Annotated in this window: 413 protein-coding genes, 1 other RNA gene and 18 pseudogenes (2 of these 432 running past the window's edge); 196 read left to right on the forward strand and 236 right to left on the reverse strand. The window is 60.3% G+C overall.

Annotated features, from left to right (window positions below; genetic code table 11):
• The 5 genes from AYR47_RS04875 to AYR47_RS04895 all read right to left on the reverse strand — a co-directional run.
• On the reverse strand, nt 1-17 hold the 5' portion of the coding sequence (locus tag AYR47_RS04875) for a malonate decarboxylase subunit delta (RefSeq protein WP_015886328.1). Its footprint begins 283 nt before the window's first position; 17 of the gene's 300 nt are visible here — the first part of the coding sequence; its start codon is at nt 15-17; the stop codon falls past the left edge of the window.
• A complete protein-coding gene (locus tag AYR47_RS04880; RefSeq protein WP_061434484.1) occupies nt 17-850 on the reverse strand; it encodes a triphosphoribosyl-dephospho-CoA synthase in 834 nt (277 codons plus the stop codon). Before AYR47_RS04880 ends, AYR47_RS04875 begins: the two co-directional genes overlap by 1 nt.
• Nucleotides 851-2521 carry a malonate decarboxylase subunit alpha gene (mdcA, locus tag AYR47_RS04885; RefSeq protein WP_061434486.1) on the reverse strand — a complete coding sequence of 557 codons (1671 nt, stop codon included), beginning with the start codon at nt 2519-2521 and terminating at the stop codon, nt 851-853.
• A 298-nt stretch (nt 2522-2819) separates the two neighbouring features.
• Nucleotides 2820-3059, reverse strand: a complete 240-nt coding sequence (locus tag AYR47_RS04890; protein ID WP_033897075.1) for a DUF6124 family protein — start codon at nt 3057-3059, stop codon at nt 2820-2822.
• A 331-nt stretch (nt 3060-3390) separates the two neighbouring features.
• Nucleotides 3391-3795, reverse strand: coding sequence for a hypothetical protein (locus tag AYR47_RS04895; protein ID WP_033897074.1), 405 nt, complete (start codon nt 3793-3795; stop codon nt 3391-3393).
• Between the two features lie 211 nt (nt 3796-4006).
• On the opposite strand from AYR47_RS04895, the gene AYR47_RS04900 reads away from it, so the two are divergent.
• The gene (locus AYR47_RS04900; RefSeq protein ID WP_033897073.1) at nt 4007-4294 is read left to right on the forward strand and encodes a HigA family addiction module antitoxin; all 288 of its coding nucleotides are present in this window, start codon (nt 4007-4009) and stop codon (nt 4292-4294) included.
• A 150-nt stretch (nt 4295-4444) separates the two neighbouring features.
• Here the strand turns inward: AYR47_RS04900 and AYR47_RS04905 are convergent.
• The 6 genes and pseudogenes from AYR47_RS04905 to pilG form a co-directional block, all read right to left on the reverse strand.
• Nucleotides 4445-4901: pseudogene (locus AYR47_RS04905) on the reverse strand (chemotaxis protein CheW).
• Nucleotides 4894-10698, reverse strand: coding sequence for an Hpt domain-containing protein (locus AYR47_RS04910; protein WP_061434488.1), 5805 nt, complete (start codon nt 10696-10698; stop codon nt 4894-4896). The pseudogene AYR47_RS04905 and the gene AYR47_RS04910 overlap by 8 nt, the downstream one beginning before the upstream one ends.
• Before the next feature lie 18 nt (nt 10699-10716).
• On the reverse strand, nt 10717-12786 hold the full coding sequence (locus tag AYR47_RS04915) for a methyl-accepting chemotaxis protein (protein ID WP_038850853.1): 2070 nt from the start codon (nt 12784-12786) through the stop codon (nt 10717-10719).
• Nucleotides 12783-13307 carry a chemotaxis protein CheW gene (locus tag AYR47_RS04920; RefSeq protein WP_033897068.1) on the reverse strand — a complete coding sequence of 175 codons (525 nt, stop codon included), beginning with the start codon at nt 13305-13307 and terminating at the stop codon, nt 12783-12785. The genes AYR47_RS04915 and AYR47_RS04920 overlap by 4 nt, the downstream gene beginning before the upstream one ends.
• A gap of 12 nt (nt 13308-13319) precedes the next feature.
• On the reverse strand, nt 13320-13685 hold the full coding sequence (gene pilH / locus AYR47_RS04925) for a twitching motility response regulator PilH (RefSeq protein ID WP_016976047.1): 366 nt from the start codon (nt 13683-13685) through the stop codon (nt 13320-13322).
• Nucleotides 13686-13731: 46 nt separating this feature from the next.
• A complete protein-coding gene (pilG, locus tag AYR47_RS04930) occupies nt 13732-14139 on the reverse strand; it encodes a twitching motility response regulator PilG (protein ID WP_010564379.1) in 408 nt (135 codons plus the stop codon).
• A gap of 239 nt (nt 14140-14378) precedes the next feature.
• Between pilG and gshB the strand changes: the two genes are divergently transcribed.
• The 7 genes from gshB to AYR47_RS04965 all read left to right on the forward strand — a co-directional run bounded on the left by gshB (nt 14379) and on the right by AYR47_RS04965 (nt 20266).
• Nucleotides 14379-15332, forward strand: a complete 954-nt coding sequence (gene gshB / locus AYR47_RS04935) for a glutathione synthase (protein ID WP_028618297.1) — start codon at nt 14379-14381, stop codon at nt 15330-15332.
• A gap of 77 nt (nt 15333-15409) precedes the next feature.
• The gene (locus tag AYR47_RS04940; protein WP_061434490.1) at nt 15410-16315 is read left to right on the forward strand and encodes an energy transducer TonB; all 906 of its coding nucleotides are present in this window, start codon (nt 15410-15412) and stop codon (nt 16313-16315) included.
• Between the two features lie 67 nt (nt 16316-16382).
• Nucleotides 16383-16952, forward strand: coding sequence for a YqgE/AlgH family protein (locus AYR47_RS04945; protein ID WP_033897066.1), 570 nt, complete (start codon nt 16383-16385; stop codon nt 16950-16952).
• Complete coding sequence (gene ruvX / locus AYR47_RS04950; RefSeq protein ID WP_003195067.1) at nt 16952-17389, forward strand: Holliday junction resolvase RuvX; 438 nt, start codon at nt 16952-16954, stop codon at nt 17387-17389. The genes AYR47_RS04945 and ruvX overlap by 1 nt, the downstream gene beginning before the upstream one ends.
• A gap of 73 nt (nt 17390-17462) precedes the next feature.
• Nucleotides 17463-17969, forward strand: a complete 507-nt coding sequence (gene pyrR, locus AYR47_RS04955; protein WP_033897063.1) for a bifunctional pyr operon transcriptional regulator/uracil phosphoribosyltransferase PyrR — start codon at nt 17463-17465, stop codon at nt 17967-17969.
• Between the two features lie 24 nt (nt 17970-17993).
• Nucleotides 17994-18998, forward strand: coding sequence for an aspartate carbamoyltransferase catalytic subunit (locus tag AYR47_RS04960; protein ID WP_016976042.1), 1005 nt, complete (start codon nt 17994-17996; stop codon nt 18996-18998).
• The gene (locus AYR47_RS04965) at nt 18995-20266 is read left to right on the forward strand and encodes a dihydroorotase (protein ID WP_033897062.1); all 1272 of its coding nucleotides are present in this window, start codon (nt 18995-18997) and stop codon (nt 20264-20266) included. The genes AYR47_RS04960 and AYR47_RS04965 overlap by 4 nt, the downstream gene beginning before the upstream one ends.
• A gap of 45 nt (nt 20267-20311) precedes the next feature.
• On the opposite strand, the gene AYR47_RS04970 is transcribed toward AYR47_RS04965, so the two are convergent.
• Nucleotides 20312-20740, reverse strand: a complete 429-nt coding sequence (locus AYR47_RS04970; RefSeq protein WP_033897061.1) for an NINE protein — start codon at nt 20738-20740, stop codon at nt 20312-20314.
• Between the two features lie 250 nt (nt 20741-20990).
• Here AYR47_RS04970 and AYR47_RS04975 point away from each other — a divergent pair, with 250 nt between their 5' ends.
• Entirely contained in the window at nt 20991-21629 is a 639-nt protein-coding gene (locus AYR47_RS04975) for a C40 family peptidase (RefSeq protein WP_061434492.1), read from the forward strand.
• A 140-nt stretch (nt 21630-21769) separates the two neighbouring features.
• Here AYR47_RS04975 and AYR47_RS04980 read toward each other — a convergent pair whose 3' ends face one another.
• Nucleotides 21770-22804: a type IV pilus twitching motility protein PilT gene (locus tag AYR47_RS04980; RefSeq protein WP_061434493.1), complete on the reverse strand. Its 1035-nt coding sequence runs from the start codon at nt 22802-22804 to the stop codon at nt 21770-21772.
• Nucleotides 22805-22861: 57 nt separating this feature from the next.
• Here AYR47_RS04980 and AYR47_RS04985 point away from each other — a divergent pair, with 57 nt between their 5' ends.
• The 9 genes from AYR47_RS04985 (at nt 22862) to AYR47_RS05025 (ending at nt 29454) form a co-directional block, all read left to right on the forward strand.
• Nucleotides 22862-23548 carry a YggS family pyridoxal phosphate-dependent enzyme gene (locus AYR47_RS04985; RefSeq protein ID WP_033897058.1) on the forward strand — a complete coding sequence of 229 codons (687 nt, stop codon included), beginning with the start codon at nt 22862-22864 and terminating at the stop codon, nt 23546-23548.
• A gap of 33 nt (nt 23549-23581) precedes the next feature.
• On the forward strand, nt 23582-24400 hold the full coding sequence (proC, locus tag AYR47_RS04990; RefSeq protein ID WP_033897056.1) for a pyrroline-5-carboxylate reductase: 819 nt from the start codon (nt 23582-23584) through the stop codon (nt 24398-24400).
• 9 nt (nt 24401-24409) lie between these two features.
• Nucleotides 24410-25000 (forward strand): YggT family protein, encoded by a 591-nt coding sequence (locus AYR47_RS04995; protein WP_033897055.1) that lies wholly within the window; start codon nt 24410-24412, stop codon nt 24998-25000.
• A gap of 95 nt (nt 25001-25095) precedes the next feature.
• On the forward strand, nt 25096-26235 hold the full coding sequence (metX, locus tag AYR47_RS05000; RefSeq protein WP_061434494.1) for a homoserine O-succinyltransferase MetX: 1140 nt from the start codon (nt 25096-25098) through the stop codon (nt 26233-26235).
• Nucleotides 26236-26242: 7 nt separating this feature from the next.
• A complete protein-coding gene (gene metW / locus AYR47_RS05005) occupies nt 26243-26863 on the forward strand; it encodes a methionine biosynthesis protein MetW (RefSeq protein ID WP_010207236.1) in 621 nt (206 codons plus the stop codon).
• A 21-nt stretch (nt 26864-26884) separates the two neighbouring features.
• Nucleotides 26885-27319 carry a DUF4426 domain-containing protein gene (locus tag AYR47_RS05010; RefSeq protein WP_016976033.1) on the forward strand — a complete coding sequence of 145 codons (435 nt, stop codon included), beginning with the start codon at nt 26885-26887 and terminating at the stop codon, nt 27317-27319.
• Complete coding sequence (gene rdgB / locus AYR47_RS05015; RefSeq protein ID WP_033897053.1) at nt 27316-27912, forward strand: RdgB/HAM1 family non-canonical purine NTP pyrophosphatase; 597 nt, start codon at nt 27316-27318, stop codon at nt 27910-27912. Before AYR47_RS05010 ends, rdgB begins: the two co-directional genes overlap by 4 nt.
• Nucleotides 27909-29111, forward strand: a complete 1203-nt coding sequence (hemW, locus tag AYR47_RS05020; RefSeq protein ID WP_033897052.1) for a radical SAM family heme chaperone HemW — start codon at nt 27909-27911, stop codon at nt 29109-29111. Before rdgB ends, hemW begins: the two co-directional genes overlap by 4 nt.
• Nucleotides 29112-29130: 19 nt before the next feature.
• A complete protein-coding gene (locus AYR47_RS05025) occupies nt 29131-29454 on the forward strand; it encodes a DUF3392 domain-containing protein (protein WP_016972961.1) in 324 nt (107 codons plus the stop codon).
• Between the two features lie 144 nt (nt 29455-29598).
• Here AYR47_RS05025 and trmB read toward each other — a convergent pair whose 3' ends face one another.
• The 4 genes from trmB to AYR47_RS05045 all read right to left on the reverse strand — a co-directional run bounded on the left by trmB (nt 29599) and on the right by AYR47_RS05045 (nt 31833).
• Nucleotides 29599-30324, reverse strand: coding sequence for a tRNA (guanosine(46)-N7)-methyltransferase TrmB (gene trmB / locus AYR47_RS05030; protein ID WP_033897051.1), 726 nt, complete (start codon nt 30322-30324; stop codon nt 29599-29601).
• A 9-nt stretch (nt 30325-30333) separates the two neighbouring features.
• Nucleotides 30334-31128, reverse strand: a complete 795-nt coding sequence (locus AYR47_RS05035; protein ID WP_016976029.1) for a thiazole synthase — start codon at nt 31126-31128, stop codon at nt 30334-30336.
• Nucleotides 31129-31180: 52 nt separating this feature from the next.
• Complete coding sequence (gene thiS, locus AYR47_RS05040) at nt 31181-31381, reverse strand: sulfur carrier protein ThiS (protein ID WP_015886354.1); 201 nt, start codon at nt 31379-31381, stop codon at nt 31181-31183.
• A gap of 71 nt (nt 31382-31452) precedes the next feature.
• Nucleotides 31453-31833 (reverse strand): DUF423 domain-containing protein, encoded by a 381-nt coding sequence (locus tag AYR47_RS05045; RefSeq protein ID WP_033897049.1) that lies wholly within the window; start codon nt 31831-31833, stop codon nt 31453-31455.
• 74 nt (nt 31834-31907) lie between these two features.
• Between AYR47_RS05045 and mtgA the strand changes: the two genes are divergently transcribed.
• A complete protein-coding gene (gene mtgA / locus AYR47_RS05050; RefSeq protein WP_016976027.1) occupies nt 31908-32630 on the forward strand; it encodes a monofunctional biosynthetic peptidoglycan transglycosylase in 723 nt (240 codons plus the stop codon).
• A 68-nt stretch (nt 32631-32698) separates the two neighbouring features.
• Here the strand turns inward: mtgA and rpoH are convergent, their stop codons facing one another.
• The 4 genes from rpoH to ftsY form a co-directional block, all read right to left on the reverse strand.
• On the reverse strand, nt 32699-33553 hold the full coding sequence (rpoH, locus tag AYR47_RS05055) for an RNA polymerase sigma factor RpoH (RefSeq protein WP_016972967.1): 855 nt from the start codon (nt 33551-33553) through the stop codon (nt 32699-32701).
• Between the two features lie 129 nt (nt 33554-33682).
• Nucleotides 33683-34708 carry a permease-like cell division protein FtsX gene (gene ftsX, locus AYR47_RS05060; RefSeq protein ID WP_033897048.1) on the reverse strand — a complete coding sequence of 342 codons (1026 nt, stop codon included), beginning with the start codon at nt 34706-34708 and terminating at the stop codon, nt 33683-33685.
• Nucleotides 34705-35376 carry a cell division ATP-binding protein FtsE gene (gene ftsE / locus AYR47_RS05065; RefSeq protein WP_003234627.1) on the reverse strand — a complete coding sequence of 224 codons (672 nt, stop codon included), beginning with the start codon at nt 35374-35376 and terminating at the stop codon, nt 34705-34707. Before ftsE ends, ftsX begins: the two co-directional genes overlap by 4 nt.
• On the reverse strand, nt 35373-36749 hold the full coding sequence (gene ftsY, locus AYR47_RS05070; protein ID WP_061434495.1) for a signal recognition particle-docking protein FtsY: 1377 nt from the start codon (nt 36747-36749) through the stop codon (nt 35373-35375). Before ftsY ends, ftsE begins: the two co-directional genes overlap by 4 nt.
• A 231-nt stretch (nt 36750-36980) precedes the next feature.
• Here ftsY and AYR47_RS05075 point away from each other — a divergent pair, with 231 nt between their 5' ends.
• The 4 genes from AYR47_RS05075 to AYR47_RS05090 all read left to right on the forward strand — a co-directional run bounded on the left by AYR47_RS05075 (nt 36981) and on the right by AYR47_RS05090 (nt 41627).
• Entirely contained in the window at nt 36981-38336 is a 1356-nt protein-coding gene (locus AYR47_RS05075) for a M16 family metallopeptidase (protein ID WP_061434496.1), read from the forward strand.
• Nucleotides 38329-39819 carry a M16 family metallopeptidase gene (locus tag AYR47_RS05080; protein ID WP_061434497.1) on the forward strand — a complete coding sequence of 497 codons (1491 nt, stop codon included), beginning with the start codon at nt 38329-38331 and terminating at the stop codon, nt 39817-39819. Before AYR47_RS05075 ends, AYR47_RS05080 begins: the two co-directional genes overlap by 8 nt.
• Entirely contained in the window at nt 39819-40427 is a 609-nt protein-coding gene (rsmD, locus tag AYR47_RS05085; protein ID WP_033897044.1) for a 16S rRNA (guanine(966)-N(2))-methyltransferase RsmD, read from the forward strand. Before AYR47_RS05080 ends, rsmD begins: the two co-directional genes overlap by 1 nt.
• Before the next feature lie 207 nt (nt 40428-40634).
• Entirely contained in the window at nt 40635-41627 is a 993-nt protein-coding gene (locus AYR47_RS05090; protein WP_061434498.1) for a hydrolase, read from the forward strand.
• Here AYR47_RS05090 and AYR47_RS05095 read toward each other — a convergent pair.
• Both AYR47_RS05095 and AYR47_RS05100 read right to left on the reverse strand, forming a co-directional pair.
• Nucleotides 41614-42468, reverse strand: a complete 855-nt coding sequence (locus AYR47_RS05095) for a sulfurtransferase (protein ID WP_061434499.1) — start codon at nt 42466-42468, stop codon at nt 41614-41616. The genes AYR47_RS05090 and AYR47_RS05095 overlap by 14 nt on opposite strands.
• Nucleotides 42469-42502: 34 nt before the next feature.
• Complete coding sequence (locus tag AYR47_RS05100; protein ID WP_010207263.1) at nt 42503-43174, reverse strand: TetR/AcrR family transcriptional regulator; 672 nt, start codon at nt 43172-43174, stop codon at nt 42503-42505.
• A gap of 144 nt (nt 43175-43318) precedes the next feature.
• On the opposite strand from AYR47_RS05100, the gene AYR47_RS05105 reads away from it, so the two are divergent.
• From AYR47_RS05105 to AYR47_RS05125, 5 genes are all read left to right on the forward strand, one after another.
• Nucleotides 43319-44746 carry a coniferyl aldehyde dehydrogenase gene (locus AYR47_RS05105; RefSeq protein WP_061434500.1) on the forward strand — a complete coding sequence of 476 codons (1428 nt, stop codon included), beginning with the start codon at nt 43319-43321 and terminating at the stop codon, nt 44744-44746.
• Between the two features lie 28 nt (nt 44747-44774).
• Complete coding sequence (locus AYR47_RS05110) at nt 44775-45320, forward strand: hypothetical protein (RefSeq protein WP_033897039.1); 546 nt, start codon at nt 44775-44777, stop codon at nt 45318-45320.
• 38 nt (nt 45321-45358) lie between these two features.
• A complete protein-coding gene (locus AYR47_RS05115) occupies nt 45359-46954 on the forward strand; it encodes a GMC family oxidoreductase (protein WP_061434501.1) in 1596 nt (531 codons plus the stop codon).
• 114 nt (nt 46955-47068) lie between these two features.
• Complete coding sequence (gene coaD, locus AYR47_RS05120; protein WP_003176711.1) at nt 47069-47548, forward strand: pantetheine-phosphate adenylyltransferase; 480 nt, start codon at nt 47069-47071, stop codon at nt 47546-47548.
• Between the two features lie 102 nt (nt 47549-47650).
• Nucleotides 47651-47902: a YfhL family 4Fe-4S dicluster ferredoxin gene (locus AYR47_RS05125; RefSeq protein WP_061434503.1), complete on the forward strand. Its 252-nt coding sequence runs from the start codon at nt 47651-47653 to the stop codon at nt 47900-47902.
• Here AYR47_RS05125 and mutM read toward each other — a convergent pair.
• Both mutM and AYR47_RS05135 read right to left on the reverse strand, forming a co-directional pair.
• Complete coding sequence (gene mutM, locus AYR47_RS05130; protein ID WP_016976014.1) at nt 47899-48711, reverse strand: bifunctional DNA-formamidopyrimidine glycosylase/DNA-(apurinic or apyrimidinic site) lyase; 813 nt, start codon at nt 48709-48711, stop codon at nt 47899-47901. The two genes, AYR47_RS05125 and mutM, sit on opposite strands and share 4 nt — an antisense overlap.
• A gap of 21 nt (nt 48712-48732) precedes the next feature.
• A complete protein-coding gene (locus AYR47_RS05135) occupies nt 48733-49545 on the reverse strand; it encodes an HDOD domain-containing protein (RefSeq protein WP_177002757.1) in 813 nt (270 codons plus the stop codon).
• 187 nt (nt 49546-49732) lie between these two features.
• Between AYR47_RS05135 and AYR47_RS05140 the strand changes: the two genes are divergently transcribed.
• The 4 genes from AYR47_RS05140 to AYR47_RS05155 all read left to right on the forward strand — a co-directional run bounded on the left by AYR47_RS05140 (nt 49733) and on the right by AYR47_RS05155 (nt 55846).
• The gene (locus tag AYR47_RS05140) at nt 49733-50929 is read left to right on the forward strand and encodes a class I SAM-dependent rRNA methyltransferase (RefSeq protein ID WP_033897037.1); all 1197 of its coding nucleotides are present in this window, start codon (nt 49733-49735) and stop codon (nt 50927-50929) included.
• A gap of 125 nt (nt 50930-51054) precedes the next feature.
• Nucleotides 51055-52245 carry an MFS transporter gene (locus AYR47_RS05145; RefSeq protein WP_033897036.1) on the forward strand — a complete coding sequence of 397 codons (1191 nt, stop codon included), beginning with the start codon at nt 51055-51057 and terminating at the stop codon, nt 52243-52245.
• Nucleotides 52246-52473: 228 nt separating this feature from the next.
• On the forward strand, nt 52474-54315 hold the full coding sequence (ilvD, locus tag AYR47_RS05150; RefSeq protein WP_016976011.1) for a dihydroxy-acid dehydratase: 1842 nt from the start codon (nt 52474-52476) through the stop codon (nt 54313-54315).
• 121 nt (nt 54316-54436) lie between these two features.
• Nucleotides 54437-55846, forward strand: coding sequence for a surface-adhesin E family protein (locus tag AYR47_RS05155; protein ID WP_033897035.1), 1410 nt, complete (start codon nt 54437-54439; stop codon nt 55844-55846).
• Between the two features lie 21 nt (nt 55847-55867).
• On the opposite strand, the gene AYR47_RS05160 is transcribed toward AYR47_RS05155, so the two are convergent.
• From AYR47_RS05160 to AYR47_RS05175, 4 genes and pseudogenes are all read right to left on the reverse strand, one after another.
• Nucleotides 55868-58327 (reverse strand): TonB-dependent siderophore receptor, encoded by a 2460-nt coding sequence (locus AYR47_RS05160; protein ID WP_061434505.1) that lies wholly within the window; start codon nt 58325-58327, stop codon nt 55868-55870.
• Between the two features lie 132 nt (nt 58328-58459).
• The gene (locus AYR47_RS05165) at nt 58460-59407 is read right to left on the reverse strand and encodes a FecR family protein (RefSeq protein ID WP_061434506.1); all 948 of its coding nucleotides are present in this window, start codon (nt 59405-59407) and stop codon (nt 58460-58462) included.
• A complete protein-coding gene (locus AYR47_RS05170; RefSeq protein ID WP_033897031.1) occupies nt 59404-59937 on the reverse strand; it encodes an RNA polymerase sigma factor in 534 nt (177 codons plus the stop codon). Before AYR47_RS05170 ends, AYR47_RS05165 begins: the two co-directional genes overlap by 4 nt.
• 219 nt (nt 59938-60156) lie before the next feature.
• Nucleotides 60157-61216: pseudogene (locus AYR47_RS05175) on the reverse strand (haloacid dehalogenase-like hydrolase).
• A 240-nt stretch (nt 61217-61456) separates the two neighbouring features.
• Here AYR47_RS05175 and AYR47_RS05180 point away from each other — a divergent pair.
• Nucleotides 61457-62848 carry an L-cystine transporter gene (locus tag AYR47_RS05180; protein ID WP_028618333.1) on the forward strand — a complete coding sequence of 464 codons (1392 nt, stop codon included), beginning with the start codon at nt 61457-61459 and terminating at the stop codon, nt 62846-62848.
• Between the two features lie 31 nt (nt 62849-62879).
• On the opposite strand, the pseudogene AYR47_RS05185 reads toward AYR47_RS05180, so the two are convergent.
• From AYR47_RS05185 to AYR47_RS05195, 3 genes and pseudogenes are all read right to left on the reverse strand, one after another.
• Nucleotides 62880-63169: pseudogene (locus AYR47_RS05185) on the reverse strand (type II toxin-antitoxin system RelE family toxin).
• Nucleotides 63159-63398: a type II toxin-antitoxin system RelB/DinJ family antitoxin gene (locus tag AYR47_RS05190; protein ID WP_033897026.1), complete on the reverse strand. Its 240-nt coding sequence runs from the start codon at nt 63396-63398 to the stop codon at nt 63159-63161. Before AYR47_RS05190 ends, AYR47_RS05185 begins: the two are co-directional and overlap by 11 nt.
• Before the next feature lie 83 nt (nt 63399-63481).
• The gene (locus AYR47_RS05195) at nt 63482-63994 is read right to left on the reverse strand and encodes a dihydrofolate reductase (protein ID WP_061434508.1); all 513 of its coding nucleotides are present in this window, start codon (nt 63992-63994) and stop codon (nt 63482-63484) included.
• 69 nt (nt 63995-64063) lie between these two features.
• Between AYR47_RS05195 and AYR47_RS05200 the strand changes: the two genes are divergently transcribed.
• Nucleotides 64064-65434, forward strand: coding sequence for a DUF2868 domain-containing protein (locus AYR47_RS05200; protein WP_061434510.1), 1371 nt, complete (start codon nt 64064-64066; stop codon nt 65432-65434).
• On the forward strand, nt 65427-66809 hold the full coding sequence (locus tag AYR47_RS05205) for a DUF3482 domain-containing protein (protein ID WP_061434512.1): 1383 nt from the start codon (nt 65427-65429) through the stop codon (nt 66807-66809). The genes AYR47_RS05200 and AYR47_RS05205 overlap by 8 nt, the downstream gene beginning before the upstream one ends.
• Here the strand turns inward: AYR47_RS05205 and AYR47_RS05210 are convergent.
• The 8 genes from AYR47_RS05210 to AYR47_RS05245 all read right to left on the reverse strand — a co-directional run bounded on the left by AYR47_RS05210 (nt 66796) and on the right by AYR47_RS05245 (nt 76381).
• Nucleotides 66796-67350 carry a hypothetical protein gene (locus AYR47_RS05210; RefSeq protein ID WP_061434513.1) on the reverse strand — a complete coding sequence of 185 codons (555 nt, stop codon included), beginning with the start codon at nt 67348-67350 and terminating at the stop codon, nt 66796-66798. The two genes, AYR47_RS05205 and AYR47_RS05210, sit on opposite strands and share 14 nt — an antisense overlap.
• 60 nt (nt 67351-67410) lie before the next feature.
• A complete protein-coding gene (locus AYR47_RS05215) occupies nt 67411-68004 on the reverse strand; it encodes a phosphonate degradation HD-domain oxygenase (RefSeq protein ID WP_033897021.1) in 594 nt (197 codons plus the stop codon).
• Nucleotides 68004-69137, reverse strand: a complete 1134-nt coding sequence (locus AYR47_RS05220; protein ID WP_033897020.1) for a TIGR03364 family FAD-dependent oxidoreductase — start codon at nt 69135-69137, stop codon at nt 68004-68006. Before AYR47_RS05220 ends, AYR47_RS05215 begins: the two co-directional genes overlap by 1 nt.
• Nucleotide 69138: 1 nt before the next feature.
• Entirely contained in the window at nt 69139-70158 is a 1020-nt protein-coding gene (locus tag AYR47_RS05225; protein ID WP_033897019.1) for a putative 2-aminoethylphosphonate ABC transporter substrate-binding protein, read from the reverse strand.
• A 22-nt stretch (nt 70159-70180) separates the two neighbouring features.
• Nucleotides 70181-71887, reverse strand: a complete 1707-nt coding sequence (locus AYR47_RS05230; protein ID WP_061434514.1) for a putative 2-aminoethylphosphonate ABC transporter permease subunit — start codon at nt 71885-71887, stop codon at nt 70181-70183.
• 1 nt (nt 71888) lies between these two features.
• Entirely contained in the window at nt 71889-72953 is a 1065-nt protein-coding gene (locus AYR47_RS05235) for a putative 2-aminoethylphosphonate ABC transporter ATP-binding protein (protein WP_061434515.1), read from the reverse strand.
• A 290-nt stretch (nt 72954-73243) separates the two neighbouring features.
• Entirely contained in the window at nt 73244-74107 is an 864-nt protein-coding gene (locus tag AYR47_RS05240) for a LysR family transcriptional regulator (RefSeq protein ID WP_016979030.1), read from the reverse strand.
• 15 nt (nt 74108-74122) lie between these two features.
• Nucleotides 74123-76381: a heavy metal translocating P-type ATPase gene (locus tag AYR47_RS05245; protein ID WP_061434516.1), complete on the reverse strand. Its 2259-nt coding sequence runs from the start codon at nt 76379-76381 to the stop codon at nt 74123-74125.
• Nucleotides 76382-76466: 85 nt separating this feature from the next.
• Here AYR47_RS05245 and cadR point away from each other — a divergent pair, with 85 nt between their 5' ends.
• Nucleotides 76467-76907, forward strand: coding sequence for a Cd(II)/Pb(II)-responsive transcriptional regulator (gene cadR / locus AYR47_RS05250; protein ID WP_016979028.1), 441 nt, complete (start codon nt 76467-76469; stop codon nt 76905-76907).
• Here cadR and AYR47_RS05255 read toward each other — a convergent pair whose 3' ends face one another.
• The 3 genes from AYR47_RS05255 to AYR47_RS05265 form a co-directional block, all read right to left on the reverse strand.
• Nucleotides 76908-77741: a thymidylate synthase gene (locus tag AYR47_RS05255; protein WP_025999960.1), complete on the reverse strand. Its 834-nt coding sequence runs from the start codon at nt 77739-77741 to the stop codon at nt 76908-76910.
• Between the two features lie 54 nt (nt 77742-77795).
• Nucleotides 77796-78608 carry a prolipoprotein diacylglyceryl transferase gene (gene lgt / locus AYR47_RS05260; protein ID WP_061434519.1) on the reverse strand — a complete coding sequence of 271 codons (813 nt, stop codon included), beginning with the start codon at nt 78606-78608 and terminating at the stop codon, nt 77796-77798.
• 78 nt (nt 78609-78686) lie between these two features.
• Nucleotides 78687-79469, reverse strand: coding sequence for a sulfite exporter TauE/SafE family protein (locus tag AYR47_RS05265; RefSeq protein ID WP_061434520.1), 783 nt, complete (start codon nt 79467-79469; stop codon nt 78687-78689).
• 120 nt (nt 79470-79589) lie between these two features.
• Here AYR47_RS05265 and AYR47_RS05270 point away from each other — a divergent pair, with 120 nt between their 5' ends.
• On the forward strand, nt 79590-80336 hold the full coding sequence (locus AYR47_RS05270; protein WP_061434523.1) for an NRDE family protein: 747 nt from the start codon (nt 79590-79592) through the stop codon (nt 80334-80336).
• A 60-nt stretch (nt 80337-80396) separates the two neighbouring features.
• On the opposite strand, the gene ptsP is transcribed toward AYR47_RS05270, so the two are convergent.
• Together ptsP and AYR47_RS05280 are read right to left on the reverse strand one after the other, a co-directional pair.
• Nucleotides 80397-82676 carry a phosphoenolpyruvate--protein phosphotransferase gene (gene ptsP / locus AYR47_RS05275; RefSeq protein WP_010207299.1) on the reverse strand — a complete coding sequence of 760 codons (2280 nt, stop codon included), beginning with the start codon at nt 82674-82676 and terminating at the stop codon, nt 80397-80399.
• 22 nt (nt 82677-82698) lie between these two features.
• Nucleotides 82699-83178 carry an RNA pyrophosphohydrolase gene (locus tag AYR47_RS05280; protein ID WP_003176750.1) on the reverse strand — a complete coding sequence of 160 codons (480 nt, stop codon included), beginning with the start codon at nt 83176-83178 and terminating at the stop codon, nt 82699-82701.
• A 143-nt stretch (nt 83179-83321) separates the two neighbouring features.
• Between AYR47_RS05280 and AYR47_RS05285 the strand changes: the two genes are divergently transcribed.
• Nucleotides 83322-83978, forward strand: a complete 657-nt coding sequence (locus tag AYR47_RS05285; protein WP_061434526.1) for an HAD family hydrolase — start codon at nt 83322-83324, stop codon at nt 83976-83978.
• 20 nt (nt 83979-83998) lie between these two features.
• Here the strand turns inward: AYR47_RS05285 and AYR47_RS05290 are convergent, their stop codons facing one another.
• Genes AYR47_RS05290 through ilvA form a run of 3 tightly spaced genes read right to left on the reverse strand, consistent with a single transcriptional unit; the run spans nt 83999 to nt 86436 of the window.
• Nucleotides 83999-84466: a DUF2269 family protein gene (locus AYR47_RS05290; protein WP_033897582.1), complete on the reverse strand. Its 468-nt coding sequence runs from the start codon at nt 84464-84466 to the stop codon at nt 83999-84001.
• Nucleotides 84467-84880, reverse strand: coding sequence for a DUF2269 family protein (locus AYR47_RS05295; RefSeq protein ID WP_016979021.1), 414 nt, complete (start codon nt 84878-84880; stop codon nt 84467-84469).
• 41 nt (nt 84881-84921) lie between these two features.
• Nucleotides 84922-86436, reverse strand: coding sequence for a threonine ammonia-lyase, biosynthetic (gene ilvA / locus AYR47_RS05300; RefSeq protein ID WP_033897581.1), 1515 nt, complete (start codon nt 86434-86436; stop codon nt 84922-84924).
• 138 nt (nt 86437-86574) lie between these two features.
• Between ilvA and rpiA the strand changes: the two genes are divergently transcribed.
• Nucleotides 86575-87249: a ribose-5-phosphate isomerase RpiA gene (gene rpiA / locus AYR47_RS05305; RefSeq protein ID WP_033897580.1), complete on the forward strand. Its 675-nt coding sequence runs from the start codon at nt 86575-86577 to the stop codon at nt 87247-87249.
• Here rpiA and AYR47_RS05310 read toward each other — a convergent pair.
• From AYR47_RS05310 to AYR47_RS05325, 4 genes are all read right to left on the reverse strand, one after another.
• The gene (locus AYR47_RS05310; protein WP_033897579.1) at nt 87236-88144 is read right to left on the reverse strand and encodes an SdiA-regulated domain-containing protein; all 909 of its coding nucleotides are present in this window, start codon (nt 88142-88144) and stop codon (nt 87236-87238) included. The two genes, rpiA and AYR47_RS05310, sit on opposite strands and share 14 nt — an antisense overlap.
• Nucleotides 88145-88264: 120 nt before the next feature.
• Nucleotides 88265-89191, reverse strand: a complete 927-nt coding sequence (locus tag AYR47_RS05315; protein ID WP_033897578.1) for an SdiA-regulated domain-containing protein — start codon at nt 89189-89191, stop codon at nt 88265-88267.
• A 138-nt stretch (nt 89192-89329) separates the two neighbouring features.
• Nucleotides 89330-89995, reverse strand: a complete 666-nt coding sequence (locus AYR47_RS05320; RefSeq protein ID WP_061434528.1) for a fumarylacetoacetate hydrolase family protein — start codon at nt 89993-89995, stop codon at nt 89330-89332.
• Nucleotides 89996-90016: 21 nt separating this feature from the next.
• Nucleotides 90017-91411, reverse strand: a complete 1395-nt coding sequence (locus AYR47_RS05325) for an FAD-binding oxidoreductase (RefSeq protein ID WP_016979015.1) — start codon at nt 91409-91411, stop codon at nt 90017-90019.
• A 204-nt stretch (nt 91412-91615) separates the two neighbouring features.
• Between AYR47_RS05325 and serA the strand changes: the two genes are divergently transcribed.
• A complete protein-coding gene (serA, locus tag AYR47_RS05330; protein WP_003195214.1) occupies nt 91616-92845 on the forward strand; it encodes a phosphoglycerate dehydrogenase in 1230 nt (409 codons plus the stop codon).
• Nucleotides 92846-92908: 63 nt separating this feature from the next.
• On the opposite strand, the gene AYR47_RS05335 is transcribed toward serA, so the two are convergent.
• Nucleotides 92909-93349 (reverse strand): DUF4399 domain-containing protein, encoded by a 441-nt coding sequence (locus AYR47_RS05335; RefSeq protein ID WP_033897576.1) that lies wholly within the window; start codon nt 93347-93349, stop codon nt 92909-92911.
• 134 nt (nt 93350-93483) lie between these two features.
• Between AYR47_RS05335 and AYR47_RS05340 the strand changes: the two genes are divergently transcribed.
• Nucleotides 93484-94008, forward strand: a complete 525-nt coding sequence (locus AYR47_RS05340; protein WP_033897575.1) for a transporter substrate-binding domain-containing protein — start codon at nt 93484-93486, stop codon at nt 94006-94008.
• Here the strand turns inward: AYR47_RS05340 and AYR47_RS05345 are convergent.
• Both AYR47_RS05345 and AYR47_RS05350 read right to left on the reverse strand, forming a co-directional pair.
• On the reverse strand, nt 94002-94490 hold the full coding sequence (locus tag AYR47_RS05345; RefSeq protein ID WP_061434530.1) for a DUF523 domain-containing protein: 489 nt from the start codon (nt 94488-94490) through the stop codon (nt 94002-94004). The two genes, AYR47_RS05340 and AYR47_RS05345, sit on opposite strands and share 7 nt — an antisense overlap.
• Nucleotides 94491-94492: 2 nt before the next feature.
• Nucleotides 94493-95125, reverse strand: coding sequence for a 2OG-Fe(II) oxygenase (locus AYR47_RS05350; protein WP_033897573.1), 633 nt, complete (start codon nt 95123-95125; stop codon nt 94493-94495).
• Between the two features lie 131 nt (nt 95126-95256).
• On the opposite strand from AYR47_RS05350, the gene AYR47_RS05355 reads away from it, so the two are divergent.
• Entirely contained in the window at nt 95257-96009 is a 753-nt protein-coding gene (locus AYR47_RS05355; RefSeq protein WP_033897572.1) for a DUF2059 domain-containing protein, read from the forward strand.
• 6 nt (nt 96010-96015) lie between these two features.
• On the opposite strand, the gene AYR47_RS05360 is transcribed toward AYR47_RS05355, so the two are convergent.
• Nucleotides 96016-96936 carry an alpha/beta hydrolase gene (locus AYR47_RS05360; protein WP_061434531.1) on the reverse strand — a complete coding sequence of 307 codons (921 nt, stop codon included), beginning with the start codon at nt 96934-96936 and terminating at the stop codon, nt 96016-96018.
• A gap of 99 nt (nt 96937-97035) precedes the next feature.
• Between AYR47_RS05360 and AYR47_RS05365 the strand changes: the two genes are divergently transcribed.
• Both AYR47_RS05365 and AYR47_RS05370 read left to right on the forward strand, forming a co-directional pair.
• Entirely contained in the window at nt 97036-97611 is a 576-nt protein-coding gene (locus tag AYR47_RS05365) for a DUF6436 domain-containing protein (protein WP_033897570.1), read from the forward strand.
• A gap of 31 nt (nt 97612-97642) precedes the next feature.
• Nucleotides 97643-99997 (forward strand): penicillin acylase family protein, encoded by a 2355-nt coding sequence (locus tag AYR47_RS05370; RefSeq protein ID WP_061434533.1) that lies wholly within the window; start codon nt 97643-97645, stop codon nt 99995-99997.
• Here AYR47_RS05370 and AYR47_RS05375 read toward each other — a convergent pair.
• A complete protein-coding gene (locus tag AYR47_RS05375; RefSeq protein WP_061434535.1) occupies nt 99983-100891 on the reverse strand; it encodes an AraC family transcriptional regulator in 909 nt (302 codons plus the stop codon). The genes AYR47_RS05370 and AYR47_RS05375 overlap by 15 nt on opposite strands.
• Before the next feature lie 103 nt (nt 100892-100994).
• On the opposite strand from AYR47_RS05375, the gene AYR47_RS05380 reads away from it, so the two are divergent.
• Nucleotides 100995-101348: a carboxymuconolactone decarboxylase family protein gene (locus AYR47_RS05380; RefSeq protein WP_016973032.1), complete on the forward strand. Its 354-nt coding sequence runs from the start codon at nt 100995-100997 to the stop codon at nt 101346-101348.
• Here AYR47_RS05380 and AYR47_RS05385 read toward each other — a convergent pair.
• Nucleotides 101326-102291, reverse strand: a complete 966-nt coding sequence (locus AYR47_RS05385; RefSeq protein ID WP_033897567.1) for a GlxA family transcriptional regulator — start codon at nt 102289-102291, stop codon at nt 101326-101328. The two genes, AYR47_RS05380 and AYR47_RS05385, sit on opposite strands and share 23 nt — an antisense overlap.
• 197 nt (nt 102292-102488) lie before the next feature.
• On the opposite strand from AYR47_RS05385, the gene AYR47_RS05390 reads away from it, so the two are divergent.
• Nucleotides 102489-103130: an HD domain-containing protein gene (locus AYR47_RS05390; RefSeq protein ID WP_061434537.1), complete on the forward strand. Its 642-nt coding sequence runs from the start codon at nt 102489-102491 to the stop codon at nt 103128-103130.
• Between the two features lie 81 nt (nt 103131-103211).
• Here the strand turns inward: AYR47_RS05390 and AYR47_RS05395 are convergent, their stop codons facing one another.
• From AYR47_RS05395 to AYR47_RS05430, 8 genes are all read right to left on the reverse strand, one after another.
• Nucleotides 103212-104096: an ABC transporter permease subunit gene (locus tag AYR47_RS05395; protein ID WP_033897565.1), complete on the reverse strand. Its 885-nt coding sequence runs from the start codon at nt 104094-104096 to the stop codon at nt 103212-103214.
• Nucleotides 104093-105013, reverse strand: coding sequence for an ABC transporter permease subunit (locus AYR47_RS05400; RefSeq protein ID WP_016979002.1), 921 nt, complete (start codon nt 105011-105013; stop codon nt 104093-104095). Before AYR47_RS05400 ends, AYR47_RS05395 begins: the two co-directional genes overlap by 4 nt.
• A complete protein-coding gene (locus tag AYR47_RS05405) occupies nt 105010-106152 on the reverse strand; it encodes an ABC transporter ATP-binding protein (protein WP_033897564.1) in 1143 nt (380 codons plus the stop codon). Before AYR47_RS05405 ends, AYR47_RS05400 begins: the two co-directional genes overlap by 4 nt.
• A gap of 71 nt (nt 106153-106223) precedes the next feature.
• The gene (locus AYR47_RS05410) at nt 106224-107318 is read right to left on the reverse strand and encodes a polyamine ABC transporter substrate-binding protein (protein ID WP_010207338.1); all 1095 of its coding nucleotides are present in this window, start codon (nt 107316-107318) and stop codon (nt 106224-106226) included.
• A 154-nt stretch (nt 107319-107472) separates the two neighbouring features.
• Complete coding sequence (locus AYR47_RS05415) at nt 107473-108567, reverse strand: polyamine ABC transporter substrate-binding protein (RefSeq protein WP_033897598.1); 1095 nt, start codon at nt 108565-108567, stop codon at nt 107473-107475.
• Between the two features lie 197 nt (nt 108568-108764).
• Nucleotides 108765-110129 (reverse strand): aspartate aminotransferase family protein, encoded by a 1365-nt coding sequence (locus AYR47_RS05420; protein WP_061434539.1) that lies wholly within the window; start codon nt 110127-110129, stop codon nt 108765-108767.
• 58 nt (nt 110130-110187) lie between these two features.
• On the reverse strand, nt 110188-111546 hold the full coding sequence (locus AYR47_RS05425) for a glutamine synthetase family protein (protein ID WP_028618371.1): 1359 nt from the start codon (nt 111544-111546) through the stop codon (nt 110188-110190).
• A 79-nt stretch (nt 111547-111625) separates the two neighbouring features.
• Nucleotides 111626-111865: a hypothetical protein gene (locus AYR47_RS05430; RefSeq protein ID WP_033897563.1), complete on the reverse strand. Its 240-nt coding sequence runs from the start codon at nt 111863-111865 to the stop codon at nt 111626-111628.
• A gap of 278 nt (nt 111866-112143) precedes the next feature.
• Here AYR47_RS05430 and AYR47_RS05435 point away from each other — a divergent pair, with 278 nt between their 5' ends.
• Nucleotides 112144-113520: a glutamine synthetase family protein gene (locus AYR47_RS05435; RefSeq protein ID WP_003213894.1), complete on the forward strand. Its 1377-nt coding sequence runs from the start codon at nt 112144-112146 to the stop codon at nt 113518-113520.
• Nucleotides 113521-113618: 98 nt separating this feature from the next.
• Nucleotides 113619-114257: a TetR/AcrR family transcriptional regulator gene (locus AYR47_RS05440; protein ID WP_033897562.1), complete on the forward strand. Its 639-nt coding sequence runs from the start codon at nt 113619-113621 to the stop codon at nt 114255-114257.
• 36 nt (nt 114258-114293) lie between these two features.
• On the opposite strand, the gene AYR47_RS05445 is transcribed toward AYR47_RS05440, so the two are convergent.
• The 8 genes from AYR47_RS05445 to AYR47_RS05480 form a co-directional block, all read right to left on the reverse strand.
• Nucleotides 114294-114509, reverse strand: coding sequence for a TOBE domain-containing protein (locus AYR47_RS05445; RefSeq protein ID WP_003213899.1), 216 nt, complete (start codon nt 114507-114509; stop codon nt 114294-114296).
• A 28-nt stretch (nt 114510-114537) separates the two neighbouring features.
• Nucleotides 114538-115344: an aliphatic sulfonates ABC transporter ATP-binding protein gene (gene ssuB / locus AYR47_RS05450; RefSeq protein WP_016978995.1), complete on the reverse strand. Its 807-nt coding sequence runs from the start codon at nt 115342-115344 to the stop codon at nt 114538-114540.
• Nucleotides 115341-116129, reverse strand: a complete 789-nt coding sequence (gene ssuC, locus AYR47_RS05455; RefSeq protein ID WP_016978992.1) for an aliphatic sulfonate ABC transporter permease SsuC — start codon at nt 116127-116129, stop codon at nt 115341-115343. The genes ssuB and ssuC overlap by 4 nt, the downstream gene beginning before the upstream one ends.
• A gap of 8 nt (nt 116130-116137) precedes the next feature.
• Complete coding sequence (gene ssuD / locus AYR47_RS05460) at nt 116138-117286, reverse strand: FMNH2-dependent alkanesulfonate monooxygenase (RefSeq protein ID WP_033897561.1); 1149 nt, start codon at nt 117284-117286, stop codon at nt 116138-116140.
• Between the two features lie 25 nt (nt 117287-117311).
• Nucleotides 117312-118280, reverse strand: coding sequence for a sulfonate ABC transporter substrate-binding protein (locus AYR47_RS05465; protein ID WP_016978990.1), 969 nt, complete (start codon nt 118278-118280; stop codon nt 117312-117314).
• 95 nt (nt 118281-118375) lie between these two features.
• Nucleotides 118376-118969 carry an NADPH-dependent FMN reductase gene (gene ssuE / locus AYR47_RS05470; RefSeq protein WP_015886424.1) on the reverse strand — a complete coding sequence of 198 codons (594 nt, stop codon included), beginning with the start codon at nt 118967-118969 and terminating at the stop codon, nt 118376-118378.
• Between the two features lie 196 nt (nt 118970-119165).
• The gene (locus AYR47_RS05475; RefSeq protein WP_061434541.1) at nt 119166-119804 is read right to left on the reverse strand and encodes a peroxiredoxin; all 639 of its coding nucleotides are present in this window, start codon (nt 119802-119804) and stop codon (nt 119166-119168) included.
• Between the two features lie 272 nt (nt 119805-120076).
• Nucleotides 120077-121450, reverse strand: a complete 1374-nt coding sequence (locus AYR47_RS05480; RefSeq protein WP_033897559.1) for an OprD family porin — start codon at nt 121448-121450, stop codon at nt 120077-120079.
• A gap of 370 nt (nt 121451-121820) precedes the next feature.
• On the opposite strand from AYR47_RS05480, the gene tauA reads away from it, so the two are divergent.
• Entirely contained in the window at nt 121821-122807 is a 987-nt protein-coding gene (gene tauA / locus AYR47_RS05485) for a taurine ABC transporter substrate-binding protein (RefSeq protein WP_033897558.1), read from the forward strand.
• Between the two features lie 39 nt (nt 122808-122846).
• On the opposite strand, the gene argA is transcribed toward tauA, so the two are convergent.
• Both argA and argE read right to left on the reverse strand, forming a co-directional pair.
• On the reverse strand, nt 122847-124148 hold the full coding sequence (gene argA / locus AYR47_RS05490; protein ID WP_016978985.1) for an amino-acid N-acetyltransferase: 1302 nt from the start codon (nt 124146-124148) through the stop codon (nt 122847-122849).
• A 136-nt stretch (nt 124149-124284) separates the two neighbouring features.
• The gene (argE, locus tag AYR47_RS05495; RefSeq protein ID WP_033897557.1) at nt 124285-125433 is read right to left on the reverse strand and encodes an acetylornithine deacetylase; all 1149 of its coding nucleotides are present in this window, start codon (nt 125431-125433) and stop codon (nt 124285-124287) included.
• Nucleotides 125434-125591: 158 nt separating this feature from the next.
• Between argE and AYR47_RS05500 the strand changes: the two genes are divergently transcribed.
• Nucleotides 125592-126959, forward strand: coding sequence for a CYTH domain-containing protein (locus AYR47_RS05500; RefSeq protein ID WP_061434543.1), 1368 nt, complete (start codon nt 125592-125594; stop codon nt 126957-126959).
• Between the two features lie 19 nt (nt 126960-126978).
• Here the strand turns inward: AYR47_RS05500 and AYR47_RS05505 are convergent, their stop codons facing one another.
• A complete protein-coding gene (locus AYR47_RS05505; RefSeq protein WP_033897555.1) occupies nt 126979-127449 on the reverse strand; it encodes an Lrp/AsnC family transcriptional regulator in 471 nt (156 codons plus the stop codon).
• A 127-nt stretch (nt 127450-127576) separates the two neighbouring features.
• Here AYR47_RS05505 and AYR47_RS05510 point away from each other — a divergent pair, with 127 nt between their 5' ends.
• The 6 genes from AYR47_RS05510 to AYR47_RS05535 all read left to right on the forward strand — a co-directional run bounded on the left by AYR47_RS05510 (nt 127577) and on the right by AYR47_RS05535 (nt 132832).
• Nucleotides 127577-127915 (forward strand): hypothetical protein, encoded by a 339-nt coding sequence (locus AYR47_RS05510; protein WP_061434544.1) that lies wholly within the window; start codon nt 127577-127579, stop codon nt 127913-127915.
• A gap of 84 nt (nt 127916-127999) precedes the next feature.
• Nucleotides 128000-129679 carry a GspE/PulE family protein gene (locus tag AYR47_RS05515; protein ID WP_033897553.1) on the forward strand — a complete coding sequence of 560 codons (1680 nt, stop codon included), beginning with the start codon at nt 128000-128002 and terminating at the stop codon, nt 129677-129679.
• A 77-nt stretch (nt 129680-129756) separates the two neighbouring features.
• Nucleotides 129757-130677, forward strand: a complete 921-nt coding sequence (locus tag AYR47_RS05520; protein ID WP_010207363.1) for an SPFH domain-containing protein — start codon at nt 129757-129759, stop codon at nt 130675-130677.
• Between the two features lie 10 nt (nt 130678-130687).
• On the forward strand, nt 130688-131134 hold the full coding sequence (locus AYR47_RS05525; protein ID WP_033897552.1) for an NfeD family protein: 447 nt from the start codon (nt 130688-130690) through the stop codon (nt 131132-131134).
• 69 nt (nt 131135-131203) lie between these two features.
• Complete coding sequence (locus AYR47_RS05530) at nt 131204-131518, forward strand: DUF2388 domain-containing protein (RefSeq protein ID WP_003176799.1); 315 nt, start codon at nt 131204-131206, stop codon at nt 131516-131518.
• Nucleotides 131519-131692: 174 nt separating this feature from the next.
• Complete coding sequence (locus AYR47_RS05535) at nt 131693-132832, forward strand: DegT/DnrJ/EryC1/StrS family aminotransferase (protein ID WP_061434545.1); 1140 nt, start codon at nt 131693-131695, stop codon at nt 132830-132832.
• A 42-nt stretch (nt 132833-132874) separates the two neighbouring features.
• Here AYR47_RS05535 and gcvH read toward each other — a convergent pair whose 3' ends face one another.
• The 9 genes from gcvH to AYR47_RS05580 form a co-directional block, all read right to left on the reverse strand.
• Nucleotides 132875-133258 (reverse strand): glycine cleavage system protein GcvH, encoded by a 384-nt coding sequence (gcvH, locus tag AYR47_RS05540; RefSeq protein WP_033897550.1) that lies wholly within the window; start codon nt 133256-133258, stop codon nt 132875-132877.
• 53 nt (nt 133259-133311) lie between these two features.
• Nucleotides 133312-134394: a glycine cleavage system aminomethyltransferase GcvT gene (gene gcvT / locus AYR47_RS05545; RefSeq protein ID WP_033897549.1), complete on the reverse strand. Its 1083-nt coding sequence runs from the start codon at nt 134392-134394 to the stop codon at nt 133312-133314.
• 156 nt (nt 134395-134550) lie between these two features.
• The gene (locus AYR47_RS05550; protein ID WP_061434546.1) at nt 134551-136167 is read right to left on the reverse strand and encodes an ABC transporter permease; all 1617 of its coding nucleotides are present in this window, start codon (nt 136165-136167) and stop codon (nt 134551-134553) included.
• 161 nt (nt 136168-136328) lie between these two features.
• On the reverse strand, nt 136329-137333 hold the full coding sequence (locus tag AYR47_RS05555) for an extracellular solute-binding protein (RefSeq protein ID WP_028618388.1): 1005 nt from the start codon (nt 137331-137333) through the stop codon (nt 136329-136331).
• Nucleotides 137334-137428: 95 nt separating this feature from the next.
• Nucleotides 137429-138646, reverse strand: coding sequence for a 2-octaprenyl-3-methyl-6-methoxy-1,4-benzoquinol hydroxylase (locus AYR47_RS05560; protein WP_167351277.1), 1218 nt, complete (start codon nt 138644-138646; stop codon nt 137429-137431).
• A gap of 9 nt (nt 138647-138655) precedes the next feature.
• On the reverse strand, nt 138656-139141 hold the full coding sequence (locus AYR47_RS05565; protein ID WP_016978971.1) for a DUF4442 domain-containing protein: 486 nt from the start codon (nt 139139-139141) through the stop codon (nt 138656-138658).
• On the reverse strand, nt 139134-140321 hold the full coding sequence (gene ubiH / locus AYR47_RS05570; protein ID WP_061434547.1) for a 2-octaprenyl-6-methoxyphenyl hydroxylase: 1188 nt from the start codon (nt 140319-140321) through the stop codon (nt 139134-139136). Before ubiH ends, AYR47_RS05565 begins: the two co-directional genes overlap by 8 nt.
• Nucleotides 140318-141640: a Xaa-Pro aminopeptidase gene (pepP, locus tag AYR47_RS05575; protein ID WP_061434549.1), complete on the reverse strand. Its 1323-nt coding sequence runs from the start codon at nt 141638-141640 to the stop codon at nt 140318-140320. Before pepP ends, ubiH begins: the two co-directional genes overlap by 4 nt.
• 20 nt (nt 141641-141660) lie before the next feature.
• The gene (locus tag AYR47_RS05580; protein ID WP_021492630.1) at nt 141661-142218 is read right to left on the reverse strand and encodes a YecA/YgfB family protein; all 558 of its coding nucleotides are present in this window, start codon (nt 142216-142218) and stop codon (nt 141661-141663) included.
• Nucleotides 142219-142356: 138 nt separating this feature from the next.
• On the opposite strand from AYR47_RS05580, the gene AYR47_RS05585 reads away from it, so the two are divergent.
• From AYR47_RS05585 to AYR47_RS05600, 4 genes are all read left to right on the forward strand, one after another.
• Complete coding sequence (locus AYR47_RS05585) at nt 142357-142566, forward strand: TIGR02449 family protein (RefSeq protein ID WP_007982902.1); 210 nt, start codon at nt 142357-142359, stop codon at nt 142564-142566.
• The gene (locus AYR47_RS05590) at nt 142563-142880 is read left to right on the forward strand and encodes a cell division protein ZapA (RefSeq protein ID WP_003176812.1); all 318 of its coding nucleotides are present in this window, start codon (nt 142563-142565) and stop codon (nt 142878-142880) included. Before AYR47_RS05585 ends, AYR47_RS05590 begins: the two co-directional genes overlap by 4 nt.
• Before the next feature lie 30 nt (nt 142881-142910).
• Nucleotides 142911-143089: non-coding RNA, 6S RNA (gene ssrS, locus AYR47_RS05595), on the forward strand.
• Between the two features lie 57 nt (nt 143090-143146).
• The gene (locus AYR47_RS05600) at nt 143147-143776 is read left to right on the forward strand and encodes a 5-formyltetrahydrofolate cyclo-ligase (RefSeq protein WP_033897543.1); all 630 of its coding nucleotides are present in this window, start codon (nt 143147-143149) and stop codon (nt 143774-143776) included.
• Nucleotides 143777-143784: 8 nt separating this feature from the next.
• On the opposite strand, the gene AYR47_RS32670 is transcribed toward AYR47_RS05600, so the two are convergent.
• Nucleotides 143785-143934, reverse strand: coding sequence for a hypothetical protein (locus AYR47_RS32670; protein ID WP_010207387.1), 150 nt, complete (start codon nt 143932-143934; stop codon nt 143785-143787).
• A 195-nt stretch (nt 143935-144129) separates the two neighbouring features.
• Here AYR47_RS32670 and AYR47_RS05605 point away from each other — a divergent pair, with 195 nt between their 5' ends.
• The 5 genes and pseudogenes from AYR47_RS05605 to AYR47_RS05625 all read left to right on the forward strand — a co-directional run bounded on the left by AYR47_RS05605 (nt 144130) and on the right by AYR47_RS05625 (nt 150038).
• Nucleotides 144130-144579: an EVE domain-containing protein gene (locus AYR47_RS05605; protein ID WP_033897542.1), complete on the forward strand. Its 450-nt coding sequence runs from the start codon at nt 144130-144132 to the stop codon at nt 144577-144579.
• A 69-nt stretch (nt 144580-144648) separates the two neighbouring features.
• Nucleotides 144649-145615 (forward strand): annotated as a pseudogene (locus AYR47_RS05610) (HlyD family secretion protein).
• Complete coding sequence (rbbA, locus tag AYR47_RS05615; RefSeq protein WP_061434551.1) at nt 145612-148329, forward strand: ribosome-associated ATPase/putative transporter RbbA; 2718 nt, start codon at nt 145612-145614, stop codon at nt 148327-148329. The pseudogene AYR47_RS05610 and the gene rbbA overlap by 4 nt, the downstream one beginning before the upstream one ends.
• A complete protein-coding gene (locus AYR47_RS05620; RefSeq protein ID WP_033897539.1) occupies nt 148329-149447 on the forward strand; it encodes an ABC transporter permease in 1119 nt (372 codons plus the stop codon). The genes rbbA and AYR47_RS05620 overlap by 1 nt, the downstream gene beginning before the upstream one ends.
• A gap of 156 nt (nt 149448-149603) precedes the next feature.
• Nucleotides 149604-150038 carry a hypothetical protein gene (locus AYR47_RS05625; protein ID WP_033897538.1) on the forward strand — a complete coding sequence of 145 codons (435 nt, stop codon included), beginning with the start codon at nt 149604-149606 and terminating at the stop codon, nt 150036-150038.
• Nucleotides 150039-150114: 76 nt separating this feature from the next.
• Here AYR47_RS05625 and AYR47_RS05630 read toward each other — a convergent pair whose 3' ends face one another.
• Nucleotides 150115-150522 (reverse strand): flagellar basal body-associated protein FliL, encoded by a 408-nt coding sequence (locus AYR47_RS05630; RefSeq protein ID WP_016978962.1) that lies wholly within the window; start codon nt 150520-150522, stop codon nt 150115-150117.
• 150 nt (nt 150523-150672) lie between these two features.
• Here AYR47_RS05630 and AYR47_RS05635 point away from each other — a divergent pair, with 150 nt between their 5' ends.
• Entirely contained in the window at nt 150673-151650 is a 978-nt protein-coding gene (locus AYR47_RS05635; RefSeq protein WP_033897537.1) for an NADPH:quinone oxidoreductase family protein, read from the forward strand.
• A gap of 191 nt (nt 151651-151841) precedes the next feature.
• Nucleotides 151842-153179: a glycerol-3-phosphate transporter gene (gene glpT / locus AYR47_RS05640; RefSeq protein WP_033897536.1), complete on the forward strand. Its 1338-nt coding sequence runs from the start codon at nt 151842-151844 to the stop codon at nt 153177-153179.
• Here the strand turns inward: glpT and AYR47_RS05645 are convergent.
• Nucleotides 153176-153829: a gamma-glutamylcyclotransferase gene (locus AYR47_RS05645; protein WP_061434553.1), complete on the reverse strand. Its 654-nt coding sequence runs from the start codon at nt 153827-153829 to the stop codon at nt 153176-153178. The genes glpT and AYR47_RS05645 overlap by 4 nt on opposite strands.
• 27 nt (nt 153830-153856) lie before the next feature.
• Nucleotides 153857-156244, reverse strand: a complete 2388-nt coding sequence (locus AYR47_RS05650) for a TonB-dependent receptor plug domain-containing protein (protein ID WP_033897534.1) — start codon at nt 156242-156244, stop codon at nt 153857-153859.
• 327 nt (nt 156245-156571) lie between these two features.
• Between AYR47_RS05650 and AYR47_RS05655 the strand changes: the two genes are divergently transcribed.
• Complete coding sequence (locus tag AYR47_RS05655) at nt 156572-157054, forward strand: hypothetical protein (protein ID WP_033897533.1); 483 nt, start codon at nt 156572-156574, stop codon at nt 157052-157054.
• Here the strand turns inward: AYR47_RS05655 and AYR47_RS05660 are convergent.
• From AYR47_RS05660 to AYR47_RS05680, 5 genes are all read right to left on the reverse strand, one after another.
• On the reverse strand, nt 157051-158019 hold the full coding sequence (locus AYR47_RS05660) for a CDP-6-deoxy-delta-3,4-glucoseen reductase (RefSeq protein WP_033897532.1): 969 nt from the start codon (nt 158017-158019) through the stop codon (nt 157051-157053). The two genes, AYR47_RS05655 and AYR47_RS05660, sit on opposite strands and share 4 nt — an antisense overlap.
• A complete protein-coding gene (gene ubiD / locus AYR47_RS05665) occupies nt 158019-159485 on the reverse strand; it encodes a 4-hydroxy-3-polyprenylbenzoate decarboxylase (protein WP_003176824.1) in 1467 nt (488 codons plus the stop codon). Before ubiD ends, AYR47_RS05660 begins: the two co-directional genes overlap by 1 nt.
• 157 nt (nt 159486-159642) lie before the next feature.
• Nucleotides 159643-160902: a transcription termination factor Rho gene (gene rho, locus AYR47_RS05670; RefSeq protein WP_016973082.1), complete on the reverse strand. Its 1260-nt coding sequence runs from the start codon at nt 160900-160902 to the stop codon at nt 159643-159645.
• Nucleotides 160903-161137: 235 nt separating this feature from the next.
• Nucleotides 161138-161467 carry a thioredoxin TrxA gene (gene trxA, locus AYR47_RS05675; RefSeq protein ID WP_015886460.1) on the reverse strand — a complete coding sequence of 110 codons (330 nt, stop codon included), beginning with the start codon at nt 161465-161467 and terminating at the stop codon, nt 161138-161140.
• 121 nt (nt 161468-161588) lie between these two features.
• Nucleotides 161589-162284, reverse strand: a complete 696-nt coding sequence (locus tag AYR47_RS05680; RefSeq protein WP_061434555.1) for a FadR/GntR family transcriptional regulator — start codon at nt 162282-162284, stop codon at nt 161589-161591.
• Nucleotides 162285-162539: 255 nt separating this feature from the next.
• Between AYR47_RS05680 and AYR47_RS05685 the strand changes: the two genes are divergently transcribed.
• Genes AYR47_RS05685 through AYR47_RS05700 form a run of 4 tightly spaced genes read left to right on the forward strand, consistent with a single transcriptional unit; the run spans nt 162540 to nt 165382 of the window.
• Complete coding sequence (locus AYR47_RS05685) at nt 162540-163325, forward strand: transporter substrate-binding domain-containing protein (RefSeq protein WP_033897528.1); 786 nt, start codon at nt 162540-162542, stop codon at nt 163323-163325.
• Between the two features lie 17 nt (nt 163326-163342).
• Nucleotides 163343-164011 carry an amino acid ABC transporter permease gene (locus tag AYR47_RS05690; protein ID WP_005792409.1) on the forward strand — a complete coding sequence of 223 codons (669 nt, stop codon included), beginning with the start codon at nt 163343-163345 and terminating at the stop codon, nt 164009-164011.
• The gene (locus tag AYR47_RS05695) at nt 164008-164658 is read left to right on the forward strand and encodes an amino acid ABC transporter permease (RefSeq protein ID WP_033897527.1); all 651 of its coding nucleotides are present in this window, start codon (nt 164008-164010) and stop codon (nt 164656-164658) included. Before AYR47_RS05690 ends, AYR47_RS05695 begins: the two co-directional genes overlap by 4 nt.
• Nucleotides 164645-165382 (forward strand): amino acid ABC transporter ATP-binding protein, encoded by a 738-nt coding sequence (locus AYR47_RS05700; RefSeq protein WP_033897526.1) that lies wholly within the window; start codon nt 164645-164647, stop codon nt 165380-165382. The genes AYR47_RS05695 and AYR47_RS05700 overlap by 14 nt, the downstream gene beginning before the upstream one ends.
• On the opposite strand, the gene AYR47_RS05705 is transcribed toward AYR47_RS05700, so the two are convergent.
• The 4 genes from AYR47_RS05705 to AYR47_RS05720 form a co-directional block, all read right to left on the reverse strand.
• Nucleotides 165363-165893 (reverse strand): hypothetical protein, encoded by a 531-nt coding sequence (locus tag AYR47_RS05705; protein ID WP_061434557.1) that lies wholly within the window; start codon nt 165891-165893, stop codon nt 165363-165365. The two genes, AYR47_RS05700 and AYR47_RS05705, sit on opposite strands and share 20 nt — an antisense overlap.
• Nucleotides 165883-168399, reverse strand: coding sequence for a fimbria/pilus outer membrane usher protein (locus tag AYR47_RS05710; protein ID WP_237142534.1), 2517 nt, complete (start codon nt 168397-168399; stop codon nt 165883-165885). Before AYR47_RS05710 ends, AYR47_RS05705 begins: the two co-directional genes overlap by 11 nt.
• 7 nt (nt 168400-168406) lie before the next feature.
• On the reverse strand, nt 168407-169099 hold the full coding sequence (locus tag AYR47_RS05715) for a fimbria/pilus chaperone family protein (RefSeq protein ID WP_156487845.1): 693 nt from the start codon (nt 169097-169099) through the stop codon (nt 168407-168409).
• A 138-nt stretch (nt 169100-169237) separates the two neighbouring features.
• Nucleotides 169238-169888, reverse strand: a complete 651-nt coding sequence (locus AYR47_RS05720; protein WP_033897524.1) for a DUF1120 domain-containing protein — start codon at nt 169886-169888, stop codon at nt 169238-169240.
• A gap of 444 nt (nt 169889-170332) precedes the next feature.
• On the opposite strand from AYR47_RS05720, the gene ppx reads away from it, so the two are divergent.
• Entirely contained in the window at nt 170333-171835 is a 1503-nt protein-coding gene (gene ppx, locus AYR47_RS05725; RefSeq protein ID WP_033897523.1) for an exopolyphosphatase, read from the forward strand.
• Nucleotides 171836-172020: 185 nt separating this feature from the next.
• Here ppx and ppk1 read toward each other — a convergent pair whose 3' ends face one another.
• On the reverse strand, nt 172021-174243 hold the full coding sequence (gene ppk1, locus AYR47_RS05730) for a polyphosphate kinase 1 (RefSeq protein ID WP_028618415.1): 2223 nt from the start codon (nt 174241-174243) through the stop codon (nt 172021-172023).
• Between the two features lie 18 nt (nt 174244-174261).
• Nucleotides 174262-175275 carry a porphobilinogen synthase gene (hemB, locus tag AYR47_RS05735; RefSeq protein WP_061434559.1) on the reverse strand — a complete coding sequence of 338 codons (1014 nt, stop codon included), beginning with the start codon at nt 175273-175275 and terminating at the stop codon, nt 174262-174264.
• A gap of 208 nt (nt 175276-175483) precedes the next feature.
• Here hemB and AYR47_RS05740 point away from each other — a divergent pair, with 208 nt between their 5' ends.
• Nucleotides 175484-176119 carry a DedA family protein gene (locus tag AYR47_RS05740; RefSeq protein ID WP_033897595.1) on the forward strand — a complete coding sequence of 212 codons (636 nt, stop codon included), beginning with the start codon at nt 175484-175486 and terminating at the stop codon, nt 176117-176119.
• On the opposite strand, the gene AYR47_RS05745 is transcribed toward AYR47_RS05740, so the two are convergent.
• A complete protein-coding gene (locus AYR47_RS05745; RefSeq protein WP_061434560.1) occupies nt 176100-177335 on the reverse strand; it encodes a sterol desaturase family protein in 1236 nt (411 codons plus the stop codon). The genes AYR47_RS05740 and AYR47_RS05745 overlap by 20 nt on opposite strands.
• A 116-nt stretch (nt 177336-177451) precedes the next feature.
• Here AYR47_RS05745 and elbB point away from each other — a divergent pair, with 116 nt between their 5' ends.
• Nucleotides 177452-178117 (forward strand): isoprenoid biosynthesis glyoxalase ElbB, encoded by a 666-nt coding sequence (elbB, locus tag AYR47_RS05750; protein WP_033897520.1) that lies wholly within the window; start codon nt 177452-177454, stop codon nt 178115-178117.
• 121 nt (nt 178118-178238) lie between these two features.
• On the opposite strand, the gene AYR47_RS05755 is transcribed toward elbB, so the two are convergent.
• Complete coding sequence (locus AYR47_RS05755; RefSeq protein ID WP_061434562.1) at nt 178239-178694, reverse strand: YaiI/YqxD family protein; 456 nt, start codon at nt 178692-178694, stop codon at nt 178239-178241.
• A gap of 1 nt (nt 178695) precedes the next feature.
• Nucleotides 178696-180591: an FTR1 family protein gene (locus AYR47_RS05760; RefSeq protein WP_033897518.1), complete on the reverse strand. Its 1896-nt coding sequence runs from the start codon at nt 180589-180591 to the stop codon at nt 178696-178698.
• Between the two features lie 257 nt (nt 180592-180848).
• On the opposite strand from AYR47_RS05760, the gene AYR47_RS05765 reads away from it, so the two are divergent.
• Genes AYR47_RS05765 through AYR47_RS05780 form a run of 4 tightly spaced genes read left to right on the forward strand, consistent with a single transcriptional unit; the run spans nt 180849 to nt 183992 of the window.
• Nucleotides 180849-182243, forward strand: coding sequence for a COG3014 family protein (locus AYR47_RS05765; protein ID WP_061434564.1), 1395 nt, complete (start codon nt 180849-180851; stop codon nt 182241-182243).
• Between the two features lie 10 nt (nt 182244-182253).
• Nucleotides 182254-182625, forward strand: a complete 372-nt coding sequence (locus AYR47_RS05770) for a YcfL family protein (RefSeq protein WP_061434565.1) — start codon at nt 182254-182256, stop codon at nt 182623-182625.
• A gap of 35 nt (nt 182626-182660) precedes the next feature.
• Nucleotides 182661-183248 carry a penicillin-binding protein activator LpoB gene (lpoB, locus tag AYR47_RS05775; RefSeq protein ID WP_061434566.1) on the forward strand — a complete coding sequence of 196 codons (588 nt, stop codon included), beginning with the start codon at nt 182661-182663 and terminating at the stop codon, nt 183246-183248.
• Between the two features lie 3 nt (nt 183249-183251).
• Complete coding sequence (locus tag AYR47_RS05780) at nt 183252-183992, forward strand: hypothetical protein (protein ID WP_033897515.1); 741 nt, start codon at nt 183252-183254, stop codon at nt 183990-183992.
• 36 nt (nt 183993-184028) lie between these two features.
• On the opposite strand, the gene AYR47_RS05785 is transcribed toward AYR47_RS05780, so the two are convergent.
• The 3 genes from AYR47_RS05785 to AYR47_RS05795 form a co-directional block, all read right to left on the reverse strand.
• Complete coding sequence (locus AYR47_RS05785; protein ID WP_016975855.1) at nt 184029-184661, reverse strand: LysE family transporter; 633 nt, start codon at nt 184659-184661, stop codon at nt 184029-184031.
• Between the two features lie 88 nt (nt 184662-184749).
• Nucleotides 184750-185322, reverse strand: a complete 573-nt coding sequence (locus AYR47_RS05790; RefSeq protein WP_010207425.1) for a mechanosensitive ion channel family protein — start codon at nt 185320-185322, stop codon at nt 184750-184752.
• Entirely contained in the window at nt 185322-187232 is a 1911-nt protein-coding gene (locus AYR47_RS05795; RefSeq protein WP_028618428.1) for an ATP-binding cassette domain-containing protein, read from the reverse strand. The genes AYR47_RS05790 and AYR47_RS05795 overlap by 1 nt, the downstream gene beginning before the upstream one ends.
• Nucleotides 187233-187282: 50 nt before the next feature.
• On the opposite strand from AYR47_RS05795, the gene AYR47_RS05800 reads away from it, so the two are divergent.
• The gene (locus AYR47_RS05800; RefSeq protein ID WP_033897514.1) at nt 187283-187750 is read left to right on the forward strand and encodes a TIGR02444 family protein; all 468 of its coding nucleotides are present in this window, start codon (nt 187283-187285) and stop codon (nt 187748-187750) included.
• Here AYR47_RS05800 and AYR47_RS31800 read toward each other — a convergent pair.
• Complete coding sequence (locus AYR47_RS31800; protein WP_082781467.1) at nt 187747-188946, reverse strand: AlgP family protein; 1200 nt, start codon at nt 188944-188946, stop codon at nt 187747-187749. The genes AYR47_RS05800 and AYR47_RS31800 overlap by 4 nt on opposite strands.
• Nucleotides 188947-189138: 192 nt before the next feature.
• Here AYR47_RS31800 and AYR47_RS05815 point away from each other — a divergent pair, with 192 nt between their 5' ends.
• Nucleotides 189139-189816, forward strand: coding sequence for an FKBP-type peptidyl-prolyl cis-trans isomerase (locus AYR47_RS05815; protein WP_033897512.1), 678 nt, complete (start codon nt 189139-189141; stop codon nt 189814-189816).
• 55 nt (nt 189817-189871) lie between these two features.
• On the opposite strand, the gene AYR47_RS05820 is transcribed toward AYR47_RS05815, so the two are convergent.
• From AYR47_RS05820 to AYR47_RS05850, 7 genes are all read right to left on the reverse strand, one after another.
• The gene (locus AYR47_RS05820) at nt 189872-190330 is read right to left on the reverse strand and encodes an Rsd/AlgQ family anti-sigma factor (protein ID WP_016975860.1); all 459 of its coding nucleotides are present in this window, start codon (nt 190328-190330) and stop codon (nt 189872-189874) included.
• Between the two features lie 209 nt (nt 190331-190539).
• Nucleotides 190540-191061, reverse strand: coding sequence for a disulfide bond formation protein B (locus AYR47_RS05825; RefSeq protein WP_061434569.1), 522 nt, complete (start codon nt 191059-191061; stop codon nt 190540-190542).
• Between the two features lie 236 nt (nt 191062-191297).
• On the reverse strand, nt 191298-192539 hold the full coding sequence (locus AYR47_RS05830) for a heme biosynthesis protein HemY (RefSeq protein ID WP_033897510.1): 1242 nt from the start codon (nt 192537-192539) through the stop codon (nt 191298-191300).
• A 5-nt stretch (nt 192540-192544) separates the two neighbouring features.
• On the reverse strand, nt 192545-193657 hold the full coding sequence (locus AYR47_RS32895; RefSeq protein ID WP_061434570.1) for a uroporphyrinogen-III C-methyltransferase: 1113 nt from the start codon (nt 193655-193657) through the stop codon (nt 192545-192547).
• An 18-nt stretch (nt 193658-193675) separates the two neighbouring features.
• Nucleotides 193676-194434, reverse strand: a complete 759-nt coding sequence (locus AYR47_RS32900; RefSeq protein WP_033897508.1) for a uroporphyrinogen-III synthase — start codon at nt 194432-194434, stop codon at nt 193676-193678.
• Nucleotides 194431-195372, reverse strand: coding sequence for a hydroxymethylbilane synthase (gene hemC, locus AYR47_RS05845; protein WP_033897507.1), 942 nt, complete (start codon nt 195370-195372; stop codon nt 194431-194433). Before hemC ends, AYR47_RS32900 begins: the two co-directional genes overlap by 4 nt.
• A gap of 138 nt (nt 195373-195510) precedes the next feature.
• Complete coding sequence (locus AYR47_RS05850) at nt 195511-196257, reverse strand: LytR/AlgR family response regulator transcription factor (protein WP_033897506.1); 747 nt, start codon at nt 196255-196257, stop codon at nt 195511-195513.
• 505 nt (nt 196258-196762) lie between these two features.
• Between AYR47_RS05850 and argH the strand changes: the two genes are divergently transcribed.
• Complete coding sequence (gene argH / locus AYR47_RS05855; RefSeq protein WP_033897505.1) at nt 196763-198157, forward strand: argininosuccinate lyase; 1395 nt, start codon at nt 196763-196765, stop codon at nt 198155-198157.
• A 159-nt stretch (nt 198158-198316) separates the two neighbouring features.
• On the opposite strand, the gene AYR47_RS05860 is transcribed toward argH, so the two are convergent.
• A complete protein-coding gene (locus tag AYR47_RS05860) occupies nt 198317-198976 on the reverse strand; it encodes a glutathione S-transferase family protein (RefSeq protein ID WP_061434571.1) in 660 nt (219 codons plus the stop codon).
• Nucleotides 198977-199103: 127 nt separating this feature from the next.
• Here AYR47_RS05860 and AYR47_RS05865 point away from each other — a divergent pair, with 127 nt between their 5' ends.
• The 3 genes from AYR47_RS05865 (at nt 199104) to AYR47_RS05875 (ending at nt 202748) form a co-directional block, all read left to right on the forward strand.
• Complete coding sequence (locus tag AYR47_RS05865) at nt 199104-199388, forward strand: hypothetical protein (protein ID WP_010207441.1); 285 nt, start codon at nt 199104-199106, stop codon at nt 199386-199388.
• A 96-nt stretch (nt 199389-199484) separates the two neighbouring features.
• Nucleotides 199485-199739 carry a TIGR02647 family protein gene (locus AYR47_RS05870; RefSeq protein WP_010207442.1) on the forward strand — a complete coding sequence of 85 codons (255 nt, stop codon included), beginning with the start codon at nt 199485-199487 and terminating at the stop codon, nt 199737-199739.
• A 168-nt stretch (nt 199740-199907) separates the two neighbouring features.
• Entirely contained in the window at nt 199908-202748 is a 2841-nt protein-coding gene (locus tag AYR47_RS05875) for a class I adenylate cyclase (RefSeq protein ID WP_033897503.1), read from the forward strand.
• On the opposite strand, the gene rnk is transcribed toward AYR47_RS05875, so the two are convergent.
• The 3 genes from rnk to cyaY form a co-directional block, all read right to left on the reverse strand.
• On the reverse strand, nt 202745-203158 hold the full coding sequence (gene rnk, locus AYR47_RS05880) for a nucleoside diphosphate kinase regulator (RefSeq protein ID WP_033897502.1): 414 nt from the start codon (nt 203156-203158) through the stop codon (nt 202745-202747). The genes AYR47_RS05875 and rnk overlap by 4 nt on opposite strands.
• Nucleotides 203159-203289: 131 nt before the next feature.
• A complete protein-coding gene (locus tag AYR47_RS05885) occupies nt 203290-203508 on the reverse strand; it encodes a DUF1289 domain-containing protein (protein WP_016975872.1) in 219 nt (72 codons plus the stop codon).
• Nucleotides 203509-203510: 2 nt separating this feature from the next.
• Entirely contained in the window at nt 203511-203843 is a 333-nt protein-coding gene (gene cyaY, locus AYR47_RS05890; RefSeq protein WP_033897501.1) for an iron donor protein CyaY, read from the reverse strand.
• A gap of 238 nt (nt 203844-204081) precedes the next feature.
• Between cyaY and lptM the strand changes: the two genes are divergently transcribed.
• From lptM to AYR47_RS05915, 6 genes are read left to right on the forward strand one after another with little or no spacing between them, the layout of a single operon-like run.
• A complete protein-coding gene (gene lptM, locus AYR47_RS31815) occupies nt 204082-204252 on the forward strand; it encodes an LPS translocon maturation chaperone LptM (protein ID WP_010207449.1) in 171 nt (56 codons plus the stop codon).
• 9 nt (nt 204253-204261) lie between these two features.
• Nucleotides 204262-205509, forward strand: a complete 1248-nt coding sequence (gene lysA / locus AYR47_RS05895) for a diaminopimelate decarboxylase (RefSeq protein WP_033897500.1) — start codon at nt 204262-204264, stop codon at nt 205507-205509.
• A gap of 3 nt (nt 205510-205512) precedes the next feature.
• Nucleotides 205513-206343, forward strand: coding sequence for a diaminopimelate epimerase (gene dapF, locus AYR47_RS05900; RefSeq protein ID WP_061434573.1), 831 nt, complete (start codon nt 205513-205515; stop codon nt 206341-206343).
• Nucleotides 206344-206356: 13 nt separating this feature from the next.
• Nucleotides 206357-207073: a DUF484 family protein gene (locus tag AYR47_RS05905; RefSeq protein ID WP_061434575.1), complete on the forward strand. Its 717-nt coding sequence runs from the start codon at nt 206357-206359 to the stop codon at nt 207071-207073.
• 2 nt (nt 207074-207075) lie between these two features.
• Nucleotides 207076-207975 carry a tyrosine recombinase XerC gene (gene xerC, locus AYR47_RS05910; RefSeq protein ID WP_061434577.1) on the forward strand — a complete coding sequence of 300 codons (900 nt, stop codon included), beginning with the start codon at nt 207076-207078 and terminating at the stop codon, nt 207973-207975.
• A complete protein-coding gene (locus AYR47_RS05915) occupies nt 207972-208667 on the forward strand; it encodes an HAD family hydrolase (RefSeq protein WP_061434579.1) in 696 nt (231 codons plus the stop codon). The genes xerC and AYR47_RS05915 overlap by 4 nt, the downstream gene beginning before the upstream one ends.
• A 57-nt stretch (nt 208668-208724) precedes the next feature.
• Here AYR47_RS05915 and sutA read toward each other — a convergent pair whose 3' ends face one another.
• The 4 genes and pseudogenes from sutA to glnK all read right to left on the reverse strand — a co-directional run bounded on the left by sutA (nt 208725) and on the right by glnK (nt 211150).
• Complete coding sequence (gene sutA, locus AYR47_RS05920) at nt 208725-209051, reverse strand: transcriptional regulator SutA (RefSeq protein WP_016975879.1); 327 nt, start codon at nt 209049-209051, stop codon at nt 208725-208727.
• A gap of 102 nt (nt 209052-209153) precedes the next feature.
• Nucleotides 209154-209228: pseudogene (locus AYR47_RS32490) on the reverse strand (secondary thiamine-phosphate synthase enzyme YjbQ); the annotation flags it as partial.
• 211 nt (nt 209229-209439) lie between these two features.
• Nucleotides 209440-210777 carry an ammonium transporter gene (locus tag AYR47_RS05925; protein ID WP_033897495.1) on the reverse strand — a complete coding sequence of 446 codons (1338 nt, stop codon included), beginning with the start codon at nt 210775-210777 and terminating at the stop codon, nt 209440-209442.
• Between the two features lie 34 nt (nt 210778-210811).
• Complete coding sequence (gene glnK, locus AYR47_RS05930) at nt 210812-211150, reverse strand: P-II family nitrogen regulator (protein ID WP_002555808.1); 339 nt, start codon at nt 211148-211150, stop codon at nt 210812-210814.
• 422 nt (nt 211151-211572) lie between these two features.
• Between glnK and AYR47_RS05935 the strand changes: the two genes are divergently transcribed.
• Both AYR47_RS05935 and AYR47_RS05940 read left to right on the forward strand, forming a co-directional pair.
• Nucleotides 211573-211833, forward strand: coding sequence for an accessory factor UbiK family protein (locus AYR47_RS05935; protein ID WP_033897494.1), 261 nt, complete (start codon nt 211573-211575; stop codon nt 211831-211833).
• 116 nt (nt 211834-211949) lie between these two features.
• The gene (locus AYR47_RS05940; protein ID WP_061434581.1) at nt 211950-213446 is read left to right on the forward strand and encodes a YifB family Mg chelatase-like AAA ATPase; all 1497 of its coding nucleotides are present in this window, start codon (nt 211950-211952) and stop codon (nt 213444-213446) included.
• A gap of 3 nt (nt 213447-213449) precedes the next feature.
• On the opposite strand, the gene AYR47_RS33310 is transcribed toward AYR47_RS05940, so the two are convergent.
• The 4 genes and pseudogenes from AYR47_RS33310 to AYR47_RS05950 all read right to left on the reverse strand — a co-directional run bounded on the left by AYR47_RS33310 (nt 213450) and on the right by AYR47_RS05950 (nt 216525).
• Nucleotides 213450-213587: a hypothetical protein gene (locus tag AYR47_RS33310; protein ID WP_420492052.1), complete on the reverse strand. Its 138-nt coding sequence runs from the start codon at nt 213585-213587 to the stop codon at nt 213450-213452.
• A complete protein-coding gene (locus AYR47_RS33315) occupies nt 213544-214311 on the reverse strand; it encodes a methyl-accepting chemotaxis protein (RefSeq protein ID WP_420492057.1) in 768 nt (255 codons plus the stop codon). The genes AYR47_RS33310 and AYR47_RS33315 overlap by 44 nt, the downstream gene beginning before the upstream one ends.
• Nucleotides 214312-214353: 42 nt before the next feature.
• Nucleotides 214354-215427: pseudogene (locus AYR47_RS33320) on the reverse strand (Cache 3/Cache 2 fusion domain-containing protein); the annotation flags it as partial.
• A gap of 177 nt (nt 215428-215604) precedes the next feature.
• On the reverse strand, nt 215605-216525 hold the full coding sequence (locus AYR47_RS05950; protein ID WP_061434582.1) for a LysR substrate-binding domain-containing protein: 921 nt from the start codon (nt 216523-216525) through the stop codon (nt 215605-215607).
• Between the two features lie 149 nt (nt 216526-216674).
• On the opposite strand from AYR47_RS05950, the gene AYR47_RS05955 reads away from it, so the two are divergent.
• On the forward strand, nt 216675-218087 hold the full coding sequence (locus AYR47_RS05955) for a NorM family multidrug efflux MATE transporter (protein WP_033901961.1): 1413 nt from the start codon (nt 216675-216677) through the stop codon (nt 218085-218087).
• On the opposite strand, the gene AYR47_RS05960 is transcribed toward AYR47_RS05955, so the two are convergent.
• Entirely contained in the window at nt 218084-219757 is a 1674-nt protein-coding gene (locus AYR47_RS05960) for a putative bifunctional diguanylate cyclase/phosphodiesterase (RefSeq protein WP_033901960.1), read from the reverse strand. The two genes, AYR47_RS05955 and AYR47_RS05960, sit on opposite strands and share 4 nt — an antisense overlap.
• A 255-nt stretch (nt 219758-220012) precedes the next feature.
• Here AYR47_RS05960 and rep point away from each other — a divergent pair, with 255 nt between their 5' ends.
• On the forward strand, nt 220013-222022 hold the full coding sequence (gene rep / locus AYR47_RS05965) for a DNA helicase Rep (RefSeq protein ID WP_016975907.1): 2010 nt from the start codon (nt 220013-220015) through the stop codon (nt 222020-222022).
• 58 nt (nt 222023-222080) lie between these two features.
• Nucleotides 222081-222653, forward strand: coding sequence for a xanthine phosphoribosyltransferase (locus AYR47_RS05970; protein ID WP_025856334.1), 573 nt, complete (start codon nt 222081-222083; stop codon nt 222651-222653).
• A gap of 83 nt (nt 222654-222736) precedes the next feature.
• On the opposite strand, the gene AYR47_RS05975 is transcribed toward AYR47_RS05970, so the two are convergent.
• From AYR47_RS05975 to dadA, 6 genes are all read right to left on the reverse strand, one after another.
• Nucleotides 222737-224659, reverse strand: coding sequence for an acetyl-CoA hydrolase/transferase C-terminal domain-containing protein (locus AYR47_RS05975; RefSeq protein ID WP_061434584.1), 1923 nt, complete (start codon nt 224657-224659; stop codon nt 222737-222739).
• A gap of 133 nt (nt 224660-224792) precedes the next feature.
• Nucleotides 224793-225206 (reverse strand): c-type cytochrome, encoded by a 414-nt coding sequence (locus AYR47_RS05980; protein ID WP_061434586.1) that lies wholly within the window; start codon nt 225204-225206, stop codon nt 224793-224795.
• Nucleotides 225207-225387: 181 nt separating this feature from the next.
• Nucleotides 225388-225936 carry a cupin domain-containing protein gene (locus AYR47_RS05985; RefSeq protein ID WP_003176893.1) on the reverse strand — a complete coding sequence of 183 codons (549 nt, stop codon included), beginning with the start codon at nt 225934-225936 and terminating at the stop codon, nt 225388-225390.
• Nucleotides 225937-226052: 116 nt separating this feature from the next.
• Nucleotides 226053-227126, reverse strand: a complete 1074-nt coding sequence (gene alr, locus AYR47_RS05990; RefSeq protein WP_033901957.1) for an alanine racemase — start codon at nt 227124-227126, stop codon at nt 226053-226055.
• 78 nt (nt 227127-227204) lie between these two features.
• Nucleotides 227205-227558: a RidA family protein gene (locus AYR47_RS05995; RefSeq protein WP_028618462.1), complete on the reverse strand. Its 354-nt coding sequence runs from the start codon at nt 227556-227558 to the stop codon at nt 227205-227207.
• Nucleotides 227530-228831: a D-amino acid dehydrogenase gene (gene dadA / locus AYR47_RS06000; protein ID WP_016975912.1), complete on the reverse strand. Its 1302-nt coding sequence runs from the start codon at nt 228829-228831 to the stop codon at nt 227530-227532. The genes AYR47_RS05995 and dadA overlap by 29 nt, the downstream gene beginning before the upstream one ends.
• A 156-nt stretch (nt 228832-228987) precedes the next feature.
• Here dadA and AYR47_RS06005 point away from each other — a divergent pair, with 156 nt between their 5' ends.
• On the forward strand, nt 228988-229476 hold the full coding sequence (locus AYR47_RS06005; protein ID WP_003176896.1) for an Lrp/AsnC ligand binding domain-containing protein: 489 nt from the start codon (nt 228988-228990) through the stop codon (nt 229474-229476).
• 7 nt (nt 229477-229483) lie between these two features.
• Here AYR47_RS06005 and AYR47_RS06010 read toward each other — a convergent pair whose 3' ends face one another.
• A complete protein-coding gene (locus AYR47_RS06010; protein WP_061434587.1) occupies nt 229484-229837 on the reverse strand; it encodes a YkgJ family cysteine cluster protein in 354 nt (117 codons plus the stop codon).
• A 115-nt stretch (nt 229838-229952) separates the two neighbouring features.
• Between AYR47_RS06010 and AYR47_RS06015 the strand changes: the two genes are divergently transcribed.
• Nucleotides 229953-231245, forward strand: a complete 1293-nt coding sequence (locus AYR47_RS06015; protein WP_061434589.1) for an NAD(P)/FAD-dependent oxidoreductase — start codon at nt 229953-229955, stop codon at nt 231243-231245.
• A 1-nt stretch (nt 231246) separates the two neighbouring features.
• On the opposite strand, the gene AYR47_RS06020 is transcribed toward AYR47_RS06015, so the two are convergent.
• Nucleotides 231247-231471: a DUF1127 domain-containing protein gene (locus AYR47_RS06020; RefSeq protein WP_016975915.1), complete on the reverse strand. Its 225-nt coding sequence runs from the start codon at nt 231469-231471 to the stop codon at nt 231247-231249.
• 167 nt (nt 231472-231638) lie between these two features.
• Between AYR47_RS06020 and AYR47_RS06025 the strand changes: the two genes are divergently transcribed.
• Together AYR47_RS06025 and AYR47_RS06030 are read left to right on the forward strand one after the other, a co-directional pair.
• A complete protein-coding gene (locus tag AYR47_RS06025; RefSeq protein WP_061434591.1) occupies nt 231639-233063 on the forward strand; it encodes an aminotransferase-like domain-containing protein in 1425 nt (474 codons plus the stop codon).
• A 62-nt stretch (nt 233064-233125) separates the two neighbouring features.
• On the forward strand, nt 233126-234694 hold the full coding sequence (locus AYR47_RS06030) for a phospholipase D family protein (protein WP_033901954.1): 1569 nt from the start codon (nt 233126-233128) through the stop codon (nt 234692-234694).
• On the opposite strand, the pseudogene AYR47_RS06035 reads toward AYR47_RS06030, so the two are convergent.
• Nucleotides 234691-235834 (reverse strand): annotated as a pseudogene (locus AYR47_RS06035) (MFS transporter). The gene AYR47_RS06030 and the pseudogene AYR47_RS06035 overlap by 4 nt on opposite strands.
• A 160-nt stretch (nt 235835-235994) precedes the next feature.
• Entirely contained in the window at nt 235995-237488 is a 1494-nt protein-coding gene (locus AYR47_RS06040; RefSeq protein WP_061434593.1) for an aldehyde dehydrogenase, read from the reverse strand.
• A gap of 229 nt (nt 237489-237717) precedes the next feature.
• Here AYR47_RS06040 and AYR47_RS06045 point away from each other — a divergent pair, with 229 nt between their 5' ends.
• Nucleotides 237718-238080 carry a cupin domain-containing protein gene (locus tag AYR47_RS06045; RefSeq protein WP_016975921.1) on the forward strand — a complete coding sequence of 121 codons (363 nt, stop codon included), beginning with the start codon at nt 237718-237720 and terminating at the stop codon, nt 238078-238080.
• Nucleotides 238081-238151: 71 nt separating this feature from the next.
• Here AYR47_RS06045 and rpmG read toward each other — a convergent pair whose 3' ends face one another.
• Together rpmG and rpmB are read right to left on the reverse strand one after the other, a co-directional pair.
• Nucleotides 238152-238307 (reverse strand): 50S ribosomal protein L33, encoded by a 156-nt coding sequence (gene rpmG / locus AYR47_RS06050; RefSeq protein ID WP_003176906.1) that lies wholly within the window; start codon nt 238305-238307, stop codon nt 238152-238154.
• A gap of 11 nt (nt 238308-238318) precedes the next feature.
• Nucleotides 238319-238552: a 50S ribosomal protein L28 gene (rpmB, locus tag AYR47_RS06055; protein WP_010207494.1), complete on the reverse strand. Its 234-nt coding sequence runs from the start codon at nt 238550-238552 to the stop codon at nt 238319-238321.
• Nucleotides 238553-239010: 458 nt separating this feature from the next.
• On the opposite strand from rpmB, the gene AYR47_RS06060 reads away from it, so the two are divergent.
• On the forward strand, nt 239011-240603 hold the full coding sequence (locus tag AYR47_RS06060) for an ABC transporter substrate-binding protein (protein ID WP_061434595.1): 1593 nt from the start codon (nt 239011-239013) through the stop codon (nt 240601-240603).
• A 71-nt stretch (nt 240604-240674) separates the two neighbouring features.
• Here AYR47_RS06060 and radC read toward each other — a convergent pair whose 3' ends face one another.
• Entirely contained in the window at nt 240675-241349 is a 675-nt protein-coding gene (radC, locus tag AYR47_RS06065) for a RadC family protein (protein WP_061434597.1), read from the reverse strand.
• A gap of 157 nt (nt 241350-241506) precedes the next feature.
• On the opposite strand from radC, the gene coaBC reads away from it, so the two are divergent.
• From coaBC to AYR47_RS06095, 6 genes and pseudogenes are all read left to right on the forward strand, one after another.
• Nucleotides 241507-242715 (forward strand): bifunctional phosphopantothenoylcysteine decarboxylase/phosphopantothenate--cysteine ligase CoaBC, encoded by a 1209-nt coding sequence (gene coaBC / locus AYR47_RS06070; RefSeq protein WP_061434599.1) that lies wholly within the window; start codon nt 241507-241509, stop codon nt 242713-242715.
• Between the two features lie 5 nt (nt 242716-242720).
• Nucleotides 242721-243176: a dUTP diphosphatase gene (dut, locus tag AYR47_RS06075; protein WP_010207501.1), complete on the forward strand. Its 456-nt coding sequence runs from the start codon at nt 242721-242723 to the stop codon at nt 243174-243176.
• 246 nt (nt 243177-243422) lie between these two features.
• Nucleotides 243423-244839, forward strand: a pseudogene (locus AYR47_RS06080) (phosphomannomutase/phosphoglucomutase); the annotation flags it as partial.
• A 19-nt stretch (nt 244840-244858) separates the two neighbouring features.
• Nucleotides 244859-245764, forward strand: coding sequence for an acetylglutamate kinase (gene argB / locus AYR47_RS06085; RefSeq protein WP_033901948.1), 906 nt, complete (start codon nt 244859-244861; stop codon nt 245762-245764).
• Nucleotides 245765-245842: 78 nt separating this feature from the next.
• Nucleotides 245843-247018 carry a type IV toxin-antitoxin system AbiEi family antitoxin gene (locus AYR47_RS06090; protein WP_237142535.1) on the forward strand — a complete coding sequence of 392 codons (1176 nt, stop codon included), beginning with the start codon at nt 245843-245845 and terminating at the stop codon, nt 247016-247018.
• Nucleotides 247006-247875, forward strand: a complete 870-nt coding sequence (locus tag AYR47_RS06095) for a hypothetical protein (protein WP_061434601.1) — start codon at nt 247006-247008, stop codon at nt 247873-247875. The genes AYR47_RS06090 and AYR47_RS06095 overlap by 13 nt, the downstream gene beginning before the upstream one ends.
• 95 nt (nt 247876-247970) lie before the next feature.
• Here the strand turns inward: AYR47_RS06095 and pyrE are convergent, their stop codons facing one another.
• Nucleotides 247971-248615, reverse strand: coding sequence for an orotate phosphoribosyltransferase (gene pyrE / locus AYR47_RS06100; RefSeq protein WP_010168197.1), 645 nt, complete (start codon nt 248613-248615; stop codon nt 247971-247973).
• 82 nt (nt 248616-248697) lie between these two features.
• Between pyrE and AYR47_RS06105 the strand changes: the two genes are divergently transcribed.
• Entirely contained in the window at nt 248698-249477 is a 780-nt protein-coding gene (locus AYR47_RS06105) for an exodeoxyribonuclease III (RefSeq protein WP_003195493.1), read from the forward strand.
• Between the two features lie 58 nt (nt 249478-249535).
• On the opposite strand, the gene AYR47_RS06110 is transcribed toward AYR47_RS06105, so the two are convergent.
• Both AYR47_RS06110 and rph read right to left on the reverse strand, forming a co-directional pair.
• Complete coding sequence (locus AYR47_RS06110) at nt 249536-249904, reverse strand: DUF4870 domain-containing protein (RefSeq protein WP_033901131.1); 369 nt, start codon at nt 249902-249904, stop codon at nt 249536-249538.
• Between the two features lie 22 nt (nt 249905-249926).
• Nucleotides 249927-250649, reverse strand: a complete 723-nt coding sequence (gene rph, locus AYR47_RS06115) for a ribonuclease PH (RefSeq protein ID WP_003213280.1) — start codon at nt 250647-250649, stop codon at nt 249927-249929.
• Between the two features lie 185 nt (nt 250650-250834).
• Between rph and AYR47_RS06120 the strand changes: the two genes are divergently transcribed.
• From AYR47_RS06120 to AYR47_RS06145, 6 genes and pseudogenes are all read left to right on the forward strand, one after another.
• Nucleotides 250835-251698: a YicC/YloC family endoribonuclease gene (locus AYR47_RS06120; protein WP_016975929.1), complete on the forward strand. Its 864-nt coding sequence runs from the start codon at nt 250835-250837 to the stop codon at nt 251696-251698.
• A gap of 10 nt (nt 251699-251708) precedes the next feature.
• Entirely contained in the window at nt 251709-252329 is a 621-nt protein-coding gene (gmk, locus tag AYR47_RS06125; RefSeq protein ID WP_033901130.1) for a guanylate kinase, read from the forward strand.
• Nucleotides 252330-252496: 167 nt separating this feature from the next.
• Nucleotides 252497-252760, forward strand: coding sequence for a DNA-directed RNA polymerase subunit omega (gene rpoZ, locus AYR47_RS06130; protein ID WP_003176920.1), 264 nt, complete (start codon nt 252497-252499; stop codon nt 252758-252760).
• Nucleotides 252761-252820: 60 nt separating this feature from the next.
• Nucleotides 252821-254926: a bifunctional GTP diphosphokinase/guanosine-3',5'-bis pyrophosphate 3'-pyrophosphohydrolase gene (spoT, locus tag AYR47_RS06135; protein ID WP_016975931.1), complete on the forward strand. Its 2106-nt coding sequence runs from the start codon at nt 252821-252823 to the stop codon at nt 254924-254926.
• Nucleotides 254927-254950: 24 nt separating this feature from the next.
• The gene (locus AYR47_RS06140) at nt 254951-255331 is read left to right on the forward strand and encodes a RidA family protein (RefSeq protein ID WP_003176922.1); all 381 of its coding nucleotides are present in this window, start codon (nt 254951-254953) and stop codon (nt 255329-255331) included.
• A 56-nt stretch (nt 255332-255387) separates the two neighbouring features.
• A pseudogene (locus AYR47_RS06145) lies at nt 255388-256132 on the forward strand (hypothetical protein).
• A gap of 31 nt (nt 256133-256163) precedes the next feature.
• Here AYR47_RS06145 and AYR47_RS06150 read toward each other — a convergent pair.
• Nucleotides 256164-257021 (reverse strand): SDR family oxidoreductase, encoded by an 858-nt coding sequence (locus AYR47_RS06150; protein ID WP_061434603.1) that lies wholly within the window; start codon nt 257019-257021, stop codon nt 256164-256166.
• A 188-nt stretch (nt 257022-257209) separates the two neighbouring features.
• On the opposite strand from AYR47_RS06150, the gene exbB reads away from it, so the two are divergent.
• The 6 genes and pseudogenes from exbB to AYR47_RS06180 all read left to right on the forward strand — a co-directional run bounded on the left by exbB (nt 257210) and on the right by AYR47_RS06180 (nt 263984).
• Nucleotides 257210-258178 (forward strand): tonB-system energizer ExbB, encoded by a 969-nt coding sequence (gene exbB, locus AYR47_RS06155; protein ID WP_033901123.1) that lies wholly within the window; start codon nt 257210-257212, stop codon nt 258176-258178.
• Nucleotides 258179-258184: 6 nt separating this feature from the next.
• Nucleotides 258185-258610, forward strand: a complete 426-nt coding sequence (gene exbD, locus AYR47_RS06160; protein ID WP_003195519.1) for a TonB system transport protein ExbD — start codon at nt 258185-258187, stop codon at nt 258608-258610.
• A complete protein-coding gene (locus tag AYR47_RS06165) occupies nt 258607-259356 on the forward strand; it encodes a TonB family protein (RefSeq protein ID WP_016975935.1) in 750 nt (249 codons plus the stop codon). Before exbD ends, AYR47_RS06165 begins: the two co-directional genes overlap by 4 nt.
• Nucleotides 259357-259500: 144 nt before the next feature.
• Nucleotides 259501-260421, forward strand: coding sequence for a hydrogen peroxide-inducible genes activator (locus tag AYR47_RS06170; protein ID WP_016975936.1), 921 nt, complete (start codon nt 259501-259503; stop codon nt 260419-260421).
• An 8-nt stretch (nt 260422-260429) separates the two neighbouring features.
• Nucleotides 260430-262505: an ATP-dependent DNA helicase RecG gene (recG, locus tag AYR47_RS06175; protein WP_038843570.1), complete on the forward strand. Its 2076-nt coding sequence runs from the start codon at nt 260430-260432 to the stop codon at nt 262503-262505.
• Between the two features lie 77 nt (nt 262506-262582).
• Nucleotides 262583-263984: pseudogene (locus AYR47_RS06180) on the forward strand (aminoacyl-tRNA deacylase and HDOD domain-containing protein).
• Nucleotides 263985-264116: 132 nt separating this feature from the next.
• On the opposite strand, the gene AYR47_RS06185 reads toward AYR47_RS06180, so the two are convergent.
• From AYR47_RS06185 to tagH, 13 genes are all read right to left on the reverse strand, one after another.
• Entirely contained in the window at nt 264117-264491 is a 375-nt protein-coding gene (locus AYR47_RS06185; RefSeq protein ID WP_010207528.1) for a hypothetical protein, read from the reverse strand.
• A gap of 124 nt (nt 264492-264615) precedes the next feature.
• Nucleotides 264616-265545 carry a type VI secretion system-associated lipoprotein TagQ gene (gene tagQ, locus AYR47_RS06190; protein WP_033901114.1) on the reverse strand — a complete coding sequence of 310 codons (930 nt, stop codon included), beginning with the start codon at nt 265543-265545 and terminating at the stop codon, nt 264616-264618.
• Nucleotides 265546-265629: 84 nt separating this feature from the next.
• A complete protein-coding gene (locus AYR47_RS06195) occupies nt 265630-267354 on the reverse strand; it encodes a formylglycine-generating enzyme family protein (protein WP_061434605.1) in 1725 nt (574 codons plus the stop codon).
• A complete protein-coding gene (locus tag AYR47_RS06200) occupies nt 267347-268531 on the reverse strand; it encodes an ABC transporter permease (RefSeq protein ID WP_061434607.1) in 1185 nt (394 codons plus the stop codon). Before AYR47_RS06200 ends, AYR47_RS06195 begins: the two co-directional genes overlap by 8 nt.
• Complete coding sequence (locus AYR47_RS06205) at nt 268531-269235, reverse strand: ABC transporter ATP-binding protein (RefSeq protein ID WP_061434609.1); 705 nt, start codon at nt 269233-269235, stop codon at nt 268531-268533. Before AYR47_RS06205 ends, AYR47_RS06200 begins: the two co-directional genes overlap by 1 nt.
• Complete coding sequence (locus AYR47_RS06210) at nt 269235-272195, reverse strand: serine/threonine-protein kinase (protein ID WP_061434611.1); 2961 nt, start codon at nt 272193-272195, stop codon at nt 269235-269237. The genes AYR47_RS06205 and AYR47_RS06210 overlap by 1 nt, the downstream gene beginning before the upstream one ends.
• Complete coding sequence (locus AYR47_RS06215) at nt 272192-272911, reverse strand: PP2C family protein-serine/threonine phosphatase (protein WP_028618488.1); 720 nt, start codon at nt 272909-272911, stop codon at nt 272192-272194. Before AYR47_RS06215 ends, AYR47_RS06210 begins: the two co-directional genes overlap by 4 nt.
• Complete coding sequence (tagF, locus tag AYR47_RS06220) at nt 272912-273565, reverse strand: type VI secretion system-associated protein TagF (protein WP_061434613.1); 654 nt, start codon at nt 273563-273565, stop codon at nt 272912-272914.
• Nucleotides 273562-277062, reverse strand: coding sequence for a type VI secretion system membrane subunit TssM (gene tssM, locus AYR47_RS06225; protein WP_061434615.1), 3501 nt, complete (start codon nt 277060-277062; stop codon nt 273562-273564). Before tssM ends, tagF begins: the two co-directional genes overlap by 4 nt.
• Nucleotides 277059-278348 carry a DotU family type VI secretion system protein gene (locus AYR47_RS06230; RefSeq protein WP_061434616.1) on the reverse strand — a complete coding sequence of 430 codons (1290 nt, stop codon included), beginning with the start codon at nt 278346-278348 and terminating at the stop codon, nt 277059-277061. The genes tssM and AYR47_RS06230 overlap by 4 nt, the downstream gene beginning before the upstream one ends.
• A 6-nt stretch (nt 278349-278354) precedes the next feature.
• On the reverse strand, nt 278355-279689 hold the full coding sequence (gene tssK, locus AYR47_RS06235; protein WP_061434618.1) for a type VI secretion system baseplate subunit TssK: 1335 nt from the start codon (nt 279687-279689) through the stop codon (nt 278355-278357).
• Nucleotides 279690-279707: 18 nt separating this feature from the next.
• The gene (gene tssJ, locus AYR47_RS06240) at nt 279708-280217 is read right to left on the reverse strand and encodes a type VI secretion system lipoprotein TssJ (RefSeq protein ID WP_061434620.1); all 510 of its coding nucleotides are present in this window, start codon (nt 280215-280217) and stop codon (nt 279708-279710) included.
• Between the two features lie 57 nt (nt 280218-280274).
• Complete coding sequence (gene tagH, locus AYR47_RS06245; RefSeq protein WP_061434622.1) at nt 280275-281570, reverse strand: type VI secretion system-associated FHA domain protein TagH; 1296 nt, start codon at nt 281568-281570, stop codon at nt 280275-280277.
• A 394-nt stretch (nt 281571-281964) separates the two neighbouring features.
• On the opposite strand from tagH, the gene tssA reads away from it, so the two are divergent.
• The 15 genes and pseudogenes from tssA (at nt 281965) to AYR47_RS06315 (ending at nt 300618) form a co-directional block, all read left to right on the forward strand.
• Nucleotides 281965-282984: a type VI secretion system protein TssA gene (gene tssA, locus AYR47_RS06250; RefSeq protein ID WP_061434624.1), complete on the forward strand. Its 1020-nt coding sequence runs from the start codon at nt 281965-281967 to the stop codon at nt 282982-282984.
• A 54-nt stretch (nt 282985-283038) separates the two neighbouring features.
• Entirely contained in the window at nt 283039-283545 is a 507-nt protein-coding gene (gene tssB / locus AYR47_RS06255) for a type VI secretion system contractile sheath small subunit (protein ID WP_010207547.1), read from the forward strand.
• A gap of 2 nt (nt 283546-283547) precedes the next feature.
• A pseudogene (gene tssC / locus AYR47_RS06260) lies at nt 283548-285045 on the forward strand (type VI secretion system contractile sheath large subunit).
• A gap of 77 nt (nt 285046-285122) precedes the next feature.
• Nucleotides 285123-285611, forward strand: a complete 489-nt coding sequence (locus AYR47_RS06265) for an Hcp family type VI secretion system effector (protein ID WP_005792512.1) — start codon at nt 285123-285125, stop codon at nt 285609-285611.
• Nucleotides 285612-285689: 78 nt separating this feature from the next.
• A complete protein-coding gene (gene tssE, locus AYR47_RS06270; RefSeq protein ID WP_005792513.1) occupies nt 285690-286205 on the forward strand; it encodes a type VI secretion system baseplate subunit TssE in 516 nt (171 codons plus the stop codon).
• Nucleotides 286202-288061, forward strand: coding sequence for a type VI secretion system baseplate subunit TssF (gene tssF, locus AYR47_RS06275; RefSeq protein WP_061434626.1), 1860 nt, complete (start codon nt 286202-286204; stop codon nt 288059-288061). The genes tssE and tssF overlap by 4 nt, the downstream gene beginning before the upstream one ends.
• Nucleotides 288025-289068 carry a type VI secretion system baseplate subunit TssG gene (gene tssG / locus AYR47_RS06280; RefSeq protein ID WP_061434628.1) on the forward strand — a complete coding sequence of 348 codons (1044 nt, stop codon included), beginning with the start codon at nt 288025-288027 and terminating at the stop codon, nt 289066-289068. The genes tssF and tssG overlap by 37 nt, the downstream gene beginning before the upstream one ends.
• On the forward strand, nt 289061-291724 hold the full coding sequence (tssH, locus tag AYR47_RS06285) for a type VI secretion system ATPase TssH (protein ID WP_061434630.1): 2664 nt from the start codon (nt 289061-289063) through the stop codon (nt 291722-291724). The genes tssG and tssH overlap by 8 nt, the downstream gene beginning before the upstream one ends.
• Nucleotides 291725-291727: 3 nt before the next feature.
• Nucleotides 291728-293668 carry a type VI secretion system Vgr family protein gene (locus AYR47_RS06290; protein WP_061434631.1) on the forward strand — a complete coding sequence of 647 codons (1941 nt, stop codon included), beginning with the start codon at nt 291728-291730 and terminating at the stop codon, nt 293666-293668.
• 15 nt (nt 293669-293683) lie between these two features.
• Nucleotides 293684-294118 carry a DcrB-related protein gene (locus AYR47_RS06295; RefSeq protein WP_061434633.1) on the forward strand — a complete coding sequence of 145 codons (435 nt, stop codon included), beginning with the start codon at nt 293684-293686 and terminating at the stop codon, nt 294116-294118.
• A 12-nt stretch (nt 294119-294130) separates the two neighbouring features.
• On the forward strand, nt 294131-298543 hold the full coding sequence (locus tag AYR47_RS06300; protein ID WP_082781469.1) for an RHS repeat-associated core domain-containing protein: 4413 nt from the start codon (nt 294131-294133) through the stop codon (nt 298541-298543).
• Nucleotides 298544-298554: 11 nt separating this feature from the next.
• Nucleotides 298555-299166, forward strand: a complete 612-nt coding sequence (locus tag AYR47_RS06305; protein ID WP_061434635.1) for a hypothetical protein — start codon at nt 298555-298557, stop codon at nt 299164-299166.
• Nucleotides 299167-299309: 143 nt separating this feature from the next.
• On the forward strand, nt 299310-299459 hold the full coding sequence (locus AYR47_RS33325) for a hypothetical protein (RefSeq protein WP_420492058.1): 150 nt from the start codon (nt 299310-299312) through the stop codon (nt 299457-299459).
• Nucleotide 299460: 1 nt separating this feature from the next.
• Nucleotides 299461-300030 carry an imm11 family protein gene (locus tag AYR47_RS06310; protein ID WP_061434637.1) on the forward strand — a complete coding sequence of 190 codons (570 nt, stop codon included), beginning with the start codon at nt 299461-299463 and terminating at the stop codon, nt 300028-300030.
• 231 nt (nt 300031-300261) lie between these two features.
• A complete protein-coding gene (locus AYR47_RS06315; protein ID WP_061434639.1) occupies nt 300262-300618 on the forward strand; it encodes a DUF7716 domain-containing protein in 357 nt (118 codons plus the stop codon).
• A gap of 87 nt (nt 300619-300705) precedes the next feature.
• Here the strand turns inward: AYR47_RS06315 and AYR47_RS06320 are convergent, their stop codons facing one another.
• From AYR47_RS06320 to AYR47_RS06330, 3 genes are all read right to left on the reverse strand, one after another.
• Nucleotides 300706-300981, reverse strand: coding sequence for an HU family DNA-binding protein (locus AYR47_RS06320; protein ID WP_003176958.1), 276 nt, complete (start codon nt 300979-300981; stop codon nt 300706-300708).
• Between the two features lie 191 nt (nt 300982-301172).
• On the reverse strand, nt 301173-302321 hold the full coding sequence (locus AYR47_RS06325) for an NAD(P)/FAD-dependent oxidoreductase (RefSeq protein WP_033897277.1): 1149 nt from the start codon (nt 302319-302321) through the stop codon (nt 301173-301175).
• A gap of 37 nt (nt 302322-302358) precedes the next feature.
• On the reverse strand, nt 302359-302526 hold the full coding sequence (locus AYR47_RS06330; protein WP_015886569.1) for a rubredoxin: 168 nt from the start codon (nt 302524-302526) through the stop codon (nt 302359-302361).
• Nucleotides 302527-302720: 194 nt separating this feature from the next.
• Here AYR47_RS06330 and AYR47_RS06335 point away from each other — a divergent pair, with 194 nt between their 5' ends.
• A complete protein-coding gene (locus AYR47_RS06335; protein ID WP_033897276.1) occupies nt 302721-303284 on the forward strand; it encodes a chorismate--pyruvate lyase family protein in 564 nt (187 codons plus the stop codon).
• Entirely contained in the window at nt 303284-304174 is an 891-nt protein-coding gene (gene ubiA, locus AYR47_RS06340; RefSeq protein WP_033897275.1) for a 4-hydroxybenzoate octaprenyltransferase, read from the forward strand. Before AYR47_RS06335 ends, ubiA begins: the two co-directional genes overlap by 1 nt.
• Before the next feature lie 32 nt (nt 304175-304206).
• Here the strand turns inward: ubiA and AYR47_RS06345 are convergent, their stop codons facing one another.
• On the reverse strand, nt 304207-304587 hold the full coding sequence (locus AYR47_RS06345; RefSeq protein WP_038845531.1) for a COG4315 family predicted lipoprotein: 381 nt from the start codon (nt 304585-304587) through the stop codon (nt 304207-304209).
• Between the two features lie 155 nt (nt 304588-304742).
• Here AYR47_RS06345 and phoB point away from each other — a divergent pair, with 155 nt between their 5' ends.
• The 3 genes and pseudogenes from phoB to AYR47_RS06360 all read left to right on the forward strand — a co-directional run bounded on the left by phoB (nt 304743) and on the right by AYR47_RS06360 (nt 308256).
• Nucleotides 304743-305432 carry a phosphate regulon transcriptional regulator PhoB gene (phoB, locus tag AYR47_RS06350; protein ID WP_003176964.1) on the forward strand — a complete coding sequence of 230 codons (690 nt, stop codon included), beginning with the start codon at nt 304743-304745 and terminating at the stop codon, nt 305430-305432.
• A gap of 71 nt (nt 305433-305503) precedes the next feature.
• The gene (gene phoR, locus AYR47_RS06355; RefSeq protein ID WP_237142560.1) at nt 305504-306790 is read left to right on the forward strand and encodes a phosphate regulon sensor histidine kinase PhoR; all 1287 of its coding nucleotides are present in this window, start codon (nt 305504-305506) and stop codon (nt 306788-306790) included.
• 124 nt (nt 306791-306914) lie between these two features.
• Nucleotides 306915-308256 (forward strand): annotated as a pseudogene (locus AYR47_RS06360) (hemolysin family protein).
• A 3-nt stretch (nt 308257-308259) separates the two neighbouring features.
• Here the strand turns inward: AYR47_RS06360 and AYR47_RS06365 are convergent.
• The 8 genes from AYR47_RS06365 to AYR47_RS06400 form a co-directional block, all read right to left on the reverse strand.
• A complete protein-coding gene (locus AYR47_RS06365) occupies nt 308260-308931 on the reverse strand; it encodes a peptidoglycan DD-metalloendopeptidase family protein (protein ID WP_061434641.1) in 672 nt (223 codons plus the stop codon).
• A gap of 87 nt (nt 308932-309018) precedes the next feature.
• Nucleotides 309019-309927, reverse strand: coding sequence for a response regulator (locus AYR47_RS06370; protein ID WP_016978633.1), 909 nt, complete (start codon nt 309925-309927; stop codon nt 309019-309021).
• Between the two features lie 169 nt (nt 309928-310096).
• Nucleotides 310097-310858 carry a phosphate signaling complex protein PhoU gene (phoU, locus tag AYR47_RS06375; RefSeq protein ID WP_016978634.1) on the reverse strand — a complete coding sequence of 254 codons (762 nt, stop codon included), beginning with the start codon at nt 310856-310858 and terminating at the stop codon, nt 310097-310099.
• A gap of 114 nt (nt 310859-310972) precedes the next feature.
• Entirely contained in the window at nt 310973-311806 is an 834-nt protein-coding gene (gene pstB / locus AYR47_RS06380) for a phosphate ABC transporter ATP-binding protein PstB (protein ID WP_025856391.1), read from the reverse strand.
• 93 nt (nt 311807-311899) lie between these two features.
• A complete protein-coding gene (gene pstA / locus AYR47_RS06385) occupies nt 311900-313570 on the reverse strand; it encodes a phosphate ABC transporter permease PstA (protein WP_033897271.1) in 1671 nt (556 codons plus the stop codon).
• A gap of 15 nt (nt 313571-313585) precedes the next feature.
• Complete coding sequence (locus tag AYR47_RS06390) at nt 313586-315619, reverse strand: ABC transporter permease subunit (protein ID WP_208603936.1); 2034 nt, start codon at nt 315617-315619, stop codon at nt 313586-313588.
• A 384-nt stretch (nt 315620-316003) separates the two neighbouring features.
• Complete coding sequence (locus AYR47_RS06395) at nt 316004-316990, reverse strand: phosphate ABC transporter substrate-binding protein PstS (RefSeq protein WP_016978637.1); 987 nt, start codon at nt 316988-316990, stop codon at nt 316004-316006.
• Nucleotides 316991-317168: 178 nt separating this feature from the next.
• Nucleotides 317169-318458 carry an MFS transporter gene (locus tag AYR47_RS06400; RefSeq protein WP_010207587.1) on the reverse strand — a complete coding sequence of 430 codons (1290 nt, stop codon included), beginning with the start codon at nt 318456-318458 and terminating at the stop codon, nt 317169-317171.
• 432 nt (nt 318459-318890) lie between these two features.
• Between AYR47_RS06400 and AYR47_RS06405 the strand changes: the two genes are divergently transcribed.
• The 3 genes from AYR47_RS06405 (at nt 318891) to AYR47_RS06415 (ending at nt 326022) form a co-directional block, all read left to right on the forward strand.
• Nucleotides 318891-319295 (forward strand): acyl-CoA thioesterase, encoded by a 405-nt coding sequence (locus AYR47_RS06405; RefSeq protein ID WP_003176975.1) that lies wholly within the window; start codon nt 318891-318893, stop codon nt 319293-319295.
• Between the two features lie 58 nt (nt 319296-319353).
• Nucleotides 319354-320253, forward strand: a complete 900-nt coding sequence (locus AYR47_RS06410) for a D-hexose-6-phosphate mutarotase (RefSeq protein WP_061434645.1) — start codon at nt 319354-319356, stop codon at nt 320251-320253.
• 144 nt (nt 320254-320397) lie between these two features.
• Nucleotides 320398-326022, forward strand: coding sequence for a hypothetical protein (locus AYR47_RS06415; RefSeq protein ID WP_156487780.1), 5625 nt, complete (start codon nt 320398-320400; stop codon nt 326020-326022).
• Here AYR47_RS06415 and AYR47_RS06420 read toward each other — a convergent pair.
• The 5 genes from AYR47_RS06420 to AYR47_RS06440 all read right to left on the reverse strand — a co-directional run bounded on the left by AYR47_RS06420 (nt 326019) and on the right by AYR47_RS06440 (nt 329695).
• Complete coding sequence (locus tag AYR47_RS06420; protein WP_061434649.1) at nt 326019-326555, reverse strand: DUF3299 domain-containing protein; 537 nt, start codon at nt 326553-326555, stop codon at nt 326019-326021. The genes AYR47_RS06415 and AYR47_RS06420 overlap by 4 nt on opposite strands.
• Nucleotides 326556-326632: 77 nt before the next feature.
• Complete coding sequence (locus tag AYR47_RS06425) at nt 326633-326878, reverse strand: GlsB/YeaQ/YmgE family stress response membrane protein (RefSeq protein WP_016978642.1); 246 nt, start codon at nt 326876-326878, stop codon at nt 326633-326635.
• Nucleotides 326879-326982: 104 nt separating this feature from the next.
• Nucleotides 326983-328068 (reverse strand): 5-(carboxyamino)imidazole ribonucleotide synthase, encoded by a 1086-nt coding sequence (locus tag AYR47_RS06430; protein WP_028618517.1) that lies wholly within the window; start codon nt 328066-328068, stop codon nt 326983-326985.
• An 11-nt stretch (nt 328069-328079) separates the two neighbouring features.
• Nucleotides 328080-328571, reverse strand: coding sequence for a 5-(carboxyamino)imidazole ribonucleotide mutase (gene purE / locus AYR47_RS06435; RefSeq protein WP_003176980.1), 492 nt, complete (start codon nt 328569-328571; stop codon nt 328080-328082).
• 203 nt (nt 328572-328774) lie between these two features.
• The gene (locus tag AYR47_RS06440) at nt 328775-329695 is read right to left on the reverse strand and encodes a LysR substrate-binding domain-containing protein (RefSeq protein ID WP_033897266.1); all 921 of its coding nucleotides are present in this window, start codon (nt 329693-329695) and stop codon (nt 328775-328777) included.
• Between the two features lie 182 nt (nt 329696-329877).
• Here AYR47_RS06440 and aspA point away from each other — a divergent pair, with 182 nt between their 5' ends.
• The 7 genes from aspA (at nt 329878) to AYR47_RS06475 (ending at nt 342218) form a co-directional block, all read left to right on the forward strand.
• Complete coding sequence (aspA, locus tag AYR47_RS06445) at nt 329878-331302, forward strand: aspartate ammonia-lyase (RefSeq protein ID WP_028618519.1); 1425 nt, start codon at nt 329878-329880, stop codon at nt 331300-331302.
• Between the two features lie 380 nt (nt 331303-331682).
• Complete coding sequence (locus AYR47_RS06450; RefSeq protein WP_033897265.1) at nt 331683-333128, forward strand: alanine/glycine:cation symporter family protein; 1446 nt, start codon at nt 331683-331685, stop codon at nt 333126-333128.
• Between the two features lie 77 nt (nt 333129-333205).
• Nucleotides 333206-334183 carry an asparaginase gene (locus tag AYR47_RS06455; protein ID WP_061434651.1) on the forward strand — a complete coding sequence of 326 codons (978 nt, stop codon included), beginning with the start codon at nt 333206-333208 and terminating at the stop codon, nt 334181-334183.
• A gap of 110 nt (nt 334184-334293) precedes the next feature.
• Nucleotides 334294-338913 (forward strand): dermonecrotic toxin domain-containing protein, encoded by a 4620-nt coding sequence (locus tag AYR47_RS06460; RefSeq protein WP_061434653.1) that lies wholly within the window; start codon nt 334294-334296, stop codon nt 338911-338913.
• Nucleotides 338914-338975: 62 nt separating this feature from the next.
• A complete protein-coding gene (locus AYR47_RS06465) occupies nt 338976-339968 on the forward strand; it encodes an AraC family transcriptional regulator (RefSeq protein ID WP_033897262.1) in 993 nt (330 codons plus the stop codon).
• Between the two features lie 121 nt (nt 339969-340089).
• Nucleotides 340090-341130, forward strand: a complete 1041-nt coding sequence (locus AYR47_RS06470; RefSeq protein WP_061434655.1) for a histone deacetylase family protein — start codon at nt 340090-340092, stop codon at nt 341128-341130.
• Nucleotides 341127-342218 carry a polyamine ABC transporter substrate-binding protein gene (locus AYR47_RS06475; RefSeq protein WP_061434656.1) on the forward strand — a complete coding sequence of 364 codons (1092 nt, stop codon included), beginning with the start codon at nt 341127-341129 and terminating at the stop codon, nt 342216-342218. Before AYR47_RS06470 ends, AYR47_RS06475 begins: the two co-directional genes overlap by 4 nt.
• On the opposite strand, the gene AYR47_RS06480 is transcribed toward AYR47_RS06475, so the two are convergent.
• Nucleotides 342202-344511 carry a hypothetical protein gene (locus AYR47_RS06480; protein WP_061434658.1) on the reverse strand — a complete coding sequence of 770 codons (2310 nt, stop codon included), beginning with the start codon at nt 344509-344511 and terminating at the stop codon, nt 342202-342204. The two genes, AYR47_RS06475 and AYR47_RS06480, sit on opposite strands and share 17 nt — an antisense overlap.
• Before the next feature lie 87 nt (nt 344512-344598).
• Nucleotides 344599-346143, reverse strand: a complete 1545-nt coding sequence (gene pdxR / locus AYR47_RS06485; RefSeq protein WP_033897258.1) for a MocR-like pyridoxine biosynthesis transcription factor PdxR — start codon at nt 346141-346143, stop codon at nt 344599-344601.
• Between the two features lie 87 nt (nt 346144-346230).
• Here pdxR and AYR47_RS06490 point away from each other — a divergent pair, with 87 nt between their 5' ends.
• From AYR47_RS06490 to AYR47_RS06510, 5 genes are all read left to right on the forward strand, one after another.
• A complete protein-coding gene (locus AYR47_RS06490) occupies nt 346231-346869 on the forward strand; it encodes an FMN-binding negative transcriptional regulator (protein WP_033897257.1) in 639 nt (212 codons plus the stop codon).
• Nucleotides 346866-347312, forward strand: coding sequence for a GNAT family N-acetyltransferase (locus tag AYR47_RS06495; RefSeq protein ID WP_061434660.1), 447 nt, complete (start codon nt 346866-346868; stop codon nt 347310-347312). Before AYR47_RS06490 ends, AYR47_RS06495 begins: the two co-directional genes overlap by 4 nt.
• 10 nt (nt 347313-347322) lie before the next feature.
• The gene (locus tag AYR47_RS06500) at nt 347323-348003 is read left to right on the forward strand and encodes a GNAT family N-acetyltransferase (protein ID WP_061434662.1); all 681 of its coding nucleotides are present in this window, start codon (nt 347323-347325) and stop codon (nt 348001-348003) included.
• An 80-nt stretch (nt 348004-348083) separates the two neighbouring features.
• Nucleotides 348084-352574: a dermonecrotic toxin domain-containing protein gene (locus tag AYR47_RS06505; protein ID WP_061434664.1), complete on the forward strand. Its 4491-nt coding sequence runs from the start codon at nt 348084-348086 to the stop codon at nt 352572-352574.
• Nucleotides 352575-352806: 232 nt separating this feature from the next.
• A complete protein-coding gene (locus AYR47_RS06510; RefSeq protein WP_061434666.1) occupies nt 352807-354090 on the forward strand; it encodes an autotransporter outer membrane beta-barrel domain-containing protein in 1284 nt (427 codons plus the stop codon).
• A 71-nt stretch (nt 354091-354161) separates the two neighbouring features.
• Here the strand turns inward: AYR47_RS06510 and oadA are convergent, their stop codons facing one another.
• Together oadA and AYR47_RS06520 are read right to left on the reverse strand one after the other, a co-directional pair.
• On the reverse strand, nt 354162-355970 hold the full coding sequence (gene oadA / locus AYR47_RS06515) for a sodium-extruding oxaloacetate decarboxylase subunit alpha (RefSeq protein ID WP_016978661.1): 1809 nt from the start codon (nt 355968-355970) through the stop codon (nt 354162-354164).
• An 11-nt stretch (nt 355971-355981) separates the two neighbouring features.
• On the reverse strand, nt 355982-357397 hold the full coding sequence (locus AYR47_RS06520; protein ID WP_016978663.1) for an acetyl-CoA carboxylase biotin carboxylase subunit: 1416 nt from the start codon (nt 357395-357397) through the stop codon (nt 355982-355984).
• A 196-nt stretch (nt 357398-357593) separates the two neighbouring features.
• On the opposite strand from AYR47_RS06520, the gene AYR47_RS06525 reads away from it, so the two are divergent.
• On the forward strand, nt 357594-358568 hold the full coding sequence (locus AYR47_RS06525; RefSeq protein WP_033897252.1) for a LysR family transcriptional regulator: 975 nt from the start codon (nt 357594-357596) through the stop codon (nt 358566-358568).
• Here the strand turns inward: AYR47_RS06525 and AYR47_RS32905 are convergent.
• The 3 genes from AYR47_RS32905 to AYR47_RS06540 all read right to left on the reverse strand — a co-directional run bounded on the left by AYR47_RS32905 (nt 358498) and on the right by AYR47_RS06540 (nt 362690).
• On the reverse strand, nt 358498-358695 hold the full coding sequence (locus AYR47_RS32905) for a PA3496 family putative envelope integrity protein (protein ID WP_073860054.1): 198 nt from the start codon (nt 358693-358695) through the stop codon (nt 358498-358500). The genes AYR47_RS06525 and AYR47_RS32905 overlap by 71 nt on opposite strands.
• 93 nt (nt 358696-358788) lie before the next feature.
• Nucleotides 358789-359655, reverse strand: coding sequence for a transcriptional regulator HexR (gene hexR, locus AYR47_RS06535; RefSeq protein ID WP_003177007.1), 867 nt, complete (start codon nt 359653-359655; stop codon nt 358789-358791).
• A gap of 161 nt (nt 359656-359816) precedes the next feature.
• Complete coding sequence (locus AYR47_RS06540; RefSeq protein WP_061434670.1) at nt 359817-362690, reverse strand: EAL domain-containing protein; 2874 nt, start codon at nt 362688-362690, stop codon at nt 359817-359819.
• 247 nt (nt 362691-362937) lie between these two features.
• Between AYR47_RS06540 and uvrD the strand changes: the two genes are divergently transcribed.
• The 3 genes from uvrD to AYR47_RS06555 all read left to right on the forward strand — a co-directional run bounded on the left by uvrD (nt 362938) and on the right by AYR47_RS06555 (nt 366726).
• A complete protein-coding gene (gene uvrD, locus AYR47_RS06545) occupies nt 362938-365121 on the forward strand; it encodes a DNA helicase II (RefSeq protein WP_033897250.1) in 2184 nt (727 codons plus the stop codon).
• Nucleotides 365122-365310: 189 nt separating this feature from the next.
• Entirely contained in the window at nt 365311-366183 is an 873-nt protein-coding gene (locus AYR47_RS06550; protein WP_061434672.1) for a Tim44 domain-containing protein, read from the forward strand.
• 135 nt (nt 366184-366318) lie between these two features.
• Entirely contained in the window at nt 366319-366726 is a 408-nt protein-coding gene (locus AYR47_RS06555; RefSeq protein ID WP_017739032.1) for an SMI1/KNR4 family protein, read from the forward strand.
• Between the two features lie 16 nt (nt 366727-366742).
• Here AYR47_RS06555 and AYR47_RS06560 read toward each other — a convergent pair whose 3' ends face one another.
• On the reverse strand, nt 366743-368506 hold the full coding sequence (locus AYR47_RS06560) for a cation:proton antiporter (protein WP_033897248.1): 1764 nt from the start codon (nt 368504-368506) through the stop codon (nt 366743-366745).
• Between the two features lie 291 nt (nt 368507-368797).
• On the opposite strand from AYR47_RS06560, the gene AYR47_RS06565 reads away from it, so the two are divergent.
• Nucleotides 368798-369283 (forward strand): acyl-CoA thioesterase, encoded by a 486-nt coding sequence (locus AYR47_RS06565; protein WP_033897247.1) that lies wholly within the window; start codon nt 368798-368800, stop codon nt 369281-369283.
• A 3-nt stretch (nt 369284-369286) separates the two neighbouring features.
• Here AYR47_RS06565 and AYR47_RS06570 read toward each other — a convergent pair whose 3' ends face one another.
• Both AYR47_RS06570 and pdxY read right to left on the reverse strand, forming a co-directional pair.
• Nucleotides 369287-370315 (reverse strand): hypothetical protein, encoded by a 1029-nt coding sequence (locus tag AYR47_RS06570; RefSeq protein ID WP_033897246.1) that lies wholly within the window; start codon nt 370313-370315, stop codon nt 369287-369289.
• 81 nt (nt 370316-370396) lie between these two features.
• Nucleotides 370397-371269, reverse strand: a complete 873-nt coding sequence (pdxY, locus tag AYR47_RS06575; RefSeq protein ID WP_033897245.1) for a pyridoxal kinase PdxY — start codon at nt 371267-371269, stop codon at nt 370397-370399.
• Nucleotides 371270-371386: 117 nt separating this feature from the next.
• Here pdxY and AYR47_RS06580 point away from each other — a divergent pair, with 117 nt between their 5' ends.
• Nucleotides 371387-371779, forward strand: a complete 393-nt coding sequence (locus AYR47_RS06580) for a DUF3301 domain-containing protein (protein WP_016978674.1) — start codon at nt 371387-371389, stop codon at nt 371777-371779.
• On the opposite strand, the gene AYR47_RS06585 is transcribed toward AYR47_RS06580, so the two are convergent.
• The 4 genes from AYR47_RS06585 to dksA are packed head-to-tail and all read right to left on the reverse strand — an operon-like array spanning nt 371773 to nt 375064.
• The gene (locus AYR47_RS06585; RefSeq protein ID WP_033897244.1) at nt 371773-372735 is read right to left on the reverse strand and encodes a CobW family GTP-binding protein; all 963 of its coding nucleotides are present in this window, start codon (nt 372733-372735) and stop codon (nt 371773-371775) included. The genes AYR47_RS06580 and AYR47_RS06585 overlap by 7 nt on opposite strands.
• 44 nt (nt 372736-372779) lie before the next feature.
• Nucleotides 372780-373424: a DUF1826 domain-containing protein gene (locus tag AYR47_RS06590; protein WP_061434674.1), complete on the reverse strand. Its 645-nt coding sequence runs from the start codon at nt 373422-373424 to the stop codon at nt 372780-372782.
• Complete coding sequence (gene zigA, locus AYR47_RS06595; RefSeq protein ID WP_033897242.1) at nt 373424-374632, reverse strand: zinc metallochaperone GTPase ZigA; 1209 nt, start codon at nt 374630-374632, stop codon at nt 373424-373426. Before zigA ends, AYR47_RS06590 begins: the two co-directional genes overlap by 1 nt.
• 27 nt (nt 374633-374659) lie before the next feature.
• The gene (gene dksA / locus AYR47_RS06600; RefSeq protein WP_033897241.1) at nt 374660-375064 is read right to left on the reverse strand and encodes an RNA polymerase-binding protein DksA; all 405 of its coding nucleotides are present in this window, start codon (nt 375062-375064) and stop codon (nt 374660-374662) included.
• Between the two features lie 126 nt (nt 375065-375190).
• On the opposite strand from dksA, the gene AYR47_RS06605 reads away from it, so the two are divergent.
• Complete coding sequence (locus tag AYR47_RS06605; RefSeq protein WP_016978679.1) at nt 375191-375559, forward strand: hypothetical protein; 369 nt, start codon at nt 375191-375193, stop codon at nt 375557-375559.
• Here the strand turns inward: AYR47_RS06605 and AYR47_RS06610 are convergent.
• Nucleotides 375556-376758: an N-acetylmuramoyl-L-alanine amidase gene (locus AYR47_RS06610; RefSeq protein WP_033897240.1), complete on the reverse strand. Its 1203-nt coding sequence runs from the start codon at nt 376756-376758 to the stop codon at nt 375556-375558. The two genes, AYR47_RS06605 and AYR47_RS06610, sit on opposite strands and share 4 nt — an antisense overlap.
• Nucleotides 376759-376886: 128 nt before the next feature.
• Between AYR47_RS06610 and folE2 the strand changes: the two genes are divergently transcribed.
• Genes folE2 through AYR47_RS06650 form a run of 8 tightly spaced genes read left to right on the forward strand, consistent with a single transcriptional unit; the run spans nt 376887 to nt 383336 of the window.
• The gene (gene folE2, locus AYR47_RS06615; protein ID WP_061434676.1) at nt 376887-377777 is read left to right on the forward strand and encodes a GTP cyclohydrolase FolE2; all 891 of its coding nucleotides are present in this window, start codon (nt 376887-376889) and stop codon (nt 377775-377777) included.
• A complete protein-coding gene (locus AYR47_RS06620) occupies nt 377774-378442 on the forward strand; it encodes a metal ABC transporter ATP-binding protein (RefSeq protein ID WP_061434678.1) in 669 nt (222 codons plus the stop codon). Before folE2 ends, AYR47_RS06620 begins: the two co-directional genes overlap by 4 nt.
• Nucleotides 378442-379308 (forward strand): metal ABC transporter permease, encoded by an 867-nt coding sequence (locus AYR47_RS06625; RefSeq protein WP_016978683.1) that lies wholly within the window; start codon nt 378442-378444, stop codon nt 379306-379308. The genes AYR47_RS06620 and AYR47_RS06625 overlap by 1 nt, the downstream gene beginning before the upstream one ends.
• Nucleotides 379309-379319: 11 nt before the next feature.
• Nucleotides 379320-380198 carry a metal ABC transporter substrate-binding protein gene (locus AYR47_RS06630; protein WP_061434680.1) on the forward strand — a complete coding sequence of 293 codons (879 nt, stop codon included), beginning with the start codon at nt 379320-379322 and terminating at the stop codon, nt 380196-380198.
• Entirely contained in the window at nt 380195-380608 is a 414-nt protein-coding gene (hisI, locus tag AYR47_RS06635; RefSeq protein ID WP_033897236.1) for a phosphoribosyl-AMP cyclohydrolase, read from the forward strand. Before AYR47_RS06630 ends, hisI begins: the two co-directional genes overlap by 4 nt.
• Nucleotides 380605-381165, forward strand: a complete 561-nt coding sequence (locus AYR47_RS06640; protein ID WP_028618554.1) for a gamma carbonic anhydrase family protein — start codon at nt 380605-380607, stop codon at nt 381163-381165. Before hisI ends, AYR47_RS06640 begins: the two co-directional genes overlap by 4 nt.
• Before the next feature lie 3 nt (nt 381166-381168).
• Nucleotides 381169-382506, forward strand: a complete 1338-nt coding sequence (locus AYR47_RS06645; protein WP_061434682.1) for a dihydroorotase — start codon at nt 381169-381171, stop codon at nt 382504-382506.
• 11 nt (nt 382507-382517) lie between these two features.
• A complete protein-coding gene (locus AYR47_RS06650; RefSeq protein ID WP_061434684.1) occupies nt 382518-383336 on the forward strand; it encodes a His/Gly/Thr/Pro-type tRNA ligase C-terminal domain-containing protein in 819 nt (272 codons plus the stop codon).
• On the opposite strand, the gene AYR47_RS06655 is transcribed toward AYR47_RS06650, so the two are convergent.
• Nucleotides 383320-383841 (reverse strand): DUF3617 domain-containing protein, encoded by a 522-nt coding sequence (locus AYR47_RS06655; protein ID WP_016978689.1) that lies wholly within the window; start codon nt 383839-383841, stop codon nt 383320-383322. The genes AYR47_RS06650 and AYR47_RS06655 overlap by 17 nt on opposite strands.
• Before the next feature lie 130 nt (nt 383842-383971).
• Here AYR47_RS06655 and cls point away from each other — a divergent pair.
• Nucleotides 383972-385412 (forward strand): annotated as a pseudogene (gene cls, locus AYR47_RS06660) (cardiolipin synthase).
• 5 nt (nt 385413-385417) lie between these two features.
• Here the strand turns inward: cls and cfaB are convergent.
• The 8 genes from cfaB to hflK (AYR47_RS06700) all read right to left on the reverse strand — a co-directional run bounded on the left by cfaB (nt 385418) and on the right by hflK (AYR47_RS06700) (nt 394571).
• A complete protein-coding gene (gene cfaB / locus AYR47_RS06665; RefSeq protein WP_033897232.1) occupies nt 385418-386602 on the reverse strand; it encodes a C17 cyclopropane fatty acid synthase CfaB in 1185 nt (394 codons plus the stop codon).
• A gap of 87 nt (nt 386603-386689) precedes the next feature.
• Nucleotides 386690-387478 (reverse strand): HvfC/BufC N-terminal domain-containing protein, encoded by a 789-nt coding sequence (locus AYR47_RS06670; RefSeq protein ID WP_033897231.1) that lies wholly within the window; start codon nt 387476-387478, stop codon nt 386690-386692.
• Nucleotides 387469-388314, reverse strand: a complete 846-nt coding sequence (gene bufB, locus AYR47_RS06675) for an MNIO family bufferin maturase (protein WP_038845437.1) — start codon at nt 388312-388314, stop codon at nt 387469-387471. The genes AYR47_RS06670 and bufB overlap by 10 nt, the downstream gene beginning before the upstream one ends.
• Before the next feature lie 65 nt (nt 388315-388379).
• A complete protein-coding gene (bufA2, locus tag AYR47_RS06680; protein ID WP_016978693.1) occupies nt 388380-388634 on the reverse strand; it encodes a BufA2 family periplasmic bufferin-type metallophore in 255 nt (84 codons plus the stop codon).
• Nucleotides 388635-388750: 116 nt separating this feature from the next.
• Nucleotides 388751-390637, reverse strand: coding sequence for a cation-translocating P-type ATPase (locus tag AYR47_RS06685; protein ID WP_061434685.1), 1887 nt, complete (start codon nt 390635-390637; stop codon nt 388751-388753).
• Nucleotides 390634-391668 (reverse strand): protease modulator HflK, encoded by a 1035-nt coding sequence (gene hflK, locus AYR47_RS06690; RefSeq protein WP_033897228.1) that lies wholly within the window; start codon nt 391666-391668, stop codon nt 390634-390636. The genes AYR47_RS06685 and hflK (AYR47_RS06690) overlap by 4 nt, the downstream gene beginning before the upstream one ends.
• Nucleotides 391665-392654: a protease modulator HflC gene (hflC, locus tag AYR47_RS06695; protein WP_033897227.1), complete on the reverse strand. Its 990-nt coding sequence runs from the start codon at nt 392652-392654 to the stop codon at nt 391665-391667. Before hflC ends, hflK (AYR47_RS06690) begins: the two co-directional genes overlap by 4 nt.
• A 12-nt stretch (nt 392655-392666) precedes the next feature.
• Nucleotides 392667-394571 (reverse strand): protease modulator HflK, encoded by a 1905-nt coding sequence (hflK, locus tag AYR47_RS06700; protein ID WP_061434687.1) that lies wholly within the window; start codon nt 394569-394571, stop codon nt 392667-392669.
• Between the two features lie 186 nt (nt 394572-394757).
• Here hflK (AYR47_RS06700) and AYR47_RS06705 point away from each other — a divergent pair, with 186 nt between their 5' ends.
• The 8 genes and pseudogenes from AYR47_RS06705 to AYR47_RS06740 all read left to right on the forward strand — a co-directional run bounded on the left by AYR47_RS06705 (nt 394758) and on the right by AYR47_RS06740 (nt 401646).
• Nucleotides 394758-395381: a CDP-alcohol phosphatidyltransferase family protein gene (locus tag AYR47_RS06705; RefSeq protein ID WP_061434689.1), complete on the forward strand. Its 624-nt coding sequence runs from the start codon at nt 394758-394760 to the stop codon at nt 395379-395381.
• A gap of 11 nt (nt 395382-395392) precedes the next feature.
• Nucleotides 395393-397142 (forward strand): annotated as a pseudogene (locus AYR47_RS06710) (bifunctional alpha/beta hydrolase/class I SAM-dependent methyltransferase).
• Nucleotides 397143-397144: 2 nt separating this feature from the next.
• Nucleotides 397145-398443, forward strand: coding sequence for a phosphatase PAP2/dual specificity phosphatase family protein (locus tag AYR47_RS06715; protein WP_061434691.1), 1299 nt, complete (start codon nt 397145-397147; stop codon nt 398441-398443).
• On the forward strand, nt 398433-398876 hold the full coding sequence (locus tag AYR47_RS06720) for a hypothetical protein (RefSeq protein WP_016978701.1): 444 nt from the start codon (nt 398433-398435) through the stop codon (nt 398874-398876). The genes AYR47_RS06715 and AYR47_RS06720 overlap by 11 nt, the downstream gene beginning before the upstream one ends.
• Before the next feature lie 9 nt (nt 398877-398885).
• The gene (locus AYR47_RS06725; protein ID WP_061434693.1) at nt 398886-399506 is read left to right on the forward strand and encodes a lysophospholipid acyltransferase family protein; all 621 of its coding nucleotides are present in this window, start codon (nt 398886-398888) and stop codon (nt 399504-399506) included.
• 1 nt (nt 399507) lies between these two features.
• A complete protein-coding gene (locus AYR47_RS06730) occupies nt 399508-400440 on the forward strand; it encodes a phosphatidate cytidylyltransferase (protein WP_010207670.1) in 933 nt (310 codons plus the stop codon).
• Nucleotides 400441-400603: 163 nt separating this feature from the next.
• Nucleotides 400604-401068, forward strand: coding sequence for a helix-turn-helix domain-containing protein (locus AYR47_RS06735; RefSeq protein ID WP_033897219.1), 465 nt, complete (start codon nt 400604-400606; stop codon nt 401066-401068).
• Nucleotides 401059-401646: a mobile mystery protein B gene (locus AYR47_RS06740; RefSeq protein ID WP_033897218.1), complete on the forward strand. Its 588-nt coding sequence runs from the start codon at nt 401059-401061 to the stop codon at nt 401644-401646. Before AYR47_RS06735 ends, AYR47_RS06740 begins: the two co-directional genes overlap by 10 nt.
• A gap of 84 nt (nt 401647-401730) precedes the next feature.
• Here AYR47_RS06740 and AYR47_RS06745 read toward each other — a convergent pair whose 3' ends face one another.
• Nucleotides 401731-402204 carry an Lrp/AsnC family transcriptional regulator gene (locus AYR47_RS06745; RefSeq protein ID WP_061449406.1) on the reverse strand — a complete coding sequence of 158 codons (474 nt, stop codon included), beginning with the start codon at nt 402202-402204 and terminating at the stop codon, nt 401731-401733.
• Between the two features lie 136 nt (nt 402205-402340).
• On the opposite strand from AYR47_RS06745, the gene AYR47_RS06750 reads away from it, so the two are divergent.
• From AYR47_RS06750 to pbpC, 3 genes and pseudogenes are all read left to right on the forward strand, one after another.
• Nucleotides 402341-402970, forward strand: coding sequence for a LysE family translocator (locus AYR47_RS06750; RefSeq protein WP_033897217.1), 630 nt, complete (start codon nt 402341-402343; stop codon nt 402968-402970).
• Nucleotides 402971-403047: 77 nt separating this feature from the next.
• Nucleotides 403048-408847: pseudogene (locus AYR47_RS06755) on the forward strand (MG2 domain-containing protein).
• Nucleotides 408828-411128: a penicillin-binding protein 1C gene (pbpC, locus tag AYR47_RS06760; RefSeq protein WP_061434694.1), complete on the forward strand. Its 2301-nt coding sequence runs from the start codon at nt 408828-408830 to the stop codon at nt 411126-411128. The pseudogene AYR47_RS06755 and the gene pbpC overlap by 20 nt, the downstream one beginning before the upstream one ends.
• Here the strand turns inward: pbpC and AYR47_RS06765 are convergent, their stop codons facing one another.
• The 5 genes from AYR47_RS06765 to AYR47_RS06780 form a co-directional block, all read right to left on the reverse strand.
• On the reverse strand, nt 411129-412295 hold the full coding sequence (locus tag AYR47_RS06765; RefSeq protein WP_061434696.1) for a hypothetical protein: 1167 nt from the start codon (nt 412293-412295) through the stop codon (nt 411129-411131).
• The gene (locus AYR47_RS06770) at nt 412292-412873 is read right to left on the reverse strand and encodes a LemA family protein (protein WP_033897213.1); all 582 of its coding nucleotides are present in this window, start codon (nt 412871-412873) and stop codon (nt 412292-412294) included. The genes AYR47_RS06765 and AYR47_RS06770 overlap by 4 nt, the downstream gene beginning before the upstream one ends.
• A gap of 100 nt (nt 412874-412973) precedes the next feature.
• Entirely contained in the window at nt 412974-413339 is a 366-nt protein-coding gene (locus AYR47_RS06775) for a hypothetical protein (RefSeq protein ID WP_033897212.1), read from the reverse strand.
• 267 nt (nt 413340-413606) lie between these two features.
• Entirely contained in the window at nt 413607-413999 is a 393-nt protein-coding gene (locus tag AYR47_RS32495; RefSeq protein WP_074321239.1) for a DUF6957 family protein, read from the reverse strand.
• Nucleotides 414000-414362: 363 nt separating this feature from the next.
• Nucleotides 414363-415001 (reverse strand): antitoxin Xre/MbcA/ParS toxin-binding domain-containing protein, encoded by a 639-nt coding sequence (locus tag AYR47_RS06780; RefSeq protein ID WP_306533188.1) that lies wholly within the window; start codon nt 414999-415001, stop codon nt 414363-414365.
• Between the two features lie 226 nt (nt 415002-415227).
• Between AYR47_RS06780 and AYR47_RS06785 the strand changes: the two genes are divergently transcribed.
• On the forward strand, nt 415228-415776 hold the full coding sequence (locus tag AYR47_RS06785; RefSeq protein WP_061434699.1) for a 3'-5' exonuclease: 549 nt from the start codon (nt 415228-415230) through the stop codon (nt 415774-415776).
• 28 nt (nt 415777-415804) lie between these two features.
• Here AYR47_RS06785 and AYR47_RS06790 read toward each other — a convergent pair whose 3' ends face one another.
• The 12 genes from AYR47_RS06790 to AYR47_RS06835 all read right to left on the reverse strand — a co-directional run bounded on the left by AYR47_RS06790 (nt 415805) and on the right by AYR47_RS06835 (nt 430898).
• Entirely contained in the window at nt 415805-416287 is a 483-nt protein-coding gene (locus AYR47_RS06790; protein WP_019334922.1) for a Mov34/MPN/PAD-1 family protein, read from the reverse strand.
• Complete coding sequence (locus AYR47_RS06795) at nt 416284-418068, reverse strand: HesA/MoeB/ThiF family protein (protein ID WP_019334921.1); 1785 nt, start codon at nt 418066-418068, stop codon at nt 416284-416286. The genes AYR47_RS06790 and AYR47_RS06795 overlap by 4 nt, the downstream gene beginning before the upstream one ends.
• On the reverse strand, nt 418052-419302 hold the full coding sequence (locus tag AYR47_RS06800; protein WP_019334920.1) for a nucleotidyltransferase domain-containing protein: 1251 nt from the start codon (nt 419300-419302) through the stop codon (nt 418052-418054). The genes AYR47_RS06795 and AYR47_RS06800 overlap by 17 nt, the downstream gene beginning before the upstream one ends.
• Nucleotides 419302-420468, reverse strand: coding sequence for an SAVED domain-containing protein (locus tag AYR47_RS06805; RefSeq protein WP_025992777.1), 1167 nt, complete (start codon nt 420466-420468; stop codon nt 419302-419304). The genes AYR47_RS06800 and AYR47_RS06805 overlap by 1 nt, the downstream gene beginning before the upstream one ends.
• A gap of 291 nt (nt 420469-420759) precedes the next feature.
• Complete coding sequence (locus AYR47_RS06810) at nt 420760-423903, reverse strand: efflux RND transporter permease subunit (protein WP_032856641.1); 3144 nt, start codon at nt 423901-423903, stop codon at nt 420760-420762.
• Nucleotides 423900-425384, reverse strand: coding sequence for an efflux RND transporter periplasmic adaptor subunit (locus tag AYR47_RS06815; RefSeq protein ID WP_019334917.1), 1485 nt, complete (start codon nt 425382-425384; stop codon nt 423900-423902). The genes AYR47_RS06810 and AYR47_RS06815 overlap by 4 nt, the downstream gene beginning before the upstream one ends.
• Nucleotides 425381-426637: a TolC family protein gene (locus AYR47_RS06820; protein ID WP_019334916.1), complete on the reverse strand. Its 1257-nt coding sequence runs from the start codon at nt 426635-426637 to the stop codon at nt 425381-425383. Before AYR47_RS06820 ends, AYR47_RS06815 begins: the two co-directional genes overlap by 4 nt.
• A gap of 99 nt (nt 426638-426736) precedes the next feature.
• Entirely contained in the window at nt 426737-427078 is a 342-nt protein-coding gene (locus AYR47_RS32915; RefSeq protein ID WP_074321238.1) for a hypothetical protein, read from the reverse strand.
• Between the two features lie 74 nt (nt 427079-427152).
• Nucleotides 427153-428091 (reverse strand): copper homeostasis membrane protein CopD, encoded by a 939-nt coding sequence (copD, locus tag AYR47_RS06825; protein ID WP_019334915.1) that lies wholly within the window; start codon nt 428089-428091, stop codon nt 427153-427155.
• Nucleotides 428092-428094: 3 nt separating this feature from the next.
• On the reverse strand, nt 428095-428478 hold the full coding sequence (copC, locus tag AYR47_RS31840; protein ID WP_017341635.1) for a copper homeostasis periplasmic binding protein CopC: 384 nt from the start codon (nt 428476-428478) through the stop codon (nt 428095-428097).
• Between the two features lie 339 nt (nt 428479-428817).
• The gene (locus tag AYR47_RS06830) at nt 428818-430206 is read right to left on the reverse strand and encodes a heavy metal sensor histidine kinase (RefSeq protein ID WP_032708745.1); all 1389 of its coding nucleotides are present in this window, start codon (nt 430204-430206) and stop codon (nt 428818-428820) included.
• A complete protein-coding gene (locus AYR47_RS06835) occupies nt 430203-430898 on the reverse strand; it encodes a heavy metal response regulator transcription factor (protein WP_017341638.1) in 696 nt (231 codons plus the stop codon). The genes AYR47_RS06830 and AYR47_RS06835 overlap by 4 nt, the downstream gene beginning before the upstream one ends.
• A gap of 206 nt (nt 430899-431104) precedes the next feature.
• On the opposite strand from AYR47_RS06835, the gene AYR47_RS06840 reads away from it, so the two are divergent.
• The 5 genes from AYR47_RS06840 to AYR47_RS31845 all read left to right on the forward strand — a co-directional run bounded on the left by AYR47_RS06840 (nt 431105) and on the right by AYR47_RS31845 (nt 435171).
• On the forward strand, nt 431105-431458 hold the full coding sequence (locus AYR47_RS06840) for a co-regulatory protein PtrA N-terminal domain-containing protein (RefSeq protein WP_019334912.1): 354 nt from the start codon (nt 431105-431107) through the stop codon (nt 431456-431458).
• Nucleotides 431459-431621: 163 nt separating this feature from the next.
• Nucleotides 431622-432158, forward strand: coding sequence for a cupredoxin domain-containing protein (locus tag AYR47_RS06845; protein ID WP_019334911.1), 537 nt, complete (start codon nt 431622-431624; stop codon nt 432156-432158).
• A gap of 95 nt (nt 432159-432253) precedes the next feature.
• Nucleotides 432254-432499: a DUF2933 domain-containing protein gene (locus AYR47_RS06850; protein WP_019334910.1), complete on the forward strand. Its 246-nt coding sequence runs from the start codon at nt 432254-432256 to the stop codon at nt 432497-432499.
• Nucleotides 432500-432501: 2 nt separating this feature from the next.
• Nucleotides 432502-434859 (forward strand): heavy metal translocating P-type ATPase, encoded by a 2358-nt coding sequence (locus tag AYR47_RS06855; RefSeq protein WP_080034400.1) that lies wholly within the window; start codon nt 432502-432504, stop codon nt 434857-434859.
• Nucleotides 434860-434970: 111 nt separating this feature from the next.
• Nucleotides 434971-435171, forward strand: coding sequence for a heavy-metal-associated domain-containing protein (locus AYR47_RS31845; protein WP_074321237.1), 201 nt, complete (start codon nt 434971-434973; stop codon nt 435169-435171).
• A gap of 30 nt (nt 435172-435201) precedes the next feature.
• Here AYR47_RS31845 and flgB read toward each other — a convergent pair whose 3' ends face one another.
• On the reverse strand, nt 435202-435615 hold the full coding sequence (gene flgB, locus AYR47_RS31850; RefSeq protein ID WP_082781443.1) for a flagellar basal body rod protein FlgB: 414 nt from the start codon (nt 435613-435615) through the stop codon (nt 435202-435204).
• A 385-nt stretch (nt 435616-436000) separates the two neighbouring features.
• Here flgB and AYR47_RS06860 point away from each other — a divergent pair, with 385 nt between their 5' ends.
• From AYR47_RS06860 to AYR47_RS31855, 5 genes and pseudogenes are all read left to right on the forward strand, one after another.
• Entirely contained in the window at nt 436001-436207 is a 207-nt protein-coding gene (locus AYR47_RS06860) for a co-regulatory protein PtrA N-terminal domain-containing protein (protein WP_061433800.1), read from the forward strand.
• A 178-nt stretch (nt 436208-436385) separates the two neighbouring features.
• Entirely contained in the window at nt 436386-438257 is a 1872-nt protein-coding gene (locus tag AYR47_RS06865; RefSeq protein WP_061433802.1) for a copper resistance system multicopper oxidase, read from the forward strand.
• Between the two features lie 12 nt (nt 438258-438269).
• Nucleotides 438270-438515, forward strand: a complete 246-nt coding sequence (locus AYR47_RS32500; protein WP_139302248.1) for a hypothetical protein — start codon at nt 438270-438272, stop codon at nt 438513-438515.
• The gene (locus tag AYR47_RS06870; protein WP_038444668.1) at nt 438487-439551 is read left to right on the forward strand and encodes a copper resistance protein B; all 1065 of its coding nucleotides are present in this window, start codon (nt 438487-438489) and stop codon (nt 439549-439551) included. Before AYR47_RS32500 ends, AYR47_RS06870 begins: the two co-directional genes overlap by 29 nt.
• A 162-nt stretch (nt 439552-439713) precedes the next feature.
• A pseudogene (locus AYR47_RS31855) lies at nt 439714-440182 on the forward strand (DUF411 domain-containing protein).
• 319 nt (nt 440183-440501) lie between these two features.
• Here AYR47_RS31855 and AYR47_RS31860 read toward each other — a convergent pair.
• The 13 genes from AYR47_RS31860 to AYR47_RS06935 all read right to left on the reverse strand — a co-directional run bounded on the left by AYR47_RS31860 (nt 440502) and on the right by AYR47_RS06935 (nt 450878).
• Nucleotides 440502-440684: a DUF1289 domain-containing protein gene (locus AYR47_RS31860; protein WP_017341650.1), complete on the reverse strand. Its 183-nt coding sequence runs from the start codon at nt 440682-440684 to the stop codon at nt 440502-440504.
• A 43-nt stretch (nt 440685-440727) separates the two neighbouring features.
• On the reverse strand, nt 440728-441681 hold the full coding sequence (dmeF, locus tag AYR47_RS06880) for a CDF family Co(II)/Ni(II) efflux transporter DmeF (protein WP_061433807.1): 954 nt from the start codon (nt 441679-441681) through the stop codon (nt 440728-440730).
• A gap of 11 nt (nt 441682-441692) precedes the next feature.
• Nucleotides 441693-441968 carry a metal/formaldehyde-sensitive transcriptional repressor gene (locus AYR47_RS06885; protein WP_061433809.1) on the reverse strand — a complete coding sequence of 92 codons (276 nt, stop codon included), beginning with the start codon at nt 441966-441968 and terminating at the stop codon, nt 441693-441695.
• 227 nt (nt 441969-442195) lie between these two features.
• Nucleotides 442196-443521 carry an OprD family porin gene (locus AYR47_RS06890; protein ID WP_058825474.1) on the reverse strand — a complete coding sequence of 442 codons (1326 nt, stop codon included), beginning with the start codon at nt 443519-443521 and terminating at the stop codon, nt 442196-442198.
• 218 nt (nt 443522-443739) lie between these two features.
• On the reverse strand, nt 443740-444072 hold the full coding sequence (locus AYR47_RS06895) for a DUF2790 domain-containing protein (RefSeq protein ID WP_019334883.1): 333 nt from the start codon (nt 444070-444072) through the stop codon (nt 443740-443742).
• A gap of 318 nt (nt 444073-444390) precedes the next feature.
• On the reverse strand, nt 444391-445653 hold the full coding sequence (locus AYR47_RS06900) for a hypothetical protein (RefSeq protein ID WP_061433810.1): 1263 nt from the start codon (nt 445651-445653) through the stop codon (nt 444391-444393).
• A 2-nt stretch (nt 445654-445655) separates the two neighbouring features.
• Nucleotides 445656-446789 carry a nucleoid-associated protein gene (locus tag AYR47_RS06905; protein ID WP_038444681.1) on the reverse strand — a complete coding sequence of 378 codons (1134 nt, stop codon included), beginning with the start codon at nt 446787-446789 and terminating at the stop codon, nt 445656-445658.
• Between the two features lie 303 nt (nt 446790-447092).
• Nucleotides 447093-447521 carry an arsenate reductase (glutaredoxin) gene (gene arsC / locus AYR47_RS06910; protein WP_019334880.1) on the reverse strand — a complete coding sequence of 143 codons (429 nt, stop codon included), beginning with the start codon at nt 447519-447521 and terminating at the stop codon, nt 447093-447095.
• Nucleotides 447522-447546: 25 nt separating this feature from the next.
• Entirely contained in the window at nt 447547-448260 is a 714-nt protein-coding gene (gene arsH, locus AYR47_RS06915; protein WP_058825476.1) for an arsenical resistance protein ArsH, read from the reverse strand.
• Between the two features lie 46 nt (nt 448261-448306).
• On the reverse strand, nt 448307-448777 hold the full coding sequence (locus tag AYR47_RS06920) for an arsenate reductase ArsC (protein ID WP_038444687.1): 471 nt from the start codon (nt 448775-448777) through the stop codon (nt 448307-448309).
• A 16-nt stretch (nt 448778-448793) separates the two neighbouring features.
• Nucleotides 448794-450077, reverse strand: coding sequence for an arsenic transporter (locus AYR47_RS06925; protein WP_038444690.1), 1284 nt, complete (start codon nt 450075-450077; stop codon nt 448794-448796).
• 25 nt (nt 450078-450102) lie between these two features.
• Nucleotides 450103-450459 carry a metalloregulator ArsR/SmtB family transcription factor gene (locus AYR47_RS06930; protein WP_032901556.1) on the reverse strand — a complete coding sequence of 119 codons (357 nt, stop codon included), beginning with the start codon at nt 450457-450459 and terminating at the stop codon, nt 450103-450105.
• A complete protein-coding gene (locus tag AYR47_RS06935; protein WP_019334875.1) occupies nt 450456-450878 on the reverse strand; it encodes an arsenate reductase ArsC in 423 nt (140 codons plus the stop codon). Before AYR47_RS06935 ends, AYR47_RS06930 begins: the two co-directional genes overlap by 4 nt.
• Nucleotides 450879-451258: 380 nt before the next feature.
• Between AYR47_RS06935 and AYR47_RS06940 the strand changes: the two genes are divergently transcribed.
• Entirely contained in the window at nt 451259-451756 is a 498-nt protein-coding gene (locus AYR47_RS06940; protein WP_025992770.1) for a MarR family winged helix-turn-helix transcriptional regulator, read from the forward strand.
• 53 nt (nt 451757-451809) lie between these two features.
• Nucleotides 451810-452367 carry an arsinothricin resistance N-acetyltransferase ArsN1 family A gene (locus tag AYR47_RS31865; RefSeq protein ID WP_019334872.1) on the forward strand — a complete coding sequence of 186 codons (558 nt, stop codon included), beginning with the start codon at nt 451810-451812 and terminating at the stop codon, nt 452365-452367.
• Nucleotides 452368-452753: 386 nt separating this feature from the next.
• Here the strand turns inward: AYR47_RS31865 and AYR47_RS31870 are convergent, their stop codons facing one another.
• From AYR47_RS31870 to AYR47_RS06965, 5 genes and pseudogenes are all read right to left on the reverse strand, one after another.
• On the reverse strand, nt 452754-454427 hold the full coding sequence (locus AYR47_RS31870; RefSeq protein WP_074321233.1) for a TniQ family protein: 1674 nt from the start codon (nt 454425-454427) through the stop codon (nt 452754-452756).
• A gap of 318 nt (nt 454428-454745) precedes the next feature.
• Nucleotides 454746-455897, reverse strand: a complete 1152-nt coding sequence (locus AYR47_RS06955; RefSeq protein WP_227496890.1) for a TnsD family Tn7-like transposition protein — start codon at nt 455895-455897, stop codon at nt 454746-454748.
• 102 nt (nt 455898-455999) lie between these two features.
• Nucleotides 456000-456425 (reverse strand): annotated as a pseudogene (locus AYR47_RS32920) (TniQ family protein); the annotation flags it as partial.
• A 15-nt stretch (nt 456426-456440) separates the two neighbouring features.
• The gene (locus AYR47_RS06960; protein ID WP_019334869.1) at nt 456441-457910 is read right to left on the reverse strand and encodes an ATP-binding protein; all 1470 of its coding nucleotides are present in this window, start codon (nt 457908-457910) and stop codon (nt 456441-456443) included.
• Nucleotides 457907-459205: pseudogene (locus tag AYR47_RS06965) on the reverse strand (Mu transposase C-terminal domain-containing protein) (it continues 871 nt past the right edge of the window). The gene AYR47_RS06960 and the pseudogene AYR47_RS06965 overlap by 4 nt, the downstream one beginning before the upstream one ends.

Below are 459205 nucleotides of genomic sequence, written 5' to 3' on the forward strand. Positions count from 1 at the left end.
AAGGATAAGGTTTCCATCACAACGCTCCGTCGAGGCGGTCGATAAACAGGCAGGCGGCCAACAGGTCGGCGGCGCCGCCGGGGGAGGCATTCAGGGCCAGCAGTTGAAGGTCTAACCCATGCAATTGGCGACGCCCGGCCAGCGTTGCGCTGCCACCTGCATCGAGTACCGCTTGAGCACCCTGCTGCATCGCTAGCAGGCCTTCGGGACCGGCACGGTAAAGCACGCAGGTATCGGCCAGCTCGGTCATGATCGCCAGCAAAGCATCCAGGCGGGCGTTCTGTTCGCCTGCATTGTGCTGGCGGCTTTTGTGCAGTTGCGGCAGGCCGCGCTGCACCACGGACGGGAACCCCAGTTGCGCTTCTTCACGGGCGCCGCGTGCGCCGTAGCGCTGGGCAACCTGGGCGCCGTGACTCATGGGTTGCGGCGCGTAGCGGTCGTTGAGCAGGGCTAATCTGGCGGCGTTCAGGGTGATAGAGCGCGGTTCCAGCGCTGCCGCTGCGGTGAGCAAACCGAGGGCCCAGATGGCGCCGCGATGGGTGTTCACGCCGTGGGTGGTGACGAGCATCGCTTGCTCACCTTCGCGGCCAATACGCCCAAGGGCTTCGCGCAGCGGCAAGCCGACTTCACCGAACTCAATCGCGGCTTCGGCCATTTCCTTGAACATCGGCCACAGCGACAACGCCGAGGCGTGCATCAGCCCCAGGTGCAAATCGCTATGGGCGCCGTTGCCGCGACGGTCTACCAAGGCCGGTTTGGGCGACAGGTCGGCTTCATCGATCAGTGCATCGACGGCCATATCCGCCAGGCGTTCGGCGAGGGTCAGTTCATGCAGTTTGAGTGCGCGCATTTACCAGCTCCTGAACTTGGCGGGCGGGTTGTACAGGCCACCGGACCAGTCCACCAGGTCGGCTACGCTTTTGGCGGCCAACAGTTCGCGCGTGGCGTCGGTACGGCGAATCCCTAAGTCTTCGGGCAAGGCGATCAAACCTTCGCGGCGCATACGTGCGGTGTCCTTGGGGTTGTGGCGCATACCGATGGCGGTGACGCCCGCGACGGCGGCGATCATCGCTTGGCGTTCTTCCAGGGAGCGCGCCTTGTACAGATAGGCGATGCCCTCTTCAGTGAGCAAGTGGGTGACGTCGTCGCCGTAGATCATGATCGGCGCCAAGGGCATGCCGCTTTTGCGTGCGACTTCCACCGCGTCGAGGGTGTCGACAAAGGTGGGTTTACCACCTTCCTGGAAGGTCTCGACCATTTGCACCACGAGTTTTTTGCCGCGCTCCAACAGCGCTTCCGGAGCATCGTCGTGGCGCATATCCAGCCAGGCGGGCGTGCCATGGCGACGACCACGCGGGTCGTGGCCCATGTTCGGTGCGCCGCCAAACCCGGCGAGGCGTCCACGGGTCACGGTGGAGGAATGGCCGTCGCCGTCGACTTGCAGAGTGGCGCCGATAAACAGGTCCACCGCGTATTGGCCAGCGAGTTGGCAGAACATCCGGTTGGAGCGCATCGAGCCGTCGCGACCGGTGAAGAACACATCCGGCCGTGCGGCGATGTAGTTTTCCATGCCCAGTTCAGTGCCGAAGCAGTGCACGCTTTCGACCCAGCCGCTTTCGATGGCGGGGATCAGCGTGGGATGCGGGTTGAGGGTCCAGTTGCGGCAGATCTTGCCCTTGAGGCCAAGGGATTCGCCATAGGTCGGCAGGATCAACTCGATGGCTGCGGTGTTGAAGCCGATGCCATGGTTAAGCGACTGCACATTGTGTTTTTCGTAGATGCCACGGATCGCCATCATTGCCATCAGCACATGCACTGGCTTGATGTGGCGCGGGTCGCGGGTGAACAGCGGTTCGATGTAGAACGGCTTGTCGGCCACCACCACAAAATCCACCCAGCTCGCAGGGATGTCGACGCGGGGTAAGTCCGTAACATCGTCCACCAACTGGTTGACCTGCACGATCACGATGCCATCGCTGAACGCGGCGGGTTCGATCAGCGCCGGGGTGTCTTCGGTGCTGGCGCCGGTGTAGATATTGCCGGCGCGGTCGGCCATGAAGCCGGCGGAAAGCACCACGTTGGGGATCAGGTCCACCACCAGCCGCGCGTAGAGTTCGATATAGGTGTGGATCGCGCCGATTTCCAGCAGGCCGTCTTCCAGCAACTGGCTGATGCGCAGGGATTGGGTGCCCGCGAAGGAGAAGTCCAGCTTGCGCGCGATGCCTTTTTCAAACAGGTCCAGGTGCTCGGAACGGCCGACACTGGGCATGATCATGTGTAAATCGTGGAGCTTGGCGGGGTCGGTTTTAGCGAGGGAGCGCGAGAGGAAATCGGCCTGTTTCTGGTTGTTGCCTTCCAGTACCACACGGTCGCCGGGGAGGATCAGCGCTTCGAGCGCCTCGACGATCTTGTCGCTGGGCAGTACCGCACCGTCTGCAAACTGTTTGACCAGCCCGAGCCGCCGCTGCTTCTCGTCGCGCCGCCGCGTCCAGCGCGAGTCGGGGGTGATTGTTGTTGTCATGGTCGCTCCACGGGTTTGCTGTCGTGGGCTGTACCTTAGGAGTGATTGAGGGGGCCATCAATCAAGCTCGGCGGCGGATTATTACGGCTGGAGTAACGAAGTCCGTGCGAATGCTGATCGTGAGCCTGATGCACATTAAAATGTGGGAGCTGGCTTGCCTGCGATAGCGGTGTGTCATCTGGCGATAAGTCGACTGGTACTCCGCCATCGCAGGCAAGCCAGCTCCCACATGGGTTCGGTGGCGTTCGTTAAGGAGCGGTCCCAAGCAAGGAACGATCAGTCCCTGTTTGGGACCGTTTCAAGAGGCTGGCGATGGGCTGACTTGCTCCAACGCTCTATCAACCAACAACTGACCCAACTCTACCATTTGCTGAATCCCGAGCATGATCGCGCGCTGGGAGGTGTCCAGGTCGAAGGCGAGATTGCAGGTCAGTGCGTTGAGCGAAGACAGGGTTTCGCTGGCGTTGACCAGCAGGGTTTCGGTGTTTTCGTGCGGGTTTACGGTGAAGAGCGGCGGATTGGGGGTAGGTTTGACCATGATTTACAGCTCCGATATGTGATGGAGACTGCCCTCTTCCGCTTGCACGCGAATAAAGGTGGCAGCTGTGCGCAGGTGTGCAAGACCGGGCATATCGGACCCCGGCAGACCCCGAAGGGTCTCCCACGCACAGCCGCCATAACAAATACAGCAGGCATAAAAAACGCCCGTTGGATGGCTATGGGCGTTGGTGCGCCGATATGTAACCGGACTTGCACGTCCGTGTCACCGTTTTTTGCGATGACAGGACAAAGACTAGGCGCGCTGACGGCACGCGACAAGTTCATGCAAGGCCCAAAATCTTGCAGGAAAAATCCGAGGGCCTGCCGGCTTACAACTTCATGTCTACGCTCACAGCCCCCACCCCTTCTAGCGGGTAGCTGCGGTATTCATAAACCTCCCCACGAACAGTGACGTGGATGAGCCCAGCCACCCGGCTCACTTGGACTGCAGGCTCTTTGGTTTTCATAAAGGGATGTGCCGAAACCAGCGCTGTCAGTATCTCCCGATCACTGCCTAATTCCTTATGAACGTAGTACCTGTAGGAGAACCCCACTGTCGCACCGCCCTGGCCGTCGCGTGCTCCATAAATCGAGCTGCCGTTGCCCAAGGAATGCTTCAACACGACTTCATCCAGATCCGGCATTCCTGGGGATAGGAACCAACTGGCACCGATATAAATCAGGCAAACCACGAGTAGGCCATTACGCAGTTGAGACTTTAACGGAACGGTCATTTTCGGCTCCTTTTTGGTAGTGAGAAGCGCGGAACCTAGCCACCCCGCTTAGGCCTGAAAACCCACCAAATCCAAATGCAGAAGTCGCCTACAGCAATTACATCCAATCCTGACAAAGCTTTCAGGTTGTTGCTCGGAACCCGTTTCTCTAGCATTTTTTTTCCGAACCCCGCCACGGGCGAACGTCATGAATCCAAACACTAAGCCTGATATGACCCTGCACACCCCCCCTCACCCAGGTGAAATCCTGCTTGAAGATGTAATCCCTGCCCTGGACATCACCATCACCGAAATGGCCCGGCGCCTGGGATTCGCCCGTGAGACGTTTTCGAGGATTTTGCATGGGCGTGCGCCTGTCAGTCCTGACTTGGCGGTCCGGCTTGAGCGGGCAGGTGTGAGCACTGGGCAGTTATGGCTGTCGATGCAAAGCGCCTATGACTTGTGGCAGGCCGAGCATCGGGAGCAGCCGGTGATTGAGCGGTTTGCGCGGATTGAATAACGAGCACGATCTAGCGGGCACAGAAGATCAAATGTGGGAGCCGGCTTGCCTGCGATGGCGGTGGGTCAGCTAGCTTATGTGTGAGTGACACTCCGCTATCGCAGGCAAGCCCGCTCCCACAGTAGGTCCCGCTGAATTGGAGAATAGTGCTCAGGCCAGGCCGGATTCGACCAGCAGGGCTTCCAACCCCATCAAATCCGGCACCTTCGCCACATGCTCCCCCACCTGCACCGCCGCCAGCTCCAGCGGGCACAGCGGCACGTCGACATAACTCAACTCACTGTCGAGCTTGTACGACCGGGGAATCCCCTGGATCACCAACGCAATAAACTTCAACGTCGGCCGCCCACCCAACGCGTTCAGCACCACGATCCGCGAGCGTTCGCCGGTCACGCTGGCTTCGCCGCACACCGCTTCAAAGCTGATCAGCGGGATCTGCCGGTCGCGCCAGGTCACTTGCCGCAAATACCACGGCGGTGCATCACTGGCCGGTTCGCCGCGCTGGAAGTCGATCAGTTCGGCGATGGCGACGTTGGGCAGCACCAGGTGGCGGTCGGCCAGGGGTAGCAGCAGGCCCGGTGAGTTGGCTGGCGCGGTGGTCAAGCATGGGACTTGCTCCAGTAGGCGATGCTTTCGAGCAGCACCGATTCCTGGTACGGCTTGCCGAGGTAGTCATTCACGCCGATGGCCATGGCGCGATCGCGGTGTTTCTGGCCGGTGCGCGAGGTGATCATGATGATCGGCAGGCGCATCAGTCGAGGGTCGTTGCGCACTTGGGTGGCGACTTCGAAGCCATCCATGCGCGGCATTTCGATGTCGAGCAGCATCAGGTCCGGGGTGTGTTCTTCCAGCACGGCGAGGGCGTCGATGCCGTCTTTGGCGGTGAGCACGTTCATGCCGTTGCGTTCCAGCAGGCGGCTGGTGACTTTGCGCACGGTGACCGAGTCGTCCACCACCAGCACCAGCAACGGACGCTTTTTCAGCGGGTCGTTGAGGATCAGCGGCGCATCCACCGACTGGGCCGGCAAGGCCGGTTGGCGCGAACGGATATGCGCCAGCAAGTCGATGATTAACACCACGCGGCCGTCGCCCAGAATCGTCGCGCCCGACAGGCCCTGCACGCCGGCAAACTGCGGCCCCAGGCCCTTGACCACGATCTCTCGCGTGCCGGCCATGGCGTCCACATGGATCGCCACGCGCCGCTCATTGCATTGCACCAGCAGTACCGGCACCGGTTGATATTGGCCCAACAGTTTCGGGCGGCTGACGGTGTGCAACAGGTCGCCCAGGTAGAACAGCTCGTAACGCTGGCCGGCGTATTCATAACGCGGCGGATCCTGCTGGTAATGCCCGGCCAACTCATGGGGCAACACACGCACCAGGCCTTCGATGGTGTTGAGCGGGATCGCATATTGATCGTCCGCACATTGCACCATCAGCGCACGGTTGACGGACACGGTGAACGGCAAGCGAATACGAAAGTGCACGCCCATACCCGGCGTCGAGTCGATGAACATCGAGCCGCCCAACTGACGCACTTCTTCATGCACCACATCCATGCCCACACCACGCCCGGAAATCTGCGTGATCTTTTCCGCCGTGGAGAAGCCCGGTTGCAGGATGAACTGCAACACGTCGCGGTCGCTGATCTCTTGATTCGGATCGAGCAAACCGCGCTTGATTGCCTTGCGCCGCACCGCCTCCAGCGGCACACCCGCGCCGTCGTCGCGCATGTCGAAGACGATGTCGCCACCTTCGTGGGTCAAGTCCAGGGTGATGCGGCCTTTCTCCGGCTTACCGGCCAACAGCCGCGCATCGCGGGACTCCAGCCCATGGTCGACGGCGTTGCGCAGCATGTGTTCCAGCGGCGCGGCCATGCGTTCCAGCACGTTGCGGTCCATCTCGCCTTCGGCGTTGCCGACGATGAACTCCACGTCCTTGCCCAACTCGCCCGCCACCTGGCGCACGATGCGCTTGAGGCGCGGCAGCATGCGTTCGAACGGCACCATGCGCGTGCGCATCAGGCCTTCCTGCAACTCGGTGTTGATACGCGCCTGTTGCTGTAACAGGTCGTGGGCGTCTTCATTGCGGCGCTCAAGGGTGTCCTTGAGGTCGAGCAAGTCAGAGGCAGATTCGGACAACGCGCGCGACAGTTGCTGCAACTGCGAATGGCGGTCCATTTCCAGCGGGTCGAAGTCTTCATAGCCCAGGCGCTCGGCCTCGGCTTGCTGGCGGCTGAGGATGCGGCCCTGGGTCTCGGTGTCGAGGCGACGCAGTTGGTCGCGCATGCGTTCGATGGTGGTTTCCACTTCGGTCAGGGCGATGCGTGCGTCGTTGACTTGCTGTTCGATACGGCCACGGAAGATCGAGGTTTCACCGGCCAGGTTGACCAGGTCGTCGAGCAGCTCGGCAGAGATCTTCACCATGTCGGCCATCGGATCGACGACGGCCTCCACCTTGCCCGCCGGCAACGCCAATGGCGTCACCGGCTCATCGCTCGGGTGCACCAGGCTTTTGATGCGCTCGATGAGCTTGTCCACCGAGCCGACCTGCAAGCCGTCCGCCACCGCGTCGATCATCTGCGCCAGGCGGTCGTGGCAGCCTTGCAGCAATGCGAACAACGCCGGGGATGGCGCGAGCAAACCGGCGGACAGGCCTTCGTAGAGAAATTCCAGTTCATGGGCCAGGTCGCCGATGGGCGCGATCTCGACCATGCGCGCGCCACCCTTGAGGGTGTGCAGGTCGCGCAGCAGGGTCTCCACTTCCTGGCGATTGCCGGGCTCGGCCTGCCAGCGCGACAGTGCAGCACTGGAGCTGTCGAGGATGTCGGCGGCCTCTTCGAGGAAGATATCCAACAGCTCAGGGTCGGCACCAGACGCAGGCGGCGCGGCGGCCGGTGCCGCTGGCGCGCTGCCTTGGCGCAGTGCACGCACCCTGGCGATCAGCTCGGCGCTGTCGCTCAAAGGTTGGTGATGGTGCAGTTCTTCAAGCTGCAAGGCCAGGCGTTCATGGCTCGCCATCAGCACCTGGGACAATTCGGCAGAGTAGCTGTAGCGGCGGTCCACCAGCCCTTCGTACAGGCATTCCAACTCGTGGGCCAGGTCGCCAATCGGCTCGATTTCCGCCATGCGCGCGCCGCCCTTGAGGGTGTGCAGATCGCGTTGCAACGATGACAACGGCGCGGCGTTGTCAGGCTCCAGCAACCAGCGCTTGAGCGATTGCCCGGCGCTGTCGAGGATGTCCACGGCTTCTTCGAGGAAAATCTCGACGATCTCGTCGTCCATCGTCGTTTGCTGATCCAACTGCTGTGTGGCGGCGCCCAGTTCGGCAATGCTCAGCGCGCGGCTGCCATCGCTTTTGATCAGGCCGGTGGCGGACGGGTCGAGGGCTTCGTCCAATAACTCGCGCAAGGCTTGGACACGGGCCGGCGCCGGGCTGATTTCCTGGCCGGCGGCCAGTTGGTCGAGCATGCTGATCAGCGCTTCATGGGCCTGTTCGGCCTCATGGAAAAACCGCTCGCTGACCGCCAGGCTGCTTTCCTCAACGGCGCCGTACAGGTCGAGCAAGGCTTCGCAGAGTGCGTCGATGGCATGCAGGTCTGCGACGTGCGCGCCCTCCCCCAGCGTGGTCAATTCGTCCAGCAGCGCGGTGAGTTCCTGGCGTTCGCCGGGGTGTTGCTGCCAGCGACGTAGCAGGCTTTCGGCGTCGAGCAGAATGTCCATGCCCTGGGCCAGGAAGTTGGCGATCAACTGTGGATCGCGCTTGAAGCGCACGTCGAGCAGTGCTTCAAGCTGCTGATCCAGCAGGCTTTGGGTGCGGTTGATCAGGTCCTCTGCGCCGTTGATCGGCGCCAGGGGATCGTTGTCCAGATCGCGCAGTCCCCGCTGGAACAGGCCTTCGGCTTCCAGCAGCAACTCCACTTCGTCCAGGTCCAGCGGCAGGCGGTGGGCCTTGTATTCGCGGGTCAGGTGGTCGAGCGGGCGTGCCAGCTCGGCAATCGGCAACACGCCAGCCATGTAGGCGCTGCCCTTGAGGGTGTGCAGGGCGCGTTGCAGCTCATCGCTGACTTGCAGCGGCACATGCTCGGCGGCCTGTTGCAGGAAGTGGTTGAGGCTGTCCAGATGGCTTTGGGCTTCGTTGCGGAAAATCTCCAGCAGCATCGGGTCATGAGGCTCGGCGGTCAGCGCGGGTGTACCGCTGGCCAAGGCGTGGGCACGGGCGGCCAGGGCGTCGACTTCATCGCGTTGACGCTGGTCGTCGATGGCAAAGTCAGCGATCAACTCCGGCAGCAAGGCCACCGCTTCGTCCAGCACCTGCTGCACGTCGGGGCCAAGGTTCACGCTGCGCTCCAGCACACGGTTCAGCAGGTTTTCCACCGCCCAGGCCAGCTCGGCCAAGACCAGGGCGCGCACCATGCGGCCGCTGCCTTTGAGGGTGTGGAAGGCGCGGCGCATTTCGGCCTGGGCGGTTTTGTCCGCGCTGTTGGGCAGGTAACGGTGCAGCACCTCGAGGACTTCGTCGGTCTCCTCAAGGAAGACTTCGCGCAGTTCATCGTCGATGGGTTCTTCATCGGCCGGCGGCGGCAACAGGCTGCCGGGGCGTTGCAGGGCCGGCGGGTTCAGCCGCGACGTGGGGCTGGCGAGTGCGTCGAACTGGGATTGGCTCGGCGTAACCTCGGCCGAGAGCGCGCCATCCGGTGCAACCAGGGCCTGGCGCCAGGGTTTTTCGGCGGGCAGGTAACCCAATGCGGCCAAGCCTTGGGTGGCCAGTTCCAGCACACGCTCACCCGCCGCATCCGGATCCTGGAGCATGCGCTCCAGGTAATACTCCAGGCTGCTGATCACGTCGGCGAAATGCGCCAGTTGACTCTCGGAGGGCGGTGCATCGTTGCCCATCAGCTGCTCGTCGACGTAATCGGTGCAGCCACGCATCAGGCTGGCCGCGCGGGGCAACGGGATCATCGCCAGGGCGCCGCGCACCTGGCTGAGCAGCTCCGGCAGGGACTCCAGGCGCTGGCGGTCCCAATCAGCTTCGATGCAGTCGATCACCAGTTCCTTGGCTTGCTTGAGGCACTGGCAGGATTCACGGATCACCAACTGGTGGATCTGGGTCAGGTCGGTGGTGGGAAGGCGGCTTTCTTCGCGGCTTTCCGGCTCGACGGTGCCGACCATGCCCGCCAACGTGGCTTCGACGTAGAGCAAGGCGCCGGCGACATCCATCAGCACGGCGTCGTTGGGTGCTCGATGGCCCTGGGCCAGGCTCAGCACCACGGCGAGTTGGTCGATGATGACTTTACGTGGCTGGCCGAAGCCCAGCACCGCCAGGGTGTCGGCGATTTGCCGCAGCGGCGCGAGCAGCGCATCAAGGTCGCTGGTGTGCTGGCGGTCGCTGCGTACGAACAAGTCGAGGCGTTCTTTGACCCGCACCAACTCTTCACACAAGGCGCCCAGCACCGAGCCCATGGCGTTGCGATCGGGCCCGGCCAGGCGTGCGCGCTCGGCGTCGACCACCGCGCTGTCAGGCAAGGCTTCATCCAGGCCGTAGCGCTCCTTCAGGCTTTGCATGCGCGGCGTTGGCCGGGTGACCTTGGCGACATAGAACAATAGGCTCTTGAGCAGCTCATCCGGCGCCGGCTGGTTGATGCCGCCAATGCCTTGGGCCAGCAGGCGCTTGAGTTGTTTGTCACTGGCCTTGAGCAGGCTGCGCAGCGCCGGACTGTTGGCGATCACGCCAGTGAGCATGCCTTCGACCAGTGCCGAGGTGACTTGCCACAACGGCAACAGCGGCGCGCCTTGGCACAGTGCCTCGAGGCGTGCGAACACCCGCGCCATGTCTTCCAGGTTGCTGGGGCCATGGTCTTCACGCAGCAGCCCCGCCAGCGCCTGCTGTAAAAGCTGGTGCCACTGGCGCAGTTGCTCTTTCAGGTCGGGTACCGCGCGTTGGGCCAGGGCCTCATCCGGCAGTGGCGCGATGGTCAGCAGTTGCGGGCTGAACAGGCTGGTTTCCGACAACAGGCTTTCGCCGTGCGCGCTGCGCAGGTCATTGAGCAGTGGCAACACCACCAGTGGCAGGTCGCGGCGGGCGCTGTGCACGCGGTCCAGGTACAACGGCAATTGAGTCAGGGCCTGTTGCAGCAGGCGGATGCTTTCGTCGCGCTGACCGACACTCCCGGCTTGCAGGGCCAGGGCCAATTCTTCGATTTCCTCAGCCAGCAGCGCCGCGCCGTAGAACTCGACCATCTGCAACGCGCCATGCACTTGGTGGACACACGCCAGGCACTCGCTGATCGCTTCGGCGTCTGTAGTCTCGACATAAGCGTCGAGCGCCGAGCGAGCCTGTTTCAGGGTTTCGGCAATGTCGCCCTTGACCCATTCGAGGGCCACGTAGTCGTGCCGATCAACCATAACTGCTCCGCGTTGAAATCATGAATGGCTGTGGGGCTGTTCATCCACCGGACGCGCCGGCGGCAAGGTGAAGCCCGACACCGACCGCCGCAACTGGCTGGCCATTTTCGCCAGGTTGCCGATGCTTTCGGCGGTGGCCGTGGAGCCCGACGAGGTCTGGGTGGTGATCTGTTGGATCACGTTCATGGTCAGGGAGATCTGCCCGGCCGATGAGGTCTGTTGCTGCGCCGCGTTGGAGATGCTCTGGATCAGCGCCGCCAGGGTCTTGGATACACCTTCGATCTCTTCCAGCGCCACCCCGGCGTCCTGGGCCAGCCGCGCGCCGCGCACCACTTCGGTGGTGGTCTGTTCCATGGAAATGACCGCTTCGTTGGTGTCGGCCTGGATCGCCCGCACCAACGTTTCAATCTGCCGGGTCGCCGCCGATGAGCGCTCGGCCAGGCGCTGCACTTCGTCAGCCACCACCGCAAAACCGCGCCCCGCATCGCCGGCCATGCTTGCCTGAATTGCCGCGTTGAGGGCGAGGATATTGGTCTGGTCGGCAATGTCGTCGATCAGGCTGACGATGTCGCCAATTTCCTGGGACGACTCGCCCAGGCGCTTGATGCGCTTGGCGGTGTCCTGGATCTGCTCGCGGATGTTGTCCATGCCGTGGATGGTGTTGTGCACCACCTCGTTGCCCTTGTTGGCGATTTCCACCGAGCGCTCTGCCACCGCCGAGGACTCGGCAGCGTTGGCCGAGACCTGGTCGATGGACTGGGCCATCTGGTTGATCGCGGTGGACGCCTCGGCGATCTGCTGGGCTTGATGCTCCGAGGCCTGGGCCAAGTGCATGGCGGTGGCCTGGGTGTCCTGCACGGCACCGGCGACTTGCCCGGCGGTAAGGTTGATGGTGGCGACCAGGTCGCGCAACTGGTCGACGGAATAGTTGATGGAGTCAGCGATGGTGCCGGTGAAGTCTTCAGTCACCGAGGCAGTCACCGTGAGGTCACCGTCGGCCAGATCTTCGATTTCATCCAGCAGGCGCATGATCGCGTTCTGGTTGCGCTCGTTCTTCTCGGCGGTTTCGTGCAGCTGGCGGTTGGTCTCGCGCACCATCACCAGGCCGATCAGGATGATCGAGGTCAGGGCGAGCAGGCCCAGGACATAGCCGCCGATGGTGTCGAAACTGCGCCCGCTGGCGAGGTTTTCGAACCCGGTGGCCAGGTGCGAGGCTTCATCGAGCAGGGTTTGCGAGAGGTTGAAGATATTGCTCGCCGAGGCTCGCACCTGGAACAGCTGCGGCGAGGTCTCGAGGATCTCATCCACGGAGCCGGAAACGAACTCGAACAGCTCGGCGATTTCCGCCAACCGCGCGCGGGCGTCGCGGTCCTCGACCTGGGTGATACGCAAACCGGGGTTGCCCTGGAGCATGCCGTTAAGCACTTGGCCGAAACGGTTGGCGTCACGACCAAAGGCGTCGGCGGCCTGCACGGCGGTTTCGTCGCCGGCCAGCACGGTGTTCACCGCGCCAAGGATACGTTCGGCCAGCAGTGATTGGCGTTGGGCCAACGCCACCTGGCTGGCCGGAGCGCCGCGTTGCAGGAGGATATCGACGACCTTTTCCGATTCCATCTGCAGTTGCGGCACGGTTTCGGCCAGGGTCGCGGCCACCTGATGCAACGACAGCACGGTCTGCTCGCTGGCGAGGATTGCGTCGGTGTTTTTCAGCAGTGCTTCCCAGTCGGTCTGCACCGCGCGCATTTCGGCACGCACTGCGCTGGGCGCGGCGGGCAGGCCGGTTTGCGGGTCACCTTTTTTCAGGAAGCCCCAGCGCTGGGCGAAGTCGTTACGCGCATCGCCCAGCAGCTTGAACGCCGCAGCCTTACCTGCAGCGGCTTCGGTGGCGTTCTTGGCGATACGCTGGGACAGCACGCGCAACTCACCGGCATGGCCGATGTACTGTTTGTCGTAGGTGGATTGGGTGTTGAGGTACGCAAAGTTGGCGAACAGCAACATGATGAACACGATCAGTGCGATGAACAGCACGATGATCTGCGAGCGGCTGCGCGAGCCGGCCTGGGGTTTGAGTGCGGTAGCGGTGGTCATGCGGCAACATCCATGAAGCCAGGGGCTTGGGCCAGAGCGAAGGGGCTGAACACCTGCCACGACGGGTCGCCGTCGAACCGGCCTTGAATAAACGCTGCGTCGGGCGCGGTGTTCGCCCGCCAGGCGTCTTGTGCGAAATGCTGCATCCCCACCACCTCGTCGACCAGCAGCCCGACAAACACGTCGTTGAACTCCACCACCAGCACCCGCCGTTGCTTGCGCGCCTTGGACAGCTCAAGGCCGAGGAACCCACCCAAATCCATCACCGGCAACAGACGCCCACGCAGGTTGGCCACGCCCTTGACCCAGGCCTTGACCCCGGGCATCAAAGTGCAACGCGGTTCGTGCAGGACTTCGGCGACTTCGCCCATGGGCGCCACATACCAGTGCTGGCCCAAGCGAAAGCCGATTCCGCTCCAGCGTTGCAGGCGGGTTTCCTGGGACGGCAGGTCAGCGGCCAGCAGGCGGCAGCGGCGGTCGATGTCCAGCAGCAGCTCGAAGGCGGTTTGCGACTCGGTCATGATGGCGAACCGTCAGCCGGCCAGCACCTTGTTCAGGGTGGCGATCAGGGTTTCTTCATCCACCGGCTTGGTCAGGTAATCCTTGGCGCCCTGGCGCGCGCCCCAGATCTTGTCGGTTTCCTGGTCCTTGGTGGTGATGATGATGATCGGGATGCCGTTGGTTTCCGGCTCCTTGGACAGCTGGCGGGTGGCCTGGAAGCCGTTGAGGCCCGGCATCACGATGTCCATCAGCACGGCGTCGGGCAATTCCTGGCGGGCCAGGGCCACGCCGTCCGCGCCGTTTTCGGCCTTGAGGACCTGGTGACCATGCTTTTCCAGCATGCCGGTCAGTTTGTACATTTCGGTCGGCGAATCGTCGACGATCAGAACACGTGCCATGGTTTTCCCCACTACATAGGTGGACGCCGGCCCTTGTGAGGCGGCGTCAGTGTGCTTGTTCTACTGCGGCGAACCCCGGCACGTAGGCCTTGATCGCGCCCAGCAGTTCTTCCTTGCTGAAAGGCTTGGTCAAAAACTGATCGACCCCCACGATGCGCCCCTTGGCCTTGTCGAACAGGCCGTCCTTGGACGACAACATGATCACCGGGATCGACTTGAACGCCGGGTTGTTCTTCACCAGCGCGCAGGTCTGATATCCATCCAGGCGCGGCATCATGATGTCGACAAAAATAATATGCGGGTGATGATCAACAATCCGGGCCAGGGCATCGAAACCGTCGATGGCCGTGATGACATCGCACCCCACGTTCTTCAACAAGGTCTCAGCGGTGCGGCGGATCGTCTTCGAATCATCGATCACCATCACTCTCAAGGCGTTGGAATGCTGTTCCATATCTGCTCTGCCATCGCCACAGCGAATCGGTTTTCGGTGTGTACTGCCTGATGTTGCACAGGATGAGCGCCGCGGGCCTTGGAATTCAAGGGCTGCTGCGCCGTGGCAGTCTTTTTAGCACAGTCTCCGGGCGCAATCTATCGAGCAACCGGCCAGGTGGTTTTTCCTTGACCCACAACAGCCGCAGCGCCACTCTGACGCCACTTTTATGCGCCCTTATTTGCTAGAGGAAATCCCCCATGAGCGTTCGCGTCGGCATTGTCATGGACCCTATCGCCAGCATTTCCTATAAAAAGGACAGCTCGCTGGCCATGCTCTTGGCCGCCCAGGCCCGCGGCTGGACCCTGTTCTATATGGAGCAGCGCGATCTTTACCAGGGCGACGGCGAGGCCCGTGCACGCATGCGCCCGCTGCAGGTGTTTGCCAACCCGGAAAAGTGGTTCGAACTGCAAGATGAAATCGACAGCCCGCTGAGCGATCTGGACGTGATCCTGATGCGCAAGGACCCGCCGTTCGACATGGAGTTCGTCTACTCCACTTACCTGCTGGAGCAGGCCGAGCGCGCCGGCGTGCTGATCGTCAACAAGCCGCAAAGCCTGCGCGACTGCAATGAAAAGCTGTTCGCCACCCTGTTCCCACAGTGCACGCCGCCGACCGTGGTCAGCCGCCGCGCCGATGTGCTGCGTGAATTCGCCGCCAAGCACGGTGATGTGATCCTCAAGCCGCTGGACGGCATGGGCGGCACCTCGATCTTCCGTCACCGCGCAGGCGACCCGAACCTGTCGGTGATCCTGGAAACCCTGACTGCCCTGGGCACCCAGCAGATCATGGGCCAGGCCTACCTGCCGGCCATCAAGGACGGTGACAAGCGCATCCTGATGATCGACGGCGAACCAGTGGATTACTGCCTGGCGCGCATCCCGGCGGCGGGCGAGACCCGTGGCAACCTGGCGGCCGGTGGTCGGGGTGAAGCACGCCCGCTGTCGGACAAGGACCGTTGGATTGCAGCCCAGGTCGGCCCGACGCTGCGTGAAAAGGGCTTGCTGTTTGTCGGCCTGGACGTGATCGGCGAGAACCTGACTGAAATCAACGTCACCAGCCCGACCTGCATCCGCGAGATCGATAATGCATTTGGCACCAACATCGGCGAAATGTTGATGGCCGCCATTGAGCGCAAGCTGCAGGCCAAGTGATATAGAACAGCCGGACACGCACCAACATTGCGCTATCATGCCCCACCTGTGAAACGCGCGATGTTGGTTTTTTTGTCATGACACTCCCGTCCGAGCTGCCCCCCGAACTCTCCCACAGCGGCGTGCGCCCGGCTGATCGGCTCGGATTTACCCTGTTCCTGGCCGCATTGATTCACCTGGCGCTGATCCTCGGCGTGGGTTTCACCATGGTCGAGCCCAAGCAGATCAGCAAAACCCTGGAAATCACCCTCGCCACGTTCAAAAGCGAGAAAAAGCCGGAAAAAGCCGACTTTCTCGCCCAGGACAACCAACAAGGCAGCGGCACCCTCGACAAGAAAGCCGTACCCAAGACCACCGAAGTGGCGCCGTTCCAGGACAACAAGGTGAATAAAGTCACCCCGCCGCCGGTGCCCAAGCCGGAGGTCAAGCAGGCCGCGCCCAAGGCGACGGTGACCACCGTCGCACCTAAGCCGCAAAAAGCCCCGACCCAGCGCGAAAAGACCAAGAGCGAACCCACGCCCGAGCCCGTAAAGCCGGCGCCGACTTTCGACAGCTCGACCCTGTCCGACGAAATCTCCAGCCTCGAAGCCGAACTGGCCAACGAACAGCAGCTGTACGCCAAGCGCCCGCGCATCTACCGGCTCAACGCCGCCTCGACCATGCGCGACAAAGGTGCCTGGTACAAAGACGAGTGGCGCAAGAAGGTCGAGCGCATCGGCAACCTCAACTACCCGGAAGAAGCCCGGCGCCAGCAGATTTACGGCAATTTGCGTCTATTGGTTTCCATCAACCGCGACGGCACGTTATATGAAGTGCAGGTACTGGAGTCGTCCGGCCAGCCGTTGCTGGACCAGGCCGCCCAGCGCATCGTGCGCCTGGCCGCGCCTTTCGCGCCGTTCAGCGGTGATTTGAACGACGTCGATCGCCTGGAAATCATCCGCACCTGGAAGTTCGCCAAGGGCGATCGGTTGTCGAGCAATTGATGACAATTGCCCCCTGTGGCACATCACCAGCTTGTCAGTTCGCCCCTCCACCGCCACACTATCGAACATGAAAAACGTCAGCCCGACCTACCTCAAGCATCAATTCCTGATCGCCATGCCCCATATGGCCGACCCGAACTTTGCGCAGACCTTGACTTACATCGTCGAGCACACGGCCAATGGTGCGATGGGGCTGGTGGTCAACCGCCCGCAGGAGCTGAACCTGGCGGATATCCTTGAACAGCTGCGCCCGGAAGTCGACCCGCCTGCCCGTTGCCAGGGCGTGCCGATCTACATCGGCGGGCCGGTACAGACCGATCGCGGGTTTGTGCTGCACCCGACGGGGCCGAAGTTCCAGGCCACCGTCGATCTGGACGGTGTGTCACTGTCCACCTCCCAGGACGTGTTGTTCGCCATCGCGGACGGCGTGGGCCCTGAGCAGAGTGTGATCACCCTCGGTTACGCAGGCTGGGAAGCCGGCCAATTGGAGGCTGAACTCGCCAGCAACGCTTGGCTGACGTGCCCCTTCGATGCCGACATCCTGTTCAACACGCCCAGCGAACTGCGCCTGGAAGCGGCTGCCGCCAAGCTGCGGGTTAACCTCAGCCTGTTGACCAGCCAGGCGGGGCACGCCTGATGGCTTTGCGACTGATCCTGGGTTTTGACTACGGCACCAAACAGATCGGCGTCGCCGTCGGCCAGGTCATCACCGGCCAGGCCCGCGAGCTGTGCACCTTGAAAGCCCAGAACGGCGTGCCGGACTGGAACCAGGTCGAAGCCCTCATTAAAGAGTGGAAACCCGATGCGGTCGTGGTCGGCCTGCCGTTGAACATGGACGGCACCCCCAGCGACATGTGCCTGCGCGCCGAAAAATTCGCCCGCCGCCTCAATGGCCGCTACAACCTGCCCTTTTATACCCACGATGAACGCCTCACCACCTTTGAAGCCAAGGGTGAGCGCCGTGACCGTGGCGGGCAGAAGGGCAGCTACCGCGACAACCCCGTGGACGCCATCGCCGCCGCCCTGTTGTTGCAGGGATGGTTGGATGAAAACACTGCTTTATTTGAATCCTGACTGACGCGGCTTGCCGCGTCTTTTTACGTTTGAGCCCGGACCTTGCCTGCGCCAAGGTCCTGAAGGAGCCTGCATGAGCCTGCCGAACCCCGCCGAACTGATCAGCCAGATGGCCACAAGCCTCACGGCCCATCTGCAACACCGCAACATCAGCGAGCCGCGCTTCATCGGCATTCGCACCGGTGGTGTGTGGGTGGCCCAGGCATTGCTGGAAGCACTGGGCAGCGACTCGCCCCTCGGCACCCTCGACGTGTCCTTCTATCGTGACGACTTCAGCCAGAACGGCCTGCACCCGCAAGTGCGCCCGTCGGCCCTGCCGTTCGAGATCGAAGGCCAGCACCTGGTGCTGATCGACGACGTGCTGATGAGTGGCCGCACCATCCGTGCCGCCATGAACGAACTGTTCGACTACGGCCGCCCGGCCAGCGTGACCTTGGTGTGCCTGCTCGACCTGGATGCCGGCGAACTGCCGATCAGCCCGGATGTGGTCGGCGCCACTCTGTCGCTTTCAGCCCACCAGCGGGTAAAATTGTCCGGTCCCACGCCGCTCGAACTCGAACTGCAAGACCTCGCCCTTTAAACCGCCTTGTAAAGAGTCCCCGCGATGACGCCTCTCGATGCCAAGCGCCCGCTGCAGCTCAATGCTCAGGGCCAGTTGCAACACTTCTTGTCCCTCGACGGTTTGCCCCGCGAACTGCTCACCGAAATCCTCGACACCGCCGACTCGTTCCTCGAAGTCGGTGGCCGCGCGGTGAAGAAGGTCCCGCTGCTGCGCGGCAAGACCATCTGCAATGTGTTCTTCGAGAACTCCACGCGCACCCGTACCACCTTTGAACTGGCGGCCCAGCGGCTGTCGGCCGACGTTATCACGCTGAACGTGTCCACCTCGTCGGCAAGCAAGGGAGAGACCCTGCTCGACACCCTGCGCAACCTGGAAGCCATGGCCGCCGACATGTTCGTGGTGCGCCACGGCGACTCCGGCGCCGCGCACTTCATCGCCGAGCACGTGTGCCCGCAGGTGGCGATCATCAACGGCGGCGACGGCCGCCACGCCCACCCGACCCAGGGCATGCTCGACATGCTCACCATCCGTCGGCACAAGGGCAGCTTTGAAAACCTCTCGGTGGCCATTGTCGGCGACATCCTGCACTCGCGGGTTGCACGCTCCAACATGCTGGCCCTGAAAGCCCTGGGTTGCCCGGATATCCGTGTGATCGCCCCGAAAACCCTGCTGCCGATCGGCATCGAGCAGTACGGCGTGAAGGTCTACACCGACATGGCCGCAGGCCTCAAGGACGTGGATGTAGTGATCATGTTGCGCCTGCAACGCGAGCGCATGGCCGGTGGCCTGCTGCCGAGCGAAGGCGAGTTCTACCGCCTGTTCGGCCTGACCACTGCGCGCCTGGCCGGCGCCAAGCCGGATGCCATCGTCATGCACCCGGGCCCGATCAACCGTGGGGTAGAGATTGAGTCGGCGGTGGCCGACGGCCCTCAGTCGGTGATCCTCAACCAGGTCACCTACGGCATCGCCGTCCGCATGGCCGTGCTGTCCATGGCCATGAGCGGGCAAACCGCGCAACGTCAATTCGAGCAGGAGAACGCCCAGTGAAGCTCAGCATTCTTGGCGCTCGCGTTATCGATCCGGCCAGTGGCCTGGATCAAGTCACCGATTTGCATCTGGAAGCCGGCAAGCTTATCGCCATCGGCGCTGCTCCGGCGGGTTTCAGCGCGACTGAAACCCTCGACGCCAAAGGCTTGGTGGCCGCGCCGGGCCTGGTCGACCTGAACGTCGCCCTGCGCGAGCCAGGCTACAGCCGCAAAGGCAACATCATCAGCGAAACCCGCGCCGCCGCTGCCGGTGGCGTGACCAGCCTGTGCTGCCCGCCGCACACCAAGCCGATCCTCGACACGTCGGCCGTGACCGAGCTGATCCTCGACCGCGCCCGCGAAGCCGGCAATTGCAAGGTGTTCCCGATCGGCGCCTTGAGCAAAGGCCTGGAGGGCGAACAACTCGCCGAACTGATCGCCCTGCGCGACGCCGGTTGCGTGGCCTTCGGCAATGGCCTGGAAAGCTTTCGCAGCACCCGCACGCTGTTACGCGCCCTGGAATACGCGGCCACCTTCGACCTGACGGTGATCTTCCATTCCCAGGACCGCGACCTGGCCGAAGGCGGCTTGGCCCATGAAGGCGCCGTGGCCAGCTTCCTCGGCCTGCCGGGCATTCCGGAAACCGCCGAGACGGTGGCCCTGGCCCGTGACCTGCTGCTGGTGGAACAAAGCGGCGTGCGCGCGCACTTCAGCCAGTTGACCAGCGCTCGCGGCGTCGCCCTGATCGCCCAGGCCCAGGCCCGTGGTTTGCCGGTAACGGCGGATGTGGCGCTGTATCAGCTGATTCTGACGGATGAAGCGCTGATCGACTTCTCCAGCCTGTACCACGTGCAGCCGCCGCTACGCACCCTGGCCGACCGCGAAGGTTTGCGCGCGGCAGTCAAGTCCGGCGTGGTCTCGGCAATTTCCAGCCATCACCAGCCCCATGAGCGGGATGCCAAGCTGGCGCCGTTTGGCGCGACAGAGCCGGGCATCAGCAGTGTCGAACTGTTGCTGCCGTTGGCGATGACGTTGGTGGAAGATGGATTGCTGGACTTGCCGACACTGCTGGCACGCCTGAGCGCCGGCCCGGCCGAGGCATTGCGCCTGCCGGCGGGTAAGTTGGCGGTGGGATCGGCGGCAGATCTGGTGCTGTTTGATCCGGCCAGCTCCACGGTTGCCGGGGAGCAGTGGTTGTCGAAAGGCGAAAACTGCCCGTTTATTGGGCATAGCCTGCCGGCGACGGTGCGTTACACCCTGGTTGACGGACGCATCAGCTACCAGGCTTGACGCTACCAACCGGTAGGAGCGAGCAAGCTCGCTCCTACCGGTTATTTACCGCCCGGAATTGCGTTCGGCATTGCGGATCGAAATCTGCGTATTCAACGTCCAGAAGTCATACAGCACCCCCACCAGGAACAAGCCGCCGGTCAGCAGGTAGATCAAGCCGGTGATCCATTTGCCCTGGTACATGCGGTGCACGCCGAATACCCCCAGAAACGCCAACAGGATCCAGGCCACGTTGTATTCGATGGGCCCGGCGGTAAAACGCAGGTCCGCTTCACGGTCCATGGCCGGAATCAGGAAAAAGTCGATCAACCAGCCAATACCCAACAGACCGAGGGTGAAAAACCAGATCGTGCCGGTGACGGGTTTGCCGTAATAGAAGCGATGCGCCCCGGTAAAACCGAAAATCCACAGCAGGTAACCGATCACCTTACTGTGGGTGTCTTGCTGCGGGCCAATCTGCTGATAGGTGTTCATCGCGTACCTCTTTTGCCTCGATAGATAAATTTTTTCATTTTCTTTGTGACTTTTTTACAGGCGCCCGACGTACGGCAAATGGTATCTTCCCTGCCCTGAAAGCCTTATGCCACCTGACTTGTGTAGGACAATTGCGGCGAATCGTCGCGTTTTTCCTGATTTTGACGTCAAGGTTCAGTCGACAAACGGCCTGAGAACGGCACAAAAAGCTGTTATAAAGTTGCGCGCAAACCCATAAGAGCCACGCCTAATGCGACCATTTTTCAAGACATGGCTAACCATTTGCCTATTAATGCCACTGGCCGCCCACGCCACCAATCGTGAGCAACGACTTCCTAACGTTAACGGTTTCACCCCTAAAGTCCACAGCACCCCAAGCACCGCCAAATCGGTAAAGCTGACCGTCAACCGCCCGACTCAACTGAGCAAGGCCCACAACGGCAAAGCAGTCCCAGGCCTGGTCGGCGTCAACTCCAAGCAAAGCAGCACCGTCCTCAGCCGCGCCGTGAACGTGCTCGGTACTCCTTATCGTTGGGGCGGCAGCAGCCCAAGTAAAGGGTTCGACTGCAGTGGCTTGGTGAAATATGCGTTTAATGATGTTGCAGCGGTGGACTTGCCGCGCACGTCCAACGCCATGGCCGCTGGCCACGGGCAGAAGGTTGATCGCAAGGACCTGAAACCCGGCGACCTGCTGTTCTTCAAACTGAAGAGCCGCCAGGTGAACCATGTTGCCATCTACCTGGGCAACGACCGCTTCATCCACGCACCGCGTCGTGGCAAGTCGGTGAGTATCGACACCCTGAAGAAGCCGTTCTGGGACAAGAATTACGTGATTGCCAAGCGGGTGCTGCCGAAAGAGCAGAACAACTTGCGGGTCGTTCAGCGCTGATTTCAGACTGAAATGCAGTACCCCATGTGGGAGCGGGCTTGCTCGCGAAAGCGGTGGATCAGTCGATTAATTTGTTGACTGACACTCCGCATTCGCGAGCAAGCCCGCTCCCACATTTGATTTACATTGTTCTTAATGCCTCATATGTCTGCTGGCACCCTCGCCTTCTCCCTCGCATCCTCCCGGCTGATCACCCCCGCCCCAACCAGCGCCTTCAAACTCATATCCAGCGTCTTCATCCCCAACGCCCCACCCGTCTGTATCGCTGAAACCATCTGCGCCACCTTGTCCTCCCGGATCAAATTCCGAATGGCCGGCGTGCCCAGCATGATTTCATGAGCCGCCACGCGTCCGCCGCCGACTTTCTTCACCAGTACCTGAGACACCACCGCCTGCAACGACTCCGACAGCATCGAGCGGACCATGGCCTTTTCCCCGGCCGGGAACACGTCCACCAGCCGGTCGACAGTCTTTGCCGCCGAACTGGTGTGCAGGGTGCCAAACACCAGGTGCCCGGTCTCAGCCGCCGTCAGCGCGAGGCGGATGGTTTCCAGGTCGCGCAGTTCGCCCACCAGGATCACGTCCGGGTCTTCGCGCAGTGCCGAGCGCAAGGCAATGGAAAAACCATGGGTGTCGCGATGCACCTGACGCTGGTTGATCAACGCCATTTTCGGCGTGTGGATAAATTCGATGGGGTCTTCAAGGGTGAGGATGTGCTGACGCCGATGCTGATTGAGAAAATCGATCATCGCCGCCAGAGTCGTAGACTTGCCCGAGCCGGTGGGGCCGGTGACCAGCACCAGACCATGTGGCAATTGGGCGATACGCTGGAACACTTCGCCAAGACCGAGGCTTTCCAGGCTTTGGACCTCAGAAGGGATAGTGCGAAACACCGCACTCATGCCGCGATCCTGCCGGAATACATTGGCCCGGAACCGCGCCACGCCGGGCAGTTCGAAGGCAAAGTCTGTTTCAAGAGATGTTTCGAAATCCTTTTGTTGGTGCTGAGTGAGCAAAGGGCTCAATAAGTCCGCTACTTGCGTAGGTGAAAGCACCGGCCCCTCCAGCGGCCAGACCTCGCCATCCAGCCGCAGCATCGGCGCCAGGCCGGCAGACACATGCAGGTCGGAGGCACCACGGCGCACGCTGGCCGTGAGTAATTCAGTGATATCCATAGGGCTTTCCATTTCCAGTAGAATGCCGCGGACTCCATATCCACGGGCGCATCTTGAATGTCGACGATAGCAGACAACATCGGCCAGGTTAGCCAGCGCATCCGCGCCGCAGCCGACGCCGTGCAACGTGACGCAAGCAGCATCCACCTGCTGGCCGTGAGCAAGACCAAACCCGCGCAAGCCGTGCGCGAAGCCTATGCCGCCGGCATGCGCGACTTTGGCGAGAACTACTTGCAGGAAGCCCTGGGCAAACAGGCCGAATTAACCGACCTGCCCTTGAGTTGGCACTTCATCGGCCCCATTCAATCGAACAAGACGCGCGCTATCGCCGAGAACTTCGCTTGGGTGCATTCCGTGGACCGCCTCAAAATCGCTCAACGCTTGTCCGAACAACGCCCGGCCGACCTGCCACCGCTGAATATCTGCATCCAGGTCAATGTCAGTGGCGAAGCTAGCAAGTCCGGCTGTACACCCGCCGACCTGCCGGCCCTGGCCCATGCGATCAACGCCCTGCCGCGCCTGAAACTGCGTGGCCTGATGGCGATTCCGGAGCCGACTGAAGATCGGACCGCGCAAGACGCAGCGTTCGCCGCGGTACGCGACCTGCAAAACAGCCTGAACCTGCCGCTGGACACACTTTCCATGGGCATGAGCCACGACCTAGAGTCGGCCATTGCCCAAGGCGCCACCTGGGTGCGGATCGGTACCGCCCTGTTTGGTGCCCGCGACTACGGCCAGCCATGAAATGGCTGACTTCCCTCTGAGTAAGGACCTGTCATGAGCAACACGCGTATTGCCTTTATCGGCGCCGGTAACATGGCGGCCAGCCTGATCGGTGGCCTGCGGGCCAAGGGCCTGGACGCCACGCAGATCCGCGCCAGCGACCCAGGCGCCGACACCCGTGCCCGCGTCAGCGCCGAGCACGGCATTGAAACCTTTGCCGACAACGCCGAGGCCATCCAGGGCGTCGATGTCATCGTGCTGGCCGTTAAGCCGCAGGCCATGAAAGCCGTGTGCGAAAGCCTGCGTCCGAGCCTGCAGCCGCAGCAACTGGTGGTGTCCATCGCTGCCGGCATCACCTGCGCCAGCATGAACACCTGGCTCGGTGCCCAGCCGATCGTGCGCTGCATGCCCAATACGCCAGCACTGGTCAGCCAAGGTGTGAGCGGGCTGTATGCCACCGCGCAAGTGAGCGCCGAACAACGTGACCAGGCGCAGGAGCTGCTGTCCGCCGTGGGCCTCGCCCTGTGGCTGGAGCAGGAGCAGCAACTGGACGCGGTCACCGCCGTATCCGGCAGCGGCCCGGCGTATTTCTTCCTGCTGATCGAGGCCATGACTGCCGCTGGCGTGAAACTGGGCCTGTCCAAGGACGTGGCCGAGCAACTGGCCGAGCAGACTGCCCTGGGTGCCGCGCATATGGCGGTGGCCAGCGATGTGGACGCCGCCGAGTTGCGCCGTCGCGTGACCTCGCCAGGCGGCACCACACAGGCGGCCATCGAGTCGTTCCAGGCCGGGGGCTTTGAAGCCCTGGTGGAAAAAGCATTGGGTGCCGCTGCGCACCGCTCGGCGGAACTCGCCGAACAACTGGGCAAATAAGGAGCCAACATGATTGGTTTGAACACCGCAGCCGTCTATGTGCTGCAAACCCTCGGCAGTCTGTACCTGCTGATCGTCCTGATGCGCTTCGTGCTGCAGCTGGTGCGTGCGAACTTCTACAACCCGCTCTGCCAGTTCATCGTCAAGGCCACCCAGCCGCTGCTCAAGCCGTTGCGTCGGATCATCCCGAGCCTGTTCGGCCTGGACATGTCGTCGCTGGTGCTGGCAATCCTGGTACAGCTGGCCTTGATGGCGCTGACCCTGCTGCTGACCTATGGCACCACCGGCAACTTCGTGCAACTGCTGGTCTGGGCCATCATCGGCGTGACCGCGCTGTTCCTGAAAATCTTCTTCTTCGCCCTGATCATCAGCGTGATCCTGTCCTGGGTCGCCCCCGGCAGCCACAACCCTGGCGCCGAACTGGTGAACCAGATCTGCGAGCCGGCCCTGGCGCCGTTCCGCCGCCTGCTGCCGAACCTGGGCGGCCTTGATATTTCGCCGATCCTGGCGTTCATGGTGCTCAAGTTGCTCGACATGCTGGTGATCAACAACCTGGCAGCCATGACCGGCATGCCAGAGATTCTGCGCCTGCTGATCTGATGTTCCCTGGCGAGGGAGGCCCCTCCCTCGCCATTGCTTGCCGCTAGGTGCAGCGGTCTTTAGACTTACGCCTCATTTAAACGAGAGCAGGGTCGATGCCAGCTGCCTTTCCCCCCGATTCTGTTGGACTGGTCGTGCCCCAAATGGCGCACTTCAGCGAACCGCTGGCCCTGGCCTGCGGGCGTTCGCTGCCTGCCTATGACCTGATCTATGAAACCTACGGCCAGCTGAACGCCACGGCGAGCAACGCCGTGCTGATCTGCCACGCCTTGTCCGGCCATCATCACGCCGCCGGTTTCCACTCGGTCGACGAGCGCAAGCCCGGCTGGTGGGACAGTTGCATCGGCCCCGGCAAGCCCATCGACACCAACAAGTTCTTCGTGGTCAGCCTGAACAACCTCGGCGGCTGCAACGGTTCCACCGGCCCGAGCAGTATCAACCCGGAAACCGGCAAGCCGTTCGGCGCCGATTTCCCGGTACTGACCGTGGAAGACTGGGTGCACAGCCAGGCCCGCCTCGCCGACTTGCTCGGCATCCACCAATGGGCCGCCGTGATCGGTGGCAGCCTGGGTGGCATGCAGGCGCTGCAATGGACCATCACTTACCCGGACCGCGTTCGCCATTGCCTGGCCATCGCCTCGGCGCCCAAGTTGTCGGCGCAGAACATCGCCTTCAACGAAGTGGCGCGCCAGGCCATCCTGACTGACCCGGAGTTCCACGGCGGTTCGTTCCAGGAAGCCGGGGTGATCCCCAAGCGCGGCCTGATGCTGGCACGGATGGTGGGGCATATCACCTACCTGTCCGATGACTCCATGGGCGAGAAATTCGGCCGTGGCCTCAAGAGTGAGAAGCTCAACTACGACTTCCACAGCGTCGAGTTCCAGGTGGAAAGCTACCTGCGTTATCAGGGTGAGGAGTTCTCCGGGCGTTTCGACGCCAACACCTACCTGCTGATGACCAAGGCGCTGGACTATTTCGACCCGGCGGCCAACCATGACGACGACCTGGCGAAAACCTTCGAAGGCGCCACGGCCAAGTTCTGCGTGATGTCGTTCACCACCGACTGGCGCTTCTCGCCGGCCCGCTCCCGTGAGCTGGTGGATGCGCTGATGGCCGCGCGCAAAGACGTCTGCTACCTGGAAATCGATGCGCCGCAAGGGCACGACGCCTTCCTGATTCCGATCCCGCGTTACTTGCAGGCGTTCGGCAATTACATGAACCGGATTACTGTGTGAGAACGCCATGAGAGCCGACCTGGAAATCATCCAAGAATGGATCCCCGCCGGCAGCCGTGTGCTCGACCTGGGCTGCGGCGATGGCGAACTGCTGAGCTGGCTGCGCGACAACAAGCAAGTCACCGGCTATGGCCTGGAAAACGACCCGGATAACATCGCCCAGTGCGTGGCCAAGGGCATCAACGTGATCGAGCAGGACCTGGACAAGGGCCTGGGCAACTTTGCCAGCAACAGCTTCGACATCGTGGTGATGACCCAGGCCCTGCAAGCCGTGCACTACCCGGACCGCATCCTCGACGAAATGCTGCGCGTCGGCCGCCAGTGCATCATCACCTTCCCGAATTTCGGCCACTGGCGCTGCCGCTGGTACCTGGCCACCAAGGGCCGCATGCCGGTGTCGGACTTCCTGCCCTACACCTGGTACAACACGCCGAACATCCACTTCTGCACCTTCGAAGACTTCGAAGCCCTGTGTGGCGAGCGTGAAGCCAAGGTGATCAACCGCCTTGCCGTCGATCAACAGCACCGCCACGGCTGGGCGAGTAAACTATGGCCCAACCTGTTGGGCGAAATTGGTATTTACCGGGTCAGCAGTCCTGGCCTGACCGACCACAAGATTGCCGTCTAATCATCTTCAAGAGGGACGCTCATGAGTCGTTTGGCTATTTTTCTATTGACCGCCTGCCTGGGCGCCAGCGCCGTGGCCGCAGACGCGATAGACGCTAACCGCAAGAAAGACTTCGGTGACATTACCGTGCACTACAACACCTTCACCTCCAGCTTCCTGCAACCGGAAACGGCCCAGGCTGTCGGCGTGGTGCGCAGCAAGGAGAAGGGCCTGATCAACGTGACCGTGATCAAGGGCGTGACCCCGGTGGCCGCGCAAGTCACCGGCACCATCAAGGACTTGGGCGGCAAGAGCGAGATCCTGACCTTCAAGCAGATCAACGAGAAAGGCGGCGTCAACTATCTCGCGCCCTACTCCGTGACCCAGCGGGAATACAAGACGTTTACCATCAACGTTGAAACCGGTGGCAAAGCCCATAGCTTCCAATTCAACCAAGAACTGTTCCCGGCCGAATGATGAAACTCACCCAACTCGTACTGGCCAGCCATAACGCCGGCAAACTCAAAGAACTGCAGGCGATGCTCGGCGACTCCGTGCACCTGCGCTCCATTGGCGAGTTCAGCCAGGTGGAGCCGGAAGAGACCGGTTTGTCGTTCGTCGAGAACGCCATCCTCAAGGCACGCAACGCCGCACGCATCTCCGGCCTGCCGGCGCTGGCGGACGACTCGGGCCTGGCGGTGGACTTCCTCGGCGGTGCCCCTGGCATCTATTCGGCACGTTATGCCGACGGCAAGGGCGACGCGGCCAACAACGCCAAGCTGCTGGACGCGCTCAAGGACGTGCCGGATGAAGAGCGCGGCGCGCAGTTCGTCTGCGTGCTGGCCCTGGTACGCCACGCCGATGACCCGCTGCCGATCCTGTGCGAAGGCCTGTGGCACGGCCGCATCCTGCATGCCGCCAGTGGCGAACACGGTTTTGGCTATGACCCGCTGTTCTGGGTGCCCGAACGCAATGTTTCCAGTGCCGAATTGAGCCCGATCGACAAGAACCAGATCAGCCACCGCGCTCGCGCAATGGATTTGCTGCGCCAACGCCTGAGCCTGAAATGACCCAGAACACCTCTGCGCAGCCGCTGATCCACGGCGGTGCGCAAACACCTCGGGCGGCCTTGCCGGTACTGCCGCCCCTGGCGCTGTATATCCACATCCCGTGGTGCGTGCGCAAATGCCCCTATTGCGACTTCAACTCCCACACCGCCAGCAAGGTGCTGCCGGAAGAGGAGTATGTGGACGCCTTGCTGGCAGATCTCGACCAGGATCTGCACGCTGTGTACGGTCGCGAGCTGAGTTCGATCTTCTTTGGCGGCGGTACGCCAAGCCTGTTCAGCGCCACCGCATTGGGCCGCCTGCTCAAGGGCGTGGAAGCGCGCATCCCGTTTGCCAGTGATATCGAGATCACCCTGGAAGCCAACCCCGGCACCTTCGAGCAAGAGAAGTTCGTCGCCTATCGCAAGCTGGGGATCAACCGCCTGTCCATCGGCATCCAGAGTTTCCAGCAGGAAAAACTTGAGGCATTGGGGCGTATCCACAACGGCGATGAAGCCGTGCGCGCGGCGGGCATGGCGCGCCAGGCCGGGTTTGATAACTTCAACCTGGACCTGATGCACGGTTTGCCCGATCAGTCCCTGGACGACGCCCTGAGCGACTTGCGCCAGGCCATCGCGTTGAAGCCCACGCACTTGTCCTGGTACCAGCTGACCCTGGAACCCAACACCGTATTCTGGAACCAGCCGCCCACGCTGCCGGAAGACGACACGTTGTGGGATATCCAGGAAGCCGGCCAGGCGCTGCTTGCCGAACACGGTTACGCGCAATACGAAGTGTCGGCCTATGCCCAACCGGGTCGCCCGGCGCGGCATAACCTGAACTACTGGAGCTTCGGCGACTTCATCGGCATCGGCGCCGGTGCCCACGGCAAGCTCAGCCACCCCGACGGGCGCATCGTGCGCACCTGGAAGACCCGAGCACCAAAGGACTACCTCAACCCGGCCAAAAGCTTTCAGGCCGGCGCGAAGGAACTGACCAATGAAGAACTGCCATTCGAGTTCCTGATGAACGCGTTGCGCCTCACCGAGGGCGTCGAGGCCAGGCTCTACGCCGAGCGTACCGGCCTCGACCTGGCGAGCCTCGATGAAGGCCGCCGCGAGGCCGAACAAAGTGGCTTAATGCAGGTCGAACCGTCACGCCTGGCGGCGACCGACCGTGGGCAACTCTTTCTCAATGACCTGTTGCAGACGTTTTTGAGCTGATCGCTCTTAAGGAAATCGAATGGATTTGGTACTCGACCTGCTCGCCACCGTGTCCCGCTGGAGCCGTAGCAACCTGTCGGAAATCTCACTGGCTCTCGTCGGCTGCCTGCTGGTGCTGTTCGGCGCAGATATCAAAGGCTGGGTGGAAGCGCGCTTGGGCAGCATCGCGGGCGCGTTGCGCGTACCGCTGATGGCGCTGGTGTGCATGATCGGCAGCGGCGCCGCCTTGATCTACGCCACGCCGTGGATTGTGCGGGGGTTGAGCCAGTTCAATAACTACAGCCTGGCGCCGGTGTTGGTGGTGGTGCTGGTGTTGATTGGCGTCGTTGCAGACCGGCGCTGATCCCAAAGCCAACACAGATACAAATGTGGGAGCGGGCTTGCTCGCGAATGCGGTGCATCAGTCAACATTTCCGGTGACTGACACTCCGCTTTCGCGAGCAAGCCCGCTCCCACATTTTTGACCGCGTTCCAAGCCAATAGCTTGTCAGTCAACCTTCTCAAACTTCAAATCCCACACCCCATGCCCCAGCCGCTCGCCGCGACGCTCGAACTTAGTGATCGGACGCTCAGCCGGGCGTGGCACGCATTTGCCATCTTCGGCGATGTTGCGGTAGCCGGGGGCGACGTTCATCACTTCCAGCATGTATTCCGCATACGGTTCCCAGTCGGTGGCCATGTGCAGGATGCCGCCCACTTTCAGCTTGCTACGTACCAGCTCCGCGAAGGAGGCCTGGACGATGCGGCGTTTGTGGTGACGGGCTTTGTGCCATGGGTCCGGGAAGAACAGCATCAGGCGGTCGAGGCTGTTGTCGGCGATGCAGCGGTTGAGCACTTCGATCGCGTCGCAGTCATACACGCGCAGGTTGGTCAGCCCTTGGGTCAGCACGCCATTGAGCAGCGCGCCCACACCTGGGCGGTGCACTTCCACCCCGATAAAGTCCTGGTCCGGCGCAGCGGCGGCCATTTCCAGCAGGGAATGGCCCATGCCGAAGCCGATTTCCAGGGAACGCGGGGCCGAACGGCCGAACACCTGGTCGTAATCCACCGGCGCATCGGCCAGGGGCAATACGAACAGCGGCGTACCTTGCTCCAGGCCCTTTTGCTGGCCTTCGGTCATGCGACCGGCGCGCATCACAAAACTCTTGATGCGGCGGTGCTTGGACTCGTCGCCTTCTTCCAGGGTATTCGGCGTTTCGTTTGATTCAGTCATCAATGGCTCTTACTTGATCAGACCATCCAGCGGCGAGGAGGCGCTGGCGTAGAGTTTTTTCGGCATACGACCGGCGAGGTAGGCCAGGCGGCCCGCGACGATGGCGTGGTTCATGGCTTGCGCCATCATGATCGGCTGCTGGGCATGGGCGATGGCCGAGTTCATCAGCACCGCGTCGCAGCCCAGCTCCATGGCGATGGTCGCGTCGGAGGCCGTGCCCACGCCCGCATCCACCAGCACCGGGATCTTGGCTTCTTCCAGGATGATCTGCAGGTTGTACGGGTTGCAGATACCCAGGCCGGAACCGATCAGGCCGGCCAGTGGCATGACGGCGATGCAGCCGATTTCTGCCAGTTGGCGCGCGATGATCGGGTCATCGCTGGTGTAGACCATCACGTCGAAACCTTCCTTGACCAGGGTTTCGGCGGCCTTGAGGGTTTCGATCACGTTGGGGAACAGGGTTTTCTGGTCGGCCAGCACTTCCAGCTTCACCAGGTTATGGCCGTCGAGCAGCTCACGCGCCAGGCGGCAGGTGCGCACGGCTTCGATGGCGTCGTAGCAACCGGCAGTGTTCGGCAGGAAGGTGTAGCGATCCGGCGACAGCACTTCGAGCAGGTTCGGCTCGCCTTCGATCTGGCCGAGGTTGGTGCGGCGCACGGCGAAGGTGACGATCTCGGCGCCCGAGGCTTCGATGGCCAGGCGGGTTTCTTCCATGTCGCGGTACTTGCCGGTGCCGACCAGCAGACGGGACTGGAAGGTACGACCGGCCAGGACGAAGGGCTTGTCGCTACGAACGATGCTCATGGGAAATCCTCGAAATGGGGTGAGGTTCTGCAGAATTCAGGAAGCTGCGCGACTAGCCGCCGCCGATGGCGTGGACCACTTCGACCTGGTCACCTTCGGTGAGCGCAGTTTCGGCGTGCAGGCTACGCGGGACGATATCCAGGTTGAGTTCCACTGCGACACGACGCCCGGTCAGGTCCAGACGGGTCAGCAGGGCCGCAACGGTTTCACCGTCGGGCAGTTCAAAGGATTCGCCGTTCAACTGAATGCGCATGCCACGGGCCGCCATCGTTTTAAGGGGCCCGCATTCTAGCGCGATTGGGACCTGAAGGTCAGCTCCAAGCGTCAAGCGGTCAGCTGCAAGCGCCAGGCTGCGAGGCCCAGGAAGAACCACCCAAGCAGAAATGCCAGCCCGCCAAACGGCGTGATAATCCCGAGTTTACTGATCCCGGTCAGGGTCAGCACATACAGGCTGCCGGAGAACAACAGGATACCGACAGTAAACGAGATGCCCGCCCAGCTGACCAACCGGCCAGGAATATGCGCCGCCAGCAACGCCACACCGAACAATGCCAGGGTATGCACCAGTTGGTAGGTCACGCCGGTATGGAAGATCGCCAGGTACTCAGCGCTCAAGCGGTTTTTCAGGCCATGGGCGGCGAACGCGCCGAGCGCGACACCGGTGAAGCCGAAAAAGGCAGCCAACATCAGAAAGCCACGCAACATGAGGAACTCCAGTCAGACTCAAAGGGCCGGGTCTGTATAATGGCCCGCTCAACGGGTTCGGCCAAGCCATCTCTATGCTGCGTCTCCTCTTCAAACGCTTTCTCAACGTCGTGAAATGGTTTGCCATCGGCAGTGTGCTGCTGGTGTTGCTGTTTCGTGTCGTCCCGCCGCCGTTCACCGCGCTGATGGTGGAACGCAAGGTTGAATCCTGGTTCGACGGCGAACCCATTGACCTGCAGCGCAGCTGGGTGCCGTGGGATGAGATCTCCGACGACCTCAAAGTGGCGGTGATGGCCGGCGAAGACCAGCGCTTTCCGCAGCATTGGGGTTTTGACTTCGGTGCGATCCAGGCGGCGATCCTGCACAACGAACGCGGCGGCTCGATTCGCGGCGCCAGTACCTTGAGCCAGCAGGTGTCGAAGAACCTGTTCCTGTGGGCCGGCCGCAGTTATTTGCGCAAAGGCCTGGAAGCCTGGTTCACCGGCTTGATCGAGGTGTTGTGGCCCAAACAGCGGATTCTTGAGGTGTATCTCAACAGTGTTGAGTGGGATGAGGGGGTGTTTGGCGCGGAAGCGGCGGCTCGGCATCACTTCGGCGTGAGTGCCAAGGGGTTATCGCGCCAGCAGGCCAGCTATCTGGCGGCAGTGTTGCCTAACCCTCGGGTGTGGAGTGCCAGTCATCCGACGGCGTATGTGGCGCGGCGCGCGGCGTGGATTCGGCAGCAGATGAGTCAGTTGGGTGGGGATGGCTATTTGGTCGAACTGAACAACTCGCGCAAAGCACCATGGTCTGACTGACCCTAAGTCCCAAACAAAAAATGCCCCGATCTTTCGATCGGGGCATTTTTTTGTCTTTTCGCTGCGTTTTAGGCGGCGATCGACAACTTCAGCTTGTTCATCGCGCTTTTCTCAAGCTGACGAATCCGCTCGGCCGACACGTTATACTTCTGCGCCAGGTCGTGCAGCGTGGCTTTGTCTTCTGCCAGCCAGCGCTGGTAGAGGATGTCACGGCTGCGGTCGTCCAGCACTTCCAGCGCTTCGTGCAGGTTGTGGTTGGAGTTGTCGCTCCAGTCCGCATCTTCCAGTTGACGCGCCGGGTCGTACCGGTGGTCTTCCAGGTAGTTGGCCGGCGATTGGAAGGCGCTGTCATCGTCTGCTTCAGCGGCCGGGTCGAAGGCCATGTCATGGCCGGTCAGGCGGCTTTCCATCTCGCGCACTTCACGGGGCTCCACGCCGAGGCTTTCAGCCACGCGGTGGACTTCCTCGTTGTTCAGCCACGCCAGGCGTTTTTTCTGGCTACGCAGGTTGAAGAACAACTTGCGCTGGGCCTTGGTGGTCGCCACTTTCACGATGCGCCAGTTGCGCAGGATGAACTCGTGGATTTCCGCCTTGATCCAGTGCACAGCAAACGACACCAGACGCACACCCATTTCCGGGTTGAAGCGTTTCACAGCCTTCATCAGGCCAACGTTGCCTTCCTGGATCAGGTCAGCCTGGGCCAGGCCGTAGCCGCTATAGCTACGGGCGATATGTACAACAAAACGCAGGTGGGCGAGCACCATCTGCCGAGCCGCCCCCAAATCCTGCTCATAGTAGAGACTCTCGGCCAGTTCACGCTCCTGCTCGGGCGTCAGCAACGGAATGCTGTTGACCGTGTGCACATAGGCTTCCAGGTTCGCACCCGGGACCAAGGCATAAGCAGGTTGCAAAGAAGTGGTCATACGAAAAAACCTCCGACTCACATAACTCGTGCAGTGAAGCACTGCGAAAATTGACCGGGAACCGTAGGACAAGTTCCCTAAACCGCCAATACGGTCAATACAAACGAAACCACATTAATCTGACATTAACTACTTCGGTGCCAACTCGCGTAAATGACGAGCGACCGCAATCCAAGCACCGATATACCCCAACAATACCGCGCCAAGCAAGAGACTCAGACCATCGGCTACCGGCACACCGGCCAGCGCAAAATCACTGCCGTAGAGTCCGGCCAGCCCGACCACCGCGTCGTTCAGCCAGTCCAGGCCAAAAGCCAGCACGCCCCAGGACAAAATCCCGGCACCAAAGCCATAAAGCGCGCCCATGTACAGAAAAGGACGACGCACATAGCTGTCCGTGCCGCCGACCAGTTTAATCACTTCTATCTCGGTGCGACGGTTTTCAATATGAAGACGAATGGTATTACCTATCACCAAAAGTAATGCAGACACCAACAGCACCGTCAGACCGAACACAAAGCGGTCGCCCAGCTTGAGGATCGCCGCCAGGCGCTCTACCCAGACTAGATCAAGTTGCGCCTGTTGCACCTTGGGCATCTCTGCGAGTTTTTGCCGCAGGGCTTCCAGCGCCGGCTTGTCCACTTCATTCGGCGTCACCAGCACCACGCCCGGCAGCGGGTTCTGCGGCAGCTCTTTAAGCGCCTCGCCCAGGCCGGATTGTTGCTGGAACTCTTCAAGGGCCTGGTCGCGGCTGATGTACTCGGCATCCGCCACACCTGGGATGTTCTTGATGTCGTCGCGCAACGCTTCGCCGTCTTTGGCGCTGGCGTCGATGTTCAGGTACAGCGAGATCTGCGCCGCGCGCTGCCAGGAACCGCCGAGGCGCTCCACATTATTGAGCAGCAGCGACAAACCCATCGGCAGGCTGAGGGCCACTGCCATCACCAGGCAGGTGAAAAAGCTGCCGATCGGCTGCTTGCCCAGGCGGCGCAGGCTGTCGACCAGGCTGGCGCGATGGCTTTCGACCCAGGCGCGCAGCAGGGTGCTGAAGTCCGGGCCGTCATCGTCGTGATCGTGTTTTTTCTTCGGCGGCTGCGGATCGGCCGGTTTCGGCGCCACGCGCTCGGAGACTTTAGGGCTGCGGGTCGCACTCATACGCCAGCCTCCCCGTCACCGATCAAGCGGCCGCGTTGCAAAGTGAGCATGCGATGGCGCATACGCGCGATCAGCGCCAGGTCGTGACTGGCGATCAGCACGCTGGTGCCCAGGCGGTTGATGTCTTCGAACACGCCCATGATCTCGGCCGCCAGGCGCGGGTCGAGGTTACCGGTAGGTTCGTCCGCCAGCAGCAGGGCCGGGCGATGGACGATGGCGCGGGCGATGCCGACGCGCTGTTGCTGGCCGGTGGACAGGTCGCCGGGATAGAGGTCGGTCTTGTCCGACAGCGCCACACGCTCCAGGGCCGAATCCACGCGCTTGACGATCTCGGCCTTGGACAGTCCGAGGATCTGCAACGGCAACGCCACGTTATTGAACACAGTGCGGTCGAACAGCAACTGGTGGTTCTGGAACACTACGCCGATCTGGCGGCGCAGGAACGGAATCTGCGCATTGCTAATGGTGGCCAGGTCCTGGCCCGCCAGCAACAACTTGCCGGTAGTCGGGCGTTCCATGGCCAGCAGCAGGCGCAACAGGGTACTTTTGCCGGCACCGGAGTGCCCGGTTACAAACAGAAACTCGCCGCGACGCACTCGAAAGCTCAGCTCATGCAAGCCCACATGCCCGTTGGCATAGCGTTTACCGACCTGTTCGAATCGAATCATGAACGCTCCCGCTCGGCAAACAGTGCCTGTACAAAGGGTTCGGCTTCAAAGGTGCGCAGGTCGTCGATGCCTTCACCGACGCCGATATAACGAATCGGCAACCCGAACTGTTTGGCCAGGGCGAAGATCACGCCGCCCTTGGCCGTGCCGTCGAGCTTAGTCAATGCCAGGCCGGTCAGTTGCACCGTCTGGTTGAATTGTTTGGCCTGGCTGATGGCGTTCTGGCCCGTGCCCGCGTCAAGCACCAACAGAACCTCGTGCGGCGCGTCTGCATCGAGCTTGCCGATCACGCGACGGACTTTCTTCAGCTCTTCCATCAGGTTGTCTTTGGTGTGCAGGCGACCGGCGGTATCAGCGATCAACACGTCGATGTTGCGGGCCTTGGCGGCTTGCACGGCGTCGAAGATCACCGAAGCGGAATCCGCGCCAGTGTGCTGGGCGATCACCGGGATCTTGTTGCGCTCGCCCCACACCTGCAACTGCTCAACCGCTGCGGCGCGGAAGGTGTCACCGGCGGCCAGCATGACTTTCTTGCCTTCGGATTGCAGCTTCTTGGCCAGCTTGCCAATAGTGGTGGTCTTGCCAGCGCCGTTGACGCCCACTACTAGGATCACGAACGGTTTGTTCGGGGTGATCACCAGCGGTGCCTCAACAGGCTTGAGCATGGCGGCCAGTTCGGCCTGCAGGGATTTGTACAGCGCATCGGCGTCCGTCAGCTGCTTGCGCGCGACCTTCTGGGTGAGGCTCTGGATGATCACGGCGGTGGCTTCGACGCCCACGTCGGCGGTGAGCAGACGGGTTTCGATGTCTTCCAACAGTTCGTCATCAATGACCTTTTTGCCGAGGAACAGGCTGGCCATGCCTTCGCCGATGCTGGCGCTGGTCTTGCTCAGGCCTTGCTTGAGGCGGGCAAAGAAGCCGGTTTTGCTGGCTTCGACGGCAGCTGCCACGGGTTCTGGCTCGATCACCGCGGGCGCAGCGACCTCGACCACAGCCGGAATCGGCGGAGTCACGTGCTCAGCCTGCACATCTTCGACCAGGGCCACGGGCTCTTCGGCCACCGGCAGTTCCGGCCACGGCTTGTGCTCTGGCTCTGGCTCTGGCTCTGGCTCTGGCTCTGGCTCCGGCTCCGGCTCCGGCTCCGGCTCAGCTTCGACCACCGGCTGCAACACCGGCTCGGCCATCGGCAACACCACCGGTTCCGGAGCTTGCGCGACCGGTTCGGCTTCTACTATAGGCTCAGGGATGGGTTCAGGTTGAACCGGCGGCTGTTCGTCGACGGTTTCCTGCGGCTTTTTGCGCAGCCATCCGAACAGGCCTTTTTTCTCGCCAGCCGCAGCTGGGGTCTTCTTGTCGTCGTTGGAACCAAACATGGAGACGGCTATCTCAAGGTAGCGACGCGCCAGTAGGCGCGTCGGTAAATAAAATTCGATGCGTAACAGACTGTTTTTTAGCCAGCTCGTTCATGCGCAACATTTTGAAGGCCAAAATAGGGCCTCAACAAGACAGCCGCAGTGGCCGTCACTCAGTCGGATCAGTATCCTAGCACCTCCTCGCCCGCCGACGCTAAGACCAAGCGGGCAGCCCAACAGGTTTAAAAACGAATGAATGCTCTAGCCCGCCGCGCCGCAGGCCTGCTGTTCAGCACAGTTTGTCTGCCTCTTTCAGCCTTGGCTGCCGACCCACAACCCACCCATGAATTCACCCTAGATAACGGCCTGAAGGTGGTCGTACGCGAAGATCATCGCGCGCCTGTGGTGGTTTCCCAGGTCTGGTACAAGGTCGGTTCGAGCTACGAAACCCCGGGCCAGACCGGTTTGTCCCACGCCCTGGAACACATGATGTTCAAGGGCAGCGCCAAAGTCGGCCCCGGCGAAGCCTCGCTGATCCTGCGCGACCTGGGCGCCGAAGAGAACGCCTTCACCAGCGACGATTACACCGCCTACTACCAAGTACTGGCCCGTGATCGCCTGGGCGTCGCCTTCGAGCTGGAAGCCGACCGCATGGCCAGCCTGCGCCTGCCGGCCGACGAGTTCAGCCGCGAAATCGAGGTCATCAAAGAGGAGCGCCGCCTGCGCACCGACGATAACCCGATGTCCAAGGCCTACGAGCGCTTCAAGGCCATGGCCTTCCCGGCCAGCGGCTACCACACGCCGACCATCGGCTGGATGGCCGACCTGGACCGCATGAAGGTCGAAGAGCTGCGCCACTGGTACCAATCCTGGTACGTGCCGAACAATGCCACCTTGGTTGTGGTCGGTGACGTTACCCCGGACGAGGTGAAAAGCCTGGCCCAGCGCTACTTTGGCCCGATTCCCAAGCGTGACGTGCCACCGGCCAAGATCCCGATGGAACTGGCCGAGCCCGGCGAGCGCCTGCTGACCATGAAAGTGCAGACCCAACTGCCGAGCGTGATCCTGGGCTTCAACGTGCCAGGCCTGGCCACCGCAGAAGACAAACGGTCGGTGCAGGCGCTGCGCCTGATCTCGGCGTTGCTGGACGGCGGCTACAGTGCACGGATCTCCGAACAGTTGGAGCGCGGTGAAGAGCTGGTGTCCGCCGCCTCCACCAACTACGACGCCTACACCCGTGGCGACACCCTGTTCATGCTGACCGCCACCCCCAACCAGCAGAAGAAAAAGACCGTCGCCCAAGCCGAAGCCGGCCTGTGGCGCCTGCTGGAAGAGCTGAAGGCCAAGCCGCCGACCGCCGAAGAACTGGAACGTATCCGTGCCCAGGTGATTGCCGGCCTGGTCTACCAGCGTGATTCCATCACCAGCCAGGCCACGGCCATTGGCTCCCTGGAGACCGTTGGCCTGTCCTGGAAACTGATGGACACCGAGCTTGCCGACCTGCAAAGCGTGACCCCGGACGATATCCAGAAAGCCGCGCGCACCTATTTCACCCGCGAACGTCTCAGCGTCGCCCATGTCTTGCCTCTGGAGACCGCTCATGAGTGATCGCAAAAGCAGCCGCCTGATTTTCCCCGGCCTGATCGTTGTCACCCTGATCGCCGCCAGTGCCGTGTATTTCCTGCGCCCGAGCGACTCCGTCGCCAGCCCGGCGCTGGAAAAAGCCCAGTCGAGCAACAAACTGCAATCCCTGGCAGAGCTGGACGACAAGGCACCGACCAACCGCAAGCTCGACGTACAAACCTGGACCACCGCCGAAGGCGCCAAGGTGCTGTTCGTCGAAGCCCATGAACTGCCGATGTTCGACGTGCGCATCCTGTTCGCCGCCGGTAGCAGCCAGGACGGCAACGTGCCGGGCCTGGCGCTGATGACCAACGCCATGCTCAACGAAGGCGTGCCGGGCAAGGATGTCAGCCAGATCGCCCGTGATTTCGAGGGCCTGGGCGCGGACTTTGGCAATGGCGCGTACCGCGACATGGCGCTGGTGTCCCTGCGTAGCCTCAGCGACAGCGATAAACGTGACGCCGCCCTGAGCCTGTTTGACCAGGTGATCGGCAAGCCAACCTTCCCCGCCGACTCCCTGGCGCGGATCAAGAACCAGATCCTCGCCGGCTTCGAGTACCAGAAGCAGAACCCCGGCAAGCTGGCGAGCCTTGAGTTGTTCAAGCGCCTGTACGGCGATCACCCTTACGCACACCCGAGCGAAGGCACGCCAGAGAGCGTTCCGAAGATTACCCTGGCGCAGTTGCAGGCATTCCATGCCAAGGCCTATGCGGCCGGCAACGCGGTGATCGCGGTGGTGGGTGACCTGACCCGCGCCGAGGCCGAAGCCATGACCGGCAAGATTTCCGCCTCGCTGCCTAAAGGCCCGGCCTTGCCGAAAATCGCCCAGCCGACCGAACCCAAGCCAGGCTTGAACCGCATCGAGTTCCCGTCCAAGCAGACGCACCTGTTGTTCGCCCAACTGGGCATCGACCGCGCCGACCCGGACTATGCGGCTTTGTCCCTGGGTAACCAGATCCTTGGCGGCGGTGGTTTCGGCACCCGCCTGATGAGCGAAGTGCGTGAAAAACGCGGCCTCACCTATGGCGTGTACTCCGGTTTCTCGCCCATGCAGGTGCGCGGCCCGTTCATGATCCAGCTGCAGACCCGCGCCGAAATGAGCGGCGGCACCCTGCGCCTGGTGGAAGACGTGGTGAAGGACTACCTCGACAACGGCCCGACGCAAAAAGAACTGGATGACGCCAAGCGTGAGCTGGCTGGCAGCTTCCCACTGTCCACCGCGAGCAACGCCGATATCGTCGGGCAGCTGGGTGCGATGGGTTTCTACAACCTGCCGCTGACCTATCTGGAAGATTTCATGAAACAATCCCAGGCCCTGACCGTAGAGCAGGTCAAGGCTGCCATGAACAAACACTTGAGCGCCGACAAGATGGTCATCGTGACCGCCGGCCCGACGATTGCGCAAAAGCCACTACCGCCCCCCACTGACAAACCCGCCGAGCAGCCGCTCGGGGTTCCGGAGCATTAATGGCCAGTTCATCTCGCCCGAAAAAACCTGTCCACAACGTGCATAACGGTGTGGGCCAGCTGCGCATCATTGGCGGCGAATGGCGCAGCCGCAAGCTGAGCTTCCCCGACGTGGTAGGCCTGCGCCCGACGCCGGACCGCGTGCGTGAAACCCTGTTCAACTGGCTCGCGCCGTACATCGCGGGCGCCAAGGTGCTGGACCCGTTTGCTGGCAGTGGCGCGTTGTTCCTGGAGTCGCTGTCCCGTGGCGCCGCCCAGGCTCAGGCGCTGGATGCGAGCAATATTGCAGTCTCCAGCCTCAAGGAACACCTGGGCACCCTGCGCTGCACCAATGGCCAGGTGCAAACCGCCGACGCGCTGCGGTACTTGGAAACCCAGCCAGCCAGCCCGTTCGACGTGGTATTCCTCGACCCGCCGTTCAACCAGAACCTGCTGCCGACCGTGTGCACGCTGCTGGAAGAACGTCAGTGGCTGGCGCCGGACGCATGGATCTACACTGAAAGCGAGACCGCGCCTTCGACCCTGGGCCTGCCGGCAAGCTGGCGCCTGCATCGGGAGCAGAAGTCCGGACGGGTGTATTACGCACTGTGGCATCGCAGCGTCGCTTGACCTCCGTTTATGGCAGCAGGGCTTGTGTTGTGGTGATCGGGCTTTTTGTGGTGAGCAGGCTTGTTGTGGTGAGCGGGCTTGCCCCGCGTTGGGCTGCGAAGCGGCCCCAAAACCAGCAACGATGTTCTAACTGAACATTCGCGGCGTTATTGATGGGGCCGCTACGCAGCCCAACGCGGGGCAAGCCCGCTCGCCACAGAGATTTGCATGAACCTTTGCGCTAATACCTTCACCCCCGCCTTCGGCCTCGGCAACCCCCACCTGCAAACACTGTGGGGGCCGCTGTGGCGTCCCACCACCCACATCGACCGCCAACGCGAACGCCTGTGGCTGGACGACGGCGACTTCCTCGACCTCGACTGGCACGGCCCCCACGACGCGCAAGCGCCGTTGGTGCTGGTGCTGCACGGCCTGACTGGCTCATCCAACTCGCCTTACGTGGCCGGCCTGCAAAAAGCCCTGGCTGCGCAAGGCTGGGCCAGCGCCGCGTTGAACTGGCGTGGCTGCTCGGGCGAACCGAATCTGTTGGCGCGCAGCTATCACTCCGGTGCCAGCGAAGACCTCGCGGCAGCGATTGCGCACCTGCGCACCAAGCGGCCGTTGGCGCCGCTGTATGCCGTGGGTTATTCACTGGGCGGCAATGTGCTGCTCAAGCATCTGGGCGAAACCGGCGCGGCATCGGGGTTGCAAGGTGCGGCGGCGGTGTCGGTGCCGTTTCGCCTGGACCAATGTGCGGACCGCATCGGCCTGGGCTTTTCGCGGGTGTATCAGAAGCACTTCATGCGTGAAATGCTGGCGTATATCCGCGTCAAGCAGCGTCGCTTTCTGCAGGACGGCCAGGCAGATGGGCTCAAAACCCTGGAAGCCTTGGGCTCACTGGAAAAGATGCGTACGTTCTGGGATTTCGACGGTCGGGTCACCGCACCGCTCCACGGGTTTCTGAGTGCCGAGGACTATTACCGCCGTGCGTCGAGCCGCTATTACCTGAGCGATATCCGCACGCCCACCTTGATCATCCAGGCCGCCGATGACCCGTTTGTGTTCGCCCATAGCCTGCCCGAGGCGAGTGAATTATCGGCGTGCACGGAGTTTGAGCTGCTGGCCAAGGGGGGGCATGTCGGCTTTGTCGATGGCACCCTCAAGCGCCCCGGTTATTACCTGGAGCGCCGTATTCCCGCCTGGTTGCTCAGTCGCCGGTAGCGATTGCCCGCGCTGGATCAGTAATCCACTCGCTCCATGACCCCGCATACAACTTGCCCAACGGATAACCCGCCAGGCTCAGGGCGAACAGGTTGTGGCACGCCGTCACGCCGGAACCGCAATACGCCACCAGTTCATCCGGCGAGCGACCTTGCAGTTGCGCGGCGAAGCGCTGCTTGAGCTGTTCAGCCGGCAGGAAGCGGCCGTCCGCGCCCAGGTTTTCGTTGAAGGCCGCACATTGCGCGCCTGGGATGTGCCCGGCGATCGGGTCAATCGGCTCCACTTCGCCACGAAAGCGTGGTTGAGCGCGGGCATCGATCAGCGTCAATCCCGGCTGGCCCAGACGTTTTTGCAGGTGTTCGGCGTCCAGCAACAAGCGGTTGTCCGGCATACCAGCGAACGTCCCAGGCTCAACCAGCGGCGCGTCCAGGCTCAGCGGGAAACCTGCGGCGTGCCAGACCTTGAGGCCGCCATCCAGGATAAACACGCCATCGCGCTTGCCCAGCCAGGCCAGCAGCCACCAGGCGCGAGCGGCATAAGCGCCGGGGCCGTCGTCGTACAGCACGATTTCGGTATCTGCGCTGATGCCCCACGCCCGCAATTGTTGAACCAAGGTGTCCGCCGCTGGCAATGGGTGACGACCGGTGACGCCCTTGGTCACCGGGCCACTGAGGTGTCGCTCCAAGTCGGCGTATTGCGCGCCTTCGATATGCCCTTCGGCATAGCTGCAACGCCCGTAGTCCGGGTCTTCCAAGGCAAAACGGCAATCCAGGATCACCACCCCGCCGGCCTTCTGGCGCTCGGCCAGTTGCTGGGGGCTGATCAGTTGGGCAAGCGGCATGACGGACTCCTAGTGAACAGATTCGGGAAAGGTCCTACTTCACTTCTTCCAATGCCTGATTCAACGGCACGTAAAACTCTTTGAACAATGCATCCACGGCGTCTTTGGCTTGAGGGGTGACAAACCCGGCCTCCAGCACCAGCACCTGATACACCCCACGCTTGATCGCCTCGGCGCTCAAATGGGCAGAGTTTTCATTGGTGGTGCACAAGAAACGCACCCAGGAGGTGAGGATGATCCAGGCGTTGAGGGTCAGGGCTTCGGTTTGCACCGGGTCCATATTGAGGATGCCGGCGTCGACGAACCCTTGGTAAATAGCCCCGCCCTGGGTCAGGCAGCGCTGGGAAAAGCGCCGATAGCCGGTCGCCAGTTCCGGATCGCTTTCCAACAAGTGTTCGAGGTCGCGGTGCAGGAAACGGTAGCGCCACATGCCAGCCAGCACGGCCTGCAGGTAGAAACGTTTGTCTTCGACAGTAACGGCACGGCCTTGGGGCGGGCGCAGGAAACTGTCCACCAGCGCTTCATATTCGCGAAACAGCACGGCGATGATCGCCTGCTTGTTGGGGAAGTGGTAGTACAGGTTGCCCGGCGAAATTTCCATATGGGCGGCGATGTGGTTGGTGCTCACACTGCGTTCGCCCTGCTGGTTAAAAAGCTCCAGGCTAGTTTGCACAATGCGCTCGCTGGTCTTTACTCGTGGTGCCATAGGGGATCAGCTTCTGTACACGTGATGGAGCATCTTACGGCCTAATCTTGCGAGGATAAATCCGCATCTGCGTAATGATATTTGACAATTTAGAGCAATGACTCTAAAAATCCAGGCAGACCTATAACAATCGGGAACGCCGCCATGTCTGCCAACGTTGCCTATCTGCAAGATTCCCAGGTGCTGGACCAGCTCCAAGAGCTGTTCGACACCCAGCGCCGTGCCTACGCCGCCAACCCGATGCCGCCGGCCGCACAACGCCAGCAATGGCTCAAGGCCCTGCGCGACCTGCTCAGCGACGAGCGCCAGGCGCTGATCAACGCTATCAGCCAGGACTTCAGCCACCGCAGTGCGGACGAAACCCTGTTCGCCGAGCTGATGCCCAGCCTGCACGGCATTCACTACACCAGCAAACACCTCAAGGGTTGGATGAAACCTTCCCGTCGCGCCGTAGGCATTGCCTTCCAGCCCGCGTCAGCCAAAGTCATCTATCAACCCCTGGGTGTGGTGGGCGTGATCGTGCCCTGGAACTACCCGTTGTACCTGGCCATCGGACCGCTGGTCGGCGCATTGGCGGCGGGTAACCGGGTGATGCTCAAGCTCAGCGAGTCGACACCCGCTACCGGCGAGTTGCTCAAGGCGCTGCTGGCGAAGATCTTCCCGGAAGACCTGGTGTGCGTGGTGTTGGGTGAAGCCGAAGTCGGCATGGCGTTCTCCAAGCTGCCCTTCGACCACCTGCTGTTTACCGGCGCCACCAGCATTGGCAAGCATGTGATGCGTGCAGCCGCCGAACACCTCACGCCGGTCACCCTGGAATTAGGTGGCAAGTCGCCCGCCATTGTGTCCGCCGATGTACCGCTCAAGGACGCCGCCGAACGCATCGCCTTCGGCAAAGCGCTGAACGCGGGGCAAACCTGCGTGGCCCCAGACTACGTGTTGGTGCCGGAAGATCGCGTCGAGGGTTTCGTCGAGGCCTACACCCAGGCCGTTCGCGGGTTCTATCCGACCCTGGTCGACAACCCGGACTACACGGCGATCATCAACGAACGACAACTGGCCCGGCTCAATGCCTACGTCAAGGACGCCACCGACAAAGGCGCCACCTTGATTCCGCTGTACGACCAAGGCCAGGCGCGGCGCATGGCCCACAGCCTGTTGTTGAATGTCAGCGATGACATGACCGTGATGCAGGACGAAATCTTCGGCCCGGTGCTGCCGATCGTGCCCTATCGCGGCATCGACCAGGCCTTCGCCTACATCAACCAACGCCCTCGCCCACTGGCCCTGTATTACTTCGGCTACAACAAGGGCGAGCAGGACCGTGTGCTCCACGAAACCCATTCCGGCGGCGTCTGCCTGAACGACACCTTGCTGCATGTGGCCCAGGACGATATGCCGTTCGGCGGCATCGGCCCGTCGGGCATGGGCCATTACCACGGCCACGAAGGCTTCCTCACCTTCAGCAAAGCCAAAGGCGTGCTGGTGAAACAGCGCCTGAACGCGGCGAAGTTGATCTATCCGCCTTACGGCAAATCGATCCAGAAGTTGATCCAGAAGCTGTTCGTCCGCTGAAACCGCCACCCACGGGATAACAATAACAATGAACCCTAGCCTGACTGAAACACCCGCGCTGTCGCGGCGCGGCGTCCTGAAAATCGGCCTGTGTGCCAGCGCCTTCCTGGCTACCGCTGGGCTGGGCGCCAGCCTCAGTGGTTGTTCCAGCAGCACGCCGGCCAGCGGTTTCGTGATGTTGCGCAGCAGTGATCTGCCGTTCCTGCGCGCCGTGATCCCGGTGTTGCTGGAAGGAGTGGCCAGTGCCCAGGCCGTTGCCAGCGGCATTGAAGACACTCTCAAGAAACTCGACTTCAGCCTGCAACGCCTGTCGCCGGAGATGTTCAAGCTCACCCAGCAACTGTTCGACGTGTTGGGCATGGCCATCACCCGTGGCCCGCTGACCGGGATCTGGGGCAGCTGGGAAAACGCCAGCAGCGAGCAGATCCGCAACTTCTTGCACCGCTGGGAAAACAGCTACCTCAACCTGCTGCGCATGGGCCAGGGCTCGCTGCTTAAGCTGGTGATCATGGCCTGGTACTTCCAGCCGGCGTCCTGGGCCCATTGCGGTTACCCCGGCCCGCCGAAAATTTGAATCGCCTCCCCCCACAATAAAAACTAGAGACGACCCTGATGCCCGTACCCGATCCCTTCCGCGACGGCATGGCCCGTGGCTGGAAAACCCACAATGGCGCCGCCCTCGACAACGACCTGATTCTGGAAGCTGACGTGGCGATCATCGGCAGCGGCGCCGGTGGCGGCACCACCGCCGAAGTCCTCAGCGCCGCCGGCTTCAAGGTGCTGCTGATCGAAGAAGGCCCGCTCAAGACCAGCAGCGATTTCAAACTGCTTGAGGACGAGGCCTACACCAGCCTGTATCAGGAGGGCATCGGCCGCATGAGCAAGGATGGCGCGATCACCATCCTTCAGGGCCGTGCAGTGGGCGGCACGACGCTGATCAACTGGACGTCGAGCTTCCGTACCCCGGACGCCACCCTGAGCCACTGGGCCAGCGAATATGCGGTGAAGGGACATAGCAGCGCCGAAATGGCACCGTGGTTTGAAAAAATGGAGCAGCGCCTGGGCATCGCGCCCTGGGCCCTGCCACCTAATCCCAACAACGATGTGATCCGCAAAGGCTGCGAGAAGCTCGGCTACAGCTGGCACGTGATCCCGCGCAATGTGCGCGGCTGCTTCAACCTGGGGTATTGCGGCATGGGCTGCCCGGTGAATGCCAAGCAGTCGATGTTGGTAACCACGATTCCGTCCACCCTGGAAAAGGGCGGCGAACTGCTCTACCTGGCCCGCGCCGAACGCCTGATCTACAGCGGCGACACGATCAGCAGCCTGGAATGCGTGGCCATGGATAACCTGTGCGTGACGCCGACTGGCCGCAAAATCACCGTGAAAGCCAAGCACTATGTGCTCTCCGGCGGCGGCATCAACAGCCCGGCGTTGTTGATGCGCTCGGATGCGCCCGACCCGCACAAGCGCCTCGGCAAACGCACCTTCCTGCACCTGGTGAATTTCTCCGCTGGGTTGTTCGACGAGGTGATCAACCCGTTCTACGGCGCGCCGCAGTCAATCTATTCCGACCATTTCCAGTGGCAGGATGGCACCACTGGCAAAATGTCTTACAAGCTGGAGGCACCGCCCTTACATCCTGCACTGGCCAGTACGTTGCTTGGTGGCTATGGCACCCAGAACGCCCTGGACATGAGCCAATTGCCCAATACCCACGCGATGCTGGCGCTGCTGCGCGATGGTTTCCACCCCGACAGCCCCGGCGGCAGCGTGGAACTGCGCGGCGACGGCACGCCGGTGCTCGACTACCAGGTCTCGGATTACGCCTGGGACGGCTTGCGCCGTGCGTTCCACAGCATGGCCGAGATCCAGTTCGCCGCGGGCGCCAAGTCGGTCAAGCCGCTGCATCACGATGCGCGCTACGTAAAAACCGTGGGCGAAGCCCGCACGCTGATTGAAGGCCTCAACCTGGAACTGCACCGCACCTGCCTGGGCAGTGCCCATGTGATGGGCGGTTGTGCCATGGGTGAAGACCCGAAAAACGCAGTGGCCGACAGCCTTGGTCGCCACCACCAACTGCGCAACCTGTCGATCCACGATGGGTCTTTATTCCCCACCAGCATTGGGGCCAATCCACAATTATCGGTGTACGGTTTGACCGCCCAACTGGCGACAGCATTGGCCGAACGTCTGAAAACAGCGTGAAAAAACACGGTATTCGTACTGTCTATAGTGCTTTCTTCTGCACAAGTTGACTTGGCCGACCGGGATGGCTGCGATACCATCCGGTTCCCCAACGGACTCCGCCAGGACGACGCGATGAACCGAGTGTTGTACCCAGGAACCTTCGACCCGATTACCAAAGGCCATGGCGATCTGGTCGAACGTGCCTCACGCTTGTTCGACCATGTGATCATCGCGGTCGCAGCCAGCCCCAAGAAAAACCCGCTGTTTCCCTTGGAACAGCGCGTGGAACTGGCGCGTGAGGTCACCAAGCACCTGCCCAACGTGGAAGTGGTAGGCTTTTCGACGCTGCTGGCGCATTTCGCCAAAGAGCAGAACGCCAATGTGTTCCTGCGCGGCCTGCGTGCGGTGTCGGACTTCGAATACGAATTCCAGCTGGCCAACATGAACCGTCAGTTGGCGCCGGACGTGGAAAGCCTGTTCCTCACGCCGTCGGAACGTTATTCGTTCATTTCCTCGACGTTGGTCCGTGAAATCGCCGCTTTGGGCGGGGATATCACCAAGTTCGTGCACCCGGCTGTAGCAGATGCGCTAACGCTGCGCTTCAAGAAGTAACACCGTTCAATCGGCGCCTGCTCGCACTGCGGGCGCCAATGCGGCACAATTGCGCGCATTAGTTTTCAGATGCCTTGGCTGACGGCCCTGGCAGGAGTTTCCATGTCCCTGATCATCACCGACGATTGCATCAACTGCGACGTCTGCGAACCCGAGTGCCCGAACGCCGCGATTTCCCAGGGCGAAGAGATCTACGTGATCGACCCCAACCTGTGCACCCAGTGTGTCGGCCACTACGACGAGCCTCAGTGCCAGCAAGTGTGCCCGGTGGATTGCATCCCGCTGGATGAAGCCCATCCGGAGACGCAAGAGCAGTTGATGGCCAAGTACCAGTTGATTACCGGTAAAGCCTAAGACTGGCACTTGGGGCAAAACACGCTCGCACGCTGCCCCAGCACCACATTGCGCAATTCGCTCCCGCAGACCTTGCACGCCTCACCGCCCCGGCCGTAGACGAACAGTTCCTGCTGGAAATACCCCGGCTGCCCGTCGCCGCCGATAAAGTCGCGCAGCGTGGTGCCGCCGCGCTCGATGGCAGCCGCCAGCACGCGCTTGATCTCGATTGCCAGCTTCAAGTAACGCGCCCGCGAAATGCCGCCCGCCTCACGACGCGGGTCGATCCCCGCCGCAAACAGCGCTTCGGTCGCGTAGATATTGCCCACGCCCACCACCACCGCGTTGTCCATGATGAACGGCTTCACCGCCATCGAACGGCCACGGGACAATTGGAACAACCGCTCGCCATCAAACAGATCCGTCAACGGCTCCGGCCCCAGGCGGATCAGCAGCTCGTGGTTGTGCGGGTCCTGGCTCCAGAGCATCGCGCCGAAACGCCGAGGGTCGGTGTAACGCAGCGCCAGCCCCGACTCCAACTCGATGTCCACATGCTCATGCTTGGCCGCCGGCATGCCGACTTCCACCAGGCGCAGGTTGCCTGACATGCCCAAGTGGCTGATCAAAGTGCCCACTTCGGCATTGATCAGCAGGTACTTGGCCCGCCGCTCCACCAGCACGATGCGCTGCCCGGACAGGCGCACATCGAGGTCTTCCGGGATCGGCCAGCGCAGGCGCCGTTCACGCACGACTACGCGGCTGACCCGCTGGCCTTCCAGGTGTGGCGCGATGCCGCGTCGGGTGGTTTCGACTTCGGGTAACTCGGGCATGTGTACCTCTTGAAGAAAGGGTCAGTGGGCGCCCAGCTCGCGGATCGACAACTTCATGCTTTCGAAGTCGTAGTCCGACAGGCCCACGTAGTCCAGCACCAGATGGCCGATGGCATTCCACTCATGGTCCACCGCCTGGTTGCCCAGCACGCGATAGGACGAGCAGATGTGCTCGGCCATCTTCAGGATCGCCAGCAGGTTTTTCAGCTGTGAATTGCGCGACGACTCATCGCTGAACACCGCCAAGGCGTTGTGGTGGTTGGCGATGGCGTCGGTCACGTGCTCCGGCAAGCGCCAGGACTTGGCGGTGTAGTAACCGACCACGGCGTGGTTGGTGTTGAACGCGTTGTTCTCGGTGTCGACCACGCGGCAGTCGGGGCCGGCATTGGCATACGCTTGCTCCAGTACCGACATGTAGTTGGGGAAACGCTTGAGCATCAGCGGCACGCCGCAATCGTGGAACAGGCCCAGGGCATAAGCCTCGTCCACCGCCTGGGCGCCGGTGCGCTTGGCCAGGGTCAGGCAGGTCATCGCCACATCCTGGGCGGTATCCCAGAAGCGGTTGAGGGTGACGATGGTGTCGTCGCTCATTTCGCCCTTGATCGACAGCGCGTTGATCAGGTTGATGATCGAACGGCTGCCCAGCAGGTTCACCGCGCGCTGGATCGAGGCGATCTTGTTGCTCAGGCCGAAATACGACGAGTTGACGATCTTCAGCAACGCGCCGGATAAGCCTGGGTCCTGGGCGATCAGCCGGGCGATCACTTCCAGGTCCGGATCGGGCATGTACTGCTCCATCTGCAAATCCACCATGATTTGCGGTTGGGGCGGCACGCTGATGCCTTGCAGGGCCTGTTGAATCTGTTCGGCGGAAAGCTCTTGGGACATAAGTACACACTCTGGGCTAGGCGAGGATTCTAACCCTTATCCGCCGTATGCCGACACCTTCCCGCACATCCGGCTACCCGGCCATTTCCTACACAACAGGGTATACTCCCGCTCTTTTTTCCGGAGCGACGTCATGTCCCTGCCAAGCCTGCGTCTCAAAGCCAACGCCGATCGTCGTTTGCGCAACGGCCACCTGTGGGTCTACAGCAACGAAATCGACGTGGCCGCCACCCCACTCCACGGCTTCCAGGCAGGCGACCAGGCTATCCTGGAAGCGGCCGGCGGCAAGACCCTGGGCATCGTGGCCATGAGCCCGAACAACCTGATCTGCGCCCGCCTGCTGTCGCGCGACATCAAGCTGCCGTTGGACAAGTCGCTGCTGGTGCACCGCCTGAACGTCGCCCTGTCCCTGCGTGATCGCCTGTTCGACAAGCCGTTCTACCGCCTGGTCTACGGCGATTCCGACCTGTTGCCAGGCCTGGTGGTCGACCGTTTCGGCGACATCCTCGTGGTGCAGATCGCCTCGGCGACCATGGAAGCCCATAAAGAAGACGTGATCGCCGCGCTGACCCAAGTGCTCAAGCCGAGCGGCATTCTGTTCAAGAACGACTCCGCCGCGCGCGACGCAGAAGGGCTCAACCGCTACGTCGAAACCGTGTTCGGCCTGGTGCCGGAGTGGGTTGCGCTGGAAGAAAACGGTGTGAAATTCGAAGCCCCGGTGATCCAGGGCCAGAAGACCGGCTGGTTCTACGACCACCGCATGAACCGCGCACGCCTGGCCCCGTATGCCAAAGGCAAGCGCGTACTCGACCTGTACAGCTACATCGGCGGCTGGGGCGTGCAAGCTGCGGCCTTCGGCGCCAGTGAAGTGTTCTGCGTCGACGCCTCCGCCTTCGCCCTCGACGGCGTGGAGCGCAACGCCGCGCTGAACGGCTTTGCCGAGAAGATGACCTGCATCGAAGGCGACGTGTTCGAAGCCTTGAAAGAACTGAAAGCCAGCGAAGAGCGCTTCGACGTGATCGTTGCCGACCCACCGGCCTTCATCAAGCGCAAAAAAGACATGAAGAACGGCGAAGGCGCCTACCGCCGCCTGAACGAGCAAGCCATGCGCCTGCTCAGCAAGGACGGCATCCTGGTCAGCGCATCGTGCTCCATGCACTTGCCGGAAGACAGCCTGCAAAACATCCTGCTGACCAGCGCCCGTCACCTCGACCGCAATATCCAGATGCTGGAGCGCGGTGGCCAGGGTCCCGATCATCCGGTTCACCCCGCGATCGACGAGACGCGTTACATCAAGAGCATTACGTGCCGGTTGCTGCCGAATAGCTGATGCCGTTGGCCTGTAGGCGCTTTAGGGCTCCTACAGGCTTTTATGAAAGTTCGTACCGCTCCAGTCTTTGACTTTCCCTTACATAAACTTGATCCTCGACCGCCTCACGGAATCGAGGCCCGCCCATGTCGACGGCAATCACGCACGCTGAAAAACCCTTCATTGTTTTCTGGCTGATGACCATGACCCTGCTGGGCGTCTTCCCGCTTGACGTCGTGCTGCCTTCCTTTCCCGCCCTGGCGGAACACTTCTCCACCTCGACCACCCAGATCGCCCGCTCAGTCAGCCTGTTCGCCATTGGCTTTTCCTGCTCCATGCTGTTGATCGGCCCGCTGTCCGACCGGATCGGCCGCAAGAAGCTGCTATTGACCAGCATGGCCGTTGCTATCATTGGCGCGGCCGGGTGCCTGGCGGCCAGCAACACACCGCAATTTCTGTTCTTCCGTGTTATCCAGGCCATGGGCTGCGGCGGTTTCATATTGTCCCAAGCACTGGTGCAAGACCTGTTCTTCGGCAGAGAACAGGAGCGGTTGCGGATCGCAATGGTCACGGCCGGAGGCATCTTCATATCGATTTCCCCGCTGCTGGGCGCGTGGCTGCAACTGCACTGGGGATGGCAAGCCAGCTTCTATGTGTTTATCGCGCTGTGTGCCGCAACCTTGATCATGGCGCATCGGCTGCTCCACGGCGGCTTGCCTCAAGCAGCACCGAGCCACCAGAGCCTGCTCAAGGCCTACGCCAAGGTCTTCGCCAACCGCCACTTCGCCAGCTATGCCACGATCTCGGCCATTACGTTCGCCTGCCATTTCTCGTTCATCGTGGTGTCACCGCTGATTTTCATGGACCAGTTGCAGTTGTCGCCCCATGAGTACTCCCTGACCTTGCTCCTCTACGGCGCCGCTTACGTAATGGGCGGAATATGTGCAGGTTTCCTGCACAAACGGCTACCGGCTGCGGCCCAGATGGCCATCGGGCTGGTGCTGATCGCAATCTCTGGCGGGGTCATGTTGTTCCTGGCCTATCAGTTCGGCTTATCAATACCGACCGTGCTGGTGCCCATGCTGCTCTGCACGGCGGGCACCACCATCACCCGGCCCATCTCTAACTCTAAGGCCATGAGCTTGTTTCCAGACAATGCAGGTACGGCGGCATCAGCCGTTGCAGCGGTGCTGTTCATTGCCGGTGGCCTTATCAGTGCCTTCATCAGCACCTTTACCCACCACCTGAGCACTGCGCTGGGTCTGTGCTTTCTGATCCTGAGCATCGTCGCCCTGGTCTTGAACGCATGGGCGCGGCGCCACCCGCACGTCCCGTAGCCGCTATCTTCACGGTTTCGGCCATTCCCTCCAGCCGCCAGCGGTGTAGAATCGGCCTTATTCATCGCCAGTCATCCCCCGGCGGGTTTATGAGCTCGAGGCCCAAGCAAGCGGCGATCCCGCGACGCGAGTGGCAACTTCCGGACACACGGCCATTTTTCGGGTGTTCCTGACGTCAATTAGAAGCTCACTCCCCTTTGATACCGATTAGCCGCCCGGAGTGCTCCAATGCCTGATTACCGCTCGAAAACATCCACCCACGGCCGCAACATGGCCGGCGCGCGCGCACTGTGGCGTGCCACGGGGATGAAAGATGACGACTTCAAGAAGCCGATCATCGCGATTGCCAACTCGTTCACCCAATTCGTACCGGGCCACGTCCACCTCAAGGACCTGGGCCAACTGGTCGCCCGCGAGATCGAACGCGCCGGCGGTGTCGCCAAAGAATTCAACACCATCGCCGTGGATGACGGCATCGCCATGGGCCATGACGGCATGCTGTATTCCCTGCCGAGCCGCGAGATCATCGCCGACTCCGTGGAATACATGGTCAACGCCCACTGCGCCGACGCCATCGTCTGCATCTCCAACTGCGACAAGATCACGCCTGGCATGCTGATGGCGTCCCTGCGCCTGAACATCCCGGTGATCTTCGTCTCCGGCGGCCCGATGGAAGCTGGCAAGACCAAGCTCGCCTCCCACGGCCTGGACCTGGTCGACGCCATGGTCATCGCCGCCGATTCCAGCGCTTCTGACGAGAAGGTCGCGGAATACGAGCGCAGCGCCTGCCCGACCTGCGGTTCGTGCTCCGGCATGTTTACCGCCAACTCGATGAACTGCCTGGTGGAAGCCCTGGGCCTGGCCTTGCCGGGCAACGGTTCCACCCTCGCCACCCACAGCGACCGTGAACAACTGTTCCTGCAGGCCGGCCGTACCATCGTCGAGCTGTGCAAGCGCTACTACCACGACAACGATGAGTCGGTGTTGCCGCGCAACATCGCCAACTTCAAGGCGTTCGAAAACGCCATGACCCTGGACATCGCCATGGGCGGTTCCACCAACACCATCCTGCACTTGCTGGCCGCGGCCCAGGAAGCCGAGATCGATTTCGACCTGCGCGACATCGACCGTCTGTCCCGCCACGTGCCGCAACTGTGCAAAGTCGCGCCGAACATCCAGAAGTACCACATGGAAGACGTGCACCGCGCCGGCGGGATCTTCTCGATCCTCGGCTCGCTGGCCCGTGGCGGCCTGCTGCATACCGACCTGCCGACCGTGCACAGCAAGTCCATTGCCGAAGGCATCGCCAAGTGGGACATCACCCAGACGGACGACGAAGCCGTGCACACCTTCTTCAAGGCTGGCCCGGCCGGTATCCCGACGCAAACCGCGTTCAGCCAGTCGACCCGTTGGGACACCCTGGACGACGACCGTGAAAACGGCTGCATCCGCAGTGTCGAGCACGCCTACTCCCAAGAAGGCGGCCTGGCCGTGCTGTACGGCAACATCGCCCTCGACGGCTGCGTGGTGAAAACCGCCGGTGTGGATGAGTCCATCCACGTCTTCGAAGGCCGCGCCAAGATCTACGAGAGCCAGGACAGCTCGGTTCGCGGCATCCTCGCCGACGAAGTGAAGGAAGGCGACATCGTGATCATCCGCTACGAAGGCCCGAAAGGCGGCCCGGGTATGCAGGAGATGCTGTACCCGACGTCCTACCTGAAATCCAAAGGCCTGGGCAAAGCCTGCGCCCTGCTGACCGACGGCCGTTTCTCCGGCGGCACCTCGGGCCTGTCCATCGGCCACGCTTCGCCAGAAGCCGCTGCCGGCGGCGCGATTGGCCTGGTGCAGGACGGCGACAAGGTGCTGATCGACATTCCGAACCGTTCGATCAACCTGTTGATCAGCGATGAAGAACTGGCGGCACGCCGGGTCGAGCAGGACAAGAAAGGCTGGAAGCCAGTGGAGAAGCGTCCGCGCAAAGTGACGACCGCGTTGAAGGCTTATGCCCTGCTGGCCACCAGTGCCGACAAGGGTGCTGTGCGCAACAAGGCGATGCTTGACGGTCTGTAAGCTGCGCTCATAAAAATGCCCCGCCAAGTGCGGGGCATTTTTTTGCCTGGCGTTCTGACGCTGTAGTTTTTCATACGCCAGCCGATAACAGGCGCAACTATTTCTCAAGGAACTTACCCGCATGGATGCCCGCTCTACCGCTCTACACCCGGCTGCATGGGCGCTTTCCCTATTGGCGTTGGCCGGTTGCAGCTCGCTGCAAAAGCCTCAGGTGGACCCAGGCCTGGCACTCTTCAACGAAGCCATGACACTGCCGGCGCTCGACTACACCATCCTGCGCAACGGCGACAGAGTCGCGTACTCCGTCGATTTGCAGCAAAACCCGATCTCTGTGCAGTTCGACGCCTATTGCACACAAGGCCCTGGAAGGATGTTCTACCCCACGCGCTCGGGCCTGCGGGCATTTACTCCCTCACCGGCAACAGGCGTCGACCTGCCGACGGTACAGGCCCACCAACTGCAGCAAAGCGCTCAATTGCAGAGCGTATGCAAGGCACGCCCCGTCCCCGACTGGCGGGTGCTGCAAGCCTCTGTCGATCAGAGTTGGCTGCTGATCGACCGTAACAGCGTGCAGCGCCAAGGCAGTCAGATATCCGTCTGGGCCGCCCAGGATTACCTGCACTATCAGGTCGCCAAGAATGCATCGTTGTTCACTCAACGGCAGGAGCGGCTGAGGCTGGATTGCACACAACGCACCATTACGTTGATGAGCCAGTTCAACCTTGATGAAACGCGCCAGATGATCAACGGCGAAATCCGTCGACAATTCAAGCCGCAAGCCTTGGATCAAGCTTCCGGCGAACATGCCCAGCTCTTCAAGGCTCTATGCCAGGCGCCGGTGGAGCTGGCCCATTTACCCGCTTTCAAGGCGCGCCAGCCATTGCCACCCGTTGCCAGCGCAACCAATGCCAACCCGGCCGTGCTGGCGGCCATCCGAGCGCTCGGCCTGCCTGCGCCAACCCGCACCCTGAGCGAGCTGGCGTATGACTATGACGCCGTGCTCTTCAACAACACCCGAGTGGGCGACCAGACCAAACAGGCATTTATCAGTGTCGACAACGCATCCGGCCAGACGCTGGTACAAACGCGCGACTCGGCACTCGGTTTTAACCAGGAGCTGACCTTCCAAGGCCTGTTTGATCTGGACAGCCAAGGTCTCGACCGCAAAACCGGCAGTGACAAGGTGAAGACCCGTCTCTTGGTTGGCCTGAGCTTTCAAGGCGATTGGCGTAACTTGCCCCTCGCCAGTGAGGTGAGCTACACCCAGACATGGTCAAAATCCATCAACCCCGATGGCAGTCCTTCGCCAGAGACCAGTGAACCAAGAACCGTGACCTGCAAGGTCGCTCGGGAAATCCCGGCTGCCAACCTGACCCCGGACCTGAAGGGGCAAGCCAAGGTACTCGACTGCGTTCAGATGAAAGGTTGGACTTATCAGGCAGCCTACCTGAGCGACTATGGGCTGTTCATCAAATTGCGTGAGAACGCGTTGGTTGCGCAATGGAACTGGCATCTGAAATCAATCAAGTGAGCCCTGTATAGGAGCCGGGTTCTAGAACTGCGGCTTGTACGTCACACTGAACATCATGTTTCGCGGGTCGCCGAAGTAGTTGTTGCCCACCAACTGGCTGTAGGACGGGATGTAGTAACGCTTGTCCAAGAGGTTGTTGAAGTTCACCGCCAGGGTGACTTCATCACTGGCGTCGTAGGCGACTCGGGAATTGAAAATCGCAAAGCCGGCCTGGCCAAAGTTACGGTCAAAGCTGGTGGTCGCCGTTTGTGCATTAACCCCTGCACCCAGGCTGACGCGGCTTAAGTCCCCCGGCAGTTTGTAATCGCCCCAAATCCGCAGCATGTGCTTGGGCACCGCCGTACTGAAGACCTTGCCTTTGAGTTCGGTGTCTTTCAAAAACACCGTTGTGTTGTAGGTATAACTGCTGCTGACCTGCAAACCTGGCGCCAATTGGCCGCTGACCTCCGCCTCAAGCCCTTGGCTGCGCACCTTGCCCGAGGCGGTGGAGCAGTACCAGCCACTGCAGGCGTTTGGGCCATCAATATCGGTGCTGAAGTCGGTAACGGCACGGTTTTCGTGGATATAGCGGAACATCGCAAGGGATGTATTGAGGCGTCCATCCATCAACTCACCCTTGATACCCACCTCGTAGTTGCGTCCCTCGATGGGCGGCAATCCCGTCTTTTGCTGGGTCAGTTGGGTCTGCGGGATAAACACCTCGGCGTAGCTGCCATACACCGACCATTGGTCGTCCAGCGCATACACCAAGCCCGCAAAGGGAGTGACCTTGCCATTGCTCTTGACCGAGTTTTTCTCACCGCCCTCTTCGTACTGACGGGCGTAGTAGTTGTCCTGATCGAAGGCAAAGTCATACCAACTGGTGCGGGCGCCGAGGATCAAGGTCAGGGGCTCCGTCAGGTTGACCCGCCAGGTGCCGTAAAGTCCTTTTTGAGTGATGTCGTAGGTACTCAAGGCCAGGTTGGCGCGGTCGGCAATGCTGTTATAAGTCGGCTGAGGGCGGTGATGGTCGATGGCACCGATGTCCGCTCCTGGCGTGAATGCACGGGCATAACCATCATCAGTGTTGTACTTGGAATAGTTGGCGCCCACTACCAGGCTCTGCTTGAACGACAGGGCTTCAAAGTCGCCGCTGACGTAGGCATCGATACCACGGTTCTTGCCGTAGAAGTCCGTGGAATAGTCGGCGTACCTGCCGCTTTGGGTACTTCCCACCGGCACCGCACCGACAATGAATTGGTATGTCGCCTCGTTGGATTCATTCATTGCCAGCGCCGAGGCCTTGAACTTCCACTGATCGTTAAAGCGATGCTCAAGGTCCAGATACACCGCCGTCTGATCATTGAACGAACGGTTCCAGCTCGCACCGGTATAGGTCGAACGCGATACATCCAGCGCGCTCCCATCGGTGTGACGCGGCAAGGCAATCAAGTACGGCCGCCCATGGCTCTTCTTGTTGCTGAATCCGACGCCCAGGGTCGTGTCATCGTCCAAGTCAAAGTCCAGCGCGCCGTAGACGGTCTGTTCCCAGTTCCACACGTAGTCGGTGAAGGAGTGGCCTTTCTCATAGTTGACCACTGCCCGACCACGGATCGTCCCGGCCTCGTTCAATGGGCCGCCGACATCCGCCTGGGAGGCATAACGGTCCCAACTGCCAGCCTTGGCACTCAAGGTCACCGTAGGCACGGCCTGTGGGCGTTTGCGCACCAGGTTCACGGCACCACCTGGGCTGTTGGCGCCTTGCAACAGGCCGGCGGCGCCGCGCAGGACTTCCATGCGGTCGTAGATCACCATGTTCTCGGTGATGTAGCTGCCCAGCGCATACACGTTGCGGGGGACTGGCACACCGTCGTATTGCAGCGATTCAATCTCAAAGCCGCGCGCAAACATAAACATCCCAGGGCCCGGCGACTTGACCGACGCCATGCCCGGCACAGCTTCAATCGCTTGAGTCAGGGTGGAGATGTTCTGGTCATCCATGGCTTTGCGGGTCAGCACACTGACGGACTGCGGGATGTCCTTGAGCTTTTGCGTACCCTTGCCGATGGTCACCGCACCAGTGGTGTAGGAACCGCTGCCTTCGGTGGTCGTCCCCAGGTGCTCAGCGCTGATGGTGGTGGCACCGACTTCAAGGGCGCCGCCTGTGTCTACACGTTTTTCCAGGGTAACGGTGTCGGCATTGATAAACGCTGCACTCAACCCCGTGCCGCCCAGCAGTTGGCCCAAGGCTTCACGTTGCCCCAGGCTGCCCTTCACGCCCGGTGACACCACCCCCTGGGTCAACTCCCCCGATACCAACACCTGCACCCGTGTCACCGCCGAAAACGCCGCCAGCGCACCGTCCAGGCTTTGCCCCGGAATATCAAAACGATAGGTCTGGGCCTGGGTGGTCTCGGCGGCCTGCAAATACAGCGGCGCAGTGCCGCAGGCCAAGGAAATGGCCAGTGCCAGCAAGGGCCGTGCGGCGTATCGGTGTGCCATGGATGGTGCTCCCCGGTGCAAAAAAGTCTGTGATCGGCGCCGCACTACTTGAGAGTGCTTACTATTTGCGCCTCAGTGATCAAGGACGATGGGTTGCGGGGAAACCCTGAAACTATTTTGAAAAAGTTGTCGTCAGGACGCTTTGCCTTCGCGCAACACCAGCAAATACGGGGTGTAGTGCTCGGCTTGCAGGTTGAGGGTGTATTCCAGCGCCTTGATCACGGCGTCGGGTTTGTCGATCTCGAACACGCCGGACACCACGCGATTGCGCAGCGCATCGCCCAGCACCAGGGTCTTGCCGGGCCAGTAGCGATTCAACTCGCTGACCACTTCAGACAGTGGCTGCTGGCGAAACACCAGTTGCCGTTGGCGCCAGGCGAAACCGCTGGCCGCGTCGAAGCCGTGGACCTCGGCAAGGCGATGATCCTGATATTCCACCGCCCGGCCCGGCTCCAGATAGACCGGATCACCACTGCCCGCACTGACCTGCACTTTGCCCTGCGCCACCTGCACCCGCGTCTGCGCATCGCGCCGCGCCACACTGAATTGGGTGCCGATCACCTTCACCCAGCCATCGCCGGACTGCACCACGAAAGGTCGTGCCGGGTCCTTGGTCACGCTGAAAAACCCTTCACCACGCAGCAGACGAATCTGACGTTCACCGCCGCTCATGCGCACTTGAATCGCGCTGTCAGTGTTGAGTTGCAACTGGGAGCCATCGGCCAGTTCGACGGTGCGCGACTCGCCGGTGCGGGTGGCGTAGTCCGCGCGCAGGCGGTCGAGCCAGGGGGTGTTCTGTACGGTCAGCCCCACCGCCAGCAGCACGGCGGCCGCACAGGCCCAGCGTCGCACCGGCTTGCGCCAGGCCGCCTGTTCGGCACGGCGGATCACCCGTGCTGGCTCACGCAAACCGCCGAGCATGGCCTGCACTTCTTGCCAGGCGTCATCCTGAGGCTGGCCCTGCCCGAGCCAGGCGGCAAAGGCGTCCATTTCGGCTGCCGTGACATCTTCGGCCTGTAGGCGGAAATACCAGCCGGAGGCTTCTTCGAACAGCTCGTCGGCAGGGTGTGTAGCAGTCATGACCGACGTCCTTGTGTGTCGCTGGTGAGCCGCGTCTTGATGTAGGCGCGGCATTCAATCAAGGCGCGACGCAATTGGTATTCCACACTGCGCGGGGTGATCGACAGGCGTTCGCCAATCTCGCGGTAGGAAAGTTCGTCGACATGATAGAGCAGGAAGATCTGCCGAGTCGCCTCGGGCAACGCCAGGATAGCATCCTGCATCAGTTGCTCCTGCTGATAGGCGGCCAACTGCTCATCGGCACCTGGGTTGGTGCACGGCAGTTCTTCACTGGGTTCACCGGCATCCAGGCGCTCGCGGCGGATGGCCTGGCGTTGGTGATCACGCACCAGGTTGCTGGCGATGGTAAAGAGGAACGCGGGGAGGTTGTCGATCTTCTCGCCGGAGTCCAGGCGGGCCAGGCGCAGGAACGATTCCTGAGTCAGGTCGGCGGCCACCTGAGCGCTGCCGGTGCGGCGGGTGACGAAGGCTTCGAGGGCTTTCTTCTGCTCCGCGAACAGGCGCGCGATCTGCGAATTCCAGGAGGACACAGCACTACCTTGAGAAGAACGGAGGGTTCAGGAAGTGCGCACGCTAGCAGAGGATGAGATTGGTTCGCAATTGATATCTATTTTTTACTGTGGGTTATGCGGTGTTTTTGAGGCCGTCTTCGCGAGCAAGCCCGCTCCCACAGTGACCGAGTTCTAACATAAGAATGCGGTCAAAAAAATGTGGGAGCGGGCTTGCTCGCGAATACAGGCGACTCGGTGTTACTGAATCTCGTCAGGCTTAACGATCACCCAGTTCTTGTCCGCCGTCACCGGCAACCCTTCCTTAGCCTGCGCCGCCGCATGCTTGGCGATCATGCCGTTCAGTTGGGTCATGTATTTGTCCTTACGGTTGATCCACAAATGCACGCCGCCCTTGGCCACGTCCACATCGTGAAACAGCATGTAGCCATCGCTGGTCGGCGTGTCGCCGCCCACCAGCACCGGTTTTTTCCATTCGTCGATATAGGTGAGAATCGCCGCGTGCTTACCGGCCATCCAGGTCGCCGGGGTCCACAGGTAAGGGGTGAGTTCCAGGGCCGAGGTTGGCCTTCTCGTCATAGTTGCCAGCGCTGATCTGTTTGCGCGCAGTAGTCAGTTCGCCGGTCTTGCGGTCCTTGAGCAGGGTGGTCACGCCGATGACGTTCTCGGGTTTGACGTTGTAGCCGTACTTCGGATCGGCGGCGACCATGCGCACCAGTTCTTCCGAGGCAGCGGTCATCACATACACCTCAATGCCGTTTTCCATCAGCTTGTTGTACAGCTCGGCCTGGCCGGTGAAGACTTTCGGCGGTTGCACCTCGGACCTCTTCACCACATCGCCTTCGAAATAGCTGACGGGCACGGGCTTGCCGGAAGCCATCAACTCATCGACCTGCACTTTGAGTTCCTTGAGGGTGAACCCCGAAAACACCTGGGCGACCCACGGGTAGCAGACCATATCGTCCACTTCGCAGAGGCGATAGTAGTAACTGAACAGACTTTCCTTATGGTCGGCGGTGTCTTTGAACGGCATTAGCTTGAGCGAAGGATCAAGGCTGTCGCGGGTGATCAGGCCTTTGTTTTCCATGTAGGGCAGCAGGGATTCTTCGAGGTCGTAGCGGTAACTGGTGTTGTCCATGTCGAACACCGCGAAGTTACCCTTGTTGGCGTTGGCGGCGATCATTTCGTTCAGTTGCTTGGCGGCCGGGGCCGGCCAGTGTTTCAACTCGGTGGCGGCCATGGTTTGGCCGGCAAGGCCAAGGCACAGCGCGGCGGCAAACAATCTCGAAGCGAGCTTCATAAACGTTTCTCCCTGAGTGAAAGACACCGACGCTAACAAATCCCTGTGACAGTTATCGCCCGAGCGCGACCGCTTGCGTCGTGATCGCGCCAACGGCATGTGCCTGAGCGTCAAACGCTTATTCCAAAAACGACAGTCGCCATTCCATATCGGTATTAAATCAATATATTTCAAGCTGTTAGGCTTTCCGGTTCGCAATCGCAGGCTCACGCGATTGGCTGCCTTCTCAACGGAGCTTCAATGAATCTGCCCCTGATTCTCAACTTACTGGTGTTCGTGGCCCTGTTGCTGGGCCTGGCACAAACCCGTCGTACTAACTGGAGCCTCGCCAAGAAGGTGTTGTTCGCCCTCGTGCTCGGTGTGGTGTTCGGCACCGTTCTGCACACGATCTACGGCGACGGCAACCCGGTGCTCAAGGCCTCCATCGGCTGGTTCGACCTGGTCGGCAACGGCTATGTGCAACTGTTGCAAATGATCGTGATCCCGCTGGTATTTGCCTCGATCCTCAGCGCCGTGGCACGCCTGCACAATGCCTCGTCCCTGGGCAAGATCAGCTTCCTGACCATCGGCACGCTGCTCTTCACCACGGCGATTGCGGCGCTGATCGGTATCGGCCTGACCAACCTGTTCGGCCTCACCGCCGAGGGCCTGGTGGCCGGCACCCAGGAAATGGCGCGCCTGCAAGTGATCCAGAGTGATTACGCGGGCAAGGTCGCCGACCTGAATATCCCGCAACTGCTGCTGTCGTTTGTGCCGGCCAACCCGTTTGCCGACCTGGCACGGGCCAAGCCGACCTCGATCATCAGCGTGGTGATTTTCGCTGCCTTCCTGGGGGTTGCCGCGCTGCAACTGCTCAAGGATGACGTGGAAAAAGGCCAGAAAGTCCTTAACGCCATCGACACCCTGCAAGCCTGGGTGATGCGCCTGGTGCGCCTGGTGATGAAGCTCACGCCCTACGGCGTACTGGCGCTGATGACCAAGGTGGTCGCCGGTTCCAACCTGCAAGACATCATCAAGCTCGGCAGTTTTGTGGTGGTGTCGTACCTGGCGCTCGGCCTGATGTTCGTGGTGCACGGCCTGCTGCTGTCCCTGGCCGGGATCAACCCGCTGCGTTTCTTCCGCAAAGTGTGGCCGGTGCTGACCTTCGCCTTCACCAGCCGCTCCAGCGCGGCGGCGATCCCGCTGAGCATTGAAGCGCAGACCCGTCGCCTGGGCATCCCGCAATCCATCGCCGGTTTCGCTGCCTCGTTTGGCGCGACGATTGGCCAGAACGGCTGCGCAGGGCTTTACCCGGCGATGTTGGCGGTGATGGTAGCGCCGACCGTGGGCATCAACCCGCTGGACCCGCTGTGGATCGCGACCCTGGTGGCAATAGTGACCTTGAGTTCGGCAGGCGTTGCCGGCGTGGGCGGCGGTGCAACGTTCGCCGCGCTGATCGTACTGCCGGCCATGGGATTGCCGGTGTCACTGGTGGCGTTGCTGATTTCCGTGGAGCCACTGATCGACATGGGTCGCACGGCGCTGAACGTGAATGGTTCGATGACGGCGGGGGCGATTACCAGCCAGGTCATGGGGCAGACGGATAAAGCGCTGTTGAATGCCGATGAGCATGCGGAATTAGCGCAGGCTTAATGAAATCGGCTAGCAGGGATCTTGCTCCCTGCTAGCTCAACCGGTCGGCAGCCTTCCGATAGACCTCTTCACGTTCACGCTTGTCGACAGCAACGACAAATACCGTGATCTCCTGATCAATCACTTGATACACCAACCGGTAGCCACTGCTGCGAAGCTTGATCTTGTAGCAATCGGGTATAAGCCGTACAGACGGCTGGCTTCGATACGTGGGTTGATCAAGACTGCGGCCAACTTCTTTTTAAACTGTTGGCGAACGGTATCGCCAAGTTTGTGCCATTCCTTTAAAGCGCGCGCATCGAAGTCGAGTTCATAGGTCATCCAATGAGACCTTCACTCGTTGAGGCGCAGCCAACCGCTCCCGAACAGTTGCCAACAAAGCCTCGTCATCTTCAGTCATGAGCACAGGTTTGAAGGGTAACTGACCGCGCTCTGCCACGTACTGCAAAGCTTGGCGCATTAACTCCGATGGGGTGACGCCGAGTTTTTCCAGCTCGTGATAAGCACGAGCCTTAAGATCGTCGTCGATACGTACGTTAATAGAGGCCATGGGACAGCCATCACTGTAAAGACATTAGTCATTACAGTGATGTATAACAGTTGCTTGTGCAAGTCAGGCTTATCCGGTTCCGATCAGGCCTTTTCCCAAACCTCAAAGCTGTACGCCGGTTTTTCACCCTCAGGCGCATTCTCGACATTCGACACCAGCTTCCACTGGCCAGCATCAAACTCCGGAAACCAAGCATCCCCCTCCGGACTCAACGCCACTCGCGTCAAATACAGGCGATCCGCCTGCTCCAGCCCCTGCGCATACAATTGCGCACCGCCGATCAGCATCAGCTCGTCCGCGCCCTGCTCCAGTGCCCACGCCTCGGCGCGTTCCACCGCTGCCTCCAGCGACGGAAAAACTTCCGCACCTTCAAGCGCCAGATCGGTCTGACGGCTAACCACCAGGTTCAAGCGCCCTGGCAGCGGTCGACCGAGGGAGTCCCAGGTCTTGCGCCCCATGATGATCGGCTTGCCAAGCGTGGTGGCCTTGAAATATTTGAAATCCCCCGGCAAATGCCAGGGCATGCTGTTGTCGACGCCGATCACACGGTTTTCACCGAGGGCTGCGATCAGGCTTAAAGGGAGAGTTTTTTTCATGCCGACGAGAATACCAGAGCCCCGAGCCAGGGGTTATGCTCCAGGCTCACAAACACAACAGGACAGCGCGTGACTCCTCTGCACACTCTCTGGCTGACAGAAACCGTGCGCCTGCGCGAAGAACACGCAGGCCCGCTGGAAGATCTGGAGGCCAATCGCCTGGCCCGCACGGCCGGCGGCGATCTGCCGACGCGCATCCAGCAACGCGCCTTGCACCTGGCCGAGCGCGACGGGCTCACGAATGCCCTCACCCGCTGGCTGCAAGGTGCACGTCTGGCGTTGGTGCTGCTAGCGATAGTCGCCGTGATCAGCGGCGCTGGACTGGCGTTTGCTGCATTGGGCAACGGCCCGACGCCAGTCAACGTGTTCTGGGCGCTCGGCAGCTTGCTCGGGTTGAATCTCATCCTGTTGATCAGTTGGGCCCTGGGCCTGCTGTTTGCCGGTGAACACAGCGCCAGCCTCGGGCGACTGTGGTTATGGCTCAGCGAAAAACTCGCCCGAGATGCCAAGGCCGCACAACTGGCACCTGCACTGTTATTGCTGCTGCAACGGCAAAAACTCAATCGCTGGGCCGTGGGCGTGCTGGTCAACAGCCTGTGGTTGCTGGCATTGCTCAGCGCCTTGGTAATTATTCTTACGCTACTCGCCACCCGTCGTTATGGATTCGTGTGGGAAACCACTATTCTCGGTGCCGACACCTTTGTCGCCGTCACCCAGGCCCTCGGCACCCTGCCCGCGTTGCTGGGTTTCAACGTGCCGACCGTCGAGATGATCCGCGCCAGCGGCGACTCCGCCCTGAATATCGAAAGTGCCCGCCAAGCCTGGGCCGCCTGGCTGGTCGGCGTGCTGCTGGTCTATGGCCTGCTGCCCCGCCTGATCCTCGCCCTGCTTTGCCTGTGGCGCTGGAAACGCGGGCGCGCCGCCCTGCGCCTGGACCTCAACCTGCCCGGCTATAGCCAATTGCGCGAACGCCTGATGCCGAGCAGCGAGCGCCTTGGGGTCAACGATGCCGCGCCCGAGCAACTGCACCCCATCAGTGGCGGCGTCAGTGAATTGGAAAGCGACGGCGCCCTGCTGGTCGCCATTGAACTGGACGACCAACATCCCTGGCCGCCCAAGCTGCCCCCCAGCGTGAAGAACGCCGGCATCCTCGACAGCCGCGAGTCACGCCACAAACTGCTGGAACAACTCACGCGCTTCCCGCCCGCCCGCCTGGCCATCGCCTGCGACCCACGCCGCTCGCCGGATCGTGGCAGCCTCGCGCTGATCGCCGAACTCGCGCGCAGCGCCACCGCCACCCGCGTCTGGCTGCTGCAAGCGCCGTCCGGCCAGGCACTGGACGCCGAACGCCTGGGCGACTGGCACGCCGCGTTGCAGCAACTTGAGCTGCCATTCGCCGATTGCGCGCCGTTGAACTGGCTGGAGACGGGTCATGACTAAGCCGCTGAAACTCGCCGTGGTCGGCCACACCAATGTCGGCAAGACCTCGTTGCTGCGCACGCTGACCCGAGACGTAGGCTTCGGCGAAGTCTCCCATCGCCCCAGCACCACACGGCATGTCGAAGGCGCGCGCTTGTCGGTGGACGGCGAAGCCTTGCTGGAGTTGTACGACACACCCGGCCTGGAAGACGCCATCGCCCTGCTCGATTACCTGGAGCGCCTGGATCGCCCCGGCGAACGCCTCGACGGCCCGGCCCGCCTGGCGCGCTTCCTCGATGGCAGTGAAGCCCGCCAGCGTTTCGAACAGGAAGCCAAGGTGCTGCGCCAACTGCTGGCCTCGGACGCCGGCCTGTATGTGATCGACGCCCGCGAACCGGTGCTGGCCAAGTACCGCGACGAACTCCAAGTGCTGGCCAGTTGCGGCAAGCCGTTGCTGCCGGTGCTCAATTTCGTCAGCAGCAGCGACCATCGCGAGCCGGACTGGCGCGAAGCCCTGGCTCGCCTGGGCCTGCATGCGCTGGTGCGATTCGACAGTGTGGCGCCCCCGGAAGACGGTGAACGTCGGCTGTATGAAAGCCTCGCCCTGCTATTGGAAAGCGCGCGGCCACAGTTGGAACGCTTGATTCTTGATCAGGAGGCTCTGCGTCAGGCCCGCCAGCAAAGTGCTGCGCGACTGATCGCCGAATTGCTGATCGACTGCGCCGCCTGTCGCCGCAGTGTGGTCACCGAAGATGAACAACAAGCCATCGGCGACCTGCGCAAAGCCGTGCGCCAACGTGAACAGAAATGCGTGGAAGCCCTGCTCAAGCTGTTCGGCTTCCGACCGCAGGACGCCGCCGCCAGCGACTTGCCCCTGCTCGACGGGCGCTGGGGCGATGACCTGTTCAACCCGGAAACCCTCAAGCAACTGGGCGTGCGTGTCGGTGGCGGGATCGCCGCAGGGGCGGCGGCCGGTGCGGGCGTGGATTTGTTGGTCGGTGGATTAACGCTGGGCGCCGCCGCCCTGGCCGGTGCAATTGCCGGTGGCGCACTGCAAACCGCGCGCAGCTATGGCAGCCGGTTGCTGGGCAAAATCAAAGGCCAACGCGAGCTGACCGTCGACGACAGTGTGTTGCGCCTGCTCGCCCTGCGTCAGCGCCAGTTACTCAAGGCCCTGAACCTGCGCGGCCATGCGGCGATGCACAGCATCAAGGTCGACACGCCCCAGGACAAAAACTGGCGCGAAGGCAAGTTGCCGGACGCGCTGCATAAGGCGCGCGCCCATCCGCAATGGTCGTCCCTCAATCCTCACCCCAAGCTGAGCCAGGCTGAGCGCCAGGAACAGGTCGAGGCATTGGCGGCCAAACTCGACGACGCCGACTTCAAGGCTTCTTGAGCGGCGGCGTGTGCCAAGCGAATGCCAGGAAAGCGTTGCACAACACTTTGATTGCCGCCTTGTCCTGGTGGTCGGCAATACCGTTCTGGTCAAGATCGCTGTTGGTAAACGACTCCAGCACCCCATCACTGTCACCGTCATAGCCCGCAGCGGTATACACCAGGATACGTTTGCCCCGGGGCGAACAGCACCGATGAAAACTCAACTTGATCGTATTGGGTATGCCGCTCTTCGCCCAATGGCTGACTTGCATCGTCAGGTAACGCCGCCAGGTGTCCCCGGCATTGAACCAGCCTTGCTTCAGGAAGGTATCGGCAAATGCCTTGAGCAGTGCCTTATCCTCCGCCGATTTGCAGCCATCAAAATTGATATCGCCGGGTAACAGAATGTCGGCGACTCCGTCGGCGGTGATATCAATCGCCACCGCCTCATGGACCAGTTCGTCAGGTTCGTTCGCCGTCTGTTCAAAAAACTGCAGGATGACCATGTCAGCTTTGCCATTGCCGCTACGGTCCTGAGCGGTGGCTTTCAAGTAACGCATCACATACTCCCTTTCATGGCTGAAGAGCCCAGAAGAGTAATGATCGATTCGCCGACGCCTCTAGCCACCGCTTCCGGGTTGAGCGTACGAATTCACGTCAGGTCTCATCAGCAGGCGCAGTGCCCTGGCCTTGAGGGGTGCCAGATCCAGCACCGGCACGTGCAAGTCCTTAGCCTGCTCATCCCAATGGCGCATGCGCAAACTCACCGTATACAACGGGTCCTGTTCAAACGCCTGGGCCTCCTCGGCGCTCATCACACCGCCCTGATAGGCCAGGGTGCGCCGGCTGGCTTCGCTCAAGCGCGCGTAATAGTCCGGCTGGCTGAAGGTCAGATAGCGCTTGGCCTGCACGTGATACTCCACCAACTTGGCCATGCGCTCACTGAACCCTGCACGACGCAGATAATCCGCGCCCAGCCGTTCATGGCTGACCACGCCATAACCGCCCATGTTTTCCCCGCCTTGGCCGCAGATGTGCCCGATGTCGTGGAAAAACGCCGCCAACACCACCTCATCATCAAAGCCTTCGGCCATGGCCAGTTGCGCAGCTTGGGACATGTGCTCGATCTGCGACACCGGCTCGCCGATGTAATCCGCAGTGCCGTGCTGTTCATACAAGCCGAAGACGTCGGCGATGGTCTGTTCCGGGTTCATCACGCCGCTCCCCACAAGGTACGGATATTGCGCTCGGCCATCGCCGGCCCCACGCTCATGCCCACGCCGGTGTGCATCAACGCCGCGCTCACTCCCGGCGCCGCGCGCAGGAATGAAAACGGTCCCGGCCCCCGCGAGCCGTACACTCCCTGCCAACGCTCCACCACCTGGATTTTGCAGCTCAAGGTCTGTTCAGCCAGTTCGATCATCCAGTCATCCACCTGCTCGGCGTTGAAGGGCGATGCGTCACTGCCGTAGTCATGGGAGTCACCGATGATCAGTTCGCCGTGGGGCGTGGGGCTGATCAGCAGGTGAATGCCGTGTTCGTGCAGGTGCGGTGCATCGCGCAAGATCTGCGCCTGCACCGGCGCCGCCTCGGGCAGGTCGGCGAAAGCGCCGTAATGCACGCAGCTCAAGCCGGTGAGCAACGCGTGTTGCAGGTTCAGGTTGGCCGCTGGCCGCGCGCGCAGCATTTGCAGGCGGCAGATGCTCGGGTTGAGTTCGGCCATCGCGTCGGCCAACAAGGTTTGATAGTCGTGACCGGCGCACACGATGATCTGCTCACCGCGAAAGCTTCCCGCCGTGCTGTGCAACTGGCCCGGTTCGACGTCGCGCACCAAGGTGGAGAAGTAAAACTCCACATTCAGCTCTTGCGCCAGGTAGTTGATCAGCGCCGGGATCGCTTCACGGGAATACAGTTGCTGGTCGTCCTTGCCGTGCAGCGCAGCGCGGTGATGGCGGAACTGGCCGCCATACAAGTCCTTCATCGCCGCGCCTTGCAGCAATTCGACGTTGTAGCCGTGCTCTTTTGCCCGCCCCTCACAGAAGGCTTCCAGCAAGTGCTCTTCCGCTTCGGTGCGAGCGAACAGGTACGCGCCGTTACGCTTGAGTTGCAGCCCCGCGGCCTGCGCCCAATGGCCCCAGATTTCACGGCTTTCCCGCGCGAGGTCGAGCATCGGCCCCGGCGGTTGGCCGGTGACCAGGGCCTGGCCGAAGTTGCGTACCGAGGCGCCCAGTGGCGTGGCGCTGCGCTCGAACACCTTGACCTTGAGGCCGCGCTTGGCGGCGGCGAAGGCGTGGGACAGGCCGAGGATGCCGGCGCCGATGATCAGTAGGTCGCTTTGATAGTTCATCCTAAGGTGCCACCTTCTCCGACTTGCCGTCATAGCGCTTGCGCCATTCGGTCAGGATGCTGTCGCGGTTTTTCGAGGCCCAGGCGAAGTCGTTCTTGATCAGGCGCTGTTCATAGTCGGCCGGCAATTCGGTCTGCGGCTTGGCAATGCCAGGCTGGGCGAGGACGGCGAAGTTGTCCTTGTACAGGTCCATGGCAGCCGGGCTGGCGGAGAAATCCGCGAGCTTTTTCGCGGCGTCGGCGTTGTGGGTGCCTTTCATGACGGCAGTGGCTTCGATGTCCCAGCCCAGGCCTTCTTTCGGCAGGATGATGTCCAGCGGCGCGCCCTGGCGTTTCAACTGCACGGCCGGGTATTCGAAGGAAATGCCGATCGGGAACTCACCCGAAGCCGCCAGCTTGCACGGCTTGGAGCCGGAGTGAACGTACTGGCCGATGTTCTGGTGCAGGTCGTCCATGTACTGCCAGCCCTGCTTCTCGCCGTAGGTCTGCAGCCAGGCGCTGACGTCCAGGAACCCAGTGCCGGACGAGGCCGGGTTGGGCATAACGATCTTGCCCTTGTACTCAGGCTTGGTCAGGTCCTGCCAGCTCACCGGTTTGGTCAGGCCCTGCTTTTCGGCTTCGACGGTGTTGAAGCAGATGGTCGCGGCCCATACGTCCATGCCGACCCAGGCCGGCGGGTTGGCGGCGTCGCGGTAGTTCTTGCCGATCTTGTCCAGGTCCTTCGGTGCGTAGTTGTCCAGCATGCCCTGCTGGTCGAGGATCGCCAGGCTGGAAGCCGCCAGGCCCCAGACGGCGTCGGCTTGCGGGCGGTCTTTCTCGGCCAGCAGCTTGGCCGTGATGATGCCGGTGGAGTCGCGCACCCATTTGATTTCGATATCGGGGTTGGCCTGTTCAAAGGCCTTTTTGTAGGTCTTCAACTGCTCGGCTTCGAGGGCCGTGTACACGGTCAACTCGGTCTTGGCGAAGGCATTCAGGCTGAATGCAGTCAGTACGGCAGCGACCAGCGCCAGGGGCTTGAACATGGAGCACCTCCTTCAGGGATATTTATTGGCCGGGTGCGCTCTGGCGCCAGGCTTGGGAGCGGCGCAACGCGCCACGTGAGGCCCACGCCAGCAGCAGCGAGACGCCGGCCGAAGTGAACAGAATCAAGGTCGACATGGCCGCCGCGCCGCCCACGTTGCCGGCGTCGTCCATGTTCAACACGGCGACGGCGGCGAGGATGGTGTCGGGGCTGTAGAGGAAGATCGCGGCGGACACGGTGGTCATCGCCGACACAAACAGATAGCGCACGATGTCCAGCAATGCCGGCAGGCAAATCGGCACCGTGACTTTCAGGTAATGGCGGTACAGCGGCGCCTTGAGGGACAAGGCGGCGGCTTCGAACTCGGCGTCCAGTTGGCGCAGCGCCGTGGTGGCGGTCATCTGCGCGGTGGTCAGATAGTGAGCGATGGTGCACACCACCAGCAACGTCATGGTCCCGTAGAACACATGCAGCGGGTTGCCATTGAGGTTGAAAAAGAACACGTAACCCAGGCCCAGCACCAAACCCGGTACGGCCATCGGCACGAAGCTGAGCATGCGCAGGGCCAGGTTCAGACCCTTTTGGCCCTTGGTTTTTTCCATCAGGTAGGCGCCGGTGAAAATCAACACGCTGCCGATCAATGCGGTGCACAGCGCCATGGTCAGGCTGTTGCGATAGGCCAGCCAGCCGCCGCCGGCCGTGTCTTCGAACTGGTAATGGCTGAGCGACAACGACAGGTTGTACGGCCAGAACTTCACCAGCGACGAATACACCGCCATGCCGAACACCAGCAGCAACACGGCACAGATCAGCAGCACGATGGCCAGGTAGCAGCCGTCCCTCATGCGCGATGGCGCCGGTTGGAACACTTGGGCACGGCCGCTCATGGAATCGCCATGACGGCGGCGCAGCCAGGCATCCACCCCAAAGCTGAACAGCGCTGGCAGCAGCAACACCATGCCGATCAACGCGCCGCGGCCGAACTGTTGCTGGCCGACCACTGCCTTGTAGGCTTCCAGCGCCAGCACCTGATAATCGCCTCCGACCACCACGGGCACGCCGAAGTCGGTGATGGTCAGGGTGAATACCAGGCAGAACGCAGCGAACACCGCCTGACGCGTGGCCGGCCAGGTAATGCTGCGAAACGCCCGCGCCGGGCTGGCGCCCATGCTGGAGGCCGCATCGAACAGGCGCGCATCCGCCAGGGACAACGCCGACAGCAGAATCATCAAGGCATGTGGGAAGGTGTAGATCACCTCACCCAGCACAATGCCCCAGAAGCCGTAGATATTGTCCGAGAGCAACCCGCGCAGCATGCCCTGGTTGCCGAACAAGTAGACCAGCGCAATGCCCGGCAACATCGACGGCGCCATCAACGGCAGCAGTGACATGCCGCGCCAGATCGCCTTGCCGGGGATCAACGTGCGTTGCAGGGCGTAGGCAAACAGGTAGGCCAGCGGTACGACGATAGCCGCCACGCTGAGGGAAACTTTCAGGCTATTGCCCAGCAACCAGTGGAAGTTGGCGCTGGTGATCAGTTCCTGTGCAGCCACCAGGCCACCGCCCTGCCCGGCTTCACTGCTGAAACCGCGCCAGAAGATCGCCAGCAACGGCATCAATACCGCGAGGCCCAGCAACAACAGCCACAGCAGTTTGCCGCCGACGACGAAAATTTTGTCGCCGGTTTCGGCGCGGGACACCGGTCGTGGCAGCGTCATGACAGCGGCCATCTCAGGCAAACACCTGCAGGCTGCGCGGCGGCAAGGCCACCCAGATGTCCTGGGCGCCCAGGCGCGGCATGGCTTCCGGGGCCAACTCGGCCAACAGCGCATGGCCGGGCAGTTGCTCCAACTCGAAACTCATACGGCAGCGATTGCCGAGGAAGGTGATCTCGCGGACTTTGGCCGGGAACAGGTTTTCTTCATGCACCGGCGGGTTGACGCTGATCGCCTCCGGGCGGCAGAACAAGCGGCCGGACTGGGCCACGCCGGCATCGTCGGCCAGGCGCATGTTCATCCCACCGACCTGGGCGTGACTGGCACTGTTGCGGCTGAACGGCAGCCAGTTGCCCTGGCCGACGAACTCCGCCACAAACGGCGTGGCCGGGCGGTCGTAGATTTCCTGGGGCGTGGCGTATTGCTCGACCTTGCCGTTGTTCATCACGGCGATGCGGTCGGCCATCAGCATGGCTTCGTCCTGGTTGTGGGTGACCATCAACGTGGTGATGCCCAGGCGGCGTTGCAGTTGGCGCAGCTCGGTGCACAGATGCTCACGGACGCGGGCGTCGAGGGCCGACATCGGTTCATCCAGCAACAACAACGAAGGTGCAGGCGCCAAAGCACGGGCCAGGGCGACACGTTGCTGCTGGCCACCGGAGAGTTGGCCGGGGTATTTCTTTTCACTGCCGACCAGGCCGACCAATTCCAGCATCTGCCCGACGCGCTTGCGCACTTCATCGCGACCACTGCCGGTGAGGCCGTAGCCGATATTCGCTTCGACAGTCAGATTGGGGAACAACGCGTAGGACTGAAACAGAATGCCGTAGTCCCGCGCCTGGGGCGGCAGCAGGGAAACATCACGGCTGCCCAGGTACAGTTCGCCGCTGTCCTGGCGCTCCAGGCCAGCGATGCAGCGCAGCAAAGTGGTCTTGCCGCAACCGGACGGGCCCAGCAGGCACACCAGCTCGCCGGCAGCGACGTCCAGGGAGACGTTATCCAGCGCAGTAAAAGCGCCGAAGCGTTTCTGGATACCGCGCACTTTCATCGGCGCGCCGGGTTGGGTCAGGGCTGTGTTCATGCAAGGCACCTCATCGAACTGATGAAGCCCATGCTAGGCAGGCAATGCGTCCCTCATGTGGCAGAAAGGCAAAACGCGGTGATAGTGGTATTGGTGGATTTGGGTAGGACGCGGACACCCTTGTGGTGAGCGGTTTCTGTGTGGCGAGCGGGCTTGCCCCGCGTTGGGCTGCGGAGCAGCCCTAATAAGGCCACCGCATTTCTCCTGGTAGAACTGAGGGCCTGGTTTTAGGGCCGCTTCGCAGCCCAGCGCGGGGCAAGCCCGCTCACCACAGAGATAGTGCTCGACCGTTAGAGCGGCGACATTTCCTGCGCCAACCCCAGAAATGCCGCCGGCAATCGTGCGCCTTTGCGCTCCTTGAGGCAGTACAAATACTCCGGAATCTGCGGCGCATTCTCGAAAGTCAGCACGCGCAATTGTGGATCGTGTGGCACTTCCTGACGCGCAATGATGCTGATGCCGATGTTGCGCAGCACCGCCTCACGGATCGACTCGCGGCTGCCGATTTCCAGCAACGGGCCGTAGCTCACGTTGGCGCTTTGCAAGAGTTCTTCGGTGAGGCGTCGCGTGGTTGAGCCCGCTTCACGCATCAGCAAGGTGTGCCCGGCCAAAGCGCTCAGCGGCACGTGATCCAGCTTGGCCAGGGGATGGTTGCGATGCACCGCCAGCACCAGCGGGTCGGTGCCCAGCACACGACGAATCAGGCGCGGGTCTTCCAGCAGTTGCGAGGAGGCGGCGACGTCGACGCGGTAATCATCCAGCGCTTCAAGCACCTGCTGGGAGTTGCCGATTTCCACCGACACCTCCACTTGCGGCAGGCGTTCGCGAAAGGCTTTGACCAGGTCGAGGATGTAGTAAGGCGCCGTGGCGGCAATCCTCAATGCCCCCTGGACCTGGCCATTGTTGCGTAGGAAAAATTCGATGTCCGCTTCTTGCTGCAACAGCGCCTTGACCATCGGCAGCAGGCGCGCGCCCTCGTCGCTGACGGTGAGGCGGCGACCGCCGCGGTAGAACAACTCGACGCCGTATTGGCTTTCGAGGTTACGGATCTGGGTGGTGACCGTGGGTTGGCTCAGGCCGAGTTTTTTCGCCGCCTGGGTGATGCTACCCAGGCGGGCGACCATGAAAAAAGCCTTCAGCTCGGCACTCAGCACACCACCCTCTCATCTCTATTTGCGCAACAGGCGCAGGCCATTGAACACCACCAGCAAGCTCACGCCCATGTCGGCGAACACCGCCATCCACATTGTGGCCAAGCCCAGGAAGGTGACCGCCAGGAAAATCGCCTTGATCACCAACGCCAGGGCGATGTTCTGCTTGAGGATACTCGACGTTTGCCGCGACAGACGAATGAATGCCGGAATCTTGCGCAAATCATCGTCCATCAGCGCCACGTCGGCGGTCTCGATGGCAGTGTCGGTGCCCGCTGCGGCCATGGCAAAACCGATCTCGGCACGGGCCAACGCCGGGGCGTCATTGATGCCGTCACCGACCATACCCACGCGATGGCCTTGGCCATAGAGGGTTTCGATGGCTTGCAGTTTGTCGGTCGGCAACAGGTCACCCTGAGCCTGGTCGATGCCAACCTGGGCGGCAATCGCCTGGGCGGTGTGAGTGTTGTCGCCGGTGAGCATCAGGGTCTTGATGCCCAGCTCGTGCAGTTGCTGTATGGCTTCGCGGCTGCTGTCCTTGACCGTGTCGGCCACGGCGAACAGCGCCAGCGGGCCGGACTTGTCGAGCAACAGCACCACGGACTTGCCCTGTTTTTCGAGGGCGAAGAGTTTTTCTTCAAGCTCCGGCGAGCACAGGCCCAGGTCTTCCACCAGGCGGTGATTGCCCAGGTGGTAGGTTTCGCCGTTGATGTCGCCACGCACGCCCCGACCGGCCAGGGCCTCGAAGTTATCCACAACATGGGTGGGCAGGTTTTTATCCACAGCCGCGTTGGCGATCGCCAGCGACACCGGGTGATCGGAACGCCCGGCCAGACTGGCGGCCAAAGCCGGCGCGCTGTCTGCGACGTTGGGGAACAGCGCCAGGTAGTCGGTTTGCACCGGCTTGCCGTGAGTGATCGTGCCGGTCTTGTCGAGGGCCAAATAGTCGAGCTTGTAACCACCCTCCAGGTACACGCCGCCCTTGATCAGGATGCCTTTGCGCGCCGCCGCTGCGAGGCCGCTGACGATGGTGACCGGGGTGGAAATCACCAGCGCACATGGGCACGCCACCACCAACAGCACCAGGGCGCGGTAGATCCAGTCAAACCAGGCGCCCGCCATGAACAGCGGCGGAATCAGCGCCACGCCGAGGGCAAACAGAAACACCGCCGGGGTGTAGATTTTCGAGAAACTGTCGACAAAGCGCTGGGTCGGCGCGCGGGCGCCTTGGGCCTGTTCCACCGCGTGAATGATGCGCGCCAGGGTGGAGTTGTTGGCCGCGGCGGTGACTTTGTATTCCAGGGAGCCGGCCTGGTTGATGGTGCCGGCGAAAACTTTATCGCCCACGGTTTTCTCAATCGGCAAGCTTTCACCGGTGATCGGTGCCTGGTCGATGGTGGATTGGCCGGCGGTGACTTCACCGTCCAGGCCGATGCGCTCCCCGGGCTTTACCCGCACGATTGCACCCAACTCAATGCTTTTGACCTCCTGTTCAGCCCATGAACCATCGGCCTGCTGTACCGTGGCCTGCTCCGGCGTCATCTGCATCAAGCCGCTGATGGCATTGCGCGCACGGTCCAGGGACTTGGCTTCGATCAACTCGGCCACGGTGAACAGGAACATCACCATGGCGGCTTCCGGCCATTGCCCGATCAGGATCGCACCGGTCACGGCAATGCTCATCAAGGCATTGATGTTCAGGTTGAGGTTTTTCAGGGCAATCCAGCCCTTTTTGTACGTGGTAAGGCCACCGCTGAGGATCGACACCAGCGCCACCAACGCGATCACCCAGGTGGGCGCGACGCCGCTGAAGTGCAGCACTTCGGCCCCCAATGCTCCCACGCCGGACAACGCCAGTGGCCACCAGTGTTTCTTGGCCGGCGGCTCAGCGGCCGGGGTACCTTCTTCGATGGGATCCGCCTGCATCCCCAAGGATTTGATGGCGTCGATGATCGGCGCAGTGCTTGGCAAGTCATGGGTGACGCCGAGGATGCGGTTGATCAGGTTGAACTCAAGTTGCTGCACGCCGGCCAGCTTGCCCAGTTTGTTCTGGATCAGCGTCTGCTCGGTGGGGCAGTCCATGGCTTCGATGCGAAAGGTGCTCAACCGCGAGCCGGCGGTGGGCGCCTCGCTCAGTTGCACCAACGCCGGGGCCGGCGTTCCGGAACAGCAGGAGCCGCCGTGGCCGTGGTCATGCACAGGCGTGAGTTTTTTCGGGCCATGATCGTGGTCGTGATCATGCTCGTGTTTATGCGGGGTGTGGATGGAATCGCTCATTCTGTCGCGTCCGTAAAGGTGCCTGTTGCCAAGTAAAGACCCTGTAGCCACTATAGGGTCAAGCACCCATTTGGAGATTGCGGCGATGAAGATCGGCGAACTGGCCAAACTGACCGACTGCCCGGTGGAAACCATCCGTTACTACGAGAAGGAAGGCCTGCTGCCGCCCCCGGCGCGCACCGACGCCAACTACCGCGTGTACACCCAGGCGCACACCGAGCGACTGGTGTTTATCCGCAACTGTCGCAGCCTGGACATGACCCTGGAAGAAATCCGCAGCCTGCTGGGCTTGCGCGACAGCCCCCAGGACCAGTGCGAAAACGTGAATGCGTTGATTGATGAGCATATCCACCATGTGAAAGCACGGATCGATGGGCTGTTGGCGTTGCAGGAGCAATTGCTGGACCTGCGCCAACGTTGTGGTGGCGGGCCGGAGTGTGGGATTTTGCAGCGGCTGGAAGTCAGCGGGAGTGTGGCAGCCAGCGAGGCTGAGCCCTCACATGTAGGGCGCAGCCATGGGCATTGATCAGATCGCCACGTCGGCCTTGATGCTTGGGTCGGCGTCGTAACCGACGATTTCGAAGTCTTCGAACTTGTAGTCGTAGATCGACGCAGGTTTGCGCTTGATCACCAGCTCCGGCAGCTTCTTCGGCGTGCGCGCCAGCTGGGTGCGGATCTGTTCCATATGGTTGCTGTAAGCGTGTGTGTCGCCGGTGGTGACGATGATCTCGTGAGGGATCAGGTCGCACTGCTGGGCCAGCATATGGGTGAGCAAGGCCAGCGCGGCGGTGTTGTACGGCAGGCCGAGGAACACGTCGGAGCTGCGGATATACAACTGCATCGACAGGTGACCGTCGTGCACAAACGCCTGGTACAGCAGGTGGCACGGCGGCAGGGCTTGCTTGCCGTTGCGTGCGTTTTCCTGCGGGCTCTGGGTCTCGTCGGGCAGGTACTCGACGTTCCAGCCGTGGAACAGGATGCGCCGGCTGTTGGGGTTGGTCTTCAGCGTGTGGACCATGTAGTCGATCTGGTTGATCGTGCCGCCGTCCTTGGTCGGCCAGGCGGTCCACTGTTCGCCGTACACCGGGCCCAGGTCACCGTCTTCGGTGGCCCATTCGTCCCAGATTTTTACGCCGTTTTCGTTGAGCCATTTGATGTTGGTGTTGCCGCTCAACATCCAGATCAGCTCGTTGGCGATGCTTTTGAAGTGAAGCTTCTTGGTGGTCAGCAGCGGAAAGCCGTCGGCCAAGTTATGCCGATACTGACGGGCAAACACGGCCTTGGTGCCGGTGCCGGTGCGATCGCCCTTGGTCAATCCATTGGTCACGACGTCGTTCAGTAGCTCGAGATATTGCTTCATTTTTTTACCCGTATCGTTGAAGCCGAGGCTGCGCAACCGCCTCGGCATTCGAATTTAAAGCGCGGTGTTCTTCAAAGGTTGCGGGCGATTGTACGCCCACCACAGCAAGCCCAGGCCACCGAGGATCATCGGCAGGCTGAGGATCTGACCCATGGTCACCCAACCGAACGCCAGGTAGCCCAGCTGTGCATCCGGCACGCGCACGAACTCGACGACGAAGCGGAAGATCCCGTAGAACAGCGCGAACATGCCGGAAACCGCCATGGTCGGGCGCGGTTTGCGCGAGAAGATGTACAGGATAAGGAACAGCGCCACACCTTCCAACGCGAACTGGTAAAGCTGCGACGGGTGGCGCGGCAGTTGCGCCGGGTCGCTGAACGGCGGGAACACCATGGCCCACGGCACGTCGGTCGGCTTGCCCCACAACTCGGCGTTAATAAAGTTGCCGATACGCCCGGCGCCCAGGCCAATGGGCACCATTGGCGCAACGAAGTCCATCAACTGGAAGAACGACTTGCCGTTGCGGCGACCGAACCACCAGGCGGCGATCATCACGCCGATAAAGCCGCCGTGGAACGCCATGCCGCCCTTCCACACCTCGAAGATCAGCGTCGGGTTGGCGATGTACGCGGAGAGGTCGTAGAACAGCACATAACCCAGGCGTCCGCCGACAATCACCCCCATCGACAGCCAGAAAATCAGGTCGGAGAGCTTCTCCTTGGTCCAGGTCGGGTCGAACCGGTTCAGGCGGCGGGAAGCCAGGAACCAGGCACCGCCGATGCCGATCAGGTACATCAACCCGTACCAGTGGATTTTCAGCGGACCGATGGCCAGGGCCACCGGGTCGATCTGCGGGTAAGGCAGCATTGCGACTCCTCGTTAATCATTCGTTATAGCGCCCGGGACCATGCCGGGCCGCGATTAAGCCTGCATTATTCAAATTCTTTAAAGCAAAAAGTTTATGCCGACACAGAACAGCAGTCCGGCGAATAGCCGTTTCAGCAAACGCGGCGACAGCTTATGCGCCAAGCGCGCACCAAAGCGGGCAAACACCATGCTGGTCAGGGCAATGCCCAGCAGCGCCGGCAAATACACGAACCCTAGACTATGAGCGGGCAACAGCGGGTCATGCCAGCCCAGAATCATGAAACTTAATGCACTGGCCAGCGCAATCGGCAGGCCGCAGGCCGATGAAGTGGCCACCGCCTGTTGCATCGGCACGCTGCGCCAGGTCAAAAACGGCACGGTCAGCGAGCCGCCGCCAATCCCGAAAATCGCCGAGGCCCAGCCGATAAACGTACCGGCGACGGTCAGGCCAACCTTGCCCGGCACCGTTCGGCTGGCCTTGGGCTTGACGTCCAGTGCCAATTGCACGGCCACCAGCAAGGCGAATACGCCGATGATCTTTTGCAGGTGCGGGCCGGAAATCGCCTCGGCGGTCAGTGCGCCAAAGCCTGCGCCGATCAGGATGCCCACGGTCATCCACGCAAAGATCGGCCAACGCACCGCGCCCCGCCGGTGATGCTCGCGCACGGCATTCACCGAGGTAAAGATGATGGTCGCAAGCGAAGTGCCCACGGCCAGGTGGGTCAGCACCTGCGGATCGAAGCCCTGCAAGGTGAAGCTGAACACCAGCACCGGCACGATGATGATCCCGCCGCCCACGCCAAACAGCCCGGCGAGTACACCCGCACAGGCGCCGAGCAGCAAATACAGCAGAAATTCCATGGGAGCCCCCGAACCAAGTCCGGCATGTTAACGGATGGAAGGCATGCGACCCAACTGGATACGATGGAACGCCTCGGCTTGAGTGGGTAGAGTGGCTAAAAACACAAAAGGGATCGCCTGATGTGCCTGATTGTTTTCGCCTGGCGGCCGGGCCACGACCAGCCGCTGATCGTCGCGGCCAACCGCGATGAGTTCTACGCCCGCCCCAGCCTGCCGCTGGCCCAATGGCTGGATGCGCCCGAGGTCTACGCCGGCCGCGATCAGGAGGCAGGCGGCACCTGGTTGGGAGTGAATGCCGATGGCCGCTTTGCCGCCCTGACCAATATCCGTGACCCGCATCAACCACCGGCGCGCAAATCCCGTGGCGAGTTGGTGGCGCGTTTTCTCAACGGTTCGCTGCCGATTGAACAGTATTTGGCCGACGTTAACGGCCGTTCGATTGAATATGCCGGGTTTAACCTGCTGGTGGGCACGCGCGATGAGCTGTGGCATTACAACGCCAACCACACTGAGCCGACGCGATTGGAGGCTGGGGTGTATGGGTTGTCCAACGCCGGGCTGGATACGCCGTGGCCCAAGCTGCTCAAGGCCAAGGCGGCGTTGAGTGCGGTGCTGGATGATCCGCAGCCGGAGGCGTTGCTGGAGATATTGAGCGACCCGCAGACGGCGCCGTTTGCAGACCTGCCGGACACCGGCGTGGGGTTAGCGACGGAGAGTTTGTTATCGAGCGTGTTTATTGCCAGTCCAAGTTATGGGACGAGGGCGAGCACGGCATTGATTGTGAATGCCGACGGGACACGGCGGATGGTGGAGCGCAGTTTTGGGCCGCATGGTGGGCGCTTGGGTGAGGTCGAGCTCAATATCTAGTACGCCACAAAACCAATGTGGGAGCGGGCTTGCTCGCTCCCACATTTTGATCTTTGTCGGCTACAAGGTTTTCGCCGACGCCGGGTTGATCATCCGCGTCAGCCCCAGATTCTTCAGCGCCAACTGCAACGAGCTGTGGATAACTTGCGGGTTGTCGATGGTCATCAACTCCGCCAGCAGGTCCTTGGCCATGCTCAACTCCACCTGGCGCAACATCCACTTCACTTTCGGCAAGTTGGTGGCGTTCATCGACAGGCTGTCAAAACCCATCGCCATCAACAGCACTGCCGCCGCCGGGTCGCCGGCCATCTCACCGCAGATGCTCACCGGCTTGCCTTCGGCATGGGCGTCGCGCACTACGTGTTGCAGGGCTTGCAGCACCGCCGGGTGCAGGTAGTCGTAGAGGTCGGCCACCCGTGGGTTGTTACGGTCCACGGCCAGCAGGTATTGGGTCAGGTCGTTGGAACCCACCGAGAGGAAGTCCACCTGCCGCGCCAGTTCCTTGGCTTGGTACACCGCTGCAGGGATTTCGATCATCACGCCAATCGGCGGCATCGGTACGTCGGCGCCTTCGTCGCGTACTTCGCCCCAGGCGCGGTGAATCAGGTGCAGCGCCTCTTCCAGCTCATGGGTGCCGGAAATCATCGGCAGCAAGATGCGCAGGTTGTTCAGGCCTTCGCTGGCCTTGAGCATGGCGCGGGTTTGTACGAGGAAAATTTCAGGGTGGTCGAGGGTGACACGGATACCGCGCCAGCCGAGGAACGGGTTGTCCTCTTTGATCGGGAAATACGACAGTGACTTGTCGCCGCCGATGTCGAGGCTGCGCATGGTCACCGGCAACGGGTGGAAGGCCTGCAGTTGCTCGCGATAAATCGCCAGCTGCTCCTTCTCGCTCGGAAAACGCTGGTTGATCATGAACGGCACTTCGGTGCGGTACAGCCCCACCCCTTCGGCGCCGCGCTGTTGCGCCCGGGCCACGTCGGCCAGCAGGCCGGTGTTGACCAGCAATGGCACACGGTGACCATCGGTGGTCACGCATGGCAACTCACGCAAGGAATCGAGGCCCAGCGCCAGTTGTTTCTCTTCTTCAACCACTTCGGCGTATTGCTTGCGCAACACTTCGCTGGGGTTGGTGAACACTTCACCGCGATGGCCATCGACGATCATGCCGATGCCGTCGACCTTGGCGTACGGCAGGTCGACCAGGCCCATCACAGTAGGGATGCCCATGGCACGCGCCAGAATCGCGACGTGGGAGTTGCCCGAACCCAGTACCGAGACCAGGCCCACCAATTTGCCCTCTGGCACTTCGCCGAGCATGGTGGCGGTCAGCTCTTCACTGACCAGGATGGTGTTGTCGGGGTAAACCAGGTTGGTGGTGCGGTCTTCCTGCAGCTTGGCCAGCAGGCGGCGACCGAGGTCGCGCACATCCGAGGCCCGCTCACGCAGGTAGTCGTCGTCCATCATTTCAAAACGGTTGACGTGATCGGTGACCACCTGGCGCAGCGCACCCTGGGCCCACTGGCCGGTCTTGATCACGGTCTTGACTTCGTTACCCAGCGACGCGTCATCGAGCATCATCTGGTACACGTCGAACAGTGCGCGCTCTTCGGGGCGCAACTGAGTGGCCAGCTTGTTCGACAGGTTGCGCATGTCGGCGCGCACGCCTTCGAGGGCGGTCTTGAACAGTTTGATTTCAGCGTCGATGTCGCTGACGGTCTTGTCCGGCACCACATCCAGGTCTGCCGGCGGCAACATGACCACCGCCGTACCGACAGCCGCGCCCGGCGAACCTGGCACGCCGACGAACTTGGCTTCCTGGATGCCCTTGCCTTCACGCCCCAGGCCGCGAATCGAGCCGGTGGCTTCGGCGTGGGCGATTACGCCTGCGAGTTGCGCGCTCATGGTCACGAGGAAGGCTTCTTCACCTTCGTCGAACTGGCGGCGTTCTTTTTGCTGAATGACCAACACGCCGACGACACGGCGGTGGTGAATGATCGGTGCACCGAGGAACGAGGCGTAACGCTCTTCGCCGGTTTCGGCAAAGTAGCGATAACGCGGGTGATCGGCCGCGTTTTCAAGGTTCAGGGGTTCTTCACGCGTCCCCACCAGGCCCACCAGACCTTCATTGGGCGCCATGCTGACCTTGCCGATCGAGCGCTTGTTCAAGCCCTCGGTGGCCATCAGCACAAAACGGTTGGTCTCGGGGTCCAGCAGGTAAACCGAGCAGACCTGGCTGCCCATGGCTTCCTTGACGCGCAACACAATAATCCCCAACGCCGCCTTGAGATCCTTGGCGGAGTTAACTTCCTGGACGATCTTGCGCAGCGTATTGAGCATGGCTCGGGGTCGAACTCCGTCGTCAGTCGCGCGCTAAAAGGCGCGGGGCAAGCTCTTTGAGAGCGCGACGATAAACCTCGCGCTTGAATGTCACCACCTGGCCCAACGGATACCAATAGCTGACCCAGCGCCAACCATCGAACTCCGGTTTACCGGTCAAATCCATCCGCACCCGCTGCTCGTTGGAGATCAGGCGCAGGAGAAACCATTTCTGCTTCTGGCCGATGCACAGCGGTTGGCTGTGGGTACGCACCAGGCGTTGCGGCAAACGATAGCGCAACCAGCCACGGGTACAGGCCAGAATCTGTACATCTTCGCGCTCAAGGCCGACTTCTTCATTCAACTCACGGTACAAGGCGTCTTCAGGGGTTTCGTCGGGGTTGATTCCGCCTTGAGGAAACTGCCAGGCATCTTGGTTGATTCGGCGAGCCCATAGCACCTGTCCGGCATCATTCGTAAGAATAATCCCGACATTAGGACGGAAACCATCGGGGTCGATCACGGCAACAACCTCGCAAACGCATGTCGCCGCATTGTTCCACAAAGGTTGATGAAGCGGCAACGAGGCTTCTTACCTTATGTGCACTCTTGTGAAAAGACCGTATTCTGGACGCCTTTTTACAGACATTTCAGCGAGTAACTGCAATGCGCCTGGCTTTATTCGACTTGGACAACACCCTCCTCGGCGGTGACAGCGATCACGCCTGGGGCGATTACCTCTGTGAACGCGGGATTCTCGACCCGATCGCCTACAAGGCCCGCAACGACGAGTTCTACCAGGATTACCTGGCCGGCAAGCTCGACAACGCCGCCTACCTGAACTTCAGCCTGGAAATCCTCGGCCGTACCGAGATGGCTCAGTTAGACGAGTGGCACAACGACTTCATGCGCGACTGCATCGAACCGCTGATGCTGCCAAAAGCCGTGGAACTGCTGGCCAAGCACCGCGCCGCCGGTGACAAGCTGGTGATCATCACCGCCACCAACCGTTTCGTCACCGCGCCAATTGCCGCACGCCTGGGCGTGGAAACCTTGATCGCCACCGAGTGCGAGATGGAAAACGGCCGCTACACCGGGCGCAGCACCGATATTCCGTGCTTTCGCGAGGGCAAGGTGACGCGCTTGAGCCGTTGGCTGGAAGAGACCGGGTACAGCCTGGAAGACAGCTACTTCTACAGTGACTCGATGAATGACCTGCCGCTGCTGGAGCAGGTGACTCATCCGGTGGCGGTGGATCCGGATCCGAATCTACGGGCTGAAGCCGAGAGGCGTGGCTGGCCGGTGATCACATTGCGAAGCTGATGATCAGTGGTGGTCAAGCCCTACATCGGCTTGGCCACCATCAGATAAAAAATCACCACAAACGCCAAAAACGCCGGCCACCCCAGGCCAAACCACCAGCGCATATAGGTCGCGGCCTTGATCGGCATCGCCGTGCCGTCCCGCAGCGCCTGCTCTGCCATCCTGCGCACACGAATCTGCAACCACACCACCGGCAGCCAGCAGATCCCCGCCAACACATACAAGCCGAACGTCCACTGCAACCAACTCTGCTGCAACGACCACCCTGCCAGGTGCATCAAGCCAATCCCGCTCAACGGCTGCAACACCGCCGTGGTCGCGGTAAACGCCCAGTCGGCGAACACCAGGTGCTTGAAGGTCGCGGCGATCACTTCCACATTGCCCGTGCGCCAGGCGCGCAGCGCATAGTAAGCCGAACCCGCGCCCAACCCGAACAGGACGGTCGACGACAGGATATGCAGGGTTTTCAGCAGCAGGTAAGCGCTCATCTAGACGGGCTTGGCACCCATCAACCCGGCAATTGCGACGAACCCCACCAGGCTGACCACCGCCAGCACCAGCGTGAAGTTCAGGCTACCGCCCTCGCCCTTGCGCAGCCGATTGAGGCGCGCCACCAGCCAGAACCAGGCCAGCGCCGCCACGGTGTAGAGGAGGCTGGAGCCCAGGATCCAGGTCTGCCCCAGCGGCCAGCCGATCAGGTGCACCAGCCACCAGCCGGTAAACGGCATGCTCACCACACACACGCCCATCAACAACCAGACGAACGCCCACGGGCGCTGCACGGTCACCGCCGGGCCCGCGCTGCGTTTGCGCCAAGCCAGTATCGCCAGGCCCAGGCCGCTAAGCAGCAGCAATACCGTGGCCGCGATGTGGATAACTTTCAGGGTGATCAGGGTTTCCATGTCTCGTCTTCCTTAAAGGCCGCCCCCATCAGCGTAGTCGCTCAACCGAGGAACAGTTTGTAGGCCGGGTTATCGCTTTCATCCCAATACGGGTAGCCAATGGCTTCCAGGGCCGCCGGTACCAGGTGACGCTCGTCCGCCGGCACTTGCAGGCCGGCGACCACACGGCCATCGGCTGCGCCGTGGTTGCGATAGTGGAACATCGAGATGTTCCAGCGCCCGCCCAATTTGTTAAGAAAGTTGAACAAGGCCCCCGGACGCTCCGGGAATTCGAAGCGAAACACCACTTCATTGCTGACGTGGGCCGCATGGCCACCGACCATATGGCGGATGTGCAGCTTGGCCAGTTCGTTCTCGGTCAGGTCCAGCACCGGGAAACCCTGGCTGGTGAGACTGGCGATCAGCGCGCTGCGCGGGTCGTTTTCCGGGTGGGTCTGCACGCCGACAAAGATGTGCGCCTCGCTGCCGGAGTGGAAGCGGTAGTTGAATTCGGTGATCTGGCGCTTGCCCACGGCCTCGCAGAACGCTTTGAAGCTGCCAGGTTTCTCGGGGATGGTCACGGCGATGATGGCTTCGCGGCCCTCACCCAACTCGGCGCGCTCGGCCACATGGCGCAGGCGGTCGAAGTTGACGTTGGCGCCAGAGTCGATGGCCACCAGGGTCTGTCCGGTGACGCCACGGGTCTCGACGTACTTCTTGATACCCGCCACACCCAATGCCCCTGCCGGCTCGGTGATGGAACGGGTGTCGTCGTAGATGTCCTTGATCGCCGCACAGATTTCATCGGTGCTCACGGTGATCACTTCGTCGACATAGTCTTTGCAGATATCAAACGTGTGCTGGCCGATCTGCGCCACCGCCACGCCATCGGCAAAGATACCGACAGTCGGCAACACCACGCGCTCGCCTGCCGCCAGGGCGGCTTGCAGGCAATTGGAGTCGTCCGGCTCGACGCCGATGATCTTGATGTCCGGGCGCAGGTACTTCACGTACGCCGCAATCCCGGCAATCAGCCCGCCGCCGCCCACCGGAACGAAAATCGCGTCCAGCGGCCCCGGATGCTGGCGCAGGATCTCCATCGCCACGGTGCCCTGCCCGGCAATGGTGTGCGGATCATCGTAGGGGTGAATGTAGACGTAGCCTTTTTCGTCGACCAGTTTCAGCGAGTAGGCCAGGGCTTCCGGGAAGGAATCACCATGCAGCACCACTTTGCCGCCACGGGAGCGCACACCTTCGACCTTGATCTCGGGAGTGGTCTTGGGCATCACGATGGTGGCCTTGACACCCAGCACCTTGGCCGCCAGGGCCAGGCCCTGGGCATGGTTGCCCGCAGACGCCGTGACCACGCCGCGTGCGCGCTCCTCAGCCGTCAGCTGGGTCAGCTTGTTGTACGCGCCGCGAATCTTGAACGAGAACACCGGCTGCAAGTCTTCACGCTTGAGCCAGACCTGGTTGCCCAGCCGCTCGGAGAGCTGGCGGGCGGTCTGTAACGGGGTTTCTACGGCAACGTCGTAAACGCGCGAGGTGAGGATCTTTTTGACGTACTGTTCAAGCATTGGCGGGCATCTACTTTCACGGTTTGGCAGGGCCAAGGAGTCTAACCCGGCTTTTGGCCGGGCGACCACACGAATCCAGAGGTTTTGTTGGGTTATACTCGCGCCCCTCGTTAACTCCCCGCCCGTTCCGGAGCCCGCATGACCCAGGATCAACTCAAACAGGCAGTGGCCCAGGCCGCTGTCGATTTAATCCTTCCTAAACTCGACGACAAGAGCATCGTCGGTGTCGGCACCGGCTCCACTGCCAACTGCTTCATCGACGCACTGGCCCAGCACAAAGGCGCGTTCGACGGCGCCGTGGCCAGCTCCGAAGCCACCGCCGCGCGCCTGAAAGGCCATGGCATCCCGGTGTACGAGCTCAACACCGTGAGCGACCTGGAGTTCTACGTCGACGGCGCCGATGAAAGCGACGAACACCTGAACCTGATCAAAGGCGGCGGCGCAGCCCTGACCCGCGAGAAAATCGTCGCGGCCGTGGCCAAGACCTTTATCTGCATCGCCGACGCCAGCAAGCTGGTGCCGGTACTCGGCGCGTTCCCGCTGCCGGTGGAAGTGATCCCGATGGCCCGCAGCCACGTGGCCCGCGAGCTGGTGAAACTGGGCGGCGACCCGGTGTACCGCGAAGGTGTGTTGACCGACAACGGCAACATCATCCTCGACGTGTTCAACATGCAGATCACTAATCCGGTGGAGCTGGAAACTCAGATCAACGCGATCGTCGGCGTGGTCACCAACGGCCTGTTCGCCGCGCGCCCAGCGGATGTGCTGTTGCTGGGCACCGCCGAAGGCGTGAAAACCCTCAAGGCTTCTTGAACACGTAAAACAGGTTCGGCTCGCTGGTGAGGTAGAGGTTACCGTCATCGTCCATCGCGATCCCTTCCGCCTGAGGCACCCGCTTTTTCAGGCCATGGCGCCCGTTCAGCAGTGACAGACTGCTCAGCGGGCGACCGTCGATATCCAGTTCCAGCACCAGGAACGACTCATCCGACAGCGCCAGCAGATGGCCGCTGCGCTCGTCGTATTGCAGGCTCGACAGGTCACGCACAAACAACCCGGCATCACGCTTGGGGTTGTTGACCACGTGTACCGAGTAGGTTTTTTCCGGTTTGAAGTGGGGAAAGCCATGGATCTCGTAGATCAGCATCGGGTCGCGCTCCTTGGCCACGAACAGGCGCTTGCCCACCGAGTCATAGGCCAGGCCCTCAAAGCCCTTGTTGCCGCCAACATGCAGGCCCAAGGTCATCTGCTCCGCATCCGCGGCGTCGAGGAATTGGGTGTCGTCGTCCACATGCACCTTGATCAAGCGCTGCTGACGCTCATCGCTGATGACGTAGATGTTCTCGCTGATGTACTCCACAGCCTCGGCGTCGCCAAACCCGACCAAAGGAATGCGCCGCAGGATCTTGCCCTCCAGAGACAGCTCGATCAGTTCGGCGTTTTGATTGGTGACGGTAAACAGGCTTTTACGGATGGGGTCGTAGGTGAGGGCCGACACATCGTCATTGAGCCCCTCGATGACCCGGGCTTCCACGGCGACCTGATAATCCGCCAGACCGATGGAGCGTTCGTCCGCCGGCTGACGCCACACTTGCCAGTTGAACCAGGCGCGCTCGAACAGCCGAAAGTGCTGCGCAACGACCCCGGCGCCGATCAGGACGATCAGCGCAAGCATAAAGAGCATAGGTTTGGGGCGGGCTAGTCGTCGCATCAGGGGGGCTCAAATTCAAAAGTGGCGAATGAATATCACGCCTGTCTGAATTTAAACTTAAACGCGCCCCGGTGTCTGGCGAATGCCGCTGATAGAGAAATATCCGACGTAAATTGTCCGCTATTTCTGTTTTTCGAAACGATAGAACAGGTTGGGTTCACTGACGATGTACAGCGTGCCGTTCTCGTCCATGGTCACGCCTTCCGCCCGAGGAATGGTGTGCTTGAGGCCATTGAAACCGCCGAGCAGGGTCATGAAGCTGACTTGCTCGCCCTTCTCGTCCAGCTCTAGCAGCAGGTGGGAGTCGGCCGACAGCACCAGCAAATGCCCGGTACGCGGGTCGACGGCCAGGGCCGAGAGGTTACGCATGTCCAATTCCTTGCTGGCCAGTTTTTGCTTATCGCCAGACAGGGTCGGACCGCCGTCGCTTTTCCAGGTGAACAGCGCCGGCGGGCGCTCCTCGCCCAGCACCAGTTGCTGGTTGCGCTTGTCCCAGGTGATGGCTTCAAAGGCTTTGTTCTGGTCCTTGGACGGGCCCAGGTCATAACTCGGGAAATCGGCCTTGTTCAACGCCACGGTGGTGGCATCGACCTTGACGATGGTCAGTGTGTGCTGGCGCTCATCGACCACGGCGATCAAGCCGTTTTCCATCACCGTCACACCTTCCGGGTTATCCCAGCCGTTGAGCGGCATCTTGCGCAGCACGTCGCCTTGCAGGCTCAACTCAGCGAGGAAGGGGTTCTTGCCCATCACGGAAAACAGGGTTTTAGTCTGAGGGTTGTAGGAGACGTCGGACGCTTCGTCCTTCTCCATACCCGGTAAAGGCTTACCGTCGATCACAGCCTGGTAGTCCGGCAGCCAGACGCTTTCCTGGCGTTCGGCCGGTGTTTCAAAACGCTCCAGCACCCACAGCACACCGCGATCATCCCAGTGCATGGCCCAGGCAACGCCGTAGGAGATCACTCCCACCAGCAACAGCCAGGAATACCAGCGTAAGGCAAAGCGAGAACGCGGCTTGGGTGTAGCGGAGGGCAAGGACACGGCCATTGGGCGCTTTTTCCGGAAAGTCAGCGTTAGGTGATAGCACAGGAATGACAGGCCCGCGCGCAAGAGGCTGGGGATTATCCGGATGGCGTGTGAAAAAAATGCAAAAGCCGGGTCACCGGCCTTTGCAGGGGCAGGGCTTTAGCGAACGCTGCTTTCGAAGCGGTTCACACCCGACAGCTCCAACACCAGCTCATCGCCCACATTCAGCGGGCCCACGCCAGCCGGGGTGCCGGTGAGGATCACATCGCCCGCTTGCAGCGAGAAGCAGCCGGCCATGTGCTGGATCATCGGGATGATCGGGTTGAGCATCTGCGCGCTGTTGCCATCCTGGCGCACTTCGCCATTAATGCTCAGGCGGATGCCGATGTCGGTCACGTCCGGGAAGGTGCTGCCCACCACGAACGGCGCGATCACCGCCGCACCGTCGAAAGACTTGGCGATTTCCCACGGCAGGCCCTTGGCTTTCAGCTCGGCCTGTTTGTCGCGCAGGGTCAGGTCCAGGGCCGGGGCGAAGCCGGAAATGGCGTCGAGCACTTCTTCACGGCTGGGCTTGGTCGACAAGGGTTTGCCGATCAATACCGCGATTTCCGCCTCGTAGTGCACCGAACCGCGCTCGGTCGGGATGCTGAAACCGCCTTCCAGCGGCACCACGCAACTGCCCGGCTTGATGAACAGCAGCGGCTCGGTCGGCACCGGGTTGTCCAGTTCCTTGGCGTGTTCGGCGTAGTTACGCCCGATACACACCACTTTACCGACCGGAAAGTGGATGTTGGTGCCGTCGACATACTTGTGCTGGTAGCTCATGGAACGACTCCTTCAGGGCGATTAAACAGCGAAGATCTTGCCAGGGTTCATGATCCCGTTCGGGTCGAACACGGCTTTAACGGCCTTCATGTATTCGATTTCAACCGGCGAGCGGCTGTAAGTCAGATAGTCACGCTTGGTCATGCCCACGCCGTGTTCGGCGGAGATCGAACCGTTGTACTTCTCGACGGTTTCAAACACCCACTTGTTCACGGTGGCGCACTTGGCGAAGAACTCGTCCTTGCTCAGGTTTTCCGGCTTGAGGATGTTCAGGTGCAGGTTGCCGTCGCCGATGTGACCGAACCAGACGATTTCGAAGTCGGGGTAGTGTTCGCCGACGATCGCGTCGATTTCCTTCAAGAACGCCGGCACTTTGGAGACAGTCACCGAGATATCGTTCTTGTACGGGGTCCAGTGGGAAATGGTCTCGGAGATGTACTCGCGCAGTTTCCACAGGTTGTGCAGTTGGGTTTCGCTCTGGCTCATCACGCCGTCCAGCACCCAGCCCTGCTCCACGCAATGCTCGAAGGTTTCCAGCGCATGGTTGGCGACTTCTTCGGTGGTGGCTTCGAATTCCAGCAGCGCGTAGAACGGGCACTCGGTTTCGAACGGCGCCGGCACGTCGCCACGGCCCATGACCTTGGCCAAGGCCTTGTCGGAGAAAAATTCGAAGGCAGTCAGGTCCAGCTTGCTCTGGAACGCGTGCAAGACCGGCATGATCGAATCGAAGTCGGTCGTACCGAGTACCATGGCGGTGAGGTTTTTCGGCGCACGGTCCAGACGCATGGTGGCTTCGACCACAAAGCCGAGGGTGCCTTCAGCGCCGATGAACAGCTGGCGCATGTCGTAGCCGGTGGCGTTCTTGATCAGGTCGCGGTTCAGTTCCAGTACGTCACCCTTGCCGGTGACGACCTTCATGCCGGCCACCCAGTTGCGAGTCATGCCGTAGCGAATCACCTTGATCCCGCCGGCATTGGTGCCGATATTGCCGCCAATCTGGCTGGAACCGGACGATGCGAAGTCCACCGGGTAGTACAGGCCCTTTTCTTCAGCGACGTTCTGCAATTGCTTGGTGACCACGCCCGGCTGGCACACAGCGGTGCGGTCGGTGAGGTTCACGTCGAGGATCTGGTTCATATAGTCGAACGACACGACCACTTCGCCATTCGCCGCCACGGCAGCGGCGGACAAGCCGGTACGCCCGCCCGATGGCACCAGCGCCACCTTGTGGGTATTGGCCCAACGCACAATGGCCTGGACCTGCTCAGTGGTCTTGGGGAAGACAATGGCGGTCGGCGCGGGTGCGAAGTGCTTGGTCCAATCCTTGCCGTAAGCCTCCAGGGAGTCTGCATCGGTCAGCACTTTGCCGGGCTCAACCAGGGTCTTTAGCTCATCAATCAGGGCAGGATGGGTCATCGACAGAACTCTCGAACAATTCATGGTCATCCTGAGAACGCTTCACGTCGCAGGAATGAGTGTTTGCGGGGCGCGTATGCTAGCATACCGCCCCCGCAGGACAGAGCCCAAGGGCGTTTCTGCGGTGACGGCTTTCCTGCCGTCCGGGTCAGCTTGTGCTGCTCGATTCCCTGCCATTTTTCTCCGGGATACAGGTTTACGCAGATGAGCAAGACTTCTCTCGATAAGAGCAAGATCAAGTTCCTTCTTCTGGAAGGCGTCCACCCATCGGCTGTCGACGTTCTGAAAGCCGCCGGGTACACCAGCATTGAGTACATCACCAGTTCTCTGCCGGAAGCCCAACTCAAGGAAAAGATCGCCGACGCGCACTTCATCGGCATTCGCTCCCGCACTCAGCTGACCGAAGAGATCTTCGATCACGCCAAGAAACTCGTGGCGGTCGGCTGTTTCTGCATCGGCACCAACCAGGTCGACCTCAACGCAGCGCGCGAGCGCGGCATCGCGGTGTTCAACGCACCGTACTCCAACACCCGTTCCGTCGCGGAGCTGGTGCTGGCCGAGGCCATCCTGTTGTTGCGCGGCATTCCTGAGAAGAACGCGTCCTGCCACCGTGGCGGCTGGATCAAGAGCGCAGCCAACTCCTTCGAAATCCGCGGCAAGAAGCTGGGTATCGTTGGCTACGGTTCGATCGGTACGCAACTGTCGGTCCTGGCTGAAGGCCTCGGCATGCAGGTGTTCTTCTACGACACCCTGACCAAGCTGCCACTGGGCAACGCCACGCAAGTGGCCAGCCTGACCGAGCTGTTGGGCATGTCCGACATCGTGACCCTGCACGTCCCGGAAACCGCTGAGACCCAGTGGATGATCGGCGAGAAGGAAATCCGCGCCATCAAGAAAGGCGGCATCCTGATCAACGCAGCCCGTGGCACCGTGGTCGAGTTGGACGCCCTGGCCGACGCGATCAAGGACAAGCACCTGATCGGCGCCGCCATCGACGTGTTCCCGGTGGAGCCGCGCTCCAACGACGACATCTTCGAAAGCCCGCTGCGTGGCCTGGACAACGTGATCCTGACCCCGCACATCGGCGGTTCCACTGCCGAAGCCCAAGCCAACATCGGCCTGGAAGTGTCGGAGAAGCTGGTCAAGTACAGCGACAACGGTACGTCGGTGTCGTCGGTGAACTTCCCGGAAGTGGCCCTGCCGGCTCACCCTGGCAAGCACCGTCTGCTGCACATCCACCAGAACATCCCTGGCGTGATGATGGAGATCAACAAGGTCTTCGCGGAAAACGGCATCAACATCTCCGGTCAGTTCCTGCAGACCAACGAGAAGGTTGGCTACGTGGTGATCGACGTCGACGCCGAGTACTCGGACCTGGCGCAAGAGAAGCTGCAGCACATCAACGGCACGATTCGTAGCCGCGTGTTGTTCTAAGGTTTCGCCGCAGCATGAAAAAGGGAGCCCCTCGGGGCTCCCTTTTTTGCATCTGAACAAATCTTACTTAACGTTAACCGTGATCACTTTCGAGGCTACAGTGGGCTCGAACTGGCGGTGCACGTTATCGCCAGCCACCAGCTGCAAGGTGTGCTTGCCAGGTGCGAGGGTCAGCTCGGTCTCGGTTTGCGCCTTGCCGAAGTGAATCGACGTGGCCGTGGCTGGAATGGCTTCGTCGGCCTTGAGCGACGTCACGTCCTGGTCGACCAGCAGGTGATGATGACCGGCGCCCGGTACTTGCTTGTCGATCGGTTCCAGGTCCAGGCCCTTGACGCCGAATTTGACGGTGAAGGTTTTGTCGACGGTTGCGCCGTCTTTGGGCGAGACGATAAACACCTCGGCGCCTTTGGGAGCAGGCGTACGAGGGACATCAGCAGCATTCGCCAACATCGAGGCACCCAGCAACAGGCTGGCAAGGGTTGCACGGGACAAAAGGGCTTTCATTCGCTTCTCCAGTTTTTCTGTGAAATCTGTAGGGTTATGACAACTTCGCGACAAATTGCTGTCCAAGGCACTCAACACCATAGCAAAGCGATGCTGAACGGCGCCTCGCACATTAAAAATCTCTAGGAGTGACCATGCGCTTTTCGCCTGGCCTGTTACTTTTGCTGTCCCTTCTGAGCCCATTGGCGCATGCCGAACTGCTCGATGATGTATTTGACCGGGGCGAACTGCGCATTGCAGTCGTGGCCGAAAACCCGCCATTCAGCTTCAAGGAAGGTGACAAACTCACCGGCTTGGAAGTGGAACTCGGCGAGCAACTGGCCAAGGAGATGGACGTGCGCCCGTCGTTCATCATCACCGATGCGGCTGACCTGCTGCCGGGAGTGGAGAGCGGCAAGTACGACGTGGCGATGAACTATATTGCTGTGACTCCCGAATTGCAGGATCGGTTCGATTTCAGTGAGCCTTACGGCGAATCCCGGGGGCGCATGACAGGCCCGTCGACCCTCTACGCGATGCCGTTCCAGAAGGGCAACCCGGCATTCAAGTCAAGCCTGAACAACGCACTGCAACGATTCAAATCCGACGATCGATTCAGGAAATTGTTGCAGAAGTGGCTTGTCGATTACTCCAATCGTCCGGCCGCCCAAACTCAATAATCGCCAGTGTTCAATGCCTGGGCTGCCTGCACCAATTCCAGTTCACTGAACACCAGCACGCCGTGGCGTTTGAGCAGCGCAGCTGTCACGCCTTCGCCGCTGACCTTTACACCGGTGAAGGTGCCGTCGTAGGTCAGCAGGTTGCCGCACGACGGGCTATTGGCCTTGAGCACGGCGATGCGGATGTGGTGGCGCTGCACCAGCTCCAAGGCCTGGCGCGCACCGTCGAGGAAGGCCTCACTGAAATCTTCGCCCTCAGCCGTCAGCACCTGGGCACGCCCCTCCCAGACATCCACGCCTTGCCCGCCGGGAATCTCGGCGGGTGGACGTGGCGTCGGCAAACCACCCGACACCTCCGGGCAGATGGCAACCACACGCCCCTCGGCCTGCCACACCGCCAGTTGGTCAAACGGCCCGCTGGCGCCACCGTCATAGCGCACCTTGTGCCCCAGCAGGCAGCGGCTGATCAGTATTTTTTCCATGTTCAGAACGGCTCGTTGCCCCGCCGACGAAACCAGCCGGTGAGGGACAGGCGTTCGCGCGTGGCGGGCATGACTTCGTGGGGCACTTCGCCCGACAGGAACACCACCAGGCAACCGCCGGTGGGCACCACATCGTATTCGACGTCGTCCTTGAGGTACATGCGCAATTGGCCGCCGTGTTCGGGCAGCCAGGCGTCGTTCAAGTAGATCACCGCCGAGACCATGCGCCGGTCATCGTCGCGGAAACGGTCCAGGTGCTTGAGGTAGAACGCTCCCGGTGGGTACATCGCGAAATGGCTTTCGAAATCTTCCAGGCCGAGGAACAGGCCACGGTTCATCGCCAAACGCAGGCTGTCCATCAGCGCCATGTAGGTGTCGCAGACCGCCGCGTCACCGTCTTCCAGCCACTGGATATGGTCACCGCGAATGCCTTCGCGAATTTCCTGGGCCGGGCCGCGCCCCACCGCCGCCGGGGCCAGTTCACCCTCGGCCGCACGTTTACGGCACTCAGCCGCCAGTTCCAGGGTCAGAGCCTGGGGCAGGAAGCCGTCCTGCCGGGACCAGCCCTTTTCGGCCAGGTCGTCGACAATACGTTGCAGCAAGGGGTGATCGAGGGGTATTTGCATGGCGCGCATAGTATCCATACGCCTGTGAATCCGACAGAGCCGCCGAGCGTCTGACTGCACTTTAGTCAGGTGACTGATAGGACTTCTCGACAAATCCTACGCCCGACACGGACAATAGTGGCCGACTGACAGGAGTCCATATGCGTCGTTTGTTTTTTTCCTTGCTGATGTTCTGCGTTTTGCCCGCCTGGGCAGACGGCCATGACCAGTTGTACAAGGTCGCCGGCTGGGCCGAACAACGTGCGCATTTCAATGATGCCCTCAGTGCCGCCCAGCAGCGTTACCGCAACAGCTTGCCACCGGCGGTGTACCAGGCGCTGGTGGACAACAGCAATAAACGCTTCGCCGCCCAGGCTGTGGACCAGCGTGCCGAAGCGCAATTGCGCAAGAATCTGGCGGATCCCAAACCTGCCCTGGCGTTTTTCCAATCGCCCCTGGGCCGAAAGATTGTCGCCGCCGAGTTGCTCGCCACGCGCCGTGATCAACTGGCGAAAAACGCCCAGGGCCTGCCGAAAATCCAAGCCGACGCGACTCGCAGCCTGATCATCGGCCACCTGGCCCAGGCCCTGCCCGCCCGAGAAGCCGGTGCGGAAGTCAGCCTGGCGATTGCCGGAGTCGCGGCCGATAGCTTGAGCCAGATGATTCCCGGCCTGCTGGGCGGTGGGCAAGCACAAGGCATGTTGAACGGCCAGCGTGAGCGGTTGATGCAGCAGATCGACAAGGATCTGAACAACACGCTGCTGTACGTCTATCGGGATTTGTCCGACCCGGAGCTGGAAGAATTCGCGACGTTTGCCGAGTCACCGGAGGGTAAGGCGTATTACCAGGCGGCTCTCGCTGCCATTCGCGCCGGACTGGCAGTCGGCCAGAGCACCTCAAGCCTGGCGCCCTGATCGCCATCACACACGGTCGGTGAGGTACTTGAAATACACCTCGCGAATCTCCGGAATCTCATTGGCCAGGTGATGCCTGCCACGCGGCAGCATCAACACCTCGGGCTGGTCGAACTTGCCGCGTAACACCTGCAGGTTGTGCTGCCAGTCCACCGTCATGTCTTCCTCGCCTTGAACGATCACCGGCCGCCGGGTGCTGCGCGGTGCGGCTTCGATGCGTTTGATCCAGCGCGCCAAAGCGCCGACCCAGGCAGTCGGCAGTTGGCGCGGTTGCAGCGGATCGGCTTCCAGGAACGGCTTGAATGCCGGGTCGTGGGTGTTCTCGCTGAATCGCCGCGCAATGCCTTTGACGAACGGACGCAGCAGGTAATAGCTGACCTGCGACCACCCCCAGGCACGTGGCCGCACCAGCGGTGACAGCAGAAAAGTCTTGCCCTGGGCCGGGCTGTCGGCGCCATGGTTGAGTAGGTGATCCACCACCACCGCACCACCGGTACTTTGCCCGAACAGGTGCCAGGGTTGCGGCAGTTGCAGTGCTTGCGCCTGGGCAAACAGCGCCTTTACCACCTGCTGATACACCGCAAAATCATCGATGCTGGCACGCGCGCCGCTGGACAGGCCATGCCCCGGCAGATCGCAGGCGATCACCACGAAACCCTGCTCCAGCGCCCACTTCACCACATGACGGTACAGCCCCATGTGGTCGTAGAAACCATGGAACATGAACATCGTCGCCACCGGCGATTGCGGCCACCACACCTGGGCCACCACCTCAAACCCCTCCACCTCGAAACGCCCCAGGCGGCTCACGGCCTGGTCCAGCCCGTAAAAACGCTGGTAGACCCGCGCCTCGGCTGAAAGCGGTTGCGCATCCACCAGGGGCCGCAAGCTTTCGCGCAGATGATCAGGGTCAAAGGTAACGGGCATAAAGGCTTCCAGACTTGCGGCAAAGATGAATATCGAGCTGCGATATTCATCTGTCAGGACAAGCATGGCAAGCTACGCGACCTTCGAGGATACATCTGAATGCGACAGCCCTACCGCACCGCCTTGTTCGCGAGCCTGATCCTGGTGATCTGCGCTGGCGTGCTGTGGGCGGCGTATGACTGGTTCCAGGGCCGCTACCTGCGCGCCTTCAGCGAGCACACGGCGGTGTTTTCCGGCGACCCGTTGAAGCTGCCTGCCGACCTCGCCGGGCCCGGCCCGATCCGCCTGGTGCACTTCTGGGACCCGGCCTGCCCGTGCAACGTCGGCAACCAGCAGCACCTGGGCGAGTTGATCGAGCAGTACGCGCCCCAAGGCGTCGAGTTCTACGCGCTGCAACAGCCCGGCAGCCACGGCCAACTGCCCGACAACCTGCGCAGCATGAAAACCCTCACCGCCCTGCCCGGCGCCGAGCAGGTGCCGGCCAGCCCGGCCGTGGGTATCTGGGATCGCAGCGGCAAGCTCGCGTACTTCGGGCCCTACAGCGAAGGCCTCACGTGCAATTCCAGCAACAGTTTTATTGAGCCGATCTTGAAGGCCCTTGAAACAGGACGCGAGGTAAATGCCACGCACACCCTGGCGGTGGGCTGCTATTGTTCGTGGCCAAAAGGCTCGTAGCTCGCCACCCCACTCTTGGTAAGGAATGTTCATGAAGCGCGTCTTGCGGGTTCTCGCGGTTCTTGTCGTACTGGTCGCCCTCGGCGCCGGTTGGTACGTTTACAGCAAGCAGCCCACCCGCCAGGGCACGGTCACACTGGCCAACCTGCAAGGCTCGGTCACCGTGCGTTACGACGACCGTGGCGTGCCACACATCCAAGCCGAGAACGAAACCGACTTGTATCGCGCCCTGGGCTACGTGCACGCCCAGGACCGCCTGTTTCAGATGGAGATCATGCGGCGCCTGGCCCGAGGCGAACTGGCCGAGGTGCTGGGGCCCAAGGTGCTGGAGACCGACAAGCTGTTCCGCAGCCTGCGCATTCGCGACCGTGCGGCCACCTATGTGGCGCAACTCGACCACGAGTCGGCGCACTGGAAGGCGCTGCAAGCCTACCTGGACGGAATCAACCAGTATCAGGACAGCCACGCCAGCCCGATGGAGTTCGACGTGCTGGGCATCCCCAAGCGGCCGTTTACCGCCGAGGACACCATCAGCGTCGCCGGGTACATGGCCTACAGCTTTGCCGCCGCGTTTCGTACCGAGCCTGTGCTGACGTACATCCGCGACCAACTGGGCAGCGACTACCTGAAAGTCTTTGACCTGGACTGGCAACCCAAAGGCGCCCTCAACCTCGCCGCCAGCGATTGGCAGACCCTCGGCGCCCTCGCCTCCCTGAGCGAACAGGCCCTGGCCGACAACGGCCTGCCGCAGTTCGAAGGCAGCAACGCCTGGGCCATCAGCGGCAACCGCACCAAGAGCGGCAAGCCTTTGCTCGCCGGTGACCCGCACATCCGTTTCTCGGTGCCGTCGGTATGGTACGAGGCGCAGTTGTCGGCGCCGGGTTTCGAGCTGTATGGCTATCACAATGCACTGGTGCCGGTGGCGTTCCTGGGGCACAACCTGGATTTCGGCTGGAGCCTGACCATGTTCCAGAACGATGACCTCGACCTCATCGCCGAGAAGGTCAACCCGGACAACCCCAACCAGGTCTGGTACCACGACCAGTGGGTCGACATGAGCAGCACCGAGCAACAGATCGCGGTGAAGGGCCAGGCGCCGGTGACGTTGACCCTGCGCCAATCGCCCCACGGCCCGATCATCAATGACGTGCTGGGCGAAAACGCCGGCAAGACGCCGATTGCCATGTGGTGGGCATTCCTCGATACCCAGAACCCGATCCTTGAGGGCTTCTACCAGCTCAACCGCGCCGACACGCTGGTGAAGGCCCGTGCGGCGGCGGCCAAGGTGTCGGCGCCGGGACTAAACATTGTATGGGCGAATGCCAAGGGCGATATCGGCTGGTGGGCGGCCGCGCAGTTGCCGATCCGGCCGGCCGGGGTCAACGCCGGGTTTATCCTTGACGGCAGCACCGCCCAGGCCGACAAGCTGGGCTTCTATCCCTTCAGCGCCAACCCCCAGGAAGAAAACCCGGCGCGCGGCTACGTGGTGTCAGCCAATGCCCAGCCGGTCTCGCCGACCGGCATGGAGATTCCCGGTTACTACAACCTGGCCGATCGCGGCCAACAGTTGAACGCGCAGTTGAGCGACAAGAGCGTGAAGTGGGATGTGAACAACAGCCAGGCCTTACAGCTCGGCACCACCACCGCCTTCGGCCCGCGCCTGCTGGCGCCGCTGTTGCCGGTGCTGCGTGAGGTGGTCAAGGATCCGGCGCAGTTGAAACTGGTGGAGCAGCTTGCAAGCTGGAAGGGTGACTACCCGCTGGACTCCACCAGCGCCACGCTGTTCAACCAGTTCCTGTTCAACCTGGCCGACGCCGCTTTCCACCCGAAACTCGGCGACGGCATGTTCAAGACCCTGCTCGGCACCCGCGTGATCGACGCCGCCCTGCCACGCCTGGCCGCCGCGCCGGATTCGCCGTGGTGGGACGGCAAGCGCGCCGACACCGTCAAGCTCGCCTGGGACAACAGCCTTGCGCACCTCAAGTCCACCTTCGGCGATGACCCAAGCCAATGGCAATGGGGCAAAGCCCATACCCTGACCCACGGCCACCCGCTGGGCTCGCAGAAACCGTTGGACCTGGTCGTCAATGTCGGCCCGTTCCCGGCGCCGGGCACCCACGAAGTGCCGAACAACCAGTCAGCCAACATCGGCCCGGCACCCTGGCCCGTTACCTATGGGCCTTCGACCCGCCGTCTGATCGATTTCGCCGACGCGGCCCACGCGTTGACCATCAACCCGGTCGGCCAAAGCGGGGTGCCGTTTGACCGGCACTACGGCGACCAGGCGGAAACCTACATCGAAGGCGGCTACGAACAGGCGCACTTCACCGACGAGGAAGTCACCGCCAACACCCGTGGCACCCTCAAGCTGCTACCCGCCCGATGACCGCAGGCGCCCCGGCGCCTCGCCATAGGTTTCCTTGAATTTCTTGCTGAATGCCGCCTGGGACTGGTAACCCACCTGGGCGGCGATATCCAGCAGGCTCAGGTGCGACTGGCGCAACAGGTTGAAGGCCAGTTCCATGCGCAACTGGGTCAGCAGCACCCACGGCGACACGCCCGCGACTTTCACGAACGCACGCATGAAGGTGGCGCGTGACATCGTCGCAGCCGACGCCAGGCTGTCGATGGTCCACTCATGCCCCGGATCGGCCAGCATCGCCTGCCAGGCCTTGCTCAGGCGCTTGTCGGCAAGCAGCGCGAAGGTGCCGGCCACGGGCGCCTGGCGCGCCAGCCAGGTGCGCAGGATCAGGGTGAACAGCGCCGACGACAACGCATCGATGAAGGAGCGCGCGCCCAGTTGCTGGCTGTCCGCTTCACTGCGCAGCAGCGCAATCAACGCCGCCAGTTGGCCGTCGCCTTGCCACTCGCGGCTGGACACCACCAGGTACTCCGGCAACGCGCCGAGCAGCAATGACTGGCGGTTGTAGTGGAAGCTGCCGCAAAGCATGTCGAGCTCCGGCCGGTCGCCGCCCAGGCGATGCACCGGGAGCAGGCCACCCTCGATCACCGTGGGCTGCATCGGCCGGATGCGCGCGCCCTGGCTGCGTAATAAATGGGTAGCGCCGCCGGGCATCAGCAGAATATCGCCCTCCTCCAGCGTCACCTGCTGCCCGCCCGACAACTCGGCGCGGCAGTTGCCATTGAGCACGATGTGGTAAGGCGCCACGCCGAGGCTCTCCGGCGCGTGGTCCAGGGCCCAGTCCCCCTGGAATTGACAGCGTAGATCCAGACTGCCGCGCAGGTTGGCCAGCGCGATGAGTGTGTCGATCGAATTCATTTGCGAGCATCGGTCAAAAAGATGAGCGGATTGAACAATAATGCTACCTCCGAACGGAAGAGACTGGCTTCACACCCACCACACCTGTTCAGGAGTTACCGCAATGTTCAATAACTGGTCCGACTTGCTGCCTACCGTGAAGAAAGCCTTTGGCGCGCTGGGCAAGAGCAACCCGAAGATGGTCAAAGCCTACATGGCGCTGGGCGAAGCCGCCGAAGAAAACAACGTGCTCGACGCCAAGACCCGTGAACTGATCTCTATCGCCGTGGCCATCACCACCCGCTGCGATGGCTGCATCGGCGTGCATGCCGACGCGGCGATCAAGGCCGGCGCCACCCGTGAAGAAGTCGCGGCAACCCTGGCCACCGCCATCTCGCTGAATGCGGGCGCGGCGTACATCTACTCGCTGCGCGCGCTGGAAGCCTACGACACCCTCAAACCGGCGCCGCAAAGTTAAGCCGGAACTGTTGTGGCGTCACGCCCAGCCGGCGGTTGAACACACTGCGCATGTGCTGGGCGTCGCGAAAGCCGCATTGATAGGCGACCGTCTTGAGCGGTGCGGGGCTGCTTTCAAGCATGACCCGCGCCGCGTCTACGCGCGCCCGCTCGACAAACTCCGCTGGTGTGATCCGCGCCTCGCGGGCAAACACCCGAGAGAAATTACGCGCGCTCATATTCGCCGCCTTGGCCAGGTCAGCAATGGTCAAATCCCCCGTCAGGTTCGCCAACACGTACAACTGCACCAGCGCCACCGCCGAGGTGGTTTCGGCATGGGGTGTAAGGAACGGGCTGAACTGCGACTGCCCGCCCGAGCGCTGGGTAAACACCACCAGGCGCTTGGCCACACTCAACGCGACTTCCGGGCCGTGATCCTGGGCCAGCAAATACAGCGATAGATCGATGCCCGCCGTGACCCCCGCCGAGGTGTAGAGATTGCCGTCCTGCACATAGAGGCGGTCGGCGTCGACCTGGGCCGTGGGGCACAAGCGCGCCAGGTCCGCTGCGTCATTCCAGTGAGTGGTCACGGTTTTGCCGTCCAACAGCCCCGCGCGCGCCAGCATGAAGGCGCCATTACAGATCGAGCCGAAACGTTGCGCACGGTCAGTGGCGCCGCGCAGCCAGTCGTCGAACTCGACGCCGAAGTCTTCGAAGGGCAACTGCGGGCCGCCGGCGACCAGCAGCAGGTCGTAGGGCTCAAGCGCTTCGCTGTAATGCCGGTGGGCCTGCAACGCGAGGCCGTTGGAGGCGGCCATGCTGCCGTGGCCGAAGCCGATCACTTCCAGTTGGTAATGGTCTTGCGACGGTAGAAAGCGATTGGCTTCGCAGAACACGTCCATGGGGCCGGTCACGTCCAGTGATTGGACGCCGGGGAAGATCAGGATGGCGACGGTTTTGCCCATGGTCGGAAATAACCTTGTGATGAATCGACGGTAGACGACCGCCTCACCCTAGCGAATCACCCACCAACATGCCACTTGGCACGATGTAGCGGCACATTGGCCGGGATCGCATCCTCGCCGCCATAGCCCCTTCGCGGGCACGCGACCAGACTGGACTCATCGGCGCCGCCCCCGGCGCTTTGTTGAGGAGAACGACCATGAGCACCACCATCGCCGGCATCCAGATCCCGGACAGCGCCCTGGCCAAGGCCACCACCGAATACATCCGCGACGTCGAATCCGACCTGCTCTACCACCACTCCCGCCGGGTCTTCCTGTTCGGCGCATTGAGCGGCGAACGCAAGCAGCTCGCCTACAACCCGGAGCTGCTCTACGTCGGCGCGATGTTCCATGACCTGGGCCTGGTGGAAGGCCATCGCAGTGACAACGAGCGCTTCGAAGTCGACGGCGCCAACGCGGCGGCGGCCTTTCTCAAGCCTTACGGGCTGAGCGATGACGATATTGAACAGGTGTGGCTGTCCATCGCCCTGCACACCACACCGGGCGTGCCGCAGCATCTGCGTCCGACCGTGGCGCTGGTGACGGCCGGTGTGGAAATGGACGTGCTGGGCATGGACTACGCCGCGTTTTCTACCGTGCAGCGCGAAGCCGTGGTGCATGCGCATCCACGCGGCGAAGGGTTCAAGGAGTGCATCATCTGCGCGTTTGCCGACGGCTTGCGCCATCGTCCGCAGACCACGTTTGGCAACGTGAAGACGGATGTGCTGGTGGATCAGGAGCCGGGGTTCAACCCGATGAATTTTGTGGAGGTGATTCGTAAATCCCCTTGGGTGGCATAACCCCCCAAGGTGAATCGAACACTGTGGCGAGGGGCAAGCCCCCTCGCCACAAAAGCCCGCACCGCTCGACGGCGACGGGTGTTAGACCGGTGCAGCCGCCCGGCGCTTGTCCGGCTGTTGCCAGCCATCCGCCGCCGCTTCTTCGATGGCTTGCTGGATCGCCTTCTTGCGCATTTCTTCGGCACGACGGCTGAAGAACCACACCAGGAAGGTCACCAGCGACACCGCCAACAGGATCAGGCTGGCCACGGCGTTGATCTCGGGTTTAACCCCAAGGCGCACTGCCGAGAACACTTCCATCGGCAAGGTGGTGGAACCCGGCCCCGACACGAAGCTGGCCAATACCAGGTCATCCAGCGACAGCGCGAACGACATCATGCCGCCCGCCGCCAACGATGGCGCGATCATCGGGATGGTGATCAGGAAGAACACCTTCCACGGCCGCGCACCCAAATCCATTGCCGCCTCTTCGATCGACAGGTCCAGCTCACGCAAGCGCGCCGACACCACCACCGCCACGTACGCCGCACAGAATGTCGTGTGGGCGATCCAGATGGTGACGATGCCACGCTCCTGGGGCCAGCCGATCATCTGCGCCATGGCCACAAACAGCAGCAACAGCGACAGACCGGTGATCACTTCCGGCATCACCAACGGCGCAGTCACCAGGCCGCCGAACAGCGTGCGACCCTTGAACTGGCTGATGCGCGTCAGCACGAAGGCCGCGAGCGTACCCAGCGCCACCGCGGCCACCGCCGTGTAGCAGGCGATTTCCAGGGAGCGTGCCACCGAGCCCATCAACTGGGTGTTGTCCAGCAGGCCCACGTACCACTTGATCGACCAACCGCCCCATACCGTCACCAGTTTGGATTCGTTGAACGAGTAGATCACCAGGATCAGCATCGGCAGGTAGATGAACAACAACCCCGCCACCAGCATAAAGCTGGAGAATCTGAAGCGCTTCATATCTTGCCCTCCATCTCTTTGGCTTGGCTGCGGTTGAACAGGATGATCGGCACGATCAGGATCGCCAGCATCACCACCGCCAGGGCAGACGCCACCGGCCAGTCACGGTTGTTGAAGAATTCTTGCCACAATACTTTACCGATCATCAGGGTTTCCGGGCCGCCCAGCAGTTCCGGGATCACGAACTCGCCCACCACAGGGATGAACACCAGCATGCAGCCGGCGATGATGCCGTTCTTGGACAGCGGCACGGTGATCTTCCAGAAGCTGTTGAAGGTGCTCGAACCCAGGTCGGATGCGGCCTCCAGCAGGCTCTGGTCGTGTTTCACCAGGTTGGCGTACAGCGGCAGGATCATGAACGGCAGGTACGAATAGACCACGCCGATATACACCGCAATATTGGTGTTGAGGATCTGCAGCGGTTCGTTGATCAACCCGATGGACATCAGGAAGCCGTTGAGCAAGCCGTTGTTGCTGAGAATGCCCATCCACGCATACACGCGGATCAGGATCGCGGTCCAGGTCGGCATCATGATCAGCAGCACCAGCACGGTCTGCATCTCTTTGCGCGCGCTGGCGATGGCGTAGGCCATCGGATAGCCGATCAGCAGGCACAGCAGCGTGCTGAAGAACGCCATTTTCAGCGAGCCCAGGTACGCGGCGATGTACAACTCGTCGTCGCCGAGCATCGCGTAGTTGCCCAGGTTGAGCACCAACTGCAGTTTCTGCTCAACGAAGGTGTAGATCTCGGTGTACGGCGGGATCGCAACGTCGGCTTCGGCAAAACTGATCTTCAGGACGATGAAGAACGGCAGCATGAAGAACAGGAACAGCCACAGGAAGGGAATGCCAATGACCGCATGACGACCACTGGGCGTTATTCGTTGCAGGCGGCGCTTGAGCTTCTTCATGTTCATGAGCGAAGTACCACGCCGCTGTCGTCTTCCCACCACACGTAGACCTGGTCACCCCAGGTTGGCCGCTGGCCACGGCGCTCGGCGTTGGCGACGAAGGACTGCACCAGCTTGCCGCTCGGCAGCTCCACGTAGAACACCGAGTGGCCGCCCAGGTAGGCGATGTCGTGCACCTTGCCGCTGGACCAGTTGTGTTCGCAGGTCGGCATTTCGGTGGTGACCAGCAGTTTTTCCGGGCGGATCGCGTAGGTCACCGACTTGTCTTCCACCGACGTGGCGATGCCGTAGCCCACGTAGATGTCACGGTCCAGGTCAGCGCACTTGAGCACCGCGTGGCCTTCGGCGTCGTCCACCACTTGAGTGTCAAAGATGTTGACGTTGCCGATGAACTCGCACACCAGGCGGCTGGTAGGCGTTTCGTAGATGTCGATCGGGCTGCCGATCTGGGCGATCCAGCCCAGGTGCATGATCGCGATGCGCTCGGCCATGGTCATGGCCTCTTCCTGGTCGTGGGTCACCATCACGCAGGTCACGCCGACGCGCTCGATGATTTCCACCAGTTCCAGCTGCATCTGCGAACGCAGTTTCTTGTCGAGGGCGCCCATGGGCTCATCGAGCAGCAGCAGTTTCGGGCGCTTGGCCAGGGAACGCGCCAGGGCCACACGCTGACGCTGGCCACCGGACAACTGGTGCGGTTTGCGTTTGGCGTACTGGCTCATCTGCACCAGCTTGAGCATCTCGGCCACGCGGGCGTCGACTTCAGCCTTGGGGATCTTGTCCTGTTGCAAGCCGAAGGCGATATTCTGCGCCACGGTCATGTGCGGGAACAAGGCGTAGGACTGGAACATCATGTTGATCGGCCGCTCGTAGGGCGGCATGTCAGTGATGTCTTCGCCGTCGAGGTAGATGCGGCCCTCGGTCGGGCGCTCGAAACCTGCGAGCATGCGCAGCAAGGTGGACTTGCCCGAACCCGAACCGCCGAGCAAGGCGAAGATCTCGCCTTTCTTGATTTCCAGGGACACATCGTCCACGGCAATCGTCTCGTCGAACTTCTTCGTGACCCGGTCGATTTTGACCAGCACCTTCTTCGGTGTCTGGTCCCCTTCGAGGGCTTTCTTATAGGCGCCGGAGGCAACTGCCATTTACGAAACTCCCAACAAAATTGCTGTTCGCCCGATGCAGGCGAACCCAGGATAGTTTGAGCTTTAAAGCTTTATTTGCCCGTCTTGACCTTGGTCCAGCTACGGGTCATCAAACGTTGCACTTTCGGGGGTAGCTCGAAGTTGACAAAGGTCCTGTCGAGTACCGCCTGCGGTGGGTAAACCGCTTCGTCCGTGCGTATCGATTGCTCCATCAGTTTGTCCGCCCCTGGGTTAGGGTTGGCATAACCGACGTAATCACTGACCTGGGCGATCACCTCAGGTTGCAGCAAATAGTTGATGAAGGCATGGGCCTCTTTGACGTTGGTGGCATCCTTGGGGATGGCCAGCACGTCGAACCACAGGTTGCCGCCTTCTTTGGGAATCGTGTAGGCGATGTTCACGCCTTTGCCAGCCTCGGCCGCACGGGCCTTGGCCTGGAACACATCGCCGGAGAAACCCGCCGCCACGCAGATGTTGCCGTTGGCCAGGTCCGAGATGTATTTGGAAGAATGGAAGTAGGTCACGTACGGCCGCACTTTCAACAGCTTCTCTTCGGCCTTCTTGTAGTCATCCGGGTTCGTGCTGTTGGGGTTCAGGCCCATGTAGTTGAGCACCGCTGGCAGCATTTCGTCCGCCGAGTCCATGAACGACACGCCGCAGGTCGCCAGCTTCTTCATGTTCTCCGGCTCGAACAGCACCGCCCAGGAGTCGATATGGTCGACGCCCAGCACTTCCTTCACTTTATCGACGTTGTAGCCGATGCCATTGGTGCCCCACAGGTACGGCACGGCGTACTGGTTGCCAGGGTCATTCTTTTCCAGGCGCTTGAGCAGCGCCGGGTCGAGGTTGGCGTAATTCGTCAGCAATGACTTGTCGAGCTTCTGGAACGCCCCGGCCTTGATCTGCTTGCCCAGGAAGTGGTTGGACGGCACCACCACGTCGTAGCCGGTACGCCCGGCCAGCAGCTTGCCTTCCAGGGTTTCGTTGGAATCAAACACGTCATACACGGGCTTGATGCCGCTGGCCTTTTCAAAGTTGGCCAGGGTGTCGGTGCCGATGTAATCCGACCAGTTATAAATATGCACCGTCGGTGCGGCCTGCACGCTCAACGTCAGCGTGATACCTGCACCCACCAGCATGGCTTTGCGAAATAAAGAAATTGGCAAGTGGAGGTCCTCTTAAATAGTTGGGCCTTAAAGTTGTTGCCCGGCAACAAAACCGGCGCGCAACTTACCCTCGATAAACCGATCCGGCAAAACTTTCTGTCATTTAATTGTTTCGATAACCACCGCGCCAGGCGCGGTGGTTAACAAAGACCGGTTATTTCCCGGACTTGATCTTGGTCCAGCTGCGTGTCATTTCACGCTGGGTGGCAGCCGGCAGGTCAGCAATGGCATAGAGCTTGGCCTGTACGTCCGCTGGCGGGTAGATGCCCGGGTCGCTGGTGATTTCTTTGTCGACCAGTGCGGTGGCCTTCTCGTTACCGTTCGGGAAGTGCACGCTGTTGGTGATCGCCGCCATGACTTCCGGTTTGAGCAGGTAGTTCATGAACTTGTAGGCGGCGTCGACGTTCTCGGCATCTTTAGGGATGGCGACCATGTCGAAGAAGCTGCCAGCGCCTTCTTTCGGAATGTCGTAGGCCACCTTGACCTTGCCACCGGCTTCAGCCGCGCGGGACTTGGCCTGTTCGATGTCACCCGAGTACCCCACGGCCACGCAGATGTTGCCGTTGGCCAGGTCGGAGATGTACTTGGACGAGTGGAAGTAGCCGATCGAAGGACGGATTTTCAGGAACAGGTCTTCAGCCTGCTTCAGGTCGGCCTTCTTCTGGGTGTCGGTCGGCAGGCCCAGGTAATGCAGCGCTACCGGCAGCATTTCGGTTGGCGAATCGAGGAAGCTCACGCCGCAGCTTTTCAGCTTGGCGATGTTCTCTGGCTTGAGCAGCACGTCCCACGAATCGATCTTGTCCACGCCCAGCGCGGCCTTGACCTTCTCCGGGTTGTAACCGATACCGATCGAGCCCCACATGTACGGGAAGGCGTGCTTGTTGTCCGGGTCGCTGACCGACACGGCTTTGAGCAGGGATTTGTTCAGGTTGTCGTAGTTGGACAGCTTGGACTTGTCCAGCTCCTGGTAGACACCGGCCTTGATCTGCTTGGCGAGGAAGTTGTTCGACGGTACGACGATGTCGTAACCGGACTTGCCTGCCAGCAACTTGGCTTCCAGGGTCTCGTTGCTGTCAAAAACGTCGTACACCACTTTGATGCCGGACTCTTTTTCAAAGTTGGCGATGGTGTCCGGTGCAATGTAGTCGGACCAGTTGTAGACGTGCAGCACTTTATCGTCAGCCTGGGCCGCGCCCGCCATTGCGCCCATCAGGGACAAGGCGAGGAGGGTCTTGCCAGCGTTCTTCAAACCTAATGCCTTCATTTGGTGATGCTCCAATTTTTTCTTTTTTGGGCCACAAGCTTCATATGTTTCGAGGCCCAGCCAAAGGGCAACAAAACAGGGCGACAGTCTGGCAAGTTCGAGGGCCGGCTTTCAACCAATGCCCCCATTTTTATAACCACTCAGACGCAGCGCCCGAAGCCGCTGCGTTCTGAGCCTAGCACTTAGCCCTGCAATGCCGCCAAAGTCAGGTCCAGGCACTGGCGAGCCTTGGTCACCAGCTCGTCGATTTCTGCCTTGCTGATCACCAGCGGTGGCGAAATGATCATGGTGTCGCCCACGGCGCGCATGATCAGGCCATTTTCGAAGCAGAACGTACGGCAGATCATGCCGACGCCCTTGCCTTCGTAACGCTTGCGGGTGGCTTTGTCCTGCACCAGTTCAATGGCACCGAGCATACCCACACCGCGCACTTCGCCCACCAGCGGATGATCCGCCAATTCCCTCAGACGTTTCTGCAAATACGGTGCCGTTTCGTCGTGGACACGGTTAACGATTTTTTCATCGCGCATGATGCGGATGTTTTCCAGCGCCACCGCGGCGGCAACCGGGTGACCGGAATAGGTGAAACCGTGGTTGAAATCACCGCCTTCATTAAGCACGTCCACCACTTCATCGCGCACGATCAGGCCGCCCATGGGGATGTAGCCCGAGGTCAGGCCCTTGGCGATGGTCATCATGTCGGGCTTGAGGTCGTAGAAATCGCTACCGAACCACTCACCGGTACGGCCGAAACCGCAGATCACTTCGTCCGCGACAAACAGGATGTCGTACTTGGCGAGGATTTCCTTGATGCGCGGCCAGTAAGTCGCGGGCGGCACGATCACGCCACCGGCGCCCTGGATCGGCTCGGCAATAAAGGCACCGACGTTGTCCACGCCCAGTTCCAGAATCTTCTCTTCCAGCTGGTTGGCGGCCCACACGCCGAATTCTTCCGGGCTCATGTCGCCGCCTTCGCCAAACCAGTACGGCTGGGCGATGTGGCTGATGCCTGGGATCGGCAAGTCGCCTTGCTCATGCATATAGGTCATGCCGCCCAGGCTGGCGCCGGCCACGGTGCTGCCGTGGTAGCCATTCTTGCGGCTGATGATGGTTTTCTTGTTCGGCTGGCCTTTGATCGCCCAGTAGTGGCGGACCATGCGCAACATGGTGTCGTTGCCTTCGGAGCCGGAACCGGTGAAGAACACGTGGTTCATGCCGGCCGGCGCGATGTCGGAAATGGCCTTGGCCAGTTCCAGCACCGGCGGGTGAGCGGTCTGGAAGAACAGGTTGTAGTACGGCAGTTCTTTCATTTGCTTGGCGGCGGCGTCAGCCAGTTCATCGCGACCGTAACCGATCGCCACGCACCACAGGCCGGCCATGCCGTCGAGGATCTTGTTGCCTTCGCTGTCCCACAGGTAGACGCCGTGGGCTTTGGTAATGATGCGCGGGCCTTTCTCTTTCAATTGCTTGAAGTCGCTGAACGGCGCCAGGTGGTGCTCACTGCTCAAGGCTTGCCATTCACGGGTTTGCGGGTTGTTGCTGGACATACCAATCTCCTAGACTTTTCAGTGAAGGGCGCGCCGTTTAAAGGGCGCGCCCGGCGCATCAGACGGCGAAGAGCAGGAATTCCCGCTCCCACGAACTGATCACGCGCTTGAAGTTTTCATGCTCGGCCCGCTTGACCGCGACGTAGCCTGTGATGAATTTCTGACCCAGGTATTTCTCGATGGTCTTGCTGTTTTCCATGCGTTCCAGGGCGTCTTCGATGGTCAACGGCAGGCGCAGGTTGCGTCGCTCATAACCACGACCCACCACTGGCGCGCTCGGGTTATGGCCTTCGACCATGCCGATGTAGCCGCACAACAAGCTGGCGGCAATCGCCAGGTATGGGTTGGCGTCGGCGCCCGGCAGGCGGTTTTCCACACGGCGGTTCTGCGGGCCGGCATCCGGTACACGCAGGCCGACGGTGCGGTTTTCTTCGCCCCATTCCACGTTGACCGGCGCCGAGGTGTCGGGCAGGAAGCGGCGGAACGAGTTCACGTTGGGGGCAAACAGCGGGAGCAATTCAGGGATGAATTTCTGCAGGCCACCAATGTGGTTGAGGAACAGCTGGCTCATGGTCCCGTCTTCATTGGAAAAGACGTTCTTGCCGGTGGCGATGTCGATGATGCTCTGGTGCAGGTGCATCGCGCTGCCAGGCTCGCCGGTCATGGGCTTGGCCATGAAGGTGGCGGCCACGTTGTGCTTGAGCGCGGCCTCACGCATGGTGCGCTTGAACACCAGGATCTGGTCGGCCAGGGACAGTGCATCGCCGTGACGGAAGTTGATTTCCATCTGCGCGGTGCCGTCTTCGTGGATCAGGGTGTCGAGGTCCAGCTCCTGCAGTTCGCACCAGTCGTAGACGTCTTCGAACAATGGGTCGAATTCGTTGGCGGCTTCTATAGAGAAGGACTGGCGACCGGTTTCCGGGCGACCGGAACGGCCAATCGGCGGTTGCAGCGGGAAGTCCGGGTCTTCGCAGCGTTTAGTCAGGTAGAACTCCATCTCCGGCGCCACGATGGGCTGCCAGCCGCGGTCGGCATAGAGCTTGAGGACTTTCTTGAGCACGTTGCGCGGCGACAGCTCGATCGGGTTGCCTTGCTTGTCGTAGGTGTCGTGGATCACCTGGGCGGTAGGCTCGATGGCCCAGGGCACCAGGTACACCGCGTTCTGGTCGGGGCGGCAGATCATGTCGATGTCGGCCGGGTCGAGCAATTCGTAGTAGATGTCGTCTTCGACATAGTCGCCGGTCACGGTCTGCAACAGAACGCTCTCGGGCAGGCGCATGCCTTTCTCGGCGATGAACTTGTTGGTCGGCGAGATCTTGCCCCGGGTGATGCCGGTGAGGTCGCCAATCATGCATTCGACTTCTGTGATCTTGTGGTCTTTCAACCAATCGGTGAGCTGGTCGAGGTTGTTACTCATAAATGCCTCTGGGCTGGGTTTCCTGGCGTCCGTTAAAGGCCAGGCGTTGGTTGACGCAGCATCCGCGTCGTTTTTTCGTTCAGGGTAGGAGCTTACCTGCCATTTGCTGCAGCGTTGCATTCCTCACGCCAAAGTTGTGCGCAATCTTGAGCAGCATGCGAGGCGCAGGCCGTTCGGTGGCAAATGAGGAGGCAAAAAAGAGGTCGGCCCGGGCGTCAAGAATATTGGCCGGTGCGCGGGCATTCACGCGGGAGGAAAGTACGGATGACACAGCCTGGCTGAAGCAGGCCAAGACGCCGTTGGGCGGCAGGTGAAACATGAAGCACCCCGGTATTATTGCTGTTATGGGTTTGAATCGAGCTTAGCCTTGTTCATTTTTTTACACAACACCCCCGTAAAAAATACAACACGGGCCGCTCAAGCCTGCTAGTCCCAAGTCCCTCAAACCCGAAAAACCGCCCCAAAAAGCCCCAAAAAAGCCATCGCAGCGCTTTTTTAGGGCAAAAAAGGCCTCGCTTGACTTCGGCATGCCGTTCGGGTTGACTGAAACCAGAAAAGATCAATGATTGATATTTTTAACAACAAAGGTGTTGCATCATGTCGGTACCCCCGCGTGCCGTTCAGCTTAACGAAGCGAACGCGTTCCTTAAGGATCATCCTGAGGTTCTGTACGTAGACCTTCTAATTGCGGATATGAATGGTGTGGTGCGCGGCAAGCGCATCGAACGCACCAGCCTCCACAAGGTTTACGAGAAGGGCATTAACCTGCCTGCCTCTTTATTTGCCCTGGATATCAACGGCTCTACGGTGGAAAGCACCGGTCTGGGCCTGGACATCGGTGATGCTGACCGAATCTGTTATCCGATCCCCGACACCCTGTGCAATGAGCCGTGGCAAAAGCGCCCTACCGCGCAACTGCTGATGACCATGCACGAACTTGAAGGTGAACCTTTCTTCGCCGATCCGCGCGAAGTGCTCCGCCAAGTTGTAAGCAAATTTGACGACCTCGGTCTGACCATCTGCGCAGCCTTCGAGCTTGAGTTCTACCTGATCGACCAGGAGAACGTGAACGGCCGCCCACAACCGCCCCGCTCGCCGATCTCCGGCAAACGCCCGCACTCGACACAGGTCTACCTGATCGACGACCTCGACGAATACGTCGACTGCCTCCAGGACATCCTGGAAGGTGCCAAAGAGCAAGGCATCCCGGCCGACGCCATCGTCAAGGAAAGTGCCCCGGCGCAGTTCGAAGTGAACCTGCACCACGTCGCCGACCCGATCAAGGCCTGCGACTACGCGGTACTGCTCAAGCGCCTGATCAAGAACATCGCCTACGACCATGAGATGGACACCACCTTCATGGCCAAGCCTTACCCAGGCCAGGCAGGCAACGGTTTGCACGTACACATCTCCATTCTGGACAAGGACGGCAAGAACATCTTTGCCAGCGAGGATCCCGAGCAGAACGCCGCATTGCGTCACGCGATCGGCGGTGTGCTCGAGACCCTGCCCGCCCAAATGGCGTTCCTGTGCCCCAACGTCAACTCCTACCGTCGTTTCGGCGCACAGTTCTACGTGCCGAACTCGCCGTGCTGGGGCCTGGATAACCGCACCGTGGCGATCCGCGTACCGACCGGCTCGTCCGATGCCGTACGTATCGAACACCGCGTGGCCGGCGCCGACGCCAACCCTTACCTGCTGATGGCTTCGGTCCTGGCAGGCGTGCACCACGGCCTGACCAACAAGATCGAGCCTGGCGCCCCCGTGGAAGGCAACAGCTACGAGCAGAACGAACAGAGCCTGCCGAACAACCTGCGCGATGCCCTGCGCGAGTTGGACGACAGCGAGGTGATGGCCAAGTACATCGATCCTAAATACATCGATATCTTCGTCGCCTGTAAGGAAAGTGAGCTGGAAGAGTTCGAACACTCCATCTCCGACCTTGAGTACAACTGGTACCTGCATACCGTCTAAACGGCGGCTGCAATAAAAGAATGCCGCAGGCTGAATGGCCTGCGGCATTTTTTATGGTGTTCTCTAATACAATGCCCGCTGCCTTGTAGGAGACTTCCATGACCACCCGCCCCGCCGCCCCTCGCAAACCCCGCGCCCGCAGCCAGGCCCGGATCGACGCGATCCTCGACGCCGCCCGCACTTTGCTGGCCGCCGAAGGCGTGGCGAGTTTGTCGATCTATAGCGTGGCCGAGCGGGCGCAGATCCCGCCGTCGTCGGTGTATCACTTTTTCGCCAGTGTGCCGGCGTTGTTGGAAGCCTTGACCGCTGACGTTCACGGCGCATTTCGGGCCGCTATCCAGGCGCCCATCGACCATGACTCACTCAAGCATTGGCGCGACCTGTCCTGCATCGTCGAGCAGCGCATGCTCACGGTCTACGATCAAGATGCCGCTGCTCGCCAGTTGATCCTGGCCCAGCATGGGCTGACGGAAGTGACCCAGGCGGATCGTCAGCACGATCTGGAATTGGGCGATTTGATGCTCACGGTGTTCAACCGTCACTTTGAAGTGCCGACGCTACCGAATGATGTGGACGTGTTTGCGTTGGCCCTGGAGTTGAGCGACCGCGTGTATGCACGCTCGGTGCATCAGCATGGGTTGATCACGCCGCGTATGGCGGAGGAAGGGATGCGGGTGTTTGATGCGTATGTGGGGCTGTACCTGCCGCCCTACCTGTCCAAACGCACACAACTGTAGGTGCCGGTTTGCCGGCCCCTACAGGAGGTAGCATGATCACAACTTGGCGATCGACACCTCAGTCGATTTCACAAACGCAATCACCTCACTGCCAATCACCAGTTCCAGCTCTTTGACCGAGCGGGTAGTGATCACGGATGTCACGATACCGGACGCAGTCTGCACGTCGATTTCCGACAGCACGTCGCCTTCGACGATTTCCTTGATGGTGCCTTTGAACTGGTTACGCACGTTGATCGCTTTAATAGTCATGTCGTTCTCTCTTCGTAGGACAAGTGAGTTATTGAGCCCAGCGCAATTGCGTAGGCAGCGGTGAAACAGGTTCAGGTTCCGGCGGTGAGCCCGGCAGGGACAACACACGGTTGAGCACTTCAGCTTCCAGTGCGGCCAGGCGATGTGAGCCGCGGGCGCGTGGGCGTGGCAGGTCGACGATCAGGTCCAAACCGATTTCGCCGTCTTCGATCAGGATCACCCGGTCGGCAATCGCCACGGCTTCGCTGACGTCGTGGGTGACCAGCAACACTGTGAAGCCGTGCTTTTGCCAGAGGTTTTCGATCAGTTGCTGCATCTCGATACGGGTCAAGGCATCCAGCGCACCCAACGGCTCATCCAGCAGCAGCAAGCGCGGCTGGTGGATCAGCGCACGGGCCAAGGCCACGCGTTGCTTCTGCCCGCCGGACAGCGCCGCTGGCCATTCATTGGCGCGCTCGGCCAGGCCGACCGCTTCCAGGGCTTCCAACGCTTTGGGGCGCCAGTTGCCTTTAAGGCCCAGGCCGACGTTGTCGATGATCTTTTTCCAGGGCAGCAGGCGCGCCTCCTGGAACATCAACCGCGTGTCTTCAATCGCTTCGCTCAACGGCGCGGAACCGGCCAGCAGTTCGCCGCCGCTGGCCTTATCCAGGCCGGCCAGCAGGCGCAGCAAAGTACTTTTGCCGCAACCACTGCGCCCGACCACTGCTACGAATTGCCCGGCCGGAATATGCAGGTCGATGTCCTTGAGCACTTCGCGCGCACCAAAGGCCTTGCGCAGCTTGCGAACCGCGAGGGGAATGCCCTTGAGCAGGCGCGGGGGTTGTTGAGCTGTCATGCCGCACCTCCTTTATTCACTTGATACGCCGGATGCCAGCGCAGCCACACACGCTCCAGACCGCGCGCCGCCAGATCGGCCAGCTTGCCGAGGATCGCGTACATGACAATGGCCAGTACCACCACGTCGGTTTGCAGGAATTCGCGGGCGTTCATCGCCAGGTAACCGATACCGGAACTGGCGGAGATGGTTTCCGCCACGATCAGCGTCAGCCACATGAAACCCAGGGCAAAGCGCACGCCCACCAAAATCGATGGCAGCGCGCCCGGCAGGATCACCTGCCGGAACAGGCTGAACCCGGACAAGCCGTAGCTGCGCGACATTTCCACCAGCGCCGGGTCGACGTTGCGGATGCCGTGGTAGGTGTTGAGGTAAATCGGGAACAGCGTGCCGAGGGCGACCAGGAAAATCTTCGCCGTCTCATCAATGCCAAACCACAGGATCACCAGCGGAATCAGCGCCAAATGCGGCACGTTGCGGATCATCTGCACCGAACTGTCCAGCAGGCGTTCGCCCCACTTCGACAGGCCGGTGATAAAGCCCAGGGCCAGGCCGATACTGCCACCAATCACGAAACCCAGGCCCGCGCGCCAGCCACTGATGGCCAGGTGAGTCCAGATTTCGCCGCTGGCAACCAAGTGGACACCGGCGGCGATCACGGCACTGGGTGCCGGCAGAATGCGGGTCGACAACCAACCCGCCGACACCGACAGCTGCCACACCGCGAGTAACAAAATCGGCAGCACCCAAGGCGCCACGCGATGACTCAATTTTTCATAGTTCATGGGCTGCCTCAGCTCGCCGACGCAGCTTTGGGAAGGATGTCGTTGGCGACCATTTCGCCGAACGGGCTGACGTAACCGGCGCTTTTCGGCAGCTCGGGACGTTCGATATCCAGGTGTGGGAACAGCAGCTCCGCGACGCGATACGACTCTTCCAGGTGTGGATAACCGGAGAAAATAAAGGTGTCGATGCCCAGGGCGGCGTATTCCTTCACGCGTGCCGCCACGGTTGGGCCATCACCCACCAGCGCGGTGCCTGCACCGCCACGCACCAGGCCGACGCCGGCCCACAGGTTGGGGCTGACTTCCAGGTTGTCGCGGCTGCCGCCGTGCAACGCGGCCATGCGTTGCTGGCCTACCGAGTCAAAGCGCGACAACGAGGCCTGGGCGCGGGCGATGGTGTCGTCGTCCACATGGGAGATCAATTTGTCGGCGGCTTTCCATGCCTCTTCGTTGGTTTCACGAACGATCACATGCAAGCGAATGCCGAAGCGCAGGGTACGGCCGAGGTTCTCGGCCTTGGCCCGCACCTGTGCGATCTTTTCCGCAACGGCGGCAGGCGGCTCACCCCAGGTCAGCACCATTTCCACTTGCTCGGCCGCCAGGTCCTGGGCCGCCTCGGAAGAACCACCGAAGTACAGCGGCGGACGCGGTTGCTGGATCGGCGGATACAGCAGCTTGGCGCCTTTGACGCTGATGTGCTCACCGTCGTAATCCACGGTTTCGCCTTCCAGCACACGGCGCCAGATGCGCGTGAATTCCACCGAGGCCTGATAGCGCTCTTCGTGGCTAAGGAACAAGCCGTCGCCGGCCAATTCTTCCGGGTCACCCCCAGTGACCAGATTGAACAAGGCACGCCCGCCGGACAGTCGGTCCAGGGTCGCGGCCTGACGCGCGGCCACCGTCGGGGAAATGATCCCGGGGCGCAGGGCAACCAGGAATTTCAGACGCTGGGTCACCGGGATCAGCGAGGCCGCCACCAACCACGAGTCTTCGCAGGAGCGGCCGGTAGGGATCAGCACCCCGCCGAAACCCAGACGGTCAGCGGCCTGGGCCACTTGCTGCAGGTAACCGTGGTCGACGGCGCGAGCGCCTTCGGCGGTGCCAAGGTAATGGCCGTCGCCGTGGGTAGGCAGGAACCAGAAAATATTGAGGCTCATGGAGTTGTCTCCTGAAGAAATCGGATTACGGCGCTTTGGCCACGGCGGCGGGGGGTGTCCAGATCACGTCCTTGATGTTCAAGGGCTTGGGGATCAATTTGAGCTGGTAGAAGCTGTCGGCAATTTTCTGCTGGGCGGCCACCACTTCTGGGGTCAGGAACAGCGCGCCGTAGCCTTGGCGTTTCACCGAAGTCAGGGTGATGTCGGCTGGCAAACCGAGCAGAGGTGCGACTTGTTCAGTCACTTCCTGCGGGTTGGCCTTGGACCATTCGCCCACGGCGCGCACTTCTTCGATCAGCGCCTTGACCACTTCAGGGTGTTTTTCAGCGTAAGGCTTGGTCGCCAGGTAAAACTGGTGGTTGTCCGCGATACCGGTGCCGTCACGCAGGGTGCGCGCTTGCAGTTGTTTCTCGGCGGCGGCCTGGTACGGGTCCCAGATGACCCACGCGTCCACGCTGCCGCGCTCGAAGGCCGCACGCGCGTCGGCGGGCGGCAGGAACACGGTCTGCACATCGGTGTATTTCAGGCCGGCGTCTTCCAGGGCACGCACTAGCAGGTAATGCACGTTGGAGCCTTTGTTCAGGACGATTTTCTTGCCCTTGAGTTCGGCCACGGATTTGATCGGTGAGTCTTTCGGCACCAGGATCGCTTCGCTGGTCGGTGCAGGTGGCTCGTAGGCGACGTAGAGCAAGTCGGCACCGGCGGCCTGGGCGAAGACGGGCGGGGTTTCGCCGGTGACGCCGAAGTCGATGGAGCCGACGTTCAGGCCTTCGAGCAATTGCGGGCCGCCAGGGAACTCGGTCCACTGCACGTTCACACCTTGGGCAGCCAGGCGTTTTTCCAAGGTGCCCTTGGCCTTGAGCAGCACCAGCGTGCCGTACTTCTGATAACCGATCCGCAGGGTCTCGGCGGCTTGGGCTTGAACAATGGCGCCGAAGGACACAGCCGCAGCAAACAGTGCGACCAGACCACGACGCAAGATGACAGTGCGCATGGCGCTCTCTCCAAATAATGCGTTCAGGGGGTTGGCTGCACCTGCTTGGCCGTTGGCGGCTGAGTAAGGTGAGTTTTTTTACATTTCGGTGTGGCTTAAATGCTCCAGCGAGCACTCAACAAACGTTCATTCAACACATGGGGGTCCAGCGGTTTCGGGCGACGGGCCATGGCGCCGTAGAGCGTTTCCAGGGCTTCGTGCAAACGGTGTTCAAGTACCGGCACCAGTTGCGCCTGGGCGCTGCCTTCGCCGTAGGCGATCTGGCTGTCTTCGGCAAAGATGCCGTGGAGCAATTCCTGGGCCTTCAGCGCCGACAGCACCGGCTTCAAGGCATAGTCCACCGCCAGCATGTGGGCGATGCTGCCACCGGTAGCCATCGGCAACACGATCTTGTGGGCCAGGGCGCGCTCGGGCAGCAGGTCCAGCACGGTTTTCAGCGCACCGGAAAACGAAGCCTTGTACACCGGCGTGGCGATCACCAGGCCGTCAGCGTTAGCCACTTGCTGCAACAGGTCGATGACCTTGGGGCTGTCGAAGCGCGCATGCAGCAGGTCTTCAGCCGGGAAGTCCCGTATCTGGTAACTCACCACTTCTACGCCTTTGTCTTGCAACCACTGACGGGTTTTATCCAGCAACACCCCGGAGCGGGAACGCTGGCTGGGACTGCCTCCAAGTGTTACGACCAACATGCAGGAATTCCTTGAGCAGGTGTCGGCGGTTCGCTGTGTGGCGATGGCGCCAAGATAGAACAGACCTTATCAGCAGATTCATATATCTTTAAATCTTATTTTTTCATGTGTTTATTCTTTAAATGCATATACGAGATATGAAATCTCAGGCGAAAAAAAAGGCCGTCGAAACGGCCTCAAAACCCCTGCTATGTGATCAGCGATTCGGTTGTGGCGTGAGGCGCAGGTACGGCTTCACCGCGCGATACCCCTTCGGAAAGCGTTTCTTGATCTCTTCCTCATCCCTGAGCGACGGCACGATCACCACTTCATCACCGTCCTGCCAGTTGGCGGGCGTGGCGACCTTGTGGTTGTCGGTCAGCTGCAACGAGTCGATGACCCGCAGGATTTCGTGGAAGTTGCGCCCGGTGCTGGCCGGGTAGGTGATGGTCAGGCGGATCTTCTTGTTCGGGTCGATCACGAACAAGGAGCGCACCGTGAGCGTGTCACTGGCGTTGGGATGGATCAGGTCGTACAGGTCGGACACTTTACGATCGGCATCGGCCAGGATCGGGAAGTTGACGAGGGTGTTCTGGGTTTCGTTGATGTCTTCGATCCACTTGTGGTGCGAATCCACCGGGTCGACCGAGAGGGCGATGGCCTTGACGCCACGCTTGGCGAATTCGTCCTTGAGCTTGGCGGTGAAGCCCAGCTCGGTGGTGCACACCGGGGTGAAATCCGCCGGGTGGGAAAACAGCACACCCCAGCTATCGCCCAGCCATTCGTGGAAACGAATCTTGCCGGCGCTGGAATCCTGTTCGAAGTCGGGGGCGATATCGCCCAGTCTTAGGCTCATGGTGTGGCTCCTGGTGAGTGCTTATGGAGCCCACTGTGCATGGAATAGGGATAATTTAAAAAGAATAAATATCGATTTATCTAGACGATAATAGAATATTAAAAATCTGTTCATTGGACGTATCCGAAGGCGAGGAGCACCATCGTTTCCAAGGTTCGAGAAGGCCTTGAGACGCTGTACAAAGAGGGGTTCAGGAAGGGCTTGCGGGGGTTTAGCCCGACTTGGAAGTAAAACACCTTGCCCGGTGTTGCACCGGGCAAGGTTTTACGCAGTTACTTGAACGCGTAGGTGTAGCTTACGATGACGCGGTTTTCGTCCTGATCGCGCGCGGCGGCAACATCGTTGCGCCACATAGCGTTTTTCCAGGCCACGCCAACGTTTTTGAACAGGCCTTCTGGTACGACGTAGGCAACAGTGATGTCACGCTCCCACTCGGACTGGCCGGTGAACTCAGCGCGGGTGCTGTTGACGGTGTCAATGTCAGTACCTTTGAGGTACACAACACCAGCGGTCAGGCCAGGCACGCCAACCTTGGCGAAGTCGTAGGAGTAGCGAGCTTGCCAGGTACGTTCGCCAGCACGGGCGAACTTGGCGATCTGCATGTCAGTGGTCAGGTAAGCGGACGAACCGTCGCCTTGGTTCAACCAAGGGAAGTCGCTGCTACCGTTGCTGACTTGGTAACCACCACCGAAGGTGTGACCGGCAACGGTGTACAGGAACAGACCGCTGTACAGGTTGTTATCAACCTTGCCGCGACCGGAGTTCACACCGCTGTAGTTGCCCGACGAGAAGTAGGCGGATTCGTGACCGTTCTTACCGTCGTCGGAGCTGTTGAAGTAACGCAGGTCAGACTTCAGCACGCCCGGGCCGATTGCCCAGTTGTGAGTCAGGCCCAGGAAGTGTTGCTTGTAGAAATCTTCCAGGTTGCCGTAGTAGTACTGTGCAGTCAGGTCCTTGGTGATCTTGTAGTCACCACCGGCATAGTAGAACTTGTTGCTGTCACGCCAGTTGGCGCCACGGGAGTTGGCACCCGAGATCGACAGGTTGTCGACGTTGCTGGAGTTACGACCTTTGGCTTTTTCGATCTGACCCGCAACCAGCGTCAGGTCTTTGTTGAGATCGTTGGTAGTGATCTGGCCGCCTTGGAAGGTCTGCGGCAGCAGACGACCGTCGTTGGTCACGATAACCGGCAGTTTAGGCTGCAGGGTACCCAGCTTCAGCTCGGTCTGGGAGATCTTGGCTTTGGCAGTCAGGCCCAGGCTCGAGTAGTTATCAACGGCTTCGCCATTGGACTTGCTCGGGAACACAGTGCCGCCGTAGGAGGACGCAGTGGCGCCGTTGGTGCCGCCGCCGGAATCCAGGCGAACGCCCAGCAGACCGATTGCGTCAAGGCCGAAACCTACGGTGCCTTGGGTGTAACCGGAGATGAAGCGCAGGTCGAAGCCTTGGCCCCACTCTTCCTGCTTGCTCTGAACACCGGCGCGCTTGTTAGCAGCAGTGCCAGCAGCCGAGTCACGGTTGTCCGTGTTGATGTAAAAGTTACGCAGACCCAGTGTTACTTTGCTGTCATCGATGAAACCGGCAGCGCCTGCTTGCTGAGCGATTGCGCCCAGGGCTACAGCCAGTGCCAAGGTGGACTTCTTCATGTACCGCTCCTCTCATTTCTAATTTTTGTATTTCTTTGGTCTCGGGTCTGACGCCCTCGATCCACAGATGCGCGATTAGCGCCAGATAGTGACTACCAAGTCAATCGTAACCTTGTGTGTCTACTACCTTCGTCTAATCGCAGTTGATTTGGTCCCTGCAGGGTAATGAGTTTTTCATACACCCAAAAAGAATTGTTTCATTCTTTTTCATACGATTTGGGAATAAGGCTTTTGATGATGCGGACCCGTCAGGGTAGACGAACCGCTCCATAAGCTAATTCCTAAAGGGTATTTGTTAGCGCTTTTTTAGATCGATTAGTGTGGCCGTACTGTTGCATACGTCACCCACGATCAAAAAGGCGACGCCATCATGGCCAAACGCACATCCTCCCGTCAATTTGTTACAGTTTTTGTGTCACTAATACTTTCTTTTGGTGTCAAAGCCGCCGATTTAACCATCGGCTACCAAACCGGCATTGACCCCAGCAAAGTCCCACAGGCCGACGGCCTCTATGAGAAGGCCATCGGGGAAAAAATCGCCTGGCGCCGGTTCAACAGTGGGCCGGAAGTCGTCACCGCCATTGCCTCCGGCGATGTACAGATCGGCAACCTCGGTTCCAGCCCCCTTGCGGCGGCGGCTTCACGGAATCTACCCATCGTCGCGTTCATCGTATCGGCCCAGATCAATACTTCTGAAGCATTGGTGGTGCGTAACGGCAGCCACATTGACGCACCCCAGGATTTGATCGGCAAAACCATCGCCACGCCATTCGTCTCAACCTCTCATTACAGCCTGCTCGGCGCGCTGAAGCACTGGGGACTGGACACCAAGCAGGTCAAGGTGGTGAACCTGCAGCCAGCCGAAATTGCCGCCGCGTGGAAACGCGGCGATATCGACGGTGCCTTCGTGTGGTCGCCAGCTTTGGGAGAAATCCGCAAGACCGGCAAGACCCTGACAGACGCGGCCCAGGTGGGTCAGTGGGGTGCGCCAACGTTTGAGGTGTGGGTAGCGCGTAAAGATTTCGCGGAAAAACATCCTGACGTAGTGGCCAAGTTTGCCAAGGTCACCCTGGATTCGTTTGCCGGGTATGCGGCCCATAAAGACGGTTGGACGGTGGATTCCGAGCCGGTGCAAAAAATCGCGAAACTGACAGGCTCGAATGCTGCCGACATTCCGGAGCTGTTGGCCGGCACCACCTTCCCCGATGCCCAGGCACAGCAAACTGACGCGCTGCTTAAAGGCGGTACGGCAAAGGCGATTGGGGAGACGGCGAAGTTCTTGAAGGAACAGGGGAAGGTTGAAGCGGTGTTGCCTGACTATTCGGCCTTTGTGACCGATAAATTCATCAAACCCTGACATCTGTAGGCGCCAGGATGGCGCCTACAGAATGGAGTGTTACAGGGCCTTCTCAAAAATCTTCGAATTACGCTGATAGTTGTACAGCGACGCCCGCGCCGACGGCAGACGATCCACGCTGCTCGGCACAAACCCCCGCTCACGGAACCAGTGGGCGGTGCGGGTGGTGAGCACAAACAAGGTCTTCAACCCCTGCGCACGGGCACGGGCCTGGATGCGCTCCAACAGCACATCGCCACGTGCGCCATGACGGTATTCCGGGTTCACCGCCAGGCACGCCAGCTCACCGGCGTCCGAATCCGCGATCTGGTACAGCGCCGCACAAGCGATGATCATGCCTTCGCGCTCCACCACGCTGAACTGCTCGATCTCACGCTCCAGCACTTCCCGCGAACGGCGCACCAGGATGCCCTGCTCTTCCAACGGGCTGATCAGGTCGAGCAACCCACCCACGTCTTCAATCGCGGCTTCGCGCACCTGCTCGAATTGTTCCTGGGCCACCAGCGTACCGCCGCCGTCGCGGGTGAACAGTTCGGTGAGCAGGGCACCGTCTTCGGCGTAGCTGACAATATGACTGCGCCCTACCCCACCCCGGCACGCTTCGGCGGCCGCATCGAGCAGTTCAGCCTGATAGTTGCTGCTGCCCAGGCGTTGCAAGTGAGCCGGCACTTGTTGTGGGCGCAGCTCGCGGACCAGGCGACCGTTCTCATCGATCAGGCCCATGTCTGCGCCAAACAGCAACAGCTTGTCGGCACCCAGGTCGATGGCCGCGCGGGTAGCGACGTCTTCGCAGGCCAGGTTGAAGATTTCACCGGTCGGCGAGTAGCCCAACGGCGACAGCAGCACGATAGAGCGTTCGTCCAACAGACGGTTGATGCCCTTGCGATCGACGCGGCGCACTTCGCCGGTGTGATGGTAGTCCACGCCGTCCAATACGCCGATGGGGCGTGCGGTCACGAAATTACCGCTGGTTACCCGCAGGCGCGAGCCCTGCATCGGCGACGAGGCCATGTCCATCGACAGGCGCGCTTCAATGGCGATGCGCAGGTGGCCGACCGCGTCGATCACACACTCCAGCGTCGCCGCATCAGTGATGCGCATGCCTTCGTGATAAGTCGGGATCAGGCCACGTGCTTCAAGGCGCACTTCAATCTGTGGCCGCGAACCGTGGACCAGCACCAAGCGCACTCCCAGGCTGTGCAGCAGCACCAAGTCGTGGACGATATTGCCGAAGTTGGGATGCTCTACACCGTCGCCAGGCAGCATGACCACAAAGGTGCAGTCGCGGTGGGCGTTGATGTAAGGGGACGCGTGACGAAGCCAATTAACATAGTCGGGCATAAAACCTGGGCCTGTAATAAAAAGCAGCCGAAAAAGGATGAATCGTGAAAGCGCACAGCGGGCTGATGGTTATCGTCGGAACAGGCTTGGCGACACGCTCACTCTCCTTTCTATGTACGAACAGGTTGGGGTTAATTTATGCAGGTTTCAGGCAGTAATGTTCGATCAGTTCCCGCAATAGACGCACTGTAGGCGTCAAGCGTGACATTTCGAGGTACTCGCCCGGTTGGTGGGCGCAGGCGATATCGCCAGGGCCGAGCACCAGGGTTTCACACCCAAGGCGCTGAAGATAAGGCGCTTCGGTGCCGAACGCTACTGCTTCGGCACGATGGCCGGTCAATCGTTCCGCCACCCGCACCAGTTCGGCATCTTCGGGCTGCTCGAAAGGTGGCACCTCGGGGAACAGCGGCGCGTAATCGATCTTGACCTGATGGCGCTCGGCCAAGGGCACGAGCTTCTGCCGGATAGCGTCGCGCAGTACTTGCGGGTCCATGCCCGGCAGCGGCCGCAGGTCGAACTCCAGGGAACACTGGCCGCAGATGCGGTTGGGGTTGTCGCCACCGTGGATGCAGCCGAAGTTCAGGGTCGGCTGCGGCACACTGAATTGCGGGTTGCGGTACTCGCGCTGCCAGGCCAGCCGCAGGCCGCGCAGTTCGCCAATGGCGTCGTGCATGGCCTCAAGGGCGCTGTGGCCCAGGCTGGGATCCGACGAATGGCCGCTTTGGCCGAGGATGTCGATGCGCTCCATCATTACGCCTTTGTGCAGGCGGATCGGCTTGAGCCCGGTCGGCTCGCCAATCACCGCTGCGCGGCCCAGCGGGCGCCCCGCCTCGGCCAATGCGCGGGCGCCGGACATGGAGCTTTCTTCATCGCAGGTGGCGAGGATCAACAGCGGCTGCTTGAACGGCTGGTCCAGCAACGGCAGCACCGCCTCGATGGCCAGGGCGAAAAAGCCCTTCATGTCGCAACTGCCCAGTCCTACCCAACGACCGTCGACTTCCGTCAGCTTGAGCGGATCGGTCTTCCACAGCGCGGCGTCATAGGGAACGGTATCGCTATGGCCTGCCAGCACCAGCCCGCCGGGGCCACTGCCGTAACTGGCCAGGAGGTTGAACTTGCCGGGGCTGACTTGTTGGATGTCGATGGCAAAACCCAGGTCGCCCAGCCAACTGGCGAGCAAGTCGATCACCGGGCGGTTGGTCTGGTCGAGAGAGGCTTGGGTGCAACTGACCGACGGCGCGGCAATCAGCGCGGCGAACTGCTCTTTCATGGACGGTAATGGCATGCGCGGCCTCTCGACTTCCCGGATGAGCCCCACTATAGAGCCATCTGCACGACACAATAAACCGTTGCGGCACGTTGCCGGGCTCAGTCCTGTACACTGCACGACCTTGGCAGCCACTCTTTTCCCCGGCTGCGCTCCCGATCCTGGATGTACCGGCCATGCAAAAAGAAACTGAAATCAAGCTTCGCGTCAGCCGCGAGACCCTCGCCGCGCTGCGTGAGCACCCGCTGCTGAAAAAACGCAACAAAAGTGGCTGGGAACGCCGTGAGTTGATGAACCAGTATTTCGACACCCCCGAGCGCGACCTGGCCCAGGCCAAAGTCGCCCTGCGCCTGCGCAAGGACGGTGACGACATCATCCAGACCCTCAAGACCCGTGGCCAAAGCGTCGCCGGCTTGTCGGAACGCAACGAGTACAACTGGGAACTGCCTAAAGCCAAGCTCGACGTGAAGAAACTCGACGGCGAATGCTGGCCCGAGCAACTGGCCGAGCTGGACAAAAAGACCCTCAAGCCGATCTTCACCACCGACTTCGTGCGTGAACGCGCCGAAATCGCCTGGGGCCGTGGCAAGGCCAAGGTGGTCATCGAAGCCGCCCTGGACCTGGGCCACGTGGTGGTCGGCAAGCAAAAAGAAGAAATCTGCGAGCTGGAACTGGAACTGCGCGAAGGCGAACCGGCTGCACTGCTGGAGTTGGCCGCCGAACTGGCCGCCACCCTGGCCCTGATGCCGTGCGATATCAGCAAGGCCGAGCGCGGCTACCGCCTGTACGACGCCAGCAGCTATTCCCTGAGCCTGCCGGCGCCGCAGATCCACGCTGAAATGCCGCTGGACGACGCCTTCGCCGCCATCATGTGGCACCTGCTGGGCAGCAGCCAGCGCCTGGCTGAGCAATACCGTTTCAATGGCCACTGGCGCCTGTTGCAAGACTGGGTCGACAACCTTGGCGAACTGCGCGCCCTGATCGGCAGCCTCGGCCAAGCCGCGCCACGCCAATCCACCAGCGAACTGCGCAGCGCACTGGATGCCCTGTTGGAAGACTGGCGCCCACTGGTACAAGCCGGTGACGACGACGAAGACATTCGCAAAGCCGCACCGGAACAATTCGCCGAAGAACTGGAAGACGTGCGCTGGGGCCTGTTCTCACTGAACGCTTCACGCTGGCTGCTGGCCCGGACCTGGACCGCCGACCGCAACGTACGTGGCAACCGCCAAGGCGCTGCGCAAATCACCAACTGGCTGCCACGCCTGCTGGCCGACGACGCCGTCGCCCTGCAACTGCCGCGTTACCAGCAACAGCCGGAAGACCTGGCCGAGCAGCTGCCGCGCATCGAACGCATCCAAGCCTGGTTGCACCATGCACGTCAGGTGGTCGACATCCCGGAGCTGGACCGTCTGTACGGCGAGCTGAACAAGTTGGCACAACTGGCCAACCAGCCGATCACCGATGAGTCGCTGGATGCACGGATGCATCAAGCGATTGCGGTGTATCAGAACCGTGCGTGGAAGACGCTGCTGCGTCTGTAAAATCGCTGTCTCCAGCCTGTCAGCGCAATACTGGCAGGCTGGTGGTGGACTTGATCTCCGACAACGCCACAATCGAATTGACCTCCTGAATCCCCGGCACCATCGACAACTTCTCGAAGAAAAACCGCTCATACGCCTCGATGTCCGAGGTGACGATGCGCAGCAGAAAATCCACCGCCCCCATCAACACATAACACTCCAGCACTTCCGGAAACCCGCGAATCGCGTCGGTGAACTCGGTGAAGTTGGAGCGGCCGTGGGCGTTGAGTTTGACCTCGGCGAAAATCTGCGTGTTGAGGCCGATCTTCTTGCGGTCCAGCAACGTCACCTGACCGCGAATCACCCCCTCTTCCTTAAGCCGTTGAATACGCCGCCAGCACGGTGACTGGGATAAGCCGACCTGCTCGGCGATCTGCGCACTCGACAGCGAGGCGTCCTCTTGCAGCAGGGCCAGGATACGGCGGTCGTAGACGTCCAACTCGCTGTGCATATAAATACCTTCTATAACGCTTATCTTGAATTGATTAATTCAATTAACCTTCAAACAGGCCCATCTTAGATAAGAAATCTCCCTTGTCGAATGTAAAAATTTCCCCAGTCGAATCTGGAGCTTTCCCATGCACGCCGTCGAAACCACTCACACTGTTACCCGCGTCGATGCGTGGGCCGTCAGCAACGCCCATTGCCAGGCGCATTACCGGATAGTCACTGAGGCGGAGCCGGACGTGCTGTGCAGGGTCCTTAACTATTTCGCGCTGCAATTCCTCACGCCGCGACAGGTCACGGTGAATCGGAAAGATGACGTGCTGAACATCGACATCGTGATGGATGGCCTGAGCTGGCACCGCGCCCAAGTGGTCGGTGAAAAGATTCGAAACCTGATCAGCGTGTGCACGCTGGATATGTGGTCGGCTGACTCCATGGGGCCTCAAGCGGTGGTGGCGGTCGCCCAGTAAAAGCCTGCAATACACGCTGGGAGGCAGATACTCATCGGCTGGCTAGCCTGGGATTTACACCCACTGCCCCCCAGGAAAACCTTCATGCCGGTTGATCAACGATTGGAACTGCATCAGCTGTTGCCGGCTTTGGTCGAAGGGCGGCTGATCACGCCTGAACTCGCCCAACGCTTGTCGGCATTGCCGGCCAGCAACACTCAGCACCCCTTGGAGAGCATCGCAGCCCAAGGCCCGTGCCTGGAAACCCTGACCGAATGGCTCGCCCAACAGGCCGGGCAACCCTATCTGCGCATCGACCCGTTAAAGATCGACGTGGCGACGGTGGTGCCGCTGATGTCCCACGCATTCGCCCAGCGTCACGCCATCCTCGCGGTGGCGGTGGATGCGCAAACCGTCACGGTCGCCAGCGCCCAGCCCCATGTCAGCAGCTGGGAAGCCGGGCTCTCGCAGGTGCTCAAGCGTTCGATCACGCGCGTGGTCGCCAATCCCCAGGATATTACGCGCTGCATCGGTGAGTTCTACCGGCTGGCGAAGTCCGTCAGCGGCGCCGATCAGAAGGTCGCGGCGCCTGGCAATGTCGACCTGCTCAACCTGGGCGCCAGCGACCAGGAGCCGGATGCCAACGACGCGCACATCGTCAATATCGTCGATTGGCTACTGCAATACGCGTTCGCCCAGCGCGCCAGCGATATCCATATCGAGCCCTGCCGTGAACAGGGGCGTGTGCGCTTTCGCATCGACGGGCTGCTGCACGACGTCTATCAGTTCCCGGCCCAGGTAACGATGGCGGTGGTCAGCCGCCTGAAAAGCCTGGGTCGCATGAACGTGGCAGAAAAACGCAGGCCCCAGGACGGCCGGGTCAAGACCAAAAGCCCGGCGGGCGCGGAAGTTGAACTGCGCCTTTCCACCTTGCCCACGGCGTTTGGCGAGAAGCTGGTGATGCGGATTTTCGACCCGCAGGTGCTGCTCAAGGGCTTTGACCAGCTGGGTTTATCGGCGGATGACCAGCAACGCTGGCAATCCATGACGCGCCAGACCCACGGCATCATCCTGGTGACCGGCCCGACCGGTTCAGGCAAGACCAGCACGCTCTACACCACGCTCAGGCAACTGGCGACCCGGGAGGTCAACCTGTGCACCGTGGAGGATCCCGTCGAGATGGTCGAACCGGCGTTCAACCAGATGCAGGTGCAGCACAACATCGACCTGACCTTCGCCAGCGGCATCCGCGCCCTGCTGCGCCAGGATCCGGACATCATCATGATTGGCGAGATCCGCGACCAGGAGACCGCCGAGATGGCGATCCAGGCCGCACTGACCGGGCATCTGGTGCTGTCGACCTTGCATACCAACGACGCGCCCAGCGCCATCAGCCGCTTGCAGGAACTGGGCATTGCTCACTATTTGATCAAGGCCACACTGTTGGGGGTGATGGCACAGCGGTTGGTGCGGGTTTTGTGTCCTCACTGCAAGCGGACGCTGGGTGGGGTCAATGAGGCGGTCGGATGCGTGGAATGTCGACACAGCGGTTATCGGGGCCGAGCCGGTGTGTACGAAATCATGGTGCTCAACGAAGCGCTCAAGACGCTGATCACGCCCGGCGCCGATGTGCAGGCGCTGCGCCAGGCGGCGATTGCCCAAGGCATGTGCAGCCTGCGCATGGCCGGCCTGCAAAAGGTCGAGGCGGGGCAGACCACGATGGCGGAAGTATTACGAGTAACGCCTGGGGATTCGGTAACAAATCCTTTGTTTGATCAGCAGTGAAACCGTTCTTATCGGTGACAACACCGTTACAATCGGCCCAACGTCGTTTCACTGACACATTCAGATAGGGAATCGCTATGCAGATCGGAACCGTACTGCTTCTTTTCGTGGGCTTGGCCATCGCCATCCTGTTCATGGGCTTCAAGGTCGTCCCCCAGGGTTACCAGTGGACAGTCGAGCGTTTCGGCCGCTACACCAACACCCTCAAGCCTGGCCTGAACATCATCATCCCGGTCATGGACCGCATCGGTCGCAAGATCAACGTGATGGAAAGCGTGCTGGATATCCCGCCCCAGGAAGTCATCACCGCCGACAACGCCACCGTGCAGATCGACGCCGTGTGCTTCTTCCAGGTGGTCAACACCGCCCAGGCCGCGTACGAGGTAAACAACCTCGAACACGCCATCCGCAACCTGCTGCAAACCAACATCCGTACCGTGCTCGGTTCCATGGAGCTGGATGCCATGCTCAGCCAGCGTGACGGCATCAACGAGAAACTGCTGAAAACCGTGGACGAAGCCACCGCGCCATGGGGCATCAAGATCACCCGTATCGAGATCAAGGACATCAGCCCACCTGCCGACCTGATGGCCGCCATGTCGGGCCAGATGAAAGCCGAACGGATCAAGCGTGCGCAAATCCTTGAAGCTGAAGGCTTGCGCGCCTCCGCGATCCTGACCGCCGAAGGCAAGAAGCAGGCGCAGATCCTTGAGGCAGAAGGTAGCCGACAGGCTGCATTCCTTGAGTCCGAAGCCCGTGAGCGTCAGGCCGAAGCAGAAGCCCGCGCGACCCAGGTGGTGTCGGAAGCGATTGCGTCGGGCAACGTGCAGGCGGTCAATTACTTCGTCGCGCAGAAATACATCGATGCGCTGGGCAAGCTGGCATCGGCCAACAACAGCAAGGTCATCCTGATGCCGCTGGAAGCCAGCCAGGTGATCGGTGCGGTTGGTGGTATCGGCGAGATCGTCAAGGCAACGTTCGACAACAAGAAAGGCTGAGGCCAGCGCCATGTGGGATTTCCTGCAGCATCTGTCGTTTTGGGATTGGCTGGCGCTGGGTACGGTGTTGTTGATCCTTGAGGTATTCGGCGCCGGTGGTTACCTGCTGTGGATGGGCATCGCGGCGGCGGCCGTGGGGGTGATCAAGTTTTTGGTGCCACCCTTGGGGCTAGAGTGGCAACTGCTACTGTTTGCCGTGCTGTCGATCGTCACAGCCGTGTATTGGTGGAAGCGCCAGCGCAGCAGTGCCAAGGTCAGCGACCAGCCGGGGCTGAACGAGCGCGGCTCGGAGCTGATCGGCCGCACCTTCGTGGTGCATCAGGCGATTGTGGACGGCCGGGGCAAGGTAAAGGTGGGTGACGGCGTGTGGATGGTCACTGGCCCGGACAGCCCCGTAGGCGCTCAAGTCCGGGTAGTTGGCCAGGAAGGTGTGGTGTTAAGGGTTGAAACTGTTTAGTCAGTGATGGAACTCGGTTGGACTAACTACAATCATAAAGTACAGATAACCCACCCGGAGTCACCCATCATGCGTCTTAAATATGCTGTCGCAACCCTTGCTGTGCTTTCCCTCCCTGTCGGTTCAGCCATGGCCGACAGTTTCTGGCGCAACGTCATCTCGTCTGGCGCCACTACCGGCTCGACGTACCTGACGTTCAAAGACCACAAGCTGGTGGTCGCCGCACAAGACGACGCAGGCAGCTTTGTTGCCAGCGATGGCGGCATCCGTGGCCCGTACCTGGAAGCGGCGATGCAGAAAGTCCGCGCCGATAACCCTGGCCTGCAAGCCACGGATATGGAGCTGGCAAACGCCATCCTCGCGAAAAACGCCGTTACCGAGTGATCCCATCACTTTGAAAAGTGCCGCTTTTAAGCGGCATTTTTTTGTCCACGTTTTTACCGTCAGCATGACAATTCATTCACGCGCGACAGGCTATATTCAGTCAAGCCGTGCAACCATGCCGGTGCTGATACCTCGCTTACTCATCGCCAATCTGAAACGGATGCCTTCGTCGTCATGAGCCAACAGCCCTTCCTGCCGTTCTCCAAACCCACCATCGATGAAGCCACCATCTCGGCGGTCGGCGATGTACTGCGCTCAGGCTGGATCACCAGCGGGCCGAAAGTGCAGGCATTCGAAGCTCAGTTGTCGGAATACTTTGGCGGCCGGCCGGTGCGCACCTTCAACTCGGGCACCTGCACCATGGAGATTGCCTTGCGCATTGCCGGCATCGGGCCGGGTGATGAAGTCATCACCACACCGATCTCCTGGGTGGCCACGGCCAACGTGATCCTGGAAGTCGGCGCCACGCCGGTGTTTGCCGATATCGACCCGGTCACCCGCAACATCGACCTGGCCCAGGTGGAGGCGGCGATTACCCCGCGCACCAAGGCGATCATCCCGGTTTACCTGGCCGGTCTGCCCCTGGACATGCCGATGCTGTACGCACTGGCAAACAAGTACAACCTGCGTATCGTCGAGGACGCTGCCCAGGCATTGGGTTCAAGCTGGGATGGCGAGCGCATCGGCGCCACCGGTGATTTCGTGTCGTTCAGTTTCCAGGCCAACAAGAACATCACCTCTTCAGAGGGCGGTTGCCTGGTGTTGAACAACGCCGAAGAAGCGCGTCTGGCCGAGAAGTATCGCCTGCAAGGCGTCACCCGTACCGGCTTCGATGGCTTGGATGTAGATGTGCTGGGCGGCAAGTTCAATATGACCGACATCGCCGCCGCCATTGGCCTGGGGCAGTTTGCCCATATCGAGAAGATCACCGCGCATCGCCAGAACCTGGCGCGGCACTACTTCAAGTGCTTTGGGAGTGATTTTGAAGCGTTGTACGGCGCACAACTGCCACCGGCCGACTTCGAAAACAGCAACTGGCACCTGTTCCAACTGGTGCTGCCAGAGCGTCAGGACGGCCTGCCAGCCCGCGCCACCTTCATGGAGCAGATGCAGGCCCACGGCGTCGGCATTGGCTATCACTACCCGCCGATCCACCTGCTGAGTCTTTATCGGGCACAGGGCTTCAAGGAAGGCATGTTCCCGGTGGCAGAAAAGGTCGGTCGTTTGATCGTGTCGTTGCCGATGTTCACGGCGATGACGGAGGCGGATGTGGAGCGGTCGGTAGCGGCAGTGAAAGCGGTTCTACAGCGCTGAAAGCACATTGCGGGAGCCGGATAACCGGCTCCCGCAACAGAATCACTCGCCGATGGCGGCTTTGTAGCCAGCAGCATCCAGCAGTTTTTCCAGATCAGCCGGATTGCTCGGCTTGAGCTTGAAGATCCACGCGCCGTACGGGTCGGAGTTCAGCAGCTCAGGGCTACCGCTCAGCTCTTCATTGACGGCAATCACTTCGCCTGCAACCGGAGCGTAGATGTCCGAGGCGGCCTTCACCGACTCAACCACACCCGCTTGGCCGGCAGCGTCAAACTGCGCGCCCACTTCGGCCAACTCGACAAACACCACATCACCCAACGCTTCCTGAGCATGGTCGGAAATACCGACGGTCACGGTGCCGTCAGCTTCCAGGCGTGCCCATTCGTGGCTTTCGGCAAAACGCAGGTCGGCAGGGATATCGCTCATAATCTGTGTCCTCAAGAAGTAATGTCAGCGGCCATTGGCCTGCCGGAAATAGGTTAGATCAAGGTTTTGCCATGGCGCACGAAGGTCGGTTTGACCACTCGAACCGGGTACCACTTGCCGCGGATTTCCACTTCGGCCCGATCAGCCGTTGCCGTCGGTACTCGCGCCAGGGCAATGGATTTGCTCAGCGTAGGAGAGAAACTACCACTGGTGATCTCCCCTTCGCCAATATTGGCGATACGAACCACCTGGTGAGCACGTAAAACTCCACGTTCTTCCAGTACCAGCCCGACCAGTTTGAACTGCACACCCGCGGCTTTTTCCGCTTCCAGCGCGGCGCGGCCGATGAAGTTGCGCTCGGCCGGCTCCCAGGCAATGCTCCAGGCCATGTTCGACGCCAACGGCGAAACGTCCTGATGGATGTCCTGACCGTAGAGGTTCATGCCCGCCTCCAGGCGCAGGGTATCCCGGGCGCCAAGGCCGATGGGGGAAATACCGGCACCTACCAGGTCGTTGAAAAAGCCCGGCGCCTGATCGGCCGGCAGGACAATCTCCAGACCATCTTCGCCGGTATAACCCGTGCGGGCGATAAACCAATCGCCGTCGGCCTGGCCTTCGAAGGGTTTGAGCTGGTGAATCAGCGCGCCGCGCGACTGGGTCACCAGCTCGGCAATCTTCTGCCGGGCGTGGGGGCCTTGGATAGCGAGCATGGCCAGCTCAGGGCGTTCATGCAGCTGCACCTGGTAATTGCCCAGTTGCGCGTGCATCCAGGCCATGTCCTGGTCACGGGTGGCGGCATTCACCACCAGCCGATAAGCGGACTCGGTGCGGTAGACGATCATGTCGTCCACCACGCCGCCCTTTTCGTTGAGCATGGCGCTGTACAACGCACGGCCGCAGCCGTGCAGGCGTTCGACATCATTGGCCAGCAGGTACTGGAGCCATTCCTTGGCCTGGGGGCCGGTGACATCGATCACGGTCATATGGGATACATCGAACACCCCGCAGTCGCGTCGCACCTGGTGGTGTTCTTCAACCTGCGAGCCGTAGTGCAGAGGCATATCCCAACCGCCAAAATCGACCATTTTCGCGCCGAGGGCGAGATGCAGGTCATACAGAGGCGTACGCTGTCCCATGGGTTTCTCCTTCCGGGCGTGGCGAAGGTGCGCGGAGCTACTGTTCGCGCTGAACACCTTGAATTACAAGGCCTGCAGCCACGCCCAGCGACCCGCTCCGAAAGACGAAGCGCACCGAATGCCGCGCATTGTAGCCGCAAGCCGTAGGACTGGCACCTAACCGATTTGCCGGGCGGAGCGTCGAATCAGCCCGATCACCGGCAACAGGCCGACCAGCACCAGTGTCAACGCGGGCAAAGAGGCCCTTGCCCATTCGCCTTCACTGGTCATTTCAAAGATGCGCACGGCCAGCGTGTCCCAGCCGAACGGGCGCATCAGCAGGGTCGCGGGCATTTCCTTGAGCACATCGACAAACACCAGCAGTGCCGCACTCAAGGTCCCCGGCAGCAACAACGGCAGATACACTTTGCAAAACAGTCGCGGGCCACTGACGCCAAGACTGCGTGCTGCTTCCGGCAGGGAGGGCCGGATGCGCGCCAGGCTGTTTTCCAACGGCCCATAGGCCACCGCCAGGAAACGCACCAGATACGCCAGCACCAACGCCGACAGGCTGCCCAACAGCAATGGCTTGCCCGCGCCGCCGAGCCAGCCGGACAGCGGCACCACCAGTTCACGGTCCAAATAGCTGAACGCCAACATGATCGACACCGCCAACACCGAACCCGGCAAGGCATAACCGACATTGGCCAGGCTGATGCCGGAGCGGATCGCCCGCGTCGGCGCCAGCCGGTTGGCGAAGGCCAGCACCAGCGCCACGCTGACTGTGATCAGGGCAGCGATCCCGCCCAGATAAAGCGTGTGAACAATCAGGCCGGAGTAGCGTTCATCCAGATCGAAGCGACCGCGCTGCCAGAACCAGGCAACCAGTTGCAGCATCGGGATCACAAAGGCACAGGCGAACACCAGCCCACACCAACTACTCGCCGCTGCCGCCTTGAACCCGCGTAGGTGATACAGCGCCTTGCCCCGTGGCCGCTCGTTGCTCGGTCGGCTGGCGCCCCGTGCTCGCCGCTCGCCATACAGCACCAGCATCACCACCAACAGCAACAAGCTGGCCAACTGGGCGGCGCTGGACAGGCTGAAAAAGCCGTACCAGGTCTTGTAGATGGCGGTGGTGAAGGTATCGAAGTTGAACACCGAGACCGCACCAAAATCCGCCAGGGTCTCCATCAATGCCAATGCCACCCCGGCGCCAATCGCCGGCCGCGCCATGGGCAGGGCCACATGCCAGAACGCGCGCCACGGCGATTGCCCCAACACCCGCGCCGCTTCCATCAGGCCTTTGCCCTGGGCCAGGAATGCGCTGCGCGCCAGCAGATAAACGTAGGGATAGAACACCAGCACCAACACGATGATCACACCGCTGGTGGAACGCACCCGAGGCAGCCTCAAGCCACTGCCAAACCATTCGCGCAGCAGGGTTTGCACCGGGCCGGAGAAATCCAGCAAGCCGACAAATACAAAAGCCAGAACGTAGGCCGGAATGGCGAACGGCAGCATCAACGCCCAATCGAGCCAGCGCCGGCCGGGGAACTCGCAGAGGCTGGTCAGCCAGGCCAGGCTCACGCCCAGCAGGGTCACGCCGACGCCGACACCCAACACCAGGGTCAGGGTGTTGCCCAGCAGGCGCGGCATCTGGGTTTCCCAGAGGTGGGACCAGATTTGTGCATCGATGCTTTGCCAGGACAGCAACAGCACGCTCAGCGGCAGCAGCACCAGGGCAGCGACGGTGAAGACCGGCAGGTACCAGCGGCGTTGGGCGGGGTAGGCCAATGAGAAACTCTCAGAATAATAAAGATTTTCAAGGCGCCGCTAACCAATGTGGGAGCGGGCTTGCTCGCGAATGCAGTGTATCAGCCACACATGTATCGACTGACACGACGCTTTCGCGAGCAAGCCCGCTCCCACATTTCGATCTGCGGCGTTTTAAAAATTTAGTTCCAGCCAGCCCGATCCATCAACCGAATCGCCTCAGCCTGGCGCTTGCCCGCCACTTCCACCGGCAAGGTGTCCGCCACGAACTTGCCCCAGCTCGCGACTTCCGCCGACGGCGGTACGGCCGGGTTGGCCGGGAATTCCTGGTTCACGTCGGCAAAGATCTTCTGCGCCTCAGGCGTGGTCATCCACTCCACCAGTGCCTTGGCGGCTTCCGGGTGCGGAGCGTGTTGGGTCAGGCCGATGCCCGACAGGTTCACGTGCACGCCACGGTCGCCCTGGTTCGGCCAGAACAGTTTTACCGCCAGGTCCGGCTTCTGTTTGTGCAGGCGGCCATAGTAGTAGGTGTTGACGATGCCCACGTCGCACTGCCCGGCATTGATGGCCTCCAGCACGGCGATGTCGTCGGAGAACACGTCGGTGGACAGGTTGTTCACCCAGCCCTTGACGATTTCTTCGGTCTTGGCGGCGCCGTGGGTTTCGATCAGGGTGGCGGTCAGCGACTGGTTGTAGACCTTTTTCGCCGTGCGCAGGCACAGGCGGCCTTCCCACTGTTTGTCGGCCAGGGCTTCGTAGGTGGTGAGGTCGCCCGGTTTTACCCGGTCGGTGGAATAGGCGATGGTCCGCGCGCGCAGGCTCAAGCCGGTCCAGGTGTGTTTGGACGAGCGGTATTGCAGAGGGATGTTCTTGTCGATCACCGGGGAAGTGAACGGTTGCAGGATGCCCATTTGCTCAGCCTGCCAGAGGTTGCCGGCATCTACGGTGAGCAGCAGGTCGGCGGTGGCGTTTTCGCCCTCGGCCTTGATGCGCTGCATCAGCGGGGCTTCCTTGTCGGTGATGAATTTCACCTGCACGCCGGTTTTCTTTGTGTAGGCGTCGAACACTGGCTTGATCAGTTCGTCGATGCGCGAGGAGTAGACCACCACTTCGTCGGCGGCCTGCACGGTGGTGCTGCCGATCAGGGTGAGTGCCAGGGCAGTCAGGAGGCGCTTGGGTGCCAACATGGGTGCGGTCTCTCATTTGCAAAAAGAGGGCAAATGATAAGGACTCACATTTGGTAGCGCTTGGTGGAGGCGTTACCAGATGTTGCACGACTGTTTCAGGGCTGGGCCAGCTCCGGCAGATCCCCGCTCAGACCCAGCGCCTGGCGCACAAAGACGGCCTTGGCCTCGGGCATCTGGTCGACCATTTTCAAACCGGCGTTGCGCAACCAGCGCAGCGGCAGTTGATCGGCCTGGAACAGTCGCTCAAAACCCTCCATCGCCGCCATCAACGCCAGGTTGTGCGGCATGCGTCGACGCTCGTAGCGGCTCAGCACCTTTACATCCGCCAGGCGCTCGCCGCGCTCGGTTGCCGACAACAAGACTTCAGCCAGTGTCGCCGCATCCAGGAACCCCAGGTTCACGCCCTGCCCCGCCAAGGGGTGGATCACGTGCGCCGCGTCGCCAATCAACGCGAGGCCTTCGGCCACATAGCGCTTGGCGTGACGCTGGCGCAGTGGCACGCAGACGCGCGGATCGGCGCTAAGCACCGTGCCGAGCCGCCCTTCGAAGGCGCGCTCCAGCTCACGGCAGAAGCTTTCATCATCCAGCGCCATCAAACGCTCGGACTCGGCGGGCGTGGTCGACCAGACTATCGAACACCAATCTTCCTGCCCGTCCCGCACCAGCGGCAAGAACGCCAATGGGCCGGTGTCGGTAAAGCGTTGCCACGCGGTGCGCTGGTGCGGCTGGCTGCTGCGTACGCTGGTGACGATGGCGTTATGCAGGTAATCCCATTCGCGGGTCGCGGTGCCGGTCAGGCGGCGCACGGCGGAATTGGCGCCATCGGCAGCCACCACCAACGGCGCACGCAACGTGCGGCCGTCGGCCAGGGTCAGCAGCCAGTCATCGCCGGAGCGGCGCATCTGTTCCAGGCGTGCATTGGCCAGCAGGCCCAGGTCGCAGTCGTGCAGGCGGTCGAGCAGTGCATCCTGCACCACGCGGTTCTCGACGATATGCCCGAGCACTTCGGCATGCACACTGGCGGCGGAAAAATGGATCTGCCCGGTGCCGCTGCCGTCCCACACTTGCATCTCGCCATAAGGGCTGGCACGGCGCGAGACGATGCCGTCCCACACGCCCAGGCGTTCAAGGATGCGCTGGCTGGCGGCCGACAAGGCGCTCACGCGCGGCTCGAATGCGGCCTCGCGGTCGAACGGCTTGACGCTCAGCGGGCTGCCGTCGAGCAGCAGCACCTGCAGGCCACTGCCCTGCAACGCCAGCGCCAGGGCGCTTCCGACCATTCCGGCCCCGACAATCAGCACATCTGCGCGCATGTCCATGCTTTAAGCCTGTCTCGCTGGCGGCTTGCGCCGCACGTAAAGGGTTTTGTCAACTCGCGCCACCAGGGTGCCGGAGCCGTCATGAATCTGGACCTTGAGGTGGGGCAGGTACTTCTCGCCCCCTTCGGTCTGCCGTCGAATCTCATCGAGCAAGGCATCATCGATGGAAAACTCGGCATACACCGGGCCTTTGCCCGGCGAAATGAAATCGATACTCGCCGCCTTGTCCCACACGATGTAGTCGCGGCCCAGGTTCTCCATCAACAGCAGCATGTAGAACGGGTCGACCATCGAATACAGGCTGCCGCCAAACTGCGTACCGACGTAATTGCGGTTGTACCAGCCCAGGCCCATGCGCACTTTGACATGCCGGAAGTCCGCGCTCAGTTCTTGCACCCGTACGCCCGCGCCGAGGTACGGCGGATACAGGCTCAGGAACCAGCGCAATAACCGCGCCTTGCCCAGGCGCTCAATCAACCAGTTACGCATCGGGACGGGTACCCAGGCCCATGGCCTGACGGGCGAACCAGCGCTTGGCCGGCGGCAGCAAGTCCAGGCCCAGCAGGCCCATGTTGCGGCCCAGGGCGACCAGCGGTTGGGCGCTGCCGAACAGGCGCGTGACCTGGTCGGAGAAGCCCACGGTGAGTTTCTGGTCCAGGCGCTGACGCTCGCGATAGCCTTGCAAGGTCGCCAGGTCACCTGGCACTTGCGGTCCGGCCAGCAAGGCCTCGGCCAGCGCATTCGCATCACGCAGGGACAGGTTGAAGCCCTGCCCCGCAATCGGGTGCAGGCTGTGGGCCGCGTTGCCGAGGATCGCCAGGTGCGAGCGCACTTGCTCCTCGGCTTCCACCAATGTCAGCGGGTACAGATGACGGGCGCCGACTTGCTTCAGCGTGCCCAGGCGGTAGCCGAACACGCCCTGCAACTCGCTCAAAAAGCTGCGCTCGTCGAGATTGGCCAGGCGCTGCGCGTCCATGCCGATGCGCGTCCACACCAGTGCGCAGCGGTTGTCCGGCAGCGGCAGCAAGGCCATCGGGCCCTCGTCGGTGAAGCGCTCGAAGGCCTCACCGTTATGGGATTCGCTGGGGGTGATGTTGGCGATCAATGCGCTCTGGTTGTACGGGCGGGTTTTCACGCCGATGCCCAGTTGCTCACGCAGGCCGGAGCGGCCACCGTCAGCCAGCACGGCGAGGTCGCATTCCAGCACAGTTTCATCGTTGAGGGTCAGGCGGTAGCCATCGGGCAGCGGTTCCATGCGTGTGACTTCGGCCGGGCAACGCCAGCTGACCACCTCTTTGTCCAGGCCTTGCCACAGGCATTGGCCCAGCCAGGCGTTCTCCACCACGTAGCCGAGGGCCGGCACGCCCTCTTCCATGGCGGACAGGCGCGCGGTGGAGAAACGCCCACGGTCAGACACGTGGATCTGCTTGATCGGCTCGGCGCGGCGCGAAATCTCTTGCCACAAACCCAGGCGCTGATAGATCTGCCGCGCACCAAAGGACAACGCAGAAGAGCGCGCATCGTAGCTCGGCTGGTAGCTGTCGCCCGGCGCAAAAGGTTCGATCAGCACGATCTTCCAGCCGCGCGCCCTGGCCCCAGCCTGCAACGCCAGCGCCAGGCTGGCGCCGACCAGGCCGCCGCCAATGATTGCCAGGTTGACCCGGCTCATCGGGCAGCCGCCATCAGCGCTTCAATTTCAGCGATGGTCTTGGGCACGCCACCGGTCAGGATTTCACAGCCTTGCTTGGTCACTACCACGTCGTCCTCGATGCGTACGCCAATGCCACGCCATTTCTTTGCCACATTCGGGTTGTCCGGCGAAATATAGATGCCCGGTTCTACGGTCAGCGCCATGCCGACTTCCAGCACCCGCCATTCACCGCCCACTTTGTACTCGCCCACATCATGCACATCCATGCCCAGCCAGTGGCCAGCGCGGTGCATGTAGAAGGCTTTATAGGCTTCGCTGGCGATCAACTCGTCGACGTCACCCTGCAGCAACCCCAGCTTCACCAAGCCAGCAGTAATCACCTGCACGGTTGCCTCATGCGCCTGGTTCCAATGCTTGTCCGGGGCGATTTCGGCAAACGCGGCTTCCTGGGAAGCCAGCACAATTTCGTAGATCGCCTTCTGTTCCGGCGAAAACCTGCCATTGACCGGCCAGGTGCGGGTGATGTCGCTGGCGTAGCAGTCGATCTCGCAGCCGGCGTCGATCAGCACCAGATCGCCGTCCTTGAGCAGCGCGTCATTCTGCTGGTAATGCAGGATGCAGCTGTTGCGCCCGGCGGCGACGATGGAGCCGTAGGCTGGCATTTTCGCGCCGCCTTTGCGGAATTCATAATCCAGCTCGGCTTCCAGGCTGAACTCATGGAGACCGGCACGGCTGGCCTGCATCGCCTTCACGTGGGCGGCGCAGGAGATTCGCGCGGCCTCGCGCATCACCTTCACTTCCGCAGCCGATTTATACAGGCGCATGTCGTGGAGCAGATGATCCAGCGCAACGAATTCGTTCGGTGGCTGGGCGCCCAGGTGGGCCTTGGAGCGGATCACGTTGATCCATTCCATCAGGTGCCGGTCGAACTCGGCATTGCTGCCCATGGCCGAGTACACCCGGTCGCGACCTTCGATAAGGCCGGGCAGGATGTCGTCGATATCGGTGATAGGAAACGCGTCGTCGGCGCCAAAATCACGGATCGCGCCTTCGGTGCCCGCGCGCAGGCCGTCCCACAGTTCGCGTTCGGCGTTGCGCTCGCGGCAGAACAGCACGTACTCGCCGTGCTGGCGACCGGGCATCAGCACAATCACCGCTTCCGGCTCGGGGAAACCGCTCAGGTACTGGAAGTCACTGTCCTGGCGGTACACGTGTTCGACATCGCGATTGCGGATCGCCACGGCGGCAGCCGGCAGGATCGCGATGCTGTTGGGTTCCATCTGCGCCATGAGCGCCTTGCGGCGTCGGGTGTATTCCGCTCGGGGGATATGGATCATGGGCAGATGGGCTTCCCTTCTTAGTGCAGCGACGGCTTGGGTGCAGCGGGTTCAGCGGACTTCTTGGTCTCGGTGAACAGCAGCAGCGGCGCGACGCGCAGGTATTCCATGACTTCCATGTAGTCGCCTTCGCCGTCTTCGGACTCTTCCAGGGCGTCTTGCACCTGGGAGATCGCCGCCAGGTCCTGCAATACTTCCTTGGCGTCGGTGCTCAGTTCCAGGCCGCCGGCGTTGACGCCGAAACCGTGGAGGAAGCCCTGGCACCATTGGCCCAGGGCGGCGGCGCGTTCCGCGAGCGGCGCATCGTCGGTCGGTAGCAGCAGGACCACGGTGACGTCATCACCGGTCAGCTCGCCCTTGACCATCTCTTGCAGGCCGATCAGCGCGTTGCGCACGTTGTCGGTCGGTTCGGTCTCAAGCAGCTCGGCCACGTCAGCCAGCCAGTTGTCGGCATCAAAGCCAACGCCGGTGCAGCTGCGGCCCAGCAATACGCCGTGCAGTTCAGCAGGCGAGCAAGGGTGGCCGCTGGTGCTCAGCAGTTTGGAAAAAGCGTCGTACGGGGAGTTCTGAATAGGCATGGTGAGCTAGGCGCCAGACGGCGCAATGTCTAGAATGGAGCGCTGTATCCTAGCACCGGCAGACGTACCAAGACTATCAAGGGCGTCAGATCGTTTATCCTGCAGTTGCCATTCATCAGACAAATCCAGTGGAACCCAATGGAAGACACCGACCTGCAAGCGCTGATGGCCAGACTCGAATTGCTAATTACCCGGGTCGAGCAACTAAAGAGTCAAAACGGACTCCTATTAGCTCAGGAAAAGACCTGGCGCGAGGAACGCGCTCACCTCATTGAAAAAAACGAAATCGCCCGGCGTAAGGTCGAATCGATGATTTCGCGCCTGAAGGCCCTGGAGCAAGACTCATGAGTTCAAGCAATAGCGTCACCGTGCAGATCCTGGATAAAGAATATTCGATCATCTGCCCCCAGGAAGAGCGCAACAACCTGGTGAGCGCCGCCCGCTACCTGGATGGCAAGATGCGTGAAATCCGCAGCAGCGGCAAAGTGATCGGCGCCGACCGTATCGCCGTGATGGCCGCGCTGAACATTACCCACGATCTGCTGCATAAGCAGGAACGCCCTGACGTGCAGGCCAGCGGCTCGACGCGTGAGCAGGTGCGCGACCTGCTGGAGCGTGTCGATCTGGTGCTTTCCAGCGATTCAGACGCACCCAAGGGCTGATTGCCGCGACTGTTTAAGGTATACTCGCCCCACTCCCTGGCGTGTTTGCCAGTCGGCGATGTCCCTGAGCCGATTCGCACTACCCTGGAAGTTGCACGTTGGGCTGGTGTGCATGTCCGCTAGACGGAAAGCCTTAAAGCCTACTGCATCTTCCACCTTGAACTTTCGGGTTCAAGGGCTAAGTCGACAGCGGCTCTGTCGGGGAGCCTGAATTCCCAAACTCAATGCCAGTCCTCGGACTGGCATTGTTTTATGAGCCGGAAACCATGACCGAACCTGCGCCGCTTTCCCGTCCGCAACTTCGACGCATGTTGCGCAAAGCCCGCCGCGCCCTCACGCCGAGCGAGCAACGCAAGGCCGCCCAGGGCCTGTATCGGCAACTGGCACAGCACCCGCTGTTTCGCCGGGCCAAACATATCTCTTTGTATCTACCGACGGACGGTGAAATCGATCCGCGCCTGCTGCTGCGCGCCGCCCAGCGCCGGGGCAAGGCCACTTACCTGCCGGTGCTCAGCGCCTGGCCACGGACCAAGATGGTGTTCCAGCGCGTCAGGCCTGGGGAAAAGCTGCTGCCCAATCGCTTTCGCATCCTGGAGCCACGGGTGAATATCAGCCGCCAGCGCAAAGTCTGGGCCTTGGACCTGGTGCTGCTGCCGTTGGTGGGGTTCGATGATGCCGGTGGACGCCTGGGCATGGGCGGCGGGTTCTACGATCGCAGCCTGGCCTACCTGGCGCGCCGCCAAAGCTGGCGCAAGCCGACGCTGTTGGGTCTGGCCCATGAATGTCAGAAGGTCGATCGATTGATACAGGCAAGCTGGGATGTGCCGTTGGCGGGCACCGTCACCGATAAGCATTGGTATAGTGCGAAGACGCCACTGGAATCAGCGGCGCCTTGAAAGAAGAGTCAGCGTTTGAACGGTTGCGGCTGCTGCTGAGCCAGTTCAACGGGCGCATCGGTCTTGTTCGACCATAAGCTTTGGGCATACCCGGTGGTCACGACGCCCAGACCAAACAAAATCACCAAAATCCATAGTAAATCCGGTTTACGTTGCATCGATTGCCCCCCTGCAGGCACCTCGTACACGATGACAACAACGTTCCAAAGTAGTCCGTTGCAGCTGCGTCAAGCTTTAAAAGCCGGCATTCTGCGGTAACGTGAACCAACACGCAAACCTTGGCGCCAACCGACTGTCGGTTTGTCATCAAATTGCCTGACAACTTGCCCACTGCTTTTTTCAGGAGCCCAAAAATGGCCTATTGGCTGATGAAATCCGAGCCCGACGAACTCTCTATCAAAGGCCTGGAAAAGCTCGGCGAAGCGCGCTGGGACGGGGTTCGCAACTACCAGGCGCGCAACTTCCTGCGTGCCATGGCGGTGGGTGACCAATTTTTCTTCTACCACTCCAGTTGCCCGGAGCCGGGCATTGCCGGCATCGGCAAAATCGTCGAGGCGGCCTACCCGGACCCCACCGCGCTGGAGCCCGAAAGCCACTACTTCGACGCCAAGGCCACTCCGGAAAAAAATCCGTGGAGCGCGATCAATGTCGCTCACGTCCAGACCTTCCCCAACGTGCTTGGCCTGGGCTACCTCAAACAACAATCCGCCCTTGCCGAACTGCCCCTGGTGCAAAAAGGCAGCCGCCTTTCAGTGATGGCCGTCACGCCCGAGCAATGGGCCGCCGTGATCAATTTGCTTTAACTGACCGGTATCAAAGCCCCGCCGGGGCAAACCGCTCAAACTAGGACGCTAATGCCGCAGGAAGCAGCCATGTCGACGAACCACCACGCCTCACGCCTTTTCGCCATCGCCCTCATTGCCTTGTTGCTGGGCGCCGGCGGCTTCGGTTACTGGCGCTCCACCCAGGACCGCCTGCCCGAAGGCCTGAGCATGGGCAATGGCCGTCTGGAATCCACCGAAGTGCAGATCGCCGCCAAGATCCCCGGCCGCCTGGCCGAAGTACGCGTGGACGAAGGCGACAAGGTCCTCAAAGGCCAACTGCTCGCACGCATGGACACCCGCACGCTGGAAGCCCAGCGCGCCCAGGCCGAAGCCGAAGTGCTGCGCGCCAAGGAAAACTTCGCGGCCGCCGAGGCCAACGTGCAATTGCGCCAGAGCGAGCAACTGCTGGCCAACCAGGAACTCAAGCGCACCCAGGAACTGTACAAGCGCGGCTTCGCCAGCAGCCAGCTGATTGACCAACAGCAGGCACGGCAGAACACCGGCAACGCCGCCGTGATTGCCGCGCAAGCCCAAGTCAATTCGGTGAAGGCGGCGATTGGCGCCGCCGAAGCCCAGGTCGCCCAGCTCACCAGTGAGATCGATGACAGCAGCCTGCGCGCGCCCCTCGACGGGATTATCCAACTGCGCCTGGCCGAGCCGGGCGAAGTGCTCGGCGCGGGCGGGCGCGTCCTGTTGCTGATCGACCCCAACGATCAATACATGAACCTCTACCTGCCAGCCTCCGTCACCGGGCCGGCTAACCGTCGGCAGCGATGCGCGCATTCTGCTCGACGCCCTGCCCGACCAACCGCTGCCGGCGAAGATCAGCTTTGTCGCCGCCAAATCCCAGTTCACCCCCAAGGAAGTGGAAACCCGCGACGAACGCCAGAAACTGGTGTTCCGCGTCAAACTGCGCCTGACTCAACCCAGCGCCGTGCCCCAGGCCAAACCCGGCATGCCCGGCGCCGGCTACGTGCGCACGGCTGATATCGACTGGCCGGCCAACCTGCAATGACCGCCCTGGCGCTGCAAGCCACGGCGATCAACCATCGCTATGGCAAGCAACAGGCCCTGGTCGACATCACGTTCAGCCTGCCAGCCGGTACGCGTTGCGGGTTGATCGGGCCGGATGGTGCGGGCAAGTCGAGCCTGCTGGGCTTGATCGCCGGGGTCAAAAAGCTCCAGGACGGTCAACTGCAAGTGCTGGGCGGTGCGATTGAAGACCGCCGCCACCGCAACAGCCTGTACCCGCGCATCGCCTTTATGCCTCAAGGGCTGGGCGGCAACTTGTATCCCGAGTTGTCCATCAGCGAGAACATCCGTTTCTTTGCCACGTTGTTTGGCCTGTCGAAAGCCGACTGCGACCAGCGCATGCACAACCTGCTGCTGGCCACCGACCTTGCGCGCTTCGCTGAACGCCCGGCGGGCAAGCTCTCCGGTGGGATGAAGCAGAAACTCGGCCTGTGTTGCGCGCTGATCCACGACCCGGACCTGTTGATCCTCGACGAGCCCACCACCGGCGTCGACCCACTGTCACGCCGGCGCTTCTGGGAGCTGGTCGAAAGCGTCCGCCAAGAACGCCCGCAACTGACGCTGCTGGTGGCCACGGCCTACATGGAAGAAGCCGAGCAATTCGAACATTGCCTGATGCTCGATCGCGGCAAGCTGATTGCAGACGGACTAAGCCGTGAATTGGCGGGCGCGACCGCCAGCGGCAAACTGGACGACGCCTTCACCCACTTCCAGGGCGACAGCGCCCACGCCAACCAGCCGCTGGTGATTCCGCCCAGGGAAAGCAACAACACCGATATCGCCATCGAAGCCCACGACCTGACCCTGCGTTTCGGGGATTTCACCGCCGTGAACAAGGTCAGCTTCGCCATTGGCCGCGGCGAGATCTTCGGCTTCCTCGGCTCCAACGGCTGCGGCAAGACCACCACCATGAAGGTGCTCACCGGGCTGATGCCGGCCACCGAGGGCAGCGCGACGCTGCTGGGCAATCCGGTAAACGCCAAGGACCTCGCGACCCGCAAGCGCGTGGGTTTCATGTCGCAAAGCTTCTCGCTGTATGGCGAACTCAGCGTGCGCCAGAATCTGGTGCTGCATGCGCAATTGTTCGACCTGCCCAAGGCTGACAGCGGCCCGCGCATTGATGAGCTGATCCAGCGTTTCGATCTCGGCGACGTGGCCGAACAGCCCTCCGGCGAACTGCCCCTCGGCCTGCGCCAACGTTTGTCACTGGCCGTGGCAGTGCTGCATCGCCCGGAAGTGCTGATCCTTGATGAACCGACTTCGGGCGTCGACCCGGCGGCGCGGGATGATTTCTGGCGATTGCTGATCGAGCTGTCCCGCGAACAAGGTGTGACGATTTTCCTGTCCACGCACTTTATGAACGAGGCCCAGCGCTGCGACCGCATTTCCCTGATGCACGCGGGCAAGGTGCTCGCCTGCGATACGCCGCAAGCGCTGCAACGGCAGTTCCAGGGCGACACTTTGGAAGCGGCGTTCGTCACCTGCCTGGAACAGGCCCAAGGCGAACCTGAGCCCACGGCGCCCGCCGCAACCGTCAGCGAAACCAGCGCGCCGCCGGTGAGCAAACGCGGTTTCAGCCTGGCCCGCCTGTTGGCGGTGGCCAGCCGCGAAGGCAAAGAACTGCTGCGCGACAAGGTACGCATGGCCTTCGCGTTGCTGGGCGCGATGTTCATGATGGTGATCTTCGGCTACGGCATTTCCCTGGATGTGGAGAAACTCGCCTTCGCCGTCTACGACCAGGACCAGACGCCGCAAAGCCGCGCCTACCTGGAGGCGTTCCGCAGCTCACGCTACTTCGCCGAGCAGCCGCCGATTCAGGACTCAACTGAATTGCACCGGCGCCTGCAACGTTCGGAAATCAAACTGGCCCTGGAGATCCCACCGGGCTTTGGCCGCGATCTCTACGCCGGCCGCCAGCCCAGCGTGGCCGCCTGGCTCGATGGCGGCATGCCGTTTCGCGCGGAAACCAGCCGCAACTATGTCGAGGCCGTGCACCAGGAAAACCTTCAGCAACTGGCCGAACTGAGCAGCCTGCCGCGCAACAATCCAGCAGCCGCCAAGCTGGAAACGCGCTTTCGCTATAACCAGGACGTAGTCAGCGTGAATGCCATCGGCCCCGGTGTGATGGCGCTGATCCTGGCGTTTATCCCGGCGATGCTCACCGCCCTCGGCATCGTGCGCGAGAAGGAACTGGGCTCAATCACCAACTTCTACGCCACGCCCCTGACTCGCCTGGAGTTTCTGCTCGGCAAACAGGCGCCGTACCTGGCCGTGAGCCTGGTCAACCTGGCGGTATTGGTGGCGATGAACCGCTGGCTGTTCGGCGTGCCGTTCAAGGGCAGCGGCCTGACGCTGGCGTTCGGCGGCCTGCTCTATGTGCTGGCGACCACCAGCATGGGCCTGCTGATTTCTGCGTTCACTCGCACCCAGATCGCGGCGATCCTCGGCACCATGATCATCACCAGCCTGCCGACCATTCAATTCTCCGGGCTGATCGTGCCGCGCTCGTCCCTGGAAGGCGCGGCGGCGTTGATGGGCATGCTATTTCCGGCGGGGCACTTCCTTGATGTCGCCGTGGGCACCTTCACCAAGGCCCTGGACCTGCGCCAGTTATGGCCGCAATGCCTGGCGCTGTTCGGGTTCTTTGTCGGGTTTACCGGGCTGAGCCTGGTCATGCTCAAAAAGCAGGAGGCCTGATGCATAAGTTCGCGCATATCCTGCGCCTGGGGATCAAGGAACTGACCAGCCTGCGCCATGACAGCGTTTTGCTGCTGTTTCTGTTCTACGCCTTCACCGTCGCCATCTATATGCCCGCCGCCGGCTCGGTGATCGGTGTGCACAACGCCAGCGTGGCGTTTGTCGATGAAGACCACAGTTCGCTGTCGCGACAACTGGCCGAGGCGCTGCAGCCGCCCGAGTTTCAGGCACCAACGCCGTTGGCCTATGACCAGTTGGACAAGGTCATGGACAGCGGCGAATACACATTCGTGATCAATGTGCCGGCGAACTTCCAGGCTGACCTGCTGGCCGGCCGCCAACCCGGCGTGCAGGTGAACGTGGACGCCACGGCGATGAGCCAGGCATTCATGGGCGCCGGTTACATCGGGCGGATTTTCCAGCGCGAACTGCTGGCCTACGGCGGCCAGACCGATGCCGCCAGCCAGGCGCCGGCGCTGCTGACGACGCGGGCGCTGTTCAATACCAACCTGGAAGGCGGCTGGTTTTTGGCGGTGATCCAGATCGTCAACAACATCACCATCCTGGCCATTGTGCTCACCGGCACCGCGCTGCTGCGCGAGCGCGAACACGGCACCCTTGACCATTTGCTGGTGCTGCCGCTGACGGCGCTGGAGATCATGCTGGCGAAAATATGGAGCAACATGCTGGTGGTGGTGTTGTGTACCTGGGTGTCGCTGGAGGTGGTGGTCAAGGGGTTGCTTGGCGTGCCGTTGGCCGGGTCGCTGAGTTTGTTCCTGTTTGTGACGGCGCTGTATCTGTTTGCCAGTACGGCGCTGGGGATCTTTCTGGCCACGCTGGCCCGCTCGACACCGCAGTTCGGCTTGCTGGCGATTCCGGTGATTATCCCGATGCTGTTGTTGTCCGGCGGCAGTACGCCGTTGGACAGCATGCCCGAGTGGTTGCAGTGGGTGATGCAGGGCTCGCCGTCGACGCATTTTGTGAGTTTGAGTGCGGCGATTCTGTTTCGGGATGCAGGAGTAAACGTAGTCTGGCCGGAATTGTTGGGATTGGCGGGAATTGGGTTGCTGTTTTTTGCAGTGGCACTAATGCGTTTCAGAAAAACCCTCACGTCTTAACAGTCGAAACTAAAGACACATTGGCTATATAAAAACACTCAACATTCGAAATAAATATAAACAACTGTCATTTATGACAGTTGGAATCCCCTACTACGAATGATTAATTAGCCAGGAAAACCCGCCTAATTCCATTGATATAGGGGAACACCACAAATGGCGACTTCATCAGATAAAAAGAGCAAGGTCGAAGCCCCCCCTTCAAAAACTCAAGTAGTACATGTGAACGTGGACTCGCTATCCGGCACCCATGAGGTCGATCTCTCCAAGGACGGCTTCAGGGGGTGGTTGAGACTCCATTACAAATTTGTTGGCAACGAATTTACTCTATCCACCACTCAATACAAAATTGACAAGGGCGACAACCATGGAGGAAACAAAGCAAATTACAATGTAACGCTGCTACTGGGCGGCACACTTTCTATCGATAATGCCATGCAAAACAATACATGGCACACATGGGCCAGCTCCGTATCCAAGCTTAGTCATGGCACTGAAGTCGTAAACGTCGAAATCATATTTGACAAGGATGCCCAAAGAGATCCCCGAGTGAATAAAGGCTATTTATTCAGTCGCTCGACCACAGAATAGTTTTTTCAACACGTCCTCTTACTGACTACACACTGTCGTAGGCCGCGCGGAGTAAAGGGCACACCGCGCGGCGCTCTTATTGGATGATTAGGTTGTTGAACAACAAATCTTCCACCACCGGCTTGCCGGTCTCGTCATTCATCACTTGCTGGGTTTGCTTCAGGGCCTCCTGACGCAGTTTTTCCTTGCCTTCAACGGTACTCATGGCCTCGTTGGTCTGCTGGGTGAACAACGCCACCAGTTGGTTGCGGATCAGCGCGTCGTTGGCTTTGACGGCAGCAGCCGCTTCGGGGCCGGTCACGCGCAGGGCGATGTCGGCCTTGAACACCTTGAGTTTCGCCGTGCCATCCAGCCCGTAGTTGCCCACGAACGGCGGGCTCAGACTGATATAGCTGACCTTCGGCGCCTCGCCTTCTTTGGCTTCTTCGGCCTGGGCTGCCATGGGCAACGTCAGGGCCAGCATCAACAGGATCCACGCTTTCACAGTTCATTCCTCACATTCGGTTGCCGGGTAGCATAACGCTAGCAAGGCAGAGCACAAGCTTATAGCGGCTTATCAGGCCGGGGCATGCTCGTTGACCCACGGGCGTACCCTCCTACACTTATCGGCCACGACGCCAAAAGGAATAGTCCGATGAAAGCTGTGCTGTGCAAAGCCTTCGGCCCCGCCGAAACCCTGGTGCTGGAAGAGATCGCCAGCCCGGCGATCAAGAAGAACGAAATCCTGCTGGACGTGCATGCCGCCGGGGTCAACTTCCCGGACACGCTGATCATCGAGGGCAAGTACCAGTTCAAGCCACCTTTCCCGTTTTCGCCGGGTGGCGAGGCAGCGGGCGTGATCAGTGAAGTCGGGGAAAAGGTCAGCCACCTCAAAGTCGGTGACCGGGTGATGGCGCTGACCGGCTGGGGCAGCTTTGCCGAGCAGGTCGCGGTGCCCGCCTACAACGTGCTGCCGATTCCGCCGAGCATGGACTTCAACACCGCCGCCGCCTTCAGCATGACCTACGGCACGTCCATGCACGCGCTGAAACAACGCGCCCACCTGCAACCCGGCGAAACCCTGCTGGTGCTCGGCGCCTCCGGTGGCGTGGGCCTGGCCGCGGTGGAAATCGGCAAGGCCATGGGCGCGCGGGTAATCGCTGCCGCCAGTAGTGCCGACAAACTCGCAGTGGCCAAGGCCGCCGGCGCCGATGAGCTGATCAACTACAGCGAAGCCAGCCTGAAAGACGAGATCAAGCGTCTCACCGACGGCAACGGCGCCGACGTGATTTACGACCCGGTGGGTGGCGATCTGTTTGACCAAGCCATCCGCGCCATCGCCTGGAACGGCCGCCTGCTGGTCGTGGGTTTTGCCAGCGGGCGCATTCCGGAGCTGCCGGTGAACCTGGCGCTACTCAAGGGTGCGGCGGTGGTCGGGGTGTTCTGGGGTTCGTTTGCCCAGCGCCAGCCGCAGGACAATGCGGCGAACTTCCAGCAGTTGTTCAGTTGGTATGGTGAAGGCAAGCTCAAGCCGCTGGTGTCGCAGGTGTACCCGCTGGAGCAGGCCGCCCAGGCGATCAATGACCTGGGGCAGCGCAAGGCTGTTGGTAAAGTGGTCGTCCAAACCCGCTGAGCCGTCGTTGGGGCTGCTCGCCAGCCCCACACTGATAAAACGACCACCACTTATCTATTCGCGACATGTTCGTAAGAGAACATGCAATTGCTCTCATTTCCTGTGTTTGCAGATAAGAGGCGATGCTATTTTCGGTAACGAAACTGTAACATTCGCATCCGCAGTCAAAACAAGAAATTTGGAGCTCTTGAATGTTTGCTTTCTTTCGTCCTGCCGCCCACCAGGCGCCCCTGCCTGAAGAAAAAATAGACAGTACCTACCGACGCCTGCGCTGGCAGATCTTCGCCGGTATTTTCTTCGGTTACGCCGGTTACTACCTGCTGCGCAAAAACTTCTCCCTGGCCATGCCCTACTTGATCGACGAGGGTTATACCCGTGGCGAACTGGGCCTGGCGATGTCGGCCATCGCGATTGCCTACGGCCTGTCCAAGTTCCTTATGGGCCTGGTGTCCGACCGCTCCAACCCGCGCTACTTCCTGCCCTTCGGCCTGCTGGTTTCCGCCGGGGTGATGTTCATTTTCGGTTTCGCACCTTGGGCGACGTCCAGCGTGACCATGATGTTCATTTTGCTGTTCATCAACGGCTGGGCCCAAGGCATGGGCTGGCCGCCGAGTGGACGCACCATGGTGCACTGGTGGTCGCAGAAAGAACGCGGCGGCGTGGTGTCCGTGTGGAACGTGGCGCATAACGTCGGCGGCGGCCTGATCGGCCCGCTGTTCCTGCTGGGTATGGCCTGGTTCAACGACTGGCATGCAGCCTTCTACGTACCGGCCACCGTGGCCCTGGCCGTGGCGGCATTTGCCTTCATCACCATGCGCGACACCCCGCAATCGGTCGGCCTGCCGCCGATCGAGAAGTACAAGAACGACTACCCGGAAGGCTACGACGCCAGCCACGAAGACGAATTCAGCGCCAAGGAAATCTTCGTCAAGTACGTGCTGCGCAACAAAATGCTGTGGTATATCGCCTTCGCCAACGTGTTCGTCTACCTGCTGCGCTACGGCGTGCTGGACTGGGCGCCGACCTACTTGAAAGAAGCCAAGCACTTCACCGTGGATAAATCCTCGTGGGCGTACTTCTTCTATGAGTGGGCCGGTATTCCGGGCACGCTGCTGTGCGGCTGGATGTCGGACAAGATCTTCCGTGGCAACCGTGGCCTGACCGGCATTGTGTTCATGGCATTGGTGACCGTGGCGACCCTGGTGTACTGGCTCAACCCGCCGGGTAACCCGATGATCGACATGATCGCGCTGTTCTCCATCGGCTTCCTGATCTACGGCCCGGTGATGCTGATCGGCCTGCAGGCGCTGGAACTGGCACCGAAGAAAGCCGCCGGCACCGCTGCGGGTTTCACCGGTCTGTTCGGTTACCTGGGTGGTTCGGTGGCGGCGAGTGCGGCCATGGGCTACACCGTGGACCATTTCGGCTGGGACGGTGGTTTCGTACTGCTGATTGGCGCATGTATCTTGGCCATCGCCTTCCTGATCCCAACGCTGTGGCACACCAACAGCGTCAGCTCGGCGCGTTAAGCGCCTGAGCAACCCTTTGCACAACGCTTGAGCCGCGCCTCCAGGTTCTTATCTGGCATGGCGTGGCTACGCAGGGCGTTGACGGTCTGCTCGACATAATCGCGAGTGGTGCCGTAACGCCCGCAAGCGCTCTGCAACACGTGGTTCAGCACGATGTCGGGCAGGTTACCGGCGTAGCTGGGCAAGTGCCGCTCCAAGACAAATCCCAACGCCTGCACCGTGCTGCCATCTTCGAGGCGGCAACTGAGCCAATGCGGCCGGTAGGAGGGATAAGGCATTTCACGCTGCCACAAGGCATAGAGCGAGGCCTCCAGTTGATCTTCCGGCAAGCGGTAGGCAAACCCGCTGCAGGAACCGCCGCGATCCAGCCCAAAGACCAACCCTGGAATTTCCGGTGTGCCCCGGTGCTCGTGGGACCACAGGTACAGGCCCCGGTGATAACCGTGGACCCGTGCCCGCATCCGCTCGGTGGACGAGCACTCAGGGCGCCAGATCAGCGAACCATACGCAAACAGCCAGACCGGCCCACCCTTATGCCGGGCCATGGTGGCCTGCATCGAGCTCATCAATTGTTCGTGAGTGAGTTGCGGCCCAAGATCGAGCCGCGGAGGGTAAGCCAATTGCAGAAGATCGGTTTCAATGGCGGTCATGGCGAATAGCGGGACGCCTCCTGTGTGTTACCAGTTGTAAGCAACTTTACCGTAATAAAACGCGCCGCTGTAACCGTACGGCGAAAAAGTGCTGTAGGCGAGGTTGCCGCCACTGCTGGCGAAGGCATTGACCTTTTCCGGGTATTTATCGGTGACGTTGTCGCCGCCGAGGGTGAAGGTCCAGTTCTTCAGCTTGTAGTCCGCCGACAAATCCAGCACCCAGGCCGCCTTGAAGGTCTGGTCGTTGGCCTTGTCGGCCTGGTAGCTGGTGAATTCACCATAGCGCACCAGGTTGCTGTGCAGCGCCCAATTGCCGAAGGTGAAGTCGTTACCCAGGCTCAGCTTGTGTTCCGGGGTGGTATCGCCCAGCAAACCGCTTTTCTCACGACGATCCACCCGCACCAGGTTGGCGCCCAGGCTGTCGAGGATGGCCGGGTTGGGCTTCACATCCGTGACCTTGGTGTGGTTGTAGTTGTAGCCCACGGTGCTGTTCCAACGGATGCCGTTATCGAACTGGTAGCGGTAGTTGGCTACCAGATCGACGCCGTCGGTGCTGGTGTCGGTGGCGTTGGTGAAGTAGCGGGCGGTGGTGTAGTTGATGTTGCCCACGCCATTGGCGCGCAGATAAGCCTGGGTGGCCGGGTCCAGGTTGAGGTTCGACGACAGGCTGATACGGTCACGAATATCGATGCGGTATACGTCCACCGTCACGGTCAGGTCATCGGCGGGCTCCAGTACCAGGCCAAGGCTGTAGTTACGCGACTTCTCGGCCTTCAGGTCCTCCGCGCCCAGCAGGCGCGCGACCTGGCTGGAGGCCGGGAAAGTACCGGCCTCGCGAATGTCGCTGCCGATCAACTGCGATGAGGTGAACGCAAAGTTCTGCTGAGCCAGGGACGGCGCGCGGAAACCGTTGGAAATGCTGCCGCGCAGGGCCACCTGCGGGGTGAAGTCGTAGCGGGCCGACAGCGAGCCGCTGACGTTGGAACCGAAGTCACTGTAATCCTCATGCCGTACGGCAGCCGAGGCGCTGAGTTTTTCGGTGAAGTTGGTTTCCAGGTCCAGGTACTGCGCCCAGTTGTGGCGCGAACTGCTGCCGGCGTCGGCATCACGGAAACCGCCGAGGCCCGAACTGCCGGTCTGGTAGTAGGACGCTGGCTCACCTGCTTCAATCTCATAACCCTGGCGCAGGTATTCGCCACCAAAGGCCACGGAAACCGGATACGGCAGGAAGCCCACGTCGAATTCACGGGACAGGTCCAGGCTGACTTGCTTCTGGTCGTTGCTCAGGGTGCCATTGTCGAACTTGCGCGGCGTGGCCAAGCCCAGGGATGTGTTGATGGTTTCGGTGCTCAACTCGTACTGGTTCTTGCCGTAGTTGGCCGACAGGTCGTAATGCCAGTCATAGGCCAACAGCCCGCGCAGGCCCACCACCAACGACGTGTCTTCCAGGTTGCCCTTGATCAACGGCAGGTAGCCATTGGGATTGAGCGCCGGAATATTGTTGGACGCATTGCTCGCCCGGTAGAACGCCGCCGTCTCGCCGCGCCGCTTGCTGTAGCCGCCGAAGGTGTAGAACTCGGCCGCATCATTGAAGGAATATTCCGAGTTGAACTGGAATTTGCCTTCATTGGTGGCCGGCTCGCCCTGGCGAAACACCTGCTGGCCGTAGGTCGTGGAGCCTACGCTGGCTGAGCGGAAATCCTTGCCGGCGCGGTTGGTGTAATCGTTGTCGGCGCCTTCGGCCGAGAGGTTGATAAAGCCGTTATCACCCAATGCCACGCCGGTGTTGCCACTCAGATTGCGCTGGATGCCGTCGCCCTTCTTGTACTCGCCGAACTTGGAGGAGATCGAGCCGCCATGGTCGGCGTGCTTGAGGATCACGTTGATCACCCCGGCAATCGCGTCCGAGCCGTAGCGCGCGGAGGCGCCGTCGCGCAGCACTTCGATATGGTCGACCGCCGACAGCGGAATCGCATTCAAATCCGCCGGCGCCGAGCCGCGGCCCACCGCCCCACCCAAGTTGACGAAAGCACTGGTGTGGCGGCGCTTGCCATTGACCAGCACCAACACCTGATCCGGCGACAGCCCGCGCAACTGCGCAGGGCGCACCAGTTCGGCGCCGTCCACCAGGCTTGGGCGCGGGAAGTTGATCGATGGTATCAGCCGCGCCAACACCGCCCCCAGCTCATCGGAACCGGTGCTGCGCAGGGTGTCGCCGGAAATCACATCGATCGGCGACAGCGACGCACTGGCCGTGCGCTCTTGGGCGCGGGTGCCGGTGACGATCACGGTGTCGAGCTTGGGCACATCGGTGGCGGACGTTTCGGCCGCGAAGACTGGATTGAAACCCACGGCGGTCAGCAAATTGGCCGACAAAATCGCCGAGTACAGCGCGTGTTGCTTGTAGCTCCCCATACCGCTCCCCTTGAATCAAAAACCAGAACGTCGTGCTCTGAGTTCATACGATCGATCCGGCTGGCGGGCGGTGGCGGTCAGTTGTTGGTGGTTGTGATTGAGTCGGTAGTCCGTTGCGATATAGCTTAAGGATATTTATGTAACAAATTAAATACCTTTAAAGCATAAGCGAATGCATAAGCAAAATGGCCCATTCGTCAGGATCGCAGGGGCCAATCCCGCTACTTTCAGCCCCGGTTCAGCCTGAAAACGTGCCAAGCCGTCAAAATAGGACACAGATCACGACCCACCTAGCCGCCCATCAAACCGACTACCGAGGTCGCACCCATGAAAAAATTCCGACTGCCTGGCCTGCTGCTCCTGGCCCAGGCCACCACCGCGTTGGCGGGCGAAGCGCCGGCCACTGAAGACGACAAGGGCTTCTGGTACGCGCAGACCAGCGTCTACACCCGGCACTTCGCACCCGATCCCGAGCACAACAACAACCAGGACCTGATCGGCCTGGAGCGCAATGAAGCCTCAGGTTTTGTGTATGGTGGGGCGACGTTTCGCAACTCGTTTCGGCAGCGTTCGTACTACGCGTATGCGGGCAAGCGCTACGACATGGCCGACTATCCGGTGTATTTGAAGCTGACAGGCGGGGCGATCCAGGGTTATCGCGGCAAGTACCGCGACAAGATCCCGTTGAACCGTTTCGGCGTGGCGCCGGTGATCATTCCGTCGGTGGGCGCGCATTACGGACCGGTGGCGGCGGAAGTGGTGCTGCTGGGGTTCAATGCGGCGATGGTCACCACTGGCGTACGCTTTTAGGGGCGTGGCGCGTAGGCAAACACATCGGCACGCATTTGGTGTGCATCCATTCCGGCCTCGACCAGCGCATCCAGCGTGCCGTAGATCATGGCCGGTGAACCGCTGGCGTAGACGTGCACAGCCTTGAGATCGGTGATGTCTTCGCACACCGCTTCATGCAACAGCCCGCAGCGCCCTTCCCAGCCGCACAGGTCACTGACGACTTTGTGCAGGAACAGGTTGGGCAGTTGCAGCCACTGGTCCCAATGCTCAATCTCGTAGAAATCTTCCGGACGGCGCACGCCCCAGTACAGGTGCACCGGGTGTTTGAAGCCGGAAGCACGGCAGTGTTCAATCAGGCTGTGCATCTGCGCCATGCCGGTACCGGCAGCGATCAACACCAGCGGCCCATCCGGCAGCTCGGCCAGGTGGGTATCACCAAAAGGCAGCTCGACGCGCGCCATCTGGTTGCGTTGCAGCTGCTCAAGCAAGGTGCGCGCGCTGTCCTCGCGGGCCAGCACATGCAGCTCCAGCTCGCGCCCGGCGTGGGGCGCGGAGGCCAGGGAAAACGCCGACTTCTCGCCGTTCTCACGCTCGATCATCAGGTATTGCCCGGCGTGGTAACGCACCGCCTTGCCGGCCGGCGCACGCAGGCGCACGCGCCACACATCGCCACCCACCTCGACGCATTCACTCAATTGGCACGACAACTTGCGCAACGGCAACTCTCCCGGCGCCAGCACGCCATCCCACAACACAATGCAATCTTCCAGCGGCTCGGCGATACAGGTGTAGAACTCGCCGTGATCACGCACTTCACCGGCCTGCTGAACCCGGCCTTCCACCAACAGCGCGGCGCACACATGGCACACGCCGTTGCGACAGGCCTGGGGGCATTCGTAGCCCAGGCGGCGCGCGCCTTCGAGGATTCGCTCGCCGGGGACCAGCTCCAGCACGGCGCCGGAAGGTTGCAGGGTTACACGCATCAATCTATTCCCAATTCTTTCCAGATCGCATCGACACGGGCGGTGACGGCTTCATCCTTGACGATCACCCGGCCCCACTCGCGGGTGGTTTCACCCGGCCACTTGTGAGTGGCGTCCAGGCCCATCTTTGAACCCAGGCCTGAAACCGGCGAGGCGAAGTCGAGGTAGTCGATCGGCGTGTTGTCGATCATCACCGTGTCGCGCTTGGGGTCCATGCGCGTGGTGATGGCCCAGATCACGTCGTTCCAGTCGCGGGCATTGATGTCGTCGTCGGTAACAATAACGAACTTGGTGTACATGAACTGTCGCAAAAACGACCACACACCGAGCATTACCCGCTTGGCATGGCCTGGGTACGACTTCTTCATGGTCACGATGGCCATGCGGTACGAGCAGCCTTCAGGCGGCAGGTAGAAGTCAGTGATCTCCGGGAATTGCTTCTGCAGGATCGGCACAAACACTTCGTTGAGCGCCACGCCCAGAATGGCCGGCTCATCCGGCGGACGGCCGGTGTAGGTGCTGTGATAAATCGGCTTGATGCGATGGGTGATGCGCTCGACGGTGAACACCGGGAAGCTATCGACTTCGTTGTAGTAGCCGGTGTGGTCGCCGTAAGGACCTTCATCGGCCATTTCACCCGGATGAATCACGCCTTCGAGGATGATTTCAGCCGTGGCCGGCACTTGCAGGTCGTTGCCACGGCACTTCACCAGTTCGGTGCGATTACCGCGCAGCAGGCCGGCGAAGGCGTATTCGGACAGGCTGTCGGGCACCGGGGTCACGGCGCCGAGGATGGTGGCCGGGTCGGCACCCAGGGCCACGGAAACCGGGAACGGCTTGCCGGGGTGTTTTTCGCACCACTCGCGGAAGTCCAACGCGCCGCCACGGTGGCTCAGCCAACGCATGATCACCTTGTTACGGCCGATCACTTGCTGGCGGTAGATACCGAGATTCTGGCGGTCTTTGTTCGGGCCCTTGGTGACGGTCAGGCCCCAGGTGATCAGAGGGCCGACATCGCCTGGCCAGCAGGTTTGCACCGGCAGCATGGCCAGGTCGACATCGTCGCCTTCGATGACCACTTCCTGGCACACCGCGTCCTTGACCACTTTGGGGGCCATGGCAATGATCTTGCGGAAGATCGGCAGCTTCGACCAGGCATCCTTCAGCCCCTTGGGCGGCTCGGGTTCCTTGAGGAAGGCCAGCAACTTGCCGATCTCGCGCAATTCGCTGACCGACTCGGCGCCCATGCCAAAGGCCACGCGCTCGGGCGTACCGAACAGGTTGCCAAGCACCGGGATATCAAAGCCGGTCGGGTTCTCGAACAGCAGCGCCGGGCCCTTGTTGCGCAGGGTACGGTCGCAAATCTCAGTCATTTCCAGCACCGGGGAAATCGGCATCTGGATACGTTTCAACTCTCCGCGCTGCTCAAGTTGCTGCACGAAATCCCGAAGATCCTTGAATTTCATTAACCATGCCACCCGTAAAATAGGCGTACATCCTACCTGCTATGGCGGCCGCTGGCAGCTTATCGCGGTGCATTTGGGTACAGAGAATGCTTAAAAAACCGGCACAAAAAAAATGGCGCCCCTGAGGGCGCCATTCTTTCGGACCTGAAGCGTCGTATTACTTACGTTTCATCGACAAGAAGAACTCGTCGTTGGTCTTGGTGGTTTTCAGCTTGTCGACCAGGAACTCGATGGCAGCGACTTCGTCCATCGGGTGCAGCAGCTTGCGCAGGATCCACATGCGCTGCAGTTCGTCGTCGGCGGTCAGCAACTCTTCACGGCGGGTGCCGGAACGGTTGATGTTGATCGCCGGGAACACGCGTTTTTCCGCGATGCGACGGTCCAGGGGCAGTTCCATGTTGCCAGTACCCTTGAACTCTTCGTAGATCACTTCGTCCATCTTCGAACCGGTTTCAACCAGTGCGGTGGCGATAATGGTCAGCGAGCCGCCTTCTTCGATGTTCCGCGCAGCACCGAAGAAACGCTTCGGTTTCTCCAGGGCGTGGGCATCGACACCACCGGTCAATACCTTGCCGGAGCTCGGGATCACGGTGTTGTAGGCACGGGCCAAACGGGTGATGGAGTCGAGCAGGATCACCACGTCCTTCTTGTGTTCGACCAGGCGCTTGGCCTTCTCGATCACCATTTCGGCAACCTGCACGTGGCGGGTTGGCGGCTCATCGAACGTGGAGGCAACCACTTCGCCGCGCACGGTGCGCTGCATTTCGGTCACTTCTTCCGGACGCTCATCGATCAACAGCACGATCAGGTGAACTTCAGGATTGTTACGCGCGATGTTCGCTGCAATGTTCTGCAGCATGATGGTCTTACCGGCTTTCGGCGGTGCGACGATCAGGCCACGCTGGCCTTTGCCGATCGGGGCGCACAGGTCGATCACACGACCGGTCAAGTCTTCGGTGGAACCGTTACCGGCTTCCATCTTCATGCGCACGGTCGGGAACAGCGGCGTCAGGTTCTCGAAGAGAATCTTGTTTTTCGCGTTCTCGGGACGATCGAAGTTGATCGTGTCGACCTTGAGCAGGGCGAAATAACGCTCGCCTTCCTTCGGAGGGCGGATCTTGCCAACGATGGTGTCACCGGTGCGCAAGTTGAAGCGACGGATCTGGCTCGGCGAGACGTAGATATCGTCTGGGCCGGCAAGATAGGAGGCGTCAGCAGAGCGGAGGAAGCCGAAGCCGTCCTGGAGAATCTCCAGCACGCCATCACCGGAGATTTCCTCGCCGCTTTTCGCGTGCTTTTTCAGCAGGGAGAAAATCACGTCCTGCTTGCGCGAACGGGCCATATTTTCTATGCCCATTTCTTCGGCCAGCTGGAGCAGGTCGGTAATCGGCTTTTGCTTGAGTTCAGTCAGATTCATATAGGAATGACGTAATCATTTATGGAGGGGGGAAATTAAGCTTTTGGCTTAATGAGGCCGCGCCGCGGAGAAGGCGACAGGATCGCGTACTAATCGAAAAGGAGTGCGTCGGCGACGGCATGCAGGGGGCAGTGGAGAAACCAGTGCGGGGCCGAATGTACCACCTGAGTTTCGGAGCGTCTAGCCCTGTTTCACGAAAAAGCCCCGCTAATTTGCGGGGCTTTTTTGACGACGCTTAGATGTTCGCGTCGAGGAAAGCTTGCAGCTGAGACTTCGACAGCGCGCCTACTTTGGTCGCTTCGACGTTGCCGTTCTTGAACAGCATCAGGGTCGGGATACCACGCACGCCGTGCTTGGCCGGGGTTTCCTGGTTGTCGTCGATGTTCAGCTTGGCAATGGTCAGCTTGCCTTCGTAGGTGGTCGCAATGTCGTCCAGGACTGGAGCGATCATTTTGCAAGGGCCACACCATTCAGCCCAGTAGTCAACCAGCACCGGGCCAGCAGCCTTGAGTACTTCGGCCTCAAAGGTCGCGTCGGTGACGTGCTTGATAAGATCGTTGCTCATGGATGTCTCCGGATTGTAAGCAAAAAAAACGTGGCCCATCATAGCCGCCCTTCCCCCGTTCAGGAAGCCGCCTCTGATTGAGTCTTGCTATGGTGGTGCATGAGTTTGGGTATAGCCCAACTCACGGCCTGACGGGAGTCACGAAGGCAATGCCGGTGCGCAACGCCGCGTTGCGCACGTGCTCCTGCATGGTTTTCTGCGCCGCTGCACTGGCCCGCCGGGCCAGGGCACGCAGGATCCGGCGGTGCTCCTGCCAGGTTTCCATCGCCCGCTCCGGCCGGATGAACGGTAGCTTCTGGCTCTCCAGGAACACCTCGGCACTGGCACTCAGGATGCTCACCATCGCCTGATTACCGCTGGCCAGCAGGATGCGCTGGTGGAATTCGAAGTCCAGCCGTGCGGCCGCCTCGAAGTCGCCGGTCTTGAGTACCTTGCGCATGGCCTCGACGTTGTCTTGCAGGCTGTCCAGCTCATCGAGGGTCAGCGTCACCGCCGCCAACCCCGCCGCAAACCCTTCCAGCGCATAGCGCAACTGGAAGATATCCAGTGGCGTGGCCTGGGCCGCGAAGGGCCAGGCAAACCCCGGCGACTCCTCGGCGGCCTGCACGAACACACCCTTTCCAGGCTGCACACTGACCACACCCAACGCGCTGAGGGACGACAACGCCTCGCGCAACGACGCCCTGCTCACCCCCAACTGCACCGCCAGATCCCGTTGCGACGGCAAGGCATCGCCCGGCCCGAAGCCTTGCTCCTTGATCAGTTTGCGGATGGCCTGCAGGGCCGCTTCCGGTACGGCTTGGGCGATGGAATTCATAGAAAACTCAAGGTTCCAGACAACTGAGCGGCTAGTTGTAAAGCTATTCGCGGCCGACGGCAAGCCACGCCCCAAAGGGGCTCGCGAGGTTTTGCCGGCGCTCGAAAAGGGTGCGAAAACCGTTGCAACTGTTCAGACCAGTAAGACCACCGCAACTCAACAAATCCCTGGCTTGCAGGCGTTCTTCAGGGTGATGGCATGGGCTGTGCACTGAGCAAATCCAGAAAATTCCTTCGCCCTTCTCGGAGAGTTGCCATGACCAAGCGCTACAGCGCCCTGCTTACTGCCCTGTTTGCCAGCCTGATGCTGGGCCAGGCACCCGCCCAGGCCAACGGTCTGGACGACATCGTCGCCCGTGGCACCCTCAAGGTCGCCGTGCCTCAGGACTTTCCGCCGTTCGGTTCGGTCGGCCCCGACATGAAGCCTCGTGGCCTGGACATCGACACCGCCAAGCTGCTGGCCGACCAGCTCAAGGTCAAGCTGGAACTCACCCCAGTCAACAGCACCAACCGCATTCCCTTCCTTACCACCGGCAAGGTCGACTTGGTGATCTCCAGCCTGGGCAAGAACGCCGAGCGGGAAAAGGTCATCGACTTCTCCAAGGCCTATGCACCGTTCTACCTGGCCGTGTTCGGCCCGCCTGAAGCAGCCATCAGCAGCACCGACGACCTCAAGGGCAAGACCATCAGCGTGACCCGTGGCGCCATTGAAGACATCGAGCTGACCGCCGTGGCGCCCAAGGAAGCCACGATCAAGCGTTTCGAAGACAACAACTCGACCATCGCCGCCTACTTGGCGGGCCAGGTCGACCTGATCGCGAGCGGCAACGTGGTGATGGTGGCGATCAGCGAACGCAACCCCAAACGCGTGCCGGCGCTGAAAGTGAAGCTCAAGGACTCGCCGGTGTACGTGGGCGTGAACAAGAACGAGCCGGCGCTGCTGGAGAAGGTCAACCAGATCCTGGTCGCGGCCAAGGCCAATGGCAGCCTGGAGAAAAACGCACTGCAATGGCTGAAAGAGCCACTGCCCGCCGATCTCTGAAGCGACGGAGCTGACTCATGGCGTATCAATTTGACTTCGTGCCGGTGCTGGCCAATACCGACCTGCTGTTGCGCGGCGCGCTGTTCACCCTTGAGCTGACGGCCATCGGCGCCCTCCTCGGCGTGGCCCTGGGCACCGTCGGCGCCGTGGTGCGGGCGTGGAAGATCCAGCCGTTTGCGTGGATCTTCGGTGTGTATGTCGAGTTGATCCGCAACACGCCGTTCCTGGTGCAGCTGTTCTTCATCTTCTTCGGCCTGCCGTCTTTGGGGCTGAAGATCACCGAATGGCAAGCGGCGGTGCTGGCGATGGTGATCAACCTGGGCGCCTACTCCACGGAAATCATCCGCGCCGGCATTCAAGCCATCCCGCGCGGACAACTGGAAGCCGCCGCCGCGCTGGCGATGACACGCTTCGAAGCCTTCCGCCACGTAGTGCTGCTGCCGGCGCTGGGCAAGGTGTGGCCGGCATTGAGCAGCCAGATCATCATCGTGATGCTCGGTTCGGCGGTGTGTTCGCAGATCGCCACCGAAGAGTTGAGTTTTGCCGCCAACTTTATCCAGTCGCGCAACTTCCGTGCGTTCGAAACCTATGCCCTGACCACGTTGGTGTACTTGTGCATGGCGCTGATGATTCGCCAGTTGCTCAACTGGATCGGCCGCCGCTTCGTGATGAGGAACAGCCGATGAGTGATTTTTCATTCTGGGACATCGTGCGCAACCTGCTCACGGGTCTGCAATGGACGCTGTTGCTGTCGCTGGTGGCGTTCATCGGTGGAGGCGTGATCGGTTTGCTGGTGATGACGATGCGCATCAGCCGCAAGGCCTTCCCGCGCAACCTGGCGCGCACCTATATCGAACTGTTCCAAGGCACGCCGCTGTTAATGCAGCTGTTCCTGGTGTTTTTCGGCATTGCCCTGCTCGGTGTGGATATCTCGCCCTGGCTGGCGGCGGCGATTGCCCTGACCTTGTTCACCAGCGCCTACCTCGCCGAAATCTGGCGCGGCTGTGTCGATTCCATCGCCCACGGCCAATGGGAAGCTTCGGCCAGCCTTGCACTTAACCCGCTTGAGCAACTGCGCTACGTGATCCTACCCCAAGCGCTGCGGATTGCCGTCGCGCCCACCGTGGGGTTTTCGGTGCAGGTGGTCAAAGGCACCGCCGTGACCTCGATCATCGGCTTCACCGAACTGACCAAGACCGGCGGCATGCTCGCCAACGCCACCTTCGAGCCCTTCATGGTCTACGGCTTGGTGGCCCTTGGTTACTTTTTGCTCTGCTACCCCTTGTCCCTCAGTGCGCGCTACCTGGAAAGGAGACTGCATGCCTCTGCTTAGAATTTCCGCCCTGCATAAGTATTACGGCGATCACCATGTACTCAAGGGCATCGACCTGAGCGTTGAAGAAGGCCAGGTGGTGGCGATCATCGGCCGCAGCGGTTCGGGCAAATCCACCTTGCTGCGCACCCTCAATGGCCTGGAGTCGATCAACGACGGCGTGATCGAAGTCGATGGCGAATACCTTGATGCCGCCCGTGCCGACCTGCGCAGCCTGCGGCAGAAAGTCGGCATGGTGTTCCAGCAGTTCAACCTGTTCCCGCACCTGACGGTGGGCGAGAACGTCATGCTTGCGCCGCAGGTTGTGCAAAAAGTGCCGAAGGCCAAGGCGGCTCAATTGGCCAGGCAAATGCTGGAGCGCGTCGGGCTGGGTGAAAAGTTCGATGCCTTCCCCGATCGCCTGTCTGGCGGCCAGCAACAACGCGTGGCGATTGCACGCGCCTTGGCTATGTCGCCCAAGGTGCTGTTGTGCGATGAAATCACCTCGGCCCTCGACCCGGAACTGGTCAATGAAGTGCTCAGCGTGGTGCGCCAACTGGCCAAGGACGGCATGACCCTGATCATGGTGACCCACGAAATGCGCTTCGCCCGTGAAGTCGGCGACAAGCTGGTGTTCATGCACCAGGGCAAGGTGCACGAGGTGGGCGATCCCAAGGTGTTGTTTGCCAACCCGCAGACCGCCGAGCTGGCCAACTTTATCGGCTCTACGGAACAGCCGGGCTGACCATTTCGAATTGGCCACGCCCCTCCAGCAGCACCTCCCGACGTACCGAGAGGGCATCGGCCGGCAATTGAACCGCTATTTCCACCTGGGCCGTCAGCCGACGGCCCATCACCGGCGCACCGCCTGCGCTCGTCGATAACACACGCCCCGGTAACAGCTGCCCACTGGAGGCTTCATCGGGCTGCCACGATACCGGCCTGCCGTCGACCTGGGCCTGCCTCAGGTTCAAGGTAAAACGTCCTTGCCGACCAAACTGGAAGCCTTGGGCATCGGCGGCTACACCGCTGAAGCGCAGCGCCATCGCCGAAGGGTCCGTGCAAAGCACACTCAAATGCAGCGTGCGTGGCGTGTCCAGCGTCATTGTCGCCCTGCCGGACGATGCTTGCGAAGGGCGAATCACCCCATAGTCGACCCGGGGCTCGCTCAGGGTCATCCGGCAGTTTTCGGCCTGGGCCTGGCTCGTCACGAGGGCCGCCCACAACAGCCACAGGCTCTTACGCTTAGCGAACATGGCACACCACCGGTGCGCTGTCGTAGAGTTTGTCATCGTCGGGCTCTTGCTCCGGGTTGACTTGCAGCACGCAGGATTTGGAGTCCGGCAGTGAAACCTTCAGGGTTTGCGGCCCATCGATATTGCTCAGGAAAATCATGCCCTCACCCACTACGCTGGTTACAAAGCTGTTGCCTTCGCCGAACACCGCGGCACCTTGCGGCAGTGGTCGGCCCTCTTCGTCCTGGGCTTCAAGCAACAGACGACGGACTTTCACCACATCAAAATTGAGAATATTGACCGACCCCCGACCGGCAGCGAGCACCTTGGTGCCGTTTTTCAAGTCGACGCGCTTGGGCAACGACTGGGTCTGCACCTGCAGATGGTTGTTGCCGTAAGCCTGCAGCCCGGGGATCACCGCTTGGCCGCTGAAGTCGGTCCATACCGGCCCTTGGGGCGTCGAGACCTTGGCCGCTCCGATATCACCCACCGAGACGATGCCAAAAGTGTCCTGCACCGCATACGGCGAGAAGGTCACGCCGTGCTCATGGGCCACGATGCCACCTTGCAGTTGCCCGGAATAGTTGGTGTTCGACGGATCACGGTCGATGCCCAAGCTCACGCGGGTATACAGCGGCAAGACGTCCACACGACCGCGCACGCTTTGCTCTCGCTCTTTCACATCCCGATCAACCCCGACTTCGTAATTCACATAGTCGTTGACCCGCTCGCTGAGGGCGGTGCCGGCATCCAGCCGGTCACCTCGACGACTGACGTAAGAACTCACACTCCGATCAGCCCCCAAGGGCACCGTGACCTGCAGCCTGACAGACGTGCCTTCGTCCAGCCGCTCATCGCGGCGGCCGCCTCGAACCGGCTCCAAGCGCCGAGGCTCGGTCGCCCCTACCTGAGCGTCGGCGATCAGTGCGACACCCACGCCGTTGAACGTGTTGTTCCACGAGGCAAAAAGGTGATCGCTGGATTGCCCGTCAAATTGCGAGCTACGGGTGAAACCGAGGGAGAAACCACCCAGGGACGGGGCCGCCCAGTTCAAACCTGCCGTGTACTGGCGCTTGAAACGCGCATCGAGGTTGTACCCCCGTGACGCCTGGCCCGCATCCAGTACCTCCCGGTAGCCGCGGCTCTGTGCCGAGGCACTCAGGTTGATATCCAGGTTGGCAAATAACGGCGTCCCCAAGGACAGCGTGCTACGCGCGCCGGACACCTCATCTTGAGCATCACGGGACAGGTTATGGCGCACGCCCACGTTCACCTGATGGAAAAACACACTGCTCAGGGAGCCGCCTGCCGACTGGTACTCGTCGGTACTCAGCAAACCGAAACCCAGCGACGAGCGCTGGCCCAGCCCCCACGTGCCGCTACCCATGGCGACCACCGGGGAATCCTGGTTGTCGATGGCCGTTTCACGCACCTTGCCAAGGGAAAAATAGTACCCTGGCGCCACCGGAACCCCACCACGGAAGGACGCAGCGGGCACCACGAAACTGCGCTTTGCCCCACGCACGTCAATCACGCTCACGTCGAGGTCGCTGGTGCTGTTCAGCAAGGGCAAACCGGTCAGTCTGAACGGGCCTTCCGGCACCAGCGTAGAGTGGATCAATGCGCCCGACTGACGGACTTCGACGCGTGACTGGCTTTGAGCCAGTCCTTCAACCACGACATTGCTGTCGCCCCCACCGGTGCGCTGCTGGCCATCCGGGAAGAACTGCAAGCCCGTCAGTTGTACACCGCCAAAGATAGGGTTGTTGCTGGAAATCTGCCCCATCTGGAAGGTCGACTGCAACGACGCGATATCACGCTGGGCATAGGCGTTCACCTGTTCGGTGCGCGACCTGCCATTGTCGGAAACATAAAACTGGCGGCTGCGTACAATCCAATTACCCAGGTTGAATCCTGCCTCGGTATAAGCCGATACGAAGCGACTTGATCCACTGCGCGACTGGGTATCGAAACCCAATATGTCGTAGTTGAAGATGGCCGCCGCGCCACCCTGGGAAAAGTCCCCGGCCTCCCACTCCGGCGCACGCAGAGACTGGGTCGGCACAACCAACGTGACCTCATCGCTGCTGGGGCGCAGCCGCACCATGGTCGCCGGATACTCCCCAACGAAATCATGGCAAGCCTGGTCAGGGGTGATGCCCTCGCGCAACACCCTGGACGGCGTGACCAGACCGGCCTTGTCCAGCAGCGCCGGAGTGAAGCACAACTGGCCCTGGTAATCGAAACGGGCGTCAACCAACCCCAGCGGCGTACCATTGACTCGCAGTCCGACCACATGGACACCTTCGCGAAAGCGCGCTGCGCTGCGAAAGTATTCAGACACCTGCGGATCAATCCCAAGGGAATTCAACGCGACCAGATCAAAACCTTGCCCCAGCCCAACCGCTGCGCTGGTGCCTGGCAGACTCCACAGCGTCGCAAGCCCCAATAGAACTCTGGAGCGAACCAGGGAAATAGTGCTCGGCACGCTATTGGCCGATCGACGGGTATGCCTGATCTTTTTCATAGGCCCGTCAATCCGCATCAACCGTAACGGGCGCGCGGTAACTGTCCACCGTAAACCCGTAGACCGTGGCCGGCTTGATCTCCACGGCCACCACTCCCGCCACCGGGCTTGCCGACGAGAGCGTCAGCACTTCACCTGGCAGGATGTAGGTTCGCGGCAACGTTGCCACGCTTGCCTGTGGGTGCAGCTGAACTTCCATCCCCATGCGCACGACGTAAGCGCTGTTGTTGTGGACCTTCAACTGATCCCCTTCACGCTTCCATGTCAGTAGCTGCCAGGGCGCATCATGTTTGGGCAAGCCTTTGGGGTGCAGGATCAATGGCAGGCTTTGGCGCAGAGTGATACCAATGGTCGCACCGCCGGGTGCACGTGCTTCGGGAATACCTTCAAAGGACACTCGTTTCAGACGCTGGGTCTTGAGCGGTTGCTTTGCGGTACTGATAAAGCGGACAAGTTGGGTGTCGCCCGCTTCAACCCGCGTAATCGGGGGCGTTACGATCAGCAAGGGTTCCGGATCTTCGGGTAGGTTTAATATGACCGAATGAAGCAACGCAGGACCAGGGTCCGTATTTTTGACGTTAAGCGTCGCCTCACCCTCTTCTTCATTCAAAATGACAACGGTTGTCTCGGGCTGCATTCCGTCCGCTACTGCCATACCGCACAAAAAAAGGCACAAGCTTATATAGCGCAGCAACGACATCATGATTATTGATAGAGCATTCACCGATTTTCCCCACAGCCATAAAGTCGAACACCAACAAACGCACACGTTAAAACAGCCGACACTTAACAAAGGCAGGCGAGCACCGTTGCCTCATGTCGGCTATTAATGACGTACTTAGATGTAATCCACTGACAGACTGGTGCGACCATCCAGCGTCACATCACGGGTCAGGTCCAAGTCCTGGGTGCGGTTGATAACGGCTTTTACTTCAAGCGTGCCTGTAAGACTGGTGATGGATGCAGGTACCGCAGTGGTACCGCTTCGCCACGAATACTGGACAGGCGATTGGGCGACTACACCGTCACTATTCTGCCAGGACGCCCCCTGACTGCTACGCATGATAGGGCTCAGGGCGCCGCTGGACGATTGCAGGTTTTTGAGCGTAACGGAGTACCCACCGGTACGCTTGCCGTTGGCGAGGCCCAGGCCGTAGTTCTGCGCCTCGCTGAACCCGGCACCGAGGATGCCTGTCACCTTGCTGGCGGGTTGCAGGTCGGTCAGTGCCACTCGAAACTGCGCCGGCGCTTGGCCGCAATTGATGTTCAAACCCACCGTTTTCGCTACAAGTGGAGTGAACTGTGTCGGCGACAAGCTTGCGGCGGGAATTGTCTGGTAATCGACGACGCCGCTGCCGGCGAGGCTGAGGTTGCAAGCCACCGGCTTAATAGTCCCTCGTACAACCAGTTCAGCAACATTCGTTGCATGAGCCCCAATACTTGCGGCCAAGCAAAGAGCACCCATGGTCACACCAAGCATTTTCTTCATATTCAACCTGTCATCTGTAATGAGTAGGTGAATTTACGATGATCGAAAGTTTCGACCATAAATAAATAACACCACGGCGAAATTGCCGAATGACAGTCTGTGGCTTTGACACCTCGTTAATGAATCAGAGAACACGCCAATAAATGTGGGAGGCGTAAAAATAAAAAGTGGGCCAAACCTAAGTACCGAGTAGGTTTAAACTAAAATCCGATAAGCCAATAACTTCCACCGCGTAGGCAAAGTCGTAAATACTACAACTACAATCAGTCGTTAATAACTCCTACAAAGATAATCTCAACTTCTCTTTAAACTTAGAAAACCGCCCTACAGTTCCCACAAGAATCCCTCACAGACACCCGCAGAAAAATTACCGAAGCAGTACGCGTTGGCACCAAAGGTCGATCGTGGCACGATGGCTGGGTTATCGACCGAGACCCCCTTACCATGCCGCAATCCCAAGCCAAGAATCTGTCCCTGATCGCCGCCATCGACCTGGGCTCCAACAGCTTTCACATGGTCGTGGCCAAGGCCCAGAACGGCGAAATCCGCATCCTTGAGCGGCTCGGCGAGAAAGTGCAACTGGCTGCCGGCATCGACGACGAGCGCCAGCTCAATGAAGAATCCATGCAGCGCGGGCTCGATTGCCTCAAGCGATTTGCCCAGTTGATCAACGGCATGCCCCTGGGCGCCGTGCGAATCGTCGGCACCAACGCGTTGCGCGAAGCGCGCAACCGTGGCGAATTCATCCGCCGCGCCGAGGAGATTCTTGGGCATCCCGTCGAAGTCATCTCCGGTCGTGAAGAGGCCCGTCTTATCTATCTAGGCGTGTCCCACACCCTGGCCGACACCCCCGGCAAACGCCTGGTCGCCGACATCGGCGGCGGAAGTACCGAATTCATCATTGGGCAAAGATTCGAGCCTTTGTTGCGCGAAAGCCTGCAGATGGGCTGCGTCAGCTACACCCAACGCTACTTCAAGGACGGCAAGATCACCCCGGCGCGCTACGCCCAGGCCTATACGGCGGCGCGGCTGGAGATCATGAGCATCGAGCACGCCCTGCACCGCCTGACGTGGGATGAAGCCATCGGCTCGTCCGGCACCATTCGCGCCATCGGTCTGGCCCTGAAAGCCGGCGGCCATGGCACCGGCGAAGTGAATGCCGAAGGCTTGGCGTGGCTCAAGCGCAAGCTGTTCAAGCTGGGGGACGCCGAGAAAATCGACTTCGATGGCATCAAGCCCGATCGCCGCACCATTTTCCCGGCCGGCCTGGCGATTCTCGAGGCGATCTTCGACGCCCTTGAGCTGCAACGCATGGACCACTGTGACGGCGCCCTGCGCGAAGGCGTGCTTTATGACCTGCTGGGTCGCCACCATCACGAAGACGTGCGTGAGCGCACGCTCACCTCGTTGATGGAGCGTTATCACGTCGACCTGGAACAAGCCGCCCGCGTCGAGCGCAAAGCCCTGCACGCCTTCGACCAGGTGGCCGAGGACTGGGACCTGGAGGACGGCGTCTGGCGCGAGCTGCTGGGCTGGGCCGCCAAGGTGCATGAAGTAGGCCTGGACATCGCCCACTATCATTACCACAAGCACGGCGCCTACCTGATCGAGCACTCGGACCTGGCCGGTTTCTCCCGCGAAGACCAGCAAATGCTCGCGCTGTTGGTACGCGGCCATCGCCGTAACATCCCCAAGGATAAATTCGCTGAATTCGGTGATGAAGGCATCAAGCTGATCCGCCTGTGCGTGCTGCTGCGCTTTGCGATCCTGTTCCACCACATTCGTGGCACCCAGGAAATGCCCCAGGTGACCCTGCGCGCCAATGGCGACAGCCTGGATGTGGTGTTCCCGAAAGGCTGGCTGGATGAAAACCAGTTGACCCAGGCGGACTTTGCCCAGGAAGCGGAGTGGCTGACGCGGGTGGGGTTTAGCCTGAACCTGCGCTAACGCGATCTAACGAGCGGCGGGCTTGCTGTGGTGAGCGGGCTTGCCCCGCGCTGGGCTGCGAAGCAGCCCTAAAGCCAAACGCCGCATTCTGCCTGACAGAATGCGGTGTTTTTATTGGGGCGGCTTCGCCACCCAACGCGGGGCAAGCCCGCTCGCCACACAAGCCTGCTCATACAAACCGCTACTCAATTCACCGTTAGAATCGGGCTACCCAGCTTCTCCAACAACGTCGCCTGCGCACTGCGCGGGTTCTGGTTGCCAGTCGGTGTGTTGCGCACGTAGCGGCCGTCCGACTGCAGGCTCCAGCTGTGGGTGTTGTCGGTGAGGTAGCTTTCCAGCTCCTTCTTGACCCGCATGATCAGCTTCTTGCCTTCCACCGGGAAGCACGTCTCGACACGCTTATCGAGGTTGCGCTCCATCCAGTCGGCACTGGAGAGGAACATCTGCTCTTCGCCGCCGTTGAGGAAGTAGAACACCCGCGTGTGTTCCAGGAAGCGACCGATGATCGAGCGCACATGGATGTTGTGCGAAACGCCGACAATGCCCGGACGCAGGCAGCACATGCCGCGCACCACCAGGTCGATGCGTACGCCTGACTGGCTGGCCTTGTACAGCGCGCGGATGATCTTCGGATCGGTCAGCGAGTTGAACTTGGCAATGATGTGCGCCGGCTTGCCGTCGAGGGCGAACTGGGTCTCGCGGGCAATCATGTCGAGCATGCCCTTCTTGAGCGTAAACGGCGCGTGCAGCAGTTTCTTCATGCGCAAGGTCTTGCCCATGCCGATCAACTGGCTGAACAACTTGCCGACGTCTTCGCACAGGGCGTCGTCGGAGGTCAGCAGGCTGTAGTCGGTGTAGAGCTTGGCGTTGCCGGCGTGGTAGTTGCCGGTGCCCAAGTGGGCGTAACGCACGATTTCACCGGCTTCACGGCGCAGGATCAGCATCATCTTGGCGTGGGTCTTGAAGCCGACCACGCCGTAGATCACCACTGCACCGGCCGCTTGCAGGCGGCTGGCCAGTTGCAGGTTGGATTCTTCGTCGAACCGCGCACGCAGCTCGATCACTGCCGTGACCTCCTTGCCGTTACGCGCAGCGTCGACCAAGGCATCGACGATTTCCGAGTTGGCGCCGGAACGGTACAGGGTCTGGCGTACCGCCAATACGTGCGGGTCCTTGGCGGCCTGGCGCAGCAGGTCGACCACCGGGGTGAAGGACTCAAACGGGTGCAACAGCAGGATGTCCTGCTTGCTCACCACGCTGAAAATATTCTCGCTGTTTTGCAGCAGTTTCGGGATCTGCGGCGTGAACGGCGTGTATTGCAGCTCCGGATGGCTGTCCAGGCCGGTGATGCTGAACAGGCGCGTCAGGTTGACCGGGCCGTTGACCTGGTACAACTCGGATTCGGCCAGGTTGAACTGCTTGAGCAGGTAGTCCGACAGGTGTTTCGGGCAGGTATCGGCCACTTCCAGGCGCACTGCATCGCCGTAGCGTCGCGAGAACAACTCACCACGCAGGGCGCGGGCCAAGTCTTCGACGTCTTCGGAGTCCAGCGCCAGGTCGGCGTTACGGGTCAGGCGGAACTGGTAGCAACCCTTTACCTTCATGCCCTGGAACAGGTCATCGGCGTGGGCGTGGATCATCGACGAAAGGAATACATAGTTATCGCCAGCGCCCCCCACCTCTTCCGGTACCTTGATGATGCGTGGCAACAGACGCGGGGCCGGGATGATGGCCAGGCCGGAATCGCGACCGAAGGCGTCGATACCTTCCAGCTCGACGATGAAGTTGAGGCTCTTGTTCACCAGTAACGGGAACGGGTGCGTCGGGTCGAGGCCGATCGGGGTGATGATCGGCGAGATCTCGTCACGGAAGTAACGGCGCACCCACGTCTTGATCTTGGTGGTCCAGTGACGGCGACGGATAAAGCGGACCTGGTGTTTCTCCAGTTCCGGTAACAGGATGTCGTTGAGGATCGCGTATTGGCGGTCAACATGGCCGTGCACCAGCTCGCTGATGCGCGCCAGGGCCTGGTGCGGCTGCAGGCCGTCGGCGCCAGCTTGTTCACGAGCGAAGGTGATTTGTTTCTTGAGGCCGGCGACGCGGATCTCGAAGAACTCGTCCAGGTTGCTGGAGAAGATGAGCAGGAACTTCAGCCGCTCCAGCAGCGGGTAGGACTCATCCAGCGCCTGTTCCAGCACGCGGATGTTGAATTGCAGTTGTGACAGCTCGCGGTGGATGTACAGGCTGCTGTCATCCAGGTTCGTCACCGCCGCCACCGGGGCAGGCACGGGCGGCTCGGCTACCACGGCAGGCGCGGCGGGTTCATGCTCCGGCGGGGTCTCGGTGACTTGTTCAACCACCGGGTGAGCGTCTTTTACGGCAACTTCTGAGAGTCCTTCGGTATTCATTGAATGTTCCTGTGAGGGCTATTGTTGCTCTCTAAGCAATTGGGCGGCGCGGGCGGCGAAGTAGGTCAGAATGCCATCAGCCCCGGCGCGTTTAAAGGCTGTCAGGGATTCTAGGATCACCCCTTCACTCAGCCATCCATTCTGTATTGCAGCCATGTGCATCGCGTACTCGCCGCTGACCTGATAGACAAACGTCGGCACTTTGAATTCTTCTTTGACCCGGTAAAGGATGTCCAGGTACGGCATCCCCGGCTTGACCATCACCATGTCAGCGCCTTCGGCCAGGTCGGCCGCCACTTCGTGCAGGGCTTCATGGCTGTTGGCCGGGTCCATCTGGTACGAAGCCTTGTTGGCCTTGCCCAGGTTCAACGCCGAGCCCACCGCATCGCGGAACGGGCCGTAGTAGGCGCTGGCGTACTTGGCCGAATAGGCCATGATCCGCACATTGACGTGACCGGCCAGCTCCAGGGCTTCGCGAATCGCCTGGATGCGCCCGTCCATCATGTCCGACGGTGCAACCACCTGGGCGCCAGCGGCGGCGTGGGACAAGGCTTGCTTGACCAGCGCATCGACGGTGATGTCGTTTTGAACATAGCCGTCTTCGTCCAGAATGCCATCCTGACCATGGGTGGTGAACGGGTCCAGCGCCACGTCGGTGATCACCCCAAGCTCCGGGAAGCGCTCGCGCAGGGCACGGGTGGCGCGCTGGGCGATCCCATCCGGGTTCCAGGCTTCGGCAGCATCCAGGGACTTGAGTTCAGACGGTGTGACCGGGAACAGTGCCAACGCTGGAATACCCAGCTCAACCCAACCTGCAGCTTCTTCAAGCAGCAGATCAATGGTCAAACGCTCCACACCGGGCATCGAAGCCACCGCTTCCCGACGATTTTCCCCGTCCAGCACAAACACCGGCAGGATCAGGTCGTTGGTCGTCAGTACGTTTTCACGCACTAGGCGGCGAGAAAAATCATCACGGCGATTGCGACGCAGACGGGTAGCAGGGAACAGACGATTGGCAGGGGTAAAGCTCACGACAGACTCCTGAGCCCGGGTTCACGGGCGAGCGTTGCAGTTATAAGCGGCCATTATGACGAAGGTATGACAGTTGTGCTTAAGCATGCGACCTGTAGTCGCATTCGTCATCCACGTAGGAATTGTTCACTTCGTGACACATCTCGATACTTTCATGAATCTTCGTGAAGGCGTAGGCTGCGCGTTCATTTCGCCAGCACCCCAGACCATGCTTCAACAATTTCTGCATGACTTCGGCTACTTTGCGCTCTTCCTGGGCACCTTCTTTGAAGGCGAGACCATCCTGGTCCTCGCAGGCTTCCTGGCGTTCCGTGGCTACATGGATATCAACCTGGTGGTGGTCGTTGCCTTTTTCGGCAGCTACGCCGGCGACCAGCTTTGGTATTACATGGGCCGCAAGCACGGCCGCAAGCTGTTGGCACGCAAGCCGCGCTGGCAACTGATGGGTGACAAGGCCCTGGAGCATATCCGCAAGCACCCGGATATCTGGGTGTTGAGCTTCCGCTTCGTCTACGGCTTGCGCACGGTCATGCCGGTGGCGATCGGCCTGTCCGGCTACCCACCTCTGCGCTACCTGATCCTCAACGGCATTGGTGCCGCGATCTGGGCGTTGGCGCTGGGCGCGGCGGCCTATCACTTCGGCGCGGTGCTGGAAGGTATGCTGGGCAGCATCAAGAAATACGAGCTGTGGGTGTTGGGCGCGTTGCTGCTACTGGGCTTCGGCCTGTGGCTGCGCCGCCGCATCAAGAATGCACGCATCGCCCGCGAGGCCTGCGCCGAGGCCAAGGCCCGGCTCGCCGCCGAGCCGGTCCCGGTCGAAACGCCTAAGACACCAGTCGAGTAAAACGGCTCCTGCAGCAGTAGAGGCCGATCACGCTGAGCAGGCTGTAGCTCAGCAGGCCCAGCCAGCCCAGGTTGCTGGCGGGCCATAGCCCAACCAGCGGCGCCAGCCACACCAGCGGCACATTCAGCACCAGCCGCGAAAGCTCGGCCTTCAACGCCCACGGGCGATTCTCCAGGGCCACCCCCAAGGTAAACAACCCCAGCGCCATGGCACTCCACCCTAGGATCAGCGCCGCCGTGGGCAAGCCTTCGCCGAAATTCATCAAATAGCTGCCAAAACCAACATACGCCGCAAATTGCAGGGCGATGTAGACCTGCTGGCGAACATCCAGCGGCACTTCAAATTTACGGAACTGGGTCAGGTCATGCTTGGCCAACGGGTACTTGGCCTTCACGTCCGCCGGGCGCCAGCCAGTGCGCATGAACCAGATGCGCAGCTTGTCCCACCAGCACTCGGTACGCCGCGCATCACTCCACAACTGCGCATAAAACTGCAGGTTGGCCCACAACGGATTCCAACTGGCCAAGGGCGTAGTCACACCGAAAATCACCGGTTCGTTGTCATCTTCCTCTTGGAAGGTGCCGAACAGCCGGTCCCAAATAATGAACACCCCGCCGTAGTTGCGATCCATGTAGAGAGCGTTCTGCGCATGGTGAGCCCGATGATTGGACGGCGTGACGAAAAACCATTCATACCAGCCAAGCTTCGGCACATGCCGGGTGTGCACCCAGAATTGATAGAGCAGGTTGAGCGACGCCACGCTGATAAACACCACCAATGGCACGCCAAGGACCGCCAGGGGCAGGTAGAAGATCCAGCTCAGCAGGAAGCCGGTGCTGGTCTGGCGCAGGGCGGTGCTGAGGTTGTAGTCCTCGCTCTGGTGATGCACCGAGTGCGCGGCCCACAGGATATTGCGTTCATGGCCCATACGGTGCAGCCAGTAGTAGCAGAAGTCGTAGAACACAAAGGCGAATGCCCAGGTCCAGACGCTTTGGGCCGGCAGATCAATCAATGCAAGATGTTTGAGGGCGAACGCGTAGGTCAAAATCCCTACACCCTTGGTCAACAGCCCTGTGGTGGTGGACAGCACACCGGTGCTGAGGCTGTTGATGACATCCGCCACCCGGTAGTTGCGCTCGCCGCGCCAGCGGTCGGCGAGCAGCTCCACCACGATCAAGGCAATGAAAAACGGTACCGCGTAAGGCACGAAGTCCATGGTCTGGTCCGGTCTATTTTTGTTACATCAAGATTAGGTGCAGCGACGCGAGATCCCATTGGCAACAGATGACAAATTAGTAGACATTTAATGCCAAGACCCCAGGAGAAATGCCCATGAGCAAAAAGATTGCAGTGATCCTTTCCGGCTGCGGCGTGTACGACGGCGCAGAGATCCACGAAAGCGTGATCACCTTGCTGCGCCTGGACCAGCGCGGCGCTCAGGTCCAATGTTTTGCCCCCAACATCGCGCAGTTGCATGTAATCAACCACCTCACCGGCGAAGAAATGCCCGAGTCGCGCAATGTGCTGGTGGAGTCGGCCCGAATTGCCCGCGGTGAGGTCAAAGACATCCGCGAAGCCAATGCCGAAGACTTCGATGCGCTGATCGTGCCCGGCGGGTTTGGCGCGGCGAAGAACCTGTCGAACTTTGCCGTGGAAGGCGCCGGCTGCAGCGTCAACCCACAGGTGCTGGAACTGGCCGAGGCCTTTGCCGAAGCGGGCAAACCGGTGGGGCTGATCTGTATTTCACCGGCCCTGGCGGCGAAAATCTACGGCCCGGGCGTGACCTGCACCATTGGCAACTGTGCCGACACGGCTGCAGCGCTGGACAAGATGGGCGCCACCCACCAGGAGTGCACGGTGGAAGATATCGTCGAGGACAAGGCGCGAAAGTTGGTGAGCACACCGGCCTATATGCTCGGCAAGAACATCAGCGAGGTCGCTTCGGGGATCAACAAGCTGGTGGACCGGGTGTTGGAGTTGACCCACGAAAACGACTGAACACCTGTGGTGGCAAGGGAGCTTCTGTGGCGAGGGAGCTTGCTCCCGCTGGAGTGCGAAGCGCTCCCAAGATTTTGGGGCCGCTACGCAGCCCAACGGGAGCAAGCTCCCTCGCCACAGGTCAGGGTTGGCGCATCAAGCGAGTGAGAATGCGATCCAGGGCATTCGCAAACGCCTGCTTTTCCTTCTCGCCATGGGGCGGTGGCCCACCGCCCATCTGGCCTTGCTCCCGCAAATCAGTGAAGAGGTTACGCACCGCCAGGCGTTCGCTCATGTTCGCCGGGCTGAACTCCTTGCCCCGTGGATCGAGGGCGGTGACGCCCTTTTTCACCAGACGGTCGGCCAACGGCACATCGCTGCAGATCACCAACTCGCCCGGCACCGCGTGCTCCACCAGGTAGTCGTCCGCCGCATCCGGGCCGCTGGGCACCACGATCAGCTTCACACACGCGAAGCTCGGCTTGATCTGGCTCTGCCCGGCCACCAGCACCACCTCGAACTGACGCTTGAGGGCGAATTTCACCACCTGGTCCTTGGCTGCCCGAGGGCAGGCGTCGGCATCGATCCACACGCGCATGTCAGGCTGCCACTCGGCGCTTCTCGGCCAGGCGGCTGCGGCCATACAGCACCACAATCGCCAGGATCGCCACGGCCTGTGCACTCAGTGAGTACGCATCGGCGTGGATGCCCAGCCAGTCGAAGTCAAAGAACGCCACCGGCCGCGTGCCGAAGATACCGGCTTCCTGCAACGCCTTCACGCCATGCCCGGCGAACACCACCGACAACGCACACAGCAACGCCGCGTTGATCCCGAAAAACAACGCCAGCGGCAGCTTCGCCGAACCGCGCAGGATCACCCACGCCAGGCCCACCAACAGCACCAGAGCCGTGGCGCCACCCGCCAGCACCGCGTTGTGCCCGGCCGGGCCGGCTTGCAGCCACAGGGTTTCGTAGAACAGGATCACTTCAAACAGCTCGCGGTACACCGAGAAGAACGCCAGCATCGCAAAGCCGAACCGACCGCCGCCGCCCACCAGGCTGCTCTTGATGTAGTCCTGCCAAGCGGCGGCGTGGCGCCGGTCGTGCATCCACACGCCGAGCCACAGCACCATCACACTGGCGAACAGCGCCGTGCAGCCTTCCAGCAGTTCGCGCTGCGCACCACTTACGTCAATCACATACGCGGCCAACGCCCAGGTCGCCAGACCCGCCAGCAACGCCAGGCCCCAACCCACGTTGACGCTGCGCACTGCCGACTGCTGGCCTGTGTTACGCAGGAACGCGAGGATCGCAGCAAGCACCAAGATGGCTTCCAGGCCTTCACGCAGCAGGATCAGCAAGCCGGAGATGTAACTCAGCGACCAGCTCAGGCCATCACTGCCCAGCAAGCCAGCGGATTCGGTGAGCTTGCCTTTGGCCAGATCCAGGCGTTGCTGCACTTGCTCGACCGGCAAACCGTCCTGCAACGACTGCCGATAGGCCATCAGCGCCTTCTCGGTGTCTTTGCGCACGTTGGCGTCGACGTTATCCAGCGAGCTTTCCACCAGCTCAAAGCCTTCCAGGTACGCGGCTACCGACAGGTCGTAGGCCTGCTCGTGGTCGCCGTTACGGAATGCGGCCAGGCTCTTGTCCAGGGTGGTGGAGGTGTAGTCGAGCAGCTGCGCCGGGCCACGCTTGACCTGCGGCGGTTGCGCACGCTGGGCACGGAATGTCGTGGCGGCAGCTTCACCGTTGGCGGCCAGGACTTCGTTCGGCGTCTGGCGGGCCAGGTCGGCGAGGTTGAACGGTTGCTCGCTTTTCGCGGCGGCCGGGTCTGCGGTGAAACCGGCGATATAGGTGGCCAGGTCCCAGCGCTGACGGTCGTCCAGTTGGTCGGCGAAGGACGGCATGTCGGTGCCTTCGACGCCAAGGCCGAGGGTGTTGTAGATCGCATAGAGGCTCAAGCGGTCCAGGCGCACAGGGTCGCGCAGATTGGCCGGTGGCGGCGTCATGCCGACGCTGGCCGGGCCATCACCGGCGCCCGCCGTGCCGTGGCACACCGAGCAATGCTGGGCGTAGAGCGGTGCGCCGCGGGTTGGATCAGGGGTGATTGCCGGAGCCTGGCTGACTTCATAGGCCACGGCCAGTTGGGCACCTAATTGCCGGGCTTGCCGAGCAACCGTTGCGCCGTCCTGATGGGCGGTTACCGCCGCTAACAGTTCATCGACACCTTTGACCAACGCCGCGCGATCCGGGCGCTGAGGCAACTCTGCCACCAACCCTTGCAACACGCCGAGAAACTCCACCTGTTCGCGGTATTCGGATTCATCGATAACCTTGCCCGCCTCCACCGTCGGTGGATAGTCAGCGCCAATGTAGTCGAGCAAATGCAGGGCTTGCGGGGCGCCCTCGGCAGTTGCGGCCAACAGGTTGACGCTGCACGACATCAACGCCGGCAACAGTAGCCAGGCGAGAAAACGGAAGGGGGCAGTCATGAACGAATCTCAAATGGAAATACGAAGTAACACATTGTTAAGCCTTAAAGGGTTTGACTCAAGGCGTAAGTGATTTTGTGTTCTTAGAGGCGGGGAATTTTAGGAACGGGTGGTGGCGTTTTTTGTGGGCAAATAGCCATTGTTTTGCCAGTAATGGTGCTTATAATGCCGCGCCCTGTTAGTGCGAAAGGGAATTTCGTTCCTTGTTTTTATGAGGAATGACCACATCGGTTGACACTTTCAGGGAAGAAGTTTGCATGGCATTTCGCGCTTTACCTTTTCTTGCGCTCTCGGCGGTGACGTTGTTGTCGGGCTGTTCGATGTTTCGCAGCTATGACACCGAGTTGCAGGCGACCAATCAGCAGTTGGCCAGCGGGAATGTCGACGCGGCGTTGACGCTGTTGGAGAAGAACAACAGCGGTGAAGACAAGGACTTGCTCTATTTCTTCGAGAAGGGTGAGTTGCTGCGGGCCAAGGGTGATTTGACGGGGAGCCAGACCGCCTGGCGCAGTGCTGATCTGCAAGTCTACAAATGGGAAGAGGCGGTCAAGTTCGACAGCGCCAAGTACCTGGCCCAGTTCGGCAGTTTCCTCGCCAACGACAAGGTGCGGCGCTACGAAGGCTATGACTACGAAAAAGTCATGCTGACCACGCAGATGGCGCTGAACCTGCTGGCCTTGAACGACTTCGACGGCGCACGCACCGAGATCAAGAAGACCCACGAACGCGAAGCGGTGATCGCGGAACTGCGGGATAAGGAATACCTCAAGCGCGAGGACGAAGCCGAGCGTGAAGGCGTGACCACCCAGATGAAAGACCTGCGCGGCTACCCGGTGGCAGCCCTCGACGCGCCGGAAGTGGTCGGTCTGAAGAACAGTTACCAGAGTGCGTTCAGCCATTACCTGGCCGGCTTCGTCTACGAAGCCCTGGGCGAGAAGGACCTGGCCGCGCCTGGCTATCGCAAGGCGGCCGAGTTGCGCCCCAATACCCCCTTGCTGGAACAGGCCCTGCTGGATCTGGACAAATCCAAGGTCGGTGTCGATGAAACCGACGTGCTGATCGTGGTGCAAAGTGGCCTGGCGCCGGCCCGCGACTCGATTCGCCTGCCGATTCCGATCCCGATCAACGGTAACCTGGTGATCACCCCGCTGTCGTTCCCGGTGATCAAGGCCGATACGTCCACCGCGACCTTCGCCCAGATCGGTGTCGACGGCCAGCAACAGAACCTCACCGCACTCAACAGCACCACGGCCATGTCCCGCCGCGCCCTGCGCGATGACATGCCAGGGATCATCCTGCGCACCACGGTGCGTGCGGTCACCCGTGGTGTGGCGCAAAACAACCTGAACAAGACCAACCCTATGGCGGGCCTGGTGCTGGGTATCGCCTCGGCAGTCACTGAAGGTGCAGACACCCGGACCTGGCGCACCCTGCCGGACATGACCCAGGTGACGCGCCTGCGCCTCAAGCACGGCGAGCACCAGGTCAGCCTGCCCAACGCTCTGGGCGGCACGCTGGTGACGGTCAAGGCTGACCAGCGTTATCAGGTGATCACCCTGCGCGTGGTTGGCAACCAGGTATTCGCCGGTGGCCTGGCCGCCCATGTGGTGCCGAGCACCGCCACTCAGGCCATCGCCCTCAAACAACCTTAAGGAGCACGCTATGCGTCATTTCATCCTCGGCGCCCTGGCGCTGGTCCTGCTGGCCGGCTGCGCCACCCCGCCACCACCGGAGCCTGGCAGCGCCGCCAGCAAAATCGTGGTGATGGGCAAGTTCAAGGGCATCGCCGTCGGTGCCATCCGCGTTGCGCGTGAAAACGGCTTCCTGACTGCCAAGGTGCAGTTGAGCAACATCACCAGCAGTAACCAGATGATGTATTACCGCTTCGCCTGGCTGGGAGCCGACGGCTTCCCGGTGGGCGACGAAGAAACCTGGAAAGTGCTGAGCCTGTACGCCAACCAGGCGACCTTCCTGCCGGCCATCGCCAACTTGCCTCAAGCGGCGGACTTCCGCCTTGAAGTGAAGACGCCTTGAGCCGTTCCCCTTCTACGTTTCAGAGAGAATTCCCCATGCTTGCACGCTTCTCGATCCTCGCCGTGGTTGCCCTGCTGGCCAGCGGTTGCTCCAACACCTCGCCTGTACTGGGCAGCAAGAACATCAACTACGGCGACACCAAGGCCGTGGAAACGATCACCAACGAGTTCGGCTCCACCGACCTGCAGATGATCGCCGAAAGCATGACCCGCTCCCTCGCCCAGTCCGGCATCCTGCAGGGCCGCCCGGTGGTGCAGGTGTATGACGTAAAGAACAAAACCAGCGAGTACATCGATACCCGCGAGATCACCACGTCGATCAAGACCCAGCTGATGAAGACCGGCACCGCCCGCTTCGCCAGCGACAACACCGACATGCAAAGCCAGGTCGACCAGCTCAAGCTGCAGAACCAGAGCGGCCTGTACAAGAAGTCCACCGTCAGCAAGACCGGCAACATGGTCGCCGCCAAGTACCGCCTGGAAGGCTCCATCAGTTCCATCGTCAAGCGCAGCTCGGACTACAAGGACGTGTTCTACAAATTCAGCCTGCAACTGGTCGACGTCGAGAGCGGCCTGGCCGAATGGATGGACGAAAAAGAAATCCGCAAGACCACGGAGCGCTAAGCAATGCGTGCATGGATCGGCATGATCGGCCTGCTGTGCGCCTTTGGCGCCTCGGCCGCCCCGAAGATCGCGGTGACCGACCTGGCCTACGAGGCGCGGGTCGAGGAATATATCCACCAGGTGTCGGCCAGCAACAACTTCCAGGCAAGCGCCTACCACGCCAGCGGTGCGTCGAACTACAGCGAGTACGAAAGCCGTACCAGCTACATCGAACAGACCGAGCTGCGTAAATTCAGCGGCGACATCAAGGGCGAGATTCTCAAGTCGCGTCAGTTCCAGCTGGTACAGGGCACGCCCTACACCGCAGATGCCAAGGGTGACGTCTACGACGTGATCAAGCGCATCAAGGCCGGTCACTTCAAGGGCGCGGACTATGTGCTGTTCGGCACCCTGTCGGACATCGACTTCACCCAGGACATCAACGCCCTGGACCACACCAACAGCTACTCGGCCGTACTGGGCCTGACGTTGGTGGCGGATTTCAGCCTGATCAACACGCGCACCTACGAGATCACCTCGGCGTTCACCGCCATGGGTGAAGGCCAGGACACCAAGCTGGTGAACAGCCGCGATGTGCGCGTGAGCCTGAACCGGCCGCGCGTGGTGAAGGACGTGTCGAAAGCACTGGGTGAGGATGTGGCGCGGCAGTTGGCGGAGCAATTGGGGGGCGGGTATCAAGACCCGGGCAAGCCGGCGCTGCGCAACAACCTGCCAAGGGATGAAGCACCCAAAATCCTGCGTTGAACCCTGTAGGAGCCGGCTTTCCGGCTCCTACAACGGTTACGCGGTCGCGCGATGAAGGCTGGCGAGAAAGCCAGCCGCCCCAACAAACAACCCGGCAAACGTACGGTTCATACGCTTCTGTTGTTTAGGCGTACGCAACAGGCGCAATACCTTCGACGCCAACCCCGTATACCCCGCCATCACCACCATATCGACGCAGATCATCGTCGCACCCAGGATCAGGTACTGGGTCAGCAGCGGCGCCTGCGGGTTCACGAACTGCGGCAGCACCGCCAGCATGAACACCAAGGCCTTGGGGTTGCTGGCATTCACCAGGAAACCACGGAACATCATCGCCATCGGCTTGCCGATCGGGCGCACGGCCGCGTCATCGGTCATGTCCATGGGCAACGCGCGCCATTGCTTGATGGCCAGATACACCAGGTACGCGACGCCAAACCATTTGATTGCATAGAACGCGGTGGAGGATGTCGCCAGGATGGCACCCAGGCCGCATGCCACGACGGCAATCTGCATCGCCAGGCCCAGTTGCAGGCCAATCGCGTTCCAGTAACCGCGCAGGAAACCATATTGCAGGCCGCTGGACATCGAGGCGATGGCGCCAGCGCCAGGGGAAAGGGAGATGATCCAACTGGCCAGGAAAAAGGCCAGCCACGTATCGAGTGCCATTACACACCTCAAGAGGGAGTTTGCTGTTGTGCCTTAAGCTAACTCCGCCGACCAAAGGCTGGCTATAGATTTTTACAAGATGTGAATACTAGCGGTCGCCCGGAAACACATGGGTACCTGGCCAACGCCGCACCGAACGCTGGAAAAACAGGCTGTTGGGCACTTGCACCATCGCGCTGTCAGTCCCCGCTTCTGCCACTTCGATCAACGTGGTGTAGAGCAGATTGATCGCCACGACCCGGCCCTTCACCCCTGGTTTGTCGACGGTATCCACCAATTCGACGATATCGCCCAGGCGAAACGGCCCGACGGTGAAGATCAGGATGGCGCACAGCAGGTTGGACAACACCGACCACATGGCGAAGAACGCCACGGCTGCGACCGCGACAAACCCGGACAACGCCGTCCACAGCACTGTGGCGGACACACCCAGGCGGCCCAGCACGAAGATCAGCGCACTGCCCATGATCAGCCAGCGCAAGCCACCGCGCAGCGGCATCAGCAGCTGCGGCGGGAATGGGTAGCGCTCACCCAGCCGGGTCAGGCCTTTGGCGACGAAGCGCTGGGCAAGGTAACCCGCCAGCAGGATGAGCAGGATTTGCACGCCAACCCAGACGGGCTCGACCCACTGTGTCGGTATCGGCAGCTGCAACGCTTCCATCAGGACAGCGCCTCCAGCTCCGCTTGCAGGGTTTCGAGCAATTCGAGAGCTTCCATCCAGGTCTCCTCCAATTGCCCTTCACGCACCTTGAGCTTGGCCTGTTCGGCCAGCAGGTCGCGCAACTCATCCTTGCGGGCGGCCTCGTAGACGGCGCTGTCGCCCAGGCTGGCTTCGATCTTGGCCAGGCGCTCATGCACCTTGCCCAACTCGGCTTCCAGCTTGTCAGCCTCACGCTTGTGCGGCGCGAGTTGCTGACGCAACGCGGCGGCGGCTTGGCGCTGGGCCTTTTTGTCGGTCTTGTCCGGGTTGACCGGGGTGTTGCTGACCGGCGCGTTGCGCAGGCGGTAGTCCGTCAGCCAGCGCGCGTAGTCGTCCAGGTCGCCGTCGAATTCCTCGACTTTGCCGTCCGCCACCAGCAGGAAGTTATCCGTGGTGCTCTTGAGCAAATGGCGATCGTGAGACACCACCAGTACCGCGCCGCTGAACTCCTGCAGGGCCATGGTCAGCGCCAGGCGCATTTCCAGGTCCAGGTGGTTGGTCGGTTCGTCGAGCAGCAGCAGGTTCGGACGGTCCCAGGCGATCAATGCCAGGGCCAGACGGGCTTTTTCGCCGCCGGAGAAGTTCAGCACCGGCTCGTCGATGCGCGCACCACGGAAGTCGAAACCACCGAGGAAATCGCGCAGGGTTTGTTCGCGCTCGGTCGGCGCCAGGCGCTGCAGGTGCAGCAACGGGCTGGCCTTGGAATCGAGAGAGTCCAGCTGATGCTGGGCGAAGTAGCCCACCACCGTGTTCTCGCCACGGGTCAGGCGGCCGGCCAATGGCGACAGCTCACCCGACAGGTTCTTGATCAGCGTCGACTTACCCGCACCGTTAGGGCCGAGTAAACCAATGCGCGCACCCGGCGTGAGTTGCAGCTTCACTTTTTCCAGGATGGTTTTGTCGCCATAACCCAGGCGTGCATCGGAGAGATCCAGCAACGGGCTGGAGATCTTCACCGACTCGCGAAACACGAAGTCGAACGGCGAATCGACGTGGGCCGCCGACAGCTCCTCCATGCGCTCCAGTGCCTTGATCCGGCTTTGGGCCTGGCGGGCCTTGGTGGCCTGGGCCTTGAAGCGGGCAATGTAGCTTTCCATGTGCGCACGTTGCGCCTGTTGCTTCTCGAACGCCTGTTGCTGCTGGGCCAGGCGTTCGGCACGAGCACGTTCGAACGCGGTGTAGCCGCCACGGTACAGCGTGATTTTCTTCTGTTCGACGTGGGCGATGTTGTCGACCACGGCGTCGAGGAAATCCCGGTCGTGGGAAATCAGCAGCAAGGTGCCCTGGTAACTCTTGAGGAAGTCTTCCAGCCACAGGATCGCATCGAGGTCCAAGTGGTTGGTCGGTTCGTCGAGCAGCAACAGGTCCGACGGGCACATCAGGGCCTGGGCCAGGTTCAGGCGCATGCGCCAGCCGCCGGAGAAGTCCGCGACCGGACGGTCCATCTGCTCGTTGGTAAAGCCAAGGCCGGCGAGCATCTTGCGGGCGCGGGCATCGGCGGTGTAGCCGTCGGCGCTGTCGAGCTCCGAGTGCAGGCGGGCCTGGGCGGCGCCGTCCTGGGCTTTCTCGGCCTCGGCCAGGTCGTGTTGCACCTGGCGCAGGCGCAGGTCGCCATCGAGCACGTAGTCGATCGCGATGCGGTCCAGGGTGTCGATCTCCTGGCGCATATGGGCGATGCGCCAGTCGGCCGGCAGCAAGCAGTCCCCGGAATCCGGGGTCAGCTCACCCAGCAACAGGGCGAACAACGTGGATTTGCCGGCGCCGTTGGCACCGATCAGGCCGGCTTTGTGACCGGCGTGCAGGGTCAGCTCGGCGTCTTCGAGAAGACGTTGCGGGCCACGCTGTAATGTTAGGCTTTGAAGTCGGATCATAATGGCGGCGGAGTCTACCAGCTTCGTTCGCCGCTGGCTTGGGTGTGAATATGTGCGCTGACCTGTGGAGCTTTGCCCTCTCGACTTACGCCCGCCCGGGCGTGGAGGCCGCTTGCCTGCGTTTGCAGGCACAAGGGGCAGACGTGTGCCTGTTGTTGTGTGGCGCGTGGTTGGAGCAGCGTGCGGTGACAGTGACCGCCGAGCGTATACAGGCGCTGAGACAGGTCGCCAGGCCTTGGCAGACAGGCGTGATCGAACCGTTAAGACACCTACGCACTCAATGGCGCGCCATGGCACAGCAAGATAGGGATTTGGCGGGATTACGCGAACGGGTCAAGGCCCTGGAGCTGGACGCCGAACAGCAGTTGCTGGCACGTCTGGAAGCGTTGGCGCAACTGTGGCAGATGGGTGATGCGATGGGTCAGCAACGATGGCTGGAAGGACTGGCGGCTGAGGATGCCGCCAACCTTGACCACGACGCGCTGCAACAGCTGCGCGTCGTGGCCACCAACACTTAGGAAGCGCTGGTTGGGGTGGTGCTTGTCGCTACCGGGGCAGTCGTGCTGCTGGCCGGTGCAGTTGGAGCGGTGGACGCTACCGGGGCAGCCGGTGTTGCTGGCTTGGCCGGTGCTGGTTTTGCGGCAGCTGGCTTGGCAACGGCGGGCTTCGCTGCGGCTGGTTTGGCAGCTGGTTTTGCAGCAGCAGGTTTTGCAGCTGGCTTGGCGGCCGGTTTTGCAGCAGCAGGTTTTGCAGCTGGCTTGGCGGCCGGTTTCGCAGCAGCAGGTTTAGCAGCTGGCTTGGCGGCCGGTTTCGCAGCAGCAGGTTTAGCAGCTGGCTTGGCGGCCGGTTTCGCAGCAGCAGGTTTAGCCACTGGCTTAGCGGCTGGTTTTGCAGCAGCGGTTTTAGCCACTGGCTTAGCGACTGGTTTTGCAGCAGCGGTTTTAGCAGCTGGCTTGGCGGCTGGTTTTGCAGCAGCGGTTTTAGCAACTGGCTTGGCGGCTGGTTTTGCAGCAGCGGTTTTAGCAGTTGGCTTGGCGGCTGGTTTTGCAGCAGCGGTTTTAGCAGTTGGCTTGGCGGCTGGTTTTGCAGCAGCGGTTTTAGCGGCTGGCTTGGCGGCTGGTTTCGCAGCAGCGGTTTTAGCAGCTGGCTTGGCGGCTGGTTTTGCAGCAGCGGTTTTAGCAGCTGGCTTGGCGGCTGGTTTCGCAGCAGCAGTTTTGGCAGCAGGTTTTGCCGCAGCTTTAGCAGGTGCCTTTGCAGCAACAGCTTTGCTCGCTGGCTTTTTCGCCGCGCTCGCTGCAACCGCTTTTGCAGGGGTACGAGCACCCAGCACTTTAGCCACAGCTTCTTTCACACGACCAACGCCCTGGGCCAGCTTCAGGCTTTCCTGGGCATCTTTTTTCAGTTGGGAAATATAGGCGCGGGTTTCAGCTTGGCGATCCTTGAGGGCGTCCAGCAGGTCCTCAAGTTCTTTGACAGCGTCTTTGGCTTTGGCTTGTGCCTTGGCCTTGCCGGCAGTGGCGGCGTCTTGCAGTTTGGTGCGGGATTTGTGCAGCTTCTCTTGCGCTTTACCGCGTTGTTTTTCCAGCTTGGCGAGCAGTTTTTCTGCATCGGCCAGAGCTTGGGAACAAGCGCTTTCCAGATGTTCGAGCAAGCTGCCCGAAAGTTGTTGGAGTAAATGCAACGGGGTATTAACAGGCTTCTGTTTGGCCGACATGGTTTACCTCCTGGCTGACGTGGGTGCGGCTCATACTAGCCCTCTGCTCTTACCGCCGCTAGGGCATGTTGACAGTATCGTTTGCCTTGCGTTGCACCGTGTGAAAATTCTTATCGATATAACGAAAATACGCGGCACTTTTTACCCTTTCACACTGGCATAATCCGTCGCACTTTCGGCGGGAGAATGCCCATGTCGCGTTACCTTTTTCTTGTGCTGGGCTTGGCAATTTCGGTGGCCAATGCGAGCGATCAATCGTCGGCGAAAACCGTTGACCAGAATCAGCATGACCTCGCCTACAGCCTGGGCGCCAGCCTCGGCGAACGCCTGCGCCAGGAGGTTCCCGACCTGCAAATCCAGGCGCTGATCGATGGTCTCAAGCAGGCCTACCAAGGCAAACCCCTGGCGCTGGATAATGCCCGTATCGAAGCGATCCTTGCCCAACACGAAGCGCAAAACGACGCCGACGCGCAGGCGCCTCAAAGCGAAAAAGCACTCGCGGCCGAACAACAATTCCTGAGCAAAGAAAAAGCAGCAAAAGGCGTACGCGAATTGGCGGATGGGATCCTGCTGACTGAACTCACTCCCGGCACCGGTGAAAAACCCAAAGCCAGCGACCAGGTCCAAGTGAAATACGTGGGGCGGTTACCCGATGGGACAGTGTTCGACCAGAGCACACAACCACAATGGTTTCGTCTGAACAGTGTGATCAGCGGCTGGAGCAGCGCCTTGCAACAGATGCCGGTGGGAGCAAAATGGCGCCTGGTGATTCCATCGGCCCAGGCCTATGGCGCCGATGGCGCCGGCGAATTGATTGCGCCTTACACGCCACTGGTGTTCGAGATCGAATTGCTCGGCACGCGCCCTTGAGACAATAAAAAACGGTGCGTCATGCGCACCGTTTTTTGTATATCGCTATCGAGGGTCAAGCCTGGGTAGCAGACTCTTCCTTGTGAGCGTTGTGCAGCACTTCGATCAAGCAGTCTTCCAGCTCGAATCGTTCGTGCAGCAACGCGCCCAATTCTTTGAATTTATCTGCCACGCAGTTACCCGCATCACACAGGTCGGTGAACTCAAGCAGCTTTTCGGTGATGACATCGATGCGCGGGTAAAGGGTCTCAGCCAAATCCAGGCCACGCTGATCGTCGAAGGCTTCCGCCTCCTTGGTCAGTTGTTCGTAGACGCCGAAATGACCGGCTGACACGTAGTCCACCAACACACCGCAGAAATCCTGCAACGGTTCGCGGTTCTGCGCCAGTGCCTCGGGCTTGGCGCCGAGCGCATCAAAGGCCCGAACCAGTTCGTGACGTGCCTTCAGCCAGCTGTCGATCAGCTTGTGCACCCCACCCCAGCGTTCCTGAGCATTCTGACAACTTTCCAGCATGATGATCTCTCTTCCCTATAGGGGCGCTGCCGCCTGGTGCCCGCGCAACACTTCAAGGATAAAGCAGCAACCGGACAAGGCCGCATCTGACAAACGGTTTCAATAACACGTGCGGGCCAGATTATGCCCGCATGACTATGGCTTCAAGGTACGCAGGAGAGAAAGTTCATACAAGTGTTTAATCCCGTCCTACAAACTGCGACCGGCATTCAGCGCCTCGCCGGACGCAAACGCTGGCTCAACAACAGCCGTGAAAACTGCATGGCGCCGAGGATCAACATCCCGACGAAGAACAGCAGGCTCCACTCCGGCAGGCTCAAGTCGAACAGTGTCCAGTTGATCTCCACACAATCGACAGTGCCTTTGACAGTCAATTGCAGGGCCTGCCAAAACGACAGGTTTTCGATCATGTAGTGCAGGCTTGGCCAGCAGTCAGCCACCTGCTCCGGTGCGGCGTTTTGTAGCAATACCTGGCGCGCGGCGGTCATGGCGCCAAGCAACGCGAAGCCCATGCTTGCCAGCCCATACAGACAGCTCACGGAGCGCTTGGGGTTATGGATCGCGGCAACCAGATTGATCAATGTGAATGCAGCCAGGAACCCCCTTTGCACCTGACACAGGAAGCAAGGGCGCAAGGAGACACCGAATTCAAGGTAAAAGGACGCGCCCAATGTCAGCGCACCGGCCAGGAACGCAAGGAAAAACAAGGAGCGTGAAGGGGCCAAAGGCATGCTTTATCCGCATCGCGAAAGATAGGTCGCTACGGTAGAGGAAAGGCCTGACCCCTTTCAATACATGCCAGAGCAGACGATTCCGCGAGAGGGTAAGGACTTCCCGCCAGAAGATGGAAGACGTTGGGCTGTTGAGCGTCAGACATTGCCCACAAACGCTCTACAGCCAGTTTTTCCCATGGAATGAGGGGGTGGCGGCCAGTTATCTCCGGGCCGCTCCTCACCCATTTCCTACATCAAACTCGGACCGGCACAGGCAGCGGTGACGCCAGCAAACGGTTGTCCAGCAACCCAAGGCCCTCTTGGAACAGCTGGTTGCTGCGTTCAGTGTCACCCAGTTGCGCCAACAAACGCGCCAACTCGGCACAGGCCTCGGGATTACGCTGCACCTGCAGGCTGCTTTCCAGATAATCCCGCGCTTTGCCCCACAGGCTGTTTTGCAGGCACAGGCGGCCCAGCGTCAGCAACAGGCTGGCATCACCTGGATGATCCTTGAGCCAACCTTCGGCAAACTTCAACTGCTTGGCTGGATCGCTGCCACGCAACAAGCCGTAGAGTCGAATCAGATGGCTGTCGTAACCGCGCTTGATCGCGCCACGCAGCGCTTCCTCGGCCTTGGCATCGGCGCCCAACTGGCGCAGTTGCTCGGCATAAGCCAGGACCAGTTGCGGCTCCTGGCGTTGGGCGGAAGTGAGTTGCTGCCAGGCTCGCTCAAGGGACTGCAAGCCGGCCTCGCCCTGCTCTTCACGCTGGGCCGCGAGACTCAGGTTCTCGCCCCAGGCGCGACGCTCAAGCTCGGCCAGTTCACTGGCGGGCAGCACTTTATCCTTGCGCAGTTCCGGCAGCAGGCGGATCACCGACGACCAGTCGCCCCGCTGCTGATGCAGGCGCTGTAATTGACGCAAGACCTGGGCGTTGTGGGGGTGACGTTCGTGCATGGCCTGCAAGGTGGTCAGTGCGCCGTCGGTATCGCCGCGGTCCAGTTGCAGTTGCGCATGACTCAGGGCGACCGCCAGCTCGGCCTGGGGCTGGCGCTCCAGGGCGCGCTCCAGCAAACCATCGGACTCTTCGTAACGCCCCTGCTCATTCGCCGCACGGGCTGCACCGAGGTAATACAGCAGTGGCTGACGCTCGGCTTCGGCAGCACGATGCAAGTGGCGTTCGGCACTGGCCCAGCGACCTTCGGCGAGGTCCATCTGGCCCTGCTCGATGGCAATCTGCACACGACGGCTGCGGTTACGCCGCGACCACGGGTTGACCAGGCCACCGGAGGTGGTGATAAGGCTCAGCAGCACACGAATCAGGCAGATCGCCAGGCCGATTGCAAACACCGCCACCAGAGTCGCCCACACGCTCGACTCGTAATTCAGTACATGAGGGTAGGTGATCAGCACGTAGCCGGTGTGCTCCGAAATGCCAACACCTACGGCCAGCGCGATCGCAATTGCCAGCATCAGGATTACATAGAATCGCTTCATCGGTTCTACTCCTGCTTCGCCGGCGTCGCAGCCGCCTTGGCTTCGTCAGCAGACAGATGACGGCGCTCAAGATAAGCCTGCACGGCGGCCAGGCTCGCGGCCAGGTCCGGCGTCACCACTGATACCGCTTGGGGTTCAAGCTCAGTGATACGTGCCAGCATCGCCTTGCTCTGCGGGTTGTCCTGGTTGAAATTATCCTGCAGCACACCGCGGGCCTCCCCCAAGGCGCGGCTGTAGACAGCCGACTCGCCATTGAGCGCCGCCCATTGCGCCTGTTCCAGCGCCAGGCTCAGGGCCAGGCGCACTTGGTTCAAACCTTGGCCTGCCAGCAGAGGACGGACGTTGTCATCCGGGTTGAAGTCGATGCGGAAGTAACGGGAAATCTGCTCCCACCATTGGCTCCAGCGGCTTTCCGTATCAGTGGTAGGGCGTGACTCGGGAGCAGGTTCGGCCAGTTGATATTCAGGAGCGATCGCCGCCAGTTGCACGACCTGATCACGCAAGGCCGCCAATTGAAGGTACAGCCCGGTGCGGTCCGGTTGCTCGGTACTGCGCAGCGAAACAAGGCTCTTGGCCAATTGCTCGCGGGCAGCATAGGCGCCCGGATCGCTCTGCTCACGAAGAATCTCGTCGGCACCCTGGACCAAAGCCTGGGCACTGTTGATATCTTGCAGGGCAGAAAGGCGCAGGCTTGCCAGGCGAATCAAGTGCTCGGCCTCGGCCAGGCGCCAGTCTTGGCGGCTGGCTCCCAGCACGGTTTCCAGGCGCTGGCTCAGGCGCTGCTGATCACCCTGGAGCTGGGCCACCAGACGACGACGCTCCTCCAACTCATCCGCACCCGGCAACTGCGCCAGCCGCGCGGCCAGTTGTTGCTGGCTTTGCTTGAGGGACTGGGATTGATCATCGAGGGTCTGCACCTGGCCCAACTGCTGCTGGCTGCTGGCTTGCAACGCGCGGACCTGCCAGATCCCCCAACCGCCGGCGGCAACACCCGCAGCGCCGAGCAGCAGGGCGACAATTGCCAGGCCATTGCCACGGCGCGGCGCGCTGACCGGTGACTCAACCGGCGCATCAAGTGCGGGTTGGGTTTCATCTTTAGGCAAGGCTGTTTCGCTCACGTATCCGTCCTTTGCGTTTCAGAGAGTGGGAACGGGATAGCTCCGTATCGCCACTAACAAAGCCGCGGCACTCGCACCGCGACAATCCACAACTTTTTCTGCGCCAGCGGCCCGCGCCATCTCCAGGACTCGCGGGCTTGGCACGAACAACGGCAGCTGTGCCACCTGGGGCCAATCGGCTCCGGCCAGGGCTTGCAGGTGTAAAAAACCCTGCCCACTGCTGACCACCAGGCCGTTCAAGCGTTCCAACTGGATGCGTTGCATCAGTGCACCGGCCTCATAGGCCGGCAAGAAACGGCGATACAACTCCAGATAGTCGACACTAGCACCTTGTTCACGCAAACGCTCCGCCAGCAGCTCGCGACCGCCCTCACCGCGCAGGATCAACACCTGGGCATCCGGGCGGGCGATAGCCTCGCGCAACGCGGGCAATTGAAGCAAAGCCTCGCTGTCGTCGCCAGTAGGCGGATACTTAACATTCAGGCCGTGTTCGGCCAGTACCTGCGCGGTGGCCGCGCCGACACTGAACCACATCAGCTGCGGCCATGCGCGATCAAGTTGCGCCACGGCAAGGCGTGCCGCAGGCTTGCTGACGACGATCACCGCACAGTAACGCCCCAGGTCATGGAAGACAGCTTGCTGTTCAGGTGTTACGGGGAGCGGCTCAATGTCCAGCAACGGCAGGCTGCTGCTGAAAATGCCCGCGCCGGACAACGCGGCCGCCAGGGCCATCGACTCCTCGGCAGGCCGCGTCAGCAGCACGCGCCATTCGGTCACTGCGGACCGGCCTCGCCGTAGACTTTTTGCAGGATGGCACCGGCGCCCTTGTCCAGCAGCTCTTCGGCCACTTGGATACCCAGGGCTGTGGCGTCACGCTGTGGGCCACGCACCTCGGCGGTCAGCAGGGTGCCGCCGTCCGGATCACCCACCAGGCCACGCAGCCACAGGTTTTCGCCTTCAAGCACGGCGTAGCAGGCGATCGGCACCTGGCAGCCACCGTTGAGGTGTTTGTTCAGGGCTCGTTCGGCCGTGACACGGACTTCAGTGTCGTGGTGATCAAGAGGCTTGAGCAGGGCGTGGATTTCACTGTCGGCGGTGCGGCACTCAATGCCAACCGCGCCCTGCCCGCCGGCTGGCAGGCTGTCCTCGACGCTGATGGCCGAGGTGATGCGGTCTTCGAAGCCCAGGCGAATCAGGCCGGCCGCGGCAAGGATGATCGCGTCATATTCACCGGCATCCAGCTTGGCCAGTCGGGTGTTGACGTTGCCGCGCAGAAAGCGGATCTGCAAGTCCGGACGACGGGTCAGCAGTTGCGCCTGGCGACGCAGGCTGGACGTGCCGACAATGCTGCCCAAAGGCAATTCGTCCAGGGACGCGTAGGTGTTGGAAACAAATGCATCACGCGGGTCTTCGCGCTCGCAGATGCAAAACAGGCCCAGGCCTTCGGGGAAGTCCATGGGCACGTCTTTCATCGAATGCACGGCGATGTCGGCTTCGTTTTCCAGCAACGCGGTTTCCAGTTCCTTGACGAACAGTCCCTTGCCGCCGATCTTCGACAGTGGCGAGTCGAGCAGCTTGTCGCCGCGACTGACCATGGGCACCAGGGACACGGTCAGGCCAGGATGGGCCTGTTCCAGGCGTGATTTGACGTATTCGGCCTGCCACAAGGCCAGGGCGCTTTTACGGGTGGCGATGCGGATTTCGCGAGAGGACATGGATCAATCCGTACTGAATAGATACGGCAGATAATAACAGCTCAGGCAAATACGCTTTGATTTGAATCAGCAAGTGCGGGGCCTCCCTGGCCGCGTCGCACCGGGATATGAGTTGCAGGCCTCGCCACAGCCCTCGGGCTAAAGCTGCTGCATCATCTTGCGCACACCGGCTACATGCCGTCGGCTGACGATCAGTGCGTCGCCATTCAGGCCTTTCAGGAACAGCTGAAAGTGCCCCAGCGGCGTGCGTTGCAGGCGTTCGATGCGCTCGCGGGCCACCAGCGCATTGCGGTGGATACGCACGAAGCGGTCGCCGAACTCATCCTCAAGCGCCTTGAGTGGCTCATCGAGCAACACTTCGCCGCCCTGGTGGCGCAGGGTCACGTACTTGTGATCGGCGATAAAATAGACCACCTCGCCCAAGGGGATCAACTCGATACCTTTGCGGGTGCGGGCGCTGATATGGCTGCGCGGCCCATTACCACTCTGGGCTGCTGGCTGGGTCAAGGCGGCGAGTTGGACGCGGGTTGGGCGCTCGGCCTTTTTCAGGGCCTTGAGCAATGCTTCGCCAGCCACCGGTTTGGTGAGGAAGCTGACTCCACTGGCTTCCAGCGTCTCCGCGGAAAACTCATCGCCTGCTGCGCAAAACACCACCGCGGGTGGCGACTCTCGCTCGCTCAGTCGGGCGGCAACTTGCAGGCCATCAAGGCCCGGCATACGGATATCGAGCAACACCACATCCGGCTTGAGGCTGTCGATCAGCGTCAACGCCTCTTCGCCCGTGGTGGCGCTCGGTTCGAGTACTGCGTAACCCTCGAGATCACTGACCAAACGGTTCAGTCGCTCGCGGGCTTGGGGTTCGTCATCAACGATCAGGACATTCATATTGCGCTGGATTCCTGCGTGAGTCTCGCACAAGGATAGCGTAGACAGGTGCGGTGACTTGCGTCACAGCGATCCACGCTAAGACTAGCGCGAGCGGCAAAAAGTGCCCTGAGAGTGGCACCCATATTTACCCGGACCTGTTCAATAGCGCCCAAAACCTGCTGCCTTCGGGCATCGTCGTAGGGTTTGCTGATACACAATCCGAATACCCCCCTTTTTAAATGGATAGTCTGGGCTCTGACCGCATCACCCGACTTTGGTGCATTCACACACTATCAGTCCAACTGTAGACGCTCACTGAGACGACATTGCTCAATCGTCAAATATCGTTTCAATAAACCTCTGTACCCAGTCTCGTCCTGGACGCGTTCGGCGGCAAGGCACTTAGCCATCCTTTGCACAAATAAAAATGCCGACGACCCGCAGCACCGCGTCCACGGGCAACCCTGTTATTATCGCCGGCACACTTCCATGCCTCTTTATTAAGCAGATCACGAGCGAATCCATGAGCACCGACAAGACCAACCAGTCCTGGGGCGGCCGCTTCAGTGAACCCGTCGACGCCTTCGTCGCCCGCTTCACCGCCTCCGTCACCTTCGACCAGCGCCTGTACCGCCACGACATCATGGGCTCCATCGCCCACGCGACGATGCTGGCCAAGGTCGGCGTGCTGACCGACGCCGAGCGCGACAGCATCATCGACGGCCTGACCACCATCCGTGGCGAGATCGAAGCCGGCACGTTCGACTGGCGTGTCGACCTGGAAGACGTGCACATGAACATCGAGGCCCGCCTCACTGACCGCATCGGTGTGACCGGCAAGAAGCTGCACACCGGCCGTAGCCGTAACGACCAGGTGGCCACTGATATCCGCCTGTGGCTGCGTGACGAAATCGACCTGATCCTGTCCGAGATCACCCGCCTGCAAAAAGGCCTGCTTGAGCAAGCCGAGCGCGAGTCGGACACCATCATGCCGGGCTTCACTCACCTGCAGACCGCACAGCCTGTGACCTTCGGCCACCACCTGCTGGCCTGGTTCGAAATGCTCAGCCGCGACTACGAGCGTCTGGTGGACTGCCGCAAGCGCGCCAACCGCATGCCTCTGGGCAGCGCTGCGCTGGCCGGCACCACCTACCCGATCGATCGCGAATACACCGCGCAATTGCTGGGCTTCGACGCCGTGGGCGGCAACTCCCTGGATGGCGTGTCGGACCGTGACTTCGCCATCGAATTCTGCGCCGCCGCGAGCATCGCGATGATGCACCTGTCGCGCTTCTCCGAGGAGCTGGTGCTGTGGACCAGCGCGCAATTCCAGTTCATCGACCTGCCGGACCGTTTCTGCACCGGCAGCTCGATCATGCCGCAAAAGAAAAACCCCGACGTGCCCGAGTTGGTGCGTGGCAAGAGCGGCCGCGTGTTCGGCGCCTTGATGGGCCTGCTGACCCTGATGAAAGGCCAGCCTCTGGCCTACAACAAGGACAACCAGGAAGACAAAGAGCCGTTGTTCGACGCCGCCGACACCCTGCGCGACTCCTTGCGCGCGTTTGCCGACATGATCCCGGCGATCAAACCCAAGCACGCAATCATGCGTGAAGCGGCGCTGCGTGGGTTCTCTACCGCAACCGACCTGGCGGACTATCTGGTGCGCCGTGGCCTGCCGTTCCGTGACTGCCATGAAATCGTCGGCCACGCCGTGAAGTACGGCGTGGACACCGGCAAGGACCTGGCGGAAATGAGCCTGGAAGAACTGCGTCAGTTCAGCGACCAGATCGAGCAGGACGTGTTTGCCGTGCTGACCCTGGAAGGCTCGGTGAATGCCCGTAACCACGTGGGCGGGACTGCGCCGGTGCAGGTCAAGGCAGCCGTCGTACGTGGCCAGGCTTTACTGTCTAGCCGCTGATCCTTGTGGCGAGCGGGCTTGCCCCGCGTTGGGCTGCGAAGCAGCCCCAAAAACTGACACCGCGCAATGCCTGACAAAGCGCGGTGTTCTTACTTGGGGCCGCTACGCGGCCCAACGCGGGGCAAGCCCGCTCGCCACAAATGCGCGCAACTTCAAACTCTATTTTTTTGCTGCAATCATCGCCATAAACGCCGGCATCGCCGCCTCCCTGTCCGCTGCCACCTTCTGCGCATTGGGCATTGCATGCAGCCTGTCCAACAACGCCTTGGCCTTCGGCATCTCAGCCAGCCAATCCAGCCCAAACAGCTTCTCGCCCACCCCGCAGGCGAGGTTCACGCTGTACATGAAATACAAATCGGCAATCGTGAAGCTCTCCCCCGCCACATAAGGCGCAAACTTGCCGTGCCTGCCCAACGAACCAAAACCCAACAGCAATTCGGCCTTGGACTTCTCCTTGATCGCCTCCGGCACCGGCATGCCAAAAAACGCTTCGGCAAAACACGCGCGGGCAGGCAACTCGATGTACAGCTCGATTTCCCGGCACAGCGCCAGCACCTGCGCACGCTGGAACGGCTCGGCCGGCAGCAGCGCGGGCCCTTCCTGGGTGTGTTCGATGTATTCAAGGATCACGCTGGTTTCGTTGATAAAGCCCTGTTTCACGCCCAGCACCGGCACCTTGCCTCGCGGGCTCACCGCCAGGGCCTCCGGGGTTTGGCCCGCGTAAAACGGTACCTCTTCGAAAGGCAGCCCTTTCTCCAGCAGCGCCAGCTTGACCATGTTGTAGTAGTTGCTGACCGAAAATCCGTAGAGCTTGAGCATTGCGGGTGCCTCCAGGCCGGGAATGGGGTTGGCTGCAAAGAGTTATAGATCCCGGCGCCCAGCCTGACCAGCAGCATCACCGGCCTGAATGGAGTTAGACTGGCGCCCTTTCCTTGAGGAGCCTGCCATGAGCGAGCCGACCGATATCGACAACGACGAAGAAGAATTCGCCGAAACCACCCTGATCGAAGCAATCGAGAACCAGATCGAGAGCGAAAACCCGCCAGCGGCCAAGGCCACGTTCAACAAGCTGACCCTGGTGGGCTACGAGCGTGAAGAGATCCTGCAACTGATGGCCCACGTGCTGGCTGTCGAGATCGACGCGCTGCTGGAAGAGGACCGCGCCTTCAATACCGAATGGTATGAAACTGCACTGCGCGCCCTGCCGGAATTGCCGCCTGAAAAGCAATAAATCCAACACGCGGCAACACACTGGACAGTTCGGCAAAGTGCGTTCACCTTATGGCCTGCTAGCCTCTAATAAATTCTTAGAAAGTCTGGAGTCCTTATGTCGTATACCCCTGAGTTGGTTGCCGAACTGGAAATCCTTGTACTCTTCCCCTTGGACAGCACCAAAGAAGGTCTGAAAGTCCACCAGACCGCTGCGCCTACTGCTATCGCCGCCGCCAAACGCCTTCACGCGAAAGGACTTATCGACCAGCCGGACGGGGGCTACCTGACCAGCCTTGGCCGGGACGCCGCAGAGCAGGCCCAGACCCTGCTGACTATCTTGACCACTGCCACCACCAAAGAAGCCGCCTGATACCGGATACCGCCCGTGGAGTCCGCCCTTTGCGGATTCCGAGGGCGTTGCTGTGCACGTGCAAAAATTCTGACGTCAAAAACCATTTCCCTCTAAACCTCCTACGCTACTGGCTGTAAACTCCTACACGGCCGCCCACGTCGGGCCCTGCGAGCCACCGAGTTCGACATGACCCGCACCCATGAAATCCGCCCCGACCTGGACGAAGGCATCGACCGCAAGGTGCTGGCCCAGTTGCGCGCGCGGTTCATGGCCCTCAATGAAGGCCGTATGGCCCGTGCCATCGAGGGGCTGACGCCGCGCCAGCAAAGCGTGCTGAACCTGTTGCCGCTGTTTTTTCACGTCAACCATCCGTTGCTGCCGGGCTATGTGTCGGGCAGTACGCCAGCAGGCCTGTCGAATTTCGAACCGGACGCCCAAGCCCTCACCGAAGCCCAGCGCCTGACCCGTTCGTTCTCCTACAAGCCACGCCACGGCAACCCGCCGCGACCAATCCACGGCCTGTTCCTGATGGGCAGCCTGGGCACCCTGGCCCAGGCCGACCAGAGCGATATGGATGTGTGGGTGTGTCACGCCCCAGACCTGAGTGAGACCGAGCTGGCCGAGCTGCGCAAAAAGTGCCAGTTGCTGGAAGCCTGGGCCCTGAGCATGGGCGCCGAGGCGCACTTCTTTCTGATCGAGCCGACACGCTTTGTGCTGGGAGAGCGCGACACGCAACTGAGCTCCGACGACTGCGGCACCACCCAGCATTACCTGTTGCTGGATGAGTTTTACCGCACCGCCATCTGGCTGGCCGGGCGCACGCCGATCTGGTGGCTGGTGCCGGTGTATGAAGAAACCCGTTATGCCGAGTTCACCCACACACTGATTTCCAAGCGGTTTATCCGCGCCGACGAAACCCTCGACCTGGGTCACCTGGCGCGCATTCCCCCCGGCGAATTTATTGGCGCCGGGCTGTGGCAACTGTTCAAGGGCATTGAGTCGCCCTACAAATCCGTGCTCAAGCTGTTGCTGACCGAGGTCTACGCCAGCGAACACCCGAACGTGCATTGCTTGAGCCTGCGCTTCAAGCGCGCGGTGTTCGCCAACCAGATGGACCTGGATGAGCTGGACCCGTACATCGTGGTGTACCGCCGCATCGAGGAATACCTCAAGGCCCGCAACGAGCCCGAGCGTCTGGAACTGGTAAGGCGCGCGCTGTACCTGAAGGTCAACCGCAAGCTCAGCGCCGGCCAGCGTACCACCAGCTGGCAGCGCCTACTGCTGGAGCGCCTGGCCCATGAATGGGGCTGGGACCAGCGCCAATTGGCGTTGCTCGACAGCCGCAGCCAGTGGAAAGTGCGTCAGGTCGCCTCCGAGCGCCGGGCCTTGGTGAGCGAGCTCAACTACAGTTACCGCTTCCTGACCCAATTCGCCCGCACCGAACAGACCGTCAGCCTGATCAACAAACGCGACCTCAATGTGCTGGGTCGGCGCCTATACGCCGCCTTTGAACGCAAGGCCGGCAAGGTCGAGTTCATCAACCCAGGCATTGCCCCGGACCTGGCTGAAGACACCCTGACCCTGGTGCAATCGCCCAACCGCAAGGAGCCGGGCCAGCACCACTGGGGCCTGTATAACGGCAACCTTACAGCGCTGGAATGGGAACACTTCGCGCCGATCAAACGCAGCCGCGACCTGCTGGAGATGCTGACCTGGTGCCATCGCAACGGCGTGATCGATAGCAGCACGCGCCTGGCGCTGCACCCCGGCACCAGCGACATGACCGAATTCGAGCTGTTCAACCTGCTGGGCAGCCTGCAACAAACCATCGCCCTGCCCCTGTCCAGCGTGGATGAAGAGCGCCTGCTGCGCTCGGCCGTGCCGGAAGAAGTGTTGTTGCTGATCAATGTGGGCGTCGACCCGCTCAAGCATCACCGCGACCTGAATATCCTGATGACCACCGAGCGCACCGACTCTCTGAGCTATGCCGGTGTACGCGACAACCTGGTGCTGACCCTGGACCAAGTCACGCTCAATAGCTGGAACGAGGTGATGGTCAGCCGCTACGACGGCCCGCACGCGCTGCTCGACTGCCTGCGCGACTACCTCAACCAGTTGCCGTCGGACCATCTGCCACGCCTGCGGGTGCGCTGTTTCTGTCACAACCGTGCGCAATTCATTGCCCAACGCGTGGAAGAAATCTTCGACACCGCGCAGAACCTGCTGCTCGGCCAGGGCAATCACCGCTATTTGCTCCAGGTGCAGCAGCACTATCACGTCATGGAGTTGATGCCGGGCCAGGCCAACCATGTATCGCTGGCGACCCAGGATGCGCTGATCGCCTACCTCAGCGAAGAATTGGCCAGCTACAGCCCGTTGCACCTGGATGCCATGGCCCTGGAAGACCACGACCTGGCGTTGCTGCTGCCGATGGGCATGGCCGATTGCGTGCAGGTGTTCTACCGGGTCAACGAAGGCTTCGCCGAACTGTATGTATTGGATGAGTTCAACGCGCTCTGGCAGCAGCGCCTGCCGTTTCACGATGAACAGAGTCTGTTGGCGCCGTTGCAGCGTTTCTTGCAATCGATCATTTATCGCCGGGACGCGCTATCGCCGTTGGACCAGCAGGAGCCGCTGGGCGCGGTGCAGGTCTTGTATTACCAGCTATTGCCGTCAGGCAGCGGCCGCGCGCGCGGCATCGAACCTCGACCCGCACCGCTGAACCCGGCGAACAAACCGTTTTACGACGTGCAGGCGATTATCGGCAAGGCCGCACCGGGCCAGGTGGGCATTACCTTGTACTGCAATCAGCGGGAGTTTTCCGAACTGGAGTTTGGCGACCAACTGTTCGCAGTGGTCGCCCAGGAAATCGTCGGGCAACGCCGGGAGACCGAGCGTTACCGCTGCTACATCACCGATCTGGATCTGTCCGGCCTGCTCGGCGATGTGCAAAGCCCGAGCAACCTGTACCTGCGCTACAAGGCCGAGCTGGAACTGTCGCTCAATGTGGCATTGAGCGAAATTTAAAGGGGGAAGGCGCCGCCGTCTTTAGGCTGGCCTTCAACACTGAGCAGCTCCAGCTTGAGGGTCTTGCCGCCCGGTGCGGGCCAGTCGATGTGCTGGCCAACCTGCAAACCGAGCAAGGCGCTGCCCACGGGAGCCAGGATCGAGATCTTGCCTTCGTCCGCATTGGCGTCTTTCGGGTAGACCAGCGTCAGGTGGTAGTCCTTGCCGCTGCTTTGCTCACGGCAATGCACGCTGGAATTCATGGTCACGACACCCGCAGGCACTTCATCGTGGCCAACCACGTCTTCGGCGCGGTCGAGTTCGGCTTGCAGCGCTTCGACGCCGGGAGATTCGTCGCCCAAGCGGTCGATCAGTTGCTCCAGACGCTGCACGTCAAGACGGGTGAGGATGATGGACGGTGCGGTGGTCATGATTCAGGCAGACTCCTTTTTTCTGCACAAAAAAGCAAAACCCCGCCAGGAAAAGGCGGGGTTCTCACGGGCCTCGATGAGTTGAGGCGTATCCGGACACTACCACAGCGTCACAAATAAACAAGACGACCTCAGGCGCGCGCCCTGCGCTGCTCGGCCTCGGCGCAGATCACGCGGCGCCGCGCATCGTCGGCAGAGCGCCATTCACGGATGTCTTCCACGTGGCGGAAGCAGCCGAGGCAGACTTTTTGCTCGTCCAGGCGACACAAACTGATACAAGGTGACGGCACCGCCGGGCTGACATTACTGAACAGCGGCTTCGGCGGGCGGACAGGTGCAGGCTGGGTCACCATCAGATCTCGTCGAAATCCAGGTCGGCGCCGGTGTACTCGCTGACCAGGCGCGCGAGCATTTCACTCAGCAGCTCTTCACTCTTGTCGCACTGCCATTTGCCGCTTTCTTCGTCGTAGTCGAAGTGAACGCCGCCGGAACGCGCCGCCAGCCACAGCTGACGCAACGGCTCCTGGCGGCTGAAGATCAGTTGCTGGCCACTGTCGAACTTGACGGTCAGCACGCCGGCCGAGTTTTCCAGGTCCACGTCCAGGCCGCTGTCGTCGAAAATATCTTCCAGCGCCTGCTGGGTCGAATCCACCAGGTCGTGAAAACGGGCTTCGGTCAAACTCATTGTGGCAACCTCAAAAGTGTCTGGTTTTGCTCAAGCGCCGCACGATACGGGCGAGCCCCGCCGATTGCAAAGGATACCGATTTCAACACGATTGACGGTGTGAAAAATCCTCAAGCAGCGTAGTCCGCTTCCCGACTGTGTCGGCAAACCCCCGCCGGACGGGTATTCCAGCGCATAGGCAAGCTGGCGGGTGGTCGGTATACTCGGGCGCAATTAATGCATATTCAAGGATTTCGCCATGAAGCGCCTGATCTCTTCCCTTGCTGCGCTCGTCGCGGTCGCTTGCCTCGTTAGTGCCTGTGGTCAAAAAGGCCCGCTGTACCTGCCCGATGACAGCAAAGACCCGAATGAACAGGCGCAATCGTCGCAAAAGCCTTCCAAAGCGCATAAGCACGACACCTACGAATAAGGGAATCCCATGGACGCTTTTAACTACCGGGACGGCGAGCTGTTCGCGGAAGGCGTGGCGTTGTCCGCGATTGCCCAGCGCTTTGGCACCCCGACCTATGTGTATTCCCGTGCGCATATCGAAGCCCAGTACCGCTCCTTCACCGACGCCCTCGACGGCGTGCCGCACCTGGTGTGCTACGCGGTCAAGGCCAACTCCAACCTCGGCGTACTGAATGTCCTGGCGCGATTGGGCGCTGGTTTCGACATCGTCTCCCGTGGCGAGCTGGAACGCGTACTGGCCGCTGGCGGCAAGGCTGACAAGATCGTGTTCTCCGGCGTCGGCAAGACCCGCGAAGACATGCGTCGCGCCCTGGAAGTCGGCGTGCATTGCTTCAACATCGAATCCACCGACGAGCTGGAACGCCTGCAGGTCGTGGCCGCCGAGATGGGCGTTCGCGCGCCGATCTCCCTGCGCGTCAACCCGGACGTCGATGCCGGTACACACCCGTACATTTCCACCGGTCTCAAAGAGAACAAGTTCGGCATCGCCATTGCCGACGCCGAGGACGTGTACATCCGCGCCGCGCAACTGCCGAACCTGGAAGTGCTGGGTGTCGACTGCCATATCGGCTCGCAACTGACCACGCTGCCGCCGTTCCTGGATGCGCTCGACCGCCTGCTGGCGTTGATCGACCGCCTGGGTGAATGCGGCATCTACCTGCACCACATCGACCTCGGTGGTGGCGTGGGCGTGCGTTATCGCGACGAAGAGCCGCCGCTGATCGCCGATTACATCCAGGCGGTGCGCGAGCGCATCGAAGGCCGCGACCTGACGCTGATGTTCGAGCCTGGCCGCTATATCGTCGCCAATGCCGGCGTGCTGCTGACCCAGGTCGAGTACCTCAAGCACACCGAACACAAGGATTTCGCCATCGTCGATGCGGCGATGAACGACCTGATCCGCCCGGCGCTGTACCAGGCCTGGATGAATGTCACCGCCGTGACGCCTCGCGACAGCGAAGCGCGTGCCTATGACATCGTCGGCCCGATCTGCGAGACCGGCGACTTCCTGGCCAAGGATCGTCAGCTGGCCCTGGAAGAAGGCGATCTGCTGGCCGTGCATTCGGCCGGTGCCTACGGGTTTGTCATGAGTTCCAACTACAACACCCGCGGCCGTACCGCCGAGGTGCTGGTGGACGGTGATCAAGCGTTTGAAGTGCGTCGCCGCGAGACGGTAGCCGAGTTGTATGCTGGCGAAAGCCTGCTGCCGGAGTAAGCCATGCTGCTGCGTTTTACCAAGATGCACGGGCTGGGCAATGATTTCATGGTCCTCGACCTGGTCAGCCAGCACGCGCATATCCTGCCCAAGCACGCCAAACAGTGGGGCGACCGTCACACCGGCATTGGTTTCGACCAGTTGCTGATCGTCGAGGCGCCAAGCAACCCGGAGGTGGATTTCCGTTACCGGATCTTCAACTCCGACGGTTCCGAAGTGGAACAGTGCGGCAACGGTGCACGCTGCTTCGCCCGCTTTGTGCTGGACAAGCGCCTGACCGCCAAGCGCCAGATCCGCGTCGAGACCAAGAGCGGCGTGATCGAGCTGGATATCCGCAGTGACGGCCAGATCAGCGTCAACATGGGCGCGCCACGCCTGGTGCCGGCGGACATTCCGTTCCAGGCCACCGAGCAGGCCGTCAGCTATGCGCTGGACGTTGACGGCAAGACCGTCGACATCGCTGCCGTGTCCACGGGCAACCCCCATGCGGTACTGCGGGTCAACGACATCAACAACGCCCCCGTGCATGAATTGGGGCCGAAGATCGAACACCACCCGCGCTTTCCGGCGCGGGTCAACGTGGGCTTCCTGCAGGTGATCGACCGTACCCGCGCGCAACTGCGTGTGTGGGAACGCGGCGCCGGCGAAACCCAGGCCTGCGGCACCGGTGCTTGCGCCGCTGCCGTGGCCGCGATCAGCCAGGGGTGGATGGATTCACCGCTACTGATCGACCTGCCCGGCGGACGTTTGTCCATCGAGTGGGCAGGCCCTGGCCACCCGGTGATGATGACCGGGCCGGCCTCGCGCGTATACGAAGGACAGGTCCGTCTATGAGTGAGCCAAGCCAATGACCGATAAGCCTCAAGTACCCGCACACGCAACCCCGAGCGACAGCCTGGAGGCCGCTGCTGTCGCGGCGTACCTTGAGGCTAATCCGGAGTTCTTCGTCGAGCACGAAGAACTGCTGCCGGCACTGCGCATTCCCCATCAGCGCGGTGATACCGTGTCGCTGGTGGAGCGGCAGATGAAGATCCTGCGCGAGCGCAACATCGAAATGCGCCACAAGCTCTCGCACCTGATGGACGTCGCCCGCGACAACGACCGCTTGTTCGAGAAAACCCGCCGCCTGATCCTGACCCTGATGGACGCCACCAGCCTGGAAGAAACGGTGATTGCAGTGGAAGACAGCCTGCGCCAGGACTTCCAAGTGCCATTCGTGAGCCTGATCCTGTTCAGCGACAACCCGATGCCGGTGGGTCGCTGGGTCAGCGGCAGCGACGCACACACCGCCATCGGCGGCCTGTTGTCCGAAGGCAAGACCATCAGCGGCACCTTGCGCGAACATGAGCTGGACTTCCTGTTTGGTGCCGAACAGCGCAAGCAGATCGGCTCGACGGCGGTGGTCGCGCTCAGTCATCAAGGCCTGCACGGTGTACTGGCCATCGCCAGCCGCGATCCCCAGCACTACAAGAGCTCAGTGGGCACGCTGTTCCTGACCTACATCGCCGAAGTACTGGGTCGCGTCCTGCCGCGCTTCACCACCGCCCTGCGCGCGGTGCGCTAGCCATGGAACGGCAACTGGACGCTTACTGCGCTCACCTGCGCAACGAGCGCCAGGTGTCGCCCCATACCCTGGAAGCCTACCGGCGGGACTTGAACAAGGTCCTGGCCTACTGCGCGAAACAACAGATCAACAGTTGGAAGGCCCTGGATATTCAGAGCCTGCGCAGCCTGATCGCGCGCCTGCACCAGGCGGGTCAATCCTCGCGCAGCCTGTCGCGCCTGCTCTCGGCCGTACGCGGGCTCTATCACTATTTGAACCGCGAAGGCCTGTGCGATCACGACCCAGCCAACGGCCTGTCGCCGCCCAAGGGCGAGCGGCGCCTGCCCAAGACCCTGGACACCGACCGCGCCCTGCAATTGCTGGATGGCGCCGTCGAGGATGATTTCCTGGCCCATCGCGACCAGGCCATTCTTGAGCTGTTCTATTCATCAGGCCTGCGCCTGTCGGAGCTGACTGGCTTGAACCTCGACCAGCTGGACCTGGCGGACGGCCTGGTTCAGGTACTCGGTAAAGGCAGTAAGACCCGCGTGTTACCAGTGGGCCGCAAAGCCCGCGAAGCCTTGCAACTGTGGCTGCCGCTGCGCCTTTTGACCAACCCGGCGGATGATGCGGTGTTTGTCAGCCAGCAAGGCCGGCGCCTGGGGCCGCGTGCGATTCAAGTGCGGGTCAAGGCGGCCGGCGAGCGCGAGCTGGGGCAGAACCTGCACCCACACATGCTGCGACACTCTTTTGCCAGCCACCTGCTGGAATCGTCCCAGGACCTGCGCGCGGTTCAAGAGCTGCTCGGCCACTCCGACATCAAGACCACGCAGATCTACACCCATCTGGATTTCCAACACCTGGCAACGGTGTACGACAGCGCCCATCCACGGGCCAAACGCATCAAGGGCGGCGACTCATGAGTATCAAGCTGATCACCTTCGACCTGGACGACACACTCTGGGACAACGTACCCGTCATCATCAGCGCCGAAGCGTCGATGCGCGAATGGCTGGCACTTAACGCCGCCAAAGTCGGCGATTTGCCGTTGGAGCACTTCGCCAGTCTTCGCCAGCAGGTGCTGGAGCGCCATCCGGAGCTGAAACACCGGATCAGCATTTTGCGCCACCGGGTGTTGATGCATGCGTTTGAAGAAGCCGGTTATCCACAGCCTGAAGCCACGGAAATGGCGGATGTCTGCTACGAGACGTTCATTCATGCGCGGCACCAACTCACCCCCTTCCCCGAAGCGGAGCCCATGCTTCGGGCGCTTCGCCAACACTTCCTGCTGGGCGTGATTACCAACGGCAATGCCGACGTGCAGCGCGTGGGCCTGGCGGACTACTTCCACTTTGCCCTGCGCGCTGAAGACATCGGCATCGCCAAGCCGGATGCGCGTTTGTTTCAAGAAGCGTTGCAGCGCGGTGGCGTGGACGCCAGTGCGGCGGTGCACATTGGCGATCATCCGGGGGATGACATTGCCGGAGCACAGCAGGCGGGGCTTCGGGCGGTGTGGTTCAACCCGACGGGTAAGGTGTGGGAAGCCGACAAGCGCCCGGATGCGGAGATTCGCAGCCTGGCCGAATTAGCGCCCTTGCTGGCTGGCTGGAAATAACACCCATGAAAAAGCCCGCAGCGACGGCGGGCTTTTTCTTACAAGCGGGTGCTGACCTCAGATAGGTCGGCTGCCGTACTTGTTATCCGGCTTCTTCGGTGGGTCTGCCACCACGTTGGCCTCGACTTCCTGCACTTTGCCGCCTTTAGCGAGGAACTCTTCCATCGCACGGGCCAGGGCATCACGCTCTTTGTTCTTGGCTTCAACGCTCGGCAATTCATCTACCGACACAGCAGCCTTGGCTTTGCCTTTGGCAGCCGGGGCAGGCGCATCATCGCCACCGTCGTCGTCAGCAACGTCTTCCGCCGCCGCTTCAAGACCTTCTTCGGTGTCGTCTTCGTCACCTACTTCGAGTTCGTCGTTTTCCAGATCATCGTCGCTCATGTTCTACCTCATGACTTGCGAAAAGCAGATTAGTTATAGCCCAGCTTCATCCTCTGTCGAGGCTGCCGAGGAAAAATCAACATCCACTGGATAACCAGTGGCTTATGCCCCGCCGCCGTGCAAGGTGGCGAGGACTTTACGAACACCACCATGATCACGATGCTCGTCCAGATAAATACAGTTATGCGCCCATCGGCGCGCATTCTAGCGCGCTCTGGGAAAAAACAAAGTGCCGAATACGCCTACATGCCTGTAAGACATTGGCACGCTGAAAAGTGCCGTGTGCATCCCATCACAAACAAGGCGTAAAAACCGCTACAGCGTATTACGACTGACAAACACCAGACAAAAAAATGCCCGGCAAGCCGGGCATCTTTTTTTCGCGTACTTACAAGTTGTAGCCGCGTTCGTTGTGTTGCGCCAGGTCGAGGCCGACGGCCTCTTCCTCTTCGGTCACCCGCAGGCCCATGACCATGTCCAACACCTTAAGGATGATGTAGGTCACGATCGCCGTGTAGATCACCGTGAAGCCAACGCCTTTGCACTGGATCCAGACTTGCGCAGCGATGTCAGTCACCGTACCGAAGCCACCCAGAGCAGGCGCTGCAAATACACCCGTGAGGATCGCCCCCACGATACCGCCGATACCGTGCACGCCGAAAGCGTCCAGGGAGTCGTCGTAGCCCAGCTTGCGCTTGAGGCTGGTGGCGCAGAAGAAGCAGATCACACCGGCAACCAGGCCGATTACCAGAGCGCCCATCGGGCCCACGGTGCCTGCGGCTGGGGTGACTGCAACCAGGCCCGCGACCACGCCCGAGGCAATGCCCAGTGCGCTTGGCTTACCGTGGGTGATCCACTCGGCGAACATCCAGCCCAGCGCCGCAGCAGCGGTCGCGATCTGTGTAACCAGCATCGCCATGCCTGCGGTGCCGTTGGCCGCGGCGGCGGAACCGGCGTTGAAGCCGAACCAGCCGATCCACAGCATCGCCGCGCCGATCAGGGTGTAACCCAGGTTGTGCGGGGCCATCGGGGTGGTCGGGAAGCCTTTACGCTTGCCGAGCACGATGCACGCAACCAGGCCAGCCACACCGGCGTTGATGTGCACCACGGTGCCGCCAGCGAAGTCCAGTACGCCCCAGTCCCACAGCAGGCCGCCGTTACCACTCCAGACCATGTGCGCGATCGGCGCGTAGACCAGGGTGAACCAGATCGCCATGAAGATCAGCATCGCAGAGAACTTCATACGCTCAGCGAAGGCACCGACGATCAGCGCCGGGGTGATGATGGCGAACGTCATCTGGAAGGTGATGAACACGGCTTCCGGGAACAATGCCGCAGGGCCGGTGATGCTGGCCGGGGTCACGCCCGCCAGGAACGCCTTGCCCATGCCGCCGAAGAAGGAGTTGAAGTTGACCACACCCTGTTCCATACCGGTGGTATCGAACGCGATGCTGTAGCCGTAGACGACCCAGAGGATGCTGATCAGGCCAGTGATCGCGAAACACTGCATCATCACCGACAGAATATTCTTGGAGCGGACCATGCCGCCGTAGAACAGCGCCAGGCCAGGGATGGTCATGAACAGCACCAAAGCGGTGGCGGTCAGCATCCAGGCGGTGTCGCCGGAATTGAGGACTGGAGCAGCCACTTCGTCTGCCGCCATGGCCAGGCTTGGCATTACGATGGACAACAGGGCTCCGAGCCCTGCGAATTTACGCAGAGTCATATTGTTTTCTCCTGGGGCGTTGGGGTTTGGCGGCTTAGATTGCGTCGGTATCGGTTTCGCCGGTACGGATGCGAATAGCCTGTTCCAGATTGACCACGAAGATCTTGCCGTCACCGATCTTGCCGGTGTTGGCGGCCTTGGTTATCGCCTCGATAACCCGGTCAAGATCCTTGTCGTCAATGGCGACATCAATCTTCACCTTCGGCAGGAAATCGACCACGTATTCCGCGCCGCGATACAGCTCGGTGTGACCCTTCTGCCGACCGAAGCCTTTGACCTCAGTAACGGTAATGCCCTGCACGCCGATCTCGGACAACGACTCGCGTACATCGTCCAACTTGAACGGCTTGATGATGGCAGTGACTAGCTTCATGAAAACTCTCTCCCGAATTGGTGGACTTGCCCCAGGAAAACAAACCCGTCTCAAGTCTAAGCGCAGTGCCTGGCTTTGTAACGCGTCGTCGCCTCGGCATTTGCCTTTGCGACGCCAGCGAACCACTGGTGACGAAACCTGTACCCCTGATCCGTCGGCGCACTGCATTCGTCACAGCGACTGCATCAGTGCATGGGTCATGATCGTCTAAGCAGAAACCTTGCCAGCTCCGTAAAAATCACTGAAATCAGTCCTTTGCCCACTTATGCCCACCTACGGGGCTTTTTGATGGCGGCAATGCGCACAAAAACAGTGCGTCGCCGCCCGACCCCCTGCGCGAAAAGCGTGCGCTTACCTCCGTGAAAAAGACTATAGACGCTGCGTGATACACTGCCGGCCAACAGTTTTCCGGAATATTTCCCATGCTCGCGCCCAAAGACCTCCTCGACGCCCTGAGCGGCCACGCTTCTCGCCTGTTCAGCGGCGACACCCCATTGCCCCGCAATGAAATCGAAAGCCAATTCAAGGCATTGCTGCAAAGCGGTTTCAGCAAGCTCGACCTGGTGAGCCGGGAAGAGTTTGATAGCCAGATGGTGGTGCTGGCCCGCACGCGTGCGCGGCTTGAGAGCCTGGAAGCGAAAGTCGCCGAACTGGAAGCCAAGCTCATGCCGCCTGCTGAATAAACGCGGTCAATGTGGGAGCTGGATACGTTCTGTAAAACCTCCCACCTTCGATAGCGTCACCCCTCGTCTACCCTTGAGAAAACCGCAGGAAGCGGTCCCTTTTTCAAGGAACGAGCATGTCCCTCGCCATCGTCCACAGCCGCGCCCAAATTGGCGTCGAAGCCCCTGCCGTCACCGTCGAAGTGCATATGGCCAATGGTCTGCCGTCCCTGACGCTGGTGGGTTTGCCTGAAACGGCGGTCAAGGAAAGCAAGGACCGGGTGCGCAGCGCCATCCTCAATTCCGCCCTGCAATACCCTGCCCGCCGCATCACCCTGAACCTGGCGCCCGCCGACCTGCCCAAGGACGGCGGGCGTTTTGACCTGGCGATTGCCCTGGGAATCCTGGCGGCCAGCGTGCAGGTGCCGGCGTTGATGCTCGACGACGTGGAATGCCTCGGGGAACTGGCACTGTCCGGCGAAGTGCGCGCAGTGAAAGGCGTATTGCCAGCAGCATTGGCGGCGCGCAAGGCCGGGCGCACTGTGATAGTGCCACGGGCGAATGCGGAAGAAGCCTGCCTGGCATCGGGATTGAAAGTGATCGCCGTGGACCACCTGCTTCAGGTGGTGGCGCACCTGAACGGGCATCAGCCAATCGAGCCCTACAAGTCCGACGGTTTGCTGTACCTGAACAAGCCTTACCCGGACTTGAGCGAAGTACAGGGCCAGCTCGCCGCCAAGCGCGCATTGCTGATCGCGGCGGCGGGGGCGCATAACCTGCTGTTCAGCGGCCCGCCCGGCACCGGCAAGACATTGCTCGCCAGTCGCCTGCCAGGTTTGCTGCCACCGCTGAGTGAGCAGGAGGCCTTGGAGGTGGCGGCGATTCAGTCGGTGGTCAGCCTGGCGCCGCTGAGTCATTGGCCGCATCGGCCGTTTCGCCAGCCGCATCATTCGGCATCAGGTCCTGCATTGGTGGGTGGCGGCTCGAAACCACAGCCCGGCGAAATCACTCTCGCCCATCACGGCGTCTTGTTCCTGGATGAATTGCCGGAGTTCGACCGCAAGGTACTGGAGGTGCTGCGCGAACCACTGGAGTCAGGACACATCGTGATTTCCCGCGCCCGTGACAGGGTGAGCTTCCCAGCACGTTTTCAACTGGTGGCCGCCATGAACCCCTGCCCGTGTGGTTATTTGGGCGAACCCAGCGGGCGCTGTCGCTGTACACCGGAGCAGATCCAGCGCTATCGCAACAAGCTGTCCGGACCGTTGATGGACCGGATCGACCTGCACCTGACCGTCGCGCGGGAAACCACGGCATTGAACCCAGCCCAACAGGCTGGCGATAACACCGCGACGGCCTCGGCCGAGGTAGCCGAGGCTCGCGAGCGCCAGTTACGGCGTCAGGGTTGTGCGAATGCCTTTCTGGACCTGCCTGGGCTGCGCAAGCACTGCACGCTAGCGAAGGTCGATGAGGGCTGGCTGGAAACCGCTTGCGAGCGGCTGACCCTGTCCCTGCGCGCCGCCCATCGCCTGCTCAAGGTGGCGCGCACCTTGGCGGACCTAGAACAGGTGAATGACATCACCCGTGAGCATCTGAAGGAGGCCCTGCAATATCGCCCGGCCTCCATCACCTGAGCCTCAGCGGAAGCGATCCACCTCATGCCGCAAGCCCGCCGCCAGCGTCTCCAATTCCTTGGCGGTAATCGCCAGGTTCGACACCACTTCGCGCTGCTCACTGTTGGCCAACGCAATGCTTTGCAGATTGCTGCTGAGCAAGGTCGCGGTGCTGCTCTGCTCCTGGGTGGCAGTGGTAATCGCCGCGAACTGCTGGCCGGCCCGAACGGCTTTGCTCGTCGATACGCGCCAGGGCCGACGCCACGTCGGCGTTGCGCGACAGGCCTTCCTGCATCAACACGTTGCCGCGCTCCATGGTGCTGATGGCGTTGCCGGTTTCCTGCTGGATGCTCTGGATCATCCCGGAGATCTCGTCGGTGGCCTCTCGGGTGCGCGACGCCAGGTTGCGCACCTCATCGGCGACCACGGCAAAGCCACGGCCTTGCTCACCCGCGCGCGCAGCTTCGATGGCAGCGTTGAGCGCCAGCAGGTTGGTCTGTTCGGCAATCGAGGTGATCACGCCGACGATCCCGCCGATTTCCTGGGAGCGCTGGCCAAGGGTGTTGATCACCGTGGCCGTGCTGTTCAGGGCGGTGGCGATGTGTTCCAGGGACGACGACGCCTCTTGCATCGAGTTACGCCCGATACGGGTTTGCTGGGCGTTTTCCTGGGCCAGGCGTTCGGTGCTGCCCATATTGTCGGCGATGTTCAGCGAGGTGGCGCTGAACTCTTCCACGGCGCCGGCCATGCTGGTGATCTCGCCGGACTGCTGCTCCATGCCTTCATAGGCACCACCGGACAACCCGGACAACGCCTGGGCGCGGCTGTTGACCTCTTCGGCCGCCTTGCGGATATGCGAAACCATGGTCGACAGCGCTTCACCCATCTGGTTGAAACTGCGCGCCAACTGGCCGATTTCGTCATGGCTGGACACATTCAGGCGTGCGCTCAAGTCGCCCGCGCCCAAGGCCTCGGCCTGGCGCACCAGGTCGCCCAACGGCGCCAACTTGCTACGCAGCAGCCACACGGTTGCACCGACTGCCAGCAGCATGGCCAAGACGCTGCCGATTACCAGGCGGATGCCGACGTCCCAGGTCACCGAGCGAATCTCAGCCTTGGGCATGCTGGCAACCACCGCCCACGGCCCGCCTTCGAAGGGCACCGAGACGCTGTAGAAATCTTCGCTCTTGTCCGCCCAGAAGCGGCCCGCGCCTGGCGTCTTGGCCAGGTCCAGCATCACTGGGATCGCCTGGTCCAGCGCCTGCACGCCCGCCGGCGGCACCAGCCAACGCTTCTGCTCATCGAGCAAGGCCAGGGAGCCGGTCTGGCCGATGCGGAAGCGCTTGAGGTTCTCGAACTGGGCGTTCTGGGCGTCGGTGTAGTCAAAACCGATGAACAGCACGGCGATGACCTGGCCGCTGCTGTCACGCACCGGGCTGTACTGGGTCATGTAGGAGCGGTCGAACAACACCGCACGGCCAATGTAGGTCTGGCCGCTGAGCACGCGCTGATAGGCTGGGCCCTGGCGATCCAGCACCGTACCGATGGCACGGTTGCCATCCTGTTTGGTCAACGAGGTGCTGATGCGAATGAAGTCTTCGCCGCTGCGCACAAACACCGTGGCCACGCCGCCGGACATCTGCTTGAACTCATCCACTTCATCGAAGTTGTTGTTCAGCACTTCACTGCCCAGGGACAGGCTTGGGGTCTGTACCCCGGCCACGGTCACCGGCTGGTCGGCATGCACACTCAAGCCCGCGCCGAAGCGCTTTTCAAACAGCCCGCTCAAACGCTGGGTACTTTCGCGCAAGGTGCTGTGGAAGGTATTGAGTTGGTCGGCGAGCAAGCGCGCCTCACTGGCCAGGTGTTCCTCACGGGTGGCGAGGTTGGCGGAGTCGAGGGAACGCAAGGCAAACACCGTACTGCCGCTGATGACGACAGCCAGAATCAAGGCTAACGCGAGGCCTAACTGGGAGGCAATCCGAGCACGAGGTTGAGACATGACAGCTCCTGGCCGAGGCCAGGATCATCCTGATCTCATAGCGCTGCTCGGCAAATTATCTAGTGGGTAGCGTTGGTGCACGATGGTTCCAACACACCTACTTCGGCGGGCCGAGGCAATACTTGAGCGAATCACAGGGGTATCACGCAAACGATTGCACTAACGGTCTGTCGCCGCTCAATCAAGGCGTTCGACCTGGGGCAATTCCATGGCCTTGACCTCTGCCTGCAGAAACTCCGCCAGGCGCCGCAACCGCTCGCCACCGGGGCGGGTTTTCGGCCACACCAAATAGTAATTTTCACGACTGGCCACGGCCGTTGGCCAGGGTAGGCTCAGCCGCCCCTGGGCCACGTCTTCGGCCACCATCAGCAAGTCGCCCATGGACACGCCGTAACCTCGCGCGGCGGCGATCATGCCCAGTTCGAGCGTGTCGAACACCTGGCCGCCCTTGAGCGACACCTGGGATGACAAGCCCATGCGCTCCAGCCAATTGCGCCAATCACGACGGTCGGGCGTGGGGTGCAGCAATTCGGCGGTGGCCAGCCGCTCGGCATCCCAGGGCCCATCTTCCAGCAGATTTGGCGCGCCGACCGGGATCAGCAATTCCGGGAACAGATAACTGGCCTCCCAATCCGCCGGAAAATGCCCGTAGCTCAGCAGCACCGCGCAGTCGAACGGCTCCTGGTTGAAGTCCACCTCGTCCACGCTCATCCAGGCGCTGGTCAGTTGCACCTCATTGCCCGGCTGTAATGCGCGGAAGCGGCTGAGTCGCGCCAACAACCAACGCATAGTCAGGGTCGACGGCGCCTTCATGCGCAGGATGTCGTCCTCGGCATTCAAGGTATGGCAGGCCCGCTCCAGCGCGGCGAAACCTTCACGTACGCCGGGCAACAACAGGCGCGCCGCTTCGGTGAGCTGCAAGGTGCGGCCACTGCGCTGGAACAGCCGGCAGGCGAAGTGTTCTTCAAGCGTGCGGATATGTCGGCTCACCGCACTTTGCGTAATCGACAACTCCTCCGCCGCGCGGGTGAAGGAGTTGTGCCGCGATGCCGCCTCAAACGCGCGAAGGGCATAAAGGGGAGGAAGGCGACGTGACATCTGGAGAACTCCTACAAGCGATGCCGTAACGTACCAGATTCATTCAGCATGAGTTTTAGTCATGTGAACGATCGCATTTATCCCTTTGTGCAATCGGCCGAGAGCGCCGAGAATCAACCCCTCCCCAACCCTCCGATTTTTCGAGTGTGATGATCATGCAGCATCCGGCACGTACCGAACTCTGGGCCATTCTGCGGCTGTCAGGGCCGTTGATTGCCTCACAGTTGGCGCACATGCTGATGGTGCTGACCGACACCTTGATGATGGCGCGCCTGAGCCCCGAAGCCCTGGCTGGCGGCGGCCTGGGCGCGGCAAGCTATTCGTTCGTGTCGATTTTCTGCATTGGCGTGATTGCCGCTGTAGGCACGCTTGTCGCCATCCGTCACGGCGCCGGGGATATCGAAGGCGCCACGCGCCTGACCCAGGCCGGGCTGTGGCTGGCCTGGCTGATGGCCTTGGCGGCCGGCTTGCTGCTGTGGAACCTCAAGCCACTGTTGCTGATGTTCGGCCAGACTGAAACCAACGTGCAGTCGGCCGGGCAATTCCTGACGATCCTGCCGTTCGCCCTGCCCGGATACTTGAGCTTCATGGCCTTGCGCGGCTTTACCAGCGCCATCGGCAAAGCCACTCCGGTGATGGTCATCAGCGTCGGCGGCACAGTACTGAATTACCTGCTCAACCACGCACTGATCGAAGGCATGTTCGGCCTGCCCAAGCTCGGCCTGATGGGCATCGGCCTGGTCACCGCCATCGTCGCCAACGGCATGGCGCTGACGCTGATGTGGTACATCCGCAGCAACCGCACCTATGCGGCCTACCCGCTGAGCGCCGGCCTGCTGCGCCTGAACACCCAGTACCTGCGCGAGTTGTGGCGCCTGGGCCTGCCGATTGGCGGCACCTACGCGGTGGAGGTCGGGTTGTTTGCCTTTGCCGCGCTGTGCATGGGCACCATGGGCAGCACGCAGTTGGCGGCGCACCAGATAGCGCTGCAGATTGTGTCGGTGGCGTTCATGGTGCCGGCGGGGATGTCCTACGCAGTGACCATGCGCATCGGCCAGCATTACGGCGCCGGGCAGTTGCTGCAGGCACGCCTGGCCGGACGTGTCGGCATAGGATTTGGCGCAGCGGTGATGTTGGGATTTGCCGCCATGCTGTGGCTTTACTCCGACCCATTGATCGGACTGCTCATCGATCACAACGATCCCGCGTTCCACGACGTGATCGTCCTGGCCGTCAGCCTGCTCGCTGTGGCCGCCTGGTTCGAGTTGTTCGACGGCGTGCAAACCATCGCCATGGGCTGCATTCGCGGGCTCAAGGACGCCAAGACCACCTTCCTGATCGGCGCAGGCTGCTATTGGTTGATTGGCGCACCGTCGGCGTGGTTGATGGCCTTCACCCTGGGCTGGGGACCGACCGGCGTGTGGTGGGGCTTGGCACTGGGCCTGGCGTGCGCCGCAGTCAGCCTGACCTGGGCGTTTGAAGCGAAGATGAAGCGAATGATCCGTCAGGAGGGCGCCGAGCCCGAAACCCGTGGTGGGTTCCAGGCTGCTCAACCAGATTAAAGCCCCTCGCCCACGCGGGCTTGCTGGCCATTGCCGAAGGTCAGGTACTCCACCAACTCCGGCAACGGCAGCGGCTTGCTGATCAGGTATCCCTGGGCCTGGTCGCAGCCAAACAGCCTCAACAACGCAAGCTGCTCCGGCGTTTCCACGCCCTCAGCGACCACTTCCAGATTGAGGTTGTGCGCCAGGTTGATCATGGCGTGCACCAGCTTACGATTCTCTTCGCGCTCTTCCATGCCGCCGACAAAACTCTTGTCGATCTTCAACAAGGCAATCGGCAGGCTGTTGAGGTGCACGAACGACGAAAAGCCGGTGCCAAAGTCATCCAGGGAAAACCGCACACCCAGGCGGCCAAGGGCGTCCATGGTCTGCTTGACCAGGTCGCTGCGGCGCATCACGGCGGTTTCGGTGAGTTCGAACTCCAGCCACTGCGCCTCAACACCCCGCTCGGCAATCAGCCGACTGAGGGTGGAGAGCAACTGGCTGTCCTGGAACTGACGGAACGACAGGTTGACCGCCATGTGCAGCGGCGGCAGGCCGCGTTCGCGCAGGTCCTGCATGTCGCGCAGGGCACGGGAAATTACCCAGTAGCCCAACGGCACGATCAGGCCGCTTTGCTCGGCCAGGGGCACGAACTCACTGGGCGGCAACAGGCCGCGCTCGCCATGCCGCCAGCGCACCAGGGCTTCAAGGCCGACGATGTGCCCGTCGTCCAGGTCCAGGCGCGGCTGGTAATGCAGCTCCAGTTCGTCACGCCGAAGGGCGCGGCGCAGCTCGCTTTCCAGGTCGGCCAGGCTGCGTGCGTTACGGTTGATGCGTTCGTTGAAAATATGAAAGGTGCAGCCTTGGGTGCTCTTCGCCTGTTGCATGGCGATATGCGCGTGCCACATCAGCGGGTCGGCGCCAGCACGGGCGCGGGCATGGGCCACGCCCAGGCTGCAGCCGATCAGCAGGCTCTCGCCATCCACCCAGTAGGGTTCTGCCATGACTTCGGTGATGCGCTCGGCCATCCACTCGGCACGCTGCGGCGCACGGCGGGTGTCGATCAACAAGGCGAATTCGTCACTGCCCAGGCGCGCCAACTGGTCCCCGACCTCAAGCTGGCTTTTGAGCCGCGAGACCACTTGCAGGATCAACCGGTCGCCGGCCTGGTGGCCGAGGGCGTCGTTGGCGTGGCGAAAATTGTCGAGGTCCAGATGACCGAGGGCCAGGCCACGGCCTTCGTTCTCGGCCAGTCGCGCGGCGAGTAAGGTCTGGAAGCCCTGGCGGTTGGCAATGCCCGTGAGCGGGTCCTGTTCGGCGAGGCGTTGCAGGGTGTTTTCCAGCACACCGCGCTCGCGGACATGGCGCAGGCAGCGGCGCACTGTATCGGCATCCAATACATCACGCACCAGCCAATCGCTGACGCCAAGTGGCGAAACCAGAGGTTCCTGCTCCAACAACAACACGCACGGCAGGCTGCAACGGCCAGGACCGGGTTGCAGGCTGGGCGTGGTCAACAGCACGGCGCTGTGGTCGTCATCGAACAGACGGCTCACGGACTCCCAATTTGGTGCGCTGATCAGCACAGCCCCATCGCCCATCGGCGCCAGGCACTCGCGCAACAACGCTGCCCACGCGGGCTCATCGGCCAGCAGCAGCAAACGCAAGGGTTCGACAGGCGTAGACAAGCTAGCTCCCTAGACTCTGCAAAATTTCGTGGCGGCGGGCATTATGACGTGCGGCCGGATAATCACCAATGATAGGGGTTATCAAACACGCGAACTGTAAACATTAGTCGCAAACAACCCCGACATCCTGCGGCAAAGTATCAAAACCGGCAAATTTAGATCGAGTGGTACGTCACACTGTCGTTCTGACAGAGCAGAATCCTGCGAGCCTGTTAAAATGCCCGCCCTTTTGAACAACGACTCCTGAAATTCTGTATGTCCCGACTCAATCCCCGGCAGCAAGAAGCCGTGAACTACGTCGGCGGCCCTCTATTGGTGCTCGCCGGTGCAGGCTCCGGCAAGACCAGCGTGATCACCCGCAAGATCGCGCACCTGATCCAGCAGTGCGGCATCCGCGCCCAGTACATCGTCGCCATGACGTTTACCAACAAGGCGGCGCGGGAAATGAAAGAGCGCGTCGGCACCCTGCTCAAGGGTGGCGAAGGCCGTGGTCTCACCGTGTGTACCTTCCACAACCTGGGGCTGAACATCATCCGCAAGGAGCATGTGCGGCTGGGCTACAAGCCGGGCTTCTCGATCTTTGACGAGACCGACGTGAAGTCGCTGATGACCGACATCATGCAAAAAGAGTACGCAGGCGACGACGGCGTGGACGAGATCAAGAACATGATCGGCGCCTGGAAAAACGACCTGATCCTGCCCGCCCAGGCCCTGGAAAACGCACGCAATCCCAAGGAACAGACCGCCGCCATCGTCTACACCCACTACCAACGCACGCTCAAGGCGTTCAACGCGGTGGACTTCGACGACTTGATTCTGCTGCCAGTAAAGCTGTTCGAGGAACACGCCGACATCCTCGAAAAATGGCAGAACAAGGTGCGCTACCTGCTGGTGGACGAATACCAGGACACCAACGCCAGCCAATACCTGCTGGTGAAAATGCTGATCGGCAAGCGCAATCAGTTCACCGTGGTCGGCGACGATGACCAGTCGATCTACGCTTGGCGCGGTGCCCGTCCGGAAAACCTGATGCTGCTCAAGGACGATTACCCGTCCCTGAAAGTGGTGATGCTGGAGCAGAACTACCGCTCCACCAGCCGCATCCTGCGTTGCGCCAACGTGTTGATCTCGAACAACCCCCACGAGTTTGAAAAACAGCTGTGGAGCGAGATGGGCCACGGCGACGAGATCCGCGTGATCCGCTGCCGCAACGAAGACGCCGAAGCCGAACGCGTGGCCGTCGAAATCCTCAGCCTGCACCTGCGGACCGACCGGCCCTACAGCGATTTCGCGATCCTATATCGCGGCAACTACCAGGCCAAGCTGATCGAGCTGAAATTGCAGCACCACCAGGTGCCGTATCGCCTGTCGGGTGGCAACAGCTTTTTCGGACGCCAGGAAGTGAAAGACCTGATGGCCTACTTCCGCCTGATCGTGAACCCGGACGACGACAACGCCTTCCTGCGCGTGATCAACGTGCCGCGCCGCGAAATCGGTTCCACCACCCTGGAAAAGCTCGGTAACTACGCCACCGAACGCAAGATCTCGATGTACGCCGCCACCGATGAAATCGGCCTGGGCGAACACCTGGACTCGCGCTTCACCGATCGCCTGTCACGCTTCAAGCGTTTCATGGACAAGGTGCGCGAGCAATGCGCTGGCGAAGACCCGATCAGCGCCCTGCGCAGCATGGTCATGGACATCGACTACGAGAACTGGCTGCGCACCAACAGTTCCAGCGACAAGGCGGCGGATTACCGCATGAGCAACGTCTGGTTCCTGATTGAAGCGCTGAAGAACACCCTGGAAAAAGACGAAGACGGCGAAATGACCGTCGAAGACGCCATCGGCAAGCTGGTGCTGCGCGACATGCTCGAGCGCCAGCAGGAAGAAGAAGACGGCGCCGAAGGCGTGCAGATGATGACCTTGCATGCGTCCAAGGGCCTGGAATTCCCCTACGTGTTCATCATGGGCATGGAAGAGGAAATCCTCCCGCACCGCTCCAGCATCGAAGCCGACACCATCGAAGAAGAACGCCGCTTGGCCTACGTGGGCATTACCCGCGCGCGTCAGACACTGGCCTTCACCTTTGCCGCCAAGCGCAAGCAATACGGCGAAATCATCGATTGTGCCCCCAGCCGGTTCCTGGATGAACTGCCGCCGGACGACCTGGCCTGGGAAGGCAATGACGACACCCCGACCGAGGTGAAGGCCGTTCGCGGCAACACCGCCTTGGCGGATATACGCGCGATGTTAAAGCGCTAGAATCGACTACTTTTTAATCTACTTTCGGCGCACACCGCGCCATTAGAGGAAGCTTTCCGTGGAAGCACTGCACAAGAAAATTCGCGAAGAAGGCATCGTGCTTTCCGATCAGGTACTCAAGGTCGACGCCTTTCTGAACCACCAGATCGACCCGGCACTGATGAAACTGATCGGCGACGAATTCGCCGCACTGTTCAAGGATTCGGGTATCACCAAGATCGTCACCATCGAAGCCTCCGGCATCGCTCCGGCGATCATGACCGGCCTGAACCTGGGCGTACCGGTGATCTTCGCGCGCAAGCAGCAATCCCTGACCCTGACGGAAAACCTGCTGTCGGCGACGGTGTATTCCTTCACCAAGAAGGTCGAAAGCACCGTGGCGATCTCCCCGCGCCACCTGACCAGCAGCGACCGCGTGCTGGTGATCGATGACTTCCTGGCCAACGGCAAGGCGTCCCAGGCGCTGATCTCGATTATCAAGCAGGCCGGCGCGACCGTTGCCGGCTTGGGGATCGTGATCGAGAAGTCGTTCCAGGGCGGCCGTGCGGAGCTGGATGCGCAGGGTTATCGCGTTGAATCGCTGGCGCGGGTCAAGTCGTTGGAAGGCGGCGTCGTGACCTTCATCGAATAATCACGCCCGACAGGATTTTTGTAGTGAGCGAGCTTGCCTCGCGCGGGGCAAGCCCGCTCACCACAAAAAACCGGCGCTGCTGGCTAATGTGCAGTCGCCTGCAGGCCCGCCAGCAACAGCCGCTGATACAAATCCTCCTTTAGCCCTTCCGGCTTATCCAACCGCATCCGCTCCAGATGCTTGGGAAACGCCTCCGGCTCCGGCGCATCCAATGCCGCCTTGCCCAGCTCCAGAATTTCCGTCAGCTTGAATTTGCTCTTGAGCCAGTTCAACGCACGCAACAAATCCCGCTCTTCATCTGTAAAGTCGCTGCCCAGCGGGTACTCCGGGAACAGCCGATGATGACGTGCCTGAATACCTTTGAGCCGCTCCGGCGTGTTGTCGGCAAAACGCGGATCCAAGCGGAAATCCTTCGGCAACTTGCCGGCCTTCTGCGCCTGTTCAATCAAATCGTCCTGGAAGCGTGAGTCGGTAACGTTGAGCAACGCCTCAATCACCTTGGCATCCGTCTGACCGCGCAAATCGGCAATCCCGTACTCAGTGATGACGATGTCCCGCAGGTGCCGGGGAATTGTGCAGTGGCCGTAATCCCAGACGATATTGGAACTGACCTCCCCCGCCGACTCACGCCAGCTGCGCAAAATCAGGATCGAACGCGCACCTTCCAGCGCATGCCCTTGGACAACGAAGTTGTACTGCCCGCCCACGCCGCTGAGCACGCGGCCATCCTCCAACTGATCGGCCACGCCCGCGCCGAGCAACGTCACCATGATCGCGCTATTGATAAACCGCGCATCCAGGCGTTGCAGGCGCTTGAGTTCTTCCTGGCCGTACAGCTCATTGATGTAGCTGATGCGGGTCATGTTGAATTCAAGCCGTTTGGCGTGGGTCATTTCCTGCAGGCGCTGGTAGAAGCTGCGCGGGCCGAGGAAAAAACCGCCGTGGATCGAGATGCCATCCGGCTGTGCGGCGTCATCCAGCAAGCCAGCGTTGGCCTGCTCCTGCGTCGCCACGTCGGGGTAGACCTTGCGGCGGATAATCCCCGCGTCCGCCAGCACCAGCAGTCCGTTGACGAACATTTCGCTGCACCCATAGAGGCCACGGGCGAACGGATCGACGCCGCCTTCATGGCTGATCAACGGCGCCCACTGGTAGACGTCCAGGTCCGTCAGCAACAGCCGGTAGGCCTCGTTATCCGCCTGGCGCGCCAACAGCGCGGCCGTCAGCGCATCGCCCATGGAGCCGATGCCGATCTGCAAGGTGCCGCCGTCGCGTACCAAGGTGCTGGCATGCAGGCCGATAAAGTGGTCCTGGAAACCCACCGGCATATTCGGTGTGGAGAACAGCGTGGTGCTGTCTTTTTCATCGATCAGGTAATCGAAGGCGTCCATGCCCAGCTCGGAATCCCCAGGCATATAGGGCAAATCGCTGTGAACCTGACCGACGATCAGCACGGTTTCACCAGCATCACGACGCTTGACGATCATCGGCAACAGGTCGAGGGTGATATCCGGGTTGCAGCTCAGGCTCAGGCGATCAGGGTGTTCGCTGCTGCTAGCAACCAGTTGCGCGACCAGGTTCAGGCCGGCAGCATTGATGTCGCGGGCCGCGTGGCTGTAGTTGCTGCTCACGTAGTCCTGCTGCGCCGACTCGCTGTGCAGCAAGCTGCCGGGCTGCATGAAGAACTGCTGCACGTGGATATTTTTCGGAAGGCCGTCTTTGTGCAGGTCGGCCAGGAAATCCAGCTCGGGATAATCGCCAAACACCCGCTCGATAAAGGGTTCCAGAAAGCGCTTTTGCAACCCATCACCGAAGGGCGGTCGCCCCAGGGCCAGCGCGGTGTAGATCGTCAGTGAGCGCTCGGGCAATTTGGCGACACGCCGGTACAGCGCGTTGACGAACAGATTCGGCTTGCCCAGGCCAAGCGGCATGCCCATGTGGATATGCGCCGGCAAGCGCGCCAATACGTCGTCAACTGCTTGCTCGATTGAACACAACTGCACCATCCGACCCTCCTGAACATTCCATGATTAGGGGTTGGACCGAGCTTGCCGGGTCTTTGCTGCAAATAACAGGGCTGAAACACAAATCGCGGGTACAAAAAAGCCGCTCGTAAGCGGCTTTTTGGCGAAGATCGGTTTATTTCAAGCCGGACATCTTCTCGATCGCACCTTTGAGGTCATCATCCGAGCAGTCGGAACAGGTGCCTTTGGGTGGCATGGCATTGATGCCGGTGATCGCCTTGGCCAGGATGCCATCCAGGCCGCCTTGATGATCGGCGCGTTCTTTCCAGGCGGGGGTGTCGCCAATTTTCGGCGCGCCCAACAGGCCGGTGCCGTGGCAAGCGTTGCAGTGCTTGGCGATGATCTCATCCGGCGTCTTCGCAGCGCCGCCGCCTGCGGCCACCGCCACTTCCATCCCCTTGCATTCCTGGCCCTGGACGCACACCTGGCCGACCGGCTCCAGGCGTTTGGCAATGTCATCATTGGTCGCAGCTTGAGCGCTGACAGCCCATAGGGCCAGTACGGTTGCTGGTGCAGCCAGCATTTTCATAATTAGGTTCACGCGTTCACCCTCAATGGTGGCTATTCACGCCTGCGGCCACGGTTTCGCAGGCGGCGAAAGTATAACGGTTAGCCCGCCTGGCCGAAACAACCCTATTAAATAAAGGGAGATTCGGCTTCACGGATACAGCTACGGGAGTCTCTGCAACGCTGGCAGGACGCCTCTTTTCTTAAAAGTTCGCGGGTGTGGCTGCGCTGATTAGTCGCGCCGGCACGTCGAACGGATTACGAAAACGATGAGGCTTGGTGCTTTCAAAGTAGTAGCTATCGCCGGCTTCAAGCACAAAAGTTTCAAGACCGACCACCAACTCCAGGCGACCTTCCACCAGAATCCCGGTTTCTTCGCCTTCGTGGGTGAGCATTTCTTCGCCCGTGTCGGCACCCGGTGGGTAGATTTCGTTGAGAAATGCAATCGCCCGGCTGGGGTGCGCCCGGCCTACCAGTTTCATGGTGACGGCGCCGTCAGAGATGTCGATCAGCTCATTGGCTTTATAGACGATCTGCGTCGGTATTTCCTGGAGGATCTCCTCGGAAAAGAACTCGACCATGGACATGGGGATGCCGCCCAGCACCTTGCGCAAGGAGCTGATCGAGGGGCTGACGCTGTTTTTTTCGATCATCGAAATGGTGCTGTTGGTGACACCCGCACGCTTGGCGAGCTCGCGCTGGGAAAGACCCTTCAGTTTACGGATGGATTGCAGTCGTTCGCCGACGTCCAATGCAGGAGCCTCCTAGGATTCAGGCTTTGTTGTAATTGAGCGTTATCATGGCGACAGCGTTCAGTATTTACAACACTTGGGCCTAAATCCCAGGCGGTTGCGTTCGTACCGGGCGATCAAGCGCCGGAATAGAGCCTTGGCACGCGGCGCAGGTTGCAGAACAGTTGGTAGGGAATGGTCTCGGCAGCGACCGCGACATCACTGGCAAGGATGTTTTTACCCCACAGTTCCACGGTGGAACCGAGCCCGGCCTGCGGTACGTCCGTCAGGTCGATGCACAGCATGTCCATCGACACACGACCCAGCAATTGGCTGCGCTGCCCCGCCACCAGCACCTGCGTGCCGGTCGGCGCGTGACGCGGGTAGCCATCGGCATAACCTATGGCAACAACGCCGATGCGCATTGGCTTGGGCGTAATGAACTTGGCGCCGTACCCCACCGGTTCACCGGCTGGCAGTTCACGCACGCAGATAACCTTGGACTCCAAGGTCATCACCGGCTGCAAACGCGCGGCCACGGCCTGGTCTTCGCCAAATGGCGTGGCGCCGTACAGCATGATGCCGGGGCGCACCCAGTCGCTGGACACATTCGGCCAGCCCATCACCGACGGCGAATTGCGCAAGCTGACCTCGGCCGACAAGCCCTGGCGCGCTGCTTCAAACACCGCCACCTGTTCATCGCTGCGCACGCAGTCAAGTTCATCGGCGCGGGCGAAGTGGCTCATCAAAACGATCTTGGCGACTTTGCCACTGGCCAGCAGGCGTTGGTAAGCCTCGTGATAGTCCTTGGGATGCAGGCCAACGCGGTGCATGCCGGAATCCAGCTTGAGCCAGATGGTCAGCGGTTTGCTCAGCTTGGCCTGCTCAATCGCATCCAACTGCCACAGCGAATGCACCACGCACCAGAAGTCATGCTCGATGATCAGCGGCAGCTCGTCGGCCTCGAAAAAACCTTCCAGCAGCACCACTGGCGCACGAATCCCGGCGGCACGCAGCTCCAGGGCTTCCTCGATACACGCCACGGCAAACCCATCGGCCTCGGCTTCCAGCGCCTGGGCCACGCGCACGGCGCCATGCCCGTAGGCATCGGCCTTGATCACGGCAAGGGCCTTGGCCCCCGTGACTTCACGGGCCAATCGGTAGTTGTGGCGCAGGGCTTGGAGATCGATCAGGGCACGGGCAGGACGCATGGCGGCAGGCTTCTAGGCGGCAGAGTGAAGAAAAACCGGCACCGACCGACAACGCCGGCACCGGGAGAGGGATCGTTACTAAGGCAGGGCCGCCACGACGGACAGCTCCACCAGGATTTCCGGTTCGCACAGTTTGGCTTCCACCGTGGCACGGGCTGGCGCGACACCTTTGGGCAGCCACTTGTCCCACACCGCGTTCATGCCGGCGAAGTCTGCGTCGATGTCCTTCAGGTAGATCGTCACCGACAGCAGCTTGCTCTTGTCAGTGCCCGCCAGGTCGAGCAAGCGCTCGATATTGGCCAGGGTTTCACGGGTCTGCTGTTCAATCCCGGCGTTCATGTCGTCGCCGACTTGCCCGGCCAGATACACGGTACCGCTGTGGACAACGATCTGGCTCATGCGCTCATTGGTGAGCTGGCGCTGGATTGACATGTTGTGCGGACTCCTGGTGGTTGCCATAACGGGAAATATCGAGGCCTTCGGCGCTGATCTGCGGGGTTTTCTTCGCCATCAGGTCGGCCAGCAAACGACCGGAGCCACAAGCCATGGTCCAACCGAGGGTGCCGTGGCCGGTATTCAGGAACAGGTTCTTGAACGGGGTGGCACCGACAATCGGCGTGCCGTCGGGGGTGGTCGGGCGCAGGCCGGTCCAGAAACTGGCTTCGGTCAAATCGCCGCCCTGAGGATAAAGGTCGTTGACGATCATCTCCAGGGTTTCGCGCCGACGCGGATTCAGCGACAGGTCAAAACCGGCTATTTCAGCCATGCCACCGACGCGGATGCGGTTGTCGAAACGGGTGATCGCGACCTTGTAGGTCTCGTCGAGGATGGTCGAAGTCGGCGCCATCGCCGGGTTGGTGATCGGCACGGTCAGCGAGTAGCCCTTGAGCGGGTACACCGGCGCCTTGATCCCCAGCGGCTTGAGCAATTTCGGCGAGTAACTGCCGAGCGCCAGTACGTAGCGGTCGGCGGTTTCCAGCTTGCCGTCGATCCACACGCCGTTGATGCGGTCACCGGCGTAGTCGAGGCGCTGGATGTCTTGTTCGAAGCGGAACTCCACACCGAGTTGCTTGCACATGTCGACCAGGCGGGTGGTGAACATCTGGCAGTCGCCGGTCTGGTCGTTCGGCAGCCGCAAGGCGCCCGCGAGGATATCGGTGACGCTGGCCAGGGCCGGCTCAACGCGGGCAATGCCGGCGCGGTCGAGCACTTCGAACGGCACGCCGGACTCTTTCAACACAGCGATGTCCTTGGCCGCGCCATCCAGCTGCGCCTGGGTGCGGAACAGTTGTGTCGTCCCCAGGCTACGTCCTTCGTAGGCAATGCCGGTTTCAGCGCGCAGTTCGTCGAGGCAGTCGCGGCTGTACTCGGACAGGCGCACCATGCGCTCCTTGTTCACCGCATAACGGTTGGCGGTGCAGTTGCGCAGCATCTGCGCCATCCACAGGTATTGGTCGATATCGGCGGTGGCCTTGATGGCCAGTGGTGCGTGGCGTTGCAGCAGCCACTTGATGGCCTTGAGTGGCACGCCCGGCGCGGCCCATGGCGACGCATAACCTGGGGACACTTGGCCGGCGTTGGCGAAACTGGTTTCCATGGCAGCGGCGGGCTGACGATCGACGACCACCACTTCAAAGCCGGCCCGCGCCAAATAGTAGGCACTGGTCACACCAATGACGCCGCTACCCAAGACCAGAACGCGCATTTTTATATCCTCATCGCGGGCATGGCCGCTGACGTGTGTTATTCGAGCAATGATGAGCGCAGTTTAAAAAACAATTGCCAGTGCATTTCACTATATAACTGCCTATATTTGGCGACAATTCTCGGCAAAAACCCTTTTCACAGAGGCGTATCCCCTATGCGTACCAACACCCAGACCAAGCGGGAGCTGGACAAGATCGACCGCAACATCCTGCGCATCCTGCAAACCGATGGGCGTATTTCGTTCACGGAGCTGGGGGAAAAAGTCGGGCTGTCGACCACGCCCTGTACCGAGCGTGTGCGTCGGCTGGAGCGCGAAGGGATCATCATGGGCTACAACGCGCGGCTCAACCCACAGCATTTGAAAGGCAGTTTGCTGGTATTTGTCGAGATCAGCCTCGATTACAAATCCGGCGACACCTTTGAGGAGTTTCGCCGCGCCGTGCTGAAACTGCCCCATGTGCTGGAGTGCCATTTGGTCTCAGGCGACTTCGATTACCTGGTAAAGGCACGGATTTCCGAGATGGCGTCGTACCGCAAACTGCTGGGCGATATCCTGCTCAAACTGCCCCACGTGCGGGAGTCCAAGAGCTATATCGTGATGGAAGAGGTGAAAGAGAGCCTGAACCTACCGATTCCGGACTGAATAGCGGCTAAACCAAGACCTGCCGGGTGCTCGCCATGTACTCATGGATCTGTTTCTCCACCCGCGGATGAAGCAGCTCCACCGGGCGCCGCCCATTCGGGCACGGCAAAGTCTTGGTGGTACCGAACAGCCGGCAGATCAGTGGTCGCTCGTCGTACACCGTGCAACCGTTGGGGCCCAGGTGCACACAGTTCAGTTCATCCATGGCCGCATCCTGCTCCGCGGCGGTCTTGCGCGGCAGGCGCGACATTTCCTCGGGCGAGGTGGTCACCGGCCCACAGCAGTCGTGGCAACCGGGGACGCACTCGAACGAAGGAATCTGCCGACGCAGCGCGCTGATTTTCTGACTGTTGCAACTCATCGAAACACATACCGAACGGCGAATAGGCGTGGATTCTGCCGCAAAACGCCCTGCGCAGACAGCGTCATCCGACCGCTGTATCCTGCGTCAAATTTTCCAAACAGGGAGGCAACCCATGACTGCCAGCGCCCGGCACACCACTTCCTATTACGCCGCCAGCAGCGTGCCGCAACCTGATTACCCGGTGCTGACGGGCGAAGTGACGGCCGATGTCTGCGTAGTGGGCGGCGGTTTTTCCGGGCTGAACACGGCGTTGGAGCTGGCGGAACGGGGTTTGCGCGTGGTGTTGCTGGAAGCACGCAAGATCGCCTGGGGCGCCAGTGGACGCAACGGCGGCCAGTTGATCCGTGGCGTCGGCCATGGCCTGGACCAGTTCGCCAATGTGATCGGCAGCGATGGCGTGCGCCAGATGAAGCTGATGGGCCTGGAAGCCGTGGAGATCGTGCGTGAGCGCGTCGAACGCTTCCAGATCCCCTGCGACCTGACCTGGGGTTACTGCGACCTCGCCAACAAGCCTCGCGACCTGCAAGGCCTGGCCGACGACGCGGAAGAGCTGCGCGGCCTGGGCTATCGTCACGAAGTGCGCTTGCTGCAGGCCGACGAGATGAGCAGCGTGATCGGTTCGGATCGCTACGTGGGCGGCATGATCGACATGGGCTCCGGCCACCTGCACCCGCTGAACCTGGCCCTCGGCGAAGCCGCTGCCGCGCAGCAGCTGGGCGTGAAGCTGTTCGAGCAGTCTGAAGTCACCCGCATCGACTACGGCCCCGAAGTCAACGTGCACACCGCCCAGGGCAACGTGCGCGCAAAGACCTTGGTGTTGGCCTGCAATGCCTACCTCAATGGCCTCAATCCACACCTGAGCGGCAAAGTATTGCCCGCCGGCAGCTACATCATCGCCACCGAACCGTTGAGCGAAGCCCAGGCCACCCAACTGCTGCCGCAAAACATGGCGGTGTGCGACCAGCGTGTCACCGTGGATTACTTCCGGCTGTCCGCCGACCGTCGCCTGCTGTTCGGCGGCGCCTGTCACTACTCCGGGCGCGATCCGAAGGACATCGGCGCCTACATGCGCCCGAAAATGCTCCAGGTCTTCCCGCAATTGGCCGACGTGAATATCGATTTTCAATGGGGCGGCATGATCGGCATCGGTGCCAATCGCTTGCCGCAGATTGGCCGCCTGGCCGATCAACCCAACGTGTATTACGCCCAGGCCTACGCCGGCCATGGCCTCAACGCCACCCATCTGGCGGGCAAGTTGCTGGCCGAAGCCATCAGTGGCGAGCAACAGGGGCGCTTCGACCTGTTCGCCCAGGTGCCACACATCACCTTCCCCGGCGGCAAGCACTTGCGCTCGCCGCTGTTGGCCCTGGGGATGCTCTGGCATCGCCTCAAAGAGCTGGTGTGATTCAGTCGCGCCAGAAGGGTTTCAGACCTTCCTGGCGCGCCTGTTCGGCGGTCAACCCGACATCGCGCAATTGTTCACGGGTCAGATGCAGCAACGCCTTACGCGTGTGACGACGGTGCCAGAACAGACCCCAGCGGCTGATATCGCGCGGCGCCGTCGCCCGCTCTTGCCCTGCCTGCAGTTCCTGACCGTGTAGCGCCAGCCGCACATCGCTCATGCCGTTCATTTTGCCGCCCCTCATTTGCCTTGTTGCCTTGAGTGACAAGCATGGGCGCCGGGCAAAAACCATTACAGATTCAACCCGTTTTTATTAAATCCATACAGATACTGCCTATGGGCGGCTGAATCCTGTATTTTCTGGCTATCTGTAATGGTTTCTCGGGAGCGAATGCCATGACCCTGTACATGAACCTCGCCGAATTACTGGGCACCCGCATCGAACAGGGCTTCTATCGCCCTGGAGACAGGCTGCCTTCTGTACGGGCTTTGAGCGTAGAACACGGGGTCAGCCTGAGTACCGTGCAACAAGCCTATCGCTTGCTGGAAGACAACGGCCTGGCAATGCCCAAGCCGAAATCCGGTTACTTCGTACCCGTCGGCCGCGATTTGCCGGCCCTGCCCGAAGTCGGGCGTCCGGCGCAACGGCCCGTAGAGATATCCCAGTGGGACCAGGTACTGGAGTTGATTCGCGCAGTACCGCGCAAAGATGTCATACAGATGGGGCGCGGCATGCCGGATGTATTGTCGCCAACCATGAAGCCGCTGCTGCGCAGCCTTGCCCGCGTTAGCCGACGCCAGGATCTGCCGGGGCTGTATTACGACAATATTCTCGGCTGTATGGAATTGCGCGAACAGATCGCGCGACTGTCACTGGATTCCGGCTGCCAACTGACGGCCGAGGACATCGTGATCACCACCGGTTGCCATGAGGCGCTGTCCGCGAGCATCCATGCGATCTGCGAGCCTGGCGACATCGTCGCGGTGGACTCGCCGAGCTTCCACGGCGCCATGCAGACCCTCAAGGGCCTGGGCATGAAGGCCCTGGAAATCCCCACCGACCCGATCACCGGCATCAGCCTGGAAGCCCTGGAATTGGCGCTGGAACAGTGGCCGATCAAGGTTATCCAGCTGACCCCCAACTGCAACAACCCACTGGGTTACATCATGCCCGAGGCGCGCAAAAAGGCGCTGCTGACCCTGGCCCAGCGTTTTGACGTGGCGATCATCGAGGACGATGTGTATGGCGAACTGGCCTACAGCTACCCACGCCCGCGCACCATCAAGTCCTTCGATGAGGATGGCCGTGTCTTGTTGTGCAGCTCATTCTCGAAAACCCTGGCGCCGGGTTTGCGCATCGGTTGGGTCGCGCCCGGTCGCTACCTGGAACGGGTGCTGCACATGAAGTACATCAGCACCGGCTGCACCGCGACACAACCGCAGATCGCCATTGCCGAATTCCTCAAAGGTGGCCACTTCGAACCGCATTTGCGGCGGATGCGCACCCAATACCAGCGCAATCGCGACTTGATGCTCGACTGGGTCAGCCGCTACTTCCCGGCAGGCACTCGCGCCAGCCGCCCTCAAGGCAGCTTCATGCTGTGGGTCGAACTGCCGGAGGGCTTCGATACGCTGAAACTCAACCGCATCCTGATTGAACAAGGCGTACAGGTGGCCGTCGGCAGCATCTTTTCGGCATCGGGCAAATACCGGAACTGCCTGCGCATGAACTACGGGGCCAAGCCCACGCCGCAGATTGAAGAAGCCGTGCGCAAGGTGGGTGCTGCCGCCATCAAGCTGCTGGCCGAGGCCGCCGACTGACCTTTCGTGGGAATTTGCCGTCATATGTCGACAACCGCCCTGATCTGGAAGCAACTCCCTTGATGATTCAACGGCTATTACCGTTTTTCCTGTTGGGAGCCCTGGCCCTGGGCGGCTGCGCGACGGTGAGCACGCCGCGCATCCCCAGCGACGCCCTGCCCGCCGCGCAATCGTCGTTCGGCCGCTCGATCCAGGCCCAGGCCGCGCCGTATCAAGGCCGCTCCGGCTTTCGCCTGCTGCCCAACAGCAGCGAGGCGTTCATGGCCCGCGCCGAGCTGATACGCAACGCCCAGACCAGCCTCGACCTGCAGTACTACATCGTGCACGACGGCATCAGCACGCGCATGCTGGTGGACGAACTGCTCAAGGCCGCCGACCGTGGCGTACGCGTGCGCATCCTGCTGGACGACACCACCAGCGACGGCCTCGACCAGATCATCGCCACCCTCGCCGCCCACCCCAAGATCGAGATCCGCCTGTTCAACCCCTTGCACCTGGGGCGCAGCACGGGGGTTACGCGGGCCATGGGCCGGCTGTTCAACCTGTCGCTGCAACATCGGCGCATGCACAACAAGCTGTGGCTGGCGGACAACAGCGTGGCCATCGTCGGTGGGCGCAACCTGGGGGATGAGTATTTCGACGCCGAGCCTAACCTGAACTTCACTGATATCGACATGCTCAGCGTGGGCCCGGTGGCCGAGCAGCTGGGCCACAGTTTCGACCAGTATTGGAACAGCGCCCTGAGCAAGCCGATTGATGACTTTGTCTCCAATACGCCCTCCAAAGGCGACCTGGCCGCCGCCCGCGTGCGCCTGGAAGCGTCCCTGGCCGAATCACGCCAGCAGAACCACGCGCTGTACAACCGCTTGCGCACCTATCAGACCCAACCGCGCATGGACACCTGGCGTCGCGAGCTGATCTGGGCCTGGAACCAGGCGCTGTGGGATGCGCCGAGCAAGGTGCTGGCCAAGGCCGACCCGGATCCTCGACTGTTGCTCACCACCCAACTGGCGCCGGAGTTGGAGGGCGTCAATCACGAGTTGATGATGATTTCGGCGTACTTCGTGCCAGGGCAACCGGGGCTGGTGTACTTGACCGGGCGCGCCGATGCAGGTGTGTCGGTGAGCCTGCTGACCAATTCCCTGGAAGCCACCGACGTACCTGCCGTGCACGGCGGTTATGCACCGTATCGCAAGGCCCTGCTGGAGCACGGCGTGAAGTTGTATGAGCTACGCCGCCAACCGGGCGATCCCAGCGGCGGCAGCGGCCCACATTTGTTTCGTCGCGGCACCTTCCGCGGTTCGGATTCAAGCCTGCACAGCAAGGCGATGATCTTTGATCGGGAGAAGTCGTTTATCGGCTCATTCAACTTCGACCCACGCTCGGTGCTATGGAACACCGAAGTCGGGGTGCTGGTCGATAGCCCAGAGCTGGCCGAACATGTGCGCAACCTGGCACTGCAAGGCATGGCGCCGCCCTTGAGCTATGAGGCGAAACTGCAGGATGGCCAAGTGGTGTGGGTGACCGAAGATAACGGCCAACTGCACACCCTGACCCGCGAACCGGGCAGTTGGTGGCGACGCTTCAATGCCTGGTTTGCTACCAGTGTCGGCTTGGAGCGCATGCTCTAGGCCGGCTGCGCCGCGCCAAATGCACCTTGGCGCAGCAACAACACCACCAACCCCAACGCACCCGCCGCCATCAGCAACGGCAATGCATGCCCGCTGATCCACTGACTGCCGGCGCCGGCCACCAGCGGACCGATCAGGCAACCGATCCCCCACAACTGCGCCACGTGGGCATTGGCGCGCACCAGCGCATCATCGCGGTAACGCTCGCCGATCAGGATCAACGACAGGGTGAACAAGCCCCCGGCACTGGCGCCGAACAACACCCAGATCGGCCAGATCAACACCGTGTGCATCAGCGGTGGAATCGCCAGGCTCGACACCAGCAACAACACCGCACAGCTCAGGAACAGCGTGCGTCGCGGCAGGTAGTCGGCCAGCGCGCCGATGGGCAACTGCAGTAGCGCATCGCCGACCACCACCGTGCTGACCATGGCCAGGGCGATCTCGGCGGTGAAGCCTTGTTGCAGGCAATACACCGGCAACAACGTCAGAATCATCGCCTCGAAGGCGGCGAATAAAGCCACCGCCCAGGCAATCGCCGGCAGGCTCAGGCAGAAGCGCCACAGGTCGGCGAAGGTCACGCTGAAGGACTCGGCGGTCGGCGCGCCGGATCGCCCCAGCAACAGGAATGGCGCCACCACTAACAGGCCTACGCCGACCCAGAAACCGTAATCATGGTCGGTGCCGATCAAGCCCAACAGCAACGGACCTGACAGTTGGCTCAAGGCATAACTGCAGCCATACAGCGCCACCAGCCGGCCCGCGCCACTGCTCCACCACCAATTGGTTGATCCAGCTTTCGCCGAGGATAAACACGATGGTCAGGATCACCCCGATCATCAGGCGCAGCACCAGCCAAACCGGGTAACTGGGCAGGATCGCCAGCAAGCCGATGGACACCGCGCCCGCCCACAGGCACAGGCGCATGAGGTTGGCGGTGCCCAGCCATGAGGCCATGCGACTGGAGACCTTCGCGCCGAGCAGTACGCCAAAGGCCGGCATCGCCGCCATCACACCGATGGCGAAACTGCCGTAACCCCAGCTTTCGAGGCGCAGGGACACCAGCGGCATGCTGACGCCCAAGGCCAAACCGACGCTGAGTACCGAGGCCAGGACGGCGAAATAAGTCGCCCAACGCATTTCCACGCTCCTGTGGATAATTTTCAGGGAGTGCAAAACGAACTGTAGGAGCGAGCTTGCTCGCGAAAAACGTTAACGATGACGCGCCTATCCTGGATAAACGCGGCGCCTTCTAGTTCTTCGCGAGCAAGCTCGCTCCTACAGGGATCAGCGGTGTGGCTTAGAGCTTGATCCAGGTCGCCTTCAGCTCGGTGTACTTGTCGAACGCATGCAGCGACTTGTCGCGACCGTTGCCCGACTGCTTGAAGCCACCGAACGGCGCGGTCATGTCGCCGCCGTCGTACTGGTTGACCCACACGCTACCGGCGCGCAGGGCTTTGGCCGTGAGGTGCGCCTTGGAGATATCGGCTGTCCACACGGCTGCGGCCAAGCCGTAGATGGTGTCGTTGGCAATGGCGACCGCTTCTTCGGCGCTGTCGAAGGTGATCACCGACAGGACCGGGCCAAAGATCTCTTCCTTGGCGATCTTCATGGCGTTGGTCACGCCGTCGAAAATCGTCGGCTCCACATAAGTGCCGCCGGTTTCTTCCAGCGTGCGCTTGCCACCGGCGACCAACTTGGCGCCATCGGCATGGCCAGCTTCGATGTAGGACAGCACGGTATTCATCTGCTGGGTGTCCACCAGTGCGCCGACGTTGGTGGCCGGATCCAGTGGATTGCCAGGCTTCCAGCCCTTGAGGGCTTCGATCACCAGCGGCAGGAATGTGTCCTTGATGGAACGCTCGACCAGCAGGCGCGAACCGGCGGTGCAGACTTCGCCCTGGTTGAAGGCGATGGCACCTGCGGCGGATTCGGCGGCGGCTTGCAGGTCGGGCGCATCGGCAAACACGATGTTCGGGCTCTTGCCGCCCGCTTCCAGCCACACGCGCTTCATGTTCGATTCGCCGGAGCGGATCAACAGCTGCTTGGCGATTTTGGTCGAACCGGTGAACACCAGGGTGTCGACGTCCATATGCAGCGCCAGCGCGTTGCCGACGGTGTGACCGTAGCCGGGCAGCACGTTGAACACGCCTTTTGGAATACCGGCTTCAACGGCCAGGGCCGCAACGCGGATGGCGGTCAGCGGGGATTTTTCGGACGGTTTGAGGATCACCGAGTTACCGGTGGACAGCGCCGGGCCGAGCTTCCAGCAAGCCATCATCAGAGGGAAGTTCCACGGCACGATCGCGCCAACCACACCAACCGGCTCACGGGTCACCAGGCCCAGCTGGTCGTGCGGGGTGGCGGCGACTTCGTCGTAGATCTTGTCGATGGCCTCGCCGCTCCAGCTCAGGGCATTGGCTGCGCCGGGTACGTCGATGTTCAGGGAGTCGCTGATCGGCTTGCCCATGTCCAGGGTTTCGAGCAGTGCCAGCTCTTCGGCATTGGCCTTGAGCAAGGCTGCGAAACGCAGCATGGCGGACTTACGCTTGGCGGGTGCCAGGCGCGACCACACACCGGAATTGAAGGTGGCGCGGGCGTTTTCGACGGCGCGCTGGGCGTCGGCGGCGTCACAGCTGGCAACGGTAGCCAGCAGGCGGCCGTCGACCGGGCTGATGCATTCGAAGGTGTCACCGGAAACGGCGGCGGTGTATTCGCCATTGATGTAGGCGCGGCCTTCGATCTTCAGATCCTTGGCGCGTTGTTCCCAGTCGGCACGGGTCAGGGTGGTCATGCGAGTGTCCTCCTCTTATTGAATACAAGGGCCAGGGGATGTCCCACGGCAGCCTCAAAGAATTCTTGCCCGCCAGCCAATGGTTCGGCGCAAGGCAGCTGCCACCCTAAACCAGCGGCCGGGGATGTTTCAATATATTTGACATAACGCCGGTAAACGCCCTTGCGATGTTCATTTTAATAAACATAGACTTTGGGCTCTCCAACCGCAGGCCAGACGGGACACGCACATGAGCATCCAGGACATCGTCGACTTCAGCCAAGCCAAGACCGCCGCCGAGCGCTACCGCCCCGCCGCCGAAAAAATCCTCAAGGGTGATCCCGAGCAGACGATCTACAACCACTACAACAGCCCCTGCGGCCAGATGAGCGCGGGCGTGTGGGAAGGTGAAGTCGGGCAGTGGAAGGTCAACTACACCGAGCATGAGTACTGCGAAATTGTGCAGGGTGTTTCAGTACTGCGTGATGCCGATGGCAACGCCAAGACCTTGCGCGCCGGTGACCGTTTCGTGATCCCCGCCGGGTTCAGCGGCACCTGGGAAGTGCTGGAACCCTGCCGCAAGATCTACGTAGTGTTTGAACAGAAAGCCTGACCGGCAAATCGCAGGCAAAAAAAAGCCCGGATCGTGAGATACGGGCTTTTTTTCACAAGGAGGAAAATCAATTACTTGATTTTGCCTTCTTTGTAGATCACGTGCTTGCGAACGCGCGGGTCGAACATTTTCTTTTCGAGCTTGTCCGGGGTAGTACGCTTGTTCTTGTCGGTAGTGTAGAAGTGACCAGTACCGGCGCTAGAGATCATTCGAATCAATTCACGCATGATATAGCTCCTTAGATTGTGCCAGCGCGGCGCAATTCAGCCAGCACGACAGTGATGCCACGCTTGTCGATGATGCGCATGCCTTTAGCAGATACGCGCAGACGGACGAAACGTTTCTCTTCTTCAACCCAGAAGCGGTGATGCTGCAGGTTCGGCAGGAAACGACGACGGGTTTTGTTATTTGCGTGGGAAATGTTATTCCCAGTCACCGGACCCTTACCGGTAACTTGACAGACTCTCGACATGCCTCAGCCCTCTAAAACCACATGCCCAACCCGGCATGGGTTGGCCGCTTAATCTCTCAGTCATTTGGCGCCAGGCGCCGCGTTTCTTTAGGGTCTTACCGGCTACACCTACAAGCGAAGGAACCGGGCCCCTAGAAAAGAGCGCTGCTTTATACCAGAAAGACCCAGGTGCAACAACAGCCAGAGTGTTTTTACTGGCGTAAATCTCGGCGACAGACGCCTGAACCGTTGCCAGGAGGGGCCGCTGTCACAGCCGACCGCTCGTCGCACAGAATGATTTACAGCGCCCGCGCGCACGATGAAGTGCTCGGCAAAACGCGCTGAGGTGCCATCAAAACAGCATTTGGCGCAAAAGCACAGGCAAAAATGGGCTAGTCATTTACCAATCAGACCACTACGGTAGGACTTTTCCAGACTGCACTCGCAGATGGGCCTTCGATCTGCAAAGGAAACCGAACATGCGCCTCGCTGCCCTACCGCTATTGCTCGCCCCTCTTTTTATCGCGCCGCTGGCCTCTGCCGCCAGCAACCTGAGCGTCTGCACCGAGGCCAGCCCCGAAGGTTTCGATGTGGTGCAATACAACTCGCTGACCACCACCAACGCCTCGGCCGATGTGCTGATGAACCGCCTGGTGGACTACGACGCGGCCAGCGGCAAACTGGTGCCCAGCCTGGCGGACAGCTGGGAAGTCTCGCCGGATGGCCTGACCTATACCTTCAAGCTGCACCCGGATGTGAAATTCCACCGTACCGAATACTTCACCCCCAGCCGTACCCTGACCGCCGAAGACGTGCGCTTCAGCTTCGAGCGCATGCTCGACCCGGCCAACCCCTGGCACAAGATCGCCCAGAGTGGCTTCCCCCATGCGCAATCGTTGCAACTGCCGACGCTGGTCAAGAAAATCGACGCTCTTGACCCGCTGACCGCGCGCTTCACCCTGGACCACGCCGACTCTACCTTCCTCGCGGCCCTGAACATGGGTTTTGCCTCGATCTACCCGGCGGAATACGCCGACAAACTGCTCAAGGCCGGCACGCCGGAGAAGCTCAACAGCCAGCCGATCGGTACCGGGCCGTTCATCTTCAGTCGTTTTCAGAAAGATGCAGTGGTGCGCTACAAGGCCAACCCGGACTACTTCGCCGGCAAACCGGCTGTGGATAACTTGATCTTCGCCATCACCCCGGACGCCAACGTGCGCCTGCAAAAACTGCATCGCGACGAGTGCCAGATTGCCCTGTCTCCCAAGCCGTTGGATGTGGGTGAAGCCGAAAAGGACCCAGCGCTCAAGGTGGAGAAAACCGCCGCCTTCATGACCGCCTTCGTGGCCATCAACAGCCAGCACCCGCCTCTGGACAAGCCCGAAGTGCGCCAGGCAATCAACCTGGCGTTCGACAAGGGCAGCTACCTCAAGGCCGTATTTGAAGGCACCGCCGAAGCCGCCAACGGCCCCTACCCGCCTAACACCTGGAGCTACGCCAAGGACCTGCCGGGTTATCCACAGGACCTCGCCAAGGCCAAGGCACTGCTGGATCGCGCCGGGCTCAAGGACGGTTTCAAGACCACGATCTGGACCCGCCCCACCGGCAGCCTGCTGAACCCCAACCCGAACCTCGGCGCACAGCTGTTACAGGCTGACCTGGCCAAGGTCGGCATCCAGGCCGAGATCCGCGTGATCGAATGGGGCGAGCTGATCCGCCGCGCCAAGGCCGGCGAACACGACCTGCTGTTCATGGGCTGGGCCGGCGACAACGGCGACCCGGATAACTTCCTGACCCCGCAGTTCTCCTGCGCGGCGGTGAAGCCCGGCACCAACTTCGCCCGCTACTGCGACCCCGCGCTGGACAAGCTGATCAGCGCTGGCAAGACCACCAGCGAGCAAGGCGTACGCAGCAAGCTCTACCAGCAGGCCCAGGCGCAGATCCAGCAACAGGCACTGTGGTTGCCGCTCGCGCACCCGACCGCGTTTGCCCTGGCCCGCAAGAATGTCGAGGGCTACCAGGTGAGCCCGTTCGGGCGCCAGGATTTTTCGAACGTTAGCGTCAAGCCCTAAGCTGCAAGCTGCAAGCCCTAAGCTGCAAGCCCACTTGAGGCTTGCAGCTTCAACCTTGCAGCTGCTCCCCCCTACATCCACCCATACTCCGCCATCGACAGTGGATCGCCATCCCCCACGATGATGTGATCCAACACCCGCACATCCACCACCTCCAAGGCTTTTTGCAGCAGCTTGGTCAATTTTCGATCAGCCGCACTCGGCTCAAGGCTGCCGGAAGGATGGTTGTGACACAGGATCAACGCCGCTGCGTTGTACGCCAGGGCACGCTTGACCACTTGCCGGGGATAGACCACCGCCGTATCGATGGTGCCCTGGGACAACGCCTCGAAACCCAGCACCCGGTGTTTTGAGTCGAGAAACAGGCAGCCGAAGGTCTCATGCGGCTCATGGCGCAACAGTGCCTTGAGGTAATCCCGCACGGCCACCGGGCTTTCCAGCACCGAATCCTGGCGCAGGCGCTCGGCCATGTGGCGCCGGGCCATTTCCAGCACCGCCTGCAACTGGGCGAACTTTGCCGGCCCCAGCCCCAATTGCTGGCTGAACAGCGCCTGACTGGCCTCCAGCAACGGGCGCAAGCCGCCAAATTGCGCCAACAGATGGCGCGCCAGGTCCACCGCGCTACGACCGGAAACCCCGGTACGCAGGAAGATCGCCAGCAACTCGGCATCCGACAGACTCGCTGCGCCCCATTCCAAAAGCTTTTCCCGGGGCCGCTCTGCCACCGGCCAATCGCGAATACTCATCCCACCTCCCTCTCCATATGCACCATGGCATGTGCGTCGCTGTTGCCTGACGGACGCTGTGTTATCGTAGGCCCTCTTTTTTGCGTGTGATTTCCCCTGGGGAGGGGGCATCGCAGGCGTCACTGAACTGGCATCACTGAACTGGAAAGGCAAACCAATGCAGCGTCTGTATCGGAAACGCATCGTTCTCGGCGTTGGCGGCGGCATTGCCGCCTACAAGAGCGCAGAACTGGTTCGCAGGCTCCTGGACCAAGGCGCCGAAGTGCGCGTGGTCATGACCCGCGGTGGCAGTGAGTTCATCACCCCGCTGACCATGCAAGCGCTGTCCGGCCACCCGGTTCACCTGGACCTGCTGGACCCGGCAGCCGAAGCCGCTATGGGCCATATCGAGTTGGCCAAATGGGCCGACCTGGTACTGATCGCCCCGGCCACCGCCGACCTGATCGCCCGCCTGGCCCAAGGCATCGCCGATGACCTGCTGACCACCCTGGTACTGGCCACCGACGCCACCGTCGCCATCGCCCCGGCCATGAACCAGGCCATGTGGCGCGACCCGGCCACCCAGGCCAACACCCAGCTCCTGCAAAGCCGTGGCCTCAAGGTGTTCGGCCCGGCGTCCGGCAGCCAAGCCTGCGGTGACGTCGGCATGGGCCGCATGCTTGAAGCCACCGACCTCGCACTCTGTGCGGCGGACTGCTTCCAACACCTGGCCCTGACCGGCAAGCACGTGCTGATCACCGCCGGCCCGACCCAGGAAAATATCGACCCGGTGCGCTACATCACCAACCATAGCTCAGGAAAAATGGGCTTTGCTTTGGCTGAAGCGGCGGTCGAGGCAGGCGCGCGCGTCACCCTGATCACCGGCCCGGTGCATTTGCCGACCCCGGATCGGGTCACGCGAATCGACGTAGTCAGCGCCCGCGACATGCTGGCAGCCTGTGAGGCGGCCATTCCGTGCGACCTGTTCATCGCCTCGGCAGCGGTTGCGGACTACCGCCCGGAAGTGGTCGCCCCGCAAAAGCTTAAGAAGGACCCTACAAGCGGCGACGGCCTGCTCCTGCAAATGGTGCGCAATCCAGACATCCTGGCCACCATTGCCACCCGTGCGGACCGTCCGTTCAGTGTCGGCTTCGCCGCCGAGACCGAGCATTTGCTGGACTACGCCGCACGCAAATTGAAAGACAAAAACCTCGACCTGATCGTTGCCAATGATGTCGCCAACCCGAGCATCGGCTTCAACAGCGAGGAAAATGCCTGCAGCGTGATCGACCGCGACCTGCACGCCACCCTTTTCGCCCAGACCAGCAAGGGCAAGATTGCCCGCCAACTGATCTCTTTTATCGCCCAACGGCTGAACCAGGTTTAATTTCCATGCACGCTTTGCAAGCCAAGATCCTCGACCCACGCATCGGTAACGAATTCCCACTGCCGGCCTACGCCACGCCAGGCTCCGCCGGCCTGGACCTGCGCGCCATGCTCAAGGAAGACACCGTCCTTGAACCGGGCCAGACCCTCCTGATTCCGACCGGCCTGTCGATCTACGTGGGCGACCCTGGCCTGGCGGCGCTGATCCTGCCGCGCTCCGGCCTGGGCCACAAACACGGCATCGTGCTGGGCAACCTGGTCGGCCTGATCGACTCGGACTACCAGGGCGAACTGATGGTGTCGTGCTGGAACCGTGGCCAGACCGCCTTCAACATCGCCGTCGGCGAGCGTATTGCCCAACTGGTCCTGGTGCCAGTGGTGCAGGCGCACTTCGAACTGGTAGAGGAATTCGATGAAACCCAACGCGGCGCAGGCGGTTTTGGGCATTCCGGCAGTCACTGACTAAGCTGAACCTGGCCGGGCGCCGTTGCCCGGCCAGACGCCACCGCTGGGCTTTTCAGGACGAAGAATGCGCGGATTTTATCAGCGAGATTTCTCCATAGAAATCAAAGCATTACGCAGACATCAAGACGGAGCCAGCGCTCCGATGGCATTTTTGCACCACGAACTCTCTGCCGAAAACACCGTCATACCCTTCAGTTTGAGCCTGCCGGTCAGCCACATTAAGGCCAGCCTTGCCCCTTTCAGATGGAGTTTCCCCCCGCGATGAGTACCGCAGCCCGCGTAGCCCCGACATTCCCCGACAGCATCTTTCGCGCCTATGACATCCGTGGCGTGGTGCCCAAGACCCTGACGGCCGAAACCGCCTACTGGATTGGCCGTGCCATCGGCTCCCAGAGCCTGGCCCCAGGACGAGCCGAACGTTTCGGTCGGCCGTGACGGTCGCCTGTCCGGCCCGGAGTTGGTGGAGCAACTGATCCAGGGCCTGGCCGACAGCGGTTGCCATGTCAGCGATGTGGGCCTGGTGCCGACGCCCGCGCTGTATTACGCCGCCAACGTCCTGGCCGGCAAGTCCGGGGTGATGCTGACCGGCAGCCATAACCCGTCGGATTACAACGGCTTCAAGATCGTCATCGCTGGCGACACCCTGGCCAATGAACAGATCCAGGCCTTGCACGACCGCCTGAAAAACAACGATCTGACCAGCGGCAAGGGCACCATCACCCAAGTCGACATCCTGCAACGCTACTCTGATGAAATCACCCGTGACGTCAAACTCGCGCGCCGCCTCAAAGTGGTGGTGGATTGCGGCAACGGCGCGGCTGGCGTGATCGCCCCGCAGCTGCTCGAAGCCCTGAACTGCGAAGTGATCCCGTTGTTCTGTGAAGTCGACGGCCACTTCCCCAACCACCACCCGGACCCAGGCAAGCCGGAAAACCTGGTGGACCTGATCGCCAAGGTCAAGGAAACCGGGGCTGACGTCGGCTTGGCCTTTGACGGTGACGGCGACCGCGTCGGCGTGGTGACTGAGACCGGCGAGATCGTGTTCCCCGACCGCCTGCTGATGCTGTTTGCCCGCGACGTGGTGGCGCGCAACGCCAACGCCGAGATCATCTTCGACGTGAAGTGCACCCGCCGCCTCACGCCACTGATCAAGGAATATGGCGGTCGCCCGCTAATGTGGAAGACCGGTCACTCGTTGATCAAAAAGAAAATGAAGGAAACCGGCGCGCTGTTGGCCGGCGAAATGAGCGGCCACGTGTTCTTCAAGGAGCGCTGGTTCGGCTTTGACGACGGTATTTACAGCGCCGCGCGGTTGCTGGAGATCCTCAGCAAGGAAAAATCCACGGCTGAAGAGCTGTTCCAGACCTTCCCGAACGATATTTCTACGCCAGAGATCAATATCCATGTGACCGAGGAGAGCAAATTCAGCATCATTGACGCACTGCACGATGCGCAATGGGGCGAAGGCGCCAACCTGACCACCATTGATGGTGTGCGAGTCGATTACGCCAAAGGCTGGGGCCTGGTTCGCGCGTCCAACACCACTCCGGTGCTGGTCCTGCGTTTCGAGGCGGATACCGAGGCTGAGTTGCAGCGCATCAAGGACGTGTTCCACGCCCAGTTGAAACGTGTTGCCCCTGATCTCCAATTACCGTTCTGATTTTTTACCGGAGCCCTGAATGACCCTCGAACGCGAAGCCGCTGCCAACACTGCCAAGGTCCTGTCCGAAGCGTTGCCTTACATCCGACGCTATGTCGGCAAGACGCTGGTGATCAAGTACGGCGGCAATGCCATGGAAAGCGACGAGCTGAAAACCGGCTTTGCCCGCGACATCGTGTTGATGAAAGCCGTGGGGATCAACCCGGTGGTGGTGCACGGCGGCGGCCCGCAAATCGGCGACCTGCTCAAGCGCTTGTCGATCGAGAGTCACTTCATCGATGGCATGCGCGTCACTGACGCGCAGACCATGGACGTGGTGGAAATGGTGCTCGGTGGCCAGGTCAACAAGGACATCGTCAACCTGATCAACCGCCACGGCGGCAGCGCCATCGGCCTGACCGGCAAGGACGCGGAGCTGATCCGCGCGAAAAAACTGACGGTGACCCGTCAGACACCGGAAATGACCCAACCGGAAATCATCGACATCGGCCAAGTGGGCGAAGTGGTTGGCGTAAACACCGACCTGCTGAACCTGCTGGTCAAAGGCGACTTCATTCCGGTGATCGCGCCGATCGGCGTGGGCGCCAATGGCGAGTCCTACAACATCAACGCCGACCTGGTGGCCGGCAAGGTGGCCGAAGCATTGAAAGCTGAAAAGCTGATGCTGCTGACCAACATCGCCGGCCTGATGGACAAAGAAGGCAAGGTATTGACCGGCTTGTCCACGCAACAAGTGGACGAGTTGATCGCCGACGGCACCATCTACGGCGGCATGCTGCCGAAGATCCGTTGCGCGCTGGAAGCGGTGCAAGGCGGCGTGGGCAGCTCGTTGATCATTGATGGCCGGGTACCGAATGCGGTATTGCTGGAGATCTTCACGGATACCGGCATGGGCACGCTGATCAGTAACCGCAAGCGTCCTTAACGGCTACAAACAAAAAGGCCCCGCTCAATCTGATTGAGCGGGGCCTTTTTATTTGTGGCAGGCGTTATCGAAATCTGATTGATTTCACTACTAATCGATTTTCAACATTCGCTGAAATTATTAATTTCAGTGAAAATTCTCGACAGATTTCACTGCTTTGGTTATTTTCAGCACTTGTTGAAAATGGTGAAATCAATGAAAGAGTTCGAAATCCGCTCAAGGGATGCCCTGCGAAATCTCCTGAGCAAAGTGCCGATCCTCAAGATTGAAAACCTGAAACTGCCTTCACCTTCAGAGGGGTGGACGCCCGACTGCATTGTCGAGATAACCGTCTCGGGAAGGTCGCATGCTCTGGTCTGCGAGGTAATAGCAAGCGGCCAACCCAGATTTATAAGTGCGGCGATACTTCGGCTTCGCGACTATTTGAACAAACAGCGGACACAGGCAACGCCCGTTGTGGTCGCGCCTTATCTGTCGCCCATTGCCAGACAGGCATGCCGGGAAAGAGAGGTGGGGTATCTGGATCTGGAGGGCAATGCGTGGATCTCGTTCGGTGGCGTATCCATTGACCATCAAGTCGCTGACAAGCCGTCCTCAGAACGCAGAGAGCTGAAGTCTTTCTTCAAACCAAAGTCAGCACAGATCATACGCACGATGCTTCGAGATCCGGGCCGAGCCTGGCGCGTGGTCGAACTGTCCGAAGCTGCCGGAGCGAGCCTGGGGCAAGTCAGTAATGTCCGAACAGCACTCCTGAATAGAGAATGGGCCCGGACGACAAACGATGGCGTAAACCTATCCGACCCTCAATCTCTCCTAGACGCTTGGGCCGAGACATACGAGCCTCCAGCAGGAGACCGTAAATTCTTCTATACCGCCTTGCACGGTAGAGCATTGGAAAATGCGGCGCGTAACGCCATTGGAGAAATAAGCGGCGGGCACGCGCTTTTTTCGTCTTTTTCTGCCGCCCAATGGCTCGCCCCCTATGCCCGTATCAATACGAATTACTTTTTTGCCGACCGTGAAGGGTTAGAGAGGCTGGTCAAAGCATTACAGTTGGTTCCCGCATCAACGGGAGAAAACGTAGTGATCACCTTACCCAAAGAGGAAGGGCTTCTACTCGACGCCATTGAACCCGCACCGGGTGCCATATGTACCAGCCTGGTTCAGACCTACCTGGATCTATCAGTTGCAGGAGAGCGCGGGAAAGAAGCTGCCGAATACTTGAGACAGGAAAAACTGACATGGTCTCGTTAGTCCCTCAAGAACCCCAGTCTGCTTCAGATTATGACGACAGAACCACGACCGCCGTGAAAGCAGTGTTAGTGGAAATCGGTCAAATCCTCGGCTCTTTCAAAGGAAAGTTTGCAGTGATCGGCGGAGCAGTGCCTTGGCTTCTGCTTGCGAATGACGATATGCAACACGTTGGAACCCTTGATGTCGATTTGAGCCTGAACGCAGAAGCACTGGGTGATGGCGAATACGCGACATTGATCGAAGCACTGATGGGCAACGGGTATCAACAGAGAGGAGCGCTTCGCAGATTCCAACTCGTTCGCCAGGTGCCCGCGGAGGACGGCGGACCGGCGATAGATGTGATCATGGACTTCTTGATGCCGCGTGACGCCGAAATCATCCAGAACAAACCTCCTATCCTCAACGACTTTGCTGTTCAGCGTGCTGACGGTGCCGACTTGGCAATGCGCTTCTACCAAATGGTTGCCATTGAGGGTCCCATGCCCACGGGTGGGAAAAATCGCGTAGAAGTCGCCGTATGTTCTATCCCCGCACTCTTGGCAATGAAGGGGTATGCGCTGAATGGAAGGCACAAACAGAAGGACGCCTATGACATCTACTACTCCGTCCGCAACTTTCCCGACGGTGTCGAAGCGCTCGCAGAGGAATGTCGATCAGTGCTTGAAACGGGCAGCGGAGAGCAGGGATTTCAGTTCATCGGAGAAAAATTTGCTACCCATGATGGCTATGGCCCGACGGCGGTAAGACGATTCGTCGAAGACAGCCAGATTCTGGGAGGTCGCACACCAGACCAATGGCAGCAAGATGCTTTTGGGCAGGTGGATACCTTATTGCGCGCCTTACGACTTCGGGACTAATAAAACAAAAAGGCCCCGCTCAATCTGATTGAGCGGGGCCTTTTTATTTGTGGCGAGGGAGCTTGCTCCCGCTGGGCTGCGCAGCAGCCCAGAAATCAGACGCCGAACTGCTCGCGGTACGCCTTCACCGCCGGCAGGTGTTGCTTGAGCTGCGGATCATCCTCCAGGAACTGCAGCACCTGGTTCAGCGACACGATGCTCACCACGGGAATGCCGAAATCGCGCTCCACTTCCTGGATGGCCGACAATTCACCGTTGCCGCGTTCCTGGCGGTTCAGCGCAATCAGCACGCCGGCAGCCTTGGCGCCATCCTGGGAGGCGATGATCTGCATCACTTCGCGGATCGCAGTACCAGCGGTGATCACGTCGTCGATGATCAGCACGTCGCCCTTGAGCGGAGCTCCGACGAGGCTGCCGCCTTCGCCGTGGGCCTTGGCTTCTTTACGGTTGAAGCACCATGGCAGATCCTGGCCATGATGTTCAGCCAGAGCCACGGCCGTCGCGGCCGCCAGGGGGATACCCTTGTAGGCTGGGCCGAACAGCACGTCGAAGGAAATACCGCTTTCAACGATGGCCGCCGCATAGAAACGACCCAGCTGAGCCAGGGCCGAACCCGAGTTGAACAAGCCTGCATTGAAGAAGTACGGGCTGGTGCGCCCGGACTTCAAAGTGAACTCACCGAAGCGCAAAACGCCGCGATCGATGGCAAAACGAATGAAATCGCGTTGATACGCCTGCATGAAAAAAGCCTCAGATACCACGGATTTAGCTAATTAGGTAGACGGCGTGTATCATACACGCACGCGATTTTTGGGGCCATTTATGCGGATCATCAGTGTGAACGTTAATGGTATTCAGGCTGCAGTCGAGCGTGGTTTGCTCAGTTGGCTGCAAGCCCAGAATGCCGACGTCATCTGCCTGCAGGATACCCGCGCCTCCGCCTTTGAACTGGACGACCCAGCCTTCCAACTGGATGGCTACTTCCTTTATGCCTGCGATGCCGAAGTGCCCACCCAAGGTGGCGTGGCTTTGTATTCGCGGTTGCAACCCAAGGCGGTCATCAGCGGCCTCGGCTTCGAGACAGCCGACCGCTACGGGCGCTACCTGCAAGCCGATTTCGATAAGGTCAGCATCGCGACCTTGCTGCTTCCTTCGGGGCAGAACGGCGATGAAGACTTGAACCAGAAGTTCAAGCTAATGGACGATTTCGCCCGTTACCTGGATAAACAGCGACGCAAACGTCGCGAGTACATTTATTGTGGCTCGCTGTACGTGGCGCAACAGAAGCTGGATATCAAGAACTGGCGCGACAGCCAGCAATCCCCGGGTTTCCTGGCGCCGGAACGCGCCTGGATGGACGAGATTGTCGGCAATATGGGCTATGTGGATGCCCTGCGCGAAGTCAGCCGCGAAGGCGACCAGTACAGCTGGTGGCCGGACAACGAACAGGCTGAGATGCTCAACCTGGGCTGGCGTTTCGACTACCAGTTGCTGACTCCAGGTCTGCGCCGGTTCGTGCGCAGTGCACGCCTGCCGCGCCAGCCACGCTTCTCGCAGCACGCGCCGCTGATCGTGGACTACGACTGGACACTGACCATCTGAGGTCTTTTTCCAGGCACAAAAAAACCGACATCGCTGTCGGTTTTTTTGTGGGCGCTCATTATTTGATCACACGCCAGGTCAACGGGTAGCGATAGGCGATCCCTTTGTTGGCCTTGATGCTGCCGATGATGGTCAGCACGATCGTGGCGATCGCCAGGGCAAACATCAGGAAAAACCCAACTATCGTGAACGCCAGTACGATGCAGGCTATCCAGGCGATGGCCACGGTGATCTGGAAGTTCAAGGCTTCCTTGCCCTGATCATCAATGAACGCGTCCTTTTCTTTCTTCATCTGCCACAGGATCAGCGGCCCCACGACACTGCCGAAAGGGAACACAAACCCGAGAAACGCCGCGAGATGGCACAACATCGCCCCCTGCCGTACTTCATAGGAAGGCATCGGCACAAGTTCTTGGTTGTCATTCATGGCGCTTCTCCTTGAGGCGGGCTCAGTCAGCCAGGGCGGCGTTCTGCAGCTCGAAGATTTCAGTCATGCCTTTCTGGGCCAGGGCCAACATGGCGTTCAAGTCGGCCGGCTGGAATGGCGCGCCTTCGGCGGTGCCCTGTACTTCGATGAAACCACCGGTGCTGGTCATGACCACGTTCAGGTCGGTCTCGGCAGCCGAGTCTTCCAGGTAGTCCAGGTCCAGTACAGGTTCGCCCTGGTACATGCCTACCGATACGGCAGCGATCATTTGCTTGAGCGGGTCACCGCCTTTCAGGCCGCCACGCTTCTTGATCACTTTGAGTGCATCAACCAGGGCCACCATGGCGCCGGTGATGGACGCGGTGCGTGTGCCGCCGTCGGCCTGGATCACGTCGCAGTCGACGTACAGGGTCACGTCGCCCAGCTTGGACATGTCCAGGGCTGCACGCAGGGAGCGACCGATCAGGCGCTGGATTTCCAGGGTACGGCCGCCCTGCTTGCCACGGCTGGCTTCACGCTGGTTACGCTCGCCGGTGGCGCGCGGCAGCATGCCGTACTCGGCGGTCAACCAACCCTGGCCCTGGCCTTTGAGGAAACGCGGCACGCCGTTTTCGACGCTGACGGTGCAGATGACCTTGGTATCGCCAAACTCGACCAGTACAGAACCCTCGGCGTGTTTGGTGTAGTTGCGGGTGATGCGGATCGAGCGGAGCTGATCGGCAGCGCGACCACTTGGACGTTTCATAGGGAGACACCTGTACTGAGGACGAAAAACTGCCGAGCATTATAGAGCCGCGAGCCGATTCGGGGCACTGCTAAAAAATCCGGTTACGAATGCTCGGGTTTGGGCGTGTCCGCCCCACTGCGCTACAATCCTGCGCCATCTTAATCATCAGCCCGTGTTTGCGGGCTGCAACGCGAGGTACCTCCATGGTGCACAGCATGACCGCCTTCGCCCGCGTCGAAAAAGCCGGCGTCCAAGGCACCCTGAGCTGGGAATTGCGCTCGGTCAACAGCCGTTACCTGGAGCCGCACCTGCGCCTGCCGGAATCGTTTCGCGACCTCGAAGGCGCCGTGCGTGAAGCGCTGCGCCAGGGCATTTCCCGCGGCAAGCTGGAATGCACCCTGCGGTTTACCGAAGAAACCACCGGCAAAGCCTTGCAGATTGACCGCGACCGCGCCGCGCAACTGGTCGCCGCCGCCGAAACCATCGCCGGTCTGATCAAGCAGCCGGCCGCGCTCAACCCGCTGGAAGTGCTGGCGTGGCCCGGCGTGCTGGTGGCCGATGCTACCGACCCGCAAGCCCTCAACGCCGAAGCCCTCGCCCTGTTCAACCAGGGCTTGAAGGAGCTCAAGGCCGGCCGTGAGCGCGAAGGTGCCGAACTGGCCCGCCTGATCAGCGAGCGCCTGACCGCCATTGAAGAAGACGTGGTCACCCTGCGTGAGCTGGTGCCGCAAATGCTCGCCACCCAGCGCCAGAAGGTGCTCGACCGCTTCACCGACATGAAGGCCGACCTCGATCCGACGCGCCTGGAACAGGAAATGGTCCTGCTCGCGCAGAAGAGCGACGTCGCCGAAGAACTTGATCGCCTGAGCACCCACATCCTCGAAGTGCGCCGCGTGCTCAAGTCCGGCGGTGCCGCCGGTCGGCGTTTGGACTTCCTGATGCAGGAACTCAACCGCGAAGCCAATACACTCGGCTCCAAGGCGTTCGACCCGCGCAGCACCACGGCTGCGGTCAACCTCAAAGTGTTGATCGAGCAGATGCGCGAACAAGTACAGAATATTGAGTAAGGCAACCTCCATGACCCACAGCACCGGCACCCTGTACATCATTTCCGCCCCTTCGGGCGCGGGCAAAAGCAGCCTGGTCAAGGCCCTGACCGACGCTGACGAGCAGATCCGCATTTCGGTCTCCCACACCACCCGCGCCATGCGTCCGGGTGAGGTGAACGGCGAGCACTATCACTTCGTCGAGCGCACCGAGTTCGTCAAGATGATCGAACACGGCGACTTCCTGGAGCGCGCCGAAGTGTTCGGCAACCTCTACGGCACCTCGCAAAGCCACTTGCAGCAGACCCTGGATGAAGGCCACGACCTGATCCTGGAAATCGACTGGCAGGGCGCCGAGCAAGTCCGCAAGCTGATGCCGCAGGCGCGTTCGATCTTCATCCTGCCGCCTTCGCTGGAAGCTTTGCACCAGCGCCTGACCAACCGTGGCCAGGACAGTGACGAGATCATCGAAGGCCGCATGCGTGAAGCCGTCAGCGAAATGAGCCACTACGTCGACTACGACTACCTGATCATCAACGACGATTTTGCCCACGCACTGGACGACTTGAAGGCGATTTTTCGCACCAATCAGCTCCAGCAAAAGCGCCAGCAACAGCGTTTCGGCAAATTACTGGCCGAACTGCTCGGTTGATTGGCTCTTCCCAAAACCGCTGCAAGGGCTTTACATTGGCACTTGTAGCGGTTTTGCGAGGGCCTGCGAAAAATCAGCGCTTCCCTAAACGCTGGTGATTTTTTAAACTGTTTAGTCCGCTCGCCCAACCGGGCAGCGCGCATCTTGCATTCGCTCCGAGGAATACCATGGCCCGCGTAACCGTTGAAGACTGCCTAGAACACGTGGATAACCGCTTTGAGCTGGTCATGCTCTCTACCAAGCGTGCCCGTCAACTGGCCACTGGCGGCAAAGAGCCCCTGGTCCAGTGGGAAAACGACAAGCCTACCGTTGTAGCCCTGCGTGAAATCGCTGAAGGCCTGATGAGCTACGAGTTCATCGCCAACGCCGAAATCGTTGAAGACGAACCGCTGTTTGCAGCGTTCGAGGACGAGTCCAACGAGGCCGTCTAAGCCTATGCCTGGTCGACGTAGCACGGCGCGGGGTCACAGCCAACGGCAGGAGTTCACACTTTGCCGAGCATAGACGCCCTCGCCGATCGCTTATCGGCCTACCTCGGCCCAGACCAGGTCAACCTGGTCCGCCGAGCGTATTTCTACGCCGAACAAGCCCACGACGGCCAGCGCCGCCGCAGTGGCGAGGCGTATGTCACCCATCCTCTTGCGGTGGCAAATATTCTGGCCGACATGCACATGGACCATCAGAGCCTGATGGCCGCGATGCTGCATGACGTGATCGAAGACACCGGCATCGCCAAGGAAGCGCTCAGCGCGCAATTTGGCGAAACCGTGGCCGAACTGGTCGACGGGGTCAGCAAACTGACCCAGATGAACTTCGAGACCAAGGCCGAAGCCCAGGCGGAAAACTTCCAGAAGATGGCCATGGCCATGGCCCGCGATATCCGCGTGATCCTGGTCAAGCTGGCCGACCGGCTGCACAACATGCGCACGCTGGAAGTGCTGTCCGGTGAAAAACGCCGGCGCATCGCCAAGGAAACCCTGGAAATCTACGCGCCCATCGCCAACCGGCTGGGCATGCACGCCATTCGTATCGAATTCGAAGACCTCGGCTTCAAGGCCATGCACCCGATGCGTTCGGCGCGCATCTACCAGGCGGTCAAGCGCGCCAGGGGAAACCGCAAGGAAATCGTCAACAAGATCGAAGAGTCGCTGAGCCATTGCCTGGCGATCGACGAGATCGAAGGCGAGGTCAGCGGCCGGCAGAAGCACATCTACGGCATCTACAAGAAGATGCGCGGCAAGCGTCGGGCCTTCAACGAGATCATGGACGTGTATGCGTTCCGGATCATCGTCGACAAGGTCGACACCTGCTACCGCGTGCTGGGCGCTGTACATAATTTGTACAAACCACTGCCGGGGCGCTTCAAGGATTACATCGCGATTCCCAAGGCCAACGGCTATCAGTCGTTGCACACCACATTGTTTGGTATGCACGGGGTGCCGATCGAGATCCAGATCCGCACCCGCGAAATGGAAGAGATGGCCAACAACGGCATCGCCGCCCATTGGCTGTACAAATCCAGTGGCGACGAACAGCCAAAAGGCACCCATGCCCGCGCCCGCCAGTGGGTCAAGGGCGTGCTGGAAATGCAGCAACGTGCCGGCAACTCCCTCGAATTTATCGAAAGCGTGAAGATCGACCTGTTCCCGGACGAGGTCTATGTGTTCACGCCCAAAGGCCGGATCATGGAGCTGCCCAAAGGCTCCACGGCGGTCGACTTTGCCTACGCCGTGCACACCGACGTGGGCAACAGCTGCATCGCCTGTCGGATCAATCGTCGTCTCGCACCGCTGTCCGAGCCGCTGCAAAGTGGTTCCACGGTCGAGATCGTCAGCGCACCGGGCGCACGCCCGAATCCGGCATGGCTCAATTTTGTGGTCACCGGCAAGGCGCGCACACACATCCGCCACGCGCTGAAACTGCAACGCCGCTCCGAGTCCATCAGCCTGGGCGAACGCCTGCTGAACAAGGTGCTCAACGGTTTCGACAGCGCCCTGGACAAGATTCCTACAGAGCGCGTGCAAGCGATGCTCCACGAATATCGCCAGGAAACCATCGAAGACCTGCTGGAAGACATCGGCCTGGGCAACCGCATGGCCTACGTCGTCGCCCGCCGCCTGCTCGGCGAAGGCGAACAGTTGCCAAGCCCGGAAGGTCCGTTGGCGATTCGTGGCACCGAGGGCCTGGTGCTCAGTTACGCCAAGTGCTGCACGCCGATCCCGGGCGATCCGATTGTCGGCCACTTGTCGGCGGGCAAAGGCATGGTGGTGCACCTGGACAACTGCCGCAACATCACCGAAATCCGCCACAACCCGGAAAAATGCATCCAGCTCTCCTGGGCCAAGGATGTCACCGGAGAATTCAATGTCGAACTGCGGGTGGAGCTGGAACACCAGCGCGGCCTGATCGCCCTGCTCGCCAGCAGCGTCAATGCAGCCGACGGCAATATCGAGAAAATCAGCATGGACGAGCGCGATGGTCGCATCAGCGTGGTCCAGTTGGTGGTCAGCGTTCACGACCGCGTGCACCTGGCCCGCGTGATCAAGAAACTGCGCGCCTTGACCGGGGTCATCCGCATCACCCGTATGCGTGCCTAATAAACCTCCCACAAGGAGTCATTCATGACCAAGACCGTTATCACCAGCGACAAAGCCCCAGCCGCCATCGGCACTTACTCCCAGGCGATCAAGGCAGGCAACACCGTCTACATGTCCGGCCAGATTCCACTGGACCCAAAGACCATGGAACTGGTTGAAGGCTTCGAAGCACAGACCGTACAGGTCTTCGAAAACCTCAAGTCGGTGGCCGAGGCTGCCGGCGGCTCGTTCAAAGACATCGTCAAGCTGAACATCTTCCTCACTGACCTGAGCCACTTCGCCAAGGTCAACGAGATCATGGGCAAGTACTTCGAACAGCCGTACCCAGCCCGCGCCGCCATCGGCGTTGCTGCCCTGCCAAAGGGTGCGCAGGTTGAGATGGACGCGATTCTGGTCATCGAGTAAAACACCCGGCGCAGCCCCCATAGGCTGCGCCGACTTCGTTTTAAAAGGATTTCATGATGCGCAAAGCGCTTGTAGCCTCATCACTGTTCGCCCTGTTGCTTGGCGGCTGCGCAAGCAACCCTGCCGACCGGGATGTGAGTGGCACCTGGATCAACCAGGTCGCCATCGATGCGGCGGCCAAGGGCGGCCCTTTGCGTGAAGCCTTGCAGAGCTTTGGCCCGAACCTCGAATGGGAGGTCAATACCAAGGCCTCGCAGGCACGCTACTACAACGGTTTTGAAGTAGCGGAAGGCAAGTTGCTGGGTGAAAAGTCCGGCGCCTGGAGTGTGGATTTCTACGGCAGCTCCGCCACCGAACTCAAGCGTAAAGGCAAACAGCTGCTGCAAGTGGCCAACGACAACGAGCCTGAACAGCTGTTCGCCCGCCCCAAAGAGCCCGCACCGGAAGGCGCGCCACTGGGCGCAAACTTCGAGCGCGCACTGTACGCCGCTTATATGGGGGGCGACTGGAAGATCCTCGACGGCTTCGGCAGCGGCGCCATCGTGCAATTCCAGGCTAACGGCAAGGTCGCCGGCCCTGCCGAATGTCGATCAGTACTCGCTGTGCCTGGCGGGCGATTGCGCGTCCATGAGCGGTGGCTACGACAGCATCTGGCTGCAACTGAACGGCCAGGGCAACCCGTGGATTTTTGTGCGCAAGGGTAAGCAACTGGAGATCTTCCAGGCGATCAATACCGCGCAGGCGGATGAGGTGCCTTCGTTTACGCCAGGGCCTCGCCAGTGGCTGCTGGAAAAACAATGATAAAAAAGGAGCCCTTGGGCTCCTTTTTCATTTAACGCTGGCCTTCGAGGATCGCTGCATAGCCTTCCCGATAACTCGGATACGTCGGCGTCCAGCCTAACGCCTTGGCTCGGGCATTGCTGCATTGCTTGCTGCCAGCACGCCGCACACTCGCGTCATCAGCCCATTCGGTCACGCCCAGGTACTCACGCAACCAATCCACTACCTCGGCCAACGGCGCCGGCGCATCGTCGACGCCGATGTAGACCTTGTCCAGCGAACCGCCCTTTTCCACATGCCGCAACAAAAACGCCAGCAAACCCGCTGCGTCTTCCGCGTGAATGCGGTTGCCATATAAAGGTGGGTCGATTGCCACACGGTAGCCTTGGCGAACCTGAGTCAACAGCCATTCGCGACCCGGCCCATAGATACCCGTCAGACGCACAATGCTCGCCGGAATACCGTTGTTGAGTGCGACTTGCTCGGCTTCCAGCATCACCTGCCCAGAATAACCCTTCGCCTGCGTCTCCGACGTTTCGTCGACCCACTCGCCATTCTGCTGCCCGTAAACGCTGCTGCTGGACACAAACAGCAGGTGTTTCGGCTCCTGGCCGTAATCGCCCAGCCACTCCAGCACATGTTTCAGCCCTTCTACATAAGCAGCGCGATAGCCGGCTTCGTCGTGGTCTGTCGCTGCGGCGCAGTACACCAGGTAATCCACCCCGCCGATCGGCCAGGTGTCGGGGCAGTCCTTGTTGAACAGGTCGCCGGCGATGCCGATCACCCCGTCGGGCAGCCGCGAAATATCGCGGCGCAGGCCATGGACCTCCCATTCCGAGGCGAGCAACTGGCTGGCCAGCCGGCTCCCCACATCGCCACATCCGGCAATCACAACAGAAGGCGCAGACATCACAAAACTCCGTACTGAAAGGTCTAGGTTAGCCTTCGCAGATGACAGACGGCCAGAAAAAGCACAAATAAAGTTACTGTATTACTTCTGTTAACAAGAATTACTTGCAATAATAACCGCCCATTTGTCCTCGACCCTCTGGGTCTGGAAGGACGATCACTCATTTTTTTCTCTCAGGTCCGGCCAGCATGACACGTAATACAACCCCCGCTTCGCCAACCAAGCTTCACAGCCCGTCCCGCGCCTGGCGCGCGATTGCTGCGCTGCTGTTCAGCGTACTGCTGGCACCGACCGCCGCATTCGCTGATGCCACCGCACCCGCTACCCCGGCTGCCGCCGAGCAAAACGCCGCGGCACCGGCCGCAGCGCCCGCCGCCGCCGACCCGGCACTGGCAGCTGACCCAGCCGCCGATGACACCGGTGTGGTGCTGGAAGAAGACAACACCCTGGGCATGGCCCATGACCTGTCGCCGTGGGGCATGTACCAGAATGCTGACGTGGTGGTGAAAGCCGTGATGATCGGCCTGGCCATCGCGTCGATCATCACCTGGACCATCTGGATCGCCAAGGGCTTCGAGCTGCTGGGCGCCAAACGTCGTCTGCGTACTGAAATCGTCCACCTGAAAAAGGCCACCACCCTCAAGGAAGCCAGCGAAAGCGCGACCAAGAAGGGCACCCTGGCCAATACCCTGGTGCACGACGCGCTGGAAGAAATGCGCCTGTCCGCCAACACCCGCGAAAAAGAAGGCATCAAGGAACGTGTTGCCTTCCGTCTGGAGCGCCTGGTGGCGGCCTGCGGTCGTAACATGAGCAGCGGCACCGGCGTGCTGGCAACCATCGGTTCCACCGCGCCGTTCGTCGGCCTGTTCGGTACCGTGTGGGGCATCATGAACAGCTTCATCGGCATCGCCAAAACCCAGACCACCAACCTCGCCGTCGTTGCCCCCGGCATCGCCGAAGCCCTGCTGGCGACCGCCCTGGGCCTGGTTGCTGCGATTCCTGCGGTGGTGATCTACAACGTCTTCGCCCGTTCGATTGCCGGCTACAAGGCCCAGGTATCGGACGCGTCGGCAGAAGTCCTGCTGCTGGTCAGCCGCGACCTCGATCACCTGCCTACCGAGCGCAGCTCGCAACCGCACATGGTGAAAGTGGGGTAATCGGCCATGGGCCTGCATTTGAATCAAGGCGACGACGAACTCGTCGAGAACCACGAAATCAACGTCACGCCGTTTATCGACGTGATGCTGGTGCTGCTGATCATCTTCATGGTGGCGGCACCGTTGGCGACCGTGGACATCAAGGTTGACCTGCCCGCGTCCAGCGCAAAACCTGCGCCTCGGCCAGAGAAACCGATCTTCCTCAGCGTCAAGGCGGACCAACGCCTGTTCCTGGGCGAAGAAGAAGTCAAAGCTGAAACCCTGGGGCCGGTGCTCGACGCCAAGACCCAAGGCAAGAAAGACACGACGATCTTCTTCCAGGCTGACAAGGGCGTGGACTACGGCGACCTGATGAGCGTGATGGATGCCCTGCGGGCAGCCGGCTACCTCAAGGTCGGCCTGGTCGGACTTGAGACGGCAGCCAAGAAATGATCACGACGCGCCACAAACTGACGCGTTATGGCACCAGCCTCGCCGTCGTACTGGGCGTGCATGCCGTCGCGATCGCTATCGCGCTTCATTGGTCCGCGCCGCGCACGGTGCAGTTGCCACCGGCTGCCATGGTCATCGACCTGGCACCGATGCCAGCCCCGCCGCCGCCAGCGCCGCCCAAGGTGGTAACGCCGCCGCAACCGCCTGCACCGGTGGAAGAGCTGCCCCTGCCGAAACTGGCCGAGGCGCCCAAGCCAACGATCCAGGTGCCCAAGCCGGTCAAGCCCAAGCCGAAACCGCAGCCGCCAAAACCGGTGGAGAAGAAGATCGAGCCGCCCAAGGAGAAACCCTCCGAGGACCCGCCGAGCGACGCTCCGCCGACCCAGGCACCGGCTGAAAAATCGGCCCAGCCTGTTCCAGGCCCGTCTCCGCAGCAGATCGCAGCGAAGGCTTCCTGGGAAGGCACCCTGCTGGCGCACTTGCAGAAGTACAAGAAGTACCCGCCAGGCGCCCAGGCCCGTGGCAAGGAAGGTTTGAACCGCCTGAAGTTCGTGGTGGATGCCGAAGGCAACGTGCTGTCCTACGAGTTGGTGGGCCGCTCCGGCAACGCCGACCTGGACCGCGCCACGCTGGACATGATCCGTCGTGCCCAGCCGCTGCCCAAGCCGCCGGCAGACATGCTCAAAGGCGGCAGCATCGAGATCGTTGCACCGTTCGTGTACAACATCGAGAAGCGTCGTCGCTGAAAAATGAAGGTGGTGAGGGGGCAACCCTCACCACCCTCAGCAAAATCTGCGTAACTCCCCGCTCAATCCCCAGCAAAGTTCTGATAACGTGCGTCTATCGATTGCAGCCGGTATGCTTGGCCCGCAACCTCATGGACGCCCGCTATGACTCTTACAGAATTACGCTACATCGTTACCCTCGCCCAAGAGCAGCACTTCGGCCATGCGGCCGAGCGTTGCCATGTCAGCCAGCCGACGCTGTCGGTGGGCGTGAAAAAGCTTGAAGACGAACTCGGTGTGCTGATTTTCGAGCGCAGCAAGAGCGCCGTGCGCCTGACGCCTGTGGGCGAAGGCATTGTTGCCCAGGCCCAGAAGGTGCTGGAGCAAGCGCAGAGCATTCGCGAACTGGCCCAGGCCGGCAAGAACCAGCTGACTGCACCGCTGAAAGTCGGCGCCATCTACACCGTCGGCCCTTACCTGTTCCCGCACCTGATCCCGCAACTGCACCGCGTCGCGCCGCAGATGCCGCTGTATATCGAAGAAAACTTCACCCACGTGCTGCGCGACAAACTGCGCAACGGCGAGCTGGACGCGATCATCATCGCCCTGCCGTTCAACGAGGCGGACGTGTTGACCCTGCCGCTCTACGACGAGCCGTTCTACGTCTTGATGCCCGCGTCCCACCCGTGGACGCAAAAAGACACCATCGACGCTGGCCTGCTCAACGACAAGAGCCTGCTGCTGCTGGGCGAAGGCCACTGCTTCCGCGACCAGGTCCTGGAAGCCTGCCCGACCCTGACCAAGGGCAACGACGGCGCCAAGCACACCACCGTGGAATCCAGCTCCCTGGAAACCATTCGCCACATGGTCGCGTCCGGCCTGGGTATTTCGATCCTGCCGCTGTCGGCAGTGGACAGCCATCACTACGCCCCTGGCGTGATCGAAGTGCGCCCACTGACACCGCCAGTACCATTCCGCACCGTGGCGATCGCCTGGCGCGCCAGCTTCCCACGGCCCAAAGCCATTGAGATTCTGGCCGATTCGATCCGCCTGTGCTCGGTGGCCAAGCCGACGGCTGCGAGCTAAGCAACGGTATGACTGAGCTGTCGCAGGTGTCGGTGACGGCACTCAAGGGTGTCGGTGAAGCCATGGCCGAGAAGTTGGCCAAGGTCGGCCTGGAAAACCTCCAGGACGTGTTGTTCCACCTGCCCCTGCGCTATCAGGACCGCACCCGCGTGGTGCCCATCGGCCAATTGCGCCCTGGGCAAGATGCGGTGGTCGAAGGCACCGTGAGCGGTGCCGATGTGGTGATGGGTAAGCGCCGCAGCCTTGTGGTGCGCCTGCAGGACGGCACCGGTGGCCTGAGCCTGCGCTTCTACCATTTCAGCAACGCGCAGAAAGAAGGGCTCAAGCGCGGCACTCGCGTGCGCTGCTACGGCGAAGCGCGGCCCGGCGCGTCGGGTCTTGAGATTTATCACCCGGAATACCGCGCAATCACCGGCGATGAACCGCCGCCAGTCGACACCACGCTCACACCGATCTACCCGCTCACCGAAGGCCTGACCCAACAACGCCTGCGCCAGTTGTGCATGCAGACACTGACGATGCTCGGACCGAAAAGCCTGCCCGACTGGCTGCCGCTGGAGCTGGCCCGCGACTATCAGCTGGCGTCGCTGGACGACGCGATTCGCTACTTGCATCACCCGCCTGCCGATGCCGATGTCGACGAGCTGGCTCTCGGTCATCACTGGGCCCAGCATCGCCTGGCTTTCGAAGAACTGTTGACCCACCAACTGTCCCAGCAACGTCTGCGCGAGAGCATGCGTTCCCTGCGCGCGCCGGCCATGCCCAAGGCCACGCGGTTGCCTGCGCAGTACCTGGCCAACCTCGGCTTTGCGCCGACCGGTGCCCAACAGCGCGTCGGTAATGAAATCGCCTACGACCTCAGTCAGAAAGAACCGATGCTACGGCTGATCCAGGGCGACGTAGGCGCAGGCAAGACCGTGGTCGCCGCCCTCGCCGCCCTGCAAGCGCTGGAAGCCGGTTACCAAGTGGCGTTGATGGCGCCCACCGAGATTCTTGCCGAGCAGCACTTCATCACCTTCAAGCGATGGCTCGAGCCGCTCGGCCTGGAAGTGGCGTGGCTGGCCGGCAAGCTCAAGGGCAAGGTACGCGCAGCGGCACTGGAACAGATTGCCGGCGGCGCGCCGATGGTCGTTGGCACCCACGCGCTGTTCCAGGATGAAGTGCAATTCAAGAATTTGGCGCTGGTGATCATTGACGAACAGCATCGCTTCGGAGTGCAGCAGCGCCTGGCCCTGCGCCAGAAAGGCGTGGGCGGGCGCATGAACCCGCACCAACTGATCATGACCGCCACGCCGATCCCGCGCACCCTGGCGATGAGCGCCTACGCCGACCTCGACACCTCGATCCTTGACGAACTGCCGCCCGGCCGGACGCCGGTCAACACCGTGCTGGTCACCGACACCCGACGTGTCGAAGTGATCGAGCGCGTGCGCGGCGCCTGCGCCGAAGGGCGGCAGGCGTACTGGGTGTGCACGCTGATTGAAGAGTCCGAAGAGCTGACGTGCCAGGCGGCCGAAACCACCTTTGAGGACCTCACCAGTGCTCTGGGCGAGCTTAAGGTCGGGCTGATCCATGGCCGCATGAAGCCCGCTGAAAAAGCCGCCGTGATGGCCGAATTCAAAGCCGGCAACCTGCAACTGTTGGTGGCAACCACGGTGATCGAGGTCGGTGTGGACGTACCCAACGCCAGCTTGATGATTATCGAGAACCCCGAGCGCCTGGGCCTGGCGCAACTGCACCAGTTGCGCGGCCGGGTCGGCCGGGGCAGCGCCGCCAGCCATTGTGTGCTGCTCTACCACCCGCCGCTGTCGCAGATCGGTCGCCAACGCCTGGGCATCATGCGCGAAACCAACGACGGGTTTGTCATCGCCGAAAAAGACCTGGAGCTGCGTGGCCCCGGCGAAATGCTCGGCACGCGCCAGACCGGCCTGCTGCAATTCAAGGTCGCCGACCTGATGCGCGACGCTGACCTGCTGCCGGCCGTGCGCGATGCGGCGCAAGCGTTGCTCGAACGTTGGCCGGATCATGTCAGTCCTTTGCTGGATCGCTGGCTACGCCATGGGCAGCAATACGGCCAAGTGTGACGCCTGACTCACTTAGTCGACCAACACTTGTATCAAGCTGGTTATACTTCGTGGACTGTAAGAAATTGGATCAGGCCATGTCAGAAGTTGCCCTCGCCACAGCCCCACTGACCGCCCCGCCGGTCATTCGGGCTCTGCTCGCAAAACTCGCCATCCCCTACACGGAAGTCACCGACCTACCGGGCCTGAATCCTGCGCGAAAGGTACAGGCCGTATTGCTGGAAGACGCGGTGGGCGCACTGATGGTGCTGTTCCCGCAGAACCAGTTGCTCGACCTCAACCGCCTCGCCGAACTCACCGGTCGCCGCCTCACGGCGGTGTCACCGGACCGCGTCGAACGCATGCTGGGCAAGCACGAACTCAGCCTGCTGCCGGGCTTGCCGCCGCTTACCAGTTCCCCATGCCTGTATGAAGGCAGCCTGCTCAACGAGCCGAGCCTGCTGGTGCATTCGGGTGAAGCTGGCCTGTTGCTGGAGATCTCCAGCGACGCCTTCAAGACGATGCTCACCAAGGCCAGCGCCGGCCACTTCGGCGAGCCGTTGAGCAACATCCGCCCCAACCTCGACCGTCCCAATGATGACCGCGAGGAAATCACCCAGGCGATGCAGGCGTTCACCGCCCGCCGCATCCAGCAACGCCTGGAAGCGACCATCGAGATTCCACCGCTGGCCGACACGGCGCAGAAGATCATCAAGCTGCGCGTCGATCCAAACGCCACTATTGATGACATCACCGGCGTCGTCGAAACCGATCCCGCCCTGGCTGCGCAAGTCGTGAGCTGGGCCGCGTCGCCCTACTACGCATCGCCGGGCAAGATCCGCTCCGTGGAAGACGCCATCGTGCGCGTGCTGGGCTTCGACCTGGTGATCAACCTGGCGCTGGGGCCTGGCCCTGGGCAAGACCTTGAGCCTGCCCAAGGACCACCCGCACCAGTCCACGCCGTACTGGCACCAGTCGATCTACACTGCCGCCGTGATCGAAGGCCTGACCCGCGCCATGCCGCGCGCCCAGCGCCCGGAAGCCGGCCTGACTTATCTGGCCGGTCTGCTGCACAACTTCGGTTACCTGCTGCTGGCTCACGTGTTCCCGCCGCACTTTTCGCTGATCTGCCGTCACCTGGAGGTCAACCCGCACCTGTGCCACAGCTATGTCGAGCAACACTTGCTGGGTATCAGCCGCGAGCAGATTGGCGCGTGGCTGATGCGCTACTGGGACATGCCGGACGAGTTGTCCACCGCGCTGCGCTTCCAGCATGATCCGACCTACGATGGTCAGTACGCGGAGTATCCGAACCTGGTGTGCCTGGCGGTGCGCTTGTTGCGCAGCCGTGGGATTGGCTCCGGGCCGGATGAGGCGATTCCGGATGCGCTGCTTGAGCGCCTGGGGCTGACGCGGGACAAGGCTGAGGAAGTGGTGGGCAAAGTGCTGGATGCCGAGGTGTTGTTGCGTGAGCTGGCCTCGCAGTTCAGCCAAGGCTGAATCTTTAGTCTGTTAGCCCGCTATCGCAGGCAAGCCACCTCCCACACTTGACCGAGTTCCAACGTTGGAATGCCGTCTAGTGTGGGAGCTGGCTTGCCTGCGATGAACCCACCTCGGTCTACCTGAAAAACCTTACTTCTTTTTCTTCGGCTTCAAATACTTGGTCAACCCCTGGAACCAGATCACCAGCGCCGGGTTGCCTTTGATCTGGATCGACTTGTCCTGAATCCCCGTCATGAATGCCAGTTGCTTGTTCTTCGCCTGCATCGTGGCGAAGCCGTAGGCGGCATCTTTAAAGGCGATGGCGAATGCTGGCGACGGGTGAACACCCGAGCGGCTGGTGATGCGCTGGTCTTTGACGATGAAGTGACGGGCAACCTTGCCGTCGAGGGTCTGCAACTGGAACGCCAGGTCTTTATCGCCCAACTGTTGCTGGAAGGCAGGATTGGTGCGGCTGGCTTTGCCCATCATCAGGCCCAGCACCCACAGGAGAAGACGAAATTTCATGCACACGGCCTCGGTGTATTTATTGAGTGGCCGCAGCAGTTTAACGATTTGCAAAAAGAACGCCACCGATCTTGCGCATTAGCGGAAGATCGGCTGGCGTTTGACGCTTATAGCAGCATGTTGCTTAAACGTTCGGGCAAGGCACTGGCGCCCAGTCGGCCAGGTTAGGATCGCGGCAGGTGCCTTCGATCTGCGCCTTACCGGCGCTGGCAACCTGCTTGCTTTCAGCTTGCTTGGCCTGCACGGTCTGGATGCTCTTCTCGGTGGTCACCGCCTCTTTCGGCACGACCGGCAGGTCTTTTTTCTTCGCGACTTTCGGTGGAGTCTTGCCACCCTTCTTGGCCGGGACGACCGCAGGGGCTACGTCTGCCTGGGCCACGGTCACCACGTCATTACGCTGCACACCCACTTGTTGCAGATCTTTTTCGTAGGCCTGGGTGTAGTTGTTCAGGTCTTCGCTGGCTTTGCCGTTGACCGCGACGATCAGGTCATTGGATTCCTTCAGGCCGGACACGATTTCCGCCAGGCGCTTGCGGCCTTCGGTGTCGTTGACGGTCTTGGCCTTGCGGTCGGCCACCAGCTTGGTGAATGCGCTCTGGTAGCACTGCTGCGACGCTTTGGCGTAGGCGGTGCTGCGGTCGATGTCGGAGGCGCTTTTGTTGAAATCGGTGGAGTAGGAGGCAATGCGCTGGTTGTCATCGCTGATCTGCTTCTGACGCTCGGTGTAGTAACCCGCAGCGCCGCCGGCCAATGCGCCACCCGCTGCGCCGATGGCGGCGTTACGGCCACGCTTGTCAGAGTCGCCGGTCAGGGCGCCCAGCAGGGCACCGCCAGCGGCGCCAATGGCTGCGCCGGTCACGACCGACTTGGTCATGTCCGAATCGGTCGCGCGCAGGTGCTGCACCGGCTCGTAGCAGTTCGGGTAGTACTCGACCTTGGTGCTCGACGCGACCTTGGAGGCCGGCGACGTGGCGCAACCGGTCAACACAGTGCTGAAACCGGCCGCGATCAGCAGCAAGTGACGCTTGGAAACCGCCTTACGGGAAAAAAGCATAGGTGTGTTCTCGTTTAAGTTTGACTTGCCCAGCACGGCCCACCGCCGCCTGAGTCCCTTCCAAGCTCGCCATACAGCCAGCGCTCATCGCTGACCGCTCGCTGCGAGCAATTCCTTCAAGATCGTTGCCGGGTCGGCCCGCTGTTGCTTGCGGTAGTTGCCGACATGGCGAACGAACAGTGTTGCGCGCGTCACCAGGCTCTTGCCGAGCACCGGCTTGCGATCCAACTCTTCCTTGATCCGTTGAAACTGCGCCTGGATCACCGCATCGGTGTAACGCGTGCCGGTGGCCAGGTTGTCGATATAGATCGCCACGGCGCCATCGAGGGCGCTGCGACCATTGGCAATCGCCATGTCGAACAGCTGCGCGCTGGCCTCGTCCTTGTTGTCCAGGGACTGTTGGCGGCTCTTCTGCAGGTTGGCCAGGCGGATGTTGTAGTTGGCGATGGTTTCGGCCACCAACGCGGCCGACTGGATCAGGTTGCCCGCCGCCTCTTCGCGTTGCTGGGCGATCAGCGAGACGTTGCGCTTGAGCTCTTCGTTGACCAGCCCCAACTCGGCTTGCAGCTTGGGGTCGGCGCTGGCGGCGATGATGCTGTCCAGGCGTTTGGTCGGGTCCTGGGCGTCGTCGATGGCATCGGTGAGCGCGGCCAGACGGCCTTCTTTCTGCCACTGGGCGAACAGCTCCTTGTAGCGCGAGCGCGGCGCCGACAATGCGCCAATCGCCACGCGGAATCCGGTGGTCTCGTTGCTTTGCTCGGTACCGTCAGCGGCGAACAGCGGGTACTCGCGGCGCATGCCGGTGAACAGCGTGCCCTCGCCTTCCAGGTAGTTGCCACCCTTGACCACAAAGCCGCCGTAGGTGCCCTGGCGACGCCCGGCGTGCACCAGTTGGAAGGATTCCTGGACCATCTCTGCGGCGTTGCCGATCACGTCGAACAGACCAATCGGGTTGGGCAATTTGGTGCCGATAGGCATCAGGCGCGCGGCCTGGCCGGTGCCGCCGGCGACCTGGTTGAACACGGCGTAATCGCCGAGCGGGCCGTCGCTGTCGCTGCCTTCAGTGCGGCGCGGGAACAGGCGCCCTTCCAGGTCCTGGCGGCTGACGGCATGACCGCCGCGCGCGGCGAACTCCCACTCCACTTCGGTGGGCAGGCGCACAAAACCGAGGCCACCGTCATCCGCCGAAGAACCGCGTCCGCTGACCGGCAGCAACTCACGGTGGTATTTCATCAACCAGGCGCTGTACACCGCCGAGAAACGCTCGGCCTCAAAGCGCGACAGCATTACCTTGGGCAAACGCCCGGCCATGCCGGTGGGCGCGTCGCACGCCGGCGCCGGCTCACCGCTGGCCAGAGACTGCGCCTGGGACATTACCTGGGCGTACTGGCGTGCCGTCACTTCGTACTTGCCGATGAAGTAGAGCATGGGCTTGAGCGGGGTCTTGGCGTCGGTCTTCGGCATCAAGGGCGCGATGACTTTGTTCCAGTCTTTGGGCAGGTCTTTGAGGGTGAACTGGCCATTGATGAAGTCGCGGCGGTAGCCGGAAATGAATGACTGCTGATAGCCCGCCTCGCCTTCGGCAAAGGGGTAGCCGAGGCTGATCTCGCGGTCATCCAGGGTGCCCTGGGCCAGCACGTAGGCGTAGCGGAACACCATGTTGCCTTCGCACGGCAGCGGCAGGCTGACGTCGCCTTCCAGTGGCTTGGGGTTGTCGAGTTTGTCCTGCTTTACTAATAAAGAGTCATCGTCAGCCCAGGCCATGGAGGCCAAGGTCAGCGCCACACAGGCGCCCAGTAACTTATACATCTCTGATTCCTTCAGAAGCCTGGATCCGCGCCACTCGCCAACCACCACAGGCCGCCGCCATGGCGCTGACGCCCATGATTGCAACCAGGGCCAGGCCATAATGACGCGCCAACAGGTGACTGGCGTGTTCGCCCGGCACCTGCACAAATAACCTGTTCAACGCCGCCTCGGCCACGCCATACAGACCGGCACTGAGCACGGCGGCGAAACCTGCGCTGTACAGCGCCTGCACCACCACAAACAGCAACAGCCCACCGGTGGAAAACCCCAACAGGCGCAACACCGACAATTCCCGACGCTTGCGCGCCACGGCGGCCAACGCCCCAGCAAAGATCGCTGCAAACCCTCCCGCCAACGCCAACCCGCAGATCACCCAGAACACGATCGACAGGTTGCGGCTCAACGACTGCACCTGCGCGATGGTCTGCGCCTGGGTCGATACCAGCAGGTTCTGCCCGGCGAAAAACACCCGCAGCGGTTCCACATCGGTGAGGTTGCGCGCATACAGGCGAAATGCTGGGTACACGCGTTGTTCACTCACACCGACCGCTTCACCTTCCCAGCCCAAGGCCGGTACTGCGCGGCCATCACGGTAATCTTCTGCGGCTTCCAGCAATTTCAAATCGGCCAACAATCCGTCACGGGCAAAAGCTTCCAGCGGCAATACCGCCAGCACCTGCAAGCGCGTGCGCTGGGCCTCGAAGCGCCCTGCTACTTGCCGCGCAAAACTGGCTTCCAGCCAATCCCCCGGCCGCGCCGCCAGCTTCTCGGCGGCGGTGTGGCTCAACACGACCTGGTCCAGGCCCTTGGGCACCGGCAGACCCGCCAGCAAGGGATCACCCCAAGCGGTCGGCAGCATTTCCAGGGCCAAGGCGCCCACCTGCGCGGTCGCCGCAATTTGTCGCGTGCGCGGCAGTGCAAACGCCACATCGCTGCGCTGGCCGAGTTGCTCGATAAAGGCGCTGCTGAATCGACCACCGCCCAACGGAATAATTTCACGGGTGGCGGGGTCGGTCTGCAAACGTTCGGTCAAACTGCTAACCAGTCCAAATTTCAGGCCGAATAACACCAGCAACGGTGCAATGACCGCGACCAGCGCCAGCACCGAACACGCCGACAGCCAGGCATCGTTGCGATAGTCCTGCCAGGCCAGCGACGCCACCAGACCTATGCGCATCAGCACACCTCCCCGAGGGTCGCGGTGACGCCACCGTCGGTGTCGCGACGGCAACTGATGCGCCGCACCTGCAAGCCGCTGGCGCGGGCCAGGGGCTCGTCATGGGTGGCGATCACACAGGCGGCACGGTGTTCGCGCGCCTGGGCCAGCAGCGCCTGCATCACGCGCTCGGCGTTCAAGGGGTCGAGGGACGCCGTCGGTTCATCCGCCAGCACCAGTTGCGGCGCATGAGCCAGGGCGCGGGCACAGCTGACACGCTGGCGTTGACCCACCGAGAGCGCCGACGGCTTCTTGGCCAACTGGTCGCTGATCTCCAATTGCTCGGCCAGACGCGCCACGCTGCCGTCGTCCTTCAAGCCCAACAGTTGCCGGGACAGGGCGATATTCCCGCGTACATCGAGAAACCCCAGCAAGCCGCCGGTTTGCAGCACGTAACCCAGGTGCTGGCTACGCAGCGCAGCCAGCGTGGATTGCTGATCACCGCGCCACAATCCGGCAATGTCCTGCTGATGAAATTCAAACTGCCCGACCTGATCCGGCGCCAATACCAGCGCCAGCAGATCCAGCAAGGTGCTCTTGCCGCAACCGCTGGGCCCGACAATCGCCAGTTGCTCGCCCGCACGCAACGCCAGCGCCGGAATCACCAGGCTGTAGCGCTGGCTGCCGATACCCCGGCTCTTGTGCACCGCGTTCAAATTCAGCATTACGGCAGGGTCGACAACGGCACGCGGTACAACGCATCGCCCGGCTCGGCATCGCCGAAACGGACCCAGTTGGCCAGGTCATTGTGGAAGGTTTCGTAGAGGCGGATCTTCGAGTCCAGCTCGTCGATGAAGTCTTCCTGCTCGGCCACGCTCAACGACAACCATAGGTCCTGGGTCATGTTCAGCGACTTGCTGCGGTACGGTAGGCCTTCCAGGTATTCGCCGAGGATGCCGCCGTCGGCCAGGTTGCCGCCCTTGCGCAGGGCCTGTGGGTCGCGGCTCATGTAGGCGGAGGCGCTGGCGATTTCCTGGAAGAAGTCTTTCGGTGAGGTCTGGGTCTTGCGCGCCGCGTCGACGATCAGTTTCAGCGACTGCTGCAGGTCATTGAGCTGCAACTTGGTCAGCATCACGCACACCTGGAACGCCGGCAGCGCCGGGTTGGTCAGGTCGCGGTCGGCGGTCCAGGCGCTGACCAGTTGCGGCGCCTGGCTCGCGGTTTTACGGCCGAGGAAATCCATGTGCATGGCATAACCGACGGCGGCGGACTTATCCGCCAGACTCGGCGCGCTGTTCAGCAACGGCACCGGCTGTGGCGTGTTGCTGCGCACTTGATGCACGAGGTTGGCGAACACCGTACCGATCTCATCCACACGCTCTCCGAGTTTGCGCACATCGCCACCGGGCACCGCCGTGTACAGGTCGCCGATCTGCGGGTTGGCATCAGCGGTGAGGATGCGGTACTGGCTCTCGGCACCGGCATGGGTTTTCTTACCGGCGTCGGTGCGCAGGTGCAGGGCGTAGATCTTGATCTGCTTGCCCAGCGCAGCCTGGCGCACCTCGGCTTCGTTCATCTGGGTGGCGGCGAACGGATCGTTCTTGCGCAGCGCGCCGGCATCGGTGACCAGCAGGATGATGCGCCCGCCATAGCCCGACCAATCCATGCCGTCCACCGCCTGCATCACCCCGGCAAACGCATCTTCGTTGAACGAATGGCTGGACACGGTGGACGCCTTGACCTGCCGTGCCATGTCGAGAAAACGTTGCGGGTCGCGGCCCTGGTCGAGGGTGATCAGGGTCTTGGCGACGTATTCCAGGCCAGGGGTTTTCTTGATGCTGCTGCGAAAGCCCACCATGCCGAAGCTCACGCTGTCCAACTCGCCGCGTTCGCCGATGCGGGTTTGCAGTTCGTGCACCACGTCGCGGATCTGGTCGATATAGGGCTGCATGGAAACGGTGGTATCGACCACCAGCACAACCGCCGTGCGGAAGGCGTCGGCATTGGCCTTGATCACCGGCGTCGAGGGCTTGGCGGCCGCGCTGCTGCCGGGGTCGATGGAGGCCACATTGAGCAACTGCACCGGCTGGCCGTTTTCGTCGAAGGTCTCTTTGGAATCGAAGATCGGCAGCAGGTAGAACTGATTCTGCGGCACCGCACTGGCGGTTGGTTCCAGGGCCAGGATCTGGCTGTTGTCTTCACTGTTTTTCTGCGCCTTGGCCAGTACGCCTTTGGCGGCGGTCGGGTCAGCCAGCAGTTTTTCCACTTCAGCGGATTGGCGCAGGAACATCACCGGCGCCCGACCCGAACGCTCGGTGAACTTCAAGACCAGGCTCTGCTTCCAGTCGCTGACCTGGGACGCAGGCAACCAACCATCACTGCGGCCATCGGTGGCGGCGCCGACGCGCACCCAGGGGCTGCCGTCAACGTCTTTGCGCTGGTAGACGTAGAGCACGGAAAACGCCGGCAAGGCCTTGCCCGGCGCACTGCCGGCGTCGGTTGAAAGCTTGGCGCCGGGTTTGCTGAGGACGCGCTGGAACAGGGTTTTCTTGCCTGCCATCAGCAACGGACGCTGGCCGCCATCCACTTCTGCCACAGACGGCGCCACTGGCGGCACAACCACCGCAGCCGGGGGTTTGACCACAGGTTCATCGCTGCCGCTCAACCACCAATAACTCGCACCACCAATCGCCAACGCAACCGCCACCGCAACCGCGGCCAGTGCCAACACCGGCCCACGGCGCTGCTCGCTGTGCTGGGTCGGCGGCACCACCGGTTGGCGCACCGGCTGGGGTTTCTCGGTGGGGATCTCGATGGATTCCGGAGTGATACCCGCCAGATCAAAATTCATCGGGATCGGCAACGGGCGCACCAAGGTGGCCTCTGGCGATTCCGACGGCAGGTTATCCAACGCCCGCAACAACGCCGCCGCATCCGCGAAACGCTCCGCCGGATCCTTGGCCAACAGCTTGCGCAGCACCTCCTGATACCGGCCGTGGTGCACCGGCAATTCGGGCAATGGTTCAGTCAGGTGCGCGAGCGCCGTGGAGAGCGCATCGGTGCCGGTATAAGGCAGCTTGCCGACGAGAATCTCGTACAGCACCACGCCCAGCGCATACAGGTCGGCGCGACCATCAATTTCCTGGCCCCGCGCCTGCTCCGGGCTCATGTAGCTCGGCGTGCCTACGGCAAACCCGGCCTGGGTGAACTGGGTGCGGTCGTCCAGGGACTTGGCGATACCGAAGTCCGACAGCACCGCCGTGCCGTCGGCGCGGAACAGAATGTTCGCCGGTTTCACATCGCGGTGCACCAGGCCCTGGGCATGGGCATAGCCCAGCGCCGAGGCGATCTGGCGGATCAGCGTCACGCCCTGCTCCGGCGTCATGCCGGCGGCGATGCGCTCCTTGAGCGTGCCGTTGGGCAGGTATTCCATGGCCATGTAATACAGCTCACCGACATTGCCGATGTCATGGATGGTCACCGTGTGCGGGTGCGACAAGCGCGCCAGGGTCTTGCCCTCGCGCAGGAAGCGTTCGCAGAAGCTCGGGTCAGCCGCCAATGCCGCCGCCATCACCTTCAACGCCACCTTGCGCTCCAGGGAGCGCTGGGTCGCCAGGTACACGCTGGCCATGGCGCCTTCGCCGATCTCGCCTTCGATGTCATAACCGGGAATGACGATGTTCATGCCGATACCTTCACGACGATGGCAGTGATGTTGTCCGGCGCACCCCGGTTGAGCCCCAGGTGCACCAGGCTGCGCACGATTTCATCCGGCGTGTCGTGGCCGAGGACTTCGCGGATCTCATGGTCTTCGACGGTCTTGTTCAGGCCATCGCTGCACAGCAGATAGCTGTCACCGGGGGCGATCAGCAGGTCGACCACCGCCAGTTCCAGGTGCGCCTCCACGCCAATCGCACGGGTGACGATATTTGCGCGTGGATGGGTGCGGGCGTCGGCTTCGCTGAGCAGACCGCTGTCTTGCAGGTCTTGCACGTAGCTGTGGTCACGGGAGATGCCTTCGAGCACTCCGTCGCGCAGGCGGTACAAGCGGCTGTCGCCAGCCCACAGGCAAACGCCACGCAAGCCACGGGCGGCCAACAGCACCACGGTACTGCCCATCATGGTCACGCCACGGTGGGCGGTTTCTTCGCGCACGGCGGCGTTGATGCGCAGCAGGTCGTTGCGCAGCGCCGCCGTGTACTCATCCAGAGAACGGCCCACCGGCACGCTGCGCAGGCTGTCGACGATCAGGCTGCTCACATAGTCCCCCGCCGCATGCCCGCCCATGCCGTCGGCCACCACCCACAGGCGGTTTTCCGGCAGGTCCAGGCAGGCGTCTTCGTTGACCTGGCGAACCATGCCCACGTGGCTTTTGCTCGCGGATTTGTACGTCGACCCCATCTACACCACACCTTCTTGTCCGAGCAAAAACTGCGCAAAATCGCCGGCGGCAGGCAGGCCCTGACACCGCAACAAACCAGGGGAAATCGTCTGCGAGCCACGGCCCCACCATAGGCTCGCGCCTTCGCAGGCCTGTTCAGCCAGTGCGTTGATGCGCCCGTGAGGCACGGTGGCGGCCACCCGTTGCAGGCCGGCGAAACGGCCACCCACCGCGCGCGGCTCGCCCGCCGGAAAGCCCAGGCTGTCGAGGCCGTCATTAAAACTTTCGAAGGTGGCACCGGCATCCAGGGTGCTGAGCAGCAACGCTTCGGCCTGCTCGAACCAGGTGTCCGGCCCGCCGACCAGGGACGCAGGATTGGTGTCGTGATCGAGCAAGGTCACCACCGCCAGAGGGAAGTAGCGCCCGACCCGGTCGATGCTCGGCATCACCACACCCGCCGCCGCGTCCGGCCCGCACACACCCGGCGCCAGCACAAAGCGCCACAACGGGCTGACCAGGTAGGTGTTGAGCCAGTCGCCGCCGAGGCTGTTCTGACTGGCAAGCAGACCCGCCGCCAACCAGCTGTCCCACGGACCTATGAAACTCTGGGGCAAGGCGCGGCTGACGAAGTCGCCACGGCTGGCCAACTTGCCGTAGAAACCCAAGGTCGTCATAGCCGCTCCGGCAGGCTGAAACCACTGAGTACGCGGCTCTTGAACGGGTTGAACGCGCTGTTGGCGCGCAACTCGTAGGCGATGCTCGCACCGTCCACGCGCAGGCGCAGGTTGAAACGGTCCGGCGAGTTTCCGGCGGTGAGGTCCGACTGCTCCAGCAGGCGGAACCACGCCCACGGCCCGTCCAATGTCACGCCGGAACGGCCACTGGCGGCGGGCGGCATGATGGAGAGACGCACCACGCCAATGCTGCCGGGGTTTGGCCATTGCATCGCCACCGGGCGGCTTGGGCCGTGGTCGTAGCTCAGTTGCTGACCGTCCAGGTCCAGCAGGAACTGGGTGATGGTCGGGTCCATCGACACCGGTTTGAGTTCGAAACGCACGATAGGCTGAGTGCCCCCGGCTCTAAAGAACGCGTCACGAATAGCCGCCGCGCGCTGGAAGGTTTGCAGCACACCCGGCGCAATCCCCAGCTTCTGCGCCGCGCCCGGCTGCCAGCGCCAGGTCTGCGCGGAGGTGTCTACGTAAGGCTGCAGGTACTTGCGGAAGTAGTTGTCCATCACCCCGCCCACGCCGAAGAACTGGCCGAAGTCATCCAGGGTCGCGTCCCGCGCACTGCCCGGCGACATCGGGTAGCGGCCCGCCAGGGACTGGCGATACACGTTGACCACTTCGCTGGCCCAGGCCGCGTTCAGTTGATTGCGCACCCCGCCCATCATGCTGTTGGTGGTGGAATTGACCACCGACTTGACCATGCCCTGTACCAACGGTGGCTGGCGCTCGGCATTCAGGCTGACACGCGTGGCCGCAGCCGCCGCCTGGTTCTTCGCCTCGCCGAGCAAGGCATCACCGCTGGCGCCAACCATGGCGCTGACCTGCACATACAGCGCGTTCATGTCGGTGAGCAGGCCATCGATGGCCGCCGGTTCGCCTTCGTTCTTGCTGACGATGCGGTTGAGTTCGGCAAAGTGTGCGGTCACCGGATCATCCGCCGCAGCAGGTGCATTGGCGGTCGGTTGTTCCTGGCCGAGCAGGCTGCCCAGGCGCTCCTTGAGCTTGTCGACGCCACCTTCTACCGGTACGCCTTTGGCGGCCAGTTGGCGCTCTTCGGCTTGCAGGTCGGTTTCCTCGGCGACCGCCACCAGCAGTTTTTTCAGCGGAGAAGTCGGGCCGGATATCACCCGCAACACGTCGGCCGCCTGGGCCACGCTGGTGATCGGCACAAAGTCGATGTCCGCCAGCAAGGCGTCCCACTGACGCTGGTAATCCTGGAAATACAGGCGGCGTACGTCGGCGGCCAGGCTCACCACATTCTGCTGGTCGGCCTGTTCATGGCCCAGCACCCATTGCTCTTCGGCCAGGGTGCCGGTCTGGTTCAGGCTGCTCAGCAAAAAGGCTTGGCGATAACCCTTGGCGGTGAAGAACCCACTCAACGGCTCGCCCAGCGGCTTGCCACTTTTGCGGCTGAACACCAGCGCCGCATCACGGCCGGCGGCTTCGTTGAGGCGAAAATCCGGGATGCCTTCAGGCAGTTTCTGGCGCTTGACCCGGTCATACACGCGCTGGGCCACCGGCAGCTGTTGCAGCTGACGACGCAAGTCGTCGATCAGTCGTGGATCCAGGCGCGCATTGGGCGGATGGCGTTCGAACAACGACTGCAAGTGCCCGGCCAGTGCCTGGCGTTGATCGGCCGGCAGGTCGCGCGGCAGGTTGCGGTCCCAGTCGAGGGCGATCCAGGCCTTGATGAAGTCCGGGTCGTAATGCTCGGCATCGGCGAGCATCAGGTAGGCCTTGAGGCCTTCGTAGAGGAAGTCGGAATTGCCGCCGCCGTGCAGTTGCTCTTCGATGCGCGTCACCAGGCGTGGCGCGAACACGGCGATCAACAGCTTGCGGTAGACACTGGCGGACTCGGCTTCAAGCATGTCGCCCTGGTACAGACCCAGGCCTTCGGACCAGCTCGGCGAGTCGCCGGCCAGGTTCTTCACCGCGTTGAGCAATGGCAATACCGCGAGGATGTCACGCTGCGCCGGGCTCAGGTTCTGCACGGTCTGGCCCAGCGGCGCGACCTTCTGATCGACCTGGGCGATATACGCCTGGTTGGCGCGGTAACTCACCCACCACAAACCGCTGACCACCACGACAGTCGCCACGGTGGCGGCCAGCACGCCGCGTGCAATCCACTTGCGTCGGCGCTCGACCTTGGGGTTCACCCCAACCAAGCCGCGCTCGGCAAACGCCACGGAGGTGAAGAGTTTTTCGATGAAGTAACTGCGGCCCGTGCCGCTCTGGCGCGCCAGGTGCTGGCGGTCGAGGTTCATGCTCTGGGCCATCGCGCCGATCAGGCGGTCGATCGGGCTGCCTTCCTGGGTGCCGCTGGTGAAATACACACCGCGCAGCAGCACGCGTTCTTCAAAGGCATTGGGCTTGAACACACCTTCGAGGAAGCTTTGCAGGCAATCCTTCAATGCGCCGAACTGCTGCGGGAAGCCGTAGATCAGGTCGCGGCGTGCCGGGTCGCGCTCCTGTTGCAGGCGTTCGACCAGACGTTCGTTGAGGCGCTGTTCCAGCCCGGCGAATTCGCTTTGCAGGTGCGCCAACGGGCTGTCACTGTTTTTGCCGTCGTCCAGGGCAAAGGTCATGCCCCACACCTGGGCACGCTCTTCTTTGCTCAGGTTGTCGAAGAACTCCATGAAGCCCGGCACCAAATCGAGCTTGGTCAGCATCAGGTAGATCGGGAAACGCACGCCCAGTTGGGTGTACAGCTCCTGGATCCGCAAGCGGATGGCGGCGGCGTGGGCAGCGCGCTCAGCGTCGGTGCCGAGCAACAGGTCCGACAGGCTGATGGCGATGAAGGCACCGTCGATAGGCCGGCGCGAGCGCTGCTTTTTCAGCAGGTCGAGGAAGCCCAGCCAGGCGGCTTTATCCACCGTGGAGTTGCTGTCCTGGGTGGTGTAGCGGCCGGCGGTGTCGAGCAACACGGCTTGATCGGTAAACCACCAATCGCAGTTGCGCGTACCGCCAACACCCCGCACGGCACCCGCGCCCAACTGCGCGGCCAACGGGAAATGCAGGCCGGAGTTGACCAGCGCCGTGGTCTTGCCCGAACCCGGTGGGCCGATGATCACGTACCACGGCAACTCGTAGAGGTTGCGACGTTCGTCACCGCCCAGCTTGGCCTTTTTCAGCAGCACCAGGGCCTCGTCCATGCGCTGGCGCAGGGTGGTGAGTTCTTCGGCGGTGGCGACGCTGTTCGGGTCTGCCGGGGTTTCGGCGGCCAGGCTGCGCATCACTTCGGCGGCCTGGCGCCGCGCCTGGATGATGCGGAACACGCGGTAGGCGATCCACACCGCGAACACCAGGATAATCAGCGCCCAGCGGCGACCTTCCGGCACCAGCACGTCGAGCAACGGCCCGACAAACCAGATGATCAGGCTCAGGGCGATCAGGCCTAGCACGGGGATCACCCAGCGAATCATGAAACTGAAAAACGCCTTCACTCGACGCCCTCCGCCAATACGGTGATTTCAACCCGACGATTGCGGGCGCGGCCTTCTGCGGTGGCGTTGGTCGCCACCGGCTCGGTGTCGCTGCGCCCTTCTGCGCTGAAGCGCTCCGCCTGACCGGTCTTGGCCGCGAGGATGTCCAGCACCGACTTGGCCCGCGCTTCCGACAGCGCCCAGTTGGACGGGAAACGCAGCGTGGCAATCGGGCGGTTGTCACTGTGCCCGGTCACGCGCACCTGGCCTTTGACTCTGCGGATGGCGTCGGCGATGCGCAGCATCAGCGGTTGGTAGTCATCGACGATGCTGGAGCTGGCGGACGCAAACAGCTCGTCGCCACGGATGGTCACCACCGAACGGTCGACCGCATCTTCCACGGCAACGCGCCCGGCCTTGATGTCTTCCACCAGGAAACCGGCCAGGCGTGGACGCTCGATGACTTTGGGTTGTGCCACCGGGCGGTCGATGGCCTGCACCGGAATTTCGCCCAACGCGTGAATGTTCTTGAACACCGGTTCGGCATCCGACGCCAGCTTCATGCGCAAACCAAACAGCAGCGCCAACAGCAACGCCAGGCCGATGGCCACGGCGATCCACGGCGGCATGAATTGCGCCAGGCGATCCCGCGCCACGGTCACGCCGCGCCAGTGTGGCGACAGTTCACGTTCGTGTTCGCCCCGGGCGCTGCGAATGGCGGCGGCCGTGCGCTCGCGCAGGGTTTCCAACTGGCTGCGACCGTCATTCATCACGCGATAGCGGCCTTCGAAACCCAGGCACATGCACAGGTACAACAGCTCCAGCAGGTACAGGCGTTCCCGTGGGCTTTGCAGGCAGTGGTCGAGCAACTGGAAGACCTTTTCGCCGCCCCAGGCTTCGTTGTGCACGGTGATCAACAGGCTCTGTTTGCCCCAGTCACTGGTGCTGCCCCAAGGCGTACTCAACACCGCTTCATCCAGCGCAGTGCACAGCGCATAACGCGCCAGCAGTACTTCGTTGCGGGCGATACCGGCCGCTTCGGCGCGCTCTTCGAACTGGCGCAGATAGGCCAGCAACTGCGCGCGCAGGCTGGCCGGCGCCGGGTGGGCGATGGTGTTGCGCAGCCGCGTCAGCAGGGCCAACAACGGGCCGGCGGCGCTTTCCAGCGGGTTGAGGCCCTGGCTCTTGCCGGTGAGCATCGGCGCGGCTGGCATGGCCAGCGGCGAAGGTTCGGCACGCACAGGTTCCGGCGCCCGGCCACCCGGACGCGGCATGAACTGGGTGCGGTCATCATCATTGGGATGCATCGCGGATTATCCTCGGATCGCCCAGAAGGCCAGGTTCAAGCCCGGGAACTGCCCGGCGATGTGGAAGGCAAAGCCGCCGGAATTGCCCAGCTGTTGCCAGGCCTCGCTGCCGCGATCCAGCTCGTAGTAGGTGGAACCTGCGTGGTACGGCAATTGGCGCGGCGCCACGGGCAGAGGCAACAGGGTGATGCCCGGCAGTTGCAGGTTGACCAGGTCGCGGATGTGTTCCACCGAACCGACTTTGCTCTGCTGGCCGAAGCGCGCGCGCAGGGTTTCGCCGGGAACATCGGCACGCACCACGAGGATGAAGCTGGCGTTGTCGAGCAGGGTCTTGTCGGCCAGCATCGCCACGTGGACGCCGTAGGCTTTCTCGACAATCGGAATCGGCGTGGCCTTGCTGTCGATCAACATCGACAGCGCTTCACGCAGGGCGGCCATCACCGGGGCAAAGCTCAGGGCCTGGTCGTCGTGCTGGTACTGCGGGTATTCCTGGGGACGGCGGCCTGAGGTCGAGAAGGTCGAGAACTCGCCGGCCAGACTGACCAATTCACTGAAGAAGCGCTCCGGGTGCAGTGGACTCAACTGGCTCAAATGCTGGATCAGCGGTTGGGCGCGGTTGACCAGTTGCAGCAGCATGAAATCGGCAATCTCCGACGCGCCACCGGCGCCCGAAGCGACCACACGCCCCGCCAGGGCTTCGCCGCGCTGATGGAGCAGGCCAAGCAGCTCGCTGCGAAATGCCGTCAGCGGTTTGCTCGCCGCCACGTCCAGCACGGGCGGGATGTAGGTGTCGTCGATGACCAGCGCGCGGTCGGCGCGTTTTTCCTTGATGCGCACCAGGCCAATAGCGGCGTAATCGCTGATGCCATCCTGGGCGGTGAGCAGGCGCAGGGCGCGGGCGCCCACGGCCACCGGGGCGCGGTTTTCGAAGGGTGCGTTGTCGTCACGCACCTCGCGAACCTGGCTCACATAACGCGCCGCCTCCAGGGCTTCGCCTTCCTCCACGGTATCGCGGGCGCCGGCACGCTTGAGCGGCAGCGCCAGGTACACCAGACCGTCGCGCAGGTTGTCATCGATGTTCAGCGGGCTCGGCGCCAGGTCGTCCTGGGGAATGTTGAACGGCGTACCGTCGGGCAACAGGCCACGCGCCGAGACAATCGCCAGCTTGCCCTGGGCCAACAGGCCCTGGTCGATCAGCAGCTCGGAAAAGCCCCAGGCCCCGGCAGACAACGGGCGGCTGCGGGCGTCGATCAGGTTTTCCAGGTAACGGTCATGCTGCTGGAAGTGCTGCGTTCCGATGAACATGCCTTCCGACCAGACCACGCGATTGTTCCAGGACATGGGGGCTCCGATTGCTTCTTATTGGGCAGGGCTGGATGGGGTGACCACGACGTCGGCGCGCACGGCACGCACATCGAGGCTGATCTGGTATTCGGTGTATTGGCGCGCGGGCACGTTGATCACCGTGCGCCATTGCGCGCGGTCCAGCTCGCGATAGCCCACCAGCAAGCCGATCTGGCGTGTGGACGGGTCGAGGTCGCGCTGGATGCTCAGTTGCTCGCCGGGCTGCACCATCACTTCGTCCTGGTCCAGCAGGTCCAGGCCAAGGGTCGATTGGGCGCGGTCGGCCAGGGCGAAGTAATCGGAACGGGCAAAGGTGGCGGCGTTTTTCAGCTCGAAGATGCGCACCCGCACCGGCGCGGCCTGGCCGTTGGCGCCGGGGTTGAGCCCGTTGATCGCATGAAAGTGCAGCTCGACGGCGGCCGTCTCTGCTTCGGCCTCAGCGCTGGTTTCGGGTTTGGCGGCGTCTTTGGCACACGCCGTCAGCAGCAGCAAGGTGGCGGCTGCGAGTAAAAACCTGGGAATCATCCTGCGTCCTCAATGACGTACTTAGCTATCCGTTGATCCATGTGTTGCGGCGCGGGTTTACCGACGCTGTCGTGCGCTGTGTTCTTCGTAGGCCCGGCTGAATTCACGGCCGAACAGGTCCTGGAAATCTTCCTGGGCCTCGCGGGAAATATTGCTGTAGAGCTCGGTGAACTGCTGCCAGTACTGGGCCTGGCGTGAGCCGTTGAAAATACTCGAGAGCCCGCCGGGCTTGCCCATGCGCTCTTCCAGTTGCGCCGGTTCAAAGCGCGTGAGCAGGTGTTTGATCGCCGCTTCCACGCCGGCCATCACCGCCAGTTGGTGGGCGCGTAGATCGTTGAAACTGTCACGCACGGCGGCATCCGGCGCCATAAACGCCTGGTTGCCGTGGCGAAGCAAAAGCAGTAACGCTTCGTCAGCATTCGGGGCGAATTTCAACGGATTGTTTTCAGCGGGCTGGATCATGGTCTGCTGCATGCGGAACTCGCCCTTGAGGCTGGCGCGGGCACGCAACACGTCGATCAGGCCTTCGACCATCAGGCGATAACTGCGGCCGATGTTTTCCATCTGGGCCTCGGCCTGAGCCTTGTCCAGGCGCAGTTGATCGAGGCCGGCGCCGCGCAGGAAGGCTTGCAGCAGGTCGGGTTGCTGAGTGTCTGTCACAGGCTCGACCGCAGGTGGCGGCGCAATGACCGGTGCGGGCGGTGGCGCGATGGGCGCGGGCGTGTCGCCAAACAGGTCCCAATCTTCGGGAATCACCGAGCCTGAAACCACGGGTTTCTCGACCGCAACCGGCGTCGGTGGCCGGAAGTCATGCTGCTCGGACGGCACGTGGTCCGGCACAGTCGGCGGCGGCACGGCGGTGGGGCTGAGGAAGTCGAACAGGTCCGGCAACGTGTCCATCGACGAAGCGCCCTGGAACTGCGGGGCGATCACCGGCACCGGCGCAGGCTTGCTCGCCACGGCGCCCATCAGCGCTTCAAAGCTGTTCGGTGAGTCGCCGGCAAACGGCTGGCTGTCGATGGCCTGCACGTTGAAGTCGATACGCGCCTGGATCTCGTAATCGCCGATGCGGATCAACTCGCCATCTTGCAACAGCTCGCTATTACCTCTACGCAAACGAATACCGGCGTTAACCAACTCCACTCCGTTTGTACTGTTATCCGTTAGATAATAACGGCCATCTTTGTATTGAATAACGCAATGTTGCGAGGAGACCAGGCGCTCTGGGTCAGGTAATACCCAGTCATTATCGGAACTGCGGCCAATAGCCATCGAGCCCTGATTGATGGACTTTTCGGAGCACTGCCCAGGGGTAATCTTGTGATAACTAGTGATAGTCAAACACAGCGACATCTTGCCTCCTTGCTGATACTTCGCGCGCGGTCGATTCCCAGGACAGCGCCTCCCGGGATATCGCCATCAGGTCGAGCAATCGACCGTCTAAAACCTGCCAATGCCAGCATGATCGCTGATCTTAACTGGGCTCTATGACAAAAATCCTGTCCCGGTGCATCGTTCGACCCACCAGTCGCGCAGGTTGTTAAGCACCGCACATCTGTCACAGAGGGCGAATAGCTTACCTTGACAAGGCGTAAGTACTACACCAAAAATGCACAACTTCTTGAATACCAGTGATGGCACATTAGTGGCATCTTGCTTATATGACCAAGAAAACATGCAAAGTTCCTCGCGTAACTAATGCATGAATTGCCCGCCATCTAACGGGCTGATAGGGAGATCAAATTCAGTGGATGTGCCGTTGCTGCTCACCGCCGTTTCCGCGACTTCGCCGTGTGGCGAAGACATGGAATATGACGTGCAATTTCTGCAATTGGAGCGTGATGCCAAGGGCCAACCCGAGCGCAGCATGGGCGACTCCATCCTGCCCGCTGAACCGCCGGAATGGCGCAGTATCCAGCAGCAAAGCCTCGACTTGCTCGCGCGCAGCAAAGACCTGCGCATCACCCATTTCCTGCTGCAAAGCGCCCTCGCCCTCCAAGGCGTCGCTGGCCTGGCCGAAGCACTGACGCTGATCGACGCGTTGCTGCGCGATTACTGGGCCGACCTGCACCCGCGCCTAGATGCCGACGACGATAACGACCCCACCGTGCGCATCAACGCCCTCACCGGCCTGACCTGCGACACCAACATTCGCTTGCTGCGCGAAAGCATCCTCACGCGTTCGCGCACCTTCGGCCCCGTGAGCCTGCGCGCGGCGCTCAATGCCAGTGGCCTGTTGAGCTTCCCCGACGAGCAACTCGGCGCCCAGCAGCTCAACGCCGCGTTTCTCGACAGCGACCCCGAGCACCTGCAAGCCACCCGCGATGCGCTGATTGCGGCGCGTGCGGCGTGTGAAGCCATCGAACGGCAGGTCAACGATCAGGTCGGTTCCGCCCAAGGCGTGGACCTCAGTGCCTTCAAGCAACCGCTCAAACAAGCGTTGCAGATCCTCAATCAAGCGGTGCCCGGCACCGACAGCAGCAGCGAACCCGAGGCCGTCAGTGACGACAATGCCCCCTCGGCCGACTTCGCCGCTGCGCCCGCAGCACCGCGCCCGGTGGGCGATATCGCCAGCCGCGATGACGTGCTGCGCAGCCTCGACAAGATCCTTGCGTACTACACCCGGTACGAGCCTTCGAGCCCGCTGCCGGTGCTGTTAAACCGGGCCAAGCATCTGGTGCACGCCGACTTCGCGGCCATCGTGCGCAATCTGATTCCCGACGGCATGTCCCAATTTGAAAACCTGCGCGGCCCGGACGGCGAGTAAGCCGCCCGACTGTGCAGTAACAACACCGTCGCTCAAGCGACCAGGAGCAGCAACGTGGCGAAGCAAAGTTCTCAGAAATTCATCGCGCGCAACCGCGCGCCTCGAGTGCAGATCGAGTACGACGTCGAGCTTTACGGCGCCGAGAAAAAGGTCCAGCTGCCCTTCGTGATGGGCGTGATGGCCGACCTCGCCGGCAAGCCCGCCGAGCCTCTGGCGCCGGTGGCCGACCGCAAGTTCCTTGAAGTGGACGTCGACAATTTCGACTCGCGCCTCAAGGCCATGCAGCCGCGTGTGGCGTTCCACGTACCGAACGAACTGACCGGCGAAGGCAACCTGAGCCTGGACATCACCTTCGAAAGCATGGACGACTTCAGCCCGGCCGCCGTGGCCCGCAAGGTCGACTCGCTGAACCAACTGCTCGAAGCCCGCACCCAGCTGGCCAACCTGCTGACCTACATGGACGGCAAGACCGGCGCTGAAGAAATCATCATGAAGGCGATCAAGGACCCGGCACTGCTCCAGGCACTTGCCAGCGCGCCGAAGCCTGCAGGGGATCAGTAATCATGACCGACAATACCGCCCGCGAAGGCAGCCAGATCCTGGGTGCCACCGAAGAAGCCAGCGAGTTCGCCAACCTGCTGCTGCAAGAGTTCAAGCCCAAGACCGAGCGCGCCCGCGAAGCCGTGGAAACCGCCGTGCGCACCCTGGCCGAACAGGCCCTGGCGCAAACCGATCTGGTGTCCAATGACGCGATCAAGTCGATCGAATCGATCATCGCTGCCATCGACGCCAAGCTGACCGCTCAGGTCAACCAGATCATCCATCACCAGGATTTCCAGCAGCTGGAAAGCGCCTGGCGTGGCCTGCACTACCTGGTCAACAACACCGAGAGCGATGAGCAGCTGAAGATCCGCGTGCTCAACATCTCCAAGCCGGACCTGCACAAGACCTTGAAGAAATTCAAGGGCACTGCGTGGGACCAGAGCCCAATCTTCAAGAAGATGTACGAAGAAGAATACGGCCAGTTCGGCGGCGAACCTTACGGCTGCCTGGTGGGCGACTACTACTTCGACCAGTCGCCACCGGACGTGGAATTGCTGGGCGAGCTGTCGAAAGTCTGCGCCGCCATGCACTCCCCGTTCATCGCTGCGGCCCTCGCCGACCGTGATGGGCATGGGCTCGTGGCAAGAACTGTCGAACCCGCGCGACCTGACCAAGATCTTCACCACCCCGGAATACGCCGGCTGGCGTTCCCTGCGTGAATCGGAAGACTCGCGCTACATCGGCCTGACCATGCCGCGTTTCCTGGCACGCCTGCCGTACGGTGCCAAGACCGACCCGGTGGAAGCCTTCGCCTTCGAAGAAAACACCGACGGTGCCGACAGCTCCAAGTACACCTGGGCCAACGCCGCGTACGCGATGGCGGTGAACATCAACCGCTCGTTCAAACACTACGGCTGGTGCTCACGCATCCGTGGCATCGAGTCTGGCGGTGAAGTGGAAAACCTGCCGGCGCACACCTTCCCGACCGATGACGGTGGCGTGGACATGAAGTGCCCGACCGAAATCGCCATCAGCGACCGCCGTGAAGCGGAGCTGGCGAAGAACGGTTTCATGCCGCTGTTGCACAAGAAAAACACTGACTTCGCCGCGTTCATTGGCGCCCAGTCGCTGCAGAAACCGGCCGAATACGATGACCCGGACGCCACCGCCAACGCCAACCTGGCCGCGCGCCTGCCGTACCTGTTCGCCACTTGCCGTTTCGCCCATTACTTGAAGTGCATCGTGCGCGACAAGATCGGTTCCTTCAAAGAGAAGGACGAAATGCAGCGCTGGTTGCAGGACTGGATCCTCAACTACGTGGACGGTGACCCTGCGCACTCCACCGAAACCACCAAGGCCCAGCACCCATTGGCGGCTGCCGAAGTGATCGTGGAAGAAGTCGAAGGCAACCCGGGTTACTACAACTCCAAGTTCTACCTGCGCCCGCACTACCAGCTTGAAGGGCTGACCGTGTCGCTGCGCCTGGTATCGAAGCTGCCTTCGGCGAAAAGCGCGTAAGCATCCTGATCTGAGTGCGCCCGGACAGGGAGCACTCAACACCAAATATCGTGGCTGAGACCACACAGGGAGAAAACATGGCTGTTGATATTTTCATCAAGATCGGCGACATCAAGGGCGAGTCCATGGACAAGGCCCACAAGGACGAAATCGACGTGCTGAACTGGAGCTGGGGCATGGCCCAGTCCGGCAACATGCACGTGGGCGGTGGCGGCGGCGCGGGCAAGGTGAATATCCAGGACCTGTCGCTGACCAAATACGTCGACAAGGCGTCGCCGAACCTGATGATGCACTGCGCCAGCGGCAAACACATCGACAAGGTCAAGCTGACTGTGCGCAAGGCCGGTGGCGAAAGCCAGGTCGAGTACATGGTGATCAACCTGGAAGAAGTGCTGGTGACTTCCCTGAGCACCGGCGGTTCGGGCACCGATGACCGCCTGACCGAGAACGTCACCCTGAACTTCGCCCAAGTGATGGTTGACTACCAGCCGCAGAAAGCCGACGGCACCAAAGATGGCGGCGCGATCAAGTTTGGCTGGAACATCCGTTCCAACACCAAGCGCTGATAGCCCTTGAGGCCGTGGCTTCGCGCCACGGCCACAGCCCACTTGTCCCTCTCACACCCCGTCCGTGGAGCCGCTTTGGTGGTCACTGAAATCGCTTCCCGCGACCGTCTGCAACCGTCCCTGCTGGACCGGCTGACCGACGACGATCCAACCAATCCCAAGGAAAGCGCCGACAAACGCGTGCTGTCCCTGACCCAATTGAAAGCCTCGGTGCTGCGCGACCTGGCGTGGCTGCTCAACACCACGTCGTTGCTCGATGCCGATGCCACGCTGCACACCCCGGCCGGTACGTCGGTGGTCAACTACGGCCTGCCGGCGCTGGCGGGCAACAGTGTTTCCAGTGTGGATATCAAGGCCCTGGAAGCGTTGATCTACCAGGCTATCGCCACCTTTGAACCGCGCATTCTGCGCCACACCCTGCGCGTCAAAGCCCGCGTCGGCCATGGCGAGATGAACCATAACGCGCTGAGTTTCGAGATCGAAGGCGACCTGTGGGCACAGCCGGTGCCGCTGCGCCTGTTGCTGCAGACCGATCTCGACCTGGAATCCGGCCACGTACGCGTGGTCAACGCTGACCAGCGGAGACGCCCATGAACCCGCGCCTGCTGGAGCTGTACAACCAGGAACTGCACCACGTGCGCGAAAGCGCCGCCGAGTTCGCCAAGGAATACCCGAAGATCGCCAGTCGGCTGACCCTGTCCGGTATGGACTGCGCCGACCCGTACGTCGAACGTTTGCTCGAGGGTTTTGCCTACCTCACGGCCCGCGTGCAGCTCAAGCTCGACGCCGAGTACCCGACCTTCACCCACAACCTGCTGGAAATTGCCTACCCGCATTACCTGGCGCCCACGCCATCGATGACCGTGGTGCAATTGCAGACCGACCCGGACGAAGGCTCGTTGGCCAGTGGTTTCCCGCTGCCCCGCGACACCGTTTTGCGGGCCGCGCTGGGCCGCGAAACCCAGACCTGCTGCGAGTACCGCACCGCGCACCCGGTGACGCTGTGGCCGTTGCAGGTGAGCAACGCCGAATACTTCGGCAACCCTGCCGCCGTGTTGGGGCGCCTGGCCGCCAGTGAGCCGAAGGCCAAGGCCGGTCTGCGCCTGACCCTGCGCACCGGCGCCGAATTGCCCTTCATCAGCCTCGACCTGGATAACCTGCCGCTCTACCTCAGCGGTGCCGACGAGCAACCGTTCCGCCTCTACGAGCAACTGCTGGGCAACGCCTGCGCGGTGTTTGCACGCAAGCCGGGTGGCGATTGGGTCGAGCGCCTGCCGCAGGATGCACTGCGCTCCCGTGGTTTTGACGATGCCGACGCCGCCATGCCGGTGGTCGCACGCGCGTTCCAGGGCTATCGCTTGTTGCAGGAATACTTCGCCCTGCCCCACCGTTTCCTGTTCGTCGAGTTCGCCGAGCTGAGCCGTGCGGTCAAGCGCTGCGACGGCCAGGAGCTGGAGCTGATCGTGTTGTTCGACCGTCATGAGCCAAGCCTGGAAGGCAGCGTCGGCGCGGCGCAGTTCCTGCCGTTCTGCACGCCAGCAATCAACCTGTTCCCCAAGCGCGTCGACCGTATCCACTTGTCCGACCGGGTCAACGAACACCATGTGATCGCCGACCGCACGCGGCCGATGGATTTCGAGATTCACTCGTTGAGCGGCATCACCGGCCACGGCACAGGGCCGGAGCAACCGTTTTTGCCGTTCTATGCGGTGCGTGATCCGTCGCGCTATGGCCGCGACCAGGCGTATTACACGGTACGCCGCGAGCCCCGCGTCTTATCCAGCGACCAGCGCCGCAACGGCCCACGCTCCACCTATGTGGGCAGCGAGACCTTTGTCAGCCTGGTGGACAGCCGCCAAGCGCCCTACGGCCATGACCTGCGCCAACTCGGCGTGACGGCGCTGTGCACCAACCGCGACTTGCCCCTGTTCATGAGCATCGGCAACGGCAAGACCGACTTCACCCTGGCCGACAGCGCCCCGGTGCTGTCCGTGCGTTGCGTGGCCGGCCCGAGCCGTCCGCGCGCCAGTCATGCCCATGACGCCAAAGCCTGGCGTTTGATCAGCCAGCTCTCGCTCAACTACCTGTCCCTGAGCGAACAGGGCCAAGGCGCGGCAGCCTTGCGCGAACTGCTGCGCCTGTACGGCGACAGCAACGACGCCGCCCTGCAATTGCAGATTGAAGGCCTGCGCGAGGTCAGCAGCAAAGCCGTGACCCGACGTTTGCCGATGCCCGGCCCGATCGTGTTTGGCCGTGGCCTGGAAATCACCTTGGAATTCGATGAAAACGCGTTTCGCGGCACCGGCGTGTTCCTGCTCGGTGCGGTGCTGGAGCGCTTCCTGGCACGCTACGTGTCAATCAACAGTTTTACCGAGACGGTGATCCGTACCACCGAACGCGGCGAGATCATGCGATGGAAAGCCAAGCCCGGACGGCGTCCGACCCTGTGAACACACTGGATGCGATGCACCGGGAGCCCTGGGAATACGATTTCTTCCAGGCGCTGCGGCGTATCGAGTGCGAATCGCCGGAGCTACCGCGCCTGGGCCATTCCCTGCGTCTAGCGGACGATCCGTTGCGCCTGGGCCAGCAGGCGGATTGCACCTTCGCCCCGGCCACCTTGGCTTCGGTCGATCCCGGTGGCGAGGGCAAGCCGGCGCGGCTAGAGCAATTCTTCTTCGGCCTCGGTGGCCCCAACGGCCCGCTGCCGCTGCACATCACCGAATACGTGCGCGAGCGTCAGCGCAACAACGCCGACAGCACCAGCAAACAGTTCCTGGACGTGTTCCACCACCGCCTGCTCAGCCTGTTCTACCGGGCCTGGGCCGAGGCGCGGCCGACGGTCAGCCACGACCGACCGGATGACGATTACTGGTCCGCGCGCCTCGCTGCTTTGAGTGGACGGGGCATGCCGAGCCTGCTGAATCAGGGCCTCATCCCGGACACTGCGAAACTGCATTACAGCGGCCATCTGTCGGCGCAAACCCGCTATCCAGACGGCCTTAAAGCCATTCTCAGCGAATACTTCGGCCTGCCGGTGGAGATTGAAGAATACGTCGGCCAATGGCTGGAGTTGCCCGAGCGCAGCCGCGTCAGCGTGAGCGCCAACCGCCTGGGCGTGGACTTTTGCCTGGGCAGTTTCGTGTGGGACCGCCAGCACAAATTCCGTATCCGCCTGGGCCCGCTCATGCTGGATGACTACATGGGCATGCTGCCTGGCCACCCGCCATTCAACGAGCTGGTGGCATGGGTGGCCGAGTACCTGGGCCATGAACTGGACTGGGACCTCAACCTGGTTTTGCAACAACCTGAAGTGCCGGCGCTGCAACTCAATGGCCAGTTCCGCCTGGGCTTCAACACCTGGCTCGGCAAGCCCGAGCAAGACGCCAACGACCTAATCCTGGCCCGGCATTACGCCGACCACGCCACCACCTCAAGGAATCCAGAGCATGGGTGAAATCAGTCGCGCCGCACTGTTCGGCAAACTCAACAGCGTGGCCTACAAGGCCATCGAAGCCGCCACCGTGTTCTGCAAACTGCGGGGCAATCCGTATGTGGAACTGGCCCACTGGTTCCACCAGTTGCTGCAACTGCAGGACTCGGACCTGCACCGCATCATCCGTCAGTTCAACGTGGAGCCGGCGCGCCTGGCCCGTGACCTGACAGAAGCGCTGGACCGTTTGCCGCGTGGCTCGACGTCGATCACCGACCTGTCCTCCCATGTGGAAGAGGCCGTGGAACGCGGTTGGGTGTATGGCAGCCTGATGTTTGGTGAAAGCCAGGTGCGCACTGGCTACCTGGTGCTCGGCATCCTGAAGACGCCAAGCCTGCGCCATGCGCTGTTGGGCTTGTCTGCCGAGTTCGACAAGATCAAGGCCGAGGCCCTGAGCGAGCGTTTCGACGAATACGTCGGGGATTCGCCGGAAAACGCCTTGAGCGCCAGCGATGGTTTTAATGCCGGTGCCGTGCCCGGTGAAGCCAGCGGTGCCATGGCGCCGAGCGCGATGGGCAAGCAGGAAGCCCTCAAGCGCTTCACCGTTGACCTGACCGAACAGGCCCGCAGCGGCAAGCTCGACCCGATTGTTGGCCGTGACGAAGAGATCCGCCAACTGGTCGACATCCTTATGCGTCGTCGCCAGAACAACCCGATCCTCACCGGTGAAGCCGGGGTGGGCAAGACCGCCGTGGTCGAAGGTTTCGCCCTGCGCATCGTCGCCGGTGACGTGCCGCCAGCCCTGAAAGACGTGGAACTGCGCAGCCTCGACGTGGGCCTGCTGCAAGCTGGCGCGAGCATGAAAGGCGAGTTCGAACAGCGCCTGCGCCAGGTCATCGAAGACGTGCAGGCGTCGCCCAAGCCGATCATCCTGTTCATCGACGAAGCCCATACGTTGGTAGGCGCCGGCGGCGCTGCCGGCACCGGTGATGCGGCCAACCTGCTCAAGCCTGCATTGGCTCGCGGCACCCTGCGCACCGTGGCCGCGACCACCTGGGCCGAATACAAGAAACACATCGAGAAAGACCCGGCCCTGACCCGTCGCTTCCAGGTGGTACAGGTGGCCGAGCCGTCGGAAGACAAGGCGCTGCTGATGATGCGTGGCGTGGCGTCGACTATGGAGAAACACCACCAGGTGCAGATCCTCGACGAAGCCCTGGAAGCTTCGGTGAAGCTGTCCCACCGCTACATCCCGGCGCGCCAGTTGCCGGACAAATCCGTGAGCCTGCTGGACACCGCCTGCGCCCGCGTCGCCATCAGCCTGCACGCGGTGCCGGCGGAGGTGGACGACAGCCGCCGTCGCATCGAGGCACTGGAAACCGAGCTGCAAATCATCGCCCGTGAGCATGCCATCGGCATTGCGATTGGTGCGCGCCAAACCAACACCGAGGCGCTGTTGAGCGCTGAGCGTGAGCGTCTAGCGACCTTGGAAAGCCGCTGGGCCGAAGAGAAAACGTTGGTGGATGAACTGCTCGCCACCCGTGCAACCTTGCGCGAAAAAGCCGGTGTGGTGGACAGTGGCAACGATGAATTGCGCGCCCAACTGGTCGACCTACAACAACGCCTGAGCGCCCTGCAGGGCGAAACCCCGCTGATCCTGCCGACCGTGGATTACCAGGCCGTGGCCTCGGTGGTCGCTGACTGGACCGGCATCCCAGTGGGCCGCATGGCGCGCAATGAATTGGAGACGGTGCTCAACCTCGACCAGCACCTGAAAAAACGCATTATCGGCCAGGATCATGCCTTACAGATGATCGCCAAGCGCATCCAGACCTCCCGCGCCGGCCTCGACAACCCGAGCAAGCCGATTGGCGTGTTCATGCTGGCCGGCACCTCCGGTGTGGGCAAGACCGAAACCGCCCTGGCCCTGGCCGAAGCCATGTACGGCGGTGAGCAGAACGTCATCACCATCAACATGAGCGAATTCCAGGAAGCCCACACGGTGTCGACCCTCAAAGGCGCACCACCGGGCTATATCGGCTATGGCGAAGGCGGCGTGCTGACCGAAGCCGTACGGCGCAAACCCTACAGCGTGGTGCTGCTGGACGAGGTGGAAAAAGCCCACCCGGACGTGCATGAGATCTTCTTCCAGGTGTTCGACAAGGGCGTGATGGAGGATGGTGAAGGCCGGGTGATCGACTTCAAGAACACCCTGATCCTGCTGACCACCAACGCCGGCACCGAGCTGATTTCCCACGTGAGCAAAGACCCGGCGAACATTCCTGAACCGGAAGAAATCGCCAAGGCCCTGCGCCAGCCGCTGCTGGAAATCTTCCCGCCGGCGCTGCTCGGCCGTCTGGTGACCATCCCTTACTACCCGCTCAGCGACGAGATGCTCAAGGCGATCACCCGCCTGCAACTGGGCCGCATCAAGAAGCGCGTAGAGAGCACGCACAAAGTGGCTTTCGATTACGACGACGCGGTGGTCGACCTGATCGTCTCGCGCTGCACCGAGACCGAAAGCGGCGGGCGCATGATCGACACCATTCTGACCAACAGCCTGCTGCCGGACATGAGCCGTGAGTTCCTCACGCGCATGCTCGAAGGCAAGCCGCTGGCGGGTGTGCGCATCAGCAGCCGGGATAATGAATTGCACTACGACTTCAGCGACGCGGCCTAAACGATGCTATTCAACCAAGCCTCACGCCTGGCCAAAATCACCAGCCCACTCGGGCCGGATGTTCTGCTGCTCAATGAAATGGGCGGCGGCGAGGAGCTGGGCAGGCTGTTCAATTACGAGCTGCAACTGACGTCCCTGGACGCCAACATCGACCTCAACCAGTTGCTCGGCAAACCCATGAGCGTGGGCCTGCAATTGGCGGACGGTGGCGAGCGGCACTTCCACGGCATCGTCGCGCGGTGCAGCCAGAATATCGACCAGGGCCAGTTCGCCAGTTACCAGGTGACGCTGCGTCCTTGGTTTTGGCTGCTCAGCCGCACGTCGGACTGCCGGATTTTCCAGAACCTGAGCATCCCGCAGATCATCAAGCAGGTGTTCCGCGACCTGGGTTTTTCCGACTTCGAAGACGCCCTGAGCCGGCCCTACCGCGAGTGGGAATACTGCGTGCAGTACCGCGAGACCAGCTTTGATTTCGTCAGCCGCTTGATGGAGCAGGAAGGCATCTACTACTTCTTCCGCCATGAGCAAGACCGCCATGTGCTGGTGCTGGCCGATGCCTACGGCGCCCACACCACGGTGCCGGGCTATGCGTCGATCCCGTACTACCCCAAGGACGAGCAGCAGCGCGAACGCGACCATATGCACAACTGGCACCTGGCGCACGAAGTGCAGCCGGGTTCGCTGGAGCTCAACGACTACGACTTCCAGCGCCCCAGCGCCAGCATCGACGTGCGCTCGGCCATGCCGCGCCCGCACACCGCCGGCGACTACCCGCTGTACGACTACCCCGGCACCTACGTGCAAAGCGAAGACGGCGAGCACTACGCGCGCACTCGCATCGAAGCGCTGCAAACCCTGCATGAACAGATCGAGTTCAGCGGCAATGCTCGCGGCCTGGGCTCGGGGCATTTATTCAGCCTGACCGGCTTCAGTCGCCAGGACCAGAACCGTGAATACCTGATCGTCGGCTGTCGCTACTACATCGTCCAGGAAAGCCTGGAAAGCGGCGGTGGGTCGGGTTCAGCACAGTTCGAAAGCAGCCTCACTTGCATCGACGCCCAGCAGAGCTTCCGCCCATTGGCCAACACCCACCGCCCCATTGTCAAAGGCCCGCAGACCGCGCTGGTGGTCGGCCCCAAAGGCGAGGAAATCTGGACCGACCAGTACGGCCGCGTGAAGGTGCACTTCTACTGGGACCGTCACGACCAATCCAACGAGAACAGCTCGTGCTGGATTCGGGTGTCGCAATCCTGGGCCGGCAAGAACTGGGGCTCGATGCAGATTCCACGGATCGGCCAGGAAGTGATCGTGAGCTTTCTTGAGGGTGACCCCGACCGGCCGATCATCACCGGGCGGGTCTACAACGCCGAACAGACCGTGCCTTACGACCTGCCGGAAAACGCGACCCAGAGCGGCATGAAAAGCCGTTCGAGCAAGGGCGGCACACCGGCCAACTTCAATGAAATCCGCATGGAGGACAAGAAGGGTCTGGAGCAGTTGTACATCCATGCCGAGCGCAATCAGGACATCGTGGTCGAGGTGGATGAGAGCCATTCGGTGGGACATGACCGCAACAAGAGTATTGGCCATGACGAGACGGTGACCATCGGCAACAACCGTCTGCGCATCGTCAAGCAGGAAGACATCCTTTCGGTGGGCCAGAGGAAGACCGACAGCATCAGCCAGAGCTATGTCATCGAAGTCGGTGAAAACCTGCGCCTGGTCTGCGGCGAAAGCATCCTGGAGTTGAACGCCAGCGGGCAGATCAACCTCACGGGCGTGCAAATCAGCTTCTATGCCAGCGGCGATGCCGAGTTCAACACCGGCGGCGTGCTGCACCTGAACAACGGCGGCGGCCCCGGCGCGACACCGGACGGCCAGGGCCAGAAAGCCGCCATCGACGCCAATATCAAAGCCGCGTTCCCCGCGCCCAAAAGCTCCTGACGAGACCTGTTTGCCATGACGTACCGGATCAACGAATTCCAGTTTCAACTGCCCGCCAGCGAGCTGCAGGACGCAACAATCAATATCCTCAAGTTTCCTGAATTGGGCACCTCCCTGATCGTCAGCCGCAGCCTGCTCGCCGAGGGTGAAACCCTGCACAGCAACTTCAATGACCAACTCCAGCGCCTGGAAAAACAGGTGCAGGATTTGCGTTATCAGCCGGGCGTGGACGTGCGCCTGGGCGCGGCTCAAGAAGTGGCAGGCATCGAGCTGCGCAGCCAGTTCAACAAGGGCAATGACAAGGTGTTCCAGTACCAGCTGGCTCTGGTGCTGCCGGGTACGCGCAAGATGCTCGCGTTGAGTTATGTGAAGGCAGACAAGCTCGGGGACGCCGAGGCGGCGCACTGGGCGTTGATCAAAAACTCGCTGTCGTTCGACGCTATTTCTTGATGAGTGGCCTGCATGTCTGACGCGTTATGGGCCGCCCGCATGGGCGACGCGCTCTCCCACACCTCGATGATGGCGGACATCCTTGGCGGCGTGCTGGAGGTAGCGGCCAATATCGCGATCACCGCCGTGGCGACCGCTGCCGTGGTTGCCGCCACCGGGATTACCGTCGCGACTGGCGGGCTTGGCTGCTTCCTGCTGGGTGCCGTGGTGGGCACGATTGTCGGCCTGGCCATGAGCAAGACCGGGGCGGACAAGGGCCTGACGAATTTATGCGATACCTTCGCCAACGCACTGTTCCCGCCCACGGTGCAGGCCAATATTCTCACAGGCTCTACGGACACTCTGACCAATTCCATCCCGGCTGCCCGCGCTGCTGGGGCGATCAGCTCCCATGTCGCGCCAGCCGGCACCGAACTGGAAGCGCCCGCACCTGAGCCAGAAGCCAGCTACCTGGACATGGCCGAGAGTTTCTTCTCGCAGATGTGGCGTCCCACGGTCGCGACGCCCGCGCCCGGCGCCGTACCCAAGCCGCTGGACTTGGTGGTGTGCATGAAGCACCCGCCTATGCCGCCGCAGTTCCTGGCTGAGGGCTCGGATAAAGTCACGATCAACGGCCAACCGGCTGTGCGCAGCGGTGATCGCAGCACCTGCGATGCAACGGTGGTGTCGTCCGGCCTGATTTCCTCCAACGTGACCATTGGCGGCGGCTCGGTGGTCGTGCGTGAGATCCGCAGTGGCAAGACGCCGGGCGTGGGGCTGGCGGTCACGGCGCTGTTGATGCTCAAGGGTGGCAAGGGCAAGTTCTTCAGCAAGTTGCCGTGCATGCTGATCGGCGGGGCCACGTCGATGGCCGTCAGCAGCGCGATGGGGGCCGTGGCGAACGCCGCGATGGGCTCGGCGAACCCGGTGCATGCGGCCACAGGCGCAAAGGTGCTGGGCGATGCCGAGGAGCTGGATTTCGTACTGCCCGGCATCTTGCCGATCGACTGGCAGCGCTTCTACAACAGCCGCGATGAGCGCTCGGGCGCAATGTTCGGCGCAGGCTGGAGCGTGCCCTATGAAGTGTGCGTCGAGATCCTGCCCCATCCAGAAGGCGGTGAAACGCTGATTTATACCGACGAGCAAGGTCGGCGTATCGACATGGGCTCGATTCCCTTGGGCGGCGCGGTGTTCAGCGCCGGTGAAGGGCTCGCGGTGCGGCGTCACCTCAATGGACAGTTGCTGATCGAGAGCGATGACGGCCTGTATCGCTTGCTTGAACCCTCCGCCAACCCGTCGCTGCTGCGCCTGACTCAACTGGGCGACCGTAACGACAACCGAATCCATGTCGACTACGACGAAGCCGGTCGCCTGGTGCGGCTGCGTGATACGTTCGATCTCGTGCAGGTTGAGTTGATCCGTGATCAGGGCTTGTTAGCGCGCATCGAACGTTTATACCCCGACCAGCGCCGAGAAGTGCTCGTCAGCTACGGCTTCGACACAGCGGGGAACCTGGCTGAAGTGCGTGATGCAACGGGTCAGGTTCAGCGTCGTTTTGCCTACGACAGCGGTCGCAGGATGGTGGAGCACCAACTGCCGACCGGGCTTCGTTGCTTCTACGAATGGTCTTTGGTTGAAGGTTTGGAATGGCGCGTGGTCCGGCACTGGACCGATGAGGGCGACGCTTACCAGTTCGACTATGACCTACAAGCCGGTATCACGCGGATTACCGACGGCTTGCAGCGTGTCAGCACCCGTCACTGGAACACCCAGCACCAGATCATTCGGTACAGCGACAACCTCGACCACACCTGGCTGTTCGACTGGAACGACGAGCGCCAATTGCTCAGCGCCACCGACCCTCAGGGCGGGCGCTTTGAGTACAGCTACGATGAGGCCGGCAACCTGATCGGCGAAACCGACCCGTTGGGCCGCAGCGATTCGACTTTATGGCTGGAGCATTGGGCGCTACCACTGGTGGAAACCGATGCCGCCGACAACAGCTGGCACTATCGATATGACTCACGCGGCAACTGCATCGCCGAAACCGATCCGCTGGGCTATATCACCCGTTACCGCTACGACGACCACGGCCAGCCCGTGGAAATCATCGACGCCACCGGCAAAAGCAAAAAACTGCGCTGGAACCCGTTCGGACAACTGGTCGAGCACATCGACTGCTCGGGTTACCCCACCCGGTTCAGCTACGACGAGCGCGGTTATCTGCAGGTCATCACCGATGCCCTGGGTGAGCGTACCCAATTCAGCTACGACGCCCAGGGGCGTTTGCTCACAACCCAATTGCCAGACGGCCGTACCGAGCACTATCAGCGTGATGTCAGCGGTCAGCTGGTGGGTTACACCGACCCCGCCGGACACACCACGCTCTATCAACACAACCGCCGTGGACAAGTCCGCCAACGCACCGACGCCCATGGGCGGCAGGTGCAGTTCGGCTATGACAGCTATGGACGGCTGCAAGCGCTGATCAACGAGAACGGCGAGCGGTATCGTTTTGCCTGGGACGCCGGGGATCGGCTGACTGAACAGCAAGACCTCGACGGCAGCGCCAAGCGCTACAGCTATGACCCGCTGGATAACGTCGCGGCGGTGACTGCCGTGCCGGCGCCTTACGGAAATGGTCTGGCCCTGGTGCCCGAAACGCCGCCCGCGCCGATCGTCCATCGATTGCAACGCGATGCGGTGGGCCGGCTGATTGCCAAGACCACCGACGATGGCCGCACCGACTACAGCTACGACGCAGTGGACCAGCTCACGGCGGTCACCTTCACCGATTCGCAGGGCGACGCCCAAGCCCTGGGTTTTGCCTACGACGCCCTCGGCCAACTGCTTTGCGAGCAGAGTTCGGCGGGCAACCTGCAACACCACTACGACGAACTCGGCAACCTGATCCAGACCCAACTGCCGGACGGCCGCTGGCTCAACCGCCTGTATTACGGCAGCGGCCACCTGCACCAGATCAACCTCGACGGCCAGGTCATCAGCGACTTCGAACGCGACCGCCTGCACCGCGAAGTACTGCGCACCCAGGGCCAGCTCACCACCCGTAGCGAATACGACCGCAGTGGCCGCCTGCGTTCGCGCCAACGCCGCTTGGCAAGTCAGCCCTCGTTGATGCCGGCAGCCGCGCAAAAACAGTTCGAATACGACCCCGCCGACAACCTGATCGGCAAACTCGACCAACAACCCGCCGCGCAACACCGCCAACTGCTGCACTACGACGCCACCGGCCGCATCATCGCCAGCCAGGACAGCCTGCACGGCCAGCGCGAAACCTTCGCCTACGACGCCGCCGCCAACCTGCTGGACGGCCCGCAGGCAGGTGCCGGGCTGGTGGTGCATAACAAGCTGCTGACCTATCAGGACAAACGTTATCGCTACGATGCGTTTGGGCGGATGATCGAAAAACGCAGCGCCAAACGGGGCGTGCAGCGGTTTGCCTACGATGCTGAAAGCCGCTTGATTGAAGTGCGTAACGATGACGGCAGCGTCGTGCGAATGACCTACGACCCGCTGGGCCGACGCATCGAAAAAACCGAGCATGGCAGTGACGGGTATCCGCTGGGAGACAAGCAGTTTGTGTGGGATGGACTGCGGTTGTTGCAGGAGCATAAACACAGCCAGACCAGCCTCTATGTTTACGACGATGACGGCTACGAACCGCTGGCTCGCGTCGACGGCATGGGCCCGTTGCAGAAGATTCGCTATTACCACAACGACCTGAACGGGCTGCCGGAACAACTGACCGAGGCCGATGGGCACAGCGTCTGGCAGGCGACTTATCGGGTGTGGGGCAATACGCTGGAGGAAGTGCGCGAGCCTTATTACATTGAAGAGCAGAATCTGCGGTTTCAGGGGCAGTATCTGGATCGGGAGACGGGGCTGCATTTCAATACGTTCAGGTTTTATGATCCGGATGTGGGGCGGTTTACGACGCCGGACCCGATTGGGTTGGCGGGGGGCATCAATCTTTATTTGTATGCCGCCAATCCATATGGATGGGTTGACCCACTGGGCTGGAGCTGTACGTCATCCATAAACCGACGCATTGGACGCCTGAAAAAACAGGGATACCAGGACCACCACATACTGAGCGACAAGCATGCCAGTACAAAAAATCACCCTCTGCTTAAATTGGCAGGATTCGATTTGCAAAGTCGGCAAAATAAAATATTCCTGCCCAACAAGACTCGGGCGATGACTGACGGACGTCGGTCTATTCACCAAGGACGCCATGCAGCTAGGGTCAATCAAAACCTTGGAAGCAAAATGGATCGAGTACAAAAGGTTGGCAAACGTGAAAACTGGGATCAGGCCCAATACCGCAAAGCCCTAGATAAAATCGTGTCCGATGAGCGAAGATTACTCCGCTCTGGCGAGAGACAATTGAATAAAAATGCGCGCCCAGGCGCACATTACAATTAGGATATCTAGAAATGATCTTAAGCTGGAAAGCGCCTATCTATCACAGCGAAAAACTTCTGGGCTCATACGATACCGAGATCGGCTCCTATGAGACTGCGGGATCGAACTTTGATTATTTATCGCTACTGTCAGGCGAACCGTATCCCGCCGACATGGATAGACCAAAAATATTTTTCCCATGCCAAAAGAAAAAGCTATTGGCGTATGACTGCTTATGGTTGTTGGGTGACATACCGTTGGTGAGCCAGAGGTTGGCAGATTTCCTCATGCAGAAAGCCAACCATCATATTCAGCTCTTGAAACCCGCTAGTGTTGCTGCAAACGGAGAAGCCGTGGATGACAGCTATTACATCCTCAATGCTGCCCAAGCGATTAGCGCTGTTGATCACAGCAAGTCGGTACCGGAGCTCTCTGACAGTGGCTCAATACTGTACTTCAATGAAATTTGGCTTCGTGATACCGCCGCAGGAATGGAAGGGATTGCCCGTGAGCGTGATTCTGGCGACCTATTGATTTCCCAAGATTTGGCTGATGCCATGATAGAAAACCGGTTCAAAGGTGACAAAGGACTAGGCTTCTACATCGCTAATCAATCATTTACCCCCTATAAAAAACAGGCATAAAATTAACAATAAAGGGGACGGATCTATTCAATCCGGATAGGAACTATAAATAAATCTGACCCCTTTATCCGTGCAAATGTCGCACTATTCACAAAGGCTCACATCCTGGATACAACAAAGCTGTTCGGGCACAACTCAATGAAATATCCCTCGCGGGCAAGGCTGGAAAATGGAAAGAAGCCCAGGACGCGCAGGCAGTGAGGGAGGTTGTCAGCTCTGAACGGTCGAGATTACGCAATGGGCGTACTCGGTTGAATAGAAACTCAACTCAAGCAGGTCGCTGCGGGAAATAATATGTACCTATTAGAAATCAGTGAAAATTATTCAGAAATTTACTGGTTCAAATACGACCAAAAAAAATCTCCCGACCACCTATTTTTTATTAGTGGAGAAGAGCAATCATTAGTTACTTCCACTCCAACCTTTAGAAATAAAAATAAGATTAGCGCATCTCGCTTAATGTCCTTCGATCTTCTTCAAAGTGACACGCTTGAATTTGTAAGCGAGGCAATGGCCAACGTACTGCGCAAATTCCCGGAAGACGTTCAGCTTTTTCCTGCCAACGTTTATCTAAAAGAAGAAAAGCTGGAAGTTTACTATGTATACAATGTGATCCAGATACTCCCTTGTATTGATTTGAATAACTCTCAATATGGTCCCATGCTCAGCTTTATGCCAGATGGTCCTCTGAGATTCACCACTCTTCAAAGTCTGCCACCTGCTACTTTAGGCAATCACCATATCGTGAGAGCTAAGGAAAGTTCACAACGCGTCTTTGTTTCCCAGCAGTTCAAGCAGCAATGCGAAGCATCCCAGCTTAAAGGTCTTCGATTCGTAGACTGTTCCAAAGGTATCCAAGTTTGAGCAATAAAGAGCAATAAGGGGGCGCATCTATTTAATCCGGACAGGGACTATAAATAAGTCTGACCCCTTTATCGTTCCACCCTGTAGTAGGTGGCAATTTGCAGTTGGTCAGTCACGAGGACCATAAAAACCGTCACGGCGACTACCACCCGAAAGGCCGTAACGGAAAACGAGTAGGCGGCAGAAAAACCTGGGGTGGCGGGTCATCTTGTAGAAAATGAGGAGTCAGTGATGAAAAAGATGCAAGGCTTCACCAACCTGTTCAGCACCGTCAACTCCCATACCGATAACGACTGGGTCTATACCAAAATGGATAAATGGGAAGAAGAACCAGGGAATGCAATTTTCTACCTCATTTCCGAGGAGGAAATTGACGATCTCGAGGAAGACGATAAAACAGTCGAGAATTCTGCCGGCGAGCTTATCCCCAAGTCTCTGGAAAAAGAAAACGTCGAAACCTGGTTGGATGTGCAAACTCTACAAGCCATATTTGAAGTCATTCAAAAGAAGGTTACCGCGCCAGATAATGATATTTTGATCCGAGCAATCAATCACTATCGGGAATACGACGACTTCATGGAAGGCTGATTCCTATCCAACAAAAAATGGGCACCCAACCCCGTCGGCGTGCCCATTTTTTCCTACCACCCCGCCTCCTTCGAGACGGTAACGCCCTTACGCGTTAACAGTGTCTTTCAGCGATTTGCCCGGTTTGAACGCAACAGTGTTGCTGGCCTTGATTTTCACCGGTTCGCCGGTCTGTGGGTTTTTGCCGGTGCGGGCGCCGCGATGGCGTTGCAGGAAGGTGCCGAAGCCAACCAGGGTGACGCTGTCCTTGCGGTGCAGGGCGCCGGTGATTTCTTCGAGAACGGCGTTGAGGACGCGGTTGGCCTGTTCTTTGGTGAGATCCGCTTTTTCAGCGATGGCGGCTGCGAGTTCTGGTTTACGCATAAGTGAAGCCTCTTTGACGGTTTTTTGTTGTTATGTCCGTGCTGCTCTCTTCTGGAGCAGCGCCCAAAGCGCCGCAGGCTCTACTCTGCGGCAGACGGGAGTGAGGATGGCATGCCCTCGCACGCTCCGCCAGTCTTGCGGCGACCTTTCTAGGGTGAAAAACGCGGTTATTCCGACAGAACGACCGGTATTTACGCCAGCAACGGCGGAAGTTCTTTATTGAGGGCGAGTTTTTCCATCACGGCGCTGCCCGTCAGGGCGTAGCCCAGCAGGCGGCCGCTGGCGTCGCGGCACAGGGCCTTGATATCGGCGCCCTCGCCTTCAACGCTCCACACGCCTTCGGTGCCCCGTGGCGGTGGCGAGACCACCAGCGGGCAGACCGGCGTCTTGACGGTCACCGGCATCGGGCCGTAGCTGACCGACGTGGCGTTGCCGGCCAGGGTCTGGGCCAGCGCGCGGGCGCAGCTCATCAGCGGCATCACGTACAGCAGGTTCAGGCCGTCGACCTCGGCGCAATCGCCCAGGGCATAGATGTTGGCGTGGGAGGTCTTGAGGTGACGGTCCACCGTGATCCCGCGATTGGTCTGCAGGCCGGCGGCGGCGGCAAGGTCCACACGCGGGCGCAGGCCGATGGCCGAGACCACCAGGTCGCAGGCGATGACTTCACCGTCCGACAGATGGGCTTCCAGGCCGTCCGCGGTGCGCTGCAGGCGATTGAGTACTGGGCCAAGATGGAAGCGTGCGCCGAGGCTTTGCAGCCCGGCCTGTACCGCTGCGGCCGCGGCCGGGTGCAGCAGGGTCGGCATGACTTGCTCGCAAGGTGCCACCAGGTCGATTTCATAACCGCCGAGGATCAGGTCGTTGGCGAATTCACAGCCGATCAAGCCCGCGCCGAGCAACAGCACACGGCGCTTGCCGGCAGCGGCGGTACGGAAGCGTGCGTAATCTTCGAGGTCGTTGATGGGGAAAATCAGCTCAGCCGCATCACCTTCCACCGGTACACGCACGGTTTCGGCGCCCCAGGCCAGGATCAGGTCGCGGTAAGCCACCGCTTCCTCACCGATCCACAAGCGCTTGTGGCCCGGGTCGATGCCGCTGACGCGAGTGTGGGTGCGCACTTCGGCCTTAAGTTGCTCGGCCATGGCGCCAGGTTCAGCCATGCTCAGGCCATCGGCTTCCTTGTTCTTGCCAAAACCGGTGGAGAGCATGGGCTTGGAGTAGGAACGCCCGTCATCGGCGGTGATCAGCAACAACGGGGTCTCGCTGTCGAGCTTGCGAAACTCTCGGGCCACGTTGTAACCGGCCAATCCTGTGCCGATGATCACGACAGGTGCGTTCATTCCTTTCTCCTTGTAGTACTTATCTGAAAACCAAAAATCAGCCGATTTCGATCATTTCGAAATCCATTTTGCCCACGCCGCAGTCCGGGCACAGCCAGTCTTCCGGGACGTCTTCCCAGCGGGTGCCAGGCAGAATTCCGTCATCCGGCCAGCCGTCTTTCTCGTCATAGATCAGGCCACAGACTACACATTGCCACTTCTTCATCACTTGCTTCCTCAGGGTCAGGCATCTTGGCCGACGGTCGATAGACCCGCGTTGCCGTGCGGCTCAGGGCGTTTTGTACTGATCGGGGCCGGCAGATGCAAGCACGATCGACGCAAACAGCCGGTTCGGTCCGGCAAAAACCAGAGGCGTCATGGTAAGCTCGCCGCCTCTTTTGCTGCCAATACTGACTCACCGTGCCGCACTCAATCGACCCTCCCGATGCTTGCCAATGGCTGATCCAGAGCCTTCTGCACCCTGCGCCCGCGCCCTTGACCCTCAATTGGCTGTTCAACGAAGACTCACTGACACGGCGGCTGACGTGGCTGTCCAACGACGGTTTCAGCGTGACGCCGCTGTTCGAGGGCTGGCAACCGTTGCGAGACGATGAATGCGCCGCCCTGGCATTGCCACCGGCCAGTATCGGCTGGGTACGCGAGGTGTATTTGCGCGGGCACGGCCAGCCTTGGGTGTTCGCGCGCAGCGTGGCGGCACGCAGCGCCTTGCAGGGCGACGGCTTGCATATGGATGAGTTGGGCAGCCGCTCACTGGGCGAATTGTTGTTCTGCGACCAGGCATTCACGCGCCAGGCCATCGAGGTGTGCCATTACCCAATAGAATGGCTGCCTGCGGCGGATCAGGTCGACGGACTATGGGCGCGCCGTTCACGTTTTGATCGCGGGCCGCTGAGCGTGTTGGTCGCAGAGGTCTTTCTGCCCAGCTTCTGGCACGCGTTGCACGCCCATCCGGAGAACTGCTGATGTACCAGCGTCTGCTCAAATCCCTGAACCACTTGAACCCGAGGGCCTGGGACTTCATCCAACTGACCCGCATGGACAAGCCCATCGGCATCTACCTGCTGTTGTGGCCGACGCTGTGGGCGCTGTGGATCGCCGGCAAGGGCTCGCCGTCCCTGCTCAATATTGTGATTTTTGTGCTGGGTGTGGTGCTGACCCGCGCCGGTGGCTGCGTGATCAATGACTGGGCCGACCGCAAGGTCGACGGCCATGTGAAGCGCACCGAGCAGCGCCCGCTGGTGAGCGGCAAGATCAGTTCGAAAGAGGCGCTGGTGTTTTTCGCGGTGCTGATGGGCATCAGTTTCCTGCTGGTGCTGCTGACCAACGCCACCACCATCCTGCTGTCCCTCGGCGGCCTGGCCCTGGCGGCGAGCTACCCGTTCATGAAGCGCTACACCTACTACCCGCAGGTGGTGCTGGGGGCGGCGTTTTCCTGGGGCATGCCGATGGCGTTCACTGCCGAGACCGGCAGCCTGCCCGCCACCGCGTGGCTGCTGTATATCGCCAACCTGCTGTGGACGGTGGGCTACGACACCTATTACGCGATGACCGATCGCGATGACGATTTGAAAATCGGTGTGAAATCTACGGCCATCCTGTTTGGTGAAGCTGATCGCGTGATCATTCTGACCTTGCAGGGGCTATCACTGGGCTGCCTGTTGTTGGCCGGGGCACGGTTTGAGCTGGGCGGCTGGTTCCACCTGGGGTTGCTGGCGGCGGCAGGCTGTTTTGCCTGGGAGTTCTGGTATACACGGGACAAGGATCGGATGAAGTGCTTCAAGGCGTTTTTGCACAACCACTGGGCAGGGTTGGCGATATTTGTCGGGATTGTGGCGGATTACGCGTTTCGATGAGGGGCCAGGCCCCTCACCGTTAGGGGTATGCATCAAGGTTTGGCGACTTTCCAGGCCCCGTCCATTTTTCCCTCACCGGTCATGTCGCCCGCCTTCTTGTCCATGATGAAGGTATAGAGCGGCTTCCCGCTGTAAGCCCATTGGCTTTTCTGATCGTCACGGGTGATGACGGTCCATTTCCCCATGGGCTTATCGGTGGACTCAGCCATCAGCGGAGGCCAGTTGGTGGCGCACTTGTCGTTGCACATGGACTTGCCATCGGCGTCCTTGGCAAAGGTGTATAGCGTCATGCCCTTGTGGTCGACCAACATCCCGTCTTTCGTCATCGCGGGTTCCGCCGCGAACGCCAGGGTCGGCAGCGTCAACGCCGCCGTTACCAGCAGGGCTTTCCAGGAAATCGTGCTGTAAGTCATCGGAACCTTCCTTTTGTGGTTGTCAGGATTCGGACCCAAAGCGTAGTCCAGAGAGGCGGGAATTGCCTGAGCGACTAAATTACTGTCACACGACTGCAATAATTCCGTTATCTAATGCGGCGCAAGACAGTTAAATGACAAGAGGATTTTTGAGCATGGTTGGCAGGAGCATTCTGATTGTTGACGACGAAGCGCCCATCCGCGAGATGATCGCCGTTGCGTTGGAAATGGCCGGCTACGACTGCCTGGAGGCCGAGAACTCCCAGCAGGCCCATGCCATTATCGTCGACCGCAAGCCGGACTTGATCCTGCTGGACTGGATGTTGCCCGGCACCTCCGGTATCGAACTGGCCCGCCGTCTCAAACGTGACGAGCTGACCGGGGACATCCCGATCATCATGCTCACCGCCAAAGGCGAAGAGGACAACAAGATCCAAGGCCTGGAAGTTGGCGCCGATGACTACATCACCAAGCCGTTTTCCCCACGCGAGTTGGTAGCGCGTCTGAAAGCCGTATTGCGCCGCGCCGGCCCGACCGATGGTGAAGCGCCCATCGAAGTCGGCGGCCTACTGCTGGACCCGATCAGCCACCGCGTGACCATCGACGGCAAGCCAGCCGAGATGGGCCCGACCGAATATCGCCTGCTGCAATTCTTCATGACCCATCAGGAGCGCGCCTACACCCGCGGCCAATTGCTGGACCAGGTGTGGGGTGGCAACGTGTATGTGGAAGAGCGCACCGTGGACGTGCATATCCGCCGCCTGCGCAAAGCCTTGGGCGATGCCTACGAGAATCTGGTACAAACCGTGCGCGGCACCGGTTATCGATTTTCCACCAAGGGCTGAGCCTGACTTAACAGCTGACAAGGACGCATGTTCAAGTGAACCAAAACTGGCATGGCACCCTGATCCGCCACATGCTTTTGCTGATCACCGGCTGCCTGTTGGTGGGTTTGATCAGCGGTTACTACGGCTGGAGCCTGGCAGCCGGCATTGCCTTGTACCTGGGTTGGACCCTCAAGCAACTGCTGCGCCTGCATGAATGGCTGCGCCAGCACAAACCCGACGAAGCACCGCCCGATGGCTACGGCCTGTGGGGCGAAGTGTTCGACAGCATCTACCATTTGCAACGCCGCGACCAACGGGTACGCGGGCGCCTGCAAGCGGTGATCGACCGGGTGCAGGAATCCACCGCCGCATTGAAAGATGCGGTGATCATGCTCGACAGCGACGGTAACCTGGAATGGTGGAACCGCGCCGCCGAGACCCTGCTGGGCCTCAAGACGCCCCAGGACAGCGGCCAGCCGGTGACCAACCTGGTGCGCCATCCGCGCTTCAAGGAGTACTTCGAACAGGAGAACTACGAAGAAGCCCTGGAAATCCCCTCGCCCACCAATGACCGCGTGCGTATCCAGCTGTACCTGACGCGCTACGGCAACAATGAACACCTGATGCTGGTGCGCGACGTCACCCGCATCCACCAGCTGGAACAGATGCGCAAAGACTTCGTCGCCAACGTCTCACACGAGTTGCGCACACCGCTGACGGTAATCTGCGGCTATCTGGAGACGCTGCTGGACAACGTCGACGAGATCAATCCGCGCTGGAGCCGTGCCCTGCAGCAGATGCAGCAGCAAGGCTCACGTATGCAGACACTGCTCAACGACCTGCTGTTGCTGGCCAAGTTGGAGGCGACCGATTACCCCTCGGACAACCATCCCGTCGCCGTGCAAAGCCTGCTGCAGACCATCAAGAACGACGCCCAGGCCCTGTCCGGTCAACGCGGGCAACAGATCACTCTGGAAGCCGACCCGGCCGTGCTGCTCAAAGGCAGCGAAGGCGAATTGCGCAGCGCGTTTTCCAACCTGGTGTTCAACGCCGTGAAGTACACCCAGGACAAAGGCAATATCCGCATCCGCTGGTGGGCCGACGAACAGGGCGCGCACCTGAGCGTGCAGGACTCCGGCATCGGCATCGACGCCAAGCACCTGCCGCGCCTGACCGAGCGTTTCTACCGTGTCGACTCCAGCCGCAACTCCAACACCGGCGGCACCGGGCTTGGCCTGGCGATCGTCAAGCATGTGCTGCTGCGTCACCGCGCGCGCTTGGAGATCAGCAGCGTATTGGGCCATGGCAGTACGTTTACCTGCCATTTCCCGCCAGCACAGATGACCCGATCAAAGGCAATTGATCAGGACACCTGACGGCCCGCCCGGCAGTGGGCACTAGGCAAGCGCCCCGTCAGCCGCTACATTGGCCGACTTGCGCCTGCCTTTCAGGCCCACCTGCCACCCCTTATTGAACACACGGAACCTGCAAAACCCCATCATGGACCCTTCCCCTGGTATCACCCTCGCTACACTCTTCGCCGACTTCGGCATGATTCTTTTTGCACTGATCCTGGTACTGCTCAACGGTTTCTTCGTTGCGGCGGAATTTGCCATGGTCAAACTGCGCGCGACTCGGGTCGAGGCCATCGCCCACAAGAACGGCTGGCGCGGGCAGATCCTGCGCACCGTGCACAGCCAGCTCGACGCCTACCTGTCGGCCCTGCCAGCTGGGTATCACCCTCGCCTCGCTGGGTCTGGGTTGGGTCGGTGAGCCGGCCTTCGCGCACATCCTCGAACCGTTGCTGGGCGCCGTGGGCGTCGAGTCGCCGGAAGTGATCAAGGGCGTGTCGTTCTTTGCCGCCTTCTTCGTGATTTCCTACCTGCACATTGTGGTCGGTGAGCTGGCGCCCAAGTCCTGGGCGATTCGCAAGCCCGAGCTGCTGTCGTTGTGGACGGCGGTGCCGCTGTACCTGTTCTACTGGGCCATGTACCCGGCGATCTACCTGCTCAACGCCAGCGCCAACGCCATCCTGCGTATCGCCGGCCAAGGCGAGCCTGGCCCGCACCACGAACACCATTACAGCCGTGAAGAACTCAAGCTGATCCTGCACTCCAGCCGTGGTCAGGACCCGAGCGACCAAGGCATGCGCGTGCTGGCCTCCGCCGTGGAAATGGGCGAACTGGAAGTGGTGGACTGGGCCAACTCCCGAGAAGACCTGGTGACCCTGGACTTCAACGCCCCGCTCAAGGAAATCCTCGCGCTGTTCCGCCGCCACAAATTCAGCCGCTACCCGGTGTATGACGCGGTGCGCAACGAATTCGTGGGCCTGCTGCACATCAAGGACCTGCTGCTGGAACTGGCGGCCCTGGACCACATCCCCGAGTCGTTCAACCTGGCCGAGCTGACCCGCCCGCTGGAGCGTGTGTCGCGGCACATGCCGCTGTCGCAACTGCTGGAGCAGTTCCGCAAAGGCGGCGCGCACTTCGCCCTGGTGGAAGAAGCCGACGGCAAGATCATCGGCTACCTGACCATGGAAGACGTGCTGGAAGTGCTGGTGGGCGATATACAGGACGAACACCGTAAGGCCGAACGCGGCATCCTGGCCTATCAGCCGGGCAAGCTGCTGGTGCGTGGCGACACGCCGCTGTTCAAGGTCGAGCGCCTGCTGGGCGTGGACCTGGATCACATCGAAGCCGAAACCCTGGCCGGTCTGATCTACGACACCCTCAAGCGCGTGCCGGAAGAGGAAGAAGTGCTGGAGGTGGAAGGCTTGCGCATCATCATCAAGAAGATGAAAGGGCCGAAAATCGTGTTGGCCAAGGTGCTGCTGCTGGATTGACTCTCAATTGCCCAACGCAAAGTTGGGCAATGCACCCACGGGCTGGTTGAACTCATACGGGATCGACACCAGCCCCGCCTCAGTGGCGCGCTGCACCACGAAATGCAAGTGCGGCCCGCTGCTGTTGCCGGTATTGCCCGACAGGGCCAGCGGGCTTCCCACCGCCACACGTTGACCTGCCCGAACGCTGACCGAACCTTGCTTGAGGTGCAGGTACACCGCCTCACTGCCGTCGTCATGACGCACTCGCACAAAATTCCCCGACGCATCATTGCCACGCCCGACCTGCTCATTCTCGGTCTTCACCACCATTCCGCTGCGCGCCGCAATAATCGGCGTGCCCTCGGGCATGGCGATGTCCATGGCGTAGCGGCTCTTGGCGTCGGTATGGCTGAAGCTGCCGTTGGGGCCTTGGCTCAGGCGAAACGGGCCGCCACGCCAGGGCAAAGGGTAGCGGTAGGCCTGCTGTTGATCACTCGGTTTGGGCACGACCAGCATCGGCGGCTTCACGCGTTCGACCTTGCGCTCCTGAATCACAAACGCCTGGGCGCCTGGAGTATGCCGGTCACTGAAAAACACCACGCCGTTGGCATCGGTGGATTTGTAGAGGGTCATGGCCTGGGTCGACAAAGCGACCGTTGCCAGCCCACCGCACAGCAATAAGCGCATGAGCATGGCGTGAACCTGCCGGGATGACTGAGCGGCAGGTTAGCAAGGGATCGTTACAGTCTGTAGTGAGCGGGCTTGCCCGCTCACTACAAATCAGGCACCCGGCACAAAATGCTTCTGCGCCGTACCCCGTGCGATCAGGCGGGAGATGTAGTCGAGCTTCTGCGCGTCCTGGTCAATAAACCGGAAGGTCAGCTGCAGCCAATCGCTGTCAGGCTTGGGCTCAAAGGCGACGATGGCGTGCAGGTAGCCGTTGAGACGGGCCACTTCGGCGTTGTCGCCCTGCTCCAGGTCGAGCACGGCGCTTTCAAGTACCTGAGGCAGGACTTCGCCACGACGTACCACCAGCAGCGCTTCCTTGATGCTCAGCGCCTTGATCACGCATTGCTGGTTGCCGCTGGACAGGCGCAGCTGGCCCTGGCCACGACCGCCGGCCGGCGCTGCTGAAGGGGCTTGTACCGGCGGGCTGTTGAGCAAGCCTTTGCTCGGCGCTGGAGCGGCTGCAACAACCGGCGCCGCACGCGCCGCTTCGGGCTTACCGCCGGTCAGTGCGCTCAGGGAATCGTTACCGAAGGCAGAGTTCATTTTGGTCGGAGCACTGGCGACCAAGGCGTCGAGGCGCCCGATTTTGTGCAGGGCCTGCTTGACCTTGTTCAACAACTGCTCGTTGGTGAACGGCTTGCTGACGTAACCCGATACTCCGGCCTGGATGGCCTGGACCACGTTTTCCTTGTCGCCACGGCTGGTCACCATCACGAACGGCATTGCCTTGAGGTGAGGCTGCTCACGGCACCAGGTCAACAATTCAAGGCCGGACATCTCCGGCATTTCCCAGTCGCACAGCACCAGGTCGAAGCTCTCGCGCATCAGGATGGCCTGGGCCTTTTTGCCGTTCACCGCGTCTTCAAGCTTGATCCCGGGGAAGTAGTTGCGCAGGCACTTCTTCACCAAGTCGCGGATAAACGAGGCGTCATCCACCACCAATACACTGACTTTACTCATCGACCCTTCATCCTAATTAAAACTTCGGCACGCAAGACGCCTGACTGATGGCATTTTGCCAAAACTCGGTAGTCACGTTGGGAATTTATCTCGCTCAACGTGCAAAAAATTCAGTGGCCACAAACAAAAACGCCCGACCAAAGGCCGGGCGTTAATTTCTCGGGCAACCTTACTTATCGTCAGTTTGGCCCGGAACATTAGGGATAAGATCAGCCGAACCTTCAACTTCGGCCTTCATGCGCTTGAGGCCCATGTGCCGTACGTCGGTGCCGCGCACCAGGTAAATCACCAATTCCGAGATATTGCGCGCGTGGTCGCCGATACGCTCCAGGGAACGCAGCACCCAGATAATGCTCAAGACCCGCGAGATAGAGCGGGGGTCTTCCATCATGTAGGTCGCGAGTTCACGCAGCGCGGTCTTGTATTCGCGGTCGATGATCTTGTCGTACTGGGCCACCGACAGTGCCAGCTCAGCATCGAAGCGAGCAAAGGCGTCGAGGGCATCGCGCACCATGTTGCGCACCTGGTCGCCGATGTGGCGCACTTCCACGTAACCGCGCGGCGCTTCGCCTTCTTCGCACAGTTGGATGGCACGGCGGGCGATCTTGGTGGCTTCGTCGCCGATGCGCTCCAGGTCGATCACCGACTTGGAGATGCTGATGATCAAACGCAGGTCGGACGCCGCCGGCTGGCGACGGGCCAGAATGCGCAGGCATTCTTCGTCGATGTTGCGTTCCATCTGGTTGATCTGGTCGTCGATCTCACGCACTTGCTGGGCCAGGCCCGAGTCGGCCTCAATCAGCGCGGTGACGGCGTCGTTGACTTGCTTCTCCACCAGCCCGCCCATCGCCAGGAGGTGGCTGCGCACTTCCTCAAGCTCGGCGTTGAACTGCGCGGAGATGTGGTGGGTAAGGCCTTCCTTCGAAATCATGGTTTTGCTCCGCAAAAGCTGTAAGCCGCAAGCTACAAGCTGCAAGCTGATGTGTGTCGTTAATCAAACTTCCTTTACTTGCCGCTTGAAACTTGCGGCTTGCAGCTGCCCCAACTAGCCATAACGACCGGTGATGTAGTCTTCGGTCTGCTTCTTCGCCGGATTGGTGAACAGGGTATCGGTATCGCCGAACTCCACCAGTTTGCCCATGTACATGAACGCGGTGTAGTCGGAAACCCGCGCCGCCTGTTGCATGTTGTGGGTCACGATGACGATGGTGAACTTGGATTTCAGCTCGTAGATCAGCTCTTCGACTTTCAGCGTGGAGATCGGGTCGAGTGCCGAGCAAGGTTCGTCGAGCAGCAGCACTTCCGGCTCAACCGCGATGGTGCGGGCAATGACCAGACGCTGTTGCTGACCGCCGGACAGGCCGAGGGCCGAGTCGTGCAGACGGTCTTTGACTTCGTCCCACAGCGCCGCGCCTTTCAAGGCCCACTCGACGGCTTCGTCGAGGATGCGCTTCTTGTTGATGCCCTGGATGCGCAGGCCGTAGACCACGTTTTCGTAGATGGTCTTGGGGAACGGGTTGGGCTTCTGGAACACCATGCCCACGCGACGACGCAGCTCGGCCACGTCTTCGCCCTTGCGGTAGATATTGGTGCCGTAGAGGTTGATGGCACCGTCTACGCGGCAGCCGTCCACCAGGTCGTTCATGCGGTTGAAGGTGCGCAGCAGCGTGGACTTACCGCAGCCCGACGGGCCGATGAAGGCGGTCACGCGCTGCTTGGGGATGTTCATGCTGACGTCGAACAGCGCCTGCTTTTCACCGTAGTACAGGCTCAGGCCCGGCACTTCGATGGCCACGGTTTCCTGGGCCAGGCTCAGGCTCTGCTTGTCGCGACCCAGGGCAGACATGTTGATGCCGTGGGTGTGGGTGTCTTGTTGCATGGTCTCACTCCGTTCGTAGCTGCCAGCCTTTAGCTGCAAGCTGCAAGATTTGAGCAAAAGCGGCTTGTAGCTTGCCGCTTGTGGCTAATAGCTTTAGCTGTCTAGCGCTTTGTATTTTTCGCGCAGGTGGTTACGGATCCACACCGCCGACAAGTTGAGCGTGGCGATCACCAGCACCAGCAGCAACGCAGTGGCGTACACCAGCGGCCGTGCGGCTTCGACGTTAGGGCTCTGGAAGCCGACGTCATAGATATGGAAGCCCAGGTGCATGATCTTCTGGTCCAGGTGCAGGTACGGGTAGTTGCCATCCAGCGGCAGCGACGGCGCCAGTTTCACCACACCGACCAGCATCAGCGGCGCCACTTCGCCCGCGGCGCGGGCCACGGCGAGGATCATGCCGGTCATCATCGCCGGGCTGGCCATCGGCAGCACGATCTTCCACAGCGTTTCCGCCTTGGTCGCGCCCAGTGCCAGGGAGCCTTCGCGTACGGTGCGAGGAATCCGCGCCAGGCCCTCTTCGGTGGCCACGATCACCACCGGCACCGCGAGCAGCGCCAGGGTCAGCGAGGCCCACAGCAGGCCCGGCGTGCCGAAGGTCGGCGCCGGCAGGGCTTCGGCGAAGAACAGGCGGTCAACCGAACCACCCAATACATACACGAAGAAGCCCAGGCCGAACACGCCGTAGACGATGGCCGGTACACCGGCCAGGTTGTTCACAGCGATACGGATGACGCGGGTCAGGGTGTTCTGCTTGGCGTATTCACGCAGGTACACCGCCGCCAGCACGCCGAACGGGGTGACGATCATCGCCATGATCAGGGTCATCATCACGGTGCCGAAGATGGCCGGGAAAATCCCGCCTTCGGTGTTGGCTTCCCGTGGGTCATCGCTGAGGAATTCCCAGACCTTGCTGAAGTAGAAGCCGATCTTGGTGATCGTGCCCATGGCGTTCGGCTGATAGGCGTGCACCACTTTGCCGATGCCGATTTCCACTTCCTTGCCGTTGCCGTCGCGGGCGGTCAGCGCGTCGCGGTTGAACTGGGCGTGCAGGTCGGCCAGGCGGGCTTCGATGTCCTGGTAGCGGGCATTCAGTTCTGCGCGGTCAGCATCCATGTCGGCCTGGGCGGCAGCGTCGAGCTTGCCTTCCAGCTCCAGCTTGCGGCCGTGCAGGCGGATACGTTCGAGACCGGCGTTGATCGCGCCGATGTCGGATTTCTCCAGGGTCTTGAGCTGAGCGGCCAGCTTGTTGACGCGATCCACACGGGCCTGCAGCTCCGGCCATGCGGCCTCGCCTTCGGCGATGACCTTGCCGTCCTGCTTGACGTTGACCAGGGTGCCGTAGAAATTGCCCCACTCACGACGCTCGATGGTCATCAGGTTCGCCGGCGTGGTCTGGTCCTTGAGCCACTCGCCGACGATCCAGGTGAAGTCGTTGCCGTTCAGGTCACGGTTGCCGACCTTGATCAGCTCGCGGGTCATGAACTCCGGGCCTTGGTCCGGCACCGGCAGGCCAGCGCTTTTCAGGCGCTCGCGAGGCACTTCTTCTTTCTGCACCACTTCGCCGATGACGATATGGTTGGCCTGGCCCGGCACGTTGTAGTTGGCCTGGATCAGGTCGGCCGGCCAGAAGTGGCCGAGGCCACGCACGGCAATCACCGCCAGCAAACCAATGGTCATGATGACCGCGATGGACACCGCGCCACCGCTGATCCAGACGCCGGGGGCGCCGCTCTTGAACCATCCATTCAGGGAGTTCTGTTTCACAGACTTCTACCTTTCTTAAAGCGACGAGTATTTCTTGCGCAGACGCTGACGGATCAGCTCCGCGAGGGTGTTCATGATGAAGGTGAACAGCAGCAGCACCAGCGCCGAGAGGAACAGCACGCGGTAGTGACTGCCGCCGACTTCCGACTCGGGCATTTCCACCGCCACGTTGGCCGCCAGGGTGCGCAGGCCCTCGAACAGGTTCATCTCCATCACCGGGGTGTTACCGGTGGCCATCAACACGATCATGGTCTCGCCGACAGCACGGCCCATGCCGATCATCAGCGCCGAGAAGATACCCGGGCTGGCGGTCAGGATGACCACGCGTGTCATGGTCTGCCACGGTGTGGCGCCCAAGGCCAGCGAGCCCAGGGTCAAGCCGCGCGGCACGCTGAACACGGCGTCTTCGGCGATGGAGTAGATGTTCGGGATCACTGCGAAGCCCATGGCCAACCCGACTACCAGAGCGTTGCGCTGGTCGTAGGTGATGCCCAGGTCGTGGGAGATCCACATGCGCATGTCGCCGCCGAAGAACCAGGTTTCCAGGTACGGGCTCATGTACAGCGAGAGCCAGCCCACGAACAGGATCACCGGGATCAGGATCGCGCTTTCCCAACCATCGGGAACTCGCAGGCGGATCGATTCAGGCAAGCGGCTGAAGACAAAACCGGCCACCAGGATGCCAATCGGCAATAGCATCAACAGGCTGAAGATGCCCGGTAGATGCCCTTCCACATACGGCGCCAGGAAAAGGCCGGCGAAGAAGCCGAGGATCACCGTCGGCATGGCTTCCATCAGTTCGATCACCGGCTTGACCTTGCGACGCAGGCTCGGGGCCATGAAGTACGCGGTGTAGATCGCGGCGGCAACGGCCAGAGGTGCAGCCAGCAGCATGGCGTAGAACGCAGCCTTCAGGGTGCCGAAGGTCAGCGGGGCCAGGCTCATCTTGGGTTCGAAATCGGTGTTGGCGGCGGTCGATTGCCAGACGTATTTAGGCTCGTCGTAGTTCTCGTACCAAACCTTGCTCCACAGTGCGCTCCACGACACTTCCGGGTGCGGGTTGTCGAGCATCAACGGCTGCAGCTTGCCGCCGGCTTCGACGATCACGCGGTTGGCCCGTGGCGACATGCCGTACACGCCTTGGCCATCGACTACAGGGTCGACCAACAGGGTGCGGTGCGCGGTGCTGTGGAACACGCCGAACTTGCCGGAAGCATCGAGGGCGGTGAAGCCTTTGCGACGTTCTTCGGCAGAAATTTCTACGATAGGCGTTGTTCCCATCTGGAAGGTGCGGATCTGCTTGAAGCGCTGCTCGCCATCCGGGTCGCGGGCCATGAACCACTGGGCCAGGCCGCCTTTGGAGTTACCGACGATCAGCGAAATACCGCCCACCAGTTGCGTGCTGGCGGTGATTTCGGCCGTGCCGTCTTCGAGCAATTTGTAGCGCCCGTTGAGGCTCTTGTCGCGCAGGCTGAACACATCGGCCAGGGCGCGGCCGTTGATCACGTACAACCATTGCTGGCGTGGGTCGATGAAGATCGCCTTCACCGGCTCGGTCATCTGCGGCAGTTCGATGCGCTTCTGCTCGCTGGTGACTTCGCCGGTCATCATGTTTTCTTCGCGGCTCAGGGACAGCACGTTCAAGTGCGAACCGGCGGAACCTGCAACCACCAAGGTAGAATCGGTGGCGTTAAGGGCGACATGCTCCAGTGGGCGACCGGCGTCATCCAGCACGATCGGCGTTTCACCGTAGGGGTATTCGATCGCAGGGGTAATGGTTTTCTTGCCGTCCGGGTAGGACACTTTATAAGTGTGGCGGAACACCATGGACTGGCCATTGGACAGACCGAGGATCACCAACGGGCTACCGGGCTGGTCTTCACCGATAGAGGCAACGCGGGTGCCGGCAGGCAGTGGCAGGTCGACGCGCTTGAGTTCAGCGCCGGTTTCCACATTAAAGAACAGTGCCTGGCCCTTGTCGGAAACCCGCATGGCGACTTGGTTCTGTTCTTCGAGGGAGATCATCAGCGGCTTGCCCGCGTCCTGGATCCAGGCCGGGGTCAGGGCGTCTTCCTTGGTCAATGAGGCACCTTGGAACAGCGGCGCGACGACATAAGCAAGAAAGAAGAAAATCAGGGTGATGGCGCCGAGGACGGCGAGGCCGCCGACCAGCACATACCAACGGGTCAGGCGATCCTTGAGCGCGCGAATGCGGCGCTTGCGTTGCAGCTCAGGCGTATTGAAATCAATGCGCTTGGGGGGAGAAGTCGTCGTCATGGTGGAATTGGCCAGATCATTCATGCGCACACCCTAGCGATCCTGTATGACAGAAAGATGACAGTGCAGTGACGCAACAAATCCGCCGCGAAGCAAGGCTGGCAGCGGACTAGAAAATTCGGATGCGGGGCCGGTACTCCGGCCCCGCAGAGGCAATCAGTTGCCTTCTTTCAGACCCAGGTCAGCCAGGGCCTTGGCGGCGACTTTGGCTGGCAGTGGGATGTAGCCGTCTTTCACCACAACTTCCTGGCCCTGTTTGGACAGAACCAGCTTCACGAACTCAGCTTCCAGCGGGGCCAGAGGCTTGTTCGGGGCTTTGTTGACGTACACGTAGAGGAAACGCGACAGCGGGTATTTGCCGTTCAGGGCGTTTTCTTCACTGTCTTCGATGAAGTCAGTGCTGCCTTTCTTGGCCAAGGCCACGGTTTTCACACTGGCGGTCTTGTAGCCGATGCCCGAGTAACCGATGCCGTTCAGCGAGGAGCTGATCGACTGCACGACCGAAGCCGAGCCAGGTTGTTCGTTCACGTTTGGCTTGTAGTCGCCTTTGCACAGGGCCTCTTCTTTGAAGTAGCCGTAGGTGCCGGATACCGAGTTACGACCGAACAGCTGAACCGGCTTGTTGGCCAGGTCGCCGGTCACACCCAGGTCACCCCAGGTTTTCACGTCGGCTTTGCCACCGCACAGACGAGTCGAGGAGAAGATCGCGTCGACTTGTTCCATGGTCAGGTGCTGGATCGGGTTGTCCTTGTGCACGAACACGGCCAGGGCATCCACGGCAACCGGGATAGCGGTTGGCTTGTAGCCGTACTTCTGCTCGAAGGCCGCCAGCTCGGTGTCCTTCATCTTGCGGCTCATCGGGCCCAGGTTGGAGGTGCCTTCAGTCAGCGCAGGTGGCGCAGTAGCAGAACCGGCAGCTTGAATCTGGATGTTGACGTTCGGGTATTCCTTTTTGTAACCCTCGGCCCACAGGGTCATCAGGTTAGCCAGGGTATCGGAACCGACGCTGGACAAGTTGCCCGACACACCAGTGGTCTTCACGTACGCCGGGATTGCCGGATCAACACCAGCGGCCACCGCGTTGGCGGTCGCAACGCCAGCAGCGACAAAAGTCATTGCCGCCATCAAACGTTTCAGTTTCATGCCTTGCTCCTAGCAGATAGGGATAGTTGGATCGGGGCCAAGTATCGGGAGGCCGTGTGAACACTCTATGTCTGGAATGTGACAGTTAGATGAAAGGCCACTATTGGCAAGGAGAAGGGGCGCAGCGAGGAGTTGCCATCGCTCCCACGCAGGGCGCGGGAGCGATAATGTCAAGGAATCAGCGCGAACGCTTCCACAGATACCCACCCACCACCATCCCCATCAAGCACAGGGCGGCAACGTAGTAAGCCGGACCCATCGGGCTTTCCTTCATCAGCAGCGACACCGCCAGCGGCGTCAGCCCGCCGAATACGGCGTAGGCCACGTTGTAGGAGAACGACAGGCCACTGAAGCGCACCACAGGCGGAAAAGCCTTGACCATCACGTAGGGAACGACGCCGATGGTGCCCACGAACAGGCCGGTCAGTGCGTACAGCGGGAACAACCAATCCGGGTGGGCCATAAGGCTGTGATACAGCGTCCAGGACGTCGCCAGCAGCAGTGCGCAACCGGTGACCAGCACGCGGCCGGCGCCGAAGCGGTCGGCTAATGCACCGGAAGCGATGCAACCCAGGCTCAGGGTGACAATGGCCAGGCTGTTGGCCTGCAGCGCAACAGTCGGGCTGAAGTGGTAGACGGTTTGCAGCACGGTCGGGGTCATCAGGATGACCACCACGACGCCAGCCGACAGCAGCCAGGTCAGCAGCATCGACAACACGATGGCGCCACGGTGATCACGCAGGACCGCGCGCAAAGGCAGTTCGGCGGCCAGGGTCTTGCGCTGCTGCATTTCGGCAAAGATCGGTGTTTCATGCAGCCAGCGGCGCAGGTACACCGACAGCAGGCCGAACACGCCGCCGAGCAGGAACGGGATGCGCCAGGCGAAATCCGAGACCTGCTCCGGGCTATAAAGCGTATTGATCGCCGTGGCCACCAGCGAACCCAGCAAGATACCGGCAGTCAGGCCGCTGGTCAGGGTGCCGCAGGCGTAGCCGATATGGCGTGGCGGTACGTGTTCGGAGACGAACACCCAGGCGCCTGGCACTTCACCACCAATCGCAGCGCCCTGGATGATGCGCATCAGCAGCAACAGCACCGGTGCCCACAGGCCGATCTGCGCGTAGGTCGGCAGCAGGCCCATGATCAGGGTCGGCACGGCCATCATGAAGATGCTCAGGGTGAACATTTTCTTGCGGCCCAGCAGGTCGCCGAAGTGCGCCATGATAATGCCGCCCAGGGGGCGCGCCAGGTAGCCGGCGGCGAAGATGCCGAAGGTCTGCATCATGCGCAGCCATTCAGGCATGTCCACGGGGAAGAAGAGTTTCCCGACCACGGTGGCGAAAAACACGAAAATGATGAAATCATAAAACTCCAGCGCCCCGCCCAAGGCAGACAGCGACAGGGTTTTGTAGTCGTTGCGGGTCAGCGGGCGCGAAGGTTGCGCACTGCTTGCGGGCACGGAGGACATGGCAAGGCTTCTCTTATAGTAGTCGGGACGGCAAGCCCGGGACTTGCGGCAGGCTTGGCAAGATAGCAAATCGCTAGAAAAAGCACAGCGTTGAGCGAATAACAGTTCAAAGACGCTAAATATTCCCCTTTAACTGCGCACAGAAGCACAGTTGCCGGAAAAAGCCGCGATACAGCCGCTAAATGCCGACCAAATGAACGCCCAGAGGTCGTCGTGGCGCCAGGGTCTCGATATACTCGGCCCCTGCAAGCGCCAGAACCGCAGTCTTGAGGGGCTGCTGTGCCAAAACGCCGTTGGGTGCCATCCAGCCGATTTGGCAGAGTTTCCCTTTAGTACGCCTTACGAGAAACGCATCACGCGGTGTATGTTGGTGCTGAAACGTTTTTTCGAAGACGGCTATCCACTAAGCGTTACGGGTCAGAGGCCCTCGGCATGATCGAACTCGAACAAGAAGATCCTATCCCGCAAGGCGATCTCGCCCTGCAAATCACCGCGCTCCCGCGTGAAACCAACGGTTTTGGCGACATCTTCGGCGGCTGGCTGGTCGCACAGATGGACCTGGCCGGCACCGCCATGGCCAGCAAGGTTGCAGGTGGGCGTGTCGCCACGGTGGCCATTGATCGCATGGCGTTCCTGGTGCCGGTCGCGGTGGGCGCGCAGCTCTCCTTTTATACCCAGGCCCTGGAGATCGGCCGCAGCTCGATCCAGATGATGGTCGAAGTGTGGAGCGACGACCCGCTGTCCAGCGAATGGCGCAAGGTGACCGAGGCGGTATTTGTATTCGTCGCCATCGACGGCAGCGGTCGCACGCGCTCGGTTCCTTCGCGCGCACGTTAAACCTCGCCGGGTTTTGACGGTCAATTGCCCCATTGCCTGCCACCAAGAGTGCTTTGTTATGCCGACGCCCCACGTTGAAACCGTGAAAATCGACGAGCTGGACTGCTGGCGCATCCGCCACAACGGTGCCGAACTGATGGTGGCCCAACAGGGCGCGCATATCTTCAGTTACCAGCGCGCCGGCGAGCAGCCGATGATCTGGCCGAACCCTGAAGCGGTGTTCAAAAAGGGCAAGGGCATCCGTACCGGCGTACCGGTGTGCTGGCCTTGGTTTGGCGTATTCGACCGCAACCCGCAAAGCGTGAAGGCGATGCGCCAGAGCGGTCAGCCGGCCGGCGCCCATGGTTTCGTGCGTACAGCGCTGTGGACGTTGGCCGCGAGCAAGCTTGAAGGTGAAGCGTTGCGGGTGGATCTGGTGCTACCCGTCCCGGCAGGCGGCTTTCCTGGCTGGCCCCATCAGGTCGACCTCAAACTGAGCCTGTTGCTGGACGACCAGTTGCACATCCACCTCACCAGCCACAACCGTGGCACCGACACCGTAACCCTCAGCCAGGCGCTGCACACCTACTTCGCCGTCAGCGATGTACGCAATGTGCAGGTCGAAGGGCTGGACGGGCGTGCCTATATCGATACCGCAGACAATTGGGCCGAGAAGACACAATCCGGCCCGCTGCACTTCACCGCCGAGACTGATCGCATCTACCTCGACACGCCGTCACAGTTGAACATCGTCGACAAGGACTGGCAGCGCCGCATTCAGCTCACTGCCGAGGGTTCGAAGTCGACGGTGATCTGGAACCCCTGGACCGAACGCGCCAAGGCGTTTGACGACATGTCCGATGATGGCTGGCCAGGCATGCTGTGCATCGAGACGGCGAATGTGCTGGATGATGTGGTGGTGCTGGCACCGGGGCAAAGCCACACGCTGGCGGTCAGTATCACTGCAGCCCCGTTGTAATCTTCCTCGCGGGCACCCCGTTGATGGATGCAGGTCCGGCGCACTGCCCTTTGGTGCGGCGGATCGCTGCATCATTTATGTAGAGCCTCAAGTCTAAGCAGCCTCGTTATGGTGCAAAAAACGCATCTGACAAAGGCCCCTTCGATGACTCCTTCTCTCCTGGAAGTAACGCAACAGCCTCCCGCTCACGCCGCCCAACTCATGGTCAAGTGGAACGACGCAGTAACAGAGATCCTCCGCGCCCAACCTTCACTGACCTTTTGCGCCAATCAGCTCGTCCTGGAGGCGCTCGCCAAATCCCTTGATAAGCACCCCACCGAACACCTCTACCTGAAAAATCCTGAGGACTCCCTGATTGATTCGCCCAGCGCAAACGACAGGACGCTGCAAACCCTGGCGCAGGACGCGCTCCATCAATGTCGGATTCCGGCGTATTACCACCAGCGCAGTGACTTCTATCTCTATAAAAACGGCGCATTTCTGCGCCTGGGTGACGCGGGCCAGATAGCAATCAGAACCCTGATGAATCAGTTGCTGGGGGTTGAGTACTACCTCAATGACCTCAACCAGTTCTGGCGTTCCAATCACAGTGCAACCCAACAACCCCGTAGTACCTATATCGCTCAAGCCCTCGCGTTTCTGATCCAGTGCGAGGCGTCATTGCGATTCGAAACGGCGTCCCTTGACCCCGCCAGTGTCGCGTTGGTCCGGCAACTGGGCACAGCCGCCCTGCCCGGCACCCTGAACCTCTTTCACCTCAACCTGCAAGACACCACAGGACCCGATGAACTGGCGCTGGTCGGTGCGTTCGCCCTGTGCACCTGGCCACTGGATGAACGCCGAACCTCCAACCCCACGGTGCTCTACCTGCCGAGGCAAGGCCTGATCGGGTTCACCAGCCCCACGGCGCTGAAGACACATATCACCCGGTTGTTTAAAACAGAGCCTGGGCGTGAACAGCTGCTGGTCAGCCTTGCTCATCGCCACCACCCGGCGTTTACAAGCCTGGCGCCACGGGCCAACAAAGATGCGCGGGTCAATCTGGTGCCGGTCACTGGCGTGAAGCATTTTTTCCAGCATCAAGTTGGCCTGTTGCTCAGCAAGCAACGTCAGGATATCGAGTACCACTGGGCCGTTCATCGCGACGCCCCGGAGGGCGTGGTGAAAAAAATCGACCAGGCGGCCAGCCTGTTTGCACTGCTGGATTTCAGCCGGTCCATCACGCAGCATGCCCGGCCGCTCTTGATCACCCGCGCACAACAAAGGGGGGCGGCGGTTACGGCCCAGCAGCAGTTGATGCAAACACAGGCCGACCGACTGATTGACTTCCCTGGCCTGCTGGCCCAGTTGAACAGCCTCCAGGCGGGGGCTACGCAGCAACCACTGGCAGATGCGTTCTTTACGCCTCATCGCCAATCACCGCTGTTCAAGGCATGCACGCGGGCTGTGGAGGTGTTGAATAAACTCGAGGATGACAGCGACTTTGCAGACTGGATGCGCCAACGGTCCAGCCCAGCCGAGATCGACTGGTCGCCCCTGCGGGTATTGGAAAAGCTCGTCAATAACCAGCCAGCGCTGGCGGACTCGCCGCTGACCCGCTTTACCGTTCAGGGCGTGCTGCTGCCCCTGAGCACGGTGCCGATCTATTGGCGCAACGATGTCAACGTCTTGATAGCGGCGCGACGGGACGTCGGTGACGGCATTCGCGCAGACGGCACCGTTCGGCTTGATCTTGCACTCAAGTTCTATGCAGTTCCCATCGCGGCGGATAATCCGCTGCAACAGATGATTGAGCGACTTCAGGAACACGCCGCCTCTCTGTCGCTGGACCTGGGTGCAGGCGAACTGCCTTTTGATCAGCTCATGGATGAACAAGACGATGCCAACCTGCAACGACGGATCAACCAGCAACTCATCACTGGCAACGGTTCGATGTTCAAGCAGTTGACCCTGCACTTTCTGACACCCCAACGCGAAGCCCAGGCGCTGAAGACCCCCACAGTTGTGCTCGAACAATGGTTCAAGACGCGCCAATGCCTTGAGTTCGGCAATCAATTGGTCAAAACATTGGACTGGTACACCGCCGAGGGTGAGAACCCACCGGAGAAAGTGCTGCGCAACCTGGTCTGGCGCACGCTTTGGCTGAATTTTGAACGCCCAAAAGGCAAAGCTCGCACGACCGTCGCCGGAGAAGAAATAGCCACCCCCCTGCACTGGGGCTACAACTACAGCTACATTCATCGACAACTTGAGCAGTCCCTGAGCCACAACTGCCAGCTCACTCCTGGCGGTATCCAATTGGCCAAGCGCCTGCTGCAAAAGGCTTCCGCCTCGGAGGTTTGGGTAAGGGACATTCCTGACGACCTGCATTACGCCAGCTCCATCGCCTGGGTGAATTTCAAGGCAGCCGTGGCGCTTGCACACGCCATTACACCCGGCTCAGCTCAACACATGACCTTCCCACAACTGCTCGGCTTACTGGCTACGACAAGCGACAACACGACGCCCGAGCAAACACTGGTGATCGCGCTGGCCCGGCTGGGACCCACGCTGGAATGGGCCAAGGCCAACGGCGTACTGACGAGCGAAAGCCATGAACACACGCCTGAACAAGCCCAACTGGCTGTAGAAGCCTTGGAGGAGCACGAACAAGAGATAATCCAGGCAACGACAACCATTTCCCAAGCGCCCCCTGGCCGCTGGCGCTTCACCTCAGACGAAGCGTTCGAGCGGGGATTCAGTGATTACCTGAGCGGCGCCAAATCGGCTTACCAAACCTTTATCCGAGCGTTGCTGCCCAACCTGCCACTGCCTGACCGCAGCGCGATCGAAAACGGCGAGGTCACGCTGTACGCCCTGCGCCAGGAACTGCAACACGTGACGGTTGAGCGCGAAACCCCACAGAACATCGCGGCCGCACGGGGACGTCACGGCTTTATCATCCAGGCCCGGGATAAGCACCGCACCACTTACTATGAGGTGTTCCCTCGCGCGGCAGTGATCCGTGCGCGTCCAGACATTCAAACACTGACGGTCAATGGCAAGGTTTCCGTGGAATCCACCGGCGGCTCAAGCCGCTCGGGCAAGGCAGCCTTTCGCCGCGCAACGTCTATGCCCTTCGATTGGGCCGCGTATCAACAGGGCCAGCGCCCGCGCGAAACGGTGTCCAGCCTGTTGATTGCCGAGCCCATCGGTCAGGTGTTGCCAGCCACTGCGCCAGTCCCTTCGGAGTACCTGCGGGCCGCACAAACATTGACTTCGGCGCGCAGTCGACAACTGGCCGCCATCGTTGCCGATGCGTTGTTTCACACGGACGAGTCCCAACTCAAATTGTCCGCCCAACGCAACACCTCAGCGCTTGAGGCGGCACACGAAACCATTAACGACTTCAGCTTCTACGCCAAGATGCTGGTGCCTTTCTGGGGCGGGATAGAGGACATCGCCTCGGGCGACCCACAACGCGTGGAAAGCGGCGCGTTGTCGCTCTTCACCGACGTGCTCTCCTTCGCCGCCCCCATCGGTAAATACGTTGGCGGTTCGGCGCGCCTGGTTGCACAAGCCGGGAGGATCAGTTTTCAGGCGGCGCTGCCGAGATTCGCGACCCTCACCAAAACGTTTTTGCTCGCTTCCCTCAAAGAACTCAACCCGCTGGAAGCCGTACCGTCCTTGCTCAAGATCGGCGGCTTGAGTGCGCTGCGGCTCAGCGTTGCAGCCGCACGCCAGGTGGACGCAGGCCTGGCGTTGTTCAGGAAGACCCTCGTCAAACCATTGTTCATGCCCTCTGGCCGAACGCTACAGCCGGTCGACCCGCAAACCTGGAAACCCCTTGAGACGCAGGACAGTCTGTTTACCGTGGCAGGCATCGACCACGTGCCTATGCGCAGCGTCGGCACCGACCTGTTGCCGGAGTACCGCCTGATTGATCCGTTGACCAACCAAGCGTTCGGGCCGCGGTACATCCCGTTTGGCGAAGAGGGGCTGCAACGTATCCCGGACCTCGACGGCTACATCGCGCACGTTCCGTATGAACAGAGCGCGGAATTCAGCCGCCGGACCAACGGTGTCTACGATGGCAAGAATCAGCAGAGTTATGTCCGTTCCCGCGGCCAATGGTATGGGGTCGAAACGCGCCACGGCCTCGCAGGCGACACGGAGTTCTATATCGTTCACCCGCACAACAAGACACGTCCTGCGCACCGCATCGTCAACAAGGACGGAGTGTGGACGCCGGTCGGCGAAAGTGGGCATGCCGGGGGGAAAAGGCTGGAGGAGCTTAAAAAAGCCAAAGCTGAACGGGATGCGCACTATCAACAAGCATACGAGACAATGGACACCGCGACACACCTGCTGGATCAGGCCACCCAATCGACCGAATTCAATACGATAAACCTGCTGTTCGACAAATCGTTCCTACACCAGGAAGCCGTCCAGGAACTGGGCCTGGTACACGCAAGGCACACCGAGTTGCGAATCTTCGACCCCAAGGATTTCGCCACGACACCGGACTTTGGCAGATCACGGTTGAGCGATGCCATTGATGTGGCAAACAACCTCAGCCCGCGTTATTCGGCAGTCGTTGATGATCTGGAGGGCTATCTGGAGGCTCAGCAAAAAAGCCTTCAGCGGGTGAAAGAGACTGGCGCATTCCAGGGGCAAGACACACTCATCCTTAAACCGCTCAACGACTTTCTCGACGCTAAACGCAGCGCCGTTAACACCATTATTGAACAGACCAAGGCGTTGAAGTCTTTACTGGACGCCGAACTGGAACGGATGCTGGACACCCTGGAAAAACTCCCAGCGCCGAAAGCCGGACCATCGCCCGTCACCCCGCCTGCGCCTGGCACGTCGAAACTGTCCACCCAACCTACGCCGAAAAATCGTATTCCCATACTGATCGCCGGCGACCAGCCCCGCACCACTAAAACCGTGCTTGCCAAACCCAGGACCGAGAACAGCGACGTTGCCGACATCCTAGACAGCGAGGATCAGCGCATCGCCACCTATATCAAGTCTGGCGAGGACAAGCTCTGGATCAAATCGACCATTCAGGTTAAAGAGCCCAGTGCACCAGCCTCTTCCAGCCAGACGAACCTGACTCAGGAGCTGAACGCCGCCACCAAGAAAATGCAGGACGTGCTAGAGGAACAGGATGACCTCATCGTGTTTTACAGGAACAAAGCATCGGCCGAACCCGCGGGTGTCGAAGACCGTATCAGGCTGGGCGCAGCCAAGCTCAATCAAGGCGCCGATGACCTTGAGGCAGCCTGCATCTCCGTCATCAATGAGACAGCTCGACAGGGTCTACTGGCGCAAGTACGGCATTTTAGGGAACACGCGACCCGCTTGAACACAATGGCCAAACTGCTGCGTCTGGACCTCGTTATCAAGCAAGCGCCCGATGCCAATGCCTTGGAGTTCTTGCACAGCCAGCCCGGGGTTCTAAGCACCCGCAAAACCCTTGACCGGGTCGCCGGCACCCGACAATCAAAAAAACCTGGTACCGAAAAGTGGATCAAGGTTCCGGACTTTCTGGATGAGTTCGAGATCCATGCCAAAGGCAAGTTGTGGGCCTACGCGCACCTGCACTATGAGCAGGCGTCCCATAGCGTCCCTGCCAAATCCCATCTCAAGACGCCGGCACAGCGGGCGTTAGGGGCAACCGCCCAAGTCGAGGCCGCTCGCCAGGGCCGACGATTGGATATTCATCGCGCAGAGATCTATTGGCCACAAGCCAAGCGGGTGTTTTATCCCGATGCAGGGCGTTAAAGATCCGACTCCTTGACCACCCGTACCTTGCCGGCATCCAACGCGTAGGCGGCGTCCGCCAGGTCGTTGTTGACCTTTTCGACCTTGAGGGTGCCGGTCACCCACAGCGGCGTGTAGATATCATCCAGCTTCAAGCCCTTGGGGTAGCGCACCAGCACCAGCTGATTGGGCGGTGGCGGCGGCACGTGGATGCACGCGCCTGGGTACGGTACGAGGAAGAACAAGGTGCTGCGACCCTTGGCGTCGGTTTCCAACGGCACCGGGTAGCCACCGATACGGATGTCCTTGCCATTCATGGCCGCCACGGTCTTGGTCGAATACATCACCGCCGGCAACCCCTTGCTCTGCTTCAAGCCACCTTTATCGGTAAAGGTGCCCTGGGCTTCGGGGGAGTTGTGGTCGATCTCGGGCATGGCTTCGAGGGCTTTCTGGTCGGAAAGCGGCATCAGGTCGAGCCAGTCGGTTTCCGGCAGTTCACCGGCGTGCGCCAGGCCAGGGCCCAGCAAAAGGAACATCAACAAAAGACGGCGCATGGAGAAGCTCGGCAAGTACAGGTGCCGAGCATTCTAGCCCCCTGCGCCTGCGCAGCGCAGAGGACTTTGTCGGCAGATTACTTCTTTTTGATCAGGCCGTAGATCACCAGCAGGATGATCGCACCAACCAGGGCACCGATGAAGCCTGCACCTTGGCCTGCCTGGTAGATACCCAGCGCCTGACCACCGTAGGTCGCGGCCAGGGAGCCGGCGATACCCAGCAGGATGGTCATGATCCAACCCATGCTGTCGTCGCCTGGTTTCAGGAAACGCGCCAGCAGGCCGACGATCAAGCCGATAAAGATGGTTCCGATGATACCCATGGCATTTCCCTCTGATTGAAGTGAGCTATGCCAAAGCCTAGTCAGGCTTTGGCATCCTGCAATCAGAGAGACGACGGTCACCAATGGTTCCCGTCGGACTTGCCTTATTGCTCGGCGATCAGCGCTTCAACCTTGAGGATCTGCGCTTCCAATGTCGCGCGGTCCTTGCAGCGCAGGTTGGCGTGGCCGACCTTGCGCCCAGCCTTGAAGGCCTTGCCATAGTGATGCAGGTGGCAGTCATCGATGGCGATGACTTTTTCCACCGCCGGCACCGTGCCGATGAAGTTGAGCATCGCGCTCTCGCCAACCTTGGCCGTGGAGCCCAGCGGCAAGCCCGCGACCGCCCGCAGGTGGTTTTCGAACTGGCTGCACTCGGCGCCTTCGGTGGTCCAGTGCCCGGAGTTGTGCACGCGCGGAGCAATTTCGTTGGCCTTGAGGCCACCGTCGACTTCAAAGAACTCGAACGCCATCACGCCGACGTAATCCAGTTGCTTGAGCACACGGCTGGAATAATCTTCCGCCAGGGCCTGCAACGGGTGGTCGGTACTGGCGACGGACAGCTTGAGGATGCCGCTGTCGTGGGTGTTGTGCACCAACGGGTAGAAGCGGGTTTCGCCATCACGGGCACGCACGGCGATCAGCGAGACTTCGCCGGTGAACGGCACGAAGCCTTCCAGCAAGCAGGCGACGCTGCCCAGTTCGGCAAAGGTGCCGACCACATCAGCGGCGGTGCGCAGGACTTTCTGGCCCTTGCCGTCGTAACCCAGGGTGCGGGTTTTCAGCACGGCCGGCAGGCCGATGCTGGCGACGGCAGCATCCAGGTCCGCCTGGGACTGGATGTCGGCGAAGGCCGGGGTTGGAATGCCCAGGTCCTTGAACATGCTTTTCTCGAACCAGCGGTCGCGGGCGATGCGCAAGGCTTCGGCGCTCGGGTACACCGGCACGAACTGCGAGAGGAAGGCCACGGTTTCAGCCGGCACGCTTTCGAACTCGAAGGTCACCAGGTCAACTTCGTCAGCCAGTTGGCGCAGGTGGTCCGGGTCGCTGTAGTCAGCCCGCAGGTGTTCACCCAACGCAGCTGCGCAAGCGTCCGGCGCCGGATCCAGGAAAGCGAAGTTCATCCCCAGCGGGGTTCCCGCCAAGGCCAGCATGCGGCCCAATTGGCCGCCACCGATTACACCGATTTTCATCGTCAACAACCTCAGGCGATGCGTGGGTCTGGATTGTCCAGCACGCTGTCTGTCTGCTCAGCACGGAATTTTTTCAGCACCGCGTGGAACTGCGGGTGCTTGGCGCCCAGGATACTGGCGGACAGCAGGGCGGCGTTGATCGCGCCGGCCTTGCCGATCGCCAGGGTCGCCACCGGAATGCCGGCCGGCATCTGCACGATGGACAACAGCGAATCCACGCCCGAGAGCATCGCCGATTGCACCGGCACGCCGAGAACCGGCAGGTGGGTCTTGGCCGCACACATGCCTGGCAGGTGCGCTGCACCGCCGGCACCGGCGATGATCACCTCGATGCCACGGGATTCTGCTTCATCGGCATACTGGAACAGCAAATCCGGGGTGCGGTGGGCAGAGACCACTTTCACTTCATACGGAATGCCGAGTTTTTCCAGCATATCGGCGGTGTGGCTAAGGGTGGACCAATCGGACTTGGAGCCCATGATCACGCCAACCAATGCACTCATCGTCGTGCCTCTTCTCTCTGGGCGCCCGCAGGCGCGTCAAAAAACAACAAGCCACGCGGGAAATCCGGCGTGGCTTGTTGTACGAATTAAGGCCGGTTGGACCGGCCGAAGGCCGCGCAGTATACCGTAATAATCGAGATAAACAGCCCCTTGGATGACCATCTGTCTAGCGGTGCAAACCGGCGGTTTTATTGACTCTGAGGTCAGCGATCCCCCGCCGGATTCTGCGCTGCTCCACCTTCCAGTTTTCGCCACAGCAACCGCACATTCGCCTTACGGACCAAGGCACAGCGATACAGGCGGATTTCCAGCGGCACATGCCATTGCGGCCCGCCGCACACCACCAACTCACCTCGGGCCAACTCCGCCCGCACGCTCAGTTGCGGCACCCAGGCGATACCCAAGCCTTCCAGAGCCATGCTCTTGAGGCTGTCAGCCATGGCGGTTTCATACACCGTGGTAAAGCGCAGTGCACGTTGACGCAACAGCAAGTGCACGGAGCGGCCGAGAAAAGCACCCGCGCTGTAGGCCAAAAGCGGCACGCTGCCCTCGCCTTCCAGGTCAAACAACGGCTTGCCATCGGCATCCGCCGCACACACCGGGAGCATTTCGGTGTTGCCCAAGTGCAGGGAGGGGAAGATTTCCGAGTCCATCTGCATCGCCGCATCCGGGTCGTAGAATGCCAGCATCAAGTCGCAACCGCCCTCGCGCAGGGCATGCACCGCGTCGCCGACGTTGGTGGCGACCAGCCGCGTGGCGATGTTCAGGCCTTCGTTGCGCAACTGTGCGATCCAGCGCGGGAAGAAGCCCAGCGCCAGGGAGTGCGCCGCCGCGACTTGCATGACTTCGCCCTGCCCGCCTTCCAGGTGATGCAAATGGCGCAGCACTTCACCGAGCTGTTCGACCACCGTGCGCGCAGTCACCAGGAACAACTGCCCCGCCGCCGTGAGTTCCACCGGTGTGCGCGAGCGGTTGACCAGGGTCAGCCCCAACGCCGCTTCCAGGCTGCGGATCCGTCGGCTGAACGCCGGCTGGGTGACAAAGCGTCGCTCCGCCGCCTGGGAAAAGCTGCGGGTGGCCGCCAAGGCGCTGAAGTCTTCCAGCCATTTGCTCTCAAGGTTCATCACTTCCTCCCACGGGTACGCACCATTTTGGCACACACGCCCGTCATCATAGCCGGGTCACACCTGCATTATGCCGTTTGCGCATAGGCCAGTGTTTAACAGCATTGGCCCAAAAACTTCCACAAGCCTAGCATTCGCAGCGTTCCGGCCAGTTCCGGGTCCCTATCGAGATGATTTCCGTCATGTCCTCTGCTGCATCATTCCGTACCGAAAAAGACCTGCTTGGCGTACTCGAAGTACCGGCTCAAGCGTATTACGGCATCCAGACCCTGCGAGCGGTGAACAACTTCCGTCTCTCGGGCGTTCCGATTTCGCATTACCCGAAATTGGTGGTCGGTCTGGCAATGGTCAAGCAAGCGGCGGCTGACGCCAACCGCGAGCTGGGTCAGCTCAGCGAAGCCAAGCACGCTGCCATCAGCGAAGCCTGTGCCCGTCTGATCCGCGGCGATTTCCACGAAGAGTTCGTGGTGGACATGATTCAAGGCGGCGCCGGCACTTCAACCAACATGAATGCCAACGAAGTCATCGCCAACATCGCGTTGGAGGCCATGGGCCACAACAAGGGCGAGTACCAGTACCTGCACCCGAACAACGACGTGAACATGGCGCAGTCGACCAACGACGCCTACCCGACCGCGATCCGACTGGGTCTGCTGCTGGGCCATGACGCGCTGCTGGCCAGCCTCGACAGCCTGATCCAGGCCTTCGCCGCCAAAGGCGTCGAATTCGGCCACGTGCTGAAAATGGGCCGCACCCAATTGCAAGACGCCGTGCCGATGACCCTCGGCCAGGAATTCCGCGCCTTCGCCACCACCCTGAGCGAAGACCTGGCCCGCCTGAAAACCCTGGCGCCAGAGCTGTTGACCGAAGTGAACCTGGGCGGCACCGCCATCGGCACCGGCATCAACGCCGACCCGCGCTATCAGGCACTGGCCGTGCAACGCCTGGCCACTATCAGCGGACAGCCGCTGGTGCCGGCCGCCGACCTGATCGAAGCTACCTCCGACATGGGCGCCTTCGTGCTGTTCTCCGGCATGCTCAAGCGTACCGCCGTAAAGCTGTCGAAGATCTGCAACGACCTGCGCCTGCTGTCCAGCGGCCCACGTACCGGGATCAACGAGATCAACCTGCCGGCCCGTCAGCCAGGCAGCTCGATCATGCCCGGCAAGGTCAACCCAGTGATCCCGGAAGCCGTGAACCAGGTGGCATTCCAAGTGATCGGCAACGACCTGGCCCTGACCATGGCAGCCGAAGGCGGCCAACTGCAACTGAACGTGATGGAGCCGCTGATCGCCTTCAAGATCTTCGATTCGATCCGCCTGCTGCAACGCGCCATGGACATGCTGCGCGAGCACTGCATCGTCGGCATCACCGCCAACGAAGCGCGCTGCCGCGAACTGGTCGAGCACTCCATCGGCCTGGTCACTGCACTGAACCCGTACATCGGCTATGAGAACGCCACCCGCATCGCCCGTATCGCTCTTGAAAGCGGCCGTGGCGTGCTGGAATTGGTGCGTGAAGAAGGCTTGCTCGACGACGCCATGCTCGACGACATCCTGCGTCCCGAAAACATGATTGCCCCACGCTTGGTTCCCCTGAAGGCCTAAGCGTTTGTTGCACCGCTCACCAGGTTGAGGGACTAGACACCTCTCACCTTTTGAGGGCCTGAAGGCTCGTTCTTCAGGCCCTTTTTTTTGCCTCAAGGTTGTGAAATGACGCCCATAAAAAATCCAATATCGCCCTGCATGCCCACCTCAGTGCTGAAACCTTTAATCGCCCCGTGCAGACGGATCACGCGCTCCTAGGTATAGTGCCGCCCCTCTTCGCGTCTGCGGCCGTCGGTAACGAGGCCCGGATACAGCGCGAAACCGCATGAATAACAACCCGCAAAAGGATTGGGGTCGAACTGCCGCGCACTGCCTGGTGCCAAGCGGCGTGGTCGGACCGTCCTGCGTTTGCCATTAGAAAAATCAGCGAGGAACACTCCATGCTCGAAGTCATCAACGACTTCCTCTCAGGGAAAGTACTGATCGTGCTCATTGTCGGGCTCGGCGGTTATTTCACGATTCGCTCGCGTTTCGTTCAACTGCGTCACTTTTTCCACATGTTCTCGGTGTTCAAAGACAGCCTGAAGAGCAGCTCCGACCAACTCAGCTCGTTCCAGGCGCTGATGCTCAGCCTGGCTGGCCGCGTGGGTGCCGGTAACATCGCCGGCGTCGGCATTGCCGTGACCCTGGGTGGCCCCGGTGCCGTGTTCTGGATGTGGGTCACCGCGCTGGTAGGCATGTCGTCGAGCTTCATCGAGTGCTCCCTCGGCCAGTTGTACAAGCGCACTGACGCAGAAGGCACCTACCGTGGTGGTCCGGCGTATTACATTCAGCACGGCTTGCAGAAGCGCTGGCTGGGTATGGTCATGGCCTTCCTGTTGCTGGTGACCTTCGGTTTTGCCTTCAACGGCCTGCAAGCCCACGCCGTGACCCACTCGCTGAACAACGCTTTCGGCCTGGACACCACCTACACCGGCCTCGCGCTGGCTGTGCTGTTGGGCCTGGTGTTCATCGGCGGGATCAAGCGTATTGCGTCGATTGCCGACCTGCTGGTGCCAGTCAAGACCCTGGTCTACATCGCAGTGACCCTGTACGTGATCGTGCTGCAATTCGACCACGTGCCGGCCATGCTCGCGACCATCGTCAAGAGCGCCTTCGGCCTCGACCAAGCCTTCGGTGGCCTGGTGGGCAGTGCGATCATCATGGGCGTGAAGCGCGGCGTGTTCGCCAACGAAGCTGGTCTGGGCAGTGCGCCTAACGTGGCGGCGGTGGCTTCTGTAGAGCACCCGATTGCCCAGGGCGTGGTCCAGGCGTTCAGCGTGTTCCTCGACACCTTCGTGATCTGCACCTGTACCGCGCTGCTGATCCTGCTCTCCGGTTTCTACACCCCAGGCTTTGAAGGCGACGGCATTGCCCTGACCCAGAACTCCCTGGCCGCTGTAGTCGGTGACTGGGGCCGCATGTTCATCTCCGTGGCCCTGGCGTTGTTCGTGTTCACCTCGATCATGTACAACTACTACCTCGGCGAGAGCAACCTGCGCTTCCTGGTGGGCAACAACCGCAAGGTGCTGATGGGCTACCGCGCGCTGGTGCTGGTGCTGATTTTCTGGGGTTCCATCGAGAACCTGAGCACCGTGTTCGCCTTCGCCGACATCACCATGACCCTGCTCGCGTTCGTCAACCTGTTCGCCCTGGCGTTCCTGTTCAAGATCGCCATGCGCATCCTGAACGACTACGACAACCAGCGCGCGGCAGGCATCAAGACGCCGGTGTTCGACTCCAGCCAGTTCCCTGACCTGGACCTGGACCGCAAGGCCTGGCCGGCCAATCCGGCAAAACCGGATGCAGCGCCATCCGCTGAACTGAACGCTCAAGCCCAGCGCTGAGTGTAGGTAGATGACACGCCGCACGACCTTGGGCATGCTCGGGGCCGTGCGGCGTTTTTCGTTCAGGAGAAAATTCGATGTCCCCATCTAGCAACGTCATGGTGCTCTACACCGGCGGCACCATTGGCATGCAGGCCAGCGCCAATGGCCTGGCCCCGGCCTCCGGTTTCGAAGCGCGTATGCGTGAGCAGCTCGGCAATCAAGCGCTACCCGCCTGGCGCTTCCAGGAAATGGCCCCGCTGATCGACAGCGCCAACATGACTCCCGCCTACTGGCAGCGCCTGCGCACCGCCGTGGTCGAGGCCGTTGATGAGGGCTGCGATGGCGTACTGATCCTGCACGGCACCGACACCCTGGCCTACAGCGCGGCGGCCATGAGCTTCCAGCTGCTGGGCCTGCTGGCGCCGGTGGTGTTCACCGGCTCCATGCTGCCAGCCGGCGTGCCCGACAGCGATGCCTGGGAAAACGTCAGTGGCGCGTTGCAGGCGTTGGGCGTAGGCCTGGCGCCGGGTGTGCACCTGTACTTCCACGGCGCAATGATGGCGCCCACCCGCTGCGCGAAAATCCGCAGCTTCGGCCGCAACCCGTTCGCGGCGTTGAACCGCCAGGGCGGCGCTGACCCTGTCGATGCCATTCCACACGCCCTGAATTACCGTCAGCCCAAAGCTCTGGCTTACGTCGGCGTGCTGCCGTTGGTGCCGGGCATCGGCGCGGCCCAACTGGACGCAGTGATCGGCAGCGGCATCCAGGCGCTGATCCTCGAATGCTTCGGCAGCGGCACCGGGCCGAGCGACAACCCGCAGTTCCTCGCCAGCCTGCAACACGCGCAGGACAACGGGATCGTGGTGGTGGCCATCACCCAGTGCCATGAAGGCGGCGTTGAGTTGGATGTCTACGAGGCCGGTAGCCGCCTGCGTGGCGTCGGTGTGTTGTCCGGTGGCGGCATGACCCGTGAAGCGGCATTCGGCAAGCTCAACGCACTGCTCGGCGCCGGGCTCGACAGCCAGGAAGTGCGCCGCCTGGTGGAACTGGACCTGTGCGGCGAACTGCGCTGAATAGCCGGCCTACATAAGCACCACCGCGCCTGGCATAGGGCTTTCTAGCATGGCAACACCCCAGACCTCTCCTGGGGCTGTTGCCATTCTTTCGCCTGTCAGGACGCGCCATGACCACACCCTCGTCAACCTATTCCCACCAAACCCTCACCGATACGCTCGTCACGCAAATGTCCACCGGACCGGCGTTTCGCGAAGTGGCCGCCACGCTGCTGCGCGAGCAATTGAAGGACTTGTACCCCACCCTCGACATCGACCCGAACGTGACCATGGTGGGCGCCCCGCTCTGGGGCATTGACGATGGCCACGTCGTACCCGTCGACCGCCACTACCAGGCGCTTACCGATATCCTCGCGGCCCAGGCGGTGCTGGCAGTGCCCGCGCTGTATATCGAAGGTGAACACTTCCTGACCCAACTGCCGATCATTGAGCCGGCGGTGCACTTACCAGTGCGCATCCTCGACATCGCTGGCCTCATCAACATGCTGGCACCGGTGATGTTGCGCGCTTATCAACAGGCGCAGATGGAGTACTGGAACGCTTCGGAGGCCGATAGCGGGCCGCGCTGGCACGCGTTGTCCACAACGCTGCGTGATTTCTGGAATGTACAGCAGGCCGGCGGTTTGAGTGACGACGAATGCGAAATGGCACGCCAGTTATACCGCACGCCGGACTACGCACAACGCAGCCTCAACGACCCACAGGCCGTGAAGGCCTATGTGATTGATATCGACCGGATCGACGACGACGGCAAGGTCACTCACCTGGATGAGCATCTGATCAGCGTCTTGATCAGCAAGCGAAACGGCCATGAGGTGATCCTCACCCATTCACTGCTCGGGAGTTTCAAGAAATACACCAACCTTGAGCAACTGGGCCAGGACCTGCCACAACTATTGAGCAGCGCATTGGGGGGGATGAAAGTGCAGTGGCGCCTGGTGGAACCCGGCGGCGATTTTTTCGACTACCTGGCCTGTGCCTTCATCAGCCTTCAGATCATGGCCATTGGCAGTATCAGCTTTTCTGACCTGCGTGAGCCGGGCGCTTCCCAGCAAAGCCTGACACAAGCGCCAACGCCTCAAGCCACGCTCAGTGAGTCCGACTTGCAGCCGTATGTGGATGCCCTGCCCGACTGGCTGACCGAGGCCTCCGCCTCGGACCAGGACGCCTTCTCACGCCATCTCAAGGACCTCGCAACCCTACACAGCTTGAATCGGGGAAAGCGCTATCAAGACGACCTGAGCCCGATCCAGCAATACACCCTGGACCAACTCAACGCCGAGATGCTCAAGGACCACCCCGAAGCCTCGACGCAGTGGCTGGATAACCTTGATATCGTGGTGCGCAGCCCCGTGATCTGGGGCTTGTTCCCGGTGCCCGGACAGTTCGACACCACCCAATTCAGCCTGACCGAGTTGGCCTTGCAGAACCTGATCGCATTGCCCCAGGGCGTCAAAACCCTGCGCCAGCGTAACCCGCAGACACTGCCTGACTGGCTGACCCTCGATTACCTGGAAAGCCTGATCAGCCGTGTCGACATCGGCAACACCTACCCGGCCCAGGTCAAGACAGTACTGTTAGACGATCCCCTGGAATCTGCGCGCCGGCAGTTGCTCTACACCCAGCATTTGCGCATTCAACTGCCGCTGCTGGCCCTGCAATGCAAGATCCGCGACGAAGGTGGGATCAATGAGCAGGGCTATCGCTACATCTGCGCCCTGATGCAGGCCGCCCCCGCCGATCGCGAGGTGGATGGCCAGACTATTGTCATCCGCCCGCTGGGCTTTGTACCGACCCGACGGCTAGACACCACCCCGGACGTGGTCGCCAACATGTTCGTGATCGGCCCCCAGGACATGAGCGCCGGTCCTTGCTTGCTCTATCGGCCGCTGCTCGACAAACCGCTGTCGCAATTTCCGTCACCGGACAATCTGCTCTACGCCCTGCAGCAATCGATAAGCCTGCGCGAATCGGTACTGGCCTGGCTGCCCGACCGCACCCGCGATGACTACGCCCAATTCGTGTTCCCCAACAACCTGCCCTCGCCTTGGGCGGTCGCCACGTTCGTGCTGGACCCGCTCAAGGCCTTGGCGATGAGTGGGCCGGTAAAACTGAGTCAGAACGTCGTGATCGGCGATCTATTTGCCACCCTGTACAACGCCAATGCCAACGCCCTGGTAACCCTGGCTGACCGGCAATCGGTGTCCAATACCGAGGCACGCTGGGCCACGTTCAAGCGCATAGGCTGGGCAATCTTCAACGCCGCCCTGCCGTTTCTCGGGCGCATCACGGGCACGGCGGCCTGGATCTGGCAGATCATGGAGCAACTGCAAGACGTGGTCGACGCCAAGGCACACCCCGAGCAGGCGTCGCCCTGGGCCGCCCTCGCCGACCTGCTGCTGAACATCGGCATGGCCATCACCCTGCACTGCGTTACCCATCGCTCGCCGGGCCTGGCAAACAAAGAAAAACCCTTGCCGATAGCACGTCCTCAACCGCCAACCCGGCTAAAACCGGAAATTGTCCGCAAACTCGCGACGATCAGCTCCGACACCCTGGGGCCACACGACCGTCCCCTGTATATCAGTGGCGCGGTCAACCGCACACCGACGCGACTGGCCACCGTGCTGGACAGTTTCAAAGTGACCAAACCCGACACGCTCGGCGCCGTCAACGACAAGGCAGGGGCCCATCAACATCTGTATCGCGGCGGCCAACACTGGTATGCCCCCGTGGGTACACGCTGGTTCCAGGTGCTGGTGGATGAGAACGACACCGTCTTGATTGCCGACCCCACCCGCCCCGAACGCACCGGCCCGCCCTTGATCCACAACAGCCAGGGCCAATGGTTTGTCGATACGCGCCTGCGCCTACGCGGTGGAGGCCCCAAGCTCATGACCCAGAAGGCCCGGGACCTGGCCAAGAAAAAGGCCGATGAACTGCGCGAGAAACTCAAGGCCTTCGAAAACCGCAAGAAAACCGCACAGGGCGAGTTGCAACGGGCCCGCAGTGAATTGGACGAAGGTCCCTCCACATCGGTCGATACCCTCCGGCGCACCTACATCCGGACCCTGGAGACCCAGCGCACGGAATACGAGTCAGCCCTGCAAATGCTCAAGGAGATGCACATTCACGAGCCCAGCGCCGAATACGCGCCAAAGGCCCTCAGCTACATCAAAGTCCAGACCAAAATGACCCAGGCAGCGATGGCCGAAATCCTCGTCAACTTCACGCCCAAATGGCGCACCGTGTACGAACAACTGCAACACCAGGCCAAAACCGCCCAAGCGCGTCCGGTTGAAGACTTCCGCGAAATGCGCGACCTGACCGGAAGGCTGCTGATTCAGTTGGAGTACATGCACGGCCGCTTCACAGAGCTCAAAAGCCTGGGCAAAGACGGCGCGCTGCTCTTGAGCACCCTGAAAAGCACAATGCCGGTGTATACACCTGATGACCTCAGGGCAATCCGCGTGACGCTCAACCGCAACCTGTGTCTACCCCGGTACACGTTTACCACCGAGCCCGCCGCCTGGGTGGAAATCGATCGGATCATCGACACCGCAGACATCGCCGTTCAATGCTTGCATGACACACTGAAGGAGAGCAGTGACCGCCGGCTGGACGAGCGCATTGACACCTTGAGCAACCTGATCGAGCAATTCCAGTTGATTGACGAGCGCTTGCAAGACTTTCCCGTGGAGTTCTCCGAGAACGCCATCACCGATCAACTGCTCGAAGTGCGGGGAGAATTGACTTACCTCCAGCGGCGCGCCGTCAAAACCCTAGGGGTACTGAGTACGCAAAGAAGTTTGTTCAGAAGCCGCCCCACCCCGCCGTCGACCCCACCGCGCCCGGCGAAACAATTTATCCATACGCGTTACCATGGCCTGCTGATCGGCGAACCGCGCCTGAGCAGTGTCGGCCTGGAAACCGGTCTGGTGGATATTCGCTCACCGCTGACCAATCAGATCCTGTCCACTTACCATGAGAAAAGCAAAGGGGTTTGGGTGGTGCGCGAGCGAACCCCGCCTCCATCCAGAGAGCCGGTGGTATTGGACATACAGCTCAGTATCAACCAGGGCCAGGCATTGCTGGACGGGTTACCGACTTTTCTGGCACGGGCCAAAACCCACGCCAATCAGGCCGACCGTGCACCTTTCGGCATTGAGTACCTGTATCACCAGCATGCCCGGCAACTGGAGCAGGCCATCAGTACCATCGAACAGGCTCTGACACAGCACAACATCACCGAAATCGATGTCTTATCGACCTCTGCCAGCGGCGTGACCAAAGCCCTCGATGCAGCCCTGATCGACCTCAACCAACAGAGCAATCAGCTGGTGCAGAGAACGCTCAAAGCCTACCCGCCCACCGTGTCAGGTCTTGAATGGCTCAAACATCACAACGTGATCACGATCAAAAAGACCCAGGCTCGCCGCCGAATCAAAGGCGCCAAGCCGGATTATCTGGATGAGTACACCATCATCGACCGCGGCAATGACAAGGTGCTTTGGTACGCGCATTTTCACTACAGCACCGATTGGACGCCGGACAAAGCCTACCTGTCTGCCCGGCTGAAAACCCCGGCGGAGCACGCTCTCGGCGCTGCCGCCGATTCGACGAAAGGTCTGGACCGCAAGCAAGCCATCGCGTTCTACCGCAGCGAAATCAGCCTGGAAAAAGCCCGTGAGTTGTTTTTCGATCGGCCAAAATCCACGTCAAGTACCTGATCGCAGCATGGGCCGGCATGTAACTTGCTGCCCAACCGGTACCTCTTGGCGCCGGTCTCTCTATGCTGCATTCACACCTGACCACCCTCAACGCCGTGTCCCTGGTCCTGACTACCTTCCAGGACCAGGGCCTGGCGAGCAATGTCTTGCTGGCCGGCAGCGGCATTAGCCTGGCCGACCTGCGCCATGCCGACACACGTATCACCACCTGCCAGGAGATGCGTGTGTGCGCCAATGCCGTAGCCTTGCGCCAGGACATTGGCCTGGATCTGGGCCAGCGCATGCATGTGTCGAGCTACGGTCTGCTCGGCTACGCGCTGCTCACCAGTGCCACCTTAGGTGACGCTTTGCGCCTGGCGTTGCGCTACCCGGCGCTGTTGGGAACACTTTTCGCACTGAGCCTGGTGGAAGATGGCCAGCAGGTCTGGCTGACCGCTGGTGACTATCGGGAAGACCCTGCGCTGGCGGCGTTCAATGTGGAGTTTTGCCTGGTGTCGCTGAAGGTGATCTGCGATGACTTGCTCGGCTGCGCGTTACCCCTGCATGAGGCACGCTTCGACTACCGGGCGCCGGTTTACCAAGCCCGTTACGCCGAGCGCTTCGACTGTCCGTTGCGTTTCGACGCCCCGGCCAATGGCTTTGCCTTCGATCAGGAGTGGCTTGCACGCCCCCTGCCCCTGGCCGACGCCATCACCCATCGGGCCATGGCCGAACGCTGCCGCAAACAAAACTCCGAGTTCACCGGACGTCAGGCCTGGCTCAATCGCGTACGCCAATTGCTGGCCGACCAACTGCACGCCGCGCCAGGCCTGGATGGCCTGGCGGCGCAGATGAACTGTTCGGCGCGTACATTGCGTCGACACTTACAGGCCTTGGGTTGCAGCTATCAGCAATTACTTGACGAGTTGCGCTTTGAGCAAGCCAAGCAATGGCTGGCACAAGACCAGATGCCGATTCACAAGATCGCCGAACAACTGGGCTTTAGCGAAACCGCCAGTTTTCGCCACGCATTTGTGCGTTGGAGTGGTGTGGCGCCCAGCCTTATGCGCCATTAACGGGCGATTTACGGTCAAAGCCAATGGCCATATTTATCCCCTTCTGGCCGCTCCTGCCGTTCTCATGATCGCGGTGTGACGCAACACTGCAAGCACAACAACGAGCCTGCGGGGAGCACCCATGCTGACGATCTACTCCGACGATCACCACCTGCACCACGGACGCTGCGAACTGATGGACGGGCAGTTGATGCCCTGCTTCGAAATGCCGTCCCGCGCCGACCATGTGCTGCAACGGGTCAAAGACCGCGACCTCGGCCCGGTGCAGGCGCCGCAGGACTTCGGCCTGGCGCCGCTGCAACGCATCCATAGCCGCGACTACCTCGACTTTTTCAAAGGTGCATGGGATCGCTGGACGGAATACGGCCAGGACGGCGACCTGTTGCCCTACACCTGGCCCGCCCGCACCCTGCGCCGCGTCTTGCCCACCAGCCTTCACGGCCAACTCGGTTACTACAGCTTCGACGGCGGCGCGCCGATCACCGCCGGCACCTGGCAAGCGGCATACAGCGCGGCGCAAGTGGCACTGACCGCACAGCAGGCGATCCAACAAGGCGCCCGCAGTGCCTTCGCGTTATGCCGCCCGCCGGGACATCACGCCGCCAGCGACTTGATGGGCGGCTATTGCTACCTCAACAACGCAGCCATCGCAGCTCAGGCGTTTCTCGACCAGGGCCACAAAAAGGTCGCAATCATCGACGTGGACTACCACCACGGCAACGGTACCCAATCGATCTTCTATGAACGCAGCGACGTGCTGTTCACGTCGATCCACGGTCACCCGGAGGCGGAGTTCCCGTTCTTCCTCGGCTATGCCGACGAGTTGGGCGAAGGCGCCGGGGCAGGGTTCAACTTCAACTATCCTTTGCCCGCAGGCTCCGGTTGGGAGCAGTGGAGTGCAGCCCTCGAAGAAGCCTGCCTAGAGACCGAACGCTACAGCGCCGACATCATTGTGGTGTCCCTGGGCGTGGACACCTTCAAGGACGATCCCATTTCACAGTTCAAGCTCGACAGCCCGGATTACCTGGCCATGGGCCAACGCCTCGCACGCCTGGGCAAACCGACGCTGTTCGTGATGGAAGGCGGCTACGCCGTCGAAGAAATCGGCGTCAACGCCGTCAATGTGCTCGAAGGTTTCGAACAAGAAGGAGCGACCCGATGAAGCTGCTCACCACCCTCGCCCTGTGCGCCGCCGTCTTGAGCGGCGCCGTCCAGGCCGAAGAAAAAACCCTCAAGGTCTACAACTGGTTCGACTACATCACCCCCAAGGCGCTGGAAGATTTCAAGGCGCAGAACCCGCAGATCAAACTGGTCTACGACATCTTCGACACCAACGAAGCCCTGGAAGCCAAGCTGCTCACCGGCAACTCCGGCTACGACGTGGTGGTGCCGTCCAACGTGTTCCTCGCCAAGCAGATCGAAGCCGGCGTGTTCCAGCCTTTGGACCGCAGCCAGTTACCCAACTGGAACCACCTCGATCCCAAGCTGATGAAGCTGATCGAGGCCAACGACCCCGGCAACAAATTCGCCGTGCCCTACATGTACGGCACTATCCTGATCGGCTTCAACCCCGACAAGGTCAAGGCCGTGCTAGGGCCAAACGCGCCGGTGGACAGCTGGGACCTGATCTTCAAGGAAGAGAACATCAGCAAGCTCAAGCAATGTGGCGTGGCCTTGCTCGATTCGCCGTCGGAGATCCTGCCGCTGGCCCTGCAGCACCTGGGCCTGGACCCCAACAGCAGCAACCCCAAGGATTACGTCAAGGCTGAAGCGCTGCTGATGAAGATCCGCCCGTACATCACCTATTTCCACTCCTCCAAGTACATGGCCGATATCGCCAACGGCGACATCTGCGTGGCCGTGGGGTATTCCGGCAGCTTTTCCCAGGCAGCCAACCGCGCCAAGGACGCCAAGAACGGCGTGAACGTCGACATGCGCCTGCCCAAGGAAGGCGCGCCGATCTGGTTCGACATGCTCGCCATCCCAAAGGGCGCGCAAAACCCGCAAGACGCCTACACCTTTATCAACTACCTGCTGCAACCCCAGGTGATTGCGCCCATCAGCGATTTTGTCGGTTATCCGAACCCAAACAAGGATGCGACCGAGCAGGTCGACCCGTCGATTCGCAACAACCCCAACCTGTACCCGACCGAAGCGGCGATGGCCACGCTGTATACGTTGAAGCCTTTGGGGCGTGATGCCGAGCGGGCCAGGACACGTGCCTGGACCAAGATCAAGTCGGGGACTTAACCTTGAGGAATAGCTCCCGCCCGGCCGCATTAGTGATCGGCCCACGATAGACCTGGGTGCTACGCCCTGCCGCGCGCTCACTCTGTTCGAAGACACGGCCCAGCCTGCGCTGGGCCGCCGTCTTCAAATGGGCCTTGGTGGGTTGATCGTCGGCCATTTGGAGCGTCGGGTAGTGGAAGTGGGCATACCACAACGGCTTGCTCGCGTCGGTAAGGTCCTGGACTTCGTATTCCTGCAAATAATCCTCCCGACCATCGATAGTCTCCTTCACACGCCCATTGAGCCGGCGGATACGGATGGCGTTCTGCTCCAACAGATACACCATGTCTCCTACTGTCGGCCTGGCAGTGTGCCGGGTCATATCCATGCGCAGGGCACTGCCATAGTCGCGTAGCTGTCGGGCCTGGCTGTACAACACGTCGACCTGCGGGTCATTGCCGCCTGACGCTCGAATATTCAGCGCAGCCGCCTCAAAACTGCGAGCGCTGCGTTCAAGCCTCTCTTCAACGTCAACCGGTAATGCCCCAGGCGTCTGCGCCTGTCGGCTGGCGTCACGCAACAAGGCAGGCGCCGTGGCACTCAGTGTGTTGCCTGCGCGCACCGCCGAATTCAAGCGCGCCAGGTCACGCCGCACCCTGGGTGTTCGTTGCAACTGCCAATGGTCGCGGGCATCGGGGGCGACGTGAGGGCCGAATTGAGTAGGCTGTTGAGCCGTATCGACCAGTTGGTGTTCAATAATGTTTATGTTGAGGGAAACCCGATTATTCGAAAGGACGTTGAAGTGGTTTTCATCCTTGTTGTAGACCACTGCATCGTCGAGCAGATGTAGTCCCTTGTGAACGCCGGACTGGATCAACTGACCCAGCGCGCTTGATGGGCGGCGCAATGCCTGCAGGCGGCGGTCCTGCACCACCGATAAGTCCCCGGAGGCGCCGGCCCAATCACTGTCCATGCGCTTGACCCGCGGGAGCGTATCCAACGCATCGACGGGCGACTCGGCACCGGTGCACACCAGCAACAACGCCAGGTTATGGAGAAGGTGTGTCTCACATTTCCAAGTGGGGGTCGCCTCACAGTCACCCTCAAGGTTACCGCCGACCTGCTTGAGACGCGCGAGGGTGTGCAGAGGGTGTTCGAGCAGCGGTAGCCAGCGCGTGATGCCCGCACGGTAGAACGTCATGAAAGGATCGATCAACGAAGCACGTACCTGCGGTGCGGTTTCCACCTGCTCTATCACCTCGCTTGCTTCTGGCCGTACGACCAACCAGGGGCCCGGCGTGCCTGTCGACGAGCCCACCAGATAACCGCTGCCCTGAGCCAAGGGCCGAAACGTCATCGCGACACCTCGCAAGCGCCGCTGATTCTTGTAGACTTTTACCGCCGCGCGCATCACTCGATACCCTTCATAGGTGACATTGCATCGGCCTTGCAGGCAGCACTCCAAGGTCAGGCGACGCAGATTCAAGGCCAATTGGCGCGCAAAGATGACCTGCGCGGCCGCACCCGCCTCCGTTTCGACATCCAGTTCGGGGCCGCGCGTGCCAACACCTTCGGACTTTTCATGGAACCGAGCCATCGTCTCCAGCCACTGGCTATAGGCCAATCGCCACGCCGGTGAAGCGCCCTTGAGCCAGGAAGGCAACTGCTGCTCCAACTCCTGACGCAGGTTGTCTTGCGGGCGCCCGGTCTGTACAAAACCTGACAATTGTGAGGCCCACATCAGCTGTCGGTCCAAGTCATCCAGGACTGGAAACCGGGACGGGTCCACCCGCGCAACCCGTAGCAGCGCCTGATCCAATGCAGCCAATGCCCACCCCTCGAACACGTTATGTTCCAATCGCTCGGCGTCGGCCAACGCAGGGACGTCGTCGAATGCTTCGAGGCCGTGTGACACAGTGAACACCAGAGGGGTGTCGCCGTCACGGCTGATCACCAGCGCTAGGCAACCGTACCGCGTAGTGACGTAGACCTGAGGTGAGCGTTCTCCTAATCGCTTGTCACGTGCGCCGCTGTCGGGGTAGTCCAGCACGGTATCGACCATCGCGCGCAACGAGGCTTGGGCCAATGACCGACGGGCGACGCGCAGGCGCTGCGCGAGACTTTGCGCCAGTTGACGCCATGGGCCGCCTCGGTGGGCGGGGGGGCCCGCGAAAAACCTGATCAATTGCTCTGCATAGTGTTCGAGCACGTCCTGATATTGCTGGTCGACTTGGGTTTGGCTAATCCCCAGTGACTGAAGGGTGGGGCGCAATGCAAACTGCTGGCAGACGTGCAACCTGAAAGAATCAAACATCATTACTGACCTGGATAAGCGCCCGCAGCACGATGCTGCCGGCTATCCCGGTTCACGGTAGAGGTCCACGCTCGCCTGTGTGGGTACTTAGTTGACGCCCTTCCAGGCCCGGCGCAACCGCGCCAGCGCTGCGGCGATATCGGTTTCGGGCACAGCGGCAAAGCCCAGTACCAGGCCGGCGTGCTGGTCCATCGGCGTGGTGGATTGCGACAGCCAGTAGCCGCTCAAGCCATTGATCTCGACATCCGCCGCATGGGCCTGGGTGAGCAATTGCTGCTCGCGGGCCAGGCTGTCTACGCGGACGGTCACATGCAGCCCAGCCGCTATATTGGGTAGTTCGCCAACACCCTCCAGCCCGCTTGGCCAACCGGCCAACAACGCATTGCGCCGACTCAGGGCAGCCCGACGCATGCGCCGGATGTGGCGTTGGAAATGCCCGGCAGCCATGAACTCGGCCATCACCGCCTGGGTGCTGACCTCGGAGTGGCGCATGTCCACCGCGCGACGCCGGGCGAAGGCATCGACCAGGCCCGGCGGCAACACCAGGTAACCCAGGCGCAATGCCGGAAACGCCACCTTGCCGAAGGTGCCGACATACAGCACACGACCGCTGCGATCCAAGGCCGCCAGCGGCGACAGCGGCGCGCCGGTATAGCGGTACTCGCCGTCGTAATCGTCCTCGATGATCCAGCCCTCCGTGCGTTCGGCCCAGGCCAGCAATTCCAGGCGCCGCGCCAGGCTCATCACCACGCCCATCGGATACTGGTGCGAAGGCGTGACGTACGCCACGCGACAATCCTGCAAGCGGTTGAGCACCTGGCAATCAATGCCCTCGCCGTCCACCGGTACCCCGTGCAATTGCCCGCCAGCCAAAGCAAAGGCATGTCCTGCGGCGCGGTAGCCGGGGTTTTCCACCGCCACGCCATCGCCGGGCTCCACCAGCAGCTGTGCACAAAGGCTGATTGCCTGCTGCGCGCCACTGGTGATCACTATTTGTTCAGCGGTGCACTGCATACCCCGCGAGCTGCGCAGGTAAGCGGCGATTAATCCGCGTAGGCGGTTGTCACCCGCCGGGTCGCCGTAGCACAGTTGCTCCAGGTCCGGCTTACGCCAGAAAGCCCCGTTCAGCTTGGCCCAGACTTCAAAGGGAAACAGATCGAACGCGGGTACGCCCACCCGGAAGGCCCTTGGAGGCCCCGAGGGAGGCAGCGACAGGTGGTTGGTTTTTATCCGCGCCAAACCGGCCCTGTGGACAACTTCTTCGTCCAAATCTTCAGGCAAATTTGCCAGTTTTGTGGATAAGGCTGGGGATAACCCTGTTGAAAACCCTGTGGATACTTTTGTGGATAGTTTTTTGGCGGTGGGTAGCTGAGCGACATAAGTACCGTCCCCTACCCGGCTCTCGATAAACCCTTCCGCGTACAACTGATCATAGGCACGCACCACACTGTTACGCGAGATCGACAGGGCCGCCGCCAAGTCGCGGCTGGCGGGCAAACGCGTCCCACTGACCAATCGCCCATCCAGTACACGCTGGCGCAATGCTTCATACAGCTGACGCGTCAGCCCCTGACGACGATCCAGCTCGATACCGGCGGGGTTGAACGACAACGGCGGCGTGATGGGCGACATATTGGACCTATGAAATTGACATTAGATGGCTCTTACAACAGACCATTAGCCTGCCTAGGATGCAGGCATTCGCCAAGGAATATTTCCATGTACACACCTCGCGCCTTTGCCCTTGAAGATTTGCCCGAATTACAGCAACTGATCCAGCACACCCGCCTGGCGCAGTTGGTGACGGTGGGTGAGCAAGGCCTGCTGGCCAGCCACTTGCCGCTGCTGCTCAACCCCGATGAAGGCCCCCACGGCACCCTCTACGGGCACCTGGCCAAGGCCAACCCGCAGTGGAAGGACCTGCAAAACGGCAGCGAAGCCCTGGTGATCTTTGCCGGCGCCGAGGCCTACATCAGCCCGGCGTTTTACCCGGCCAAGGCCGAACACGGCAAAGTCGTGCCCACCTGGAACTACATCGCCGTGCATGCCTACGGCAAGGCCGAGGTGTTCAGCGATGCCGAGCGTCTGCTCGGCGTGGTCACCGCTCTGACCGACCGCCATGAAGGCGGGCGTGACCAGCCTTGGAAAGTCAGCGACGCGCCGGCCGACTACATTGACGGCATGCTCAAGGCCATTGTCGGCTTTGCCCTGCCGATCGAGCGCCTGATCGGCAAACGCAAACTCAGCCAGAACCGCAGCCCGGCCGACATCGCCGGTGTGCGCGAAGGCCTCGCCGCCAGCCAGGATGTCCGCGACCAGACCCTCGCCCTCTTTATTCCCCAAGGAGTTGCAGAATGAGCCCGATCGATATCCGCCAGGTCACCGCCGACGACCACGCCGCGTGGTTGCCGCTGTGGCAGGCGTACCTTAAGTTCTACAACACCGAGCTGCCGAACGCGGTCAGCCAAAGCACCTGGCAGCGCCTGATCGACGCCCATGAGCCGACCCACTCGGCGCTGGCGTGGCAGGATGGCAAGGCGGTGGGCATGGTCAACTTCATTTACCACCGCTCCAACTGGAGCATCGAGAACTCGTGCTACCTGCAGGACCTGCTGGTTGACCCGGCGCTACGCGGCACTGGCGTGGGCCGCAAGCTCATCGAATTCGTCTACGCCACCGCCAAGGCCGACGGTTGCTGCAAGGTCCACTGGCTGACCCACGAGACCAACGCCACCGCGATCCAGCTGTACGAACGCATCGCCGAACGCCCGGGTTTCATCCAATTTCGCAAAGGTCTTTAAGGAGCGCAGCATGTCCACTTCCCTCGCCGACTGGAAAGGCGTCCCGGCGCCCACCGTGCAACTGCTTGAAGGGCGCTTTATCCGCCTGGAAAAACTCGACCCGGCGCGCCATGGTGATGATCTGTTCCAGGCCCTCCAGGGCCCCGGCGCCGACCCCAAGCTGTGGGACTATTTGCCTTACGGCCCCTTCCCCGAGCGCAGCGCGTTCAATGACTGGCTGAACAACCACGCAGCCAACCGTGACCCGTACTTTTTCAGCGTGATCGACCGTGCCACCGGCCAGGTACAAGGCATCCTCAGCCTGATGTCCATCGTCCCCGAGCAAGGCCGCATCGAAATCGGCCACGTGACCTTTGGCGCGCCGATGCAGCGCTCGCCGAAAAGCACCGAGGCGGTGTACCTGCTGGCCAAGCATGCGTTCGAGCAGGGTTATCGTCGGCTGGAGTGGAAGTGCAACAACGCCAATGGTCGCTCCAAGTACGCGGCTGAACGGCTGGGGTTCAGTTTCGAGGGCGTGTTCCGCCAGCACACGGTGGTGAAGGGCAAGAACCGGGACACGGCGTGGTATTCGATCATCGACGCGGAATGGCCGGCGGTTGGGGCGGGGTTTGAGGCATGGTTGTCGCCAGACAACCTGAACGGTGATCGCCAGTTGAAGACGCTGCTGGAGTGTCGCACCGCGCCTATCTAACTACCACCGGCCCTACACAGGCTTTGCCTTAGGTTCTCCATGCAACGGTGCCTCGCACCGTCCTGCCCATGGAGAAACGCATGAATGCCAAAACGTCTGTAGCGCCGCCGCTGCCAAGCCCAAAACCGCTGTTGGAAAAAGCCCTGCTCACCCGCCTGACCGAGGATGGGCCGACCAGCAATGAAGTGGCCTCCCTCCTGCTGCGCAGCGAACTGAGTATCCTCTACCCCGACCTCAACCCAGACCTCGACCGAACCGTGGTGGGCATCCCCATCTGGACATTCGTCGACAACGAACTGACCTGTGTCGATATCCATTACACGCCCCTGACCCACGCCCTGGTGCGGTTGGCCCTGGAAAACACCCAGGCCAACTATTTACAGGGCGAGCACTTCCTCACTCAACAGCCCTCAGCGCCCGAGCCGATTCAATTGCCGGTGGACATCGAGCAGATCGCCACACTGCTCAATGAGTTGGCGTCGGTGTTTTTTGTCGCCTTCAAAGAGCAGCAATTGGCGTTCTGGAACGCCACAGGGGCTGGCCTGCCACGCTGGCAAGAACTGGCTGACGGGCTCGCCGCCGCGCTGAATATCCAGGAGGTCGAGGGCTGGAATGCCGATCACTGCGACATTGCGCGGGGGATCTCGATGTACCCCGACAAGCAGCAACGATTTAGACACCGGCCCGACCTGGCAAACATCCAGGTGTGTTTGCTCGACATTGACAGCCCCAACGATAAAAACCTGAAACATCTCATGCTGGCCGGCACCGCCATCGTACAAGGCACATTCAAACAAACCGACGTCCTGATGATGTATACCCTCGAATACGGGTACGAAACCTTCCCCTCTTTGCAGGACTTGGCGACCGCCGCGCAGTCCAGGCTCAGCGACTCAATGAGCTCGCTCCCCTTGGCCATGCGACTGGTAGAACCTGAGGGTCATTTTTTCGATCACATGGCCTGGGCCCTCATCGCCACCCAGCTCAGCGCGATCGAAACCGAGGGTTTCAGCAGCCTGGAGACCACTGCGCCTCAACCGCAGCCACCCTCCACCGCCACAGAGCCTTTGGAGCTCGACCCGGATACAACACGTCTGAACATGCTCGACGGGGCGATCCCCCACTGGCTGCTCAATGCCTCACCGCACGATTTGAACGACTACAGCCAGCACATGCTGGACCTGAGCACGCTGTACAACGACGTGCCCGCCGACCTGTTCCAGCTGCAACCCATCAATGCCTTCGCCCAAGAGAAAATGCGCAACGCCATCCTTGCAGATAACCACCCTGGCGCCGACACACTGCCACTCGATGAGATACAGATCATCCGCACGGAAAGCCTCGCGGTGGGGCCTTTCAACCTGGCCAATCCACTGGAAAGCTACCCGCAGACCCTGGGCGAATATGCGCTCAGTAACACGCCGCCCTACCAGGCAACCGTGACTTTCAAGGGCGGGCAAACCGTGCCTGACTGGCTCACGGACAGCTACCTGACGCACCTTTCAGAGCAGGTCGACATCGGCCAGGTGTACCCAAAACTGATCCAAGACAAGCTGATTGACGACCCACTCGAAGCTCCCCGGCAACAGCGCTTTTACATGCAGCAGTTGCGATCGCTGCTGCCGCTGCTGGCGTTGGAATGCAAACTCACCCACACCGGCAATGTCGACGAGCAGGGCTGTCGCTTCATCAATGAGCTGGTCAACCCGACGCCCAACACGCCAGACCCTGTGGTTATCTGCCCTTTGTCGATACGCCCCAGCCTTCGTATCAGCCAGACCTTCGATGAGGTCCTCAACATCTTCATCATCGGCCCGCGCTCGCTACAACACGGCCCCTGCCTGTTGTATCGCCCGTTGCTCGAAAACCCGTTGGTACAGTTCCCTTCGCTGCAAAACCTCAAGTATGAGCTGCATCAGCCCGGCGAGATCAGAGACTCCATCCTGGCGTGGCTACCGAACCGGAGTTTGAGTTTCAACTACGCCCAATACATGTTCCCAACCGGTCTGACCTCGGCCTTCCTGATTTCACAACTGGCGAATACACCGTTGAAACTATTCGAATGGGGCGGCACCCCTGTGTTTTCCAAAACCGAGCTGACCGGGGATATTTTTGCCGCGTTGTTTGCGGCCAACGCGAAGGCCATGGCGCAGCTGGCGGATCGTGAGTCGCTGTCCAACGCAGAACGGCGCTGGGCATTGCTGGAAGACAGCGCGTGGGCCATCTTCAATGCCGCATCCAGCTTCCTGAACGGCTACGTCGCCACGGCGGTGTGGGTCTGGCAAATCTTCAATCAACTCCAGCAAGTGCTCGATACGCCGGCGCAAAGCAATGGCTTGATCAAATGGCAGCGCCTGGGCGACGTGCTGATGGCATTGGCCATCGTCATCACCCACAAGGCCGGGCCACTGCGCAGGGGCAAAGCCAAATCTGCAGACGTTCGAGGTTCCAGACCACCCTTGCCTGCGCCGCCGCAGCTACGTGCCCTTGCCTCAGACAGCCGCGCGTTGCCCCACCGCCAGTTCTCGATATTGGCTGTCGAAGGCACCGTGCCGCGCCGCACGCCGACGCAGTGGGGGACTTACCTGGACGAGTTCAAGGTCGAGGCCCCCGACCTGCGCGACTATGCCCAGCCCCAAGAACGCCCGCCGCTCTACGACGTGGGGCAAAACACCTATGCCCCAGTGGATCAGCGCTGGTTCCAGGTGGTGGGTGATGAAGATGCCAATATTCACATTCTCGACCCGCACAACTCTGCGCTTACTGGTCCCTGCCTGGCCAAGACGTCGACGGGAACCTGGCGCATCAATACCGACCTGCGCCTGCTGCACAGCAACGAGAGCTTGAAAAGCAAGTTGAAGGCCTCGCGGATGCTAAGGGCGCAAAAACTCCTGCCACTGGAGCAACAACGGGAAGCGCTGGAGCAACATGAAAAAGTCCTGAAAGGCGAGATGCATATGCTGCTCAAGTCCCCCACCACGCAGACCCTGTTGGACCAGAGTTTGTCCAAGGCCCAGGAGCTGATCGACAATCGCGAGGCGTCGTTGAAGCTGCTCGATCAGTGGAGGAGTGCAGGCGGCACCCTCGGGTATGAAGACAAGCTGCTCCGGCTGTACAAAAGCTTCAACACCTACCTGATGACCTGGACCGCATTCAAACATGTCGCCTATAACACCGCCGTTGAGCGCATCCTCAAAAACCGCGAATCCGAAGACGTGACCACTCGCCAGCAACTCCCGGCAGACATCCACCTGGCGGTGGAAATGGGCCGGGAAATAGACACCAAACTCAACGCTCTTGCGGGCGCCAAACACGCACTGTCCGGCATGGGCTCGGCCGGTGCCATGGACGCCCGGCAAATCGGAATTTCGGAGCGATTTCACACCCGCTGGGAACTGAAAACCAACGAAATCGCCAGCGCCGCTGAACTGTGTATACGTGAGCAAGCCGCTCAAGACATGGCCCAGGCGCGCAATGCCGTCTACGCGGTGGTGGAGCGCGCTACAGCGGCCAGTAGAAACATGACGCAACTGTTAAAGGACGACCCCCAAGAGGCTCAGTTGGAAACTCTGAGTGCAATGGTCGAGGCATTCCAGAGTGTGCGCAATCGAATAGAGGAACTACCCGGCGAGTTTCCAGAACGCATCGACCTCCATGCCCTTGCGGACCTGAAAAGCGTCGTCAACGAATTTCTTCTATTGGCCCAGAGCAATATCGGCACCCGGCTTCAGCAGGCCGCCCCTTCAGCGCGCGCACCTGCCAAGCCCTCGACGTCCAGGCCGCACATCAAAACCAGGGTCATCAAAAAGCGCCCGCGGGATCAGCCCAAAGAACCGCAGGATGTGCCCAAACAGGCGCCTTTGACACTGATCCCGCCGTTGAAGAAACAGGCACCAAAACCCACGAACGACTATATCGACATCACCAGCCAAGGGCTCCAACTGACCGGGGAGCTGGACGGTTTTATCAGCGACACGAAAAGGAGCGCTCTGAAGCCGTTTCGGATACCGGCAGACATGCAGGACATCTTCGATCAGCAAGCATTGAAGATAGAGCAGACGCTCCAGACATTCGAACCGCTGCACGCGTTGGCCAAGCAGGCAGGCAACGCCCTTCCGGTCGCCAGCTTGAGTGGAGAGCTGCGTGACGGCGCAGCCCGATTGCGCCGAGAGGGCATCCACATCAGAGCCACGCTGCTCAAGCTGCGCAAACCCCAACAAGGCTACTTTCTGTGGCTGCTGGAGAACGATCAGGTCCGGGTCACGCGCAATCAAGCGGGCAGAATCAAGACCACACAGTTCAACGACTACTTCCAGGAGTACTTCATTCTTGATTCAGCCAACAGCGACCAGCCGTTATGGCTGGCGCACTTTCACTACCCCACCCTCAAGACACCGGCCAATCTGTTCACGGCAGCCCATCTTAAAATCGACGAAACCTACCTAAGGCAACTATCAGCCGATAAACAGTCAACGCTCAATACCCGAACCGCGCTGGATAATCTTCTGCGCAAGCTCAGCGATCCGGTCGCGCTGGCTGCGTTTTTACGGTTTGAAGAGCGGCGCAGATGAGAGTCAGTCAATGTCAGCGCACCTTGCCCCCCCCATCTGCAAGCCGAAAGGACGCACACCGCGTTTAAGGCTGACTTATAAACGCAATAAAATGCATATCCGTATTTTAAGCTGAGCTTTATTTCTTCCTCCAACAAGGACCACTCCCGCAAATCACGGGCCAATGACCTGACAGTTATCCCCCCGCCAGCTCGATAAATTCCCGGCCTCATCCATAAGAGGTCGGGAAGTCATGCCCATAGCACCCCGCAGAATCGCGCTCTATATCAGCCTTGCCGTTGCCACCAGCCTCCCATTAGCCCAAGCAAGAGGCGACATCGAGTACATGCCGTATTGGTACCCACCCTACGACGCGCTCGATGATGAATGGTCCTATTCACCCGAAACTGAAGGCGTGCCCATCGATGGCCATTTCACTCGGCAAGCCACCTCCTACAACGGCTTGCAGGTGGCAAAGGTGCTGGAGCCCGCGCTGACTCGCCTGCTGGAGTCCGGCGAGCTGAACGCCGAGCAGATCAAGGCCCTGGAAAAACTCAACGACGAACTCGCGCAGAAACCCGGTGCATTCGGCGCGGCACTTGAGCAACTGGCCGGCAGCCAGAACGCCAACCTGGCGGCGGCCACCCAAAGCACCACCCAGCAATTGAGCAACCGAGTGCTCTCGACCCTGCGCGAATTGCCCACCAACACTGACAGCCACTTCTGGGTGAAAAACCTCGGCAGCGAAGGTGGCCTCAATAGCCAACGCGGTACTGCCGGCCTGAATACCGCCAACCAGGGCGTATTGATGGGTGCAGATTGGTCGGTCGACCACGCCTGGCGCGTCGGCGTACTGGGGGCAAAATCCACTAGCCGTTTCGACACGCGGCGCTTCAGCGCAGACTTGGACAGCTGGCATTTGGGCACTTACGCGGTGCGCCAGGACGGCCCAGTGGCACTGCGCCTAGGGGCGATCTACAGCAGCCATGCCGGGAAGAACCTGCGCGGTATCGAGATCCTGGATTACAAAGACACGCTCAAGGGCCGCTACAACGCCAACAGTCAGAATGTCTTCGGCGAAGCGGGCTATCAACTGGGCAATGACGGCTTCAGCGTCGAACCGTTTGCCGGCCTCGGCTACCAGCGCTACAGCCGTGACAGCTTCAAGGAACAAGGCGGCCCCGCCGCGCTGAACGTCGAGGCGCAAACCCAGCAGAATCTCAGCAGCACCTTTGGCCTGCGCCTGGCCACGGTGTTTCGCTTCGATAACCAGATGAGCCTGACGCCCCATTTGAGTACAAGCTGGAAACACCTTTATGGCGACGTCGACAGCCAAGTGCGCCAGTCCTTTCGCCAGCGTGGCATTGACGGCTTCACTGTTCAGGGCGCATCCCTCGACCGCAATAGCCTGGGCCTGCAGGCCGGACTCGATCTGGCATTGTCGACAAACCACACCGTTGGCTTGGCCTACAGCGCAGAAAACGGCTCCAACAGCAGCAACCAGGGCTTGATAGGCCAGTGGCGGATGCAGTTCTGACCTAATTGCAGGCGAAAAAAAAGGGGAGCACCTGCCCCCCCGAGGATTAAACGGTAGTGTCGAAGGCTGGATCAGCCTTCGATTTCAATCAGGATTTCGCCAGGGTTGACCCGGTCGCCCTTGGCCACATGAACGGCGGTCACCTTGCCGGCAATGGCTGCCTGCACTTCGGTTTCCATCTTCATGGCTTCAGTGATCAGCACGGCCTGGCCGGCCTTGACCACGTCGCCTTCCTTGACCAGCACGTCGACGATGTTGCCCGGCATTGCAGTGCTGACATGACCCGGCGCGGTGGCGTGCTTGCGGTTGCTGCTGCCGCCGCTGACAAACTCGTTGAGCGGTTCGAATACCACTTCTTCCGGCATGCCATCGATGGACAGGTAGAAGTGGCGCTTGCCTTCAGCCTTCACGCCGACACCGGTGATGTCCACGCGGTAGCTTTCGCCGTGCACGTCGATGACGAACTCGGTCGGCACGCCTTCGCCACCGGCACGGGCCACGCCGCCGGCTTCTGGGATGGGCAGCAACACTTCCGGCGCCAGGGTGCCGGCATCGCGCTCTTCGAGGAACTTGCGCCCGATGTCCGGGAACATGGCGTAGGTCAGCACGTCTTCTTCGGACTTGGCCAACGCACCGATTTCGCCGCGCAGCTTGGTCATTTCCGGCTTGAGCAAATCAGCCGGGCGCACGTCGATCACTTCTTCGCTGCCGATGGCTTGGCGACGCAACTTCTCGTTCACGGTGCCCGGCGCCTTGCCGTAGCCGCCTTGCAGGTAGAGCTTCACTTCGTTGGTGATGGTCTTGTAACGCTCGCCGGCCAGCACGTTGAAGAACGCCTGGGTGCCGACGATCTGCGAAGTTGGGGTCACCAGCGGCGGGAAGCCGAGGTCTTCACGCACGCGCGGGATTTCGGCCAGCACTTCGCTCATGCGGTTGAGGGCGCCCTGCTCTTTCAACTGGTTGGCCAGGTTGGAAATCATCCCGCCCGGCACCTGATTGACTTGCACACGGGTGTCGACAGCGGTGAATTCGCTTTCGAACTGGTGGTATTTCTTACGCACGGCGTAGAAGTACAGGCCGATTTCCTGCAGCAGTTCCAGGCTCAGGCCGGTGTCGAATTCGCTGCCTTTAAGGGCGGCGACCATCGACTCGGTCCCTGGGTGGCTGGTGCCCCAGGCGAAGCTGGAAATGGCGGTGTCGATGTGGTCGGCACCGTTTTCGATGGCCTTGAGTTGGCACATCGCGGCCAAACCAGCGGTGTCATGGGAGTGGATGAAGATCGGCAGGGTCTGCTCGGCCTTCAGCGCCTTGACCAGTTCGCCAGTGGCGTACGGCGTCAGCAGGCCGGCCATGTCCTTGATCGCGATCGAGTCGCAACCCATGGCTTCCAGTTGCTTGGCCTGGGCCACGAACGCTTCGACGGTATGCACCGGGCTGGTGGTATAGGCGATGGTGCCTTGGGCATGTTTGCCGGCTGCTTTTACCGCTTCGATCGCCACGCGCAGGTTACGCACGTCGTTCATCGCGTCGAAAATGCGGAATACGTCGATACCGTTGACGGCAGCCTTGGCCACGAACGCCTTGACCACGTCGTCGCTGTAGTGGCGGTAGCCCAGCAGGTTCTGGCCGCGCAGCAGCATTTGCAGGCGAGTGTTGGGCAACGCGGCGCGCAGTTTGCGCAGGCGCTCCCACGGGTCTTCTTTCAGGAAGCGTACGCAGGCGTCGAAGGTCGCGCCGCCCCAGACTTCCAGGGACCAGTAGCCGACTTTGTCGAGCTTGTCGCAGATCGGCAGCATGTCGTCGGTGCGCATGCGGGTCGCGAGCAACGATTGGTGGGCGTCGCGCAGGATGGTGTCGGTGACAAAGATTTTCTTGGACATTGTTGTATTCCTCACAGGCCTGCGTGGGCGGCGATGGCGGCGGCGATGGCCAGGGCCAGCTCTTCGGGTTTGCGCTTGATCGAGTAGTTGGTCAGTTCAGGGTGGGCTTCAACGAAGCTGGTGTTGAACTGGCCGCTGCGGAATTCCGGGTTGCGCAGGATTTCCTGGTAGTAAGCGGCGGTGGTCTTCACGCCTTGCAGGCGCATGTCGTCCAGGGCACGCAGGCCGCGGTCCATGGCTTCTTCCCAGGTCAACGCCCACACCACCAGTTTCAGGCACATGGAGTCGTAGAACGGCGGGATGGTGTAACCGGTGTAGATCGCCGTGTCGGTGCGCACGCCGGGGCCGCCGGGTGCGTAGTAACGGGTGATCTTGCCGAAGCTTGGGAGGAAGTTGTTTTTCGGGTCTTCGGCGTTGATGCGGAACTGCAACGCGAAACCACGGTGCTGGATGTCTTCCTGTTTCACCGACAACGGCAGGCCCGAGGCGATGCGGATCTGCTCGCGGACGATGTCGATCCCGGTGATTTCTTCGGTGATGGTGTGTTCCACCTGCACGCGGGTGTTCATCTCCATGAAGTACACCTCGCCCTCGGCGAGCAGAAACTCCACGGTGCCAGCGTTCTCGTAGCCCACCGCCTTGGCGGCGCGTACCGACAGGTCGCCGATGTAGGCGCGCTGTTCTGGGGTCAGTTGCGGGCTTGGAGCGATTTCGATGAGCTTCTGGTTACGACGCTGGATCGAGCAATCGCGCTCGAACAGATGCACCACGTTGCCGAAGCTGTCACCGAGGATCTGCGCCTCGATGTGCTTGGGATTGACGATGCATTTTTCCAGGAACACTTCCGCCGAACCGAAGGCCTTAGTGGCTTCGGAGATAACACGGGGGAAGGCTTGTTCAAGTTCTTCGCGGCTGTTGCAACGACGGATACCACGGCCGCCGCCACCGGAAGTGGCCTTGAGCATCACTGGGTAACCGATGCGGTCGCCTTCGGTGAGGGCCTCATGGATATCCGCGACGTTGCCTTCGGTGCCCGGCGTGACCGGCACACCAGCCTTGATCATGCTGCGGCGCGCTTCGGTCTTGTCGCCCATGCGGCGGATCACTTCCGCCGACGGACCAATGAATTTGATACCACGTTCGGCGCAGATATCCGCCAGTTCGGCGTTTTCCGACAGGAAGCCGTAGCCAGGGTGCAGCGCGTCACAACCGGTTTCCACCGCCAGGTTCACCAGCTTGCGCGGGTTCAGGTAACCGGCCAGGGGCTCGGCGCCAATGCTGTGGGCTTCGTCGGCACGCTTGACGTGCAAAGCGTGACGGTCGGCGTCGGAGTAGACCGCGACCGAGCGAATGCCCATCTCGGCGCAGGCACGCACGATGCGTACGGCAATTTCACCACGGTTGGCGATCAGGATCTTTTTTATCACTTGGAAATTCCCTTGAGCCGATTGCTGCGTTCTTCGACCCGCTGGATCCGGGTCGGCGCGTGACCAAATGTTTCATGACAGTCGCGAGACACACACTAAGCCCGCCGAGGGATTAACAAAAATCAATAATTATTGGGTCGTGCATAAGTAAAGACTTATAGTTGAACTCATTAGATTCAGCAGGAACGTGCTAAAAATGCGTAAGTCATTGATGCGTATGACATTGCGTCAATTGCAGATCTTCAATGAAGTGTGCGATTTGCGCTCCTACAGCCGCGCCGCCGAGGAAATGTCCCTCACACAACCGGCCGTTAGCCTACAAATTCGCCAGCTGGAAGAGCTGATCGGGCAGCCGCTGTTCGATTATGTCGGCAAAAAGCTCTACATGACCGAGGCCGCTGAAGCCTTGCAGCGAGCCAGCCGGGATATTTTCGGGCGCCTGGAAAACCTCGATATGCAGCTGTCGGACATGCAGGGTTCGCTGCAAGGCCAGTTGAAGCTGGCGATTGAATCCAGCGCCAAGTACTTCGTGCCGCACCTGTTTGCTGCCTTCAAGCGCCAACATCCCGAGGTGCAGTTACACCTCACGGTGGTGAACCGCGCCCAGGTGATTCGCCGGCTTTCGGACAATCGCGATGACCTGGTGATCATGTCCATGGTGCCTCAGGACATGGGCCTGGAATTCCTGCCATTCCTCAACAATCCGATCGTCGCGGTGGCGCCACCCGACCATCCGTTGAGCCTGCAAGGGCCGCTGCGCCTGCAGGACCTGGAACCCTACACGCTGCTGCTGCGCGAACCGGGTTCCGGTACGCGACTGGCGTGCGAGGAGTATTTCAAGGAGAAACGCGTGCACTTCACCCAGACGGTGGAAGTGGCCTCGGCCGAGGCGCAGCGCGAGTGTGTTTGCGCGGGGTTGGGCGTGGCGCTACTGACGCGTCATGCGGTCAACATGGAGCTGGCCACCGGCGGGCTCAAGGAGCTGCCGGTGGAAGAGCTGCCGCTGTACCGCAGTTGGTGCCTGGTGCAAGCCAAGGCCAAGCGCCTGTCACCGGTGGCCCACGCGTTCCTGGGCTTTATCCGCAGCGAGCGGGTGCAGATCAGCGCGCTGGCTGAGCGTTTCGCTGGGCAGCCGCGGGTGCCTGCCAGTGGAGTTCCGGGTAGTCACTGATGCTCTGGAGCAGCTGACGCTCCTCGCAACGGTCTTCGATTGCGCGACGGAACGCCATGCGGCGCTGGTCTTCCTGCTGACGACGGGTTTTGACGGAGCTGTTGCTGTCTTCGTAGGGCCGGGCCATTTGGAGTCTCCCAATGCGAGTACGGGGAGTTCAGGATGGCCCTGGGCGATGACGGTTTGGCGGCGCGGGGGTTACAAACTGATGAAACTTTGATCAATCATCCAATGCTTTGACGGACTTGGGCGACAACCGCAGGCTGCGCAAGCTGCGCTTCACGCTCTTGAGGTGGTTGACCAGGCTCGGCCCGCGCGCCATGGCCACGCCCATCGCCAGCACGTCGATCACCACCAGGTGGGCGATGCGCGAAGTCAGCGGCGTGTAGATCTCGGTGTCTTCGTGCACATCGATTGCCAGGTTGACCGTGGACAGTTCCGCCAACGGCGTCTGGCTCGGGCACAGGGTAATCAGCGAAGCGCCGCTTTCACGCACCAGGTTGGCGGTAATCAGCAAATCTTTGGAGCGGCCCGACTGGGAAATGCAGATCGCCACATCCGTAGGCTTCAAGGTCACCGCCGACATGGCTTGCATGTGCGGGTCGCTGTAGGCCGCGGCAGTGAGCAGCAAACGGAAGAATTTGTGCTGGGCATCGGCGGCCACCGCGCCCGAAGCACCAAAGCCATAGAACTCGACACGCTGGGCCTGGGACATGGCGGTCACGGCCTTTTGCAACTCCACCGGGTCGAGCTTCTCGCGCACTTCCATCAGGGTATGCAGGGTGGTGTCGAAGATCTTAAGGCTGTAGTCGGCGACGGAGTCGTCTTCATGGATCGCGAATTGGCCGAAGCTGGCACCGGCGGCCAGGCTTTGCGCCAACTTGAGTTTCAAGTCCTGGAACCCAGAGCAACCGATGGCGCGGCAGAAGCGCACGATGGTCGGTTCGCTGATGCCCACGCTGTGCGCCAGGTCGGCCATGGAACTGTGCATCACAGCCGCAGGGTCAAGCAGCACGTGATCGGCAACCTTGAGTTCCGATTTGCGTAACAGGTGGCGCGACTGGGCGATATGTTGCAACAGGTTCAAAGGGCAGGACTCTTGTTATGGGCAGGGCCAGGGATGTAGCAAGCTTGTAGTTATACTACAAGAATTGTCGTTTTGCCCGTCCGACGCATCACTAAATCGCCCTGCTCCCCTTTGAATCTAAGGGCGGCCAAGTTGTAGCCACAGGGGCGCCCCAGGCATCACTAGGGAAAATCTGCATTTTTCCGTAACAAATCTGCCAGCCCTTCGGCCTGCATCGGCCGACTGATCAAGTAGCCCTGTACCTCATCACAACGCTCACCGCGCAGGAAGTCCAACTGCTGCTGATCTTCCACGCCTTCGGCCACCACCTTGAGCGCAAGGCCGTGGGCCATAGCGATAATGGCGCGGGTGATAGCGGCGTCTTCACGCCCCTGGCCCAGCCCACGGATGAAAGTCTGGTCGATCTTCACGTAGTCCACGGGAATGCGCTTGAGGTAGCTCAGGGACGAATAACCCGTGCCGAAATCGTCGATCGCCAGCTTCACGCCCAGGTCCCGCAGTTGCTGGAAAGTGGCGATGATGTGTTCGACGCTGTCGAGCAATTGGCTTTCGGTCAGCTCCAGCTCCAGGTATTGCGGGTCCAGGCCAGTTTCTTCGAGCACCTGGCGCACCAGGCTGACCAGCTTGCCCTGGCGCAGTTGATGCACGGACAGGTTCACCGATACGCGGATTGGCGCCAGCCCCTGGCGTTGCCATTCACACGCCTGCCAGCAGGCCTCGCGCAACACGAATTCGCCCAATGGCACGATCAGGCCGGTCTCTTCGGCCAGGCCGATAAAGTCCCCCGGCGGCACCATGCCCCACTGTGGATGGTCCCAGCGGATCAACGCTTCGGCGGCATTCAGCTTGCCGGTGGCCAGGCACAGCTTGGGTTGGTAGAACACCGTGAGCTGGCGCTCTTCGATGGCCTTGCGCAGATGGTTTTCCAGCTGCAAACGCTCCAGAGTGCTGGCTTGCAGGCTGTCGGTGTAGAACTGGAAGTTATTGCCGCCCAGGTGCTTGGCATGTTGCATGGCCATGTTGGATTGGCTGACCAATGCAGAAATTTCCCGCGCATTGTCCGGCAACAGGCTGACGCCCATCGAGGCACTCACCACCAGCTCATGCCCGTCCACCGTCACCGGCACCCGCAGTTTGGCCAGCAACCGCGTGGCGACCCGCGCCAGGCTCGACAGGTTGCCGTAGGCGTCGAACAGCACGGCGAATTCGTCGCCGGACAGACGCGCGATGGTGTCAGCCTCAGGTAACGCGTTGATCAGGCGGCGCGCCATTTTTTGCAGCAGTTGGTCGGCGACTTCATGGCCAAGGCTGTCATTGAGCAATTTGAAACGGTCGAGGTTGATGTGCAGTAACGCCAGGCTGCGACCGCCCTGGCGTACCCGCTGATGGGCCTCGCGCAGCCGTTCGCGGAACAGCGAGCGGTTGGCCAGGCCGGTCAGCTCGTCGTAATGGGTGAGGTAGCGCATGCGCTCTTCCGACTCACGTCGCGCCGAGAGATCGGCGAAGAAGCCCACGATATGGCTGACTTTTCCCCGGATATCGCGCACTACATTCAATTGCAGCCACTGCGGGTACAGCTCGCCGTTCTTGCGCGTTTCCACCAGCTCACCCTGCCAGGTGCCATGGCTGAGCAACGCCTGGCGGATCACCGGGAAGTGACGGCGGGCATCGCGGCTGCTGGGCAGTTCGACCACATTGCGGCCGATCATATCGTCGGTTTCAAAGCCGGTGACACGACTGAACGCCTGGTTGACGGCAATCAGCTTGTAGTCCGGGTCCAGGATCACGATGCCTTCGCTGGCGGCCTCGAATACGGTCGAGGCCAAGCGCTGCTGTTCTTCCAGGGCCTTGCCGGCGCTGATATCCCGCCGCGTGCCGAGCATGCGCGTGACCCGTCCACTGGGCGCGCGCTCCACGGCGCGGCCACGGTCTTCGATCCACACCCAGTGCCCATCGCCATGACGCACGCGGTACTCCACCAGGTAGTCCTCGCTGCGGCCCTTGAGGTGTTCCACCAAGGCACGCTTGAGCAGCGGCAGGTCTTCGGGATGCAGGCGTGGCTTGAGATGGCTGAGCATCGCCGTGACATATTCCGGCTCCAGGCCGAACAGTTCCTTGAGCTGGGTGTGATGGACTTCGTCGGTTTGCAGGTTCCAGTCCCACAGGCCCAACTCACTGGCTTGCAGCGCCATGGCCAGGCGCGCTTCGCTTTTATTCAGGGCCAAGCTGGCGGCGTCCAGTTCCTGGCTGCGTTGGGCCACTCGGTCTTGCAGGCCGATCTGGGCTTCGCGCAGCTCTTGCTCGACCTGACGACGTTGTTCCACTTCGCGCACCAGCTCCTGATTGAGTTGCTCGCTGCGCTGTTGCGCCTGCTGCAGATGCTCGATCAACGCCTGGTTCTGAAAACGGCGCAGCAGCCCGCGTTGGATCAGGCGATTGACCTGCCACGCCACCAGGCTCAAGGATGCCAGCAGGATCAGGCCAAGCACGCCCCAACCGCGCTGCTGCGGGTCGCCGGTCCAGAACAGGTAGAGGATGGCCGGCACCAGGCACGGCAAGGCAAACGACAAAAACGCTGGCAGGCTCACGGCATAGGCCACGCTGGCCGACAGCGTAGCCGCGCCGATCAGGCCGAACACCCAGGCTTGTTGCATGAAGCTGTCGACCGGCACCAGCGCAATGGCAGCCGTGGCCAGGGTCAGGCCGCTGACGGCCGAGCCGAGCATGAACATCCGCCGCCACACCGGCTGGGCCTGGCGACTGGGCATGGCCGAGTCGAACGCCGCCACCTGGATCACGCGCATCGCCACCAGGGCCAGCAGCCAGACCAGCCAGATGCTGTCCAGCAAGTATTGCTGGGGGTTCCACAATAGCCAGGCGCAGACCAGGCCATTGACCAGCATCAACAGGGTCGGCAGCAGCGAGCCCTGATACAGCAGGCGCGTACGCTCGACCGCCATCTCCGTGGCGTAGTGTTTGCGAAGAACCTGCGCGGGTGCCGTCGAGGGGCCGAGCAGGTCGGTGCTGAGGGTCATAGGCAGTGTTCTTATAATGGTGAGCCCGAAACGTCGACGGAGCATACACAAGCAAGCGCCTGGGCCAAACTGCTCTGCGTCATAAAAACTGCACGGTCGTACAGCGCAAACTTCCGGGCCAGACGGCTTGAGCGAGACGCGGCGCGGGCTGTGGCCATTGACCGACCGGTCATCACCCTGGCGGTTTTCCGTCGACCACCCGGCATTGGTATTTGCCCCACTCCCCCGGGCACCCTAGAATGCGCCGATGCGCGATGATCTCTCCCTTTTGCTGAACTCCCTCAACGATGCCCAACGCCAGGCCGTAGCGGCCCCCGTTGGCCGTCAGTTGGTCCTGGCCGGTGCTGGCTCCGGTAAAACCCGAGTGCTGGTGCACCGTATCGCCTGGTTGATCCAGGTCGAAAACGCGTCCCCGCATTCCATCCTGTCGGTGACCTTCACCAACAAGGCCGCTGCCGAGATGCGCCACCGCATCGAGCAGTTGATGGGCATCAGCCCGGCCGGCATGTGGGTCGGCACCTTCCACGGCCTGGCGCACCGCCTGCTGCGGGCGCACTGGCAGGAGGCGGGCCTGGCCCAGACCTTCCAGATCCTCGACAGCGATGACCAGCAACGCCTGGTCAAGCGCGTGATACGCGAGCTGGGCCTCGACGAACAGCGTTGGCCAGCGCGTCAGGCACAGTGGTTTATCAACGGCCAGAAAGACGAAGGCCTGCGCCCGCAACATATCCAGGCCAGCGGCGATTTGTTCCTGGCGACCATGCGCAGCATCTATGAAGCCTACGAGGCCGCCTGTGCACGCGCCGGGGTCATCGACTTCTCCGAGCTGCTGCTGCGCGCCCTCGACCTGTGGCGCGACAACCCAGGCCTGTTGGCCCATTACCAGAAACGCTTCCGCCACATCCTGGTGGACGAGTTCCAGGACACCAACGCCGTGCAGTACGCCTGGTTGCGCCTGCTGGCCAAGGGCGGCGACAGCCTGATGGTAGTGGGCGACGACGACCAGTCGATCTACGGCTGGCGTGGCGCGAAAATCGAGAACATCTACCAGTACTCCGAAGACTTCCCGGACGCGGTGACCATCCGTCTGGAACAGAACTACCGCTCCACCGCCGGGATCCTCAAGGCCGCCAACGCCTTGATCGCCAACAACACCGGGCGCCTGGGCAAAGAGCTGTGGACCGACGGCGGCGAAGGCGAGGCGATCAACCTGTACGCCGCCTTCAATGAGCACGATGAAGCACGCTACGTGGTGGAAACCATCGAAAGCGCGCTGAAAACCGGCCTGGCGCGCAGTGACATCGCGATTCTGTACCGTTCCAACGCCCAATCGCGGGTATTGGAAGAAGCCTTGCTGCGCGAACGCATCCCGTACCGCATCTATGGTGGCCAGCGCTTCTTCGAGCGTGCCGAAATCAAGAACGCCATGGCCTACCTGCGTTTGCTGGAAGGTCGCGGCAACGATGCGGCGCTGGAACGGGTGATCAACATCCCGGCGCGCGGCATCGGCGAGAAAACCGTCGAGGCGATTCGCGACCACGCGCGCCATGCCGATGTGTCGATGTGGGAAGCCATGCGCTTGCTCATCGTCAATAAAGGCCTGACCGGCCGCGCAGCCGGCGCTTTGGGTGTGTTTGTCGAACTGATCGAGAACCTGGCAGCCAAGTGCGCGGAAATGCCGTTGCACCTGATGACCCAGACGGTGATCGAACAGTCCGGGCTGATCGCCTACCACGAGGCGGAAAAAGGCGAGAAAGGCCAGGCCCGGGTAGAAAACCTTGAGGAACTGGTAAGCGCTGCCCGTGCCTTCGAAAACACCGAGGAAGATGAAGAGCTGACGCCGCTGGCTGCTTTCCTCGGCCATGCGTCGCTGGAAGCCGGCGATACCCAGGCGGATGAGCATGAAGACAGCATCCAGCTGATGACCTTGCACAGCGCCAAGGGCCTGGAATTCCCGTACGTGTTCCTGGTGGGCATGGAAGAAGGCCTGTTCCCGCACAAGATGAGCCTGGAAGAGCCCGGCCGTCTTGAGGAAGAACGCCGCCTGGCGTACGTGGGTATCACCCGCGCCATGCAGAACCTGGTGATGACCTACGCCGAGACCCGACGCCTGTACGGCAGCGAGACTTACAACAAGGTGTCGCGCTTCGTACGTGAAGTACCGAAGGGTCTGATCCAGGAAGTGCGCCTGTCCAACAGCGTCAGCCGCCCGTTCGGCGGCGGGCAGCAGCAGAACTCCAGCAGTATGTTCGCGGGTTCCGAGATTCCGGAAACCCAGTTCAGCCTTGGCCAGCAGGTCAGGCATTCGGTGTTCGGCGAAGGCGTGATCCTCAACTTCGAAGGCGCTGGTGCACAGGCCCGGGTGCAGGTGAACTTCGCCGAAGGCAGCAAGTGGCTGATGATGGGCTACGCGAAGCTCGAAGCCGTCTGAAACATTTCCCAACATGAAGCTTATTGGCCCGCCCTTGTTTTTAACAGGCGCGGGCCAATATCAGTAATAAGTCCTACAGACCATTCTGAATCGGTCCTACGCAAAAGCCCGAAACATTATGTCGCTAGCCACTGTCACTCCACCTGTGCAACATGGCGCGCGTGCAATCCACAAATGGGAATTCCCTTTATGAAACGTTTTCTTAGCATCGCCATGGCGTTGTGCATCGGCCTGACGATGAGCATCGACGCCAACGCCAAACGCTTCGGTGGCGGCAAAAGCTCGGGCGCATCCCCGACTCACCAGACCAGCCAAATGGCTCCATCCGCCGGCGGCATGGGCGGTGCAGCCGCGACCGCAGGCGCAGCCGGTGCTGCTGGCGCCGCTGCCAAGGCCGGCGGTGCTTCGCGCTGGTTGGGCCCTCTGGCCGGTATCGCTGCCGGTGGCCTGCTTGCTTCCATGTTCATGGGCGGCGGCTTCCAGGGCATGCAGATCTTCGACATGCTGATCCTGGCGGTCATCGCCTTTGTGATCTTCCGCTTTATCGCCGCCCGTCGCCGCAAGCAGCAGGAGCACCTGGCTCCAGCCGGCGCGCCGATGCAGCGTGAAGTGTTCGAGCAAAAACCAGCCATGGGCTCGATCTTCGGCGGTTCGGCAGCCCCTGCTGCGGCCCGTCCGGTGATCAACGCGCCGGCCTGGTTCAACGAAGAGCGTTTCGTCGAAGCGGCCCGCAGCCACTTCCAGTCCCTGCAGCAGCACTGGGACGCCAACGAAATGGACAAAATTGCCGAGTTCGTGACCCCGCAACTGCTGGAGTTCCTCAAGCGCGAACGCGCTGAGATTGGCGATGCATTCCAGTCGACTTACATCGACGACCTGCGCGTGCAGTTGGACGGTGTGGATGATCGCGCCGACAAGACCATCGCCACCCTGACCTTCAGCGGTGTGTCGAAGACCTCGCGTTTCGACCAGGGCGAAGTGTTCAGCGAAAGCTGGAACATGGAACGCCCACAAGGCGACAACCAGCCTTGGCTGGTCGCCGGTATCCGCCAGAACGGCTGATCCCTTCACGCTTAGCACGCAGATACAAAAAACCCCGGACCTGTCCGGGGTTTTCTATTTCACGGTTGCACTTATAGCGAGCTACTGTATAAAACGCCCCTATAAACCGCGCCATCTAGCAAGAGGATCCCGGCCGTGGAAGAAATCATCGAACAATTGCGTGAAGCCAACGAACCGGTCCCGGTTCCTTTGGAGCTGCCTGACGAAGACCAACTGGTGGAAATCGAGGAACAACTGTTCATCGACATCCCGTTTGTCTTCCGTGAATTTCTGCTGACCGTCAGCGATGTGGTGTACGGCAGCCTGGAACCGGTGACCGTTACCGACCCGCAATCCCATACCTACTTGCCCGACGTGGCTGCCAATGCCTGGGATGCGGGTGTTGATCGCAGCATGATCCCGATCTGCCAGGACGGTGACGACTACTACTGCGTTGAAGAAGACGGCACCGTGGTGCTGTGGTCCGGCGAAGAAGAACTCGTTACCGAAGAAACCTGGGAATCGGTGTGGCACTGGGCGCGGGACGTCTGGCTGGAAAGCTGAGCCCACACCCAGGCGCTTAGTGCTCGGGCGTATCCTTGTGGTTATCCAGCGTCTCCAGCAAGGCGACCTGCATCCGCGTATGCACGCGGATGAACCACCGCCAGAGCACGGCCGCCACCGCCGCCGTGACCACGGCAATCAGCACCAGCAACTTGTTGGTCGGCAGAATACTGGCCGACAAGGCTGCCAATAGCAGGAAGATCACCAACAGCGACAGGATCGGGATCAGCTCTGCAATCACCCGCCGTACGCGCTGGGTATGCCGCCCGGCCATTTCGGGCTTCACGCTCATCTCCGCCAACAGCATCGACAGCGCCTTGAGTTTGCGATACGCCGCAATCAGGAAGGGCAGCGACAACAACAACGCCCCGCCCCAGATCAATGCCTTCTGCCAGCTCGGATCGCTGATCCAGCCTTCCAGATACCCACCAATACGCGCCGCGAAAAAGCTGCCGGCGAAGAAGATCGCCACCACCAGCGCCAGGTTCACCCCGACTTGCAGGATGATCTTGCGGATCATCGACGCCAGCATTGCGCCTTCACCTTGAGGCTGGATACTGCGCAGCCATTCGCCGTACATGCCGAACACCCGGCTCATTCGCTGCGGCATGATCGCCGCGATCTTCAAGGACAGTGGGTCGGCACCGCGAATCAGGTACGGCGTGAGCAGTGTGGTAATGGCTGAAACCGCCACGGCGACGGGGTAGAGGAAGTCACTGGTCACCTGCAACGTCATCCCCAACGCCGCGATGATGAAGGAAAACTCGCCAATCTGTGACAGCCCCATGCCCACGCGCAGTGAGGTACGGCCGTCATTGCCGGCGATAAACGCCCCCAGGCCACAGGACAACATCTTGCCCAGCACCACCGCCACGGTGATCACCGCAATCGGCCAGGCGTATTGCAGCAGGATCTGAGGGTCGATCATCAAGCCGATGGCCACGAAGAAGATGGCGCTGAACATGTCGCGAACCGGCTCGATCAGGCGCTCGATCTTAATCAACTGACGGGATTCGGCCATGATCGCGCCGATCAGGAACGCGCCCAGCACCATGCTGTACTCCAGCTTGACCACCAGCAGGCAGAAACCGAAACACAGGCCCAGTACGGTGATCAGCAGCATCTCGTTGCTTTCGAACTTGGCCACGTAGGCCAGCAAACGTGGCACCAGCAAAATGCCGATGACCAGCGCGACGATCATGAACAGCGACAGCTTGCCGACCGTGGAAAACACCTCGCCGGAGCTGACTGTGCCGCTGACGGCAATGCTCGACAGCAAGGCGATGATGCCGATGCCGAGGATGTCCTCGACGATCAGCACGCCGAAAATAAGCTGGGCAAAGCGCTGGTTCTTCATCTTCAGGTCATTGAGCGCCTTGACGATGATGGTGGTGGAGGAAATCGCCAGGATCGCGCCGAGGAACAGCGAGTCCATGGTGTTCCAGTCGAACCAGCGGCCGATCTCGTAGCCGATCCAGATCATCAGGATGATTTCCAGGAAGGCCGCGATGAAGGCTGTGGCGCCGACCTTGAACAGCTTGCGCAGGCTGAACTCCAGGCCCAGGCAGAACATCAGGAAGATCACCCCCAGCTCGGCGAGGGTCTTGATGGTGTCTTCGTCGTGGATCAGGCCGAACGGCGGGGTGTGTGGGCCGATGATGAACCCGGCGACGATGTAGCCCAGCACCACCGGCTGCTTGAGGCGGTGAAACAGGATGGTGACAACCCCTGCCACCAGCATGATCACGGCCAGGTCCTGGATAAAGCTGATGGCGTGCATGGCGAGGGGCTCCTTGAGGGTACTGGCGCTTTTCCCACTTCCGCCCGCGCCTTTGAAATGTCGCAAAGGGCGAAAGGAAAAGTCTGCCTTGATCGTAAGAAATGCCCTGAGATGGGCTTTTGAAGGTTAACACCGCGACTTCCGGCAGAAAGCCGGTGCAATATATGGAAACAGATCGGTACACGCGTGACGGCAAGCCGACCACCGGCGTCCCGTTAAGGAAGGCGCAGCAAAGATTCCAGCACCCGCAGAGGTGCCCCCCAACCAATGCCTACAACCCGTGAGTGTGCTATGGAACCCGGAAACGCCCAGCTGTCGATGACGGTATTGATGACCCCTGATATGGCCAACTTCTCAGGCAATGTCCACGGCGGCACCCTGCTCAAGTACCTCGACGAAGTGGCCTACGCCTGCGCGAGCCGTTATGCCGGCCGTTATGTCGTGACGTTGTCGGTGGACCAGGTGATTTTCCGCGAGCCGATTCATGTCGGCGAGCTGGTGACCTTCCTCGCGTCAGTCAACTACACCGGCAATACCTCGATGGAGGTAGGCATCAAGGTGGTGACCGAAAACATCCGCGAACGCTCGGTGCGCCACACCAACAGCTGCTTCTTCACCATGGTGGCCGTGGACGACCAGCGCAAACCAGCCGCCGTGCCGCCGCTGCAACCGCAGAACAGCGAAGACAAACGCCGTTTCGTGCAGGCACAGCAGCGCCGGCAGATCCGCCAGGAGCTGGAAAAGCGCTACCAGGAAATCAAGGCCGACGCGCTGTAGGCATCAGTGCCAGCACTTGTCGAAATGCGCACACACCTCAAAGCGCTGATCCAGTTGGCCCATGCGCGCCAGGTGATGGTTGAGCACTTCAACCATCACTGACTTGCGCGTGTTGATGTAATAGGCGGCCATCACTTTGTCGTTCTCCGCCACACGATCACGCGTGGTGGTGTCCGTCGGGTTCAGCCATTGTTCCAACACGGCGTCTTCGGTGACGCTCAATCGGTAGCGCAGCACTTCGTTATAGAGCCCCATTGTGCGCGCCTCTTGCGCCGCCGCATCTTCATTGAGCAAGGTGAAGTTCTGGCGATATTGGGTCCAGTAGGCCTCCGGCAACGTGAACGAACCCATTGCCGCCTTGCGCTTGGCAATCTGATCTTCAAGCGACTTGGGTGTCGACGGCGGTTCGACAGGTGTTTGCGGGTTCATCATCTTGAACAACTGCAGGTTGGTGTCAACGATGGAACCGATCAACGCAGCGCGCTTGGGCGTTTCTGGAATCTGCTTGGGGAACATCGGCGTGCTGCCGGCGCACGCTTGCAGCGGGCTTTCGATCATCGGCTGCGGAATACGCTCGTCTTTACCGTTGAAGCGCTGCAGACGTTGGAAGGTGGTGATGCAACTGCCCTCGGCCACGTCGAACGTCACTTCATATTCCTTGCCCGCCTCAGGCGTAAAGCTGATCGCCTTGGCGCACACGTAGCCGCTGCCATTGGTGTTGATGCGCATGAACACCGGCTTGCCAGGCGCCAGCTTGACCTCCAGCAAACCACGGGCTTTTTCCGGCGGCGGCACGATCATGCCCACCCGACGCTGGGTGTCGGTCATCAAGGAGTTGTTGAGCATGCCGGTAGTACGGCCTGCGCAGTGCTGGGCGTCGAAGAAGTCGAGGGTGGAGTTCTGGGTGTTGGAGATGAACCGCAGCTTGGCGGCATCGGGTTCGGTGGCGTCCGGGTAGCTACCGTTGATGCTGCAAGCGCTGAGCAGCGAAACCAGGCTTAGCGTGGAAAAAGCCCGTAGGAAATATGACATGGTTCTTCCTTGAAAAGCACAGGGGACAAAGAGGCGCCGATAGTACCGGACGCCCTTTGCCTGGCTCAATCAGGAATGTTCCTACAGCTCGATCGGCGTCGCTTCGAACCGCACGCGAGGATGGGCGATACGGTCCTGGGCGCGCACCAGTTCCAGTTCATAACTGGCGCAGGCCTGGGTTTCCAGCAGCACTTCATGCACGGCTGCGGCGGTGAACTCGAACGCTGCCAACAGGCTGTCGCCCAATAGTACCCGCGCCAGGAACAGCCCCGAGGTCAGGTCGCCCACGCCCACAGGCTGACGCGGAAACGCCAGCAATGGCCGGCGCAGGTGCCAGCTGCCCTCGGCGGTCACCAGCAGCATCTCGAAACCGTCCGGCAGCTTGCCGGGGTAGTCCAAGTGCTTAACCAATACCGCCTTCGGCCCGCGTGCCAGCAGCGCCTTGGCCATGGCCAGGCAATCGAACAGCGATTGCGGCTTACGCCCGGCAAAACTGTCCAATTCCAGCTGGTTAGGGCACAGGAAATCGGCCATGGCCGCGGCTTCGTCCAGCAGGAAATCGCTGACTTCCTGGGGCACGATGCAGCCCTTCTCCGGATGGCCCATCACCGGGTCGCACAAATACAGGGCCTTGGGGTTGATGGCCTTGATGCGCGCCACGCCGCTGAGAATCGCACGCCCCTGGTCCGCACTGCCCAGGTAGCCGGACAGCACGGCGTCGCAGTTGCCCAGCTCGCCGATCGCCGCAATGCCTTCCACCAGCGCCGGAATTTGCTGCGGCGCCAACACTTCGCCCGCCCATTGGCCATACTGGGTGTGGTTGGAGAACTGCACCGTGTTCAACGGCCAGACGTTCACCCCGACACGCTGCATGGGGAATACGGCAGCGCTGTTTCCGGCGTGGCCAAAGACCACATGAGACTGGATCGCAAGCAGATGAGGTGTGCGTTTCATGCGCGGGATTTCCGTAAAGCCATTGAAATTCTGGCCGCGCAGTATGCGACTAAACGCAGCCTGTACGACAGACCGGCGACACAGTTAAGCTGCTCTCACTTTGTTGGAGTCTTTCGCATGCTGACCCTGGGAAACATCTTCGTGTTGATGCTGCTGGCGACCGGTGCCGCCTGGGTGTGGCACAACCACGGCCTGCGTGAGCGGGCGCTGGAGCGGGTCAAGCAGCATTGTGCCAAGCTCGACATCGAACTGCTGGACGGCGCGGTGGCGCTCAAGCGTATCGGGTTTGTGAAGGATGCCAATGGGCGGCGGCGCCTGGCGCGTATCTACAACTTTGAATTCACCGTGACCGGCGAAACCCGCCATCCGGGGACCATCACTCAATTCGGCGCCCACAGCGCGCAGATCGAACTGGCGCCCTACCCGTTCGAGATCAAGACGCCGCTGCCCAGCGCCGAAGTGATCGAGCTGAGCCAGTGGCGCCAGGACCACGCCAAGAACCGTCAGTAACGGCAGGCCTTTAGTGCGGCCTGCAAGGCGGCCAGGTCCTGTGGCTCGCTGAAAATCAACTCAATACGTGAATCACGGCGCCATTCGCTGGCCTGCCAAGTCAACTCGCTGTTATCCACCGCGTTGGTCGAAACCCACCCTTCGGCGCTGTGGATAACCAGTTTGGCGCGGCGCCATTCAAGGCTTGTCAGCCACTGGTCGAGGCGGCGGGTATCGAATGGCTGGCTCGGGTGCCAGCGCCATCCGACGCTCCAACCACCTTCTTGAGTCTGACTCAGGCAGATCGGTTGAGTCGGATCGCTCCACACCGCCGGCATTTGCGCCTGGCCTTCGGGCACTTCGATGTTATCCACAGCGGCTGAAGCCTGCGCGTTCAGGCCGGGTAATTGTTGCAGGGGCAATTGCGCCTGGCGGGTCCAGTAGAGCGGGCATTCGGGCAACTGCCGTTCGATCGCTCGGCGCTGCCCGGCGTCCAACCCTTCATCTTTGTTCAACACCAGCAACCCGGCACTTGTCAGAGCCTCTTGCTGCGCTGGCGGCAATGGTTTTCGTGCTGCCAGCGCCTGGGCATCCAGCACCAGCACACAGGGCTGGACGGCCAGCACGCCCTGCCACGGTGCCTGCCGCAACTGCTTGAGCAACTGCGCCGGATGGCCCAGGCCCGACGGTTCGATAAACAGCCGGTCGGGCTTGGCCTTACGCAACAGACGACCCAGTCCTACCTGGAACGGTGCACCATTCACGCAGCACAGGCAGCCTCCGGCGACTTCGCCCAGGGCAATGCCGTCGTCATCCTGGGTGAGCAAGGCGGCGTCCAGGCCGATCTGCCCGAACTCGTTGATCAGCACCGCCCAACGCTCGTTGGCCGGGCGCTGGGCGAGCAGGTGCTTGATAAGGCTGGTCTTGCCGGCGCCCAAGGGCCCGGCAATCACGTGGGTGGGAATGTTCTGCAGCATGAGGGGCATCGTTCGGACCGTGTAGAGCGTTTGATCCTACGCGGTTATGCGAGCCAATCCAGTGTCAGGATCAATCGGCGCTCATCGGCCTTGAGCGCCGGTGACCGGTGGATCAAACCGTGATTCTCATTACCGTGCCATTTGGTGCCCTTGAGCAGGGCGACTTCGCCGCAGCGAATCTGTTCGATGCGCTCGGTGGGCTCTGCCTCCGACTGGCTCAGCCTGCGCCGGTCCATCACGCCTTCGCGCAACCACTGGCTGCCGACCCCCGCATAGGTGGTGATCAGTCGCACCGGCACATGGTCGACGTGAAAACGTGGGCACATCGCCTTATCCAGCAACCGCAAACGCACGCCAATACGTTTGGCGCCCAGCAGGCAGGCGAATGCGCTGACCAGCCACGACACATCGGCGATAAAGCCTTCGTAGCCTTCCAGATCTCGGCAGCTGGACGCCAATCCCTGCAAGTTCGGCTCGGCGTCTTCGTTGTTGAGCTCGATCACCATGGAATCGGCCAACGGCTCGTTGAGCGCCACCAGCAAGGCGCCGAACTCGGCGATGTGCAACGGCAACTGCCGCTCCCACACGGCCAGGTTGACGCCATCTTCCAGTATGTCGGACAGCGCCAACGGGGTTTCGCCACGGGTCTGGCGAATCACAGGACGCAGGGGAATCACCGGGGCCAGCATCAGGCGGCTGCCTCCTCATACCAAGGGCCAAAGGGATCGGCCAGCAGGCGCCAACCGTCGACGCCCTGGGCCATTTCTTCATCGTTGAGCAGGCACGCGTCCAACTCGGCACGCAGTAGAGTGAAGTCGATGTTCTGCCCGATAAACACCAGTTCCTGGCGGCAATCACCGGTGCTCAGTTGCCAGTTGCCCATGATCGCCGCGATGTTTTCTTCGTCCTGAGGCCACTGGCTTTTTGGCACAAAGCGCCACCAGCGCCCGGCAAAACCATGGCGCATCAAACCGCCGGCCTGGGACCAACTGCCCGCATCCTGGTGCTTGCTGGCCAGCCAGAAAAAACCTTTGGAGCGCAGCAGTTTGCCGTTGACCCACGGGCGGTCGATGAAGTCGAAGAAACGCTGTGGATGGAAGGGACGGCGCGCACGGTAAGCGGTGGAAGCAATACCGTATTCCTCGGTTTCCGGCACATGTTCACCGCGCAGTTCCTGCAGCCAGCCTGGGGCTTGGGCGGCACGTTCAAAGTCGAAACGGCCGGTGTTGAGGATCTTGTTCAGCGGCACTTCGCCCATGACCATTGGGATGATTTCCGCCTGGGCATTGAGGCGCTCAAGGATCGCCATCAACTCTTCGCGTTCGCGGCTGCTGATCAGGTCGATCTTGCTGATGAGGATCACGTCGGCGAATTCGATCTGCTCAATCAGCAGGTCGGTGATGGAACGCTCGTCTTCTTCACCGAGGGTTTCACCCCGCGACGCCAGGCTTTCGGCCGCCTGGTAGTCGAGCAGGAAGTTCATGCCGTCGACCACGGTGACCATGGTGTCCAGGCGCGCGATGTCGGCCAGGCTTTGCTCGTTTTCGTCGCGGAAGGTGAAGGTTTCGGCCACAGGCAAGGGTTCGGAGATGCCGGTGGACTCGATCAGCAGGTAATCGAAACGACCTTCCTTGGCGAGTTTTCCCACTTCTTCCAGCAAGTCTTCCCGCAGGGTGCAGCAGATGCAGCCGTTACTCATCTCCACCAGTTTTTCTTCAGAGCGGTTGAGCGTGACGTCGCGCTGGACTTCGCTGCCGTCGATGTTGATTTCGCTCATGTCGTTGACGATCACCGCCACCCGCAGGTTTTCGCGGTTGCGCAGGACGTAGTTGAGCAGCGTGCTTTTACCGGCGCCGAGAAAGCCGGACAACACAGTAACGGGGAGACGATTGGGCATCAGGTATTCCTCATCAGGGTTGGCCGGTCAAATCGCCCGTTTATGGCGTTCGCGCAGCTCTTCACGTTCTTTGGCTTCGATACACAGGGTGGCGGTAGGACGCAGCAACAAGCGCTGTAGGCCGATGGGCTCGCCGGTTTCGCGGCACCAGCCGTATTCGCCGCGCGCCAGCAAGTCGAGGGCATCGTCGATCTTGTCCAACAGCTTCTTTTCCCGCTCCAGCAGGCGCAGTTGCCATTGGCGCTGTTCTTCGGCGCTGCCGACATCGGCAGGGTCGCTGTTGGTTTCCTGCTCGCGCAGCACCAGGAACTCGGCGTCGATGCGGGCTTGCAGCTCATTGCGCTGGGCCAGCAGCAACTCACGGAAGAACCCTTGCTGGGCTTCATTCATGTAGTCGGCGCAAGGCTGGGCCAGGAGGTCTTGTTCGGTCATGGGGAGCGGTTCACGGGTCAGGCTGTGTTTTAATGTTATAGTATAACAATACAAATAAGCCAATCCCCTCTTGCTCACCACGACGAAGGGCGCAATGCTTGAACACTCCCCAGCCTGAGAAACCCGATGAGATACCTGGTGTGCGCCCTGTTATTGGTTGCCGTGGGACCTGCGTGTGCCCAGGCGCCAAGCCTGCTGGCCAACTGCACGCGCAGCGCCAATCTGCTCGCTTGCGTTGACCCTTCAGGCAACGCCTACAGCGTGGCGACGGTCGGCAGCACCACGTATTTACGCGGGTACGAGGTGATCGGCAAACGCTATTGGGCACAGACCAACAGCCGCTACGGGCAACTGACGTTCTTTACCGGGTTGGCGTCGGACGGTGAGGCGTGGGTCGGCTACACGCGGCGCGTGGGCTGGACCACCCTCAACCGGTTTTCCAGTTCGGGTGGCGCCAGCGCCAAATTCACCTGTAGCCGTATAACCGGCTGTTAGACCTGACCGTTCTTCTGTTCCTGCACCCATGCCATGTAGCTGTTCATCGGAGGATTCTTCTGGAAGTATTTTTTCAGGCCTTCGAACAGGCCGTCGGCAACCGCCTGTTGATGACGCGCAGTGACCAGCCGTGCACTGTCCCGCGCATTGGAAATAAACCCGGTTTCCACCAGGATCGACGGCACGTCCGGTGACTTGAGCACCGCAAACCCGGCTTGTTCCACACGCTTCTGATGCAGGCTGGTGATGCCTTCCAGGCTGCCCAGGATCGAACTGCCCAGTTGCAGGCTGGACGCGATGGTGGCGTTCATCGACATATCCAGGATCACCCCGGCGAGCATCGGGTCCTTGTCTTTCAGATTGAGCAGGCTGGTGGCACCGAGCAGATCGGCGCCGTTTTCCCGTTGCGCCATGAACCGCGCCGTGGCGGAAGTGGCGCCGCCTTCGGACAGGGCATACACCGACGCGCCCGAAGCGGTGATGCGTGGCGCCGCGTCCGCATGCACCGAGATAAACATGTCGGCATTGTGCTTGTGGGCGATTTCCACGCGCTTGCGCAACGGCACGAAGAAATCGTCGTTGCGCACCAACTTCACGTCGAAGCCTTTCTCGCGTTTCAAGCGTTTAGCCAGCAGTTGGGCGATGGACAGCACCACGTCTTTTTCGCGCTGGCCTTTGGAACCGACGGCGCCTGGGTCCTTGCCGCCGTGGCCGGGGTCGACTACCACAATGATGTCGCGTTTGGGATGCGCTTTATCCACCAAAGGCTTGGGCTCGGCCGCAATCTGGCGAGGCGCCTGGGTGGCGCTGGTCAGGTCCAGGACCAGTCGATGGCCTTGGCCATCCTGAGGCGGCAATAGAAAGCTGTTGAGCTGCATCGGTGCGGCCAGGTCCAGCACGATGCGCGTGTCGCCTTTGCCGAAATGCCCGGAACGAATCGAGGTGATCCCGCTGTTCTTCAGCGCCAACTGAGAGAAATCACCACTGAGCCCGGCGCCGCTCAAATCGATGATCAAGCGCTCCGGCGCGCTCAACGTGAAGGTCTTGTATTGCACCGGACCGCTGAGGTCGAACACCAGGCGCAGCTTGTCGTCCGAGCGCCACAGGCGGGCGTTGCTGATCTGCGTGGCGTGGGCGGCAAACGGCAAGGTGAACAGCGGGCTGGCCAGAAGCAGGTTTAGGAGCTGACGTCTGTGCATGAAAAATACCGCAAATAAAGGAGCGTCCCTACTCGACATGACTGAAAAAAGGCTGGAGCAGAAAAATCATCGTCGACTCAATAGTTATAATATAACATGTCTTTTTATTTCCAACGATGGACCTGCTCATGAATGCGCTGACTCTGCCGGATATCGCCGCGCAGGCTTCACGCCAAGCCTTGCCACTCGACTGGGTGGGCATGTGCGGCATCGCCCTACCCATCCTCATCGACGGCCAGCGCCTGACCGCCACCGCCGATGCCGGCGTGAGCCTGGACGATGGCGCCGCCCGTGGCATTCATATGTCACGCCTGTACCTGGCCCTGGAGATGCTCGACCAGCAACCGCTTACGCCCGCACTTCTGCGTAATGTACTGCAGCGTTTTCTCGACAGTCATGAAGGTTTATCTAATAACGCCTACCTGCGTATCCACACCGATTTGCTGCTCAAACGCCCGGCACTGGTCAGTCCTTTGGCCGGTTGGAAAGGCTACCCGGTGAGCATCGAAGCGCGTCTGGAAAACCAGATGTTCCACGTGGAACTAAAAATTGACGTCACTTACTCCTCGACCTGTCCCTGCTCCGCTGCCCTCGCCAGGCAGTTGATTCAGCAACAATTTCTCGACGACTTCGCCAACACGCCTTTGCAGCATGAAGACGTATTGACCTGGCTCGGCAGCGCCAACGGCATCGTCGCCACGCCTCACAGCCAGCGCAGCAGTGCGCAATTGCATGTCGAGCTGCAAGGCGAGCAACTGCCACTGACAGACTTAATCGACACCGTCGAAGCCGCCCTCGGCACCGCCGTACAAACCGCCGTGAAACGTGCGGACGAACAAGCCTTCGCCCTGGCCAACGGGCAGAACCTGATGTTCTGCGAAGACGCCGCCCGCCGCCTGAACCTCGCCTTGAAACGCTCGGATGCCGTCAAAGCCTTCCACCTGAAAGTGGTCCATGCCGAAAGCCTGCACGCGCACGATGCCGTGGCTGAAAGCCGCTGGACGAGACACCCTGCATGATCACCTGCACCGCTTTACGCTGGGGCGCTCCCGGCCAACCGCTGACGCCCGCCATCGACCTCACCCTGGAAAAAGGCAGCCTCACCGGCATCATCGGCGCCAACGGCACCGGTAAAAGCAGCCTGCTTAAAGTCATCGCCGGCCTGCAAAAGCCGCTGGCGGGCAAGGTCACGTTGGAGGTTCCACGCCGTGGCGGCCTGTCGTTCCTGCCCCAGCAGCAACACCTGGACCGTCAGTTTCCCATCAGCCTGCAAGAGCTGGTCGCCGCCGGCTTCTGGGGCACGCAACTGTCCCCGCAACAGCGCAATCAGCGGCTTGAAGCAGTACTGGAAGACTGGTGCCTCAGCGGCCTTGAGCATCGCCCGTTGATGGCACTGTCCGGTGGCGAGCTGCAACGCGCCCTCCTTGCTCGCATGAGCCTGGCCGAAGCGCCCGTTCTGCTGCTCGACGAGCCCCACGCCGCCCTTGATGAAGAGGGCCAGGCGCTGTGCTGGAAACACATCCACGCCTGGCATGAGCAAGGCCGCACGCTGATCGTGGTCTGCCATGACCTCGCCTCCGTGCGCCACCACACCCAGCAAGTGGTGCAGATCAAAAGCACCGGCTGCGTGTTCGGCCCGAGCAAAGAGCTGATCCGCCCGCAGCCACAGATGCAGGTGGCCTGATGCATTTCGCCGCCCACCTGTGGATGCCCTTCGTCGACTTCGTCTTTATGCGCCGCGCTCTCATCGGCGGGTTGGTACTCGCCTGCAGTACCGCGCCGCTGGGCGTGTTCCTGATCCTGCGGCGCATGAGCCTGATCGGTGACGCTGTCGCCCACGGCATCCTGCCCGGCGCAGCCCTCGGCTTCTGGTTCGCCGGCCTCAGCCTGCCCGCCCTGACCATCGGCGGCCTCGGCGCGGGCCTGAGCATGGCTGGCCTGTCCGCTTGGATCACTCGCCGCACCGGCCTGCGTGAAGACGCCAGCCTCGCCGCCATCTACCCCATCTCCCTGGCCGCGGGCGTGCTGATCCTCGGCATCGCCGGCAAACGCCTCGATCTGCTGCACCTGCTGTTTGGCTCCGCCCTGGCGGTGGATGAAACCACCCTCACCGGCATGCTGTGGGTTTCCAGCTTCAGCCTGATCGCCATGGCCGCGATCTACAAACCGCTGCTGCTGGACACCCTCGACCCATTGTTCCTGCAAACCGTCAGCCGCCTCGGCCCACTGGCCCATGGTTTGTTCCTGACCTTGGTGGTGCTGAACCTGGTCATTGGCTTCCAGGCCATCGGCGCCTTGATGGTGGTAGGCCTGATGATGTTGCCGGCCATCGCTTCACGTTTCTGGAGCCGGCGCCTGCCGGTGTTGATCGCGGTATCGGCAGTGCTGGGATGCCTGTCGGTGTGGCTGGGTTTGTTGCTGTCGTTCTACTACTCGTTGCCCAGCGGCCCGGCCATCGTGCTGGTGGCGGGCGCCGGGTATCTGCTGTCCGTGGTCTTCGGTCCGGTGCACGGCTTGCTGCGCCGCCCGCCTTTGCTGTCATCCCAATGAGGTGTTTCCCGATGCGCGCTCTACTCGTGCTGTTCAGTCTCGTCCTGTCGTTGTCGACGGCCCAGGCCGCCGACAAGCTTCAGGTGGTTACCAGCTTCAGCATCCTCGATGACATCACTCACCAGATTGGTGGTGATCACATCCAGATCAGCAACATGGTCGGCCCCGACGCCGACGCCCACACCTACGAGCCTACCCCGGACGATGCCAAGGCACTGCTCAAGGCCAAGGTGATCATCAAGAACGGCCTGGGCTTCGAACCCTGGCTGGACCGTCTGGTGACCAGCACCGAAACCAAAGCCACGGTGGTGACCGCCAGCAAAGGCGTGATCTCCCACACCATGGAAGAGGACGGCGAAACCATCCCCGACCCGCACGCCTGGCACAACCTGGCCAACGCCGAAATCTATGTGAACAACATCACCAAGGCGCTGATCGCTGCCGACCCGGCCAACAAAGCCGACTACCAGCACAATAGCCAAACCTACCTGAAAGAAATCTATCGCCTGCTGGCCGAAGCCAAGACCAAGTTCGGCGCTCTACCCGCCGGTAACCGTCGCATCGTCACCTCCCACGACGCCTTCGGCTACCTGGGCCAGGCTTATGGCATCGATTTCCTCGCGCCACAGGGCTTGTCTACCGAACGCGAGCCGTCCGCCGCCGAAGTGGCTGCGCTGATCACTCAGATCCGCAAAGACAAAGTCAAAGCCGTGTTCATGGAAAACATCAAGGATTCGCGCCTGCTCAAGCAGATCGCTGACGAAAGCGGTGCGCAGATCGGCGGCACGCTGTACTCCGACGCCCTCGCCGCTGAAGGCCCGGCCAGCACCTTCACCGGACTGTTCGAATACAACCTCAACACGCTGTGCGCGGCCCTGAGCAAGCCATGACCTTGAGCATGCTCGACCTGGAAGGGGCTGCCGTCGGCAGCAGCTTTCCCCTCGAACCCGTGCTCGATGCCCTGCCGTGGAACAGCGATGGCCTGATCGCCGCCATCGCCCAGCAACACGGCAGCGGCGAGGTGTTGATGCTGGCCTGGATGAACCGCCAGGCCCTCAAGGAAACCCTGGGCACCGGGCAGGTCTGCTACTGGTCGCGCTCACGCCAGCAGTTGTGGCGCAAGGGCGAAAGCTCCGGTCACTGGCAACAGCTAGTGGAGGCACGCCTGGATTGCGACGGCGACGCGGTCCTGCTGATCGTCGACCAGCAGGGCCCGGCCTGCCACACCGGAAGGCCGACCTGCTTCTACAACGCCATCGACGGCGACTACGTCCACATCATTACGGAGCCCTTAGCATGATCCGCAAAAACCCGTCCGGCGATCTGCCTGTGATTGCCGAATCGGCCTACGTCGACAAGACCGCCATCATCTGCGGCAAAGTCATCATTGGCGAAAACGTGTTCGTCGGCCCCTACGCCGTGATCCGCGCCGACGAAGTCGACGCCAGCGGCGGCATGGACCCGATCATCATCGGCGCCAACTCCAACATCCAGGACGGCGTGGTCATCCACTCCAAATCCGGCGCGGCGGTGACCATCGGAGAGTTCACCTCGATTGCGCACCGCTCCATCGTCCATGGCCCCTGCACCGTCGGCGACCGCGTGTTCATCGGCTTCAACAGCGTGCTGTTCAACTGCGCCGTGGGCGATGGCTGCGTGGTGCGCCACAACTCGGTGGTCGACGGCCGCGACTTGCCCGCCGCGTTCTACGTGCCCTCCACCACCCGCATCGGACCGAACACCGACCTCTCGCAATTCCCGCCGGTGAGCGTGAGCGCCTCGGAGTTTTCCGAAGACGTGGCCCGCACCAACGTTGACCTGGTGCGCGGCTATAAAGCCCTGCAAAACGAGTTCTGAACCATGAGCCGCCTGCTGATCCGCAACGCCCGCCTGGTGAACGAAGGCCAGGAATTCGACGCCGATGTGTTGGTTGCCAACGGTCGTATCGAAAAGATCGCCAGCAGCATCCAGGACAGCAACGCGACTGTCGCCATCGACGCCCAAGGTCACTGGCTGCTGCCCGGCATGATCGATGACCAAGTGCACTTTCGCGAACCTGGCGCGCCGGACAAAGGCAGCTTCTACAGCGAATCCCGCGCGGCGGTAGCCGGTGGTATCACCAGTTTCATGGACATGCCCAACACGCACCCGGCCACCCTCGACCTGGACGCCCTGGCCGACAAAAAGCGCCGCGCCGCCCTGCACTCGGTGGCCAACTATGGCTTCCACTTCGGCGTGAGCAACGACAACCTCGACACCGTCGCAGCCCTCGACCCACGTGAGGTGGCCGGGGTCAAAGTGTTCATGGGGGCTTCGACCGGCAATATGCTGGTGGACGATCCTCGGATCCTGGAGCGCCTGTTCGCCGAAGTGCCCACGATTTTGCTGGCCCACTGTGAACACACGCCAAGCATCCAGGCCAACGAACAGCGCCTGCGCGAACGCTTCGGCGAGCACATCCCCGCCGTCGCGCACCCGCTGATCCGCGATGCCGAGGCGTGCTATCGCTCGTCATCCTTTGCCGTGGAGTTGGCCAAGCGCCATGGCACCCGCCTGCATGTGCTGCACCTGACCAGCGCCCGCGAACTGGCACTGTTCGAAGACAAACCCTTGAGCGAAAAACGCATCACCGCCGAGGTCTGCCTGCACCACCTGCTGTTCGATGACCGCGACTATCACCGCCTCGGCCACCAGATCAAATGCAACCCGGCCATCAAGACCCGCGCCGACCGCGACGCCTTGCGCCTGGCCTTGTTAAGCGACCGCCTGGATGTCATCGGCAGCGATCACGCGCCGCATACCTGGGCGCAAAAACAGTTGGGTTATCGCGAGGCGCCTTCGGGATTGCCCCTGGTGCAGCACGCCCTGCCCGCGCTGCTGGAACTAGTGGCCGATGGGCTGCTGCCGTTGACCACGCTGGTCGCAAAAACCAGTCACCGTGTGGCCGACCTGTTCGCCATCCCCGATCGTGGCTACCTGCGTGAAGGTTATTGGGCCGACCTGGTGCTGATCAAACCTGAGCCCGAGGGCAAGCCGGTCAGCAGCCAACCCATCCTGGCCCGCTGCGGCTGGACGCCCTTCGCCGAACGCAGCTTTCGTCACAGCGTCAGCACCACCCTGGTTTCCGGTCACTTGGCCTTTCATAACGGTCAGGTAATCGACAGCTGCCAAGGATTACCTTTGCATTTCCAGCGCTAGAGACGACGGCGATGATCCGGATCACCCTGCCAGACGGCACCCAACGCGAGTACGACGAGGCGCTGTCGGTTTACGAGGTAGCCGCCAGCATCGGCTTGGGGCTGGCCAAAACCTCGGTCGCCGGTCGCGTTGACGGTGTGCTAGTGGGTTGTGAACACCTGCTGGAACAGGACGCCCGACTCCAGATCATCACCACCCAGGATCCCGAGGGGCTGGAGATTCTGCGTCGCTCCTGCGCAAGTCTGTTGGCGATGGCCACTCAGCAACTGTTTCCTATCGCTCAGTTGAAAGCCGGGTCGCCCACCGACGATGGTTTTTTCTACGACTTAGCCTGCGAACGCACCTTCACAGCGCTCGACCTTGAACAGATCGAAGCACGCATGCGCCACTTGGCGAACACCAATCATTCGGTACGGCGCCTGGGCGATTTTGAAGCCCTGTGCCACGGTCTTCATGTGCCCAGCACCGGTGTGATCCGAGCCTTCAAGCTGACCAAGGTCACCCTCAACGCATCGCAACAACGCATTTACGGCACCTGTTGGGCCAGCCAACAGGCTGCGGTGCTCACCCTGAGTGAAAGCCAGGCCGACTTCGGCCAGCAGGTCTGTGAAGCATTGAAACGTGTGGGCATACGGGCAGTGGTGGACCGACGCAACGAGAAGGTCAGCTACAAGATGCGCGAGCACAGCCTGCACCAAGTGCCGTATCTGGTGATTGTTGGCGAGCGGGAAAAAGCCGGCGGCTACGTCAGCCTGCGTAGCCGCCTGGGGGAAGACCTCGGTCAGATGAGTATCGAAGCCCTGTGCGAAAGGCTCAAGCGCGAGGCTTGACCGTCCCGCAATCGTTGCCCAGCCACTGGGCATGGCTGTCCAGGCTGCCCTTCTGCTGAATGCCGGTGGCATTGAAGGTGCCGTTGACGGTGGTGGTGAATTCTTTTTGGCTCTGGAAAGTGGCTACACCCGTGCCTTGGGCTTTCGGGCAACTGAAACGGAATTTCCACTGGTTGCCGGTCTTGTCGGTCACTTCCTGCTTGCAGCCCGATTGCGGGTCGGTCAGCGGGATCGAATCGGAGGCAACCTGCGCCGGGGTGAGGCACACCTGCACGCCTTTGCCGGCCATGGTGATGCCCTGTTTTTCGAGCATGGCACGCTGTTCCGGGGTCATCTGTTGCTTGAGCTGACCGAGGATCAGCGACAGGTCGGGCAAGTCCTGGTTATCGACTTTCATATTGCTGGTGGTCAGTTCCCACAAGCCCGGCGCCAGCATCTGCGCCTGCGCCGCCACCGGCAGCGACACACCAATCATCATGGCCAAAGACAGCAGACGAGCATTCATCGGGTAACTCCTGGGTAATGTTGGGCGTTAGACGCCGCAAAGGTGCCAGGGTTGCACGGCAAATAAAATAGCGACATTCCTGACCAGACATGGTCTGTTAGGCACTGGATTGCCTGGAGTAACGTCGTTCATGGATTTCTTTGGCCCGCACCTGCTCGCCTACTTCATCGCCACGCTGCATTTTCTCGGGACCCTCGCCGCGATCCACGCGGTGCTGACCGTCAGGACCGCCCAAGGCTCGATCGCCTGGGCCTTGTCGCTGATGTTCATGCCCTACCTCACGCTGATTCCCTACCTGATCTTCGGCCGCAGCACCTTCGACGCGTACATCCAGGGCCCGTCGCCAGGCCAACCAGGAAATGCACACCGCGATCACCGAGCTGAACTGGCGCCCGTGGGTCGAAGAGGCCCTGGCGGCACGCAACTCCAGCGCCTACGCCTCGCTGCGCGCCATGCCCAAGCTGGGCCGCATGCCGTGCCTGGCCAACAATGAAGTACGTTTGCTGATCAATGGCGACGCCACCTTCAGCGCAATCTTCGCGGCGATCCGCAACGCCAGGACGGCGGTGCTGTTCCAGTTCTTCATCATTCATGACGACGAACTTGGCCGCCAACTGCACGCGCTGTTGAAGGAAAAGGCCGCAGAAGGCGTCGCCATCTACGTGCTGTATGACCGCATCGGCAGCCACGCCCTGCCCCATCGTTATGTGCAATCGCTGCGCGACGCCGGGGTGAACGTCAAAGCCTTCGCCACCCGCAGCGGCTGGCTCAATCGCTTTCAGGTCAACTTCCGCAACCATCGCAAGATCGTGGTGGTGGACGGCATCACCGGGTTTGTGGGCGGGCATAACGTCGGCGATGAATACCTGGGCAAGAAGCCGCCGCTGGCGCCGTGGCGCGATACCCATGTGCAGGTGACCGGCCCGGTGGTGGCATGCTTGCAAGAGTCGTTTGCCGAAGACTGGTTCTGGGCCGCACGCGAACTGCCGCCACTGATCTTGCCGGACGCCTACCCCGAGGACGGCGTGCTCTGCCAATTGCTCGCCAGCGGTCCGGCCGACCCTTATGAAACCTGCTCGCTGTTCTTCGTCGAAGCCATCCACGCCGCGACCGAGCGCGTCTGGATCACCAGCCCCTATTTCATCCCCGACGAAGCGGTGTTCTCTGCCCTGCGCCTGGCCGTGCTGCGCGGTGTCGATGTGCGGCTGCTGCTGCCTTCACGGCCCGATCACCGCATCGTCTACGCCGCGTCCAGCCTGTACGCGATCGAAGCCGTGCGCGCCGGCGTGCGGGTATTCCGCTATACGCCAGGCTTCCTGCATCAGAAGGTGGTGTTGGTAGACGACGAAATCGCCGCCATCGGCAGTGCGAACATGGACAACCGTTCGTTCCGGCTGAATTTTGAAGTGATGTTGCTGACGGTCGACGAGGCCTTCGCCAAGGAAGTTGAGCACATGCTGCTGGACGACTTCGCCCTGGCCCATGAAGTCAGCCAGGAAGAAAGCCGCGAAACCCGTCGCCTTCAGCAACTGGGCATGCGGGTTGCGCGGCTTATTTCACCGATCTTGTAACGGGCTCAGCGGTAGATATCTTCCCGCGTCCACGGCAAGTCATGGCTGCCATCGGCATGGGGTTTCACCGCCAGAATCTGGTGCAGGTTGATCCAGCCCCGCGCAAACGCATAGGCACAACCGGCCAGGTACAGCCGCCAGATACGCAACGCCTGCTCCGGCACCATCTTCGCCGCTGCTTCCAGGTTGTCTTCCAGGCGCTCGCTCCAATGGTCCAGGGTGCGCGCGTAGTGCAGACGCAGACTTTCGACGTCGACCACCTCCAGCCCGACTTCGCTGATCTCGGCCGTCATCATCGCCAAATGCGGCAGTTCGCCGTTGGGGAACACGTAACGCTCGATGAACTCACCCGCGCCGCGCCCCACAGGGCGACCATCGGTGTGCTTGGCGGTAATACCGTGGTTCATCACCAGGCCGCCTTCGCGCACTGCGCCGAACAGGGTCTTACAGTATTCCGCCAGGTTGGCGTGGCCGACGTGCTCGAACATGCCCACGCTGACCACTTTGTCGAAACGCCCGTCTTGCGGCAGGTCACGGTAGTCGAGCAGTTGCAGGTCCACCTGGTCTTCCAGGCCTTCGGCTTTCACCCGTTCCCGGGCCAGCGCCAACTGCTCCTTGCTCAAGGTGATGCCAAACACCTTAACCCCGAACTCCCGCGCGGCAAACCGCGCCAGCCCACCCCAACCACAGCCGACATCCAGCAAATACTCGCCTGGCTGCAGCCGCAACTTGCGGCACAGGTGGCGAAATTTGTCTTGTTGGGCCTGGTCGATGGATTCGCTGCCGGTTTCGAAATACCCGCAGGAGTACGCCATGTCCTGGTCCAGCCACAGCTGGTAGAACTCGTTGGACAGGTCGTAATGGTAGGAAATGGCCGCTGCGTCAGTGGCCTTGTCGTGGATCGAGCGCACCGGACGACTCCCCTCGTCGTCTTCGATCAGGGCGTGACTCAATTCGTCACACACCCGGATGACCTCGGAAATGGAGCCTTCCAGCTCCAATTTACCCTCGACAAAGGCTTCGCCCAGTGAATCGAGCGTTGGATGGGTCAGCTTGGTCACGACCGTGGGGTCCTTCACCACGATGGTCACACTGGGCTCGGGGCCCAAGTTGAATTCATGGCCGTCCCAGAGTCGAAGACGCAGCGGTAGCTGAAGATTCTGTAAGGCCGGTGGAAGTTGCGCGAGCATGAGTAGTCCCCCCTTGTTTCAGACGTCTGCTGAGAGGTTAGACCATCCGAAGACAAAGTAGGAGGCTATCGATTTGATAGCGCTCTTCTATGGGGCCCGGCGCTCGAGCAACCCGTCCTGGACCCACTGCTTCAGCCAAGTAACGGCCTGCAGTGGCGCACCCTCTGCATGAGTGACTGCCAACTCGGCGCACAGTTCGGCAAAGCTCCAACCGGTGGTCGCCATTCCCGTCAGGGCAGAGGCCTCGGCGGGTTCCAGGCTGCGGTAATGGCAAACATTCTGATGGCGCCACACCAGGCACGTCTGCGACGGGGCGAGTGCGTGACTGTCGGGGAAGTCGGATTCGTCCTTGCTGGCGCGCCAGATCGCGACACTGTTGAACTGGCACAGCAGCGCTTGCACCGTCGGCGCCAGGGAAACCTGCAACACCGGCCACGCCTCTGGCGGCAACGACGCCATGTCGCCCAGCGTCAGCGGTTCGCCCTGCGGCGCATCAAATGCCAGGGTGAATGCCCACTCCAACCGCGCCAACTCCGCCAATGGCGCACTCTGCTCCGCCACCAGATGCTCAAGGATAAACACCGGGAAACGCTCGCCCAGCCAGCGCAGGCTGTAATGGGCCGAGGGGTTGCGGCGCAGGTAGGCTTCGGTCAGCGCGGCAAACTCGTCATCGCCCAGCCAATAAAGGATGGCGCTGAAGTCATGCCGCAAGACTTCCTGCAACCGTGAGAGGTAGGCGTTGTGGTAAATCGCCAGGCCCGTGTCCACATCCAGCGTCGGCCCGCCCAGCAACGTGGCGGCGAAACCACTGTTGGCCACTGGCGTTTCGGATAACAGGTGCTGCTCGAAGGCCAGTTGCCAATCCGTCAGGCGCATAGCTGTCTCCTGGCCAGGGCGGTCGCGCCCAGTTCACGGGCCTTGCTCAGTTCGGTGAGCAGTTCTTCAAAGGGTGGGAAATGGTCATCCCGTTCCAGTAGCGTCGACACGGGCCCTAGATGCTCGAGCGTCTGTTGATAAAGCGCCCACACCGGATCACACACCGGATGGTCATGGGTGTCGACCACGTAATCGCCATAGTCCATATGCCCCGCCAGATGCAGCTGGCGGATGCTTTCCGGCGGCAAGTTACGGATAAACGTCCAGGCGTCAAAGCCATGATTGCGCGAGCTGACGTACACGTTGTTAACGTCCAGCAACAGCTGGCAGCCCGACAGGTGAGCCAGGGCATTGAGAAATTCCCACTCGGTGAATTCGTCCGCCTTCGAGCGTACATAACTGGAGACGTTTTCCAGCACCAACGGGCGTTGCAACACGTCCTGCACTTGGCGCACACGGGCGGCCACGTGGTAGAGGCTTTCTTCGGTGTAAGGCAGCGGCAGCAGGTCATGCAACTGGTGGGCGCTGCCGCGACTCCAGCACAGGTGATCGGACACCCACGCCGGCTGGATACGCTCGGCGAGCTGTTTGATCTGCTTCAGGTAATCGGTATCAAGGGCATGGGGCCCACCGATGGACAAGGACACCCCGTGCATCACCAGGGGATAACGCTCGGCTATCGCATCCAGGTAATACAAGGCTTTACCGCCTTGGACCAGGTAATTCTCGGAGATCACTTCGAACCAATCCACCGCCGGCGATTGTTCAAGGATCTGTTGGTAGTACTCACTGCGTAAACCCAGGCCGTAACCGAGGCTCGGAAGAGAGGTAGGCATAAGACACTCCTGGGAAAGTGTCCGCAGCGGTGGGGGCGACCGCTGCGGGTGCACTTGGCGGTCGGTTATTCGCCGACTTTGCCGCCAGCCTTGGTGCAGGCATCGGCACTGGCCATTGCCTTGAAACCCTGACCTTTGCAAGAACCCTGGCCTTTGCAGGCGTGGTCCTTGGTTTTGCAGTCGTTCTGGCCTTTGCACGCGTTGATGCCGTAGCAGTGAACGGCGGTGTCAGCGGCTTGAGCTTGAGTGACAACACCGGCAAACATAGTGGCAGCGGCCATTGCGAGAGCGGCACCAGCAGCAGCGGATTTGATGTTCATTGTTGTATTCCTCATGATCGTAGGGGTGTCGGTCTGAACGGATTGTTCAGTCTCGACACACCACTAGAGTGAGGCCCCTCAGCCGCGTTACAGCCGCGTGCAAATATTTCTGAAAATTATTCTTCGAGCTTCAAAAGGGGCTCCTGGAAGCGTAGCAAACGCCCGGCATTCCCCAGTACCAGCAAAGTACTGAGGTTATGCAGCACCGCTGCAATCATGGCGCCCGCCGCCCCCAACCAGCCAAACGCGGCGAATACGACAATGGCCAAGGTCCAACCCAGGCCGATGATCACGTTGACCTGCAAGGTCTGCCGGCACTGGCGGCTCAAGCGCACACAGGTGCCCAGGCGCCGCAGGTCGCTGCCGATCAGCACCACGTCCGCCGACGCCAGGGCAATATCCGCCCCGCCCGCGCCCATGGCCACACCGACTACGCCGGCCTTGAGTGCCAGGGAATCGTTGATGCCATCCCCCACCACCATCGGGCGAAAGCCGCTGCCGATTTCACCCAACACGCGGTTGAGCTTGTCTTCCGGTAGGGCCTGGGCTTCGACATCGCTGATGCCGACCTCCAGCGCCAGGCTGTTGGCCACGCTTTGGCGATCGCCGGTAAGCAGCAGTTGGCGACCCAGGCCGAGGTCACGCAGTTCTTGCAGGGCCTGGCGTGCCTCCGGCTTGACGCTGTCGGCGAGCAGCAACCAGGCGAGGAATTGCCCATTCAGCGCCAGCCCGGCGATGGGGCCATCGTGGTTCGGCACGGCGGTGGTGACGATGCCCAGTTGCTCGAACAATTCCGGCCGACCCAAGGCCGCTTCGCCCTGATCGGTCTGCGCCACGACACCCAGCCCCTGGCGTTCGCGAATATCCGTCAACGCCAGCAGTTGTTCCTGCGTTGCCAACCCCGCCAACGCCCGGCTGACCGGATGGCTGCTCGCGGAGCCCAGGCTGGCCGCGAGATTGAGCAGCACCTGCCGATCCGGCGCGGTGGTTTCGATGGATTGCAGGCGCAGGGTGCCGAAGGTCAGCGTCCCGGTCTTGTCGACCACCAACGAGGTCAGGTCCGCCAGCTCCTCCAGAAACGCCGAGCTGCGAATCAGAATCCCATGCCGCGCCGCGACTGCAATGCCCGCAATCGCCGTGGCCGGCGCCGACAGCACCAACGCACACGGGCACGCCGCCACCAGCACCGCGAGCATCGCCTGGGCGTCGTTGGTCACAAACCAGGTCACCGCGGCCAGCAACAACACCAGCACCATATAGCTGCCGGCATAGCGTTCCAGCAGGCGTGTGATCGGCGGCTTGGCGCGCTCGGCGTTCTGCATCAGCGCGATGACTTTGCCCAAGGTGGATTCATTGCCCGTGCGCGTCACTTGCAGGCGCAGCAAGCCATCCAGGTTGATCGCCCCGCCAAACACCTGCACGCCCACACTGGCTTCCAACGGCACCGACTCACCGGTAATCGGCGCCGTGTCCAGGCTCGCCTGGCCCGACAGCACCACGCCATCGGCCGGCACCCGGTCACCGGCGCGCACCTCGACCACATCGCCGGTATTCAGCGTGCCGTTGTCCACTTCGACAATGCTGCCGTCGGCCTGCACCAAGCGCGCGTGGCTGCGCGTCAGCTTGCCCAACGCATGGATCGCTTCCTGGGAGCCGATCACGCTGCGCTCTTCCAACACATGGCCGAAGATCATGATGATCGGCAGCAACGCCGCCGTCAGCAGATCCCCTGTGGCCCAGGCACCGAGCATGGCCAGGGCGATCAATTGATCGGTGATGCCATGCAAACTCGGAAACCGCAGGCTGTACCAGGCCGAACGCATCACCGGCACGGCCACCAGCAACGACGCCACGCCCAGCAGCAGTTGGCTCACGCCGGTCTGGTCGGGCGCGAGCCAGCGCCATACCAGGCCCAGCACCAGCAACCCCAAGGCCAGCATGGCCAGGGTCAATTGCCGGGCAGCGCTGCGCTGTTCGGCGGAGGTCAACATGGGTGCGCTCATTGTTCGGCTCCCTGGATGATCAAGCGGGAGTCGTCTTTCGGATCGACCGTTGTCACAGAACCGGCCTGGCCGAGAATTTTCGGCACGCGCTCGCGGTACAGGCGCAGCAGCAAGCCCGGGTCTTTCACCTGGGCCAGGCTGGCCACCGTCGCGGTTTGCGCCTGGGCATTGGCCAGGCGTTCGCTGGCCTGGGCGTGGGCGACTTGCACCAGACGGTCGGCCTGTTGGGTGGCGGTCTGGGTGAGTTTTTCCGCGTCGGTGCGGGCGTTGGCCACGGCCTTGTCGGCTTGCTGGCTGGCCGTCAGCACGGCGTTGAACGCATTGACTGCCGGGCCCGGCAGGCTCGATTGCACATCGACACGGGTGACTTCGATGCCCAATCCCAACCCCGTAGAAGCCAATTGCGTGAGGCGTTTATTGATGCCTTGCACCAAGTCGCCACGCAACCGCTCACGGCGCTCGGCGGCGCCGTTGTCGGTGCCGATCAGTTCAGGTCGCGCCACCAGAATCGTGTCCAAGTCCCGCGCCGCGGTGAGGGCCACGGCGCTGCGCGTCACCAGTCGATCCAGGGCCGGCAGCACATGATCGCCCTGCAACACAAAGGCATAGGGTTCGGTGACTTTGTAGAACACCCGCACATCCAGTTGCACCACGCCGGCATCGCCAGTCAGCAGGTAACCGGAACCCGCCAGCGCATCACTCAAGGGCGTGGCGAAGCTGGCCACACGGTCGGCCTGGATCGCCGCGTCGGAGCGCAGCAGGTTCTCCACCCGGCGTTCGATCACGCGGTCAGCCGCCGGTAGCAACACCACCTGCTCGAACGGCTGCGGCCAAGCCAGCAACAGCCCGGCATTCTGAATACGGTCGAGGGCGCCGAAATGCAGGACCACCGCGCGGTTCTGCGGGTCGATCTGGCGCACATTGGAAAACGCCCAGGCCAACGCCGCCAATACCGTCACCGCGTACAACGCCAGGAAGGTCAGGCGCCCGGCCTGGATCCAGGGGCTGTCCGGGCTGTCACGCATCGTCATGGCTGGACGTCCTTGGGCCCGTCCACCAAGGCGCGGAACGGCGCTGCGTCGGTGCGCAGGATGATCTTGGTGCCTGGTGTGACCACAGTGCCTAAGGTATCCAGAGAGCGCAGCAGGTTGTACAGCTGTGGATTACCCGCGTAGGCGCGACCATAAATCTGCGCCGCTTCGACCCGCGATTGCGCTTCGATATCGGCGGCTTTCACGGTGGCATCGGCCTGCACGATGCGCGCATCACGCTCGGCGGCGGAGCGGATCTGCGCGGCCTCGCGCTTGCCCACGGCGGTGCGTTCGGTGGCGATGGTTTCACGCTCGGCACGCATGCGGTCGACCGTAGCGGTGAGCGTGACCGACGGCAAAGTCAGGCGTTCAATGCCGACCTGGGCGACACGCACGCCGTAGGTGGTGAGCAATTGTTGATCAATCTGCTGGCGCAACTGCGCTTCGAAATCAGCGATGCGCACTTGGCTGGCGTCGGTGTTGATCAGGCTGGACAGGTCGAAGCTCGCCGCCGTGGTTTCCAACGCCGAGCCCACGAAGGTACGAATCTGCCGCGCCGCTTCATCGGGTTGGTTCTGCACGGCGCGCATGAAGCGCTGCACGTTGTCTGCGTCGCCCTGCACCTGCCACGCCACGTACGCCTGCACGATGATGCGCAGGCCGTCGCGGGTACCCACATCCTGCAACCCGCTGGAAGTGGTGCGCAGGCGCAAATCCACCGGGATCGCCGCTTCGAACGGCGCCGGCCAACGCCAGCCCAGGCCCGGCTCCAACAACACCCGCGACGGATTACCGAAACGGGTTATCACCGTGGCCTCGCCGGAACGCACCTGCACCAGGCTGGCGGCGGCAACCGCAAACAGCACCAGCAACAGCGCCCAGGCCATACGCCGCCAGGGGAACGGGCCGGCCGCTTGTTCGTCACCGTGATGATGGTGGTGGTGATGGCCGTGATGATGACCGTGATCGTGAGAATGAGCGCTCAACTGACAGACTCCTTATTGAACGGCTTTACGCGGCACCGAAGGATCGGCCGGCAAGGTAAAAGAACGCAGATCGATCGTCGGCGCGCCGTCGGCACCCAGGCGATGATCCAGAATCAGCAGCTTGGCGTGGGCCAGGCCCTGGCTGAGTTGGCCGAGGTACTGTTCCAAAACGAACGCCTGGCCGGCCGTGGCGTAGGCCTTTTGTTCGGCGGCAAAACGCAGGTTGGCCGCCTGGGCGCCCGCGTTCACTTCGCGGGCGGTGGCTGTGGCCTGATCGCGGGCGGTGCTGGCTTGCAGCAACGCCTGGTTGGTTTGCTCACTAGCCGCGCCGCGTTCGCGGGAAATCAGGGCCTGGGCGCCGATCTGCGCAGCTTGCACACCGTGGTAAGCGTTGGCGGCGCCGGCCGGTGGGTGGATCGCCTCCACCACCGTGGCGAGAATTTCTACGCCGCTGTCGAGTGTTTGCAGGTCGGCCTGCACGGCGCGGCCGATTTCGTCGGCCAGGCTCGTGCGTTGTTCGCCAAGCAATTCGTCGAGGGTGCGTGAGGCAAAGTCATGTACGAGGATGCGGCTGGCGGTGCTGCGGATCAGGGTCGGCACGTCCGCGCTGTTATAGGTGGCGGCGAGCGCGGCCTGATCGGTGAGGCCGATGCGGTAGACGAACCGCACATCCATATTGACGATCTGGAAGCTCTGTTTGTCGCCGCTGCTGCTGGCGATCACCTGGGACTTGTCATTCACATGGCTGGCGTCCCACAAACGGTTGGCGATCAGCGGCGCCGGGCCTTCGGCGGGGGCCAGTTCTGGCGTGGCGGCTTCGCTGACGCTGGTGGCCAGTTCATGCACCACGCCGTTTTCCACACTGATCACGCGGCCCAATGGCCATGGCAATCCCGCATGCAAGCCAGGGCCGAACACCTGCACCGGCTTGCCGAAACGTTCATAGATCCCACGACCTTGCAGGGGCACTTCGTGCACGCCAGTAAGCGCCCAGCCTACCGCCAGCACCACCAGCAACACCGGCAGGAACGCCCGGCGCATGTAGGTAAATGCCCAGATCTGGCGCAGGTCGATACCAAAGCGGTTGTGCAATTCATGTTGCAGCGCGAGTAAGGGCTGCGGCGGCCAGCGTAACAATCCGGCGATAAAGCTTTGCGCCATCAAGCGCGGCTCGACGCGGGGCTGACGTGGGCTGAACAGGGACAACACAGCTCTTAATAGAAACTCCAGCGAGACGAGCGCCGGCAGCAAGCCGATTAATACGGCCAACCTCAGGGGCCAAACGGCGTTGGCCCCGGCAAACAGCAGGCACACCGCACTGACCACCAGGCAAATAATCGCCACCCGGCTCAACTGCGCCAGTTGCGAGGCTTCCGGCCATTGCGCGGTGGTCTCCTGGGCCAGACGGCGTTCAAACACCAGCACGCCAAACGCCAACCCCAATGCCAGGGCGGCGCCGATGCTTGCCGATTGACCGATCGCTGCGGCGGGCAAGGCTAGGTTCCAGAACTCGACAATGCTGACCAACGCCAGCAACGACCAGCCGCCGAGCCACAACACTGGCGTACCGATCTGTTTGCCAAAGCGCTCCAGAAGGCGCGCGTAGCGGCTTGCGTCTTCAACCGGCGCATCAACCGACGGTTCTTCCAACGCCTGCGCACGCCAATCCGCCACCCACCACGCCGATTGCAAGCCAGCTACCAATAACAGCAACGCCGACGCACAGTTGATCAACACCACCGGCCAGATCGACAGCGGCGCAAACAACGCGACAAACAGCGCCAGCACCCAGCCGGCAACGGCCAACACCGTCAGGCTGATACCGGCCTGGCGCAATCGTCGGGCATGGAACAGCCCCTGTTGAAAACGCGGAAGGCCTTCCACCGAAGCGCCGTCAGCTTCCAGATCCACTTGCATCCACTTATGTCCGCTCGCACACAATTAGTTACGATATAACACAAGGCGTGAAATTTTTGTTTGCTTAGAAGCAGACCGTGACTAAACCCCCAGAAACACGCGCCATCACTGGTGCAGGCCACGAAGAATCGGGCACACTCCAGAACAGTTTTTCGCGGGTCCACGGACAAGGAAGCGTCACTCCCCATGATTTCGATCTATCAGCTCAAGCCGCGTTTTCAAAACCTGCTGCGCCCTCTTGTGCAGCGCCTCTATGACAATGGCACCACCGCCAACCAGATCACCGTGCTGGCCGGCGTGATTTCCTTGCTGGTCGGCCTGCTGATTGCCAGCTTCGCCCAACACCTGTGGCTGTTTGCGCTGATCCCGCTGTGGATGATCCTGCGCATGGCGCTCAACGCTATCGACGGCATGCTTGCCCGTGAATTCGGCCAACAGTCGCGCCTGGGCGCCTACCTGAATGAACTGTGCGATGTGATCGCCGACAGCGCGCTGATCCTGCCGTTTGCGCTGATCCCCGGCGTGAGCCTGGCGCCGGTGCTGCTGGTGGCGTTGCTGGCGGTGTTCAGCGAATACGCCGGCGTACTGGGGCCGATGGTGGGCGCATCGCGGCGCTATGACGGGCCGATGGGCAAAAGCGATCGCGCGTTCGTACTCGGGGTACTGGCCACCGGCGTGGCGCTGGGCTGGCTGGGCGCGGGTTGGGTCGACGCCGTGATGTGGCTGGTGGCCGCCCTGCTCGCCTACACCTTGGTCAACCGGGTGCGTCAGGGCCTCAAAGAACAACAAGAAACCTCACCGATTGCATAAGGATTTTTGCGATGCGCGAACAGCAACAGCACACCTTCAGTACCCACGACGGCGTCGAGCTTTTCTACCGGCACTGGCCGGCCACGGAAACTACCGGGCCGCGCAAGGCAATCGTGTTGTTCCATCGCGGCCATGAGCATTCGGGACGTATCGCCCACCTGGTGGATGAGCTGAACCTGCCGCAGTTTGATTTCTTCGCCTGGGACGCCCGTGGCCACGGCCAATCCCCCGGCGAGCGCGGTGACAGCCCCAGCTTCGCCACCAGCGCCCGTGACGTGCAGACCTTCTGCGACCATATCGGCGCCACCTATGGCATCGATGAAGAAAACTTTGCCGTGATCGCGCAAAGCGTCGGCGCGGTGATTGCCGCGACGTGGGTGCATGACTACGCTCCGAAAATCCGCGCGCTGGTGCTCGCGTCCCCGGCGTTCAAGGTCAAGCTCTACGTGCCCTTTGCGCGGCCGGGCCTGGCGCTGATGCGCAAGTTGCGTGGCAACTTTTTCGTCAACAGTTACGTCAAGGCCAAGTTCCTCAGCCATGACCCGGAGCGCGTCGCCTCCTACGACAGCGATCCGCTGATCACCAAGGCAATCTCGGTGAATGTGCTGCTCGGGCCTGTACGAAGCGGCCGACCGGGTTGTCGCCGATGCCCAGGCGATCCAGGTGCCGACGCAACTGCTGATCTCGGGTTCGGACTTCGTGGTGCACCGCAAACCCCAGCAGCAATTTTTCGACCGCCTCGGCAGCCTGAAAAAAGAGCTGCACATTCTCCCCGGTTTCTTCCACGACACCCTGGGCGAACGCGACCGCGCAACTGCTGTGAGCAGCGCCCGGCGTTTCATCCTGCAGAACTTCGAACACCCGCTGGACCGCGCGTCACTGCTGGACGCCGACAAGCTGGGCGCTACTTGCGCCGAGTCCGAAGCCCTGGCCGCGCCGCTACCGCGCAACTCTTTGCGCGACCTGTACTGGCGCATGACCCGCGCCAGCATGGGCCTGGGCAAGAACCTGTCGGACGGTGTGAAGCTGGGCTTCGACACCGGTTTCGACTCGGGCAGCACCCTCGACTACGTGTACCGCAACACGCCCACCGGCAAGGGCGGGCTGGGGCGGATGATCGACACCAACTACCTCAACTCCATCGGCTGGCGCGGCATTCGCCAGCGCAAGTTGAATGTAGAAGAACTGTTGCGCCTGGCGATGGCCAAGTTGCGCGGGGAAGATCGCGAAGTGCGTATCGTGGATATCGCCGCCGGTCATGGCCGCTACATCCTCGAAGCCTTGCAGGGCGTGTCGCCGCTGCCGGAATCGATCCTGCTGCGCGACTATAGCGACATCAACGTGCGCGACGGGGGTGCGCTGATTCGCGAGAAAGGCCTGGGGGACATTGCGCAGTTCGTCAAAGGTGATGCATTCGACCGCCTGGATCTCGCCGCGCTGGAACCCAAGCCAACGCTGGCGGTGGTGTCCGGGCTGTATGAGCTGTTTGCCGATAACGGCATGGTCGGCGGTTCGCTGGCGGGCCTCGCTGAGGCCGTAGAGCCCGGCGGCTATCTGGTCTACACCGGCCAGCCATGGCACCCGCAACTGGAGCTGATCGCACGCGCACTGACCAGCCACCGCCAGGGCCAGGCTTGGGTGATGCGCCGACGCAGCCAGGCGGAAATGGATCAACTGGTGGAAGCCGCCGGCTTCCGCAAGATCACCCAGCGAGTGGATGAGTGGGGCATTTTCACGGTGTCCCTGGCACAGAAGATCTGAGCATGCGCGAACCCGGCTTATTGAAACCCGCGTTCCTGTGGCTGCTGCTGTTGGCGCCGCTGTTTTTCAGCACCTACGGCTTTGCCACCTGGGTCACCAGCCAGCGCAGCGACGTCGGCACGCTGGTGTTCGGCTGGGAAACCCATATGCCGTTCTGGGCCTGGACCATCGTGCCCTACTGGTCCATCGACCTGCTCTACGGGTTTTCCCTGTTGCTACCCAACACCCGGCATGAACTGAAGCAACATGCGCTGCGCTTGCTGAGTGCCCAGGTGATCGCCGTGAGCTGCTTCCTGATCTGGCCGCTGCGCTTCACCTTCGAACGGCCGGAGCTGGACGGCGTGTTCGGCTGGCTGTTTGCGGTGCTGGCGGGGTTCGACAAACCGTTCAACCAGGCGCCGTCCCTGCATATCGCGTTGCTGGTGATCCTGTGGGTCATGTACCAACGCCATACTCAGGGATTCTGGCGTTGGCTGGTGCATGGCTGGTTCGCGTTGATCGGTATTTCAGTGCTGACCACTTATCAACATCACTTTATCGACTTACCCACAGGCGCCCTCGCCGGGTGGCTGTGTGTGTGGTTGTGGCCGGTGGAACATCCGAGCCCGTTATTGAATGCACGGCTGACGCGGGATCCCAAGCGCTGGCGGTTAGGTGTGCGCTATGGCCTTGGCGCCTTGCTGTTGGCAATTCTTGCGTTTGTACTGGGCGGCGGCGGTTTGTGGATACTTTGGCCTGCGGTTTCCCTCGCCTTGATCAAAGCGAATTACTTCGTGCTGGGCGCTGCGGGGTTCCAGAAACGCGCCGACGGCCAACTGACACCTGCTGCGCGCTGGCTGTATGCGCCCTATCTGGCCGCGGCCTGGATCAACTCGCGCCTGTGGACACGCAAGCATCCACAACCGGACCTGATTGTGGATAACGTCTGGCTCGGGCGTATTCCTACAGCAAGTGAGCAAGAACCCTTCAAGGCCATCGTCGATCTCTGTGCCGAATTACCGATTAATCCACAGGGCCGCGCTTACCAATCGATTCCCGTGCTGGACCTGATTGCCCCGAGCCCCGACGAATGCCTGCAAGCCGCGCAAGCCATCGAACGCTTGCGCACTAACGGCCCCTTGCTGGTGTGCTGCGCCCTTGGCTATTCGCGCAGCGCCACCGCCGTCGCGGCCTGGCTACTGCATACCGGGCGCGCCGCGACGATAGAGGATGCGCTGACTATCATTCATACAGCGCGGGCCGATGTGGTCCTGCACCCCGCACACCGTGAAGCTTTGGAGGGTTTACCCCATGCCCGCTGATATGGAACTGCAGGTTGTCGCCAGCTTGTTGCGTCGAGGTCGCTCGCTGGATCAGTTATCCACAGGCCTGACCCTGGTCGGCGTACTGTTCGGCCTGGCCCAACTGCTGATGGCCAGTATTGCGCCGATCTGCCTGCTGCTGAGTCTGTGGATGATTATCCTCGGGCTGCTGCAAAAGTACTGGGCGCTGCGCGTGGCCTTCGACGCCGACCTGTTCGCGCTGCTGGCCCGGGACATCGACCGCACCCCGGACCTCGACCAGGCCTTGCAAACCCTTGGCCTGCAATCGGCCAAGCGCGTTGGCCGACCCTGGACCGAGCGCCGTCGTGGCGCGCTCAAACTGTTGCGCAAACAAGCCTGGCTGCTGGGCGCGCAAGCGCTGCTGACCCTGGGCGTGATCCTCGCCAGCCCTTGGCTGCCTTTCGCCGGATAAGGAATCCCCATGTTCGAACCCGTGGTCGCCACGCTGATTACCTCCATGGCCCGCACCGTCACCGGCGCCCGCAGCCTGTGGCTCGGTTGCGCGCCGGTGCCGGTGCAACGCATCTACTTCGCCAACCACAGCAGCCACGGAGACTTCGTGTTGCTGTGGGCCTCGCTGCCGCAGAACCTGCGCAAATTCACGCGCCCGGTCGCCGGCAGCGATTACTGGAATACCAGCGCCCTGCGTCGCTACATCATCAACCGAGTGTTCAACGGCGTGCTGATCGACCGCGAACGCAAGGACCCTGTGGATAACCCTTTGCAACCCATGCTCAACGCTCTGGAAGGCGGCGATTCGCTGATCATCTTCCCCGAAGGCACGCGCAACCTCGAAGACGGCCTGTTGCCGTTCAAAAGCGGTTTATATCACCTGGCGAAAAGTTACCCACAGGCCGAATTGGTGCCGGTGTGGATCGCCAATCTCAACCGGGTCATGCCCAAGGGCCGCGTCCTGCCGCTGCCCTTGCTGTGCACCACCAGCTTCGGCGCGCCGCTGCAACTGGAAGACGGCGAAGACAAAACCGCCTTCCTCGCCCGCACCCGCGACGCCCTGCTCGCCCTTGCCCCGGAGCCTGTCTGACATGGATAGCCAAACCCTGATGTTGTTCGGCGGCATCGGCGCCATCCTGGTGCTCGCCTCGCTGATCGGCCTGATCCTCAAGCTGCGCACCCGTGGCAGCCCCAATGCCGTCATCGACAACCTCAATGCGCGCATCAACGCCTGGTGGGTCATGGTGGTGGTGATCGGCATCGCCTTCTGGCTCGGCACCGGCGCGGTGATCCTGCTGTTCTACGCAGTGTCGTTCTACGCCCTGCGCGAATTCCTCACCCTCACCCCCACCCGCCGCAGCGACTACCCGGCGCTGGTCGCCGCGTTCTACCTGGCGCTGCCGCTGCAATACCTGCTGATCTACTCGGACTGGTACGGGCTGTTCTCGATCTTCATCCCGGTATACGTGTTCCTGCTGCTGCCGATCCTCGCCTCCCTGGGTGGCGACAGCACGCACTTCCTGGAACGCGCGTCGAAAGTGCAGTGGGGCCTGATGATCGCAGTGTTCTGTGTGTCTTTCGTGCCCGCCCTGCTCACCCTCGACATCCCCGGCTACGAAGGCCGCAACCTGCTGCTGATTGCCTACCTGGTGATCGTGGTGCAACTGTCGGACGTCTTGCAGTACGTGTGTGGGAAATTGTTCGGCAAGCACAAGATCGCGCCGAACCTGTCACCGTCGAAAACCGTGGAAGGCTTTGTCGGCGGCATCCTGCTGTCGTCGCTGATCGGCGCGGCGTTGTGGTGGACCACGCCGTTCAACCCGTGGCAGTCGTTCTTGATTGCACTGCTGATCAACCTGCTCGGATTTGCCGGCGGCATCGTGATGTCGGCGATCAAACGCGATCGCGGCGTGAAGGATTGGGGCCATATGATCGAAGGGCACGGCGGGATGTTGGATCGGTTGGATTCGGTGTGCTTTGCGGCGCCGATTTTCTTTCATCTTGTGCGGTATTGGTGGACGTAAATTTCGTTGCCATTAACAACTTGAACGAATTTTTAAGCCTATAGGCAAACAAAATTATGTATTTTGTTAGCCTATAGGCTTATTTTTTTATTTATTTGTATGCCTATAGGCTAATATTAATAAAGAAATTGATAGCCTATAGGCTTACAAAGGATCATTTACCATGAGTGCTTCCAAGCTCTACAAACTGCGCCTTTCTCAAGTAGAACGTGCCATTGAGCCGTTTAATACCATTAAAAATGCGGCTGTTCCGCCAGGCGGTTGGCTGCGGGCTATCCGAGAATCATTAGGCCGCTCATTAAAAACGCAGGCCGAAATTGCCGGCGTATCCTCAGGGACGTTGACCAAGTCCGAGCGCTCAGAGGCTGAAGATCGGATATCACTCGCACAGCTAAGAAAGCTAGCAGCAGCACTGGACTGTGAACTCGTCTACGGCCTGGTCCCCAAGAAGCCCCTGCACGAAGTCATCCAAGACCGCGCCGAATTCATGGCGAAGCAAGAAATCCTAGGCGTTGCACACTCCATGAGCCTCGAAGACCAACGCCCCTCTGATGCGTTCATCGAACGTCAGATTGATGAACGCCGCAGAGAACTACTCGACGGTTCGTGGGCCCGCCTATGGCAATAGAACTGGAACTGAAACCAGGCCAAACGCCTCTCGATCCCGACGAAGTCGCTGGCCTGAAACCGAGGCATATCGCCAACCAGGGCGAATTGGATGAATGGGAAGCGCAGAACATCCTCAAAGCCTCACGTTGGATAGCGCGGCAAAAAAAGCTGGATGTACTGAACGACCATTTCTGCCGTGAGCTTCACGTGAAAATGTTCGACGACACTTGGAAATGGGCCGGCACCTTCCGCAAATCCGATAAGAATATCGGCTGTGATTGGACGCAGATCGCGGTCAACTTACGACAGTTGCTCGACAACATGGCTTACTGGCTGGAACACAATGTCTTCCCGCCAGAAGAGGTTGCCGTGCGCTTTCACCACCGACTTGTTTGGCTACACGCCTTTCCGAATGGCAACGGTAGACATGCTCGCCTCATGACCGACTGCCTACTGAGGCAATGTGGTCTTGCTCCCTTCTCCTGGGGTCGCGGTAACCTGGTGACCGCTACTGAAGTACGCCAACGCTACATCCAAGCGCTTCGCGCTGCCGACAACAATGATTACACGCTACTGTCGGCATTCGTGCGCAGTTGACGCGCCGCTTGAGGATAACGGGCAACGTTAGGGTGAATCGTGAATCCGCTGTACCCCTGTGGCGAGGGAGCTTGTCACAAGCGCTTAACCCGGCAAATGCCCCAGTGGCAATGCCCCTGGGGTTTTCACGGTCTGGATCGCGAAGTTGCTGCGGATATCCCTCACCCCCGGCAGCTTCAGCAAACTACCCGTAACGAACCGCTCATAGCCGCGCAAATCCGGCACCACCACCTGCAACAGAAAGTCCGACTCCCCCGACACCAGGAACGCCGAGATCACCTCTAGCAGCGCCGTGACCGCCTCACGAAAGGCGTTGGCCTCGGTGTCGTTATGCCGCTCCACCTTCACGCCCACGAACACCATCATCCCCAGGCCCACTTCATCGCGATCCAGTGTGGCCTGGTAGCCGCGAATCACGCCGGCTTCTTCCAGCAGTCGCACGCGCCGCAGGCAGGGTGAGGCAGACAGCCCGATCTCGTCGGCCAGTTGTACATTGCTCAGGCGGCCGTCGCGTTGTAGGGCTTCGAGAATCTTGCGGTCAAAAGCATCGAGTTTCAGATTTGGCATAAGTGGATGGCTTTCATGGCAATAAGTGGCAGATAGCGCCAAGACTAGACGCTTTTCGGGCTGATTACGCAAGCACCTGCCCCGCCCTTCGGCCCTAGAATTGGCCGACACACAAGGGGGGTGGAACATGGCGGAACTCTGGTTGTTTCTGGTGGCTCTTTCGGTGGCGTACCTGCTGCCGGGGCCGGACATGATCCTGCTGCTGCAGACCGGCGCGCGTCAGGGCAAGGCCCTGGCGCTGACCACGGCGATTGGCCTGGGACTGGCCCGCGCCTGCCATGTAGCGCTGGCGGGCATGGGTTTGGCGACCTTGTTCAAGGTGGCGCCCTGGACCTTTGATGTAGTGCGCCTGGGCGGCGCGGCCTATCTGTTGTGGCTGGGGGTGCAGTGCCTGCGGGCAAATATGCTGCCGACGCTCGATACGGCCAACGCCACCCTGACAACGCGTGCCTGGCGTGCCGCGCTGCAACGTGGCTTGCTGACCAACCTGCTCAATCCCAAGGCACTGCTGTTCTGTTCGGTACTGCTGCCGCAATTCATCAACCCGCAAGCCGGACCGGTGGCGTCGCAATTCGCCTTGCTGGGGGTGATTCTGGTCGCAGTCGGTTTCGTCTTCGACTGTTGTTATGCCTTGGCCGGCGTGCGCATTGGCCAGTGGCTGGCACGCAATCGCTCGGCGCAGCGTGTGCAGCAATGGCTATTCGGCAGTCTTTTGATCGGTTTTGCGGTGCGTCTCACTTTTGTGCAACACGCCTAGCGGTGCAGCGTATCGGCGTCATCTTTTGTATCAAAGACGCGTGTAAGATACGCCGCACTTAGCCAGGGATGCTCACCATGTTCGATTCGTTCAAAGCGATCAGCCGCCGTATTGTCGGTGCGTTATTGACTGTGGTGGGGGCCGTCTTTGGTCAATGGCATCCGCCGCTCTGGCTGCGTGCAGTCGGGCGTGGGCTGGCGAACCTGGGCAACAAGGCGCGCGCTTATCCGCGTCAAACCGGTGCCGGCTTAGTGGGCCTGGTATTGCTGGCCGCCGCCGGTTTCTACGGCTGGCATTGGTACTCCAACCTGCCACAGCCGCATACCGCGAGCTACTCGCTGCACAAACCCAACCTTACCGACTACACCCAGCAAACGCCGGTTGTGGATAACTTGCAGGTGCGCTTTGGCGAATCCGTGGCTCCGTTGTCGGCCATCGGCAAACCGGTCACCGAGGGTATTACCCTTAAACCTGCGGTAGCGGGCACCTGGCGCTGGGCGGATGACCGCAGCCTGTTGTTCGTGCCGGAAAAAGACTGGCCCATCGATGCCCATTACACCCTGGACATGGCGAAGAAAAACCTGCTCGCCGACGGCGTGTTGCTCGACCAGTACAGCACGCAGTTTTCCACCCAACCGTTCCGCGCCACCCTGGCGCAAAACGAGCTGTACCAGGACCCGTCCAACCCGACGCTGAAACAGCTGGTGGCGACCTTCCATTTTTCCCACCCGGTGGATGAAGACAACCTACGCAAGCGCGTCACGGTAACCCTAGGTAAAGGCCTGGCCTACCGCGACGCCCAGTTGCCCAACCGCCCGGAAATCACCTTCGACGAGAAAAAACTCAACGCGTACGTGCGCTCCGCCGCCCTGGCCACACCACTGGAAAGCACGCCCGTCAGCGCCAAGCTCGACGAAGGCATCAAGGCCCGCGACGGTGGCAACGCCAGCACCGCGCCGCTGGTGTCGGAGGTCACCGTGCCCGGCCGCTATCGCCTGACCTTTACCGGCGCCGAAGTGAGTTTTGTCGACAACGCACGGGGTGAACCAGAGCCGGTGTTGATGTTCAGCAGTTCCAGCGCCGTCGCCGACGAGACCATCGCCGGTAAGGTCCAGGCCTGGTTGTTGCCGGAAAAAGCCCAGGACGACACGCGCCCCTACAGCAGCAACGACATCGACGACGCCCTGCTCGCCCGCAGCACCAAGCTCAACCTGACCCATGTGCCCAGCGTCGAACCGCTGAATACCCTGCACGCCTTCAAATTCAAGGCCCCGGCCGGGCGCGCGGTGTATGTGCGAGTCCCCGCCAACCTGGAAGCCATCGGCGGCTACCTGGCGAAGAATCCTACGGCGTCGCTGATCAGCATGCCGGCTTACCCACGCACCTTGCAGTTCCTGTCTGACGGCGCCTTACTCAGCCTTAATGGCGAAAAACGCCTGGGCTTCATGGCTCGCGGTGTGCCTGGCGCCCATGTGGAAATCGCCCGCCTGCTGCCCAACCAGTTGCAACACCTGGTGGACCAAAGCAGCGGCAGCTTTGCCCGGCCGAACTTCGGCAACGAATATTTCGATCGCATGGTCGAGCGTCAGTCTCTGGATATCCCGCTGTCATCCAATGACCCGGCGAAAACCGTCTACGACAACGTGGACCTCAGCCACTACCTCACCGCCAATGGCGGCCGTCGCGGGATTTTCGTACTCAAGTTGAGCCCGCAGGATGACCCGGCCCAACGCACTTTCGAGTACGACCGCAGCAGCACCAGCGACCTGCGTTTTATCGTGGTGACAGACCTGGGCATCATCGCCAAGCGCTCCAGCGATGGCAGCCATGACGTGTATGTGCAGTCCATCGGCAACGGTTCGCCGGTGTCCGACGCGCAAGTCGACATTATTGGGCGTAACGGCCTGCCGGTGAGCAGTGGCCGCACCGACGCCGAAGGCCACGCACACTTCGCCAAACTGGATGAACTGCGCCGTGAGAAAACGCCGCTGATGTATGTGGTCACTCGCGGCAATGACCAGTCGTTTTTGCCGATCGCCCGTCAGTCCCAGCAACTGGATCTGTCGCGCTTCGATGTAGGCGGTTTGGAAGAAGACGGTGCGATTGATCGCCTCAGCGCCTACCTGTTTACCGACCGCGGCCTGTACCGTCCGGGCGAAACCGCGCACCTGGGCATGATCGTGCGCAGCGGCAACTGGAAAGGCGCCTTGCTGGGCCTGCCGGTTGAGCTGCAAATCACCGACCCCCGTGGCCTGGAAGTGATTCGCCAGCCGTTGAAGCTGTCCGCCAGCGGTTTTGAAACCTTTGATTTCCCCAGCAGTGAAGTCGCCCCCGCCGGGGAATACACCGCGACCTTGCAGTTGATCGGCCAGAAGCAGACCCGCACCGACCTGGGCAGCGTGAGCTTCAAGGTCCGTGACTTCGAACCGGACCGCATGAAGGTCAGCCTGAGTTTGCACGACACGCCTGTGCAGGGCTGGATTCCACCGGACCAAGTGGTGGCCAAGGTCACCGCGATGCATCTGTTTGGCGCCCCGGCGTCCGGCCGTCGCGTGACGGCCAAAATGTCCCTGAGCCCGACGCTCGCGGCGTTTGATCGTTACCCGGATTACCGTTTCCGTCTCAACGACTCCCTGGAAGACGCCACCACGGAAGACCTGGCCGAAACCACCGTCGACGATAACGGCCAGGCCGTGCTCGACCTCAACCTGCAACGCTTCGCCAACAGCACCTATCGCCTGCAGGTGATGAGCCAGGTGTTCGAAGCGGAAGGCGGTCGCAATGTGGCGGCGCAAAGTGCCTTGCTGGTGTCGTCCGCGCCCTACCTTGTGGGTGTGAAAAGTCAGGATTCGCTGTCGTACGTCGCCAAGGATGCGCCGCGCCAGGTGCAATGGCTGGCCGTCGCGCCGGACCTTTCGCCCCTGGCGGTGGACGGCCTGACCACTGAAGTGGTCGAGCATCGGTATGTGTCGGTGCTGGTGAAACAATCCAACGGCACCTACAAATACGAGTCGCGCATCAAGAACATCAGCCAGCCGGCCTCACCGCTGGTGATGACCCAGGAAGGCGCCAAGCAGGCCCTGAACACCGGCACACCGGGTGACTTCACCCTGCAATTGAAAGACGCCAACGGCAACCTGCTCAACCAGATCGACTACAGCGTGGCCGGACGAGGCAACACCTCGCGCTCGCTGGAACGCAATGCCGAGCTGCAACTGCGCCTGGATAAACGCAGCTACGCCACCGGTGATGAAATTGCGATCAGCATCCGCGCGCCGTATACCGGTGCCGGCTTGATCACCATCGAGCGGGACAAGGTCTACACCCAGCAATGGTTCAAGGCCGACAGCACCAACAGCGTGCAACATATCCGCGTGCCTGCAGGGCTTGAAGGCAATGCCTACGTCAACGTGCAGTTTGTGCGCGACATGGGCTCGGCCCGAGGTGTACATGAGCCCGCTGTCCTATGGCGTGGTGCCCTTCAGCATCAACCTGGATGCGCGGCGCATGGCGTTGAAGATTGAAGGCCCGGCGAAGATCGAGCCGGGGCAGATGCTCGACATCAAGGTCAACGCCGACCGCCCAGGTCGCGCGGTGGTGTACGCGGTGGACGAAGGCATCCTGCAAGTGGCGCGCTACCAGACGCCGGATCCGCTGGGCTTCTTCTTCCAGAAGCGAGCGCTGGAGGTCGGCACCAGTCAGATCCTTGACCTGATCCTGCCGGAATTCAGCCGTCTGCTCAGTGGGGCAGCGCCCGGTGGCGATACGGAAGGCGCCCTGGCCAATCACCTCAACCCGTTCAAGCGTAAACACCAGCCGCCTGTGGCTTGGTGGTCTGGACTGGTCGACCTGCCCGCTGGCGAAACCGTACTGCATTACCAGGTGCCGGACAGCTTCAACGGCAAGCTGCACCTGTTTGCGGTGGCGGTGGACAGTGACAGCGTGGGCGTCAGCGAAACCAATACCGACGTGCGCGGCCCGATCGTGATCACGCCCAACGTGCCGGCCTTTGTGGCGCCGGGGGATGTGTTCAACGTCAGCGCCGGGGTGTTCAGCAACCTCGACGCGGCGGCAGAGGTGAAGTTTGAACTGCAGACCAGCGATGGCCTGAAGGTACAGGGCGACAAGGGCAGCACCTTGTCCCTGCAACCGCGCAAGGAAGGCACCGCCGAGTTCAAGATCAAGGTTGGCGAGACCCTGGGTTCGGCGGACCTGCGATTTGTCGCAGTGCTGCCGGATGGCAAACGCATCCAGGTGGCCGAAACCACTTCGATCCGCCCACTGAGCGAACATCGCGTCGCCCTGAGCCTGGGTCGCTTTGAGAGCGCCAGCAAAGAGCTCAAACCTACCCGCGAATTGTTCAGCCAACTGCGCGACGTACAGTTGGGCGTGGCGGCCTCGCCACTGGTGTGGGCCAACGGCCTCAAGCATTACCTGGACGATTACGGCTACGCCTGCACCGAGCAACTGGTGTCCAAGGCCATGCCGGCGTTGATCTGGGGCGGCAACGCACCTGAGGCCGAACAAGCCTTCGGCAGTGCGGTGCGCATGCTGCGCCAGCGCCAGAACCAGGCCGGCGGCTTTGGTTTGTGGGCGGCCAACCCGGACGTAGCGCCGTACGCCAGCCTGTACGCCACCGACTTCCTGATCGAAGCCAAGGAGCGCGGCTTGCCGGTGCCGGAAGACCTGTTGGTGCGCTCGAATGCGTACCTGACCGACCTGGCCAATGGCCCTAGCGAGGGCCTGTCGGAGTTGCGTAACCGTGCCTACGCCAGTTACCTGCTAAGCCGTCAGGGGATTCTGGTAAGTGGCGCCTTGAGCGATATCCGCGAGCGCTACGAGGGCTACTTCAAGGACAGCTGGCAGAACGACCTGGGCGCCGCTTACCTGGCGGCCAGCTACAAGCTGCTCAAGCAGGATCGCCAGGCTGACACGCTGTTCCGCAAAATCCCCTGGCGCTCGCTTGTGGATAAGTGGGACAGCGACGGTTTGTACTACGACCCGCTGGTGCACGACGCCGAACACCTGCACCTGTTGGCGCGACATTTCCCAGAGGTGATGGACGATGTGCCTACAGCGCTGCTGGATAAACTCGGTAAGCGCCTCAACGAGCAGCGTTACAACTCGCTGTCGGCGGCCCTGCTGCTGCGCGCCCTGGACAACTACGGCCAGCGTGCGCAAAGCGACATGACCCTCAAGGCCACGGCCTGGCTGGGGGACAAGCAGCAGCAATTGCTGGAGATGGCCGGTCAGCCACCCCGCGCCGCCGTGCCGGGTGCAACGCAGAAGCTGGTGATGGAAAAATCCGACGGCCCGGCGGCGTTCTTCATGCTCAGCGAAGCCGGTTTCGACAAGGGCGCCAAGCTCAAGCCGATCACCAATGGCCTGGAGATCATCCACGAATACCTCGACCTCAAGGGCGAGCCGGTGAGCAAGGTCGCGGTAGGTGATGAGTTCCTGGTGCGCCTGCGTCTGCGCGCGACCGACCGTGACCAGGTGCAGCAAGTGGCCGTGGTCGACCTGCTGCCGGGTGGCGTCGAGCCTGTGTATAACTTGCCGCCGGAGCCGGAAGCCGCCAGCAGCGAGGAAGGCGAAGAGTCCGAGTACGTGGAAGAGGACAGCCAGGAAGAAGAAAGCTGGCAAGCCCCCATCGGCGAAACCGAGCTGAGCAACTGGCAGCCGGAGTACGTGGACGTACGTGATGATCGAGTGGTGTTGTACGGCACCGCGCTGCGTGATGTAGGCACTTTCGTCTACCGCGTGCGCGCTACCAACGCGGGCACTTTCAATACGCCACCGGCCTATGCCGAAGGCATGTACGAAACCACCCTGCAAGGGCGCGGCAAAGTAGGCCAGCTTGAAATTACCAAGCCTTAAGCGCCTGACACTGCCGCTGTTCGCAGCGGCGGTGGTCCTGGTGGGGCTGCGATTGTGGCCCCATGCTCCGCTGGAACAGACGGTGACCTCATCGCGGGTGGTGTTGGCCGATGATGGCTCGCTGCTGCGCATGACCTTGGCGGATGACGGGCAATACCGTCTTTGGCTACCGTTGGAGCGGATTTCTCCTTCATTGGTCGAGGCCTTGCTGCTCAAGGAAGACCGCAATTTCTACTGGCACCCGGGGATCAATCCCCCGGCATTACTGCGCGCGGCCATGGCCACCTACAGCGGTGGCCAGCGCCAGGGTGGCTCGACCTTGAGCATGCAATTGGCACGGCGCCTATGGGACTTGAACACCCGCCAAGTGCCGGGCAAGTTGCAGCAGATGGCCTTGGCGCTGTGGCTGGAGGCGCGCTACAGCAAGCACGACATCCTTGAGGCCTATCTGAACCTGGCGCCGATGGGCGGCAATATCGAAGGTGCCGAGGCGGCCAGCCGTATCTACTTCGGCAAGTCGGCGACGCAGTTGTCGCTTTCCGAGGCGTTGGCGCTGGCGGTGATTCCGCAGCAACCGGGGCGACGCGCGCGCTTCGGCCCGCCGCTGCAACAGGCGCGGCAGCGTTTGATGGCTGACTGGCGCGAGACTTATCCACAAGACCCGCGCAATGACAGCTTGTTGGACTTGCCCCTGGAAGCACGCAACCGCCAGCAGATTCCGTTCCTGGCGCCGCATTTGAGTGAACAACTGCTGGCGTCCCAGCCCGGCAATGAGCTGAACAGCACCCTCAACCTGCCGCTGCAACAATTGCTCGAACGCCTGATCACCGGCTTCATCGCCGAACGGCGCAGCACCGGTGTGGAAAACGCCACGGCGATCTTGATCGACAGCCGCGACCAGAGCGTCAAGGCACTGGTCGGGTCGGCGGATTACTTATCCACAAGCCTTCACGGCCAGGTCAATGGCGTGCTGTCGCGGCGCTCGCCAGGGTCGACACTCAAGCCGTTCCTGTACGGGCTGGCGCTGGACCAGGGGGTGATTCACCCCATGAGCATCCTCAAGGACCTGCCGAGTAACTTCGGCTACTTCCAGCCGGAAAATTTCGACGGTAGTTTTGTCGGCCCACTGACCGCGCGGGACGCCCTGATCCGTAGTCGCAACATCCCGGCGGTGTGGCTCGCCAGCCAAGTCAAGTCGCCCTCTTTGTATGTGCTGTTGCAACGCGCCGGGATCACAGGCCTGCGTGACGAAAGCCATTACGGCCTGGCCCTGGCCCTCGGTGGCGGTGAAATGACCCCGGAAGAATTGGCGCGTCTGTATGTGATGCTGGCCGGCGATGGGCGTCTGCGGCCTTTGCGCTACTTGCAGGAACAGCCCCAGTCCACCGGCGCCCCACTGCTGACGCCCCAGGCGGCGTTCATGGTGCGCGATATGCTGCGCCGAAACCCTCGCCCGGATGGTCTGCCTGGACGCCACTGGCGTACCGCCTGGAAAACCGGCACTTCCTGGGGGTTTCATGATGCCTGGAGTGCAGGACTGGTGGGCCCCTACGTGCTGGTGGTGTGGGTGGGTAATTTCGATGGCCGGCCGAACCCAGCATTTATCGGTGCCAAGACTGCCGCGCCCTTATTCTTTCGCATCGCAGACGCCCTGCCCCTGGCGTTGCCCAACGTGGTTATCAAGGCCGACAAACCGCCCGCCGGGCTGGTGCGCATCGATGTCTGCGCCGCGTCCGGCGAGTTGCCCAATCGCTGGTGCCCGCAAACCCGCAAGACCTGGTACATCCCCGGCGTGTCGCCGATTCGGGTGTCCAACCTGCACCGCCCGGTGCTGATCGACACCCGCACCGGCAAGGCCGCCTGCCCGCCATTCGAGGCGCAATACACCCGTGAAGAGGTCTTCGAATTCTGGCCCAGCGACGTGCAACGCCTGTACCGCGCCGCCGGTCTGCCGCGACGTACGCCGCCCAACGTGATGAAAAACTGCCAGCCCAACCGTCTCAGTGACCAGAGCGAAGCCCCGCAGATCCGCTCGCCGCTGACCCAGGTGAGCTATCAATTGCGCCTGTCCCAGCCCCAGGAAAGCATCCCGCTGAATGCCAACGCCGCTAGCGACGCAGCGACGTTGTACTGGTTTGCCGATCAAACCTTGATCGGCCAGGGCCCGCCGCAAAGCACGCTGAACTGGCGACCGGGCAAGTCGGGGGAGTATCGGTTGCGGGTCAGTGATGATCAGGGGCGCAGTACGAGTCGAGGGTTGAAGGTGGAGTTTGTGCCCTGATCAGGCATCTTCATCGCTGAAACTACCCTTGCTCACCCGTTTGGCAAAATGCCTGTACGCAACCCCCATTTTGCGCTGCTCAAACAACGAGAACACCAGGGTGCCCAGCAGGATCAGCATCCACACCAGAAACTGTTTCAACGCATCCACATGGGCGACGAACAGCAGCAGGGTGACCACGCCACCAATCACCATGCCCAACGCCATCCAAGCGCCGAGCACACGGCCTACTGCCAGGCGCATGCCTTTGGGCAGCAACAGCCGGGTCCATATCAACACCACGAAAATCGTCAGCATGAAGCCGAACGCGGCCATGAAGGGGATCGGAAAACCGCCCTCGCGGTACAGCCAGGCCAGCAGCTTATACACAGGGCCAACTGATTCCATCTGTTGATAAGTATCCGGGCCCGGCAACTGCAATTGGGCAAAATGCGCAGGGGTCATGGCCATCACGCCAACCCCGAGCATCGCCACCACCGCGCCGTAGAAGCTACCGACACGCCATAACGGCGCCAGTACCCGGCGGTTTTCCACGTCCTCGGTCAGTGCCACGCCGAATACAGCCTTGGACTGTTTGCCCTGGGCGATCACGGTCTGGCCATCGCGCTCGCAGGCTTCGCCGATCAGCATCACGTCCAAGTCCTGGACCAGCAGGATTTCGCCTTGGCGGCGCGAGCTGCCGATCGATTCATAGTCGTCCGGTGATTTGTTGCCGAACAGGTCGATGCCTTCGGCGATGACGCGGATTTCTCCCGTGGCGTCCTGTACACGGAAGTCGTTGCAGCGCGCCTCGCTCTTGGCCCGGCTCCAACTCCAGCGCCCGTCGTCGTCCTTTTCGCCGTCTTCGATGATCCACACGTATCCCGCGCAGGGCTTGCCGTGCACCGGAGACACCAGCGGTTTATCCACAATCACCTTGCCACGGATTTCTACCAGGCCCATGGCCAGCGACCGTATCTGGCTGGTGGCCAGTCGTTGTTCGGTCTTGTAGAAGTTGGGGCCGAAGCTGGCCAGCAGGCACACCAGGGCGAATACCGGGAAAAACATCGCCACTACGGTCATCGGCGCGTAGACCAACAAGCAGGCAAACCCTGCCAGGCACAACAGCGCCAACAGGGTTTTCCAACGCGACTTCTTTTTCTCTTCGCCCGCCTGCGTGGTTTTCATGCCCCCGGCACCTCAAGCTTCACGCCTTCGTAACGGGTTTCTTCGGCACTGATGGCCAGCAGCGGAATGCGTTGATAGCTGAGCATCCGCGCGAAAAACAGGTCGGGGAACACCGCGATAGCGATGTTGTAGAGATTGACCGACTCATTGAAGAATTCACGACGGTCAGCGATGCGCTCTTCGACAGCCGAGATCGCCTGCTGAAGCTCGACCATGTTGGGACCGGAAATCAGCGTCGGGTAACCCTCCGCCACCGCAATCACCGACTTGAGCGCCGCATTCAACTGGTTGGACGCCTCGACCTTGTCATTCAGGCTGCTGGCGTTGAGGTATTGCTGGCGCGCATCACTGAGGCGGGTAAACAGCGCGTGCTCATGGTTCATCGCGGTCTGCACCACACGCATCAGATCCGGGATCTGATCCGCCCGTTGCTTGAGCAGCACATCGATATTGGCGAAAGCCTTGTCCACATCGTTACGCCGCATCACCAGGCCGTTGTAGACGCCCACCATCCAGCCGACGAGGCCGACAACAATGATCAGCACGACGATGCCGGCGATTAGGAGTTCGATGTTCATGGTGAAGGCATTCCCTGGCTGAGTTATCCACAGGGTCGCATTTTAGGGGTAAAACAAGAGGGCGCGCCGGGTACTGGCCCACAGAACCGACAAGAGGTGGTTAACGGGAGAGTAACTCCACGTAATTGGACTCGCCACCGCCCATGGCGCCCGACAACCAGCCCCACTCGAAGGCCAGCGTCGTCCGACCAGCGTGATCAATGCCTACTTTGCCACACGACCAACCCGACAGCAGCTCACCGTCCAATGTCAGGCACTGAAACAGCAATTCGATAGTGTCTGGGCCTGTCACTCGGCCCACTTGCGTGCCCAGGCGAATGCGTCCGCCCTGGTAAGTGCCGGAGATGGCATCACCCTCGACAAGGTAATGAAACACCGTGCCCGAGCCGGAAAGCCCTTGGGCGTTGTTGGCGACGATGAAGCGGCGGTTGTTCAAGCGCTGGTGGAGCCGGGAGGGGGTTTGCATCGAGGGCGCGTCCTTTCGCGGGAGCCTGGAGACCCGGGCGGGTGGTTGCCAACAACATAGTTTGACACAGCCCTTCTCGTAAATCGGGGCCTGTAGGATGACCCGGGATCCACACAACAGCAACATAGACTGACACAGACGGGTCGCACTTCAAATACGGGGCCCGATTGGTAACAACATAGATTGACACAACAGCGAGCGTTCATTCAGGCACGAAATATTATGTGAGCGCGACCGGTCACTCACCTGTGCGGAAATAGTCTTTTTTCAACACAGGCTCAGTGCGATGTCTAAATCCGTGCGCAACCTTCGACCGGTCCCCATCAGCACATAAACTGTGTTTTTTGTTCGAAATAAGCAGCCATGGGTGAAGGAAACACCCAGCGTTGTTCGGACCCAACCACCAGGCGGGAAGCGGCCTTTACTGTCTTGGATAACGGTCAAAGCGTAAACGAGAGCAGGTATTAGCTGTCTATCCGTAATGGCTTTTCGCTGACGTGTTGTAATGTCGAGATCCAATATTGCCCAATCAGCAACAAGACAATAGGCACGGGAAGGAAAATGCAGACTGGCGAGGGCCACAGCATCTGAGGTGGTAAGTTGGCACCCGTCTATTTTCTCACCCGCAGAAAGCACTGAGACAAAATCTGCCAGGTTCATTTGTACCTCCGGCCGATCAAAAAAAACTGATTCGAACGAGAAGCATCATTCAGCTTAGCTCCCAGCGACACACGAGGTTCCTATGCCGACCACTGGGCCATTTTACAGCTGGTCCGCCTTCTCCCCTCATCCCACTGAACGGGATGATTTCTATCTAGCTGTCACCAGATAAAGTGGTTTACGCCAGTACCCGGCTATGCCATTGCCGTGCTTGAACCTTACCTCGCGGTAGGTTCCGATGTGGGTGAAACCTAGTGCTTCATGGATGCCCGTGCATGCCGTATTCGGCAAGGCGACGCGGGCATAGGCGCATGAAATCCATGTTACTCAAGGAGCGGTAGAAGCCGTTTGGCTGCGACTGAATCAAAATGACATGCCCTCAGACACTTGAATCAGCATTTCTTCGACTAGATGTGTGCCAAAGGTTGTAGTGGCCACCGCCGATGGGCTTTCTCCTAAAAAACGGGCTTTGGGTTTGGAAAGCCATTGTTTGGCCTTCCCTTTGTCACCGAAGATCACCTCGGCCATGGCGCTAATATGTGCAAACCGGAACAGGCGATCGCTCTCATGCAACGTTAAAAGCTGATTGGCTGACAGTTTTGTTTTAAGCGTTTTGGGTTGAATGATTCTGTCGCGTTCTTCGTCGCTGAGGGTTCCATCATCACAAAGCATTTTTATCAGGCTGACCGAGAAGCCAGCTACTATCATGTCGTGAATGTCCAGATCCGAAGCATTGACAGAGATATGAAGAAGCGTCTCCAGACGCATGCGGTAAGCATGATAGACATCCTGACTCAGGACGCCAGCAAACATGGGCCGCACTGATATTGTGTTGTGCACGGGCGTCAGCACTAATGTGCCATTCGCTACCGTTAGCTCCAGGTCGTCCCCAACACCTAACCCCATTTGGTCAAGCAACTCTTGAGGCAGATCAATGATGATGTCGCCAGTTCCGTCCTCAGTTTTCTGGGATTTTACTATCCAACGCTCAGTTTCATTCATGATCGTCCGGCCCTCATCCGCCATCAGAGAATGACACACATCATTATGGTTGGGCCCAAAGCTGACCAAAGGAACGCGCAATCCGCTGGTAGACAGGCACTGCCGCTGCTCGAACGCCGGGTAGCGAGTGAAACAGCAAAAATGGGGCAATGGCTATACCTGCCTTTCCACCTTCACATGGCTAAGAGCCTGAGCGTGATCAGTTAACTACACGAAAGGATATGACATGCCCCCTGATGAGCTTTATGTTTCCGTCGACGTCGAGACTTCTGGGCCTATACCAGGCGAATACAGTCTGCTTTCCATTGGAGCTTGTCTTGTAGCCCAACCTGAAACGTCCATCTATCTTGAACTACAGCCTGACAGTCCGAAACACGACCCCGAAGCGCTGGCAGTATCGGGGCTGAGTCTGGAGAAGCTGGAGCGCGAGGGTCTCACTCCGCAACAGGCGATGCTGACATTTGATCAGTGGCTGAGATCGTCCTGCCAAACGGGGCAAAAGGTCATTTTCGTAGGACTCAATGCACCGTTTGACTGGTCATTCGTCAATTATTACTTCCACAAATACCTGGAAACCAACCCCTTTGGTTTTACCGCTATCGACATGAAGGCCTACTTTATGGGCGCTGTAGGTTGCAGCTGGAAGGAAACAAAATCATCCAAAATGACCGCTGCGCTGAAGCCACTCAGCGAACCGAACCATAACGCATTGGATGATGCCCGCTTTCAGGCAGAGCTCTTCGCCCTAATGCTAGCGGGTAACTATAAACGCTGACCTGCCTTCCACCGCACTGACTTGAAGTTCATCTGACCCAGGTTGCCTCAACATATCTGCCGTCCCTGAACGACCACGCCTTGATACCTTCTGGTTTTTCGGACTTGCCTACAATAATGGCTATTGGGTGCGGCAGATCCTGCGTGTAACGTGCAGCAAATTTGGAGAAACTACCGATGTCTGCCGGAGAGATCACCGGAACGGATTGGGGATGCGTATGCCAATAGCCCACCAGACGTAACCCTTGTTCGTTGGCAGCCTGGATCTCCTGACGGCACCGCGCCGCATCCAACTCTAGCCAAGACCAGCCTGACCGATCCGCGCGATGAGGCAACGTGGCCAAGGCCAGCAGCAAACCTTTCGGATCAACAGGGTTGACGAATAACTGTCCACCTCGCTCCACGCCAAAAAGGCCCTGCCGATGACTATCCAAGATGTCCGCGACAGCCTGGGACACCAATAGCTCGGAGTCCACCTCCGGCCATCGCCAGCGCCATGCGATATCCGTCATACCATTTCGTCCTTATCTTCCGGCCATCCGCGTTCGAGTAAGATTTGCTGCGTCCCCTCTGGCAGTTTGGGCCCATGGTATTGGCCTCCTAGGCTCAGCACATCTTCAGGCCTGTAAATGCTGCTGACCCAAGATGCAGTGGCGATCTTGCCGGTCAATGCGCGTAAGGCCGTGTGCGACACCATAGAGGCGATATTGGTCATTCCCAGCGAGCCGCCTGGGATAAAGCTCTCGCCACACGCGGGCAGTGGAACAACACCGCCTCCCGGCCACTCTGTAAATCTATGCAAAAAATCGCCGACGTCCGTGAACAACTGACGGCCATCAAAGGTGCCGGCTGGTGCGAATAGAGCATGGCCTACCTGGGTATACGGTTCGCTCCAGGCTTGTAAAAGCCCCCAAGGAGCGCCGCTGGATTTGGCTCGCCATACAGTGACCTCCGACTGCCAGTCTGCTGTCGTGATCACCACCAGATCTGCGTTATCGAACACTTCTGGTTTGCTACTCATCACTACTTCGGCAAAAGTCGAATAAGCGGTGCATTCTGTCGTCGGAAGATCTAACAGAATCTTGTCCCTCAACGCTGAGGCTTTCAGCCTCCCTAGGCTATCCGCTCCCAGAACGTGCCTCCCCAGATTGGCTGACACCAAAGTGTCAGGATCGATGAGGGTAAGGTGGCCGACACCGGATCGTGCCAATTGTATTGCCACCGTACTGCCTAATGAGCCAACGCCAACACAAACGACTCGAGCATTTTCAAGGTGCTGTGCAGTGCCGCTTATATCGCGGGACAGGATGGACGCTCGATCAAGCACATCCAGGGCAGTTGCTCGGACGAGCGCCGGAGGATGAGCATTTGCGATAGCTGGCCGCCGGCGAGCTGTACGCAAGCCAAACTTTGCCCCCCGCTCCTGCTGTACACCGAGCGAACGCACATTGAGACAATATGTTGGAGCATCTGCGCCTCCTGGAAGCTCCAGAACAATCCATCGACTCGCCAACGTTCCATGCAGCTCAAACCATGCCAGCAATTGCTCGGCATCGTCTGGTTGAAGGTGTGGCTTTAGCCACAGCAATAAATCTTCTGGATCCGGGGTGCGGATATCCGGATAAGTCTGAAGCTTGACGTAAAAACCGGGAGTTTCGGCCGCACGAATGACAGCAGAGCGCCCGACGACCCGTCGGTAATGCCCTTTGAGTGCAGCTACATTCGATGCTAACCAAACCGTTTCCTGACCGGATGGCACAGCTCGGCGCGGATCGCTGAGCGCAAACAACTGCGAGGCAGCCTGAGGTCGATCCAACAGTAAGAGGTTCTGGAATGACTGCCCGTGCTGAAACGACCAGTAGGTAGTGATCTCATTCTGAAATTCGATATCGCGTGTTGCCTGGTTTGATCCCATCTTGGACAACGAAACGATCTGGGCCAAGCGAGCAAGGCTGTCCTCTACCACGACCTCCGGGGAGCCCATGATGGGGCGTTCCTGAAAGCCATGAAGGCAAAGCCCCGACTTAGTGGCATGCGGCCAAACCAGCCATGGAGAGGGTTCGACGTTCAGCCGCAAGAGCCCGCGGGGAAAGTTGGAGGGGAAACCTATACGCAGTCGCCGCTCCTGCCCCGTGTAATCGATGGGCAAGGGGAAGTGAAAGCACGCCGCTTCGTCAGCCCGCATGGGTGCGGGCTGGAGCAATGCATCGGCAGCATCCTGACCTAGGGTGTTACGCAGTGCGGCGATTCCGCGCTGCAATGGTGTCTTAATAGGATCAGCCAAGGCGTCCAACTGGCTTTACGCTCGACTGAGAGGTTCCGCCACCGCTGGCCCCTCCGAAGAGCGAACCCATCGAAGCAGAGTTTCGAGTAGTGCCATCCGGTCGACCGGGCATCGTCCAATTCGCAGGGATTTCATTGTTCACTGCCGTGATGAACGCCGGCGCAATACCGAAGTTCTTTTTCACTGCCTCGGCAAAGGAGTCATTGGATTCAAAACTTTCCAAACCTAATGACACAGATGCACTGGCGTCCGCATGCCACTTGGCGAATGCCTGACGGTAGCCTTGCCCCTCGCCCGGTCGATTCCACTTCTCTGCAAAGTTTTCGCCGTTATCGGCAGGGTTGCAGACATAGCAGTCGCTACCTCTATGCGCGATGTGCTGCGGCATTCTGCGAACGATTTCCAAAATTGCATCGAGCGGTGCCAGAGGCTTCGACTGCGACTCCTTTACGACATCCAGGTATGCGTGCGTGGCTAGAGTGGTGATGACCGCAGATATTGGGCGAGTATCAGCGCTCCTTGTCTTGATGGCCCATTCATCGCGATGCCGCTTGAGCAGCTTAATGGTCGCACGCAGGGGATCTTGATCGATGTAATCCTGATAATGCGGCAAAGGATCTTGGGTCGCGGCATCAAGCATCCGCTGGCTTTTGGCAACCACTAAGCTTTCCAGAGAGATTTCCTGGGCGGAAGCGACCTGCAACCAATTCGAGTAAGGAATAGGGCTGCTCGCTTTCCATCCTGTGACTCGATCCGGAACCTCAAGCTTACCCTCGCCGTTTGCTTCGCCATTTCCGTTGATCGCCCGGGCAGGTGTGACATCGATGTGGAAACCTGGATTTTCGTCTGCATAAACGATTCGAATACCACGACGTAGTTGCTTAACTTCTTCCTGAACGCGGGAGCCTTCCCTAAAACGCTGCTCAATCGCCTCTAGAACTTCCTTCGCACCAGCGCCTTGAGCGTGAGGGAGCCAGATAATCGCGTCCGCATCAATGGTGTCCAGATCCGCAGGCGCGCCGGGAATTGGCTTAATGGTCGTTTTCAGCCGCATTGAGCCCTGAACGAAAATATGAGCCTCAGCGAGCAACGGATTGTCGGAAGCCGAGAGGATTTTTTCCAGTTGGGAGTAGCGGTCATTGATTTTTTCGTACTGCGCTTCCGACAGCGAGATCTCCCGCGCGGCGCGAAGCAGAAAATATTCCCAACTGCTGCGCTTGGTCTGTTCGTTGCTCAAAAGCATTACATAGCCTCCTGGGCCACGGGACCCAATTGCAGTGTTTGCGTAAACCGATCTTGGTTTTCTTTGTCCCGATCGAAGATCAGGTATGTATGTTGATGCTGTGTTGTGAGCAACGCGCCAAACTCGATGGCCAATGCCGCAGGAATGGCGGCGAAGACGTGGATGGGGTCAGGAGTCAGAGCCTCAAGCTGACTCAGTCGTATTTGAAGTGCGTCGCGAAAAGCATGAATCACCCGACGGTTCTGTACCATCGCGTAGCTTGGTTCTGGGATCGACAGCTCTGCAATACGTGCACCGGGTAGAGCGTCGGTCACGTCGCGTACTGGAACTTGCGCAGAAATGGAGAGCACCAACGCCAGTGGGCCATCGCCGTTGGGTGGAGGCGTAAACAGAAAACTAGGCGGCTCAGCAGACTGATCGGGCCAGCGCAAAAGATGCTCGCGATGAAAAGAGAAGATCAAGCGTTTGGAACGGTCGCCGATACTCTGGCCCAACATCATCAAGGCCGGAATGTCGGCCAAGCCGACTACTGCTAGCGCGGGCGAATCGCCATAAGTGCCGCCGCGACGCTTGAGTTGCTGCTCCAGCTCATACTGGACGCTGTCTTTGACGTTCTGCCAATAGGTAGTGTCCCTGCCACGTGGTCCGGGCGCAGCGAAGGCGATTTTGATGCCTTGATCGAAGGCGGTTAATCCCTCGGCGGACATCGCAGTCAACAGATCGCGAACGGGGATATCGTTGATCGTCTGAAAGTGCTGACTCTGGACGATGAGAGGAATGGCTCTGCCACCATCGGGGGTCGTTGCGGCGAGTCGGATGCGTTCAAGGTACGCTTGGTGCAAACCGCTCAGATCATTTTCAGGGTAGCCATCTGCGTCACGATCAATTTTGTCATGACAGCCTGGGCACAGGAGCATCAGGTTAGCAGTATCGTTAGTGTGCGCCTCAGCATCATGATCCGCGCGTCCCCGAGGCCCCTTGGGACTGGCGGGTAAGATATGCGCCACTTCGCCCCATTTCATTGGCTTGCCGGCACGATAGTCGAACGTTAGATCCGTACCGCACAGTTCACAATGACCAGCGGTCTGTGTCCATACGATCCGCTTCGTCTCATCATTCGTGTTAAAGCGCCCGCTCGCGGGCTTAGCGTCTTCTTTTTCTGCCATTTCGACCGACCCCCGAAAAACATCCATGATTGAAAACGATGATGGCAAGATAAGATCATATTAGGGTCATTCGTCCCGATTTCAAGAGAGATCTGAGGGTGACGAATGCTGAGTCGCCTTTTAGCAGGATGCTTTTTTGGCTCATCGAAAGGCGGTGGTGGCGGCGTTCGTTTTCTGGCAAGTGCTGGTGGGTAATGGCACTGACCACAGCGTATGTAGGACTGATGAAAACGAGCTGCGCAGCTCAAACGAGGCTGCAAGCGCAGCCCCTTTCGTATGCGTTTTTACGCGTCAGTGCTTGCCAGGCTCAACGGACAAGTGTCGACGACGCATGAGGTGATAGGCCGCCGGGATCACAAACAGCGATAGCAAGGGTGCCGTAACCATACCGCCAATCATCGGGGCGGCAATGCGGCTCATAACCTCGCTACCGGAACCGCCTCCCAAAAGTATAGGTAACAAACCAGCGATAACCACTGCCACGGTCATAGCCTTAGGTCGAACGCGCTGGACAGCGCCTTCACAAATCGCGGCCATCAACCCGCGTTCTGTGTTGTCACCGAGGTCTTGACGCTCGGTCCATGCATTTTTCAGGTAGAGCAGCATGATCACGCCAAATTCGGCAGAAACACCGGCCAAGGCGATAAAGCCGACCCCGGTGGCAACCGACAGGTTGAATCCCAACAGATAGAGAAACCATGCCCCGCCCGTGAGAGCGAATGGCAGCGTGGCCATAATCAGCAAAGCCTCATCAAGGCGTGCAAATGTCAGGTAGAGCAACACGAAGATGATCAACAGCGTGGCAGGCACCACCAGTTTGAGTCGTGCGTTGGCCCTTTCGAGAAACTCGAACTGACCTGAGTAGCTCAGGCTCATGCCGGGCTGCAACTTGACCTGCTCACTGACGACCCGGCGTAGATCGGCGACTACGGAGGCAATGTCCCGGCCACGCACATCGATGTACACCCAGCCTGAAGGCCGTGCGTTCTCACTCTTGAGCATTGGCGGCCCGTCGTTGACCTTGATCTTCGCCACGGTGCCAAGGGTGATCTGGCTGCCTAGCGGGGTGTAGATCGGCAACTGCTCCAAAGCGCCGAGCGAATCCCGCCACTCACGAGGGTAACGTACGTTAATTGGGAAACGAGCCAACCCTTCAATCGTCTCCCCGACGTTTTCACCGCCGATTGCGCCGGCCACGATTGATTGCACATCGGCAATATTTAACCCATAGCGTGCCGCAGCTTTGCGATCGATATCCACATCAATATAGCGGCCACCGGTCAGTCGTTCGGCTAACGCTGAACTGACACCTGAGACGTCCTTGGCAACACGCTCGATGGCTTGGGTGACGGCATCGATCTCCGTCAGGTTGGTACCGGCAACCTTCACGCCAATCGGGCTTTTTATGCCGGTGGCCAGCATGTCGATACGGTTACGAATAGGCGGTATCCAGATGTTGGTTAATCCTGGGACACGCACCACTTGTTCTAGCTCCTCAACGAGCTTTTCCTGGGTCATGCCTGGGCGCCACTGTTCGCGTGGTTTGAATTGAATGGTGGTCTCGAACATTTCCAACGGTGCCGGGTCAGTCGCGGTTTCAGCGCGGCCGGCTTTTCCGAAAACATGTTCGACCTCTGGAACTGTCTTTATCAGACGGTCAGTCTGCTGAAGCAGTTGCGCGGCCTTCTGCGCCGATAATCCAGGCAGAGCTGACGGCATATAGAGCAGGTCCCCTTCGTCCAACGGGGGAAGAAACTCACCACCCAGACGAGAGATCGGCCACAACGCGCTGACAAAGACTAGCAATGCAACCAGCAGAGTTACTTTAGGTCGACGTAATACGGCGTCCAGAGCGGGCTCGTAGATCCGGATCAACCAGCGATTTAGCGGATTCTGTTGCTCATTAGGAATTCGTCCGCGAATCCAATACCCCATCAACACCGGAACTAGAGTTACCGACAGTCCAGCCGCTGCGGCCATAGCGTAGGTTTTGGTGAACGCCAATGGACCGAATAGACGTCCTTCCTGAGCCTCCAGCGTGAACACCGGAATGAACGACAGGGTGATGATCAGCAGACAGAAGAACAATGCGGGTCCTACCTCGGCAGCCGCTTCAGTCATCACGTGCCAATGACGTTCACCTTTCAGTTCCTCCCCAGGATTAGCCACGTGCCAAGCCTCGACCTTCTTGTGGGCGTTTTCAATCATCACCACGGCAGCGTCGACCATGGCGCCGATGGCGATGGCAATCCCGCCAAGGGACATGATGTTGGCGTTGATACCCTGATAGCGCATTACGATGAAGGCGATCAGCACCCCAACCGGCAGGGAGATGATTGCCACCAGAGATGAACGCAGGTGCCAGAGAAAGATTCCGCAGACCAACGCGACGACGATGAACTCTTCGATCAGCTTGTGGCTGAGGTTTTCCACGGCACGATCAATCAACTTGCTGCGGTCGTAGGTGGTGACGATTTCTACCCCCGCCGGCAGACTGCTTTTCAGCTCGTCGAGTTTGGTCTTGACCGCCGCAATGGTTTCTCGAGCATTCTTACCGCTGCGCAGAATTACAACGCCGCCGACGGTCTCACCTTCGCCATCGAGTTCGGTGATGCCTCGACGCATCTCAGGCCCCATCTGAATCGTGGCAACATCGCCCAGAGTGACCGGCACACCACCCGTGCCCAGTTTGAGTGGGATAGCACGAAAGTCATTGAGGGTCTTCAAGTACCCGGAAGCCCGCACAATAAACTCGGTCTCCGCCATCTCCAGCACCGCCCCACCAGTTTCCTGATTGGCCTTGCCGATCGCCTCGGTCACTTCAGACTGCGTGATACCCAAGCTGGCCAGCTTCACCGGATCAAGCTGCACCTGGTACTGCTTTACCATGCCACCCACCGTGGCCACTTCCGCAACGTTCGGTAGGGTCTTAAGCTCGAATTTAAGGAACCAGTCCTGCAAGGCACGTAACTGCGCCAAGTCATGCCCGCCGCTTCGGTCTACCAGGGCGTACTGGAAAATCCAGCCAACCCCAGTGGCATCAGGTCCTAAAGCGGGCTTGGCACTGGCCGGAAGCCGGCTTTGTATCTGGCTCAGATATTCCAATACGCGCGAGCGAGCCCAGTACAAGTCAGTTCCGTCTTCGAATAGTACGTAAACGAAACTGTCGCCAAAGAAGGAATAACCGCGCACAGTCTTGGCACCAGGCACAGAGAGCATGGTGGTTGCCAATGGATAGGTGACCTGGTTCTCTACGATCTGTGGGGCTTGGCCTGGATATGGTGTACGGATAATTACCTGAACATCCGACAGGTCTGGCAGTGCGTCAATGGGCGTACTTTGAACCGCCCAGATCCCCCATGCCGTGACAAACAGCGTCGCCAGCAACACAAGAAAGCGGTTAGCCACCGACCAGCGAATAAGGGCCGCGATCATGGCTGGGTCCCAGAGCGTTCCAGACGCTCAACGCGCAGACCATCTTCCGTCTGGCTGACAGCGATCCGAACCTTGTCGCCCGTTTTAAGATCCTTCATCAGAGCTGGAGCGGCGAGAGGGAAAGTCATCGTCATGCCTGACATACCCAATGTTCTGAAGGGACCGTGGGCGAGCGTGACTTCTTTGTCGTTGATCTCAACGATCTGACCATCGGCCTCATGCAAAGCGCCTGCGGTTACAGTAGATGGCGAAACGTCCAGTGAGCTTGCGACAACGCCCTTGAGACTGGCCTCCGAGTCGAGAAGGAACTGGCCAGAAGTCACCACTTTTTGCCCCTCTTCCAAGCCTTTCAATATCAGAGTTTTGCCATCGTTATCTTGGCCTAACTGCACCTCCACCGGGCGATATCGACCAGCGTCTTCAGAGAGCATGACCAACGTACGTCGACCGGTACGAATGACGGCCTCGCTCGGCACCCACAAAACACTTTGCTCCGTCGAACGATTGAGACTTACCTGCGCGGTCAAACCTGGCCTGAGTCGGCCATCCGGATTGGGTAACTCAACTCGAACGCGAAGTGTGCGACTGTCCGAACTGGTTTCCGGAAGAATCGCACTGACGACGCCCTTGAGCACAACTCCAGGGAGCGCGGACAAACGCGCTTCGGCTGCTTGCCCTACAACGATTGACCCAGCCTCCGACTCTGGTACCGCCACGGCCAGCCAGACACTGCTCAAACCATTAACACGCGCGAGCGTCTCGCCTGCGGCCACCGTCATACCTTCACGCACACTCAGCTCTTGAAGCACACCACCAATAGGGCTGGTCAGAGTCAGGTTCGGTTGAACTTTGCCACTGCGCTCAACTTGAGCAATTAACTTAGTTGGCATTCCGGTGAGCCTCAATCGCTGGCGGGCCGCTGTCAGCAAGTCAGCATCGCCACTACGCTTGAGGGCGAGAAATTCCTCTTGAGCAGCTGCCCAATCCGGCACCAAGATATCTGCCAAGGCGGCATTCACTTTCAGCACATCACCAGGTGCATGGGCGTACACGCGCTCGACAAAACCCGCCGTACGGGCCTGAATGACTGCAACGTCCCGTTCGTTGAAGGCCAGAACACCTACCACGTTCAGTGTCGAGGCAAATACCCCTCGACTGACACTAGCCAGTCGCACACCAAGGTTCTGAGTCAGGCTTGGATCAATTCGAATGCCGCCGCTGTCCCCCTTGGTATCTGCGTATTGGGGGATCATCTGCATATCCATGAAGGGTGACTTACCCGGTTTATCGAATTTCTGTTGTGGGTACATGGGGTCATACCAATACAGAACCTTTCGATCAGGAGAGGCTTTGGCTTCCTGATCCGGCTCGACACCAGCTACTTCGCTCATTCGCGGTTGGGCTAACCAGTAACCTCCGGCAACACCCAAGGCAATCGAGATGCCGACAACTAAAGTCCCTTTCCATACTTTGAAATTCATTGAGCGGGCTCCCCGTAAGAGAAATACAGGCGAGCGCTGGTGAGAGCACGTTGCTCTTCAACGTCAATCTGCTTGAGACGGGCTTCGATGAGTTCGCGTCGGGCGGCCACAACCGAGTTCAAATCACCTTTGCCGGAACGGTAGCTAGCCATGGTGAGTTCAACCTTTTCTTTAGCCAGCGGCAACAAGCTTTCCTGATTACGGTTGACTGCACGATTGAGTCGCTCGTAGTCGGCCAACTCATCCTCCAGTTGCTGGGTATGCTCGCGCGACAGAGCTTCCCGCTCAGCCTCAAGCTGGTTGAGTTCGGCGTGCTTTGCCGCAATTTTGGGGTTTTGCCGAGAGTCAGGAAACAGCGGGAGATCCCATGAAAACTGGACGCTAACCATGTCACCGAATTGTTTGCCTCGATGCTGATAGTCGAATTCCCAGCTCCAGTCAGATTGCTTTTCCGCCTCAGCTTCACGGATCTTGGCTTGTGCTTCACGGGTCATCGGCACATACGCCGCCAATTCAGGGTGATGTTGCAGCTTATGGGAGTATCCAGAGGTTTCAATGGGCCAATCAGGCAAGCTGCCCGCCGGTTTGTCATTGGCAGCTGGGCCAATCCAGCGCTTGAGGGCCGCCCGGGCCTGTGCACGTTGGCGAACTAAATCATCCTGCTGCTCCGCCAGTTGGGCAGCTTCCTGTTTAGGTGTCACCGCATCGGCGGGTTGGGCGCGGCCACCCGCAATCTGAGATCTGACGGTATCGGTCAGAAGACGGTTTTCTTTGTAGAAGTCCTGGAACATCGCATCTTTACGCTCAACCGAGTAGCTACTGATCCAGGCCAATGCCGTGGACTGTCGGACGTTCAGACGCGCCACTCGACGCTCAGCGGACGCTCGATCAACAGCCGCATCCGCGACCTCGATACGTGCTTTGCGCTTATCGCTGTTGGGCATCTCCTGTCTGACCCCGACCATTTGCATGGTCATGAAGTCCTGGTCGATGCTCCATCTGTCGGCACCACCAATGGGGTAGTTCTGCACGCCCAGCAGTAGCTTGGGATCGGGTAGTTCGCCAGCGGGAATGGCCGCACTGGTGGCTGCTTGAATTTTGGCGTCTTGTGCGGTCAACGACGGTGCATTGTTTTCGGCCAGCCGCAGCGCTTCATCGAGTGTCAATGCACCAGCAAGGCTCGGCAATGCCAGTACGCTTGCCGCCAGGCCGGCCACGAGGGACCAACCTGTGCAAAAGCAGTTGGAGTTCATGTTCACGATTCCTGTGATGATCCACCGCGCGCTTCATAAGACATGCGCGCAGATATGCCATCCCGCTAACGCGGAATGAGGCTCAGTGTGGTACAGGAATCAAGTACGGGGCGGTCGCCATAACCCAGAAGGGGTTTGTACGAGTGGGAAATGGCTGGAGAAGGGCGGAACGATTGGACTGGACAAGGTAATAGGAGGCTTGATGATCGAGACTTGCAGCATGCCGCCCGTTTTGCATTCCTGGCCCGACTTACAAGGTTTGCCATGCTCAGCGGTACTTTTCATGTCGTGGCAGCAGTCTTGACCCATACCATCCATCATCGCTATACCCATGGTTTTCATCGGGCATGGTTCAGTCGATGCTTGAACACCCGCCATCCCGCTAAGGGGAAGCGCCAAGCTAATTAGGAAAATCAGGCAAAACCGCACATAGCGTTTCATGGGCTAAAGTGTAGACGGTGCAAATGGCCCTTACAATTCACCCTTAAGACTCCTGTATTGGCTGTTACCAACGTCTATGCTGCGCTCATTTCCATGACAGGGCTTAAAGTACCTAACCATGCGACAAGACAGATAATGATGACCGCCATTGAAAACTCAAGTTTCATGCTACGGCGCAAGGCATTCACCGCGACAGCGTATTCGCCATTGCGAACTGATCGCTCCAATAAGGGGCTTAGATGAAAACGGTTAAGCGTGGCTAATACGATCATCCCTGCAAACAGCAGGATTTTCAAAAATAGTAACTGGCCATAAGTGCTGAGCATCACCTCATCGAGGCTCGGTCCTACGATAAATAGGTAATTCACCACGCCCGTTATACTGATGATTACTACAATCACCGCGCCGGCCGATTCAAACCCTGTCAGTACCCGAGCAAGAACTCGTACTTCCTGATCACCTTTCAGCGATTTTAAACGCAGCAGCAGTGCAAATGCTGCCAACGCACCCAACCAACCGCCTGCGGCCAAGAGATGGAAGATGTCGCTAGTAAAATGCCAGTAACGACGGCTCCCTTCGTCCATCGCACCATGCCCTGTCCATGCCAGCGTCGCAAGCGCAATGGCGCCACATACAGTGACAATCCAAAGACTGAGTGTCGGAAAGCGCTTACTCAGAGCAACGCCGAGAACAGCCGTCAGCAACGCCACTATCCGGACCATCCAGGTCAAACCGACGTCAGTCCCCATGAGAACCATTTGAAAAATATGGTGATGTAGCTCCATGAAGCCCGACACACCACTCATAGCTTTTGCAAGCAACAACATGGCTGCTAGAGACAGAGCTACACCTAAAACAGATGTACTGTAAAGAAGCGACTCAAAATTTAAAACCGCTCCCGATACTCTCTCTTTTCCCCTCAGGCTATAAAGACCAAATATTGCCAGTCCAAATAACAGCATCAGATCAAAATATAGAGCAAAGCGAACAGCTATATTTATTGAGTCGCTCATGAATCATTTCACTTTGAAAGAAAAATTGCCGGTGATTGGATGAGTGTCAGACGAGACGGCACGCCACTCAACTTTATAAGTACCTGTGGTCAATGGCGATGCAGGCGTAATAACCATTGTCTTAGGATCTCCACCGCCTGCAACGGCTGCTTTAACGCCCATTGGGGAGTTAGGCATGCCAGGCATATCGGTCATGATCAGCTTAGCACCGGAAAACTGAGTCGTTAGATTCTCAGAAAATTGCAGTTCAATTTTCGCAGGAGCAGCAACATCCGACCCTTCTGCTGGAGTAGAAGAAAGCAGCTTTGGATGTGCCTGAGCAACTGCACTCAAAAGCAAACCCGCTGTCAGTGCTACAGCTACGGTGGTGGTTTTAAGGAATGACATGCAAGACTCCTCACAGCAAAAGCTGTTGATTCTAGGTTTTTGATGAGTATCTAGTTATTACTTTTACGCTTATTAAAAACACTGGCGAGCTACCTAGCAAATTCCGTGTTCTACGGCGGCCTGGACAGGAATAATCACAAGAATTCCAACGTCACAGCGCAAGTACACGATGCCACACGAACGCAAACTATTCGATTACATTTCAGTCAGCTTGGACCTGCTTTGGGACGCTGAATTTCTTGAAAAAATGGTTAAAACTGGCTTCCGTTTTGCGACGTTCACACTGTGATAACCGTTCGCAAGACCACATAGCTGCTCGGGTGTATATGGTGTCGTTGATTAGGCATTTTCTGCACTCGCACATGGGAGCTGTATATGAAAGGCTGTTTTTCCATCTGACGACGTGCACCATATCTTGCCGCCATGCGACTCGATAATGGATCGAGTGATTGATAAGCCTAGCCCCGCATTACTTGGGTTTCCTTCTCTACGAGCGGGGTCCACTCGATAAAATCGATCAAACAGTTTTTCAAGGTGCTCAGGAGCGATAGGTTCTCCAGGGTTTTCCACGGAGACAGAGATTGACGTCCCTTCCTGCCTTATATTGACGCTGATACATTTCCCTGCGGAGGTGTACCGGAGGGCATTCGAGAGCAGATTAGAGATAGCCCTGTCGAGCATAAGAACGTCACCTCGGACGCTGCCCCTCCCTGTCACCTTAAGGTCGATGCCTTGCTCATCAGCCAACAAGCGGTAGTACTCGAGTAATTTTTCTACTAGCGCTACCAAGTCTATCGGTTTGTTTTCATGAGAAATCAGACCATTGTCAGATTTCGCTAGAAAAAGCATGTCATCAATCATCCGGCCCATACGCTTCAGGTCATCAAGATTCGAGTACAAGTTGTCTTCGTAGTCCTCAATATTCCTTTTTCTAGATAAAACCACTTCGGTGTGAGTCATCAAATTGCTGACAGGTGTTCGTAGTTCGTGAGCAATGTCCGCAGAGAAGTTTGATAAGCGAACAAATGCATCGTCAAGTCTAGATAACATTGCATTGAAAGAAAGCACCATCTGCTGAAGCTCTTTAGGAACGGCCGCTAAAGGAATCCGTTCTTTGAGCGATTTAGCAGACATTGACGCAGCGACTTGAGTAACCTGGCGAATAGGCCTTAGTCCACTGCTCGCGACCATCCAGCCCAGCGCCGCACTGACCAGCGCGCTTATAAACAACCCTATCAAAAACCAGCGTTCAAGCGTCTCAAAGAACGCCATATGTTGCGTAACGTCAAAGATCAACAGTACGGTCAGCGGTTTTTCTTGTCCCGTCACAATCGCTTGCGCCGTTATTCCCCGGAACGTTTGCTCATCATCCCGCCACTCCCAAACATTGTTGTTTGAAGTCGTACGAAAGCCTTCCGGAATATCGATTGGACCTGGATCAGCAAAAAGGGTCTTGCCCTGACCATCGAAGATCAGGGCTGTCAAATCTCGGTGAGCACCCAGCAGCGCCTCCAACTCAGGCTTAACATCACTGAACTGGTCAATGCTACTCAATCCCGTCAAAATTCTTTGGGTCGAGTGTAGCTTCTCGTTCAGCGCCTGCTGATCTAGCATTTTGAAATGATGCCGGCTAAGGCTGTTAAAACTGAGTCCAGCGACGGTGAGCACCGCCGTTACAGCTAGCATGAACATCAGGCTCATGCGGGTAGTCAGAGACATTCGATTCATTCCAGCCCCGTCCCAGAATCCGGCGCATCTAGCATGTAGCCCATGCCTCGGGAGGTGTGGATAAGCTTGACCTCAAAATCATCATCAATCTTTGCTCTGAGCCGCCTTACGGCGACCTCGATGACGTTAGTATCGCTGTCGAAGTTCATGTCCCACACCTGGGAAGCGATAAGCGACTTAGGCAGCACCTCACCTCGACGACGGAGCAGCAATTCGAGTAACGCAAACTCTTTGGCCGTGAGATCTATACGTTTGCCTCCACGGACAACCCTGCGCTTGAGCAGGTCAACCTCAAGATCAGCCAATTTCATATGAGTTTGGGAGGGGGCTGTACTCCCTCTTCGCAGCAGCGTTCTGACGCGGGCCAGCAATTCAGAAAAAGCGAAGGGTTTTATGAGGTAATCGTCTGCCCCCAGCTCAAGTCCTTTGACGCGATCCTCGACGCGGTCTCGCGCCGTGAGAAAAAGCACGGGGACATTTTTTCCGGATGCCCGCACCTTCTGAAGTACTTCCCATCCGTCCAGCCCAGGCATCATCACATCGAGAATCAGCAGGTCATAAGCCTCGCTCAACGCGTGTTGAAGCGCCTCCTTACCATTGGTAAAGCGATCAACATTGAACCCTGCCTCAGCAAGACCTTGCTGCAAATAAATGCCTATTTTGGGTTCGTCTTCCGCAACCAGAAGTCTCATGGGGGTGGCTCTCGAATGATTGTGATGATGAGTCTGCAAGGAAATGCTTCTGCCAACCAGCAACTGACAGAAAAGTAATATTGGCTTCAGGTAGATGTCAGCGAGTGCTGTCTAGGGTTCGAGCATGAGTACTCCCTAGTACTCGACCGACGCCTCCGCATGAAACCTTGGGGGAGCCGGAAAACAGATTAAAAAGGAGCTTCCTCATGAATCATCTAAAAATCCTTTTCTTTGTGGGTTCGATACTCATCTCAGCGTCTGCTTTGGCTGAAGGTGGCGCAGATCGGATTGCGGAGCGTATGGAAAGCCTACGCGACAAAGCAGAAGCGACCTTGGTGCAAGCTGAAAAAGCCCCAGAGGGAGAGCGCCATGTACACATGGCCGAGCATATGAAACTGCTGGGCGAGATCATGAACCAACTCCATCAGGATCACCCAAAAGCATCAATGTCGCCTCAGGAACATCTTTCCTGGATGGAAAAGCACGACGCTATGGTTGATGACGTTTTGAACCAAATGCAGCGCGAACACAAACTGATGCTTTCTGAGAACCATCAGTAACCGGGTACCTCCGATGGGCTGTTTGATCCGCTCGGTTGGTACGGCGTCATATGCGCGCCGCACTACTCTTGGAAACTGACAGAAATGTAGTGTTCACGTCAGTTAGCTGGCAGCTCTATCCTTTTAGCATAGCTAGTGTTTTCAATTTGCTCTTGAGGTCATCATGAAAGCTAAGCTCGTTACCCCAGTTATTGCGGCGATCACCCTATTCTTCGGTGCGACGGCCATGGCAGACGTAGGTCATGGCAAAGAGGACATCGGCCAGCCTGGCGTCGCCTCTGCGGTGACCCGTACGGTAGATGTGGAGATGGGTGATATTTTCTTCATGCCTAAAAACATCGATGTGAAGCCTGGTGAGACTATTCGTTTTGTCCTTCGTAATAAGGGCGCACTGCTGCACGAATTCAATATCGGCCAAGCCGCCGCTCATGCGGCGCACCAAAAAGAAATGGCGAGCATGTTCCAGAACGGAACGCTTACACCCACCGGGTCAGGGAAAATGACGGGCAGCATGGGTCACAGCATGGGAGGGATGAAGATGGTTGGAATGGAACACAACGACCCGAACAGCATGCTGATCGAGCCAGGAGCAACAAAGGAATTGATCTGGACCTTCAACAATACAACTGGACTTCAATTTGCCTGCAACGTGCCAGGTCATTACCAATCTGGGATGGTCGGTCAATTTGACCTGAAGTGAGCCTGAACTGACCACTAAACCCGCATCTCCTCAAGAGTTGGCTACGCTCTGAGGCAGACATCAGAGCAACTCGCTCACACACTGGGGTCTAGATCATGAATAACCATCAGCATCCGGCTGGAAGCATCACCACCCCATTTTGGACGCGCAAAACAGGCGTTGTGCTGATTATGTTCATTGTGATCGGCGCCTTCTACGTGGTGCGGGAGCATTTCAGCCACGTCTATCCATACTTGCCCTATCTCATTCTGTTGATCTGTCCATTGATGCATTTTTTGGGGCATGGACATGGCGCACATGACCATGGCAATCAGGCGCAAGCCAACAAGGAAGAGAAATAGCTATGCCCAATAAACCGAGCCACCACGATCACGGTCCTACCCACGCTGCCTCGCCCCCTGACGCTGATCTACGTGACCCGGTGTGCGGCATGACGATTACGCCTCCAAGTAAATTTGGCGAGTCTTATCAGGGACAGATTTATCAGTTTTGCAGCCAGAAATGCCAAGAAAAATTTCGGGCAGCTCCAGAGCACTACAGTGGTATTCATCCCAGCACTGAACCCAGCATCGCGGCTACAGAACCCGCGCGCCAAGTAGCCACTGAATTTACCTGTCCGATGCACCCGGAAATAAAACAGCCAGGGCCCGGCAATTGCCCAAAATGTGGCATGACATTAGAACCTGTCATTCCGGCGCTAGATGACGATGACAAAACCGAGCTCCGTGATTTCGCGCGCCGCTTTTGGTGGTCTCTGCCTTTAACCGTGATAGTGACCGTTCTAGCCATGGCGGGCCATTCATTACAACTCTTCCATGGTTCGGTTCAAAACTGGATCGAGTTTGCTCTTGCGACACCGGTTACCTTATGGGCAGGGTGGCCCTTTTTTGTAAGGGGCATAGCATCTGTTAGAAATCGCAGTCCAAATATGTGGACTCTGATAGGTTTGGGTACTTCCGCAGCTTATCTTTACAGCGTCGCAGCAACCCTCTTTCCCCAAAGTTTTCCCACCACCTTCATGCAAGATGGACGCATCGGCGTTTACTTCGAAGCCGCTGCGGTCATCATCTCGCTCACCTTGCTTGGGCAGATTCTTGAGCTAAAAGCACGGTCACAAACCTCCGCAGCAATTAAGTCCCTTCTAGGCCTATCTCCCAAAACTGCACGCAAGATCAACGCCGATGGTCAGGAGGAAGACATTCCTCTTACCCATGTTCACTTGGGCGACCATTTGCGGGTCAGACCTGGTGAAAAGGTGCCAGTTGATGGCTCTGTGCTCGAGGGAGAAAGTGCGGTGGATGAGTCCATGCTCACTGGTGAGCCTGTGCCGGTAATGAAAAGACCAGGGGATAGTTTGATCGGCGCCACGCTTAATACTCACGGGAGCTTGGTGATGGAGGCGCAAAAGGTCGGCGCCGACACCATGCTGTCGCAGATAGTGCAAATGGTCGCTCTAGCCCAACGCTCCAAAGCGCCAATGCAAAGAATGGCCGACTCGATCGCCGGCTACTTTGTGATGGGGGTTATCGCGATTGCGTTGCTGACATTCTTAGGCTGGGGACTATTCGGCCCGGAACCCAGCTGGGTCTTCGGCCTGATCAACGCTGTCGCCGTACTTATCATCGCTTGCCCCTGTGCACTTGGTCTCGCAACGCCCATGTCGATCATGGTTTCGACGGGTAAAGCCGCCAGTATGGGTGTGCTATTCAGGGACGCCAGTGCTATTGAAAACCTTTGCAAGATCGACACGCTGATTGTCGATAAAACGGGGACCCTGACAGAGGGACGGCCGGTATTTCACAGTGTGGAGGCCACACCAGATTTCAACCCACACGATGTTCTTCAACTGGCCGCTAGCCTTGATCAAGGCAGCGAACATCCTTTGGCGCGCGCCATCGTCGACCATGCCCGAACTGAAAATATCGTGCTCACCAAGCCTGAATCGTTTGAGTCCGGGTCTGGGATTGGAGTCAGTGGCCTCGTTGATGGCAAGAAGGTACAGCTGGGCAACACAGCACTGATGGACGCTGCCGGTGTAAGCACTAAGGTCTTACAGTACCGTGCAGAGTTGTTGCGCCTTGAAGGCATCAGCATCATCTATCTAGCAGTTGACGGGGTTCTGGCAGGATTACTGGCGGTCTCAGATCCGATAAAACCGACCTCCAAAGAAGCAGTCACCAAGCTTAAAGCTGATAACGTAAAAATCATCATGGCCACCGGAGACGGGCTCACCACCGCACGTGCTGTCGCCAAGGAGATGGGTATTGAAGAGGTTCATGGAGAAGTTAAACCTCAGGACAAAGAGCGCCTGGTGGCGGACCTCCAGCGATACGGTCGAAAGGTTGCCATGGCCGGCGACGGTATCAACGACGCACCGGCCTTGGCGCGTGCAGATGTGGGCATTGCCATGGGTACAGGGACTGATGTCGCGATGAATAGCGCGCAGCTCACGCTGGTAAAAGGCGACCTGATGGGGATTCTACGGGCACGGGCACTTTCGGTTGCGACAGTAAAAAACATGCGGCAAAACTTGGGTTTCGCCTTCCTTTACAACTCAATGGGTATTCCCTTGGCCGCAGGCCTACTCTATCCGCTGACGGGGCACCTTCTGTCGCCAATGATCGCTGCGTTAGCCATGAGCGTCAGTTCTGCGTCTGTAGTTTTCAATGCTTTGAGACTGAGGAATACCCATATAGCTTGAGCGAAACCGTTGCTCGCACCCCACAAAACATAACTCTTGACCTTACCGCGGTGTCAACGTTGATGCTGTCATCGCGGTGAAAAGAGACCGCTCAGCACAAGAGGAATAACCATGTTCGTCTTAAACGTATCAGGCATTGGTTGCGGTAGCTGCGTCAGCAAAATCACTAAAGCGATTCAATCGTTGGACAGCGAGGCTAAAGTTTCCGTGGATCGCGCGGCAGGTAAGGTAAGCGTTGAAAGTAGCGAAAACCCAGAGCAAGTTCGTAAAGCTGTCGAATCACTCGGTTTCCCATCGCAAATCAGCGCTTAAGGCGCTGATTTCATTGTTGGGTAAATCTTACTAATCACCTCGCAGAGCTTTAAGCAACCCCTTAAATGCTCCGTTCAATCTATTAAAAGCGCTTTCAAAATGAATTTCGTTATCAGTAAACTTTGCAACTTCAAGCTGTGCATCCACAGTATTTTGATCAAGTGAAGGTTGGTAAGGCGTGCTGTAAAACAAACCATCACCTTGACCATCACTTGCTAATTCGTTTGCGGCAATATGTTTTAGGTTTGTTGTTTTCAAAGAGAACGGAGAATCCAAGCCTCGTTTTGTCTGGCTGGCGAGCACAGCAGAAAACTCCAAATCTCTAGCCTTAAAGTTAGGAGTATCAGCGTTAGCGATATTATTGCTAAGTACCTCAGCTCTTTGGCCGCGATAAACTAACGCTCTTTCTGCGGAGCCAAGCGCTTTTTCAAAATTAATGCTCACAAGCGGCCACCTTACGTCACGCTACTATTTCCCATTTTCACCTATATCAAACACTTATGTGTTGAATGTGGTGCGTCTGAGTCGGCTTATAACTCCGGTGCAAATTCAAAAAACGTCAAGCCCTGTGAAAGTGACCGAAAGCACAGAACACCGAACGGCTAAATTTTAGGAGCTTGATTTCAGCGAATTCCGACAATGGATAGACCATACGGATTAAGTACATCGCAGCTCAAGAGAAATATCGGAACCTGACACAACTGTAATATTGGCCTAAGCTGCCTGACAGGGAATCAGTCTTATAGTCCTATTGAGCCTTAAGCTCTTCCCTGAGCATCAACAACTTTGTTGTGGATTCAGGGGCTACCATCTATCAGAGGAAACCCAAATGAACCCTATCAAAACCTTGTTCGTCATCGCTGCTCTGACCGTATCTTCTTTTGCTATGGCTGAAGGCGGAGGTGACCGCACTTTCGAACGTATGGAAGCGGCCAGGAGTAACTCGATGGAATCGTACCAAATAGCCCAAACGAAAAATGCCCAGCCTCCTGTCGCGGAAAGCAAAGCCAGGGCGATGGACCACAAAAATTGCTAAATATTTGAGCTACGCTCACAAGCTGACAGAAATGTAATCACTGTGGTGGTTTAAATGTGGCAATTTCTGAGCTCGCTTACCGTTTGAGTTCGTCTTTTGTAACGGTGAGTGAGTCTCATCCAGACAATTCATTTGTTGTTTCGCGCGGCTTCCCTTTTGACTGATTGGACATAACGGCATGCACTCCAAAACCTCTAGGCGGACATTCGTGAAAGGCTTGGCCGCTGGTGGCATTCTCGGCGGCCTTGGCCTTTGGCGCACTCCTGTATGGGCGGTGACAAGTCCTGGTATGCCGAGCGTACTCTCCGGTAACGAATTTGATCTGTTTATTGGTGAAAGCCCTGTAAACATCACAGGCTCGCCTCGCACAGCTATGACCATCAACGGATCATTGCCCGGACCGTTGCTGCGTTGGCGTGAGGGGGAGACCGTCACTCTGCGTGTAAAAAACCGTCTAGACCAAGACACATCAATCCATTGGCACGGGATCATCTTACCCGCCAACATGGACGGTGTGCCTGGCTTGAGCTTCCATGGCATCGCACCCGATGGCATGTACGAATACAAATTCAAGCTTCATCAGAACGGAACCTACTGGTATCACAGCCACTCGGGTTTGCAGGAGCAGGCAGGCGTTTACGGTCCAATCGTCATCGATTCGAAAGAACCTGAACCGTTTCAATACGATCGCGACTACGTGGTGATGTTGACTGACTGGACCGACGAAGATCCCAGTCGCGTTATGGCGAAGCTCAAGAAACAATCGGGCTATTACAACCATCACAAGCGCACCGTCGGAGACTTCATAGACGATGTCAGCAGCAAAGGTTGGTCTTCGACGGTAGCAGATCGAAAGATGTGGGCTGAGATGAACATGAGTCCTACTGACCTCGGCGATGTCAGCGCGGATACCTATACCTATCTCATGAATGGCCAGGCACCCAACGGTAACTGGACTGGTATTTTCAAACCGGGTGAGAAACTCCGTCTGCGCTTTATCAACGGCTCCGCCATGAGCTATTTCGACGTCCGCATTCCTGGGTTGAAGATGACCGTGGTTGCCGCAGACGGTCAACATGTCAAGCCGGTGAGCGTCGACGAGTTTCGTATTGCGGTAGCTGAAACATATGACGTTATTGTGGAGACTGCTACTGATGAGGCTTACACCATCTTCGCTCAGTCTATGGATCGCACAGGTTACGCCAGCGGAACACTTGCAGTGCGTGACGGCCTAAAGGCACCGATACCTGCGATTGACCCACGTCCTATAGTAACTATGGATGACATGGGGATGGGTGGTATGGCTGGTATGGACCATGGCAGCTCGGGTGGAATGAGCGGCGGCGACATGGCCGGCATGGATCACAGCAAGATGGCAGGGATGAACCAAGGTGACATGACCGGGATGACCGGCATGGACAGCGGTGACATGACTAACATGGCTGGCATGGACCACAGCAAGATGGCAGGAATGGGCAGTGGCGATATGTCAGGGATGGCTGGCATGGGCGGTATGGGTGGAGAAATGCAGACTCATCCAGCCTCTGAAACCAACAATCCCTTGGTTGACATGCAAGCCATGAGTCCAACGCCAAAGCTGAACGATCCTGGCATAGGCTTGCGGAACAATGGTCGTCGAGTGCTCACTTACTCCGACTTGAAAAGCACTTTCCAAGATCCTGACGGCCGCGAGCCAAATCGCACCATCGAGCTTCACCTGACCGGTCACATGGAGAAGTTTTCGTGGTCGTTCAACGGCATCAAATTCTCTGACGCCGAACCGCTGCGCCTGAAGTATGGCGAGCGTCTGCGCATCACCTTGGTGAACGACACCATGATGACCCACCCCATCCACCTTCACGGCATGTGGAGTGACCTCGAGGATGAGAACGGCAAGTTCATGGTGCGCAAGCACACGATTGATATGCCACCTGGTACCAAACGCAGCTATCGAGTCACCGCTGATGCCTTAGGCCGCTGGGCATATCACTGCCACCTGCTTTTCCATATGGAAATGGGCATGTTCCGTGAAGTACGGGTTGATGAGTAAAGGAGACGATCTGTGAGCACATACCTAAATCGTAATTCCCTCGTGGGTTGCCTCTTTGCCGCTGTCCTGCTGAGTGGACTCTCGCCCACGGTGCTGGCAAAGGAAAATGGCAGCGATCATTCAACTACTGTTCCTGCTACAGCAACGGACAAGCCAGCAGCGGCAAACGATTCGAAGCTAGATCACGGGTCAATGGACCATAGCAAGATGAGCCATGAGTCGATGGATCATGACCAAAAAACCAAAAAGGCAGATTGAGATCATGACCAGTAAGTTTTTACGCCCAACGTTGATGGCACTTGCAGTCTCCACCGGTCCTGCATTCTTTTTTATGGCTCAAGCCGCTGAAGAGATGGATCCGTCGATGGCGATGCCATCAAGTGCGGACGCAAAGCCTTCAACTGCACAAAAATCCAAACCAGCCAAAGCGAAAGATGCCGCGATGGATCACTCCAAGATGGACCACGGCTCAATGGGAGCCATGGACCATAGCAAGATGGGGGCGATGGATCACAGCAAGATGAGCATGGATAACGGGCAAATGGACGGTATGGAAAGCATGGATGGAGGGGCGACTACCACAAGCCGAACCCCGATCCCCGTACTTACCGACGCTGACCGGGCCGCCGCTTTTCCAGACGTACCAGGCCATGGTGTGCACGATAAAAAAATTAACTCGTTCATCCTCCTGGATAAATTTGAGTACCAAGACGCTGACAACGGCAGTGCGCTGGCTTGGGATGCAAAAGGGTGGATCGGCGGTGACGTCGACCGCCTCTGGTTGCGTTCGGAAGGTGAACGTACAAATGGCGTAACCGAAAACGCTGAACTTCAGGCTCTGTGGGGACACGCCATCGGTCCATGGTGGGATGTCGTCACCGGCATTCGACAAGACTTCAAACCTGGGTCACCTCAAACCTGGGGAGCGCTCGGTATTCAGGGCATGGCCCTCTATAACTTTGAAGCTGAAGCGACTGCTTATATTGGTGAGAACGGTCAAACCGCTGCTCGATTTGAAGGCGATTACGACATCCTGTTGACCAATCGCCTGATCTTGCAGCCGACCGCCGAAGTAAACTTGTACGGGAAAAATGATCCTCAGCGCGGCATAGGATCTGGATTGGCCAACACCGAACTAGGCCTGCGGTTGCGCTACGAAATTACTCGTCAATTCGCACCCTACATTGGAGTTAGCTGGAATCGCTCATACGGTAAGACGGCTGACCTGGCCAGCGATGAAGGGGAAAAAACAAACGAGGCCCGATTTGTAGCTGGTATTCGGATGTGGTTCTAAGCGATTTGAGCACTAGCCCTACGAATTCTAATGATCGGGGAGTTAGCTCCCCGACTCTAGAGTAGATCCTTCAATGCAACCTTTGCAGCGGCATGAACGCTTGAGTGGAGTTCTATTGCTTCGTAGAACATCTCGCCGTCTCCAAGGGAAAAGGAAATATTCATGACAGGTAGCTTCCGACTTTCAAGTCGATCTCTGCGTATCGCAACATTCGCCGCGCTGTTCATTGGCTCAACGGCTCAAGCGGCGCAGGCCCTCACCATCGATGTGCATCGTGATGCAAACTGCGGATGTTGCAAAAAATGGATTCAGCATCTTGAGGCCAATGGCTTCACCGTCATCGATCATGAAGAAACCAACATGAGTGCTCTCAAACAAGATCTGGGTGTCGCTCCACGACTCTCGTCTTGTCACACCGCGATGATCAACGGGAAGTTTGTTGAAGGCCACGTGCCAGCTGAGCAAATAATTGCGATGAGTAAACGCGACGACCTTCTCGGGATCGCTGCTCCTGGCATGCCACCTGGTTCTCCAGGAATGGAAGTCGACGGAGTGCATGAGGCCCTACCAGATAATCGGCCTGACCAAAGCTGGCACAGATCAGGTCATTGCTGAGTACCCTCAAAACTAATCCCACCCCATCCCTCCCGTCACAGCATGGTCAGCGTTCATGACCATGCAGCGGGACATGCTCCTTCGATTTCATTCTCAAGCCATGGCTAAAGACGATCAACAGCCGTCGTAAAGGCATGCTTGTGCCTAATCAGATAACCCCGAACCGCAGTCCTCAATAAGAATTTGAGATGATCCCATCCTCCGCATGCTGACAAGCACTGCGCAGTTGATCGCGATAGTGTTAAGTTCGGAGATGGCGTTGCACCCTCAGCGTACCTTCCCGAATCAGGACATCTGTCTCGGCTGAAACAGTAGAAAACGTAAATGACGGTGGCTTAAGAGTTCTTTTTTTGAAGGCTCTTCAGACGTAGGGTCGCGCGTTGTACAGCGGCCATTTTTTCTGGACGCTTCATTCGTTTCCATTTTCTGATGTCTTCCTTGGTGCGACCGCAGCTAACGCACAGTTCGCTGTTCAGCTGGCAAACAGAAATACAGGGATTTTCGATGTCCTTTGCCATTGTTCAATTCCTCGTCGAACTTATGCGTGCTGCGGGTTCATAGCTAAGCCAGAACGATCTGATCAGGTGCGTCAGCGCCCAACTTCGTGCGGTACTCAACTGTCAGATGAGTGATCTCATGAACCGTCGCAAGCCGTTCTCGTATGTTTTCTGCATTGACTGCTGGGCTGCCCAGAACACTCACAATCGCGGCGCGGGCTTGCGGCCCAACCTGCCAGACATGAAGATCAATGATCGAAGCATCTCCCGGTCGCTCAACCAGTTCACGAATCTCTTCAGCGACATGATCATCTGTCTGGTCGAGCAATACACCCGAAGTCACCCGCATCAACGACCAAGCCCAGCGTGCAATCACAACGGCACCCACAATCCCCATTGCAGGGTCGAGCCATACCCAACCAAGGTACCGACCAGCAAGAAGGGCTGCGATGGCCAGAACCGAAGTCAGTGCATCTGCAATGACGTGAACGTATGCAGAGCGCAAATTATTGTCGTGACCATGCGCATGGTGAGACTCATCGTGGCCGTGGTCATGCCCATGGTGATGATCATGACCGCCAGACAGCAAAAGCGCGCTCACCACATTCACTGCTAGTCCGACAATTGCGATTAGAGTCGCTGTCCCGAATTGCACTTGAGTCGGTTGAAAGAGACGAAACAGCGACTCTCCAGCAATTCCCAAGGAAACCAGTCCCAAAATCAGAGCAGAAGCGAAGCCACCCAAGTCTCCTACCTTGCCAGTTCCAAAACTGTAGCGAGCACTTGAGGCATGTCTTTTCGCGTACGCGTAAGCAGCTGCGGCTATGCCCAGCGCTCCTGCATGCGTTGCCATGTGAAAACCATCGGCAAGCAACGCCATTGAGCCAGTGAGATAACCTGCGGTGATTTCAGCAACCATCATTACGACGGTCAGGGCCACCACCCACAAGGTTCGCTTGGCGTTTTCTTCATGTGATTTCCCAAGGAACATATGGTCGTGTGAATAGTCGGTGCTCATCGAGGCAGATCCTATTTGGAATAGCGGCGAATGGCTTCGAGCAGCTCGTCGACACCTTTCGCTCTTTCGTCGTTGCTGAGTGTCGGATTCGCGACGTGTTCACGAGCGTGGTCTTCGATAATTTCATCCATCAGCCCATTGATAGCGCCACGGGCAGAAGCGACCAAAAGCAAGGTTTTCGAGCAGTCATCATCAGAGTCGAGTGCTCGCTCAATCGCCTGGATTTGCCCAGCGATTCGCTTTACGCGCTTAAGAAGATCGTCTTTGCTTGATCTGACATGACCCATACCATACCCCCCCTACCTATATTGAGAGTATGATCACACGTTCCAATTAGCCATACAACCCCAGGGATGCTCGCCGCCGCGTTGCAAACGCCTGGATATACCAACAGTTTTTTCAATCCAAAAAAAGGCGCCACTAGGGCGCCTAAGCCGTCTCCAAACCAAAGGAGAAACAAAGAGACGGGGTGTATCGGGGATACCGGACAGTTAATGCCGATGGCTAATGCCCGTTAGAGGAGTTGCAGTGGATATTCAACAATCAGTCGGACCTCGTCCAAATCAGATTCGAAATCGGTAGCTCGTGTTGTTGCTTGGCGAACACGTAAAGACATGTCCTTCAGTGAGCCGGACTGGATGACGTATTTGGCCTCTATGTCTCGCTCCCAACGCTTTTGGTCCTGCAATGGGGCACCGTCCGCTCCGCGACGCATGTACACGCTGTTCGCGTTGGAATAGTCCGCATCCCAACCCTTAGCGTAGCGGGTCATGAAGCTGAGACCGGGGATGCCGAAAGCCTGCATATCTAGATCGTAGCGCAGCTGCAAGGATTGCTCTTTCGGTGAGTTGAAATCGCTGTACTGAATGGAGTTATCCAAGAAAATCGAGTCTGATTGGCGTAGGTAGTCAAAGTCGTCGTTACCATTATTGCGCTGATACCCAACGGTCACGGTATGCGCTCCGAATTTGACCCCGGTCTTGCCGCTCCAGATGTTGTTATCGAAGCTTCCCAGAAGTTTTTTACCCTCATCAACCGCTCGGTAGTAATTAAAGCCACCGATTAGCGATACGCTGTCTGAGAGCGGATAGTTCAATGTGGTGCCTGCGTAATACTGGTTCCACACATCCTTGAATTGGCTGGTGTAAAGACTCACACCTACGTGCTCATTGACCGTGTAATCGCCCCCTAGATAAGCGATCCACGGAGCATCTACTGCACCGGCGTAGAAAGTCGAAAAGCCGTCACGCATGCCACTGGAATTGGGTTGGCTCATCGCATGCAGCCGACCCCCTTGAAGGGTCAGGTCTTTGATGCTGGTATTGGTGAACGTTGCGCCACGAAAACTCTCAGGGAGGAGTCGGGAATCCCCATAGGCCACGACAGGTGTCGATGGAAATACGTCCCCTACCTTGACGACTGTATCCAGGAAGCGCACTTTTGCGGCCCCGCCTACTTTTGAGTAGGAGTCTTCAGGTTGGCCTTTGCTATTGTGCGGCAAGACATCGACTGAGCTACGGGCTCCCGAGCGACCATCACCTGAATCGAGCTTGAGGCCTTCCATTGCAAACGCATCAATGCCGAAGCCTACCGTACCTTGAGTAAAGCCCGATTCGAATCGGCCAATGATGCCATGAGCCCATTCGGCTGAGTAACCATTGCCCGTGGGGCTTGACTGGCCCTTTCGATAATCACGATTGAGATAGAGATTCCGATTCAGAATACTAAAGGTGCTCCCCTCAATGAACCCTTCAGGTTTTTGCTCCACAGCTACTGCAACTTGCCCCATGCTCATGCCAAGGGCAATGAGAGAAAGACCATAAATGCTTTTATTGTTCATTTAACACTCCAGGCTTTAGCTTGGCAGAGTTTCTTTATGAAATATTTTTTATAATTATAAAAAGCCACCAGCACGTGAGGATTTCTCCTACGTGCCGGCAGACATAATTTCATACAATAGATAACTCCAGCGTGACCTGAAAATTACTTCTATGTCAGCGAACAGTAAGCAGGCTCAAAACATACCGAACAAACTGGCGCAGCTAGGGCCAACGCTAACTAGCTTCCGTGAGGGCAGTTAGTACCCATAACCTTGTATTCCAGGGTGTTGAGCTTGCCCGCCGAATCTTCATAGGTCATGCGCGAAGGAGCTACGCCACAGGTTTTATTGGCTTGAGTGGTACTGATTACCTTCTGGACATCGAGGTTCATTCCATATTCATAATGAACAACTTCAGGTGTCGTCTTTCCATTTTCTAAGGCGTACTGTTCCATCGCCTTCTGGTTCTCTTGCATCATTCGACCATAAACACGGTCACCACCTCCTTCAGCCATGGCCAAAGAAGACAAGGTCAAGATGGAAACGGCAAAAAAAGCTTTTAGTGATTTCATGATTTTCTCCTAGTGTTCACTTACTTCTGACTAGAGGATAACCAGTGATGCCTTTCAGAAAGCTGCCGCGAATATTACATATGCGTAAGGTGTCCCTCAGCACTGGTGAGCTCGACTATTAGAATTTTAACTTGTTGGCGAAGTAGGCTGAATATGTCAGATAAGCATTAAAGATCAACTCGAGTTTCTCACGAAATACCCAAGCTTTTTTTATTAAAGATACATCTCATCTATATTATGGACAGCTGCTTGGACTGCTCCATATGGATGAGTGGTTTGAGCGCAGTAAGATGAGACGAGGAACGTGTTACAAAAGCCTTATAGGCTGAGAATATTAGGGGCTACGTTGAGTACCGAAAACACCATCGCTAGGATAGCCTTTAACAGCCATAAGAAATCGTCCCAGTATTTTATCGCGGCTAGCAGCAAAGCACCGACGATTGGAAGCAGGGACAACCCCTTCAGCAACCGAAAGGTCCTGGTGAGGGTTCGGCCTTGCTTGTCGACTTGATCGATGGTGATCCTGAGCAGCCCCTGAAGTTTCGGGGGATATGTTTTTATCTTGTCCTTGAAATCATCGAAAATGACATTGAAGCTGTGCAGCAGGCGCTCCGTTTGCAGCATTTGATTGTGGAGGATCGCAAGTAGAACCACAGAAACAACTGCCAGCCCAAGGACAAGGATAAAACCTTCGAATTTTGAGGTTGTTTTCTCCAACACGACCAAACCCGCTAGCGATATCGGCAGGGCGAGCATCTTGCCGGCGATGTCGCCCAGCACCCCGCTAAGCTTGGTGCCATAGTCGATTTCAGCTTGGGCCACCTCGCGCCGGGCCCGCTCAAACGAGAAGCTATAGACGTAGGTTTGCAGATTCGCGCGGTATGTGGCGAGGACCTCCCGCCACTCCCGCACGATCACCAAGAACAGATTGGGCTCGCTCTCAAACTTCTCGATGACGCTAGCCACCGCCATCCGAATCATTAATTTTCGTTCGGAGAGGTGTGCCTTATTTTCGTTTTTTCGATTGAGTATTTCTTCCAACAAGCTCAGGTGATTGAGCTCATAGTCAAGAACCTTGATGTCAACCTGGGTAGGTAACAGAAAAGTTCTCGGAGGCTTAGCCCCATCGGGAGGCAAGGCAAAGAACAGATTAAAACCATCTTGGCTGCTGTCTTTGTCGACACCGATCGCTAGCAGTGCAAGCAGCTCGATCAGCCGGCAGACGCGCCTGAGCGCCTTAATCGTCGGAGGCTCGATGTCATCACTATCTGCCCAACAGAGCTCAACAATGTATACGTTGCTCGGGAATTGCCCCTTGCCCAATGAGCCATTGCGAGCGACAAACTCGCCTAAGTTCGCGTAGAACCGGCCAGACTCGTTCGATGGCAAGCGAAACTCAATATCGAGAGAGTCTGCTTCTTCAGAGCAATGCTCGAACTTGCCATAGGCTGCGGGCAGGCCATCGCACATTCGCAACGCACCGATAATGTCGGGCGTTGGCATCCCCTCATAGCGGATGACTCCGTCCTCAATGGTGGGCGCTCCAATGGCGCGGTAGAGAGCTACCACATTAGAAAACATTCTTAGCCGACCCTGGCCAGCAGTTCTTTCTCGATCACACCAACCAGTTCGGCAGTCAGATTGGACAGTGTCAACTTTTTCCGTCCCTCATCATAATAAACGTCTGCGGCCGGATCCTTACCTAACGCTCCACGCTCGAATTGCAACGACCAGTTAGCCGCGTCCCCCTTGATACGGGTCTTCTCTTTCAGCGATTTCGCATTGACCGTAAAGTCGTCTGGCACCTTATGTTTCTCGCTATTCAAATAGTCTTTCAGCCCAACAATTTCATCCACTAAGTCAGCGGGTACGTGTGCGACAGCGACGTGGCAGATAGCGTCCAAGCGCGCAGATTTGCCTGCGGCCAACTGCTCCTCCAGATACTTGATCACCGCCTCTTTGGCCTTGTAACCAAAGCCTTTTAACGTTTTGTTGTCGCGAAAAAACCGTGCAACGTTATCAATGGCATTTTTGGTAGCGCGTCCGGAAGCTACTCCTTTCGCGCATCCCAGTGCAGAGATGAAATAATCGGATGCCTGACTATCACGGCCCCGGCTGATGAAGCACAGGTAGGTTGAATCCACTTCATCCTCCGCGTCATCTTCATTCTGCTCAGGCGCAGCAGCGGCCGCAGCAGCCATAGCCTTTATGGCCACGAAGCTCGCTAAATTGATCCTGGCGGCCTGCTGAACCTTGTTGAGATCGACCTCTTGAATTTCCTTGGGCACATAGTTCTCGTCCAGCTGTATACCGCCGCGTTCCTTCATGCTGGCGACCAGGAAAAAGTCGGTTGCACCTGCGGTGTACTGAGCGCAAAGGATGTGTCCACCGGTCGATAAGACTTGATTACCGGCTTGCTCCACCAACTGGTCCATTGCCAAGTGGGTCAAGTCGATAAATCGCGCTTCATCATCTTGTACTTCTACGAACGCGGTGAAGCGCTCTGGAAACGGTCCCTGACGGTCATCATCGGCAAACTGGCCGTAGACCACGCTGTTGCCTTCTTTGCCGATGAGGCCGTGGATACCATTGACCAGAAAATGCAACGCGGGATTTTCAGTATCGAGCGCCACATCCTTCTTGACCACCTCGGAGATAAAACTGGTCTTGGCCAGCTTCTTGAAGCTGTGAATAATGGCAGTTTTCAGCGTAATCATAGGTCGAATTCCGTTCCGATAGTATCAATATGGAATCACTGAAAATAGCACCTTACCCAGCAAACTTCAGGGCTTATCTCGATATCAGATATCACCGAAGGGCTCCAATACCTACCGATCAGTAAGGCTGCACGAACCCAATAACTGTATATGTATACAGTATCATAATCTATGCCATTCATCAGCACGAGGAGCGGAGGGTTGAAGCGCGGATTGGCCGCCGCCAATAACCACGACATCAAATTTCGGATTATGACTCACCACCATCCCCCCCTACGTTTGCTGCGTATCGCTTACGTGGGATCAGACTTTACGGCCCAGATCATCAATTTTCACAACGACCTGTCCGTCCTCTTTGACGAAACTGCCGCGCTGCTCTTGTGGAAGCAGGTCGAGGACAGCCTCAGACGGACGACACAGGCGTGCCCCCAAGGGGGTCACGACGATGGGACGATTGATCAGGATGGGATGAGCCATCATGGCGTCAATGAGCTGGTCATCGGCAAGTGACGGATCGCCCAACCCAAGCTCTTCGTACGGCGTGCCTTTGATACGGAGGAGCGCCCGCACCTCTATACCCATATCCTTGATCAACCTGATTAGCGTTGGCCGATCAGGTGGGGTTTTCAGGTACTCAATTACCGTTGGCTCTTCACCGCTGTTGCGGATCAATGCCAAGGTATTGCGGGAAGTGCCACATTCCGGGTTGTGATAAATCGTGATCTGATTCATATCTGATGTCTCGCTGTTGAGAGGCTCAAATGGATCGCTGGTTGACGCGTTCGGATAGCTCCCCAGCGGACTCTTTACGCTCGGAGTAACGATCAACCAGGTAATCTTGGCGATCACGCAACAACAGCGTGAACTTCATCAGTTCTTCCATCACGTCGACCAGACGGTCGTAGTACGAGGACGGCTTCATCCGGCCCGTCTCATCGAATTCGGTGAAGGCCTTAGCTACTGAGGATTGGTTTGGGATGGTGAACATGCGCATCCAACGCCCCAGTACCCGCAGCTGATTAACTACGTTGAAGGACTGCGAGCCGCCGCAGACTTGCATCACCGCAAGGGTCTTTCCTTGCGTAGGTCGTACAGCACCTATCGCCAGCGGAACCCAGTCAATCTGAGCCTTGAAAACCGCACTCATGGAGCCGTGTCGCTCAGGAGAGCACCACATCTGGCCTTCCGACCATTGCATCAGTTTGCGCAGCTCCGCGACTTTGGGGTGGGTGTCGGGTGCATCATCCGGCAGCGGAAGGCCCGACGGATCGAATATCTTTGTTTCAGCGCCAAACTGCTCCAGAAGTCGAGCGGCCTCCTGGGTCACCAACCGGCTGAAGGATCGCTCTCGTGTCGACCCATACAGAAGAAGGATTCGAGGTTTATGGAGTGAGGACGTGCGAGGCGCCAGTTGCTCCAGGGTTGGAATGTCAAGCAGCTCGGCTTGGACATTCGGCAGCGTATCTTGCATACAAACTCCTAGGGATGCGCCAAGTAGGCACAACTTCCATTGCTCTTCAAAGCGAACCGATACGGTTCAGTTCAGCTTTGAGCTGATCAGGGCTCATGGTTTTCAACGGCAGCGCAAGAAACGCGCTCACGCGTTCGCGAATTTTGGCGAGAGTGGCGTCAAACGCTTTTGTGATCTCGATCTCCGACCCAGTGGCTTCCGACGGATCGGCCAAACCCCAATGGGCCTTCAAGGCTGGCCCGAAAAAGATGGGGCACGCTTCACCCGCTGCCCGGTCACATACGGTTACCACGATGTCTGGTGGAGAGCCTTCAAAAATATCCGAAGCTTTGCTGCTCAAGCCTGCCGTGGAAATGCCCGCAGCCTCCAGCGTTTGCAATGCCCTTTGGTTCACTCGACCGCTGGGAAAGCTTCCTGAGCTGACCGCCTCCACGCCCTCTGACGCCAGGTGGTTGAAAAGTGCCTCGGAGAGGATGCTACGGCAGCTGTTGTGGGTACACATGAACAAGACTTTCATCAGTAGATTCCTTGATTCAGAAGCTGAGGCGCAATGCCAGGGCGCAGAGGGTGGCGATAAGGATGGGCAAGGTCAGCACGATCCCGGTCTTGAAGTAGTAACCCCAGCTGATCGTGATGTCCTTTTTGGCCAGCACGTGCAGCCACAAGAGCGTGGCCAGGCTACCGATGGGAGTGATTTTCGGCCCCAGGTCGCAGCCAATGATGTTGGCGTACACCATTGCTTGAAGAACGACGCCATCGACTTCGGCAGCATGAATGGACAAGGCACCGATCAGGACAGTGGGCATGTTGTTCATGATTGAAGACAGAAAGGCTGTGAGCAGCCCCGTACCCAAGGACGCGCCCCAGACACCGTAGCCGGCAAATACATTCAGGATCTGGGCGATGTGGTTGGTCAAACCGGCGTTCTTGAGGCCGTAGACGACCAGATACATGCCCAGGGAAAAGATCACCACCTGCCATGGCGCGCCCTTGAGCACCTTGCCGGTGTCGATGGCGTGTCCACGGGCCGCGATGACGTAAAGAATGAATGCGCAGGCAGCCGCAATGGCACTGATCGGCACGCCCAGAGGCTCGACGACAAAGAAACCGACCAGCAGCAGAGCTAGAACCCACCAGCCTGCTATGAAAGTCGGACGATCACGTATCGCCTCTTTAGGATGATGCAACTGAGCAAGTTCGTAAGTCTTGGGCAATTCCTTGCGGAAGAACCACATCAGCATCACCAGCGTAGCCGCAACGCTGACCAGATTCACCGGCACCATGACGGATGCGTATTCGCTGAACCCAATCTTGAAATAATCCGCAGAGACAATGTTGACCAGATTCGAAACTACCAGAGGCAAACTCGCGGTATCAGCGATAAAACCGGCCGCCATGACGAATGCGAGGGTGGCAGCGGGCGAAAAGCGCAATGCAAATAGCATTGCGATCACGATGGGCGTGAGAATCAATGCCGCACCATCATTAGCAAATAATGCTGATACCGCAGCACCCAGTAGGATGATGAAAGCAAATAGCTTACGAGTGCTGCCTCCGCCCCAGCGTGCGACATGCAATGCTGCCCATTCGAAAAAGCCGGCTTCATCGAGCAGAAGACTGATGATAATCACCGCGATGAACGTTGCAGTGGCATTCCAAACGATGTGCCACACCTCGGGGATATCCGCAAGAGTGACCACTCCAGTCAAGAGCGCGAGTACAGCGCCAAAGGTTGCACTCCAGCCAACACCCAGCCCTTTGGGCTGCCAGATCACCAGGACGATGGTGGCAATAAAGATCAGTACGGCAATCAACATTTCAATCACTCGATTTGGAAGCAGATCAGCCACATACGAGCTGGTTGATAGGACGAGCATTCATGTCGCTTAGTCGTTTGGCTTCGGTATCTAGCCAATCCTGATTCGCATCCACGACGTCCTTCAGAATTGCACTCACCCAACTAGGAAGGCCGGGATTCAGGCGGTAGTAAACCCACTGGCCTTGACGACGATCCATCAGCAGTCCCGCTGAACGAAGCAGCGCCAAGTGGCGAGAAATCTTGGGCTGGCTCTGGTCGAGCGCAGCGGTAAGCTCGCATACGCACAGCTCTCCTTCGCTCACGATGAGCAGTGTGATTTTGGTTCGAGTGTCATCTGCCAAGCACTTGAATAGTGCCGTGGGATTCATAGGCTCTGTCATAGATCCTCCAAGTGTTTTGTCTTGACCAAGACGAAGAGCTTAATGCGCTCATGGATGTCATGAAGTGTGTGGCGAAACGCGTCGGGATGATCGCTGGTGACCGGATCTGCGAAATCCCAAGTGATGACTTCGCCAGCGGCGGGCATCCATGCACATTCCCGTGCGGACTTGTCACACAGCGTGATGACGTAATCGAATTTTTCGTCGCGAAGCTCATCAATGGATTTGCTATGCAGTCCGGATGCATCTACGTCGACATTGGCCAGAGCAGCGACAGTACGCGGGTCGACGCTGGTTGGCTCCAAGCCCGCACTGTAAGCGGCAAAACGCGGATCTGTGTGCCGAAGCAATGCTTCTGCTAAATGGGAGCGGGCAGAGTTGGCAACGCAGATGAAAAGCACTTTGATTGGGGCAGACATGGCAATCTCGACACATACGTTGAATCGAATATATGATTTATCGCATATTCGGTAAAGCGTATATTTTTGCGTCGCCGGTCACCAGCGTGTAAGGGCAGCGCTCGTCAGATCGTCGGACGACTTTTCGTCGGAAGACGAGCTGATCACAACGCAAATCAGCTGTAACCAGTACAGCAAGTTCAACAGCAGCATTGGGCCGAATTTTTCCAACACTAAGAGGTGCCAGGATTGGGCCACAAAGCTCACTTGCTGAATTCTTTTTTGGCTGTTGGGCACAACATGCTAGTGCGACAGATTTCCTGTCATCAGCCAGCGGAGGCTTGTTGACGATCTGCATCCCCCAGATTATTGTTGCGGCTAACAACGAATTTGTGACGATTATGCCGAAGCGGAAAAAAGACCAGTTGTCCCAGGATGCCGAGGATCTGTACGAGGCGTTGAATCAGCTCGTCCGTGTCTACCAGTTTCGAGATAGAGATCGGATTTGCTGCTACGACGTTTCAGTCACCCAGTGCTACGCGGTCGAAACGCTGGTCAAGAAAGGAGCCATGCGGCTTCAGGTCTTGGCTGAAAAGATGTTTTTAGACAAAAGCACGGCAAGCCGCGTAATCGATGCGCTCGAACGCAAGGGGTATGTGTCACGCGCTGAGGATAACGAAGACCGCCGTGCCGTGAAGATCCAGGCCACGGACGCGGGCAGGGAACTCTACGAAAAAATCAGGGGCGATCTCATTGCCGAAGAGATAACAATGATCGAGAACCTTTCAGCCGAAGCCAGGCAAGGAGCATTAACCTTGCTCAGGCAGATTACACGAGCTACCGAAAAACGCTGCGGCCTCACAAATGAGCGTGGCTCAGATCCAACGCAAGCCTATTGAATCTCCATTTTTTGATTCAAATGTTGTTACTACCAACATAATGGAACCCGATCATGCGTATCCGTCCTGCTGAGCCAGTTGATGCAACCTCGATAGCCACTATTTATAACCAAGGGATTGCGGAACGAAGTTCCACGTTCGAGACCACTCCGCGTAACCCTGATGACATGCTAGAGCGACTTGAGGCTCATGATCGTTATCCCGTTCTGGTGATGCTTGATGAGCACGATAAGGTCATCGGATGGGCGAGCCTTAGTGACTACCGCAATCGCGCGTGCTATGACGGCATCGCTGACTTTTCGATTTACATGAGCCGTGAGGTGCGAGGCCAGGGGCTGGGTAAGAATCTCCTTCAGGCGCTGCTTAAAGAGGCAGAAGCTCGTGGATTTTGGAAAGTCCTTTCTCGCGTGTTCACATCTAACCGCGCCAGTCTCGCCCTGTGCGAAGCTTGCGGATTCCGCCAAGTCGGGGTTTACGAGAAACATGCATGCCTTGACGGTCGTTGGATCGACTGCGCAATTGTCGAGCGACTCATTCCTACGAATCAAATGCCGTGGCTAACACCAATGGCTGCAACCAAGACTGAATCAAATGGATTAAGCGGCTGTTAGGGTTCTCTATCACACTTAAAATCTTGTCAGTCAGGCTACGTACAGCGAAACAATCAATCACGGCCTAACTGGTCAAGTCGAATGCAAATAGGTGGTCAAGCCTATGTAATTACGCAGCCCACTGGAGTGGATTGCGCTAGCGACGTAATTCCCCTGCTCATGCTTGAATCGACGTTGAGATAGATACCGATGTCTGCGGACATTGAATACGCGAAATCGACGTATGCGGCATAAATCCCGTATATGCGTAAACCGCTGCTATCGGTGCACATCCAATGCCCGATCAATACGCAATAGGCGTCGGTATTAACAATGACATCCAACGCCCAGCAATAAGCCACAGAAATCACCGGATCCAGAGCAACTGCGCCACGCCATAAAAATATCTACTGGGGCTTTGAATTGGACGCGATCATCTCCATGTATGCATTGCCACCCATGGGAATATCATAACCTGGTGGCCCTTCCCATTGCCGCGAGACGCCGGTATTTCTAAGCATAACCTCAACCTTAATGCCGTCCTTAACCATGCTGTCTAAATTCCACTCGAAGTGATTTATGAGAGCCTGGCAGGCCACATGAGGTACTGTTGTCAATAATCTCAAGCTGGAGTTGTTTGGCGGTAACTTAAGCCTCGCGATCTCCGACATCGTCCATATAAATCTCCGCAACCTAAAATGCCAAAGAGACTCAAATTGAAGTTCAAGTTGAGCTGACAACAACGGGAAAGACTTACGAGTCGCACGCTGCCTACTTACTTTTCGCGGCAAAAGTGCAAGCATGTTACTGATATTTACTCGCACCTGTTTTTGGGTGATGCGGTACAAGTTCTCAACGCCCTCTATAAGAATAGTTGCGTATTTTTCGTCCTCATCGTTCACCGCCGGCTCGGCACTACTCTTCTGCATTACGTTCCCTGTAATTTTACTCAACAACCAGTCCTTATCGTTTTCGTTGAGCCAACGGGTTACTTGATAAGCACTTACCCAAAGATAGTCCATACCAATGCCTGGCTTCACTTCAAGTAGCATTGAGATTTTTTCTCGATAAGCCTTTTTCTTATGTTCTGGCAAAGTTTTCTCTTTAAGACGGACCGTCGGGTTTGCCGAGCTAGCAAGTAGAGACTCTTCTGCCAAGCATTTCTCAAACTTTTCTGCACATCCAAAAAGATGGAGAGATATTAAAAGATGCCTTGCCAACGGCATATCAATTTGACCTCTTGTTGTCGATAGCCTAATCCATTGACTTCGAATTCCAGCTGCGTATGCCAAATCAATTTTTGAAATAATTTTATCGCTGAACTTATCACGAATACTGCTAAATAATTTAGCTGTGCCAATTAGGTTCCCATGAACAAACCCTTGCTTCTTTGCTTGACGCCGATAACAAGCAGCCAAAACCGTATAATCTATCGATGGCAGATTGCGTTGCAGAATATCATTTACAAAAACTGCAAACTCGCGCTCTTCATTTGAGGCGAGTGAGCGGTTCGCAGGTTTAACAGCGTTCCACCCGCAAGCACAATCATCGGTCAACCCCGGTAACAATCGGTTTTTACGATAAAAAGGATGAGAGCAATTAGGGCAAGATTGAAGAAGTTCTTCACCATGTCGCCAGCACGCTGTAACGCCCGGTACATGATGAGCTCGGTGCCAATATGCGTAGCCACACTCTATGAGGTCGGCCTGCACACAGGCCAAGCAAATTTTAGCTCTGCTATTCCTCGTACCTTCTCTCCTAGGCACTCGAGCGACATCAGATAAAACCTTGTCAAACTCCTTAGAGGGTTCTTTTGATAATCCTATAAAAGGTTTGTAGGCTGGGAACGTAGTGTTAATCTCAAGCAACTCAGCCAAGTTGCTTTCTTTAACTCCCGGCAATCGAGAAGCAAGGTTTTCTAATTGCTTCGGTATGATAGATAGCTGAAATGGCGCAACGCCAAAAAGATCACGAAAGGTTTCTGCCTCGGTTTTGTTTCCGGACAAAAAATGGTATCTCGTAATACGAGATAATAGTGTCTCGTCTGGCATAGACATTGGGAAAAACAGAATACTGGACATGAGTAGCCGACTTTCTAACGTGGGTTCTGGTAGGACGCGAGTCCTGTGGATGGTGTTCTTTTATCACATATCACCGTGTACCCGGGTAAGGATTTTTAAAAATGAACGCCATACAGTAGCGAACAGCCAGCAATTATTTTATTAGAAAACAGCAGTTTTTACGCCAGAGTCAAAATACAATACACCACACATATAAATACTTTCACTGCACGCCTCGTCAAAATTCACACATCGAATCCACGCACAGCTCATATATATAGAGGCTTGTGCCGACGGCGTTACAGAGCAATATTCATACGCGGATCAGGGTGCATTCACTCATATTTGGAGTTTTCTGAGACACGCTGTTCGATACAGCGCTGATTGAGTGATTGGCTTGCCGTCAAGTTTTAGCTTCCGCTCGGCCCAGCTCAGGCGCCGCCGATGAAATGCATCAAGGGTTTCGCATTCGGCTGCCAGTGCAGCCGCACAGTGCGGCAGCTTGTTGAGCTGCTTTTCAAACCTAGATAACACATGAAGCTCTCTGCCTATTTTTGTCCGTGAGATGCGGACAGGTTTACCTGGAAGCGCTCGTAACATTTCAGCGCATTGAACCACTTCGTTGGCAAGGTCGAGGTCTTTGAATCTTTCTGCCTGCTGTCCGCGCGGTCTGTGGGCTTTACCTGGCTCTTGTGTCAGCTCGGACAGCCATTGCCGATCGTTTCGATGAAGCCACACATAATCTCGACACTCATGAGCTAGGCGAGCTCTGTATTCCCCGTCAAATCGGTTCCTCCTATCAACCAGAAGTTTCGAAAGCCTCGCCTCTTTCCATAGGTCAGGTCCATTCGAAATCGCGCGTATCATTCGATAGACGCATGTAACCGAGCTCCTTGTTTCTGACGCTATGGTTTTAGCGTTAGCCCCCGAGAGCGCCAGCGTCCAGATCGTTTCAGATGCCTCACTCATATACTCATTGGTGCTTGAGCGATTGGTTGGAGATCTGTTGGCAGCTCGTCCACAGGGAGTTTCGGTATTGGCAGTTCGACTAAGCGACTCGGTAATAGGACCGTTTGGCCGCAGTATCCTTTCCATGTCGACCTTGAGCGCACAGGCCAGCAGGATGAATTTCAGTGGATGATGGGTGCCCCTCGGCTTACGTAAAAGCTTCACAATCCAGGCCGCCGGTATATCCGCAGACGACTTGCTCAGTATCGAGTACTCCCCTGAGGAGGGGAGCCCCTCAAAGAATGCAGACATGTGTCGCGCCAAAATGCCTAAGTGCAGCCGACCAGTATCGGAAGCCATTTTCAAGGCAATAGCGCTATCCAGAAACACCGAGCGAATCGCATCAGGACATAATGGCGGAACATCGGTCTCAAGCACCTGCATCGAACGCTGCGCTATTTCGTGCAGAGCACTTTGTAGATTTTGAGGGATCTCTAGCGAAATGGAGTGAGACTGAACGTCCTCATCGTCCGGTAAATGCATTCTTCGAGAGTTTCTGCTCAACCAGCGGTAATCAAGGAGCCTCAACGGAGTTCCATGGTGGGGACAGATCAAAACGCCTGGAAGCTGATGCACACGGTGCCAGTACGCTGCTCCCACACAGGCCATGTCCTGTTCGACACAGTCGAAGCAAAATCGCACTCTCGAAGCAAACTGGAGTCGGCTCGCGATTAACCCCAACCTTAGCATCAACCCCTTGCCGTTTCCCGCCATCAAGATATTGGCGTCGCCCACCTGTTGCGGGGTCAAAAAAGGTTCGTAGTAGGGCAGTTGCGTATGGCGCTTTATAACAGCGGCTAGCGATAAGCCTGTATCACACGGCAGCGCCTCGACAAGCTCAGCTAGTCGACATGGAAAAGCAACGTTCTGCGAAAAGCATTTCGCGGACTGCGCTCCATCGAAAACTGCTGCGCAACTACGTACGCCACAGAGCCGGGCGTATCTTGAGAGAACGCTGTGAAGCGTCTCATCGTGGAAAACGGCCGGAAAGAAATGGAATTTGAGCCCCATTTCGTCACCCTTAATTCACCCCTTCCGATACAACGGAGAAAACTCAAAGAGATCACTGCTTATCCAACCGGCGCTCTTCAACGCCTCAATGGAGTCTTCACTTTCACTTAGCGCCTGTGCCTCTGAGGTCTCAACCGCCACCGCCGCAGGTGACTGCGATTTGACTTGGTTAACGGCCGCCACATTAGGTTTGGTAGCATTATTGTCGCTGCGACTGATGACACTGCGCAGCAATGCCAGTCGCTCCGGCCGAGCCACACCATCGAACGCCATCATGTCGCTTAGTTGGTCTTCAATCGGAAGCAAATCATCGAACTGCCGCATCCGTTTCGGATCTCGGCTTCGCAGAGCGGACAAAGCTGGCTTCAATATCTGCATCTTGGTGTTGCTCACCAACGCAATTGTCTCGGCGGTAACGCATTCCGAACCACTCTGGATCGCGTACCTTTGACTGAGCACCAAAAGCTTCACCAAAAAGTCGGTGACCCCTTGTGTATGCTCATACAGCGCATCAAACACATCCTCTGTCAGTTCGACCGGCTGCTGGTACCACTGATAGCTCCAGAGGTTTTCAACAAGCATGCGCCACTCGTCATCGTCCTTCTCAAAACGTTTAAATTCGAGTACCCCGACGCCGCAGCAACGCCTTGCGTTGCGCATGACGTCCGAAAATAGGCTGATCATCGAATTTGTCCCGATGAACACCACGGGAATGCCGATGTTGTTCACTAGATGGAGGAAGAAATTGAGCATGTTGTCCTTGCCCCCAGTTTTTGCAAGGTGCAGGTTCTGAAGTTCGTCGATCAGCAAAGCTCCGATGAAAAATGTACTCGCAACCTGTTCCATTTGTTGCAACGAGTCATTGATGTTCCGAGCCCTATACCGCTTGTAGTAATCCTCATCACCTAAAGCTCGCCCGACCGCATAGAAAAATTGCTGACAGAAGCCTGCCAGCGAACCATCTCGGGGGCAGTCAAGCTTGAGCCAGGTGATCTGGGTATGAACGAACTGCTTTCCTTCATAACGCTCGTGGCGAATCGTTTGAGGGTAGAGACTCAAAATGGCTTCGAGTGCGGTGGACTTTCCAATGCCACTAAGGCCAACCAGACTGAACGTTTCGGCAGTGGACTTGAATCCATCGTGGTAGCGCTGTGCGCCCGAAAGTGAGTGAAGATGTCTGACAGTGTCTGGAGAGGTCGGGTTGCGTCCGACGTACCCACGTCGTACCAGCAATGAAAATACGGACTCCAGATCCATGTGGACCAACAAAGGCTGGACCACCGTTCTCAAGCGGTCGATGCAGTGAACCCGAGTCGATCGGTCGAGGGTCAGCTCTTCTGGATCAACAGGACGGGGGAAGTTCGAGATTAGTTGCATTGCCACCTCTTCTGAGAAGATCGGTGGCAGCGCTTCGATGAGTGGATTTCCCGCGTAGTCCGCTATCGCCTGCTTCGTGTAGCTTGCGAAAACTTGGGCGCCTTTCATGAGTTTTGTCCTGGGCGGAGGCGTTTGAGCATATCGATAACCTGAGCGCTGCGAGGGCCGGCAAAGTTTTCTGAGCGATCTTGGGAGATCTCTGTCTTGAGCACAGGCGATTCAATCCTCACACCCTCTGGCACATGGGCGGTCTCACGCTCCTTGAGGCGCTCAACGGCGCGATTCTCACGAATATTTCCAATCATCTCAGCTTTGGTCGCAGGCGCTGGCTCATCATTTCGCTCAGCGATCGCACCGCTGACGACTTTATTAACTTCCTCCAGCAACGAAATCCGACTCTCCAGCTCAGCACGTTTATGAGTCGGTGGAGTCTGGCGGTAAGCTTCGAGCAGATCGAAAATCTCATCGGATCGATAACCAGCATACTTGCTATCAGACTTACGCAAATCGCAACGGATGAACTGTTTGTTGTCTCCCCGAATCCAAATATGTGCTGAGGAATTTGGGTCATACCAACACTCTATCGACCAAACCCCGCGGCTACGGGCCTTCGCAAACCAGTTGTTCTCGATCGCTACATCACAGACATAGTGCATCCCTCGGAATAGCACACCACCCTTTTGCACCGTCGCTTGCTCACGCGGAAGCAAATGGAGATAGACCATCTCGTCGGGATGATTGTTTGGTTCGACATGACCATTTTCTAATGCCCAAGTCCAGATACCTGACGGCGTCGGATCGACACCGTCGTTCATCATCTCTTGAGTGAGCCTGTCGGGCTGCCTGTTGAAGCGGTTATAGTGAAGGACACACTGGATGATAATCTTGGTGAACTCTTTAATGCTCAGCGTTGCATCGAGTCGGTAATCTCGCTCGCCACGTTCCTTCTCCCTAGCAGCTACACCACCAGGAAGCCACCTGATGCCTGTCAGGTTGTTCAGGATACCGAACCGGCTCTCAACCATCGACTTCCAGTCAGGGCGGTAAGGCGGAGCGATTCCCAGCTCGATATTCAGGCCAGTGGCAAGACCCTCAGCTGCTTTCCCCAACATCTCGCCTCGATCAGCGTAGATGTGATGTGGGAGGTGATGACAGGCCCATTCCTCTGAATCGATTGTGACCCCATTGGTAGCGCAAAACTCAACCTTCGAAGTGAAAGCGTTGAAAAGCGCTTGCCTGGCTCCGTTCCAACTCGGGCCCTCTAATCCGATATAGAGACCGACGATCATGCCGGAAAAGCTATCAATGACGACGTACACAACCGGCCGTCCAATGAGCATTCGCCTGGAGTATCCGTTCACGAGATAAATGTCCGCAATGGTGGCATCGATCTCAAACTGATG

It is taken from the genome of Pseudomonas azotoformans (genome assembly GCF_001579805.1).
GTDB lineage: Bacteria > Pseudomonadota > Gammaproteobacteria > Pseudomonadales > Pseudomonadaceae > Aquipseudomonas > Aquipseudomonas azotoformans_A.

Coding starts and splice junctions, on each gene's coding strand:
- folE2 (WP_061434676.1), top strand. CDS start 376,887: ATGAATGCGCTGACTCTGCCGGATATCGCCGCGCAGGCTTCACGCCAA.
- AYR47_RS06460 (WP_061434653.1), top strand. CDS start 334,294: ATGACCACACCCTCGTCAACCTATTCCCACCAAACCCTCACCGATACG.
- AYR47_RS05110 (WP_033897039.1), top strand. CDS start 44,775: ATGAACCCTAGCCTGACTGAAACACCCGCGCTGTCGCGGCGCGGCGTC.
- AYR47_RS05400 (WP_016979002.1), bottom strand. CDS start 105,013: ATGAACATGAAGAAGCTCAAGCGCCGCCTGCAACGAATAACGCCCAGT.
- AYR47_RS06480 (WP_061434658.1), bottom strand. CDS start 344,511: ATGTTTGATTCTTTCAGGTTGCACGTCTGCCAGCAGTTTGCATTGCGC.
- tagH (WP_061434622.1), bottom strand. CDS start 281,570: ATGTCGCTGTGTTTGACTATCACTAGTTATCACAAGATTACCCCTGGG.
- AYR47_RS05215 (WP_033897021.1), bottom strand. CDS start 68,004: ATGAACCCGGAACAGACCATCGCCGACGTCTTCGGCTTGTATGAACAG.
- exbB (WP_033901123.1), top strand. CDS start 257,210: ATGACACGTAATACAACCCCCGCTTCGCCAACCAAGCTTCACAGCCCG.
- AYR47_RS05360 (WP_061434531.1), bottom strand. CDS start 96,936: ATGCCCGTTACCTTTGACCCTGATCATCTGCGCGAAAGCTTGCGGCCC.
- AYR47_RS06150 (WP_061434603.1), bottom strand. CDS start 257,021: ATGTCTGCGCCTTCTGTTGTGATTGCCGGATGTGGCGATGTGGGGAGC.
- AYR47_RS05695 (WP_033897527.1), top strand. CDS start 164,008: ATGAGTGATTTTTCATTCTGGGACATCGTGCGCAACCTGCTCACGGGT.
- aspA (WP_028618519.1), top strand. CDS start 329,878: ATGTCCTCTGCTGCATCATTCCGTACCGAAAAAGACCTGCTTGGCGTA.
- rph (WP_003213280.1), bottom strand. CDS start 250,649: ATGAAACGTCCAAGTGGTCGCGCTGCCGATCAGCTCCGCTCGATCCGC.
- lysA (WP_033897500.1), top strand. CDS start 204,262: ATGGACGCTTTTAACTACCGGGACGGCGAGCTGTTCGCGGAAGGCGTG.
- AYR47_RS06750 (WP_033897217.1), top strand. CDS start 402,341: ATGGCGGAACTCTGGTTGTTTCTGGTGGCTCTTTCGGTGGCGTACCTG.
- AYR47_RS06295 (WP_061434633.1), top strand. CDS start 293,684: ATGACGTACCGGATCAACGAATTCCAGTTTCAACTGCCCGCCAGCGAG.
- AYR47_RS06030 (WP_033901954.1), top strand. CDS start 233,126: ATGATTCAACGGCTATTACCGTTTTTCCTGTTGGGAGCCCTGGCCCTG.
- gcvH (WP_033897550.1), bottom strand. CDS start 133,258: ATGAGCGATATCCCTGCCGACCTGCGTTTTGCCGAAAGCCACGAATGG.
- mutM (WP_016976014.1), bottom strand. CDS start 48,711: ATGCCCGAGTTACCCGAAGTCGAAACCACCCGACGCGGCATCGCGCCA.
- AYR47_RS05295 (WP_016979021.1), bottom strand. CDS start 84,880: ATGGAAACCCTGATCACCCTGAAAGTTATCCACATCGCGGCCACGGTA.
- exbD (WP_003195519.1), top strand. CDS start 258,185: ATGGGCCTGCATTTGAATCAAGGCGACGACGAACTCGTCGAGAACCAC.
- AYR47_RS06850 (WP_019334910.1), top strand. CDS start 432,254: ATGAATAACCATCAGCATCCGGCTGGAAGCATCACCACCCCATTTTGG.
- AYR47_RS06925 (WP_038444690.1), bottom strand. CDS start 450,077: ATGTTGATTGCCGTACTGATCTTTATTGCCACCATCGTCCTGGTGATC.
- AYR47_RS06185 (WP_010207528.1), bottom strand. CDS start 264,491: ATGAAATTTCGTCTTCTCCTGTGGGTGCTGGGCCTGATGATGGGCAAA.
- AYR47_RS06630 (WP_061434680.1), top strand. CDS start 379,320: ATGCGCGCTCTACTCGTGCTGTTCAGTCTCGTCCTGTCGTTGTCGACG.
- AYR47_RS05790 (WP_010207425.1), bottom strand. CDS start 185,322: ATGGAAGCGTTGCAGCTGCCGATACCGACACAGTGGGTCGAGCCCGTC.
- AYR47_RS06525 (WP_033897252.1), top strand. CDS start 357,594: ATGCGTAAGTCATTGATGCGTATGACATTGCGTCAATTGCAGATCTTC.
- ssuC (WP_016978992.1), bottom strand. CDS start 116,129: ATGAACTATGAAAAATTGAGTCATCGCGTGGCGCCTTGGGTGCTGCCG.
- AYR47_RS06625 (WP_016978683.1), top strand. CDS start 378,442: ATGCATTTCGCCGCCCACCTGTGGATGCCCTTCGTCGACTTCGTCTTT.
- AYR47_RS05075 (WP_061434496.1), top strand. CDS start 36,981: ATGAATGCTCTAGCCCGCCGCGCCGCAGGCCTGCTGTTCAGCACAGTT.
- AYR47_RS06890 (WP_058825474.1), bottom strand. CDS start 443,521: ATGAACAATAAAAGCATTTATGGTCTTTCTCTCATTGCCCTTGGCATG.
- AYR47_RS06200 (WP_061434607.1), bottom strand. CDS start 268,531: ATGCGCATAGGTCTGGTGGCGTCGCTGGCCTGGCAGGACTATCGCAAC.
- AYR47_RS06720 (WP_016978701.1), top strand. CDS start 398,433: ATGCCCGCTGATATGGAACTGCAGGTTGTCGCCAGCTTGTTGCGTCGA.
- gcvT (WP_033897549.1), bottom strand. CDS start 134,394: ATGGGACAGCGTACGCCTCTGTATGACCTGCATCTCGCCCTCGGCGCG.
- AYR47_RS06930 (WP_032901556.1), bottom strand. CDS start 450,459: ATGACAGAGCCTATGAATCCCACGGCACTATTCAAGTGCTTGGCAGAT.
- AYR47_RS06290 (WP_061434631.1), top strand. CDS start 291,728: ATGCTATTCAACCAAGCCTCACGCCTGGCCAAAATCACCAGCCCACTC.
- AYR47_RS05345 (WP_061434530.1), bottom strand. CDS start 94,490: ATGGAAAAAATACTGATCAGCCGCTGCCTGCTGGGGCACAAGGTGCGC.
- AYR47_RS06810 (WP_032856641.1), bottom strand. CDS start 423,903: ATGATCGCGGCCCTTATTCGCTGGTCGGTGGCTAACCGCTTTCTTGTG.
- ilvA (WP_033897581.1), bottom strand. CDS start 86,436: ATGCTTGAACAGTACGTCAAAAAGATCCTCACCTCGCGCGTTTACGAC.
- phoB (WP_003176964.1), top strand. CDS start 304,743: ATGGTTGGCAGGAGCATTCTGATTGTTGACGACGAAGCGCCCATCCGC.
- AYR47_RS06765 (WP_061434696.1), bottom strand. CDS start 412,295: ATGAAAACCACGCAGGCGGGCGAAGAGAAAAAGAAGTCGCGTTGGAAA.
- AYR47_RS04900 (WP_033897073.1), top strand. CDS start 4,007: ATGACCCTGCACACCCCCCCTCACCCAGGTGAAATCCTGCTTGAAGAT.
- copC (WP_017341635.1), bottom strand. CDS start 428,478: ATGTCATTCCTTAAAACCACCACCGTAGCTGTAGCACTGACAGCGGGT.
- AYR47_RS05310 (WP_033897579.1), bottom strand. CDS start 88,144: ATGCGACGACTAGCCCGCCCCAAACCTATGCTCTTTATGCTTGCGCTG.
- ubiH (WP_061434547.1), bottom strand. CDS start 140,321: ATGAGCCGGGTCAACCTGGCAATCATTGGCGGCGGCCTGGTCGGCGCC.
- phoR (WP_237142560.1), top strand. CDS start 305,504: ATGCTTTTGCTGATCACCGGCTGCCTGTTGGTGGGTTTGATCAGCGGT.
- AYR47_RS06940 (WP_025992770.1), top strand. CDS start 451,259: ATGCCGAAGCGGAAAAAAGACCAGTTGTCCCAGGATGCCGAGGATCTG.
- AYR47_RS05025 (WP_016972961.1), top strand. CDS start 29,131: ATGGATTTGGTACTCGACCTGCTCGCCACCGTGTCCCGCTGGAGCCGT.
- argB (WP_033901948.1), top strand. CDS start 244,859: ATGACCCTCGAACGCGAAGCCGCTGCCAACACTGCCAAGGTCCTGTCC.
- AYR47_RS05650 (WP_033897534.1), bottom strand. CDS start 156,244: ATGGGGAGCTACAAGCAACACGCGCTGTACTCGGCGATTTTGTCGGCC.
- AYR47_RS06730 (WP_010207670.1), top strand. CDS start 399,508: ATGGATAGCCAAACCCTGATGTTGTTCGGCGGCATCGGCGCCATCCTG.
- AYR47_RS05405 (WP_033897564.1), bottom strand. CDS start 106,152: ATGGCAGTTGCCTCCGGCGCCTATAAGAAAGCCCTCGAAGGGGACCAG.
- AYR47_RS05165 (WP_061434506.1), bottom strand. CDS start 59,407: ATGACTGCTACACACCCTGCCGACGAGCTGTTCGAAGAAGCCTCCGGC.
- ssuD (WP_033897561.1), bottom strand. CDS start 117,286: ATGAGCCTCAATATTTTCTGGTTCCTGCCTACCCACGGCGACGGCCAT.
- AYR47_RS06095 (WP_061434601.1), top strand. CDS start 247,006: ATGGTCTCGTTAGTCCCTCAAGAACCCCAGTCTGCTTCAGATTATGAC.
- AYR47_RS06640 (WP_028618554.1), top strand. CDS start 380,605: ATGATCCGCAAAAACCCGTCCGGCGATCTGCCTGTGATTGCCGAATCG.
- AYR47_RS06670 (WP_033897231.1), bottom strand. CDS start 387,478: ATGCGCCTGACGGATTGGCAACTGGCCTTCGAGCAGCACCTGTTATCC.
- arsC (WP_019334880.1), bottom strand. CDS start 447,521: ATGAATCAGATCACGATTTATCACAACCCGGAATGTGGCACTTCCCGC.
- tssJ (WP_061434620.1), bottom strand. CDS start 280,217: ATGATTCCCAGGTTTTTACTCGCAGCCGCCACCTTGCTGCTGCTGACG.
- AYR47_RS06045 (WP_016975921.1), top strand. CDS start 237,718: ATGAGCATCCAGGACATCGTCGACTTCAGCCAAGCCAAGACCGCCGCC.
- rpoZ (WP_003176920.1), top strand. CDS start 252,497: ATGGCCCGCGTAACCGTTGAAGACTGCCTAGAACACGTGGATAACCGC.
- AYR47_RS05325 (WP_016979015.1), bottom strand. CDS start 91,411: ATGACCCATCCTGCCCTGATTGATGAGCTAAAGACCCTGGTTGAGCCC.
- AYR47_RS05370 (WP_061434533.1), top strand. CDS start 97,643: ATGAAGCGCGTCTTGCGGGTTCTCGCGGTTCTTGTCGTACTGGTCGCC.
- AYR47_RS06870 (WP_038444668.1), top strand. CDS start 438,487: ATGACCAAAAAACCAAAAAGGCAGATTGAGATCATGACCAGTAAGTTT.
- AYR47_RS05995 (WP_028618462.1), bottom strand. CDS start 227,558: ATGTCAATCCAGCGCCAGCTCACCAATGAGCGCATGAGCCAGATCGTT.
- trmB (WP_033897051.1), bottom strand. CDS start 30,324: ATGACTGAATCAAACGAAACGCCGAATACCCTGGAAGAAGGCGACGAG.
- AYR47_RS06585 (WP_033897244.1), bottom strand. CDS start 372,735: ATGCTGCAGAACATTCCCACCCACGTGATTGCCGGGCCCTTGGGCGCC.
- AYR47_RS06205 (WP_061434609.1), bottom strand. CDS start 269,235: ATGCTGAATTTGAACGCGGTGCACAAGAGCCGGGGTATCGGCAGCCAG.
- AYR47_RS06420 (WP_061434649.1), bottom strand. CDS start 326,555: ATGCGCCGTCTTTTGTTGATGTTCCTTTTGCTGGGCCCTGGCCTGGCG.
- AYR47_RS06140 (WP_003176922.1), top strand. CDS start 254,951: ATGACCAAGACCGTTATCACCAGCGACAAAGCCCCAGCCGCCATCGGC.
- AYR47_RS05045 (WP_033897049.1), bottom strand. CDS start 31,833: ATGTTGCGTGGCTTTCTGATGTTGGCTGCCTTTTTCGGCTTCACCGGT.
- coaD (WP_003176711.1), top strand. CDS start 47,069: ATGAACCGAGTGTTGTACCCAGGAACCTTCGACCCGATTACCAAAGGC.
- AYR47_RS06490 (WP_033897257.1), top strand. CDS start 346,231: ATGTACACACCTCGCGCCTTTGCCCTTGAAGATTTGCCCGAATTACAG.
- AYR47_RS05125 (WP_061434503.1), top strand. CDS start 47,651: ATGTCCCTGATCATCACCGACGATTGCATCAACTGCGACGTCTGCGAA.
- tagQ (WP_033901114.1), bottom strand. CDS start 265,545: ATGCTTTTTTCCCGTAAGGCGGTTTCCAAGCGTCACTTGCTGCTGATC.
- AYR47_RS05505 (WP_033897555.1), bottom strand. CDS start 127,449: ATGCACAGCGAGTTGGACGTCTACGACCGCCGTATCCTGGCCCTGCTG.
- AYR47_RS06015 (WP_061434589.1), top strand. CDS start 229,953: ATGACTGCCAGCGCCCGGCACACCACTTCCTATTACGCCGCCAGCAGC.
- rdgB (WP_033897053.1), top strand. CDS start 27,316: ATGATGAAACTCACCCAACTCGTACTGGCCAGCCATAACGCCGGCAAA.
- AYR47_RS06210 (WP_061434611.1), bottom strand. CDS start 272,195: ATGAACATCGTCATTCCCGGTTATGACATCGAAGGCGAGATCGGCGAA.
- AYR47_RS06365 (WP_061434641.1), bottom strand. CDS start 308,931: ATGCTCATGCGCTTATTGCTGTGCGGTGGGCTGGCAACGGTCGCTTTG.
- AYR47_RS04985 (WP_033897058.1), top strand. CDS start 22,862: ATGTCGACGATAGCAGACAACATCGGCCAGGTTAGCCAGCGCATCCGC.
- AYR47_RS06540 (WP_061434670.1), bottom strand. CDS start 362,690: ATGACCCTCAGCACCGACCTGCTCGGCCCCTCGACGGCACCCGCGCAG.
- AYR47_RS05255 (WP_025999960.1), bottom strand. CDS start 77,741: ATGAAGCAATATCTCGAGCTACTGAACGACGTCGTGACCAATGGATTG.
- pilG (WP_010564379.1), bottom strand. CDS start 14,139: ATGGAACAGCATTCCAACGCCTTGAGAGTGATGGTGATCGATGATTCG.
- AYR47_RS05155 (WP_033897035.1), top strand. CDS start 54,437: ATGGATGCCCGCTCTACCGCTCTACACCCGGCTGCATGGGCGCTTTCC.
- AYR47_RS05080 (WP_061434497.1), top strand. CDS start 38,329: ATGAGTGATCGCAAAAGCAGCCGCCTGATTTTCCCCGGCCTGATCGTT.
- AYR47_RS05425 (WP_028618371.1), bottom strand. CDS start 111,546: ATGAGTAACAACCTCGACCAGCTCACCGATTGGTTGAAAGACCACAAG.
- AYR47_RS05865 (WP_010207441.1), top strand. CDS start 199,104: ATGAGCGAGCCGACCGATATCGACAACGACGAAGAAGAATTCGCCGAA.
- AYR47_RS06780 (WP_306533188.1), bottom strand. CDS start 415,001: ATGAATGAAACTGAGCGTTGGATAGTAAAATCCCAGAAAACTGAGGAC.
- AYR47_RS05955 (WP_033901961.1), top strand. CDS start 216,675: ATGATCATGCAGCATCCGGCACGTACCGAACTCTGGGCCATTCTGCGG.
- AYR47_RS06845 (WP_019334911.1), top strand. CDS start 431,622: ATGAAAGCTAAGCTCGTTACCCCAGTTATTGCGGCGATCACCCTATTC.
- AYR47_RS31860 (WP_017341650.1), bottom strand. CDS start 440,684: ATGGCAAAGGACATCGAAAATCCCTGTATTTCTGTTTGCCAGCTGAAC.
- AYR47_RS05235 (WP_061434515.1), bottom strand. CDS start 72,953: ATGAACACAGCCCTGACCCAACCCGGCGCGCCGATGAAAGTGCGCGGT.
- xerC (WP_061434577.1), top strand. CDS start 207,076: ATGGAACGGCAACTGGACGCTTACTGCGCTCACCTGCGCAACGAGCGC.
- AYR47_RS06865 (WP_061433802.1), top strand. CDS start 436,386: ATGCACTCCAAAACCTCTAGGCGGACATTCGTGAAAGGCTTGGCCGCT.
- AYR47_RS05220 (WP_033897020.1), bottom strand. CDS start 69,137: ATGAACTATCAAAGCGACCTACTGATCATCGGCGCCGGCATCCTCGGC.
- AYR47_RS04920 (WP_033897068.1), bottom strand. CDS start 13,307: ATGACCGAGTCGCAAACCGCCTTCGAGCTGCTGCTGGACATCGACCGC.
- argH (WP_033897505.1), top strand. CDS start 196,763: ATGAGCACCGACAAGACCAACCAGTCCTGGGGCGGCCGCTTCAGTGAA.
- AYR47_RS05685 (WP_033897528.1), top strand. CDS start 162,540: ATGACCAAGCGCTACAGCGCCCTGCTTACTGCCCTGTTTGCCAGCCTG.
- AYR47_RS06300 (WP_082781469.1), top strand. CDS start 294,131: ATGTCTGACGCGTTATGGGCCGCCCGCATGGGCGACGCGCTCTCCCAC.
- AYR47_RS05230 (WP_061434514.1), bottom strand. CDS start 71,887: ATGGCCGCTGTCATGACGCTGCCACGACCGGTGTCCCGCGCCGAAACC.
- AYR47_RS05375 (WP_061434535.1), bottom strand. CDS start 100,891: ATGAATTCGATCGACACACTCATCGCGCTGGCCAACCTGCGCGGCAGT.
- AYR47_RS06455 (WP_061434651.1), top strand. CDS start 333,206: ATGTCCCCATCTAGCAACGTCATGGTGCTCTACACCGGCGGCACCATT.
- AYR47_RS05950 (WP_061434582.1), bottom strand. CDS start 216,525: ATGTCACGTCGCCTTCCTCCCCTTTATGCCCTTCGCGCGTTTGAGGCG.
- AYR47_RS06315 (WP_061434639.1), top strand. CDS start 300,262: ATGAAAAAGATGCAAGGCTTCACCAACCTGTTCAGCACCGTCAACTCC.
- AYR47_RS06830 (WP_032708745.1), bottom strand. CDS start 430,206: ATGAATCGAATGTCTCTGACTACCCGCATGAGCCTGATGTTCATGCTA.
- AYR47_RS06470 (WP_061434655.1), top strand. CDS start 340,090: ATGCTGACGATCTACTCCGACGATCACCACCTGCACCACGGACGCTGC.
- AYR47_RS04890 (WP_033897075.1), bottom strand. CDS start 3,059: ATGGTCAAACCTACCCCCAATCCGCCGCTCTTCACCGTAAACCCGCAC.
- sutA (WP_016975879.1), bottom strand. CDS start 209,051: ATGAGCGACGATGATCTGGAAAACGACGAACTCGAAGTAGGTGACGAA.
- rpoH (WP_016972967.1), bottom strand. CDS start 33,553: ATGACCACTTCTTTGCAACCTGCTTATGCCTTGGTCCCGGGTGCGAAC.
- tssF (WP_061434626.1), top strand. CDS start 286,202: ATGAACCCGCGCCTGCTGGAGCTGTACAACCAGGAACTGCACCACGTG.
- argA (WP_016978985.1), bottom strand. CDS start 124,148: ATGCCCGACTATGTTAATTGGCTTCGTCACGCGTCCCCTTACATCAAC.
- AYR47_RS06430 (WP_028618517.1), bottom strand. CDS start 328,068: ATGAAAATCGGTGTAATCGGTGGCGGCCAATTGGGCCGCATGCTGGCC.
- AYR47_RS05010 (WP_016976033.1), top strand. CDS start 26,885: ATGAGTCGTTTGGCTATTTTTCTATTGACCGCCTGCCTGGGCGCCAGC.
- serA (WP_003195214.1), top strand. CDS start 91,616: ATGAGCAAGACTTCTCTCGATAAGAGCAAGATCAAGTTCCTTCTTCTG.
- AYR47_RS06590 (WP_061434674.1), bottom strand. CDS start 373,424: ATGCTGGCCCCGGTGATTCCCCTGCGTCCTGTGATTCGCCAGACCCGT.
- ppk1 (WP_028618415.1), bottom strand. CDS start 174,243: ATGAATACCGAAGGACTCTCAGAAGTTGCCGTAAAAGACGCTCACCCG.
- AYR47_RS06230 (WP_061434616.1), bottom strand. CDS start 278,348: ATGCATCCCAATGATGATGACCGCACCCAGTTCATGCCGCGTCCGGGT.
- AYR47_RS06170 (WP_016975936.1), top strand. CDS start 259,501: ATGACTCTTACAGAATTACGCTACATCGTTACCCTCGCCCAAGAGCAG.
- AYR47_RS05430 (WP_033897563.1), bottom strand. CDS start 111,865: ATGTTTCACCTGCCGCCCAACGGCGTCTTGGCCTGCTTCAGCCAGGCT.
- cadR (WP_016979028.1), top strand. CDS start 76,467: ATGAAGATCGGCGAACTGGCCAAACTGACCGACTGCCCGGTGGAAACC.
- hflK (WP_033897228.1), bottom strand. CDS start 391,668: ATGACGATGCGTGACAGCCCGGACAGCCCCTGGATCCAGGCCGGGCGC.
- AYR47_RS06105 (WP_003195493.1), top strand. CDS start 248,698: ATGCGGATCATCAGTGTGAACGTTAATGGTATTCAGGCTGCAGTCGAG.
- AYR47_RS06935 (WP_019334875.1), bottom strand. CDS start 450,878: ATGTCTGCCCCAATCAAAGTGCTTTTCATCTGCGTTGCCAACTCTGCC.
- AYR47_RS05445 (WP_003213899.1), bottom strand. CDS start 114,509: ATGACTATTAAAGCGATCAACGTGCGTAACCAGTTCAAAGGCACCATC.
- hisI (WP_033897236.1), top strand. CDS start 380,195: ATGACCTTGAGCATGCTCGACCTGGAAGGGGCTGCCGTCGGCAGCAGC.
- AYR47_RS05820 (WP_016975860.1), bottom strand. CDS start 190,330: ATGCTGGAAAGTTGTCAGAATGCTCAGGAACGCTGGGGTGGGGTGCAC.
- AYR47_RS05780 (WP_033897515.1), top strand. CDS start 183,252: ATGCGTGCATGGATCGGCATGATCGGCCTGCTGTGCGCCTTTGGCGCC.
- zigA (WP_033897242.1), bottom strand. CDS start 374,632: ATGCCCAATCGTCTCCCCGTTACTGTGTTGTCCGGCTTTCTCGGCGCC.
- AYR47_RS05225 (WP_033897019.1), bottom strand. CDS start 70,158: ATGTTCAAGCCCCTGGCGCTGGTCGCTGCCGTACTGACTGCATTCAGC.
- phoU (WP_016978634.1), bottom strand. CDS start 310,858: ATGATTTCGAAGGAAGGCCTTACCCACCACATCTCCGCGCAGTTCAAC.
- AYR47_RS06450 (WP_033897265.1), top strand. CDS start 331,683: ATGCTCGAAGTCATCAACGACTTCCTCTCAGGGAAAGTACTGATCGTG.
- AYR47_RS05195 (WP_061434508.1), bottom strand. CDS start 63,994: ATGAAAAAAACTCTCCCTTTAAGCCTGATCGCAGCCCTCGGTGAAAAC.
- AYR47_RS05605 (WP_033897542.1), top strand. CDS start 144,130: ATGGCCTATTGGCTGATGAAATCCGAGCCCGACGAACTCTCTATCAAA.
- ruvX (WP_003195067.1), top strand. CDS start 16,952: ATGGCTTTGCGACTGATCCTGGGTTTTGACTACGGCACCAAACAGATC.
- AYR47_RS06345 (WP_038845531.1), bottom strand. CDS start 304,587: ATGACTTACAGCACGATTTCCTGGAAAGCCCTGCTGGTAACGGCGGCG.
- AYR47_RS06320 (WP_003176958.1), bottom strand. CDS start 300,981: ATGCGTAAACCAGAACTCGCAGCCGCCATCGCTGAAAAAGCGGATCTC.
- AYR47_RS06685 (WP_061434685.1), bottom strand. CDS start 390,637: ATGAGCGCACCCATGTTGACCTCCGCCGAACAGCGCAGCGCTGCCCGG.
- AYR47_RS05350 (WP_033897573.1), bottom strand. CDS start 95,125: ATGCGCGCCATGCAAATACCCCTCGATCACCCCTTGCTGCAACGTATT.
- AYR47_RS06605 (WP_016978679.1), top strand. CDS start 375,191: ATGAGATACCTGGTGTGCGCCCTGTTATTGGTTGCCGTGGGACCTGCG.
- AYR47_RS05620 (WP_033897539.1), top strand. CDS start 148,329: ATGCATAAGTTCGCGCATATCCTGCGCCTGGGGATCAAGGAACTGACC.
- AYR47_RS05180 (WP_028618333.1), top strand. CDS start 61,457: ATGAATCTGCCCCTGATTCTCAACTTACTGGTGTTCGTGGCCCTGTTG.
- AYR47_RS06330 (WP_015886569.1), bottom strand. CDS start 302,526: ATGAAGAAGTGGCAATGTGTAGTCTGTGGCCTGATCTATGACGAGAAA.
- AYR47_RS05035 (WP_016976029.1), bottom strand. CDS start 31,128: ATGAGCATCGTTCGTAGCGACAAGCCCTTCGTCCTGGCCGGTCGTACC.
- AYR47_RS05825 (WP_061434569.1), bottom strand. CDS start 191,061: ATGCCTTTGGCCCCTTCACGCTCCTTGTTTTTCCTTGCGTTCCTGGCC.
- AYR47_RS05095 (WP_061434499.1), bottom strand. CDS start 42,468: ATGCCGCTTGCCCAACTGATCAGCCCCCAGCAACTGGCCGAGCGCCAG.
- AYR47_RS06790 (WP_019334922.1), bottom strand. CDS start 416,287: ATGACGGATATCGCATGGCGCTGGCGATGGCCGGAGGTGGACTCCGAG.
- proC (WP_033897056.1), top strand. CDS start 23,582: ATGAGCAACACGCGTATTGCCTTTATCGGCGCCGGTAACATGGCGGCC.
- AYR47_RS05105 (WP_061434500.1), top strand. CDS start 43,319: ATGTCTGCCAACGTTGCCTATCTGCAAGATTCCCAGGTGCTGGACCAG.
- hflK (WP_061434687.1), bottom strand. CDS start 394,571: ATGCAAGTGGATCTGGAAGCTGACGGCGCTTCGGTGGAAGGCCTTCCG.
- rpmG (WP_003176906.1), bottom strand. CDS start 238,307: ATGCGTGAATTGATTCGAATGATCTCTAGCGCCGGTACTGGTCACTTC.
- AYR47_RS06550 (WP_061434672.1), top strand. CDS start 365,311: ATGAAACGTTTTCTTAGCATCGCCATGGCGTTGTGCATCGGCCTGACG.
- AYR47_RS06195 (WP_061434605.1), bottom strand. CDS start 267,354: ATGTATAAGTTACTGGGCGCCTGTGTGGCGCTGACCTTGGCCTCCATG.
- AYR47_RS06565 (WP_033897247.1), top strand. CDS start 368,798: ATGGAACCCGGAAACGCCCAGCTGTCGATGACGGTATTGATGACCCCT.
- AYR47_RS05705 (WP_061434557.1), bottom strand. CDS start 165,893: ATGTTCGCTAAGCGTAAGAGCCTGTGGCTGTTGTGGGCGGCCCTCGTG.
- AYR47_RS05645 (WP_061434553.1), bottom strand. CDS start 153,829: ATGACCGCCATTGAAACCGATCTTCTGCAATTGGCTTACCCTCCGCGG.
- pepP (WP_061434549.1), bottom strand. CDS start 141,640: ATGATCCATATCCCCCGAGCGGAATACACCCGACGCCGCAAGGCGCTC.
- AYR47_RS06740 (WP_033897218.1), top strand. CDS start 401,059: ATGGCAATAGAACTGGAACTGAAACCAGGCCAAACGCCTCTCGATCCC.
- elbB (WP_033897520.1), top strand. CDS start 177,452: ATGAGCAAAAAGATTGCAGTGATCCTTTCCGGCTGCGGCGTGTACGAC.
- AYR47_RS06955 (WP_227496890.1), bottom strand. CDS start 455,897: ATGCATTTACCGGACGATGAGGACGTTCAGTCTCACTCCATTTCGCTA.
- dapF (WP_061434573.1), top strand. CDS start 205,513: ATGCTGCTGCGTTTTACCAAGATGCACGGGCTGGGCAATGATTTCATG.
- purE (WP_003176980.1), bottom strand. CDS start 328,571: ATGAGTGCATTGGTTGGCGTGATCATGGGCTCCAAGTCCGATTGGTCC.
- lgt (WP_061434519.1), bottom strand. CDS start 78,608: ATGCTGCCTTACCCGCAGATCGACCCGGTGGCCCTGGCCATCGGTCCG.
- AYR47_RS05700 (WP_033897526.1), top strand. CDS start 164,645: ATGCCTCTGCTTAGAATTTCCGCCCTGCATAAGTATTACGGCGATCAC.
- AYR47_RS04970 (WP_033897061.1), bottom strand. CDS start 20,740: ATGAACACCTATCAGCAGATTGGCCCGCAGCAAGACACCCACAGTAAG.
- AYR47_RS06895 (WP_019334883.1), bottom strand. CDS start 444,072: ATGAAATCACTAAAAGCTTTTTTTGCCGTTTCCATCTTGACCTTGTCT.
- AYR47_RS06860 (WP_061433800.1), top strand. CDS start 436,001: ATGAACCCTATCAAAACCTTGTTCGTCATCGCTGCTCTGACCGTATCT.
- metX (WP_061434494.1), top strand. CDS start 25,096: ATGCCAGCTGCCTTTCCCCCCGATTCTGTTGGACTGGTCGTGCCCCAA.
- AYR47_RS06560 (WP_033897248.1), bottom strand. CDS start 368,506: ATGCACGCCATCAGCTTTATCCAGGACCTGGCCGTGATCATGCTGGTG.
- trxA (WP_015886460.1), bottom strand. CDS start 161,467: ATGAGCAACGATCTTATCAAGCACGTCACCGACGCGACCTTTGAGGCC.
- AYR47_RS06655 (WP_016978689.1), bottom strand. CDS start 383,841: ATGAATGCTCGTCTGCTGTCTTTGGCCATGATGATTGGTGTGTCGCTG.
- AYR47_RS06405 (WP_003176975.1), top strand. CDS start 318,891: ATGATCGAACTCGAACAAGAAGATCCTATCCCGCAAGGCGATCTCGCC.
- rpiA (WP_033897580.1), top strand. CDS start 86,575: ATGACCCAGGATCAACTCAAACAGGCAGTGGCCCAGGCCGCTGTCGAT.
- AYR47_RS06060 (WP_061434595.1), top strand. CDS start 239,011: ATGCGCCTCGCTGCCCTACCGCTATTGCTCGCCCCTCTTTTTATCGCG.
- AYR47_RS06425 (WP_016978642.1), bottom strand. CDS start 326,878: ATGGGTATCATCGGAACCATCTTTATCGGCTTGATCGTCGGCCTGCTG.
- rsmD (WP_033897044.1), top strand. CDS start 39,819: ATGGCCAGTTCATCTCGCCCGAAAAAACCTGTCCACAACGTGCATAAC.
- AYR47_RS32670 (WP_010207387.1), bottom strand. CDS start 143,934: ATGCAACGTAAACCGGATTTACTATGGATTTTGGTGATTTTGTTTGGT.
- AYR47_RS06465 (WP_033897262.1), top strand. CDS start 338,976: ATGCTGCATTCACACCTGACCACCCTCAACGCCGTGTCCCTGGTCCTG.
- ptsP (WP_010207299.1), bottom strand. CDS start 82,676: ATGCTCAATACGCTGCGCAAGATCGTCCAGGAAGTTAACTCCGCCAAG.
- rnk (WP_033897502.1), bottom strand. CDS start 203,158: ATGACCACCGCACCGTCCATCATCCTCACCCGTCTTGACGTGCAGCGT.
- cyaY (WP_033897501.1), bottom strand. CDS start 203,843: ATGAGTTTGACCGAAGCCCGTTTTCACGACCTGGTGGATTCGACCCAG.
- AYR47_RS05765 (WP_061434564.1), top strand. CDS start 180,849: ATGGCATTTCGCGCTTTACCTTTTCTTGCGCTCTCGGCGGTGACGTTG.
- AYR47_RS06920 (WP_038444687.1), bottom strand. CDS start 448,777: ATGAAAGTCTTGTTCATGTGTACCCACAACAGCTGCCGTAGCATCCTC.
- bufB (WP_038845437.1), bottom strand. CDS start 388,314: ATGCCTACCTCTCTTCCGAGCCTCGGTTACGGCCTGGGTTTACGCAGT.
- mdcA (WP_061434486.1), bottom strand. CDS start 2,521: ATGACAACAACAATCACCCCCGACTCGCGCTGGACGCGGCGGCGCGAC.
- AYR47_RS05935 (WP_033897494.1), top strand. CDS start 211,573: ATGCTCGCGCCCAAAGACCTCCTCGACGCCCTGAGCGGCCACGCTTCT.
- AYR47_RS06110 (WP_033901131.1), bottom strand. CDS start 249,904: ATGAATGACAACCAAGAACTTGTGCCGATGCCTTCCTATGAAGTACGG.
- rho (WP_016973082.1), bottom strand. CDS start 160,902: ATGAATCTGACTGAACTCAAGCAAAAGCCGATTACCGACCTGCTCCAG.
- pstB (WP_025856391.1), bottom strand. CDS start 311,806: ATGCAACAAGACACCCACACCCACGGCATCAACATGTCTGCCCTGGGT.
- AYR47_RS05480 (WP_033897559.1), bottom strand. CDS start 121,450: ATGAAGAAGTCCACCTTGGCACTGGCTGTAGCCCTGGGCGCAATCGCT.
- AYR47_RS04910 (WP_061434488.1), bottom strand. CDS start 10,698: ATGGTTGATCGGCACGACTACGTGGCCCTCGAATGGGTCAAGGGCGAC.
- ppx (WP_033897523.1), top strand. CDS start 170,333: ATGCCGCAATCCCAAGCCAAGAATCTGTCCCTGATCGCCGCCATCGAC.
- ftsX (WP_033897048.1), bottom strand. CDS start 34,708: ATGAGTGCGACCCGCAGCCCTAAAGTCTCCGAGCGCGTGGCGCCGAAA.
- AYR47_RS05535 (WP_061434545.1), top strand. CDS start 131,693: ATGAGCCAACAGCCCTTCCTGCCGTTCTCCAAACCCACCATCGATGAA.
- AYR47_RS04960 (WP_016976042.1), top strand. CDS start 17,994: ATGACGCCTCTCGATGCCAAGCGCCCGCTGCAGCTCAATGCTCAGGGC.
- AYR47_RS05265 (WP_061434520.1), bottom strand. CDS start 79,469: ATGGAATTTCTGCTGTATTTGCTGCTCGGCGCCTGTGCGGGTGTACTC.
- AYR47_RS06815 (WP_019334917.1), bottom strand. CDS start 425,384: ATGAATTTCAAAGTATGGAAAGGGACTTTAGTTGTCGGCATCTCGATT.
- lptM (WP_010207449.1), top strand. CDS start 204,082: ATGAAGCGCCTGATCTCTTCCCTTGCTGCGCTCGTCGCGGTCGCTTGC.
- AYR47_RS05420 (WP_061434539.1), bottom strand. CDS start 110,129: ATGTCCAGCAACAACCCGCAAACCCGTGAATGGCAAGCCTTGAGCAGT.
- thiS (WP_015886354.1), bottom strand. CDS start 31,381: ATGCGCATTCAGTTGAACGGCGAATCCTTTGAACTGCCCGACGGTGAA.
- AYR47_RS05565 (WP_016978971.1), bottom strand. CDS start 139,141: ATGCGTAACTGGTTGATTGAGCGCCTGGGCAAGGCGCGGTTATTGCGC.
- AYR47_RS06570 (WP_033897246.1), bottom strand. CDS start 370,315: ATGTCATATTTCCTACGGGCTTTTTCCACGCTAAGCCTGGTTTCGCTG.
- AYR47_RS06505 (WP_061434664.1), top strand. CDS start 348,084: ATGAATGCCAAAACGTCTGTAGCGCCGCCGCTGCCAAGCCCAAAACCG.
- AYR47_RS04940 (WP_061434490.1), top strand. CDS start 15,410: ATGACACTCCCGTCCGAGCTGCCCCCCGAACTCTCCCACAGCGGCGTG.
- dadA (WP_016975912.1), bottom strand. CDS start 228,831: ATGCGCGTTCTGGTCTTGGGTAGCGGCGTCATTGGTGTGACCAGTGCC.
- AYR47_RS05380 (WP_016973032.1), top strand. CDS start 100,995: ATGTTCAATAACTGGTCCGACTTGCTGCCTACCGTGAAGAAAGCCTTT.
- dut (WP_010207501.1), top strand. CDS start 242,721: ATGCACGCTTTGCAAGCCAAGATCCTCGACCCACGCATCGGTAACGAA.
- AYR47_RS05520 (WP_010207363.1), top strand. CDS start 129,757: ATGCAGATCGGAACCGTACTGCTTCTTTTCGTGGGCTTGGCCATCGCC.
- AYR47_RS05315 (WP_033897578.1), bottom strand. CDS start 89,191: ATGGCCGTGTCCTTGCCCTCCGCTACACCCAAGCCGCGTTCTCGCTTT.
- AYR47_RS06840 (WP_019334912.1), top strand. CDS start 431,105: ATGAATCATCTAAAAATCCTTTTCTTTGTGGGTTCGATACTCATCTCA.
- AYR47_RS05870 (WP_010207442.1), top strand. CDS start 199,485: ATGTCGTATACCCCTGAGTTGGTTGCCGAACTGGAAATCCTTGTACTC.
- AYR47_RS06735 (WP_033897219.1), top strand. CDS start 400,604: ATGAGTGCTTCCAAGCTCTACAAACTGCGCCTTTCTCAAGTAGAACGT.
- AYR47_RS05975 (WP_061434584.1), bottom strand. CDS start 224,659: ATGGTGCAGTTGTGTTCAATCGAGCAAGCAGTTGACGACGTATTGGCG.
- AYR47_RS05210 (WP_061434513.1), bottom strand. CDS start 67,350: ATGCGTTACTTGAAAGCCACCGCTCAGGACCGTAGCGGCAATGGCAAA.
- AYR47_RS05390 (WP_061434537.1), top strand. CDS start 102,489: ATGAGCACCACCATCGCCGGCATCCAGATCCCGGACAGCGCCCTGGCC.
- AYR47_RS05680 (WP_061434555.1), bottom strand. CDS start 162,284: ATGAATTCCATCGCCCAAGCCGTACCGGAAGCGGCCCTGCAGGCCATC.
- AYR47_RS05190 (WP_033897026.1), bottom strand. CDS start 63,398: ATGGCCTCTATTAACGTACGTATCGACGACGATCTTAAGGCTCGTGCT.
- AYR47_RS06905 (WP_038444681.1), bottom strand. CDS start 446,789: ATGATTACGCTGAAAACTGCCATTATTCACAGCTTCAAGAAGCTGGCC.
- pyrR (WP_033897063.1), top strand. CDS start 17,463: ATGAGCCTGCCGAACCCCGCCGAACTGATCAGCCAGATGGCCACAAGC.
- AYR47_RS06440 (WP_033897266.1), bottom strand. CDS start 329,695: ATGAACCTTGAGAGCAAATGGCTGGAAGACTTCAGCGCCTTGGCGGCC.
- AYR47_RS05320 (WP_061434528.1), bottom strand. CDS start 89,995: ATGAGCTACCAGCACAAGTATGTCGACGGCACCAACATCCACTTTCCG.
- AYR47_RS04895 (WP_033897074.1), bottom strand. CDS start 3,795: ATGACCGTTCCGTTAAAGTCTCAACTGCGTAATGGCCTACTCGTGGTT.
- AYR47_RS05090 (WP_061434498.1), top strand. CDS start 40,635: ATGAACCTTTGCGCTAATACCTTCACCCCCGCCTTCGGCCTCGGCAAC.
- AYR47_RS06800 (WP_019334920.1), bottom strand. CDS start 419,302: ATGCTTTTGAGCAACGAACAGACCAAGCGCAGCAGTTGGGAATATTTT.
- AYR47_RS06725 (WP_061434693.1), top strand. CDS start 398,886: ATGTTCGAACCCGTGGTCGCCACGCTGATTACCTCCATGGCCCGCACC.
- radC (WP_061434597.1), bottom strand. CDS start 241,349: ATGAGTATTCGCGATTGGCCGGTGGCAGAGCGGCCCCGGGAAAAGCTT.
- AYR47_RS05245 (WP_061434516.1), bottom strand. CDS start 76,381: ATGAGCGATTCCATCCACACCCCGCATAAACACGAGCATGATCACGAC.
- pdxY (WP_033897245.1), bottom strand. CDS start 371,269: ATGAAACGCACACCTCATCTGCTTGCGATCCAGTCTCATGTGGTCTTT.
- AYR47_RS06005 (WP_003176896.1), top strand. CDS start 228,988: ATGCGTACCAACACCCAGACCAAGCGGGAGCTGGACAAGATCGACCGC.
- AYR47_RS06770 (WP_033897213.1), bottom strand. CDS start 412,873: ATGAACATCGAACTCCTAATCGCCGGCATCGTCGTGCTGATCATTGTT.
- mtgA (WP_016976027.1), top strand. CDS start 31,908: ATGCTGCGTCTCCTCTTCAAACGCTTTCTCAACGTCGTGAAATGGTTT.
- AYR47_RS06325 (WP_033897277.1), bottom strand. CDS start 302,321: ATGAACGCACCTGTCGTGATCATCGGCACAGGATTGGCCGGTTACAAC.
- AYR47_RS31845 (WP_074321237.1), top strand. CDS start 434,971: ATGTTCGTCTTAAACGTATCAGGCATTGGTTGCGGTAGCTGCGTCAGC.
- AYR47_RS05145 (WP_033897036.1), top strand. CDS start 51,055: ATGTCGACGGCAATCACGCACGCTGAAAAACCCTTCATTGTTTTCTGG.
- recG (WP_038843570.1), top strand. CDS start 260,430: ATGACTGAGCTGTCGCAGGTGTCGGTGACGGCACTCAAGGGTGTCGGT.
- AYR47_RS04975 (WP_061434492.1), top strand. CDS start 20,991: ATGCGACCATTTTTCAAGACATGGCTAACCATTTGCCTATTAATGCCA.
- AYR47_RS05815 (WP_033897512.1), top strand. CDS start 189,139: ATGTCGCGTTACCTTTTTCTTGTGCTGGGCTTGGCAATTTCGGTGGCC.
- pyrE (WP_010168197.1), bottom strand. CDS start 248,615: ATGCAGGCGTATCAACGCGATTTCATTCGTTTTGCCATCGATCGCGGC.
- hemW (WP_033897052.1), top strand. CDS start 27,909: ATGACCCAGAACACCTCTGCGCAGCCGCTGATCCACGGCGGTGCGCAA.
- lpoB (WP_061434566.1), top strand. CDS start 182,661: ATGCTTGCACGCTTCTCGATCCTCGCCGTGGTTGCCCTGCTGGCCAGC.
- AYR47_RS06495 (WP_061434660.1), top strand. CDS start 346,866: ATGAGCCCGATCGATATCCGCCAGGTCACCGCCGACGACCACGCCGCG.
- AYR47_RS05980 (WP_061434586.1), bottom strand. CDS start 225,206: ATGAAAATGCTGGCTGCACCAGCAACCGTACTGGCCCTATGGGCTGTC.
- AYR47_RS06820 (WP_019334916.1), bottom strand. CDS start 426,637: ATGAACTCCAACTGCTTTTGCACAGGTTGGTCCCTCGTGGCCGGCCTG.
- AYR47_RS05710 (WP_237142534.1), bottom strand. CDS start 168,399: ATGAAAAAGATCAGGCATACCCGTCGATCGGCCAATAGCGTGCCGAGC.
- uvrD (WP_033897250.1), top strand. CDS start 362,938: ATGCGCGATGATCTCTCCCTTTTGCTGAACTCCCTCAACGATGCCCAA.
- AYR47_RS04980 (WP_061434493.1), bottom strand. CDS start 22,804: ATGGATATCACTGAATTACTCACGGCCAGCGTGCGCCGTGGTGCCTCC.
- dmeF (WP_061433807.1), bottom strand. CDS start 441,681: ATGAGCACCGACTATTCACACGACCATATGTTCCTTGGGAAATCACAT.
- AYR47_RS04945 (WP_033897066.1), top strand. CDS start 16,383: ATGAAAAACGTCAGCCCGACCTACCTCAAGCATCAATTCCTGATCGCC.
- AYR47_RS05940 (WP_061434581.1), top strand. CDS start 211,950: ATGTCCCTCGCCATCGTCCACAGCCGCGCCCAAATTGGCGTCGAAGCC.
- AYR47_RS06305 (WP_061434635.1), top strand. CDS start 298,555: ATGATCTTAAGCTGGAAAGCGCCTATCTATCACAGCGAAAAACTTCTG.
- AYR47_RS06580 (WP_016978674.1), top strand. CDS start 371,387: ATGCTGACCCTGGGAAACATCTTCGTGTTGATGCTGCTGGCGACCGGT.
- hemC (WP_033897507.1), bottom strand. CDS start 195,372: ATGTCCTCTCGCGAAATCCGCATCGCCACCCGTAAAAGCGCCCTGGCC.
- AYR47_RS06885 (WP_061433809.1), bottom strand. CDS start 441,968: ATGGGTCATGTCAGATCAAGCAAAGACGATCTTCTTAAGCGCGTAAAG.
- pdxR (WP_033897258.1), bottom strand. CDS start 346,143: ATGTCGCCCATCACGCCGCCGTTGTCGTTCAACCCCGCCGGTATCGAG.
- gshB (WP_028618297.1), top strand. CDS start 14,379: ATGAGCGTTCGCGTCGGCATTGTCATGGACCCTATCGCCAGCATTTCC.
- AYR47_RS06400 (WP_010207587.1), bottom strand. CDS start 318,458: ATGTCCTCCGTGCCCGCAAGCAGTGCGCAACCTTCGCGCCCGCTGACC.
- AYR47_RS06805 (WP_025992777.1), bottom strand. CDS start 420,468: ATGGCAGAAAAAGAAGACGCTAAGCCCGCGAGCGGGCGCTTTAACACG.
- AYR47_RS05100 (WP_010207263.1), bottom strand. CDS start 43,174: ATGGCACCACGAGTAAAGACCAGCGAGCGCATTGTGCAAACTAGCCTG.
- AYR47_RS05285 (WP_061434526.1), top strand. CDS start 83,322: ATGCGCCTGGCTTTATTCGACTTGGACAACACCCTCCTCGGCGGTGAC.
- AYR47_RS06020 (WP_016975915.1), bottom strand. CDS start 231,471: ATGAACGGCATGAGCGATGTGCGGCTGGCGCTACACGGTCAGGAACTG.
- glnK (WP_002555808.1), bottom strand. CDS start 211,150: ATGAAGCTAGTCACTGCCATCATCAAGCCGTTCAAGTTGGACGATGTA.
- oadA (WP_016978661.1), bottom strand. CDS start 355,970: ATGTCCAAGAAAATCTTTGTCACCGACACCATCCTGCGCGACGCCCAC.
- AYR47_RS06310 (WP_061434637.1), top strand. CDS start 299,461: ATGTACCTATTAGAAATCAGTGAAAATTATTCAGAAATTTACTGGTTC.
- AYR47_RS06410 (WP_061434645.1), top strand. CDS start 319,354: ATGCCGACGCCCCACGTTGAAACCGTGAAAATCGACGAGCTGGACTGC.
- AYR47_RS06715 (WP_061434691.1), top strand. CDS start 397,145: ATGCGCGAACCCGGCTTATTGAAACCCGCGTTCCTGTGGCTGCTGCTG.
- AYR47_RS05510 (WP_061434544.1), top strand. CDS start 127,577: ATGCACGCCGTCGAAACCACTCACACTGTTACCCGCGTCGATGCGTGG.
- pilH (WP_016976047.1), bottom strand. CDS start 13,685: ATGGCACGTGTTCTGATCGTCGACGATTCGCCGACCGAAATGTACAAA.
- AYR47_RS06610 (WP_033897240.1), bottom strand. CDS start 376,758: ATGCACAGACGTCAGCTCCTAAACCTGCTTCTGGCCAGCCCGCTGTTC.
- AYR47_RS05925 (WP_033897495.1), bottom strand. CDS start 210,777: ATGACTCTGCGTAAATTCGCAGGGCTCGGAGCCCTGTTGTCCATCGTA.
- AYR47_RS05435 (WP_003213894.1), top strand. CDS start 112,144: ATGTCGGTACCCCCGCGTGCCGTTCAGCTTAACGAAGCGAACGCGTTC.
- gmk (WP_033901130.1), top strand. CDS start 251,709: ATGACCCACAGCACCGGCACCCTGTACATCATTTCCGCCCCTTCGGGC.
- AYR47_RS06395 (WP_016978637.1), bottom strand. CDS start 316,990: ATGAAACTGAAACGTTTGATGGCGGCAATGACTTTTGTCGCTGCTGGC.
- AYR47_RS32905 (WP_073860054.1), bottom strand. CDS start 358,695: ATGGCCCGGCCCTACGAAGACAGCAACAGCTCCGTCAAAACCCGTCGT.
- AYR47_RS05655 (WP_033897533.1), top strand. CDS start 156,572: ATGAAAAAATTCCGACTGCCTGGCCTGCTGCTCCTGGCCCAGGCCACC.
- AYR47_RS06620 (WP_061434678.1), top strand. CDS start 377,774: ATGATCACCTGCACCGCTTTACGCTGGGGCGCTCCCGGCCAACCGCTG.
- AYR47_RS05580 (WP_021492630.1), bottom strand. CDS start 142,218: ATGCCTATTCAGAACTCCCCGTACGACGCTTTTTCCAAACTGCTGAGC.
- AYR47_RS06165 (WP_016975935.1), top strand. CDS start 258,607: ATGATCACGACGCGCCACAAACTGACGCGTTATGGCACCAGCCTCGCC.
- AYR47_RS06645 (WP_061434682.1), top strand. CDS start 381,169: ATGAGCCGCCTGCTGATCCGCAACGCCCGCCTGGTGAACGAAGGCCAG.
- ubiA (WP_033897275.1), top strand. CDS start 303,284: ATGTACCAGCGTCTGCTCAAATCCCTGAACCACTTGAACCCGAGGGCC.
- AYR47_RS31870 (WP_074321233.1), bottom strand. CDS start 454,427: ATGTCCAGTATTCTGTTTTTCCCAATGTCTATGCCAGACGAGACACTA.
- AYR47_RS05850 (WP_033897506.1), bottom strand. CDS start 196,257: ATGAATGTCCTGATCGTTGATGACGAACCCCAAGCCCGCGAGCGACTG.
- AYR47_RS05355 (WP_033897572.1), top strand. CDS start 95,257: ATGCGTCGTTTGTTTTTTTCCTTGCTGATGTTCTGCGTTTTGCCCGCC.
- AYR47_RS05475 (WP_061434541.1), bottom strand. CDS start 119,804: ATGAGCCTAAGACTGGGCGATATCGCCCCCGACTTCGAACAGGATTCC.
- tssK (WP_061434618.1), bottom strand. CDS start 279,689: ATGTCCTGGAACAATCGCGTGGTCTGGTCGGAAGGCATGTTCATCGGA.
- AYR47_RS06510 (WP_061434666.1), top strand. CDS start 352,807: ATGCCCATAGCACCCCGCAGAATCGCGCTCTATATCAGCCTTGCCGTT.
- AYR47_RS05160 (WP_061434505.1), bottom strand. CDS start 58,327: ATGGCACACCGATACGCCGCACGGCCCTTGCTGGCACTGGCCATTTCC.
- AYR47_RS06650 (WP_061434684.1), top strand. CDS start 382,518: ATGATCCGGATCACCCTGCCAGACGGCACCCAACGCGAGTACGACGAG.
- AYR47_RS06120 (WP_016975929.1), top strand. CDS start 250,835: ATGGTGCACAGCATGACCGCCTTCGCCCGCGTCGAAAAAGCCGGCGTC.
- AYR47_RS05115 (WP_061434501.1), top strand. CDS start 45,359: ATGCCCGTACCCGATCCCTTCCGCGACGGCATGGCCCGTGGCTGGAAA.
- argE (WP_033897557.1), bottom strand. CDS start 125,433: ATGCCATTACCGTCCATGAAAGAGCAGTTCGCCGCGCTGATTGCCGCG.
- ssuB (WP_016978995.1), bottom strand. CDS start 115,344: ATGACAGCTCAACAACCCCCGCGCCTGCTCAAGGGCATTCCCCTCGCG.
- AYR47_RS04915 (WP_038850853.1), bottom strand. CDS start 12,786: ATGACCACCGCTACCGCACTCAAACCCCAGGCCGGCTCGCGCAGCCGC.
- AYR47_RS05600 (WP_033897543.1), top strand. CDS start 143,147: ATGACCGAACCTGCGCCGCTTTCCCGTCCGCAACTTCGACGCATGTTG.
- AYR47_RS05140 (WP_033897037.1), top strand. CDS start 49,733: ATGTCCCTGCCAAGCCTGCGTCTCAAAGCCAACGCCGATCGTCGTTTG.
- AYR47_RS33315 (WP_420492057.1), bottom strand. CDS start 214,311: ATGGGTGAAGCGCTGTCGACCATGGTTTCGCATATCCGCAAGGCGGCC.
- coaBC (WP_061434599.1), top strand. CDS start 241,507: ATGCAGCGTCTGTATCGGAAACGCATCGTTCTCGGCGTTGGCGGCGGC.
- AYR47_RS05290 (WP_033897582.1), bottom strand. CDS start 84,466: ATGAGCGCTTACCTGCTGCTGAAAACCCTGCATATCCTGTCGTCGACC.
- ftsE (WP_003234627.1), bottom strand. CDS start 35,376: ATGATTCGATTCGAACAGGTCGGTAAACGCTATGCCAACGGGCATGTG.
- AYR47_RS05905 (WP_061434575.1), top strand. CDS start 206,357: ATGACCGATAAGCCTCAAGTACCCGCACACGCAACCCCGAGCGACAGC.
- AYR47_RS06500 (WP_061434662.1), top strand. CDS start 347,323: ATGTCCACTTCCCTCGCCGACTGGAAAGGCGTCCCGGCGCCCACCGTG.
- AYR47_RS31865 (WP_019334872.1), top strand. CDS start 451,810: ATGCGTATCCGTCCTGCTGAGCCAGTTGATGCAACCTCGATAGCCACT.
- AYR47_RS06215 (WP_028618488.1), bottom strand. CDS start 272,911: ATGGGGTCGACGTACAAATCCGCGAGCAAAAGCCACGTGGGCATGGTT.
- AYR47_RS05635 (WP_033897537.1), top strand. CDS start 150,673: ATGAAAGCTGTGCTGTGCAAAGCCTTCGGCCCCGCCGAAACCCTGGTG.
- AYR47_RS05515 (WP_033897553.1), top strand. CDS start 128,000: ATGCCGGTTGATCAACGATTGGAACTGCATCAGCTGTTGCCGGCTTTG.
- metW (WP_010207236.1), top strand. CDS start 26,243: ATGAGAGCCGACCTGGAAATCATCCAAGAATGGATCCCCGCCGGCAGC.
- AYR47_RS05770 (WP_061434565.1), top strand. CDS start 182,254: ATGCGTCATTTCATCCTCGGCGCCCTGGCGCTGGTCCTGCTGGCCGGC.
- tssG (WP_061434628.1), top strand. CDS start 288,025: ATGGAAAGCCAAGCCCGGACGGCGTCCGACCCTGTGAACACACTGGAT.
- AYR47_RS05720 (WP_033897524.1), bottom strand. CDS start 169,888: ATGAAGAAAATGCTTGGTGTGACCATGGGTGCTCTTTGCTTGGCCGCA.
- AYR47_RS05555 (WP_028618388.1), bottom strand. CDS start 137,333: ATGTTGGCACCCAAGCGCCTCCTGACTGCCCTGGCACTCACCCTGATC.
- ubiD (WP_003176824.1), bottom strand. CDS start 159,485: ATGAAATTCAAGGATCTTCGGGATTTCGTGCAGCAACTTGAGCAGCGC.
- AYR47_RS05440 (WP_033897562.1), top strand. CDS start 113,619: ATGACCACCCGCCCCGCCGCCCCTCGCAAACCCCGCGCCCGCAGCCAG.
- AYR47_RS05625 (WP_033897538.1), top strand. CDS start 149,604: ATGGCGACTTCATCAGATAAAAAGAGCAAGGTCGAAGCCCCCCCTTCA.
- AYR47_RS05875 (WP_033897503.1), top strand. CDS start 199,908: ATGACCCGCACCCATGAAATCCGCCCCGACCTGGACGAAGGCATCGAC.
- AYR47_RS05560 (WP_167351277.1), bottom strand. CDS start 138,646: ATGCGCGCAGATGTGCTGATTGTCGGGGCCGGAATGGTCGGAAGCGCC.
- AYR47_RS05760 (WP_033897518.1), bottom strand. CDS start 180,591: ATGACTGCCCCCTTCCGTTTTCTCGCCTGGCTACTGTTGCCGGCGTTG.
- rep (WP_016975907.1), top strand. CDS start 220,013: ATGTCCCGACTCAATCCCCGGCAGCAAGAAGCCGTGAACTACGTCGGC.
- AYR47_RS05590 (WP_003176812.1), top strand. CDS start 142,563: ATGAGTTCAAGCAATAGCGTCACCGTGCAGATCCTGGATAAAGAATAT.
- AYR47_RS06900 (WP_061433810.1), bottom strand. CDS start 445,653: ATGTTTTCTAATGTGGTAGCTCTCTACCGCGCCATTGGAGCGCCCACC.
- AYR47_RS05830 (WP_033897510.1), bottom strand. CDS start 192,539: ATGAAGCGATTCTATGTAATCCTGATGCTGGCAATTGCGATCGCGCTG.
- AYR47_RS32495 (WP_074321239.1), bottom strand. CDS start 413,999: ATGAACCTGGCAGATTTTGTCTCAGTGCTTTCTGCGGGTGAGAAAATA.
- AYR47_RS05585 (WP_007982902.1), top strand. CDS start 142,357: ATGGAAGACACCGACCTGCAAGCGCTGATGGCCAGACTCGAATTGCTA.
- AYR47_RS05340 (WP_033897575.1), top strand. CDS start 93,484: ATGCGCTTTTCGCCTGGCCTGTTACTTTTGCTGTCCCTTCTGAGCCCA.
- AYR47_RS06370 (WP_016978633.1), bottom strand. CDS start 309,927: ATGAGTAAAGTCAGTGTATTGGTGGTGGATGACGCCTCGTTTATCCGC.
- AYR47_RS06025 (WP_061434591.1), top strand. CDS start 231,639: ATGACCCTGTACATGAACCTCGCCGAATTACTGGGCACCCGCATCGAA.
- alr (WP_033901957.1), bottom strand. CDS start 227,126: ATGCGTCCTGCCCGTGCCCTGATCGATCTCCAAGCCCTGCGCCACAAC.
- tagF (WP_061434613.1), bottom strand. CDS start 273,565: ATGACGACCTTGGGTTTCTACGGCAAGTTGGCCAGCCGTGGCGACTTC.
- AYR47_RS05740 (WP_033897595.1), top strand. CDS start 175,484: ATGCTTCAACAATTTCTGCATGACTTCGGCTACTTTGCGCTCTTCCTG.
- AYR47_RS04995 (WP_033897055.1), top strand. CDS start 24,410: ATGATTGGTTTGAACACCGCAGCCGTCTATGTGCTGCAAACCCTCGGC.
- AYR47_RS05385 (WP_033897567.1), bottom strand. CDS start 102,291: ATGGGCAAAACCGTCGCCATCCTGATCTTCCCCGGCGTCCAATCACTG.
- AYR47_RS05530 (WP_003176799.1), top strand. CDS start 131,204: ATGCGTCTTAAATATGCTGTCGCAACCCTTGCTGTGCTTTCCCTCCCT.
- AYR47_RS05500 (WP_061434543.1), top strand. CDS start 125,592: ATGCAAAAAGAAACTGAAATCAAGCTTCGCGTCAGCCGCGAGACCCTC.
- AYR47_RS05785 (WP_016975855.1), bottom strand. CDS start 184,661: ATGGCACTCGATACGTGGCTGGCCTTTTTCCTGGCCAGTTGGATCATC.
- ilvD (WP_016976011.1), top strand. CDS start 52,474: ATGCCTGATTACCGCTCGAAAACATCCACCCACGGCCGCAACATGGCC.
- AYR47_RS06475 (WP_061434656.1), top strand. CDS start 341,127: ATGAAGCTGCTCACCACCCTCGCCCTGTGCGCCGCCGTCTTGAGCGGC.
- AYR47_RS05205 (WP_061434512.1), top strand. CDS start 65,427: ATGACTAAGCCGCTGAAACTCGCCGTGGTCGGCCACACCAATGTCGGC.
- copD (WP_019334915.1), bottom strand. CDS start 428,091: ATGAGCGACTCAATAAATATAGCTGTTCGCTTTGCTCTATATTTTGAT.
- ftsY (WP_061434495.1), bottom strand. CDS start 36,749: ATGTTTGGTTCCAACGACGACAAGAAGACCCCAGCTGCGGCTGGCGAG.
- rbbA (WP_061434551.1), top strand. CDS start 145,612: ATGACCGCCCTGGCGCTGCAAGCCACGGCGATCAACCATCGCTATGGC.
- AYR47_RS05525 (WP_033897552.1), top strand. CDS start 130,688: ATGTGGGATTTCCTGCAGCATCTGTCGTTTTGGGATTGGCTGGCGCTG.
- AYR47_RS06010 (WP_061434587.1), bottom strand. CDS start 229,837: ATGAGTTGCAACAGTCAGAAAATCAGCGCGCTGCGTCGGCAGATTCCT.
- AYR47_RS06415 (WP_156487780.1), top strand. CDS start 320,398: ATGACTCCTTCTCTCCTGGAAGTAACGCAACAGCCTCCCGCTCACGCC.
- glpT (WP_033897536.1), top strand. CDS start 151,842: ATGTTTGCTTTCTTTCGTCCTGCCGCCCACCAGGCGCCCCTGCCTGAA.
- AYR47_RS05800 (WP_033897514.1), top strand. CDS start 187,283: ATGTGCGCTGACCTGTGGAGCTTTGCCCTCTCGACTTACGCCCGCCCG.
- tauA (WP_033897558.1), top strand. CDS start 121,821: ATGGCCAAACGCACATCCTCCCGTCAATTTGTTACAGTTTTTGTGTCA.
- cfaB (WP_033897232.1), bottom strand. CDS start 386,602: ATGCTCGCGCAACTTCCACCGGCCTTACAGAATCTTCAGCTACCGCTG.
- AYR47_RS05745 (WP_061434560.1), bottom strand. CDS start 177,335: ATGGACTTCGTGCCTTACGCGGTACCGTTTTTCATTGCCTTGATCGTG.
- AYR47_RS06040 (WP_061434593.1), bottom strand. CDS start 237,488: ATGACCACCCTGACCCGTGCCGACTGGGAACAACGCGCCAAGGATCTG.
- AYR47_RS05270 (WP_061434523.1), top strand. CDS start 79,590: ATGTGCCTGATTGTTTTCGCCTGGCGGCCGGGCCACGACCAGCCGCTG.
- AYR47_RS06705 (WP_061434689.1), top strand. CDS start 394,758: ATGATTTCGATCTATCAGCTCAAGCCGCGTTTTCAAAACCTGCTGCGC.
- rpmB (WP_010207494.1), bottom strand. CDS start 238,552: ATGTCGAGAGTCTGTCAAGTTACCGGTAAGGGTCCGGTGACTGGGAAT.
- AYR47_RS06835 (WP_017341638.1), bottom strand. CDS start 430,898: ATGAGACTTCTGGTTGCGGAAGACGAACCCAAAATAGGCATTTATTTG.
- bufA2 (WP_016978693.1), bottom strand. CDS start 388,634: ATGAACATCAAATCCGCTGCTGCTGGTGCCGCTCTCGCAATGGCCGCT.
- AYR47_RS05365 (WP_033897570.1), top strand. CDS start 97,036: ATGCGACAGCCCTACCGCACCGCCTTGTTCGCGAGCCTGATCCTGGTG.
- ssuE (WP_015886424.1), bottom strand. CDS start 118,969: ATGTTGGTCGTAACACTTGGAGGCAGTCCCAGCCAGCGTTCCCGCTCC.
- AYR47_RS05795 (WP_028618428.1), bottom strand. CDS start 187,232: ATGATCCGACTTCAAAGCCTAACATTACAGCGTGGCCCGCAACGTCTT.
- dksA (WP_033897241.1), bottom strand. CDS start 375,064: ATGACCGAACAAGACCTCCTGGCCCAGCCTTGCGCCGACTACATGAAT.
- AYR47_RS04880 (WP_061434484.1), bottom strand. CDS start 850: ATGCGCGCACTCAAACTGCATGAACTGACCCTCGCCGAACGCCTGGCG.
- AYR47_RS05755 (WP_061434562.1), bottom strand. CDS start 178,694: ATGCGCGTGTGGATCGATGCCGACGCCTGCCCTCGGGCAGCCAAGGAC.
- AYR47_RS05860 (WP_061434571.1), bottom strand. CDS start 198,976: ATGCTCAAGCTCTACGGATTTTCGGTCAGCAACTACTACAACATGGTC.
- AYR47_RS05335 (WP_033897576.1), bottom strand. CDS start 93,349: ATGAAAGCCCTTTTGTCCCGTGCAACCCTTGCCAGCCTGTTGCTGGGT.
- tssH (WP_061434630.1), top strand. CDS start 289,061: ATGGGTGAAATCAGTCGCGCCGCACTGTTCGGCAAACTCAACAGCGTG.
- AYR47_RS06960 (WP_019334869.1), bottom strand. CDS start 457,910: ATGAAAGGCGCCCAAGTTTTCGCAAGCTACACGAAGCAGGCGATAGCG.
- AYR47_RS06775 (WP_033897212.1), bottom strand. CDS start 413,339: ATGCAAACCCCCTCCCGGCTCCACCAGCGCTTGAACAACCGCCGCTTC.
- AYR47_RS32915 (WP_074321238.1), bottom strand. CDS start 427,078: ATGAAACGCTATGTGCGGTTTTGCCTGATTTTCCTAATTAGCTTGGCG.
- AYR47_RS05465 (WP_016978990.1), bottom strand. CDS start 118,280: ATGCGCACTGTCATCTTGCGTCGTGGTCTGGTCGCACTGTTTGCTGCG.
- AYR47_RS05395 (WP_033897565.1), bottom strand. CDS start 104,096: ATGAAGCGCTTCAGATTCTCCAGCTTTATGCTGGTGGCGGGGTTGTTG.
- AYR47_RS05660 (WP_033897532.1), bottom strand. CDS start 158,019: ATGCGTGTAACCCTGCAACCTTCCGGCGCCGTGCTGGAGCTGGTCCCC.
- AYR47_RS06265 (WP_005792512.1), top strand. CDS start 285,123: ATGGCTGTTGATATTTTCATCAAGATCGGCGACATCAAGGGCGAGTCC.
- AYR47_RS05690 (WP_005792409.1), top strand. CDS start 163,343: ATGGCGTATCAATTTGACTTCGTGCCGGTGCTGGCCAATACCGACCTG.
- AYR47_RS31800 (WP_082781467.1), bottom strand. CDS start 188,946: ATGTCGGCCAAACAGAAGCCTGTTAATACCCCGTTGCATTTACTCCAA.
- AYR47_RS05915 (WP_061434579.1), top strand. CDS start 207,972: ATGAGTATCAAGCTGATCACCTTCGACCTGGACGACACACTCTGGGAC.
- AYR47_RS06855 (WP_080034400.1), top strand. CDS start 432,502: ATGCCCAATAAACCGAGCCACCACGATCACGGTCCTACCCACGCTGCC.
- AYR47_RS05715 (WP_156487845.1), bottom strand. CDS start 169,099: ATGTCGTTGCTGCGCTATATAAGCTTGTGCCTTTTTTTGTGCGGTATG.
- arsH (WP_058825476.1), bottom strand. CDS start 448,260: ATGCAAGATACGCTGCCGAATGTCCAAGCCGAGCTGCTTGACATTCCA.
- AYR47_RS06785 (WP_061434699.1), top strand. CDS start 415,228: ATGCCCCCTGATGAGCTTTATGTTTCCGTCGACGTCGAGACTTCTGGG.